A 461,373-nucleotide genomic window follows, 5' to 3' on the forward strand; every position below is an offset into this window, starting at 1 on the left:
GGAAAGCTTGGAACGTTTCATTCAGCTGATCCTTGAGGCCGGGCAATTCTTCATACAATTTGGTGGAGATGAGCACCTTGATGGCTTGCTCACAGTAGCGACCTTTTAAAAGTTTTTCCATTTCGATCTTTTTGCGTTCAACAGATATGTTAGCAAGCAGATGTTTATCTTTTTTCATTGCTTCTTCCGTCTCTTTAGAAAGCTCAAATCCGAGCTGGCTTAAAAACCGCACCGCTCTCATCATCCGAAGCGCATCTTCTTGAAAGCGGCATGCAGGATCTCCAACCGTTTGAATCCGTCTTCGCTTAATATCACGCTTGCCGCCTACATGGTCAATGATGTCACCATGAATATCCATGGCTACTGCATTGATCGTTAAATCTCTTCTTAAAAGATCTTCTTTTAGTGATGAAATAAACGCCACTTCTTTAGGCCGGCGAAAGTCTTCATATTCTGATTCAGTCCGAAACGTAGTGACCTCATAGCTGCCCCCGTCAAGTAACACAATAACAGTGCCATGCTCTTTGCCGACATCTACTGTTTTATCAAATAAAGACTCCACCACATCAGGTGTGGCATCTGTCGCAATATCGATATCTCCAATTTCCCTGCCTAAAAGGACATCTCTCACCGCACCGCCGACAAAATAAGCTTGATACCCATGTTCGTGCAGTGTATGTAAAATAGGGATCGCATGCGTGAATGGTTCATTCATCTTCAACATCACCTTCGATCAATTCTAAGTAAAGCTCTTCATACTCTCTCACAATTTTGTCAGAAGAGAAATTGGCTTCCACACTAGACTTGGCTGCCATCGATATTTGCTGATGGAGCGCATTGTCTTTCAGAATAGAGATGGCATGTTTTGCTGCTCCATCTACATCACCAAGCGGAACAAGGAATCCTGTCTCTCCATGTGCAATCACCTCTGGAATTCCTCCAACGTCTGTTCCTATACAAGGTACTCCGCATGCCATTGCTTCAAGTAGTACAAGACCAAAACTCTCTTTCTCAGAAAGCAGCAGCTTCAAATCACTAATCGAATAGAGCTCCTCCACCTTCTCTTGCTTTCCTAAAAATAACACGCGGTCCGTTAATCCAAGCTTTTTCACAAGCTCGCAAACAACCGATTTTTCAGGTCCGTCCCCAATCAGTAGCAGTTTTGCATTCACCTGTTCAGAAATCTGTTTAAACACATGGATCACGTCATGCACCCGCTTCACTTTACGGAAATTTGATACATGGATGACGACCTTCTCATCCTGCAGAAGACCATAATGCGTCCTCAGCACTTCGTGATCTTCACGCAAATATACGCGCTCATCGACGAAATTATGGATCGTATCAATTTTTTTATTCGGTTTAATCAGATCGTATGTCTGCGCAGCTAATGAATGTGATACAGCCGTTACGCGGTCAGATGATTCGATCGCAAACCGGATGACTTCCTTTAAAGATGGGTCATAGCCTAAAACCGTAATATCCGTCCCGTGAAGGGTGGTGACGACTTTGACAGACTGTCCAGTCATTTGTTTGGCTAAGAACGCACAGACAGCGTGAGGGACCGCATAATGCGCATGAATAATATCAAGCTTCTCTCGTTTTGCCACTTCTGCGAGTTTACTTGCCAGTGCAAGGTCATAAGGCGGATATTGAAACACAGCATATTGATTGACATCCACCTCATGAAAATAAATATTCGGATACACTTTATTGAGTCTAAACGGAATACTCGAGGTAATGAAATGAACATCGTGCCCTTTTTCAGCTAAACGTTTTCCAAGCTCTGTGGCAATAATGCCCGATCCGCCAACACTTGGATAACAAGTGATTCCGATCTTCAATTTTTTCATAATTACCCCCCAAGTAAGTCATCGTCCATCAAAAGTGGCTTCTTTGTCAGAAACCCTTCTGCAAAAAGTTTATTGACTTCCCTTCCATACATCGACTCTCTCATTTTGACAAAATCAATATAACCATTTACAAGCGGTGTCTCCACTGAACTCTCTGTTTTGACAAATTGGCTTTTATACGCATGTAAGCTATCAATTTTTTGGTTCATCTCGTCTGAGATATCGATCACAAAATCTGGACGATGGTGGCCATTAATCATGTAATAATACATCTGGCTTATTTTATGCGCTGGCTGCTTGTATGAATCTTCAAATTTATGTATACCTGCAGAAAAAGCGGCCTCTTCTACAAGTGAACCCGCATGACCATGATCAGGATGTCGATCTTGGTGGTGCGGGGCAAAAATAAGTTTTGGTTTATATGTTCGGATGACACCTGCAATTTCTTTTATCGCTTCGTCATTCAGATAAAGTCCTCTATCTGGCAGCGTGAGCTGGATTCGAGTCGTGACGCCTAAAATGGCAGCGGCTGCTCTGGCCTCTTCTTTTCGGCTGTCAATCGTTCCATTTGAAGATAATTCAGCCTGAGTCAAGTCACAAATCCCAACACGTGCCCCTTTTTTTACGTATTTTGCAATCGTTCCACCCATACCGATCTCTACATCATCACTATGGGCACCGAATGCAAGGATATCAAGTGGTTTCATGCGTTCCTCCGTTTTTTGCTACATCTCGAAAATCAAACGTACCTTTATTTAAATTCCTGACTAAAATTTCGGCAGTCCCCATATTGGTTGCTAATGGGATGGCATACACATCGCAAAGCCGGATGAGTGCAGATACATCCGGTTCATGCGGCTGTGCAGTGAGAGGGTCTCTAAAAAAGAGCACAAGATCCATTGCATTATCAGCAATCATGGCACCAATCTGCTGATCCCCTCCAAGTGGTCCTGATTGGAAACGATGAACGGGAAGCCCAGTCGCTTCTTTCACTCTTAAACCTGTGGTTCCTGTTGCATAAAGTGTATGATCTGCCAAAAGATCTCGATACGCAATGGCGAATTGAATCATGTCACTTTTTTTCTTATCGTGAGCGATTAAAGCAATGTTCATCAGGGATCCACTCCTTATTAGTCGATAATATTTTCTAAGCCATAAACGAGTTGATCAATATGCATCACCTGTTCAACAGAAAGCTTCACACCTGACATAAAGGATGCACGGTTATAAGAATCATGACGGATCGTGAGCGTCTGTCCGTCCATTCCAAACAGCACTTCTTGATGTGCAATCATGCCTGGAAGTCTTACGCTGTGAAGGCGGATGCCATCATAATCTGCTCCTCGTGCACCTTCGATTAGTTCTTTTTCTTCAGGGTGCCCCTGCTTTTTGCTTTCTCTTACTTCTGCGATCATTTCAGCTGTTTTTAGTCCTGTACCGCTCGGAGCGTCCAATTTTTTATCATGATGAAGCTCAATGATTTCAACATCAGGAAAATAATTTGCTGCCATTTTGGCAAACTTCATCATTAAAACAGCACCAACAGCAAAGTTAGGCGCAATAATACAGCCTATCCCTTTTTCTTCTGTTAATTGCTGAAGTTCTTTTAGGTCGTCTTCTGAAAAACCTGTTGTGCCTACGACTGGACGTACGCCATGTTCAAGGGCTTTTTTTGTATGTACTTTCCCGATTTCTGGGGTCGTCAAATCAATTAATACATCTGGTGCTGTTTCTGAAAAACACACGTCAATATCCGTATAAATGGGCGCATCAGATGTTGTATGAATCACATCAGATAGCTTTTTCCCCTCATGTGTGTGATCAAGTGCTGCTACCAGTTCAAAATGGCTTGTTTCTTCTGCCAGCTTGACAGCCTCTATCCCCATTCTTCCTCTTGCTCCAGCGATTACGACTTTGATGGTTTGATTCGTCATCTTCTCTACTTCCCTTCTTTTTTCGTCCAGCGGTCTTTGTCTCTTGTATTGAATTTATGCATCACACGATCATGGGCTTCTTCAAGTGATATATTGAGTGAATTGGCAAGGCATGTTAACACAAACAGCACATCGCCAATTTCTTCTTCCATGCTTTTTTCTGTTTCAGTTGTTTTTTTCGGCTTTTCTCCATAGTAATGGTTAACCTCTCTTGCCAGTTCACCTAATTCTTCTGTCAGACGGGCCATCATGGCAAGCGGGCTGAAATAGCCTTCTTTAAATTGTCCTATGTAATCATCTACTTCTTGCTGCACGTGACGCAGCGTTTTTTCATTCGTCATGAAGCTCATCCTCCTATCCATCTCTTACATGTTAGCGAAATCATAAATATTTGACAAATGTTTAAAACTCAGTTTGCTTGTTTCTCTTCCATACCATATAATATTATCGCTGTCTAAGCAAAAAAAGGAGTGATCTTTTGCTAAAAGAAATTCGTCTTAAAAATATCGTATTTATTTTAATAGGATCTGCGATTTTTTCTTTCGGCCTTGTTCATTTTAATATGCAGAACAACTTGGCGGAAGGCGGATTTACAGGTATCACACTGCTTTTATATTTTCTATTTCACATTGACCCATCTATTTCAAACCTTGTGTTAAACATTCCGATCTTTTTTATCGGCTGGAAAATGCTTGGCAGAACCATGTTTACATATACAATTGTCGGAACCGTCAGTCTTTCTGTCTTTCTAGCCATCTTCCAGCGCTTTCAAATACATATGCCTCTTCAGCACGATTTAGCCTTAGCCGCACTCTTTGCAGGTGTGTTTATCGGAACAGGCCTCGGGATCATCTTTAAATTCGGCGGGACAACAGGCGGCGTGGACATTATTGCAAGACTGATCAACAAACATTATCAAGTCGCAATGGGAAGAACGATGTTTATCTTCGATGCGTGCGTCATTACCATCTCTCTCACCTATTTAAATTACAAAGAAGCCATGTATACACTTGTTGCCGTATTTGTTGCTGCAAAAGTCATCGACTTCATGCAAGAAGGCGCTTACGCTGCCAAAGGAGCGATGATTATTTCTGAAAAGGATGACATCATTCAAAAGAAAATCACAGAGGAAATGGAGCGCGGAGTGACCATTTTAAAGGGTGTCGGCTCCTATACGAAACAGGAACGCAACGTCCTTTACTGCGTCGTTCCAAAAAATGAGCTTGTCCACCTCAAGAGCGTCGTAACTTCCGTCGATCCTCATGCGTTTGTATCAGTGAGTGACGTGCATGACGTACTTGGTGAAGGCTTCACATTAGATGAACATAAAAAGCCGCTCAATCCCCACTAAAAAAGAAGCCCGATAACGGTGCTTCTTTTTTTATGACTTTGGATAATCGGCTTGTCGCTTTTGCTTTTTTTCTTTTTCAGCACGGTATTTCCTAAACCCAACATACGTTAAAGTGAGTAAAATCATACTTCCTGTTGTTAAAATGACCCATAAAAGCGATGGATCCGCTTCATCTTGATCAACGTTCGCAAACAAACTTGATAAATCTTCTTCGAGTTTCGTGAGACGCTCAAGCTTTGTCCCACTCGATGCTTTTAAAAATTCACCTTGTTCAATTACTTCCATGTGCTGCTTAATCGTTTGCAGCTTTTCAGGCGAGATATCAATGGTTAAACTCGGATAAATCATATCATACAATGAAACCAGCTCATTCCAAGTTTCATAGAACGTCGTCGATTCTGGATCTTTTACTTCTTTCTTTAATGTCGGAAAAGACCCCATAATCGGCTTCTCGAGAGATCCCCAAAGAGGTTCTGAATTTGATTGTATCGCATCGAGAAGCATTCTAAACTGAGAGGCATACCGAAGTTTTTCGCGTTCATTTAAGTCTTCCTGCGGGAGTCCTTTAATGATATCTTGATAGCCAAGTGTAATTTGCCGAACCTGCGTATTCGTCAGAGTTCCACGCCAATTCTCAGCTTTAAATGTCTTTTCAGCATACAATGCAACTTGTAATGCCTCATCATATTTAGCTTGTCTCGTTAATTGAAAGATTGAATCTGATAGTTCCGTTAATTCTTGCAGCGCTTTAGCAGCTGTTGTTTCCTCACCTTTTGCAGCAGCTGGATGCAAGACGAGAAATAATAATAGAATCATCGCGATTGACTTTCGTTTCATGCAAGTCCCTCCTAGCCTTTCTCCATACAGCGTATGAAGAAAAGGACAAGGTTAGACCAACATTGTTAAGGGAGTTCAAGCTTGACCGATTTTTTCGAGATGACAAGATAATACGAAATAAGAAGAACGGCAATACTTAACCAAAACGTCACGTAGCCGATCTCATTTGAATAGGCAGAAAGCATAGAATAACGCGGCATCATTCCAAATACATAATCAATCACATCATTATGTAAAATCCATATCCCTGCTACAACCAAATGACGCATGTGAAAACGATAATACGGCGCAAATAACACAGCCTGTACCGCCATCGCAAAGTGCGAACCAATTAGCATATATCCTTCCCAAGGAAAATCATCAACAGAAACGAGCACGAAAAGATTCATCCCTACAGCCCATAATCCATATTTGATCAAGGTGACAAGGGCCAGTGCTTCAAAATAAGGAGCATGGCGTTTCATTAGAAAGGCTAGTAATACAAATAAAAAGAAAAAGCTTGCCGTCGGACTGTCTGGTACAAAAGGTAAAAAGACAGCCGGCGTCTCTACGAGCTGCGGAATATACCAGTAATAGCCGTACGCAGTGCCAAGAAAGTTGACAATGAGCACGAGCACAAGCATGTAGCGTGTGGCTAGCAGATATTGAATCCATCTCATATTTCTCTTCACTCACGATCTGTTAAAATCAGAAAAAAGCTGACAGCGCCAGCTTTTTTCTCCTTTTGAGTATATCCTTGTACTTGCATTTAAACAACTGAATTATTTAGATTTGACCTCAGATAAATATTTCGAGAGCTTTTCAAGTTCTTCATCGCTGCCTTTAAAAATGCCCTTAGGCATGTTGCCTTTACCTTCTACAGCGATTTTCGCAATTTCCTCTGGTGCTAAACCATTGTCAACAAGTGACGGTCCAGCTGCCCCGCCTTGCATATTATCTCCGTGACAGGAGATACATGTCTGCTCTTGATAGATTTTATACTCTTCAGCTGAGGTATCAATCTCTGCTTCTTTCTTGATTTCACCTTGCTTCGCTGCTGCTTCCCAGTCATGAGTAGCAACAGACTCCCATGTTAAATAGGTTGCTGCACCAACTGCAAGAATCATCATTCCAACTGCAATTGGTCTTCGATATGGCCTACGTTCAGGACCAGAATCAAGAAATGGTGCGAGTAAAAGAGCACCAAACGCAATTCCAGGCATAATCATTGCGCCAACCACCGTATAGCTCCCTGCAGCAAACTCATATTTTAACAACTGGTACAAAAATAGAAAATACCAGTCTGGCAGCGGAATATAGCCCGTATCTGTCGGATCAGCCATCCGCTCAAGCGGAGGTGCATGAACAACAGTTAGGACAAGAAATCCAATTAAAAAAACAGCACCTACAAGCCATTCCTTTAAAAGAAAGTTCGGCCAAAAGGCTTCGGTTTTTCCCGGATATTCGGAATAGTCTTTAGGTATGTTAGGTTTTCTTTCTGCCGGTATTCTGGAATCTCCGACAAACTTCATCCCTTTTCCCCTATGCAAAGTCATCCCCTCCTCATTGAACATTCATCAAACGCAAAATTTTACAGCGGTCCAGAAATTCCTTGCTTACGAATCATAATAAAGTGGGCAGCCATCAGCCCAAATAATGCCGCTGGCAAGAAAAAGACATGGATAGCGAAAAATCTCGTCAGCGTTTGTGCACCTACAATGTCAGGATGACCTGCAAGCAGCGTTTTAATCTCTTTCCCAATGAAAGGTGTCGCCTCTGCAATTTGAAGACCAACCTTCGTCGCAAATAGCGCCTTCATATCCCACGGTAAAAGATATCCGGTAAAACCAAGTCCAAGCATCACAAAGAAAATGAGCACACCGACAATCCAGTTTAGCTCTCTAGGCTTTTTATACGCCCCTTGGAAAAAGACCCTCAGCGTATGTAAAAACATCATAACAATGACTAGACTCGCACCCCAGTGGTGCATCCCTCTAACAATCTGTCCGAATGCCACTTCATTTTGCAAATAATAGACAGATTCCCATGCATTTTTAATATCCGGTACATAATACATCGTTAAAAACATGCCCGAAAGGACTTGAATGACCGTCACAAAAAACGTTAAACCGCCAAAACAATACACAAAAGCAGAGAAATGATGTGCTGGATTGACGTGCTCAGGCACTTCATGATCCGCAATGTCTCTCCATATCGGTGTGATGTCCAGCCGCTCATCTACCCAATCGTAAATCTTGTTAAGCATCGTTACCCTTCCCCTTTCGGCACAGCTTTTCCAAGATAGAGGTATCCGTCCTTCACTTGCTGCTTATAATGATCAAGCGGTGCAAGCGGTGGAGTTCCGGGTACGTTTGTACCATCCTTGTCGTACAGCCCATAATGGCATGGGCAGAAAAATTTGTTTGGATTTTTCGGATCACTGTTCCAGTTCACTGTACATCCCAAATGTTTACAGATTGGCGATAAAGCGACAATTTCATCCCCTTCTTTGTACACCCATGCAGACCTAGATTCCTTTGACTCATACCATGCATCTACTTGATCAATTTTAAAGTCAAAGCGCTTCGGTTCTTTTGTCAGTTCATCTACACTGACAACTTGAACCATATCCTGATCCTCTGTTCCTTTTAGCACAGGGTCAAGCGCAAAGCGAACCATAGGCATGAGCATTCCAGCGGCCATAAATCCCCCCACGCCGGTCAACGTGTAATTCAAAAATTGACGCCTGGACACTCCATGTCTCTTCTCGCTCATTTTTTTCTCCCCCCCTCAGGTCGTCAGCTACTTTATAACTGAATTAGAAAAAATTTCATAAAACTAGGACACCCTCATAATATATCAATCTATTCACAAGGTCAACAGCCTAAAAAGCTATGTACAATGCAAATGTAAGGGTTTTTATGAAGGGTTCCATTTTTGTAACAAAAAGTTCAAAATTTGTTCTACACTGTCTTGAATGACTTTTTGCTTTAAATTGACCTTTAAATGCTCAAGCGGAACAGACTGCAATATAAATGCCGATTCGCTCACTTCTAGCTGTTCTTTCCATTTGTTATCAGATGTGATAAACACAACATGCTGAAAATGTTCTTGCAATGATTGTTTTACTGCAAGTATGTCTTCTTGCTTACGATGATTTACTTCTAAATATGTATGTGGAGGAAAAAGAAACACTCTGCCTTTCAGTTGCCTTTCAAGATCCTCTGCCACAAGCATTGTAAACTCACCTAAAGACACGGTTTGTTTGATATGGCTTGCATCTATCCCAACTAATGGAATGATAGCGGTATCAATGTAATCTTTAGATTGTAAAAAGAGATCCGCGTCCTCCGCCTGAAACTTCATCTAGTTCCCCTCTTTCATCACATAAGCCCTGCCTGTATAGGGCAAGGCTTATTGGCTTGGTTTATGATAATAGGCTTAATTCTTTTGCTAACTTATTAAATGTTTCTTGATCATGACGGTCAAGCGCTTCATCGATTTCTTTCATCAGCCGTTCTTTTTGGAAAGTAGCAATAGAATGCTCTAGCACTTTCTCAGCAAGATCTTTATCTTTTTCATTTTCATAAAGATCTTTAGGAATATGAGGATTTGTTTCAAGTACAGCGGCATATTCCGGCGAACGATATGCAGATCGGAAATTCAATTGAATAAACAAATCTTGCTGTTTATTCAAACGAATATCATGAAATGATTTTTCTGCATCTGTCGTCATGATATTTTCTTTATAAAATCTAAAGGGAACTTCATCCACACAGTGTGTTGACATAATAATTCCCCTTGGGCAAAATTCTGCTTGCTCTACAAAATGAACCTTTTCCATCAAAGAGTCGTGACTCATTAAATAATTTAATATCCAAACACACTCTCTTCGCTTTAACTGATAATGGTTTAAGAACCACCGGATAAATTCCTTCTTTTCATTGACAGAAACAGGGGTCTGCATGTTATTCCCTCCTCTATCGTAAATTAAATTGCTATACATGAATTATTCAACAAACCAGTTCTTCATTCCTGCAAACTATAAGGAAATTTCGTCTTCAATTCTTAAAATCGTTTCTTCAATTTCTTCATTCGTGCCATCTTTCTGAAGAACTTTTCGTAATAACGGCAAGGCTTCTTTTTGTCTGCCTTCTTCTAAAAGGAACGAAGCATATTCATATAAAAAGTCACGTTCCTCATCAAAATCAGGCAGAGCAAGTTTGAAATACTCAGCGGCTTCATCATATTCTTCTCGTCCGACAGAAGCAGAAGCAGCATACCAATTCCATTTTGGATCTTCTTCCCCAAAACTTTTAACCTCTTTAATCACATCCAGAATTTCATCAAACAGCTCTTCATTTAAATAGATCGCAAGCAGCGTTTGAACTGCTTCAATATATCCTGGATCAAGAGCAAGTGCTTCTTGAAGCAATTTTTTCGCATCTTCCGAATGGCCATTTTTCAAATCAATCTTTGCCCCATATAAATATAACTCTTTGTTATACTCATCCACTTTAATTCCTTCTTTTACTATCTCTAAAGCTTCATGATATAGTCCTTCTTCCTCATAGCTTTTGGCTAAAGGCATATAAAGTGACGAATACGAAGGATCAATATCTTTTAGTTCAGAAAGCTGCTGAATAGCCGTTTTCGTTCTGCCAGCCCTCATCGCTGTAAATCCATAGCCAAAAAGTGTATTTGGATCCACTTGATCCTTTACAGCCTTTTCATACCATTCAAGGGCATCTTCAAATTCTCCAGCTGTGCTTAATGATTCAGCGAGCCGCTGATATACATTGACACCGCCAATTTCATTTTGTTGATCGGCCACTTTGTAGAAATAGTCGGCTGCTTTCTTTGAAAGACCTTGAGAAAAATACAATTCCCCTAAAGCAAAATCAATGACGGCTTCATGAGGTAGTAACTCTTTCGCTTTTAAAAGCTTTTGTTCACTGACTTCAAATAGTCCTTGCATTTGATACAAATCTGCCATTAACAATAAACTCTCTGGATACGCATCGTCATCTTCAGGAATCGTTTCAAGAACTGCTATTGCCTTCTCTTCTTCGTCAGAGTCTATTAAAAGCTCTGCATAAAAACAGGTTAATCCTGTTTCTTCTGGATATAAATCATGTAAATCACTAATGAGATTCCGTGCTTTATCAATATCTCCCCAGTCATAATATAACTGAGCTGCCTGCGCTTTTTCTTCATCATGAAGATGCTTCTCTGCTTGAGCAAGTGTTTGGAGTCCCTTTTCAGTCTCACCCGCCTCAACTAATTTTATGGCTTCTTGTAATGAACTATTCAAATCAAACCGTTCCTTTCTGTTTCCAAAAACCTAAACTGTTGTTACTTCATATCATAATCGACAGCTGCATATCCAGCAAATATGTTGCTCTTTTAACATGAAGCCATTTTTGTGTTTTGAAGACTCTTTTTCAATCAATACTTTACTAAACTGACGATTTGTAAACCGAATACGCTAAAAAATTGTTTTTGAATCAGCAAAATGCTCTTTTTCAAGGTTTCACCTTGAGACAAGCTATGCTATAGTTCTTTCAAATATGCAAAAGGAAAGAAAAAGCCTGAGGAAATCCTCAGACTGTTTGCGTTAAGTATTCAATGTGTTCAAAGAAATTTGGGTAAGATACACGTACTGCATCTGTATCTTCAATCTCGATTGCTTGCTCTGTTATACATGCCGCAATTCCTAACATCATACCAATTCGATGATCTCCGTAGCTTGAGACGACTGCGCCGCCTTTAAGGCTCGTTTTACCATGAATCTTCATTCCATCATCTGTTGCTTCAATATGAGCACCTAGTTTTTTAAGTTCTGAAACGACTGTATCAATACGATTGGTTTCTTTCACTTTTAATTCAGCGGCATCTTTAATGATCGTTGTTCCTTCTGCTTGAGTAGCTAGGAGCGCAATAATAGGAATTTCGTCGATGAGTCTAGAGATCATATCACCTGAAATGTCGATCCCTTTTAATGAAGAGGTAGAGATCGTTAAATCACCGTACGGTTCTCCGCCTTTAGCATCCACTTCTTGAATGTCGAGGTCTGCACCCATTTGTTTTAGCACATCTATAATACCAGTTCTCGTTTTGTTCAAACCGACATTTCTCAATACAATCCGGCTGTTTGGAACGATAGATCCAGCCACTAAGAAAAATGCAGCTGAAGAAATATCTCCAGGGACAAATACATCTGTTGCTTTTAACGTTTGTCCACCTTCAATTGCAACACTTTGTGCATCTTCATGTAGCGAGACACCAAACATTGATAACATTCTTTCGGTATGGTCTCTTGATTTATGCGGTTCAGTTAACGTCGTTGTTCCTTCTGCCTGCAGCCCAGCTAGAAGGACAGCCGACTTAATCTGGGCACTGGCAACTGGAGACTCATAAGAGATAGCTTTTAAATTACCCCCACGTATAGAAAGTGGTGTATACTCGCCATTTGCTCTGCCATCTATCTTGGCTCCCAATTGTTTTAGCGGACCTGTTACCCGTTTCATCGGTCTTTTGGCAATACTTTCGTCTCCGATCAGCGTACTGTGGAACTCACAGCCAGCCAAGATTCCCATCATTAAACGAATGGTCGTGCCAGAGTTACCAACATCGAGAATATCGCTCGGCTCTTTAAGTCCTTTTAGTCCCTTACCATGAATGACAACATCTGTACCTTTTTGCTCGATGTCTACACCCATCTTTCTAAAACAATCAATCGTGCTTAAACAATCAGCGCCAGGAAGAAAGTTTTTTACTACTGTAGTCCCGTCAGCAATAGCGCCAAACATCACAGATCTATGAGAAATGGACTTATCTCCTGGAATATGAATTTCTCCATTCATAGGAGCACTTTTATGAATTTTCATGTTCCTCACCTCAATCAGCATAAAATGTATCGTAATTTGCTCTATTTTTTATACAGAGTTCTGCCCGCTTTCGATCGTCATCTGTTTGAAAACTGATGCGTAAAATCCCGTTAATGTCTTCTCGCGTTTCAATAATACGGATATTTGTAATACTAATGTTTTCATTTGCTAGATATCCTGTAATTTCCGAAATAACACCAGGATGATCCGGCACATCGACATAAAGATCATAAAAAGCAGGGATCGCTCCTTTTTTCCTCAGAGGCAGGCCGTCGCGATATTCCTTGGCCTCTTGGAAATAAGAGAATAACCCCTCAGCATCTTCTTGTTGCACAAAGGATTCAATGCGGTCAATCTCTTTTTTCCATTCATAGAACCGGTCTAAAATCTTGTTTTTATTGTGCAAGAGGATATCGCGCCACATTGCAGGATTACTTGATGCAATACGGGTAATATCTCGAAAGCCTCCAGCAGCAAACCGTTTTACAAGAGGAAATTCTTCTTCAAAATGATGCGCTTGATGCACAAGACTGGCAGCGACGATATGTGGAAAGTGACTAATCACACTTGTCACAGCATCATGTTCTTCGGGTGTCATTTCAATGAAATGAGCATTGGTTCCCTTCAGCAGATCCTTCAAACGGTCAACAGCCTGACGACTTGTTACCTTTGCTGGCGTTAAAATGTAGAATGCATTTTCAAATAAAAAGTCTTTCGCTGCAATGACACCTGATTTATGAGACCCTGCCATCGGATGCCCGCCAATAAATTGGTAATGATCAGGCAACGTTTTTTCAGCAAAGTGAACGACCTTTTGCTTTGTGCTCCCTACATCCGTAATCGTGAGCTCTCTTTCAATTCCAGATGCTGCAATATCACTTAACATTTTGACGGTTTGTTGTACTGGCGTTGCCAAAATAATCGTTGCTGATGCTTTTAAGCCTTCTATAAAGGACTCGGCAGTCGCGTCAATGATCCCTAGTTTTGTTGCAGCAATCATTTGTTCTTTAGAGACATCATAGCCTACAATTTTTTTATGTGGAAATTCTTTTTTAATCGACAGTGCAATAGAACCACCAATTAAACCAAGTCCAGCGATTAATATGGTTTCGTTTGCTTCATTCATGTTCATCACCTGATTTTTCGCGAAAATTAAACAAGCTGTTTCAATAGCTTATATGTATATTGGATGAGTTACAACGAAAGCCATATCCCATAAACAGGATATGACTTCATTGTTATGCTACGCACGGATGCCTTGTAATAAATCGGCAAGTGTAGTTAAGATTTCTTCATTTTGCTCCTTCGTTCCAACAGTAATACGCAAAGAAGTTGGGAATCCGAGAGCTTGACCAGATCGAACGATATAGCCCTTTTTCAAAAGTGCATTGAACAGCTCATCTGCATCTCTTTTAAAATCAATCAGCACAAAGTTTGTTTGAGATGGATAGATAAATAATCCAAAACGGTCTGCAAATTCTTGATATTGTTTAAGACCTGCTTCATTTTTTTGTCTGCACGATTGAATGAAGTCTTGATCTTTAATGGCTGCACGTGCAGCTGCCTGAGCGATACGACTTGTATTAAATGGCTCTCTCGCAGGTTCAATGGCGGTAATCAATTCCTCTGAAGCAACCCCATAACCTACTCGAAGTGCCGCAAGTCCATATGCTTTAGAGAATGTGCGCAATACAATGACATTTTGATAGGCTTTTAATAGAGATAAACTGTTCGGAAAGTCTTCTGCGCGAACATATTCAAAATATGCTTCATCTAGAACGACAAGCACGTGAGCAGGCACTTGATCTAAGAACGATACGAGCTCAGATTCTGACAAATGATTTCCTGTCGGATTGTTCGGGTTACACACCCAAACGACTTTTGTGTTGTCATCCATCGCATCCAGCATTCCCTTTAGATCATGAGCTCCACCATTTAGAAGTGGTACTTCTCTAATCTCTGCATGCTCAATCACTGCATTGTGACGGTATTGCGGGAATGACGGAGATGGGATCACCGTATTTGTATGTTGATCAAGGAATGCCCTAGCAATAATTTGCACAAGTTCATCTGAGCCATTCCCGAATATTAATTGTTTTTCATTTACTTGAAGAAACTCAGCCAGTTCCGTTCTTAAACTTGCGCTGTATCCGTCTGGATAAATCGCTAAATGTTCAAGTTCAGCTTGTATGGCCTCTCTTGCATGTGTGGAACATCCAAAAGGGTTTTCATTTGAAGCCAATTTCACAATTTTGTCTAATTGATATTCTTTTTTGACCTCTTCAATTGGTTTCCCAGGTTGATACGGTTTTAGCTGTTTTAATTGATCTTTGATTTGCAAAATGTTTCACCTCATTTGAATGAATAGAGGGGACTAAATGTTTTTGCATATGTTTCAAATTCTCTTAAAGCCTCTTGGCGTGTATCACTTGCTACTAATTGTTCTTGAAGCTCTTCAATTTTTTTGACAAGCGCACTGCCGACAACGACACCATCACTCATTTTATTCATTGAGTCTACTTGTTCTCTTGTTGAAATACCAAAACCTACAGCAACTGGTATTTGACTCAGCTCTTTCACTTGTTGAATAAAATCTGTAATCGATGCGTCGAAAGATTGTCTGACACCTGTGACGCCGAGAGATGAAACACAATACACAAAACCTTCTGCCTGCTCTACAATTTTTTCTAATCGTTCCTTGCTTGTTGGTGCAACGAGTGATATATATGAAATGTCGTGTGCTTGACAGTTCTTCTGCAGCTCGCTGCTCTCTTCAAAAGGCAAGTCGGGTGTTAAGAGTCCCGAAATATGATTTTTGCGCAGTAAAGCGAAAAAGTATTCTGTGTCTAATTGTAACACAGGATTATAATACGTAAATAGAATTACAGGAATTTTTACGCCGTTTTTTTTCATCTTTCCTGCTAATTCTATCGCTTTTACGATATTCATACCATGATGAAGTGCTCTTTTAGAAGCTCTTTGAATGACAGGGCCGTCCGCTAACGGATCAGAATACGGCACACCTAGTTCAATCGCATGTGCCCCTGCTGCTTGAAGCGCGAGGGCTAAATCAATGGTGATCTCTTCTGATGGATCACCCGCTGTAATAAAGGGAATAAATAATTTCTGACCTTGCTCTAATTGAAATGTGATCATTTTGTTTCACCCTCACTTTCAAGCACATTCATTAATGTATGCACGTCCTTATCTCCTCTGCCTGACAAGCAGACAAGGACAATGTCGTCTTCACTCATGTTCTGGCTCATTTCAAACGCTTTGGCTAAAGCATGTGCAGATTCGATTGCTGGCAGGATTCCTTCTTTTTCTGTGAGCAGCTTTAACGCATCTAGTGCTTCTTGATCTGTCGCACTCACATATTGAACCCGGCCGCTCGCATGCAAATACGCATGCTCTGGTCCGATCCCCGGATAGTCTAATCCAGCTGAAATTGAATAAGGCTCAATAATTTGACCAAATTTGTCTTGAATCAAGTATGTCAAAGATCCATGTATGACACCTTTTGTCCCTTTCGTGATGGTCGCTGCATGAAGCGGAGTGTCGATTCCTTTTCCAGCAGCTTCTACACCAATGATATCGACCTCTTCATCTAAGAACGCCCGGTACATCCCTATCGCATTGCTCCCTCCGCCAACACAGGCAACGACTTTATGAGGAAGCTGCCCTTCCTTTTCAAGTATCTGCGCTTTTGCCTCATCTCCGATCATCCGCTGAAATTCACTGACGATTTGAGGATACGGATGAGGTCCAACGACTGAGCCGATCATATAAAAGTGGTCACTGCAATGCTGGACCCAATAGCGGATGGCTTCATTGGTTGCATCTTTTAATGTTCCGTTCCCGCTTGTGACAGGTATGACTTCAGCGCCGAGTAGTTTCATTCGGAACACATTGAGTGATTGTCTTTCCACATCTTCTTTTCCCATAAATACAGTGCAGGATAAACCGAATTTTGCGGCCACTGTTGCAGCAGCTACACCGTGCTGACCTGCTCCTGTTTCGGCGATGATATTTGATTTCCCCATTTTTTTCGCTAGCAGTGCCTGCCCAAGCGCATTGTTAATTTTATGAGCGCCTGTATGGTTTAAATCTTCTCTTTTTAAATAGATTTTAGCACCGCCGAGATATGCCGATAATTGATCAGCATATGTGAGTGCAGTTGGTCTGCCTGAATAGTTTTTCAAAAGCGATATATATTCCTTTTGAAAAGCAGGGTCTTCTTTTAATTCACGAAAAGCTTGTTCGATCTCTTCTAGTGGCTGCATGAGCGTTTCAGGAACGAATTTCCCTCCAAATTCTCCATATCTGCCAATCTCATTTGGATATGCGTACATGGTTCAACATCCTTTCTTCGAGCGCTTTCATCTTTGTACTGCTTTTCTTCCCGTTTTCTTCTATACCGCTTGAAAGGTCTATGGCGTCTGGACCAAAAGCAAGCAGATCTATTATGGTATCTGGCGTGATCCCGCCAGCAATGGCGCAAGTTTTCCCCAGTTGTTTTGCAAGCTGAACATATGAAGGCACTGCCTCCCATGCAAAAGCTGTTCCAGAACCGCCTCTCATTCCTTTCACTTTCGCATCAATGAGAAAACCGTCGACACTTGGAGCGAATGCCGTCATATGTTCAAGTGTGTCGTTTACATCGGGTTCGTGATGGAACACTTTCCAAACGAGAGCCTTCGTTTGTTGTTTGATGTCGCTTGCATCTTCTGGCGTCTCATCACCATGAAGCTGCACAATATCTAAGGGGAGGTTGTTTGTAATCTCGCACACTTTTGGTGTTTTTTCATTCACAAATACCCCCACGATCTCTTTTTTACATTTTACTTGTGACAGCCAGTGTTTCACTTGATCTGGATCAACCCGTCTTTTACTCGGCGCAAAAATAAAACCGATGGCATCCGCTTGAGATTGCGAGATGCATGCGACATCCTCTTGTGAGACAGCACCGCAATATTTTAAGTAAGGCTTAATTTCCTTCATTCTCCGAACAATGCCTGAACGGCTTTCTCCTGTGATTGTTCCCTCATTAAAGATTCACCAACAAGAACGGCATTTGCTCCGTGCTGTTTCACAAAGGTCAGATCATCAAATGTCTTTATGCCGCTTTCACTTACTAGTAATACGTCTTTTGGAACAAGTGGCGCGATCTCTTTTGTTTGTTCAACAGTTGTTGTAAACGTATTGAGATTCCGGTTGTTCACACCGATGATCTCAGGAGTGAATAGGTGTAAAATCTTTTCTAGTGTATGTGCTGCATGTACTTCAACGAGGACATCCAGTCCTTTTTCTTGCGCTTCTGTATAGAGCTCATACAGCTTTTGCGGCTCAAGCACCTCTCCAATTAATAAAATGGCATCTGCCCCTATCCGTTTCGATTCTTCTATTTGTATAGAGTCAATAATGAAATCTTTTCTTAAAATAGGACGTGTGATGTGTTCTTTAATAAGAGACAAATATTCGTTTTTCCCTTGGAAAAACGGTTCATCCGTTAAGACAGATAAACAATCTGCATTTGATGTTTCGTATGCTTTCGCTGTCTGTAAAGGATCAAAATGAGGCTGAATGATTCCTCTGGAAGGAGACGCTTTTTTCACCTCAGCAATCAGTCCAATCGAGCGGTGAGGATTCATAAGGGCTTCTTTAAATGATCGTCTTTCATAATGTCCTTCCTCAGGTAATTGCAAGGTTTGCACATGTTCTTTTTTACGGGCGATAATTTGATTAAGCATAGATCTCTTCCTCTTTCGTTTTTTGTTTTAGACGGGCTAATTGTTCTTTAGCTGATCCGTTTTTGATCGTTTCTAATGCTTTCATTGTCCCTGCCATCAGACTCTCTGCTTTTCCTGCCACATATAATGCGGCCCCAGCATTAAGCGCTGTAATATGAAGCGGCGCTCCACCTGCTTGATAATTCAATATATTCTGAATCAATTTGGCGCTTTCTTCTGGTGAGTGGACCTGAATGTCTGATAAATGCCCTTTTTCAAGTCCGAAGTCTTCTGGGTTTAACGTATATTCTGTCATGACACCTTTTTTGAGTTCAATGATGTATGAATTTGCTGTAATGGTTAATTCATCCAGCCCATCATCTCCGCAAACAAACAGGACATGTTCTGGCTCTAAAGGAGCAAGAGCTTTCGCCATGAGCTTTGCCTTTTCCTTTGCATACACACCGATGATTTGCTTTTTGGCCTGCATCGGATGGCAAAGCGGTCCTAATAAGTTAAATACCGTCCGAAATCCGAGCTGCTTGCGTACGGCGGCTACTTGTTTCATAGAAGAATGATAGAGCGGTGCAAATAAAAAGCCCATGTTTTTCTGCTGTATTTGCCGTCTTGTTTCTTCAGGTGTGGATTGAATTTGAATACCAAGACATTCTAGCACGTCAGCACTCCCGCTTTTAGAGGAGACGGAACGATTTCCGTGCTTGGCGATTTTCGCCCCAGCAGCCGAAGCAACGATGGCAGCGGCTGTTGATATATTAAATGTTGATAAACCGTCGCCTCCTGTCCCGCACGTATCAACGACATCAAGTGACCTTTCTACTGGTGCTGCATGCTGCCTCATGGCTTTCACGAAGCCTGTCATTTCTTCAGCGGTTTCTCCTCGATGCGCTAAAATAGATAGACTAGCAGCGACTTCAGCATCTGTTAACGAGCCGCTCATCATATCATGCATCAGGCCATTCGCTTCTTTTTCTGATAGTTTTCCTCCATTAACAAGAGCTGATAGTCGTTGATTCATTTGGCACACTCTCCTTTTCTGAGAAAATATGTTCAGCAAGCTGAATGGCTTTTAGAAGTGCTCCTGCCTTATTGCACGTCTCTTCCCATTCGTTTTCTGGAACGGAATCAGCGACAATGCCGGCACCTGCTTGTATAGAAGCAGTCTGATGTTTGACGCTCATTGTGCGAATGGTAATACAGGAATCGATATTGCCGTCGAAACCAATATAGGCAATACAGCCGCCATACGTCTCTCTTGGCTCAGGCTCCATTTCGTTTAATAATTGCATCGCCCTAATTTTTGGGGCGCCTGTCAATGTGCCTGCTGGAAAAGCGGACATAAGCGCGTCTACTGGATGTGTATCCTGCTTCAGCTTCCCTGTCACAATAGAAATAATGTGCATGACGTGCGAAAAGTTCACGACTTTTGTAAAAGTTGGGACAGACACACTGCCGTATTCTGCTACACGCCCCACATCATTTCGAGCCAGATCCACTAGCATGTAATGTTCTGCTTTTTCTTTTTCATCATCGAGCAACTCTCTTGCTAGTGCATCATCTTCTTCTTTTGTCATTCCTCGTTTTCTTGTACCAGCAATTGGATGGATTTCTAAGTGTCCGTTTTTCGCATGGATTAATCGTTCTGGCGAGCTTCCGACTAAGTCTCGATCTTTTAATTTCATAAAATACATATACGGTGATGGATTGACAATCCGAAGCACACGATACAATTCAAATGAGCTCACTGTCACTGGAATGTCAAAACGCTGAGAAAGTACACCCTGGAAGATATCACCCGCTCGAATATACTCCTTGATTTTTTCGACATCCTTTAAAAATTTTGCTTTTTCATAGGTAGACGTCACCTGTTCAAACGAAGGGGGTTCATTCATATTCCCTGAGATAATCAATTCTTTCATATCAATTTTTGTATGAAGCTGCTGTACCATCAGTTCAAGCTGCTTTTGATTTTCTCGATAAACCAGAATTTTTTCTTCCTCTGTTTCATGACCGTTCAGCTGCGTGTACTGAATAAAATGAACTTGGTTTGTTTCATGATCAAATGCGATCATTGTTTGGCAAACAAATAATGTGCAATTATCTGTTGTTGATGCATTCGGATGCGGCTTGACAGACGGCTCAATGTTGGGAATGAGGTCGTAACTTAAGTACCCTACGGCTCCGCCAGTAAATGGGATATCAATTTCAGGTGTCTTGATTTGATATTGCTCTTTCATCCAGTCAAGCAACTCTTTCAGCTCCGCTTTTTGCATCACTGACTTTCCCGCAGCGTCACGAGCAATATAATGGTCTTGCTCGTCATGTAATGTTAAAAAAGGATGTAATCCGATAAAGGAATATCTCGACCAGCTAGAAGATTCGTCTTTGCTTTCTAGCAAATACACAATATCCTGTTTCAGTTTCTCGACAATTTGAATGGGTGAGAGCGTATCAACTGTAATGGTTTCAACAATCGGGATGGTTTTGTAAAACTGACTGTCTCTTAAAAATTGGGTAAGGTTTGATTGGGATTTCATAAGCACACTCCTTAAATGGAATTAAGGAGAATGAGGGGACATCTTGAGGATTTGTTTGAGTATACGAAATAAGCCTAAAAGAGGCTTCGCTCTTTTAGGCAGTATGATTAAATAGAAGTATCGTATCTCTGCTCAACTCTACTCATCTCAACTACCCTAGTCTCATTCTCATCTTCTCTAAGCTTGCAATGCCGTTCACACCTGTGTGTAAACTTCGGCTGTTCATATCGTATTATAATTCCTTGTTTTTTGTCAACTGTAAATCAGGCCGAAGCGTGACAGCCTCTTCCAAGTATACGTGCTGGATGTCTTCCTGCTTGACATCTGTCTGAACGGTCATTAAAACGCGAATACACTTCTTTAGACCTCCATCAATGTCAAGCTCTTGCATACAAGTGACAGGCACATAGGTCCATCCTTCAAACTGCCTGAGTGCTTTTGCTGGAAAAACAGAGTGAATATCTTGTGTAGCTGAAATCAAGATCTGCACGACACGCTCTGGATCTACTTGATTTTTTGAAATGATTGCTTCTAGCAGCTGCTTCGTTTTGGTTAACACTTCTGTTTCAGTATCTTCTGTCACAGTTGTAGCCCCGCGTATCCCGCGAAACATCATAGACAGCCCTCCTCCCGTTTCCATTCTTCGAACCAGTGATACAGCTCATCTTTTGTGAAAGATTGCAGGGTGACGTCTCCAACTTGTTTTAGCAAAACAAATTGAACACTCCCGCCTCTTGCCTTCTTATCACCAATCATGCGATCGACAAATGTTTTGGTTGAAATCGTTTGTGTGACTTGTACTGGGAACCCTAGTTCTTTCATCCACACTTTAAGTTTCTCACGATCTAGGCTGAGTCCTTGCTCTTTTTCACTGACATATAAAGCAAACTGCATGCCAATTGCAATGGCATCTCCATGCGTAATCGCACCGTATCCATACTCCGCTTCAATGGCATGACCTAGTGTATGACCTAAATTCAAGTATGCCCGCACACCTTGTTCTTTTTCATCTTCTTGAACAATGGATGCTTTCACTTGAATCCCTTGATAAAGCATATGTGCCAGTTCATCCTTTGATAATTCTGTCAACGAACGAATGGACATCAGTTCTGATAAAAAGACTTCACTTGAAATCAGTGCATGTTTTATCACCTCAGCAAAGCCTGATCTCAGCTCTATTGGTGAGAGTGTCTCTAGCATACTTGTATCATAGATGACAGCAGCCGGTTGATGAAACGCACCAATTAAATTTTTGCCGAGCGGATGATTGATTCCGGTTTTTCCGCCGACTGCACTATCATGTGCAAGCAGCGTGGTCGGTACTTGAATAAAATCAATGCCTCTCATATAAGTGGCAGCAGCAAAGCCAGCCAAGTCTCCAATCACCCCGCCTCCTAATGCAATGATGCATGAGGAGCGGTCGAGTTGAAATTGGATGGCTTTCGTATGAATCTGCTCAAACTGCGCAAAAGATTTTGATTGTTCTCCGTTTGGCACCACTATTTTTTGTACAGACCATTTCTGTTTCAGTAATTGAACCATTTCATCTCCATAAAGGGCATCGACGGCTGAATCTGTCACGATAAAGAGCTTCGTGTAGGATCGCCCAGTGGAAGTAATCAAGTCTACGATATTTTGTCTAATCCCATCACCGATATATACAGGATAAGTAGCTGAAGACGTCTTCACTTCCAGTGTTTTCATTAAAACTCCCTCTGAAGCTGGCGCATTTTGTCCACATTTTCTTTAATGCGGTCAATTTGATCAAGACCAAACTGCTCAACCACTGCATTGGCGATTTCCCATGCAACGACTGCTTCTGCCACAACACTTGCGGCTGGTACAGCACAGCTGTCAGAACGCTCAATACTTGCAGAGAAAGGTTCTTTTGTCTCAATATCCACGCTTTGCAATGGTTTGTATAAGGTTGGGATTGGTTTCATAACCCCTCTTACGACAATCGGCATGCCAGTTGACATTCCGCCTTCAAGACCACCTAAGCGGTTTGTTTTTCTCGTATAGCCTTTTTCTTCATCCCAGATGATTTCATCATGAACTTCACTGCCATTTTTAGAAGCTGCCTCAAAGCCAATACCAAATTCAACACCTTTAAAAGCGTTGATACTCAGTACTGCACCTGCAAGCTTGCTATCCAGTTTGCGGTCATAGTGCACATAGCTGCCGACTCCAACTGGCATCCCTTCAACGATGACTTCGACAATACCACCAATTGAATCGCCGTTTTGCTTCGCTTCGTCAATGGCATCCATCATTTTTTGACCAGCTTCACTGTCATAGCAGCGAACAGGTGATTCTTCTGTTACTTTTTGCAAATCTTCAATAGATTCATAAGTGGTATGGGAAGCTTTTACTCCACCAATTTCAAGGACGTGACCAGCCACTTTGATTCCAAGGTGAGCCAAAATTTGTTTCGCTACTGCACCTGCTGCTACACGAACCGTTGTCTCGCGTGCTGATGAGCGCTCTAATACGTTTCTCATATCACGGTGACCATATTTAATCGCACCATTTAAATCCGCATGCCCTGGTCTTGGACGAGAGATTTGACGCTTCATTTCACTCTCTTCTTCTTCAGTAATTGGCTCTGCACCCATGACCTTTGTCCAGTGCTTCCAATCATTATTTTCAACAACAAGTGCAATAGGAGAACCTAATGTTTTCCCGTGGCGGACTCCACTTAACACTTTCGCTTGGTCTTTTTCAATCTGCATTCTTCTTCCGCGGCCATGACCTTTTTGTCTTCTAGCCAGTTCATAATTGATGTCATCCTGCTCTATGTAAAGTCCCGCTGGAACTCCTTCAATAATTGTGGTCAGTTGTGGACCATGTGATTCACCTGCTGTTAAGTACCTCATGACTTATTCTCCCTTCATCGCATTAACGCTTTTAAGTAAAACTATAATAACACACTTCCTACTAAAAAGTCAGCTACTACCCCTTCTTTTGATAAAAGAAAGTATCAGCAGAGGTTAGTCCAAACTTTTCTGGGTGAAAAATTTGTTCTGTAGAACCAACAAATAATACGCCGTTTTGCTTTAAACTGCTGCTCATTTTTAAGTAAATTTCTTCTTTCGCCTCTTCTGTAAAGTAGATGAGGACATTTCGGCACACGATGAGATCCAGCTGTTTTTCATATGGATCCGCTAAAAGGTTGTGTTTCTTAAATTGAATGTGCTTTCGAATCTCATCCTTCACCGTGTAAAATGAAGAATCTTCTTTGGTGAAATATTTTTGCTTGATTTGATCTGGCACCTCTTGCAAAGATCGTTCATGATATCTTCCTTTTTGCGCGGATTGCAGGACTTTATCATCAATATCCGTTGCAATAATTTGGAAGTCTTTCACAAGCGGATGGCTTGATAGCAGCATTGAGAGTGTATACGGCTCTTCTCCAGTTGAGCAAGCTGCACTCCATATTTTTAGGGTGCCGCTGTTTTTTGAAAGCAGCGGCAGGATTTTTTGATCAAGTACTTCCCAGCGCTGATAGTTTCGGTAAAATTCTGACACATTGATCGTCATTCGATCCATCGTTTCATCTAATAGCGCTTTGTCCTTTTCAAGAGCAGACGCAAATGCCTCAAAATCTTTATATCCTTTTTTATCATAAAGAGATGTTAATCTTCGTTTCATTTGTGCTTCTTTATATAAATTCAGATCTACCCCAGTTAGTTTTTTCCATTTTCCAACAAATACTTGATACTGATCCATCAATGTCCTCTCCTGTCTCATCTATCTTTGTCCTAGTATAGCTGTTTTTATCATAAATTTGTATCATCTCATGCGAAAATTCGTATAGAAATCTCAATATAAAAAAGCCAAAGTGATCGTTTGATGAACACTTTGGCTTGAACATTAATAAATCCAGCTTGAGATCGTTTGATCCCAGTTTGTCAGTTCTTCTTGTTTGAAGAACAGGTTGATTTCTCTTTCGGCACTTTCTGGTGAGTCTGAGCCATGGATAATGTTTTTGCCAACAGTTAATCCATAGTCGCCTCTTATTGTTCCCGGAAGCGCTTCCTTCGGATTTGTCTTTCCAATTATCTGCCTTGTTACGTCTACGACTTGTTCACCTTGCCATACCATCGCAAATACAGGTCCTGACGTAATAAAGTCAACCAATTCACCGAAAAATGGTTTTTCTTTATGCTCTCCGTAATGTGTTTCTGCTACTTCTTTTGGAATGCTCATGAGCTTTGCTCCAACAAGCTGAAGCCCCTTTTTTTCGAATCTTGACACAATTTCACCGATTAATTGTCTTTCCACACCATCAGGTTTGACCATAAGAAATGTTTTGTCCATATACGTTTTCCACCCCGTCGTTATGTATGTATAGGCTTACATTGTTACAAAGTGATCGTATCATTTTTTTTTATAATAATCAATTTTTGACAAAAAATTTCACAAAAAAACCAATCAACGAAACGTTGATCAGAATTTTCGTTTACCAATATATTTTGCAATCGACGCTAATGAAGATTTAGCCCGCCCACGCGGAAGTTGATCGAGCTGTTCAAATGCTTTTTTCAAGTACATTTCACTCACTCGAATGGAACGGTCGATCGCATCTGTTTGTTTGAGATGTTCAATCACAGGTTTCAGCTGCTTTTCCGTCGTTTCACTATTGATCAGCTTCAACTGACCTTCTAACGTCGGGTTCTGAAGCGCATATAAAACAGGAAGAGTGACATTTCCTTGTAAAAGGTCCCCACCAACAGGCTTGCCTAATTCTTCTTCAGTTGATGTAAAATCAAGGACATCATCAATGATTTGGTACGACATACCAACATAGTACCCAAACCAGTAAAGGGCTTTATGTGTTTTTTCATCTGTTCCAGCTGCAATCGCACCTAATTGGCAGCTGCCTGCAATAAGCAAGGCTGTTTTTCGCTTAATTCTTCTTAAATATGTACGAAGGTTTTGGTCCATGTTGTATTTATCTTTGACTTGTTCTATTTCCCCAAGACAGAGCTCGACGACCATTTTTGACAAAATTTCATGTGCCATTGGGTGATTGATTTTCGTCATGTACTCGAGTGACCTTGCAAATAAGTAATCCCCCGTGTACATCGCAATTCTGTTGTCCCATTTTGCTTTAATCGTCGGTTTTCCTCTTCTCAGTTCTGCATCATCAATGACATCGTCATGGACAAGTGATGCCATATGAATTAATTCAAGCGCTACGGCTACATATTTAATTTTATTAATATCATAGTCACCAAACATGCCTGAAAGGAGAACAAAAACGGGGCGGATTCGTTTTCCGCCCGCTTGCAGCAAATGAAGACCGGCTTCACTTAATAATGCATAATCAGAGCGAACGGTTTGTTCAAGCTCTTTTTCAATTATATCGATATCATGATTTAGAAAAGAAATCATTGCTTTTAGTTTCATTATTTTCACCCAAATATCGTTTATTCAAAGCTTCTTTCCGATATGTGTTGCTGCTACACCGCCTGTAAATGGATGATACGAGACATCAGATAGACCGGCCTCTTCAAAAAGAGACGCCAGTTCTTTCATGCCAGGGAACGTTTTGGCTGATTCTTGAAGCCATGAATACTCCTGATAGCTTTTGGCAAACAGTTTGCCAAAGAGCGGCATGATGTATTTGAAATAGACATAATACCCTTGTTTAAACCCAATCATCTCAGGCTGTGATGTTTCAAGGCAGACAACCATTCCACCGGGTTTTACCACTCGTGTCATTTCCTTTAGCACTGTTAAATAATCAGGGACATTTCGAAGGCCAAAACCGATTGTGACATAATCAAATGAGTTGTCCTCAAAAGGAAGCTCCATTGCATTGCCGTGGAGCAGCTCAATTTGATTGTAGCCGCCTGTTTTCACCTTCGTTTCGCCAACACTCAGCATATTTTTACTGAAGTCAAGACCTTTGACCTCGCCTGTTTCTCCAACAGCGTCTGCAAGCGCAATCGTCCAATCGGCAGTTCCGCAGCATACATCTAGTGCTTTGGCTCCTTTTTGAACATTCATGAGCTTCATTGTTTTATCGCGCCATTTTTTATGCTGTTTAAAGCTAATGACAGAGTTCATTTGGTCATAGTTTTTATAAATTTTTTCAAATACACCGTGTACTCGCTGTTCTTTTGATTGCTGCATGACTTACCCTTCTTCCACTTTCTGATGGTACGCAGGTTCATTTTTCATATGATCCAAGCGATTTAATAGCTCTTTTTGAACGATCGGAGATGAAACTAGATGCTCCTTGATTGATCGTTTGGCCTTTTCATAGCCTTCATTCTCAAAGTTGTCAAAACATGTATAGGCGTCCGTATAGCTATCGTTCAAAAAAAGTTTTAAATGTTTGTCGTCTTCTGCTTGTTTCATAAAACGTTTATAAACAAGGAAGCGACTTGCAATTTCATTCCAATGCGTCAATTGAAAGTGCTCAGAAATTCTTTGGAATAGCGCAGATTCCACTGTAGCAACACTTTTATAAAAGTGGGCTGCATCTTGAATGGATCGATCATATAGTCTAATTTTATGTTCATTAATCTCTTTGATCGCCGTGGCGAGAGTGCGGATCATGTAAATATCTTTCATGTCAGAGAGAAGAGAGTAATAGAGACCGCTGAAATAGTCTCCTGCTAGGATGGTCAACTGACGATTTTTGAACTCGTCTTGTTTGATGGCTGCAGCAGTTGTGACTTCGTCATGGGTATCAAGGGCAATTTGCACAAGCATCGCCGTTAAAATATAATTTTCTTTTTTCTCAGCATCGATTTGAGCTTCATCAAACATTGCATGAAAAAGAAGGAGCTTATCTTCATCGATGAGCGGCGCACGCAAATGCTTCGCCAAATAAGGATGAGAAAGCTTTTTGTTTAATTTTATATTCAGATTAGATAAAATTCCGTAGATGTCTTGCAAAGATATCACCCTTGTCCCAAAAATTACAGTTTCATATGTAGCTCTCTACATTGTATAGAGATTTATTATACCATATCAGGCCTGACTTTCATGCTATCAAGTGCATAGTCGTGCGTTATTTCTTTGCTTCGCTTTGGATTTCACCGAAGCTTGTTTGAATGACAGCATCGCCCCGCACTTTGATGGCTGATGTGTGCTCAGTAAATTGTGCGATAATGACTTCACCTTTATCGAGCTTTTCGGAATGGTGAAATCTTGTATCGGAACCTCTAGTTAAGCCGATCACATTGACACCATTATCAATGGCTTTAATCACCACAAAATCAGATGCTTTATTTTCACTCAATCTGTTCACCTTCCATCTATGGATTAGTCGTTTTTAATAAATGAAAGCACTTCTGCTCTTGCTGCCGCATCATTTGCAAATGTACCGCGTACGGCTGAAGTGACTGTTTTAGCGCCGGGCTTCTTCACTCCGCGCATCGTCATACACATATGCTCTGCTTCAACGACAATCATCACACCATGTGGATTTAAGGTTTCTACCATACTGTCTGCAATCGTTGATGTAATGCGTTCCTGAAGCTGCGGGCGCTTTGCCACGGCCTCTACTGCTCTTGCCAGCTTGCTGAGTCCCGTTACTTTTCCGCCGCGCGGAATATAAGCGACATGGGCTTTGCCATAGAATGGCACAAGGTGGTGTTCACACATTGAATGAAAAGCAATATCTTTGACAAGAACGAGTTCTTCATGATCTTCACCAAAAATGGTTTTAAAATGTTCTTTTGGATCTTCATTTAATCCCGAGAACACTTCTTCATACATTTTTGCTACTCGTTTTGGGGTATCAAGAAGTCCTTCACGATCTGGATCTTCTCCGATTGCTTTTAATATATCGCGTACCGCGTGTTCGATTAATTCTTTATTTATTTCACTCATGTATTATATCCTCCAAAGGCGATTACATTTCATTCAGATTCTAGCACACTTCAGATCCTAAAAGCAAAGGAGAGCGTTCTAAACAAACCATTTGATTCAAAAGGAAAAGCCCCTTATCAAAGGGGCTTTTCTAGACCAGTGTGAAACTGTATATGTATAACTCCTTCAATAGGATCATTACACATAACGATTATTTACCTGCCACCGCGTCTTTAAGTGCTTTACCTGGTTTGAAAGCAGGTACTTTGCTTGCAGGGATTTCGATCTCTGCACCAGTTTGTGGGTTACGTCCTTTACGAGCTGAACGCTCACGTACTTCAAAGTTACCAAAACCAATAAGTTGGATTTTGTCACCATTTTTAAGTGCATCTAAAATTGTATCAAAAACAGAATCAACTGCTTTTGTCGCGTCTTTTTTAGATAACTCGCTTGCTTCAGCAACCGCGTTAATAAGTTCTGTCTTGTTCATGCCTTTCACCTCCTCCCAAAAATATGCATTCAATAGATTGTTATCATTTCTTCACAATTCATCTTCTTTCTATACACTTTTTTTGAAAAAAAGAGCGTCTAGAAAGCGTCATACATGGCTTTTCATTAGAAAACTTCTCTTTGAAGGAATGTTTGTCCAACAAAGTGAAGATTTTCTGTAAGTAGATTAACACATATGAAATACCATATCAAGCATTTTAAAGGGAAGAATCCTTATTCGTCAAGGATTAAGGGCACTTTTACGAACGAATATTCCTAATTTCAGCCTGAATCTGACTAATCTTTATACAATTGTCTTTTTATGACTTCACCCGCACGCAAAAAAAGACCCCCATCAATGAGAGGTCTCACATCCTATAGAATAATCGCGATCAGACCGCCTGATCCTTCGTTAATAATTCGTTCAAGCGTTTCCTTTAGTTTATACCTTGCATTTTCCGGCATCAGCGAGAGTTTTGCTTGAATGCCTTCTCTGACAAGCGAGCTGAGTGAGCGTCCAAATATATCGGAATTCCAGATCGAAAGCGGATCATCTTCAAAGTCTTGCATTAAGTATCGGACAAGCTCTTCACTTTGTTTTTCTGTTCCGATAATCGGCGCAAACTCGCTTTCTACATCTACCTTAATCATATGAATAGATGGCGCGACTGCTTTTAATCTGACGCCGAATCTTGATCCTTGCCTAATGATTTCCGGCTCATCTAAACTCATATCCGACAAAGCTGGTGCCGCAATTCCATAACCAGTCTGCTTCACCATTTTTAAAGCGTCAGACACTTGATCATACTCCGTTTTCGCATGTGCAAAATCTTGCATGAGCTCAAGAAGGTGATCTTTGCCTCTAATTTCCACACCAACCACTTCTTTTAGGATATGATCATATAGATCATCCGGCGCATACAGATCAATTTCTGCGATCCCCTGACCCATTTCAATGCCTGCTAAGCCTGCTCTTTCGATAAAATCGAATTCACTGAACTGACCTACCACTCGGTCAACATCTCTTAATCTCTTAATATCCTTGACGGTTTCTTTCACTGAATCCTGATAACTCTCTCTTAGCCAATGATCTTCTTTTAGTACCATGACCCAGCTTGGCAGGTTCACATTCACCTCAAGCACTGGGAATTCATATAATGCTTCACGAAGTACACTGAGAACGTCTTGTTCTCTCATACTTTCGACACTCATCGCGAGTACAGGAATATCATATTTTTGACTAAGTTCCTGCCGCAGTGCTTCTGTTTCAGGGTGATAAGGTCTCACAGAATTGATCACCATAATAAACGGCTTTCCAACTTCTTTGAGTTCGTCAATGACACGTTCTTCTGATTCAATATAGTCATGTCTTGGGATTTCCCCAATTGATCCATCTGTTGTAATCACAACACCAATCGTTGAATGCTCTTGAATGACCTTGCGTGTACCAATTTCCGCTGCTTCATGAAACGGGATTGGCTCTTCATACCACGGCGTATTAATCATTCTCGGACCATTTTCATCTTCATAGCCGCGTGCACCAGGCACGGTGTAGCCTACACAATCGACAAGCCTAATGTTGACATCCAGGCCGTCGCTCACGTGAATGGATGCCGCTTGATTTGGCACAAATTTTGGCTCTGTGGTCATAATGGTTTTTCCTGCTGCGCTTTGCGGCAATTCATCCTGTGCTCTTGCACGGTCTGCCTCATTATTGATATTCGGGAGCACCACGAGCTCCATAAACTTTTTAATAAACGTAGATTTCCCTGTACGAACAGCTCCAACGACTCCTAAATATATATCGCCTCCTGTTCGTTCAGCGATATCCTTGAAAATATCGACTTTTTCCAAGTGATCCCCTCCCGGACTTGCTATCCTCGTTTTCAAATAAAATACTCTATACTTCAATCAAACGGTGCTTGAAAGGTGTCAGGACAATATATGTGTATGACGTTGTCCTATTTGAATATGACACCTTTTTTGTTTTGAGAGTATGTTTAGCCATAAAAAAACCTTTCTCCTCATTTATATGCAGAGGAGAAAGGTTCATTCTTGTTTATAACGTCTTTTTTTCTAAAAAAGCCGGCTCACCTTTTTTGTTGATCGTATATGGAACAGAAAACGCTGGTACAAACGGGGTTTCCTGCCAATAGACATCTTGAATATTTTCACCTGGTTTCAGCTTTTGTTTCGTATTTTTCAAAATCTGGGCAAAATCACTGCGATAGTCAACATAGATTTCGCCATTTGAGGAAATCAGTAATGGAAGTGATTCACCCGTAACAGGGCTCGTCACTGTAGGCGGTGCTTTTAACCCTAGTTTTTTTTCATTTAACGTATATAAATCTTTGGATACTACTTTGCCATATGGCGGATATGTATGTTCATCTTGATATATTTTGATCCTTAGACGTAATTCACTGATCGTTTGTGTCATTTTGACATCAAGCAGTTTCACCGTTGGATTTTGTTCGACGTCTGTGAGGACATAGATATATTCGCCCCCGCCTTCAAAAGATGTCGACGGTACATCGTGTAAATATCTTGGTGACAGACGCTTAAAGTCAATGACATACTTCTGATAAATAGGTGTGTCGCCTTCTTTTGTTTCAATCGGTAAAAGGCCATTTGTCGCTTTTTGAAAATCTTCAATTGCGGTCTGCACACTTTGCAGCTGCTCTTTATATGGCACGCGGTTTTCAGCTTTACGATTCTCTGGATAGAGGCACCCCGTAAGTAAAATAAGTGTTAACAGCATGACAATGATTTTTGCTTTGATCATCACATTCTTCCTTTTTCTTTATTCATTGACCGGCCCGCTAAATACAACTAAAAACACAATGACACCTGATATGAGCATTAAGCTGTACGCGACAGTTGAGGCTGTTATTTTCAGAAACCGGCTCTTCAGCTTAAATCTACTCAGATAAATGGTTACAACGGCTAAAAACATGAGCCCCATTGAACCAAGCGCAAACCACATCTTGATTAAAGCAAAACTCATCGTGCCTGTCCCCCTTTAATACAAACGAATTGTAAGCGTTTATATTTCATTCTAAACCAAAATTAAGTCAAATATCAATCATTTTTCCAATCATTCAGAAAAAAGTGCATAAAAAAACTGAAGCAAAGAGGGGGACTCTGCTTCAGTCATTAGGTCGACTATTTTTCCTCATTCTGTAGAGGCAAAGCTCTATTCAAACTTCATTGTTATGTTATGCAAGTCTTCCCCTTCTTGCATCCTCTACACGCCTAAGTTCAGTCTTCCAATTACTTTGTTTGGTTTTCGAACATGTTCACAAGGTCTTCCATCTCATGTGTTTTCACACGTGCCATTAAGGATTCTACAGCATCGTCAACCTTTTTCCCTTCAAATAGGACGCCGTAAAGAGCCTCTGTAATCGGCATGCTGACCTTGTATTCTTTGGAGAGCTGATAAGCGCCTTTTGTTGTGCGGACGCCTTCGACAACCATCCCCATTTTTTCAAGCACTTCTTCGAGCTTATATCCTTTACCGAGTAAATTCCCGCAGCGCCAGTTACGTGAATGAACACTTGTACATGTGACAATCAAATCTCCAACACCTGTTAACCCGGCAAACGTAAGAGGGTTTCCTCCCATTTTTGTGCCGAGGCGAGCGATTTCAGCAAGACCCCTTGTGATAAGCGCTGCTTTCGCATTATCGCCATATCCGAGTCCGTCTGTGATCCCTGCCGCAAGAGCGATGATGTTTTTCAGCGCCCCGCCAATTTCCACCCCAATCACATCAGGGTTTGTGTACACTCTGAAGTTGTTGTTCATAAACAAATCTTGAACAAATTGAGCCGCTTCAATATGTTCTGATGAAACTGTAACAGTTGTCGGATGACGCAAGCCAACTTCTTCAGCGTGACTTGGTCCTGACAGGACAACAACTGCTTCTCTTTTTGCTTCTGGGACTTCTTGTTCAATCATTTGAGAAATTCTAAGAAGCGTATCTGGTTCAATTCCTTTACTGACATGAACAAATGGCACCTTTGACGTAATGAACTCATTTGCCTGTTTCAATACCTCTCGAATAGCCTTTGTTGGCACAGCGACAATAATCGCATCTGTCCCTTCTAGTGCCTGTTTCATATCTGTTGTCGCTTGAATAGACGCTGGCAATGCAACATTAGGCAAGTAATCATGATTTTCATGTTTCTCATTGATTTGATCAATTAATTCTTGTCTATGTCCCCATATGTGTACATCATGATGATTATCAGCTAATACAAGCGCAAGAGCTGTTCCCCAGCTCCCTGCTCCAAGTACTGAAATTTTCTTCATCCTGCTCACCCTTTTTATTTTCTCGCTCTCGCAAATATTTTAATTGGTGTTCCTTCAAAACCAAATGCATCTCGAATTCGGTTTTCTAGGAAACGCTCATAAGAAAAGTGCATAAGTTCTGGATCATTTACAAACACAACAAAGGACGGCGGTTTGATCGCCACTTGTGTTGCATAGTAAATTTTCAGACGCTGTCCGTTATGGGTCGGCGTTGGGTTCATCGCTACAGCATCCATGATAATATCGTTTAGAATGTTCGTTTGAACGCGCATCGCATGATTTTCACTAGCGGTAATAATTGTTGGCATTAACGTGTGAATTCTCTTTTTCGTAAGAGCAGACATGAATAAGACAGGTGCATAATCAAGGAATTGAAAATGCTCACGAATATTTTGCTCAAATTCCTTCATTGTACGCTCGTCTTTTTCAACAGCATCCCACTTGTTCACAATGATCACAACGGCTTTACCCGCTTCGTGTGCGTAGCCGGCAATACGTTTATCCTGTTCAATAATGCCTTCTTCACCATCAAGAACTACAGCGACAACATCCGATCGATCAATGGCTTTTAACGCACGGAGTACACTGTATTTCTCTGTTGTTTCATATACTTTCCCTTTTTTTCTCATACCGGCTGTGTCGACAATGACAAAGTCACGTTGGTTGTACGTAAACATTGTATCTACAGCATCTCTTGTCGTACCAGCGATGTTGCTGACAATGACACGTTCTTCACCGAGCATCGCATTCACCAAAGAGGATTTCCCTACATTCGGGCGGCCGATTAAGCAGAACTGTACCACTTCTTCATCATACTGTGTATCTGGTAAGTTTTTGAAATGCTCTGCGACAGCATCAAGCAGATCACCTAGACCGAGTCCGTGCGTTCCAGAAATCGGATACGGTTCGCCAAATCCAAGTGCATAAAAGTCATACACATCGCTTCTCATTTCAGGGTTGTCCAATTTATTGACAGCAAGTACGACAGGTTTTTTCGTGCGATATAAAATTTTTGCGACTTCTTCATCCGCAGATGTGACGCCATCTCTTCCATTGACCATAAAGATAATAACATCCGCTTCATCCATTGCGATTTCAGCCTGATGGCGAATTTGCGCCAAAAACGGCTCATCTCCAATATCAATTCCACCAGTATCTATTAAATTAAAGTCATAATTTAACCATTCAGCAGAGCTATAGATTCGATCTCTTGTTACACCAGGTGTGTCTTCTACAATCGATATTCTTTCGCCTGCGATTCGATTAAAAATTGTAGATTTTCCAACGTTGGGCCTTCCAACAATGGCTACGACAGGTTTACCCATAGTACCCTTCCTTTCAATCCAGCCGCGATTCAATATGTTCATCATCATGTTTCAACCGGGATTTATAATTTTCATTCAGTTTTATGAAATAAACCCTTCAAACATGAAGGGTTCAACTTATATATTATATCAATTTTTAATCAGACCACAATGAATAACTTAAAAATGTTTGACGATCAAGTAAAGATCTTCTCCAATGCCGTGTGCAATTCCATCTAAAATGGCCTCTAAATTCATGGCATACATGTCGAGCTCTTCTTTATTTTCACAGAAAAAAACAGCTGTTCCGCCAATGACCCGCTCTTTATTTGTTGTCGCCACAGCCAATATAAATTGTTCAATGGTGTTCGCCATGCCCTATTACCTCACTTTCTTTTTAATGAAATCTGTCGGCATTCTAATGGCATTTTCTAAAATAGGCACCTCTTCTAATACACGGACAGCCAAATCTTCACGCTGCCATTGCGGTAAAATGAATACGCCAAGTGTGCCGTTATTCAGATCACGTTTTGCGAGCGGACAAAGCGATGGTTCACCAGAATCTCGGTATACACCAAGCACGTTGGATAAATCAAATAAGATGGCTTGCCGCTGCCCAAGGTTTGCGATGGTTGTGGCCGAGTTAAAATTCTTTGGAGTCAAGATGAACCCCATTCCGTGCTCTAAAATCAATTTTTGCTTTTCAGGCAGCCCGATATTCATAATGTAAATATCATTTACGTAAAGTCCTGCGCCGTCAAAGCGAAGTTCCCCTTTTTGAATATTCACGATATCCTTTAATTGGCTCCCTGACATTAATAGTTTTGCCATGAAAAAACAAAGAATACCGACCACTGTCCCAACGACGAGCGAGAAGAAAATACAGGCGGTCGTTGTAATAAGGGCAGTAAGAATGGCAATATAATTTCGACTTTCAAAGGCAATCGCAATGCCTTCGATATATGTACTGCCTCGTGAGACAAGCTCATACGAATCCATTTGGGTCAATGTATTTCTTTCCATATTACGCACATCTCGAAATTGCGTGGCTGCAAGCGTCAGAAAGGTAATAGCAGTGAATTCTTCCTGGATCAGTGCAGGCATAATAATAGCACCAAGCCCTGATGCGATAAAACCAAGCGCAATGTGAATCACTTGTCCATGAATATATGTGGGATATTGCCGATAATCAGTTCTTAGCATATAAAGCCTAGCCGCCATCCCAAAGATGACACCAATAATCACAGGAAACGTGTAATCCGTCATGTTGATTTTGCAGCCCCTTTTACTGGTTTTCTAGATGAACGGGTGTTCAAGAGTTTTTCAAGCTGACCTACACCTAATAGAAAAACAGCTCCTTGAACAGCCATGGAAAGAAACGAGAGATCTCCTATGACAATGGAAGATGTGAGGCGATGAATCGTAAGCACATAAAGGGCTTCCCCCAGACATATAGCCATCATCCATAAAGTGATCCGTTCCGTTAACTGATGCCCATATGTTAAACACATCAAGATCAGCAAGGCAAATACAACCCAGTCCACCTTTATTATCGTGAACCAAACTGGATCATATAATGCAAAAATCATAAAAAAGGCATACGCACTGACCATGGAACCTAATTGCATGATTCGCATGATTCGATGAGCAGGCCGAAAGATCACGAATGACATGCAAGCATATAAAAAGGTCATCAAAAATCCTGCATTGATCCTAATGTCTAAAATAGAAACCATGACATGACTGCATATAATATGAATGAGAACACATACGCCTAGCACATTGCGCCACGTGCTTTTCTCCATGATAAATGTCACCATAATCCAAACGAACCATATTGACCAATAATAGTACAATGCCTCCAACCCTCATCACCTCAATTACATTATGGGAAAATCTCCAGTTTTTAAACGTATGAGAAGGTGCGGGATTTGTATGAAATAAACAAGAGGTGACACCCTAATAGTTGAGGAGGGATGTATAATGGGTAAGGATAGACAGGAAAAACGCCTAAAGGCGTCAAGAAGAGTTGAATCTGACCGCGATCAATCCATTCATCACAAAGGGGCAACAACTTTAGAAGGCCCGGAAGACGCTCGCAAAAGAAATCAATAAAAAAAGACATGTGATCACCACATGTCTCAGCGTGCAAACAAACCCTCGCATTCAATGTCAGTCCTGCGCATTGGTGCTCATGAATGTCAAATTCGCTCCGCAAAAAGCAGCTGTCTTTCATAGACAAAGGGCTAAAATTTCATTTAGTCCTTTGTCTTCTTATTTCTTAAACTATAGTACGTAGTATCCACGCCTCTTTCTTTCAGCCAATGACTTGTTTCCCCTGTAAGCACAATCGGAGCTTGCCGTAGCTCCTCAATTGTCTTCATGCCAAGTACTGTCATCAACATCTTCACATCATCTTGTAGATCAATGATATCAGAGATGAGGCCCTTTTCTCCTCCACTCGTCAGGGATTTTAAGAAAAAGCCGGCTAATCCAGCGGCAGACGCACCAAGAGCAATTGATTTTGTCACATCAAGTGCATCTTGAATGCCTCCAGAAGCTAGGACGGTTTGATCTGGAAAGGCTGTATGTACTTCAGCCAGACTCGCTGCAGTTGGAATTCCCCACTGGTCAAAATAGCGAAGTGCTTTTTGACGGCGCAGGTTCTCGATTTTAGAAAAATTCGTTCCCCCAAATCCGCCTACATCAACAGCAGCAACTCCAGCATCAAATAATTTCTTTGCTGTTTCCTTATTCATCCCAAATCCAACTTCTTTGACGACAACAGGTACCTCAATTGATTCAGTGATTGCTGCGATCCGCTCAACAGCACCTCTGAAATCACGATCTCCTTCAGGCATGACGATCTCTTGAATCACGTTTAAGTGAATTTGGAGCATGTTTGCCTCCAGCATGTCAACGGCATCCTGCGCTTGCTGAATTGTCGCCTCACTGCCTAAATTGGCAAAAACGAGTCCATCCGGATTCACCTTTCGAACCACTTCATACGTACGACGTTCGTCTGCATCTTTCAGTGCAGCCATTTGTGATCCGACTGCTACTGGAATATTGGTTTCCTTCGCTGCGATAGATAAAGAGCGATTAATCTCATAGGTCGATTCTCCGCCTCCACCAGTCATTGCATTGATAAAAATTGGCGAACCGAAAGTCAGTCCGCCAATTGTCGTATGTGTATCAATTTGTGATGTCGCAAGATCTGGTAAACTGGCGTGAACGAAGGAAACATCTTGTAAACCTGTTGCTGCATGCTGGCCAGTCGACAAAGCATGCTCAATATGCTGTTTCTTTCTTTCTGCTCGCGTCAATTTTGATCACCAAATTATTTTAGTTTATTGAGTTTATCACCAATCAGGTCACCAAGCTGGAATCCGCTTGTATTTTCTTCTTTCGCCTGATATTGACGGTAATCCTCTTCGATTTGTTTTTCAGGATTCTCTTCTAATTCACGAATGCTAAGTGAAATGCGCTCTTCATCTTCATTGACATCAAGCACTTTCACTTTCACAGTCTGCCCTTCTTCAAGGACTTCTTGAGGAGTACCGATATGTTTGTGTGAAATTTGGGAAATATGCACAAGTCCTTCTACACCTGGCAGAATTTCAACAAATGCACCAAAGCTCACAAGACGTTGAACGGTTCCTTCAAGAACATCACCTTGTTTTACCTTTTCACCAATTTGGCTCCAAGGTCCTGGTAATGTTTCTTTAATAGATAGTGAGATACGTTCGTTATCGCGGTCAACAGCAAGAACTTTGACTTTCACTTCCTGTCCTTCTTCAACAACGTCAGATGGCTTTTCGACATGCGCATGGGATAGTTGAGAAATGTGAACTAATCCATCAATGCCGCCAATGTCAACAAATGCACCAAAGTCAGTCAGGCGCTGCACTTTTCCATCAATCACACTGCCTACTGCAAGCTTTTGCAGGAAGTCTTGCTTCTTGTCTAATTGTTCTTGCTCAACGACTGCACGATGCGATAGAATCACGCGGTTTTTTTCGCGGTCAAGCTCTACCACAACAAGCGAGAGTGTTTTTCCTTTATAGTCAGTGAAGTCTTCTACATAGTGTGCCTCAACAAGAGATGCAGGAATAAATCCGCGAACACCAATGTCGACCACTAGACCACCTTTGACAACGTCTTTTACTTCTGCTTCAAATACTTCTTTTGTTTCAAACTTTTTCTCTAGGTCTTCCCAAGCGCGGTCTGCATCAACAGCACGTTTCGATAAAATCAAAGCATCGTCTTCGACCTTTGTTACTTTAAGCTCTAACTCGTCGCCATCTTTCACGACATCTGATGCTTTTTCAACGTGAAGACTTGATAATTCACTGATTGGGATGATCCCAGGTTGTTTCACATTGACGATATCTACATTGACATGCTTGTCCTCAACTTTAGAAACAATCCCTTTCACTACATCTCCAACCTCTGGTACCTGAACATCGATTTGATTCATTTCCTCTGTCATTTCGATAACCTCCTTGGTCCAAACCTACACAGCTTAGTTAAAACGACTGGGTGAATATGTGTCCTTAGCATGATGATTGCCAGCCGAATATGTATTATAGAAACATTCAAATCAACAGAATTGCTTGAATGATCAATAAAAATAGTATTAGTATAAACTTCTAATAAAAGACCTTGTTTGTCAAGAGATAAACCTCTAACTTATAAAAGTTTTCTAAAATTTCTTACTGTTTTTCTACACGCTCTGCTGCATCTAAAATTTTACCTGCAACCTCTTGAATAGAAAGAGAAGTCGTGTCAATTTCAATGGCGTCATCTGCTTTCTTCAGCGGTGATACCTCCCGCTCAGAATCAAGCTTGTCACGTCTTGCAATCTCTTCGATCAGCTGATCGTAATTGACATCGTAGCCTTTTTTCTGATTTTCTTCAAAACGGCGTTTTGCTCTTTCCTCTACTGACGCAAGTAAGAAAATTTTCACTTCTGCATCTGGAAGAACATGCGTGCCGATGTCTCTTCCATCCATGACGACACCGCCTCGGTTCCCCAGCTCTTGCTGCCTGCGGACCATTTCTTCCCGGACAGCTCGATGCTTTGCAACAACAGAGACTTGATTACTTACGCGGTCTGTTCTGATGTCTTCTGTGACATCGATCGTGTCTAAATGTACTTTTTGACCTTCGTCAGTTGACACAAGTTCAATGACTGTGTTTTTCAATAACGCATCAAGTGCCTGTTCGTCTTCAAGGTCTACGCCTTGATTGAGTGCTGCAAGTGTAATTGCGCGGTACATCGCACCTGTATCGATATAAATATATGATTTTTTCGCTGCGACAATTTTTGCCACAGTGCTTTTTCCTGCTGCAGCAGGACCGTCAATTGCGATAGATAATTTCTTTTTCATAATACCTCTCCTTGATTGAATCTCCCTTATGAATTGTAACACGATCACCGCTCAAACGGGGGAATTTTCTATCAATCCTTTTGCTTAAATGTCTCAATCCAATCTTCAATGCTCATGTTATTCACACCCTCGTATTGTACGACTTTTGACAAAAATAGTTCTCCTTTCGTCAAGTGAAGGGTGACCTGAACCGCCAAAAGCAGAATGAGCTGAATGAGCACTGCTTTGAATAGCCATCTTTCCATTGTTTTCATACAAAAAGCCTCCAACGCTAGATTCTTTCTCTCTAGTATGGAAGCTTTTGACAACCTTTATTCTTATACTTTTTTCACACGTGTTAGAAGCTGCTGCTGGAAGCAGTACTTCATGATGTGCTGCTGGTGGTCATTTGTGATTTCAGTAAATTCCATGATCGCTCTTGTTTTCCCGGTCTGTTCATCTTGATAAACACGATTCATTTCTGCAATCGCTTTAATTTTCACTGGTTCTTTAAGTGAAAGTTCAAACTCTGTGACGACCTCGCCATATTCTTTTAGTGAGACACCTTCTGGAACAGCAATTGCTACACCGCCAGCACTCATATTGACAATAAATGTGTCGAAGGTTTCTTCACCATTTTGCGTAATGGAAGCTTTCACCATCGTATCCACTCGAAGATATTCTCTTCGCTGAAGCCGGATCATTTCTTCTTTTGGCGGAATCGAAACGACAATCATCGGAATATCTTCTTTTCTTTTCCCAATGACTTTGCTTGTACATTTGTATGGAATTTGATTTTCATCGAAAAAGAAGACGGTGATTTCTGTTTCTTGATTTAAATAGATCGTACGCCCCGTTTCTTTATCAGCTGGATAATTAATGCAAATATCATCGTTATTATTTTCCAAAACTTTCGATTTTGCAGTTTTCACTTCTTTGTTCTCATTGACATACTCAATTGTGATTGCATCCCCTATTTGTAACATTCCTCATCACTCTTTTCATCTGTGAAATCGTATCCTCTCTTATATTAAACCATGTATAAAACAAAAGGAAAAGGCTTATTCGCCTTTTCCTCGCTTCCTTTTCTATAGGTCTTTATATATAGGTTCTGCATTTTTTAGTTTATCTACTCTTTCTTCTTTTCCAGTATTTGCATTAATGAACATTCGGTACGTGTCGTTTTTAATGGTTCCTAAAAACTCATAGCAGAGAACTTCCTCTGACATATCATTTTGAACAAGAGCTACATGTGTATCCTCGATCTTCACATGTTTATTTAAGGTCTTTTCAGCTTCTTTTTGAGAAATTTTTGGTGCTTTCATGTCACGTTTTCTGTGATTCATTAAATAGTCTTTCGCTGAGAATCCCACAACCTCTCCATCATCTAAAGCGACTTTCATTCGAATACTATCTGGATAAAGCAATACGTTATTCTGTAAAGGGACATAGGTAAATACGCCGATATTATCAAATTGCGCACTCTCATCTAAATGAAATGATTCAGTATCGAATCCATGCTTCTTTAAGAAACTTAGTGCTTTTTCTGAGGCATCATTTAAACTGATTTTTTGTTTTTTCACTTCACGGTTCTGAAGAAGATAGACAGGATGGCCGCCTTTTTCAGTCAAGTCTAAATAAAAGTTTGCTCGGCTATCTGGGTCTGACATTGACAGGCTGTAGACATCACGGTTCGTTTTACTCCCACTTTTTCTCACCTTGAAATCTTTGTTATGGTCAGGCGCAAATTGCTGGGCGATACGGATCGCTTCTTTTTTTGAAATCTTTTGCCCTTTTAAGTGATTGTAGCCTTGCGTTTCTGATTCAGTTGACACATTTGTAGGACCAAGATCAACATCTGCAAACGCATCAGCATTTCTCTCAACGGTTTTTAATCCGTCAATGATGGTGTTGTCGTTTTTTCGATCTCCATCAGCCAGTGCCATTTCAACATCCATCCATTTTAAATTTTTGTTGAGTACGAGATGCTGCACTTGTCTAAGTTCGTTTTGAATATCTGCCGCTTGATCATATAAAGTGGTAATGGTTTTGTGTGTATCTTTGTTTAATGGTTCATCTGATAAAGATTTAAGTGACGATTTATAGCTAAAGTCACCGACATTCGCTAGAAACTCTTCTGTTTTGTTAAAAGGCATCAATGTGAGCGGAAGCTGGCTGACATTGTTATGCGCTTCTGATGACATTCTCCATACATCTGCAAGTGCTGGAGATATAGATGTTTGGCTGTTCATCGCAAGTGTTGCGCCAAGTTTATCGTGCAACTGATCGACTTGATACGTTAGATCATGGAAGGCTCTTTGATAGTTGTTCTCTGCATGAAGCAGCACTGCATCTTTTTCTTGATGCTCCTTATAGCCCCAGTATCCTGTTGAGATGACAGCAATTCCTAAAATAGCAATCAATATTCCTCTGATCATTTATTTACACCTCTTTTTATTCACAGAAAATATGTTTCCCGATTCGTTTAATTTGTGGCCTTCCCCAAATCCATGGGCTTGTCGCTGTATCAGGATTAAAGTAATAAACGGCGCTTTCAGATGGGTCCCAGCCATTAATGGCATCAAATACTGCCTTTTTAGCGGTTTCGTTTGGCGCCATATAAAATTGTCCATCTGCTACAGCAGTAAACGCAAGCGGTTCAAAAATGACACCAGCGATCGTGTTTGGAAAGGTCGGGTTGTTTAAACGGTTTAAGATGACGGCTGCGATCGCTACCTGTCCTTCATAAGGTTCACCTCTCGCTTCACTATAAACAGCTTGTGAAAGGAGCTGAATGTCATTGCTTGAAAAACCACCTGGCATGTTGGCTGCTGTTTGTTTCGGCGTTTGATTTGCTTGACCATTTCCTGACTGGTTTCCAGACGAGCTGTTTCCTCCGCTTTGACTTTTTTGATTCTCTTTTGCACCTTGTGCTGTCTTTTTTTGCGTGTTTCTTTGCGCAGGAGCCTTTGTTTGCTGATCAAGAGGTTTCCCGCCATAGTGCGTAAACTGATTCCCTTTTTGCAACTGCTGTTGCACAAACTCTTTATAGTATTTCGTCTTTTGAACTAATAGGCTTTTTGTTTTTTCCCCTACGAGTCCATCGACTTTCTTTACACCAAACTGGCTTTGAAAATTGCGCACGGCCCAGTAAGTTCCCCAGCCATACACCCCGTCTATTTTTCCATTGTAAAAACCATTGTATTGGAGCCTTGCCTGGAGCTCGACGACATCTTCTCCTGTAGCTCCCCGCTGAATCACTTGATTTGTGAAAGCTTCACTTTTTTCAGCTGTCATCAATGAAGACGCGAGCAGAACAATTGAGAAGATAAGGACGATTTGTTTCATGAAACGAGCTTTGTCCATATTTGATCCTCCTGTACTTTTGATGTTTGAATATATGTTTCTTCCGATCCCTATTTTTATACATTCATCACAGGAGGGAATTGGATGGAAAAGACAAAAAACGCCCTAAAGACGTATAGGACGTTTTCCAATTTAAATTTGTACCATCTTCACCGCACGGGCTTTTTTGGCTTTCCGCAGACCAAACCACCATAAAAAAATCATGAACGGCAACATGATATATCCCCAATTTTTCATGCCAAGAAGAATGAAATCATATAAGCCATGAAAAAGGATAGGAAGTATTAAAGAGAGAATCAGCCATTTTCGCTGCTCTTTTTTATCAGAGAAGCGAGCTTTACCTATATAAAACCCCATCACCACACCAAATAAAGCGTGGCTTGATACAGGCAGCAAGGCACGTGTAAACGCGTACTCTACCCCATGACCCACTAAGTACAGAATATTTTCAAGTGTCGCAAATCCAAGCGAGACACTTGTTCCATAGACAATCCCGTCATAGTGTTCATCAAACTGTACGTGCGCATAGACACTGACCATTAAAATAAACCACTTTAATGATTCTTCTAAAAAACCCGATGTCACAAATGAAATCACGATAGGATTCGTGGCGATATTTTCCTCTTGGAGGACATACTGAATAAACATGGTTGGAAACACAAGTATGACACCTAGCATAAAAGATCTGATGACCATATGAACCGGCTCATTGTCGTATTGATCTTTCAAATAAAAATAACTTAAAAGTGCGATGCCGGGAGCTAAACCTGCTGAAATGATTGCGATCATAATCAGACCTCTTTCCCTACATTATCCTTTATTATCGTACCACGAATCACCCCTTTTTTATATGACTCGAGCCCATTTTCCCAAAAATAATCTTCTATATAATCCCAATTTACATAAAAAAGAACTGAATCCCTTAGAAGGACCCAGTTCTTTTTTTACCCGTTGATTCTTTTGTTGATTTCTTCTGCAATCAACCCGCCATGAAATCTTCCATTTTCAATGAAAATTTCGTTGGCGTTGTTACCAGCTGCAATAACCCCTGCAATGAAAATACCTTCTACATTTGTTTCCATTGTTTGTTCATTAAATGCTGGGCGGCCTGATTCTGGATCGATTGTTACACCCATTTTTTCTAAAAATGAATGATCAGGATGATAACCTGTCATCGCAAACACATAATCACTTTTCACTCGATCCGTTTGGCCCTGCTGGTTTGTAAAGACAACATCCTGTTCTGTGATTTCCTTCACCTCTGCACCGAACTCCATTCGAATGGTGCCATTTCGAACAAGCGCTTCAAACTCTGGTAAAATCCAAGGTTTGATGCTGGATGAATATTCAGTTCCTCTATATAAAACCGTCACCCTGCTTCCGCATTTCACAAGTTCCAGGGCAGCATCAACACTAGAGTTCTTCCCGCCGATCACCGTTACATCTTTATCAAAGTAGGGATGTCCTTCTTTAAAATAATGATACACGTGAGGAAGGTCTTCCCCTTTTACATTCATATAGTTAGGATGATCATAGTAGCCAGTCGCAATCACAACATAGTCACATGTATAGTCGTCTTTTGATGTATTTACCGTAAAATGGCCATCTTTTTTCGTCACAGCGTTTACCTTTTCAAAAGCATTCACACGCAGGCTTTTTCGTCTGACCACCTCTCGGTAATAGGAAAGCGCCTGAATACGAACGGGCTTCCGATTTTCAGTGATAAAAGCGACGTCACCGATCTCAAGCTTTTCACTTGTACTGAAGAAGGTTTGGTGTGTAGGGTAATGATAAATACTGTTGACCACATTGCCCTTTTCAATCACAAGTGCATCAATCCCAATTTGCTTGAATGCAATGGCAGCTGATAGACCGCACGGGCCTCCTCCTATTATGATCGCTTTTTCTTGTTTCATTTGTTCCACTCCTGTCGTTTCACTGCAATAACAATTGCTGGGCTGTTTGATTCTTTGCATGATTCCATAAAAAAATCTCCTATTTAAGGATAGGAGATTTTAAGGCGCGATGCAAATAAGTCGCTTAAATCCAGCCTCTGAATCGAGAAGCTTCAGCCATTTTACGTACACCGACCATATATGCTGCTAGTCGCATATCAATACGGCGGTTTTGCGCCATTTCATAAATATTATTAAATGATTTCACCATCATATCTTCTAAACGAGTTTCTACTTCTTCTTCTGTCCAGTAGAACCCTTGGTTATTCTGAACCCATTCAAAGTAAGAAACAGTCACTCCACCCGCACTTGCAAGTACGTCTGGAACAAGCAGTACACCACGATCTGAAAGAATTTTTGTCCCTTCCAATGTCGTTGGTCCATTTGCTGCTTCTACGACAATTTTGGCTTTAATGTTCGCCGCATTATCTTCTGTAATTTGATTTTCAATGGCTGCAGGTACTAAGATATCACAATCTAGCTCAAGCAGCTCTTGGTTTGTAATTGTATCATTAAATAATTTAGTGACGGTTCCAAAGCTGTCACGTCGGTCAAGCAAGTAGTCAATATCGAGACCATCTTCATCATACAAACCGCCGTAAGCATCTGAAATTCCTACGATTTTCGCTCCGGCATCATACATAAATTTAGCCAAGTAACTTCCTGCATTTCCGAATCCCTGAACGACAACACGAGCCCCATTGATGTCAATTCCTTTTTTCTTCGCCGCTTCTTTGATACAGATCGTTACACCTTTTGCCGTTGCAGTATCACGTCCGTGTGAGCCTCCAAGAACAATTGGTTTTCCTGTAATAAATCCTGGCGAGTTAAATTCATCAATTCTAGAATACTCATCCATCATCCATGCCATGATTTGAGAGTTTGTAAACACATCTGGTGCTGGAACATCTTTTGTTGGTCCAACGATTTGGCTAATTGCGCGAACATAGCCGCGGCTTAGTTTTTCAAGCTCCCTAAATGACATTTCTCTTGGATCACAGATAATACCGCCTTTTCCTCCGCCATAAGGAAGATCCACAATACCACATTTTAAACTCATCCAAATTGAAAGCGCTTTTACTTCTTTTTCAGTAACGTTCGGGTGGAATCGAATTCCGCCTTTTGTTGGACCGACAGCATCATTATGCTGCGCACGATAACCAGTGAAAATTTTCACCGATCCATCATCCATACGTACTGGAATTTTGACCGTTAATAGGCGAATTGGCTCCTTCAGCAATTCATACACTTCTTGCGGATAGCCCAATTTATCAAGCGCTTTATGTATGACGGTTTGAGTTGACTTTAAAACATCTAGCTTATCTTCTGCGTTATGAGCGGCGTTTTGATCGGCTGCCATTAAAATAAACCCCCTAGAAATCTTTCATGATCTACTGCTCCCTTTCAAGCAATAGTATACACCTTCGTACTGGTAAAGCAAAGGTAAAAAGCGTTTTTTATCAAAATAAAATATCAGCGTTTATAAATATAAAAATGGATATAAAAAAATACTGTTGTTTCATCACAACAGTATTAAATATAATAGAAAAAAGTGATTAAAAATACAGTTGAATCGTTTTCACTGCATCTTCCTGCATGATCACTTTTCCGTATTCTTTTAACCGGTGAATGGTTAATGTCGTCGGTGAACCGAACTCCGCTAAAATAGAAATGACCGTATCTGCAGACAGTTCTTCGAAATCATCTAGGCTGAGAAAATATTGACCTTCATAATGGTAAACTGTACCCCCTAAAAGTCCAATACGACTTAAACTATGGGACAGTTGAATCACATCTTCAAACGAGGCAAATTGATAAAGCACATGCTTGCTCTCGTCGAGCTTGACTTGCATCTCAATGTAATCTTCATCAAACTCATCATCAGCATCTTCCTGCTGACTCTTTGTCACAATGACGACCATCCCCTGCGCCTGAAGAGAAAATACTTCAACAGCAATCGGTCCATTCGCTTCAAAACCGAGCTCCTGATTCGCTTCGTTCATCATGTCTTTAAACAGCTGATGAACTTTGAACGAATCTTTCCAAAGGTCTTCTTTCGTAAGACCTCGGTCTGTCAGATCATCTAGTGTGAGAAAAATTTTGATTTTATTATAATTCAGACGCTCTAGCCGCATAACGTTCCCTCCTGCCTCTTCTAACACACATCATACTGTAGTATATGAGATGATGAGTCATAGGTTCTTAATTTTGTATTCAGTTTACACTGTGTCAAGACGGAAGACAAGCATGAAGCTATGCTTACGGTGACTTTTATGGAAAATATTGATGGGGCATCAACTTAGCGCGTTTTTAGCGGCATTAAATAGATCAGATGGGTTTCTGGTTCTGCTCCAAGACGCATCGGAATCTTTGTTGTTCCGTAACCATTACTTATCAGAAAGAAAGCACCTTTGACTTGGCCTGTTCTTCCTTTTTCATACGGACCAAATTTCCCAATACGAATTTGACCCCCATGGGTATGACCACTCAAAACAAGATCAATTCCCTCTTCTTCACTCATCAAGTGATGCACATCTGGGTTGTGTGATAAAAGGATATTCACATCTTCTTTGACAAACTCCGGCCGAATCGCTTCATAATCTGCTTTTTCAAGCCGGATATCATCGATTCCGCCTATTTTAATGGGCTGTCCTTCAAAATCCCACACAGTCGTCTCATTTTGCAATGTCGTCACCTGATAGGTATGGAGGATGTCTTTGAGTTTTTGCTGATGCAGCTCATGGTCGTTATTCCCCCACACAAAATACACCGGGGCAATCCTTGCTAAACGTTTCACATTTTCTTCAACTCTAGCATAAGGGACTCCCTTTTCAGCTAAGTCCCCGCCGATCATAATGACATCAGGCTGCTGCTCTTTTACTTCCGCTAATAAAGTATCACTAATTAGACGGCGATGGGTATCAGAAATAAAGAAAATGACTGCAGGTCGATCTGACTGAAGTCCTTCTATTGTAAAGTAATGCTTTTTGATGTTGTTTTGTTTTGCCGTTTTCACCATTTTCGCTGTTACACACACACCTGTTGTCACAGCCGCTATGGCAGCAGTAAATCCGATGGCATATTTCATTATGAATGACTCCCTTGTATCAGCTTTCTTTTATAGGACGCTTGAATGAAAAAAGACGTTTCAACTGTTTAAACGTCTTTTGCTCATTTATTTACTTTCATAATAGAGGTTGATGTCATATTGCGTCTGCATGAAGTGAAAAACGGCCTCGCGCTCTTTCCACTGATTTGATTGAGGCCATAAATCTGTGCTTTTCTGTATAATTTCACATCTGAGCTTATGATATTCATCCTCAGCCTTTTCTTCTTTTTTCTTATAATAATACGATGCGTAAAAAGCAAACACTTCAGCCATGATCCAAAACAGAAACACCTCATGGCCAAGCAATGTGGCAATCATCGCTTCCGGCTGCAGGGAGCCCTCGCTATTAGCTGTTATCACAAAATAAAACAGAAGAATCGCAAGTGATAAAAGGGCTGTCCATTGCCACCTTTTGCATTGTTTTGCAAACCCCTCGTATTTGCGCTTCCTTTTGATCAATGTTTCAATCATTTTCTGTGTCGGCTGATCCATATAGCGGCTGATTGCGTGCAATGTCATCACATACACCCTTGTCCCTTTTTTCTACATATGTATGTGCTTTTCGATTCATTCATGTCAAATATTAATTTTCTAATGGGATATTCAATACTTGTCCGCTGTACACGCTATTTCCTTTTAAATGATTGTAAGCTCGAATTTTCTCTTCCCCTGATCGGTTTTGATAATACTTCATGGAAATTCGATACAAGTTTTCCTCTGGTCCAACAGTATGCTGCACGACACGAACAGGTTTTTCTTCCTGCTTCTTCTTCTCTTCTGCTTCTTTTCGCTTTTTCTCTTCCTGCTGTTTTTGAAGAGCGAGCTGTTGCTGCTCACGCTTTTTTGCAGCTTCGGCCTTTTCACGCTCAGCCTTCTCTTTAGCGGCTTGTTCTTTTTTCTTTTGCTCTGCTTTTTCTTTTGAACGCTGCTTTTCTTTATCAGCATCTTTCTTTTTCTTCTCATCATCAGACGCATCCGCTTTGTCAGCGCTTGAATCATTTTTTGTTTCAACAAGTGCTGACGGGACTGGATCTGTGTCAGCACTCGATGTTTTATCAATATAAACACCTTGATTGTTGTTATCGTTAATTTCCTTTGATGTGTAATAAATCAACAGGAAGAAAACCGTGACGACAATAATAGGAAAGATAATAGCCAGTGTCGTAAACAATGGATTACGCACCTTTTTGGTTCGCTGCTTTTTATATTCATGAAAATCTTCTCGTGTAGGAAAGTGAGAGTCATCTGAAGGATGCACTTTTTCTTCTTCAAGATTTTCCTCTACATCATCATGGATGTTTGTCAGCTGCTGCTTTTTTCTCTTCATTCTCGACATTTCTTCCATGTTCATCCCTCCCCCAATATTTAAAACGAATTTGACATGCAAAGACTAGGTCAATGACAAAGTGTGTCATGACAGGAACGAATAAATTCCCTGTCCACTCGTATAAAAGTCCTAAAAAAATACTAATAGAAACCACAAGGATAAACAAGAGTATTTTTGACAAATAGCGAAAGTGAAGAAGTGCAAACACAATGCTTGCAATCTCCAGTCCAAATTGCTGCTGAACGATCCCGCGAAATAAAATTTCTTCTGAAAAGGCAATGAGCAGCGTTAACCAAACAATATGCAGAATGCTGCGGTTTTTGAACATTTTTTCATTTAATCCGCCATCATCATACATATGAGCCGGAAACACCTTCATGACAATAGCGTCGACAATAATCACAAGCAAAGCGCCGCCAATTCCGTAAGTCAGGATACGCATATCTCGGATCTGCCATAAGGCTGTAAAATCAGTCCAATGATCAAACATAAACATCCCTAGTAAAAAAGAGACAATCAGCATGAGCAGCTGTGTGAAATACAACTGTTCTACTACTTGTCGATCGGTTAATTTTTCAATAATACGGCGATGTTGTTCAATCAATGCTGCGCCTCTTTTGTCAGGTGAAACAGACGATCCAGCTCGGTCTTCCAGTGTTTCATTTCATTCAGCTCCAATGGTTGATCTTTTTTTTCGTAATCAGACAGGTCAAGTCCGCATGAAGAGCAGCAGTTCCCAAAGGAAGCGTCCTCCGTTAGATCAAGCTGCTCATCAAAGTATGATAACAGAGATTGCCTAAAGCAGCGATGGCCAGTGATATGCTCTTTAAACTGCCACACTTTTTTTAGCTTTTCTGTTTGTCTATCCTGCAGCTTTTCTTTCAGCTTCTTCATGAGCAAACGGGGCTGTTCAGTTTGGTACATCGTGTAATAATGCGAGAGCATTCGCGCGCGCGTCTCCTGAAGCCCTGCTTCCATCAATTGTTCACGTAATTTCTTTTCATCATTTATCGGCATGTGTGATAATCGGGCTAAGAAAAAATCAATTTCTGGATCATCAAAACCTTCTGCTTGAATCAAATGACTTTGAATATCCGCATCCTCTTCTGTATATAAAAGAACGCTCACACTATTTTTCCCGTCCCGTCCAGCTCTTCCAATTTCCTGCATAAATGCTTCAATTGACTGAGGCGGACTCATATGAATCACAAAGCGTATATTTGCTTTATCAATTCCCATTCCAAAAGCACTTGTACAGCAAATGAGATCAATTTGACCACTGATAAATTGCTGCTGGATCAGCATGCGGTCTCCTGACTCCATTCCACCATGATAAAACTCTACACGTTGATTCGTTTTTTGTTTCACCAAACGTGAAATATCTTCTGTCATTTGCCGGGTCGGACAATAAATCAGCCCAGGCCCTTGAAGGGTTTCCACAAGCTCCAGTGCTCGTTTCTCTTTTGCTTCTTTCGTTTCTTGCGCCTCTTTTAATAGTGCAATATTCGGCCGGTTAACTGAATGAATATGAACATCTGGATGCTCTAGCCGCAATGTTTGCACAGTATCTTTTAAGGTTTGTTTCGTTGCAGTTGCCGTTAGTGCTAAGGCGACAGGATTGCCGAGCGCTTCCCTCCATTCCCCAAGCTTGGAGTATTCCGGGCGGAAATCATGTCCCCATTCCGATATACAGTGAGCTTCATCTACAACGAATAGACCCACATGCATCGCTTTGAGCTGCTCTAACAATACCTCTGACATAAGCGCCTCAGGTGCGACAAATAAAAATTTATATGATGGCAAATGCCGAATAATATGTCTTCTTTCTTGAAAAGACAGTGTACTGTTAAGCGCAGCCACTCGCTTTTCACCGCGCATTTTCATGCGTTCCACTTGATCTTCCATGAGTGATAAAAGAGGTGAAATGATCAGCACTAACCCATCTGTCAAATAGCCCGGAATTTGATAACAAAGTGACTTCCCGCCACCAGTAGGAAGCATGGCAACCGTATCTTTTTGTTGAAGTACACTTCGAATAATGTCCTCCTGACCTGTTTTGAAGGCATCATAACCAAAGTATCGCATCAGCGTCTGATGAAGCTTATCCACTTGCTTTCACCATCCTTGTCAATGCCAATCGTATTTGAAAATAAGTAAATGAATGCTCGAGACTTTCTTTGATCAGCTTCATCTTGTTGGTTTGGAGCTGACTGGCTACCTCATGTATCGCCTTTTGAGCTTCACTGCTGACATATGGTTCGATCGAGAAGCTCGGCTCATGTATCGAGAGCTCCACAATATGATCTTCAATTGTCGCTTTTTTTAATGAACGAATATGAGCAATTTGATCAATACTGAACCCTTTTTGTACAAGCTCAAGCGTTTTATGGGTAGAGGTGGTCAGCACACGTTTGAATTGAAGATCATCTATCATTCGCTGGATGATCGGTGCCTCACCTTTTTGCGCACATTGAATAAAATAATGGAGCACATTCCAAAAAAGCAAGTAAACATACCATACATCTTCTTTCATCCATTCCGCCATTTGCTGGTACGTCCGTCCGATTCTTTCATTGGAAGTCAATGAATAAACAAAAAGCAGTGCCTCTTGATCAGTTAAATGAGCCAGAAGTGTTTCAAGCTCATGATGGATATCTTCAGAAAGCTTTTTCTTCTGGTGATATTGCGAGAAGAAGGATTTCGTCCAGTTTTGAACCGATATATCTCTTTGAATCGGCACATAGTGTTGTGATCTCGCTGCATGATGTGAAAGGACCTGCACAAGTAAAGACAGCCTCATCCATAACACCTTTGCTTTATCATGATACTTGGCACCATCAAAATAAACTGGCATCGGTTTTTCAGCAAAACGCTGACTTAGCATACTTATTCCTTCATCTGTGGCAATGAATGTATCCTCTGTCTTTCTGCTGATTAAGTGCTGCTCTAGCAGCCTTTTTACAGAGCGGTTCAGCTGATCCCTCGTAAAAGCTGGATAGCAGCCGAAGTAGCTAGAGAGCTGAAACAAACTTGCATCCTGTATCGTTTGAGATGATTTTTTTCCTTTAAAAAGATGGTAGACAGCACTAATGGAGCGTTCGCCGTTCAATTTATGTACGCTGTCCATCAACATGACATCCAAGTAATGAATCGTCATTGACCAAAGCACCTGTCTTCCTGACAAAATTCGAATATTTTCTCCCTTTATTTTAACAGATTTCATTGAAGAAGAAATGTTTAAACTCAATTAATGGGGGAAAGTTATGAACAAACCCTTATGTGATAAGCATTCTCAATCACTTTACAGTTGAAATGTGAATTTAAAATCATTACAATAAGGTTTGAGGAAATTGGTTTTTTATCGGTGAAACTAAAAAGGTTAAACCATTTGTTCCATCGAACAATCTGGGAGGTATTTTTTTAACATGGCAAAATATACAATTGTAGACAAAGACACATGTATTGCTTGCGGCGCATGCGGTGCAGCTGCTCCAGACATTTATGATTATGATGATGAAGGCATTGCATTTGTCACGCTTGATGACAATCAGGGGACTGTAGAAGTTCCAGAAGTACTTGAAGAAGATATGCTTGATGCATTTGAAGGTTGCCCAACTGACTCAATTAAAGTTGCGGACGAAACTTTCGATGGTGATCCACTTAAGCATGAATAGGATAAAAGCCCCTTTAAAAGGGGCTTTTTTTATATTAACTATTTTGAAGTCGGCGTTTATTTTCAAACCATGGACGCATTTTGACAAAAATGAAACTAAAGACGATGGTGATGATGATTCCTTTAATCAGGTTAAAAGGCAAGATCCCTGCTGTAATGGTTGCCTTTAGCACATGATCTGACAGGACGGGTGCATTCAAAAACCATGTATAAGCAGGAAGGAACAAGAAATAGTTTAAGATGCTCATCATGACTGTCATGAGTAATGTTCCGAGAATCATGGACCACGCTAACCCTCTTGCTGATTTAATCTTTTTAAAAATAAAAGCCACCGGTAAGATGAATAGTACACCTGCTGTAAAATTCGCTACTTGATCCACAGGCACACCGGACATGCTACCATGAATGAGGTAGTGCAGTAGATTCTTTAAAGCTTCAACAGCAATCCCAGCACCTGGCCCATAAATTAAAATCGCAATAATCGCAGGAATGTCACTAAAATCAATTTTTAAATACCCAGGAAGCCCAGGGAAAGGGAAATTCAATAACATTAATACAAATGCGATACTGCTAAGCATGCTGATGACAACTAAACGTTTTACTTTACTTTGATTCAATATTCTCTCTCCTTTTCGATCAAATCTTTCGAAAAGAGGATTGTTCAATTTTAGCCACAAAAAAACCGCTCTGAATACATACACAGGAGCGGGAAATTTAGGCTACACAAATAAACGTATAAACAGACATGTTTTCAACGTTTACGAACCTCCATCTTCTCCCATCCAGACTATACTGTCGGCTTCGGAATCACACCGAATCCTGCCAAAAAAGGCTCGCGGGCTTAGAGACTATGCCTCATCACCGCCGGTAGGGAATTACACCCTGCCCCGAAGATTGATCATTATTCAATTCGACATCATTATATATGATATATGAGCATTTGTACAGATAAAAATCCTGAGCAAATTCATCAGTTTTAAGAAATCGTAAAAAACCTAAAATTTATAATGACAAATGCGTAAAAATTGGGTATCTTTTGTTTAAAGGTGTCCATTCTTGATCAATACACTAAAAAATGTTCGTGTTTTCTTTTTCGCTTTACTGCTTTAATTTGATTGACACAGTGAAAAGGAATATGGTAAATTATCAGATATTTATGACGTTTATTTTAGGAGGAAATCTTACGATGTTTCGAGTATTAGTCTCAGATAAGATGAGCAATGATGGTCTTTTACCACTATTAGAATCAGATTTTGTTGAAATTGTTCAAAAAAATGTAACAGAAGCAGAAGATGAATTACACACGTTTGATGCCTTACTTGTCAGAAGTGCCACAAAAGTGACAAAAGAACTTTATGAAAAAATGACTTCATTAAAAATTGTTGGCCGTGCTGGTGTGGGAGTCGACAACATTGACATTGATGAAGCAACAAAACACGGTGTGATTGTCATCAATGCACCAAATGGGAATACGATTTCAACGGCAGAGCATACGTTTGCGATGATCTCATCTCTCATGCGTCATATTCCTCAAGCGAATATTTCTGTGAAATCAAAAGAATGGAACAGAGGCGCATATGTCGGTGCTGAGCTTTACGGAAAATCTCTTGGGATTGTTGGCTTAGGCAGAATTGGAAGTGAAATCGCCCAGCGTGCAAGAGCATTTGGCATGACCGTCAACGTATTTGACCCTTTCCTTACAAAAGAACGTGCCGAAAAAATTGGTGTCAATGCAAAATCACTTGATGAAGTGCTTGAAGTATCAGATATTATTACGGTACATACACCTTTAACAAAAGAAACTAGAGGACTTCTCAATAAAGAAACAATCGCAAAAACGAAAAAAGGTGTTCGTCTAGTGAACTGTGCACGCGGCGGCATCATTGACGAACGAGACCTTCTTGAAGCACTTGAAAATGGTCATGTCGCAGGGGCTGCTCTCGATGTATTTGAAGTAGAACCACCTACTGAGAATCCACTTGTGGATCATCCAAACGTCATTGCCACTCCGCATCTTGGTGCATCTACAAAAGAAGCACAATTAAATGTAGCGGCACAAGTCTCTGAAGAAGTTCTTCAATTTGCAAAAGGACTCCCGGTCATGTCATCTATTAATCTACCAGCGATGACAAAAGACGAGTTCAAGAAAATCCAGCCTTATCATCAATTTGCAGGAAAACTTGGACGTCTTGTTTCTCAATCGATGAGAGAACCTGTAAAAGAAGTCAGCATTTCATATGAAGGATCTATCGCAAAACTCGAAACATCATTTATTACAAAAAGTCTGCTTTCTGGCTTTTTGAAAGAGCGTGTCGATTCGACTGTAAATGAAGTCAATGCTGGTATGGTGGCAAAAGAACGCGGCATTAGCTTTAGCGAGAAAATTTCTTCAAGCGAATCTGGCTATGAGAACAGCATTTCCATTGAAGTCAAAGGTGACCTTTCCACCTTTACATTAAAAGCAACGTATATCCCGCATCTAGGTGAACGTGTCGTTTCTATTAATGGTTTCAATATTGACTTTTACCCAGATGGACACCTTGTCTATATTCAGCACACTGACGCACCTGGTGTGATCGGTCAAGTTGGAAAGATTTTAGGCGACCACGATGTGAACATTGCGACAATGCAAGTAGGCCGTAAAGAAAAAGGCGGCGAAGCCATCATGATGCTTTCTTTTGATAAGCACCTTGAAGATGAAATTGTCCAAACGTTAACTAAAGTGAGCGATATTCTTTCTGTACGTCTGATTGACCTATAAAAAAATGGTAAACCTCATGCAAAAGCATGAGGTTTATTTTGTTGAAACGATTAAACGTTCACCTGTCCGTATGAGATGCGTTGTCAGTGCATTGATTTTCTTCAATTGATCAACGGTCATTTGATGTGCTTTAGCTATAGACCAGAGAGTATCCCCTCGTTGTATGACATATGTATGTTTCTCATATCCATCTACATGAAGGGCTGGCTCTTGGAAACGATCTCTTGCAATGATTGTGAGCGGATCTACTGCATCTTCTTTACTAACTGACCAATTACCCCTGTGCACCTCAAAATGCAAATGAGTGCCCCTAGAAGCGCCTGTGTTGCCTATGATGCCGATCGGCTGCCCTGTTTGTACATGGTCACCATTCTTCACAAAACGCGCATTTAAATGCGCATAGACGGTTTCATATCCATTTGGATGCCGAATAAATACAACTTCACCATATGTAGCAGATACATAGGAACGAGTAACCACACCTTCGCTAGCAGCCAAAATGGATTCTCCTTCTGGTGCAGCAATGTCTAACCCCTTATGCGAACCACCTCTTGTCCCAAACAAATCAGTGACTTCACCTTTGATTGGTTCCACCCACTCGGTTGTTTTCTCTGCATGGGCAAACGGTGATAAGGCCAAGAACAAGAAACAGCTAGCACATATGTAGCAATACCTTTTCATCAGTGACTTCCCTTCTTTGAAGTTCTTTTCATGACAGCTTAGTATACCTCAAGGAAGCCCTTTTCTATACATGAAAAAAGAACGCAATAAGTTGCGTCCTCAGATTGTTGACAAAGGGCTAAAATGAACTTGATTTTAGCCCTTTGTCTTCGTTTCAGCGTGATAGAAAACCTTTGCAGTCTAGGAAGGACGAGCACCGGAGCAGAGCGAATTTGACATTCGTGAGTACCGGAGCGCAGGACTGACAAAGAATGCGAGGGTTTGTCTACACGCTGAGAACGCAATAAGTTGCGTCCTTTAGCGTTCTTTGATAACAACTGGGTTTGGCAGTGCCGGTACCTCTAGCGGTTCTTTTAATTCATATGGGCCTACTTGATCTGTTCCTGCATTTTGTATCGTGACATCTGTAAAACCAAAATCTTTCGCTGTGAGCAGCAGTCCTTCAATAAGTAAAATATGATCAATTGAGTCCGTTAATTGTGCTGATGCTCCAAACGTGATGGTTGCATGTTTTCCTTTTGATGTCACTTTTTTAATAGGCTCTTCTTTAATGAGTGGATCGAGTCCTGCATCATTCGCCCGCTTCATCGCCTCTACTGCATCTTTATAAGAAGGATAATCATCTTTTGACGGCACCAAAAATGTCCCGCTCTTATTTTCTAAAACGTAGTAAGCGTGTTTTGTTTGTTTATTAATTGAAATGGTACCAAGACGGCCATTCGTCCCTAATTGAAGGTGCGAGCCATTGACAGACTTCACCTGTACTTGTTTATATTGGCTCCATTTTAACGTTTCTTTGACCATGTCTTTAAAACGATTGGCTTCTTTTAATGTATCAAGAGACAAATCATTTTTCAGCTGAAAAATCAGTGTATCCCCTTTTTCACTCACATCCACCATATCCATATAAGCTTGAAGAGGTTTTGTCATTTCAGGCAGCTCAAGTTTTTCATATGTATCAAGAAGCGCCTGCACATTATCATGCTTATTTTCTTTTTGAATACTGATTGGGACAACTTGAGAAGTCGATTCATCTATGTATGAAATCGTCATATACTTTTCTTTGTCAGATGCATAAGCAACATGTGAAGGATCATTTGTGTTTTTTACCGCCTCTAATGTAGCATTCACCTGTCCTTTTTCAGCACTCGAGTCCATTTTCACTTTCTTTATATCTTGAGCAGCCGGCTGAAATAAATGAGGAGAAATCAAAAACGCCATAAATAAGACCACAACGGTTGCGACCGCTGGACCGATCCATCTGGCACTTTTCTTTTTCTTCCCGCTTGCCATCAGCATTTGCTGGTAAATCTGCTTAGATGAACGGTTGTCCTCCACCTTTGGAAGCTGACTGAGTAATACTTTAATTCGTTCTTCGCTCCAATTGGACCTGTTCGTTTTCATTCACTAGCTCCTCCTTCAAAAGCTCCATATGTTTTCGGAGCACTTTCAGGCCTCGGTGCTGCGTTGTTTTGACTTTGCTTTCCGAGAACTTTAGCGCCTTGGCCGTCTCCATGATTGAGTAGCCTTGGATAAACCTTAAAATGATGACGGCTCGTTGATCAATGGTGCAATGATCAAGTGCGGCATAAATTTCTTTGATATTTTCATCCTGTACAGCCAATTCATCTGGGAGCAGGTCTGGATCTTTTACATCCTGTTTATCCCAATCAAACGTGCCGAGCACCCGTTGTCTGATAGTTTGCTGTTTGCGAAACCAGTCAATTGCCACATGCCTTGCAATTGAAAACAGCCATGTTTTCTCGCTGCTTCTTCCTTCAAAAGTTTTATATGAGTGAAGTACCCGAATGTAAACCTCCTGCACGAGATCCTCTGCCTGATTTTTATCTTTTACCATATAAAATAAAAATTGGTACAAATCTTGATGGTACGAATCATATATTTTTTGAAAGGTTTCATGCATAGGAAACCCCTCCGTTCACTTATTTTTGTCGAGTGACTCTCACAAAACGTTACATTACAACTTTATGACAAATATATTACAAGATCGACAATTTGGAAAGGGCTTTTTGTTTAACTTCTCCTTAAAAATATGAAAATAGAAAAAACACTTCATTTTCTTTCGAAAAGAAGTGTTTCTCATGTAACAAGATTCTTCGTCAAGATTAGACGAGTTCCTGCTTTTTTTTCGGAATATAGAAAGTGAAGTGAGTACCTGTTCCAGCCTTACTATGTGCATGAATGGAGCCTTGATGCGCTTCTACGATGTTCTTCACAATCGCAAGGCCCAGCCCCGTACCGGAACGTCCTCTTGTTCTTGCTTTATCTGCTTTATAGAACCGTTCAAAAATAAACGGGAGATCCTCTTCAGGAATGCCGCTTCCCGAATCTTTCACATCCATCTTGAGCCCATTTTCCACCGATTGAACTGAGAAGTGAACTTCTCCGCCTTCTGGTGTATGACGAATGGCATTATCGATGAGATTTGTAAAAACCTGTTCTATTTTATCTGGATCAAATACAAAATACGGTTCTTCTACTTGAATTTCATACGTCAGGTTGATTTGTTTTTCTTTCGCAATTCCAAGGAATTTACGGTAGATTTTTTCAGTCAGCTCTTCTGTATCAGTTGATTCAAGATTCAGTGTAATATGACCAGCTTCCATACGTGCGAGATCGAGAAGATCATTCACAAGACGACCCATTCGAAGTGATTCATCATAGATAATTTGGGCAATCTCTTTCTTTTCCTCTTCTGATCCGGCAATGTCATCGACAATCGCTTCACTATAGCCCTGAAGCATAGCAATAGGTGTACGGAGTTCATGACTGACATTTGCAATGAAGTCTTTTCTTAGCTTATCCAGTCTTCTCTCTTCTGTCATATCGCGAAGTACCGCTACCGCCCCTCTGACATCTTGCTGGTTATAAAGCGGAGACATGAGAAGAACCCAAGTACGCCCTTGCAGCGTGACTTCGATCATTTGCTCTTTTTCCGTACTGACGGCAGTATGAAACAATTCACGCGCTTCCGGCGGCAGTTCATCCCCATCTTTGATCTTCATATTTTGCTCGTAATACCAAGCCTGCAAGAATCTTTCTGCAGGAGGGTTTGTCATGAGGATCGTTCCATCAATATTGATCGTGATGACACCGTCTGCCATACTGCTGAGAATGTTGGACAAATGTTCTTTTTCTTGATTTAAAGCGGTTATATGAAATTTAAGCTGCTTGCCCATTTGATTAAAGGCGATCGCCAGTTCCCCAATTTCGTCTTGCGTTAAAATAGGAATCTTTGTATCAAATTTTCCTTTCGCCAAATCTTGTGCTCCCTCTCTCATCTTTCTGAGAGGATAGGTGACACGAGTGGATAAGAAGAAAGCGAAAATTGTCGTCAGCACAATCGCAATTCCGGCTGCGAGGAAGATATAACGCGTCGTATGTTTTGTTGTCTGCTCTACAGCAAGGAGGGATTGAGAAAGAAAGACCATCCCTTTCTTTCCGTTCGCCTCGTAAGGAACACCTACTACAATGCGTTCATCCTTCTGATTGCCTGTATCAGATTCAGCTCGTTTACTGATTTTTTTTCGTTCTGTCAGTGCCCTGTTCAAATCTTTGTCTGCTTCAATTTGTTCTTTTGTGATCGCAGGAAGCTTCCCGCCTTTTTCAGACGAATACCATTCTAGTCCATCCTCTTGAACAATCGCGATACTTGTCAATTTATCAGCTAGTTCTGATGTAATCGACCTTGCAAGCGATTGATCCTCATGGCTTTCTAAAATGACTGCTACTTTGTTGGCCATTTGTGTTAAATCAGACTTTGCTTCTTCGACATGGTAGTTCTCAATGAATTCTAAAAGAAGCACAGTTAAAATCGATAAAACAATGAGCACGAGGAAAAGAATGGTTAACCATAGCTTTCCTACGACACTTTTCCACAGCTTCATTCAGTGCCGACCTCAAATTTGTACCCGACACCCCATACTGTCACGATTTTTTTCGCTGCTTCTGGTGACACTTTATTTAGTTTTTCGCGTAGCCTTTTGACGTGGGTATCCACTGTTCTCAGATCCCCAAAGAATTCATACTGCCACACTTCTTTGAGAAGCTTTTCCCTGTCATAGACCTTATCCGGCGTTTTTGCCAAGAAGTACAAAAGTTCGTATTCCTTCGGCGTGAGGCTGACTTCTTTTCCATCTGCTGTGACCCGGTGTGCATCATGATCAATGGATAGATGAGAAAACACAAGAACATCTTTTGTGGTTGTTCCAGTATTGAGATATGACGTTTGAGACGATCTTCTTAACAGTGCTTTCACACGAAGAACCACTTCACGCGGACTGAAAGGTTTGACGATATAATCATCCGTTCCTGCCTCAAAACCTTGCACACGGTTGGCTTCCTCACCTTTTGCTGTCAGCATAATAATTGGTGTGGCTTTTTTATCTCGAATTTGATTACACACTTCGATCCCATCTGTCCCAGGCATCATTAAATCAAGCAAAATGAGGTCATAATCGGTTTGAAGTCCTTTTTGAATGGCCTCATCCCCATTTTCCGCTTCATCAATTTCATAATTTTCCCGTTCTAAATACATTTTTAAAAGGCGGCGAATTCTTGCCTCATCATCGACGACTAATATTTTCGTTTGAGTTGTGTGTTCCATTAGACAATCCTCCTGCTTTCTCCGTTGTTACATACATTTTAACAAAAAGCCGAATCGAATCATAAAAGTTGGCCTTTTTCATGCGATTACGCGTAAGAATGAAGCCCCGCAATCACTAGGTTGACAAAGATAAGGTTAAACATAATGATCGCAAATCCGATTACAGCAAGCCAAGCGGACTTTTCACCATGCCAGCCTCGTGATAACCGAAGGTGGAGATAGGCGGCGTAAAATAAAAATGTAATTAAAGCCCATACTTCCTTCGGGTCCCATCCCCAGAATCTCGTCCATGCAATTTGTGCCCAGATCATCGCAAAAATAAGACCGCCTAACGCAAATACAGGGAATCCTATGGAAACAGCCCTGTACCCAATTTCATCGACTAAATCGAGATTCACTTGTCTTACGAGCGGCTGAAGCAGCGCACTTAGACGTTTGCGAATGATCAATCTCAGCAATCCATAAATAATCAGCCCAACGCCAAATGACCACAGCACTGTATTCACCTTTCTACCTGAAAAAACAGGCGGCAGATCAACCACAGGCTCTAAACGATCTTTTGTGATAAGCTCTCCTTTATGAGGTCCTACTAAGGCAGGCAGCTCATAGACCATGACGCTCTCTTCTTTATTTTTATCTACCCAATTAAATTTCGCTTCATACCCTGTCATTCTAAAGATGGACGTGACAGCGATAAATGCAAGGGTGACCACAATCATAAACATGACCAGCTCTAAGCCAAAGGTTTTCTTCCCCGGTTTTGTTTGATCGACATGCTTCAAAAGAAAAATCACACCTGCCACAAAACTGATCGCCAAAATGGCTTGACCAAGCGCTGCTGTCGTGACGTGAATATATAGCCAATTACTTTGAAGCGAAGGAATCAGCGGTGAAATATCCGATGGAAACATGCTTGCATAAGCAATGATTAATAAAGCGATTGGAAGTGTGAATAAACCTAGCACAGACACTTGATAGACAAAATATAAAATAATAAATGCGAGCACCAGCATCATGCCAAAGGCTGTGGTGAATTCAAACAGATTACTGACTGGTGCGTGACCAGACGCGATCCACCTTGAAATAAAATAGCCAAATTGACTCAAAAAACCAATGATGGTGAGCGTTATGCCGATAAGTGCCGCCTTATTTTTGCGCGGACCCTCTTCTTTCTTTTTTCCTTTAATGGCCCCTCCAAAAAAAGGAACTGCCGCTAAATAAAATAGAAAAGCTGCAAATAACAGGTTTTCACTGACTGCCGCCATCTAACCCTTCCCCCTTGCTTTTGCTGATACTTGTTGTATCAGGCAGTTCTTTTTGATCCACTGGCTGTTTGATGCCACTGTCGTGCAGTAACACCTTAAGATCAGACTTTAAGCCGAACCAGTTTTTGTTTGTATGTCCTGCCACAAATACTTTTCCATCCTTTGCCGATAGCCAGATTCTTCTATGCTGCCAGTACATCCCTTGTACGACACCAATCATAAAGATCATTCCGCCAACAATAAGTACCCAGAGTGTTAAGTCTTTTCGAACCGTTAAACCTGTCACGTTTTTTGTTTCAACCCGGTCAAATTTCATTTTATAAAGATTGTTATCAGAACCCTCTACTGTCTCTTGAATTGCGACAAAGCTTTTTTCACCTTTTGGTTTTTCAGGAGAGATCATTTCAAATACGAACGCAGGATTATTCGGATTCCTCGTTTTCGTACTAGGTGTGCCATCTTCGTCAAAATAAAAATCAGGCAAATAACTCATCACCTTGACTTTGTAACCGCTACCAAGATCATATTCTGACTTAGGCTCCAGCAGATTAATCTTCACTGTTCCGAAAGATTTCTCAGTATCTTTTCGAATCAGCTGAAAGACCATTTGATCGAGTTCATTTTGTTTAAAATCCACTTGATATAATGAGAAATTGTCAAACTTAAGCGGTTCATTCACTTTAATATCGTGTTCTGTTACCTGCTTCAGCTTTGGCTTTTCACCAAAAACAACTTCCCCTTCACGTTTGTATAAAACGGCATCGGTTTTATAACTTTTGACGACTTGACCATCGCCAGCCTTTTCAATCGCATTTTCAAAGACTTCTTTTTCTTTTTCAGATTCATAGCGATCAATTGAAAACGCATTATTCTTTAAGAAGTATTGGCCTCCCGTCCCTGGGATTGGTGCCGTTTCGCCTTCTCTTACCCATAATGTTTCATCCACGTACATTCCTGGGACAAACCGGAGCATGGATCCAATGAGAAATATAATTAATCCAATATGATTGACGTAAGGTCCCCAGCGGGAAAAGCGGCCTTTTTCAGCTAAAATATGTCCATCTTCTTCTCTTACGCGGTAACGCTTTTGTTTCATTTTACTAACGATGCCTTCATATGTATGTTGATCTAATGTTTGATTTGTTTCGCTGAAAAGACGCTGCCTTCTCATAAAACCTTCTTTTTTGACAACCCCTTGATTTTTGAGTGCGCGATAAAGTGGAATCACTCGATCAAGGCTGCAAATCACAAGGGAAATTCCGATAGATGCGACAAGGGCTAAAAACCACCAAGAATTATAAAGATCATGGAATCCAAGGATGTAATATAACTTGCCAAACGACCCATACTGCTCCTCATAATAAGTGGAAGCTGATGCACCTGGCGGAATAAACCGCTCCTGCGGAAAAATAGTTCCTAGCGAAGAAGCTAACAGTGTGATGACAATGAGCCACACACCCACTTTTACGGAAGAAAAAAAGTTCCATACTTTATCAACAATCGTTTTGTTGTATGTTTGCGAGCGTCTTGCACTGCCGTCATATCTCATATCAAGCAGCTTTGATGAATTTTTCTCTTTTGCTGCAATGGGATTCCCGCATGATTCACATAGAACAGTACCGATTGGATTAATATGTCCACACTCGCACTTTACCTCTTTCATTCTATGACCCCTTTGGTTTAATCAAATTCATATATTCATAGACATTACGTTCTGTCATCGTTCCCTTTATGACTTTGATTACTTTGCCTTCAGGATTAATTAAAAATGTGGTTGGCAGCGGCGTAATATCATATGCCTCTGTCACTTGACGATCTTTGTCCATGGCAACAGGAAAATTCACGCCATAAGCATCCATAAAGTTCTTCACAGCAATATTGGATTCCCCCACATTCACGGCAACAATTTCGACACCGCGATCCTTGAACACTTCATACTGATTTGCCATATAAGGGAATTCCTGCTTACATGGACCGCACCATGTACCCCAAAAATTGAGAAAGACGCCTTTGCCTTTTAAGTCCTTTAATTCAATCCGTTCCCCATCTACCGATTGAAGGACAAAGTTAGGCGCAATAGATCCTTCTTTGATTTGATCCTGTTTGGCAAATACTGAGTTATACATCGTATAACATAGTGCAGCAAGCATCACGAGGAGAATGCCCGTCCGTATGAAAAATCGTCTTTTCTTCATCTGAAGTACCCCTTCCCCATAGACATTCAGGTAAATTATAGCATTCTCCTTCTTTTGATGCTTCTTCATTTTTTGAAGTTTATGTGAAAATTAAAAAGCGCTTTTCCCATGATCCGCAATCGCTCTTAGGCGTTTTACTTCATGCGGCGTCAATTCTCTGCGATCTCCTGGTCTCATGCCTTCAATATGAAGGAAAGCATATTGCTCTCTTTTGAGTTTTAGAACGTCGTGGCCGATTGCTTCAAACATGCGGCGAACCTGTCTGTTTCTGCCTTCATGAATGGTTAATTGCACAATACATGTTTGCTTTCGTTTATCAATCGAGAGCATTTTGGCACGGGCAGGTGCTGTTTTTTTATGGTCTAACATGATTCCTTTTTCTAACTTTCTAAGCAATTCTTTTGAAGGGATGCCTTTTAGTTTTGCTGCATACGTTTTATCAATTTCATATTTCGGATGCATGAGCTTATGGGCAAATTCGCCATCATTTGTAATCAAAATTAAACCGCTCGTATCATAATCCAACCTGCCGATTGGATACAGGCGCTGCGGGACATCATCAAAGAAGTCTGTCACGACTTTGCGTCCTTTATCATCCTCAGCAGCTGAAATGACGCCGCGCGGTTTATAAAGCATAAAGTAAACCGGTTCTTCTCTTTCAAGCTTTAAGCCATTGACTTCAATTTTATCTGAAGAGCCCACCTTTACTCCGAGCTCTGTCACTGTTTCACCATTAACGGTAACTCGTCCTTCTTTAATTAATTCTTCAGCCTTTCGTCTAGAAGCGACGCCGGCATGGGCAATTACTTTCTGTAAACGTTCCATTTGTCTTTCACCTCATGTACTATCTTACTTGCTTGGCTTGAAACAAACAAGCATTCGTGGAAAAATAAGCGTTTCATCTGTCTAATTTCAACTAAAAAGCTGTTTTCCATCCACGAAATAAAAAAAGCACCCGATTAGGCGCCACTAAATAACAAACTGACGATAATAATCGATGCAATGATCCCAATCAGGTCTGCAAGCAGCCCCACTTTCAGTGCATCTCCCATTTTTTTAATACCAACTGCTCCAAAATAGACGGTTAAAATATAAAGGGTCGTATCTGTTGACCCTTGCATAACGGCGGCAAGCTTGCCGATAAAAGAATCTGGACCATAAGTCGCAATTAAGTCTGATGTCATACCAAGCGCCGCTGTTCCTGATATAGGACGAATAAGCGCAAGCGGCACCACTTCTGTAGGAACACCAATCGCTGTAAACACAGGTTTCAATAATTCCATGACAAAATCAAGGGCACCTGATGCTCGGAAAATCGTAATAGCGACAAGCATACCGACTAAATACGGAATGATTGAAAAGGCAATTTGAATGCCTTCTTTCCCACCTTCTACAAATGTTTCGTACGTCGGTACTTTTTTAATCGTCCCTGCAATCAATATTCCTGCGATGATCAGTGGAATCAAAGCAAGTGACAGCCAGTTAATAAATGCCACAAGATCACCCCCGCCTGCTTCTGCGATAGTGGAAATAGCGATCAATCATAATCGCACCGATACCTGAAATAAGTGTCGCCAAAATGGTTGGGCCTACAATATCTGTTGGCTGATCTGCGCCATAGGTCATACGAATGGCAATGACAGTCGTTGGCACAAGTGTGATAGAAGATGTATTGACTGCTAAAAAAGTAATCATAGACCGGCTCGCCTCATTTTTTCCGCCATTTAATGCTTTCATCTGCTCCATCGCCTTAATCCCAAGTGGAGTGGCAGCATTGCCAAGGCCAAAGAAATTTGCCATGAGATTGGACAGAATATACCCCATCGCTGGATGATTCGCAGGAATCTCAGGAAATAGTTTTGAGATAAAGGGCCGGCATAATTTACTAAAGAAATGTAACAACCCCGCTTCTTCTGCGATCTTCATCAATCCTAGCCAGAATACAAGAACACTAATCAGCCCTATTGAAATGGTGACCGCTTCTTTTGATCCTTTAAAGACCGCTTCATTCACTTCATGCATCGTTCCGTTAAACATTGCATAGACAAGACCGATGACCGTGAGGAATACCCAGATCAGATTGACCATGAAGATCCGCCTATCGATGTCTGAAAGACAGACTTAAACATTTCTTGAAAGCTTTTTTGAGGCATTCGGTTGCGTTTGTTTTCATAAAAAATGGGGACTTGCTCAATCACCTGACCATCCAGTAAGAACGTCATTTTCCCTACTACATCTGGGATCGCTTCTTTGTTTTTTTCCCATTTCTTTTCAGGCGTCAGCATTTCCGTTTCGATTTCCACTAGTTTTTTCTCATCCTCATTTAGAAAATAGTCCACATCCCGCTTAATAAACGCTTTTTTTTCGTAAAAAGTCCCTTTTAACGAAGCGAGCCTGCCTTTTTCAGCAAGCACATACGTTTTATAGTGATCAAATGCATACTCAAACATTGAGATATGATCCTTCCAATCATCCGGTGCATTAATCGTCACAGCAATGAGCGCAGCATCTCCTTTTGCAGCTGTGGAGACAAGCGTGCGTTTTGCAAGTTTTGTATATCCTGTCTTCCCTCCAGTCGAATATTGATACAAACCAGTGAGCAGCTTGTTTTTGTTTTTCCAATAACCTTCGATTGTTTTTGCTTTATAAAAGGTGGTACCGGCAATTTTTTGATATTGCTGATGCTTCATGGCGTATTTCGTTAAGATTGCCATATCATAAGCTGATGAATAATGGTTTTTATGATCATCGAGTCCATGCGGATTTTGAAAATTCGTATTCTCCATGCCTAGTTCAGAGGCCTTTTGGTTCATCATAAAAATAAAGCCTTCTAAGCTGCCACCAACATGTTCTGCAATGGCAACAGCTGCATCATTTCCAGAGCGCAGCATGAGCCCGTATGTCAAGTCTTCTAAGCTCACCTTCTGTCCTTCCTTTAAATAAATCGAAGAACCTTCCGCTTGAATCGCACGTTTTGACACTTTGACCATGTCGTTCATTTTTCCTGATTCAATGGCTAATACAGCCGTCATAATTTTTGTGATACTGGCGATTCTTCTTTTTTCGTGCTCGTCCTTTCCAAATAGGACTCTGCCTGACTGTCCATCTATTAAAATGGCGCTTCTCGCACTCACCGATAATGAAATGTCTGCTTGAGCGTGTGAGGAAAAAGGCAGTAAGAGTGTCAATAGAAGAAGGACTGCTGTTCCAATTTTTAAATAGGGCATGTTCATTCACGTCCTTGTCCGTTTTGTACAAGTGTATGCGCGGCTGAAAAAGTTATGATGCCTCGTCCATAAAAAAAAGCAACTCTCATGTGAGAGTTGCCTTGTCTTCTTTATACCATTTTCATTTGCTGATGAGATGTTGTATATTCCAGCTCTTCTCTCATCGTTAAAAACTCTTTTTCTAATGAAGAAAACAAACGTTTGACTTCAGCCGATACTTCATGATGGAAAACAATGCAGCTTTTTCCTGTATAGGCTGAACGGCTATCTTCATACCATGTATCCTTTTTTGGTGTAAAAAATTCTTCAATACATTGATGATAAATACGATGAAGCGTCTGCTGTGCGGCTTGCTGCGGGAATGTCTGCTGCTGCCCGATTTTCCTGCAAACCGCCGCGGCATCCTCGCTATAAACTGCAAGCTTCCGCAATGTACTTAATATGTCACAATAATAGGCTTCCGCTTCCGGGTTTAATCGTTTCAAGCTTGATAAGGTAGCTTCGTTCAGAAAATCATTCATTTCAACTGCAACCTTTGATAAAAAAACGCCTGCTTGATCAACTTGAGCCTTTACATTCATATGTGCCATTTGTTTCGTGTTTACCTTCCCCTCATGGCTTTGTCACCATTTTATCTTTCAAACAAAGGTTTTAGACCTAAAATCTTTGTTATATTTTATCATACATTTTTCCTTATTTTGAACTATTTTATCTCTTCAAATGTTTGATTGAAGTTTTCAAAAAAGAGATCAGCCTCTTCTTGCACCCCATCTGCTTCCACATTCTCTGGAAGTGGCGGTAATTCATCTAAGGCTTTTAAACCAAATTGCTCTAAAAAGGTAGGTGTTGTCCCATAAAGGATCGCTCGTCCCGGTCCATCGGCACGTCCTACTTCACAGAGCAGTGCTTTGGCAACTAAACTATGCAGCACTCGTTCTGATTTAACGCCTCTGATCTCCTCGACTTCGCTGCGTGTAATCGGTTGTTTATACGAGACAATGGCGAGCACTTCTAGCGCTGCCTGTGACAAACCTTTCGATGGTGTCTCTACTAATTTTTTTAAATATACGCTGTATTCTTTTTTCGTCAGCAGCATATATGAATCTGCATATTCAATGAGCTCAATTCCTCGTTCTTGTTTTTGATATTCTTCTTTTACGGCAGACATAATATCAAGCAACGCTGCCTCATCAACTTCAAGAACAGACATGAGCTGTTTTCTTGTTAAGCCTTCGTCACCTGCTGCATATAGCAGCGCTTCTAAGATGGCTTTCCAATTCACGATATCAAGCGTCATGAATCGTTTCACTCCCTATGATATAAATATCTTCAAAGTTTCCTTCCTGCTCCAGCATGATTTGATGGCTTTTCATCAATTCGAGAACAGCAAGAAACGTCACGACAAGGTGTTCCTTTTGATCATGTTGAAATAAAGTCATGAAATTGGTCCGCTTTTTTGTTTTTCTTAAATGGTTCATAATCTCATTCATTTTGTCTTCAATCGGGATTTCTTGTCTTGTAATCTTTGATGGTGCTGGTTTTGTTATTTTTTTGCGGTTCAATACCTTCTGGAACGCACCTAACATATCATACACCGTGACGTGTAAGTTTGTGTCCTTCGCTTCTGCTTCTTTTGCAAATTCACTTAAATCACTTGGTGGTTTTGTGAAGGCGTTTTGCCGCTCTTCTTCACGTTCCTTCAGTTCTTGCGCTGCATTTTTATACTTGCGGTATTCAATTAATTTGCCAATCAGCTCATCACGAGGGTCCTCTTCTTCTTCCATCAGGTCTTCATCAAACAGCTCTTCCTCTTGTTTTGGGAGAAGCATTCTGCTTTTAATGCTCAGGAGGGTTGCAGCCATCACCAAATACTCACTTGCAACATCCAGTTCAAGCTCCCTCATCGTGTGGACATATAATAAATACTGCTCCGTAATTTTAGCGACGGGAATATCATAAATATCAATTTCCAAACGGTTAATTAAATGTAAAAGCAAGTCCAAAGGACCCTCAAACGAATCTATTTTCACCTGATATTCCAGCATTCTTTTCTCACCATTTCTACTGTCTTCTAAGTACCGTTTTCATCGGCTAACCTTTAGTATAAGACACGATAAAGCTCTCGTCCAATATAATTTCGACCATGAGGCAGCAGGCAAAAAAAGAAAAACAGCGGATTCGCCCATACCAATGAGGGCATTTATACATAGAATACCATTGTAATCAGAACTGATGAAAAAGGAGGCCGTAACATTATGGGAGATGGTTATTACTTCGGCGGAGGATTTGCGCTTATTGTTGTGCTGTTCATCTTGCTGATCATCGTTGGCGCGGCTTGGGTTTATTAAAGAAACAGAGCGTCCTTTCATAAAGGGGCGCTCTTTCTTCTTTTCTTTTCGGTATGTTAGACTGATAGTGGAAAAGGAGTTGACCGCTGTGTATCCTAAAGCGTACGTGGCTTTTTTACATGAATTTCATACGACAAGAGATTATTTTGAGTGTCATGAAATTCTTGAAGAATTTTGGAAAGAAGATCCTCCTCATCAGCGCAAAAAGTACTGGGTGGGTCTCATTCAGCTTGCTGTTGCTTTGTATCATCAAAGACGAGGGAATGGAAAAGGAGCAAAACGGCTGATTTCAAACAGCCTTCATATATTAGATTCGGACCGGAACATACTAACAGAATTAGGTCTTGATGAAGAGGCATTTCTTTTGCTGCTGAGAACACTGAAAAAGAAAATCGATGAAGACATGCCCTACGAAAGTGTGATGCTGCCAATCCGAGATGAAACGCTTCTTTCTTTATGCCAAGAGATGGCCCAAAAAGAAGGCTTAACCTTCGGACAGGAGAGCAACTTATCCCATACATTCTTAATTGAAAAGCATAGACTGCGTGATCGAACGGACGTATTGCTTGAACGTGAAAAGCAGATGGAACGTAAAAAAAGCAGAGGCATATAACCTCTGCTTCAGCGTGTAGACAAACCCTCGCATTCGGTGTCAGTCCTGCGTGCCGGTGCTCACGAATATCGAATTCGCTCCGCTCCAGTACTCGTCCTTCCTAGGGCTGCAAAGGTTTTCTATCACGCTGAAAAGAAGACAAAGGGCTAAAATAAAGTTCATTTTAGCCCTTTGTCAACAATCTAAAGCAGAGACATATAACCTCTGCTTTTACATGTGTGATATTTAGTTTGTTTCACTGTGACACTTATGAAAAAAGCCTTGCGTTAATTCATTTGGAATGAGCGTTTTCGTTTTGAATACTTCTTCCACGGCTAATACCATTTCCTTGCCGATGCCTTGGTCACGATGGGACGGATTGACACTAATATGTTCGATTTGTACTTGGTCGTCTGTTTTCAGCACACCAATCGCACCGACGATATCCTCACCATCTTTCCAAAGGAACAGCTGCCGATCTTCATCCATTTCATACGACTTTATCGTCTGCTGAAGCTGTTTGACGTCTTTCTCACCCGGCATAAAGGACAGGAGTCCCATGGCAATTTTTTCAAAAGACCTCTTGTAACGAATTAACATATATACCCCTCAATATTAAAATTATCCTATTTTCCAGCAAATGTCTTATGAATCACTTGCTCATCACACATTATAAACACTTTTAGGTTGTTTTTAAACTCTTTTTCATCAAATTAACGAAACGTTCGATTTAGGTTGGCCATTTCAATAGCAGCTGCAGCCGATTCACTGCCTTTATTTCCAGCCTTTGTACCGGCTCTTTCAATGGCTTGTTCAATAGATTCTGTTGTCAGTACACCAAAGATAATCGGCACCCCTGTTGAGATGGCACTTTGTGCGATTCCTTTAGCCGCTTCATTACAAACATAATCGTAATGGGATGTTGCCCCGCGAATCACGGTTCCAAGTGTAATGACTGCATCATATTTTTTTGTTTCTGCTAGTTTTTTTGCCATATACGGAATTTCAAAAGCCCCTGGCACCCACACGACATCAATATCGTCACCGTTTGCTCCGTGTCTGAGCAATGTATCTTCTGCTCCATCTAGCAATTTACTTGTAATAAAATCATTAAATCTAGCGACGACGATTCCAAACTTTAATCCTTCTGCTACTACATTCCCTTGTATTGTATTCATATGTTCATCATCCTTTTTTGTGATTTTTATTTTGTTTTCATTGTCGTTGTTTGCTTGTTTATATATGCCTGCAATGCTTCAATCGTCAGCATCTTTAAATCGTGTTCTTTTTGAATTTTTTGCAGTTCGGGTACGCGGGCCATGGTTCCATCTGCATTCATAATTTCACATATGACACCCGCTGGCACTGAACCCGCAAGTTTAGCAAGATCAACGGCCGCTTCTGTATGACCTGGTCTTTCTACTACGCCTCCCTCTTTCGCAATAAGAGGGAAAACATGACCTGGGCGGGCAAAATCTTCTGGTTTTGACTCTTTATTTAACATGGCCAAAATGGTCGTTGAGCGCTCAAAAGCACTTATACCAGTTGTCGTTGACGTATGGTCGATGCTCACTGTAAATGCTGTATGATGTGCATCCGTATTTCGCTCGACCATGGGATGCAGATCCAAGTGTTTCGCAATCGAGGCATGAACTGGTGTGCAAATAAGACCTCTTCCATGTAAAGCCATGAAGTTAATGACTTCCGGCGTTGCATGCTCAGCAAGTGCCACAAAGTCTCCTTCATTTTCTCTGTCTTCATCATCTACTACGATAATGATTTCTCCTCGTTTCAGGGCATTTACTGCCTCATCAACTGAATGATACATACAATCGCCTCCTAGAATCCGTGCTCTTTTAAAAATGATGGGGTTAATCGTGATGGCTGCTTTTCGTTTTGCTCTTTTGTTAAAAAGCGATAAATGTATTTACCGATCATGTCACATTCAATATTTACTACATCTCCCATAGATTTAGTCGGGAAAATAGTTCCTTCAAGCGTATGTGGAATGATAGAAACTGTCACATGAGCATCTCGCAAATCGAAAATAGTCAAGCTGACGCCGTCTATTGCGATCGATCCCTTTTTTGTGAGCATATCTGTGAGGGTCTTGTCCATTTTCAAATCATAGTAAATGGCATTACTCTTCTTTTCTACACGGGTAATCACAGCCGTTCCATCAACATGGCCTGAAACAAAATGACCGCCGAATCGTCCATTTGATGACATCGCTCGCTCTAAATTCACTTGGCTACCTGGCGCAAGCTGATCAAGTGATGTCGCTTTGACCGTCTCAGGCATCACATCTGCCGCAAACTGTTCTTTTGTGAAGCTTGTGACAGTGAGACAAACGCCATTGATGGCGATACTATCGCCTAGGTGAACATCTTCTAGTACACGACTGCACTTGATGATGATTTCCATGGCATCTGCGGATCTTTTGCTCAATGACTGAACTGTACCCACTTCTTCAATAATCCCCGTAAACATGTGATCCTCCCTTTCTCTTTCTTTTGTATTTCTCACTTTATGAAAAAGCGATGTTTGGGACATGTGATCGATTGAACACCTTCGTCGCTTTTTATGGTCCATACAAGATGAGGGATCACCTAATAAACACTGCATGCGATGACTATATTGACATACAGAAAGCCCCGGAAAAATTCCGGGGCTGTGGTTTTTTTGCATTAGAAATAAAACTATGATCAACACATATTTTTTGTTCATACATAGCTTTCGTTATCCTTCTCCCATCCAGACTTTCACTGTCGGCTTCAGCTTCTCACTGAATCAACCGTTAATAAATTAACGGGTCACGGGCTGTAAAGCATTTGCTTTATTACCGTCGGTCGGGATTTTCACCCTGCCCCGAAGGATACAATCGATATTTAGCTGTCCTTAGGGGCTATTATAGCGATCCTTGTGGTCAAATGCAACAATCAAGATTTATTCACTTATTCATAAAAAAAGCCTCCCTATAGGAAAGGAGACTTGTTAATTGACGACTTTTACTACTTTTATAAGACCGTCTATTCTTTTTTCATTACTAAAGTATGCTTTAATACGATCGCCTTTTTTCAGATCGGCCACATCATCTTCAAATTTCTTCCCGTTAAAAATGATTTTCGTGCCATTTTTGGCTTGACCGTAATACTCATCACCATCAATTTTTGTAATGGTATATTCATAGATTGTGTAATCTTTATCATTATTCGTTAAACTTTCGCCAATGGCTGTTGGCACATCTTCAATTTTCATGCCATTCATGTATAAATAACCTGCGCCTAAACAAAGCAGTAAAACAAATAAGATTGCGATTTTCAATTTGATTTTCCCCATATTTAGAACCTCCATCATCTGCACTTCGCCTATTTGTATGTTCTATTCCTTCTTTTGATGAAATAAAACCAAAAAAGCTGATTTTCATTAATGGTTACTTATATAACGATTCAAATGGACTTTTGGTTCCACCTTTTCATCATTACATATGATACGAATATGCGTTCTTTATTAAGGGGGTCTTTTTTCCTCTTTATCTGTTAGCAGGATGAATAAGATAGACGAGCTTTTTGATTATATTCTTTTCTCTAGTGCGAATAGATCTTCCTCTAACAATTGAGATCTTTGAACAGCGATATTTCGGCTGTCACGAACCCCTTGATTATAATAGTAGCTTCCAAGATATTTTGTGATAAATTCTAATATATTAATGGCTGCTAATTCACCAATCTCCTCTTCTCGTTCTTCGGCAAAGTAACGCTGAATGGCAATCATCATCTGGTTTTTTTCTTCTTTTGTTAATGGTTTCAAAGTATCTCCTGCTTTCTTTCAGCATGATCACACGCTTTTTAGATGTGCACTTCCACTTATTTTTAGAGCTACATATGGTGACACTCACGAATACGAATGTTTGTTCTCTTATCATATCACAAAAACGTGTCCATCACACCCTAAAAGAAAAAGCGTGTTTTAATCAATGGATCAAAATACGCTTTCTTTATATAGACTATTTATTTCAATATGGATAGGATCGTCGCTACAGAATGATCTACAAATGAACGCTCTGGGCGAGATTTCATGAGAACTGTAAGTCCAATAAAAGAAACAACCAGCGCCTGTGCTAAGGCTTTGGCATTCAGACTGCTTTCGAGCTCACCCGAGCGAATACCTTGTACAATTTTTTCTTCAAAAATGACCGAAAGATACATCTGATGCTCTCTTGTGAGAATTTCAAACTTCTCTTCGTGTGGGGCAAGCTCGACTATTGTATTGATGCAGAAGCACCCTTTACTCGGCCCATGTCCATATTCCTCTTCTACTAATTCAGCAAATAATGTATGAAATGCTTCCTTTACAGATAGATTGTTTTGAAGTTTTGTTCGAATGTGGGCAGCATGCTGAGTTGTATATTTGCGTAATGCTGCTTCAAACAATTCCTCTTTATCACCGAACGCTGAGTATAAGCTTGGCCGCTGTATTCCCATTTTTGCAGTTAAGTCGCTTAATGTAGTCGCTCTGTACCCCTTCTCCCAAAAAAGCAACAAGGCCTCATCTAACGCTTTTTCCTCATCAAATTCCCGTTGTCGAACCATTATCAACCCTCATTTCTATCATAAAAATCTTTTCACTAAATCAATCATCTATTTCTTATAACGTTTTTTACTCATCGGTATATTATAATTTTATTTTATTGACATATCATTGTCAAATTGACTAGATCTTCACTACATCATCTTGACTTTAAAACGTTTCTCTGGTTATCCTTAACAGGAATCATTTTATACCAATCAGTATATTATACTTTTCAGTACAAAAGGAGCTGCTGACATGCATGAAAAAAGAAAAAATGAATGCCGTTGAACATTCTGATCTGGAAACAACTCATTTACAAATAAACACCCGATCAACGATGACTCGCAATATGGCTCTACTGTTTGCGACAGCCTCCGGGATGGCAGTTGCAAACATATACTTTGCACAGCCATTATTAGACTCTCTCGCATCCGAGTTTGGTATCAGTTATTCATCCATTGGTATGGTCATTACGATTACTCAGCTTTGTTATGCGCTAGGACTGCTACTGATCGTACCACTTGGTGATCTGTTCAACCAACGGCGGCTCATCGTAGCTCAAATGCTAGTTTCCGTGTTATCTCTCATTCTAGTCGGTATCGCCCCTACCGCCACCGTCCTATTCATAGGACTAGCTGCGGTGGGACTGCTTGCTGTAGTCACTCAGGTACTCGTAGCATTCGCAGCGACATGGGCCGCTCCTGAAGAACGTGGCCGCATAGTGGGCTTGGTTCAAAGTGGAATTGTGATTGGTATTCTTCTCGCACGAACGTTTGCTGGTGTACTAACCGATCTCGCCGGCTGGAGATCAGTCTATCTCGTTTCCGGCGTGATGATGCTGATCATTACTGGCGTGTTGTACCGGTATCTTCCGCGTGCTGACAGCAAGAGAGTCTCCATATCCTATGTGAACTTGCTCGCTTCAATGTTTATATTGTTCAGACAAGAACGAATTCTACGTATTCGTGGCGTACTGGGTTTTCTGATCTTTGTTGTGTTTGGCACGCTGTGGACTTCACTTGTGCTGCCTCTCAGCACTACGCCATACAATCTGTCACATACGGCGATTGGTGCATTTGGCCTTGCTGGAGTTGCCGGAGCATTAGGTGCCGCTCGAGCTGGAAGCCTTGCTGATCGAGGCTTAGGACAGTTAACAACGTGCATCGCCCTTGTCCTATTACTCTTTTCATGGTGTTTTATTTTTTTCACTGAATATTCCCTCATTTTATTAATCGTTGGTATCATCATTCTTGACCTATCTGTGCAGGCCGTTCATGTGACCAATCAAAGTATGATTTTCATGGTCCGGCCTGAGGCGAGAAGCCGGCTGACTGCTGCTTATATGATTTTTTATTCCCTCGGCAGTGCGCTCGGTTCTATTGTATCAACTAACATATACGCAAACGCTGGCTGGAATGGGGTATGTCTATTTGGAGCCTCAATCAGCGCCTTAGCCCTTTTATATTGGATGATCACCTACCGCTTCACGGCACAGATCACAGGAACATCAGATGTAAAATAAAAAAACACCGCAATTAAGCGGTGTTTTGGATTAAGCATCGATCACTTCGACTTTTTCCATGCCTTGTCCTTGTTCCATATCAAGAACAGCTTCGATACCAGATGTTACTTTGCCAAAAACAGTGTGAACACCGTTTAAGTGCGGCTGTGGGTCATGTACGATAAAGAATTGGCTGCCGCCAGTATCTTTACCAGCGTGTGCCATTGATAATGAACCTCTCTCGTGCTGATGAGGGTTTCCTTCTGTTTCACATTTAATTGTGTAACCAGGTCCTCCAGTTCCATTACCGTTCGGATCGCCGCCTTGGCTTACGAACCCTGGGATCACGCGGTGGAATTTCAATCCGTCGTAGAAGCCTTCATTCGCTAATTTTTCAAAGTTTGCTACTGTACCTGGAGCAGCCTCTGGGTAAAGTTCAAACTCAATTTTCTTTCCATTCGTTAATTGTATGTATCCTTTTTTCGCCATTTTTCACATTCTCCTTTCAGGTTAAACAACGCTCATTATAGCACATTTTCGGTGATGTTAAACATCCCCTGCTTACCTAATGTGATTTACCTCTTTTGCCATCATTGATAAAATAAAAGCGCTTGATCCTTTTCTCCTAAGGAAATGATCACAGACTGAGCAAATCACTTCATCATCTTGGAGGTTTCAAACATCTTTAAAAGAAAATTGAAACGTCAGACTGATTTGTTACGTCTATATGATGGAGTACGATTCAAATCATGTACTCAAAAGATGAGTTTCTCACCATCGAGAAACGCTTTCGACTTGAAGGAGGTCAACATGTTTAAAAAAACAATGCTTGGTATGATGGCAGCGCTCCTTTTACTGATTGGTGCGCCAAAAGTCAGCTTAGCGGATGCAGCTGTCGGCGATGTCATCGTCACACTCGGGCAAGACTTAACACCGGCTGATCGCCAGAAGGTGCTTGACGAGTTGAATCCACCTGAAAATGCGACAAAAATTGAAGTAACCAATAAAGAAGAGCACGAATATTTAGGAAAGTATATCCCTCGCTCTCAAATCGGGACTCGAGCATTATCATCTTCATCTATTACTATTGAAAAATCAGGTACGGGTCTGACTGTGGATACACATAACATTAAGACCATTACAGATGAGATGTATTTAAATGCTTTAATGACCGCAGGCGTGAAAGATGCAAAGGTTGTCGTGACGGCGCCGTTTGAAGTATCTGGCACAGCAGCACTGACAGGTCTATTAAAAGCCTATGAAGTGTCAAGCGACAAAGCCATTCCTGAAGATGTGAAACAGGTGGCAAACGAAGAGCTTGTAACAACATCTAAACTGGGAGACTCTATTGGAAAAGACAATGCTTCTGCCCTGATTGCAAAAATCAAAGATGACATTGCCAAAAATGGAGTTCCTAAAACAACAAAAGAAGTGGAAGAAAAAGTAGATCAAGCCGCTTCTGATTTGAACTTAAATCTGACGCAGGATCAAAAAGATCAACTTGTCTCTCTCTTCGATAAAATGAAAAATATCAATATCGATTGGAAACAAGTCGGATCTCAAATTGATAAAGCAAAAGACAAGATTACAAAATTCATAGAATCAGATGAAGGGAAAAACCTTCTACAGAAGATTTGGGATTTCTTTGTCTCTATTTGGAACGCGATCGTCTCTGTATTTACTGGTGGAAAATAAATGTCATAGAAAAAGCTGCCTGATGATCAGGCAGCTTTTTTTAAGTCGATGATTTCACTTTTGATTGATAAGGTAAATCCAATTTGACAATGTCCTCATATGTCTCACGCTCAACGACAAGCTGCGCTTCCCCATCTTCTACAAATACTACAGCCGGGCGCGGGATGCGGTTATAGTTGTTTGACATGCTGTAGCCATAAGCTCCTGTACAAAAGACAGCTAACAAGTCTCCCTGTGATAACTCTGGCAAATCAATATCCCAAATGAGCATATCTCCACTCTCGCAGCATTTCCCTGCAATGGACACCGTTTGATCATGCGTTTGGCTCATTTTATTGGCGCTCGCTGCTTCATATTTTGCTTGATATAAAGCAGGTCGAATGTTATCACTCATTCCGCCGTCAATGGCTACATAATCGCGAATGCCAGGTACATGTTTTGATGAGCCGATCGTATAAAGAGTGGTTCCCGCATCTCCAACAAGGGAGCGGCCCGGCTCAATCCAAATTTCAGGCATCTTAAACTCATAGCGGGCTACATTTTCTTTCACCGCTTGAATAATTTTCTCCACGTATTCAGTTGCTGGAAGTGGTTCGTCCTCTTCTGTATAACGGATGCCAAAGCCTCCGCCTAAGTTCAGCACTGTGGAAATAAATCCAAATGATTCTCTCCATTCATCCAGCTTCAAGAAAATTTTATCTGCTGCAAGGACAAAACCAGCTGTATCAAAAATTTGTGAGCCGATATGACAATGAACACCTAAAAGCTCGATCACTTCTGATTTAAGCACTTGTTTGACCGCTTCGTCTGCTTGTCCATTATGAAGATCAAAACCAAATTTTGAATCTTCTTGACCTGTTGTAATATAGTCATGCGTATGTGCTTCAACGCCCGGCGTGATGCGGAGGAGTACTTTCACCTGTTTTGACAGCTCTTGACCAAGCTGTTCAATGAGGTTGATCTCATAGAAATTATCAACAACAATACAGCCGATTCCATGCGCTAATGCCATCTTTAATTCTTCTCTGCTTTTGTTGTTACCATGGAAATGAATTTTTTCTACTGGAAACCCGGCACAAATGGCTGTGTGCAGCTCCCCGCCTGAAACGACATCAAGTGATAAGCCTTCTTCTTTTGCCAGCTGGAACATGGCAATAGAAGAAAACGCCTTACTCGCATATGCCACCTGAGCCTTTAGTTCTTCTTCAATAAATGCTTTCTGAAAGCTTTTTGCACGCTCCCGTATTAAAGCCACATCATATACATAAAGTGGTGTCCCATACGTTTCAGCTAAAGAAACGGCATCAACACCACCAATTTCTAAATGTCCGAGTTCATTTTGTCTGCAAGTGCCGTGTAAATACAATGTCATTCCCTCTTTCTCCGCCTCGGCTGAAAAAAGACAGCTGCACAAGCTGCCTTTTGCCGTTTCTCAAAGTTAAAAATACAATATCACAATCTTCAGCCACTTTCAACGAGCGTTAAGAATTTGGCGGAATTTTTGATCTGTTCTGAGGGTGAACGATGCTTGGCCTTACTTTTGAGCCAGGAACAGACGTCCGAATGAGCACTTGCCATAAAGCCTTTCCATTAAAAGGAATAAACGGCCACATATAAGGCGTCTGTAAGGAACGAATGGATGTTAAATAAATAAGTAACAGCGTAAAACCGATGATCAATCCATTCAGCTTAAAGATCGCTACTAGTGCTAATATGATCAGTCGGATGATTTTATTAGCGACACTCAGTTCATAACTTGGAGTGGTGAATGTGCCGATGGCTGCTAGCGAGACGTATAATATGACCTCTGGTGTAAATAAACCGACATCAATTGCAATTTGTCCAATTAAAACGGCCGCAATCAAGCCCATGGCAGTCGACAAGGCGGTCGGCGTATGGATCGCCGCCATTCGTAAAAATTCCACCCCAAAATCAGCAAGGAATACTTGGAGAATGACAGGGATATGAGAAGGTTTGTTAAATCCAATATAGCTTAGATTGTCTGGCAGAAGATTCGGTTCTAGAATAAAAAGAAACCAGATCGGCAAAAGAAAAGTAGAACATAAGATGCCTAAAAAACGCACCCATCTTAAAAAAGTCCCAACTGCTGGCGCCTGGCGGTATTCTTCAGCATGTTGAACGTGATGAAAAATAGTGGTTGGTGTAATGATGACACTAGGAGATGTATCCGTAATGATGATGACATGCCCTTCTAATATATGGTTAGCGGCTACATCTGGGCGCTCGGTGTATCGCACAAGCGGGAAGGGATTATATCCTTGCTTAATGATAAATTCTTCTATTGTTTTATCAGACATCGTCAGTCCGTCAACTTTAATCCCAGACACTTCCTTTTCGATAATATCAACAAGATCAGGATCAGCAATGTCTTCAATATAACAAACACAGACGTCTGCTTTAGAACGCTCGCCTACTTTAAGCATTTTGTATCGCAATTTTTCATCCCGCACTCTTCTGCGAATGAGTGCTGTGTTCACAATGATGTTTTCAACAAAGCCGTCTCTTGCACCTCTGACAACCTTTTCTGTATCCGGTTCCTCCGGCATTCTGCCAGGGTAGCTCCTGACGTCAATGATAAATGCGTAATTTTCACCTTCGACAACGACTGCTACAAGTCCAGACAACACTTGATCCACTGCTTCATCAAGCGTTTCAACTTTTGAGACTTGCTGATTGACAAGACGGTTTTCTACCACACGTGCAAGATCATCTGATTCAGGTTCGTTGTCATTGATTTCAATCAGTTCTTTTAATAAATAGATCACATATTGTGTATCACATAATCCATTTACATAGTAAAGCTGGATTTCCTGATCATGGACATAAATTTTCCGAACGCCAAGGTCAAAGCTGAGACCCATCCCGACATTGTCTTTGAAAAAATCTTCATTTTTCTTCGGATCTCGGTACACGTGCACCTTGTCTTTCTTCATGGAAACCGCTCCTTTCTAAAATTAATTCGACTGCCTTCATTGTGATGGGGGACCCTTTGCTTAGATCATCTTTCCGTCCCATCTTGCCAATATCTCCAATGCCGACAACAATCGGAAGCTGTAGTGAATCGAGACAATACACTGTATCTCCACTCATTTTGTGTGGTTCCATTTCTGGAAGTCCATGTTTGTCAACGCCGTATTCTGTCAGTTCACCTTCCCGGTCAATGGAGACATGTACCTTTGTCCATTCCGCTTGATGGGTTTTAGATGCCACTGCAATGGCGCCAATCACTTCAATTTCAGGGTGACGTGCTACGTGCTTCATCGCCGTCTCCCCTGTTCCTTCACCTGTTAAGCCAGAATCATCAAACATGACAAACACTGGGTCATACGGCGTTTTTAAAATCATCTGGACCAGTTCTGGTCCTGTTCGTTTGCTCGGATTCCCTTTTGAGCTGGAAATACATCTTCCGCCGACTTTCTTTGCGACAAGCTCAATCGTTTTGGCAGCATATATATCTCCGTCTGTCACTAAAATGACTTTGCGTCTTTGCCCCATATTAGGTTATCCTTTCGGTTTAAAGATAAGTGCAATGATAAATGAAAATAAAATTGCAGCTGATATTCCAGCAGAGGTTAACTCAAAAATCCCAATTCCGATTCCAATAAATCCATGGACATCAGCCTGATGCATCGCCCCATGAAGCAAGCTATGACCAAAGCTTACGATAGGGACGGTAGCACCCGCTCCTGCAAATTCAATAAATTTATCATAAATACCAAACCCGTCTAAAATCGTCCCCGCCACAACAAAGGTCGTCATGACATGTGCCGGTGTGAGTTTCAGTACATCAAGTAAAAGCTGGCCGATCACGCAAATCAGTCCGCCTGCAACAAAAGCAATCAAATAATCCATTAGCTTTCTCCTCCTGCACGCTCAAATACAACTCCATGCGCAATGGTTGGAATGGTCTCTTTTTGCTGAACCATCATTGGGCTGAGAAGCGCCCCGGTTGCTACAACCAATACTCTTTGTAAATTCCCTGCTTTCATTTCTTGAAAGATGTGACTGAATGTCACGACAGCTGAGCAGGCACAGCCGCTGCCTCCAGCGAATACATTTTGATCAGGTGTGTATATGATTAATCCGCAATCATCATGCTTCCGTCCAAGCTGAATGCCATCTTCTTTCAGAAGATCCTTTAAAATAGGCGATCCAATTCCAGATAGATCTCCTGTTAGGATGAGATCATAATCATCTACTGTTCTTCCTAAGTCTTCTAAATGTTGTTTGATTGTGTCTGCCGCTGCAGGCGCCATAGCCGAACCCATATCGAATGGATCTGTAATCCCAAGATCCATCACCCGTCCGACGGTGGCACTTGTAATTTGAATTTGGGAAGGTTCTTGGCTGATGACGACAGCACCGCTCCCTGTCACTGTACTTGTGGCTGTATCTGGTTTTTGCCCGCCATATTCTGTTGGATTACGAAATTGCCGCTCTGCCGTCGCATTGTGACTACTTGTCGCAGCAAGTGCTCTATTGGCAAAGCCACCATCTACTAGCGCTGAGGCAATGGCGACTGATTCCATTGATGTGGAGCAGGCACCAAATAAACAAAGAAACGGGATTTTAAGTTCTCTTGCCACATAGTTGGCTGTCACGTTTTGGTTCAGTAAATCTCCTGCCAGCAGAAGGTCAATATCACTTTTTTGCAAATTCGCTTTTGATAAGGCCATTGATATGGCATCATCCATGAGCTGCCTTTCAGCCATTTCCCAGTTCTTTTGATAACAGTGCATTTCATCATAGGTTTTATCAATGAGATGACCGATTGGGCCTTCTTTTTCTTTCGGTCCTGCAGCTGTTCCTTCCGCATTCACATAAAGCTTGTGTTCAAATACCCAAGATTGCTTACCTGTTAGTTTCACGTTTTATTCCTCCTACGAAAACATCTTTTCCAAGACGTATCGAATAATCCCTACGACATATGCCGAGACGACACCAAACACAATGACGTTCCCAGCCAGTTTAAACATGTTGGTCGCTACACCTAACACAAGCCCTTCACTTTTATGCTCAAGAGCCGCACTTGTCATGCTATTTGCAAATCCTGTCACCGGGACAGCTGATCCCGCTCCAGCAAACTGGCCGATTTTATCGTAAATACCAATACCAGTTAAAATAGAAGAAATTAAAATAAGGGTCGCCACCGTTGGATTCCCTGCTGTCTTCTCATTAAAATCAAAAAAAGTAATATAGAAATTTTGCAATCCCTCGCCTATCGCACAAATCAAACCGCCGACAAGAAAAGCCTTGATGCAGTTCAGTACATAAGGAGGTTTCGGCTGATACGTTTTCACTTTAGATGGATAGTTCTCTTTTAAACTTGACACGTGTTGTTCCCTCCACATTTTTAAATATAAATAAGCCAATGAAATAGCGAGCCAAACACCTTTCCTAAGACGATGGCCATGAGCAACAGCACAATTTTGCCGTCCATTCCAATTCTTTTCGTTAAGATAGGAAGTACATTTAACACTTCAGTGAGTGCGGCAGCAAGCATGCCGACAAAAATGCCAGATAAAAGACCGATCGGTAGCGCCAGCCATTTGGATAAATGCAAATGGACTTGACTTAAAGTAGCCCAGCCGCCAACGACCGCTCCACTTATCACGGCAGCCTCATATCCTTGAATAAAACGCTGCGTTTTCGTTAATTGCATTAATCGAGGGATAATACCAAGCACTGTGAGAAACGCCACGAATCCTGCACCTACCGTTAAACCGCCGCCGAGCCCAACAAGCACCACAAAAAGCCATTTACCGATCATGGATATCTTTCAATGTTTCTTTGTTTTCATTGAGTGCGACATAATGATCAAGATCGAGCTGATATTTAAACATTTCCACTTCAAGCGGGCTTGGCTCTTCGTTTAAACGCTTTTTAAACACATGATTGAAAAATAAAATCATGCCCAAACCGAGTCCAAAGCTATATGGAATTTGTAATAAATACGGATGCTCAACCGTGTTTCCAGTAATCATCTCGTAAAGGCGGATATGAACAAGCCGCATACTAACATCCTCATGGAAATTCATGATGGCAAGGGCCGCTCCGACAAATAAGAGGAGCCATACAAACACGAATAATACGGGGGACAGTTGGCGTTTACCTGTATCAATTTCAACAATGGCCTCTGAGCCTCCGACCGTTTGAATGTCGATGTCAGGCCATGTTTTTTTGATCGTTTTGACCACATGCATGATATCTAACACAACGATGTGACGATCCTTTTTGCTGACATGGTATATCGGCATTTTGCTCAGCTTTTGCACAGCACTGTCATCTCCAGTGATTTGGGCGATATCCTCTAAATAAATAAGCTGATCATTACCAGTCTTAATCCGATGGCGCAGCCGAATAAAGATTTGTCCGTCCATCCAAGTCACTTCCTATACGATGGGTTAAAAATAGTATGTGGTGAAAAATGGTTCTCATACTGAAAGAACTTAATTTACCGGTAATTACCACACAAAAAAAGCCAGCCAAATTGGCTAGCTGTCTTTTTGATCCATTTGCATTTGGATTTGTTTTAAAATCTTCTTTTCAAGCCGTGAGACTTGCACTTGGGAAATCCCGAGTCTTTCTGCTACTTCTGATTGTGTTTGGTCTTTATAATACCTTAAATAGACAATCAGTTTCTCGCGCTCTTCTAATTCTTTAATCGCCTCTTTTAGCGCAATTTTATCAAACCATCTTTCTTCTGAATGATCGGCAATTTGATCGAGCAACGTAATCGGATCGCCGTCATTTTCATACACTGTTTCATGAATAGATGATGGTGAGCGGACCGCTTCTTGAGCGAGGACGACATCCTCAGGTGTGATATCCAGATATTCAGCGATTTCCTGTACAGTCGGCATTCTTCCATGAGATTTAGACAATTCGTCCCTTGCCCGCCTGATTTTATTTCCAAGTTCCTTTAAAGACCTGCTGACTTTGACCGTTCCATCATCGCGAATGAAACGCTGAATTTCTCCAATAATCATTGGAACGGCATAGGTCGAAAACTTCACATCATAAGACAAATCAAATTTATCAACAGATTTTAGCAGGCCAATACAGCCTATTTGGAACAGATCATCTGGTTCATATCCTCTATTTAAAAAGCGCTGAACAACGGACCAAACAAGACGCATGTTTTTTTCTACGAGGAGGTCTCTTGCTTGTTGATCTCCGTCTTGGCTTTTTTTGATGAGCTCTTTCACTTCATCATTTGACAGCTGTGCTTTTTTTGCTTGCTTTTTTACCTCCACATCCATATGAGCAGCTCCTTAATTACAAAGCGCTTTGCTTTTTGATAGATGCTTTGTTAAGCGGATCGTTGTGCCCATTTCTGGAGATGAGTCCACCATGACATCATCCATAAAGTTCTCCATGATCGTAAAGCCCATCCCGGAGCGCTCTAAATCTGGTTTCGTTGTAAAAAGCGGCTGCCTTGCTTCCTCAAGATCTGAAATGCCCATGCCTTCGTCTCGAATCGTCAGATACACAATATGGTCATCCAGCGTGACGCTAATGTGCACCTTGCCGTCTGGATTCCCGTCATACCCGTGAATGATCGAGTTCGTGACCGCCTCTGATACAACGGTTTTGATTTCTGTTAGCTCATCTAATGTTGGATCGAGCTGAGCGATGAATGCTGCCACCGTTACTCTCGCAAAGGATTCGTTTTGACTTAAAGCAGAAAAAGTCAGATTCATTTCATTTGTCATGATGCCACCCCCAATGTTTGCAGCGCAGTTTGCTCTGAAGGCTCCATACGAATAATTTTAAACAAGCCGGACATATCAAATAAACGGTTCACCGCTGGCGAGATCGCACAGACGACCATTTCACCGCCAAGCTGTTTAATTTCTTTGTATCTTCCTAAAATCACTCCGAGCCCAGAGCTGTCCATAAACGATAAATCAGCTAAATTCAGCACGATGTGGCGAATGTCCTCTGTTTCCAAATAATTCGTCACCTTTTGTCTCAATGTCTCTGCGGAGTGATGATCAAGCTCCCCTGTCAACCGAATGCAAAGTACGCTCTCTTTTATTTGAAAATCAATACCAAGGCTCATCTTTTCTTCCTCCTTGCTCTATTTTCGGATAAAGAATGTTTCTCTTTCTTCACATGCAAATCCTTCACCATGACAAAACTAGTGATCATTCGTCACATTTAGATGTTCTTTTCGTTCATAGCAAAAAAGACTGCCAGTTGCAGCAGTCTTTCACCTTTTACTTCCATTTAACAAATTCGGCCATCGCCCGTTTGAAGAACGTCCAAACACCGGCTTTTTCCATATCTTCTTTCGCTTCAACAGGACTTTCATGAAGCACTTTTCCATCTTTTTTCAAGATGATGGTGCCAAGTTTCGTTCCTTTTGAAAATGGGGCTGTGACATCTTGAGTTAATTTAATTTCTTTTTTGATCTGATCGACATTTTCGCCTTTTTTCGTTAGCAGAGAAATCGGTTCAGACGTGACAAGCTGAATTTTTTTCTTTTTCCCTTTGCTCACTTTGATCTCTGCTACATCTTGACCACGTTTGTACAGAGGATGCGTTGTATATTGACTAAAGGCGTAATCCAGCATTTTGACGACTTGAGCATTTCTGTCTTTTGGTGTACTTGCGCCGAATACAACAGCAATCACGCGCATGTTGCCTTTTTTAGCAGATGCAGTTAGACAGTATTTCGCCTCGCCTGTAAACCCTGTTTTCACCCCATCCACACCTGGATAAAATTTAATGAGACGGTTTGTATTCACAAGCCAGAATTTTTTATCCGTGTTCTGTCGAAGATAATCTTCGTATACACCTGTGAACTTGGTGATCTCTTCATATTTCAACAGCTCTTTCGCCATTTTTGCCATATCATGAGCCGTGCTGTAATGATCTTTTTCAGGAAGTCCTGTTGGATTTTGAAAGACCGTTGAGGTGAGTCCAAGCTCTTTTGCCTTTTTGTTCATTTGCTCAACAAACTGTTCTTCAGATCCAGCTATATGTTCTGCCATGGCAACTGAAGCATCGTTTCCTGACGCAATCGCAATGCCTTTTAGCATGTCTTTAACCGTCATTTCTTCTCCCGGTTCAAGGAAAATTTGTGAGCCTCCCATAGATGCTGCATGATCGCTCGTTCTTACTTTATCAGTCATTTTTAATTTCCCTTGATCCATCGCTTCCATGATGAGAAGCATCGTCATGATTTTGGTCATACTTGCAGGGGCAAGTTTTTCATCACTGTTTTTATTGTAAAGTACTTTTCCCGTGTCACGTTCCATTAAAATCGCTGATTTGGCTTCATGCGCCAATTCTGATGTTTGTTTTTCTCCTGGCTTTTCAATCTTTTCTTTTGCCATCGCTGATGGTGAAACCATTGAAATAAGGATCATTAAAGTAAACAATGCACATATATGACGTTTCAAGTGGCAGACCTCCATTATCGTAATCCTTTCTATTTTTTCCTCATAAAGGCTGTTTTATTCAGAGATCGTTTGATTGCCATAAAAAAAAGCCCTCTGTTTCATGAACAGAAGACTCTTTCACACGATCTATGAGAGTTGTTTGACAACTTCTTTCACTAAATCAAGGAAACTTGCTTTCACTTTTTCCGTCACTTCGATCACTTCATCATGAGAAAGCGGCTGATCTAAAATACCTGAAGCCGCATTAGAGATGCATGAAATACCAAGTACTTTTATGCCTGCATGACGTGCCACAATCACTTCTGGCACAGTCGACATACCGACTGCATCAGCGCCAAGCGTTCTGAGGAAACGAACCTCTGCCGGTGTTTCATATGAAGGGCCTGTCATTCCTGCATAAACCCCTTGCTGCACAGATATGCCTAAATGTTTAGCCGTTTTCTCTGCAAGTGCCAACAAATCTTTATCATACGGTGCAGACATATCAGGGAAACGAACCCCTTGACTGTCGTTTGGTCCAATTAACGGATTGGTTCCCATCATATTGATATGATCTGTAATCAACATAAGATCGCCAGGATGGAAGGACGTATTCACACCGCCCGCTGCATTTGTCACAATACATGTCTCAATGCCGATTTCTTTCATCACACGGACAGGAAATGTCACCTGCTTCATATCATACCCTTCATAGTAATGGAAACGTCCTTGCATGGCACAAACGACCGTGCCTTTCAGCGTTCCAATGACGAGCTGGCCTGCATGCCCTTCTACTGTTGAAACAGGGAATCCAGGAATATCTTCATATTTCAATTTGATTGGATTTTCAATCTCATCGGCTAAAATGCCAAGACCTGAACCTAAAATCAATCCAACTGTTGGTACATATGTCGATGCTTGTTTAATATATGCCGCCGCTTCTGAAAACTGTGCTCCCACGTGATTTCCCCCTATTTGAGTTTAGATAAAAAGCTTGTTCCGTATTTTGGCAGCGTTGATTTAAAATTATCTGCTACCGTTGCCCCAAGATCAGCAAATGTTTTCGCTGTTGGCAGCTCATTCGCTTCTTGATGCTTTTTGCTGTAAGCAATAAGCGGAACGTATTCTCTTGTATGATCTGTTCCGTGATGAACCGGGTCATTTCCGTGATCTGCTGTGATCACAAGCAGATCATCCTCTTTTAATAGATCAAACACTTCAGGTAGACGTGCGTCAAATTCCTCTAGTGCCTTACCGTAGCCTTCTGGATCTCTTCTATGTCCATAAAGCGCATCAAAGTCGACAAGATTTAAGAAGCTCAGCCCAGTAAAGTCTGTTTTCAGCGTCTCCACTAGCTTGTCCATTCCATCCATGTTGGATTTCGTTCTGAGTGAAGAGGTGATTCCTTCACCATCATAAATATCAGAGATTTTTCCGATCGCAATGACATCAAGTCCATCATCTTTCAATTCATTCATGACGGTACGGTCGAATGGTTTTAATGCATAGTCATGACGATTTGGTGTTCTAACAAATGCCCCCGGCTCTCCGACAAATGGACGAGCGATGATGCGCCCTACCATATATTTTTCATCTAAAGTCAGTTCACGTGCGATTTCGCAAATGCGGTAAAGTTCGTCTAATGGCACAACTTCTTCGTGTGCAGCAATTTGCAGCACAGAATCTGCTGAAGTATAAACGATTAAATCGCCTGTTTTCATGTGCTCTTCGCCAAGCTCATCCAGAATTTCTGTACCAGACGCTGGTTTATTTCCAATGATGCCGCGCCCTGTTTTTTCTTTTAATTCATTTAACAGTTCATCTGGAAAGCCGTCTGGAAAGACTTTAAATGGTGTGTCGATGTAAAGACCCATGATTTCCCAATGTCCTGTCATTGTGTCTTTCCCATTGGATGCTTCTTGCATTTTTCCATAATACGCAAGCGGTTTTTCGTCCGCTGGAATTCCTTTAATTTCTTTAATATGACTTAGCCCAAGCTTCGCCATATTCGGCATATGAAGCCCGTTCATTTTTTCAGCAATATGTCCAAGTGTATCTGCACCTACATCATTAAAATCAGCAGCATCAGGTGCTTCCCCGATTCCTACTGAATCCATCACAATGAGGAAAATACGTTTATACTGATAATCAGGCATAAAAAAGCGCCTCCTTCAATATTCTTGTCCTTTCACCTTTCACAACTGGAGAGGTCAGACATCTCAAGTATAAACCGTTTTCAAGTCAATTGACAACCATAAACGGTCCAAACATAAAAAAGCATGATACACGTTCACCGTGCCATGCTTTACTTATGCCCTTGGATGGAATTTGTGATACACGTCTTTTAATCTTGTTTTTGTGACATGTGTGTAAATTTGAGTAGTAGAAATATCGGCATGTCCGAGCATTTCCTGTACGGCTCTAAGATCCGCACCGTTTTCAAGCAAATGTGTCGCAAATGAATGTCTGAGCGTATGAGGCGTCAATTCTTTTTGAATACCTGCTTCTATGGCTCGTTTCTTTAAGTTCTTCCAAAAGCCCTGCCGCGACATTTTTTTTCCGTGATGATTCAGAAACAAAGCATCGACCGGCTGTTTTTTGAGCAGCTTGTTTCTGCCTTTTTCTATATACACTTCAATCGCACTTGCAGCAGCTTCACCAATAGGCACGATCCGCTCTTTTCTTCCTTTTCCAAAACAGCGGATAAACCCCATGGTCAGATGCACATCTGCAAGAGTCAGATCAAGCATTTCACTTACGCGAATACCTGTTGCATATAAAAGTTCGAGCATGGCTTTGTCACGGTAGTCAAATGGTGTTTGCTGCTTAGGTGTATCGAGAAGCTTTTCTACCTCATCTAATGATAGAACTTTCGGTAATTTCCGCTCTGTTTTTTGTGATTCAATGTTCCATGACGGGTCATCTGTTGTCACTTTTTCACGGAGCAAGAATTGATGAAAGGAGCGTATCGATGATAGATGACGGACGGACGTTTTACTCGATTTCCCCTCGTCTTTTAACTGTTTTAAATAATGAATAATATGAAGGCGTGTGACGTCTTTTACATCTGTCAATTGTTCATGCGTCATTAAAAAAGACAAATAGTTCTGTAAATCTCTTTTATAAGAGACAATGGTATTTTCAGAGAGTCCTCTCTCTACTGTCATAAAATGAATAAAGTCGGATAATTGATCCTTCAATGGTTTCTACTCCCCGTTTTGATAAAAATAAATCAATCGATCCTGCCAGCTGTCTTGTTTCGGCTGATCCATTTCCATCACTTTTATCGCTGCACCTTCTGGTTTATCATAACGATGATAGCTTTCATATTCTGAATTTATCCATATCATAGCATAATAGAACAGGACGGTAAAACCAGTGAACAAGATAAATACTTTCATCACTTCACCTGTTGTTTTGAGCCATTTTCGCATGTTCTTCATGTCCTTTCTCGTGTTCTCATTACTTCAGCATATGCCAGGTGGGACAAGGAATATACAGCGAACATGCAAAAAACCTTTTCATTTTGAATGAAAAGGTTCCAATTCGGATTATTTGCCGGATTCATCATCATGACACCGGTGACAAATACCATGGAATGTCAATCTATGATCCTTAATTTTAAATTTCCAGTCGCGTTCAATAATCTCTTCAACATCTTCTAATAAATCATCTTCTATCTCATCGACTGTCCCGCATTCCATGCAGACAAGATGGTGATGGAAGTGAGCGGCTCCTTCTTTGCGAAGATCATATCGCGAAACGCCGTCTCCAAAGTTAATTTTATCAACAACTTTCAGTTCAGTAAGCAATTCTAACGTCCGATAAACAGTAGCAAGACCAATTTCAGGAGACTTCTCTTTTACGAGGAGGTATACATCTTCTGCACTTAAATGGTCTTCTTCATTCTCAAGCAGTACTCTTACTGTTGCTTCACGCTGTGGCGTGAGCTTATAGCTGGAAGAATGAAGCTGTTTCTTAATTCGATCAATCCGATTTTCCATTGACTTTCCCTCCTACGCCACATTACTTGATCATTATATCAAATGATGCGCAGAGAGCCAACTATAATCATTTTAAATTGATAAATAAATTGATTATTATTTAATAACGATTATAAAATCATCAAAACAGAACACCTGCCAGCTTTTTCATCAGCATGAATGATAAGTATGATTCAAAAAAGGACGAAAGAGCAGCGAGGGTTAAAATCATCAGTAGAACAGAAGCATACCGGCCAAACCAATGGATTGGCGCTTGACTGATGGTTTTTTTCATAAAAAGCTGACCAATTAAACGAATGGAGAACGCAATCGCACAAGTTCCGATCACTAAATACGCTGGAATGAGCAAGATATTTTGAGGAAGCACCGAGACAAAAGATAGAAAAAAACCGCTAAGCCCCATTTGATTGACCAAAAAACCGACAGTAAACCCAACTACAATCCCTTTTAAAAAAATCATAAGAAAAATAAGCGGCAGGCCAATGATGGAAATTCCGAGTATCCACATGAGGCCCAAATATTTCATATGATGCAAAAAGCTTTGCAAAAACATGTCTTTTGATTCTGCTGCTTTCTCATTCGTCAGTTGACCAAAAAATTGATTTAAATAATAGAATAAATCCTCTTTCTGACTCATTGTCATACTATTGACGATAATGGCTCCAAAAATGACGCCCATTAAAAATAGTACAGAAACAAACAAATAAATTGATAAATGATCTTTCACGTGCTGAAGAAGATGTTCTTTCCAAGACTTTTTCCGCATGCGCCTTCCTCCCAAATAGTAAAGGTTACTAGATTCTATGAGAGAGCAGACGAAACATGACAGTTTTATGAAAAGAAAAACGAGAAAGCAGCTGTACACTGCTTTCTCGTTTCCTTTATCGTGCAGCTTTTTGTACGTTCACAAGCCCAGCGCCATAATAAAAAGGTTCGCCCAGTTTTGTTGCCGTTTTTGTCAGCCTTTCACGCAATTCATCATTTGTCAGATTCGGATGTTTTGATAGAATGACTGCCGCAGCACCAGCTACATGAGGTGATGCCATAGACGTTCCACTCTTATATCCATATTCGTTATGAGGAACGGTACTTAATGTTGAAACACCTGGTGCTGATACTTCCACTTCTTCCCCAACAGAGGAATCAAAGGCTCTTTGCTTTCGTTGATCCACAGATGCGACTGCCATGACAGAGCTGTATTTGGCTGGGTAATCTATCGTATTAAGTGACCCGTAGCTCCCAGCATTTCCTGCAGATGCGACAATGAGAATCCCGTTGTCATATGCTCGATCTACCGCTTCTTTCAGCGCCTCCGATTCACTTGCTCCCCCCATACTTATATTGATGACATCCATCTCATTCTCAATCGCCCATTCAATGCCTTTAATGATCCAGCTATAGTAGCCGTCACCATTTTCATCTGCCACTTTCACCGCATAGATCGAAGCTTTTGGTGCCACACCAACGACGCCTACCTTATTATCTAATGCTGCGATCGTGCCTGCAACGTGGGTTCCGTGTTCATGTGGGTCAATGAGCGGATCGGACTCTGTTGGAACAAAGCTGACACCACCAGTTACATGTAAATCTTCATGCTTGCCGTCTATTCCACTGTCAAGAACAGCTACTTTGACATTCTGTCCGGCATATCCTCGTTTATGTACCTTTTGTGCTTTAATGCTTTTGATACCATAAGGGACGCTTTGACCGCTTGTTTTTGCTTTTTGGTCTTCCTCAATAAAAGTAACTTCTTTTGCTTGATGTAGTTTTTCTTTTGATGCTTCGTTCAACGAAACTTTCATCATATCTATTTTCTCTATTGATTCTTTCACATGACCGCCAGCTTTTTCAACAAGCTGTTTTTGTGTTTTGTCTTGAACGGAAGAAGAAAAACCGATCATATACTCTTTTTTTGCTTGATCCTTTGCAGATACATCTGATGCGCCGAATGTCATCGATGCCAGCAGCATACTTGCCATAATACAAAGCCCTGCTCCAAATGATTTGACCTTCACGATACCCACTCTCCCTTTCATTTCTTTTTGTCATTTAACTACATTTTTAGACAAAAAGAAACGACCGTTTGTCCTATTTTTTAAAATTTTTCCAATTATTTAATCTACTTGTCACAAAAAAGCAAAATAAAAATGCTTATGATCCTGTTCATAGCGATCATAAGCATTCCTGCCTTTATGTTTTTTCATCATATGCTGCAAGGCTTCTTGTTTTGTTTTTGTCTTTCTTTCGTGTGTACTAAAATGCGGCATATTTCCTCTCGATTGTTCTGGATTTCGGCTGTGCTGCCTTTGAAGGTGTTCTCTCTTTTTCTTTGCTTTGCTTTTTCCCATTTCTCAAAACCCCTTTCGTTGTCGTTATGATACATGAAAGCACCTAAAAAAGATAGACGTATACACGTTTATCTCAAATTGTTGACAAAAGGCTAAAATGTACTTGATTTTAGCCTTTTGTCTTCTTTTCAGCGTGATAGAAAACCTTTGCAGTCTAGGAAGGACGAGCACCGGAGCAGAGCGAATTTGACATTCGTGAGCACCGGAGCGCAGGACTGACAAAGAATGCGAGGGTTTGTCTACACGCTGAGATAGACGTATACACGCCTATCTTTCTTTTCTCACCATATCAAGATGCGGAATTCCATCCTCATCATAACAATCTGAGACAGCTTCGAAGCCAAACGATTCGTAGAACGATTTCAAATAAGCCTGTGCTTGGATTTTAATCTTTGTTTCGCCTAATTCACTGAGCTTTTTTATCGCCTGATCGAGCAGGATCTTCCCGTAACCTTTTTTCCGGCCGGTCTTCGTCACAAGGACACGGCCAATGGATGCCTCTTTGTACATGATCCCGCTTTGGAAAATGCGGCAATAAGCCACAATCGTGCCGTTCTCTTTTGCGATGACATGCAGCGCCTCTTGATCACGATGATCAATTTCAGGATAAGGACATGTTTGTTCTACAACAAACACATTTACCCTTTCCATTAAAATCAAGTAAAGGTCCTCTTTAGACAGTTGTTCAAATGTGTGACATGTCCATTTAAGTTGATTCATGATTGATATCCACCTTACCGTAGACTCCGCCTCCGCCAGCGATCAGTCCAACTTCACCTTTTCTTGCTTTGATGATGTAATCGGCTGTTTTCTCAGGCAGGACCGCTTTTAATTCTTGTTCTGTTGCTTGATGAAGAATATTCATCTCTGTATGAAAGACAGCTTTTAACTTTTCTAACGTTTTGGCTCCAACACCTGGAATAAATTGAAGGGGAAGCTGGTGAACATAAGGAGGCCTTATTCCTTTGTCACTTTCTTGGTCAGCAAGCTCCTTTAACCGCTCACTCACCCCTTTTGTCATTCGGGTATGGCCGCATGCTTGGCACTTTTCTTGCTCCTGACTGTCAGGTCTTACCCCGCATTTCTCACAGGTCGTATGATAATACTTTCCGAGCCGCGGAGCGAGCCCATAATTTCCAGTGATATTTCTGCCATCTTTTCCTTGAAGCGCTAGCTCAAATTCAGCAAAGGAGGCATGATCCATTCGGATCTTCGTATATTCCCGCGCAATTTTCCCTAAAGAATGGGCATCTGAATTTGTTAAAAAAGAATAACGGTTTAGCTCACTTAGCTGGGAGGCCATAGACGTATCACAGCTAAGGCCAAGCTCAACAGCATCAATGAGTTCTGGATCGAATACTTCGGTTAAAGACGTATTGACCCCTTTGCCGTATAAACTTTTATGTGGCGTAAAAATATGGGCAGGAATAAATAATCCCCCTAGTTCCTTCACCTTATGCTGAAGCGTTCTCCCATCCACATATAACCGCTGTGAACTCAAATGCACATTTTTCATATGAAGAGAAAGCCATGCGGAAAACTCAGACATTTTACGAAGCGTGGGCATAAAGGCAAGCACATGAATCGGACCTTTTGATTGGTCATCATTGATTTCTAGCTCACTGCCTAAAAGCAAAACGGTCTTTCCAAATGATAACCCGCCATCGCTTAGTTCCGTGTATATGCCTTCCTCTACACCTTCTATCAATTCTTCTAGGACTTCAGGAGATTGTGCATCAATCACACCAATCATTCCCATCCCTTTACTTTGAGACGCTTCAATGAGAATTTGGTCAATGGTCAGTGACCTTGCACCTGTAATTTTGACAGCCCTGCCTGTTCTTGTTCGACCAATATGAATATGGATATCTGCAAAGAATTCCCTCATTTTGTAGACTTAAGTACCTCTTGCAATTGTAAGTATTGAATGGCATAGGCTGTTTTCGCATCATAAATATGTTGTTTTTCGATGAGGTGCAGTGCTTCTTCTAGTGAAACTTCCATCACTTCGACAAATTCATCCTCATCCAGCTCTCGTTTTTCTTCAAGCGGGACGAGCTGATCAGCAAGGTAGATGTGAACAATTTCATCCGCAAACCCTGGTGATGTATAAAAGGCTGTCAGCTTTTGGAGCGCCTGAGTTGTATAACCTGTTTCTTCTTCTAATTCTCTCAGTGCTGTATGTGCCGGCTCTTCTCCTTTTTCTAATTTTCCAGCCGGAATCTCAACGATGGATCTCTCCAGTGCTTTACGGTATTGCTTGACCAAAATGATTTTATTTTCGTCTGTACGTGCAATGACTGCTACTGCACCTGGATGTTTAATGATTTCGCGTTTGCCTGGTTTTCCGTTCGGCAATTCTACATCTTCAAGAACCAAGTCAATGATTTTTCCGTTATATAATGTTTTTGACGATAATGTTTTTTCTTCAAAGTCCTTCAATTTTGTCAGCTCCTCGTTCTACTTTCACTTTTTACTTCATTCATTTTAACATAGATGTTTTAGGAGAAGCCAAAATGCGGATGCCTGCTTCAATGCGCCTTTTGAAATCACCTAGCTTGAATTCCAGAATTGTTTCACTTAATGTGAAAGGATAGGAGTGTGATTGAATTGAAAAAAAGACGAATTGGCACCTCTGATCTCTTGGTTAGTGAGGCGGCACTAGGATGTATGTCCCTTGGGACTGAAAAAGAAAAAGCGCTCTCTTTATTAGATGAAGCCATTGATCTTGGGATTAACTATTTGGATACAGCTGATTTATATGATTTTGGAACAAATGAGGAAATCGTCGGGGAAGCCATTAAGAACAGACGCCAAGATCTGATTTTGGCCACAAAAGGCGGCAACCGCTTTGAAAAAGGCAAACCTGGCTGGGATTGGAATCCTTCAAAAGCATATATAAAAGAGGCAGTGAAACAAAGCCTGAAACGACTTCAAACAGATTATATTGATTTATATCAATTGCATGGCGGCACAATTGACGATCCAATTGACGAAACCATCGAGGCATTTGAAGAATTGGTTGAAGAAGGTGTCATTCGCTATTACGGCATATCGTCGATCCGTCCAAATGTCATTAAAGAATACGCCAAAAAATCAAACATCGTGAGTGTGATGATGCAATATAGTTTACTCGACCGCCGCCCAGAAGAATGGTTTTCTCTTCTTGAAGAACAAAGCATTAGTGTCGTGGCAAGAGGTCCTTTAGCAAAAGGATTATTAACTGAAAAACCCCTTTCGCAAGCAAGTGCGGCGATTCAAAAGAACGGGTATCTTGACTATTCATTTGAAGAGCTTCAGCAAATCATTCCTTCGTTAAAGAAAGTCGCTTATGACCTATCACTGACAGAGCTGTCCATTCAATACTTGCTTAAGCATTCTGCAGTCAGCTCTGTTGTTTTTGGCGCAAGCTCGGTGAAACAGTTAAAAGAAAATGTGGCAGCGGCAAATGCACGTTCATTAAGCGACCAAGAAGTTAAAGCTTTGTCATATTTCACAAAACAGTCTGTGTATGAGACGCATCGTTTGAATCAATAGAAAGCAAAAAGAGATCACATGCATGTGATCTCTTTTTAGCGTATGTATATATGTATGTACGTATGTACGTTTTCATGTTCTACGTGCAAATAGGAGAACAACTTGCCACTTACGTTTTGTTTCCCGTTTATCCAGTAGCAACGAGCTAATCAAGATTTCCTCTAAGACTGAGGGGCTAAAAGCCCCCGTTGACTAATTAACTTTTGCTGCTACTTTCATAATATCCATAATTTCCAGCTTTGCCTTTAAAATAAAATGTAGTACCGAAATTATTGAAACTATTTGCAAAAACACCATTATCTGAATACATACATAATCTATTCGTTTCTTTTTTAAAAGGAGTTTCGGAACAATCTACAATTTTAGTAGCCTTCGTACGCAGATCTGCATCCGTTGAATGATTTGTAGCAAGAGCTTGTCCAGAAATAGGTAAAAGCAAGCCTAAAGATAAAGCAACTCCAGTCATTGTTCTTCTCAATTTCATGTGAATCATCTCCATTCCCAAATTTTGTAATACACTTTAATTATAAGAGGAATGACTCTTTCCTAAAAGGGTCTTAACTACTATTTTTGGGATAAAAAGGAATTTAAATAAATCAATACTCCTCTTTTTAATTTATCGTTTATAAAATACGTTTTTTTTAGTTTGAACGTAAAACCCTATTGGTGCAATTCTGAAATGAAGTGATACGAGGGAGTTAGACGTGTTTTCTCTCAGGCTCATGTAGTATGTATTCACCTCAATGATATAACATAAAAAAGGGAGCATCGTAGCTCCCTTTTTTAACTTTTATACTTTCTCCAGTCTAAATGACTTTCATCTAGCAGCTCTGAGAAACTTTTATTTTTTTCTTTTTCTTTCTGTTGCCGAAGGAGGTCTTGTCGTTTTTGTTCTTCTCTTTTTTCTGTCTCGGCGGCCAGATTCTGCTTCATTTGAATGAGCTGCTGTTTCACATCATCCTTTATGCCATCCTTTAGCTTTGCTTGATCTTGATTGGTCTTTTTCACTTTGCCTCTCTCCTTTTGCTTTAGTGTATCATCCGTTTTATTTGCTCAGCAAGAGTCACGCCAAACTCCCAACATGTGGTATGATCTTCATAGAAACCCTTCGGAAAGGAAGAATCAGCTTGAAGAAGAAATGGCTCGCTATACTCGCCTTGGTATTATTTCCACTCGCTGCAATCGGCATTTTTTTTACCAATAAAATGATGTATATACGAAAATTAACGGATGAAGAGCTCATGAAACGAGAATCAGATGAAGGGCACTATCATCACGAGGAGTTTCAGCAGCTGCAAAAAGAGAAAGTTTGTATTCCTTCAACATTTGGTTATGATCTTCATGGCTATTTTGTACCGCTCCCTCATACAACACGCACCATCGTTCTTTGTCACGGGGTTACCGTCAGTTTGATCAATTCCGTGAAGTATATGAAATTATTCCAAAAGCTTGGATGGAATGTGCTGCTTTATGATCATAGAAGACATGGGATGAGCGGCGGAAAAACAACGAGCTATGGATATTATGAAAAAGAAGATTTGGCTCAAGTCGTCAAGTGGCTGAGAAAAAAACTTGGGGAAAAAGCAATCATTGGGATACACGGAGAATCGATGGGCGCAGTCACAACTTTATTATATGCTGCAAAACCGGATGCAAGCGCCAATTTTTACATCGCTGATTGTCCTTTTGCTTCTTTTGAGGATCAGCTTCTGTATCGATTAAAAACGGATTTTCGTCTTTCAGGACAGTGGATTCTTCCACTAAGTGATCAAGTGTTGAAATGGCGGGACGGATACAGCATTCGACAAGTTTCTCCACTTGATGTAATCGACCAGGTGAAAGAACCTATCCTTTTTATTCATAGCCTCCATGATGACTATATCCCTTGTGAGCAAAGCGAGCAGTTATACGCACGCAAAAAAGGTGATAAACGGCTATTTATTGCGCCACATGGTGCGCATGCGATGTCTTATAGTGACAATAAGGAAGTCTATGAACAAGAGGTCGAAGCATTTCTGGAAGCATTTCAATTCAATCAAAATGAAAGAGGAGAATGAACAGCCGTTCGTCTCCTCTTTTTGCTAACTTATACGATAGTCACCACTGTTGTATGGTGTCTGCCCGCCAGCTCCATATGGCTCTCTTCCGATTGCTGCTGACTCATGACCGATAACCCTGCAGTTGCTGCCAATAAAAGAACTATCAAACTCATTTTCATATAAATGACCTCCATTTTGAATTTTTGATATGGCTTGAATTTTCCTTTCGTAATACCGGGTAGAAACTTCAAATAATCCAAGCTCATTATAATAATGAGCCGCATCAAGTGCCAGTTCCTCAATATCTGGGTATAAGCGCTTGTCCTCCAACAAATCTAATGTATCGTCTATGATTTTTATTTCTGCATCAACGTATAATGCTTTTAAAAACTGAAACTTGCAGATGTAAATTTCATCTTCTAATTCACAGGCTTTCATAATACCTTGTTGATAGAGGGTTAACGACTCTTCTATTTGTTTTTGTTTAAACAGGATTTGGGTCAGCATAAATAGTGGGTCTAGAGAGCGATTCAGATGGGTTAAATTCTCCTTTTCAAACACTTCAAGAGAGTCTTTGAGATAGCGACTTGCTGTAGCAAGATCGTTCATTTGGTAATAGCAGTTACCTAAGTTGAAAAGGGCCGAACCTATGACTCGAGGGTTTCCAATTGAGCGTGCTCGCTTTAGAGCATTTTTAAAGTAGGGCAATGCATGTTCATAGCATTTCAAATCATCATAGTTTGCACCGATGACAAATTCACAGTGGATGATTCTCAGCGTGTACGTTCTGTAGGCAGAGTACGTATCTAACGCTTGCAAAGCATAGTGCATCGAAAAGTGGGTTTGTTTCATGTGGTAGTATATTTCTGCTAATTTAAAATAAAATTCTGCTCTTTCTATATCATCTGATATGAGATTGAGCTTTTTTTCTGCGGAACGGTAATAAGCAATGGCGCTCAAATAGTTTCTCTGTTCAAATTCAAACATTCCTGTAAAAAAATGAACATAGTATTCAAGCATATCCGTTAATTTGGTCTGCGAATGTTCAATCGTTTCTAGAAGCTTCTTAATCTCCTCATCATTCGAGGCTTTTTTTGCCGGTTCAAAATATTCAAGCATGACCTTATGTCGAAAATCCATCAGCTGGTAAAAAAGCAGCAAGTTCTGATCTTGCTCCATCTCAAGGATTTCCTGCTCGATCTCGGCCTTTAGCTTCTCTGCTTTCATGACATGAAATCCGCAAATCTGCCTATACCATTCGTTTATTTTGATTCCAACCTGAGGCGATGACAGCTTGAGCTTCAATTCACCTTAGCACCTCCCTCCTCATATACGATACATGTTGTATTCTATCATATTTCCTCGAATGGAAGAAATATGAAATGTCGTTTTTCGTAAAGTTTTCGGTATCCCGCAATAACCGCTTCCATTGCCGGTTTTTCGGCATTTACAGCCTCTCCTTTTCTCTTTCTACTTTTCTCATTTTGTCGAAATGTTTGTTAAAAATGACTTTTTATCGTTGAAAAATCTCATTTTTCAAATTAGACAGTTCTCCTGTTTGATGAGATGATGATGGCACAAAAAAAGCCCTCTTCAGCAAAGGGCTTATAACACATCTGTTACGTGTTCCATATTCTCTTTTATCCAACTGACTGCTAATTCAAGCGTTGGAAATTCTTCCGTTTCAAATGTGACTTCATCTTGGAGAAGCCAGACGTCCTTTTTTACTGAATCCATTCCACCGATTGACCAGTGCAAAAGGCTATATGGATGATTATTATTTAAAAACGACACCCACGTTTTATTTTGTGCCGTATTTTGTATCACTTTCAGCTTTTGATCCACTACGTTTCCACCTTACTTTACAAGTATACCCATTCTCGGGCTGAGTATTTGTTGAGGACTTTTCAACATAAGTGTATTGGCTTTTTCATTAAAATCAATCGTCATTTCCTCGTCAAAAAACACCTTTTGTGCTGTGTGTATATATAGTTTTAAATGTTGGCTATTTTTAAGTGGTTCGCATTCACCTGTTCTTTCACTTGTTAACCAAAGCATCGGTACGCCACTCACTGCACAGCCACAACCTTCTGAATCGTAGCGAAGCAGTAACTCCTTCGTTTCGTTTCCTGTTTGCTGTTTTTCTATATATGTTTTAGCCAGTTCTGTGATGTGAATATACATGGCGAACATCCTTTTTAAATTGATGCTTACATTGTAACACATAAAACACCATAAAACATGACACACGACTAAATCCGAAAGTCACACTCTTTGAAATACACCCTCTTCTCACTAGGATTATATCTATCTATTGGCTCTTTCTGCATCCTGTTTTTTAGAATTATACTGATGACGCTATCCATTTTAAAAGAAGAAACAGGAGGTTTTAGATCGTGAAAAAAAGATTATCTCTCTGCTTCATCGGGGCGCTGATATTGATGTTGAGTTTCACTATGCCAAACATGAAAGCGGCATCTATCCTTGATGAAGTACGAGAAAGTTATGCGACTTATACGGGATCTGGTTACTCAGGGGGCGCCGCTTTATTAGATCCTATTCCCTCTGACATGAAAATTACAGCTTTAAATCCCCATGACTATAACTATAAAGGGGTAAATGCGGCACTTGCAGGGGCTTACCTTGAAGTAACGGGGCCAAAAGGAAAAACCGTTGTGTATGTAACCGATAAATATCCAGAAGGAGCAAAAGGAGCTCTTGATCTTTCTCCTAATGCCTTTACCAAAATTGGCAATATGGAAGATGGGAAAATCCCGATTAGTTGGAAAATTATAAAAGCACCGATTAGCGGAAATGTAGCTTACAGAATAAAAGAAGGTAGCAGTGAGTGGTGGGCTGCGATTCAAGTGCGCAATCATAAATATCCGGTTATGAAAATGGAATATTACAAAGATGGACAATGGGTGAACATGGAAAAGACAGACTACAACCATTTCCTTGGCTTTCATATGGGGTCTACATCTCTTCCTGTTCGAATCACAGATATCCGCGGGGTCATAGTAAAGGATCAATTACCCGCTCTTCCATCTACTGCTGCTTCACAGGCCTATATTGTAAAAGGCAATGTTCAGTTTCCTAATTAACGAGGAGAAGGGGCAGCTTATTTAAGAGCTCCCTCTCTTCCTTCTTTATCCCAGCGATATGCCTCATTTTCTATTTCTTTTATGATTTCATTCTTTCCCGCCATATAGCTTTGTATATCTTCCGGATACTGTTTTGCTAATTGTTCCTTGACAGACGCATACGCTTCAGATCGTTCTGGGTGGAGTCTTAAGTAATCTCGAAACAATAAATGTCTTTTCACATCAGGATGATTCCTTTCATACACATGGACATGATGCGTACGATTCAAGCCACCCTTTTGAAAAAAACGTCTCCCTTTTATACCATTTTCACCGAGCGCTTCGTATCCAAGGTGTTCAAATCTCTCTTTTTTTCTATCGATCTCTTCTATATCGCTTACTTCTATTAATATATCTATAATTGGTTTGGCAACAAGTCCTGTAACTGACGTGCTGCCAATATGGTATCCTTCTATCCAGCTCTTTTGAATGATTTGCTTGAGTCGCTGCTTTTCTTGACGGAATTCTTCATGCCATTCTTTTTTGAATTCGACAACCTCAACCTTGCGTCGCGGTGTCCATTTCATTTTTGATAGGGTGAGCTCTTTTTCCACATGAATCACATTTGTTTCAAAAAACCCCAATTTTTCATATAGCCTTTTTGCAGGGGTGTTTTCTTGCCCTGTGGTCAGTTCTATCGGGACATTCTTCTCCATAATTGTCGACATAAGTCTTGTTCCAATACCCTGCTTTAGCGCTTTTGGATGCACAGCCAATCGACTAATGATCAAACAATCTTTCAGCTCTTCATAGGAGACTACACCTAATAAGAGATCATCTTGCTCAAAACCAATAAATTGCTCTTTTGCTTTCATGACATCTTGAATGGTCTCTTTTAATGGCGGAAGATCAGCATAGCCAATTTGTTCAGCTTCTTGTTGGTATGCAGCTAGTTGAATATGTAAGATCTGCTTTGCTACATCACTTATTGTGTGATCTAAATGAACAATCATTTCATTGCCTCCAGCTTCTTCACAAATAACACACGGTCTTCATGAATGCCATCGTAATCTGAAAAGACTGAGATGCCATCTACTGTTTTATCTCCCTTTTCTATCTGAAACCCGAGTTTTGTATGGTAAGCAATGGAGACTTTATTGATAGGAGCTGTGACAGCTTTAATGGTTGTTCTTCCTTCCTTTTCAGCCGCTTCATAAAAAGCTTGATAGAGGATTTTGCCTATCTTTAATTTACGGTGATCTGGGTGGACGCCAACAAAGTGAATATAGGCTTCATCCGAATGAGATTGCGATAAAAAGCCAACCAAAAAGCCGATCAGCTCTCCCTTTTCAACGACAACAAAACTTGTTTGCTGGAAATGTTCAAAAAAGAGCTTTGGCAATTTTGCACGCAAATCTCTGCCTCCCCACCAGCTTTGAATGACGGATGTGACTGCGTAAAAATCTGACGGTTTCACTTGACGTATCATGATGGCCTCGCCCCTTTTTCCATTTTGGCTTTCCTTTGATTCGTTTTTTCTCAAAAATGCGATTGTTTCAATAGTCTACTGTCTGATCAAATGGTTGTAAAGACAGTATGCCCGTCTTTTTCATGTTCACTTGTTGGTTCTTCGTCTTTCAGCCGTCATCTCCTTTTAAATCTTCACACTTATTTCAAAAAGTTCACTTTTTGTGCGAAAGTTTCATTCATTTGTTATGTTAAGATGGTTCATATAGGAAATGGTACAAATGTTTATTGGAGATGATGAGATTGGTTTGGGTTGTTATTTCGCTTGTTGTGTTTAGTCTTTTAAAGCTGCTTGTCACCTCTTTGCCTTCTGGTGTTGTTGAGCGCCTTTTTAGCCGCTACGCCGTACATGCTAAAGTAACAAGTGAGCAAACAAATATTACTTTTCAAGGTCGTTCGCTTGATGAGCAGCGAGCATCTGAAATCATTCAACATTTTAATGATGCGATCTTTATTGAACGCTATTATATTTACCCGGGTGATGAAGAGCGCTTTCTTCATCCGAATGAAGGGCCAGCGCCGCTTACTATGCAAACAAAGCTTGGGAAACATGATGTCACCCTTTATCTGTTCCATTATGATGACCATGTAGATGTGGTTCGGCAGTTTACACATAAGCCAAAGAAAAAGCTGATGGCTTATCGTCTGCGTTCTGAACCGCTCCAAACATTCCACAACATGGCACATGCCTAACAATCGTTGCAGCAGACGAGACGAAGTGTTCACCACTTCGTCTTTTTTGTATGGACAGCTTTTGAATGATTTACCAGTATGAATTTCACCTCATGTTGTTTACAATAGATTCAGAACATACGTTCTAAGAGGTGAAGTACAATGAATGAACGAGCCATTCTGCTTGTGGATATGCAGTCATTTTATGCATCAGTCGAGAAGGTGGAGGCGCCTCATTTGGAGAATGTACCGCTCATTGTCTCTGGAGATCCAGAACGAAGAAGCGGAGTCGTCCTGGCAGCCTGCCCTCTCGCGAAGAAACGTGGCGTACAAAATGCATCAAGGTTATGGGAAGCACAGGAGAAATGTCCTGAAGCAGTGGTTGTACGTCCACGTATGCAGCGCTATCTCGATGTCTCTGTCATGATTACAGAACTGCTTGAACAATACACAGACCTTGTCGAGCCATATTCCATTGATGAACAGTTTCTTGATATTACAGGCAGTCTTACACTATTCGGCTCTCCACATGAGATCGCTCAACATATACAAACAACGATTATGAACCAGACTGGCATTTACGCACGTGTGGGCATCGGCCCTAATAAAGTGCTCGCTAAAATGGCCTGTGACCATTTTGCCAAAAAAAACACATCCGGCATCTACGAACTGAGTGCCGACCGGGTTGCTGCTGATTTATGGCCGCTTCCAATTGGAAAATTATTTGGCGTCGGCAAACGAATGGAGCATCATTTGAAACGAATGGGTATCAGTACCATTGGCACACTTGCTACTTATCCGTTAGACCGATTAAAAAAACGCTGGGGAATCAATGGGGAGCTTCTGCAGCGAACAGCTTTAGGACACGATCCCTCCCCAGTCACTATTCACACACATGATCAGCAAAAAGCCGTTGGGCATCATATGACCCTTCCCCGTGATTACGCATCTTTTGAGGAGATCAAAGTCGCTCTTCTTGAATTGAGTGAGGAAGTCGCTAGGCGGGCACGTTTTAAGCATTATCTCGGTCAAACGGTGTCTGTTGGTGTAAGAGGGGCTGATTTTTCACATCCAACAGGCTTTCATCGACAAATGAAGCTTCATTCACCGACACAGTATGGCTCAGATATTGCAGAGGCAGCGATTCAGCTATGCCAGCAGCACTGGGATGGCCAGCCCATTCGCAGTGTAGGCATTACCCTCTCACAGCTGCAGCCTGACAGCCACTATCAGCTGACTTTATTTGATCATCATTTGAAGAAAGATCAACTCAGCAAAGTATTTGATGAAATCCATCTGAAATATGGACCTGCGGCATTGCTGCATGCTTCGTCACTGACAAGCGCTGGGCAGGCATATCACCGCGCCGAAAAAATTGGCGGGCATTACAAATAACGGAGGCGAACAAGCATGAATCCCAATAAATTAACACCTGGATACAACATCATGTGGGAATCAAGCCGAATGATGCTACCAGAGCACCGAGAGCAACTACTTGCTCAAAAACGAAAGAAAAAAGAATATACACCTCTACCGCTCAGCTCCGATCAGCTAGAGGAAATGAATGTTTTGATCACACAGTCGATTACCGAGGATCAAGCGATTTGCGTGACATATGTCTCATCAGGCATGAAAGCACAGTTTTGGGGCTGGGTGAAAGCCATTCATTATGAAACACGCCAAATGAAAATCGTGAATGACGAAGATGTTCTAAACCTTTCCTTACATCAAATTATTGCCATCGATCTCAATTGATTTTCGCAAAACGAAAACATGATCATTGAAAAACCCGCTTCGTTTTTCCGAAAAAATTATGACCCATCAAGGCTTAAAACCTTGAAAACGAGGCATATGCTCTTCGAATGAACGGAACGGTTCAAGCTTCTCTGTCATTTGACGGATGACTCCTCCATCAAATTGTGTATTTAATTTGCACAATTTTTCATGTATGATTGGAACATCTTACAAACTCAGGGGAGACACAGCATGAAAAATAACTTACGCACTTTACATCCACTTAGTTGGACGATCATCATCGGCACGATATTTGGCCGAATGGCGACATCCATGAGCATTCCCTTTTTAGCCGTTTATTTGACACAAGTCAAAGGCGCCTCAGCCTCTTCAGCTGGATTGATCATTGCCGTCAGCTCTCTTATTGGGATTGTTGCGAGTTTTTACGGCGGCTATGTTTCCGACCGAATCGGCAGAAAAAAGGTCATGCTTTTATCCATCTTTGGCTGGACACTTGTCTTTGTTGGCTTCGCATTTGCAGATGCCATTTGGGTCTTCTTTTTTATGAATGCTTTAAATGGACTGTGCCGGGCGCTGTTTGAACCAACGTCTAAAGCACTCTTATCCGATGTCACCCCATCGAGCATTCGGTTGTTTGTCTTTAACTTACGGTATACGGCCATTAACATTGGTGTCATTTTCGGCCCGCTGCTTGGCTTATATCTCGGGTCATCAAAAACGACTTTTCCATTTCTCGTCGCTGCCCTCATTTACTTGTTGTATGGGTTAACGCTGGCATGGCAATTTCAAAAGCATCCAGTGGCTGCTCCAGAAAGCACCAAACAAATCGGCGTCAAAAAAGCTCTTTCCATTATTCAGAAAGATACGGTCTTTAGCATCATCCTCATTGGCGTTACTTTATGTTCATTTGGCTATTCACACCTAAGCTCAACACTGCCTCAATATTTATCGGCATCCCCTATGATTGAGGATGGCCCTAAACTGTTTGGGTATCTTTTATCCTTAAACGCAGTGGTTGTCATTGTCGTTCAGTACCCGCTGATTATGATCGCTAAGCGCTATTCAACGATTTTGTCGTTAACGACTGGGAACGTGCTTCTAGCAGGCAGTTTGTTTGCCATTGCTTTTTCACAAAGTCTCGGTACGCTTGCTTTCATCATTGTCGTGTTTACGATTGGTGAAGTGCTGCTCTTTGCGATGATGGATCTGTTTGTAGACAATATTGCAAAACCTGAAGTGAAAGGATCATACTTCGGCGCAATGGGGTTTTCTCAGCTCGGCAGCGTCGTCGGACCGTTTGTCGGAGGATTGTGTATTGACTTATTTGGCGCAGCCCATCCCCTTTCTATTTTTTCAGTCTTGGCGATTGTCACCGCTGCAGGCGTTCCGTTTTTACTCATCGGATACTACCGCCTAAAAAAACGAACGGCGGCTGCCGTGGCTGTGAAAGTAAGTGGAGGTCATTAAAAAAACCGCTCTCAATTTGAGCGGTTTTCTTTATACCCTGCGGATGGCGATCTCTTCCACCTTATGCTGATCGCCTTTTTTTAAAATCAAATCGGCTCTATATTTTGTCGGCAAAATATTTTCATATAAATTTGGACGGTTCACTGTATTCCAAATCGTGCTTGCCATCTGATCTGCTTCTTCATCCGTCAAATCTTTGTATTGATGAAAGAAAGATTCAGGGTCTTGGAAGGCTGTTTCCCGCAGCAAACGGAACCGTTCTTTATACCAGCATTGAATTTGCGTCTCAGCGGCATCTACATAAATCGAAAAATCGAAGTAATCTGATACAAACACGCGCGGCTCATCCTTCAAATCATCCAGTGCCGGTGATTGCAACACATTGATCCCTTCAATGATGACAATATCCGCATCTTCTACTGTTTCATACACCCCTTCAAGACGGTCATAGGTCAGATGTGAATATACAGGTGCATGCACAGTTTGTTTCCCTGATTTTAATTCATTTAAAAACGAAAGTAGCGCTTTAACATCATAGCTTTCCGGGAAACCTTTCTTTTCCATCAGCCCCCGATCTTTTAACTCTTTTTGAGGATACAAAAAGCCGTCCGTTGTTACGAGACTCACCTTCAGTCCATCTCCAAGCCTTGATAAAAGTGTTTCAATGATACGTGCTGTCGTGCTTTTTCCGACGGCCACACTTCCTGCAATCCCGATTAAAAAGGGGATTTTCGCATGATGCGGGTAGTTTAAAAAAGCATTGACATGCTGATTTTTTTGTTTTTCTGCAAAGACATGTAATGTCAGAAAACGAATAAGCGGGATGTAAATATCTCGAACTTCTTCTAGCGATAAGTAGTCGTTTAATCCTTGAAGTGCTCTCACTTCTTCTTCTGAAACAGATACCGGCATATATTCTCCAAGAGCGGCCCATGCCTCTCTCGTATGGCGTGTATATAATGTATTAAAATCTAGTCGTTCGTCACCCAAAGTCTTTCCCACCAATCTAAACTAAACTCATAACCAAAAAGACGATAATCCGATTGTAGCTTAAAATGAAGGCGCTGTCTTTATTTTTCAACGAAAGTTTGCTTCTTTTGCGAAAAAAAAGCATTAAATAAAGGAAAATGAGGGTAAATAAGAGTATTCAGTTTGATAGATAGAAGGGAGCACACCAAATGAAATATGTGATGATTGGCGGAGATGCAGCAGGAATGAGCTGCGCTATGCAAATATATAGAGAGGATCCAGACGCGCAAATTGTAGCTTTTGAAAAAGGAGAAATTTTCTCATATGGACAGTGCGGACTCCCCTACTTGATCGGCGGTCTCATTGATCATCACAGAAAACTCATCGCACGCAGCGCTGACACCTTTCGTGACAAATACGGGATTGATGCCAGATGCTTACACGAAGTGACCTCAATTGACCCAGAGCAAAAAACAGTATCGGGTATTCATTCTAAAACAAAAGAGCCCTTTACAGAAACGTATGACCGTCTGTTAATTGCGACAGGAGCAAGCCCCGTCACACTTGATCTAGACAGTCATTCATTAGAAGGTGTCCACGTATTAAAAACAATCCCGCATGCGCTGTCTATTTTAGACAATCTAAAAAAAGACGTCACACATATCACGATTATCGGCGGAGGATATATCGGTTTAGAAATGGCAGAAAATTTAAAAGGGCTAGGCAAAGACGTTCATATCATTCAGCGGGGGGCAACACTTGGCCCAGGCTTTGATCCCGATATGGCAAAATATCTGAAAGAAGAAGCGGACAATCAAGGCATTCAAGTAGTACTTGGTGAAACAGTGCAAAAATTAAAGGGCAAGACACATGTAACAGCTGTTCAAACAGACAAGCAGACCATTGAAACAGATATGGTCATCATCGCCGTTGGTGTCACTCCGCAAACATCCTTTTTAGACAGCACAGGAATTCAGCGACTGCAAAATGGCGCAATTGTTGTGAATGAATACATGCAGACGAATGTACAAGATATCTATGCGGCGGGTGACTGCGCAGCAACCTATCACCGTATCAAAAAGGAACTGGACTATATTCCGCTCGGTACGACAGCAAATAAACAAGGAAGAATCGCAGGGTTTCATATGACAGGAACAAACCGCGCGTTTCAAGGCGTCACCGGCACAGCGGTGATGAAATTTATGGACGTGACAGCAGGGCGAACGGGTTTATCAGAGAAAGAAGCAAAAGACGCGGGCCTTTCTTTCTCTACCATCACCATCGACAGCACTGACCACGCTGGATATTACCCAGATGCAGAGAAAATGAAAGTGAAACTGATTTACAGAAGCGATGATCACACCTTGCTTGGTGCACAAATCATCGGTAAAGAAGGTGTTGATAAACGAATCGATGTCATGGCAACTGCTCTTTATCAAGGGCTGACTGTGACAGACCTTGAAGATTTAGATATTAGCTATGCCCCCCCTTTTAACAGTGTATGGGACCCACTTCAGCAAGCGGCAAGGCGGATATAGAAAAAGGAGTGAAGCCATTGACCATTCAACAAATTGCTACTATTGAAATTCCTGTGACTGATATCCCCCGGGCTGTCTCTTGGTATGACCAGATTTTAGAGATGATCGTTCTACATCAATCAGAAGAAGCCGCTATGCTCACTTTTACTCATGGCGAGGGACCTTCTTTTTATCTCGTCAAAACAAAACACGAGAAACGAATCTACTTTATGAACTCTTTTACAGGAGTTCGGCATAGTATGATTGATTTATTTGTGAAGGATTTAAAAAAATTTCACCAGTATTTAAGCGAGCATAACGTCACCGTATCGGATATTCAAATATTAGCTGACCCAGACTTAGGCGGTTTTAGCTTCGAAGATGTTGATGGCAATGTCTTTGGCGTCACCAATATTAAGCCCCATCAAACAAAAAAAGAAACCAGCCTGTGACCGGTTTCTTTTTTTGTTATTTTTTCATCATCGCTTTACGTGCTGCTTTTTCAAATAAAAACGGGAATAATTGATACAACTTACTGCCAGCATTCATCCATCCTGGTAAATTAATCTCTCTTTTTTTCGTCATCATGGCGGATACGACCTTCCCTGCTACCTTGTCAGCACTGAGCATCATAAAATCAACATTTTTAACATATTCACCACTGCGGTCTGCAATGGTAAAGAAGTCTGTGGCAATCGGTCCTGGATTGACGGTTGTGACATGAATTCCGCTGTCTGCCAGCTCCATTCTGAGGCTGTTTGAAAATCCGAGAACCGCATGTTTTGATGCGGAATAGATGGCGGATTTAGGGGTGGCAATTTTGCCTGCCTGTGACGCAATATTGATAATATGCCCCTTCCCTCTTTGTTTCATCTCAGGAAGGACCTTTTTTGTGCAGGCAATTAAACCAAAGACATTGACCTCAAACATCGACACCATTTCTTCAATGGATGCGTCTTCGACGAGATCGAACACACCAAAGCCGGCATTGTTCACCAAAATATCAACAGCACCCACTTGTTGATAGGCTTGATCAATGTCCTCAAGCTGACTGACATCAAGCTGAACGATGTGACATACGCCGCCAGCACTTATAATCTTTTCTTTTACACCTGCGAGCTTTTCAATTCGTCTTGCCGACACAATGATTTCTGCTCCTTCGGCTGCTGCCAAGTACGCCATCTTTTCACCAATACCGCCTGAAGCACCTGTAATCCATATTCTCTTTCCTGTTAGTCGCCCCATTTATTTCACTCCTTCAATTGCTCGATAGTAGAGGGTTCCGTCTTTTTGCACTTCTTCAATATGTCCAGCCGCTAAAAGCACATCAAGCTGCCCGACTGTCTCAGACATTGTCAGAAATAATGCTTCTTCATACAGGCCTGGAAATAAGGTGCGACAAAGATGAAAGGCGGTCATTTCCTTTCGTTGAAGCAGCTGATACATCGTATTTGCCCGTTTTTCCTGTTTTTTAAATCTTTCTTCGATCAATTCGTGATGAGAGGTAATGAGCTGGCCATGCCCTGGATAAATCGTCTGAATGGGCAAATGCAATAAACGCTTGAGTGATGCTTTATATTGAAGCAGCGATTTTTGACGTTCTGTTCCTTTCACCGGTGCTTCCATTAACGGATTGGAAGAAATGGTCGTAAGCAGCAGATCACCGCCGATGAAATTCCCTGTTGTTTCATCTAAAAAAGAAAGATGAGATTGTGCATGTCCTGGGGTCTCCAGCACTTGGAAATGCTCATGTCCCTTCAAACGATCACCTTCTTTTATGACGTCATCGACATGTGCCGTACATGAATATGTATAGGACTGCCTCACCATTCTTTCACACTCACCTTGACGAAGCGGGACACCTAACTGCTGAAAAAAATCATTCATAAAATGGATTTGACGCTGTTTAAACGCTGCATCCTGACTAATATAGGGCTCATTCAACTCGTGTCCGATGACACGGACATGAGGTTTCATCAGATCTAAAAGACCGACATGATCTGCATGATGATGTGTCAAAACCACTTGATCAATATCATCTATTGATAAATGATGTTCCTTTAATTGCGTGACAAAGGCATGCTGTGCCTCTTGTGTCATCGGTCCGCAATCGACTAAGGTCACGGCATCGCCTTTTAATACATATGCATGGACATCCCCCACCGCAAACGGTGTAGGGATGGATAATTGAATCATTTCTTCTTTCACTTTTATACGTCATCTCCTGATTTTTGACTCATAGATCATCTGAACTCACTCTTCTTTATTCATTGTATCTTGCAAAGGGCAGACTGTCATGCGGTTTAGATGGTCATTTTTTTATCTTTCCCTATTGACACAAACTTGTCCATCGTTGCATAATGAACAACAAATATAAGATGCGCGATGACAAGGATTAGTAAGCAAAATAATGATGCAAGAGAGTGAGGTCCGCCGGCTGTAAGACTTCACCATCCTCTTATTTGCTGAACCTGCCCTTTGAGCTGTTAGGCAAACCTAAACGTTTCCCGCGTTAAGGGACTAGAGCTGAGTATGCAACATTGCATGCTAATTGAGGGTGGTACCGCGAAAAACCTTTCGTCCTTTGCAGACGAGAGGTTTTTTTATTTTCTACAAGGAGGAGCAGCTTATGAGTAAAATTGGATTTATTGGTGCAGGCTCAATGGCCGAGTCTATGATTAAAGGTCTTTTAAAGAGCGGCATTATGTCAAATGAAGATATCATTGTCACAAATAAAACAAATGAAAAACGATTAGAAGAATTACATGCACGTTATGGAGTCAAAACAGATTTCGCGCGTTCCTTTATTTATGAAGAAGCCGATATGCTGGTGTTTGCTTTAAAACCAAAAGATGCGGAAAGTGGCATTTCTGAAGTAAGGCCCCATTTAAATGGACAGCTGATTATTTCTATTTTAGCGGGCATTTCTATTGAAACCATTCAGCATTATGCTGGCGCAAAAACGGCGGTGGTTCGTGCCATGCCAAATACATCAGCGGCCATACAACAATCAGCTACTGGCATTGCTGTCAGTGATGAAGTCACAGAGGCGCAAAAGGAAAAAGCAGTTCAGCTGTTTGAAACGATCGGTCATGTGACGGTTTTAGATGAATCACAGCTGAATGCGGTCACAGCCATTGCCGGCAGCGGTCCTGCCTTTATTTATCATTTGATTGAAGGAATGGAGCGAGGTGCATCGGAACTTGGGATGGACCAAGAGACAGCGAAATTGCTCATTTGTCAAATGATTGCAGGCGCTGCAAATATGCTTCAGGATAGCGGTAAGGAACCTGCTGAACTGCGCAAAGAAATTACGAGCGAAGGCGGAACGACAGAAGCAGGACTGAATACCCTTGCTTCCTATCAATTTGAAGAAGCGATTGTCGATTGTGTGAAAACAGCGACAAAACGTGCAGCAGAATTAAACGATATGTTTTCAGCGAGTACGTATAAGTAAGAGAGCAAAGCACCTGCCTTGATGACAGGTGCTTTTCATCTATCACTCGATGCTCTCATGGACATAATGGCTTTGATTTGATCGAGGTGATGAATTTCATGTAAAGCAATGGTTTCAGCTAATATTTGGACTGTCATCATCCCTTCTTCAGGATGGAGACCTGAAAAATCCCATGTATCCTTTTCTAATCGTTGTAGTGTTTTGTTTCTGCTCTCTTTTAAGCGCTCGATCAATGCACTGACCTCTTGTGCAGTATACGTTTCATAAGCTCTTTCCTTCACATATATCTCTGGATCATATGATGCGAAAAGCGTGTGCTCATTTGATATTGCCTGCTCTATCCGCTCTGACCAGACTTCTTCTGTATCATACAAATGTCCAACAATTTGTTTAATCGACCACTTGCCTTCCCCAATAGATTCATCTAATGTAGCCTCATCACATGTCCATACTAACTCCTCAAGCTTACGCAAACTCTCATGAAGTGATGTCATGATCTCTGTTTTTGTTAGTACTCCTGTTTTCACTCTCACAATTCCCCTTCAAATATATGTAAGTATCATTCTATATCATACTCTATTTCTTTAGACAGAAGGTGATTGATATCAAAAAGAAAAGCCCTATCATGACGATAGAGCTTTCACTTAATTCTTTTCTAATAAAGCATGAATTGTTGATTGTAAGAGCGACGGCAAAACGCCAAAAGAAAATGGGACATGCAGCCGTTCTGTCCATTTGTGCGCATCCTTTCCTAATGGACCAACGTTGATGACAGGAACGTTAAGAGCTTCTTTTTCTCCTTGTGGTAACGAGTAGCCTTTTTGGTATAGCGGCATGTTGGCTGTATAATCGTCTATATCTTGATTTTCAAGCTGTAAGTAGCTTAAATCAGATAAACCAGGAAAATATTTGACTTCTTCTACTTCAATTCCATAGATCTCTTTTGCTTCTCTTTGAATCTTCTTTAAGGTCGTTTGAATATGCAGATCGTTTGTTGAAGAAACAGATGGGTAAAATGGCGGACTATAAAACAACACAATCAGTGCTCCATCTTCCTTACAAAGGGTCGTCAGTTCTGATACAATTTTGGTTGAAAAATCACGATCCCCTAGCTCACCCCGGTTGGCAAAGGCGTAGTTGACAATTCGCTCGACCTCCTGCTTGCCGGATCGTTCAGCAGCTTTTTCGTACAACTCATGATACGTTAACACCGTGATGTTTGTATCAATGGGTGTAAAATGTTTAAAGCGTTGAAATGCAGCGGTTTTCTGTTTGAGATTGGCTTCGATTTGAGCTGCTGCTTGTTTCGCAGTTTCATAGAGGAGCCCGTGAAGCTCTTCACTAGAGCGGTTCATCATCAGCACATTAAATAAAGAAACAGCCGTGTGAGGCGTTTGAACAGAGTAAGCTTCTTTCAAATCCTTTTGCATCAAATTGGTCGGAGGCGGTGTCACTTCACCATCTACTTCCTCACAATAATCACTATTCAGTTCTAACAGCCTGTTTAATTCAGATACCATAAAATTTGCATTTAATCCTGAGAAGGGCTCACCTACATGTGTTTCAATTCCTTTGCAGAAAAATCCCGCAAGTACCTTCCCTATACTACCTGTATAGATGTATTGGTGCGCATCCCCGGGATACTTTTCAAACATCGGCTCACTGTTTAAACAAGCGGTATACTCAAGGTCATACTTCTGCTTGAGCTCCTTTAGTTTCGGAACAGCCTCCAGCATCCCCTGTGAATTCACTTCTTCATCTGGCACTGTGACGAGTAGAATATTTCCTTCAAACCTCCCCGCCATCGCTCTTTCCAGCATGGAAAGCTGGACAGTCAGGCCTGCTTTCATATCCATGGACCCTCGTCCAAACAGCCAGTCACCTGAAGCTAAATCCTCTCTTGCCCTTTTTGGAAGAAGTGCACTTTTTTGAGAAAAGGACGCCATTAACTCTTCGGGCTTACACGCCATATTTTGAAATTCTCCGTAATCCTCTGTATCGACGACATCAAAATGGCTGAGGAGTAAAACAGTACGTGGCAGCGTACTTCGTTTGACAAGTGCCGTTAAAAAATACCGGCCATCTTTCATTGGATGCAAAGCCAAGTGATCAGGGTGCTGCTCAAAATATGGACGCTCCCTCAGCAAGTAATATAAATATTCCGCTAATGCGACTTCTCCCGTTGTACCAGATATGCTTTCATACTGCATCAGAGCTGTGAGTAGCTCCTTTAGTTCACTTTCCGTTTGCCATTTCATCCGTTTATCCCCCTTTGATGTCCATATCTTTCATTATACAAAATCATGTTCAAAAGCTATATGGTTTGAGCACCTTTTATGACGAATGTTTGAATGACTGTTATAATCGGCTATACCATTCTATGAGGAGGCGAAGGTAATTGGAAACAAAGCTTTTTTCACCTTGGACATTAAAAGGTGTCACACTCAAAAACCGCATCGTCATGTCCCCGATGTGTATGTATTCATCCTATGACCGTGATGGAAAATTACAGCCTTTCCACTTTGCACATTATGTTTCCCGTGCGCAAGGTCAGGCCGGATTAATTATGGTCGAGGCAAGTGCTGTTTCACCTGAGGGAAGAATTAGTGATCAGGACCTCGGAATTTGGAGTGATGAGCACATTGAAGGGTTTGCCTCATTAAACGAACAAATCAAAGCGTACGGAACAAAAACCGCCATCCAGCTAGCCCATGCAGGACGCAAGGCTGAGCTAGATGGTGACATTCTTGCTCCATCCAGCATTCCATTTGACGAGCAATCTAAAACACCTCTTGAGATGTCTATCGATCAAATAAAAGACACCGTTCAGGCGTTTCAAGATGCCGCTGTCCGCGCCAAGAAAGCTGGATTTGACATCATTGAGATTCATGGTGCGCATGGCTATTTGATTAACGAATTTCTCTCACCGCTTGCCAATCACCGGACAGATGAATATGGCGGTTCACCAGAAAATCGTTATCGCTTCTTGAGAGAAGTGGTTGATGCAGTCAATGAAGTGTGGGATGGACCATTATTTGTCCGTGTATCCGCTTCTGATTACACAACAAAAGGACTAGATATTGCAGATTATATTGGCATTGCCGCATGGCTGAAAGAGCAAGGAGTCGATCTAATTGATGTGAGCTCAGGCGCTGTGGTGCAAGCCAGTATTAAAACATTCCCCGGCTACCAAGTCACCTTTGCTGAGAAAATAAGAGAAGGTGCCGGCATCCAAACAGCCGCTGTCGGTATGATCACATCTGGTGTACAGGCCGAAGAAATTTTACAAAATCAGCGTGCTGACTTGATCTTTATCGGCAGAGAATTTTTACGGGATCCGTATTTCCCAAAAACAGCCGCTAAAGAGCTTCGTACATCCATCGAAAGCCCGCGCCAATACGATCGTGCTTGGTAACATCTTTAAGCAAAAAGGTGTCTATTTTTTGAAATAGGCATCTTTTTTGTTTTTAAGAGAAACATCTTTGCCTTTTGTGCCGTCTTTTAGCTAAAGAACCACTTAGAGGAGATGGAAGAATGAACTCGGCATTGATTGAAAGAACGTATCATATAGATGGACATCACTTTTATACAAGGCATCGTCAAGGAAAAAAGCAAGCCACCATTATTTTTGAAGCAGGATATGGAATTTCAGGCGATACGTGGGCGAATATCGCTCGTGATATTGACCCAGAGCTTGGTGTTTTCTTATATGACCGTTTAGGTAATGGAAAAAGCAGCGAAAGCAAAGAAGGAAGAACTTTGCATGATCTTGCGGATGATTTAGATACACTCTTACATCAAGCCAATATTCAGCCGCCATTTCTCATTGTGGCGCACTCATTTGGCTCTCTTGTCAGTCGCTTATGGGCAAGCCGCAGAAAAGAAGATGTTATCGGTATGGTCCTTCTAGACCCAGCAAGTGAGGAGCAAGAGCAGGTCATTCTGCCGCTCTTATCAAAGGAAGAACGCACTTCATATATGGCGCAGTTCACAGCAGAATGTACACATGAGGACTTTGAGCAAATGCTGCGTACGATCAAAGAGGAGCAAACGCATTATGGGATGATGCCCCTTCTTGTCATTTCATCAGGCAAAAGCCGCTTGTTTCATCCAGCACATGAAGCTTGGCTCAGGCTTCATAAACGAATGCTCACATTGTCATCCCAAAGCGGATGGATTCAGGCGCAGAACAGCTCGCACTATATTCATCACGATGAACCACATATTGTGCAGCTTGCGATTTATGATGTATGGTGTGCAGCAAAACAGCCTGCCACTTATTATCAAACAGCCAACTAAAAACAAAAACTCCTTGACCGGACATCAGTCAAGGAGTTTTTTCATTATACCGTTGGTGCTGATTGACTTTTCTCAGACAGCAGCTTTTCAATGCTGACAAGCTGAACGCATAACGTAAAGATGTCAATCGCCTGCTCTAGTTCTTCAAGCGTTGGGAACGTTGGCGCAATACGGATGTTACGATCAAGCGGGTCGTTTCCATAAGGATATGTCGCCCCTGCACCTGTTAGTGTCACACCGGCTTCTTTCGCTTTTTGCACAACAGCTTTTGCACAATGATCGAGTGTATTTAAGCTAATAAAATATCCGCCATTTGGTTTGTGCCACTCAGCGATGCCTGTTCCACCAAGCTTTTCATCAAGGATCGAAAGAACGAGGTCAAATTTCGGCTTAATAATCGCTGCATGCTTTTTCATATGTTCCTTCAATCCTTCTGGATTCTTGAAGAAACGAAGGTGTCTTAATTGATTGATTTTATCTGGCCCAATGGTTTGAACTGATAACTGTTTTTGAATAAAGCTGACGTTGTCCTGACTAGATGCCATCAGTGCAACACCCGAGCCTGGGAACGTAATTTTAGAAGTAGAGGCGAACATAAACACACGGTTTGCATGTCCTGCTTTGTCTACTGCTTGAAAAATATCTTTTAACGTATCAGGCGTATCTGTTAGATGGTGGACTGCATAGGCATCATCCCAAAAAATACGGAAGTCGTCTGCTTTTGTCTGCATGGAAGCAAGACGGTCGACAACCTCATCTGAATACGTAATGCCGTCAGGGTTGCTATATTTCGGTACACACCAAATCCCTTTGATGGCTTCATCTTCTGCAACCAATTTTTCTACCTGATCCATGTCAGGTCCATCCGACTTCATATCTACCGTAATCATCTCTATGTTAAAATGCTCACAAATGGCAAAATGACGATCATACCCTGGGCTTGGTGCTAGGAATTTTACCTTTGGAAGCTTGCCCCAAGGTGTTTTGCTGCCATATACGCCGTGAGTCATGGCACGGGCAATTGTGTCATGCATCATATTTAGGCTAGAATTACCGCCAATGATGATTTGTTCTGGCTTCAGATTGAGCACACTTGCAAAAAAATTCTTTGTTTCAGGAAGGCCTGTCAAGCCGCCATAGTTTCGCACATCTGTACCATCCTCAGCTGTCATTGCATCCTTTGATGTCACGACATCGAGCATGCCCATAGATAAATCGAGCTGTTTTGGTGAAGGTTTCCCTCTAGACATGTCTAAGTGTAAGTTTTTACTTTTGTACGTTTCATACTCTTTTTGTCGTGCTGCATATAGGTCATTTAATTCTGCTTCACTTAACGCTGTAAAACCGCTCATCTTTGATTGTGCCTCCCGTATTCTTCATAGTGTAATTCGTCATTTGTTTTTTCTTCACCATTTTACCACTACCTGAAAAAGAGCGTCATCATAAATATCAAAAAAATCACACAACTATTTTTGACGATTCATCCAATTTTTACAGGGTACGGTCAATAGGAAAAGAAAAGAAATCATGTGCAGCTTCAGTCAGCGGGAATATATCGCGGGCTTCTTTGAGTAATTGTTTCATTGACTCTTCCCCTTGGTACCGTGCACTAATATGAGTCAAAATCAGTCTTTTTGCGCCTGCTTCCTGCGCTGTTTTTGCTGCCTGTTCTGTCGTACTGTGATAATAATTATAGGCTAGTTCTGCATCTTCTTTCCCAAATGTTGCTTCATGGACTAACACATCCGCATTCTTGGCAAGCCTTGTTATATTCTCGCACAAACGGGTATCTCCTGAAAATGCAACGATTCTCCCTTTTTTAGGGGGTTCCAAATAATCGGTTCCATCAATCATTCTTCCATCTTCGAGTGTAACGGTTTCCCCATTTTTCAACTTCTGATACAAAGGTCCAGGTTTTACACCGATTTTTTTTAGGTCTTCGGCTTTTAGTGCACCGGGTACATCTTTTTCCACGACCCGATAACCGTAAGCTGGGATCCCATGAGACACTCGTTTTGCTTCTACTTGAAAGGTATCATCTTCAAAAACGATCCCTTCCTCTATTTCTATGATATGCAGCGGATAAGTCAAATGCGTTTGCGTCGCTGAAAGTGCCGCGTTTACAAAAGCTTTAATGCCGCTTGGACCATATATCGTCAATTTATCCTCTCCGCCTTGAAAGGACCTGCTGCCAAGCAGACCTGGGAGACCATATACATGATCACCGTGCATATGCGTGATAAAGATCTTCTCAATTTTTCTTGGTTTAATCGTTGTATGTAATATTTGATGCTGCGTCGCTTCTCCGCAATCAAAAAGCCACACGGCTTTTCTCTCTTCTAAAAGCTTCAGCGCAGTGCAAGTGACGTTTCTTGTTTTTGCAGGAATGCCTGCACCTGTTCCTAAAAAGAGCAGTTCCATTACGATTTCCTCCTACAGCCGGTATACAATCTCTTCATTCATATAGAATACATGAAGACAGGATAAATGTGAATTCAGCGGAATTTTTGAAAAAAGTCAAACTTGGGCAGAAAAAGTCGAATCAAATGTTTGCTTTACGAACAATGAACCTTTAAAATAAAGAAAATGTACATACATTCTCGGTTTTTACAACAATGCTACGAATAAAGTGAGGTACTTTTCGTGAATACAGAAACTAACTATCCAAAAGCAGTCATTGTCATCTTTGGCGCAACAGGAGACCTTGCAAAACGCAAGCTCTACCCTTCTATACATAGACTTTATCATAGCGGAAAGCTTGGAGATCAATTCGCTGTTGTAGGTGTTGGACGTCGTCCTTGGTCTCATGAAGACCTAAGAGCTGTGGTAAAAGAATCGGTCTCTTCTGATGATGCAGAAGCAAAAGCAGAGGAATTTATTTCTCATTTCTATTACCATGACTTTGATGTCTCAAGCCCTGCTTCCTATCAAGCACTGAACACACTTCTTTCTGGTCTTGAAGATACATACAGTATCCCAAATAACCGGATGTTCTATTTAGCGATGGCACCGGAATTCTTCGGAACCATTGCGAAGTTTTTAAAAAGTGAAGGCGTATCAGAAACGACTGGATGGTCTCGACTTGTCATTGAAAAACCGTTTGGTCATGACCTCCCTAGTGCCAAAACATTAAATGAAGAGATCCGAGATGCATTTACAGAGGATCAAATTTATCGTATTGACCACTACCTCGGTAAACAGATGGTGCAAAACATTGAGGTGATTCGTTTTGCGAATGCGATCTTTGAACCGCTTTGGACAAACCGTTACATTTCAAACATTCAAATCACATCGAGTGAATCATTAGGCGTCGAAGACCGTGCGAGATATTACGAGAGTTCTGGTGCACTGAGAGATATGGTCCAAAACCATATGCTTCAAATGGTTGCACTACTAGCCATGGAGCCGCCGATTAAGCTCAATACAGAGGAAATCCGTAGCGAAAAACGGAAAGCATTGCGTGCGCTTCGTCCTTTCTCGAAAGATGAAGTGGATCAATTCTTTGTCCGCGGACAGTATGATGCAGGAACGATTGATGGCAATATGGTTCCTTCCTATCTTGAAGAGCAAAATGTGGACCCAAACTCCAACACAGAAACATTCGTTGCAGGGAAACTTCTCATCGATAACTTTAGATGGGCCGGGGTACCATTTTACATTCGTACAGGAAAACGTCTAGAAAAGAAATCCACTCAAATCGTGGTGCAATTTAAAGACATTCCGATGAACCTGTACTATGGAAACGGGAATTCCATGCATCCAAACTTACTTGTGATTCACATTCAGCCAGACGAAGGCATTACCCTTCACCTGAATGCTCGCAAGCTTGATGGCGGAACGTATGCTAAACCAATTAAGCTGGACTATCAAACAAATTACAACGACATCATGAATACACCAGAAGCGTATGAAAAGCTGATTCATGACTGTTTGCTAGGTGACGCAACAAACTTTGCCCACTGGGATGAAGTGGCACTGTCTTGGAACTTTGTTGATCCAATTTCAAAAAAATGGGCTGAAACCAAAACGTTAAAACCAAATTACCCTGCTGGTTCTATGGGACCAAAAGAAGCAGATCAGCTTCTTGAAAAAGATGGATATCACTGGTGGAATATATAAAATCAACGAAAAAAGAGCAGTCTCCCGATTGAGGGGGTTCTGCTCTTTTTTTAAAGTCGTGTTTTCGTAATTTCAACCGTTGAAAAATCAAATTTATCATAGCGATGATGGCTAAAGGAATATTCAAACGGCCGACCTGTGTTTAAATAAGCCACCTGCTCCACTTCTAGCACTGGATCCGTAGGGTCACAGCCTAAATATTGCTGATCAAGCTGATCTGATTTAGCCGCTCTAATTTTTTTGTGCGCTCCTGCCACTTTTAAATGAAGTGTGTTTGTAATGTAGCTATAGATAGACCCCAATAAAACCTCTTCATCTATTCCTTTAATGACATTGACAGGCATAAAGGTTTTTTCTAATACATATGGCTCTTCTTCCACCAAACGGAGCCGAATAATGTCATAGACGGGTGTGCTTGAGTCAATGGATAAATGAGCTGCCACCTCTTCACTTGGAAAATGCACATCAAAGCGAATGATTTGGCTCGTCACGTTTTTATCTGCCATCACTTTCGTGAACCCTTTATTTTCATGACCTGATACGTTGATCGCACCTTGATTTAGCGCTGCCTTCACAATAAATGTGCCATGACCTCTTTTTCTAAAGAGCAGACCTTCCGCCACTAAAAGATCGAGCGCACGCTTCATCGTCATTCTGCTGCATTTAAATTCAGCGGCAAGCGAGTTTTCATCTGGAATGGGTTGATCTTCTGGATAATATGCTGTTCCTATTCTTTTTCTAATTTCTTCTGAAATGAGTTCGTACTTTGTCATCTCACACCACCAACTGACTTGTTTTTTCATATCCTATTATAGCGCTTTCTAGCCTTCCTCTCATTCTACACTAAGCCTAGTGCGCTTAAAAGGTTCGAGCCACTTTCATTTCAACCCTTTCATCTTTACATAAGAAAAATACTTGCCCTTTTCAAGGAAAGAGCAAGTATCTTGATTAGAAACCATTATTCTCTGAAACCGATTGAAACCAGTAGCCACTTTTTTTGATGGTACGTTTCCCGTCTTTCTCAAGGTCCACTGAGACAAATCCATAGCGATTTTTATAGGCATTCGACCATGACCAATTATCCATAAACGTCCACAGATGATAGCCTTTTACATGACTTCCTTCTTGAATGGCTTGATGCACCCATTTAAGATGCTCAGAAATAAAATCAATGCGGTAATCGTCATGAATCATTCCTTCTTCATCCTGAAACCGCTCTTCTCCTTCGACACCCATTCCATTTTCAGAAATAAAGCATTCAATATTCCCATAGTCTGTCTGGACTTTTTTCAATATATCGTAAATACCCTTTTCATAGATTTCCCAGCCGCGGTACACATTCATTTTTCTGCCCGGCATTTCAAAAGAATCGAAATAATGGTCTGGCATAAATGGTGCATCAGGGTGAGGCATATGTTCCTTTGCTTTCACTCTTCTTGGCTGATAATAGTTGATGCCGAGAAGGTCGATCGTGTTCTCTTGAATGAGTTCAAGGTCTCCTTCCTCCATAGCCGGCATCAATCCTTCTTTCTTTAACACGTCCACTAGCTTTTCAGGGAAATGTCCTTTCACAGCTGGATCTAGGAAGGACCGGTTAAAGAAGGCGTCAGCCATCTCAGCTGCTTCGACATCCCGCGGATTCTGGCTTCGCGGATACGAAGGAGTAAGGTTGAGGATAATGCCTATTTTCCCATCCTGCTTCATCTCTTTATAAGCCGCAATGGCCTTAGCATTTGATAAAATCTCATGAAATCCAACTTGCACTGCCTTTTGGAAATCAACTTCGTTTGGATAATGGAAGCTATACATATATCCACCCTCTACAGGAACAATCGGCTCGTTATGGGTAAACCATTTTTTCACCCGGTCGCCAAAAAGCTGAAAACACAATGTCGCATAGCTGACATAATCGTCTACGACCTGCCTGTTTACCCATCCTCCCGTCTCCTGAAGCGCCATTGGCATATCAAAATGATACAAGTTCACAAATGGTTCAATGTCACTCGCTATCAGTTCATTGATCACATCATTGTAAAAAGCCACAGCTTCTTCATTAACAGCCCCTTTTCCCTCAGGTAAAAGGCGTGACCATGAAATAGATAGACGAAACGAGTTGTGCCCAATCTCCTTCATGAGGCGGATATCCTCTTTGTATTTACGATAAAATTGCGAGGTCACGCCTGGACCGACGCCCTGAAAAAAACGATTCGGCTCTTTTTCAAACCAGTGATCCCAAATGTTTGGTCCCTTTCCATCTCCTGGATAACTGCCTTCTGTTTGCGTAGCAGAGGCAGAAGATCCCCACCAGAAACCTTCTGGAAATGTATATGATTGACTGTTAGTTTCCATCGACATGTATTGAGTCTCCTTCACCTTTGATGTTTGTTTGTTTCGTTTTTTCTGTCGTGACTATTTTTTCATTTTTCACATTCATACGATCAATAAATTTTAGGAACGGGAACCAAATGACAAACACAATCATTAAATTAAACAGCTGAAGCAGACCGCCCGCTAATGAATTCGTTGCCATGACTCCGCTAATAAAGATCGGTACTGTCCATGGAATATTCACGCCTGTCGGAGGCGGCACAATACCTGCGGCCATCGCAAAATAAGAAATACAAGTAATCACCATTGGCGCCAAAATCCATGGAATGAGAATAAGCGGGTTCATCACAATCGGTAAACCGAAGATAATGGGTTCATTGACGTTAAATAAACCTGGTCCTAAGCCGAGCTTTGCTACTTGTTTCAATTGCTTACTTTTAAGAAAAATTAAAATCGTAAACACAACAGCTAGCGTCATACCGGTTCCACCCATACCCACTGTATAGATTTCGATAAACTGCTTGCTGATGATGTTCGGAACCTCACCTGTTTTTGTGTAGCTTTCTAGATTTTGAATGGACAATGTATTCCAAATCGGGTCCATGACAGAGTTGATAATAATTTGGCCGTGGAGCCCAAAGAACCAAAGAATTTGTATAAAGAAAATAGCGATCAAGGTCGGAATGATACCGCTTCCAAGTCCGACAAGCGGCGCCTGAATCGCATTGTAAATCAAGTCATGCATGTTGGTTTTGAACCCTTGTGTAATGATGATATTGATCAGTAGAAAGGTTGTGAGTGTCAAAGTAGCCGGGATGAGTGCAGCAAAAGACTTAGAAACAGCTGGCGGAACCCCTTGCGGCATATTGATGACAAATTTCTTTTGGACAAAATAGCGATAAATTTCAGCCGACAAAAAGCCTGTGATCATTCCAAGGAACATTCCCTTTGCGCCTAAACGATCGACTGGGATGACACCTGCAATGGATGCACCGCCCTCTTGCTCTAGTAAAAATGGCGTAAGGAGCAGAAAAGAGGCTAAAGCGATCACACCGCCAAAGACAGCTTCCACATCATAGCTTTTCGATAAATAGTAGCCAATACCAAATACAACAAACACACTCATAATGCTGATGGTCGCACTCGGTGCAATATTCAGTGCAGACTGAACACCTTCCAGTGCTGTTTGACTCATGATCTTATCTAAAAATGGCAAATTCATTAATACGACCATGATGGAACCAAAAATTGTTAATGGGAACGCAAGCATAAAGGCATCCCTTAAAACCCCTAGATAGCGATTGTTGTTCAATCTCCCAGCAATCGGAACCAAAATCGCACTTATTTTATCAAACATTGGTTTCCCCCCTTGTTTACACCCTTTATTGTTTCAGTGATTGCAATATCGGTAAGAGCTCTCCCACAAGCTCTTTTATTGTCATCGTTGACATGAAATGATCTTCGGCATGCATGAGCAGCAAGGAGAATGAAATTGTTTCTCCGCTTGCCTCTTGCTGTACCATTTGAAAATGAATATCATGTGCATTCCGCAAGTCATCTTCCGCTTCTTTGAGAAGGTCAGATGCTACTGTTTCATGACCTTCTCTAAATTGTTTAAGAGATTGAAGCAATTTGCTTCGTGCATTTCCGCTGTGTAAGATCAATTGAAAACTGATTTGTTCTTCCGTGAGTCCTTCGAGCGTTTTCTTTTCCATCCTTTAAGATTCCCCCATCAATGAAACCGCTTGTTCATACGCTTTTTGTCCATCTGCTAGCCCATACGCCTGCATATCGATGACCTCTACTTCAATCCCATATTTTTGAGCTTCTTTTTGAAGATCCCCTTTTAAAAAGCTCATTTGCGGTCCAATTAATACAACATCGGCATGTGCCATTTCTTTTTTCGCTTGGTCTTGTCCGACTGCCCAAATCTCTGCTTCTTCCCCTATAGACTCAGCATGTGCCTTCATCTTTGTGACTAGTAAACTCGTAGACATACCTGAACTGCATGCTAATAAAATACGTTTCATTTCTCTCACCCCATTGTTGTAATAAAAGCGCTTCCAGTTAATATTATATATTTTTATTTTTAAATGTCTAGACATTTAATTATATATGTCTGTATTTTATTTTAAAAATGACCGTATCAATACTCACAACAAGCTTTCAGAACAAAAAAGATCTCATCCAGATATGAACGAGACACCCTTTTCTTTTAAAAAATACTCTCCGAATGAACCATAAAGTAGCTTCTTCTTCTGAAGACAGTCTTTGAGAACTTTGTTAAAATAAGTGCGAATGACTTAGCTCATTCAAAAACCCAATTTTTCATCCCATAAATCATGAGAAGTAACTGCCCAGAGATGGAAACAGTTTCTATTCCCACTCAATTTGATGGATAGGTAAACGTCTTTTGCTGCTACTTTTCGAATCTATTCTTATCTTTGCAATCAAAGGGAGTCGATATCATGGCAGTCACTCATTTGTGTGAAGCCTGTAAAAGAAACGAGATTGATGTTGTAAAAATTTCTGATGAACCAGCTCAGCCTTATCGTTTATGCAATGATTGTCACAGGCGGCTCTTAACCTATTCTTTACGGCCAATTGAATGGTATCACTTAGCGATCATCCACTCTCCAAAGAAATTTTTATTGCACGATGATTTTTATGAAGAAGACGGAGAGGCTTGTCAGCCAGAAGAAGATGTATTGGTCACAGCAGAAGAGAAAATACCCACATTACAAGCGGTTCAACATGATTTGGAGTCTTTATTAGATTTCTCAATCACAAGATGGTTTCTTCAATACGATGTCATCAATGCCCTGAAAAAACACGATACACAAAAAATGTTGATGTCTGTAAAAGCTAGATTTTATGGAACGGAAAATCATGAAGTCAAATCAAGAATGCTGGAGATCGCAGCTAATGTTTTAGGTACTGCAGCTTCGGATTGGGTAAGAGAGCTTTGGGAGAATGATGCCCATAAATTTTTTCATCCGCTTTCTTGGGCAGCAGCCAGTAGTTTACCAGCCGAGGAAGGAATGAGACGTATTTTTGATCAATTGAAATGTGTAAGTGAAAAGGAATTGCCAATGACGGCTCTCTCCAGCCTATATCGTTTCCGTTCACATCACATACTTGATTGGATGGAGTCTCATTGCTCCTCTTTTCACGACAGTTGGGGCAGGTTGGCATCAGCATGCTTTCCAACATGGCTCAGAATGAAATCTTGGCTAAACAAAGGAAGACCTTTCAGTTTAATTGCACTCGATACAATGGCGAACTGTCTAGCAGTTAAAAACGATCCATTTATCGAGGAGTTATCACCTAAAATACTTCGTACAGATATCAATGAAATAGAACCCATTTTATATGATTATCTTCAAAAAGATGGCGTTCCTCGTGTCAAAACGAAAGTAAGCATCATCGTGAAGAACAAAGAAGCCATATTTGAAAAAGGCGAATAAATGGATAAAAGCGTGTGCAATGTTTATGCTCACGCTTTTCACTAGCATGACAACATACTAGATCATAATTTGATGTTGTGTTATCCTCTGAGCCCAGCCCGTGATCAACATATGCACGATTATCCTTTTCCTGCTTGGAATCCCGGGTACTTGGTCATACCGCCGTCTACATATAACGTCAACCCTGTCACATAGCTCGCCTCTTTTGATGCAAGCCAGACAGCACATGCTGCCACTTCTTCAGGCTTTCCGATATAGCCAATTGGTATCAGCTCAATGACGCCCTTTTTCAATGCTGGATCATCAAATTTTTCGGCATTGATGGGGGTATCAATTGCACCTGGTGCAATACTGTTTACACGGATTTTTTTAGGGGCATATTCTAGTGCCAGCGTTTCTGTCAAAAGCTTGGCGCCTCCTTTACTTGCTGCATAATGGACAAAATGAGGCCACGGAATTTGCTGATGGACCGACGACATATTAATAATCGACCCCTCGATCCCGTGTTCTGTCATATACTTTAATGCATCACGGCACCCTAAAAACATACCTGTTAAATTGGTGGACATCACTTTGTTCCAGTTATCTAGCGTCATTTCAGTTGAAGGAACTTCATTTTCAATTCCTGCATTATTGATCATGACATCAAGACTGCCATATGTATCAACAGCTTGATTAATCATCGCCTTCATATCCTCTTCTTTTGATACATCCCCTTGAATTTTCACAGCCTGTCCGCCACTTTTTTGAATCTCAGCAATCGTGTCGTCCGGGTTTTCTTTATCTGAGAAATAATTGATCACTACATTGGCTTTTTCTTGTCCAAACCGGCGCGCCATCGCCTGACCTATCCCTGTACCTGCTCCTGTGATGAGAACTGTTTTTCCTTCCAAATCTGGATACATTCGCTTAAAACCTCCTATTTTGTAAAACCTAGTAGCACACCACCTGCGATAATCATCAAGCAGCCTGCAATGACAAAGCTTGTTTTAGATGCTTTCTCTTTTAATAAATAAATACCGCCTAAAGTCGAGATGACAATTCCTGTTTGAGACATGGAAAAACTTACTGCTACGCCAATGAGTGGAATCGCCAAAAGAAGCCCTAGATTTCCTGTCGACCACACAAGACCAGCAATGATATTTCTGAACGTATATTTGCTAAACGGGTCTTGCTTTAGACTAATCGCTAACGATGAAAGCAGCATGCCGACAGATTGCGGAACGAGCGCAGACCAACCATCTATATGAAACCATCTTAAAATGACGACGTATCCGACGTAGCCTACGGTTGAGATGAGCAAAATGATGATTCCCTTTTTAAAATTGCCGCCCTCGTTTCCGCCACTCTTTTTTTGACCGAGGGATGTCATGACAACGCCAGCAATAATAAATAAAATGGCACAAGAACCAATAAGTATGACCGTCATGGTCTGCCATTCTTTGAAGACAATGACACCAAATAATGTCGTGCTCACAAGCTGCATACCCGTTGATAAAGGAACAGCCTTTGACACCCCTAGAAAGGCGACACTTGAAAGCTGATTCATTTGCCCAATACTCCAAAAGATCCCAGAGATAACGGAAACCGCAAAAATAAGCGGTGTCAGTTCCGGCATTTTGATCAAATAGGCGCCGATTGAAAACAAAAAAGCGCCGAGGGTAATGCCGAGTGTTTGCTGATAGGCATTCCCGCCAAGTTTGACACTGATGAGAACAATACTTCCCCAAAATATCGCTGGGAGAAGTGCATATAAAATGCCCACTTCTATCCCTACTTTCTGTTCTTTTTTACTTAGCATCCCTCTTTTTCGGATTTTTAGCCGAATAGATGTAAACACAAAAAAGACCTTACCAAAGGTAAGGTCACAGCGTGTAGACAAACCCTCGCATTCGGTGTCAGTCCTGCAAAGGTTTTCTATCACGCTAAAAAGAAGACAAAGGGCTAAAATCAAGTTCATTTTAGCCCTTTGTCAACAATCTAAGACCTTACCAAAGGTAAGGTCTTTTGAGGTTTTATATTTATTTCATCCATTCAGTATGGAAGACGCCTTCTTTATCTGTGCGCTCATATGTATGTGCGCCGAAGTAGTCACGCTGTGCTTGAATTAAGTTAGCTGGAAGGACAGCTGTACGATAGCTATCAAAGTAAGCTAGGGCACTTGAGAATGAAGGAACAGGAACACCTTGTTCTACTGCAAGTGAAATCACTTTACGAAGTGATGATTGATAGCTTTCTACGATATCCTTGAAGTAAGGATCAAGCAATAGGTTTTTCAATTCAGGGTTACGGTCATATGCTTCTTTGATTTGCTGCAGGAAGGCTGCACGAATGATACATCCACCACGGAAGATCATGGCAATTTCACCGTATTTCAAATCCCAGTTATACTCATCAGACGCTGCTTTCATTTGCGCAAAACCTTGTGCATATGAGCAGATTTTACTCATGAATAGGGCTTTTCTAACCGCTTCGATCAGCTCTTGTTTATTCTCTGCTGATTGCGCTGGCTTAGGACCTTCAATTAATTGACTTGCTTCAACACGCTCATCTTTCATTGCTGAAATGTAACGCGCGAAAACAGATTCAGTAATGATTGGAAGCGGAACACCTAGATCAAGAGAGCTTTGGCTCGTCCATTTCCCAGTTCCTTTTTGTCCAGCTTTATCTAAGATCACATCCACAAGCGGCTGATTTGTTTCTTCATCCACTTTTGTGAAAATGTCAGCTGTAATTTCGATTAAGTAGCTGTCAAGCTCGCCTTTATTCCACTCTGAGAATACTTCATGAAGCTCCTCTGCTGACAATCCTGCCACATGCTTCAAGATAAAGTATGATTCAGAGATCAATTGCATGTCTCCGTACTCGATACCGTTATGAACCATTTTGACATAATGTCCTGCTCCATCTGGACCGATATACGTTGTACAAGGCTCACCATCTACTTTCGCAGAGATGGCTTCTAAAATTGGTTTCACTAGCTCGTGCGCTTCTTTTTGACCGCCAGGCATGATAGAAGGACCTTTAAGTGCGCCTTCTTCACCGCCAGAAACACCTGTACCAATGAAGTGAATACCACTTTCCGCAAGCTCTTGGTTACGTCTTTGTGTATCCTTGTAATATGTATTTCCACCATCAATTAAAATGTCACCTTTCTCTAGGTGAGGAAGTAATGATTGAATGGTTGCATCTGTTGCTGCGCCTGCTTTTACCATTAAAAGAATTTTACGCGGCGTTTCAAGCGATTGAACAAATTCTTCAATGCTGTATGTGCCTACAACGTTTTTCCCTTGTGATTCTTGAAGAAACTCTTCTGTTTTGCTGCTAGATCTGTTATAAACGGACACGGAGAAACCGCGGCTTTCAATATTTAGGGCAAGGTTTTTCCCCATAACGGCTAGTCCAACGACACCGATTTGTTGTTTTGACATAATTCTGACGTCCCTTCTAACACACTATATTGATTACTGCTGAAATGATGTACCCTTTGAAATTACCACAACATCACCTCTTTTATCAAGTTTTCAGGCTAGTCATTTCCTCTTTCGTCCTGAAAAAAGTCTTTATTAAAACTTGTACCACTTGTTTTGCTCTCTTTTTCCTTAATGGTCACTCCTCTTTGAATGAGTGGTTTACCGTATTTTTCTTTCAGTCCGTCTAAAAGAGATTGGAGCGGTTCGTCTTTTGCATCTTCTGTATAAGAGAATAAATCAAGTTGCTTGACGGCTGATTTTCGTTCCACAAGATCGGTCCCCGTCACGCCTAAAAGTCTTACTGGCTGGTCATTCCAATGCTTTAGGAATAGCTGCTTTGCCGCCTCAAATAGATCTTCCTTTCGATCAGTAGGATTCGTGAGTGTGACGCTCCGTGTGATATTTTTCCAGCTTGCATACCGAATCATAATGAGCAGCCGGTTTGCCATTACTTCTTTTCTTCGTAATCTGGCACTCACCGATTGCGACAGTTTCTCTATTAATGAGACGAGTTCATCTGTATCATCAGAATCGTGAGGAAGAGTGGAAGAATTTCCGACAGATTTAAATTCGTATATTCTTTCTGGGTCGACAATGCCGTCATGCTCTCCGTTTGCCTTTTGCTTTAACCTCGGTCCATTGATGCCTAATAACTCTTTTAGCGCATATTCATTCGCTTTCGCTAAATCTTCAATTGTATGAATTCCGATGGTTTTCAGCTTATCTGCCGTTTTCTGTCCAACCCCATGCATGTCACCTGCAGGGAGCGGCCAGAGCATTGTCGGAACATCTCGTTTACGCAAAATGGTAATGCCCATTGGCTTTTTCCAATTAGACGCCATCTTCGCTAGAAATTTATTCGGTGCAATGCCAATACTCGATGGAAGCATGAGCTCTTCTACGAGCCTCGTTTGAATATCATGAGCGGTTTTCACGGCATGCTCAGCATAAGGTGTATCGGTTAAATCAATATAGCCTTCATCAATTGAAACGGGTTCAACTAAGTCACTATATTCTCTTAGTATAGTAAACATTTCTTGTGAGGAGCTGCGGTACCGGTCGAAGTTGGGTGTACGGACAATCAGTCCCGGACATAGCCGCTTCGCTTCCCAGAGTGGCATCGGCGGCTTCACCCCGAGTGCTCTTGCCTCGTAGCTGCAGGTCACAACTATCCCTTTGCGCTCTTTTGCATTTCCGCTAATGGCTAAAGGTTTCCCTCTCAAAGAAGGATCATACGCCATTTCTACCGATGCATAAAAACTATTCATATCAATATGAAAAATGATTCGCCCCTTCTTTTGAGAATCAGCCATTTGCTTGCCTCCTTAGGTGATCTACTTTCCTTCACTTCACCGTGATTTCACCTGTTTGTTCCATTAGACATTTCATATGGTGTATAGTACACTGTGAGTAATGAAATGGATGTGATAATCATGATTATTGATACATTCAATGAAGTCTTTTTCCTTGTTGAATTCTTTACGATTATTCTTCCAGCGCTGACCGCCATCGGTATTGCTTTCTTATTAAAAGACTGCCGAATGAACGAGCACCTCGGAGGACATCGTTTAGAAGAGTTGGATGCATCTTGTTTGAATCGAACAGACTTTCTGTTTATCATATATGATCGCATTACAACTTGGATTAGTAAAGTCATTCGAATGAAAAGATCATCAAATGATGATGAAGACCATTCGCTTCCTCTCTCTTATTAGACTTTATTATTGAGGAGGAAACGAATTGAAACGTTTATTGACTATTTGTACGACTTTATTTTTGATGATGGTAGCGTCACCGGCATTTGCTGCCAGTGCGCAAACAAATACAAGCTCTGATGGGTTTTTCCATCATTATTTTGTTCAGCCTTTTTCTGAGTTGATTATCTGGCTTGCGAACTTTTTCCATGATGACTACGGTTTATCTATTATGTTCGTGACATTGATTGTCCGGCTGCTTATTTTCCCGCTTTTTGCAAACCAATTTAAAAAGCAAAGAGTGATGCAAGAGAAAATGGCACTCGTTAAACCTCAGATTGACCAAATACAAAGCAAATTGAAAAAAACGAAAGAACCTGAAAAACAAAAAGAACTGCAAATGGAAATGATGAAAGTATATAAAGACAACAATGTGAACCCGCTGGCAATGGGCTGTCTGCCGATGCTGATTCAAATCCCAATTGTTCTTGGCTTTTACTCAGCAATCCGCTCAACACCTGAGATTGCGACGCATTCGTTCTTATGGTTTAACTTAGGACAAACTGATCTTTTAGTGGCGATCTTTGCAGGGGCCATGTATTTCTTGCAATTTTACGTCACACAAAAATTCGCAAAGCAATCAGGCACCCAAACAGAAGCCGCACTGAAACAAGCAAAAATCATGGGCATGATTTTCCCAGTCATGATGCTGTTTCTATCAATTAATGCTCCCGCTGCTCTTCCTTTATATTGGATGACAAGTGGACTTTTACTCACCATTCAAACGATTATTTTAAATGTGATGTACCAAAAATCAAAAACAAAAGCTGCGGCAAACGATTCAATTAACCCAGCAGCTGAATAAATGATAGCCCCCTTACCCGAACATGGTAAGGAGGCTTTATTTATCTTCTGTAGAGCGCATCAAATAAAAGATGCGTGAGCTCCGGCACGCAAAATGACCCCTTATCCATGGATAAGGGGCCTTTGTTTATGCCAATTCCTCTTTCAATCGCTCAGGCAATTGATCAAGATCCTCAATTTTCCCTAGAAACTTATTAGGGTCCACTTGTAAAATCATCTTGTTCTCTCTCTCAACGACGCCGAAGAAATATTCAGATGCTTTTGTGTTCATATGAAATGGCTTGATCTCACTTAGCTCGATATCAATGATATCTTTTGCATCAGAAACAAGGCAGCCAATCATTTGATCGTTTAATTCAAATAGTAGAACCTTAGACTGTTCGGTTACATCCAGAGGTTTTCCGTGCAGCATGACACCTGTGTCACTGACTGGAATGACCTCTCCTCTTAACGACATGAGTCCTTTAATCTCTTTTGGAAGGTTCGATACTTCTTGTAAATAAGGGACCTTCTCAATCGAGCGTATATGCTCTACGCTGATACCAAAATCCTCTTGTCCCACTTGGAAAATAATGATCTTTTGCGTGCTCACAGAGTCTCCTGCCTTTACGATGGATTTGTCGTTTCTTCGATAATGGCGAGAACCATTTCAGCTGTCTTGACTAATTCTTCAATCGGCATTTTCTCATTTTTCGTATGAATATCTTCATATCCAACAGCTAGGTTGACGGTCGGGATGCCGTTTCCAGCAATGACGTTTGCATCACTGCCTCCCCCGCTTGTCTGTAGTTCTGAAGGACGGCCAATTTTCGCAGCCGCTTTTTTCGCCACTTCAACGACTTGATCGCCGTGTGAGAATTTGAAGCCTGGATACATGATGTCAATTTGTACATCGGCACTTCCGCCCATTTCTTTAGCAGTTTTTTCAAAGGCTTTTTTCATTTTTGCTACTTGTGCTTCCATTTTTGCCGGTTCTAAAGAACGTGCCTCTGCCAGAATATCCACTTGATCACAGACAATATTCGTTTGTGTTCCGCCTTCAAAGCGGCCAATATTCGCCGTTGTTTCTTCATCAATACGGCCAAGCGGCATGCTGGCGATCGCTTTTGATGCAATCGTAATCGCAGAGACGCCTTTTTCTGGTGCCACACCTGCGTGAGCTGTCTTTCCGTAAATGGTTGCGCGTACTTTCGCCTGTGTTGGCGCAGCCACGATAATGGTACCGACCTTGCCATCTGAATCAAGGGCATAACCATATTTTGCTGTCATCAGTTTCGGATCTAACGCTTTTGCTCCTACAAGTCCTGATTCTTCACCAGCTGTAATGACAAATTCAATCTTGCCATGCGGTACATTTTTCTCTTTTAGGACACGGATCGCTTCAAACATTGCAGCAAGCCCTGTTTTATCGTCAGCACCAAGAATGGTTGTGCCATCTGTCTTGACATAGCCGTCTTCAATGACTGGCTTAACACCATTACCTGGTACAACTGTATCCATATGAGAAGTAAAATAAATCGTATCTGCCTCTTGATTCCCTTCAAGTGTGCAAATAAGATTGCCTGCTCCGTGGCCGGTTGTCTCTTTTGAATCATCTTCAACTACATTAAGCCCTAAACCAGTAAATTTCTCTTTTAGGACTTCAACAATTTTTTCTTCATGTTTCGTTTCTGAATCGATTTGAACAAGTTCTAAAAATTCGTCTAATAAGCGTTTCTCATTGATCATGATGATGTTCCTCCTCTTATAGCGGCATGTTTCCATGCTTTTTTAACGGTCTATCTTCTTCCTTACTGCGAAGCAGGTCAAATGAGCGAATGAGCCGTTCTCTCGTTTCATCTGGCATTAAAATATCGTCGATTAATCCTAATTGTGCTGCCTTCATGACACTAGGTTCATTGTCCACCTCACGCAAAGCAGGATGAACAATTTCGTCTGCAAACGATTTTCCCATGACATCAATTTCTGCCTCTGGCCATGCATATACAAAGTCAGCACCTAATCCCTTACTATTCATCGCAACGTATGCACCGCCAAATGCCTTTCGCAAAATCACAGTGATCTTTGGAACGGTCGCCTCAGCGTACGCATACAGAAGCTTTGCGCCGTGGCGGATAATGCCTGCATGCTCAGCTTTCTCCCCTGGCAAAAAACCAGGAACGTCCACAAGGGTTAAAATGGGAATATGAAATGCATCGCAAAATCGAATAAACCGAGCCGCTTTATCAGCAGCATCGAGGTCAAGGCTTCCTGCCAGCACCTTAGGCTGATTGGCTACAAGACCAATGGAAGACCCTTGTAATCTGGCAAAACCTGTGACGATATTTTTGGAGAAACAACGCTGCGTTTCAAAAAATGAGCCGTGGTCGGTGATCGCTGTCACCACTTGTTTGACATCATAAGTGCGTGATGGCTCCTTTGGCAAGATGTTCCCAAGATCGCTCGCATCATGCTTTTGCACCTTACGATGAATGACAGGCCGTCGTTTCGTTGGTATGTACGTTAAAAGCGTTCGAACTGCTTTTAACACGTCTCTCTCATCTTTCCCTGTATAGTGCACATTCCCGCTTGTTTGATGCTGAACTGCTGCACCTCCAAGCTTGTCAGGACAGACCGTCTCTCCTGTTGCTTTTTCTATCACTTTCGGACCAGTTAAAAACATATGAGCTGTTTGCTCCGTCATGAATACAAAATCCGTCAATGCAGGTGAATAAACTGCACCTCCCGCACAGGAGCCTAAAATAACGGATATTTGCGGAATTTGACCAGAGTACAGCACATTCCGTTTAAAAATCTGACCATATCCCTCTAATGATACCACACCCTCTTGAATTCTCGCACCACCTGAGTCTTTTAGACCGATAACAGGCATTTGATTTTTAGCCGCCAAATCCATTAAAGCCGCTATTTTTTTCGCATGCATGTCCCCTAGTGAACCCCCGTACACGGTCGCATCTTGTGCATAAACGCCTACTTGTTTCCCATGAATCAGTCCCGTCCCAGTGACAACGCCATCCCCTAAATGCTCTGAGCGGGAGCCTTTAGCAAATGACTGGATTTCCATAAAGCTGCCTTCATCAAGAAGTTCATGAAGCCGCTGACGAACAGTCAGCTTTCCTTTGTTTCGGTGAGCCGCTGCTCGTTTTTCACCGCCACCCCTTAAAGCTTTCTCGCGCCATTCAGACAAGTCATTGAACGATTCATGCATCTTCCTGTTTCTCTCCTTTCAATGGCGCACACAATTCAAATAGCACACCTGACGTTTCTTTTGGTGAAATAAACGCGATGCGCTTTCCGTTCGCACCATTTTGTGCGTCCTTTTGAATGAGCTGCATGCCGAGCTCGTCAAGTTGACTGAGATCAGCCTGAATGTCACCTGACTTTAATGCAATATGATGAAGCCCCTCTCCTCTTTTTGTTAAGAAGGTATGTAATGTGCTGTGATTTGATATCGGTTCAATCAACTCAATGTGCAGATCACCTAGGGAAGCAAAAGATACTTTGACCCCTTGATTTGGAAGTACTTCTATGTCTGAAAATTCCCAGTTAAACAGCCTGGAGAACGTACGTGCTGTTTTTTGAATTGAAAAAACGGCAATGGCTATATGATCGATTTGATTCATCCGTTCACTTCCTTTGTACATCACTTGTCGCCTGCGTAAAAACGAGCTAGAATAAAGAAAGGTGCGCTCGTCGCAAAAACATTTGATTATAGGGGTGCGATATGTCTCAGAAATTCATGAAATTTATGGTATTGCTCATGATTAGCTTACTGTTAATTTCTTCACTTTTAGCAGGAGCGGCAGCCTTTTTATAAAGTGTTGATAAAAAAGCAGACAAGCAGGTGATTCGTTTTTTAACGAATGGCCTGTTTGTCTTTGGCCAGTTTTTCAAATGCATCGCTTGATGTCGTGATCCATACCTTTGTACCAACTGGAAGCTGATCAAATAGCCGTTCTACATCTTGATTATGAAGACGTACACAGCCCGCCGTAATAAATTTCCCTATCGATGTCTCATCACTTGTTCCATGAATGCCATAGGTTCTCCCGTCGGTTCCTCGCGCATCAAATCCAATCCACCTTCGGCCGAGTGGGTTATTCTTCGCGCCGCCTTCAATATTTTTTCTTCTGTAATAAGGATCTTTCGCTTTGATCATAATCGTAAATTCACCTTCTGGCGTTAAATCAGCTGTTTTGCCAGTAGAAGCCGGGTAGACTTTTTGAATTTTCCCATGATCAATATACGCAAGCTCGTTTGTTTGTTTATTAATAATGACATACGGGTCTCCTGGAAGCGGGTTTTGCCCAAGCGGCCAGATGGGTGAAAGGGACATGGTCAGCACAGTATAAAATAAAAGACGCATAGGCTCCTCCTTTTTCATTAGATTGACCAATGAAGGAGGAACTCATGCGTCTTTATTCTTTCATCCCTTTAAAATAACTTTTCAGCACCAAATATTGTTCCATTTCCCCGAGAAAATGAAAGAGTGCGGCTCTAGCTTCAAATTCTTCACGTGTTTGCGGAAGCGGCAGTGCATCAAACTCTTCTTTCATATCAATCAGGCGTCTTAAGAACTTATGCGCCGTGTTCCCTGGGTGAATATGTTCTCGTAAATCTCTAATATATTCTGCAATGATTTGCCCATGCTCCGTTGTAACAGAAATGGACGTAATTTTCGGAAGCACACGCTCAATGATTTCAAATTGCTTTTGTCTCATGTTGAAATAATGATAATACAGATTTTCATGTCTTAAGACATGGTTTTCAACATCACGGTATGCAAGAGCCTTCGCTTCTTTAATCAATTGATGCGTCTCTGGAATTTCTTTTCCTGTCCAGTCTTGTTTTCCGGTCATTAAATATTGCTCGATTTCTTCAAAGATTTTCGCAAAATTCGCTTCAATTTGTTCACTGTATTGTTTCAGCTTTTTATCAACGCTAGGCATATACAGGTTCATAATGAGTGCGACCCCTACACCAATGGTGATGAGTAAAAGCTCATTCCAGATGAGATGAAGCGTAATGCCTCCAGACATATACAAATGAAGGATAATCACTGAACTTGTGACAATCCCTTCTTTAATCCGAAGCAAGACCGTTGTTGGAATAAAGACGAGCAGCATCAGTCCAATGACAAAAGGATGATACCCAATCAGATCAAAAAATAAATAAGAAAATAAGATGGCAAGACTGCATGCGGCAAAGCGGGCCCCAGATGCGAGGAGTGACCTTTTTTTCGTCACCTGAATACAAAGAATCGTAATAATGCCGGCAGCTGAATAGTTTTGCAGACCGAGCATTTGTGCAATGTAAATGGCTAGAGCTGTTCCTAATGCTGTTTTCAGCGTTCGGTAGCCGATTTTAAACATGATGTGATTCACTCTTTTCTGTCTACTTTTGTGAAATGATGAACTTTTTTTACTTTCCCCATTATAATCAAAAAAAGAAGGAGATGTTAAGTCTCCTCCTCGTTTTTTTCATTATAATATTTTTTGTAAGAAATCTTGAGCACGCTGTGAAGACGGAGATTCAAAGAATTCTACAGGATTGGCATCCTCTACAATTTTCCCATCATCCATAAAGATCACACGGTCTGCCACTTCTTTTGCAAAGCCCATTTCATGTGTGACGATCATCAGCGTCATCCCAGATTGAGCGAGCTCTTTCATGACCTCTAATACTTCCTTTACCATTTCTGGATCAAGAGCAGACGTCGGCTCGTCAAAAAGCATGATGTCTGGTGTCATCGCAAGGGCACGTGCAATGGCGACACGCTGCTTTTGACCACCTGACAGCCGGTTCGGATAATCATCTTTTTTCTCTAAAAGTCCAACCTTTTTTAAAAGCTCCTCTGCCTGCTTGATGCTGTCTTCCTTCGATTGGTTCTTTACATTCATTGGCGCATACGTAATATTTTCTAGCACTGTTTTGTGCGGGAATAAGTGAAAATGCTGAAATACCATACCAATATTCTCGCGCACTTTTAATGCATTTGTTTTTGGATTGGTAATTTCCGTCCCCTGAATCGTAATCACTCCAGAAGTCGGTTTTTCAAGTAAGTTAATACAGCGAAGAAATGTTGATTTTCCTGAACCAGAAGGCCCGATGACAGCTACCACTTCGCCTTCTTTAATCGTGGTATCAATCCCTTTCAACACTTCATTTTTACCGAAAGATTTTGTGAGTTTCTCTATTTTAATCATTTGATTTTAACTTCCTTTCCACCGATTTGCCGACGAAGGTAAGAATAAGCACGATGACATAATAGATGAGACCCGCAAAAATAAGCGGTTCAAGATAGTTATAGGTGACGGCACCTGCTTGATAAGCTCGTCTCATGACATCGCCCAGTCCAATGACTGTGACAATCGCTGATTCTTTTGTCAGTGTAATCGTTTCGTTCACAAGTGCTGGTGAAATATTTTTGAATGCTTGCGGAAGCAATAAGTCCTTCATCATTTTAGCATACGGGATACCTAAAGCAACGGCCGCTTCTTTTTGCCCTTTATCAATGGCATTGATTCCTGCACGAATGATCTCAGAAACGTACGCCGCCGAGTTTAGTGAAAATGCTGCTACAGCTGCCCAGTATTGATCAATTTGAAAGCCGAGCAGCTGGGGAAGACCAAAATAAATAATCAAAAGCTGAAGCACAAGCGGTGTGCCTCGGAAGATTGACGTATAAAAATCTGCTAGCCAGATAAGCGGCTTAAATACACTAATTTTACAGAGCGTTAATAAGATTCCTAAAATAAAACCAAGGAACAGTGATACCACAACAATAGAAAGCGTTACTTTAAGACCTTCTAAAATAAAGGGCATCTGAGGTATGACATCTTTAAAATCCATCATGATATTCTCCTTTTTTTCCTTCAGATAAAATCAAAGAATAAAACAGGAAAAAAGTTCAACACATGTTGAACTTTTCAGCGCTTTCTACTTGATTTTCATGAATGACGCTGATCCTTTTCCTGACTTACTTTTCATCAGCAAACCATTTTTTAATGAGTTTATCAAGTTCGCCATTATCCTTCATTTCTTTTAATGATCTATTGAATTTCGCTGTTAAGTCGCTATTTTTTTTGAACGCAATGGCTGAACCTTCGTTTGAGCTATTCAATCCAAATGCTTGGAAATCTTTTTCCTTTTTCAAGTAGCCAGCCGCTACTTTATCTTCAATAATAGCTGCATCAAAACGGCCTGCTTTAATTTCTTGAATGATATCAGAGATTTTATTACGATCTTCAACCGTTAAGTTATATTTCTTTTGCAATCCGTTTGCTTCATCTTGCTGGATAGAACCTAATTGAACGCCAACCGTTTTGTCTTTTAAATCTTTCTCTGTTTTCATACCGCTAGATTTTTTTGATACAACCAAGTTTTCAGCATTGTAGTAAACATCTGAGAAATCAACTTGTTTTTTACGCTTTTCAGTAGGTGTCATGCCTGCAAGCACAATATCAGCTTTATTTGTTTTAAGAGCTGACACGAGGCTTGCAAAGTCCATATCTTGAATTTCTAGCTTATAGCCGTTCTTTTTCGCTAGAGCTGTAGCAAGGTCGACATCAAAACCGATAATTTTATCACCGTCTTTTGATTCAAATGGCGGATAATCTGCTGAAGTCGCCATAATGAGTGTTTTGTCGTCTCCTGATGCGTTTGAATTATTAGAAGAAGTTCCGCATGCTGCTAATGCAGTTGCAAGACCAGCTGTCATAAGTAATAATAACCACTTTTTCATATGATAATGCCTCCTAGTATTTAAAATCATGAGTAGATTTGAATATTTATTCACTATAATGTATTTTAAACACTTTCTTTTTGATATGCAATAGTATTTTGCTAAAATTATTTTGATTCGTATGTCATGTAAAACAAAAAAACAGACCGATCAAAAGACCGGACTGCCTCTAAATGATTCATTCAAAAGTAACATGTTACACTTCTTCGCAATACTCATCGAAAGCGGCTTGAAGTTTTGACACCACTTCCATCGGTTCATGTCCTTCGATTTCGTGACGTTCGACCATTTTAATGATCTTCCCGTCTTTTAATAGAGCAAATGATGGTGAAGATGGCGGGAAGCCTTCAAAGTATTCACGTGCTCTTGCGGTTGCTTCTTTGTCCTGTCCAGCAAACACTGTGAGCAATTGATCTGGACGCTTATCGTAATGAACAGAATAACCAGCCGCTGGTCTAGCAATACCGCCTGCACAGCCGCACACTGAATTCACCATGACAAGTGTCGTTCCTTTTTTCGTTAGCGCTTCATCAACTTCTTCAGCTGTTGTCAGTTCCGTATAGCCTGCCTGTTTAATTTCTTCTCGTGCTTGTTTCACAATATCATTCATAAATAAATTAAAATCAATATTCATAACCGTCCACTCCTTCTACGTACCAAACCATTTTAACTACATCATATCAAGGAAAACGCCGGCGGGCAAATGTCTTGTTTCGCCCCCTTCACTTTTTTCAAACGTCGTTTATGACCTGTGGAATTGGGGAAAAGTGATAATAAAGTGATGAAAGGGAGAACTGCGTGATGGCACAATTCAAAAAAGCGATACTCATTTATAACGGAAATGCTGGACAAAAAAACATGGAAAAAACACTAGGTCAAACAGTGCCTCTTCTTTCTTTACATATTGATGAACTCATCCTTAAGCCTACAAAACAGCCGAATGATGCCTATCATTTCTGCCGTGAGATGGATGAGTCGGTTGAATTGCTGATTATACTAGGTGGAGACGGAACCGTCCATGAATGTATGAATGGAATTGGCGGTTTAGAAAAAAGGCCGACTGTAGCGATCTTACCTGGCGGGACGTGCAATGACTTTTCTAGAACGCTGGGCATCCCTCAGCAGATGCCAAAGGCCGCTCAAATGGTGATAGATGGCACTGAAAAAAAGGTCGATTTAATCAAAGCAGAGGATCGATACCTTTTAAATTTTTGGGGGATTGGTCTCATCGCAGATACCTCAAACAATATTAATGATAAAGAAAAAGCTGTCCTCGGAAAAATCAGCTACTTCACGAGCGCTCTTCGAACCCTTCAGCAGACAGAACCTTTCTACGTACGCATTGAAACCGAAGAGGAAAACTGGGAAGAAGAAGCTGTGATTGTCCTTGTCATGAATGGGCACTTTATCGGTACAAATAAAATAGATCTGCCAAATGCTTCAATTGATGATGGAAAAGTCGAAATTTTAATTTGCAGAAATACGAGTTTCTCTGCTTTAAAAGAGATTTTTTCAATGAACCGTGAAGAGCTAGAGGATTTTAAAGGTGACCTGTCTCTTATACAAGCATCCAGCATTCATATTCATACTAAAGAGAAAATGGATGCAGATACAGATGGAGAAGTATACATGACCGCTCCTTCTTCCCTTGAAGTATTAAAACAGCATTTGACCTTTATCGTTCCAGCAGAATAAAGAAAACGCCTGCATCATTTCGATGCGGGCGTTTTTTTGATATAACGTCTGTATAAATATTCAAGTGCATACCCTAGCAGTGTACCTATCAGAAGGGAAATGCCTAATAAACTATTGGCGACTCCTTTAAATCCACCTATCATCAACAAGCAATAGGCGATTTGAATGATTGAAACGATCGATATGATGAGCAGTAAGCGTTCAGGATGATTGCGTGATTTGGAAATATACCGAAGAAAAGCGAACGCAATGGCTGTGATAAACATCAGACCAATCGTAAGAAAAGCAAAGAAATCTAATCCAGACATCTCATCGCTCCTTTCTGATTGATGTGGAAATCCCCCTCTCATTGTGAGAAGGGGACATATAAATGAGCTTAATAGACGGACGTCTGCTCGTCAATGCCTTCAAGAATTTGTTTAATTCTTTGCAGGAACCTACCGCATACAAGACCATCGAGTACTCTATGATCTAATGAAAGACAAAGATTCACCATATCTCTTGCGGCAATCATACCATTTACAATCATCGGGCGCTTTACAATAGATTCTACTTGTAAAATGGCTGCTTGTGGATAGTTAATGATCCCCATTGATTGAACCGAACCAAATGATCCTGTGTTGTTCACAGTGAAAGTGCCGCCTTCCATGTCACTTTGCTTCAGTTTGCCTTGTCTGACCTTGGAAGCAAGTTCATGAATTTCTTTGGCGATTCCCTTAATCGTTTTCTCATCCGCATCTTTAATCACTGGGACAAAAAGAGCGTCATCTGTTGCAACAGCAATGGAGACGTTGATCGCTTTCTTTTGAACAATTTTATCTCCAGCCCACATGCTGTTCATTTCAGGGAATTCCTTTAAGGCCTGAGCCACTGCTTTGACAAAGAATGCAAAGAACGTCAAATTAAAGCCTTCTTTTGCTTTGAATTGATCTTTTAGCTGATTTCTTCTTGTCACAAGGTTTGTCACATCCACTTCCATCATCGTCCAGGCATGTGGAATTTCATGCTTGCTTCTTAGCATATTTGCGGCAATCGCCTGTCTAATCGGTGTGACCGGCAGTTCAACATCTCCAGGCATTGAAGGGATGGAAGGAGCCGCTTTTGCTTGTGACGGCTTCGCAGGCTCTGGTTGACCCGTACCTTCACTCACAGGTGCTGCCGTTTCTTGTGCGCCTCCACTTTCGATAAGCTTCAGCAAATCTTTTCTTGTGATTCTGCCGCCAGCTCCCGTTCCTTGAACAGTCGCTAAATCAATTCCGTGCTCATCTGCTAAACGCAGGACTGCCGGAGAGTATCGTTTCTTTTGACTCTGATCCACACTTGTTTGGTCAGGTTCTGGTGCTTCATCTTGCGCAGGCGCCTCTTCTATTTTCGCACTCTGCTGCGCACTGCCTTCTACTTCAATTTCACAAAACACTTCTCCTACTTGAAGTGTATCACCCTCTGCAGCCGCTAGTTTAGTGATTTTTCCTGTAAAGGATGACGGAACCTCTGCATTTACTTTATCTGTCATGACTTCCGCAATCGGATCATATTTATTCACATGATCGCCAGGTGAAACGAGCCATTTGCTAATGGTTCCTTCTGTTACACTTTCACCAAGCTGAGGCATTTTCATTTGTTCAGTTGCCACTTTGAAACCCTCCTCTTTCTTAAAACGCCGCTAGTTCTCTCATTTCAGCTTCTACCTTATCCGGATTAACCATGAAGAATTTCTCCATTGTCGGTGCATAAGGCATTGCAGGGATATCAGGTCCTGCTAGACGTTTAATTGGCGCATCTAAATCAAACAAGCAGTGCTCTGAAATGATGGCAGCTACTTCACTCATGATGCTTCCTTCTTTTGTATCTTCTGTTAACAAGAGTACTTTCCCTGTTTTTGATGCCGCTTCAATAATCGCTTCTTGATCAAGCGGGTACACTGTACGTAAATCGAGAATATGAGCAGAAATTCCGTCCTTCGCAAGGCGCTCTGCTGCTTGGAGGGCAAAATGAACACAAAGGCCATATGTAATGACCGTAATGTCATCGCCTTCTCGTTTCACATCCGCTTTTCCAATAGGGAGCGTATAATCCTCTTCAGGCACTTCTCCTTTAATGAGACGGTATGCACGTTTGTGTTCAAAGAACAATACAGGATCTGGATCACGCACTGCGGCTTTTAACAACCCTTTGACATCATAAGGTGTAGAAGGCATCACAATCTTTAAGCCTGGCTGATTGGCAAAAATGGCTTCGACCGATTGTGAATGATAAAGCGCCCCGTGTACGCCGCCCCCGTAAGGAGCACGAATGACCATTGGGCAGCTCCAATCATTATTGGAACGATATCTAATTTTTGCAGCCTCTGAAATGATTTGGTTGATGGCTGGCATAATAAAATCCGCAAATTGCATCTCCGCGATCGGACGCATTCCATACATAGCAGCCCCAATACCTACACCTGCAATCGCTGATTCGGCAAGAGGTGTATCCATGACGCGCGCTTCTCCAAATTGCTCGTAAAGACCCGCTGTTGCTTTAAATACGCCGCCTTTTTTCCCGACATCCTCTCCGAGCACAAACACTTTCGGATCTCGCTCCATTTCTTCTTTCATCGCTAGTGTAATAGCGTCTATATATGACATAACAGGCATTTTTCTTCCCCCTTACTCCGCATACACGTAACGAAGTGCGCTTTCTGCATCGGCATAAGCTGCGTTTTCCGCTTCATCAGTGGCTTCGTTTACGATTTGCATGATTTCTTTTGTCATCTCTTCTTTCATTTCAGAAGTCATGACATTTCCTTCGATTAAGTACGTTTCATATTGAATGAGCGGATCTTTCTTTCTTGCTTCGAGCACTTCTTCTTTTTCTCGATAGCTAGAATCATCGTCATCACTTGAATGCGCAGTTAACCGGTAAGAAATGGTTTCGATCAATGTTGGGCCTTCGCCTCTTGCCGCACGGTCTCTCGCTTCTTTGACCGCTGCATACACTTCAAGCGGATCATTTCCATCAACCGTCACACCCGGCATTCCGTACCCTATTGCACGATCTGAAATACGCTCACATGCCACTTGTTTGTCATACGGGACAGAAATCGCATACTTATTGTTTTCACACATGAAAATAACAGGCAGCTTATGCACCGCAGCAAAGTTGGCGCCTTCGTGAAAGTCTCCTTGGTTTGAAGAGCCTTCACCGAACGTGACAAAGCTAACAAAATTCTTTTGCTCTAGACGCCCGGCAAGTGCGATGCCAACCGCATGAGGAACCTGTGTTGTCACAGGCGATGATCCAGTCACAATTCGGTTTGATCTTTGCCCAAAATGACCTGGCATCTGTCTCCCGCCTGAGTTTGGATCGTCTTTTTTCGCAAAACCAGACATCATTAAATCTTTCGCCGTCATCCCGAATGCAAGGACAACCCCCATATCACGGTAATAAGGTAAAACGTAATCCTCTTCCCTATTGAGGGCAAAAGCGGCACCGACTTGCTGCGCTTCCTGTCCTTGACAAGAGATGACAAATGGAATTTTTCCAGAACGGTTTAACAGCCACATCCGTTCATCAATTTTTCTTGCTAAAAGCATGGTTCTATATATGTCAATCGCTTGTTCATCTGATAATCCTAATTCCTGATGACGCATGTTACTCATCATGTTTCCCTCCTTGATTAAAAATGGATCGCCTTTCCGTCAACAGCCAGTGCTGCCTCGCCAATTGCTTCTGACAAGGTTGGGTGCGGGTGGATCGTCTGCCCCACTTCCCACGGAGTTGCATCTAATACTTTGGCTAATCCAGCTTCAGATATCATATCTGTTACATGAGGACCAATCATATGAATCCCTAAGATATCATCTGTCTTTTGGTCAGCAATGATTTTGACAAATCCATCAGACTCTCCAAATACAAGCGCTTTTCCGATGGCCATAAAGGGAAACTTCCCAATCTTGACTTCGTAGCCTTGCTCTTTTGCCGCCTGTTCAGTCAGTCCAACGCTAGCGGTTTCTGGGTGAGAGTACACACATTTAGACACGAGCGTTTCATCAAGCGGCTTTGGATCTTGACCAGCCATATGTTCTACTGCAATCATGCCTTCATGTGATGCGACATGCGCCAGCTGAAGACCGCCAATGACATCACCTATTGCGTAAATATGCGACTCTTTCGTTTGGTAATGCTCATTCACGACAATGCCATGATTTTCTGTCTGGATGTCCGTGTTTTCAAGACCTATGCCTTCCACGTTTGGCACTCGGCCAACTGAAAGAAGCAGTTTCTCTGCTTCAAACGACTGAGTGTCTCCACCTTGTTCCACTTGGATCTTGACCAGATTCTCATGCTTTTCGGCAGTATCTGGCAGAACCTTCGCATTTGTCACTAAGGTGATGCCCTTTTTCGTTAAAAGCTTTTCCATTTCTTTAGAAATATCTTGATCCTCTGTTGGCAAAATGCGATCTGCAAATTCGATCACTGTGACTTTTACGCCAAAATCGTTAAGCATGGAAGCCCATTCGATCCCAATCACGCCTCCGCCGACAACCAGCATGGACTGAGGGAGTTCTTGCAGTTCAAGTGCTTCGTCTGATGTAAGGATGTGTGTTCCATCCGCTTCAAGTCCGGGCAGGACGCGCGGTCTTGATCCAGTCGCAATGATGACCTGCTTAGGAATCAGCATTTCATTTTCATCGCCATTCGCCATTTCTACCGAGATGGTGCCTGGCATTGGCGAAAAAATCGAAGGGCCTAAGATACGGCCTATTCCTTCGTATACATCAATTTTTCCTTGTTTCATTAAGTGTTTGACGCCGCCTGCTAATTTGTCGACAATCTCTGTTTTTCTTTTTTGTACGCTTGCAAATTGTAAGGCAATTCCGCTTGCTTCAACGCCAAAATCAGCGGCACGTTTGACCGTTTGATAGACTTCTGCACTTCTAAGCAGCGCTTTAGATGGAATACAGCCTTTATGAAGACATGTTCCACCGAGCTTTGATTTTTCTACGACTGCTGTTTTCAATCCAAGTTGAGAGGCACGAATGGCCGCTACATAGCCGCCTGTGCCTCCACCAAGAATGACGAGGTCATATTCAGTTGCCATGACTTGTCACTCCTTTCTCCGCCTTTTGATCATTTGGGTATTCTTTTGGTGATTCTTCTTCTTTTAAAATGCGAAGCGCCCCTTCTGCTAAGGATTGCAATTCATTTTCACCTGGGTACACAACAACATCTGAAATCCAGTCAATGTATCCTCTAATGCTTGACGTAATTTGTTTGCTGTAGGCAAGGCCGCCCGTTAACACAATGACGTCTACAGCTCCTTTTAAGACCGCACTAGCCGCACCAATTTCTTTGGCAATTTGATAGCACATCGCTTCATAAATAAGCGCCGCACGCTCATCGCCTGCTTCAATCATTCGCTCTACTTTTACTGCATCTGTCGTGCCAAGATAGCCCGCAAGACCGCCTTCGCCAATAATGCGTTTGAGCATTTCCTCTTGCGAATATTCACCAGAAAAGCATAAATTGACAAGGTCACCTGTTGGGAGAGTACCTGCCCGCTCTGGGCTGAAAGGACCCTCACCATGAAGACCGTTATTCACATCAATGACTTTTCCTTTTTGATGTACACCAATCGTAATTCCGCCGCCCATATGGGTAATGATCATGTTCAAATCTTCATAACGTTTTCCAAACGAAGCAGCCGTTTTTCTTGCGACTGCTTTTTGATTTAACGCATGAAAAATGCTTTTCCGCTCAATTGTTGGCAGTCCTGAAATACGAGCAATTGGCTGTAGTTCATCTACGACTACGGGATCAACAATAAAAGCTGGGATGTTAAGACCAAGTGCAATTTCTCGGGCAATGATTCCGCCTAGATTAGAGGCGTGCTGGCCAGCATACCCTTCTTTTAGATCTTCAACCATTTGCTCATTTACTTCATATGTGCCACCTTCAATCGGGCGAAGCAGACCACCGCGTGCGCAAACTGCATCAAACTTTGAGATGTTCATCCCCTGTTCATGCAGTGTTTTTAAAATGGTTTCTTTACGGAATGAAAATTGATCAATGATATGAGGAAACTGCTTGATTTCCTCATCTGTATGTCTTAATGTCGTTTCAAAAATAGATCGTTCATTATGAAACACACCGATTTTTGTTGAGGTAGAGCCAGGATTAATCGTGAGAATACGCCATTCTTTTGTCAGCAAAAACAAAACCTCCGTTTCAACTCATTCATCCATTTAGCGACGACTTAAAATATGTTGACCATTTTGCAGGAATTGGCTTCTTGATTTGCGCATTCTTTCAATTCGCTCTTCAGCCAATCGGTCTGCCGCTTTATAAGTTGGAATGGCATCACGGTTAGAGATTTCAATCACTCGCTCAATGTTTTGGTAAATGCCTTCTACTTTTTTCATTGCACGATCGGCATTATAGCCATAAAGCTCATCTGCAACGTTAATCACACCGCCTGCATTGATCACATAATCCGGTGCGTACACAATGCCCATTTCATGAATAAGATCTCCATGATGTGTTTCTCTCAGCTGGTTATTCGCTGCACCTGCAATGACTTTTGCCTTTAGTTTAGGAATCGTCACATCGTTAATGGTTGCACCGAGTGCACATGGCGCGTAAATATCACATTCTTGATCATAAATATCATCAGGGTCTACCGCTTTTGCACCGAAGTCTTCTACAGCTCGCTGAACTGAGTCTTTGTTGATATCAGTGACGATAAGCTGTGCGCCTTCTTCATGCAGGTGTTTACATAGGTTGTAAGCCACGTTTCCAACACCTTGAACGGCAATTGTTTTTCCTTCTAATGAATCTGTACCGAATGCTGCTTTTGCAGCTGCTTTCATCCCTTTATATACACCGTAAGCAGTCACTGGAGATGGGTTTCCTGAAGAACCAAATGCAGGAGAGATGCCTGTGACAAAGTCTGTTTCTTCATGGATAAGATCCATATCTTCTACCGTTGTACCGACATCTTCAGCGGTGATATAACGGCCATTTAATCCTTGAATGTAACGGCCAAAAGCACGGAACATTTCTTCATTCTTGTCTTTTCTCGGATCACCAATGATGACCGTTTTACCGCCGCCAAGGTTAAGCCCTGCCGCCGCATTTTTATAAGTCATACCTCTTGCAAGACGCAAGGCATCTTCGATAGCTGCTTCTTCATTTTCATATGTCCACATTCTTGTTCCGCCGAGTGCTGGCCCAAGTGTTGTATCATGAATGGCAATGATGGCTTTTAAACCAGACTGTTCATCCTGACAAAATACAAGCTGTTCATAATCGTATCGTTCCATATATTTAAAAAGTTCCATTTTCTATTCCTCCTAATACTTTCACTTAATTTGATGTACAGATGGCAAGTGCAATTGAATAGAGCTTGCTTTCAGCTGAATCAGACCGGCTTGTTAAAGCAATCGGTGCTTTCGCTCCTGCCACCACAGCTCCCACTTTTGCATGAGCAAAGTAGATGAGAGATTTATAAAGAATGTTGCCTGCTTCAATGGTCGGCACAAGCAAAATATCTGCATGACCAGCCACATCACTCGTAATATTTTTATGAGAAGCTGCCGTTTGAGAAATGGCATTATCTAAAGCCAGCGGTCCATCAATCAGGCAGCCAGAAATTTGACCTCTTCGATTCATTTGCGCAAGACTTGCAGCTGTGAGCGTCGAATCCATCGCTGGGTTTACGACTTCTACCGCTGATAATACCGCCACTTTGGGCATATCATTTCCGACAGCTTGTGCGACTTGAACGGAATTCACCGTAATTTCTTTCAGCATATTTAAATCAGGCGCAATGTTCATCGCAGAGTCCGTCACATAGATAAAACGGTCAAAGCCCGGTACTTCGAAGGCTGCAACATGTGAAAGGACACTCGCTGTCCGAAGCCCATATTCTTTATTTAGGACAGCTTTTAACAGTACGGCTGTCGGGACATGCCCCTTCATGAGAATATCTGCATGATTTTCACTTACTGCCTGAACGGCAATTTTGGCAGATTCTTCGGGTGAATCTGAATGAATAATATCTATCCAGTCTTCATTGATCTCATGCTGTTTGACTAGCTCCTTTAGGTTGCGTTTGTTTCCAACCAGCAGGAAGCGAGCGACTTTTCGTTCGATTGCCATTTTGATGGCATGAAGCACTTCTTCGTCTTCTGCATGAGCCACAGCCGCTGTTTTATTCTGCAGCTGCGAGGCTTTGATAATCAGATCGTCAAGCTTCATACTTGCCCACCTTTCCTTGTGCTCGGTTCCTCTTTTTATATGCAAGTTCCGTGCCAGCTTGAAATGTGTGAAAAATAAGCCTTTTTGCAAAGAAATCATGCAATTTCTTGCAGGTTACGTGCATGTTACTGCATGCTATCTTTTGCAAGCTGATACTTATCCATTTTATAGTAAAGATTTCGAATGCTGATCCCTAATGTTTTCGCTGTTTTTGTGCGATTGAATTGATGTTTTTCAAGGGTTTGTTTGATCAGCTGCGCTTCAAATGCTTCTACAGCATCCGAGAGCGTCTCCCCCTCAAATTGACTAACAGCCAGTTCCTGCTGCTCTTTTTCCTCATGCTCGTCTGACTCCATGAAGGCGATATGCGCTTCATCGATCCATTCTTCTTGCGGATTCAAAAAGATCATCGCTCGTCCAAGCACATTTTCAAGCTCTCTCACGTTGCCTGGCCAGCTATATGATCGAAGTCTATGAAGCGCACGATCTGTTAAGCCGCTGACGTTTCGCCCATAGTCTAAATTGATCTTCTGGATGAGGCGTTTACTTAATGATTCAATATCTTCGAGACGCTGTCTGAGCGGTGGGATCGATATCGGGTATCTATTCATTCGATAATATAAATCCTCTCTGAACTTCCCTTCTGCCATCGCCTTTTCAATATTGACATTTGTCGCTGTGATCACACGCACATCGACCGGTATCGCTTTCGTTCCGCCTACCCGAACAATTTCTTTTTCTTGCATGACACGCAGCAATTTCGCTTGTGTACTTGGCGTCATTTCACCGATTTCATCTAAAAAGATGCTGCCTTGATTGGCTTCTTCAAACAGCCCTTTTTTCCCGCCTCGCCTTGCACCAGAAAACGCTCCTTCCTCGTAGCCAAACAGTTCTGACTCTAAAAGAGTTTCTGATAAGGCAGCACAGTTGACACGGACAAAGCGGTTGTACTTGCGATCACTTTCATTGTGAATGGCATGTGCAAACAGCTCTTTCCCAGTACCTGATTCTCCGCGGAGTAAAATGGTTGCCGGCGTTTTTGCACCCAGCTTTGCCTGCTCAAGTGCGACAAGCATTTGTTCACTTTCTCCAATAATGTCTTCAAATGTGTACTTTGCTTCAAGTGTTCGGATGAGCTGTCTTGCTTTATTTAATTCATTCGTCAATGATTGAATTTCGGATACATCGTGAATGACGCCGACACTGCCTTTTAGAATGCCGTCCACAATAACAGGTGCTACATTGACGATGACATCTTTTTTATTTGGACCAACCTTCATTCTGACGCCACGAACAGGTCTTCTTGTTTCAAGCACCTTTAAGTGCATGCTTTCCCCTTCGGAAATATCAGCACCAGCTGGTTTACCTACGACCTCTTTATCCGTTAAACCGGTCATTTTCGTATAAGCACGGTTGATCAAAATACCTTTCCCCTGCTCATCGACAACCGATATGGCTTCATCTGATGATTGAATAATCGCCTCAAGCATCGTTCTTACTTCTTTGAGGTTTGTCACTTCTTCCGCAAGCTCCACCGCATCTGTAATGTCTTTAAAGATGGATAAAGCACCTAACATTCTCCCCGCGTCATCAATAATCGGCAGACGGGTGGTCACAATTTGAATTTGCTGATTCAAAAATTGCTTTTGGTTAAATTCCGGCTCCCTTGACCTTAATATATCGGGAAGTTTCGTGTTCGGAATCACTTCTCGAATGTGACGGCCAATCGCATCCTTTTGCGAACACCCCACCATTTTGGCAGCCGATCGATTAAACAGGACCACTTCTTCATCCATATTAATAAAAATCATGCCATCATTCGTTGCATTAAAAATGCGGTCATGTTTATAGGTTTGTTCCTTCAATATTTGAATAAGCTGTTGTTTCTCTGCCATTAATTCTGACATGACATATGCCATCGAGCTTGGCACAATCACAGCATGCTCTGGTTTTTGTTCAATTAGTTCCTTCAGTACAGCAGAACTGCCTGTGGTTTCAATGATGATATCAATGTCATCTTTTATGTATTCTTTCCAATCCGTCGTCGTCTCAATTCCATTCTTTTTCGCTTCATCCATCCCCGGTGCCTCGAGATCAAGGTCGGCGATCGCAATGATTTGAACCGTATTTGTTTTCAGCAATGTTTCAAGCAGTGCTGATCCACCTTGTCCTGCACCGACAATCAAGACTCTCTGCATCCCGTTACCCCTTTATATGAAAAATTTTGCACACCATATTTTTCCGTTGCAAAAAATTGCACAACACCTATATTACCACGTTTTCCTTTCTTGACAAAATATTTTTTGAATTAGACAATGGAAGTAAATGACGTTTAAGGGGACATTTGATGGGGAGAATACTGGCATTAGTGATTATTTTAATACCTGGAGCCTTTGCAGCACTTGGCATTAAGCTGCTGCGTGACACTGTTTTCGGCATCATCATTGCACCATTTCCATATTTATGGCTGCAAGGAATTGCAGGGTTGTTATTTTTAGGGGGAGGTCTTTATGTTGTTGCAGGATTTATTTTATATAGAGACCGTAAACGAAATAAAGTAACAACTCGTTTTAAGCAAAGGTAATCATGAAAAAGACCCGCTGTTGATAGCAGGTCTTTATTTCATTTCTTCTCTTATTTTGACGGCTCGATCAGGAAAATCAGTAAAGATTCCATCAACACCCAAGGTCAACATATTTTTTATTTGCTTCTCACTGTTTACAGTAAACGGTCTGATCACTTGTTGGTCCGCATGGAGAGCGGATACAACTTCTTTTGTCACCCCAGCACCCTTTATATTCGGATGGTACCCCTTTGCCGGGATTGTTTTTAAATACATCTCCGGCTGATGAATCACATCCATCGTGAGGACCGCCAGTTCAATGTGCGGCATCAGCTTGTGAAAAAGAGCTAAGCTGCCGTGATGAAATGATGAGACAAGCACTCGATCCTCTATTTGAAAGTGCTCAATTTGCTCTTTTACTTTTTCTTCAATCCCTGGATATCGATAAATAGAGTTTTTTAATTCAATGTTGATCATAAAGGATGATCTCTGCGTCACTAACTCTAATACTTCTTCTAAAAGAGGAATGGTGACCGCACCCGTTTCTTCATAGAAAGAATGACTGGCATCTCCTCTTTTTAACTCTTCATATGTATAGTCTTTCACTAACCCTTTCATATTGGTCGTTCGGTTCAGTTTTTCATCGTGAATAACAGCCAGTCTGCCGTCTTTGGTGAGCTGAACATCAAGCTCAATCCCATCCGCTCCAGAATGGAGTGCGTGCTCAAAGGCAATCATGGTGTTCTCTGGATAGTTTCCTTTAAACCCTCTATGTGCAAAAATTTTCGTCATATGCCACCTCTAAATATGATGATTACCTATATTATGACGTGTCTTTTTTTGTTTTGCCAGTTTGAGCACATAAAAAAACCTCTTCTGATAAGAGAGAAGAGGTTGAAAGGTAAATTCGATCACGTAATCGCTCTGATGGCTTGCTCTGTCGTCTCTGCGTCAAGAGCAAAAAGGGAAGAAACAACTGCGACTGCTGTAACGATTGTTACACCTAACAACAACTTTTTCATAAGATAACCTCCACTTTCTTTTGAAGTATTTGTGCATCGAATTTCTTTTCAAGAAAACGAATGGCATTTTGATAATCATTTCGTTCCTTGAAGTATTTCGATATTTGTTCAGACAAATCCTCAAGCTCCACATATAATCTATTTTTTTCTATGTAGTCTAATTTTTCAGAGAATACGTCTGCTGCTCCACTATTTTCGCACATCAAATCCAAAATTTCAAATTTTACTATATATTCATTATTTTGGATATCGCAGCTATATTGAATCCCCTCTTTAATATATTCTTTTGCCTCATGATCCCCTAAATGAACTAAGGCATTTGCGAGAACATATAAAGATTGGATGAAATAATGGCTATTGTCGCGATGAATTTGAATGCTCATCCCTTTTTTAGCGTATTGTGCGCTTTTTTCATAATCATGTTTTGCGTAATAAAGAACCGCTAAATTGTGATAGCACTTCCCAATCAGCACTTCATTGTTAATGCGCTTACTTTTCTCAAGTGCCTCTTGGTACTTTTCCTCAGCTTCATCAAACTGTAGTAAATCAATACAGTTGCTTGCATGTAAAATCAAGCTGTCAATCGCCTGTGCGGTATATTCCTCATGCGCTTTAAACGTATCAATGGCTTTTTTAATATGATTAATGGAAATGAAATTTTGCTTCAGTTCGTAATAAATGGAAGCGACTTTATGATGAAAAGTTCCGACTTCAAGATCTTCATTCACACGTTTTAGACGCTGCTCAGCAATCTTATAAAAACTAATCGCCTCATCATATTTTTTGACATAGGCAGCATATTGGCCTTTATAAAAGTAAAAATAAAAATTAATAATGTCATCTGCTTTTTCATCCAGCGTTCCGACACTTTTCATAATCTGATTGGCTTTTTCAATATTTCCAAGTAACATTTCATGTCTGCCGTCGACTAGCTGATAATAAAGAAGAACTTCTCGATCCTCATCTGTATTTTTTAGCAAATTCTGAATTTTCTCTTTATAGACAGCAGATTTTTCTAGGTCATTCTGAGAAATGACCCTCGTCCACTTGCTAATTTCGTTCGCAACCTCAGCAGAGTGGATTTTCAGCTTTCCCATAACCTCACCCTCTTCTTTTCATTATTATAGCATAGTAAAAGAATGTGAAAATTATTAAATTCGACAATGGGAATATTCAGTTCAAATGGCACAATCTCTAAGAAGCCAGTGACTTTAAAACGCCAACCAATCAGGTCAATAGAAATAGAACTTTCGATCTCATTTACTTTATTTACTAATTACATAAGACCTTTTCCTCTCATCCTTTTTCTTACGAATGAGCGTTTTCTTCTTCTATAAGCCAATTGATTAGCATAGCTGATTACCACTATTTTATGTCCTATTCATTTCTTTCATGCTTTATTTTTCATTTTATTCTGAAAATAAAGCAGCCCGTTTGTCCAATTTAAACATTAAAGATGATTTTATCAATATAACCATTTTTTGGCAATAAAAAAACGCCTCATTGAAGAAACGTTTTTTTATGGAAGGTGACTTAGCTTGCTCTATGCTCTAAACGCAGACGATCAGCCACCATGGCAATAAATTCGGAATTGGTCGGTTTGGCTTTTGACATGCTGACTGTGTAGCCAAAGAGTGACGAAATGGAGTCAATATTCCCTCTACTCCAAGCCACTTCAATGGCATGGCGAATCGCTCGTTCTACCCTGCTGGCTGTCGTGTTAAATTTCTTTGCAATGTCTGGGTACAATACTTTTGTAATACTGCCGAGTAGTTCAATATCATTGTACACCATCGAAATGGCTTCTCTTAAGTATAAATAACCTTTAATATGAGCTGGCACGCCAATCTCATGAATAATCGTCGTAATGCTCGCATCTAAGTTCTTACGTTTCGGTTCAGGTTTGCTGCGAAGGACACTGTTTTGGATAGATGAAGATCGATGGCTGACTTGTGTGCCGTTTCCACTGACTTGACGAATATGACCTACGAGGTTTTCCATATCGAATGGTTTCAAAATGAAATAGGATGCGCCCAAATCGACTGCTTTTTTCGTTACGTCTTCTTGTCCGAAAGCCGTCAGCATAATGACACTTGGCTGTTTGGTCATTTCATTGTTTTCACGGAGGCGTTCCAGTACAGCTAGACCGTCTAAATGAGGCATGATAATATCTAAGAGGAGAACGTCGGGCTCTTTATCTTTAAATAATGTCAGACATTCCTGACCATTATACGCCACGCCAAGTACTTCCATATCTTCCTGTCCCTCAATATACTCTGTCAAAAGGCCAACAAGTTCTCGATTGTCATCAGCTACACACACTTTAATTTTCTCCACGTTCTTTCCTCCCCAATGTCGATTCCTTAGTCTTTTGCATTTCTCTTCTGAGTGTTCAATTCGACAAAACCATGCTATCCCCTTTAAAAAAGTTTAATTTTCCGAATAATAGAGCATTATCTAGCTTTTTCTACGTTTTTCTTAATGAATCGACGATTATTGCAATTTGACAACACACTGTTTTCCATTTTGTCGAAAAATCTCTTTTTCCTTATTTTATAACATGATGGAAGAGAAAGAAAGGGTAGAAAAAAACTGCCGGAAGATTCGCGGCAGTTTTTCATCAGCTTGCTTTTTTGTTTTTTTGATAAAGGTCAATTCCTGCTTCTGACAGCATCCATTCAATGTGTACGCCGTATCCGCTTGTCGGGTCATTGACGAACACGTGAGTGACCGCTCCAATGACTTTGCCATTTTGGATGATCGGACTACCGCTCATTCCTTGAACGATCCCGCCCGTTTTGCTTAATAAGCGCTCATCCGTTACTTTAAGCACCATTCCTTTTGTTGCCGGGAATTTTTGCGGTGTTGTGCTGACGATTTTAATATCAAATTTCTCTACTTTATCATGGTCCACAACTGTTAATATTTCGGCTGGACCTTCTTTTACTTCATTTGATAATGCGACTGGAAGTGGTTTGTCTGCTACATGATTTTCAAGTTTTTCGGTTAACGTACCAAATATACCGAATGGACTGTTACGTGAAATATCACCTATCGTTTTTCTTTCGGAAGAAAACCTGGCCAATTTTTCTCCAGGGTTGCCTCCTGTCCCTTTTTCAATGGATGTGACAGTTGATCTGACAATTTCACCATTGTCGACCACGATTGGTTTTTTTGTATCCATGTCAGAAATCACATGCCCAAGGGCGCCATATTTTTTAGAAGATGGTTCAAAGAAGGTCATCGTCCCGATTCCTGCTGCGGAATCACGAATATAAAGACCGATTCGATAAGTACCTTCACTTGCATCTTTCGCGGGTGTTAGTGTCGTTTGAAAGGTTTTATGGTCTCTTTTTATGAGTAAATGAAGGGTTTCCCCCGTTTTTCCGGCTTTCTGAATAAATGGGGTGAGGTCATTCATCTTCTCCATTTTCTGACCATTGATCTCAATGATCATATCCCCTGATTGAATGCCTGCAGCTTCACCTGGTGATTTTTTGCCGTCTGCTGTTGTGATTTGATGAAAACCAACAACGAGAACTCCGACAGAGTGGAGTTTGACGCCAATGGATTGTCCTCCAGGAATGACTTTTAATTCGGGAAGAACATCGACTTTTGTTTTCTTAATAGGAAATCCTTTAAAATCATAAACAATTTCGGCTTTTCCCGCCTTTTGTCCCGTTACTTCAAGTTGATTCTTTTTCTCTGAAAGACTAAAGGCTGGTGAAGAAGCATTGGCTGACGCTTCAATGGATGTATCAATCGAATGCTTCTCGTGTTCAAATACTGCGACAGTTGTTGGAATGCTGATATATTCCTTCACTATGCTCATAAACCCTGTACTTATTAAAGAAACAAGGAGAATCACACCAATGGCTTTTCTCATCTTTTCGGGCATTCATTTTTCACTCTCCTCGCTCCTTACCCACACCAGAACATTAATGTTTTGGCTACATCTTTACTTTTGCCTTCTTAGCGAGGATTTATAACCGGCACCTTTAGAAAATGATTGGATAAATTGATAAAAGAAAAAGACGATTTCATGCGTATATACGGCGAATATGAGACAATATAAAAAGGCAGCTGTTGTTTCAGCTACCCTGTCGTTTTGACATCATTTGCTTGGTGCAGTAATTCTTTTGCATGCTGTTTTGTGAGCTCAGTGACTTCTACACCAGCAATCATTCGGCCAATTTCACTCACTTTTTCATCATCACTGAGTGGTTTGACGTTCGTCATTGTTCTGCCAGCTTTAGCGCGTTTAGAAATAAAAAGATGTGTATCAGCCATTGCTGCGACTTGCGGCAGATGGGTAATACAGAGTACTTGTGAGCCTGCTGCTACTTTATAAATTTTTTCAGCAATGGCTTGTGCGACTCTGCCGCTAACGCCCGTATCCACTTCATCAAATATAATGGACGTCACTTCTTGTTTCGCTGAGAAAATACTTTTCACTGCCAGCATGACACGTGAAATTTCTCCTCCAGATGCTACTTTTGACAAAGATTTCATCGGTTCACCCGGATTTGTTGAAATGACAAATTGCGCTTGATCTATGCCGTTTTTCCCGAGCTGTACGGGTTTTCCATCTAAAAGCGGGCAGTCCGTACTGCCAAAAGGTGCATATCGAATCGAAAAAGCGGTATCAAAAGAAGACTTCTCCATATATAAATCCTTCAATTCAGCTTGAATGTGCTTCGCCAGTTTTTTCGCCCATTTTTTACGGAGCTCTGACACGTTGAGCGCTTCAAGCAATGCATCCCGGCTTATCGCATCAAGTTTGTTTTTAAGTGTCTGCAAATGGCTGTCTCGATTTTGGATTTGGTCTATCTCCTCTTCAATCTTAGCCGCATATTCTAAAATTTCCTCAACGGTTGTGCCGTACTTTCGCTTCAGCTGCTTCATCTCATTTAGCCTAGACTCAATAAAATCAAGACGGGCTGGGTCAAATTCTAATTGATCAAGCATGCTGCGCATTTGAAAAGTAGAATCTTCTAATAAATAATAGGAGTTTGACACTTGCTCAGAGAGCTTTTTCAGATCGTCGTTGATTTCAGAAACTTGCTCAAGCTCGCTTGAAGCCATCCCAACCCAATCAAGTCCTCCCTGCTCATTACGCAGAGCATTATATGCATTTTGAAGCGAGGAAAAGATTTTTTCAAAATTGCTGATTTGATGACGTTCCTCTTGAAGCTTCTCATCTTCCCCAGGCTCTAATTGTGCCGCTTCAATCTCTTCCAGCTGAAATTGCAATAAGTCTAACCGGTGAACCATTTCTTGTTCATTTTCAGACAGCTGTTTGAGTTTTTGCGCCGTCTTCATATATTGATCATACGCTTCTTGATACTGCGAGAGAGCAGGTGCAATTTCATCTGCTCCAAATTGATCAAGCAAATGCAAATGATTTTCATCCTCCATTAACAGCTGATTATCGTGCTGTCCATGTATATCAAGCAAAAGACGGCCAACTTCTCTTAAAATCGAGATGGTGACAAGCTTACCATTAATGCGGCAAATGCTTTTCCCGCTTTGATTGATATCACGGCGAAGAATCATCATTTCATCAGATGCATCAATGCCTTGCTCCTCGCAAAGGGCAAATACAGGATGATCTGCTGGTACAAGAAAAAGACCTTCCAGCTCTGCTTTTTTTTCGCCATAACGGACAAATTCGGATGATCCTCTTCCCCCTACAAGAAGTGAGACAGCGTCAATCATGATTGATTTTCCGGCACCTGTTTCCCCTGTTAGAACTGTGAGTCCTTTTTCAAACGAAACCGTTAACTCCTCAATGATTGCAAAGTTTTTAATGGTTAGTTCTGCTAACACTCATTTGACACCTCTTTTTGTAAACCTGATCTCTTTATAGAAGTTCTAAAATTTTAGACGAAACGGTATCCGTATCATCTGGCGTGCGGCAAATGATTAAGATGGTATCATCCCCACAAATGGTTCCCATAATTTCTTCCCAATCTAAATTATCCATTAAAGCACCGATGGCTTGAGCGTTCCCAGGCATTGTTTTTAGAACGATTAAATGACTGGCAGCATCCATTTTAATAAATGCGTCCATTAAGGAACGCTTTAATTTTGATAGCGGGTTAAACCGCTGATCTGCAGGAAGGCTGTATTTATATGTTCCATTATTTGTTGGCACTTTGACTAAATGCAGTTCTTTGATATCTCTTGATACGGTCGCCTGTGTGATGTTATATCCATCCGCTTTCAAAATATCGACTAATTCGTCTTGTGTTTCGATTTCTTGGCTTGCGATAATTTCTCTAATCTTAATATGTCTTTGACCTTTGTTCATTTTGACCCCCCTAGGCGTTAGAATCTCAGTTTGTCTTTACGTTCTATGTTATATGATGCACACTTCAAAAAACAAGCATTACGTGAGAAACGGTCAATTCTGATCTTTTGACCATGTAAAAAGGAATAATAGCGAGCTATTATTCCTTTCAGCATGTAGACAAACCCTCGCATTCTTTGTCAGTCCTGCGCTCTGGTGCTCACGAATGCCAAATTCGCTCCGCGCCAGTACTCGTCCTTCCTAGGGCTGCAAAGGTTTTCTATCACGCTGAAAAGAAGACAAAGGGCTAAAATCAAGTTCATTTTAGCCCTTTGTCAACAATCTAAAAGGAATAATAGCGAGCTATTATTCCTTTTGTTTCAATAATTCATGTGTCAGCCGGCTCAGGACTGTTTTTCTTTTCTTTCAATACGGCATGGGCTTCTTTGACGACTTTTTCAAGTTCAGATACTGGAAGTGCCGTATTCTCTTCTTGATCGGGATGCAGGACCAAGTGGAGGAGAAATTCGATATTTCCATCTCCGCCTGTAATGGGTGAAAACGAAACATCCTTTACATCATAGCCTTCTTTTGCAGCAAATTGATTCATTTCTTCTAGCACACCAAGATGTACAGAAGGTTCTCGCACAATGCCTTTTTTTCCAACAAGCTCTCTGCCCGCTTCAAACTGCGGCTTTACTAGTGCAATACAGTCGCCGCCTGGGATAAGAATATGCTTTAATGCGGGAAGAATGAGTTTGAGCGAGATAAATGATACATCAATAGATGCAACCTCTGGTAATCCTTCGGTGAAATCTGCCGGAACAGAATGGCGGAAGTTGGTGCGTTCCATGACGATCACCCGATCATCCTGTCGTAATTTCCACGCAAGCTGATTGTAGCCAACATCCACAGCATAGGATTTGACTGCTCCATTTTGGAGTGCGCAATCTGTAAATCCCCCTGTTGATGAGCCGATATCAATTAAAAGCTTTCCTTCAACGGTTAAATCAAATTCTTGAAGTGCCTTTTCGAGCTTTAGCCCACCTCGGCTGACATATTTCAGCGGATTCCCCTTCACAGTTAGCGGGGTATCACGAGCGATTTTTTCTCCTGGCTTATCCAAACGGTTTTCATTTGAGTAAACGATCCCTGCCATAATGGCGCGTTTTGCTTTCTCTCTCGTTTCCATTAGTCCTTGTTCGACTAATAAAACGTCAAGTCGTTCTTTCTTTGATGTCATGATCCAATTCCTTTTCTTGGTGCTGCGGGAAGCAGGTCACGTAACGTTTCAGCAACCTGCGTTTTCGTCAGTCCAATTTCCTCAAGTAGCGCATCGACACTTCCATGCTCAATAAATTCATCTGGAATGCCCATACGTTCTACTTTTATATGAGACGCTTTTTTGTCGTGAATATATTCTAATACGCTGCTGCCAAATCCACCTTGAAGCACCGCTTCTTCTATTGTTAAAATTGGCAAACCTTCAGACAGTATCTCATTTAACATGCCTTCATCAAGAGGCTTAATGAAACGTGCATTGACAACACGAATTGATTTACCTTCTTTTTGCAGTTCTTCTGCTGCCTGCAGCGCCATTTTAATGGTTGTACCGAATGTTAAAATGACAGCATCTTTCCCGGGACGAAGAACTTCCCAAGAACCAATTGGGATGGTTTTCAGCTGTTCATCCATTTTGACGCCTAGTCCATTTCCACGCGGGAAGCGCATGGCGATTGGACCATCATCATATTGAATGGCTGTGTTGACCATATGTTGTCCTTCATTTTCATCCTTTGGCATCATGAGAACCATATTCGGCATATGACGCATGAAAGCAATGTCAAACACACCTTGATGTGTTTCTCCATCTGCACCGACAAGACCTGCACGGTCAATTCCAATGAACACATTGAGATTTTGACGACAAATATCATGCAGCACTTGATCATAGGCTCTTTGGAGGAATGTTGAATAAATCGCTAAAAATGGCTTCATGTCCTGTGTAGCAAGTCCAGCAGCCATTGTTGCAGCGTGCTGCTCTGCAATTCCAACATCAAACATTCGCTCAGGGAATTCTTTTGCAAACCCTTCAAGCTTTGAGCCAACAGGCATTGCAGGTGTAATTGCGACAATCCGCTCATCTTCCCTTGCCAGCTTTCTGACGGTTTCACTGACGAGACCACTCCATGACGGTGCAGCTGCTGTCGGTTTTACAAAGTCACCTGTGTCGATTTTGTATGGGCCTGTTCCGTGCCATGTGCCGATCTTATCAGATTCGGCCGGCTTATAGCCTTTTCCTTTTTTCGTGATGACATGAAGGAGAACCGGGCCTTTTGTTTTCTTTGCGTACTCAAGATTCTCAAACAAATCTTCATAGGAATGTCCATCTACTGGTCCTAAGTAAGTAAAGCCCATTTCCTCAAAGAACATACCAGAGACAAGCAAATATTTCAGACTGTCCTTGATACGTTCTGCTGTTGCAGCAAGCTTCCCGCCTACTGCTGGGATACGCTTGAATAAGTATTCAAGCTCGTCCTTTACCCATTGGTATTTACCAGCTGTACGTAGTCTGCCAAGCATTGTATGGATCGCCCCAACGTTTGGCGCAATACTCATTTCATTGTCGTTTAAGATCACAATCATGTCTTTTTTTTCATCCCCGATATGGTTCAGTGCTTCTAACGCCATACCGCCGGTTAGTGCACCATCGCCGATAATCGGGAGAATGTATTCATCTGTTCCTTTAATGTCACGCGCTGCCGCCATTCCCATTGCACCAGATAATGAGGTTGAACTGTGTCCAGTTTCCCAAACATCATGTTCACTTTCATTTCGTTTAGGGAACCCGCAGAGCCCTTTATACTGACGAAGTGTATCAAACTCGGCGCCTCTTCCAGTTAACAGCTTGTGAACGTAAGACTGATGTCCAACATCCCAAAGAAATTTGTCTTTCGGGCTGTCAAATACTTTGTGAAGTGCAACAGTAAGTTCAACGACACCAAGGTTTGGACCAATGTGCCCACCAGAGTTCGCTAACGACTCAATTAAAAACGTGCGAATGTCCGCACTCAGCTCCTCTAATTCTGCATTTGACATTCCTTTTAGAAACGTTGGATTTTTTATTGATAAAAGATCCAATCAGGATCAACTCGCTTTCAACAAAATTTCTATCTACATATATAATGCCTTATTCCTATGAAAACCAATTCAGGAATAAGAGTTGTCTCATCATGATAAACTGTTTACAGTTTACCACAATTGCTCGAGGACCCTCAAATCTAGGCTGTTTTTAGTGATCTCGTGAGGCAATCAGATCGCATAAATCATGCAGCAAGTTTTGCTCCAACTCAAGATTTGAGACAATTTCTTTCGCACGAGTGATATGTTCATCCAGCTTTTCTTTTGCTCCTGAAAGCGTTAATAAAGAAGGATATGTCGACTTTTCATTTGCTGTATCGGAGCCGATCCGCTTTCCTATTTTCTCTTCGCTGCCTTCAAGATCTAAAATATCATCACGGATTTGAAAAGCAATGCCAATATGATAGCTGAATTCTCTCAGCTTTTCGATCTCATCATCAGGTGCACCTGCCAGTATCGCACCAGCAACCACACTAAAGGTGAGTAGCTTTCCTGTTTTGCGGGCATGAATCGATTCTAATTCAGAAAGAGGGATTTGTTTCTGTTCTGCTTCCATATCATCAAATTGCCCGCCAACCATTCCGAGTGCACCTGCTGATGTAACAAGTTCATCGATGATTCGAAGCTTTTGATCAGCAGGTACATCGTCAGATAATTGCGATGTGATCAGACGGAAGCTTTCAGTGAGCAGCGCATCACCTGCAAGAACAGCTGTTGCCTCGCCGTATACTTTATGGTTGGTCGGCTTTCCTCTGCGCAGATCATCATCGTCCATACAAGGAAGATCATCATGTATCAACGAATACGTATGAATCATTTCCACTGCACAGCCTACTGGTATACCGTCTTCTTCCCTTTTTCCATACGCATTTAAAAGAGCAAGAACAAGCACAGGACGCAGTCTTTTTCCGCCAGCTTTCAGAGAATAAAGCATAGAAGATTTCAGCTCTTCTGGAATAGACAATTCCTGCACATATGTAAATAAATAATCTTCAATTGCTTGTTTTCGTGTTGTTAAAAATTCGTTTAAGTTACTTGTCACCAGCATCTGCCTCCTTCACTGAAAAAGGAGCCAGTTCACCGTCCTCTTTTAAAATGAAATCCATTTGCTTTTCAACATGCTGTAATTTTTCATGGCAAAGTTTTGAGAGTGTCATACCCTCTTGGAAATAGTGGATGGCTTGTTCAAGCGGTACATCGCCTTCTTCGAGCTTTCCCACAATCTCTTCAAGTCCTTTCATGGCCTCTTCAAATGTCATTTGTTCTTCTTTTTGTTTATTTGATTCTGTCATGATGATTGCCCTCCTTCTCAATAACCTCACAAATCAGACGTCCATCCTTCATTGTAATCGTCAGTTGATCCTTCGTTTCTACTTGATTCACACTTTTAATGAGCTCATCTTCTTTATAGGCTAAACTATAGCCTCTTTCCATGACTTGAAGCGGATTTAATGCATTTAGTTTACCAAGAACCGATTGGAACTGCGAATGAATTGTTTTCATTTGCACATTCATGCTCCGAACGAGCTGTTCTGTTTCATTGGCGTGACGTTTTTTCGCCTGAAGCAGCTGCTCTTTTGGATGAAGCGGCTTCAGTCTATATGTTTGGCGGTCAAGTTGACTGCGTTTTTGTTCCATTTGTCTTGTCAGCTGTTTTTGAAAACGATCAAATACCATATCGAATTGCTGCTCTTTTTGCTCTTGTAATCGTTTTGGAAAACGGAAAGCATAGGAGGATTGAAGTGCCACAAGACGGTCTTTTGCTTGTGACGTTCGATTTTTTACCGCTCTTGTTAACCGAATATCGATTGATTTGATTCGTTCGATTAAGTCGGCAGTGCTTGGAACAGCTAGTTCTGCTGCTCCTGTTGGTGTGGGTGCTCTCATGTCTGCAGTGAAATCACTAATGGTAAAGTCTGTTTCGTGCCCAACCGCAGAAATGATTGGAATGTCTGATGCGAAGATCGCTCTTGCGACTGCTTCTTCATTAAAGGCCCAAAGTTCTTCGATCGATCCTCCGCCTCTCCCGACAATCAAGACATCACAAAGCTGTTTTTCATTGGCTTCTTTAATCCGTTCCACAATCGAACGCGGAGCATTTTCTCCTTGGACTAATGCCGGAAGCACAATGATCTTGGCCTGCTGATAGCGCCGATTGATCGTGGTAATGACATCTCGAACAGCTGCTCCTGTTGGGGATGTAATAACACCAACAACCTCTGGAAATTCAGGAATTGTTTTTTTATAGCGCTCATCAAATAAGCCTTCACTTGCTAGTTTCTTCTTCAGCTCTTCATAGGCAAGATGAAGAGCACCAACACCATCAGGCTGCATTTCTTTTGCATATAATTGATAGCTTCCGCTCGGTTCGTAGACTTGAATTCCGCCTCGTACGAACACTTTCATCCCGCTCTTTGGTGAAAAAGGCAGCTTGGACGCGGAGCGCTGGAACATGACGGCTTGCATACGTGCATTTTCGTCCTTTAAGGTGAAATAAACATGACCTCTTGAATGAATCTTCACATTTGATAACTCACCTTTGATCCAAATATCTTCTAAATGAGGGTCAACATCAAATTTTCTTTTTATGTATTTTGTAAGGGCTGTGACCGTCACAAAGGCTTTTTCACTCATGACGTATTCCTCCTCTTCAAAAACGCACATTCATCCACCGGCAGCACGCAGGTGGATGAATGGATCAAGCTTATGATAATGTACGTTTTGCTGATTTAACCGTATTGTGTGCAAGCATCGTAATTGTCATTGGACCCACTCCGCCAGGGACTGGTGTGATGTAAGAAGCTTTTTCTTTTGCTGCTTCAAAGTCAACGTCCCCTACAAGTTTCCCCGTTTCTAGACGATTGACTCCTACATCAATGACAATAGCGCCTTCTTTAATTTGGTCAGCTTTAATAAAGTTTGCTCGACCGACGGCAACAACTAAAATGTCCGCTTTTAACGTATGTTCTGAAATGTTCGCCGTTCTTGAATGACAGTAGGTGACGGTTGCATTTTCGTTTAATAGCAATTGTCCAACTGGTTTGCCGACGATATTGCTTCGTCCTACAACGACCACTTCTTTACCAGAGAGATCCACACCTGTTTTGTTCAATAATTCAACAATACCTGCTGGTGTGCAAGGGAGGAATGTGTCTTCCCCAAGTAGCATTTTCCCGATATTCAGCGGATGAAAACCATCTACGTCTTTCTCTGGTGAAATTCGTTCAATGACGGCTTTTTCAGAAATATGTTTTGGCAGTGGAAGCTGAACAAGAATTCCGTGGAATTGATCATTTGCATTGTACTGATCAATCATCTTTAGCAATTCCTCTTCTGTTAAAGAAGCATCTAAATGATCAAGCTGGAAATGCATGCCCATAGCTTCTGCTGCTTTTTTCTTCCCGCGTACGTAAGAAAGTGAAGCCGGATCATCACCGATTAGAATAACGGCAAGACCAGGTGTGACTCCTTTTTGTTTTAGCTCTTCTACTTCTTTTGCTAATTGTTCACGCTTTTCTTTTGCTGTTTCTTTCCCATCGATGATTGTTGCTGTCATGTCGAATCCTCCTATTACTGCTTTAGGTCATTTTTAATGTTTGAAAGTACACCATTTACAAATTTCGGCGCCTTATCGTCACCGAACAATTTAGCCAGTTCAATGGCTTCATTCATTGAAACACTCACCGGGATATCTTCTTGATATACCATTTCGTACACAGACAGCCTTAAAATGGCTCTGTCTACGTTCGCAATACGATCAAGTTTCCAATTCACAAGATGCTGTGAAATCATGTCATCGAGCTTGTCCTTTTGTTCGAGCACACCGAAAACCAGTTCCTCGAAAAAAGGATCTGATTCTTGTTCATCCAGCGCATGTGTAATGGCCTCTTTCGGATCAATATTGCTGACATCAATTTGAAATAATGTTTGTAGCGCCTTTTCTCTTGCAGTTCTTCTTTTCATTATTTACTCCTTTAACCACTTTATCCGCTTGTCGTTAAGCCATACAGAGATCATAACATATTTTGACCGCAGTCGCACCAAGATCCATGCGAGCTGTGACGAAAAACGAATCACTCCATGCGTGACGTAATCATCATGTTGAATTTTCCCAAAAATAGGCTTTAAAAAACCAAAGAGGCAATGCCTCCTTGGTTTCACTTCAAACCTTTTTACATTTCTTGATCAACTTCGGCTTCAGCTGTTTTTGTATCAAATTGAATGCCGACGACATGAATGTTGATTTCATTAATTGTTAAGGCCGTCATGTTTAAAAGGGTTTGACGGATATTTTCTTGAACAGCAGTGGATACCTTTGGAATGGATAGGCCAAATTCAACCACACAATACACATCAATTGTGATGCCTTCATCAGAGACATCTACTTTCACACCTTTACGGTGATTTTTCTTCCCAAAGCGTTCTGCCACATCAGCAGCGAAGTTGCCGCGCATTTCCGCAATTCCTTCGACCTCTGATGCAGCGATCCCAGCAATGACTTCAATCACTTCTGGCGCAATTTGCACTTTTCCCAATTGATCTTCATCAAGGTTCATTTCAAGCAAATTGTTTTCTGACACGATCATTCACCTCCGAAAGCTGTTATTATTTCATAATTTGATATGTTTCTAAAAACTTCGTATTAAAATTACCGCTCACAAATGTTTCGTGCTCTAGTAATCTGAGGTGGAATGGAATCGTTGTGTAGACTCCTTCAATGACGAATTCTTGAAGCGCACGTTTCATTCTTGCAATTGCTTCTTCTCTCGTTTTACCATATGTGATCACTTTCGCAATCATACTATCGTAATATGGCGGAATCACATAACCAGGATAAGCGGCAGAATCAACACGTACTCCTAAACCGCCTGGCGGAAGGTACATTTTAATTTCACCAGCAGAAGGCATGAAATTTTTCTCAGGGTTCTCTGCATTAATACGACATTCAATCGCCCAGCCTTCGTATACGACATCCTCTTGCGTAAGGGAAAGCTTTTCACCTGAAGCTACTTTGATCTGTTCTTTGATCAAATCAACACCAGTGACCATTTCCGTTACAGGATGCTCTACTTGGATACGTGTATTCATTTCCATGAAGTAAAACTTCTCTTCATTATAATCGTAAATGAATTCAACCGTTCCGGCACCTGTGTATTCAACAGCTTCGGCTGCTTTTACGGCAGCTTCACCCATTTGCTCACGAATATCTGCATTTAGTGCAGGTGATGGCGTTTCTTCCAGAAGCTTTTGCATTCTTCTTTGGATAGAACAATCACGTTCACCTAAGTGAATAGTATTTCCATGTTGATCAGCAAGGACTTGAATTTCAACGTGTCTAAAGTCTTCAATGAATTTCTCCAAATAGACACCTGGGTTCCCGAAGTTTTGAGCTGCTTCCTGCTGCGTGATGGTGACACCGTTAATGAGCTCTTCTTCTGTGCGAGCCACACGGATACCTTTACCACCGCCGCCTGCAGTTGCTTTAATAATGACAGGATACCCAATACCAGCTGCTGTTGAAACAGCATCATCAAGATCTTTTACAATTCCTTGAGAACCAGGGACAATTGGAACACCAGCTTGCTTCATTGTTTCTCTTGCCACATCTTTCGTTCCCATTTTGGAAATTGCTGACGCAGTTGGTCCAACAAAGATGACATTACATTCCTCGCAAAGCTCTGCAAAGTCTGCATTTTCAGCAAGGAAACCATATCCTGGATGAATGGCATCTGTACCTGTTAGTTTTGCCACACTGACAATATTTGTCACATTTAAATAACTATCTTTTGAAGCAGTCGGTCCGATGCAATATGCTTCATCAGCCATTTGAACATGCAGCGCATCACGATCCGCTTCAGAAAATACCGCAACTGTTTCAATTCCAAGCTCTTTACAAGCACGGATGATTCTAACTGCGATTTCTCCTCTGTTTGCAATTAATAGCTTTTTAATCATGATCGTACTCCTTACTCTGCTTTCACTAGAAAGAGGGGTTGTCCGAATTCTACAAGCTGACCGTTTTCAGCTAATACTTCGACGATTTCGCCTTTTACTTCTGCTTCGATTTCATTAAACAGTTTCATCGCTTCAACGATACATACAACTGAGTTTTCCTTCACTTTAGAACCTGTTGTCACATATGGATCTGCTTCTGGTGAAGAAGAAGCGTAAAATGTGCCAACCATTGGGGATGTGATTTTATGCAGGTTTTCAGACGCGGCTTTCTCTTGTGCAGGGGCTTCGGTCTGAGCTGGAGCTTGTGCTTTAGGAGCTTGTTGAGCTGGAGCTGCTTGGACAGGAGCCACTGGTGCTTGTGCCGCAACTTGCTGAACGACTTCTTTATTTTTCTTTAACTTGATTTTTGCACCTTCGTTTTCGTACGTAAATTCATCAATTGTTGATTCGTCAATTAATTTAATTAGTTCATGAATCTCTTCAATTTTTAACATGGATTTGCACCCCTATGTATGGATTTATCTTTTTTTATAGGCTAGTACTAAAAGTACATACTATAACCATCTTACAGGAGGATTTCGTTGAATTCAACTATTAATGTGATGAGACACCTCGCGCAAGCATCTGAAAAAGGGCGTCAACCCGCATGAAAAAACGCCCTTTTCAGAAAAGGGCGCTTGTGCATTTTTTATTGATTCGATGGCTCAAAAGTGACGGCTACGTTATCAAGCCCTCTCATTTCTTTTGTGACCAAATCAATAATATCTGCTGCTTGGGACTTTGATTTTTTATCAGAACGAACCGTGATGTTCACTTTATCTCCTTCTGCACTGACGAGCGCATCTTTATATCCTTTTGTTTTGATTAATGTCTCCAACTGACGCTCTGTTCCTTCTGCCTCACTAAGCGCTGTCATTTGATCATAAGCTTCACTTTTCTCTTGCGCTGTTGCATCATCGCTAGACACGATTTCGTTATACTCTTCACGCTGCTTGCTGCGCTTATCTTCCAGTTCAAGTCTGTAGGTTGTGAAAAGTTCATCGTCAGTCTGCTCTGAAACAGCCTTTCCTTCTTCTCCACTTGTTTCAACATCTTCTTGTTTCGCATTGGTTTCTTTGTCAGTTGATTTCTCTTCTGCGTTCTTTTCGGTTCCTTTGTCAGTCCCTTTTTCTGGCTCAGCCTTTTTCTCTTCCATTCCTTTTGATTTTGTATCCTCTACTGTCACAGCATTCTCACCTTGTGGGGACATGATATAGTACACACTTAATACGACAACTAAACTTAGCATCGTTAATAGCCAAACCGTTTGTTTTTTTAACATCATTCCGAATCCTCCTTGATTTTTTTAGGGGCAACAGCCACTCTATGGCTCGGTACATCAAGCACTCGTGTAACCGCTTCAATGATGGTTTTCTTTATTTGAACGTTGTCTACTCCTTGAGCAACAACGAGGACACCTCGAATGTCTGGCTTTTTCGTTTGGACAACAACAGGTGTTTCTTCATTGCCATTTTTAATAATGACAACCTCTTCTTCTTTTGTTTGATCCGTGACACTTCGCACGCCGCCTTCTTTGTCTGTTTCCTCGGTTGTAGTGCTTTTATTGGATTTGTTTTTTTCAAACACTTTTAAAGAAGTTGCGTCTACATTTACCACGATGGAAACATCCTCAACACCAATGATCGTTTCTAAAATCTCTTTCAGCTGATTTTCGTATTCTTGTTCAACATCCTCTATCGAGTTGTTTGACTTACCTGAAGAGGATGGTTTGAACACCGCCTGCTCTTCTGAGGATGTTTTTTTAGACGCAGGAACAGCAGCCTCTTGTTTGCTTGATGGCGGTGACAGAATCTGACTGACTAACATGAATGACACGCCGATAATGAAGACAAGCAGTAAGTAATGGTGCTTCGTTAATTTTGGTTTCCCTTCACCTTTTTCAGGTGCTTGGAACATTGATTTCAGTTTTTGTCTCCAGTCCTTGTTATTCATGATCTGCTGCGTCACCTCCCTCAATGTTCAGCGCAATGTGTTCAGGCCGTGTATTCCATACATCTGCAAGCGTCTCTTTCACCCTCGCCATCTCTTTTGCTGACGCCCCGGCGCTTTCCTCCTTTTGCCTGGAGAGATCAATGTCGACCTTTGCCACCGTTTCTACAGCATCACCTGTGAGCGGGACAAGGACTGCTTTGATGCGAAATTGATCTGCCTCCATATTCTGATCAAGGTGCTCCTCATCTGCCAACACTTCTACGTGTTTCATTTCATAGCTCTCCTTCTCCAGTGGCTCCTTTGCGCTTTTTTCTAGTTGGACAGCCATTTGCTTTAAAATATATGCACGCTGTGAAGCTTGTATTTCTTTTTTTTCTAAATTCATCTGATTTTTTATTTCTTCTGATTGCGCTTGGTCCTTCCCTTTCATGATTTCTGAGAAAATTTGGTCAGGATCTGCCCGGAATAACGCAAAGATCGGATTGAGCATCACCACAATTAACAGTAAGCTGACGACCATTTTTGCATACTTCTGCATGCTTGAATTGGGAAGCAAAAGATCAATCACAATCGCAAATAAAATAAATAGGATAATACTTGTGATCCATTCTGTGAGAAAACTCAAATGGTGTCACCTCCTTACTTCATCATCATGGTGAGGTTGCCAGCTGTGATGATAACGGTAATGCTTAAAAAGAACATAAGCGATACAACAGCTAATGCAGCAAATATATAAAGAACACTTTTTGAAATGACATCAAGGCAGCTTATAATCGGCCCGCCTCCTAAAGGCTGAAGAATCGCAGCGGCCAGTTTATAAATGAGAGCGAGCGACAGCACTTTAATTGCTGGGAAAGCCGCAATTGAAATCAAAATGGCGACGCCTACAAGACCAACCGTATTTTTCAGCAGCACAGAGGCGCTGATAACGGTATCTGTCGCATCAGTAAACATTCTGCCAAGGACAGGGATGAAATTTCCGGTAATAAACTTGGCTGTGCGAAGAGCGATTCCATCAGTGATAGCAGCAGATGCCCCCTGTACAGAAATGACGCCGAGGAATACAGTTAAAAAAACAGCGAGCCCGCCAATGGCGACATTTCTTAACAGCTGGGCAAGCTGGGTCACTTTGTATTGTTCGGTCAATGTACTGACGATGCTCAAGATCGCTGATAAAAAAATAAGCGGAAGAACGACATATTGAATAAAAACACCGCTCGTGTTCATTAAAAACAAAATCACAGGATGAAAGAATCCGGCTGAGACAAGCCCGCCTGATGAGGCAATAAGTGCTAATAAAAGAGGAATAAGAGCAAGAATAAAACTAGTCATCGTTTGAATGGCTTCTGTTGCATAAGAGATCGCAACATGAAAACTGTTTAATGCAATAATGATAAGCACCATATAAACAAGAGCGTATGCAACTTTACTAACAGTGCTTTGTTCAAACGCATTTTGCAAAAGCTGCAAAAGCGAACAAAAGATGGTGAGTAATATAAGTGTGCCTAAGAGCTTTCCATTGGCAATCAGCTCATGAAACAGATAATGAACAAAAGCCTTCAGCCACGTTTGGGGAGACAGCTCTTTATCGCCATCGATCATTTCCTTCACTGTACCTTTTTGGCTTTCAGGCAGAAAGCCGCCATACTCATCCAATATCGTTTCCCAAAAGTCACTGATAGAATGAAGCTCTAAGGCATCAGCCTGTCCACCCGCAACTTCTTCTGCGACCGGTTCTTCACTTGATAAAGGCACACTTTCTTCTGCACCTGCATACGGAACGATCATCCAAAAGAACATCATAAACCCTAGCACAGCTGTCACCCGTTTCATCATCATCACCTCTTTTCCATCAAGTCATAGACGGGATCATACCTAGGATCGTCTCAATGATGACCGTTAAAATCGGTACCGCCATGACCAAAATAAGAATTTTGCCGCCAAGCTCTATTTTTGAAGCGATGGCGCCTTGTCCAGCATCCTTTGTGAGCTGGGCACCAAATTCTGCAATATAGGCAATGCCAATGATTTTCAAAATGGTTTCAACGTATTTCATATTGACGCCTGCACTTGCTGCAATTTTTTCAATCATGGAGATAATGGCATAGATTTGATCGATTAAATAAAGGAAAATGACACACCCAGTAAACACAACAAGCATAAAGGCGAAGGTTGGCTTTTGTTCTTTGACGATTAATGCTAGAAAAGTAGCGATTAAACCAAGTCCAACAATTTGAATGATTTCGATTTGTAAGCCCTCCCCTATCCTTGAAATAGAAATACGGCTTTAATCTTCTTAAACAAATCATCCACAATGGTAGCAACCATAAATAAAATGTAGATAAATCCAAGCAGTGTCACCCACTGTGCGTACTCTTTTTTCCCCATTTGATCTAAAATCGTATGGAGAAAAGCCACGACGATACCCACTCCCGCAATTTGGAAAATGACGTTTACATCAACGCCCATGCTCTCGACTCCCTTCTTCTCACATCAATAACAGAATCAGTAGTAACCCACTTAGAAAACCAAGACTTCTCACCATTTTTTCATTTTTCGCTTGGGCAACTTCAGCTTCTTTTTCCTCTGATTCCAAATGGCCTAAAGCTAGCTTGATATATTTTTGCTGAGCCGTCACATCATGCTGACCAAGGGTTTCTCCAAAGTGCTTCAGCGCCTCATATTCGCCTTTTTTTAATACGGTTTTTTTCCATACATCCTCTAGACTTTCATTCCATGCATGCCTCGCAGAAAAGGTTCCAACGTTGAGTTTTTCTGCAAATTGTTCAAATAGCCGATTCACAGGCGGTCCTACTTGGGACGCAATTTGGTCAGCGGCTCTAGCTAAAGGTGTTTGACCATACATAATTTCAGCTTCAAGAGATTGGAGTGCAAACCGGAGCTGGCGGATTTGCTTTGGCCGATCACTGTACCGCTTCGCAAACTCGAATCCTCCCCATGTCGTAGCCGCAACAATGAAAATAGCACCAATAAGCTTTAACATACGTCCACTCCCCGCCTCCTCTTCAGCTCTTGTCCCTCTTGGTCAAATATCCGTCCGATTGTGCCAGGCCCTTTTTCTCTATTTAATTCCACATATCGATCAAACACACGAAGCTGCCATAACGGTTCAAATGATGGCCGTTTAGATAAGTCTTCAAGAGAATACCCATGAGCTGAGACGATAATGGTGACTCCAGCATGGATTGCTTCTAGCAGTGCCTGTACATCTTCACTTTTTCCGATTTCATCGACAATGATGACTTCTGGGCTCATGGACCTGATCATCATCATTAACCCTTCAGCCTTTGGGCACGCATCAAGTACATCAATCCGGTGTCCAAAAGAATGCTGCGGCACTCCTCTTATACAACCTGCGATTTCAGATCGTTCATCTACAATCCCTGTTTTTCTAGGAGAAATGGTTGTTGTTCCTGTACTGACAAGACGTGCTAGATCACGCAGCAATGTCGTTTTCCCGGTTTGCGGCGGACCTATAATCAGTGTGTTACACCAATGTTTTTCATATAAATAAGGGAGAAACGGCAGAGCAATTCCGATCTTCTCTTTTGCGATGCGAATATTAAATGAAGAAATATCTCTTAAGCCTTTGACGAATCCATTTTCGACGATGACCTTTCCAGCAAGCCCAACCCGATGTCCGCCAGATATGGTGATATAGCCCTGTTTTAACTCTTCCTCAAGTGTGTACATGCTGTAATTACTGAGCCTGCCTAATAGCTGAGCCGCCTCTTCACCTGTTGTATGATAGGAAAGAAAGCGTGGTTTTCCACCTTGCATCAGCTCAATCGGGCGATCGGTGCGAATGCGGATTTCTTCTATTTGCGCCCACTCTGCTTCTTTTAACATGCTGAGTTCTTGTCCAATTGAGTGCGGGAGAATATCCAACAAACTCCGCAACGAATTCCCCTCCTTTTTTTCTTCTCTAAAATGTATGATGTATGCCGTTAATTATGCCAAGCCATTTCACTTATAAATTCCAACAAGAATAAATACGACACCAATGAAAATAAACACAAGCTTCGCATAGGATAACTGCCCTGCAATTTGATAGATTCCAATCGTCATCGTGATAATAAAAATGAGCGGCCCGATGATCGCTAATATACTATTGATGACAACCGCTTTACGCACATCATTAGTCACTAAAATGAGGATGGCGGCCGTCAGTTCAATCGAGGCAGATAAAAACCTCATCCCTGCCATGGCAGCAACTGATGGGTGTATACCCGGGAGAAATTGTTTCATATAGAACCTCCAGCTTTTTTTACACTATATGCTTCACTAGCTAGAAGTAGTCTTGTTTTTCAAAAGGAAGAGAGATGGATGAGAGAATAGAGTAAGGGGTGTCATAACGAGGCGTCCTATTTTTCAAATAAAAAAAGACTGTAAACACGAGGTTTACAGTCTCAGATAGTTGACAAAGGGCTAAAATGAACTTGATTTTAGCCCTTTGTCTTCTTTTCAGCGTGATAGAAAACCTTTGCAGTCTAGGAAGGACGAGTACTGGCGCGGAGCGAATTTGACATTCGTGAGCACCAGCGCGCAGGACTGACAAAGAATGCGAGGGTTTGCCTACACGCTGAGACTGTAAACACGAGGTTTACAGTCTCTCTGTTCATTACGCTCTTGAAACGTATGAACCGTCAGATGTATTGATCACTAGTTTATCACCTTGGTTCACAAAGAAAGGAACGTTCACGATTAAACCAGTTTCTGTTTTTGCAGGTTTTGATCCACCTGATGTCGTATCACCTTTAATACCAGGCTCTGTTTCTACTACTTCTAGTTCTACAGTGTTTGGAAGTTCTACTCCAAGTGTTTCATCACCGTACATGACGATTTGAACCGACATATTTTCAAGCAAATATTTCAGCTCATCTTTGATTTGCGCTTCGCTTAGTTCAAGTTGTTCGTATGAACTTGTATCCATGAATACATGCTGATCGCCATTTGCATATAAATATTGCATTGTTTTTGTTTCAATTTGCGCTTTCGCTACTTTTTCACCTGCACGGAATGTTTTCTCTTGAATCGCACCTGTACGCAGGTTACGCAGTTTCGAACGGACAAACGCTGCGCCTTTTCCTGGTTTTACGTGTTGGAAATCCACTACACGCCAAATACCGCCGTCCACTTCAATTGTCAGGCCTGTACGAAAATCGTTTACTGAAATCATTTTGTCATCCTCCTACATTTCACCATCATAATATGATAAGTTCTTTCGGTGAGTGGGTCAATCGTTTATTGCCGTCAGCTGTCAGGACAATATCATCCTCAATTCTCACGCCGCCGACATCCGGCAAGTAAATGCCTGGTTCAACTGTCACAACCATTCCCTCTTCTAACACGACATCTGAGCGCGAGGAAAGGCCAGGTGCTTCATGTACTTCCATACCAAGACCATGTCCAGTCGAATGCCCGAAGTATTGACCGTAGCCATACTTTTCAATGATGTCTCGTGTGATGCGATCAGCTTCTTTTCCTGTTAAGCCTGGCTTGATTTTATCCACACCAGCGTTTTCTGCTTCTAATACGATATGATAAATTTCCTTTAATTTGTCGCTTGGTGTTCCTACAGCAATGGTTCTTGTCATGTCTGAACAATAGCCTTTATAATAGGCACCGAAATCCAGTGTCACCAAGTCGCCAGATTCAATCACCTTTTCGCTCGCTCTCCCGTGTGGCAGGCTTGAACGAACGCCAGAGGCAACAATCATATCGAATGAAGATCCTTCTGCCCCTTCTTTTCTCATGAAAAATTCAAGCTCGTTCATGACCGCAATTTCTGTCAGGCCCGGCTTGATGTACGTGAGAATATGATCAAAGGCATGATCTGCAATCTTCGCAGCTTCCTCTAATATCTTAATCTCTTCATTAGACTTAATCAAGCGCAACTTTTCAACTGATTCTGAGACTGGAACAAGCTCGATACCGCTTGCTTTCCCCGAGTACTGCTGGTAGGTGGCAAATGTCATATGGTTTTGTTCAAAACCAAGACGTTTCACCCCAAATTCGTTTGCCGTTTGGACAGCAGTTTCCACAATGTTTCCTTTATGTTCAATGATGTCATAGCCCTTTACTTGATCCTTTGCTTGCTCCGTGTAACGAAAATCCGTAATAAAGGCGGCTCGATCCTTTGAAACGATGGCAAGACCGGCTGATCCAGTAAAACTCGTCATATAATGTAAATTAAAGCTGCTCGTAATCACTAAACCATCTATGTCTAATTCGGCTAAAAGTTTTCTTAGTTTTTCAAGTTTCATGATACTGCTCCCCCTTCACTGACTAAATAACGAATCGCCAATTTATATCCTTCTAAACCAAGTCCAACGATTTGACCTTGACATACTGGAGCAAGAACCGAATGATGGCGGAATTCCTCTCTCTTATGAACATTTGTGATATGTACTTCGATGACAGGTAACGTAATACTTGCAATGGCATCTCTCAGTGCATAGCTATAGTGGGTAAAAGCACCCGGGTTAAACACGACGCCATCGTACTGATCTTCTGCTTCATGGAGCGCATCGACCAAATCTCCCTCGTGATTCGATTGAAAGAACGTCAATTGAATATTTGCTCTTTCTGCAAACTGAAACAAATCCGTTTCTAAATCTGTTAATGTTTTACTTCCATAAACTCCTGGCTCTCTCTTGCCGAGCCTATTTAAGTTGGGCCCATTCAGCACTAGAAAATGAGGCATATGACCACTCCTTCACCCTAATTCACTCTATATCGATGTCTGTTTCTTTTTCCTTAGAAACCTTTCGTTTCCAAAAATAATTTTATCATATGAAAGGTGGATTTACACTTTATTCTGTCTTTTTCCCGAGTGCTCTTGCAAGCTTCTGACTCGTTAATTCATTGTATTCAAATGAAATACTGTATCCGACAAACATGCCATATAAAATATATAGGCAAAATGTCGTCACAATGGTGCTTTGCTGCAAATCTTGCACTTGCTTCACATCGGGGAATATAGGATTAAATACATAAAAAACAAGCAGCCACAAAACCCCTCCATAAATCAGTCCCATCCAAAAACCTTTTATCCGTTTGAGCAGTCCATAATAAATAAAGGCTGCCCCAATAGATAAAATCCCTAAAAGAACAATACTCATAAATGTACCAAGTCCGCCTTTTTTCCATTCACCAAGCACAAATGGCTGCAACAGCATATTTGGACTCACCTCTGAAAAATGAAACATATGGGTCAGAAATCCGATAAAGCCCCAAAAAACTCCGCCGACAAAACCTGTGGCTGCTGCCCTTGCCACCATTGAAGACATTTGTACTGATTGATTTTTTTCTTCTTGGTTTTTCTTTTCATCACGTTTCATATGAACACCTCCAGCAAGTAGTATGTCCAAAATGTCATGAAAAAAAAGGATTTCCGTGCGAGAGTGTAAAATTTTTATAACAGGGTATACTGGCTAAAAAGAGGTAGATAGAATTCTAGTAGATAATCGACCTGTGAGCTAGTGATTTCCCCTCTTTTCCTGTACAATAAAGGTATAAGGAAATGCATGTAAATTACAGGAAACAGGCAGGTTGATGAAATATGTCCAATCAAACAAAACCTCCAGCATATGGAGGGCAGGCAGTTGTGGAAGGTGTCATGTTCGGAGGTAAAATGAACTATGTGACAGCGATTCGGCGTAAGGATGAGTCGATTGAGTTTTTAAAGCTTCCCCGGACCTCCAATAAACGAACCGCCTTTCTTAAGAAAATCCCTTTTGTCAGGGGTGTTGCTGCACTTGTTGAAGCAAGCGCAAACGGCAGTAAGCACTTAAACTTCTCCAGCGAGCGCTATGACTTAGATCCTTCTGAAGATCATTCTCTTGAAAAAGAACAAAAAAGCTCGAAATTATCAATGATCTTCGGCATTGCTGTGATCGGAGTTCTCTCTCTTCTTTTTAGTAAATTTGTCTTTACTTTAGTGCCTGTCTTTTTAGCTGAACTTGTGCGTCCGGTGTTTTCTGGAAACTTCGCACAAATTGCAGTGGAAACATTCTTTAAATTGATCCTGTTATTAGGCTATATTTACTTTATTTCCATGACCCCTTTAATTAAAAGGGTATTTCAATATCATGGGGCAGAACATAAAGTCATAAACTGCTATGAACAGAATCTTGACATCACAGTGGAAAATGTCCAAAGCCAATCTCGCCTGCATTATCGATGCGGCAGCAGCTTTATTTTATTCACTGTCATTGTCGGCATGTTCGTCTATTTACTCGTACCGACAGATCCTTTATGGGTGAGAGTTCTGAATCGCTTGGCGCTTATTCCGGTTGTTCTGGGCATTTCATTTGAAGTGCTTCAGCTCACAAACAAACTCCGTGACGTGCCAGTGCTTAAAGTGCTTGGCTATCCTGGCCTTTGGCTGCAATTGCTCACAACAAAAGAACCCTCTGATGATCAAGTCGAGGTAGCCATTGCAAGTTTTAATGAACTTCTTCGTTTAGAGGAAGCATCTGCGAAACAAGCATCAGATTCTGCTCATCAAGTGATCTAGTTTATAAATCCGGTAAATTCTTTCGGAGGTGGACAGTTATGAATCGCCGAGTACATCCTGCTTTTACCATTATTTTCGCTTTAGGTGTTTTGGGATTTGTGTATTTACTCACAACGAATCCAAGCAGACTCTTTACAATGCTGCTATCAGTTGTGATCGTTGGAGCGGTTCTATTTTTCTTATTTAGATGGCTGATGAATCGAAGAACTGGAACAGAAGGAAATCTTTATCGTAAAGCAGTCAAACAATCAAAACGTCGCTACCAGCAGCCTAAACCAAAAACGAAAAGCCAGATGAAAAACCGGGTCACTCATTTGCGAAGCGTGCCGACTGACCACAAGTCTAAGCCCGTCCTTCTCAAAAAGAAAAGCCAAACACATTTGACAGTCATTGAAGGCAAGAAAAACAAAAAGAAAAATCGCGCCTTATTTTAAAATGTCCAGCTCTTTAAAAATTGCTCGGCCTTCTGTCTGCCTAGATCGACGAGCGCCTTTTTCTTTTCTGTCATCAGCTGAAAATCAGTGGCAATGACGTGTTCTACAGGAATAAAAATAATATGACGTTCGTGTTTTGTGGCAATATGTCTTTCGTCATGAGCACCACGCATCGTTTCAAATAGAGCGCCAAACAGTTCAAACGCATTGCGGATGGAATGTTGAGGGCGTTCTTTTTCGTTTGGGGTTAATGTGACACCGACAAACGGTCTTTTTTTCTCTTCAGCAAAAAGCCAAATCGGAAAGTTGCTGAGCACGCCGCCATCCACTATGGTACAAATTCCTTTTGAAGACCTCAGTTTGACAGGTTCGAAAAAATACGGCAGACTGCAGCTCATCCGAATGGCTCTGGCGACAGAAAACCGTTCTGGATTTAACCCATAGGAAGGAAGGTCATCTGGAAGGACAAGGATTTTGCCATTTGTTAAATCAGAAGCGACGATTTTGAGCGTATCTTTTTTCAGATCCCCGAATACGGTGACGCCTTTTCGTTTTAACACGTCTGTCAGCCATTTTTCTAGACGGTCACCTTTGTAAAGGCCAAGACGCCAATAAATAGACACCCACCTGAGCATTTTAAACGGAATGAATTGACACCTTCGATCAAGCAATTGATGCTCATCCATTTCGTCTAACAGCTCCCGAATCTCCTGACTCGTAAAACCCGCTGCGATGAGTGAAGCAATGATCGCTCCCGCACTTGTTCCAGCGAGACGGACAAATTGAAACCCTCTTGCTTCAAGCGCTTCATAGGCGCCTGCAAGTGCTGCACCCTTAATGCCTCCACCTGAGAACACACCATCTATCTTCATCAAGGAGCCCCCTTTTCTGTCACACTATTAATAGTGTAGGAGCATTTGCCTTTCATTAGAACTATATTCAAAAAGGACACCCATGCTAAGGGTGTCCTTTCAGCGTGTAGACAAACCCTCGCATTCGGTGTCAGTCCTGCGCTCCGGTGCTTACGAATGTCAAATTCGCTCCGCTCCGATGCTCGTCCTTCTTAGACTGCAAAGGTTTTCTTTCACGCTGAAAAGAAGACAAAGAGCTAAAATAAAGTACATTTTACCCCTTTGTCAACAATTTAAAAGGACACCCTTCGACAGGTGTCCTTTTTCTTAAGATTCTTGATTTGTTTGTTCGTTTTTCTTTTGAATCGCTTTCAGCTGAACGGATCGCTCATCGTTTTCTTCAAAGAATTGGACAAGGTCGCCGATGCGGTCAATGCTGTTCCAGCTGAGATGATGCTCAATACCTTCTACATCATCATAAATTTTCTCTTCATCTACACCAATGATTCTTAAAAATTGCTCTAGCAGTTCATGTCTGTATACGAGACGTTTTCCAATTTTTTTGCCTTTCGGGGTTAAAATTAGACCACGATATTTCTCATAAATGAGGTATTCATCTTTATCTAGCTTCTGAACCATTTTTGTTACAGAGGAGGGATGGACAGCGAGGGCTTCTGCAATATCAGATACTCTTGCATATCCTTTTTCTTCTATCAGCATATAAATTTGTTCAATATAATCTTCCATACTAGGTGTAGTCATAAAACCCCTCCAAAATGCACCTTTACTTAATAATCATAACAATTCTACACCATCGCCCATTAAAAAACAAGAAGAGTCCTTCGTCTTAACGCTTGTAATTCCAATCATCTGTGGCGTATTTCGTTTTGGCGAGGTGATGAACAAATGCCAACTCTTCATCTGTCAGCTCATAAGGCACAAGCTCGATATTTAATCCTTTTTCAAACCCTCGTTTAAATGCAACACGCGCATCGTCTATCGTACATGTTCGATCTGAAATTTCATTGATCGCCACCGCTTTGTTTTTAAAGCTGCGCTGCATCCGCTCTCTCACCCGGTCATTTGGATACAGAAATAAATCAAACAATTTATCCTCATCAAGATCAATTAAAATCGAGCCATGCTGGAGGATCACACCTTTTTGCCTTGTTTGCGCACTGCCTGCTACTTTTCTGCCTTCTACAACAAGCTCGTACCATGAAGGCGCATCAAAACATACAGACGATCTTGGATTTTTTAAGCTTTCTTTTTCTTTTTCTGTACGAGGAATGGCAAAATACGCATCGAGTCCCAGTTCTTTAAAGCCCTCTAAAATCCCTTCTGAAATGACGCGGTATGCCTCTGTCACCGTCGCCGGCATCTCTGGGTGCTCTTCTGACACGATGACACTGTAGGTCAATTCCTGATCATGAAGAACGCCGCGGCCTCCTGTAGGCCTGCGAACAAATCCAAGACCATAGCGCTCAACCGCTTCCATGTTGATTTCTTTTTCAACATGTTGAAAATATCCAACAGATAATGTCGCTGGATTCCAACCATAAAAACGGATCACAGGCGGGATCAGCTTCTCGCTATGCCAATAAAGCAAGGCTTCGTCCATTGCCATGTTAAAGGCAGGGTCTTGGTTTCCTGTATCAATGAAACACCATTTCTCTTTTTGCATATAAAATCCCTTCTCTTTTACGTAGTCAATGTTAGATAATGGTGGTGACCACCGATTTTCTCTCTTCATCAGTCTATCAAATAGGGAAGGAATTGAAAATAATTCTTACCATTTATGATGACAAGTTTCTTTTGCTTTACTATAATAGTATTTGTCTAAAACGTACCATCAGACAGGTGACTGTGCTGATGCTCAAGAAGGAGTCGAGTCGTATTGCCAATATTCAACTATATCGTCCTCTCACTTTGTGGACTTTTCGTTCTTTATTCCATCGGCAGTTACATTTATCAGCAGCGCATAATGAAAACGCTGACGGAAGCAGAATTTATCAAAGGTTACCGCAAAGCCCAACTCATTGATGTGAGAGAACCAAATGAGTTTGAAGGCGGACATATTTTAGGCGCAAGAAACATTCCCCTTTCACAATTAAAGCAGCGCAAAAATGAAATACGCCCTGACAAGCCTGTTTATCTCTATTGCCAAAATAATTTGAGAAGCGGAAAAGCTGCTCAAACGTTACGTAAAAATGGCTGTCGTGAGATTTATAATTTAAAGGGCGGCTTTAAAAAATGGGGCGGCCGCATTAAAACAAAGAACTAACAAAAAAGACTCTGGGAGCTATTGCCCCCATGAGTCTTTTTATTTTCTTTCAAAAACCAGCACTGGATTCCGTGCAGCCTTTGTTTCATCCATTCGTTTCACAACGGTTGTATGTGGTGCTTCCTGTACGATTTCTGGGTTCTCTTCCGCTTCTTTTGCAATTTGAATCATCGCTTCAATAAATGCATCAAGGGTTTCTTTTGATTCTGTTTCAGTTGGTTCAATCATGATACATTCCTCTACATTTAGCGGGAAGTAAATTGTTGGCGGATGATAGCCAAAATCAAGTAATCGTTTGGCAATATCAAGTGTCCGCACACCTAGTTTCTTTTGGCGTTTACCTGAAAGGACAAATTCATGCTTACAGTGACGGTCAAATGGCAAATCATAATGAGCACATAAGCGGCGCATCATATAGTTTGCATTCAACACCGCATGATCAGTTACAGCCTTTAAGCCGTCTGGTCCCATAGAGCGGATATACGCATACGCTCTGACATTGATACCAAAGTTCCCATAGAACGGTTTCACACGGCCAATGGATTCTGGACGATCGTAATCAAAGAAATAACGACCTTCTTTCTTCACAAGCACTGGCTTTGGCAAATATGGAATCAAATCCTTTTTCACGCCAACTGGACCTGAACCAGGACCTCCTCCTCCGTGTGGACCTGTAAAGGTTTTATGAAGATTTAAGTGAACCACATCAAATCCCATATCCCCCGGTCTTGCTCTGCTTAATACGGCATTTAAGTTCGCTCCATCATAATAGAGCTTCCCGCCTGCTCCGTGGACGATTTCAGCCATTTCTAAAATATTTTCTTCAAAAAGACCGAGTGTATTTGGATTTGTGAGCATGAGCGCCGCCGTTTCTTCATTGACAACACGGCGCAGGTCATCTAAATCGACAAGCCCATGTTCATTAGATGCCACCGTAATCGTTTCAAATCCAGCTACTGTTGCAGATGCGGGATTTGTTCCATGAGCAGAATCAGGCACGATGACTTTTGTTCGTTTATGATCTCCTCTTGCTTCATGGTATGCACGAATCATCATGAGCCCCGTCCATTCGCCATGTGCTCCTGCCGCAGGCTGTAATGTCACGGCGTCCATTCCTGTAATTTCTTCTAAATGGTCACCTAAATCATAAAGTAACTCTAATGCACCTTGCACAGTGTCTGCCTCTTGAAGTGGATGCACATGCGAGAAGCCTGCAAGACGTGCCACCTTTTCGTTAATCTTTGGATTATATTTCATCGTACAAGAGCCTAGAGGATAAAAGCCAGAATCGACCCCGTGATTACGCCTAGATAATGCTGTGTAGTGACGCATAATATCCAGTTCAGAAACCTCTGGCAGCTCCGCATCTTCATGGCGGATATACGCTTCATCAAATAAATCTGGGAGCTTCTCCTCAGGTACGTCTAAATCAGGCAGGCTGTAACCAATTCTTCCTTCTTTGGATAATTCAAAAATAAGCGGCTGATCTTGTTTATTCATGACGATCCCCCAATTCCTTGATGAACGTATCAATTTCTTCTTTTGTTCTTAGTTCTGTCACAGCGACGAGCATATGCTGCTGAAGCTCTGGATAATCCCGTCCCAAGTCATATCCACCGATGATTCCTTTTTCAAGCAATCGCTCATTCGCTTCTTTCACAGGTTCATTCAGTTTCAACACAAATTCATTAAAATGAGCGCCCTCTATTTCAGCCTGTAACCCGTGTTTTTCTGCCTGCGTCTTGGCATAATGGGCTTTTTGTACGTTTTGATAGGCAATGTCTTTGATACCTGTTTTCCCAAGCGCCGTCATTGCAACAGAAGCGGCTAACGCATTTAATGCTTGGTTTGAACAAATATTTGAAGTCGCTTTGTCTCTTCGGATATGCTGCTCGCGCGCTTGAAGGGTCAGCACAAATCCTCGCACACCGTTCTCGTCTTCTGTTTGCCCGACTAAACGCCCCGGCACTTTCCGCATTAATTTTTTCGTCACAGCGAAATATCCACAATGAGGTCCGCCAAATGCAGCTGGAATGCCAAATGGCTGCGCATCACCAACGACAATATCTGCCCCAAGCTTTCCTGGTGGTGTCAGTAAACCAAGTGCAAGCGGGTTGCTTGAGACGATGAATAAACTTTTCCCTTTATGTGCAATCGGTTCAATGTCTTTTAACGGTTCAACAACACCGAAGAAGTTTGGGTATTGTACAAGGACCGCTGCTGTTTCGTCGCAGACGGCTTCTTCTAATGCAGCTAGATCGGTCTGACCTTTTCGCGCAGGTACCTCGACGACTTCAATATGCTGACCTTTCGCATATGTTTTCAGCACCGCTCTTGATTCAGGATGAACCGTCTCAGAAACCACAATCTTTTTCTTCTTTGTATGACCTGCAGCCAGCATCGCTGCTTCAGCTAATGACGTTCCGCCATCATACATCGAGGAATTGGCAAGATCCATACCGGTCAGCTCAGCAATCATTGTTTGAAATTCAAAAATTGCCTGCAATTCACCTTGAGAAATTTCTGGCTGATAAGGTGTGTACGCTGTATAAAATTCAGAACGTGAAATCACATGGTCGACAATCACAGGCTGGTAATGATCATACACACCAGCACCTAAAAACGAGGCATAGGCCACTGTATCTTTATTTTTTGCAGCAAGACGAGACAATTCCCGCACTAGCTCTGTTTCAGATGCGGCTTCTTTGATGTTGTACGCACCTTTGAATCTGACTTTCTCTGGGATATCTGAGAAAAGCTCATCAATTGACTGAACGCCAATGACATCCAGCATTTCTTTTTGATCTTGCTCTGTTTGCGGCAAATACCTGTGCTTCATCCTCTATTCCTCCTCGTTATTTGGCTCTTTTATAAAATGGTGTGGCGACGATTTTGGCTTTTAGACGTTTTTTACGAACTTGCACTTCCACTTCTGTCCCAAGCTGCGCCTCTGATGTTTCAATCAAGGCAAGCCCAATATTTTTCTTTAATGTTGGAGATTGTGTACCGGTTGTGACTACACCAATCTGCTTATCTCCTGAGAAGACTGGATAGTCTGTCCGCGGAATCCCCTTATCTATCATTTCAATCCCGACAAGCTTTCGCTTCGGTCCTTCTTCTTTTTGTTTTTTAAGTGCATCTTTTCCGATAAAATCTGCTTCTTTATCCGTTTTAACAGCAAAACCAATGCCGCCTTCTAAAGGAGAAATATCCTTTGTGAGCTCTTGGCCATAAAGCGGAAGTCTTGCTTCAAATCTTAAGGTGTCACGTGCACCGAGTCCACATGGAATCAGTCCTTTCGGCTGTCCGGCATCTAATAAAGCGGTCCAAAGGTGAACAGCATCTTCTGACTGGCAGTAGATTTCAAAGCCATCTTCTCCTGTGTAGCCGGTTCTTGAGACAAGCACCTCTTTTTGCGCAATGATTGCTTTTGATAAAAACGTAAATGGCTTCAGTGATGTTACCTCTTCATCCGCAACATCTTTGATGATGTCAGCAGCATGAGGTCCTTGAAGGGCTAACAAGGCGGTTTGATCAGAGACATTTTTAATCGAAACACCTTCCTCACCTTGATGTTTAAGCAGCCAATCCACATCTTTTTCAATATTTGAAGCATTGATCACAAGTAAATAGTTGTTCTTTTCTTTTTGGTAGACGAGCAGATCATCCACCGTTCCGCCATCTTCATAACACATGGCTGTATATAGTGCCTTCCCGTCTGTCAGCTTTGACAGATCATTGGTTAATAACCTTTGTAAAAAAGGAAGGGCTCCCTGACCTGTGACTTCCACCTCACCCATGTGAGACACATCAAACAGCCCTGCTTTTGTTCGAACAGCTTCATGTTCTTCTTTAATGGAAGAAAATTGGACAGGTAATTCCCAGCCCCCGAAGTCAATGGTTTTTGCGCCAAACGTTTCATACGCATGAAAAAGCGGTGTTCGTTTCAACATCAATCGTTTCCCCCTTTTTTCTTACAGTGCACATCACAAGCTGAATTTTCAGAAAAAAATCACAGCAAAAAAGGACAGAGCGCTCCCTTTTATCAAAAAGAAGTCTCTGTCCTTGCACCTGAAAGTTTACAGCACAACATCATTGTGCGTTTTCCCCTTTGGTGGTTTGCTAAAAATCGCTGCGCAAACACTCTCCAGAGTTGCGTCCGGTAAGAGTACTTTTGCCTGAGAGATTCACTGAACCAATTCAGCTTGCTCCTTCGGCGCCTGTCAGTGCAAAATAACCGCTAGGTCTCTCCCCATACCATCATCCGCTCATATTCTTCACCTTTATTGGACATACTATCAAAATGGGTGACTTATTCTCTAGATCACTTACCAACATCCTACCATTAGAAATGGATGAAGAGCAACAGAAAAATCATTAACATTTTTAAAATAATTATTCATTATCGTTCGCTTTTATTGATATATAACATCTTTTAAATCGCTATCAAAAAATGAAGCGTTTAAAAACAGAACGATTTTATCATCACTCTACCAGAAAGGCAGGCGGTCACATTGAATATTCAAACGATCTTTGATCAAAAATGGGCAAGTGAATTTCAAAAGCGGCTTACAGCAGACGGTCCCTGGGCGAATTGGGATATGTACCGTTTAGCAGCACAGGTACAAAAAGTGACAGCCATTGATTCATTTGAAGGACTGCAAGCACCTGCGCACCTGCCTGCATTTACTCCTTTAAAACACCAGCTCGAAGTCGCTAGAAGAGTCGTAGAAGAGATGAATGGGAAAGCCATTTTAGCAGATGAAGTGGGTCTTGGAAAAACCGTTGAAGCAGGACTGATTATCAAAGAATACATGATTCGCGGACTTGCCAAGAAGATTCTCATTCTCGTACCCGCCTCTCTTGTGTCCCAATGGGTACAAGAACTGCGGACGAAATTTTACATAGATGCTGTCGAGCAAAAGAAGAGCTATGTGTGGGAGCAGTGCGATGTTGTGGTTTCCTCAATTGATACAGCCAAAAGACAGCCGCATCGAGACACGATCTTATCCATCTCCTACGATATGGTCATTATTGATGAAGCACACAAACTGAAAAACAATAAAACGAAAAACTATGAGTTTGTGAGAAATTTGAATAAAAAGTTCTGCCTGCTGCTCACAGCCACACCTATCCAAAATCGGATAGGAGAAATTTTTAATCTCGTCTCTCTGTTGAAGCCAGGCCATTTAGGTAATGAAACACAGTTTAAAGACCTCTTTGCCAAAAAAGACCTTCAACTCGAGGACCATGACCGACTAAAACAGTTAGTCAATAAAGTCATGATTCGGAACCGGAGACAAGACACTGGCATCGAATGGTCAAAGCGGCATGTAAAGACGATTTCTATTGATTTCTCCCCGACAGAACAAGCACTATATGATGAAATTTGCAAGTTAAAAGAAAACCCTTCCTATACGAAGCACATGTTTTCAATTATGACCTTAGAACGAGAATGCTGTTCGAGTCGTGAGGCCGTCTATATGACCATTAAAAAAATGCAAGAAGAGGAAAAACACATTCTAGGTGCTTCTGCGATGATGCACATCATGGAGAAAATTAACCAGGTAGAACAAAATTCTAAAGCACTTGAAGTCGTTAAACTCATTCAGCAATTAAATGAAAAAGTCATTATCTTCACTGAATACCGCGCGACACAAATTTATTTGCAATGGTTTCTCCAGCAAAACGGCATCAGTTCGGTTCCTTTTCGAGGCGGGTTTAAACGGAGTAAAAAAGACTGGATGAAAGATTTATTTAGAGAGCGGGCGCAAGTGCTCATCGCGACAGAAGCAGGCGGCGAGGGGATCAACCTTCAGTTTTGCAACCAAATCATCAACTACGACCTTCCGTGGAACCCAATGCGCTTGGAACAAAGAATTGGACGTATTCACCGGCTCGGTCAAGAGCGGGATGTTCACATTTACAATATGGCAACCAGCGGGACAGTCGAAGAACATATTTTAAAACTTTTATATGAAAAAATTCAGCTGTTTGAAAACGTCATTGGCGATCTAGATGATATTTTAACCCGAATTGATATCCAAGATGCTGAAACAGAATTGCATCAAATTCTCTTCCAGCACGAGTCTGACGTAGATATGAAAAAGAAATTAACCCAATTTGCTTCCTATTTAACAGAAGCACAAACACCGCTTTTAGAAGAAAGACAGCAAGGTTCATAAAGGAGAGTTGACCAATGGAGCAGCGCGAGATTCACACATTTCTTCTCCGTTTCTTTCAGGCAAATCAATGCGACATACTTGAAGAAAGTGCAGGGCACATGACCGTACAGCTGACAATTGAAATGGATAAATTGATCATGAACCGTCCTTTTTATTGGCATTGGCTCGAAAAAACGGGAGGCGTACCTGAGCCACGGCAATTGACTTTGATCACCGATCAAAAAAAAGCTGATGACTCGGTCGAAGGAGAATTTGTCCACTTCGGCTCCCCTCGTTTATTCCAAATATTCGAGGTTGTGAAACAGCAAGGCCGTTTTATTCGGCTGTACGAAAAAGTCAGACCGCTCACAAACAGCCAGATCGCACTGGAGCCGTGGCTTGGTCTCAATGTCAAAATATCCTATCTGGCAGACCGTAAAAAAGACAAACTGCTGTCTCTTGGACTTCATCTAATACGCGGAGAAGTCATCGAACAATTTCAAGAGAAGCTAGAAGCACGTGAGCTATCGTCTCAAATTCCTGATTATTGCTTCACAATGAGTACGATGATTAAGCCAGAGAGCGGCGTCAAACGGCTTTACAGCCTGATGGAACGTTATGCCAATGAAGAGCCGGATGATTGGGCGGTAAGAGCTGTTCAAAAGTGGAAAGAAGACTCGGAACTTTTAAACCAATTTTATGAAGGGACTTCAGACACATCTGTAGAATATGAAATAGAAAGACAAGCACTTAAAACTTTATACGAACCAAAAATCAGTCTTACGATTGAAAATGGCGGACTTTTTTACTTACAGCAAAAAAGAGGGGGCTGACTTAGCATGTCTCCCTCCCTTTCATGTGATATCAAATTTTCGATCAATCAAAAGCAACGTTTGTCTGTTTGTATTGGGCGGAAACATGACGCAAGCAATCTATGAGGTCTTATCACCTGTGTTTTTCCATTTCATGCGTTAAGTGCCTGAAATACACGATTCAGTATTTTAGGAGGGTATTTGTATGGAAAAGAAAACGAAGTTATTAGACAGTGAATGGGTTCAATTATTACGCGAAGCGCGCAAAGCAGGACTAACAGTAGAAGAAGTCCGTCATTTTCTCAAATCACGCGAAAAGTCCTCTGAGTCTCCCCCTATGGCAAGAAGTCATTCTATCAAACCTTTCTGAATGTGCTATAATATCGAAAGGAAGGTGATGACATTGATTGGCCAGCGTATTAAACAATACCGCAATGAAAAAGGCTACTCACTATCAGAACTGGCCGAAAAGGCTGGGGTAGCGAAGTCTTATTTAAGTTCAATAGAAAGAAACTTGCAAACAAACCCCTCCATTCAATTTCTTGAAAAAGTCTCCGCTGTTCTGGACGTCTCGGTTCATACACTGTTAAACGAAAATGATGAAACCGAATACGATGGTCAATTAGATAGTGAATGGGAAAAACTAGTTCGAGATGCAATGACATCAGGGGTTTCGAAAAAGCAATTTCGTGAATTTTTAGATTATCAAATCTGGAAAAAAAAGCAAGAAGAGGAGTAATGCGCATATTTTAGCGCATACTCCTCCAATTGCTATGCAGATCTTGTTATCAGTCTAAAGACTGACTTTATTTTTTATCTTCGCTGTGTGCTTTTTCGTTTTCTTTCACGTAGCCTTTTTCATCCGTATGCTTTTTCGGATTGATCGTTAAACCATTCCACTGAGTCGCTTCGAAGGAAAGATCAACTTGAATCGCATCGCCTTGGTATTTATTTTGGATATAGTTACCCGCTTTATCCTTCGTCTGGTCATTGACAAATTCAATGATCATTTCCATTTTATCGTAATCAAACGGATTCTTTGGAATGCCGTCATACTCTGGAGCTGTTGATCCATCAACGGTGGCAACATTAATTTTACCACTTTCATGTAAAAACTTCTCATCGACGGCATGACGAAGCTTTTCAAATGCGGTCTGATCCTGCTTTGACGTTAATAGATGCAGGTCAAGCAGGTTTGCATGGTCTAAAATAATATTTTTCGGGTATCCATTCCCACCTTCGGCTCCAACCGTTAGAACACTCACCTGAAATTGGCTGAGGAATTCTTCAGCTGTATTCTTCCCGCCATTTTTCGCTGATGTTCCATCTTGAAACTGGCTATAATCAAGACTCATCAGCACTTGATTAATTGCAAGAGACCCTTTATTTTCAAAATTAAATTCCTTCTTTATACGGTCACCGGGTTTTATGTTCGCAAGGTTGATGGCGCCGGAATTCTCTTTTGCAGATAGATTCAGCTCTCCTGTAGAGTAGACCGCGTTTGCCGTCTCAACATCATTAAATGCAGCCCATGTTCCCCCTCCAATTAAAGCAAGACCTAATGCTCCTGATAAAACACCTAAACGAATTGATTTTTTCATTGCCATGATTGAACCCCCTAATAAATTGTTTTATTGAAACCTGATTTAGGTTACAAACGAAAATTTATGCTTGTTCCTCTGACATATGTAACTCAGCCGTATGTCTTCTATGTTTGGCAGCACCAACAAAATGAATGGTTGAATAAACAAGCAGCATCACCCCTGGAATAATGAGCAAAAGAGCGGTCCCAGCAGAAGTTCCTGCATACGAAAGAAGCTTTCCTGCATAAGGAATGTTCACGCCCGTATACTGCGCAGTCACTTGATTCGCTTTGACGAGCGTGCCGTCTTGATACATATTGTGGTCTCCTTTTGTCTCAAAGGCTTTATTTACTCCTTTTCCTTTCACCCCAACAATGCGGTGAGTCACAAAGGATTGGTCTTGCTTCGTTTGAAACGTAATAATATCCCCTTTTTTGAGTGTTTCAGGTGAGGTGACATGTTTCACGACAATCAATGAACCAGTCGAAAATTCAGGTTCCATTGATCCAGATAATACTTGCTTGAACTCATAACCAAAAATCTGAGGATCTCCTCCTGTTGTTCTTGATGACAACACGACAATAATACACACAATCATCATCGTGAAGACCAGCGCGTAAAGAATACTCCCAGACATTTTCATCCACTTTTTCATACCTTTCTCCCCTTTACATATCATGTTTCATTCAAAAGACTAGTCCCCTTTAGGACACCTTTTCTTGACAATTCGAAAGCTGCATATGTCGAGACGTAAAGAATGGCTTTTCAGAACCACCAAACCCTTTAGGATAATAGATTTTAAACAAATAGATTCCATTTGTTTTTGCTTTAACTGCCGTGACAGTCGTCGTTTCTTCTGATGAGAGGGACTGTATAGCACCTTTTTCAATAACATGGCCATCTTGTAATGGCATCTGAGCACTCTCTACTTTATACAGTTCCCACTTCCATTCAGAGTGCGCGATGGGTTGTCCAATATTTTTTAGTGACATGCTCAACTTTTGAGGCGCACAGACTGTCCCCTCAATGATCGTTTGATCGATCAGTTTCAAATGGCTTCTATCCCATTTCTTCGGCTGACAATGCTGATCTGTCTCTTCGAAATTTTCACATGTTTTCATGACAAAATTCGAATGCTCGACATCGTTAAAAGAAGCATTAGTAGACGTAATAAAAAAAGAAGTGAAAATCAAACAAATAGCACAAAATAGTACAAAGAGCGGCTGTTTCATTGATTCTTTCAACTCCTTGAACAATTGTTCTTTAAAAAGAACGATTACACTCAGTATAAGGAATTACCTATAAAATCCAAAACGTCAAATTAGTCCATTTTGTTCTTAAACAAGAACATTACCGAGAAAATTCTTCCATTTTCTCATTCTTTCGCCATATTCAATATTTTTTTCTGTGACATTTGTACTTCTTAAAAATTTACATAAAAGTGCAGGATTTGGTCAGGATAATAATTGGTGAGGTGATGTTAGTTGAAATATGGAAGAATCATGATCATGCTCAGTTTACTGTTAAGCCCTTTGATCCAAAGCGCCCATCTTGCGGAGGCAAAAGGAATCACTGCTCCCGCAGATCAATGGGAAACAAGGGCAGTCAAAGAAGCAAAAAAACGGTATCCGTTAGCACATGTTTTATTCAAACAAAAAGTGTGGGATCGGCACCGGGAGAAAGAATCCGTGAAGCAATATCATATTACGTTGAAAGATCAGGCCAAAGAATTTGGGGTATATGTCACCATTTCCTATAACCCATACTCGAACAAGGTCAATAAAGTCATTGTTGTCGAAGAATACAGCTAAAATGGCATTAAAAAACCGCCTGCTGGCGGCTTTTTACTTTTGTCGATGACGATGACGTTTTTTTAGCATCATTGAGAAGCCAAAAGGCAGAACACCAAATAAACGCTGAGAAAATGGTGGTTTTGTCTCCATTTTTTCCTGTTTATGTTCTTTCCGCTCGTCACGTGGTGTATTCATATATTTAATAATTTCCTGCGTCATATATTTTACATAATCATTTGTCTTCATCGAACACTCACCTCTTCTTCCTTAAAGTGTTACCAAGAAGAGTATCGTTTTATACACTCGCTAATAAGTGCTGATCCATTGATTGATTTCTCCTGTCTCCTTATTCATCTCTAGTTCCCGCTCGTCAGTTACACCACCCTTTGTTTCGATGTTAACCAAGAGGCGGACTATCTTTTTTCTGTCATCGCACCCAATTCGCTTCAACGTCACTCGACCTTCTTCTGTGAAAATTGGGCTCAATGGCTGATCACAAATACGATTTAATTTGTTTGCAGCTTCATTTAGTCCCATTCGAAATAACTGCTGTTTTTGATAAAAAGAAATCGTGAGCTCTGCACTTTTCAACTCTTTTTGAAACCCAATGGTCATTGAGCCTAGAATCAATAAAAATAAAAGAATGACAGCAAATACGTGAGGATAAATAAACCCGTCTTCTCTTTTCACGTTTTAGGAATCACTCCTTTGTAAGTGAAAAAAACAGCTTCATGTACTTGACCAAATACATCTGTGACTTGGAGAGTGGTGGTTTGCTCTTTTGTTCTTACATGGAATTGTTTCACCTTTTGTAATAAAGGGAGATGGCCTGCCTGATCCGTTCGTTTACGAAGCATCTCTTGATACGGCTCAATCGTCACCACTCGCCCTTGACTTGAAATATACTCCAGAGCTGTTCCATTTTTCACCGCTCTTACAGCGACAGCACAATTTAGATCCTCCTCTAATTGCAGGACCGTTTGTTTCCACTCCATTTGCGAAAATTTGTTGATTTCTGCAAACGGATGAGCTTTTTCAGTAATTGATAAAAGCAGCATGCAGCCAACAGAAAGCAGCAAAAATAGCTGCAATTGCCATATTGCTTGTGCGAGTGTAAAGCCTTGTTCATCGCTCCAAATGCCAAAAGCAAATCGTCTGCTTTTTTTGTACTTTGTATGAAACACATCCCTTCTCCTGACCCCAAATGAATTCATATGTGATCTCGCCTCGTTTCTTTGTACTTGTTTTCTTTTGACCTTCTATAAAAGCTTTATTCATATACTCATGTAAAATTTGATAAGCTTCCAGTTTGGCTCTTAATTCTTCTTTCCCTATTGTCAGTTTTTCAAAGGATGGCACGAGCACAAGAGCAGTAAATAGAAAGAGATGGCAAGAAAAGAGCATCTCAAACGTACTAAATCCTTTATTGTTTCTGAACATGAATCCGCCCGCTCCCTAAGTAAATCGTGAGTTTATATATTTGACTGCCAAATTGAACAATGAGAGAACCGCCGCTATTTGGATGTCCGTTTTTATTAAAGTGAAGGCCTTTTTGAAATGTGGATTGCTTAATGGTACCTTTTTTGTGTGCATGAGAAGCAATGATCTGCTTACTATTCTGCTCGATGACTTGATAAGATACATTGGTCGGGTGAAACTCAACAGTTACTCGTGTTTTTTTAATAAATGCAGTATAAGATGCCAATTGAAGATCTTGTTTTAGCAAGTTCACTTGCTTTTTTGCTTCAGCACTTTCTAATATATTGGGAACTTTTCCACCTATTATCGATAATAAGATAGAGAAAATCATGACGATCAAGAGCTGCTCAATGAGTGTAAATCCTTTCTCCTGGAAAAGCGATTTATTCATTTTTCACATCCCCATTTTGAATGAAAATTGCCTTTCCATTCGGACAAGTTAATCCCTTTTTGACATAGCCTTCTTTTTCTAATTCAGCTAAAGATGGCGTCTTGCCATCATGCTCTAATTCATATGCCATTACCTGTGTACTCACCATTGATTTCAGCCCTTCACAGCCCTTTGCTTGAATGCTTTGATGATGCCGAGTGATATTTGGAATGGTAATCAATAAAAGAATGGAGATCACAAGCATGACAATTAACATTTCTAACAGTGTAAATCCTTTATCATTCATGCCTTAGCCCTCCTTTTCACACTTGTTCCATTAATTGATACATTGGTAAAAGAATAGATAAATACACAATGAGTATAAGAAATGCTGTTAAGCCATAGATGACAGGCTGCAGCCATGAAACCCATTTTTCAATTTTCAATTCTGCATTCTCTAAAAGAAATTGACTATATGTGTACATTTCTCTTGCTAGCATCCCACTTGCTTCCCCATGCTTAATGACAGCCGCAAAATGCCTTTCGAAAAAAGGAGACCGGCTTATTTGATGTTCCATACTCTCACCTTTTCTTAACTCTCCTATCATTTGTTCAGACATTTCTTGAAGGAAGGGTAAATAGGTCTGCTGTTTAAAAGCTTGCAAACTTTCGTAAATCGATAACCCAGCTTGGAGAAGTCCACTTAGCTGAAGAGAAAAAAGATACGTATGCATCAGCTGTACCCCTTTAAATACCACTGGCAGCCTGCTGATGACTTTCAATTTCTCAAGGGTCGATTTTTTCTTAAAAAAGAGCTCATAATATCCAAAAAGACAGATACATATACAACCGATCATGAGCAGCGAAGCGTGTAGGAATTGGAAGAGGCCAAACATCCCTTGAATGAGCCATGACATGCTTGTATTCATAGATGAATATAATAAAGAAAATTGAGGGACGATCATTTGCTGAACAATGATGAGCACAACAAAAACCGTAAACATAAGAAAAATCGGATATCGTAACATACGCTTGAATGTGTCTACCTGCATGGTTTTTTTCTCTAGAAAACGGGCGCTTTGTTCAAGAGCTCGCGCTAGGCTGCCATGTTTCTCTGAAAAACAAAGAATAGCGACGGCTTCCCGCTGAAAATGAAGTCGCTCAAGTACAACGTAAAAAGGCTCCCCTTCAAGCAGCCACTGAATGCCTGGCGTTAATCGCTGCTGCTGTTTTTTTGATAACTGAATATTCACCATCGTTAGTGCATCAACCAATGTATATCCGGCTTGAATCAATTGAGCCAGTTTCGATAAGAATTCAGCTTGTTCTTTTTTAGACCAGGCTTTAGAGGCTCGCTTCTTCATAAACCCATCGATGATATGTGCTTTTTGATAAATAGCCGAGTGCCACTCCTTTCCGAATTAATCTTTGCAGTGTTTCGTATGACGAATGAGCGTATTCTCCTTTTGCCTCTTTGATACACTCACCAAGCTCCTTTCCGTAAAGCAATTCAAATACATTTGTTCGTCTGACTGGCCGATTTAGTTTGCAATAAAGCTCACACGTTTCGCCGCAAAATGGACATGCGAGTTCGATTAACCGCTGAGCAGCAATGGCAACCATTGTTTGTTCGAGTTCATTCATCGTCACTCCAAATTCCAGCATTCGATAAAGAGCTCCTTTTGCATTTTTTGCATGTAGTGTGCTCATGACTAAATGACCTGTCAAAGCTGCTCTAATAGCTGTTCTGGCTGTTTCCGCATCTCTTATTTCTCCAAGCACAATCATATCTGGATCATGTCTTAAAATAGCGCGTAAACCTGCCGCATACGTGATACCAGCTTTTTCATTTACTTGAACCTGCAGCACTTCTTCATTTCTTGTTTCCACAGGATCTTCAAGGGTAATAATATTTCGATTAAAATGTTTTTTGGCAAACTGAATCAATGAATAAAGTGTTGTCGTTTTCCCTGAATTTGTTGGTCCAGTAAATAAAATGAGCCCATGCGAATGATTCAGAAACGATAATAATCTCGCTGAAGCCTTCGGGAACAGTGACAAATACTTTGTTTTCGGCACATGATCCTGCGGTAAAATCCGAATCACTAGACTTTCATCATTTACAGTCGGTAGTGTAGAGAGCCGAACAAACACTTGACCGCGTCTTAGCATCACAGCCAATGACCCATTTTGTGGTCTCCTTCTTTCACCAATATCCATAGAAGATAAAAATTTGAAATGAGCAATGAGCCGCTCTCCGCTCTTTTTGTCAATGATCCGCTGCTGAATGAGGTCAGCGTCTACACGAAAAGAGACTGAAGCTTCCTTTTCTCTCGGAACAATATGCACATCAGATGCTCTCATGCGGCATGCCTCTTCTAGCAGCTCTTGTCCCAAATATTCAATACCATACAAGTGGTTCACTCCTTTCAGTGACCCCATTGTATGATGGCAGAACGTACCTGACAAAAGCGTATTTTATGATTTTCATGACTGAAAAGATGTGAAAATGTTCAATTTGAGGTGTATTTCATCTATAAATAACAGAAGCGCACATCAAAAAACTTGACTTTCACAACAACGGGTTCCGTTCAGAGGAGAAAATAAAAAAGAAGTGCTATTGGCACCTCTTTTTTGATGATCATCATTATTTCATTTTGTTCTTTCATTATGGATGATCTGTTACAAGGAAGTGTCTCCAAATTTAATCCTCCTTAATAGGTTACTGATTTGAAGATAAAGAATATCCTTTCGTGTCTGATTTATGGATAAAAAAAAGAGACCAAATCTGTATGCGAATTGGTCATCTCATTCATATGCTCATTATATTGCTTCTCCTCGTCAACGGACCCGTTACTTTTATTAGTAACATTTTTTGGTTCACGTTGCTTCTTGCTGCTGCTCTTCAAAGATACGAAATCCTCTTTTTTCTAAAGCTTTTGCAAGGCTGTGTTCAGTATTTACTTTTGAGAAATCAATGCCCAGTTTCACTACAGTTTGAGCGATTTCTGGGCGAATGCCTGATATAATCGTCTCAATTCCTAGCAACTTCGCACTATCGACCACTTTAAACAACTGATAAGCAACCATCGTATCAACAACGGGAACGCCAGATATATCAATAAATAAATGCGTTAGACGCAGTCTAGATGCCTGTTCTAGTACTGATTCCAAAATGATTTTTGCCCGGTACGTATCAATTTCACCAATCAGCGGCAAAATACCGATCTCTTTTGAAACTGGAATAACAGGCGCACTAAGCTCTTGAATCATTTCTCTTTGTGCATTAAGCTGATTGATTGTCACGCGATCATACTCTTCTGATAAACGTGCAATCATGTCATCAAATGTTGCGTGAAAATGCTGATTCCAATCGCACACATCTTTGAGTGTCACTTCAAGCTCCGTTTGTTGTGTAAAGGTCTCAATTCTGGAACAAAAAATGTGACGGAACACCTTAAATTGTCCGATGATTTCATATAAAGGTACTTCATGAACAGCTCGATCGCGGGCAATATCAACCGACCACTTTTTTAGGTGGTCTTCTACTTTATCTGATAGCGTGACTAACGTTGCTGCAATGGTTTGGATAAATGCTGTGTTTTGTTCTTTCAGCTTCTTTTCTGTCTCCTCTGAAGCATGTTTGGAGTATAATGAGCCTTCTTCTGTTCTTGTTTTCAGCCATTCTTCGGTCATGACAGGGGCTTCTTTAAGAATAAATTCATATAATTGCTCTGATTTTTCACTTTTCATTTCTGTCGTTCGCTCCTTTTTCACTTACAACTAGTGACAACCAACTTTTTATGTATAAATGACCGCAGATGGTGAACAATAGCATTACACGTTTCATATTGGGCTATAGCCAAGTGGTAAGGCAATGGACTTTGACTCCGTGATCGTTGGTTCGAACCCAGCTAGCCCAGTTCAGCACAAAAACGAAGACGGCTGAAACATCATTCAGCTGATCTTCGTTTTTGATTAGGAAACCGATTGATGAATCGCTTTCTTTTTTGAAATTTTCATGAGTTCTCCTGGATTATAGCCGACCACTAATTTATTTCCATCAATGATAATAGGTCTCCGGAGCAGCTTTGGTTTTTCAATGAGAAGCTGAAGTACCTCATTTACTTTTAGATCATTAATATTTAAATTTAAGCTTTTAAAAGCTTGGCTTCGAGTAGCTAAAATTTCATCCATTCCTTCTGTTGTTAAGGAAAGGATTTTTTTCAATTCGTCTAGTGTTGGCGTTTCTCTGAAAAGGTGACGCTCTTTAAAATCAATTTGATTGGCCTTTAACCAATGTTTTGTTTTGCGGCAAGACGTGCAGCTTGGGTATGAATAAAAAGTAATGTCACTCATTAGTCTTCCTCCTTAGGTCGTTAACCTTTTCTCTTATGGACTAAGTACCCTCATAAATTTAGGCATAAACACTTTTTCATCACTTTTTCAAAAAATTTTTTTCTAACGAAAGAATGAATGTTCACACGTTGTCAAAAATGTAAATGTTTACATAACAAGTGATCATCAGCTATAATATGAATCAAAGGGGTTTTTTAAGGGGAGGGAAAGAAATGAATCGCATGTTCCGCGTTCTTGGGTTTTGGACGGGTATTTTTGCTGTCATGTTCTATTTAGGACATATGAAAGATGCATCCTTGCTGTTCTTCGGTCAAACCGTTCTTTTTGTATTTTTATCCTACTTGAATTTATCCGAAAGAATGTATATTTACATTTTCGGAGCGTACTTGACGATTTTCTTTGCCGGATTTACATATTATTCGATTTTCATCATGGTTCCCGGTACCGGACATTAATAGAAAAAAGCATCTCTTTTGAAAGAGATGCTTTTTTCGTGCGTGCGATTATAAAGAAAACCCATTGATAAACGGATTTTGCTCCTGTTCTGTAAGCACAGTTGTTTCCTCGCCATGTCCACTTAACACAAGAGTTGATTCTGGCAATGACAACAATTTGTCATGTATCGATTGAAGCAGCACGTCTTGATTACCGCCCGTTAAATCAGTTCTCCCGATACCGCCTTGGAATAAAGTATCACCAGAAATGACAAACCCCTCTTCCGCTGAATAGTAAGACACACTGCCAGGTGAATGACCTGGTGTGTGGAACATTTCTAATGTAAACGATCCAATTTGAAGAGGTCCTTCTGACGTAATCAATTGTTCAGCTTCTTTGACCGTTATTCCGTTACCAATAAGTCGAGCTGAACCGTTTAACTGAGCATTTGTCAGCCATTCTTTTTCCTTTTCATGGACATAAAGCGGAATTCCCCATTCTTGACGCACCTCATCTGCTGCACCAATATGATCAAAATGGGCATGTGTCAATAAGACAGCAAGTGGTTTCAGCTGTTTTTCTTTCACATAAGAAATTAGCTTTTGCGCTTCGCCGCCTGGATCAAAAATTAAACATTCTCCTTGTTCATTTTTCCAAATATATGCGTTCGCTTGCACATAGCCTAGTGGCATTCTTCTCCAATTCATTTTCATCACCTACTACTTTTTTCATTCTTTTTTATTATGAAGGCTATTCAATAAAAATTCAAACAATCGTCAACTTGAATGTACTCGACAAGCTTTATGAAAACGGTTAAAATGAAAAGAAAGGAAATCAAGGGGATTGATGACAAAGGGGGACTTTCATATGATGCTCGTCATTATTTTTGGTCTAGTCACGATTTTAGCCGCTCTCGGCATCTATCGCTCACTCAAAAAAGTGAACGTACTAGCCATTGCTTTCGCTGGCGCCACATTTTTGGTTTTTGGATGGTTTACCGTCATGACCATCATCTATAGCGGTTATCCAACTGCACATTAAAAGCCTGCAATTAGCAGGCTTTTTCTATTGATTCAAATGTTTATTCACGCTTTCTAATTTGCTTGAAAGGGTGGTCGTTTGATCTCTTCTGTCATCTATGCGGATATTGGTTGCTACTCGGTGTAAACCCTTTTCAAATGGAGCTTCATGAATACGCTGAATGACCTCAAATAAAACGGATAGCTCCCCTTCAATTAAAGTATTCATTGGTGTGAGCTGATATTTGATTTTCCCTTCTTGTTGAAAGCCCTCTAACAGTCTTTGTACGTCTGCTACATAAGCACTCACGCTTGGTGTATCAGTGCCTATTGGAATGATGGTGACATCTGCTATCGCCATGGTTCTTGCTCCTTTCAATGATATCCTATTTCTTTCTCGTTCTCATTGTAACCCATCGTGATTCAAAAATGCCATGATCATGTGGCGTTTAAGCTTGGTTTGTCCCGTTCTATCGTCAAATCTGCTCTCTCTACCTTCCCAATATTCGTGAAAAGGAGCAAGCATATACCTGAAATAGCCTCTATCAGTCCTCCTGCTGCAATGACATAACCTGAACCGAATAACGTCGCCATATAACCACCAATGAGAGCGCCTAACGGTATCATTAAATACGAGATCATGTTAATAATCGCATACACTTGCGGCTGATCCTCCGCTTTTACTGACAATTGAATCATCGTATGTTCAGGTACATTGACTGCACTGATGGCTGCACCTAAGGCAAATGCAGATATAAACACAAGTGGTAATAAGGCATTCATCCCTGTAATGAAAAATGCAATTCCATCAACGATCCCTGCCCCGATAAACAACAGACCGTATCGATTCACTTTCACCTTTGTTAAAACGAATCCCATCAAAAATGCACCTAATGCCGTGGTCACTTTGATGAATGAATATACTACTGGTCCACTATGTAAATCTTCTGTTAAATAAATAACCGACAATGCCTCCCACGGTGCCGCAGCAAAATTGGAGCAGACACAAAAAATGGCTAATGGAAACAAAATATGATGACTTTTTACAAGTGAAAATCCCCTTATTAATCGTTTTCCGTATGATAATCCTTTTTTTCCTTTATCCATGATCGCTTCCGTTTTATATGTAATCAGCAAAACCAGTAAAGCGGACATGAGGTAAAGAGGAATAATCACAACCATTGTATATCCTACCCCTACAAATGCAATCATGACACCACAAATCGTCACAGTCACAAGCCTGACCACATGACTGGCTGATTGAATGGTTGCATTCGCCTTTTGTATCACATCTTCATGCACAAGCTTTGGAATAATGGACACCGAAGCTGGTTCATAGGAACCACCAGTCGCTGAATGCAGCAACATACCGCCAATGATGAGTGCCAAAGGAGAAAAATCATAAAAGTAACTCACCACAATCACAAGTATAATCGCCGCCCGAGTTAAATCAGCAAAGCACATCCAAAATTTCAATTGATGCGGCTTCATCATTGGGGTAATAAACGGCCCAATAATGGCTTGAGGGACAAAACTAACGGCAATAAAAAATGCTGTTCCAATTGCTCCTTTTCCCCCTAGCACTAAAAGCCACAAAATGGTGTTAAAAGATAAACTATCAGCAGTAATTTTACACATTTTAGAAACAAATAGATAAGTAAAATTCCGTTTCCACAGGCTTTGAGCATTCAATCATCGACATCTCCCTAATTCATATCCTTTTTTTTACATCCACTCTTTCACAATAGCTTACAGGGATGCTCTCGTCAATCACATCAGCACGGTTTTTATTGACCATAAGAAATTGATTGGTTTGAACGGATTAAATGATTGTTGACAAAGGGCGAAAATGAACTTGATTTTAGCCCTTTGTCTTCTTTTCAGCGTGATAAAAAACCTTTGCAGCCCTAGGAAGGACGAGTACTGGTGCGGAGCGAATTTCACCTTCGTGAGCACTGGCACGCAGGACTGACAAAGAATGCGAGGGTTTGTCTACACGCTGAAAGCACCAATTAGGTGCTTTTAATACTTACATGCTTCCCACAATAACCGCTTTGTTTTTTCATAGATCGAATCAAATTGACTCATAGAAAGCGGGTTCTTACCTCGCCCAAGTTCCACCGTATAGCCCTCACTTTTACATTGATAAATAAACCAATCTCGATAACCTGCATAGCTATCAAGATATTGAATCGCTTTGTAACCACTCACCCGTTCTAACCGTTCGACCGTCTCTTTTGAAATGGCCGGTTCGTGGCCAAGAAAACCCCAGTATATCTCTTCTCCTTGTGTATGAAGGGCAATTAGCCGGTCAAAGCGTTTTCGTAAGGCGAGATGTGCCATTGCTTTCGCTTCTGGTTCTGTTAACGGCTGATGCCCTGGGAAATCCCTATAAGACGGAGCTTTCGGCTTATTACGATAATATTCGATTTCCCAATAAGCAGGAAATTGATTGTTTAGATCAATTCCTCGAATATTCGCCTTCCATTCTCGATAATCGGAAAATCCACCATTTAGCGGCGCGAACTCCTCACCGCACAGCCCTAAAGATTCTGGACCATTGCGAACCAAATCAACACCGTCTGGATTTACCATCGGGACAATAGACAAAGCAGTAGTCTGCAATATACGAACCGCTTCATGATGTCTTGCTTGCACTGGATCAGAGGCCGCTAAACAAAGTGATTTAAGCCATTTTAATAAAACAGAGGTCGTGATCCATTCATTTGCATGAAAAGAGGCATTAACATGTATGGAATGTAAATGTTGTACAGGCTCCGTACGGATTTCATAAATGGGCGTATCAAGCACTGATTGACCAATCACACTCATTTGAAGAAAAGGAAAAACAGCTTTCAAATATTGAAGCTCTCCTTCTAAGTGAGCGCTATCATATTCAAATATTCCGCTGATCCAATCATCTGATTGCTGGAGCCGGTAAGGCGCTATGAAGCTTTGCACATCACCTACCGATTGAAATGAATGGGTCCCTTCTGGAAGTCTATACCCCGGTAAAAGGAGGTGATCCGTATTTGATTGATTGGATAAACGGAAAGCTTCTTTCCCTATACCAAGCTGCTTTGCCACATCCTCCTTCCTTGCTTCACCCAGATGCCATTCAATTGTGCCAAACGACTTTTTCATTTACATCCCTCCCCTCTCACACTATATGAACCAGTAAGTAAAAAAAGAAAACCTCTGCATGTAAATAGCAGAGGTTTTCTTTTAAATTAAGACGCCTTTTTTAGCTCAGTGTCATCTTCTTTTTTAGATGGTGAATGGTCCGAGTTGTTTCGGTCATAAAATCTAAGGAGATCTCCATAGATAATTTGATCAGAGAATTGAAGCTCCTGTTTTGCCTTTTCTTCATAAGACTGACAACCAGACTCATCTTCTCTCGGCTCACCCGTTTCTTTGTTGTAGCACACACCAGCTGTGAAAACACTGTCCTTCGTAATAAAACTTCCATCTCGAAGCACTGTGAAGTCATTTGTATCTTTTGATAATAGGTCATGACCAAATTGAATTTGCTTGCTTGTATCGATTCCTAGAAGGTTCATGACTGTTGGACGGATATCCACTTGGCCGCCAACTGTATCAATCTCTTTTGGATGTTTATCCGTGATACCAGGAATGTGTACAACAAATGGTACTTTTTGAAGCTGAACTTCTTCAAAAGGTGTAATGTCTTTGTTTAAGAATTGTCCCATTGCTTCGTTATGGTTTTCAGAAATCCCGTAGTGATCCCCATATAACACAAAAATGGAGTTATCGTATAACCCTGCTTCCTTCATTTTTTTAAAGAAAAGCTTTAGTGCCTCATCTTGATAACGCACTGTAGGGAAGTATTTGTTCAACGTTTTGCTCTTTGAGTCATATTCATCAATGAGCTTATCTTCTTCATCTAAGTCAAATGGAAAATGGTTCGTTAATGTAATCAATCTCGTATAAAACGGTTGCGGGATCGTTTTCATTAAATCCACTGACTGCTCAAAAAACGGACCATCTTTTAGTCCCCAGCCAACTGAATTTTCTTCATTTACATCGAATGATTTAATATCAAAAAATTTGTCGTAGCCAAAGCTGTCATAGATCAGATCACGGTTCCAGAAACTTTTGTTATTCGCATGAATAACAGAAGAATGATAGCCTTCCTCTTTTAACAACTCAGGTGCGGCTTTGAACTCGTTGCTTGGATTTGTGAAAAATACAGCTCCTCTTCCAAGCGGATAGAGTGAATTATCAACAATAAACTCGGAGTCGGATGTTTTCCCTTGACCCGTTTGATGATAGAAATTACTGAAATTGTAGCTTTTCTTGATCAATTTGTTTAAGAACGGCGTGATCTCTTTCCCATTCAATTTTTCATTGATCACAAAGCTCTGGGTAGACTCAAGCGATACTAAAATGACATTTCGTCCTTTTGCTTGACCAAACGTCTTTTCATTACGGTCTGTTTGATTTGCGCTTACATAGTTTTCAATTTCAGTTAAGCTATTGCTGTCAGCAAGTGCTCGCTGAGCGGATTGCTTCGATTGCAGAACCCCATCATAAATATGGAAGTTATATAAGCTGATGTTTTTCACTAGCATCTCTCGGTCAAATGAACGAGTTAACAGCTCTGGTCTTTCTGTTTCAGCCAGACCAAGGTTAAAGAAGAAAGTGGCTGCCACAAATAAATAATAAGCTGCACGTCCCTTACGTGAAATCGTTACATCTGTTCTAAAGGAAGGCTGTTTTTTATAGAGCCAAATTAAAATGATGATATCAACAAACATCAGAAAATCAACTGGTTCAATTAAAGAGGTAATACTTGACCCGAGGTCACCCATATTGTTTGTTTGAAATAGGACGGGGATGGTTAGAAAATCACTGTAGAATCGATAAAATACAATGTTAGCTAACAAAATAAATGTCAGAACAAAACTCGTCACGATGATATATCGATTGCGATTTTTTTCTTTAAAGAATAAACCGATACCGAAGATAAACAAGAGAAAGCTAAGCGGATTAATAAACAGGATAAATTCCTGCATGAAATTTTCAATTTTGATATTAAAACTAGATTTATAGATAACATAGGTTTTCACCCACATTAACAAAGTCGCAATCAGTAAAAATGAAATCGCCTTTAATCTTTTCTTTCGCATTGTAACCTCCTTATGCTAAAAACGCACTCAGGTTAGGGACATCCCCAATTATTGGTGCTTCTTCAAAAATAACTAAAGTATATCTTATCCTGTCTATGCTGGAAAATCAATGTCTTTTTCCCCATGACAAACTTATGAATATGCTAAACATTCAATTTCATGCCTATCTATCGCTGATTTTAATAAAAATGACATCATTATGACATTTTTGTTCAAGACAGCCACTTGTTTTTTGCCATCCATGCACCGCCGATCACGCCTGCATCGTTTCCTAGTGAGGCAATTACCACTTCAACATCCTCAGCACATGGCGGGAAGGCATGATGTTTGACGACACGCTCTACTTTACTGCGAAGAAGCTCGCCCGCTTTAGATACACCCCCGCCAATGACGATTTTTGTTGGGTTTAAGGCACTAGCCAGATTCGCAAGGACAAGACCAAGATGGGTTGTCACTTCATCTACGACACGCATCCCCAGTTCGTCTCCGTTTTCTGCTGCCTCAAATACATCCTTTGCAGACAGCGAAGTAAGTGAGCCAAGTGATGATGTATGGCTCTTTGTTTGTAATGAATCCTTTGCGATTCGGACGATACCTGTGGCAGACGCAATGGTTTCAATACAGCCTGTTCTCCCGCAGTTACATGGTGCTCCTTGAAATGGAACGGCACAAATATGACCAATTTCTCCACCAGCACCTGTTTCGCCTTGAACCACTTCTCCATTGACAATAATACCGCCGCCAACCCCTGTGCCCAGTGTAACCATCAGGATGTTTTTGGCGCCATCACCTGCACCCTTCCACATTTCACCGAGTGCAGCAATGTTTGCATCATTTTCGATGACAGATGGAAGTCCTGTCTCTGCCTCTAAATGGTCTTTCAAGGGATAGTTTGTCCAGCCCAGATTCGTTGTTTTATAGACAATTCCGGATACTTTATCCACTGGTCCAGGTGCCCCCATACCGATCCCAATTAGGGCTGATTTCGGCATGCTGATCTCAACTAGTTTATGGTCAATTGACTTGGCAATGTCGACTGTAATTGTCTGCCCAGATTTATCCGTAGGAATCTCCCACTTATGCTGAATTTCACCATAAAGATTAATAAACGCAAGCTTAATTGTCGTACCGCCAAGATCAACTCCTACAAACCAATCCCCTGTCATATGTCCTCCACCTTCACATTGTTTTTCGATTTAATTTGGCTAGTTCCATTTGAAGGATGGTCATTGCGTTTGACCATTCAGTTCGATCGATGATGCCCGATGTGTACATTTCCTTCAATTCATCTGCCATAAATTCTAATTCCACTTCACGATCTCCGAAATACACGTAATTTCCAAATCTCATGAGCAGCTGCTGTACATCATATAACGTTTTCATTATTTTCACCATTTCTCTAAATCAACAGATAGGATAAGCGTATTCATAAATACGCTTTCAGTCAAGTCATTCAACGTGTTTGAGTGTTTTCAATATATTGTTTCAACTTTAAAAATTGGTCATTTTGCGGATCTTGTTTTAATGCTTTTTTGATGAATTCGGCTGCTTCCGCTGTCTCGCCTTTTTCTACATACAACAACGATAAGTGATACAATTTATTCGGCTCATTTGGATCTTTTTCAAGCGACTTTTGCAAATACTCAATGGCCTTGTCAAGATGTCCAAGCTGCGCTTCGGAAAGCGCATATATATGAAGTGCTTCAGCTGAGGCATCCTTTTGCTTTACATATTCCTCTAGACGCTGACTTGCTTCGCTATAGTGCTTTTCATCAAATAAACTCGCTGCCTCGCTAGTTGCCGCCGCTTCTTTTTGATCGTCTGAATGAAACCCTGTATACAATCCAAAGCCGCCAATAAGGAGGAGAAGAAGACTAGCAAGAAGCATTTTGACAGGCTGAAACTGTTTAGGAAGACGGACCGCTAAAGCGGCTAAAAATCCCCCAGCGAGCCCCCCAAGATGCCCTGCATTATCAATCCCTGATACAGTGAAACCTATCCCTAAATTGATGAGGATAATCACGATAATATTTGTCCCCATCGTACGAAAGAAGAGCTTCCGGTTAGAAATCGCTAAATATAACAATGCGCCTAAACAGCCAAAGATCGCACCTGATGCTCCTGCTGCGATGGCTGTATTAAACACAAAGCTCGCTATGGAGCCAAAGATGCCGGAAATTAAATAAATGAGCAAAAATCTTCCTGAACCATAAATTCTCTCAACAGCCGCTCCAACGGACCAAAGAGCAAATGTATTAAAGAGTAAATGCGTCAAACCAATGTGTAAAAACATAGGTGTCACAAAACGCCACCATTCACCCTCTAAAATCAGCATATTATTTTTCGCACCAAATGCTGTTAAAGTGGCTGTATTGGTACTTCCACCAGATAATTCAAGTAAAAGAAACATCACCACTTGAACTGCGATTAACAAGTAGGTAAAAATCGGCCTGCCATTTTGGAAAACAGCCCGTTCTCGTTCACGCTGCTTTTCCTGATCTTGAAATGCCTGAAGCACGTTCATTTTAAGCTGCATCACATCTTCGGCTGTATCTGCCTTCGCCTCTTCTACATCAATCGAAAGTGATGTATTCAGCCATTTTTGCAGCTCGTGTCCATCGTTTTGAAGGGTTTCTTCATTCAGTAAAACAGGTGTCACCGTCACCTTTTGCTGTTTTTGCGGTTGACCGTTTATGTCTTCCCAATCATCTACTGGATGATCAGCTGTAAATTGTAGCTGCAGGAGATGAAGAGAACGTTTACGCATGGCTTCTCTTAACTGATTCATCCGAAAGGCCTGCTCTTCCATATCTCGAACGATCTCCTGTCTAAAATTCACATCTCTTCTATATAGACGGATGAGATCATATCCTGAGTTTCGTGGTGCTTCAAAAAAGATTTCATCTTCTGGGTAAGGACTTTGAATCATCTCGTATCCTTTTTGTCTGAGTTCATCAATCACTCGCCAAAATAGACTATCTATGACATTCATTCATTCGCGCTCCATTTTTTACATTATTATAGCAAGAATTACTCTTATACGCATTTCTCAACAAAAAAATCCCGGCTTTTGCGGGATTAGAATGCTTGGCGAATAAATTTCGTCCGAAAATATGGGATTTTCATCAGCCATTTAATAAAAAAGTGACGCACTTGGTTTTGACCTAAGATCAAATTCATGACCCGATAACGATTTTGCACAAGAACGAATGCAAACAGTGTGAACACAATGCTCCAAATCATTTTATTCATCATATTCCCTCCTATGTTCGTATCGTGGCTTAAATAGGATTTGTTTATGCATGAACCGTCATTTTTATCGCTGACCATGGCCTCTTTTATTAGTCAGTTTTCACAGCCTAATCCCTTGTTCTTTTGATTGAATATAAAACTCTTCTCCATACTCTGTGTGAAGATAAGCTACATCAAATTGTTGAAGATCAATCAAATCCTTGAACGTATGAAGCAGCTTACCATTCCACTCTAACTCTTCGATCTTGTGCGGGAAGTTGGGATCGTTTGGATTTGGTGTATGGATGTATACTGCGTCTAGTGCAGGATCTTGTTCGTAAATACAAATCCATGTTTGATATGGCTTTTCAAAACCTTCAAGCAGCTTGAGTGTTCTATTGTACAAGGCGACATGAGCTTTAATATGCTCTCTTCTTATTTTCAAGCTATTTTTCCCAACACCCAAAAAATCAAGATGGGTATGAAAAAAATCGAACCAATAATCATGATCAAGTTGTAAGTCAAAAGTATTCACTTCGACCAACGCATCAAACCAAACAGTCTCAACACAAAAAAGCCCGGTCTTACGCATAGGCAGCGGACTTTTACTTTTGATAAAACGCGCCTTTCTCACTGACCATGATAGATACTGGTATGTCATGCGGTTCAGCTGGAAGATGGTCTACTTGCTGAACAGAGAGGCTAAGAGCAAGCGTGATTCCATGATAATCAGCTAAATACCGGTCATAATAGCCGCCTCCGTAACCAATCCGGTAACCACGTTGATCGAAGCACACCCCAGGAACAATGATCAAATCAATGGCTTCTTTATGTACAGCTGTAGACTCAAGAGGGTCTGGCTCCAATAGCCCAAAGTAGCTGGATGTCATCTTTGTTTCAGGTGTATATTCATAAAACACCATCTCTTTTGTTTTCGGAAAACAGGTGGGAATACAAACTGTTTTTCCTTCTTCCCACGCTTTTTCAATCAGAGGCATTGTCGGTATTTCTTTTCCCCTAGACATAGTCAAAGCAATCGTTTTCGCCTGTTTCCATGCTGGCAGCTGCAACAAGTGTTCATGAAGTAGAGCGGCGTGGCGATTGAACTCTTCAGCGCTTATCTGATCAAGCATGGCCAATGTTTGAAGGCGGAGCTCCTTTTTCATACAGGTTCATCTCCCATCATAAAAAAACAGCAGGAAAATTCCCTGCTGCTTACTTTGTTTCACGATGTAAAGTTTGTTTTTTATCACGTGAGCAATACTTTTTGAATTCAACGCGATCTGGATTGTTTCGCTTATTCTTTTTAGTAATATAGTTACGCTCACCGCATTCAGTGCAAGCTAGAGTAATATTTACGCGCATGTTTTTCCCTCCAAACTAAAATCAATTCACATTCAGACCTAACTATAATACCACTTCTAGCTAAGGAATGCTAGAATGTTTTTTCACCAATTTCATTTTTCAATGCATTCCACCCGCATCCTGATCCATATTGTCTGATCATGTGATGAAAAATCGCCTTCTCCCCTATAAAAACACGTTCTTTGTCGTACTGTATACATGAGAACCCCCTCTTTGTTCCACAGCTTTTTTTCATCTGATCCGTCTTCTTTTATTTTAACAGCGGGCAAGGTTTTCATACTTGGTTTCCCTATAAAAAGAAAAATGATGAAAAAAAGGTGATTTTTTCAGCAATTCCTTTTGAAACTAGCTTTTTTATGGTATAAAAAAGAAGGGTCGAAAACTGTCTGAAACAATCATGAGAGCCTTTTTTGGCTTTCAGCATTAAAATATGAATAAAAGGTGATGAAACATGGAAATTGCAATTATCGGATTGCTTGTTGTCAGTATTGTACTGATCGCATTCTCATATTTTCAAAGAGAGCCGATTAAAGAAGTCGAACAAGAACTTGAAACACTTCAACTATCTGCAATGCAAGAAATCTATAAACTGAAAAAGAAAATGAAGGTTCTTGAAGAAGAATTGCTTGAAACAAACATCGTTGTCCGCAAGCATTCAGAAATTGATCCATCTATTGCAAGACAAATCATTTCAAAGCATCAAAATGGCATGTCTCCTGAGGCGATTGCGCGCGCTGAGCATGTATCTGTAGAAGATGTAACCATGATCATTAAAGACAACGAGAGGGTGCTTGTATGACGAAAAAAAGCATCCAAACGTTTGCAGCAGGTATGATTCTTGCAACTGGTGTTCTGGCGATCGTCTTTTTCCTTACTGGAAAAGATGAAGCGGCAGCTGATTCTACAACAAAAGAAACCCTCGCAGCGAAAGTGACAGACACTGACGTGAAAAATTACTTAGACTCTAAAAAAGAAGTCTCCGTCAGCCGTGAAACATATCAACAACTTCTTGATTATAAAGAAAAAGCGCTGAAAGCAAGTGAAGACGGCGATTCTCAGAACGATAAACAAACAACGGACAAGCCAAAAGGCAAAACGGTTAAATTCGTGATTAAAAACGGTATGAGCACAAGTGATGTTTCAGACATGCTTGAAAAGGACGGAATCATCAACTCGTCTAAAGATTTTAATGATTACGTGATAGACGCAGGCTACCATAAAGAAATTCGTGCCGGCAAATTCAATTTAAAAACAGGTATGACATTCAAACAAATTGTCAAAGCCTTAACAAAATAACATCAAAAACCCCCTGGCGGCATTGACCTCCAGGGGGTTTTTGATTATCCAAATCGTCCTGATATATAATCATTTGTTCTTTGATCATTTGGCTCTGAAAACATCACATTCGTATCATTGACCTCAACAAGCTCGCCCATCAAGAAGAACGCTGTTCGGTCGGATACCCTTGCCGCTTGCTGCATATTATGCGTCACAATGGCAATCGTATATTTTTCTTTCAGTTTCATGATTAATTCTTCAATCTTTAATGTTGAAACGGGATCAAGCGCAGATGTTGGTTCATCCATTAATAGAATATCTGGGCTTGTGGCAATGGCTCTTGCGATACAAAGACGCTGCTGCTGACCGCCGGAAAGACCTAATGCAGGCGCACTTAATCGATCTTTCACTTCATCCCAAAGGGCAACATCACGAAGCGCTTTTTCAGCGATTTCTTTCAATTGCTGCTTGCTCTTCACTCCGTGAATTCTTGGTCCATAGACGACATTATCAAAAATAGATTGAGGGAATGGGTTTCCTTTTTGAAAGACCATCCCGACGTTTTTACGCAGTTCCACTAGATCGACACGGCCTTTTAAAATATTGTCACCGTTATACATCATATCCCCGGTGATTTTAACACCTGGCACTGTTTTGACCATGAGATTTAAGGTCTTTATAAATGTTGACTTTCCGCAGCCGGACGGGCCGATAATCGCTGTGACCTCATGCTCTTTAATGTCTAAATCAATATGCTTCAGTGCGTGATGCTGTCCGTACCAAAGGTTCATATCATTCACACGAAACACTTCTTTTTTGGCTGTTTTAGTTGCTACTGCATTCATCAAAATCCACCCGCCTTATCCGAATCGACCATTAATATAGTCTTCTGTTTTTTGCTGCGCAGGACGTGTAAAGATACGTTCAGTCGCATCGTATTCCACTAGATCACCGTTCAGGAAAAAGGCTGTATGATCAGATACACGTAACGCTTGCTGCATATTGTGTGTGACAATGACAATCGAATAATCATGTTTCAATTCCGATAATAGCTCTTCAATTTTTGCATTTGAGATCGGGTCTAAGGCAGAAGCCGGTTCATCTAATAAAAGCACGCTAGGTTTCATCGCAAGGGTACGTGCAATACAGAGGCGCTGCTGCTGGCCACCTGATAATGATAAGGCAGAGCGGTGCAAACGATCTTTGACCTCATCCCATAGCGCTGCCTTTGTTAAGCTTTCTTCTACCGCATCATCAAGCACTGATTTCCTTTTTTCACCCGCATATTTTAGCGCATGCGTAATATTGTTGTAGATGGATTTAGGAAATGGATTTGGCTTTTGGAAGACCATCCCAATTTCTCTTCTTAAATTCACCACATTAATACGGTCATCCAAAATATTTAACCCTTCGTACATGATCGCCCCTTCACTTCGTGCACCTGGAATTAGGTCGTTCATGCGGTTAATGCTGCGTAAAAAAGTCGATTTTCCGCACCCTGATGGGCCGATTAATGCAGTAATTGCATTTTTTTCAATTTCAAATGAAATTTGATTGACCGCTCTTTTTTCACCATAATAAATACTTAAATCCTGCACCTGTAGAATCTGTTCCGCTTGAAGTGGAGCCTTTTTTGCTGCAATCTCTTTTTTTTCTGCTAGCATTTGAACCATATCCCCTTCACACCTCTCACTATTTATTTTGACGTAAGCTTCTTATGAATAAATGAACCAAGCCATCTAGCTGCTAAGTTGAATACTAATACAGAGAGCACAAGTACGGCTGATGCACCATTTGCAATGGCCTCTGCATCTGGAATAATCCCCTGTGTATTGACGTTCCATATATGAACGGCTAATGTTTCTGCCGGTCTAAAAATATTCAGTGGTGATGTATCGGAGAAAGGACTCCAGTTTGTAAAATCAAGACGCGGTGTTGAAAGACCTGCTGTGAAAAGAAGAGCAGCCGCCTCACCGAAAACTCTTCCCGATGCTAAAATCGCTCCGGTAATAATGGATGGAATCGCACCTGGGATCAGAACCGTCTTCACTGTATGCCACTTTGTCACACCGAGCGCAAGCGATGCTTCCTTTTGATCCTTCGGTACAGATCGAAGTGCATCTTCTGTCACCCTGACCATCACTGGCAGGTTAAAGACAGTCAGCGCAAGGGCTCCTCCGATGATCGTATAGCCCCATCCTGTTAAATTAACAAACATCAGCAAACCAAACATACCGATGACGATCGATGGCAGAGACGATAACACTTCAATACATGTACGAATAAAATCAGTCACTTTGTTTTGAGGTGCATATTCTGCCATGTACACCCCGCCGCCCACGCCAAGAGGCACGGTAAACAGCATCGTAATAAATAGAATGTAAAACGAGTTAAACAGCTGATCCCTAATACCGCCGCCAGAACCAATCGCACTTGAGCGTGTAGTCAAAAAGTCAAAATTTAATTCTTTGGCACCGTTGAAGATGATATAAGAAAACAAGCCAACAAGTATCGCCGTAATAATGGCGGCACATAATCCAAAAACAATTGTGGCAAAACGATCGGTCATTTTGCTATTCATTAAATCTTCCTCCTAGATGACAAGTATCTGATAATGAGTATGAACATAAATGATACAACTAGAAGGACAAGTCCCATTGACCAAAGTGTATTATTTTCAACACTTCCATACGTTGTATGTCCCATGTTTAACGTAATAATGGTTGTTAATGTACCAGCTGTGTCCATAATACTTTCTGGTAGATTACGCGTGTTTCCAATGACCATCTGAACGGCAAGGGCTTCTCCAAATGCTCTTGCCATTCCAAGCACGACTGCTGTCATTAATGTCGGAAGCGCTGCCGGTACAAGAACACGTCTGATCGTTTGCCATCTTGTTGCGCCTAATGCATACGATCCCTCACGTAAACTTTTTGGAAGTGAAGCCATTGCGTCAGTTGCAATGGATGTAACAGTTGGCAGAATCATAATAGACAGGACAATCGTTCCTGCTAAAACACTGTGCCCTGAACCGCTTGACTTGAAGTGTCCAATAAACGGCACCAATACTGTAAGACCTATGAATCCGTAAACAACGGATGGAATCCCTACAAGCAGTTCAATCACTGGCTGGAGAATTTTCCGTCCCCATGCAGGTGCAATTTCTGTCATAAAGATCGCTCCTGCGATGCCTAGCGGTGCTGCTATGAGTGCTGATAGAAGCGTGACAGCGATTGATCCAAAGATAAACGGAAATGCGCCGTATTGCGGATTTTCTGCTGTAGGGTTCCAATTGATACTGGTTAAGAACTCAATTGGGCTTACACCATTTACGATGAAAGATTGTAAACCCTTAATGCCAAGGAAGATTGTGATGGCAATTGATACAGCAATCATTAAGAATGCGCAAAATTTCACCAAAATACTTCCTCTTACTTCATCCATTTGCCTATTTTTTTTCGAGCTGATCAGTCGATCGCTCGCTTCTGTATGTTCTATCTGTTTCATCTTTTTCTACACTCCTATGAATGTCATAAAAGGAAAAGTGAAAAGCTCCACTTTTCCTTCATCATCAATTCAAGACCTTTTACTTATCTGTTTGTTTGCCTGTTGCGTCTCTTTCTACTTTCATATTAGAGACTGAGATGTAGCCTTGGTCTTTAACGATTTCTTTTTGTACTTCGTCACTCATCAAGTAATCTAAAAATTGTTTTGCTAAACCGTCTGGCTCACCTTTTGTATAAGAGTGCTCGTATGCCCAAATTGTATATTTACCGCTTTCTACATTGCTTTCTTCTGGTTTCACACCATCAATGCTAAGCGGTGTAATTTTGTCATCTGTTAAATAAGAGAATGCTAGGTACCCAATCGCACCTGGTGTTTCTGCAATCAACTTTTTCACTGTGTTTGAAGAATCCTCTGTGATTCCTTCTGCAGGTGTCGCGCCGTCAAGTGCATATTTCACAAATGTTGCACGAGTTCCTGATGAGTCTGGTCTGTTCACAAGTGTGATTTTTTGGTCTTTCCCGCCAAGCTCTTTCCAGTTTTTGATTTTACCAGTGAAGATTTTTTTCAATTCGTCCTTTGTGATGTCTTTGACACCAACTTCAGGGTTAACAGCTGCCGCCATTCCAACAACTGCTACTTTGTGGTCTTTTAAAGCTTTTGCGTCGATTCCGTCTTTCTCTTCTGCGAATACATCTGAGTTCCCAATTTGTACAGATCCTTCTGATACTTGAGAAAGTCCTGTTCCTGAACCGCCGGCTTGTACTTGAATATCGGCTTTTGGATGTTTATCCATGAATTTTTCTGCTGCCGCAAGAACTAAAGGCTGCATCGCAGATGATCCTGAGATGGTAATGGAACCTGATGCCTCATCTTTGTTTGAAGCATTTCCTTTACTGTCTTTTGAATCTCCGCTTGAGCTGCTGTTTCCGCATGCTGTGACGAATGCTAACAATGCGATAGTAAGGAAAGTAAGCAGCCATAATTTGTTCTTTTTCATTTCAAGAATACCCCCTGAATAATTTGTCCTACGAGTAATACATTAAAGGTTCTTTATTAATTTCGTTTAAATGGAATGTTAAGGTTTTGTAAATGTCGAAGATTTGTAGAGAAATTGCGGGGTTTTTTATGATTTTTGTCAATTTATATCGAAAAGTTTGAAGAAAATATAAAAAAACGCCCACAAAAAGTGAGCGTTTTTACCTAGAATAGGTCTAGTTATTTGTTTCTGCTTCATTTTCAATTTTGTTTTTGTTCTTCGCTTGTGTATCATTGCTTTCCTGTTTTGATTTCAGTTCAAAGTACTTGTCTAATACTTGTTCACCAATATCATTTGTAATCGGATAGCGCTGGTTGTAATCTTGATACACCCAAGGCACGACAACTGAAATCGCTACTTCTGGATTATCAGCAGGCGCATACGCAACAAGTGTTGTGTTATACGTCGGTGTGCCGCGTTTGCTTTTAATCGGGCCGTCATAGAATGATTGAGCGGTCCCTGTTTTGCCAGCTGGATTGTATTTTTTGTTGCCAAAGTTCGAATAAGCTGTCCCTCTTGGGTTCTGCATCACAAGCTTGAATCCTTGCTGTACGCGTTTGATCTCATCACTTGTCATATCGAGCTTATTCAGTACATCCGGCTTGACGGACTCCGTTACAGCCCCAATGCCTCTTTGCGGATCTGGCTCTCTCACTTCTTTTACGAGCTGAGGACGTAAACGATAGCCGCCATTGGCAATCGTTGAAACGTATTGCGCCATTTGCAGCGGTGTAAACGTGTCATATTGTCCAATCGCATAGTCAAGTAACAGACCGGATTGTGTAGACGTTCCACGATAGCCAGTTGCTTCGTTTGGCAGGTCAATACCTGTCTCCACTCCAAGACCAAATTTACTAAAATTGTAACGGAACGTATCAAACGCCTTTGTATCAATTGGGAGCGGCTGATTCTTACGATATTCCCCTTTCCCAATTGCAATCGCTGTTTTAAACATATACACGTTTGATGAACGTTCTAGTGCGGTTAAATCATTAATGAGTCCCATATTTTGATAGGATTTTTTCGGCGGTGACTGAGCGATATAGAGCGGTTCATCGTATTGGGTGCTTCCAATATGAAGGACGCCTGTTTTATAACCTGTCAGCACAGTTGCCCCTTTTACTGCTGATCCCATCGCATATGATGATGTCATCGTTCCTAGTGCATAGTCATCAAATTTGTATGTCCCATTCTTATTGGTAATCTGTTTACCCGCAATCGAGAGCACTTCCCCATTTCTCGGGTCCATCATGACAACAAACGCACGATCAAGAAGTTCTGTGCCGCCTCTTTGCTTCGCACTTTTCAAGTTCTTTTCGATGATTTTTTCCACCGCTTTTTGCAGCTGAATATCAATCGTCAGCACAAGGTCTTTCCCGCTCTTTCCTTCTGTTAACACTTTAGAGCTTGTGACATTGCCTTCTTTATCTGTTGTACTTTGTTCTTTTTCTTTTTGACCTTGCAGGACATCTTCATATTGATATTCAAGATAGCTTTTTCCTACACGATCATTTCGGCTGTAGCCGAGTGATAGATAATGTTCAAGCAGTGACGACGGAAGACCTTCATCACTTGAAGACACACTGCCGAGCATACTGCGGAGAAGTCCTTTATAAGGATAGCTGCGTGACCAGTCTGTTGTGACATCTACACCTGGCAGCTCGTCCAAATGCTCAGAGACGTAAGCAATTTCACTTGGTTTTACATCTTCATTTTTAATGAATTGAGGCGTAAGTGCATAGCCTGCATCCATTTGTCTTTTAATCGCAAGCACTTGCAAATCTTTTTTCGTCAGTTGATTTAATTCCTTGTCTGTGATGCGTTTCAGCTGGAGCTCGTATAGTTTATCATCAGAGACCTTATCGTCACCCTTTAAATCGGCTTCTTTTTGAACAAGCTTTTTCGCTTCATTCGGATGGGTTAAGATCCAGAAATCTTTTTTATCACGATCTGTGATTTTCTTCGTACTTACGTGAATCATATCCGCTAATTTTGTTGCCACTTTGAGCCGCTCTTCTTGTGAAGTCGTCGAGGTTCTCGTATATGTAATGGCATTTAGCGCTTTATTGCTGACAATCGTGTTATAGTTTCGATCATAAATTTTTCCTCGCGGAGCAGACGAGCTGACATTCACGTCTTCTTGTTTTTCTGCCTGCTTTTTATAATCTTCTCCATTCACAATCTGCACAAAACCGAGTCTGACCACAACACCGGTAAAAATAATGAACGCAGCTAAAAATAATAAATTCAGCCGGATCGGAAGTGTTTTGCGCCCTTCCTTCGCGTCTTTTTTGTTTTTCTTGTTTCTCATCACATCACCTTTTCTATCAAGAAAGAAATGGCACCCCTTTTTATGTATAAAAGGTGCCATCATCATTTTAGCGGTTTTTCTATCATTTATCTAGAAATTTGATGTTCCATTGGTAATAAATTTTACCTTTCTCCCTTCATAAGGTTCGTTTGAGAAACAGGCTTTTGACCGTCAGCCTCTTCTATATCAGCTGTTTTCTCTTTTAAATGAATGTCCTTTACAAAATAATAAATAAGGGTGTGCCCCGCTCCCAGTACGACAAGTGAAGCAGGAATCCCAAGCCGATCGCCCAGTAAGGTGACAGATAAAAGAAAAAAGACAATCGAACAAATACGCCCTGCATTTAAAAATAGTTCTCTGACGACAATATATTCAATTCGGGCTTTTCTTGCATATCTGGCATGACCGATGACATCGTAAGTTAAAGAGACATACGGAACAAGCAGAAGCGGGTAGCCGATCGCAATGGCTACTGCGTACATAAGCAGTGATACATAGGACAAGTGAAAGACGATTAAAAATAAAGCGCCGTATAAAATAAGCCCGCCAAACATAATCGCTTTTTTGCGCCATTTTTTCTTAATCAAACGAGTAGCAAAAAAATAGGCAAAAAAGGCAACACCTGAATTGACTAGACCAAATGTGCCTAAAGCAAGCTCACTGTTTGTTGCAATAAACACAAAGACACTGATTAAAAAGACAAACACGCCTTCACGGAGCCCCTGAAAAAAGTGAGCAGTTGTGATCTTACGCCAATTCTCGTCCGCATGGCGCTCTTTCCAAATTTGCTTAATGATAAATTTTCCTTTTGATTGTCTCCTCTTGAGGAAAAAACTCATCACAACCGCTAGTGAAAACAAAAAAAGCGATAAAGTGAAAATCACTGTATAGCCTGTATCATCCGTTAATTGAGAAATGACAATTCCTGCAATGAGCGGCCCAATCATACCAGCTGTAGAGGTAAGCACTCCTAAAAATCCATTAAAGAAATCCCTTGTCTCAGGTTCAGTAATCTCAAAAGTGAGCACGTTAAAGGCAAGCCAGTAAAAACCATAGCCGATTCCAAGCACACTGCCCAATAACACGAGCCGAGCTGCCGCTTGCTCTCCTGCCATGAGAACAATTAAGTAAAAAGCGGCTAAGAAGATGACACCGAAACGAAGGACAAATGCACGATCTATTTTTTTAGCGAGCCGTCCAGCAAATAAAAAGGTAATGGGCTGAAGGACAACAATTGCCAAGTTATAAATCGCAAGGTCTGTAAATCGCCCAGACTGTTTCCATAAATACACGTTCACAAACGTATTCGAAAGCGCAATCGCAAGTGCGTATAATCCGCCAATCGTGAGGAGGAGCAATAAATCTCTTGTGACATCCATGTCCCCGAACATTTTCTTTAATCTGCTCATATCATTCATTCTCCTTTTCTACACAATAGTCTGTCTCATCAAAAGGCAGATATGTAAAAAAAGGAGGGAAAATATAAAAAGACCCGCTCTCAGAGAGAAGCAGGTCTTTTCGAATCAAATCATTTATTTAGCTTCGCTGTAAAGGCGAGCCACTTCATCCCAGTTCACAACATTCCAGAATGCTGAAATGTAATCAGGACGACGGTTTTGGTAGTTTAGGTAGTAAGCATGCTCCCAAACGTCTAGTCCTAGGATTGGTGTTTTTCCTTCAGTTAAAGGAGAATCTTGGTTTGGTGTGCTTGTGATTTCAAGTTTGCCATTGTTCACAACAAGCCATGCCCAACCAGAACCAAAGCGTCCTGCAGCTGCTGCAGCGAAATCAGATTTGAATTTTTCAAATCCGCCTAATTCTTTTTCGATCGCATCTGCAAGTTCACCAGTTGGTGCGCCGCCACCGTTTGGTGAAAGAAGCGTCCAGAATAATGAGTGGTTCGCATGTCCTCCGCCATTGTTACGTACAGCTGTACGAATGTTTTCAGGCACAGAGTTCAAGTTAGCCACTAGCTCTTCAATTGATTGATCTTCAAGAGCTGATACACCTTCGATTGCTTTGTTTAAGTTTGTTACATAAGTGTTATGGTGTTTTGTGTGGTGAATCGTCATTGTTTCCTTGTCGATATGTGGTTCTAATGCATCGTAAGCATATGGTAATTCTGGAAGTTTAAAAGCCATGGTTAAATTCCTCCTTAGAAATGTATGTACTGAAATGCTTCCTTAGTAAGCAAGCAATTCACCCTAATCAAAGAGTATCAAAAGAAACGGCTTGTTTCAACGTTATTGCTCATGATCTGAAACATTTCAGTGTTTATTTTGTATTTAACCCTTCAGAAAGAGTGTTAAACACCGATTTTCCATTTAGCGAAGCACATAAAACAAAAAGATTCCCAGCATCAGTGCTTGAATCAACCCTTTTGCAAATACGCCTGACACAAAACCAATTAATGAGCCAAGCCCAACTTTCACACTTGTCTTCAGATCTTTTTGATGAACGAGCAGCTCTGCGATGACACTGCCGATAAATGGACCAATGATAATTCCAGCAATCGGAATCACAAAAGGACCGGCTAAAAGCCCAATGGTACTTCCCCAAATGGCCGCCCGGCTGCCGCCAAAGCGTTTCACCCCAATCAGATTGGAGACATAATCCGCGGCAAATAACACAGCTGTAAACATGGCTTGAATGAGCCAAAAGGTGAGCGTCAATTTCTCAAAGCTAAAAAAGAGCCCATATAAAATAAACCCAAGAACCATGAAAACCACACTAGGAATGATTGGATAGACAAGTCCCACAAACGCAATGATAAATGCACAGCCGATCAAAATCCAATACAGCACGTCCAATCCGCAGCCGCCTCCTTTTTATATGCTGTATACATTATGCCTCATTCCTTCTATCTTAACCAGTAATGAAGGCCGTACTTGTACTAGATGGATAGACATTGATACAATGTGAGAAATAGAAAAGAATGTAGGAAGTGAATCGGTTGAACGTATTTAGTTTATTGTTAAAAGGAATTTATTCACCAAAAGATATTGCCAGAGCACGTTTTACTGGGATTGGAAAGGCCATTTTATTCATCTTTATCCTTTCGATCATCGCAGCTGTCCCCCAGGGCTATCATATGAGCAAAGAGATTTCAAATGCGATGTCAGGATTTCAGCATGTGATAAAAAAAGATTTACCCGACTTTTCCATTGAAAAAGGAACGCTTCAAGCGGATCAAAGCACGCCGATCGAAAAAGAAGAAAACGGCATCACGATTATTTTTGATCCCGCTGAAAAAATAAAATCAAGTGAGCTTGAATCAAAACAAACAGCCATTGCGTTATTAAAAGAAAAAGCAGTGATTGCCATTGACGGACAAATGACAGATATTCCATACCAGCTGCTTGGCGGAACACTCACAAAAGATGAACTTGCCAGCGTCACAAACCAGAATCAAGCGATCATTATCCCTGTCATTTGTGTCCTGCTGTACCTATCTACTGCTGCTCTCATGTTCATCAGCGCAACATTCCTAGCCATGCTTGGTACATTTATTAAACGAATGCAGCAAAAAGAGCTGTCCTTTCAAATGCTTTGGAAGCTCTCTGCCTATTCACTCACATTAACAACCGTCTTTTTCGCCATCATGAGTGCATTAAACACGCCGGTTGCGAACTCATTTTTATTAAATTGGGTGATTAACTTTATTTTCTTATATCTTGTCGTTAAAGAAATACCTGCAAAAAAATAAGCTCCCTCATTTTGGGGAGCTTTTTTATTTGTTTTGACCCTATGACTCATCTGGATGGATGATCGCAAACATATAGTGATCCTCCCACTTATCATTGATCTTTACTTTTTTACGATGAAGTCCCTCATTTTCAAACCCTGTCTTCTCAAGCACACGAATGGAACCAATGTTAGATGGTTTTACGCCAGCTTCAATACGGTGAAGGTACAGTTCATAAAAGGCATAATCAATAATCAAACGAATCGCCTCTGTCATATACCCCTTCCCGCCTTGCTTTTCATCAAGTACATATCCAAGCAAAGCCCCTTGAATCGGTCCTCTTTCAACAGAATTGAGTGAGATCGTTCCAATTAATGCATCTGTTTCATTTAAGAAAATACCGTGCATATAGGCTTCATCTTTTGCACGCCTTTGCATACTACGGTTAATCCGTTCCTTTTGACGAGGTACAGTAAAAAAATCATCCTGAACCAAAGGTGTAAATTGCTGAAAATAAGTGCGGTTTTCTCGTTCAAGTGTTAATAGAGCTTCTGCATCACTTTCTGTTAGTGTTCTTACATATATATTCTGACTGATTTTCTTCATATACTCTCCCCCCTTTTTTTATTTTATCATAATAAAGAAAGCGCTTTGGCTTATCAAAAATTTTTCCGATTACAAGTCATAATAGAACTCACTAGAACCACCCTTCCTAGCTTTTTCACTCTTTTTGTTCTATCAACTCAGGGACAAACATACACTGAAGTAAACTCTTAAAAGCGGTGAGTAAAATGCGGCGAATTATTTTTTTACTAGTCAGTTTGTTTGTCCTCTTTATTATCTTTTTTGATTTAAAAAATGGAACGATCCCCGTTCAGGAAGGCCCTGCTGTTCCCGCCAGCGCCTTTCAAACAGCTGAAAAACAGGCATATAAAACTGTCACTGTTAAACAAGGACAAACCGTCGTCTCTATCGTACATACAAGTAAGCCATTAGATGAAGTGATCGAAGACTTTGAAGCACTGAATCAAGGCGTCAAAGCGAACGAAATTAGGGCAGGCAGCACATACAAGTTTCCGGTCTATAAGAGATAAAACGTTAATTCCTTGTCATTCATACGAAGAGACTGTTACAATATGAGATGTAAAACACGTCGTACACTGCAAACGAATTGCATGTACACTAAGGAGCGATTGACAAGTGAGTGAAGTCACACATCGTACAAAAACGCGTCCCGTCAAAGTGGGACCTTTAACTATAGGTGGAAACAATGAAGTCGTCATTCAAAGTATGGCGACAACCAAAACACATGATGTCGAAGCGACAGTAGCTGAAATTAAACGTTTAGAAGAAGCTGGCTGTCAAATCGTGCGTGTCGCATGCCCAGATGAGCGTGCAGCAAATGCGATTGCGGACATTAAAAAACAAATCAACATTCCCCTTGTTGTCGACATTCATTTTGACTACAAGCTTGCACTGAAAGCCATTGAAGCAGGTGCAGACAAAATTCGTATCAACCCAGGAAACATCGGAAGAAGAGAAAAAGTCGAAGCTGTTGTGAAAGCGGCAAAAGAAAAAGGTATTCCAATTCGTATTGGGGTAAACGCCGGTTCACTCGAGAAAAAGATTCTTGATAAATACGGCTATCCAACAGCAGATGGTATGGTTGAAAGTGCACTGCATCACATTAAAATTTTAGAAGACCTAGACTTTCATGACATCATTGTCAGTATGAAAGCATCTGATGTAAACCTTGCGATTGAGGCATACGAAAAAGCAGCAAAAGCCTTTGATTATCCTCTTCATCTTGGGATTACAGAATCAGGTACGTTATTTGCAGGTACGGTCAAAAGTGCAGCTGGTCTTGGCGCAATCTTGAATATGGGGATTGGTAACACACTCCGTATTTCATTAAGTGCTGACCCGGTCGAAGAGGTCAAAGTGGCACGTGAATTATTAAAATCATTTGGTCTTGCATCAAATGCAGCAACACTCATCTCTTGTCCAACTTGTGGACGAATTGAAATTGACCTCATTAGCATTGCAAATGAAGTCGAAGAATATATTTCTAAAATTAAAGCACCAATTAAAGTAGCTGTTCTCGGATGTGCTGTAAACGGTCCGGGTGAAGCGCGTGAAGCTGATATCGGCATCGCTGGTGCTAGAGGTGAAGGCCTCTTATTCCGCAAAGGTGAAATTGTTCGGAAAGTGCCAGAAGAAACAATGGTCGAAGAACTGAAAAAAGAAATCGATAAAATCGCTGAAGAACATTATGCAAAAATGGAAGCTGAAAAAGCAAAACAAGCGAACGCATAACAAAGAACGCCTGACATCACTGTCAGGCGTTTTTCTGTTCCTGTCCTGTTAAAAGAACGGGGTGATAAAGATGCCGAGGATGACGGAAACGATTCCGATCCCGATTGACCACGCGCCAAGCGCATGTGCTCCTTTTCTTCTTGCAATATAACCAACGACGATTGCCGCTACGCCTAATAGCACCGGCAAGACAAATAATGAGATAATCGCAATCGCGAGTGCTGTATAGCCTATCCCCTTACTGCCTGAATCGTCACCTACATGGTCACGTTCTCTTCTGTCTTCACGATCTCTTGATGCTTGATATGGCTCTGCTATTTCAGCAGCTGTTTCCTCTAAATAGCCATCATCATTACTAAAGTGTGTGTCGATTTCACGATCATTTCTTCTGAAATCTTCGTCTCTTTCCATGATCAATTCCCCCTTTTGGTTAATAGAAAGGAGCTTTTTTAGTATGAGCAAAAATGTCTGTTTCATGTTTGCTAAAACTTGCTGGAATTGTGAATTGATTATGTTACACTTTAAGAGGATAAATATGAGGAGTGTGGGCATGTTACGTTTAGGAATTGATATCGATGGCACAGTCACGGCGCAGGACACCTTTGTCCCCTACTTAAATGAGTCGTTTCAATGTGACATCACACTAGATGATATGACGGAATATGATTTGACGAAGCTTTTAAAGATTTCAAATGAAGAATTTTGGGGCTGGATGAATGAGTATGAGCCTCTTATTTATAAACAGGCAAAGCCTGCCGAGGGTGCAAAAGAAATCCTCAATCAAATGAAACATCATCATCAATTGATTTATATCACAGCCAGAAGGCAGCATCACTCAGACATCACCTACAAATGGTTTGAGGAGAATCATGTCCATTACGACGATATCGAGCTTGTTGGCGGACATCATAAGGTGGAAGCTGTTCAAAAACATAAGATCGATGTGTTTTTTGAAGATCACCATGGCAATGCCACAATGATTGCAAAAGAAGCTGACATTCCAGTGATTCTGTTTAACTCACCGTATAATCAAATGCCAATTGATGAACGGATCATTCGCGTGAATAACTGGCAAGAAGCATCCCAATGGATCAAACAGTATGAAAAGCGTCTGCAAACTGCTTACTAAAACAGATCAAAAGCCGATACGTTTAATGTATCGGCTTTTTGGTTGTACGATGATGTCCTTCTTTTATTAAAAAATGATAAAGTGCACCCATCATACCTGCCTGATTGAAATAATAGCACGTTTCCAGTGTCACCTGTATGTTTTTCCATGCATGCAAAGTATGTAAATGTTTCTCAATGTTTGGAATCAAATCGGGCCTTGCACTCACGCCCCCACCAATGAGGATTTTCTCTGGATTGAGAACTGTTGCCACATTGTAAATACCAATTGCGATTCGTTTGTACCACTGATCGATCATCTTCTCAATGGCCGGATCATGCTTGGCTTTTTCAAAGATTTCTTGACCGTCGATTTGCTGACTTTGTGGAATGCCCTGCTGCTCTTTGTAGCTTCGGATCAATCCAGCTGTCGAAGCACTGCTGTTGAGTGTCGTAAACTGACCGTTTTCTGTTTCTGTCAGCATCATGCCAAATTCACCGCCGCGAAAAGAGGCACCGCGAACAAGCTCGCCACCAGCAAAAATACCACCGCCGACACCAGTCCCAAGCGTCATACATATAAAGCTGTCACACTCTTTCGCATGACCACTAAATTTTTCAGCCAGAGCTGCACAGTTCGCATCATTTTCTACTTCTACACGAAGTGATGTTTTTTCTTCCAAAAGCGTTTTGACATTTTGGCCATTTAAAGCAATAATCGCTCCTGCAAATTCCGTATAACCCGTTTGACTGTCAACAAAACCCGGAAGACTCATCGCAATCCCTTTGATATCCCAAGTCCTTTGATACTCTTTCACCACGTTCTCCATGCCTTCTAAAAACGGCTCAAGCTGCCTGCAGTTTGTTTCGTAGTCGCCGCTCGTGATCAGCTCACCATTTCGATCCATGACCCCATGCTTTGTTTTTGTTCCGCCTACATCGAAAACAACATAATATGCCACCTTTGACCACTCCCCTATTTCAAAAGACTCAATGATGTTTCAATAGATGATCTATTGTTCTCATTTTAATGAAACAGCTATCCTTTGTAAAACGTTTTCAAGATCACAAAACAAAAAGCCAGCCCATCGGCTGGCTTCTTTCATGAATGAACTTCTTTCGGTTCGCAAGAAGGACACCTTCCGTAAATTTCAAATTTATGTCCGCTAATGTGATAATCCTCTAGATCAGCATCAAGCTTGTCCATAGGGCAAGCGTCAATTTCCTTTGTTTTACCACACGTCAAACAAATAAAGTGATGATGATGGTGGGAAAACGAACATTTAAAACGGAACAGTTTCTCCCCTGATAATTCCGTTGTCTCTAATATCCCAAGATCTTCATATAAAGACAGGTTTCGATAAATCGTATCAAAACTAAGCCCTGGGTAATCTTCACTTAATGCTGTTAATACATTTTTAGCGGTCAAGTATTTATCAGAATCAGAAAACAATTGAAGCATATCTTCACGTTTGCTTGTATATTTATAGCCTTTTTCCTTTAATAAATCAAGCGCTTCTTGTACGTTCATGATGATTCCCCCTTCTGAATTTCCCAATACTAATACACCCGATTAAAATCAAAATAGACAGCATCACAATGGTTCCACCCGGCGCTAAATCAAGATAATAACTTAAAATCAAGCCGACCATGACAGACAATTCCCCAAATAAGATGGAAAGGAAAATCGCCTGTTTAAACCCTTTGGCAATCCGAATACTTGCCGCAACAGGCAGTGTCATGAGTGCCGACACTAGGAGTGTACCGACAATACGCATCGATGCTGCGATGACAAGTGCAACAACTAAAATAAAAATAAAATGAATCCACTTCGCTGAAATACCAGAAGCCTTCGCATGTTCTTCATCAAAAGAAAGCAAAAACAATTCTTTATACAAGAGCACAACCACTAATACAACAACAAGTGAGATCCCAACAATAATCCAAAGATCGAGCCTTGAAACCGCACTGACACTTCCAAACAAATAGCTGAACAAATCTGTATTAAAACCATTTGCAAGTGAAATGAAAATAACAGAGATCCCAATACCACCTGATAAAATAATGGGAATCGCCAGCTCCTGATAATGTTTATACACAGAGCGCAGACGTTCAATAAACAATGAGCCAGCCACAGAAAAAGCCATTCCTAAGTAAAGCGGGCTAACCCCTGTCAAAAGTCCAAATTTTTTATCAAGGAATAAACTTGCCGCTATCCCAGCAAGTGACACGTGACTAAGCGCATCTGCGATGAGAGAGAGCCTTCTCACGACAATAAATACACCAAGTAAGGGCGCAATAAAGCCGATCAGCATCCCTGCGATAAACGCATTTTGTAAAAATTCATAATGAAAAAATGGAAATAGCATTATTCATGTCCCCCATGATGGTGATGATCGTGATAAATCACTTGAATGTCATGCCCGTAAAACTGAGAAAGCGCCTGATCATCCATCGAATCAAACGTTTCCGCATCTCCATGAAAATGAAGTGTCTGATTTAAACAAGCCACATGCGTGACTTTGTCAGAAACGGTTCCTACGTCATGTGTAACGAGAATTAAAGACATTCCTTTTTCTTTGTTCAATGTTTCTAACAGCTGATAAAAGCCCTCTACTGTTCTTTGGTCTACACCCACAGTCGGCTCATCTAAAATGAGCAGCTTCGGCTGACTGACGAGCGCACGGGCAATAAATGTACGCTGCTGCTGACCGCCTGAAAGCTCACCAATGTTTTGGTGTTTTAAGTCTTGTATGCCAACTGAGCGTATGGCCTCATCTACTTGAAGCTTATCTTGCTTAGTCATGCGTTTGAATAAACCAATCTTCGCCGTTAAACCACTTGCCACGACCTCGTATACAGAAGCAGGAAACCCTGTATTAAAGCTATTCGCCTTTTGAGAAACAAATCCAATTTGATCCCAGTCTTTAAATTTTTGAGCAGGTGTGCCAAAGAGCTTCAATTCTCCCTGCTGTGGTTTAATCAAGCCAAGCAGGCATTTTAATAAGGTTGTTTTACCAGATCCATTCGGTCCAACAAGTGCTAGAAAGTTTCCTTCCTCTACTGTTAAATGAATGTGATCGATGACATTTCGCTGTCCATATGAATACGAAATATCCTTCATTTCAATAATTGGCTTTGCCATAAATCTTTCCACCTTTAATCCAATATAAAAAGAATGATTACGATTTATACAACAAAAAGAAAATGGCAAAAGCCATTTTCTTTGTCCATACATACATTTCATTATATAAAAGAAAGATAAAAAAGTAAAATAAAAGCTAATGAATGGCTGTTTTGAATTTACCGCCTTTTGTTTCATGCGTATCCATAATCGTAATAAAGGCTTGACCATCAATTTCAAACACGATAGATTTCAGCTTCGTAATTTCAAGTCTTGTCACGACGGCGTAAATGACATCTTTTTCTTCATCGGTATAGCCGCCTTTTCCTCTAAGTTTGGTGGTTCCCCTGCCGAGACGATGAAGGATCGCATCTGAAATTTCATCATAATAATCCGAAACGATAATGACAGCTTTTGTTTCATCTAGTCCTTGAATGACAGCATCAATTGTTTTCATTGCCAAATAATATGTCATGACAGAATACATAGCTTGCTCCGGTCCGAAGACAAAGCCCGCCCAAATAAAAATGAACACATTGACGATCATGACAAACTCACCGACGGAGAAAGGAATTTTTTTCGTCAGAAGAATTCCTAAGATTTCCGTTCCGTCCATTGAGCCTCCATTCCGTATCACAAGCCCAACGCCAAACCCGAGTAACAGCCCCCCAAATACAGTAGCTAAAATCGGCTGCGTCGTAAATGCTTCTACATGATGGAGTGAAGATTCAATCACGGCCAAGCTGACAATCCCAATCACAGTGGAAATCAAGAAGGTTTTCCCAATATGTTTGTATCCTGATATCATAAATGGAATATTTAAAATGACAACAATCGTCGCAAAATTAATGAATGGGTTATCCGTAAAAAGATAATCCAAAATAAGCGAAATACCGATGATGCCTCCATCAATAATATTGTTTGGCACTAAAAATAATTCAATGCTGACTGCCGCACATGCAGCTCCTACTAGAATCAGAAAAATTCTCAAAATAAAATGAGGCACTGATTCCTTTTTATGCTGTTTACTATTTGCCATACGTTCTCCCTTCTACACATGTTTAGTTTTCAATGAACATTTTATTCACTTTACTATTTTATCATTTCACAGAGTAAAATAAAATTTTTTGCACATTTTCCGTTTTCGCCCATACATTGATACAGAGGGGAGGAATGGAATTGATTTTAATTCAAAAAATTGTGTTGCAGCGTCTGAATCAGATCACAGCAAATGACTTGTTAAGGTATGCAAAACAGTATGGGGTCAGCTTAACATCCAATCAGGCTGCAGAGGTCGCCAAACTCATGAATGGGAAAAACGTCAATATTTTTAATGATGCAGAGCGCAACCGGCTGCTTAAGCAAGTGGAAGCGATTACGTCTAAACAGACAGCACAGACCGTCAATGATCTGTTTAATCAATTCACAAATTAGGCAAAAAAGGGCCGCATTTAGCGGCACCTCATCACATTGCATGCACTTTTTATTGACCCGTAATCTTATCTAGTAAACCTTCATCAAATTGCTTTTCTTTCAGCATCGCAATTTCGAATTTATAAGGTGGTTTCTTGTTCTTTTTATCTTCACCTACATAAGGCGTTTCTAGAATCTTCGGCACATCTTGAAGCTGTGGATGATGAACGATATAGCTCAGGGCATCAAAACCAATTTCTCCAAAACCGATATTTTCATGTCGGTCTTTTCTTGCGCCTTGTACATTTTTACTATCATTAATATGAAGAACTTTGATTCGGTCGATCCCGACAATTCGATCAAATTCTTCTAAAACTCCATCAAAATCACTCACAATGGGATAACCTGCATCGTGCGTGTGACACGTATCAAAGCAAACAGAAAGTGCTTCGTTATGTGTCACACCGTCAATAATTTGGGCAAGCTCTTCAAAGCTTCTTCCGCACTCTGATCCTTTTCCCGCCATTGTTTCCAGCGCAATTTGAACCTCCTGCCCCTTCACAATGACTTCATTGAGACCTTCAATGATTTTTTGAATTCCAGCATCTGCACCTGCTCCGACATGCGCACCTGGATGAAGAACAATTTGTCTTGCACCTAGCGCTTCTGTACGCTCTATCTCAGAGCGAAGGAAGTCCACTCCAAGCTCAAATGTCGCTGGATTCACTGTGTTCCCAATATTGATAATATACGGTGCATGAACGACGATATCTGTCATACCATGCTCTTTCATATGCGCTTGTCCAGCTTCAATATTGAGATCTTCAATTTTTTTACGGCGCGTATTTTGCGGTGCACCTGTATAAATCATAAAAGTATTTGAACCATAAGAGGCAGCTTCCTCACTCGCTGCAAGTAGCATATGTTTTCCGCTCATGGATACATGTGATCCAATCTTCAACAATGTGTCCCCCTACTTTCCGTTACGCTTTGACTTTCTACGTTCTTGTCTTTTGATCTTATCCATCTCACGTGTCATTTTCTTTTTATATCCAGGTTTGACGGCTTTCGGTTTTCTGACAAGGCGTTTTGCTTTTTCTTCAATTTCATTTGGTGCTTTTTTACGTCTTTGACGCTTCAAACGATCATCTGCATCTCGCCATTCGCCATGAACAATCGTTTTGTTTTCAAATACAACACCCATTTTTTCAATTTGAACGAGTGCATCCTCATCAGCAAGATCATAAATGGTCATCGCAATGCCAGATGAACCAGCGCGAGCCGTTCTTCCCACACGATGAACATAGAAATCAAGATCGGATGGGAGCTCATAGTTAATCACGTGGCTGACGCCCTTAATATCAATCCCACGGGCAGCAAGATCAGATGCCACAATATAGGTGAACTCCAAATCTTCAATTTGTTTCATCACTTTTTTACGTTCACGAGGCGTTAAACCACCATGAAGTACCCCAATTTTCATTCCTTTTTCCTGTAGGAATGAGGCAATTTCATCAACAGTTGATTTCGTGTTGGCAAAGATGATCCCTAAATAAGGCTGTACATTCGTCACCATTTCATGAAGTAATTTTAATTTATCACGCTGTTTAGATGGAACTAAAATATGCTGAATGTTTTCAGCCGTAATGCGTTTCGGTTCAACATGTGCATATTTCGGATTATCCATATATTTTTTGAGGAAAGGTTTTAATTTTTCTGGAATAGTTGCTGAGAACACGAGCATTTGCAACTGTTCTGGCATTTGTGAGCCAATACGATCCACATCTTCTAAAAAGCCCATATCCAGCATAAGGTCTGCTTCATCAATGACAAGAGATGTCGCTTTGTACACATTCAGCGCTTGCTCATGAATAAGATCAGCAATACGTCCAGGAGTGCCGACCACTAAGTGCGGCTGATTCTTTAGCTTTTGAATGGATTTCTGCTTGTCCGTTCCGCCAATGTAAAGCTTTGCCTTGATTTCTTCTTCTGGAGGCGTATTTTTTAAGATCGTTTGTGCTTCTTTAAAAATTTGATTCGCTAATTCTCGTGTTGGTGCAGTAATGACCACTTGTACTTGCTCTTTGCTTGGATCAATTGAATGAATAAGCGGCAATAAATACGCATGGGTTTTCCCTGTCCCTGTTTGAGACTGTCCAATCACGCTTTCACCTTTTAAAACAGCAGGGATGATTCTTTTTTGAATATCAGTCGGCTCATAAAAGCCCAGTTCATGAATAGCATCTATAATAAAAGACTTTAATTCATATGTCGTAAATTTCGTTTCTTTCATATTTTCACTCCTTAAGGCAATGCCTTTTTGCTCATCTCCTCATTATAGCTGATTTTCACCAAAAAAACCATGTCCGCTTTTCTCACAGGAAACCAAATGATACTTCCCTGCATAACCTATGAAGAGAAAGAGAATGCAGTAAGGGAGGTACAAGTATGTTAGGGCAAAGGCCTATGGGCGATTTTCAGCCGCATCGTCCCTCACGCCGGCACCTTGGAAATGGCGGACAGCCCGGGATTTTTCAACGGAGACAGCAGGCTCCGATCGAACAGCCTTTTCAAGGGCAAGGCAACCAATTTCAACAAATGATGCCTCGCTCTCCGTCTGTACAAGGCGGCGGTCTACGCGGGATGGGTGGCATTCCTGGAGGCGAAAGCCGTGCACTAGGCGGCGGAGCCGGAATTAAGGGCATGCTGGCAAAATTTCTTCCTGGAGCTGGAGGTGCAGGAATCTCTGGAGCTGGAGGTGGTGCGGGATTACAAGGAATCCAGAGCTTCGCAAACCCTGCGAACCTTTCAAGCATGTTAGGAAATGTTCAAAAAGTACTCGGAATGGCGCAGCAATTCACGCCTATGATTCAGCAATACGGTCCTTTAGTCAGAAATTTGCCTGCCATGATTAAACTCTATAGCCAGCTTGGCAGTGCGGATGATGATGAAACAAATACGAATGATGCAGACGAAGAACCAAAAGAAATCACTGCAGAAACAGACGTTCCGCACGAACAAACAGCACCGATTGATGATGAAATAGAAGAAGGAAAAGAAGAAGAACCAGAGGACATCCTTGTCAAAAAAGGGACTGTACACACATCAGCTGCTCCTGAAGCAAAACCGAAAAAAAGATCGGGTAGTTCCATTCCGAAACTATATGTCTAGTGATCTTTTAAAGGCGAAGTGTTTCCCATGTATAACAATCTTTGATATATGCGCTTACTTTGGCTATAATGAAGGAAGAGAATGATCAAAAGCCGTTTTTCACGGCTTTTTATATTGTTCTTCTCTAGCAGCACTTCCCTACAGGAGGACGAATAAATGAATGTAATTAAAATTTCGCCGCGTGGCTATTGCTATGGCGTTGTAGATGCAATGGTCATTGCTAAAAATGCCGCACTTGATAAAAACTTGCCACGCCCAATTTATATATTAGGTATGATTGTGCACAACAAACATGTCACAGATGCCTTCGAAGAAGATGGAATTTACACACTGGACGGACCAAACCGTCTGGATATTTTAAAACAGGTTGAAAGTGGCACAGTGATTTTCACCGCTCACGGCGTATCTCCTGAAGTCCGTCAAATTGCAGAAGAAAAAGGTCTTGTCGCCATTGATGCGACGTGTCCAGATGTCACGAAAACACATGAACTCATTTCAGAAAAAACAGCTGATGGATATGACATTATTTATATCGGGAAAAAGGGGCACCCTGAGCCAGAAGGAGCCGTCGGTGTTGCACCTGACAAAGTGCACCTTGTTGAAACAGAAGCTGATATTAAAGCGCTCGATTTAACGTCAGATAAACTGCTCATCACCAATCAGACAACAATGTCTCAGTGGGATGTTCATGATCTGATGGAGCTCATTAAAGAAAAATATCCTCACGTCGAGTACCATCAAGAAATCTGCCTTGCGACACAGGTACGTCAGGAAGCTGTGTCACAGCAAGCAGGCCAAGCCGATCTGACCATTGTGGTCGGCGATCCAAAAAGCAATAACTCAAATCGTCTGGCGCAAGTGTCAATGGAGATTGCAGGAACGCAGGCTTACCGAATTGGTGATCTCAGTGAACTAAAGCTTGAATGGCTCCAAGGGGTTAAAACAGTTGCCGTTACTGCAGGTGCTTCCACACCAACACCTATTACAAAAGAAGTCATTCGTTTCTTAGAAAACTACGAACCTGATGATGAATCAACATGGAAAATTGAACGGACGGTTCCTCTTTCTAAGATATTACCTCGCGTGAAAACAAAGAAATAAAAAAAACGTCAGAGCTGCTATGCTCTGACGTTTTTGTTTACACAAATTGAAACGGGTTTGTGTTTGATTCTGATACAAAGAATTGCACATCATATTTTTTATCTGTACATAGCGATTCTAGCTTTGTCTTTACGCCCTCTTTCATGATCTTTTCTGCGTAATGACCTGGGTCCACTACATTCAGTCCGAGCATCATGGCATCGTGAGCGACATGGAAATAAAGGTCGCCAGTCACGTACACATCTGCACCCATTCTTTTCGCTTGATGGATATATTTATTTCCGTCTCCTCCAAGCACAGCTACTTTTTTCACGATCGCTTCCTGATCTCCTACAAAACGCGCTCCATTCACATCTAACTTCGTTTTCACAAATTGAGTGAAGTCTTTAAGTGTCATAGGTTCTTTTAATTCTCCAATACGGCCAAGGCCTTTTTGAACAGGAGGAAGATCTGTCGTATGAACACTGTAAGCCACTTCTTCATAAGGATGTGCTTTGATCATTTCACGAATCACTTGTTTTTCAATACTTGCTGGGAAAATGGTTTCGATTCGTACTTCTTTCACAAATTCCAATTTACCCGTCTCACCAATAAATGGCACAGCTTCTTCTGATGGCAGAAAACTGCCTGTCCCTTCATTTGAAAAAGCGCAATGACTGTAGTTGCCAATATGGCCAGCTCCCGCATTTCCTAAAGCCGTCCTGATGGCCTCTTCAAATTCCACTGGGACATACAAGGCTAGCTGCTTAATTGGATCTTCATATGTTGGAACTAGCACTTTTGTTTCCCCGAGCTCTAAAGCCTCTGCAAGCAAGTCATTGACTCCCCCATCAGCCACATCCAGGTTTGTATGTGCTACATACACCGCAATATCATGTTTGATGCATTTCTCAATGATCCGTCCTGCCGGCTGATCTGTCGCCACATGTTTTAATGGACGGAAAATTGGCGGATGGTGGGCAATAATGAGATCCACCTTCCGCTCAATTGCCTCATCTACCACATTTTCTAATACATCTAAGGTGATCATGACATTGTTCACTTTTTTATTCAGCGTTCCAATCTGGAGCCCGATTTTATCACCTTCCACCGCATATGCCTTTGGTGAAAATTGCTCAAATAATTGGATGATTTCATGCCCGTTCACTGTTTTAGCCAACAGTCAAAACCCCCTTTAGCATTTTTATTTTCGCATTCAGCTCTTTCAGACGTTCTTTGTTCTCTTCCGTCGGCGCTGCTTTTTGAATCTGGCCTTCTATATGCTCCATGTGCTGAAGCTCATTCATCCATTTGCGCCGGAAGACATCATTATGTTCTTTGGCAAGAAACGGACCAACGAGCATGCCTGTTTCAATCGACATGCCTTCATAAGCTTTATCTTTGTCGCCAGTTTCGGCAATGATGATTTCGTATATCTTGCCATCCTCTTCTAAAATCACTTCATCCATCAGTTCATACCCCTCTTGATAGAGCCATAAACGAATATGGTGAGCATGAATATTAGGCTGAAGAATAAGCCGCTCCTGCCCTGTGAACTTGTGTTTACCTTCATTTAGAATGCTTGCAATGAGTGCTCCGCCCATTCCTGCAATCGTGACAGCATTCACCTCGCCTTTTTCAATCACTTCAAGGCCATTTCCTTTTCTGACTGAAATCTGCTCATCTAATTCAAGCCTATGTACTTGCTGCTTCGCAGATTGAAGCGGTCCATCAGTAATTTCACCAGCAATGGCTTTCAATGCTTTATGATGTAATATCGCATAACATGGCAAATAGGCATGATCTGAGCCAATATCAGCAAAGACCGCCTCTTTTGGTAAAAAGTCTGCGACTCTTTTTAATCGTTTTGACAAATTCATTTCATTCATCCATATCACTACTTTTCTTTAATGTTCATACTTGTCTATCTTATATAAATTATGGACTTTTTAAAAGTCGTTTTCAAATGAAAAAAGCTCTTCTGATGAAAAAGAGCTTTTTGCGCTTTATTATTTAATTTTGGATACCCATTCTGACATTTCATCGAGCTTTTCATTCGGAATTAGCCCGCCCGGCATCCCATTTCCGCCTTCTTGAATTTTTTTCTTGATGTCTGCTACTTCAAGCTTGTCGCCAACACCTTTTAATGCAGGACCAGCGCCACCTTCGTAGTTTTCCCCATGACAGCTAATACAGTTCTGCTTATACAATTCTTCCGGCGTCGCATTTGCGGTCTCTTCTTGCTTTTGCTCTTTGCCCCCAGAGGCAATTTTGTCTTCATCTTTCAGCCCCTTCATTGATAAGAAAAAAGTGAGTCCAATACCTAAAATGGCAATCAATAAGAATGGTATAAGTGGATTCCGTTTCATTTCTTTCATCCTCCCCTTTGTGAAAAACCCCTTTGAGACTATGCAAACAATTCTAATTCTACTTTAATTTTACAAAAAGTAAACGAATTATGATACAAAACTTTGGTCAAGTTCACAGATTAGACAAAAATGATTCAAAATGAGAAATGAAGCCTTCAGCACATTTAGATGTATTTTTTATACATCTTTTCTCTAAGAACGTTGCAAATTCATTTGTTATTCAGTAAAATATAATCAGGTCAAAAAAGCGTTTTCATTTTGATGAAGAAAGAACGGATCTCTCTCAAGATCCGTCCGGTTTCTATTCTAAGAAGTCTTTTAATCGTTTACTTCTGCTTGGGTGTCTTAATTTACGAAGAGCTTTCGCTTCAATTTGGCGAATACGCTCTCTTGTTACGCCAAACACCTTTCCTACCTCTTCTAATGTGCGTGTTCTTCCGTCATCTAGTCCGAAACGCAGTCTCAGCACATTTTCTTCACGGTCCGTTAGCGTATCTAATACATCTTCAAGCTGCTCTTTTAAGAGCTCATAGGCAGCATGGTCTGATGGAGAAGTCGCCTCTTGGTCTTCGATAAAATCACCAAGATGCGAGTCATCTTCCTCACCAATAGGTGTTTCTAAAGATACTGGCTCTTGCGCAATTTTAAGAATTTCTCTTACTTTCTCTGGTGTTAAATCCATGTCTTCCGCAATTTCTTCTGGCGTTGGTTCTCTACCTAGATCTTGTAGAAGCTGTCTTTGGACACGGATTAATTTATTAATGGTTTCCACCATATGAACCGGGATCCGGATTGTTCTCGCCTGATCGGCAATCGCACGTGTGATCGCCTGTCTAATCCACCAAGTCGCATATGTTGAGAATTTGTATCCTTTGCGGTAATCAAACTTCTCAACCGCCTTCATGAGCCCCATGTTTCCTTCTTGAATCAAGTCAAGGAACAGCATACCACGACCAACATAACGTTTCGCAATGCTGACAACGAGACGAAGGTTCGCTTCCGCTAATCTTCTTTTTGATTCCTCATCGCCTTCTTCAATCTTTTGAGCATACGTAATCTCTTCTTTAGCAGATAGCAAATTGACGCGCCCGATCTCTTTTAAGTACATACGAACAGGATCATTAATTTTGACACCTGGTGGTACGCTTAAATCATTCAGGTCAAATTCCTCTTCTGCCTTAGCCAGCTGCTGAACATTTGGGTCTTCAGTCTCTTCATTTTCACTAATGAGTTCTACACCCTGTTCGCCTAAGTATTCATAGTATTCATCCATCTGGTCTGATTCAATTTCAAAGCTAGACATACGCTCTGCAATTTCTTCGTATGTTAAAACGCCCCGTTTTTTACCCGTTTCAGTGAGCTTATCTCTCACCTGTTCAAAGGTTAATTCAGTTTCAGTTTCGTGGGCTTGTTTATCAGCCATTATGGATCCCTCCTTCCAAAGCTTGCAACGAATTCTAAAGTAACTTGCGATTTGCTTCTGCTCTGCCTTTCTCTCTCTATCAAACAGAATGAGCAAATAGGAATAAAATAAATAATGATGAAGGCAAGATGCTTGCGGTCTTATGCTCCTCCCATTAAAGGATTCATTGCCAGCCGTAAGTCTTGTCATAAATAGTAGACGTATTACTTCAGCGAACGGTTCAACTGAATAATTTCTTTTGCAAGTGTTGCCGCTTTGAAGAAATCTTTTTGCCTCTCCGCCTCTGCACGTTCTAGTTCTTTTTCCTTTATCATTGACAAATTCCGATGATTCAACACTTTTTTTACATAATCACTTAATTCAGCTTCACTTAGTTCGTCTCCAACTTGAATCATGAATATATCCGTCAGGAGCTGATTGATCACATCATCTTCTATACGGTTCATCAGATGCTGCGGGGTCGGCTCCTTGCCTTCTTCATACAATGCATAAATGTATGTTGCCAGCGCTCTGTGCGAATCTATATTAAATTCAAACCCTATCCTATCAAGCACTTTTCGGATCACGTCATCATTTTTCAACATATGTGCAAGGAGCATTCGCTCTGCGTTTTCATATGCCGGCCTTAGACGTTTTCGTCTTACCTGTGTTGACAGATGTGCACGCCGCTTTTCAAGCCCATTTTCTTCTTGCGAGCTCTTGGCCTCTTGTCGCTGCTGCTTTTCAAAAAGCTCCAATTGCTCCTTTAATGAGTCAAGTGAAATGGAGAACTCCCCGGCCAGCTGCTTCATGTAAATCTCTTGTTCCAAGGAACCGTTTAATCGGCTGATTTCTCGGAGAACCTGCTTCATGTAAGTCAGGCGGTCTCCTTCGTCAGACAAATTCTTTCCTCTTCGGAAAAAATTCATCTTAAATGTCATTAATGTCACACTTGCATCTATGATGTCATTCCTAAATTTCTCGCCGCCATATTTACGAATGTAATCATCTGGATCAAGTCCATCTGGTATCATGGCAACGCGAACTTTACATCCTCTTTTTCCAAGCAAATCTGATGCTTTCATGGTCGCTTCATACCCGGCCGTGTCAGAGTCATAACATAAAATGATTTCTTCTACGTTCCGCCTAAGAAGCTTTACGTGCTCTTCTGTTAAAGACGTACCCATTGTTGCAACACTTTCGCCAACACCACTTGTGACAGCCGAGATGACGTCAGCAAATCCTTCGAAAAGGACTGCACGTTCGCGTTTTCTAATATGCATACGCGCGTCATGAAAGTGATAAAGCAGCTTACTTTTATGAAAAAGTGGCGTTTCAGGACTATTCATATACTTTGGCTGCTGATCACCAAGTGATCTTCCAGAAAAAGCGACGACCGTCCCGTGATGATCATGAATTGGAAACATGACACGATCTCTAAAGCGGTCAAAAAAACCTGTGCCGTTTTCTCGTTGAATCAAAAGACCAGCCTTCTCCATCATCGCAGGATCAAACCCTCGTTTTTCTAAAAACTTGGTCACGAAATCCCACGAGTCGAGAGCATACCCGATCTCAAACTTGGCAATTGTTTCATCCGTAAAGCCCCTGGACCTTAAATAATCGAGTGCGTTTTGACCTTCCTTTGTATTTACCAGCAAATGGTGGTAAAATTTCTTAAGAAGCTCATGCGCCTCAATCATTTTATGGTCTGCTGTATCCTCTTGCTGTGAGGAACTGATCTGCGCATTCGCTACATGATCCGGCAAATCAATATGGTACTTATCAGCAACATGTGAAACGGCTTCAATAAATGAGTAGCCTTCCATTTGTCTGAGGAACGAAAATACATTGCCTCCTGCACCACAGCCAAAACAATGGAAGATTTGCTTATCTGCTGAAACAGAGAATGAAGGAGTATTTTCACCATGGAATGGACAAAGACCGAAGTAATTCCGACCTTGTTTTCTAAGCTGTACGTATTCTCCAATCACTTCGACAATGTCTGCGTTTTTTTGGATTTGCTCCAAAAGTTCATCTGGTATACGTTTGCTCATCCTAATAACACTCCGTCGTACATTATTCGCCTTTTAATTCAAAAATCCTTCATGATTCGACAGGATTTTTTGTAGTTGGGCAATAAATCGCTTTTTATCCTCTTCTAAAAGCTTTTTGGGACCTTTTCCGTATACACCTTTTCTTCGCTGTTTACTGGAAACATGCCTGCGTTCCAAATCAAAATCAATTGTTTCGTTTGTGTACATTCGTCCTCTTTCAGACAGAACAATGACTTGTCTTGGAAGCAGTAAGGAGGCCAGACCAATATCCTGGGTGACAACAATATCGTGCTTGACAGCTAAGTTCGCAATGACTAAATCTGCTGCTTCCTTATGTGTATCAACAAACCGCCAATCTTCAAGTGGTGATCGTTTGGTTTGAAAATGCTCATATGAAGCAATGAAAGTCACAGGTACTTGAAATTGAGATGCGACAGAAAGGATTTCGTCTTTTACAGGACAAGCATCTGCATCGACATAAATCGTCCTTTCTTTTTTACGTTCATTCAGGTGACTAATTCTCCATCCCTCCACCTTATTCCTGCTTTAGAGAAGCAAAAAGACCATACTTTTCCCCCATAAAGCAATCAACAGTAAAACTCATTTTGTCGAAAAGTTATGTTCAGAATCACTTGACTTCTGCCAATATTAGTTTATTCGTTCTTGACTTAACTTAAACCTAAAATCAATCATTTTATCACAATTTTTTATTATAATACAAATGCAGCAAATATGCTATTGTTTTTGTTTACCCGTTTCCCACCATAGGAAAAACCCAGGAGGAGCATCCTGAGTTTATTCGGAACCTCTTTTGGTCAGCATTTGATGAATGACATTTGCTGTCTCCTCAACTGCTTTATTCGATACATCAACAACTTGACAGTTAATGCGGTCAACCACTTTTTCAAAATATTCTAGTTCCTCTTTAATCCGTTCGATATTCGCATAAATGGCACGGTCATTTAAACCGAGTGATTTTAAACGTTCTTTACGGATATGATTTAGTTTGTCTGGACTAATTTTTAGGCCGATGCATTTTTTTGGATCAACTGAGAATAACTCCTCTGGCGGATCAACTTCAGGAACAATCGGAACGTTTGCTACCTTCAAGCGTTTATGTGCTAAGTATTGAGAAAGTGGTGTCTTAGACGTACGCGATACACCAATCAGCACAATATCAGCCTTTAGAATACCTCTTGGGTCCCGGCCATCATCATATTTCACAGCGAACTCAATGGCTTCTACCTTTTTAAAATAGTCCTCATCTAATTGACGTACACGACCTGGCTCATGTTTCGCTTCATTTCCATATGCCGTCTCCATTTTATCAATAAGTGGACCGATAATGTCATAGTACACGACGCCATTCGCTTCTGCTTCTTCAATTAAGAATTGGCGCATTTCTGGCACAACAAGAGTAAAGCAAACGATTCCATTATCTGCTTTCGCCAATGAAATCACTTCTTTAATCGTACCGACATCCTCTACATATGGGATTCTTCTAATATTTGAATGGTCGGATGAGCCGCCATCAAATTGGCTAAGTGCCGCTTTGACCACGAGCTCTGCCGTTTCTCCGACTGAATCTGATACAACAAAAATTACACGATTACTCATAACATCCCCTCGCAGTCTTCTGTAATTAGATAATTTCGTTCTCTGATAAGCTAACAAGTATTTTCGTCATGTTTGTTTTCGTAATTCTGCCGACCACTTCAAAGCCTTTATCCGTATCTTTTATAACAGGAAGTGCATCTATTTGTTTTTCAATCAAGTGCTTGGCCACATCCATAATAAAATCTTCTTTGCGGCAAACGGTAATGTTCGGCATTCTTGTCATAATAATATGGACAGGTATAGACGGAAGCTCTTGTTTCCCAATACTTGCTCGAAGGAGGTCTTTTCTTGATAACACGCCTGTTAAAATAGAGTGATCGTCCACAACGAATAATGTGCCCACATCCTCTAAAAACATCGTACAAATCGCATCATAAACCGAAACATTCTCGTGTATCACGACCGGAATGGACTGAAAATCTTTCACTTGAAGTTTTTTCAGCTTATCTGCCAGAAGCTGCGTGCCTGTTTTGCCTGTAAAAAAGTAGCCGACCCTTGGTCTTGCTTCTAAAAAGCCAGACATCGTTAAAATGGCTAAATCCGGTCTGAGGGTAGCCCTTGTTAAGTTCAGCCGATCGGCGATATGCTCTCCAGTGATCGGACCATTCTCTTTGACAATCTGTAAAATCTGCTCTTGCCGTTTATTTAACTCGATTGTACTCACCACCTTTAAATAGAGAGAGCGAATCCTTACTTTATGTATATCAATTTCATAACTCATCATATTATAGCGCATCTTCGTCCGAATGAAACAAAAATCCACTCAAAAACCGTGAATTAAATGAGTAAAAAACGATTGCCCTTCGAAAAAGGCAACCGTTCTTAGGTATTTATTTTACAATTAAATTGTTCATATTCGCAAATGATTGAATGACTTTTGCAAGTTTGACCATTTGTGCCAAACGATTTTGTTTCAGTTTTTCATCATCGGCATGAACCATGGTATGGTCAAAATAATGAACAATTGGTGCTTTTAACGTATCTAACGCTTCAAGTGCTGAATGGTACTGTCCTCTTGCCATATACTCGTTGACGGCTTTTTCCGCTTGCTGATACGCTTCAAATAGCTTTTGTTCGTGTTCATTTTCAAACAGTTCAGGCTGAATCTGTGCGTCTTCCCCTTTTTTACTGATTGAAATGACGCGGCCTAGTGCCTCAGCCGTTTCTTTGAAACTCTCCTGTTTCACGCTCTCTTCAAGAACAGCCGCTTTTTTCACAACCGCATATGGTTCAATATTTTCAACATCAAGGACTGCTTCCACCACGTCATGACGGATATGTTCTGCTTGGAGGACATATTTCAAACGGTGTGTTAAAAATTCAATGAGAGCCGCTTCATGTTTTGCATCTACTTGAGCTAGTGCTAAAAGCTCTTTAAATGAAAGATTCCATTGGCGGTCGAGCAGGATTTGAACGATACCGCTCGCTTGTCTTCTTAATCCATAAGGATCTTGAGAGCCAGTTGGAATGACATCAATTGAGAAGAATGAACAAATAGAATCTAGCTTATCCGCCACTGCAACAATCGCCCCAATAAGTGTTGACGGCGCATCGTCACCGGCAAAACGCGGCATATAGTGCTCGTTGATACTCTTTGCCACTTCTTCATGCTCGCCAAGTGCTCTAGCATATTTTTCACCCATGATTCCTTGCAATTCTGGGAATTCATAGACCATCTGAGTCACAAGGTCAAATTTAGAAATACTGGCTGCTCTTGCAGCGCGTTTAGACGTTTCTTCATCTGCACCCACATGATCTGCTAGGCGGACGGCAATGTCTGTTACTCTTTTCAGCTTGTCACCAATCGTGCCAAGTTTCTCATGGAATACGACTTTATCAAGCTTTTGAATGTTGTCTTCAATGACGAGTTTTTCGTCTTCTTTATAGAAAAATGCCGCATCTGATAAACGTGCACGAAGGACCTTCTCGTTCCCTCTTGCCACATTTTCAAGTGCCTCACTGTTTCCATTTCTGACCGTAATAAAGTGCGGCAGTAATTCCCCTTGTTCATTTTTCACTGGGAAATAACGCTGATGCTCTTTCATTGTCGTGACAAGCACTTCTTCCGGCAGCGCAAGAAATTCTTCTTCAAAAGAACCAAATAGAACGGTTGGATATTCAACGAGATCGTTCACTTCTTCTAGAAGCTCAGGATCAACTGGAATGACCCAGCCTTTTTCGGAAGAAAGCGCATGTAATTGCTCAGTAATTAATTGTTTTCTTTTATCTGAATCTACAATGACAAATTGATCTCTTAATGTTTGCTCATAAGAAGCTGGTGTGTCAATGCTGGCTGTCGTCCCTAGGAAACGATGTCCTCTAGTCTCCCGTCCGCTTTTCACTCCTGCAATTTCGACAGGAATGATCTCTTGACCAAATAAACAAACAATCCATTTAATTGGACGGATATAGCGTAAATCCTCGCTTCCCCATCTCATGTTCTTTGGAAAACTCAATGAAGCTGCAATGTCACCCAATGCTGGAAGAAGGTCTTTGACTTGTTTTCCTTCTTGAAACTTTTGGACATGGACATAATCCACACCTTTGATGTCTTTGAAATAAAGATCATCTGTTGAAGCACCTTGTCCGCGGGCAAAACCTTCGGCAGCTTTTGTCCAATTGCCTTCAGCATCTTGAGCAATCTTTTTAGCCGGTCCTTTTGCTTCTTCTTTGATGTCCTCTTGTTTTTCTGCAACACCTTTGACGAGTACAGCTAGACGTCTTGGTGAATTAAATAAAGCAACGTCTTCGAATGAAATATTTTGCGCTACGAACCAAGCTTTTACTTTGTCACCTAGTTGCTTTGTGCTTTCTGGCATGAAACGAGCCGGCATCTCTTCTAAGCCGATTTCAAGTAATACATCTTGTTTATTCATGAGAAGCCGCCTCCTCTTTTAGCATAGGGAATCCTAGTTTTTCTCGTTCTTCGTAATATGTTTTGGCTACTTTTCTCGCTAACTGACGTACTCTTCCGATATAACCTGTTCGCTCAGTCACAGAAATCGCGCCTTTGGCATCAAGCAGGTTAAATGTGTGAGAACATTTGAGTACATAATCATATGCCGGGTGAACAAGCCCTTTGTCCATTTGGCTATGTGCTTCTTTTTCATATGTTGTAAATAAATCGAACAGCATATCCGTATTAGATGTTTCAAACGTATACACAGAATGCTCGTATTCAGCCATTAAGAATAAATCTCTTACAGTAAAGCCATCTGTCCATTCAAGATCAAATACATTTTCTTTGTCCTGAATGTAAGAAGCAAGACGCTCAATTCCGTATGTGATTTCAACAGAAACTGGCTTACATTCTAAACCGCCGACTTGCTGGAAATACGTAAATTGCGTAATTTCCATTCCATCAAGCCAAACTTCCCAGCCAAGTCCTGCGCAGCCAAGAGATGGGTTTTCCCAGTTGTCTTCAACAAAACGAATATCATGTTTCAGCGGGTCAATGCCAAGCGCCTTCAATGATTTTAGATACAGTTCTTGAATATTGTCAGGTGATGGCTTAATGATCACTTGAAATTGATGATGTTGATACAATCTGTTTGGGTTTTCTCCATATCTGCCGTCAGCCGGGCGTCTTGACGGTTCTACATAGGCTACCTTCCATGGCTCTGGTCCAATGCTTCTGAGGAACGTGTATGGACTCATCGTTCCAGCACCTTTTTCTGTGTCATATGCCTGCATTAATACGCAGCCTTCATTTGACCAATGCTTTTGCAGTGTCAAAATCATGTCTTGAATATTCAATGATCGCACCTCCATCTTTTTTACACCATCCGCTATGTATGGCGGTGGGGCCTAGAACCTTTTTGCAAAACACAAAAACTCCCGTCTCTATGCTCACAAGGTTCCTTGCAAACATAGGGACGAGAGTTTTTCCCGCGGTTCCACCCTATTTGCTGGTGTCGTAGCACCCAGCCGCTTTGTTTTACGTTGCTCAAGAATGCCTTTCGTTACGTGTCCATCCTTAGCTCACACCGTCCTAAGGTCGCTTTTATGGCTGATACGTAAGTACTTCTTTCTGTCAATGCAACATATTTGATCTTAGATGATCTTACAAAAAGTCACGAGAGATGTCAACTTTTGTTTTCACCGTCCATTAGCTTTTTCATGGATTCCATTTGATTCATGAATTTTTTTGATTTTAAATAAAGACCTGAATACTCTTCATAATAATGATCGAGCACTTGACGAATTTCTTGTTTCGTTTGTGGTTTCACGTCAACCTGACCAAGCCTTGATAAATCAAAATAATGAAACAAACGGAGCAGTCTTGCTGCTGCTGGGGATAAGGGCAGTTTATATGGATCTTTAGAAAAGCATTGCCTACAGATGAATCCGTTATCTCTAATTGAGAAATGGAACTGCCCTTCTTTTTGACCGCAGTGTACACATTGGTCCAGTTCAGGCTTCAACCCCATCACTGACAGCATTTTGACCTCTACGATAAATAAAATAATATCAGCATCTGTGCCTTCATTGAGATGGCGTAAAGATTGAAGAAGAAGTTCAAACAAGTAAGGGTTTGGCTTCTTTTCTTCTGTTCCTTTATCAAGTAATTCTGTCATATATGCGGCATATGCGGTCAGAAATAAATCTTCCCGAATGGTTCGCATGCTTTCCATCATTTCACCTTGCTGGAGCGTTCCAAGTCCTGTTGATGATTGGATCAGGAAGGTTCCGTATAAAAACGGCTGGCTTATGGCTGACAGGCGGCTGTTCGATTTCTTAGCGCCTCTTGCCATCACACCAATTTTCCCATGTTCTCTAGTGAGCAGCGTGACAATTTTGTTTGTTTCGCCATAATCTGTTGTTCTAAGGACGATTCCTTCACTTTTAATGAGCATTTGTCTACACTCCGAGCATTGGAGGGGGTCAAGAATTATAAGATTGGAAAATCAAGTCGTGCTATTTCTTCTTCAAGTACATCGGGTCTTTCCAGGTTCTCCTTTTCTAACTCTTTGAAAAGCAGATACGTGTCAACGCTTCCTGTTTGTGAAAATACGTTCCATGTAAAATTCAACATAAAAACCCCACCTTTCTTTATTAGAAGCAGCAACGCTACATCCAACATATTAATTTTATCTTGACCAGGCTACCTCCATTTCATGATAAACAATTTTTACTAATCGAACCGCACCATTGTCAGATCTACTAACAACTGTATCGGTTTTTAATATTCGTCTTCTCTAAATCCGAAATCACGAAGATGTGTGGATTTATTACGCCAGTCCTTCTGCACTTTTACCCAAAGCTCTAAATACACCTTTGAGCCTAAAAGTGCTTCAATGTCTCTGCGCGCTTTTTGTCCCACTTCTTTTAATAAGCTGCCGCGCTTACCAATCACAATCCCTTTTTGTGAATCACGTTCTACGACGATGGTCGCTGCAACATGAATCTTGCCGTTTTCATCTGGCTTGATCGATTCAATCGCAACCGCAATACTGTGAGGGATCTCTTCTCTCGTTAAATGCAGCACTTTTTCACGAATTAATTCAGAAATAATAAATCGCTCTGGGTGATCTGTTACTTGATCTGCCGGATAAAATTGAGGGCCTTCTGGAAGATAACCTTCAATTTGCTGAAGAAGCGTATCAATGTTGTTGCCTTCAAGTGCTGAAATTGGCACAATTTCCTTAAATGGGTAACGTGTACGGTATTCATCAATTAAAAGGAACAGTTCATCCGGATGAATTTGGTCAATTTTATTGACGACAAGGAACACCGGTGTCGATGTTTGCTTTAGTCGTTCAATGATGAATTCATCACCTTTTCCATAGCCTTCCTGTGCGTTGATCATAAACAAGATCAGGTCGACTTCCTTGAGTGTATTTTGAGCCACCCTCATCATAAAATCGCCAAGTTTGTGCTTCGGTTTATGAATTCCTGGTGTATCGATAAAAATCGTTTGTGACGTGTTCGTTGTCAGAACACCTTGCACTTTGTTTCGAGTCGTTTGGGGCTTATCACTCATAATCGCAATCTTTTGTCCAATTACACGATTAAGAAAGGTCGATTTCCCTACATTTGGTCTTCCAATAATTGATACAAATCCTGATTTGAAGCTTTCGTTAGTCATTTAAATCCTCCGGTGAAAATGCGCCTGGCAATAGTTCGTTTACTGTCGTTTCGTATATATGACCTTTTAAGTTCGTTAGAATCACTGGCATATCAGGTGCACATAGCTCTGAAATGACCTGTCTGCATGCGCCGCATGGTGAAACAGGCCGATCTGTATCAGCCACTACTGCAAGCATTTGAAAAGATGTGATGCCTTCTGAGTACGCTTTAAAAAGTGCTGTTCTTTCCGCACAATTACACATACCATATGCTGCATTTTCAATATTGCAGCCGCCATACACTTTTCCGTCATGCGATAATAATGCTGCACCGACTTTGAATTTAGAATAGGGTACATATGCAAAATCTCTTGCTTTGACTGCTTCTGAAATCAACTCTTGTTTGTTCATTCTAGTTCCCACTTTCAGAAGAAATGGTACCACTGTCACATTTATATTTTACATAATTCACGTGACATTTTCACGCCCATTTCTAAAAATGTTAATAAATAGTAATATTGTTCTATTGCATGATCTTCGGTAAGAAGATGATCAACCCAATCATAACCGAAATGGCGGCGTAAACGCAAACAGCGCCTGCTGCCGCGTCCTTCGCTCTCTCAGCAAGAGGATGCTTCTCTTCTGTGAAAAGATCTACTGTATGTTCAATCGCTGTATTCACAAGTTCTAACGCAAACATCCCGCCACATAAAAGCAGAATGATCATCCATTCAACCGGATGAATGTGAAACCAAAAGCCGCAAATCACCACGATGATGGCTGCGACTGTGTGAAACCGAAAATTCCGTTCATTCAAGAAAGTTCGCCATATTCCTCTAAATGCATAATAAAAACTCCGAAAAAAACGGACAAGCGGCGTTCGCTTCTTACGATGATCTCGAAAGGCCATAATCATCCAAAATTTTTGTCTGTTTGGCGAACATTTCTTTTTCATCTTCTTCTGTCATATGATCATAGCCAAGCAAATGAAGAAAACCATGAATCGTTAAAAATCCTAGCTCTCTCATGAAGGAATGTCCATATTCCTCTGCTTGCTCTTTCGTACGATCAACACTAATGATAATGTCACCAAGTACAGGCGGAATGTCATCAGCTCCAATGATTTCAATTTCCCCTTCGCCTTCTTCCTCAAGGGCAAATGAAATTACATCTGTTGGTGCATCTTTTCCTCGGTATTCTTTATTAATTTGATGAATTTCTTCATTTGAAACGATCGATACTGATACTTCCGCTTGATCTTTTACCTCAAGGGCATCCGCAGCAAATTGAAGAAGCTTTTCAACTTCTTCAAGCTGCTCTTTCGATACTTGTCCTGTTTCATCTATTAAATCGATTAACAATGTCATTTACTTCACCTTCTGCTTCGGGGCATCTGGATATTCAATCCGAGAATGGAAAATCCCCTTTAATGTTGTACAAATCGTTTGGCTAATAATATTTAATTCTTTAAATGTCAGATCACATTCACTAAATTGTCCATCCTGCATCTTATCTGAAATAATGCCTTTGACAAGCTTTTCAATCCGCTCAGGGTTTGGATTATGCATCGAACGAACCGCCGCTTCCACGCTGTCAGCTACAGAAATAATGGCCGCTTCTTTCGATTGCGGTTTTGGACCAGGATAACGAAATTCTTCTTCTGTCACCTGATCATCCCGTTCTTTTGCCTTATAGTAAAAGAACTTCAGCAGGGACTTTCCGTGATGCTGTTCTGCAATGTCCACAAGTTCCTCTGGAAACTTCTTTTCTCTCAGCATTTCAGCACCATCTGTCGTATGGGCAATAATAATATTCTTGCTCAGCTGAGGAGAAAGCTTGTCGTGCGGATTATCAATGTTCATTTGGTTTTCAATAAAGTATTGGGGTCTTTTCGTTTTTCCAATGTCATGATAATAAGCTCCAACCCTTGCTAACAATCCATTTGCACCGACTGCTTCACATGCAGCATCCGCTAAATTCGCCACCATGACACTATGATGATATGTACCTGGCGTCTCTGTTAAGATCTTTTTCAGCAGCGGATGATTCGGGTTCGATAATTCAATAAGCTTCATGGTCGAAAGAATACCAAACATGCTCTCAAAGACTGGCATTAACCCAATAACCAAAATAGCCGATGCAAACCCTGACACAATCGCCATGATGAGGTTCACACCTATTTCAAGCCCTGATGGAGAAGAATTTTGAATCAGCGTAATGGACAGCACAACAAGTACATTCACCAAAGCTACCCAAAGCCCCGCCTGCAAAATTTTTGATCTCGCATTATGTTTTCTCAAAAATAAAATCCCCGCCATCCCGCTTATTAGATAATAAGCACAGATGACATAGTTAAAGACGCCTGTTACTCCTTGATTAAACATCATACTGCCGCAAAGGGCAAATACAAGGCCGGAGAAGATCGCCAGCCGCTCATTGATCAGCAGCTTAATCAGCATCGTGCCAAGTGCCACAGGCACGACGTAGCCGATGGTTGTATATTTGGTTTCCTGGAAGAGACTGAATACTTCCATGATGATTAAAATAATGGTGAAAATAAGCGAGTACAGCAGTAACGATTTATTCTTATGGACGAGCGACTTTTTCCTCGATTCCAGTGAGTGGACAATCGCCGCTAAGAAAAGACCGATTAAGATGATAAGACCGCTTACAGGCTTAAACAAATTGGAGCTGTTTAAAAGACCGGTCAGTTCTAATTTACGATACACTTCACGGTCAATGAGCTCGCCTTCTTCCACTAAAATTTGCCCTTGCTTGATTTGAACCGGCTGGATATTATCAGCTGCTTCTTGTCTTTTCTTCTCTGTTGCCACCGGGTCAAATACATAGTTTGGAATAATCGCAAATTCACCAATTTCTTTCGCTGCATTTAAATATTTTGACGGAATCGAATTGTTTTCAAGCTCTGCTTTCACTTGTTTCTTTTCATCTTGCAGCTTAGAAGCTGTGATTTCTTTACCCATGAGCGAATTGACCACTGTGATGATGGAGTCCTTTGTAAAAGAAAGGTTTTCGTCGCTTGCTTGGAGCAGTGCTTTAATCGATTGATCCGAAACAGCTTCCTGCATATCCGTCGTGAGTTTCTCTTTTACATGCTTCACCATCTCTTGATCTGTTGGCGGGTTCTCTTTGTCATCAGCTGCTGCTTTCTTCTCTTCTTTAATGGCTTCAAAGAGGGATGAAATGAGGTCAACACGATTATCAGAATACGCTTTTTTGAGTGTATATTGGTCTTCCACTTGATCCGTTGCTTCTTGTTTCTTTTCTTCTGTTGCTTCTTGGTCATCAACGGTAGACGGAGAATAGATGGTCTGTTCGCTCACTGAAAACAAATCTAGGTCGAGCGATTCAGGCTTTACATGGAAGAAGAGCACCACAAACAGGATGGCCGCTAAACCAGCGTATAGCAGTACGTTTAAATAGCGTGAGCGCTCCATTTTCTGAGGTTCTTTTTTAGACAGCAGCCTTTTGCGCTTACTGCCTTTCTGATTCTTTCTCAAGGAAAGTACCTCCTTTTTTACTTTAAACCACGATCGAAACAAAATGACCCGATTAAGGCGATCGGGTCACTCAGTTCATTTTTGCTTTTCGTATGCTCCAATGATCTTCGCCACAAGCGGGTGTCTGACCACATCTGTCTGATCTAATTCAATGAATGAGATACCCTTGATCTCAGCAAGCATGTCCTTTGCAGCTGCAAGGCCTGACTGCATACCTTTAGGCAAATCAATTTGTGTAATATCTCCTGTAATGACCATTTTAGAACCAAAGCCTAGTCTCGTCAAAAACATTTTCATTTGAGCTGGCGTTGTATTCTGCGCTTCATCTAAAATCACAAATGCATCATCAAGCGTCCGCCCTCTCATATAGGCAAGAGGGGCAATTTCAATCACTCCGCGCTCAATTAAACGTTCCGTATGATCACTACCAAGCACATCGTGCAGAGCATCATATAGCGGTCTTAAATAAGGATCGACTTTTTCTTTTAAATCTCCTGGCAAAAAGCCAAGACTTTCTCCTGCTTCAACAGCTGGCCTTGTCAGGATAATCCGTTTGACATGTCCATTTTTCAGGGCATGTACGGCGTTGACCACTGCTAAATACGTTTTACCTGTACCAGCAGGTCCAATCCCAAAGACCAGATCATCTTTTTTCATTGCCGCAGCATATTCACGCTGGCCGATCGTTTTGACTCTGATCGACTTGCCTTTGGCATTTTTCGTAATTTCATCTTCATACATATTTTCAAAATAATTGAGCTTGTCTTTTTGCGCCATTTTAATGGCATAGACGACATCCCGCTCAGAAATCTCAATTCCTTTACGAATGAGATGTAAGAGAGATGTAATCAAACGGCTCACAGTATCTCTTGATGCTTCCTGACCAGAAACATACACTTTCTCTCCACGTGTGATAATGGAGACATTCAGCTCGTTTTCCATCAGTTTCAGATAAGCATCTTGATTGCCAAATAAAGCAATGGCTTCATTTGGGCTATCCAATTTTTGTTGAATCTCAAGTAAATGTTCTGTCATTCTCTAGTCTCCCTGAACAATAGGTGTTGGTTGAACAATATCTTCTATTACTTGGTAAAGGATGATTAACTTAACTTTACCATTCCCTGTTGTCTCGTGCAAAACTTTTTCACTTTTCACTTCACCTGTTTGACCTAGCTTTTCTTCTAATTCTTTTTTACCCATTTTAATCCCTGCTTGAACCGCTTCTTTATTTGTGTATTCTCGATTTATTTTTTCACTTTCTCGTGTGATTTCCTTTTCATAGGAGAACGGCAATTGCATATTCAAAAAATGAAGCGGATGAACTTCTGTTTCTATTTTCGGCTGCTGAAAATCATCTTTTTTAAAGGAAAATCCCCAAAATGGGATGGAGCCTCCAAACAAGGAGAGCTTGTGCTTTGTCTTCATTTTACCCGTAAAGACATCAAAAGATGTTCGAAGAGGGACAGAAACTTCAGATCGGTACCATGTTTCACCATAGATTTTCGCTTTAGCTCCGACCGTTTTTTTCTGATCTTCACTCCCAATTAAACCTGAGACGAGCATCTGCCCTTTTTTCACATGCTCATCGACCTGGGCAAGCGGTTCCCCCTTTTCTACATACATTCTCGTGATGACCGCCTTTTTCTTGGCAACGATGTGCTGAGGACTTGTATATTTCTCCTTTTCAGGTTCATTTTTTTCGACCACTTTCATTTGAAACGTCGTTCCGTTCAGTTCAACTCCGACCCATGTAATGCTCTGAATATTGGTCGTCAATGACTTTTGTATTTTTTCAGGGGTCCCCATGAGAAACTGAAAACGCCCTTTTTGCACCCCTATTTCGTCCAGATGCTTTCTCATTTGGTGTTCTGTTTCTGGATTCGCACCTTTAATCTCAATTTTCCACACCATATTTGAAAGAGCCAATATCGTCACTAGGAAAAAAGCCATCCCGAGGGTGAATCCAATATTTCTTCTCGACCAAAGAAGAAGAAACGGGAACCCTTTCTTTTGATGAAACGAACATTTCACCTCATGATGTCTGCGCACTTTTCTAAAGGCATGTACATCTGAGAGGCGAATAAATAAGCGCACGCTGTCTTGACGGCGGCTCACTTGAAAAATTGTGATCCCCTGTCTCGTGCACTCATTGATTAGCCGCTCAATACCGCTTCCTCTTATCTCCACTTCCACTCTGCCAATAAAATAGGAAAACCATTTGTTTTTCACGTTTCTCCCCTCCGTCAGTTAAGAATCAATATAACGGACCTCATCGATTTTCCCCTCTAATAAGATCTCTTCTGGCAAAATCGTTTTAATCACAAAGTCTTTTCCTGAAATAATGCACTGTCCTTGCTTGAGCATCAGCCTTACCTCTTGATCACTGAAAAGTAAAAGCCCTTTATGGTTCTCTATGTAAATATGGAGTCTGCCAACCATCGTAATACGGGGAAGATCCATCATCACGTCCGGAGGGATTTCAAGTGTTCTTGTCAGCCATGCTTTAAGTTGATTTTTTCTTTTTCCCATTCAATAAGAACCCCTTCCCACCTCATGTGTATGAGATCAAACTGAAAGATGGTGAGACTGATGAGAAAGCCTCTATATCATCCTATTCCTTAGCGGTTCATATCATGCTAATGAATCCCGTAAAACAGCCGTTTCATCATTTTGACTAAAAAAAGTCTCCATTACACAACAAAAAAGCCCCCTTAAGGATGAGGGGGCTTACTTCTTTATCTTTTATATGGCCGTTTCATCGTTCGATGTGGCTTTTTCGCACGAGGCTCTCCAAATACTTCACCAAGGATCATCCCTTGAACGACCGTATCTTGGTTGAGTTTCTCAATCATTTTCGGCTTCATTCCAGCAGATGCTGCCTTTGGCCTTGTAAGTTCTCTTTCAAGCGATTGAAACTCTTTATTCAGCTCGCTTTTTCTTTCTTCCATTTCGGCAAGTGTAGCTGTATAACGATCCTGTAAGGCCTGTGAACCTTGTTTCTTCATCCCGCCATGATCATGTACATCGCCAAAATCGTCCAACTGGTCTGTTTTGACCGGGGCTGGTCGTGTTTGTTCTGCCTTCTTTTGAGGAGCCGGCTTTTGCTGCCGGTTATTTTGTTCCTTCTCCTCTTGTTTGCCGATTTTCCCAAAGACCGCAGAGATAATACCGATGATAATCGCTATTAGTAACGGATTTTCAAATAGAATGTCCAATGGGCTCCCTCCTTAAAGCGTGAGAGGATGCTTATTTGTTTTCATTATCAGATGGACCTTTTGTCATTTTGCCAAATGAATCTCTCATATCCGTATCAGCATCGATATTCTTAATGTTCATGTAGTCCATAACTCCAATATTACCTTCACGTAGTGCTTCGGCCATTGCAAGTGGTACTTCAGCCTCTGCTTCTACTACTTTCGCGCGCATTTCTTCAACTCTCGCACGCATTTCTTGTTCTTGTGCAACAGCCATCGCGCGGCGTTCTTCTGCTTTCGCCTGTGCAATGTTTTTGTCGGCTTCTGCTTGGTCTGTCTGCAGGATCGCCCCGATATTCTTACCGATATCAACATCTGCGATATCAATCGAGAGAATTTCAAATGCTGTACCTGAATCTAATCCTTTACCAAGAACCGTTTGAGAAATCATATCAGGATTTTCAAGAACCTTTTTATGATTATCTGATGAACCGATTGTTGAAACAATCCCTTCACCTACACGAGCAATGATCGTTTCTTCCCCTGCACCACCGACAAGTCTGTCAATGTTTGCACGAACTGTAATACGTGCTTTTGCTTTTACTTCAATCCCGTCCATCGCAACACCTGAGATAAATGGTGTTTCAATGACTTTAGGGTTTACACTCATTTGGACAGCTTCAAGTACGTCACGGCCTGCTAGGTCGATTGCCGCACAGCGAGCAAAGTTCAATTCGATATTCGCACGCTGAGCTGCGATCAGTGCGTTGACAACTCGGTCTACGTTACCACCTGCAAGATAATGGCTTTCTAATTGGTTAATCGTCGCATCAAGACCTGCTTTATGCGCTTTGATGAGCGGGTTGACCACTCGGTTTGGAATCACTCGGCGAAGCCTCATTCCTACAAGTGTAAAAATGCTCACTCTTACGCCAGCCGCTAGGGCAGAAATCCACAGCATCACCGGTACAAAGGTGAAGAAGATCGATAGAACGATCAAACCTGCTGCGATAATCACAAATAATAGTAAAGTAGATGGATCCATTTTATTCCTCCTATAAAATCAGTATATCTATACTTTCCTCACGACAATGCGTGAGCCTTCCGCTTTCACAATTTTTACTTGTTCATCCTTATCGATAAAAGCACCTTCTGACACAACATCAATGCGCTCGTCTCCGAATACAATCGTACCAGATGGACGAAGTGCTGTTGCTGTCACTGCGATTTGTCCTACAAGATCATCTCTTGTTTCATTTGAGACATAACCACTTTCTTTATTGGTTGAATCGGTTAAAATGAACTTTTTAAAAAATTTCATACGTTTCCCCAACACCTTTGTCAATAAAATAACTGCTATGATTGAAACAGCAGTGGCAATCAAGATGGAAATCGCCATTTCTGTAAAGCTTCCAGCTGCTAAAAATAAGCTGACAACGACACAGATTAGTCCAATGACACCCACGATTCCCCCTGGCAAAAATAATTCCAGAATGATCAACACAATCCCTGCCAAAAACAGGAACAATGTCTCATATCCTGCAAAACCTGCCACGAGATGACCATAAAAGAATAGAAGAAGCGCTGTGACTCCCATGGTGCCTGGGACCCCAAAGCCGGGAGAATATAATTCAACAATTAACCCTAAGCTCGCGATGGATAAAAGGATAGGAATGACGATCGGATGCGTGAGAAAACGCGCAACCTTTTCAGCAAAGCTCACTTCATCGTATTGAACAGAAGCATCTGCTAAGTTCAGCTTCTGAAGCAAGTCATCCATATTTTTCGCTTCTCCTTCTGCATAACCGAACTGAAGTGCCCGATCTGTGTTAAAGGTCAGCAATTCTCCTTTTGGTGCACCAGCTTCTTTTGCGTCTATATCTACATCTGCCATCGCAAGAGCATATTTTGGATCACGCCCCTGCTTTTCAGCAGCGTCACTCATTTCAGCAAGCCATAGAGATTCAGATTTTTGATCGGCAGCGTTGCCTTCACCATCAATAATCGCAGCAGCCCCCATCTTTCCGTTTGGGGTCATATAAATTTGATCGGCATTTAAGGCAATGAATGCCCCGGCTGAAAGCGCTCTATGATTCACAAACGCTGTCACTGGGATATCGGATGCACGAATGGTATCGGCTATTTCAAGCGCCGCATCGACTGCACCACCTGGTGTATTGATGTCGAGAATGATGTGCTTCGCCCGTTCCGACTTTGCCTGCTCAAATGATCGTTCAATGAATTTAGAAAGTCCTTTTTCTACTGTATCTTCAATTGGGATAACATGAACTTTCTGATCTGCTGATTTCGCGGTCAATTGAACCCCTAATAACAAGCATATTATAAAACAACTGAAGAGAGCAATAGAAATTTTCATTTTTTTCATCTATTTGGTGATCCCCCCTCTCTTTCTTTCATTTTACCGTTCCTTTACATACGTTACAAATGTATCATAGGTTTCATTTTTATATGACAGGTTTATGGAGGCATAAAAAAAGTACCCTTCTAACATGAGAAGGATACTTTTTTATTGAGACAGTTGCTCGCTGACAAGTCTGTTAATCACAGCACCATCAGCTTTACCTTTTACCTTTGGCATTATAGCGCTCATGACTTTACCCATATCAGCTTTCGATGAAGCACCGGTTTCGGCGATTGTTTCTTTCACAACCGCCTGCAGTTCTTCTTCAGAAAGCTGTTCAGGTAAATAAACGTCTAAAATGTCAATCTCTTTTTGAACTTTATCTACTAAATCTAAGCGATTAGCTTTCGAAAATTCATGGAGGGAGTCTTTACGTTGCTTAATCTCGCGGGAAAGGACGGTTAGTTCCTCATCTCCGGTCAAACTGTCTTTCTTAAGCTTTATTGCTTCATTTTGCAGTGAAGCCTTTACCATACGAATGACAATAAGCTTGTCTTTCTCTCGGTTTTTCATAAAAAGCTTCATATCAGAATTTAATTGCTCAAGAAGACTCATAAAATCCACCCTCTTTAGAATTTACGTTTTCTAGCAGCTTCAGACTTTTTCTTACGCTTTACGCTAGGCTTTTCATAAAATTCACGCTTTCTTGCTTCTTGCAATGTTCCAGTTTTGGATACACTGCGTTTAAAGCGACGAAGAGCATCTTCAAGCGATTCGTTTTTTCTAACGACCGTTTTTGACATTCTCTTTCCCTCCCTCCGAATACACCAATCGACTGCATTAAAAAAAGATATACATGCAAAACATGTACCTAGACATTATAATATAAGCCTAGGTTGAGGTCAACTAAGTGATTTGGAAATATATTTTCGTCATGAGCAGGTAGACAAGTCCATATATTCATTGGTAAGAGGAGGACTTTTCTATGATGGCGATCATTTATTTTTGTGCACTTATTTTCATTTTTTTATGGGCAATGGGTTTGCTTAGGAAAGGATTAATGGCGCTCACGTCGTCTCGTATTGAGAAATCACTTCTTCTCTTTACAGATCATCCAGTCAAAGCATTCTTGGTCAGTATTGTGTTTACAGGGGTTCTTCAAAGCAGTTCGGCGTTTATGGTCATCGTTATCGGCTTTGTGAGTACAGGCATTCTCACGTTTAAAAAATCCATACCCATGATTCTTGGAACGAATATCGGCTCAACATTTACGACAGAATTTATTGCCATTAAGATGGACGTGTTTATGTGGGTTCTGATTGCAGCTGGTCTTTTATGTATCATTTTGGGCAGGAAGTCTTTTCGATATGCAGGAAAAAGTTTATTTGGGCTTGGCATGATCTTTTTTTGCATTCAAGGTTTTTCAAAAATTGCAGGTATGATGACCAGTCAGCCAGAGACACTGCATTTCCTTGAAATGATGCAACACTCCGATTGGACAGCTCTTCTCTCTGGTACAGTGCTCACGGCGATTGTTCATTCAAGCTCCGTATGTATCGGTATTTTGATGGGATTTATGAATGAAGGGACTGTCGCTCTAAAAGAAGGCATCAGCTTTGTTTTAGGGTCCAATATCGGGACATGTATTACTGCCGTGATGGCTGCTATCTCTGGCGGTTATGCAGCACGCCAAACCGCGTATGCACACGTTGTGTTTAATGTTCTAGGTGTTCTTTTATGTCTTCCTTTTCTCGCCTTTATCACAGAGTTTGTTGCGCTTCTCGCAAGCTCTCCTGCCCAGCAGATTGCGCACTTTAGTCTGCTGTTTAATGTGGCAAGTTCTCTCCTCTTTTTCCCGTTCATCCGCCCTTTTCACGCCTTGATTTTGTTCCTTCTTCCGAATCGGTCAACATAAAAGAAACCGGCTTGCCTAATGGCTGCCGGTTTTTCATCTCTATTATGAGGTCATTCTCACTTGATCCGTCTGCACGTCATCACTTATACGGACAAATTGTCCTTCGTTATAAGGATAGCCTGCTTTTGTAATCTTCACTTTCACCAAACGGCCGATCATGTCCTCTGTTCCTTCAAATACGACCTTCATGTAGTTATCAGTATATCCTACATACAGATTGTGCGTTCCGTCTTGTTCTTTGAAGGATTCTTCTGGAATAATCTCTAAGACATCGCCTTCATATGCCGATGCATATTCTTTCGCAAGCTGATCAGAAAGAGCAATGAGGCGATGAACGCATTCGTTTTTCACATTCTCATCTACTTGATCTTCCATCCTTGCAGCAGGCGTACCTGTCCGTTTGCTGTAAGGGAACACATGGAGCTCAGAGAATTGATGGTCTTTGACAAAATTGTATGTTTCCATAAATTCTTCTTCTGTTTCTCCTGGGAATCCAACGATCACATCTGAAGTGACAGCAAGACCTGGCAATGCTTTTTTGAGCTTCGTTAAACGCTCTGCAAAGAATTCCATTGTGTATTTACGGCGCATTCTTTTCAGTACAGTATTAGAGCCAGATTGAAGCGGAATGTGCAAGTGTCTCACAATTTTATCTGACTGATCGAGCACTTCAATCACTTCGTCTGTAATTTGACTTGCTTCAATGGATGAAATGCGGATTCGTTTTAATCCCGCCACACGTTCATCTAATTCTTTCAGAAGCTTAGCAAAGTTATAATCCTTTAAATCTTCACCGTATCCACCTGTATGAATACCTGTTAATACAATTTCTTTGTAGCCAGCATCGACAAGCTGCTGCGCTTGATTGATGACTTCTTCTGGATCGCGAGAACGCAGTAATCCGCGAGCCCAAGGGATAATGCAGAATGTACAGAAATTGTTACAGCCTTCTTGGATTTTTAATGAAGCACGTGTTCTGTCTGTAAACGCAGGAACATCTAGTTCTTCAAAGACCCGTGCTTTCATGATATTGCCAACTCCATTGATCGGCTGTCTTTCTCTTCTGTATTCTTCAATATAACCAAGCAGTTTATGTCTGTCTTGTGTGCCAACCACAATATCAACACCAGGAATCGCCATGATTTCTGCCGGAGACGTTTGTGCGTAACAGCCTGTTACACAAATGACACCATCCGGATTATGACGAATGGCTCTTCTAATGACTTGGCGGCTTTTTTTATCGCCTGTATTGGTGACGGTACATGTATTAATGACATATACGTCTGCTTTTGATTCATAATCTTTTCTTTCATAGCCAGCTTCTTTAAACAGCTGCCAGATGGCTTCTGTTTCGTAGTGATTGACCTTACAGCCAAGTGTATGGAACGCTACTGTTCCCATCATGATTCACCTCTTAATAACTCTGTTTGATAAGATATAGCAGAAAGCGCATAAAGAGGAGCTGTTTCTGTTCTTAAAATGCGTGGTCCAAGCCCGCAAATGACTGCACCATGCGCTTCAAGTTCTTCAATCTCCTTTTCTGCTAAACCGCCTTCTGGACCAAAAACCACTAATAAGGTTTGTCCGCCCTTCATCTGTTGGAGCACCGTTTGAAACCGGCTTTGCTCGCCTTCTTTCGATGATTCTTCGTATGCAACGACACATTTATCGAATTCACCGGCCAGTTGAATCAGCTCTTTAAATGTTGATACTGGATGAACGCGCGGAATGATATTCCGGTAAGACTGCTCGGCAGCTTCTTTCGCAATTTTTTCCCAGCGATCTCGTTTTTTTAATGACTTTTTTTGGTCAAGTTTTGTAATCGAACGAGCCGCTTGAAACGGAATAAAAGCACTTGCGCCAAGCTCGGTGCCTTTTTGGATAATCCATTCAAGCTTATCCCCTTTTGGCAGACCGCTTGCAATCGTCACCTTGATCGGAAGTTCTCGATTCTGATTCGTCCAGCCTTCCAAGTGACAAATCACTTCTTCCTTTGTTATTGTATCAATTTTACTGAGCGCTTCAAAGCCGTCTGTCGTTAAGCAAAGGATGTCTTCTCCTGCTTTCATCCGCATGACGTTTGCAAGGTGATGAACATCTTCACCCTTTATGACGATGTGTCCCTTTTCCGTCACTTCTTCTTTTGTGAGGTCGATAAAATATCGTTGCATACGTGTCCTGACACCTACTCGCTTTATTTTTTCGCTATAATGCTGACCCAATCTTCCATTGACAGCACTTCAACAATCTCAAAACCGGCTTCTTCTAAAGCCGTTTTGACTTGTAATTTCTTTTGTCCGATAATGCCTGATGTAATAAAGTAACCGTCTTTCTTCAATAGATCATACGCTTGATCTGTAAAGCGCATGATGACCTCTGCAAGGATATTGGCCACAATCACATCGCGTTCACCTGAAATCCCATCAAGTAAATTATTTTGTTTTACCGTTACTTGCTCGCTCACACCATTTAATTCGATGTTCTGCTTTGCACTTTCCACTGCAACGGTGTCGAGATCAAATGCATGAATGTCTTTTGCACCGAGCATTGCAGCAGCAACACTTAAAATGCCAGATCCTGTTCCAACGTCAATCACCGTGTCGTTTTCCTTCACATAGCGCTCAAGCGCCTGAATGCAAAGAACCGTTGTTGGATGTGTACCGGTTCCAAATGCCATTCCAGGGTCCATTTCGATGATCAATTCATCAGAATGAACAGGTGTGTACTCTTCCCATGTTGGGACGATGGTAAATTTCTCAGAGATTTTCACAGGATGATAGTATTTCTTCCATGCAGTCGCCCATTCTTCTTCGTTTACTTCACAAATTGACAGTGTATTTCGTCCAAGGTCAATATCATATAGAAGAAGATTGTTGATGGCTTCTTTGATCTCATCTACCGTTTCCATCAAAAAGCTATTCATCGGAAGGTAGGCTTTGACGATAACCCCTTCCTCAGGATAATCATTCGGATCGAGCTGGTAGATCTCACCGTATACATTTTCACGTTCCTTGACTAAATCAAGCGGGTCCTCAATCACGACACCACTTGCACCTGCTTCATGCAAAATATTGGTGATCGGTTCCACCGCTTCATTTGTTGTATGGACGCTAATTTCTGACCACTTCAATACTACCAACTCCTTATCCGTCTTACTCGCCTTTAAATGCGCGTTTCACCTTATCGAAAAAGCTCATTTCTTGTTCGTCCGGTTTATTTCCGCTCACTTCAGCAAATTTTCTAATGATATCTTTTTGATTTTCAGTTAAATTCGTCGGTGTTACGACGCGTACAACGATATGCTGATCGCCTTGACCATAACCGCGTACATTTTTTACACCTTTTCCTTTGAGTCTAAACTTCGTACCCGTTTGTGTGCCCGCAGGAACTTTTAATTTGACTTTCCCATGTAATGTCGGCACTTCAATTTCATCACCTAGTGCAGCCTGCGCAAAGGTAAGCGGCATTTCGCAGTAGATGTCATCTCCATCTCGTTCGAAGAATTCATGCGCCCTCACATGGAAAACAACAAATAGATCGCCTGGAGGTCCTCCATTTACACCTGGTTCACCTTGACCAGATACTCTAAGCTGCTGACCATCGTCCACACCTGCTGGGATCGTCACATTGATTTTCTTACGCTTACGCACTTTACCAGATCCACCACATGTTGAACACTTATGCTCAATTTGTTTACCAGTTCCGCTACAGTAGTTACATACTCTGCGGTTGACTACTTTACCAAATGGCGTGGATTGCTCGACATTTAGTTGACCTGATCCGCCGCAATGTGAGCATGTCTTCGCCTGTGTTCCAGGTTTTGCACCTGATCCATGACACGTTTCACATGATTCCTCGCGGGGAATCTCGATCGTTGCTTCTTTCCCAAATGCCGCTTCTTCAAATGAAAGGGTCATTGTATATTGAAGGTCCGCTCCTTGACGCGGTGCATTTGGATCTCTTCTTCTGGCTCCGCCGCCAAAAATACTAGAGAAGATGTCATCAAAGCCGCCGAAGCCGCCAAAGTCTCCTCCACCGCCAAATCCGCCGCCACCAAATCCTTGGTTTGGATCGGTGTGACCGAACTGGTCATAATGTGAACGTTTTTGATCGTCAGAAAGGGTTTCATAGGCTTCTTTTACTTCTTTGAATTTATCATCTGAGCCAGCTTCTTTATTAATATCAGGGTGATACTTTTTTGAAAGCTTGCGGTATGCCTTTTTGATTTCGTCCTTTGAGGCGCTCTTACTCACGCCAAGCACTTCATAGTAATCACGCTTACTCATCTCTTCACACTCCCGATTTTCTCACATAAATACGATTGTATCATTTTAAATTGATCTTTTTCAATTCCTTTTCATCGTTGAAAAGAAAAAAGTCAAAGCCAAGAGATCCTGACTTTGACTTTCTGACGAGTACGTTTCAGCAGTCTTTTTCAAAAGTAAAGGTGATTATTTTTTCTCTTGATCGTCGTTTACTTCTTCGTATTCTGCATCCACTACATTGTCATCTGCTTTTTGAGCACCTTCAGCGCCTTCTTGCTGAGCTTGTGCTTGTTTTGCAGCTTCTTCATAGAGCTTTGTCGTTAATTCTTGAACGATTGTTTGTAGCTCATCTTTTTTCGCTTTGATGTCTTCAAGCTCGCCTTTTTCGATCGCAGCTTTTAGCGCATCTTTCGCGTCGTTTGCTTTTTTCACTTGCTCTTCATCGATTTTGCCTTCAAGATCTTTTAATGTTTTTTCTGTCGTAAACACTAATTGATCTGCTTCATTGCGCACTTCGATTTCTTCTTTTTTCTTTGCATCTGCTTCAGCATTTTCTTCTGCTTCTTTGACCATTTTTTCGATCTCATCATCAGAAAGACCTGAAGAAGATTTGATTGTGATGTTTTGTTCTTTTCCAGTACCCATATCTTTCGCACGTACGTTGACAATACCGTTTTTATCGATATCAAAAGATACTTCGATTTGTGGTACGCCGCGTGGTGCTGGCGGGATATCAGTCAATTGGAAACGACCTAATGTTTTGTTGTCTGCTGCCATTGGACGCTCACCTTGTAAGACGTGAATGTCTACAGCAGTTTGGTTGTCAGCAGCCGTTGAGAATACTTGAGATTTACTTGTTGGAATGGTTGTATTACGTTCAATCAGCTTTGTGAATACGCCGCCCATTGTTTCAATTCCTAAAGAAAGTGGTGTGACGTCAAGAAGAACAACGTCTTTGACATCTCCTGTGATAACTCCACCTTGAATTGCTGCACCAAGTGCAACCACTTCATCAGGATTTACGCCTTTATGAGGCTCTTTACCTGTTTCTTTTTTGATTGCTTCTTGTACTGCAGGAATACGAGTTGATCCACCAACAAGGATGACTTTATCAATCTCGCTAGCAGATAGACCAGCATCTTTCAGTGATTGACGTACAGGTGTCATTGTACGCTCTACAAGGTCTGCAGAAAGCTCTTCGAATTTAGCACGCGTTAGCGTTAATTCTAGGTGAAGAGGACCTGCATCTCCAGCTGTGATAAATGGCAGTGAGATTTGTGTAGAAGATACACCAGAAAGATCTTTTTTCGCTTTTTCAGCAGCATCTTTTAAACGCTGAAGCGCCATTTTATCTTTAGAAAGATCAATGCCGTTTTCTTTTTTGAACTCAGCCACTAGATGATCGATGATGACTTGGTCAAAATCGTCTCCACCTAGACGGTTGTCCCCAGCAGTTGAGCGTACTTCAAAGACGCCGTCTCCAAGCTCAAGGACTGATACGTCAAATGTACCGCCACCAAGGTCATATACAAGAATCGTTTGATCTTCATCTGTTTTATCTAAACCATAAGCAAGTGCAGCTGCTGTTGGTTCGTTGATGATACGTTCTACTTCAAGACCAGCAATTTTACCAGCATCTTTTGTTGCTTGGCGCTCTGCATCGTTGAAGTAAGCAGGAACTGTAATAACCGCTTTTGTTACTTCTTCGCCAAGATAAGCTTCAGCGTAAGATTTAAGGTGTTGAAGGATGATTGCTGAGATTTCCTGCGGCGTGTAGTTCTTGCCCTCAACTTCTACTTTATAATCTGTACCCATATGTCTTTTAACAGACATGATGGTGTTTGGGTTTGTAATTGATTGACGTTTCGCTACTTCACCTACTTGGCGCTCTCCATTTTTAAAAGCGACAACAGATGGTGTTGTACGTGCTCCTTCAGCGTTTGCAATAACTTTTGGCTCGCCGCCTTCGAGTACTGCAACGCATGAGTTTGTTGTTCCTAAGTCAATACCAATGATTTTACTCATATTCGATGACCTCCCATTATGTAGTTATTGATTTACTTTTACCATTGATGGACGAATAACTCGGTCTTTGAGTTTATAGCCCTTTTGCAATTCTTCTACAACGATGTTTGAATCGTAGTTTTCATCTTCAACTTGCATGACGGCTTGATGAAGGTTTGGATCGAACTCTTTGCCGACAGCTTCAATTGGTTCAACGCCTTCATTTTTCAACGCTTCTACCAGCTGGCGGTAAACCATTTGCATACCTTCTAACAAACTTTTCGTCTGCTCATTGTCTGGATCGATTCCAAGCGCTCTTTCAAAGTTGTCGAGAGCTGGGAGAAGGTCGCTGACAACATGTTGAGAACGATATTTTTGCACGGTCTCCACTTCAGTTCGAGCACGGCGTTTATAGTTTTCAAAATCTGCTTGAACACGCAGAATTTTGTTTTCTTTTTCATCTAGAAGCTGCTGCAATTCATCAATCTTCTCTTGGAAGGCAGACTGTTCATCGTGCTTTACTTCCTCAGTTTCTGCTTGAACTGCTTCTTCTTGTGCTTCAACCTCTGCTGCTTGCTCAGGTGTCTGTTTTTCTTCTGACATTGTGTTCACCTCCCTCAAAAGATTCAATTATACGAAGGGGCTGTGCCCCCACCTTTTATCACCCTACTCATCATACAAATTGGAAAGTGCGTTTGACAAGTCTTTTGATACATGATGCAAAAGACTAACGACTCGCCCGTAATCCATACGGGTTGGACCAATGACAGCGATGGAGCCGAGTGATTTTTGATCAATCGCATAAGTTGCTGTGATTAAACTGCAGTTCTCCATTGCTTCCAAATTGTTTTCTGAACCGATTTTAATGGTGATTCCTTGCTGATTTGGATGAAACAGCTGCATGACATCATTCTTTTGTTCAATCAGCATCATGAGTGAACGAATGCGGTCAATGTCATGAAACTCTGGCTGGTTCAACATATTAATCTTCCCGCCAAAGAAAAGTTTTGATTCATTTTGTGTTGAAGTGAATGTGTTACCAAGTGCATCTAAAATATGATCATAGTCTTTTAAATGCGTGCGAAGGAGCATCACTACTTCTTTATACATCCTGTCCTTCAGCTGATCCATCGGGACTCCGGCTAAGCGGCTGTTTAAAATATTCATTAGCTTCTCAATATCGGAGACATCAAGATGCTCAGAGAAGGTAATGGTTTTGTTTTCAACATGCCCGCTGTCTGTAATCATAATCGCTACTGCTTTATTAGGCTGGACAGGGACAAGCTGAATTTGCTTCAATCGATTTTCACTTAGCTTTGGACCAAGGACAATCGATGTGTAGTTTGTGAGATCTGATAAAATTTCCGCCGATTTTTGAACTGTTTTTTCCAGCTCAAAAATTTTCTCCTGAAATACTGACTGGATGAGCACAAGCTCTTTAGATGACAGTTTTCGCGGAGAGAGCAAATGATCTACATAATAACGATATCCTTTTTCGGAAGGAATTCTTCCTGATGAAGAATGGGTCTTTTCAATAAAACCGAGTTCCTCCAAATCAGCCATTTCGTTTCTAATCGTCGCAGAGCTGAATGTAATGTCTTCTTTTTTGGAAAGAGTCCTTGATCCAACTGGCTGCGCCGAACGAATAAAGTCATTAATAATGACTTGTAGAATCAAAAGCTGACGATTTGTTAACATCATCATCACCCCTGTTAGCACTCTCTTTCAACGAGTGCTAATTGTATAAACAAAATTACCAAACTCAAATTAAAATGTCAATTATAACTCACCGAGAAACGCTTGAAATACTTCATTCCCTAACAATTTTCCTTTTCTTGTTAAACGAATGCCAATCTCATCCTGTTGAATGAGACCTTTTTCTGCTAATTCTTCAAGAATGGCGGGAAAGAGTGCTTCTGGTGATGCTCCAAATTTCGCTTGAAAGTGAGCACTTTTCACGCCTTCAATTTTCCGCAAACCTAAGAACATTTCTTCTTCGATCTGTTCTGCTTTTGTCACCTGATGCGTTTCCTTATATGGAAACCCTGTTTGATCAATTAGCTCTAAGTAATGCTTCACTGGTCCAGCGTTCACATTACGGACGCCATCTACATACCCGTGCGCTCCTGCGCCAAAACCAAAGTAATCTTCGTTGCTCCAATAGGTGAGGTTATGCTGGCTTTCAAAACCTGGTTTGGCGTAATTGCTAATCTCATATTGTTTGAGTCCGTGCCGCTCCATTTCATCCATGACGAGCTCATACATTTCAGCCTCACGTTCTTGCGGTGGTAAATGCAGTTTCCCTTTTTGCATCAAATTGTAAAAGACCGTCTTTGGCTCGACAATCAGCGAGTAAACCGAATAATGTTCTGCACCTAATGAAAAAGCGGTCTCTAGTGAATGCATGACATGATGCTTCTCTTGATGAGGCAAACCAAACATCAGATCAAGACTAATGTTGTCAAACCCAACTGCTCTTGCTCGCTCGAAAGATGTGAGAACATCTTTCTTTTGATGAACCCGTCCGATTTTTTTGAGCAGGTCATCTTCAAATGTTTGAACACCAAAGCTCAGCCGATTAACGCCAGCTGATTTTAAGACATTCAATTTCTCAAGCGATAGTTCGTCTGGGTTTGCTTCTACTGCAAACTCGATTAAGTTTTTGGTTGGTTTTAATACGCGGTGAATGCTGTCCATAAGCTGATCTAACTGGCTGGTTGTGAGTGATGTCGGGGTTCCTCCGCCAATAAAGATCGTCTTTAGTTCTTGCTCCCCTTTTTGATCGATCGTGTGCTGCATTTCTTTTTCAAGAGCGGCTAAGTATTCATCGACCGGCTGGGTTTTAATGAAAAATTTATTAAAATCACAATAGTGACAAATGTGCTCACAAAATGGAATGTGAATGTATGCTGCTTTCAATTATTGACACCTTCTTTACAGGTAAAGAGCCGCAGTTTATCGCTGCGGCCTCTTCGTTTGTTTTCGACTATAAACGTCAAGGCGAGCATTGTAAAGCAGGTTGCCTTGAGGATGTTATTTTTTCGGTGTGCTGTCGTCCATTTTCAGCACGGCCATAAATGCTTCTTGTGGGACTTCTACAGAACCCACTTGCTTCATGCGCTTTTTCCCTTCTTTTTGCTTCTCAAGAAGCTTTCTTTTCCGGGAAATATCTCCACCATAACACTTCGCTAGTACGTTCTTGCGCATTGCTTTAATGGTAGACCGTGCAACAATCTTTTGACCGATCGCTGCCTGAACTGGTACTTCAAAGTGCTGGCGCGGAATCAGTTCTTTCAGCTTTTCTACAATGATCTTTCCGCGTTCATACGCATAATCGCGGTGAACAATAAAGGAAAGTGCATCGATTTTTTCGCCATTGAGCATGATATCCATTTTCACTAGAGTGGATGGGCGATAGCCGATCAGCTCGTAATCAAAGGATGCATACCCTTTTGTATTGGACTTTAATTGATCAAAGAATTCGTATACGATCTCTGCCAGAGGAATTTCGTACACAATGCTCACGCGGTTTGCATCAAGATATTGCATATCAATGAAATTGCCGCGCTTTCCTTGGCAAAGCTCCATCACAGAACCAACATAATCATTTGGCACCATCATTGTTGCCTTCACGTATGGCTCTTCAATTCGCTCAATCTTTTGCGGATCAGGCAAATTGGATGGGTTATCTACAACGATTTTTTCTCCGTCTGTCATATACACATCGTAAATAACACTTGGCGCTGTCGTAATGAGGTCGATTTTAAATTCACGTTCAATCCGTTCTTGGATGATTTCCATATGAAGCATGCCAAGGAAGCCACAGCGGAAGCCGAAGCCAAGTGCTTGGGATGTCTCTGCCTCATATTGAAGTGAAGAATCATTTAATTCAAGCTTTTCTAACGCTTCACGCAAGTCGTTATATTTCGCTGTGTCAATTGGATAAAGGCCGCAGTACACCATTGGGTTCAGCTTTCTATATCCAGGCAGAGCTTCTTTCGCAGGGTTTACCGCACTTGTGATCGTATCCCCTACTCGTGTATCACCAACGTTTTTAATGGCAGCTGTTAAATAGCCAACATCTCCAACAGTGAGTTCGTCTGTTGGCATTGCTTTCGGTGTAAATACGCCAACTTCAAGCACTTCAAATTCTTTGCCTGTCGCCATCATCTTAATTTTTTGACCCGGTTTTACGGTTCCTTCGACAATTCGTATGTAAGCAATGACGCCACGATACGCATCGTAGAGAGAATCAAAAATGAGGGCTTGAAGTGGTGCTTCTGGATCTCCAGCTGGTGCCGGCACCTTTTCGACGATTTGTTCTAAAATATCCTCGATCCCGATGCCCGCCTTAGCAGAGGTGAGAACAGCTTCAGATGCATCCAACCCGATGACATCTTCAATTTCTTGTCTTACACGTTCAGGTTCTGCACTCGGCAGATCAATTTTGTTAATGATCGGCAGGATTTCTAAGTTGTTATCAAGAGCTAAATAAACGTTCGCTAGTGTCTGTGCTTCAATGCCTTGTGCTGCATCCACCACAAGAATTGCACCTTCACAGGCAGCTAGGCTTCGAGATACCTCATAGGTGAAGTCGACATGCCCTGGTGTATCAATCAGGTGCATAATATATTCTTCTCCATCCTTCGCCTGATATTTCAGCTGAACAGAGTTTAATTTGATCGTAATGCCGCGTTCACGCTCTAAGTCCATGGAATCAAGTAATTGTTCTTTCATTTCTCGTTGCGTAATCGCCGCTGTTTTTTCCAAAATACGGTCAGCCAATGTGGATTTCCCATGGTCAATATGGGCGATAATGGAGAAATTTCGAATTCTTGATTGCCGTTCTAATCGTTTTTCTTTATCTGTCACAATCTATCACTCCTACTATAAAACGCGGGTTGCGCTAGGTTAGATTATATCAATAGGGCTGTAAAGATTCAATCGAAATCAAGAAAAGCCGCTCATCGGTTAGCGGCTTTCACGAAAAGGTGTGATATCTTATGAAATAACATCCAACATGATGCTTACAACAGTTTATTTACCATTCACCCAATCATAAAGTGTACGGGCTGCATGCGTCATACCTTCTGATAATGCTTTTCCGGCCTTAGAGAAGGCATTAAAGCTCTCCATTTCTTCTAGCTGCTTTTGTTTTTCTGCTAAGTCTTTTTGTGTGACAGCTGTTCCGAGGATAGAAGCTTCTTTTTCTTGATCATCATTCGTTTGGACAGTGAAGGCCCCTTTTAATTGCGGATCATGATACCCTTTCATTTGAAGCATGCCATTATTAGCTTGCTGCATTCCTAAAAAGACACCGAATAGCAATACGAGCGATAAAATAATGGTTTTTCCGATAAATGAGCCCATGTCCTCCACCACCTTAAGACCGTTTTTTCTCATCCTTTGCTTTGCCGTCTACCTTTTCTGCGTCCCAGAAAATTTCACTGAACACATCAGCTGCTGCATTGGATGCGTTTTTCAGTTCTTCCATATTATTATCCACACCGCCAAATTCTAATAGGAGGGCTTTGTCAGATAAATCTTGATTATAGATTCCATTATCACCAATTTCTCCTTTGGCAAACACACCGACACTAAGTCCTTTATATTTTTTCTCCATCAAATGGTGGAACTCTGTCGCCAGCTTTAAGTTTTTCTCATAGCTTTGATTCTTCTTCCCTACAACAAACGCGATTCTCGCATATTTCTTGCCTTTGATTTCTACTGTCGTATCTTTCTTTCTTCTTGAATCCCGGTGAATATCGATTAAGTAATCTAGGTCATCATTTTTAGCGAGAGCCTCTTTTACAACCAATCTGGATTCATTATATGATTGAGGATACTTCAACCCTTTTTTCAGCAGTCTTTTTTCAATTTCTGTTTTATCCACTGTGTTGCCGATTCCTTGCTGATCGAGCGCTTTACCAAACATCTCCCCGACAAGGGTGACGTTCACTTTTGAGTGGCGCGCATTGTTTGGGTTTGTTTCTCCTTTTAAAAATGGTAAATATGATTCCGTATTATGTGTGTGATAAATGTATACAGCTTTTCGTTTTCCTGTCGACTGGTCCGGCTCTTTTGCAGGCGTTTTCGGTTCATCTTCATCAAGCTTGTCCAGCTCAGCTAGATTTGCTTCTTTTTCATCTTTGATGACTTCACTTGGAGGCGGCGATTCCATTGGCATATTCGTATAGTCTGTACCTTCACCTGCTAGGATGATTTTTGTATCAAAATGTTCAAAGCCTGGCAGCTCTCTTCCTAGAAAACTGCGGGGGTCTTCTAAATTGATACTTGTGGCAAGTTTGAGTGACAGCCCGGAGAAATGAAATCCTTTTTGATCTTCAGGGACTGCTGAGGAAAAATATTGATTTTCCATCCCCATTAGAGTTGCAAAGAATGCCCCTGACAGCTCATCTGCCACACCATATAATGATGCTTGAGGCCTAAGCTCAGGTTTTAAAGACGTCAAAGCCCCTGACATGACAAACACAACCACCAGAGAGACAATAAACAAAAAAATACTCTTCACTACTTTTGTTCCATTAATCGCAACGACCAACTGTCGAGGACGGCGAGGTCTTTTTTTCATGATTTACTCCCTCCAGCACGCTTTCTAGTAATTACACTATGAGCGAGCTAGAGAAAGTAGAACTGTTTAATGATTATAGGAACCCATGTTGTCTTGAGAGATTTTTTGATGAAGTGCTGTATTTAACCCATTGGCGAGTACGTTCGCCATGTCATCAATGAATGTATCCACTTCCTTCGGTGTGACCATTAGATTTTGTCCAAGCGGTGCAAGCACCTCATGGATCAACTGTCTTTTTTCTTCTTCAGGAAGCGTTCCGACGATTCCTAAAAAGGATTGACGCGTTTCATCATCTGGTAAATCCTCTTCATTCAGCACTTTTTTCTTGCCAAATGTCAGACCCGCTGGTACTAAAGATCGGGAAGGTCTATCATCTTTCAGTTCTCTACCAAAATGCTTTAACACGTAATCAATCGTGTCACTTGCGATCGTGACTGCATCGACCACTGTCGGTACACCAATGGCAATGACTGGAATCCCCAAGGTCTCTTTGCTTAATTCTTTTCGTTTATTTCCGACACCCGATCCTGGATGTATACCTGTATCAGAAATTTGAATTGTCGTATTCACCCGTTCTACTGCACGTGCAGCTAGTGCATCGATGGCGATCACAAAATCTGGTTTAGATCGTTCAATGACACCTTGTATAATGTCACTTGTTTCTATACCAGTCAGTCCCATGACTCCAGGCGATAATGAAGACACTGGGCGATAGCCTTCCTGCACATTCTCAGGCTGTAATTCAAATAAGTGGCGTGTCACCAGCAAATTTTCAACTGTGAGCGGCCCTAAAGCATCCGGCGTGACATTCCAGTTTCCGAGTCCTACGACAAGACAGCTCGCATCCGCCTGAATGCCGTGATCTTTTAAAAACTGAGCAAAATGATGGGCAAAAACTTCGACCACTTTTTCTTGCATCTCAGAGTCTTTCTCACGAATTCCTTGCGCCTCAAGCGTCAAGTATGTCCCTGCCTTTTTTCCGGTCAACTCTTCTCCTTCTGTCGTAATCTCCACAGTGCGGATGCGGATGCCGTGCTCTTCCTTCTCTTTCTCAATAATTCCTTGAATACCGTCCTTTTTGACCACATTCGGATCGTTCTCTTGTTCTAGTATCTCTTTTGTTTCAACGGCCAAATCGGTCCGGATTTGATAAGCGCTTAAATCGAGTTTCTGTTTCTTCATGAAAAGGCTCCTTCCATCAAGTAATTAACAGTAGTCTTTCCATCTCTTTCAAGAAACATTCGAGCGCTTCATCAATGAAAAATACTTTACATTTATATTGCATTCTAAAGGTGTGTTTGATAGAATACAATTTGTTCTATTGTGAAGATTTAACCTTAAGACAATTGTGTTTAGGTTGTATCTTAGGAGGTGAAACACATGCCAAATATTAAATCAGCGATCAAACGTACAAAAACGAATAACGAACGCCGTGCACACAACGCAACAATCAAGTCTGCGATGCGTACTGCGATTAAACAAGTTGAAGTTTCTGTAGCTAACAACGATGCTGAGCAAGCAAAAGCTGCTCTTTCTTCTGCTGCAAAACGCATTGACAAAGCCGTTAAAACTGGTCTTGTACACAAAAACGCAGCTGCGCGTTACAAATCAAGACTTGCGAAACAAGTAAACGGACTTTCTGCATAATGATTGCAACGCCTCAGTGATGAGGCACCTGTTTAACTGTACGTCCGTCCTGAACGGCCGAGCCTAAGGACAGACTGGCAATTATACATCTAAACAAAAACGACCCTCTTTTGAGAAGGTCGTTTTTTTATGTTCAAGCCCCTAATAACCGAAGCAGGAACAATTCTAATAATAGCTGCTTGTCCTTTTTACCCGTTTTCATTTCATAATCAATCGTGGAGAGCTCTTTGACGATGTACTTTAGCTCTTCTTCTGAAAACAGTCTTGCTTGATCCATCGCGAGTTTGACCCGGAATGGGTGAACTTTCAGGTTTGACGCAATTTGTTTTTGCCCGTATCCCTGTTGAGCAAAGTACTTTGTCTGCAATATCAACCGAAATTGATTTGAAATGAGTGCCAATATTTTAATGGGTTCCTCATTTTGCTTTAGGAGATCATAAAACATTTGCATCGCTTCAGACCGGCGCCTGTTCACGATTTGGTTAATCAGTTCGAAAATATTCTGCTCCAAACTTCGTGCAACGAGCTGATTGACATCCGCCAGCTCAATTTCCTCTCGCTGCCCAATATATGTACTTAGCTTTCGAACCTCTTGAAAAAGTGAGGACAGGCTCCCGCCACATAACATGACAAGCTGTTCTGCCGCTTCAGCCGAGATTGTTTTTCCTTCTGTTTTTACTAATGTGATGGTGAAATCCGTTGTTTCTTTCGGATTTAACTCTTTCGCCTCAACCACAGCCGCTTTCTTTTTTAACAATTTGGTGATTTTCTTACGTTCGTCCAGTTTTTCATATGGGGCTAATAACACGAGAATCGTGTAGGGTGCTGGCTTTTCTAAATAAGCTTCTAATACAGAAAGCTGATGCTCGATCTTTTCTTTTTTCTTTTCTGCAGTGAGGAAATAAGGGTTTTTGATCACAACGAGACGCCGCTCTCCCATAAACGGAAATGTTTCTGCGTCCGTCACAGCCTGCTCAAGCGGCACCTCTTCCATATCGAAGACAGAGTAATTAAAATCCTTTGTTTCTTCGTCGACGACAGCTTGTCTCAATTTTGCAGCTGTCTCTTGAAGTAAATACGTTTCTTTTCCATATAAGCAATAAACGGGATGGATATCCCCTTTTTTTAAATTGTTCCATACTTCAAAGACCATTCGCTTAAATCCCTCTCTTTCACTTCCTCCTCTATCCTAAAGCGTGTAGAGACATTAGTAAAGAGGAAGCTGAAAGTGCCGCCTCCTCATTTATAGTAAACGTCTCACGTAAGCTCCCGGGTCAGCTTACAGTCAGACGATATTCACAAAATGATCATGAAAATGGAAAACGGTTACTTTACCTTCTAGCAATTCCAAATGAGTTCAAGTATACTAAAAATAGCCAGGAGGGATGAAAATGAATGAATTTGAAAAGAATGTTCAAAGCAAGCGGAATGATGTGACCGACTCAGCTGTTGGTTTTATCGTCACATTCGGATTTTTCGCCTCAATGTTTATTTTGGCAACAGTGATACACCTCGTTGGATCTTAACTACATGAATGCAAGATGACTGCCGTTTTGGCAGTTTTTTTATTGATTTTGTAAGATATCATATGGAGGATGAGCGTAAAATGTTCCATCCTCTTCAAGAAATTCATAGGTCACACTTCCATCGATATCTGTACGATACACCTTTGTTTGATGCTCATTTATTTTTTTCAAAACTTCTTGATGAGGATGGTGATACCGATTTCGTTCACCTGCTGAAATCAGTGCATATGACGGGTTCAAATGCTGAAGCCATTCTTCACTTGTTGATCCTTTACTCCCGTGATGCCCAACCTTCAAGACATCCGCTCGTAGCTTGGGGTAAGCTTGAATGATGTCTCGTTCCCCTTCTTGTTCAAGATCCCCAGTCAGCATAAAACGCTTGCCGCCAAGCGTAAAGGTGAGGACCAGTGAATCATTATTTTTACTCGTCACCTGGTCACGTGCGGGATGCAGAACGTCGAATTTTTGTCCTCCAATTCTCAGCTGATCTCCTCTTTCCAACTCATCTACAGGAATCCGTTGATCAGCCGCTTCCTTTAAAAGCTGCGCATCCTCTGGATTTCGAGCAAAGCCTTTTGGGATTGCAACGCGTTTGACTTTATTTCGCTTTATTAACCGCATCGCTTCTCCCATATGATCTTGATCTGCATGGGTAAGGATGAGGACATCAAGTTTTGCTATGCCTTTAGAATGCAGAAATGGAATAAGCGTTTGATCCCCAATTGTAGATACTTTACGTCTTTTTTTCCATGGCTCTTCTTCAAAAGAAAGTCTGCCTCCTGTATCGACTAATATATGCCCGGTTCGATAAGGTAACTGAATAAACAAACTATCCCCTTGTCCTACATCTAACATCGTGACCTCTCCTTTTTGAAGAAAATTCGGCGTGAAATAGTGTACAGACAGCACACAAACGAGAATCAAAATCGGCACAAGATAAGATTTGATAGAAGTTTTACATTCCATCACAATGAATAGAAAAACAATGGAGGACACCTCTAGGAGCACATGCCACCATGTCGATTTCATAAAAATGAGAGTAAGACTATCGTAAGCAGCCATGTGTGCAGACAATTGATGACTAAACTGGATCACCCAATCAAGCAGCTGAAACAGTGTTTGTCCAAGCGGAAGATAAATGATAGATAAAAGAAAAAAGAATAAGGACAGAGGCATGACAACCATTGTATAAAAAGGAACGAACATCATATTTAAAGGAACACTCAGCAAGGAAAATTGTTGAAAATAATATAAAAGAACAGGAAGCGAAGCAAGCTGTGCAATCAAGGAAATGAGGAATAACTGCATCACCGAACTTTTTGCTTTTGATAAAATACTAGTGGATAGCAAAATAAATAAGGTCACCACAAATGACAGTTGAAAACCGACATCAAATATATAAAGTGGTTGAATGGCTAATAAAAGCAAGAACGCTGCACTTAACACGACCGCAGAAGGCTGTTTCATTTCTTTTGGCAGGCTTGTGATGACTAAATAAATTCCAGCCATGAGACAGGCTCTTAACACAGACGGTGCAGCACCTGTTAAACTAGCATAAACCGGCAAAAAGGATAATAAAAGAATACGCGCTGTCTCTCTTGTCACGCCAGCGCGGAGTAGACACCAAAATAGACAAGCGAGCAATGTTTGAACATGAAGTCCTGAAATGGCTAATAAATGAATGATGCCAAGCATTTGATAATCTCTTAATGTATCAGGGTCTATTAAATCACGATCGCCAAAAATAAGTGCCTGCACAATCCCAACAGAATTCTTCGGAACGTGATCTTCTAGAAATTTCAACCCCTTCTGCCTAATAGATGAAAGGTCATGTGAAGGGCTGTCATGTTTCGTGCAGCTTTTCATAGACTGCGTTAAGAAAATAGCATCAATACCTTTTGTTTTTAGAAATTGATCATATTGAAAGCCATTCGGTATGGTTGCATGTTTAGGCAACCGCATCTCACCTGTCATATGACAGCTCATACCTGGCCCAACATCTTTTAGCTCTTCTTTTTCACGCTCCGTTTGAATCGTATAAAATGCCGCTAGTCGACGATTCTCTGATGAAACAGTCGCTGAAAAGCGATTGCCATCTATTTTCGGAATCGTTTCAATCACAACCGAGTGAGAAAATGCTTTTTCTTGCATGGGATGATCCGTTTCAAAAGACTGATGCACCATAAAAATGAGCATATAGATCGTTCCACACAAACTGACCATTAAAAAGAACTGGGGTATTTTTTTCAGCAGACTGAAAAGAAGACATACAAGAAGAAAAAGGAGAAAATATAAATGAAGATGATATGCGGCCAGAGCAATTCCAGCAGCTGCTGAAATCGCCCCGAACGGCAAATACTTAAACATAGGAAGTAAATAATTGATTCGCCTTTTCATGCATTTGACGAATTTCTGTTTCGCTACGTCCTGATTCACTTAGTTTGCCTATTAAATCCGCAACAAAGGCTAATTTTTCTTGGTTTTTTAAGTCAATAATCATCTCATCTAGTTCGACCTGTTCTGTTTGAACTCCGGCCTGTTCAAATAAATCAACAGCATATGGATGATTTTTATAATCCTTCGCATAATACACTGTTCGAATACCTGCTTGAATAATCGCTTTACAGCACTGCAAGCAAGGAAAATGCGTCACATATATTTCAGCATCAGCCGTTGGTGCACCAAATTTGGCACATTGTAAAATAGCGTTCATCTCCGCATGGATTGTACGAACGCAGTGATGATCTATCACATAGCATCCTACATCTGCACAATGCACGTCGCCGGCAATGGATCCATTATATCCACCTGCGATGATGCGCTTGTCTCTTACGATCGTTGCCCCAACAGCTAGCCGCTCACAGGTGCTTCGCAAAGCAAGCAAATGGCTTTGAGCCATAAAATATTGATTCCATGAAATTCTCTCCACGAGCTGATCCCTCCAGAATGATGGTTGGTATTAAGTGTACATGCCTTTCTTCTATACCGTCAATTCTACTTAACCGTCAGTTGATTTTTCAGCCGTTCAATGGTCTTCTCTCCAAAACCCGAAATATTCCGCAAATCTTCAATTTGCTGAAATTCTCCATGCTCTTCTCTATACGCAATGATGGCTTCCGCTTTGGCCGGGCCTATTCCGTTAATGGTCTGCAATTCCGCTGCATCAGCTTGATTGACATTCACCGCTTGACTCTGTTCATTTCCCGGCGGCGTATCAGCCGCTGCTGTTTGTCCCTGCTTGTCAGCCTCCCCCTTCTTTCGTACATAAATCATCATACTGTCCTCTAATTTTGCTGCTTGATTGATGTCAACTGTATCTGCCTTGCTCGTAAAACCACCTGCTCTTTTAATGGCTTCTTCAACTCTGTCCTCAGCCATCAATGCATAAACGCCCGGCTTCCGTACAGCTCCTTTGACCTCTACTACGATGGATGTTGGCTCTTTTTCTGCACTCTCTTGTTTTTCTTCTAATGTGACTTGCGTTTCATGTTGTTCTTTCAATACACCTGGCTCGGCGCTGCCTTTCTCTTTTCCTACTAAAAAGCAGAAACAGATGATGAGGATGACGAGGATAATGATTCCCGCTATCAGATAAAGACTGTATTTTTTCAACGAAATGAGCTGCTTCACTTGTTCACGCTTCTTTCAATCATATTTTCACGCTGCTTCACATACTGTTTAGAAGATAACAGATCCTATGCGTCTAAGGAGGGAGAACGTTTGAATATAGGGTTAATCGGTACAGGAAACATGGGTACCATACTTACTGAGGCATTTATTGAATCAAAAGCAGTCAATCCCTCATCCATCACCATTACAAATCGGACCATCGAAAAAGCGTTCAATATAAAAAAGAATCACCCAGAGGTCGAAGTGACGAAACAGCTTTCAGGAGCTGTAACGGATAAAGATTTCATCTTTGTTTGTGTCAAACCACTTGATATTTATCCGCTTTTAAAAGAGCTGAGCCCACTTTTAAAAGAACAGCAAACCATTGTCATCATTACAAGTCCGGTTCATCCTGAACAGCTTCAAGATATTGTTCCTTGTCAAACAGCCAGACTGATCCCAAGCATCACCAACCGCGCATTATCAGGCGCATCACTTTTAACATTTGGTTCATCATGCAATGTCACGACAAAAGCAGCGCTCAGACAACTCGCTTCCCGCATTTCAACACCAATCGAAATTCATCATTCAATCACACGGGCAGCCTCAGATATTGTCAGCTGCGGTCCTGCCTTTATTAGCTTTCTTGTTCAGAAAATGATTGAAGCCGCTGTTGAAGAAACAGATATTTCAAAAGAAGAAGCCACTACCTTATCAGAAGATATGCTTGTAGGACTTGGCCGTTTGATTGAAAAAAGGGTGTATACCCTGCCTACACTGCAAGAGAAGGTGTGTGTAAAAGGCGGCGTCACCGGCGAGGGCATTAAAGCACTTGAAGCAGGTGTTCAAGATATGTTCCATCAGCTTTTCCAGAACACTCATGACAAGTTCGATGAGGATGTAGAAGCGGTTGCGCATCAATACCCACCGAGTGTGTTTACTGATGATCTCAGAAATTAAACATCTTCGCAACAAGCGAAAAAAGGGTTTTAAAAAACCATCGTTCCATTAAACGATGGTTTTTGGTTTCTTCGCTGAAATAAAATATCTTTCTGCACATTCTTGAGGTGCTTCATTTGTAAAATCAGCGGTCACTTCAATCTGTTCAAAGCCAGCGGACTCAAGGAACGCTGCATATGTCTCAAAAGGAAATGTACGCTGTTCGTGCGTTTCATCATAACGCTCATACACGTCTCCGTCTTTTACAAAAAAGCTTAAATCATGAATGACTGAAAATGGATGATCTCCTTTATCACTCTGCCAAATGTAGCTGATTTCTTCATCTTGATCGGCATAAGTAGAGCCAGGAAATACCTCTTCCATTTTAAAAGGGGTATGAACATCAAACAATAAAACCCCACCTGTCTCTAAAAGCTGAAACATGTTTTTAAAGGTTTTTTTGACGTCATTTTCGTTTTTTAGATAATTCAAAGAATCACAGCAAATAACCGCTGCTTGAAAAGTTTGTTCAAACCCCTCAAGCTCTCTCATATCTTGATGTAAAAATTGAATAGACTGCTTATGAGCCTGTGCTTTTTGCTGCGCAAATGCCAGCATCTCTTCACTTAGGTCAATTCCTGTGACCATGTGGCCTTTTGCAGCTAACCGAAGAGAGATCTCTCCAGTTCCACAACCTACATCGATAATCGCACTATTTGGCTTGATATGCCGCTGTATCCACTGAACCCATTCATCATAAGGGGCATGTGTCATGAGCTCATCATACACACCTGCAAACCCTTGATAAATCATGAGTTAATGCCAAGCGAAAGCGTTTCTCTCGGCGCATCTCCCCAAAGCTTCTCTAAGTTATAGTATCCTCTTTCCTCTTTGTGGAACACATGAGCAATGACATCTCCTAAATCAATCAAGACCCATCTTGCTTCGTCAAAGCCCTCCATCTTTTTAACTTCGATGCCGCCTTCTTCTGCAAGGTGTTTCACTTCTCTTGCAATGGCCTGTACTTGTTTGTCAGAATTCCCGTGACAAATGAGAAAATAATCTGCAACAAGTGAGATCCCTTGCATATTCAGGGCAATAATGTCCTCTGCCCGTTTATCATCGCACGCTCCAGCTGCGATGTTTAAAATTGATGATGCATCCATCAAAATTCCTCCTTAGTTGTTCTTTTGCACAAGTGAGTTATAAGTAGCAAGTGTATCTGGGAAAACCGGCTGATTCTTTTTCATTAAAAAGCTGACGGTGTTTTTTAAAGATTGAATCAAGGCAAGGTCCAAATCCTGCTCTGCTAACTCTCTTACTTCCTCTACACCAGGAAAATGGCGTCCTGGCTCTATATAGTCGGCCACATAAATAACTTTTTCAAGCAATGTCATGTTCGGTCTGCCGGACGTATGGAATTCAATGGCTGTTAAAATATCTTGGTCGTCAATTCCAACTTCTTTTTTGACCAAATAGGCACCAACTGGGGCATGCCAAAGCTCAGGTGAATATTTAAGCAATAGAGGGTTCATCTGTTCTTGCTGGATGATGCCCTTCATTTCTTCTTTCGGTCTAAATTTAGCATAATCGTGGAAAATAGCCGCGACCTCTGCTTTTTTCACATCTGCACCAAAACGTTCAGCTAATGAAATGGCCGTCTCCATGACCCCAATTGTATGTGTATATCTATGCTCTGTTAACTGCTGTTTGACACAGTTTAAAGCTTCTTCACGATTCATATAAATGATGCTCCTTTATATAACACTCAACAGCTTTCGGAATCAAATAATCAACAGGTTTCCCCTGCTTCATTCGCTGCCTAATCAATGTCGATGATACATCAAAAGCCGGAACATCTGCAAACAAAAGAGGATACGCCGTACTTCCTTCATAACCTGGTCTTTTCATCCCAATAAAGGTGATCATCTGAAGCAAATCATCGATTCTATGCCATTTCGGCAAATACTCGACCATGTCCGCTCCAATCATAAAAAAGAACTCATCTTCAGGATGGCGCTTCTTTAACAGCTCAACCGTATCTACTGTATAAGATGGGCCCTCCCGCTCCATTTCAATAAGCTCAACTCGAAAATGAGGATTTGTCTGAATCGCTTTTTCCACCATTTTTACGCGGTGATGACTCTCTGCTCGTTTTCGGCCCGTTTTATGAGGGGGCTTGTGATTTGGGATAAACCAAATTTCATCAAGCCCTACTTGGAAACGCACCTCACTTGCCATCAGCAAATGCCCATTATGCGGGGGATCAAACGTACCGCCGAATAACCCTATTTTTTTCATATCATATCCACCTTTACGGCAGCTTAATTTGTTTATTTTCCTTTGATTCCTTATAAAGGACAATCACATTTCCGATCGTTTGAACGAGTTCAGCTTTTGCACCTTTTACAAGTGCTTTTGCAACCTCTGTTTTGTCCTCGTCGCAGTTTTGCAATACGCTGACTTTCAAAAGTTCTCTTGCTTCAAGCGCCTCGGAAATTTGCTTGACCATATTGTCATTTACCCCGCCTTTTCCAACTTGAAAAATAGGTGATAAATGATGTGCTTGCGCACGTAAAAAACGTTTTTGCTTACCTTTTAACATGGTGTTCCTCCTAATTTCTCTATGACAATTGACTTCATTTTTCGGGCGTCAGGTGTAATGCCCGTCCACAGTTCAAAGGCTCTTACCGCCTGACCAACAAACATGCCGACGCCATCGACTGTTTTCAAACCTAACCCGGCTGCTTCGCTTAGCAGCTTTGTTTCTATTGGATTATACACAATATCACAAACGACCGCTGTTTTTTTTGCGTTCGCTAAAGAAATTGGGGTTTCTTCAACATTCGGATACATACCAATCGAGGTCGTATGGATGATGACATCATATTCCCCAAGCCGCTCTTCTGCTGTATTTAATGCAATGGCACGAGATGTGATTTTCCCATCGGCACTTTCAATTAAAGCCTCAGCTTTTTCAATGGTGCGGTTGGCGATATCAAATTGTTTCGGTGCATACTCAGCAATTGTCGTGTAAATCGCTCTTGCTGCTCCACCAGCACCAAGCAGGAGAAATGACAGCTCTGATAGCGGCTGATCCAACGCTTCAAGCAATGAATGAAGAAAGCCTTCTCCATCTGTATTGTACCCAACGAGCTGATCTCCTTCGAGCCGCACCGTATTGACGGCACCAAGGCGTTCAGCTGTCACATCAATTTTGTCGAGGTACTTCATGATTTCTACCTTGTGCGGAACAGTGACGTTAATGCCGCTGATTCCTAACGCTTTCATGCCGCTAATCGCATCTTTCAGGTCATCATTTTCTACTTGAAAGCCATGATAATGTCCATCAATTCCAGCATCCTTTAATGCTGCATTATGAATATCCGGAGACATTGAGTGGCCAACAGGGTTACCGATTACTCCGTATAAAGGTTTCAAGGTCTCTCCCCCTCTGAACATTTAAATTAACGAACGTCTCATAAACACGTGCACGCCTTTTGGCGCATACACTTTGATTTGTTTTCCAGCATCATTCGCAGTCACCCAGCCCAATCCTGAAAAGACAATGTCCATTTTTGGCTGATCTATGGTGAAAGTGTGCGGAACGAGCGGCGGGAAATCTTCCATCCCCTCTTTTGATGGCGGTGAAAGCAGCTCACCTGCATGCTTTTCATATAAGTCATCTGCATTCTCCATCTTCGTTCTGTGAATGTTGAGTTCATTTGGCATGTAGCAGACAAAGGATGTTCTGCCGCCTTTTACATAATCAAATCGTGCCAGTCCGCCAAAGTAAAGCGTTTGAGCTTCATTTAACTGGAACGTTCTCGGTTTCAATTCTTTTTTCGGCGTTAAAATCTTTAAGTCATTTTTGCCGACATAGTGCGCCATTTGATGGCGGTTGATGATACCCGGTGTATCGAATAAAGCAGACCCGTCATCAAGCGGGATTTCAATCGCATCAAGTGTTGTCCCTGGGTATTGGGATGTGGTGATCACATTCTCTTCTCCAGACACCTCTTTGATAATGCGATTAATAAATGTTGATTTCCCAACATTTGTACAGCCGACAACATAGACATTTCTGCCCTCACGGTAATGATCAATTGCCTCCATGACCTCAGGCACACCTTGTCCTCTGCTCGCACTGATTAAAAACACATCGATCGGATTGAGCCCATTTTCTTTTGCTTCCCGCTTCATCCATTGAACAAGACGGTCTTTTTTCACGGATTTCGGTAAAATATCTACCTTGTTGCCGACAAGTAAAATGGGATTACCACCAACAATACGGCTCAGTCCATTAATCCAGCTTCCGTTAAAGTCAAAAATATCAACGACCTTGACGATCAGAGAATCAGTCTCGCCAATGCTGTGTAAAATATTTAAAAAGTCGTCTTCTGTTAAAGACACATCCTGAATTTCATTGTAGTTCTTTAACCTAAAACAGCGCTGACAGATCACATCTTCTTTCAATAGAGATGCTGCCGGCGCATATCCTAATTGATCTTTATCTTCCGTCTGAATGGCTACACCGCAGCCAATACAAACAACCTTTTCCATTATTACTCTTCCTCCCACTGAATGTGGCCCTTACGCTTTAAGGCTCCTAAAATTCTGCGTTCAATCTGCCTGTTAAACTTCGTGAAAAATCCGTCCGATGCCGCAACAGGTACAACCAAAATGGTATGGAAGCCATGCCTGTTTCCGCCAAGCACATCTGTCATAAGCTGATCGCCAATGACAACCACATCTTCTTTCTTCAATTGCATATCAGCGACGGCCTTATTAAAGGCTCTTCCCATCGGTTTTCTCGCTTTATAAATAAACGGGATATGAACCGGCTCAGAAAAAAGCTTGACCCTTTTTTCATTATTGTTCGATACAATCGTCACCTGTATCCCGTGATCTTTCATCTCTTGAAACCATTCAATTAAACGCGGGGTCGCACTTGGACGATCCCATTCTACTAGTGTGTTATCTAAATCCGTAATAATTCCTTTTACATTTCGTTCTTTTAGTTTTTGCGGCGAAATGTGGAAAATACTTTTCACAAATTCATCCGGTAAGAAATACTTCTTTAGCACAATTTGCACCCTTTCTTCCATTGGTTTTTCAGCGATTGTGTCGAATCAAATCACAATTTGTCTGTCTATCGAATACAATGAAAAAGTTTTCGACATATGATGAGGACCTTCAACAGGTGTGGATAATTTTACACACATTATCCACCTATATTTCATCATGCTTTCATTCAATTATAAACACTCTACCCACAAGTTATCCACTTAACCATGTGGATAACAGAACGATTGTTCTTGTTTCCCATTCATGGTAGATTAAAGGTACTTCAAAGACATTCGATCAACCTATGATGATATGTCTTTTCCTCAAGTTTTATGCCAACTTTTTCAGGGGAGGTGTTTTTCCCATCATATGGGTTTCTAGTATGAAAAAGCTGTCAGATGATTTACTTATAGAATCGTATTATAAAGCAAATGAAATGAACTTAAATCGCGACTTCATTGAATTAATTGAGACAGAAATGAAAAGACGTTCGCTCGGGCATATGCTCTCTGTTTCCTCTTAATTCCATATATCCAGGAACCATGCCTCCCGAGCACTCTCCTTTTTAAACTCAGGTGACTGATATTATATCACTTGCGCTATAGGCTTACTACTATTTTCCGTAAAAAACACCCCTTCTGATCAAAGAAGAGGTGTCTTATTTGCAAGGCTGTTCATTCCAAAACCATAACCCTCCACCTACGACCAAAATGACGACAAGGAACACAACAAGAAAAGCGTAACCGATTCCTGCTCCTTGAGCTGGATAAGGCGAACACGCAGGGTAAGGATAAGGACATCCCCACATATCAGTTACCTCCTTCTAGGAAGATATACTGTTAGACTATGCGAGATGGATCGTCTTGTTTAGGCAGATGGCCTGCTTTTAAAAATGTTTAATGACATCACGCTCTTTGATTTCGTTATAAATGATTCTTGCCCCTTTTGGTGTCATATGATTGCCAGAAGGGTCAATGAGGCCAGACTGAATCAAGGCGTTGTCACTATCTTCACCCGCTTCTCGGATGAACGCTTTCCAATTGTCGACAAGCGGCACCTGCTGTTTTTCAGCTACTTGTCTTGTGATGTCATTGTATGAGTTTTGCCAAGCTCTCGCCCCGCCTCTCTCAGCAAAATAAGATGACTTATATCTAGAATAATAATACAAGCCCTTTTTGCCTCCTTCGACTACAGGCACGCACGTCATGAGGATCGGGGTAATTCCCTCTTTCCTACTTTCAGAAATGAAGTAGGATAAGTTTTCCTTAAATCGTTTTTTGGTCACACGGGGATGTTTCCCGTCAAGAATCGCCGCATCATTTGTACCGAACATGATGAGGACGTAAGTTGGTTTTTGTTTTAAAATATCCTGCTCAAAGCGCAGCTTCGCATCTTCTGTTGTCTGCCCGCCAATTCCGGCATTGTGTACCTTGATTTGGCCGCGCTCGACGTTTTTCATGAGATTTACCCATTTTTCAGATGTTGGATAATCTCGAAAATCCCAGTTCGATCCTCTTGTGTTACTGTCACCAAATGCAATGACACTTTCCTGCGCCTGCTTCGAGCACCCAGCAGCAACACATAACAGGATGAAAAGGAAAACAAATTTCTTCACAACATTCACCTCCAAAAGCCCTCTTCATATAGTAAACGACAAGACTTTTGGTTTCAATGAATGACTGTTTCTTATTGTAATTGAACCGGCAGATAATCTCTGTCATGGTGCAGTAGTTCGCTTACTTTCACAAACTCATAGCCCCTTTTCTTTAGTTCAGGTACGACTTGTTTCAGCGCTTCTACCGTCTGCTTACGATTTCCACCGCCATCATGTAAAAGGATGATATCACCGCCCTGAATATTCTCAATAATACGGCTGGCAATTTTGTGAGCACCTGGCCTTGACCAGTCCTTCGGATCTTGCGTAAAGGACCACATCACGACATCGTATCCTTGCTTAGAAAGAATGCGGAATGACTTCATCGTCAAGCGCCCGCCCGGGGGACGAAATAATAAGGGTCCGCCCGGCTGGAGAGAAGCGATATGAGCCGCTGATTCTTTTAATTCTTGCTTGATTTCTTTCGATGACAAAAGGTCAAAATACGTATGGTTCATCGTGTGATTGCCAAGCTCATTTCCTTCGCTCACAATCCGCTCTGCGAGGAGGGGATATGCATGAATACGGCTTCCGATGACAAAAAAGCTGGCATTCACTTCATGCTCTCTTAGTACATCTAGTATTTGACTTGTGTATACCGGATGAGGCCCATCATCAAAGGTTAACGCAATCTTTTTCCGTTCCTCTCTCATGTCCCAAAAGGCTCGTCCCGTTTTTTCTAGGTCGATTCTTTTTAATGTACGCGCCTCTATGTTATCAGGAACAAAAGCGCATAATACCAATATACATAACAAGATATGCAATCCTTTCATCAGACCGCCTCCACAGAACATCATTACACATTAAATTGCCCGCTTTCTGATGAATTCATTCAAGTTTCGTGATCGTCTACGCTTCTTTTTCACATAAAAAAAGCCGGCCCATTAGGCCCGCTTTTTGTCTCACGTTTGGTTTCTCTCTTCAACTGTCGAACGTTGCTTAGAATTCATACAGACACTCTCCTTCTTGGATTTGATTTTGAGCCCATAGCAATTTTTGATAATACTGGTTGGACTTCTGGTATTGTTGAGAGGCTTCTAAGGCTGTCGCAATTTCTAGTGAGATATCCTCTATATAAGAGTATAGGCTAAGTTTTTCCAAATAATCAATGGTTTTTTGCAGTTGTTCTTCATTGATTTCCTGAACATATAAAGCATCCAGATACTCAAACATATGACAGAACAGCTGGTCTTCATGCTTCTTTGCGGCCAATTTCCCATCCTCTAATATGCGCCTTGCTTCAGTCTGCTCATTTTGTCTAAAAAGCAGCTTGGCCAGTGTATAAAGTGTATGAGGCAGCGTGGGAAGCAGCTCTTTTTTGGCGAGGTCAGCCGATTCGGTTAAATATCGTTCTGCTTCTTCTCGATAACCTAACTCCCCGTAACATTTCCCTAAATTATAGAGCGCTGAGCTATAAATGCGCGGGTGATCAATTTCGGATGCGAGTTGTTTCGCCTTTTTCAAGTGAGGCAGTGCTCGATCTTTACGTTTTAAATCTTGATAATTTCCTGAGATGACAAAGAGACACTGAATAATGCGAATGGAATATGCATCATGCTGATCGTATATTTCAAGCGCTTTTAAAATATGGTGCATGGAGACATGCGTTTGTTTCATTATATAGTAGGCTTCTGCTACTTTAAAATGAAACTCGGCCTGCTCAATATCATCAAATACCATAGACAGCTGTTTTTCTGCCATGCGATAATATTTGACGGCCTCCAAATATTCTTTTTGACTAAACTCATGCATGCCACGAAAAAATGCATGGTAATAATGCAGCATATCAGATAACTCATGATTGGAATTTTCGATTTTATCGACAAGGTTAGATACTGAGAAAGGTTGATATTTTGAAGGGTGTATATAGTCGAGCATAATTTGGTGCCGAAAACACATGAGCTGATAATAAATCAGTAAATGCTGGTCCTCTTCCATACGTTCAATTTCCGCTTCTACTTCTGCTTTCAAGATTTCCGCATCTGGAACACTGAACTGCCGTATCATTCGATACCATTCATTAATTTTCATACCGACATGTGAAGAAAGAACCTTCCCCATGTTCCGAAAAAACCCCTTCCTTTTCGGTCTAATATTACATATTTTAGCACGCTTCTAGACCGCCAAGCACCGCAAAGAAACCGCAAACATATGAGAGGGGCAGCAAAAACATACGCACAGAAGCACGTTTCTTTCAAATAAGATGATTTTTTCATCGTACAGACACAGACAATCCTTCCTTCACATACATTTGAGGATATAGGCAGCGGCCTAAACATGGTGGAGGTGAAAATCGTGGCAGGAGTATTTACAGCGATGGGATTGATGGTCAAAGAATTGGTGTTTTTAGTGTCCTATGTCAAAAACAATGCCTTTCCACAGCCCCTTTCGGGAGATGATGAAAAAAAATACTTAGCCCTTATGGCAGAGGGCGATGAACACGCAAGAAACATGCTGATTGAACATAACCTTCGGCTCGTCGCCCATATTGTCAAGAAATTTGAAAATACCGGGGAAGACGCTGAAGACCTCATCTCCATCGGGACGATCGGACTCATTAAAGCCATCGAAAGCTATTCCTCTGGAAAAGGAACAAAGCTGGCAACGTATGCTGCGCGGTGTATTGAGAACGAAATCCTGATGCATTTACGCGCACTCAAAAAAACAAAAAAGGACGTCTCTCTGCATGACCCCATCGGTCAGGATAAAGAAGGTAATGAAATTTCATTAATTGACGTCTTAAAATCAGAAAATGAAGACGTGATCGATACCATTCAGCTCAACATGGAGCTTGAAAAAGTAAAAGAATATATCGACATTCTCGACGGCCGGGAAAAAGAAGTCATCGTCGGCCGGTTCGGTTTGGACTTAAAGAAAGAGAAAACGCAGCGGGAAATAGCCAAGGAGCTCGGGATATCACGGAGTTATGTGTCTCGGATAGAGAAACGCGCACTGATGAAAATGTTTCATGAGTTTTACCGGGCGGAGAAGGAGAAACGGAAGCGGGAGAAGGGGAAGTGATTTGAAAGGTGTAAAGAACCCCTTCATTTTTGGGTGATAAAAAAACAGACCATATGAGGTCTGTTTTTTATTTTTTTCTAATCTAATATCTCTCTGTATTACTTATTAAAAATAGCTGTATTCTATTTAATCACCTAATGGGAGATCCTCTTTGTTGATTAAATATAACTTGTTATTATCTTGATATTTGCTAGGATAATGATCAATTAGATACTTCGTTAGGGTTTTCAGTTCAGCTATATCAATCATTTTTGATTCTATAGCATTTTCCCAAAGTGTATTCAATGTTTCATCATCTATTATCTCTAGCACTTGCGGAACAAATTTTTTATTTTCTCGTTTATACGCTTGATAAGCTGTATAAGAAACCGCATCTAATACTGAATACCAGCCATATTGTTTTTGTTCATCTTTTTCTTTATTTGCGAACTCGGCTACATCTATATAATCTTCACTATCTATGTAGTTACATAAATCATCTGCACTTAACTCTTTACCAGAAAGCCATTTCCAGCAATCTTCTAAAGCTTTTTCTCCTATGTGGTAACCATCATCTTCTTTATCTATGAATGCATACATTTTTTCGGCTATTGCTAAGCCTAGTGCTACTTTAGCTTCTTCACTAATGTCATTTATAAAATCCATTCTATAGCCTCTTTTCTATTTTTTTATTTTAACGACATTTTCTGTAACACCATTTTTAACATCAAAAGATAAAGTATCTCTTGGGTACGGGACACTTGGATCTCGTTCTGATGTTACTTTTATTTTCAATTCAGGATAGTGATCTGTCAGTTGCTTGAATATTCCTCTTTCCTCACTTGGAACTTGATCAAACAAACCTTTTGTACATTTATTACAAACTCCATTTGGATTAGATTGATGGATATTTAGTATACCTTTTATCTCTTCTGGTTTCAGTCCTGCCTTTTTGACTGCATCCTCAAATTCTGCTATCACACCTTCTTCTGCATGATCCATAAATTGAGCATGCCCTCTAACTGATCTTTTATATGGTGCCTTAATTTTCCGATCAGGATAAACTTCATCTAATGAAGGAAGACCTCCTTCTTTCCTAACTTTTGGTGACCCACCTTCGAAAACGCTACGTTCCAAACCTCTAACGTCTGTTTTACCTACAGCAACAGTTTGAGTTTCTGGAACATTCCACTTTTTCCTTAAACGATCTAAATCAGTCTTTCCTATACTTGCTTGATTAAGGTGGGTGCTTTTTTGATTGATTCCCATTTTGCCATTAAACCCTTTCGCCCCAAACGGCAAAAGCATCCCCAGAGCCGCATTCATACTCGCTTCCTGCTGTTCTTTCGAGACTTTATTTCCAAACATATCTCGACCCGTAATCGCTTCGCTGAAGCCGTTTGTTGCGGTGAGGCCATATAAGCCTTTTTGTGATGTTTTCAACGCATTGAAAGACTTCTGTGACGTCTTATAGATGTCGACTGCTCTGACTGCGGCGGACGTGGCTTGAGTCGTTTTATAGACGGCTTTTCCGCCTTTGAAAATACGTCCTGCCCAGCCGACAATCGGGATGTATCCTGCTGCTGCCATGCCGCCTGCGGCGACTCTCTGGCCTGCGGTAAGTTCTTCACCTGTGATCGGATCGACACCTGTTGCGGCACGTTTTGCATCGTTCACGCCTGTCAGCTCATTAACGATATTCCCACCGTAATCAAGGGCTTTTTCATACCAAGGACGGTTGGCTAGCGCTTCTTGTTCCTTTGCGATCTTGCGGGCTTCTTCTTGATCTTTTTTGATTTTTAGATATTCAGAAGTTTGCTTCTCAATATCGCTTTTTGCCTTGTAGATTTCGCTATTTTGATACGCTTTCTTGTCAAAATTCATAGGCGAAATGGATTTTCCGCCATTTGTGGCATTGATCATTTCTGCGTACAATGCCATTGTAGCCTTCTCCTCAGTCTCTGACAAAGCATATTCATCTTTTAGATTTTGATCAAGTTCTATTAAATCTTTAACCGTTTTCTTCCGTTCATCTTCCGCATCTGCAATCTTTTCGTCAAAGGTTTTACTATCAAATACCTCCAGAGAAATGAGGTCATCAATATCTTGAAAAATCGTTTTGAGTGCCTTTTTTTGATCCTTCACGATGCTTTTGGCATTCTTGATTCCCATATGTACAGCGTTGTCTAAAAAGTGTTCTTCTACAAAGGTGTCGCCGCCAAAATTTGTATCATCAAGCGTTCCAGAAACACCTTCATGAAAGGCTTTCTGCTTATCGATGAAGCTGATAAACATGTCCACATTTCCAGCTAGCTCTTTATAAAAACTTTTAATGTTATCGGCACCTTTACCAGTGAAATCATCACCCAGGTTTGCCACGCCTTGAAGCGCCTTTTTTAAATCAACCATTTGTTCGCGGAGTTCCTGATAGTGTTTCGCCCTTGTATCCATGGCATTGGTTAGTGCTTTTGCATCAAGTATTTTCCCCAGCAGAATTCACTCCTTCCTATTCATTGACAAGGTCAATTTTACCAACGTGATGCTTGTCATTAAATAGGAATAAAGATACAAAAAAAGCGCCCCTTGTTGAGGCACTCTTAAACTTTGGTTACACGGACACTGAATTTTGTATCTTAGTCAATGATTTTGAATAATTTTCATACCTCAACTTATATTCATCTGTTTTTTTATAATTACTATCAGTTTTAACTTTAGCTATTGGCTCGAAAAATTCCCCATATGATTCAATATACGGAGTATAATCACTTTCACCCGCACAAATAATGGTATTGTGATTTTTATTCTTGTTTTCACCAAAATATAATTTAACTTCTTTTATTGCCAGCTTATTAAACCCTTTTTCAAAAAAAAGAAAGTTTGTTCTTCCATCTTTAGCTTCTGATTTATAAGCTAAACAATCCGGTTTCCTATCCTCAATTAGATCTATTAACTTTATCTCCTCTGATGTTAATTCTTCATTTCTTTCTATTTTTGAAAGTATCTTTTCAAATCCAAGTTGAATTCCATCTATAATGACTAAGTCTTCATTTGTGTTTAGTGTTGGGAAAGTACTACTTCTATCATCATAAGCAATAAATCTTAAATAATTTTTATTACCACCATGTTTTTTAATTTCAGCTAAAGCAGTTAAAGTATCATCAGCCCAATAAGATATTTTTTGATTTGGGAACAGTCTTGAATGCCTTCCCTCACCGTTATTATCTCTCAAATTGCCCTTATGTAATTCACTTACATTTTTTCCAAATACCCATTCTTCTACATTAACACATCTAAAAAAATCAAATTCATATGATTCGAAGATAGGTAACTCTTTATCTCTTAAAATTCTTGCAATTTTAGAATGGTTTCTAAACAATATGCTCACACTCCTTATTTTTCTATTAAATACAATCAAAATATTCAAGTTCACAATAAGTTTAAGTGAAAATTCCGAAATATCAACCTTTCTTTAATTGTTTGTATTTATCAGCCTAAATCTTTCTGCAAATTACTGAATAAAAACAGCACTCATATAATTCCGAGTGCTGTCGAAAGTTTAAACGTAGCTTGCTTTTTCAATTTGTAATATCGATCTTTCTTTAATCCTAGTTCTTCGCATACCTCAAGATCTTTAACCATTCGTGAAGTAAGGTACTTCATACGAATAATGTCTTGTTCAATTTCATCCAAGCTGTACTCTAGTGCTCTTTCTATTTGCCGCACCTTCAGCTCCGAACAAACATTTTGATCTTTTAATTTTGGAAACAAAGTTAAGATGCCATTTGCTTTTTGCTCATCTAAATTCTCTTGTTTAACTTTTAATGCTTTATAAAGCTTCAATTCATTTATTAATGTCTGACGGACCTGCTTTTCATTTACCTCTGGTAAAAGGTGAAGTACTTCAACAGTCAAGGTTATTCACCACGCATATCACATCTATTTTAAAGCGGCTAACTCTTCTTTATCATTTACCCATAGAAAATTAGACTCTATTAAATGATCATCAAAAAAATTAGTACCCTTTAAGATATCTTTAAATTTCTCTCCTTTTTCTGAGTAGACAACATTATAAAACAACATTAATAATTCCATTGAAGATAGCTGTGCTCTTAATATACCTCTATATTTCTTTTTTTCTTTTTCGTTTTCTATAAAATTATTGCTAAAGTGCTCATCCTGTATAAATTTTATAATTCGATAAAGATGCCTATAATAATGTCCAATTTGTTCTTCATGTTCTTTATAGATATTTTCATATGCCATTTTTTTGAGAGAATATAATGGATTAATCAAGGTCGCTTCTCTAGTCTTTTTTAAAAAATAAATTGACCATTCACTTTTTATATCATTATAAATTTCTTCAATATTTATAGTAAAGTCTGAATATGATGTTACCCTAATTTCGTGATGTTTGTAATTTAAATACTCATAAATATAGTTGAATAAAGAAATGCGTTCTATGAATTGATCCACATCTATTAATTTAAAATCCTCTTTTAAATGTTCGTTCATATGTACAGCATCATTAATATCTTTCTGAATCGCTTCTATAAAACTTTCATTCCAATCAATCTCATTATGTATGTCACTCCTTATCATATTTTCAAGTCTATCTTTAAACTGAGCATTACTTTTCTCGAACAAATACATTGAGAGTAAAAAATCATAAAATTTATTTAGATCATTATTTTTAAGAGAATAAAGTTTGTTTTTCCAAAATTCATTTACATTAGTACTATACCTAGAAGAAAGTTCAAGGTTAATATCCTCTAAAAATTGACGACCACCCTTTAAGTCTTTCAACAAATTATGATGTAAATTAATCATGTTAAAGAAAGTACTCTCAAACTGTTGTTTAGTTAATGTCTTGTTTGTAAGTTCAAACTCTTCTCTCGTTTTAGCTAGCTCTTCTCTCTGCATTTTTAATTCATCTTGTTGCATATCAAGTTGCTTTCTTTGCATTGAAATACTGGCAATAACAAATAACATGCTTGCCAACGTTAAGAGGCCAACAGTTGTTCCACCAAAGAAATCTCCTACTGGCCCTAATGCTTCAAACGTTTTTTGATCTAAATGATTTCTCCCAATGAATAATATAAGAGGAGTTAATATCGCTACAACAATTACAATTCCCCCAACAAAAATCCACTTGTTTTCTTTTAACCATTCTTTCATTAATTTATCTCCCATCATCCAAAAATCCTATAAATCGTAACATGTAATCCATAATATAACAATGATCACATTATTTTATATCCATAATCATACTGTACCCTTATAGGTAAGCCGTCTTTTGAGAGCCATTTGCGCTTTTTTGCCACATTTTTTCTTTGTAGCTTTTTGCTACGATATAATGTACTCAACCTTTAATTTGAAAGTAGGAATAACTATGTTGGGTGATAGACTTAGATCCCTGAGGGAAAAACATAATCTGACTCAAGAACAAATTGCAAAAAAAATTGGCATTTCACGAGGAACATATGCTCATTATGAAATAAATAAACGCCGTCCTGACTATGAAACGCTTATTAAAATAACTGATATTTTTAATGTATCTCTTGATTTTTTATTAACCGGAAAAGAATTCGATAACTCAAATGAAGATATGTGGAAAGAGCTTTTAGATCCAAAAACAGAACTTTTCTTTAAAGATTTGAAAGATGCACCCGATGATAAGATTGAGGAATTAATACAGTTTTGGGAATTTATTAAGAGCAAAAAATAATCACATACTTGTATATAAACCTTTTTATGCAGAATGAATTATTTGATGAATTTGAAGAGATATACAAGTTATCAGAAAGAAAAATAGGGGGAAGCTATGGGGAAAAGATTCTTATTCTCAATTTGTTTATCGTTATTTGTACTTTTAGTCGGATGTAATTCAACTAAAACAACTGATGAATCTTCGGCAAAACCACAAGAAAATGTTTCAGACAAAAAGGAAAAAGAAACAAAAGAAGAACAGACAAGTGACAGTTACAAAGATGACGAAACAGGAGAATTATTTAATTACTTAAAAAGCCAAGAAAAAATTAAATCACAGAAAATGGGCCCGCTCAAGTTAAATTTTGAACATGTCAACATAATGAAGTTGTCAAATATTCCTGATGACCGCCTAAGCGACTATCAAAGTTTAACGGATATTCAATTAACAAACCCTTTTCATTTTATTGATATAAAATTTTCTGTAGAAAATACAGATAAAGAGACCATAAATTTCTCTGGTATTAGTCATGTTATTTTAAATACAAAAGAACAGATTAAGATGAGCAGTAATAATCTTTATACAGACATTGAGCAATATGATATGAAACTTTTTGGAAATGCGAAAAGAGAATATCAAGTTGCTGTTCCTTTTGAATCTGATGTTTCCAAAATTAAGAGTATCAGACTTGTATTAGATTCACCATTCGACGAACATTTAAATAATGTTGCCGAAAAAAAAGAATTAACAGTTGATTTAAAATAAATGCTCATTAAGAGTATTTATTTTTTACTCAAAAACAGAACAAATGTTCTTATTTTAAAGGAGTTACTTTAGTTGGAACGTATTTTGTCAAAAAACACAACACACTTAGATGACTGGATCGAAGCATTCTATCATCAAATCAACATTAAAAATCCTTCAGAACTTGATCTATTAGACATCGCCTACCGCTCCAATTTGAAAGTCGAATTCTTAAACATTAGCAGCCGGTACTATGCTGGAACTATTATCATTGATAATCGCCTCAGTCCTCAAGAACAGTGGCAAGATTTTGGTCACGAACTTTGTCATGCGCTAAGACATGAAGGAAATCAACTGATTATGCCCCCGCTGTTTAGAGAGCTGCAGGAAATGCAGGCGAAGCGTTTTGCATATAAGTTTTGTATTCCAACTTTTATGCTTAGAAAAATTAAACTCACTACAGAAAATGATTTAATCAAAGACATTTCCTTAGCTTTTAAAGTGACTTATAATTTTGCTCGTAATAGATTTCTCTATAGGGTTTAAAGTGAAAAATGGCAAGGAAACTAACGTATCCTTGCCATTGTTACAAACTAAAGACTCTTAATCATATTATATCTGCTATTTCATTTAATTTTTCCTTACAGTCTTTAATTTGATCTATTAAGGATTCAGATACCTCTTTAACAATGCTAATCACATTATCAAGTTGAACAATAATTTGTTCAGTAAACCCATCGCCAGGGATACCTTCGTCATCAATATCCATATATCCATAATGTATATCTATATATCCTTTTATATCTATATCTGTGATTGAATTATTAACACTAATCACTAAACAATCTTCACCATCATTAATCGGATAAATATCTCCCTTAACTTCTATCGTAAAACTATTTCCCTTAAAATCTTTTAATTTAAACAATGTACTATTCAAATCAAAGTAGTCCTTGCATGATGAAAGTTCTTGATTGTAAAGACCTTCGAGATCAATTCCTATTTTTTCAATAACAGACTCCATAATAGACTTTTGGATATCGTATTCATCTCTATTTGAATGAGTTAAGACAATATTAAGATACTTTAGAACTTCTTCCAACCTTTCAATTGATAAAGATTCAATGTAATCTTTGAATGAATCATAATCGTCTACTAAAGAATTGTATTGTTCAGAAATCTCCTCATGGTATTCTAATAATTTATTAGTAAAATCATAAACGTCAGGATCATTTGCTACCTTTTCTTCCCAGTCTGCATTTAGAGGTGTAAGACCCACTTGTTGTCGATTAAAATTCACTCTATCTATTTCTTCTTCATATTTCGATTCAATCATTAGCTGTTCTTTCATTCCAGCATTATCTGTCTCGTCCCCAAATTTAGAAAATAATGTTTGTGTAAAATATAGGCTGTAATGAAATTGTTTTTTAATATTCGCTTGATCAATATCTGCTTGTATATCTTTATGTAAAATATTTTGATCGCTATCTGATGAAAAATCTGCTTTATTATTTGAGATAAAAAACAAAGCATCTTTATTGTCCTTTTTACTTATGAAATTTATAAACGATTCTATAATAACTGCATCAGCCAGAGAATCTTTACCATTAGAATTAAATGGTTTTTTCTTATACAATTGCCTTCTGTATGCCTTCTTGATCACTTCATCTGTTTCTGGGATAATAATTGTATTTGAATGATAAAAAATTTCATTTAAAAGTTCTTTTGCATCCTGAAGGTACCTATCTTTATTAAGTTCAAATTGTTGTCTTAGTTGATTTATATTAGAGGTTACACTCTTCTTTAATTCTTCAAAGCTTTCCATTTCTTTAACTTTATTTATCCAATATAAGTCTTTAATTTTTTTTTTGACTTCGTTTAATTTTTTATATGTTTTTTCTACCTCCCTTTCTAAATTTCTTTCAACCTCAGTTATAATTATTTCGGGTAACACCAAACGTATCTCACCATAATTTAATAATTTCATCATATGATCGTATGATTCTGGCTTATGACCACCATCTCGAGATACAATCATATTTATAAACACATTCGTGTCTAGACCTAAATATTTCATCACTCTCTCCCCCGCTTAACCAATACATACTCTTTTTATCGGCATACTTCAAACAATTATGCACCCCCTTCTTGACATTAATAACGAAATCCTCATGCATTTACGCGCACTCAAAAAAACAAAAAAGGACGTCTCTCTGCATGACCCCATCGGTCAGGATAAAGAAGGCAACGAAATTTCATTAATTGACGTCTTAAAATCAGAAAATGAAGACGTGATTGATACCATTCAGCTCAACATGGAGCTTGAAAAAGTAAAAGAATATATCGACATTCTCGACGGCCGGGAAAAAGAAGTGATCGTCGGCCGGTTCGGTTTGGACTTAAAGAAAGAGAAAACGCAGCGGGAAATAGCCAAGGAGCTCGGAATATCGCGGAGCTATGTATCCCGTATTGAGAAGCGAGCGCTGATGAAGATGTTTCATGAATTTTACCGGGCGGAGAAGGAGAAACGGAAGCGGGAGAAGGGGAAGTGATTTGAAAGATGTAAAAGAACCACTTCATTTTGTGTGATAAAAAACAGACCGTATGAGGTCTGTTTTTTTATTTTAGCTCTATACTACTGTCTCTCTGCATTGCTTTTTATGCCTCTATTCATGCTTCTCGTTGATACGCTGTATAAGAAACTGCATCTAGAACTGACTATCAGCCATATTTGTGTTGTACATTTATGACAATCTCCATTTGGATTGGTGCATATTCCTGTATACCTTTTATTTCTTCTGGTGTAAGTCCTGCCTTTTTAACTGCATCCTCAAATTGCTAATGAACATATCCACATTTCTCGCCAGTTCCTGATAGAAGCTTTTGATGTCATCGGCACCTTTTCCAATGAAGCCCTCACCGAGACTAGTTCCTAATCGTGTTTGGTCCTTGTATTCATGGCACTTATTAGTGCTTTAGCAGTATCTTACTTAAAAGAATTCACTCCCTCCTACTCCTTGATGAAGAAAGATACAAAAACAACATCTCTTATGCGCAATGATCAGCGACCTTGTTTCTCCATTTCCTCATTCTTATGATGATATTCTATTTCAAACTTCTCAAATAAGATGAACTGCATAGTAAAAACTTTATTTTATTCTTTTCCACTTTAGCCCTTACATATATTTACATGTTCAATATGATATGTATAACTACTTTTTAAAGGAAGCGTTATGATGAAAAATAAATATTATTGTTGTCGCTGTGGGAAATGTTTTGAATATTGTTGCTGTATAAAAACCATCATCGTCCCTGGAAGACGTGGGCGTCCGGGGCGAACTGGTCGTATCGGAGATCCTGGTGCAACCGGACCGACTGGACCGACTGGACCGACCGGTGGTCCCGATCCAGGGCCGACCGGAGATACTGGACCTACCGGCGCCACCGGGGATACCGGATTGGCTGGCGCCACCGGAGACACTGGACCGACTGGCGCCACCAGAGATACTGGACCTACCGGCGCCACTGGGGACACTGGACCTACCGGCGCCACTGGAGATACTGGACCTACCGGCGCCACCGGGGATACCGGATTGGCTGGCGCCACCGGAGATACTGGACCGACTGGTGCCACTGGAGATACTGGGCCGACCGGCGCCACTGGAGATACTGGACCGACTGGTGCCACTGGAGATACTGGACCGACTGGCGCTACCGGGGACACTGGACCGACCGGCGCTACTGGTGATACCGGACCGACCGGACCTACTGGAGATACCGGACCGACTGGCGCTACCGGGGACACTGGACCGACTGGTGCAACTGGCGATACCGGACCGACCGGCGCTACTGGTGATACTGGACCTACCGGCGCTACTGGGGATACTGGACCGACCGGTGCTACTGGCGATACTGGACCAGCTTCAACATTATCAACAAAACCTATTTTCTTTGGAGGAACCAATACCGGGTTTGCTAGATTAGCAGGTTCCCCAGGTCAAACATCGGAAGTTCTACCTTATGTGGTCGCTGGTATTACAGGGAATTTAGTTGCTTTATCAGGAAGTATAAACGCGAATAACTTAACAGCCGGCACCTATACCTATGAAATGGTTACTAACGTTCCAAACAATACCGGTACTCCGTCGCCTGCTAATGTCCTTGCTACAGTGTCACTTGTTGTGACCGCAACCATCACTGGTACTATTAAATTTTCAAGTAAACCAACAGATGTAGGTGCCCAAAGTGTCTTTGTCTCAAATAACGGAGTTTATACTGTAGCACCTGCAACTGTCACTTGGACATCTAATGTGCCGACGGCACCCGTAGTTAGAGATGGACTCACTATCGTTATTTATATCTCCTACACCGGCTACAAGCGCTGTTTATACTGTTTATGTAAGAACTGACGTTTAAAATTAAATACAATGGTAAAGTGGAAAATGAAGGTATGGTTTTAGTTGCTTTACTTGTATGATGTTTCGAATTTGAGTTCAATCACATTTCACTTAAATGATGTATATCGAGAGGTCAAACCAGAATTATTGCATAATGAGTTAAAAGTTAAATTCGATTTTTAAATTTTGCCCCCCTTTTGACTTTAATAACGAAATCCTCATGCATTTACATGCGCTTTCAAAAAATGACGTCTCCTTGCATGACATCAGTCAGGCTAAAGAAGGCAACGAAATTTCATTAATTGCCTTCTTAACATCTGAAAATGAAGATGTGACTGATACCATTCAGCTCTAAATGACCGGTCCGGTTTGAAGTTAAAGAAAGAGAAGGCGAAATGAGCAGGGAATTTTAATAGAAAACATTTTGCAACAGAACAGGCCTTATAAGGTCTGTTTTTATTTGTTTAGGCTCTTACCATTTATGAATTATCTTTTAATTTTAAAAATGGTTTCGGTATATTTTTTTGCCCTTCAAATCTGAAAAGTATATAATTAATATACTTGTATGACAAATAAAGAGGGGTGATTTCTATTACATTCAATCCTGTTTCCAATAAAAAATTATACATACAAATTTATAATCAGATCCTTTCTGAAATACAGTTAGGCTCTTTTCAAATAGGAGATAAACTTCCTTCAGAAAGGGAATTATGCGAACAATTTGGTGTCAGCCGCGCACCTGTTAGACAAGCCCTCAGTGCACTAGAAATGAATGGTATTATTTATTCACGTCAAGGAGAAGGTGTTTTCGTTAAGAGTACGACCATACACAATGAAGGGTCCATCTCTATGAAATCGGCATCACCTGAGGATATCGTGGAAGCTAGAATGCATATCGAGCCTTTAATTATTCATTTTGCGGCTTTGAGAGCGACTGACGAAGATATTTTAGAACTGAAACAAACCATCAAAAAAATGGAAGAAGAAACACATTCAGGTGTATACGTCCCGGCAACTGACGAGCAGCTACATATGGGAATTGCAAAAGCGTCACATAATGATTTATTCATTACCTTTATGTCTTCCATTACGAATGCTATGAAGCAGCAGGAAATGTGGAGGTTTATACGTGATCGAACCGTTACCCGTTCTGACTATCGTGAGGTCAACTTTCAGGAGCATAAACTGATTATAGAAGCACTCGAAGAACGGAACGCAGCAGAAGCTGTGAAACGTATGACTGCCCACATGCAAAACCTATATGATCGATATTGGAAAAGCTAGGATCTCCCACTTCCAAATACGATATGAGAAGCTTCTTTTTATTTAATCGAAAAATAAGACGCATACAACAAGTAGAAGCCTTGCTGTTATGCGTCTTTGTCTTTTTAAGTTCATTTATTTTCCGATGCTCGGCACCCTTCGCATATTCCGTATAAGACTTTAACCCCTTCAGAGCCATAAGCGATGTCAATGATTTCTCCACATTCCCGGCAAACGATCGTATTTTGTGGTACATTTGTCTCTTTTCCCATGAAAATTTCAGCTCCAATCGTTTTATTCTCATGTATTGTCTCGTTTTCTTTCAGAACTTCTCCTGACAGCTAAATCACCACAATATTTCCCCTTACTACTTCCATCATAGTTTTTTTATGACCCTCGTTTAAATAGACTTTTCTATACTGGATTTTTCTGTACTTGCTTTTACAACTAGTGCTTTTCCTGACTGTTTAACTAAAAACACAATAATAAAAGAAGCCAGTATCATACTAATACCTAAAAAAATCATACTGATGTGAAAAGAACCTGTGACATCCTTAATGTACCCGACAATATATGGCCCAAAGAAACCGCCAAGATTGCCAATACTGTTGATTAGTGCGATCGCTCCACCGGCGGCTGCTCCTGTTAGAAAAGAAGGGGGAATGGCCCAAAATGGAGAATAAGCACCAAAGGCTCCGCACAAGGCAATGGTTAAAAACACAAAGGATAAGATCACACTGGAATTTGCTATATAACTGCTAATGATCATGGCCATCGCACTGACAGTTAAGCAGGCAGATACATGCCATCGCCTCTCGTTTTTCTTGTCAGAATGATTCCCGACCAGCACCATTACAATGATAGCGACGGTATACATGAAACCTAACAGCCAGCCCATTCCCTGCGTACTTAAGGAAATGGTGTCAGATAATCCTTTAGAGATTGTCGGCAAAAACATATTGATGCCGTAAAATCCAACCATCCAGCAGAAATAGCCTGCCGATAAAATGAGTACATCTCGATCTTTTAAAGCTTGAGTGAATGTATATCGCTTGACCTGTTCTTTTTCAAGCTTTTCTTTTGTTGTGACATGAATCAGCCACTCTTTTTCATCTTGATTCAGCCATTTTACATCTTCAAGTTTGTCATCCAAATAAAAGAATGCAATTACTCCAAGAATGAGTGCTGGAATGGCTTCTAAAATAAACAGCCACTGCCATCCAGACATATCCAGCCAATCAACACCTAATAGAAATGTAGAAAGTGGAGCACCTAGGGCATTCGCTCCCGGAATCGCCAGCATAAATCCAGCAATGGCTTTGGCATGATGTTTGGTTTGATAAAAACCGCTCAAATAAAACACCATACATGGATAAAAGCTAGCTTCTGCCGCACCCAATAAGAAACGTGCTGTATAAAACTGCCATGGTTCTTGGACAAAAGCCATTAAAATCGCAATAATTGCCCATGTCACCATAATTCGGCTGATCCATTTACTCGCACCGATCTTTGCCATAATGGCACTTCCCGGAACTTCTAATAAAAAATACCCTAAAAAGAATATTCCAGCCCCAAGTCCAAATACAGCATTTGAAAATCCCAAATCTTCATTCATTTGAAGAGCAGCAAATCCAATATTCACACGATCTAAAATAGCGATAACAAAACATAAGGATAAAAATGGGATAAGGCGAAGTGTAACTTTACGAGTCGTCGACTTTTCTAATGCTTGTTGATTCAACATGATTCCCCCTTCAAGTTGCTTTGTCCAACTGCGTGAAGATATCTAAATGGCATGACACATTTTTATTAAGCGCTTACAAAATATCATTTCATCAATCATTTTGACTGTGACTCTACTTCCTTTTTATTCAAAATAGAGTCAGGCATGTTCATGTGCCTGCTCCATTTCTTTCTACTAGTCCATATGTGAACCACCATTGATATCGATTTCTTCTCCTGTAATGTAGGATGCTTCTTTAGTAGCCAAAAATGTAATGGCGGCTGCGATTTCTTTCGTTTCACCTGGTCGGCCAAGTGGTATATTATCAATTACTTTTTCGGCTTCATCGATAGGAAGTGACTTCCAAATATCCGTATTCACAAGGCCTGGTGCCACACAATTCACTGTGATACCATCTTTCCCTACTTCACGGGCAAGGTTTTTAGAAAAACCTAATACTGCTGCTTTGGAAGCTGAGTAATGTGCTCCTCCAAATACGCCTCCTCCCCTTTTAGCCGATACAGAAGACAGGTTGATAATACGCCCATATTGCTGCTTGATCATTGGTTCTAGCACGGCTTGTGTACACAAGAACAAACCAAACATATTTACATTAAATACTCTTGTCATATCTTCAAGTGTCATGTTCTGAACGGTTACTTTTTGAGAAATACCTGCATTATTCACCAATATGTCAATGCGGCCAAACGCCTCAAGCGTTACAGCCACCATTTGATCAATTGATTCCTTATTTGTTACATTTACTACTACACCTAACGCTTTTCCTCCGGCTTTTTGAATGGCTTCTACTGTGAAGCGAATCCCTTCTTCATTGATATCTGCTACCACGACAGCAGCACCCTGTTTAGCAAGTGTTAGAGCGATTGTTCGGCCAATTCCTTTTTCAGAACCGCTCCCTGTTACAATAGCTACTTGATTGTTTAATGTAAACATTGTAAATAACCTACTTTCAAATGTGATTGTTCAGCATGTCTTTTGCTGTATTTATGATGTTTTCGATTGTTATTCCATTTATTTCTAAAAGTTTTTCGTAAGGTGCAGATTCTCCAAAACGGTCTTGCACTCCGATCCGTTTGACTTTTCCTCGACCTTCTTCTGCTGCTACTTCACATACAGCACTGCCTAATCCGTTCAAAATGTTATGATCCTCTACAGTGATCATACGTCCAATATCAAGACACTCCACAACCGCCTCTCGATCTAGAGGTTTGATCGTATGCATATCTAAAAGTGATGCTTCAATCCCTTGTTCTTCTAGTTTTTTAACCGCTTCCAAAGCAAGATATACTGTATCACCATTTGCAATGATCGCAATATCTTTGCCAGACCTTAATTTTTTGGCTTTTCCAATCACAAACTCCTCATGTTCATCATAAATCATCGGCACAGCATCTCGGGTAAAGCGCAAATACATGGGGCCATACGTATTCGCTGCCTCTTTGATCAATTTTCTCGTCGAATAGTAATCAGAGCCCATGATGACCGTCATGTTGGGAAATGTTCTTAAAACGCCCATATCTTCTATCGCTTGATGACTTCCACCGTCATTTCCCGGTGTCAATCCTCCGTGCGAGCAGGCAATCTTTACATTCAAATTCGGATAGCATATTTCTTGACGGATTTGCTCTGCCATGCGCAGCGAGCCAAAAACTGCGTAAGTGCTTACAAATGGAATTTTTCCAGTTGTCGCAAGACCAGCTGCCAGCCCGGCACCATTTTGTTCGGCAATTCCAACGTTCACATGCTGATTGGGAAGCTGTTTTATGAATTCTCCTGTTTTGCATGATTTTCCGATATCAATATCAATCACGTAAATATGTTGATTCTCTTTTCCTAACTTAACAATTTCATCACCGAAGGCTTCACGTGTCGCTTTTTTCTTAATGACCGCTTTTTCAGTTTGGCTCATGATCTCAAACCTCCTGCTAATTCTTCTAATGCCTGTTCATACTCTTTCTCATTTGGCGCAACACCATGCCATGAGCAGATATTTTCCATGTAGGAAACGCCTTTGCCTTTAATCGTGTCTGCTACAATACATTTCGGCTTTCCATTTTTCATGTTTTTCACTTGATTCAATGTTTCGACTATCTCTTCCATCGAATGTCCGTCAATTCGCTTTGTTTCAAACCCGAATACTTCAAACTTCATTTCTATGTCTTGCAGCGGCATGATTTCCTCGCAGAAACCATCAATTTGCAGACGGTTATTGTCAACAAAAACAATTAAATTATCAAGACGGTATTTGACTGCGGTTTGAACCGCTTCCCAAATTTGTCCTTCTTGACATTCGCCATCGCCTACCATCGCAAATACCCGATAATCTTTTTCATCCCGTTTACCCGCAAGCGCCATACCAACCCCACAAGAAAGTCCTTGGCCTAATGAACCTGTTGAAATATCAATTCCAGGGCATTTCTTCATATCAGGATGACCTTGGAACGGTGAACCGTACTGTCTCAATTTGTATACGTTTTCAAAAGGGACATAACCTTTTAGCGCTAAGGCAGCATATTGAATAGGTGCAACATGGCCTTTCGATAAAACAAAACGATCTCGATCGTCCCAGTTAGGATTTTGGGGATCGATATTCATCTCTTTGAAATAAAGGGCCGTGATGATATCAGCAGCTGATAAAGAGCCGCCAGGATGCCCCGATTGCGCTTCATAAATCATCGTAATCGCCGTTTGTCTAAGTTCAATCGCTTTTGCTTTTAAATTCGCCAAACTTACATCTTTCACTGGATCACCTCATTTTATTATTTGAAATCCAATCTTATATTCTTAGTTACTTGTTCACTTGTATGACAAGTAATTTATGAGAACACTATACAATTCTTGCAAGCATTTGTCTATCTATTTTTTGAATTTTTAAACAATCAATGCAGATTTGTATTAGATGCTCTTTAGATTACATAGAGCAAAATTTTATAAAATCAGTATCCAACATAAAAAACATCACTCGTCATTTTCATTGAGTGATGTTTCACATTCTGTATTTATCTCACTACCCCGTTTTCTTTTAAAAAACGCTCAAACAGCTGATTTCCTTCACCTTCAATTTTGTCATCTTCAATAGAATACTCGCCAATCAACAGCCCTAAATCTTCATATTTTTCATAATGCTTTAAAAGCGTTATCCCATACCATGTATGATCAAAGAATAATTGCCACTTTCCTGTTTCTAAACTCTTAAAAAACACTCCTTCAACATCAAGACCCTGTTCGTAATAGCCAACATGTACATGCATGGTATCATCTAAACGACACATTTTATTCTCCTTCTCGTTCCCCGTAAGAATTTATAGATCTTGCTGAAATTCAATCGTCCTCAACTCCACCCATTCAACACTATCAGGTATCGATTTTGTTTTTAGAAAATGTTGAACGATTTCATAGGCTTGATGTCGATCGACGTAGCTGCATGAAGGTACATACAATGGTGCGCCTGCAACGACATGCTTGATTGTTTCTATCTTCTCTTCTTTTTTAAAAGGAACCAAAAAACCTGGATATCTCATAAGAAAAAAGCCATAAGGTTCATGATAAAAGAAAACAAGACTTTCCGTTTCCCAATCTTCATCCACTTCAATAGAAGATTCTCCATTCCCTTGTTTCCAATAGTCTTCATCCTTATGGAAGAAGATTTCTTTCATCCATTCTTCTCCCGGATTTTCCACTGGAGCACCGGTTGGTCCATAATACAAAAACATTCCATTCTCTCCTTCGACAACTATTGATTTCTCGTTCTCTTTCCTTCAAATGTGTAAAATGGATAAGTAAATGATGATTTATTCTGAAAGAATGCTTCTTAAATTAAATATTTTTTAATAGACCATTCATATTCAATTACTAAACTCCATTAATCTAAATTCTCCTTATTATGTTTCAACTCTTTATAAATAAATTAAATAAGTTTAAAGTTTTCATTTAACCAACTATAAAAATCTTAAACTCCTATGAAAAAACTTTAATTCTTTACTTTCAGACCGATTATAAAATTAAAGATACATTATCAATATTAAACAATATTTTTATTCTGAACAAAGGGGAATGACATGTACGATTTTTTCTTATTTATATTTTTTGTTAGCCTTATTTCCATAATAATTATTATTATATTGACCCTCATTGAAAGGACCAAAGAAAAAAATGAATTTGAAAAATTAAGCAAATCAGGAATCGATCAAATAGATGCTATGACAGGAAGAGAATTTGAAATCTATTTAAGCGTTCTATTTAGGAACCTAGGTTATAAAGTAAAATTAACTAAAGCTTCTGGTGACTACGGTGCTGATCTAATCTTGAAAAAATCTGGTTTGAGTATTGTAGTTCAAGCTAAAAGGTATAAAAAAAAGTGGGGGTGAAATCTGTACAAGAAATCACTTCAGCAAGGTTTTATTATTCATCTGAATCATCATGGGTAGTTACTAATAATTATTTTACATCTCCAGCAATCGAATTAGCTGAAAAAACAGATGTTAAATTATTTGATAGAGATGATCTTGTTAACTTAATTTTAAAGTCAAAAGAATCAAACGAAAAAATAATTATTACCTATTGAATATTAACTAGATTAACTCTAAGAGGCATATATAATGGATCTAATTACTTCTTAAACAGAAAACAATTTCTATGTTCCGAAATTGTTTTCTCAATTAATTATCAATAAATTATTTTTTCTGTTCTTCCTTCCACTGCTCAAGCTCAGACACCGTCAATAATTGATATCCTTGTTTGGTGAGTTCTTTGATAATCGTGACGGCTGCGTTGGCTGAGGTGTCATAGATGTCGTGCAATAAGACCGTTTCACCGCTAGATGCATGGGCTAGAATGTAGTCCGCGACGTATTGGCTGTTTCGATATTTCCAGTCTTCAGGATCCACATCCCAAAGGGTCACTTTCATGTGAAGAGCTTCGTTGATTTGCCCGTTTGTCCCTCCATATGGCGGTCTAAAATGAGTCGGTGTGAACCCGCTCGCTTTTTCAATGATTTGTTGCGTGTCTTCTACTTGTTTGACCGCTTGTTTTAAAGGAAGTCTTGTGAGCAAAGGGTGGTTATAGGAGTGGTTTCCAATTTCATTTCCACCCTTTCTGATTTCACTTAACATATCGGGATAATACTGAACCCTGCTGCCTAATACAAAAAATGTAGCATGTCCTTTGTTCTCTTTTAATGCTGTTAAAATTTTTGAGGTCGTTGATGGATTGGGCCCATCATCAAATGTGAGTGCAATGGCTTTTTGATTTGGATGAAATGTGGATGGTTTTGGCAATTTCACAATCTTTCTTGTTGGAATCGATTCTTTTTTCTCGTTTTTGTTCAATTCTTTCTTAATATATTCAGGTTTTAATATTCCTTTCAGCAGTGTTTTCTTAATCGCTAACACTTGAGGGCCTTGATGATTTGGAGCGATTTGTCCTCTTGGAAAGTAGAATTCGATATAGCGATCCTTGATGGCAAAATACTGATAATTCTTCGCCACAGGAGACGTTCCCTGTTTGAGCAGCGGCTGATTTTCAGCTAGCGTTCGATCTTTTTTTAATTCCTCAAAAGTCATATTGGATAATTTTTGAATATTGTCCTTCTTTGATAGAAAGATATCGTTGATTGATAAAAATGTCTGTTTCTTGAAATCAAAGTTCATCACCTTCGTTTGATTGACGCCTTGCTTTCCGCCCTTCACCTCATATGTATTGAATTTGATTGCGACGGTTTGCTTGGCATAATGAATGATCTCATAATCGATATTTAATTCGTATCGTGTTTCTTCATTGACATCACTCGCTTGACTAAATGATGTTTTAAACCTTTCTAACGCTGTCTCTGCAAATCTTTTGATCTCCTGATCTAGTTTTTCTTGATGAAACAGCGGATAGTTGACAGCATATCTCATGAATTTCCCGTCATTCACAAGTGTGACTATTTCAACTTGTTTGTAGCTCGCATCTTGTTCTACTTTTTTCCTCTCTGTCCCGCTTGCCTGCTGGTTATGATAAAACGCAGCGATACCGATAACGACCGCAAGTACACATAGGACGAGACTGATCTTCCCTTTCGTTGACACAATGATTCTCCTCTCGTGATGCCGTCCTGTCTGGATGACGTGTGTTTGTAGGATAGACTTTTCGCAGCCCCTTTTAGTTTGCAAAAAACACATTTGTCACATTTTCGACATATTTTACGAGAGGCATATAAAAAGGGCTTGATTGCTCAGCCCTTATTTTTGCATATACAGTTGGAATAACTTTGTTTCTTCATCAATAGAGCGTGCCTGGTCAAAAGCTGCTCTGACTGTTTTTGAGTTGTTCACCAGCTCATACAGCATGGTGAGAACAAAAATAAATGACGCATTTCCATCAATGTAGTCATCGGGCGCTGTATAGGATATCGCCCCTGTTTCTAAAAAAGCTTCTGCCAACTTTTTTTCGCCTAGTGTACAGCCTGTACATATAATGTGGACTCCATTTAACGAAGCATACCGCTTTATGTCATCCGCACCAAAAGCAGCACCTCTCGGCTCACCCTCTTCGTATACATCTTCTCCTAACTCCGGCATGAGAAACGCTCCTTCTTCTCCGTGAAAGGATAAAAGAATGAAATCCGTCTCGCCTCTATTCCTCCCGGATAATACATCAATCAGGTCATTCGGTCTGCCTATCCAATGCATATCGACTTTTGCGCCAAAGTTTTCAAGTGCTGCACGAAGCGCAAAGGATTCTAGCTCACTATTTGGTCCGGCTGCCAATGTGATGCGCATAACTGGCTGGCTCATTTATATCCCCTCCAAATGATGATAAACATAGCACCATTTTTTCCTCATCTACATAAGCACCATTTATTTTTAGTGCTTTTTCCTCTACCGCATACGACTTAAATCCAACAGACTTGTAAAGATGTTTGGCTGGGTCGTTTGTTGTGACCACTGTTAAATATATTTGTTCGATGTCTTTTTTTTCGCGTGCAAAAGAAAGTACTTTTGTCAGAAGTGCCTTCCCCATTCCTTTTCCGCGTCCATTAGCCGTTACATACATCGCTACCACATTGGCACGGTGCTTTAATTTCTGCAAGGTTTCTTGTATGAGTGTAACCGAGCCGACCAGCTGACCTTGATGAAAGGCACCGAATGTCCACATAGATTGTGTAGAGGCAAAACGAGCCTTATATTTATTCTTCGTATCTAGCTTCTCTTCCTCGTAACTCATAGCAAAACTCTCTGGATTTAATCGGAGTGCTTCTAATCTCAAGTTCGCATATTCTTGAGCATCTTCTGGTGTTAACAATCGAATATTCAGAAAATCGCCTCCATCAGAATGAATTGATACTTCCAATTTTATCTTGAAAGGCGCTTTTGATCAAAGAATATTGGTTCATTTACATATAGCACATTTCTTATAGACTTTTAGGCTCTCTTTCGTTTTTGTGAAAACAAGGTCATTTTGATCATGTTCACTCGATATTTCCTATCCAAAACGATTCTTTTCTCACTTATCTTTTCACTTATTTTATATTAACCTATAACTAATTCATGAAAAAAAAGAAAAAAAAGGATTGATATGAACAAAAACATATCATAAGATAGAATAGTAATAAAAATACAAAAAAGGGAGGAATTTGATATGACAGAAACAAGAAATGAAATCAAACTACATGTTCTTTTTGGTGCTTTAGCAGTAGGATTCCTTATGCTAGCTCTTTTTTCCTTCTCGCTACAAGTACTGCCAGTTGCTGATCTAGCAAAAGAATTTGGTATTCCAGGCAGTGTTGCCGCTGTAGTTCTTAATGTGGTTGAAGCGGGTGGAGCTGTCACTACAATTGTCTCCATTTTAACTGCTGTAGGTTCAGGCGGTCTTTCTCTTATTGCTGCGGCTGGTAAAGAGACAATTCGTCAATACCTTAAAAACGAAATTAAGAAAAAAGGCCGTAAAGCCGTTATCGCTTGGTAATTTATTTAACGACTCAATAGAAGGAGACTCTGTTCTCCTTCTATTTAAATTTTTGTGCAGGTGAGAAGATGTTATATCCATTATTATCACTACTTCTATCCATTAGACTGGAGCAACAGTATTCTAATATCGCTCAGTTCGTTATACGAAAAATTCCATTTCTCAAGTCGTTTTCTTCAAAACAGTACATATTTTTTTCTTGTATTCTTGATATCATATTCGGATGCATGATTGTATTCGTGATTTCTTCATTTCTTTACTCCCCCGTCTATCAAATAGAATGGGAAAGTGCTTTTGTGATGTTTTTATTTTTATTTTCTATCGTCAAAGGAATTGAATCTTATAGAAGAACTCATCTTCTTCCTTTTAAAGAATTGATACAGCTAGCACCTGTTTCCTCTAGACAACTTTTTCAAACGCTTCTGTTTTCTGAATTGATTTGGCTTGTGTTTACGAGTTTGAGCACTTATTTGATCTATTTTTTGTTCCAATATGATATTGTTCAAACACACGATCTGGCATTCTGGTTAAAACATGTCAATGTGATGCTGACAAGTATCTTCCTATTTATCATCAGCAATAAGATATTCGGTGCTTATATCTATAACATCGTCGTGAAAAAAATCGGGGCTATTCGTGTCCTCTTTTTTGCAAGCATCGCTTTGCTTTTTTTCTTTTTCGGAAGGGTTCTCATATTAAACATCATGTTCCCTTTTTATCACACCTTCCAGCAACTATTTCAATCGATCTCATCGCTTGCAGAGGATTCGTTTTGGATCACTCTTTCAAACAAGCTGATCTCTTTATATCAACATGATCTTCAGCAAATGCATCATGCTTTATTTTCAGATGGCTCTGTTTTTCTACAATTTCAAGCCCTTTTTAATTCACCTATTACATTGATTGTTGTGATACTAGGTAGTGCGCTTGTCATGAGAAGTCCTGTTCGATGGATTCCAACGGAAAAAGATCAAGACCAAAGCTCAAAGCATTTTCGGGATTTATTTTATTGGTACTTTCAAGTACTGCATAAAATTCAGGGTTCGCTGTTTAGACAAAATGTGTTGATCCAAAAAGACATCAAGCTGCTGAAAGAAAAAAGGTGGCTCTTATCTAAAGAATTTTTTAATTATATGTTCATGTCATATGAAGCCTTCTTTTATATTGGTGTTTTTACCGGATTGATCTCGATCATCGATCATCAAGCCTTGCAAATTCAGCTGCTATTCACACTCAATATTATGATACTAGCGAATCAATCTTATGAGATGAGAATGCTGACACCTTCTATTTTTACTTTAAGTGCTGAAAAAAAGAACATTTGGCTTTACGAGCTTTCTCAAATATCTCTATTGCAGTTTTTCTTATCAAAAATCCAGTTATTTTATTGTTTATTTTCCATACCAGCACTCTGTTTACTATTCATTAATCTATCTATTATGACTGTGTATCAACTGTTTCATGTTCAGATGCTCATTCAACTGGTGGTATTAGGGGTTGGCTTTTTCATTTTTCCTTTGATTCAGCTTTACTTGTTTCCATTCACAACGAAATTCAATTTTATTCATGAGCATGAAATAGGGACAACAAATGAGGAATTAGAGATCATCGATAAAGGTCAGGCATTTGCCAGAAACTTTCTTGTACTGCCTTTTATGTACTATTTGATTTTGACCTCTTTTCTCCCTATATTGCAGCAATCCTCAGGGCTCGTAAACGTGCTGTTCGCTATATATTTTGCGATCGTTTCAGTGATTTGCTGGATATTATGCCGCAAGACCATTTATAAAGGAATTGAGTATGTTGAAAAAAATAAGATATTTTCTATCGGAGAATAGATTGATTCTACGTCTCGGCTATCTTTACGCCGGTGTATTTATTGTAGCTTTGCTCATTGGAAGTCTCCTTCCTTATGATCAGATTCCTTATTTAAAAAAGGATGAAGACATGTTTTTTCTCTCTATTTTTTCAAACAATTTACAGGTTGGGCTTGCCATACTAGGTATCGGCGCTTTTACTGGCGGCATTATGTCTGCTGGCATTCTTTTTTATAATGGCTATATCATTGGAAAACTCATTCAGTTTTTGATAGCTCAGCATGAAGTGCAGCAGTTATTCACTGGCCTCATGCCGCATGCTTTTGTTGAGGTTCTTGGTTTGATCCTCTTTTCAATCGTCAGTGCTTTTCCATTCATTTATCTTTACCGGTTTATGAAAGGTAAGGCCATTGATGTAAGAAAGCTGACTCGGACTGTGGTTCAGTTAATCTTTTCCGCTGTAGTGCTCTTGTTGATTGCCTCTCTTTTAGAGGAATATGTCAGCCATGTACATCTATCTTAGAAGAAAGGAGAATGTGGTTCTATGGAGCTACTTCTACGCCCTAAACAATTTTTCAATCAACATCAATCGATCAAAACCATTGTAGGTCTTGTCTTACTATCTTTATTTGTTTCGACTGTTTTTTTAACATTTTTTATCATTGATTTGTTAGTAGAGGAGCCTTTATCTGCTGGAAAACAATTAGCCAGCATTGTGTTTATCTTTTTACTGACAATCCCGCTTTATTTCATATTGAATTTTCTTGGTACTGTCGTTACTTCGATTTATATGTACTTTTTTCATAAAACGTTTATTTTGCGCAAAATGTATTTTGTCATCTTGCTTTATAATGCGTTGCTTCTATTAGTGAATAGCGCAGCGATCTATTGTGTGATGGTACTCGATTTAGATCATTATTTTATCATCATCCAAGCGATTTCTTTTTTGATCAACTTGTACCTTTTACGCATCCTATATGATGGGATCATTTATTATGCTGAAGGATCAAAAAAAGCCGCCCTCGCGACCGTCATCTTGTATATGCTGGTGACCACTGTTTTTGTTATTGGAGGATTTATCAATGGCTAGTTTGCAAGTGTCTCAGCTATCTTTTCGTTATGAAACAACTGAAGAAAGCTCTCCCCTCCTTGATCAAGTATCCTTTCATCTGAAAGAAGGTGATCGTGCTTGTATTATCGGGAAAAACGGCAGCGGTAAATCGACACTTTTAAAGATCATCGCAGGTCTGCTTCCTTCAGTATCCGAAACGATTTTACTCAACGAACAGCATCATCCTAGGTCAGCTCTTTTTAAAGGGTTGGTCGCGTACATTCCAGATAAGCCTTTGGTTTATGATGCGCTGACTGGTATTGAGCATATGACTCTTATACAGTCACTATGGAAAATGAATCAGTCAGAAAAAGAGGTATACAAAAAGACCTTTCTCTCGCTTTGTGATGCATTTGATTTAACTCATGCACTTAAGATGCCTGTCAAACAATATTCACTAGGTATGAGATATAAGCTTTTCTTTAATTGTATGGCAGCCAGATCACCAGAACTAATCATTCTTGATGAACCTTTTACATCTCTTGATGAGGCATCTCAAATGCAGTCTATTTCTTTATTAAAAGAAGAATTCTCTGATCAATGTGTTTTATTTACAAGCCATCAGCGCTACCTTTATTCAGAATTAGGAAATCGTTTTTTAGAGCTTGATCACGGACAACTAAATGAAATAGAGCGTTAAACATACAAAAGGCATCCCATCACAGGATGCCTCACTTCTTTTTACCATTAAACTACCACTTACAGCGTTTGACCGGGCGGCAGCAAGGATTCTTGATATCACTGCCACAGTCATATTCTTCCACAATATACTCATTTCGAGTAGATTGCGTTACAGGGTAGTAGTTTTCAATTCTTTTGATGTTTTTATTGACGTTTGTGATATGAGTTGGATGAATCTTTCTGATCGTTTGTTCATTTGTTGTCGTGTTGACAATTTGACGTGTAGGGGATACAACCGTTTCAACTTCTCCATGATTCCCTCTGCGAGGCCCAAAGAAAAAATTGTCTAATCGATTCCGGCTCATCTCAACACCCCTTCAAGTTGTCTTTCACTTACACTCTATCGTATGTCAGAGGCACGATTAGTGATTAGATGCTTGTCTATTTTTGATAAAATCCGCTGGTGATCTAGTCGTCTCTTTCTTTACAATAGGACAAATTTAACATATTATACAAATGATCTCTTGTGAAGGAAAGGACATTCATTGATGAAGACAAGACATAAACTTTTTTCATTTTTCATCCTGCTCGTCGCAATCATCACCCTTCCCTTGCTGTCGCCTATGGTTTTTACAAATGCGACTGAAAGAGGAGCGATACGGCATGCCATTTATCAAGAAGGCTACCCTTACCAAAGCTATTTTGCTATTTTGCAAAAAAAGGACGATGTAGACCCTCAATATGGTCAGCTTTATGATGTGTATTGGCAGGCTTGGAAAAGTGAGACGGGAATGACGCCTTCCGTCTGTTATTCAAAAAAGGTAGAAGACCATGAATATAAGGTCAGCTGCGGAACTGCACCGTAACATTTTTCAATAACTTTAAAATAAGAGGTGAACGATTTGATCAACACAACACAAACCATCGAACGAAACAAACTGGACATTGCACTTGAACTGACGCAATTGCATTTGAATCGATATGAAGCAAATCATCCTGATCAGCTGAGTGAAATTTATGCGAAATATTATGCGCTGCTTGAAGTGCTGGACGTATCCTCACCTGATCAATTAATGGATTTACTGCCAGATGAACTGAAACAAATACTTGATTAAAAAAGCCATCTATCCACACAGGATAGATGGTTCAGATTGTTGAAAAAGGGCTAAAATGAACTTGATTTTAGCCCTTTGTCTTCTTTTCAGCGTGATAGAAAACCTTTGAATTCTAGGAAGGACGAGTACCGGCGCGGAGCGAATTTGACATTCGTGAGCACTGGCACGCAGGACTGACAAAGAATGCGAGGGTTTGTCTACACGCTGAAACCATCTATCCACACAGGATAGATGGTTTCTTTTAGACTCGTGCAGCCATATCGGTTTCGATTTGTTCTAAGCTTCTTCCTTTTGTTTCGACTAATACAAAGCGGGTGAACAACAGGCCAATTAAGCAGATGACCCCAAATGAGGAGAAAATGACGCCAAAGCTGAATTGGTCAGCCAAGATTGGGAACACAAGGCCAACTGCTAATGATCCCGTCCAGTTAAAGGCAGAGGAAATGCCCGCTCCAATACCCCTTACAGAAAGTGGGAAAATTTCACCAATGATAATCCATGTGATCGGTGCCCATGAGAAGGCATAGCACAAAATAAAGCAGCAAAGTGAAATCAATGTGACCCAGTTTAATATACCTTCACTCACTCCGAGCGCACCTAATGCCGCTGGTGCAAAGAAAGACAGGGCCATCCCCGTTCCCCCAACTGTGAGAATCGTTCGGCGGTCGAACCGGTCGACGAATTGTAAAAAGATTACGGTTGTCACAACAAATATGACACCAACAATGACGGTAAAACCTGCGGCAACTTGCGGAGCAAGACCTACATTTCTTGCGATACTCGTTGCATAATACACAATGGAGTTCGCCCCCTGTATTTGCTGGAGTGTCGCCATTCCGACCCCAATAAAGAGAGCCATTCGGAATTTCTTTTGAAATAATTCACGAATGCCTGAGCGTTCTTCTTTTGCTACTTCTAAAATTTCTTGCATTTCTGCTTCAATCTCTTCACGTGATGAACGAAGTGTTCCTAATACTTCACGTGCCTTATGAGCCATTCCGTGTTTAATTAAATATCTTGGAGATTCAGGAAGTTTCAGCATGCCAATATAAAGCACGATCGCAAATAAAGCAGCACTTCCCAGCATCCAGCGCCAGCTGTCTGGAATTGGTTCAAACACAAATGCGACGATGTAGCTAAGTAATAATCCACTCACAATCATCAGCTGATTCAGGCCAGACAATTTCCCGCGAATTTTGGCCGGAGCGATTTCAGACATGTAAGCAGGCACGAGCGATGAGGCTGTCCCTACAGCTGTTCCTAAGAAAATCCGGGCAATGGTTAATGAGATTTCTTCTGGTGCAATGGCTGAGCCAAGCGCACCGACAAAAAAGATAATCGATGATACCAAAATGAGCTTTCTGCGGCCAAACTTATCCCCCATCAGACCGCTTAAAATGGAACCAATGATCGCCCCGCCCATTAATGAAGAAACGACGATGCCAAGCCATAACGGGCTGAGCTGAAATTCTTCCTGAATGTGCCCTTCCGCCCCTGCGATAATGCCAATATCATATCCAAATAAGATACCTGCAAAGGACCCGAAAAAGAAGATAAATTTACTTGATACTTTTTTCTCCAAGTGGATGACCCTCCTCACTTAATAAACCGCTTTCATTTCTCCCTGCCATTCTACCGTTCACAGTAGAATGCATTTCACCCTTCTTTATAAAACCACATATTGTGCATTCACAAGCTTTGCAAAATGAACAATTTGATCAACCGTTAAATTGAGAGATACGACTGTATGATGACCTCCGCCGTGCTTAATCCATGCTTTGACGCCATCTTGAAAGTTCGGTTTGATTTTCCAGAGGACTCGTGCCACCGGTAAATGTGGTGCTGCTTCCTGCGGCTCAAAGGCTTCCACTTCTTGAATCAGCCATTTGAAATGTGTTCCAAAATCAGCAATGGAGACAACAACGCCCTCGCCTGCTTTTCCATCAAACACAAGACGTGCTGGGTCTTCCCGGTTTCCAATGCCTAGCGGAGACACGACAATGACAGGTTTTGTATGTGCAAGCGCTGGATCTACTTCTAACATATGAGATTGCAGCACTGCTTCCTGACCAGAGGTCATTTCATATGTGTAATCTTCCATAAAACCAGTCGATTGATGATGGCTCATCACCTTTAATAAACGATCCAGTGCGGCGGTTTTCCAATCCCCTTCACCTGCAAAGCCATACCCCTTTGCCATGAGGCGCTGAACAGCTAGACCCGGAAGCTGCTTCATGCCATGTAGATCTTCAAAGTTTGTCGTAAAGGCATTGTAGCCGCCTTCATCTAAGAAACGTTTGATGGCAATTTCATATCGTGCTTGCACTTTTACACTTTGTTCCCATTCTTCCGCCGAATAACTCCCATAATCCACGTCATATAACGTTAAGTACTCAGCAAACAGAGCATCAACTTCTGCTTCTTCCACAGCATTTACATAGTTCACAAGATCGCCAATTCCAAAGTAATCAACGGTCCAGCCCAGCTGGATCTGCGCTTCAATTTTATCTCCTTCTGTCACCGCAACGTGACGCATATTGTCACCAAACCGTGCCACTTTGATGTGGAAGCTCTCATGATAGGCAGCCGCAACGTCCATCCAATCAGCGATTTGTTGCTTCACCTCCTGCTTCGACCAATGACCTGCAACGATTTGGTTTTGCTTATTTAAACGTGCATTGATATAGCCGTACTCTCTGTCTCCATGTGCCGATTGATGGAGATTCATATAGTCCATATCAATCGTGTCCCACGGAATGTTTTCATAGTATTGCGTGACGAGATGCAAAAGAGGCTTTTGCAAAAGAGACGTACCACGTATCCACATTTTTGCTGGAGAAAACGTATGCATCCAAGTCATCACACCGATGACCTCATCACGATAGTTGACCTCTTTCATCAGCTGTGTGATTTGATCCGCACTAACCGCCAGTTCCTGCAGAATAATTGGATAAGGCAGCAAACCGCTCTCATTTAAGGCATCTGTTATCTTTTGCGCATCTGCCTTCACTTGCTTCAGTGCCTCGTCCCCATATAAGTGCTGTGAACCGACGACAAACCAACATTCTTTCTTCTGACTTGTTAACATAGAAATCCCTCTTTTCTTTATCTTGAAGGTTTTTGTCCGTAATACGCATGTGTTCCATGTTTTCTCAAATAATGTTTATCTAAAATCACCTGCGGAAGAGGCTCCGCATATTCGTTCAATTGCTTTGCAAACAGGTTCATTTTCGCTACTTCATCTAAAATGACACTGTTCGTTACCGCACTTTTTGCATCTTTTCCCCACGTAAAGGGCCCATGACCTTGCAGCAAAATACCAGGAACCGCCATGACATCTATCTGTCTTTTCTCAAACGTTTCAATGATCAGGTGTCCTGTTTCCACCTCATACCCGCGATTCACCTCTTCTTCTGTGAGAAATCGAGCGCACGGAACAGGTCCGTAAAATGTATCTGCATGTGTTGTGCCCATTGCTGGTAAATCAAGTCCAGCTTGCGCCCATACCGTTGCCCACATTGAATGGCTATGTGAAATGCCGCCAATTTCCTCAAAGTGTTTGTAAAGAACAGCATGTGTGGCAGTATCGGAAGAAGGATTGAATTCCCCCTCGACCACTTGACCGTCAAAATCGACCACGACCATGTCTTTTGCTGATAATTTGTCATACGCTATGCCGCTCGGCTTAATGACAAATAGTCCACTGTCACGATCGCACGCACTGACATTGCCCCATGTAAATTTCACAAGTCCGTACTTTGGCAGATCTAGATTCGCTTGAAACACTTCTTCTTTTAACCGCTCTAACATACAGGTGCCGCTCCTTTCTGTGGCGTCAAATGTTCTACTGCTACTTTTTCTATCGGGAGTCCTTCTTGATAGCGCTTTATAAATGCCTCAAAACCTTTAACATCCAGTGGATCAGGATCAATAAGCTCTTCTAATGTATGGGCAAACACTTGATGCTTGAGAAAATGGCTCAGTGTTTGCTGCTGGTGATTGAGCATATACGAAGCAAGGACCGCCATCCCAAACGCACCGCCTTCTCCCGCCGTTGATACGACGGATACAGGTGTCCCAAGTGCAGCAGCGACCATTTTTTGCCCAACTATTGGTGTTTTAAATAAACCGCCATGTCCTAGTAAGCGATCAATCTTGACTTGTTCATGTGCTTTTAAACGATCCATCCCAATTTTCATTGCGCCAAATGCAGAGAAGAGATGCGTCCGAATGAAATTAGCAAGGGTAAACCGGCTTTGAGGAGATCTAACAAAAAGGGGTCTTCCTTCTTTTAGTCTCGTAATATTTTCACCAGAATAATAGCCATAGCTTAAAAGCCCGCCCCCATCATGATCTGCTTCTAAAGCTTGATTTAATAGGGTTTCGTACAATCTTTCTGTTTCAACTGGCTGACCCATTGCTTCAAACGCTTCTCTGAATAGATTCATCCAAGCGTTGAGGTCACTTGTACAATTGTTGGCATGAACCATCGCGACTGGCAGGCCATCTGGTGTCGTGACAAGGTCCACTTCTGGGTACACACCTTTTAGATGATGCTCTAACACAATCATGGCAAATACAGATGTCCCAACTGAAATATTCCCAGTTCTCTTTTCCACACTGTTTGTTGCGACCATCCCTGTTCCAGCATCACCCTCTGGCGGGCAAAAAGGGATACCTGGCTGCAACTGTTTGCCTTGGTCTAAAATCGCTGCTCCAGCTGCTGTTAACACACCAGCTTCTTCGCCTGCTAAATAGATGCGCGGCAAAAGATGACGAAGCTTCCACGGGTAGCCTTTTTCTGCAATCAATGCTTCAAATTGATGAAGCATCACTTCGTTGTAATCCTTCGTTTTTTCATCAATGGGGAACATTCCCGACGCATCGCCAATTCCGATGGCCTGCTTCCCTGTTAACAACCAGTGAATGTAGCCGGACAAAGTGGTCACATACTCTAACCGGGACAGATGTTTTTCCTCTCCTAATATCGCTTGATATAAGTGAGCGATGCTCCATCTTTCTGGAATATGAAATTGGAATACATCTGTTAGCTTTTGACTCGCCTCGGTCGTTGTTCCATTCCGCCACGTTCGAAACGGGACGAGGACTTCTCCTGTATGATGACAGGCGACATAGCCATGCATCATCGCAGATATCCCGATGGAGCCAATGGTTTGAATCGTCACCCCATACAATTGTGCAGCCTGTTCCTTCATCTGACGGTACGCCACTTGAAGACCTGTAATGATTTCAATTAAATTGTACGTCCATATTCCTTCTTGAAGAGAACTTTCCCATTCAAATGCACCTTGCGCAATTGGCTGAAACTCTTCATCTATTAAAATCGCTTTAATTCGTGTGGAACCAAATTCAATGCCCAAAGATGTCCTGCCTTCTCTAATGGCTTTAGCCGTCTTTTCACGATTCATTTTGTTCACCTCCAAGATGATAGCGGTTTCAAATATCTTTTTCATTTGATTCATCTTTACCTGTGCACAAAAACAATATAATATTTGTACGTACATATGTCAATAATAAATATAGTTGTGCATACACAATTAGACAAAAACTTTCATATTCTCCAAGGAACAGACGATAGACACTGTAAGCGCCTGTTCTTGATTAAGCAACCATGTTAGAATATGTCCATACAAGTTCTTCTCAACCCGAGTAGAGGATCAACTGTGAAAGAAGTGAAACGATGAAAAAGAAGTACCAGATCATTATAGATGATATAAAAAGCAAAATACTGACAGGGGATTACCGGATCGGGGAGCGTATTCCAACCGAATCAAGCTTACAAGAGATGTATCAAGTAAGCAGACATACGGTGCGAAAAGCCATCTTGGAATTATCGAGTGAAGGTTTTTTAAGAAGTGAAAAAGGCTCAGGCACATTTGTCACCAATCAATATCAAACAAAACCTGCTGGACATGCTCATATGAAAACGATTGGCGTCATCACCACATACATATCCGATTACATTTTCCCGTCGATCATTCGGGGCATCGAAAGCCGATTAAATGAAGAGAACTATTCTTTGTTACTGGCGAGTACAAATAACGATGTGGAGCAAGAGAAAAAAGCACTTGAAATGATGCTGTCCTTTGGTGTGGACGGATTAATTGTCGAACCGACAAAAAGCAACTTATATAATCCAAACATTTCGTACTACCTATCCTTTAAAGAGCAGGATGTCCCGCTTATAATGATCAATGCCTACTATGAGCAGTTAGAAGTTCCCTTCCTTTGTTTGGATGATGTAAAGTCCAGCTATTTAGCGACAAAGGAGCTGATCACCTCTGGGCATCAGCATATTGGACTGATTTCAAAAACAGATGATTTACAAGGAAAATATCGAATGAAAGGCTATATTCAGGCACTTGGTGAAGCGAAGCTCAATTTCCTACCAGAGCATGTTCTTTTTTTCGATACAGAATCGAAGCAGTATTTGGGGGATCATATCAAAACCTTTTTACAAGCACACCAGCATGAGCTGACCGCCCTTGTTTGCTATAACGATGAAGTCGGGTTAGAAGTAGCAAATGTATGTAGTGAAATAGGTTTATCTATTCCAGATGATCTTTCCATTATTGGACAGGATAACTCGTATATTGCCCAAAAAAATGCCCATGTGAAACTGACAACGCTGACACACCCTCAAGAGCAAATGGGACGAGATGCGGCAGACTGGATGATTAAACACGTACAAGGGAAAAAGAATCTCCCTGATCAAACATTTTATGAGCCTGAACTCGTTCCTGGTGAAACGATTAAAGCGCTGAACGCAAGAAAAAATGAGCCCTCTTCATAGAAGGCTCATTTGGCTTTAGGCTCTTGTTCAAGCATATTCATCAAATCATAGGCAATTCGGTCGGGAGAGTCTTGCGTGATACGATTGCGATAGTTAGACAAAACGACCACTCCTGTTTTTGAATGCGGGCGGAAGCCCATGAAGCTGGAGAAACCAGAAGTTGCCCCATTATGGCAAATCAATCCCGTATCATCTATGACCCACCCGAGTCCCATTGACATGTTTTTCCCTATCTTTACCTTTGGCTCGTGGGTCATTTTCCATGGAGAAGCGACGTCTGCACTCATATGTGCAGAGAGAAATGAAAGCAAATCCGTGATCGTCGAACGAATCGCACCAGCCCCTTGATAGTCATGCATCTGAAGCGGAGGAACCTCTTTTCCATTCTCTTGATGACCAAGGATCATCTTCTCTTTGACGTCCTCCTTGATCGTAATAAAGGTGTTCGATAGTTTCAGCTCATCCACGATATATTCAGTCAGCAACTCTTCATATGTTTTGTGAAGAGACCATCCCATGATCAACCCGAGGAGTCCCATCCCTACATTGGAGTAACGAGATGGGTATTCCTTTCGCTCATTCCATTTTTTCGAGTGTAACAGTTTCATTAATTCATCAAGGGAGTATTGACAGTACATATCTCTTCTCACTTTTGGAAGGAACCTTAGTTGTAAATCTCTGAGAAAACGATGTGAAGGAAGTCCAGACGTATGGGTTGCCAGCTGTTCCAATTGGATGGGGTGATTCTTTCTTATTTCGGGACAATACAATGAAATGGAATCGTCTAGCTTCATCTGCCCTTTTTGAATCATGCTTGCCAATATACTTGTCGTAAAGACTTTTGAAATAGAGCCGATTTCAAAAATGACCTCCTCAGGCTGCACGCGCTGCTGTATGGGATGATCTCCGAAATGAAAAACGTGTCTTTCTCCTTGATGAATCAGTCCGATCACAAGCAGTGCCTGTTTCTTTTTCTCCGTATAAGAAGAGGCAATTCGCTGTACTTCTTGTTTGAGCATCATCAATGAATCATCATCCTTCCCCTTCATTTTGATCTACAATCAATTGATCAAGCTTTGTATAAATAGATGTCAATGTGCTGATCTCTTCGAGGCTTAATTTTGAATAGTATTTTTCAATGATCGCAAGTTCTATCTTTCTCATATTCTCCAAGTACGTCTTTGCCTTTCCAGAAAGTTCAACGTGCAATTCCCGGCGGTTTTGCGGGTTGATGCTGCGGCGAACCCATTCTTTTTTTTCAAGTGTGTTTAATAACTGGCTCACAGCACTTTGGGTGATGCCTAGTTGCTGAGCAATTTGAATAGGCGAGCTCCCCCCATTTCGCTCTACGAAATCAAGGACAATATGCTGCTTATCAGTTAACTCATCTACAAATAATTCTTCAAACTCTAATCGGAGCTTTTGATGAATGCGCGCTTCGATTTGGTTTAATTCTTGGATCATCGTTGTTTTGGATGTCACTGTCATCACCTTCATAATTAAGATACCTTAAGTATAAAGGTATGTTAATTATTAATCAACAAAAATCCCTATCTTTTATCAAAGATAGGGAAAATGCCGATTATACTTCTTCTTTAGGTGAAGGTACTGCACATACGCCATCTGCACATGCTTCTTCAAATGAAGCATCAGCCGCTTTCTCTGTTTGTGCTGCCTCTTCTGTCCAAGCCGTTTCAAGTGCACGAAGGAACGTATCTGCTGGCTGTGCACCAGCAACCGAATATTGATCATTGATCAAGAAAAAAGGCACAGCAGAAATCCCGAGCTGTCTTGCTTCTTTTTCGTCTTCTCGCACATCGTCTGCAAATTCTTGCCCGTCTAGAACCTTCTGTACTTCGTTCTGATCAAGACCTGCTTTTTCTGCAATATCTAAAAGGGTTTGACGATCACCAACATGCTTTCCATCTGTAAAATACGCTTGAAACAGCTCTCCCATGACAAGATCGCCTTTTCCCATTTTTCCAGCATATTGTGCGAGCTGGTGGGCATCAAAGGTGTTTGTCAAAACGAGTGGATCGAATTGAAAATCGATTCCTTTCTCCTTGCCCGCCTGTTTCACCTGTTCATTCATTGCGATGGCCCGGCTACGGCTCATGCCATATTTTTTGACAAGCATATCATGCACATCATAATCCACTGCAACAGGTGCATTCGGATCAAGCTCAAAGCTTTTAAACTCTACTTCTACCTGTTCTTTATGAGGGAATTGCTCAAGCGCTGTTTCCAACTGTTTTTTTCCTATATAACAAAAAGGACAGGCGATATCTGACCAAATTTGCACTTTCATCTTCATCTTCCTTCCATTGCTTACGTTTTTTCTTTCAAGATGTAACTATTATAGTTACATCTTATCCTTTATGTCAAGTGATCCTTCTTTTTAAGTACCATGTATTAAAAAAACCTTTCCTTCAAAAAAGGAAAGGTTTTCATCACGGCTATTCTAAGTTCGCATGGTGACCGTACATTTTATGGGTGTCGAGCTTCTTCATTTCCATCAATCTCAAGATGACCGCATCGTACATAAGAAGCAAAGTTTGCTCAAATAATGAGCCCATCGGCTGAATCGTATGATGGTTTCCTTCATGTTGATCCTTTGGCGCACCTGACAGTAAGATGACTTCATCCGATAGATCAGCTATAGGTGACTCAGCTGAAAGCGTGAACGACGCCACGCTTCCGCCAATCGCCCTTGCCTTTTTCGCGAGCACAAGCAGCGTCTCTGTTTGGCCAGAACCGCTCCCTACAATCAATAAATCCTCAGATGTAAAAGCAGGCGTATTCGTTTCACCGATCACATAAGCTTCGACACCAATATGCGTGAGTCTCATCGCAAACGATTTCCCCATCAAACCAGACCTGCCAGCCCCTGCGACGAAGACCTTTCGAGCCGCTAAAATGCTTTTGACAAGCTGCTCTGCTTGTTCGTCTTGAATAGCGGGCGAGTGCTCAGAAAGCTCGCTTAGAATCGCTCTCACATAGTCACTTGTTTTCATGATTGTGCAATCAACTGCTTCATTTGCGCAGCCACTTCTGCTTTATTGTCTTGGCTCGCAATGCCGCCACCGACAATAATCAAATCTGGATTTAATTTGACGACTTCAGGTAACGTATCAAGCTTAATACCGCCTGCAATCGCTGTTTTTGCCTGTTTGACCACTTGTTTAATGGTCATGAGGTCAGCAAATGAGTTTTGACCAACCGCTTGCAGGTCATAGCCTGTGTGCACACAAATATAATCTACCCCAAGCTCATCCAGCTCTTTCGCACGGCCGGCGATATCTTTGATCCCAATCATATCGACTAAAATTTGTTTCCCTCTTGCTTTTGCTTCTTTCACCGCTCCTTGGATAGACATATCTTCCGCTGCCGCAAGAATGGTGACGATATCCGCTCCAGCTTCAGATGCCTGCTGCACTTCATAACCGGCAGCATCCATAATTTTCAGATCGGCGAGTACACGTAAGTTTGGAAATGCCTGTTTGACTTCTTTGACGGCACGCAAGCCTTCGTTGATCACAACAGGTGTTCCAATTTCGACTACATCGATCGATCCTTCTACTTCTTTGATCAGCTCGATCGCTTCTGGTATATTCACTAAATCTAACGCTAATTGTAATTTCATGAACGTTCACTCCCGTTTTTTCATCTCATCTTCAAGAGCTCCGTGAATAGGGCTTCTTGAACGATGAAATGAGTATAACAACAGGATGGAAGCAATCCAAGTACGCACTTTTTTTTTACATACTATACTTTTTCGCATATGGTTACAAAAAAGACACTGTCTTTTCGACCAGTATCTAAACGTACTGACAAATCCTCGCATTCGGTGTCAAGTCTGTGTTGTGATGCCGCTTCAGTACTCATCCTTCCTAGACTGCAAAGGTTTTCAAGTCACGCTGAAAAGAAAACAAAGAGCTAAAATAAAATGATTTTAGCTCTTTGTCTACATCTATCGTCTTTCTATTTATCATCCTTTAAAAAATTGCTATCGAGATATTGTTTTCCCCAATCATACATCGCCTCTAAAATCGGCATTAAGCTTTCTCCGAGTTCCGTGAGAGAATACTCAACCTTTGGCGGAACGACGGGATAAACCTCCCGGTGCACAATGTGATCTTCCTCTAATTCTCTTAGCTGATTGACAAGCATTCTTTGCGTAATCCCAGGCATTAACGACTTTAACTCACCAAACCGTTTTGTCCCTTCTCTGCCAAGGTGCCATAAGATCAGCATTTTCCACTTCCCGCCGATAATATTCAGCGTCAGCTCTTTTTCGCAATTGAACACTTTATTTTCCATTCTTGATGACAACAATATACACTCCTTTTAATACAAACCGTTTATCCTATATCATATACTGCGGCAAAATCGATTGCCTAGCATACGGTCTTCGTTATTGATTTTGTTTTTTGACAAAAGCCATCACAGCCTTTGTCATGTCTTGCGCTTCTTTTGGCGCTCTGTCAGATCCAAACCATTTATTTAAATCACTGTGGCTCAGCGAATGAACCCGAAACACAAACCGTGAGCCTTTCTCATGATTCAGTTTTTCTGCAAATCGGTACACTTCAGGATTTTCCCAGCCTGTGACCAAATAAACAGGCGGTACATTCGTTTGATTCATATAAGTGACCGGTGATGCCTTTGTCCAGTTTTCCTCTTGTTTGCCAAAGACTTTTTTGTACGATGGAATGGCTTGTATAAATTGATTGATGTTTAACGGTCCATCTAAAATCACGATAGAATTGATCGTTTTTGGCGACAGCCCCACACGTTTTAAGTAAGTCGAATCTGTAGCAACCAGCGCCGTCAAATGACCACCCGCTGAGTGACCCATGACATTGATTTTTGATGAATCGATTTGATATTCATCTGCATGATCCTTCACCCATTTAATGGCGTTTGCCGTATCATCTGCCATCTGTTCGTAGTTGGCATCAGGGTGAAGCCTGTAATTCATTGAAACAAACACATATCCTTGACCCGTAAAATAATCAGCCTTTGAAGCGACTCTATTCTTATCGCCGCCTGTCCAGCCGCCGCCATGGAGATAGATCATGACTGGATGCTTCTTCTTTTTGTCTTCATCTTTTCCCTTTGGCATATATATATCCAGTGTTTGCTGTTTATTTTGTGTGTCTGCATAATGGATGTTTGTCGTCGGCTTAGGCTGGTTGAAACGGAACACAAAGAATGCGCATACCAATAAGCCAGCGATGACTGCCGCAAATAAAAGCCACTTCATGATTCGATTCAATTTCATTGCACCTTTCTATATTGGGATGGGGAAGCATCATTCGCACATATGTAGAGAGACTAGCCCGATTCATTTGAAACGACTTGTATGACTTGAATCGTTTCACAATAAAAAGAAAAATACTGTTCTTCATAATCTTCGACAAAGTAATTCAAATATTCCCAGCCTCTATCCAAAAGTTGAATGTTCAAAAAAAGAGAGGAATCGTTTGTTAACTCCAAATCTTTGATTTGAACAGAAGAGACGTTGGTAAATTTCAGATGAATGTCTGCTTTATGGGTTGCAGATTCGTATGGGATGTGTAGATGAATACAGTTGATCAAGTCGTAATGTTCATTATACTCTTTAAAGTAGTGAAATTCATTGATTTGCTTTAGATGGTTGATATCGAAATCAGGGATTTGTTTCTGGATTTTTTCATCTAAAAACCATGTCATCGTTTGTCCTCCAAGAGGTTATTGTAGAAGTGCAATGATTTGTTTTCTTGTTTCTTCATGGTATTGAACATAGGAGTGCAGTAAAGGATATGATTCAAGGATCTCTTGATACGATTTGATTTGGGGATATTGCTCTTCAAATGACTGACGCAGCACGTTTAACTGTTTTTTCGGTATTCGTTTATGATCGACCACATAACTTAAGCTGCCTGCAACAAGTGAAAAAAACATATAAAAATCATCTGAACATATACCAGTTTCCTCTTCAAAAGAGACGATTTCATCTGGATAAGATGAATCTAATAAGTATTGATAACGTTGTTTTACATCATCGAATAAACCTTGTTTATCTCGGCTGATTTTCATGGATTTTCCCCAATCTCTCATTGTTTTTAATTCTTATTTAGACGCTAATGAGATCTTCCTATACACTGCAAATAAATTCTTGTGAATCGAAACATACGTTTTTCGATTCTATTGCGAGTAACATCCCATTGATGTTAAATAGAAAATTTGCATTTGAATCAAATTCTTCAAGAAGTACATTTTTAAGGTCCCCTATCCCATTAGGATGGTAACTACATTCAAAAATTTGCCAATTCATCTCTTCTTGTATCAATTCTTCAAATCTATCATTACCTTCACCCCCATTATAATAAAGACTCGCCATATTCATAAATCGTATTTCATGTTGAGTAACTTTATTTAATTCTGATACTTTTACGCTCAGTATTAATTCTTTATGAAACAAATCAAATGTGACTCCGAGTACATTACAACCCCCATCTAGATAATCGATCCATTTTTGTACACTATTAAACATCTCATTCACTCTCCTATTTTTTCAGGATGAACTCTATTCTTATCGTGTCACGGAGTTTGTAAATATTCTTCAAATGAAATAAAGTCCGCTTTTTTTCGAAATTCGCTTAAGATTTTCTGATCTCCTGTAAAAATAACATCTGTCGAATCAAAAAATCCGATTTCAAACACGGCTTGAGGGATAACGGGTGTATAATTTACGTTCCAATATCGTTCATTATCTTCAATTTGAGGTATTGAAATAATATTCAAATGATCTATATGACGAGGCAATGCGGTCAAAACAGCGAAAATAAAAGAATAAGAATAGTCATGTAAGAATTTTTTGAAATGTTCACCCTTCAGAAATAAAAAATCCGTATAATCCGGCATGACTTCTGAATGAGATTGATTATTCCGATCATGAAGCATTGGGAGTGTCACATCACTTATGACCCAATGATACTCTTCTACGTTTAAATTGATTTTCTTTATTAATTCATTTACTTCGAATAGATTTTCCTCTTTTGCTAATACGATTCTCATTACTTGCTCCACCTCACCGATTTAAAACATCAGACGAAACTAAAAATATTCCACAGTATCAAAATCTGACCATAATCTCCAGTCAGTGTTCGTGTTTATATTTACAATGCATGTTGGATCTTGATAGATCAAACTCTTCGCAACCGATTGAAAAAAAGGAGATTGACTAGGGAGTTGGCTATGCGTTTCTGGATGAAACCATGATTCAGTTGTATAGAGCGGTTTATCATATACATGCTGAACGATGTCAAATTGTTCTTGATCTGTCATCCATAAACTATCCAGCAAATCTCGATGTTTGGCCATTTCTCTTAACAGAGTAATCCATTCATTTTCCTCTGTTACATCAGATTGGCATGACTCTGGTATTTGAACATTAAAATAGCCACCATTCAATTTAATTCGTAATGGTTGTTTGGTGAATCCAGGTTCTATCTCATCATCATCTATTATTTCATCATGCTGATCCACGAAAACAAAGAGCTCATCCAATAGAAAATTGATGGATCCATTATTCAACTCATGACCAAACGCAAAAAAATCAATAGCCGGTCCTAACTTCGATAAACCGAATAATTGAATCGTGATCAGCCAATTTCCATCTCTAGTAAATAGAGAAAGCTTCCCTTTGGCAAAATCAAAGTTCTCGTTATCTAATAGCGGAAACTCTTTATTTAGAAAAGACTTATCTAATGTGTTTAATACATGGTCTATTTGTTTCATTTCTTCCTCCTTATGAAGTCATTTCTTCAAAGTTAGTATAATTTCGAATCAGTTCTTTTTTAAAATCATCAGGAAGTTTTTGATTCGGAAATACAACTGAAATCCAGCCTAATACAATCTCATCTAAAGTTCTCCACGTTTTTAACAATTGTTTATTCATTTGTTCTAATTGAAGAATCGCTAGTACTCCTATCTCATAACCTCTGTCGCCATAAATGATCCATTTCGCAGAAGGGGAAACCCATATCACACGTGAAGCAATATCCATTATGCTATCATTTACACTCTCTATCGGATAATCCGTTAAGAGATCGAGGTAATCACTTGGAGTAAGGTTTAACGGTACTTTCACCCAAGGATAATAACCAAAATCATGATAATAATCATCCATGCTCTTCTGCTCATCTAATACAGCCATGAGTATATAGTCATCATGATGATTCAAAGCTAAACCTTTTAACATTTCCCAACCATCATCTGATAACAACCAATGGAATTCTTCGAATAAATAATGAGGGGTTTTCGTTTTCAACACTTGATCAGGGAATGTCTTCGTACTGTGAATGAGCGAATGAACAAACGATAGAACATGTTCAAATTCTTTTGGATCGGATATAAACAAATGTTTCACTTTATGCTCCTTTCATATCTTCGGGTAAGTCTATCATCAGTCATTAATAATCCATTTCACCGCTTGTAACATGACGCATAACGAGAGAGCATTTGAGTGTAATAATCATTGAATGTTTTTTGATCCTTCAATAATCCTTCAAACCAATTTGCTAAAACAGGGTGATCCATTGGTTTCCACCCTTCTTTTAATAACCTATTTTTCACAGAATCTTTTGTTGATACCATTCCTATGATACAAATTTCCATATCTCTATCTGCCCAAATCGCCCACTGCAAAGAATGAGCTAACCAGACAACTATATTCGAATGCGTGATTATATTATCCGCTATGGAACCTTTTGGGTGCATCCATAGTGCATTTACATAATCCTCACCTGAAATGTTCACACTCGCTTTCAGCCAATGATAATAACCAAATTCCTTCAAATAATATGCGGTTGGATCTGGTTGAAGGACTGCAGTCAAAAATTCTCTATCTTGTGTAACAGTTGATAACTCTTTTATGGTTGGTAAAATATCATCACTCAATGCCCAATCAAACTCTTGAAACAAAAAACAATCAAATGTCTTACGAAAAACTTGTTGTGGCAGCTCTTTACTTGTTTCAAACACATGGTCTACTAAATTCTGATAGAATTTGAACTCTTTTTCTGAACGAATAAATAAGTCTTCAAGCCGTTTCAAACAACTACCTCCACTCTTGTCGAACTAGTAGTTTTTTAATTCTTCCTCTATATCTTCTTTTAATGTTTGAATTTCAATTGACACCGAATTATTTCGATTATAGAAAATGGACGGATTGATTCCATCTGCTAACATTCCCGGCAGCCACTCTTCTATAAAATCGTCTAAATCAATCATTTCTGGCACTGTTTTTTCCCATTGATCGATCGCACAATAAGCGGCATAATCCTCTGTCGGCCAAAAATGAAGCTGCGGTACACGATAATCATCCTCTGACATCACCCATCCCTTCTCGTTTCTTAATGACCAAACCTCTTCAAAATCAACAATCTTTTTGATGAAATAGTCATAACGCTTTTTCGCAGGTAATTGCATGGTGGTTTCTAATTCTTTCGGATGCATGGACATTGCGTCACTCCTTTTATATATAAATGGGCTTAACCATAAGAATTTAGCAAGCTCATATATAGGAACTATTTGTATTCTTCTAACCAGTCATTCAAATCATCTACAGGATGTAAGTAAGAATTAGGTGAATCTTTCAAATCAATTCCACTTAAAAGAATCAGCATATCCCAAACTTGATCATCGTCTATTTCTGGATCGTCTGCAGAAACGTAAATTCCAGCCCAATCAGACACTTGTTCTCTTGTGATCGTCCCCTTTAAGACATTTCGTATTTTATTTAAACAGTCTAGCATTTTTGGTTCAGCCATTTATTACACCATTCCTTTCTCAAAACTCATTTTACGCTGTAAACTGCCTATATTTCATATTTAATAATATCCTCCATTGACATACCTTTAAAATATAATGAAAGAATGCTTATAATAGTGTATTCGCCAAGCATACCAATCGGGTTAAATATCATTTTAGCCGTTTTTGGGTCAGCAACCTCTAAGTCCATAACAGGTGCATTGTGACCTTCTTTCCCCTTGCTTACGTAATAATTTCCATCTCGGTATTCCACGAATTTCAGATTTTGAAGATCCTCTTCTTTTATAAAATCTTGATTTATTTTTGTGATGACTTTCCATGAACCATTTAAAAAGCCTGTCAGACCTGTATTTGCAACAAATAGTCCATTCTCTTTTTTCATCAATTGTTTTAACTCATTTTTTTCTATTCTTTCATCAACAAACAAATCATAGTATTGGATTAAAATATCATCATATTGATTTTTCCCCTCACCCGAAATGATCAAAGCATAGCTCAATTTCCCAACTTCTTTTAATGGGAGTTCAAATATAGCTCCTGGTTCCACTTTACTTAAAGTTTTTACTTTTTTAGTTGTTATTTTAATATCCGTTACTTCTTTGTCGTTTAAATCATCAAAATAGTGACTACCTCCATTGTTTAAAGCCATCATAATTGTCAAAAGCATCTCATCAATCGTTGGCTTCTTCTTCAAATGTTCCTCAGTCATTTCATAGAATTGTTCAATCGCTTCTTCAAAAATATCTAATCCATCATCACCAATTATGATGTTCTTTTTCTTATGTTCTTCTTCCCAAAAGCCCATTTAGAATACCCTCTTTATATATTGTGTTCTTTATATTATTCTCATTTTGCTTTATCACGATAAACGTATACTTGTATAAACTGTTTTATGTGCACGTTTGAAAAGTGCCACTTCATGATCCGTTAACCACTTAAGCTCTCTCATATGATAGGAAATTTCTTCTAAATAAGTATCGGTTTTTGCAATTAATTTTTTATCTAAGATATTTCTTTTATTGTCTTCAACTACAAGATAAAGAGTAAACTGTTTTAAATCTAATTCGATAAGTGGGTGAGCTTTTCTTTTTTTATCGGGACTTAGTTTTGTTCTCCCTTTAATCTCCGCTTTATATTCCTTCTCTTTCATTTTCTTAAATGTCGCTTTGACTAGCTGACTGTCCCAATTTTTCAGTTCACACAGATAGAGTATCGCTTTTTCCAAAGTATCTGCTAAGATCTTTTTCTTATTTGTTGCATTTTCAAATTCACTGTAACGGAAGGGTACTTCCAGCTCGTACGTATTTTTTAAAAATAAGATATCTGGTTCATCTTTTAAAGTACTAATTAATTTGTAGTCTTTAAAAGACTCACATATCAAAACAATAGCCTCACAATCTTTCGTTTGAAATTTCTTTTCTAATTCGTATAAAAACATTTCAGTCATACAAAGGGATTGGCTGGCTAAGTTCCCACGATCGTCATCTGACATTAATTGTATATTTTTCAAATGCACTTCTTATAAGCCTCCTAATGAGATTTTAATCACCTTATTTGTCGTATCTTTTCCGATATCTTTGTTAAATTCTTTGGTCAAAACATTCAATTTTATTTTGTTCATAATTCCAACTCTTGTACTTCCTATGTAATTGCTTAAGAAGAGATTTTTTGTTTCTAATCAATTTCAATATTTTTCTATAAATATACCATACTTTTAAACTAACCCATATATCATCAACTTATCAATATATCCCCTTTTTCGCATACAAAAAAGCACCCTAAACGGATGCTTCTACCAAATGATATTTTTTCAAAATACGATAGGTGATTTCTTTTGCTTCTAGTCCGGTGCCTTCTATATTTGTGGTGAAGATGTAGGTTTTGTTTTCATGTTTGATGAAGCCTGCGTACCAGCCGATGCCTGATCCGGAGCCTGTTTTTCCGTATAGCGTGGCGTGTTTCTCTTCTTCTTGTATCATCATTCGCTTGACGGTTCTCATAACAGATAGGTCAAATGGGAGACTTTCTTCATATAGCTGTTTAAGGAAATGGACTTGTTCTACTGGTGAAATGCGCAGCGTACTGCTTAGCCAAAATTGATCGATTCCACCAGATATGTCTTGATTCCCATAATGAATGGCTTTTATCCAATGGCCCATGCGTTCTTTCCCGATGTCACGTGCCATAGCTTGATAATACCAGACGACTGAATCTCTCATGCCAGAGCCCAGTGTATGGTCCTTATTCCAGTTATCAATCTCTCTTTTTACTCCGTCCCAATATTTAATGTCATATTCATCTTTAACTGCACTTGTTTGAAGTCCGATTAAGGCATTTGCTATTTTAAACGTTGATTGTGGTGCAAAGCGCTTGTTCGCTCTTTTTTTGTTATACACCCATGGTGATTTTTCTTTTACTTCTTGAATCACAAATGTGCCTTCCCGCTCTTTCATGAATTCATCGACGGACCATTTTGGAGATGTTCCTTCACTTGATGCAGGCTTGCTCATACAAAGTGCTGCAAGCATCACGCCAGCAATCAGCCATTTCATCTTCTTTTTTTGCAAACAATCACCCTCTTTGCTCATGATTGCAATTGATTGTAGCATGCTGACTGATCAGAAATAAGAGCCGCTCGTCCTCTTTTTTAATAAAAAAAGCCGGTTTTATCCGGCTTTCTGTTTATTGTATGCTCAATTTTTTCTCTTCAATCGCTTGCTTTGCAATTTTTGAAATTGTCATATCGTCCATTGGTGGGTTATGAAGGCCAGCACGAATGTCTCGATAGTAACGTTGAAGCGGGCAGCTAAGGCTTAAGCTTTTTGCACCGACTAAACGCATGGCTTTATCGACCACTTGCAGACTATGATTGACGACTGTATGCTTCACAGCACCGAATTCATTGATTAACAGCTCTCTTTTCTCTGGCTGCTCATACAATGTTGTCGTTGAATAGATGACATGGCGTGCTTGCTTTAGTAGTAAATCAATTTCGCCAATCAGTGTTTGGACATTTGGCAGTTCGCTAATCGTTCCGCTAATACTGTTCGGTGAATGGGTGATGGCATACTGAACAGCATAGTCTCTTGCCGCTTGCGCAATCCCTAAATAACAGGAAGGGATATGTGCGATCCAAGGATTCAGCATACCGCCCCGAGGTCCTTTTTGCACTTCAACCAACATGTCATCTGGGACTTCCACTTGATCTAGAATTAAATCATGGCTCTCTGTTCCTCTCATGCCAACAACATCCCACGTTTCTTCTATAGAAACACCTTTTGTATCACGGTGAATTAAGAAGAAGCCCATCGCTTCTTTTTCTTCGATCCATACACCGACGAGAAAGTATGTGAGTGCTGGTGACATCGTTGTGAATGTTTTCCGGCCATTGATCACCCAATGATCTCCTGATTTCGTTGCAGTTGTTCCAGGTTTGCCTCCTCTTGTTGGACTCCCTGTCTGCGCCTCACTGACGGCCCGGTTCACAAGAGCCCCATTTTTGATTTCTTCAGCAAAAAATTGCAGCTGCTTCTCATTCCATAGTTTCTTTTCATAAATTTCACCAACAACTCCTTGGTGCCAGCCGATCGATAAGGCAGTTGCTCCATCCATACTTCCTAGCGTTTCTTGAAAAAGGACCATATCCTTTACAGATTGACCCCCGCCCCCGTACTCAACAGGCAGAGACAACGTTGTATAGCCCAGTTCTACTAATGATTCGATATTCTGTTTAGGAAAATAGGCACCCTCATCATGTTCTTTTGCAGAATGTTCGATCGTTTCACGAAGGGATTCTAGTTGATTTAGCCAATTTTTTTGAAAATCTGTATCGACAAATAATGCTTTAGACAAAACGTATCCAACTCCTCTGTTTCTCGCAATCTATCATATCCGATTTATCCAATAGGTATTATTAAAACACACTTTACTTATAGGATTTAATGTGTTAAATTTTATCAATATTAAGTACATATGTCAAAGGAACGTGATGCTTTTATGATTTCTGCTACTAATCTACATAAATCCTATGGGTCAACTCATGTGTTAAAAGGAATTGATTTCACCGTACAAGAAGGTGAAGTGGTCGCCATTATTGGACCGAGCGGATCAGGAAAAACAACACTTCTCCGCAGTTTAAACAGCCTTGATATCCCAGACAAAGGAACGCTGACAGTTGGAGAAGCCACGATTCAATTTGAACAATATCGAAAAAAAGATCTTCTAGAACTCAGACAGCAATCGTCTATGGTGTTTCAGCATTATCACTTGTTTCAAAATAAACGAGCACTTGAAAACATCACAGAAGGATTGATTGTGTCTCAAAACATGTCTAAAAAAGAGGCAGAAAAAATCGGAGAGCAATTGTTAACGCGAATTGGGCTGCTTCATAAAAAAGATGCGTTTCCAAGTGAATTATCCGGCGGTCAACAGCAGCGAATCGGAATTGCCCGTGCGCTTGCCATGAATCCTGCGGTGCTTTTATTTGATGAGCCGACGTCCGCACTGGACCCAGAGATGGTCGGAGAAATCCTTGAAATGATGAAAGATATTGCGAGCCAAGGAATGACGATGGTCATTGTGACGCATGAAATTTCGTTTGCAAAGGATGTAGCGGATACAGTGATCTTTATGGCAGATGGGGAAATCGTTGAAAAAGGCTCACCAGAAGACGTCCTGATGAAGCCTCAGCATGAACGGACGAAACAATTTTTATCAAGAATTCATCGCGGGATGTGGCAAGGATTGGAGGAAGACAGATGAAGCGCAAGACTTTATTCACTGCCGCTAGTATCCTTCTGTTTCTCCTCTCTCTCATTGGCTGCAGCAGTGTGAAAACAACAACAGATGATGGCAGACAAATTGTCAAAGTTGCACTAAGCGCAGAAGTCAATCCGCCTTTTTTAGCCACAAATGACCGCAACGAGCCGATTGGCTATAACATCGATTATTTAAATGAAGTCGAGAAACGTTTGCCACATATTCATTTTGATTATATCTTTGGCGAGGAAGAATCCAATTTAATTGGGATCGGCGCTGGGAAATTTGAAATGGCGGCTAATTGGTTTTTCAGTAATCCTGAACGTGAAAAACGCTTTCTTTATCCTAAAGTGCCATACGGCTATTCGATGACAGGTTTAATTGTGAATGAATCAGAGCAAGATATTCAATCTCTAGACGATATGACATCAAAAAAGCTCGCTCCCGTCAGTCCTAGCGGTGGCCTTCGTTCCATATTAAATCAATATAATGAAGAACATGATCGAAAAATTCCGCTCACAACCATTGAAAGTCCTTCAAACGAACTCAATTTAAAACGAGTCGAAAGTGGACGATCCGATGCGGCTTTTATGAATATTTCGACCTTTGATACGATTCAAAAACATCTTCACCTGAAAGTCAAAGTGGGCGGCATTGTCTCAAAGGAACCTATTTATCTTGTCTTACAGCCTAGTCAAAAGAAACTAGCATCACAATTGGACCGAGTGACACAAGAGATGATAAAAGACGGAACATTACCTGACCTTGCGAAGAAATGGTTTGGCGTTGATTTCTTTCAAGATATTGACTATATATCAGAGCAAGGCTATCAATATGAAGAAAGGAAGGAAGCGCCATGACGTTTACAGCTGGAGATTGGCTGAGAATCTTTTTACAAGTGGTTGATCGTCTGCCACTCACATTTCTTATGATTGTGGTGTCATTGTTTTTTGCCATCATCATCGGATTGCTGTTTGCTTGCATTCGAATCAAACAAATTCCAGTGCTGAAACAATTGGCGGTCATTTATTTGTCATTTACACGAAGTACACCGCTCATTGTTCAGTTATTTCTGATTTATTTTGGCCTGCCTCAGCTTTTACTCATGGCCGGAATTCAAATCAATCATTGGGATCGTGTGTTATTTGTGATGATCACATTCTCGTTACATACGGGCGCTTATTTATCTGAAGTCTTTCGCAGTGCATATTCCTCTGTTGGGAAAGATCAGCTTGAAGCAGCTTACATTGTTGGGATGACAGATTCGCAGGCATTAATGAGGATCATTATTCCGCAAGCCTTTCTCATTGCACTTCCGAACCTCGGAAATTACACCATTGATCTCGTGAAAGATACCGCCATTGCATTTACAATCGGACTCATTGATATGATGGGACAGGTCAAAATCATCCTAGGTAATAACTACGGGATAGGGATGTTTGAAGTGTACGTCATCATTGCAATTGTGTATTGGCTGATTTGCATCAGTATTGAACTGATCACGATGCTACTGGAAAGAAAATTTGTGAAAGGCCGCACCAGCCTGTCACGCTAAGGAGGCGATTTGATGCAAACCATTGATATATCATTTGCGATTGACCAAATACCACATATTCTAAAAGGCGTTCCCTTTACCTTATTGATTGCACTTGTTTCTATGGCTGTGAGCCTTTTGATTGGATCTGTTTTTGCTTTCATTCGCCTCTTTCGTATCCCTGTGCTCCGCCAGCTGGTCACACTCTATGTCTCATTTTTTAGAGGAACACCTCTCATTGTTCAGTTGTTTGCTTTCTTTTATGGCATTCCATTTGTTCTGACCAAAATGAATAGCACTTTTGGGTTGACCTTTCACCCGGATATGGTCTCCCCGCTTACCGTTGCCCTTATCACCTTCAGCCTGCATTCAGCCGCACATTTAACAGAAGTGGTCCGAAGCGCACTTCTTGCAGTAGACAGAGGGCAGCTTGAAGCGGCGAAAATCGTTGGCATGACCACTAGACAGGCGATGATTCGCATTATTTTACCGCAAGCGTTTGTGGTTGCCCTGCCAAACCTAGGGAATCAGCTCATTCAGCTGTTAAAAGCCACATCCCTTTCGTTTACAATTGGTGTACTAGAAATCATGGGAATCTCGCGCATCATTGCAAATGATGGCTACAAGTTTTTAGAAACGTATCTTGTCTCTGCTTTGATCTATTGGATGCTTAGTATTTTCTTTGAACTCGCTTTTGCTTTGTTAGAGAAACGAGTCAGCGTGTACGGAAAATCTCTTGGACGTTAAAAAAGTCGATCAGGCACAAACCCTGATCGACTTTTTTATTCTCCTTTTTTCGGTGTGTTATATAGTTCTTTCGGTGCTGGTTTGAGTTTAGGCGCAGAGCCGAACACGACAGGAGCAGAAATATATCTGAATTCTCCCTTTCCATCCATACTTCGGCCATGTGCCCATCTGCCTTCTTTGCTTTCTTCTCCTCTTGAGAAGTTAAACAAATCATAGGATACTTGCTGTTTTTCCAGTGAGCGCGGGAAGGTGGTTGGAACAACGACATCCCCTTCTCGTTCTTCCAATTCCTTAATTGCAGCCAGCCACATATTTTGATGATATGTATCACGAGCAATGAGAAAGGAGAGCATATCCTTCACTCCGCGGTCATCGGTCATTTCATAAAGCCGTGTAACCTGAAGTCTGCCTTGTGACTCCGCGTTCAAATTTGCCCGGAAGTCAGCCATTAAATTTCCACTTGCAATGATATATTTTGCATTCCACGGATACCCTTGACTATCTGCTGCCATTGCCCCTAAGCCTGCAACAATTGCATGTTGAGGATTCATTCCGCCCATGACGGCTGCAAGTGCTGGATCACTTTGATACGCTTCTTCTTGTTCTTTAACTGGGGCATTATCAAGTAATCGAGCAATCATCGTTGCCAGCATTTCGACATGACCGATTTCCTCCGTTCCAATGTCATGGAGCAAGTCTTTATATTTTTGATCCGCTCGGCAGTTAAACCCTTGAAATAAATATTGCATCATCACGCTGATTTCTCCATATTGACCGCCTAACACCTCTTGTAATTTTTTCGCATAAAGAGGGTCCGGCTTAGAGGGCTTTGCTTCATATTGCAGTTCTTTAATGTGATAAAACATGATGTCATCTCCTTTATTTATAAACATCTTTGCACTTATCACTATTCAGCCGATTCCCTCTTTATGAAAAATCGCATGCTCTTATAAAAAAAAGAGAACGGCATCTGCCATTCTCTTTATCGTCCTACTTATTCAGCACTGACTAAAATTTTCACTTGATCTTTTTCATTGATTAATGCATGGAAGCCATCTTCGATCACATCGTCCAGCTTAATTTTCTTCGTGACGAGTGTATCTGCAGAGAAATAGCCTTTTCTCATTAAGTTTAATACAGATGGAAATACGTCTCTATAGCCGATGATTCCTTTGACTGTACGTTCTTTAATGACAATGTCATTCGGCATAATTTCTGCGCCTTTTTCCCAAATGCTTACAATGACTGTTTCACCTGAAATTCTAGTTGATTGGATTGCTTGCTTCAATACAACAGGTACACCTGTCACTTCAAAAGAAACATCGACTCCACCATTTGTGCGGCGTGCGATTTCTTGAACAACATCTTCATACTGAGAAGGATCTACAATGATCGCTCCAAGTTCTTTTGCTTTTTCTTGGCGCTCTTTTGATAATTCCACTGCATAAATGTCAGTAGCACCAGCTGCTTTTAATGCTTCAATGACAAGTAAACCAATTGGTCCACAGCCAAATACAGCTGCTGTATCCCCAGCTTGTACTTTACTAGAACGAACGGCATATAAAGCAACTGCAGAAGGTTCAACAAGTGCACCTTGCTCATATGAAATTTCGTCTGGTAACAAATGAAGTAATTCTTCATCGACAGATACATATTCAGAGAATCCTCCACCGCCACCAGCAAGTCCTAAGAAGCCCATGTTTTCATCTAAGTTGTAAGCACCTTGGTGCCCGTGAGTTGCAAAAATAGGTTCAACAACCACTCGATCGCCTACTTTGTAATTACTCACGCCTTCTCCAACTTCTACAACTTCACCAGAGAACTCGTGTCCCAGTGTAATGGGTGCTTTTTCTTTTGTAAGTGGATGAGGTTCATTCACAGGAATGAAGATCGGTCCGCCTAAATATTCATGTAAATCACTACCACAAATGCCGCACCATTTTACTTTCAGTTTCACTTTTCCTGGAGCAACTGTTGGTTCGTCAATTTCCTCTAGTCGAATGTCCTTTTGATCGTGCCAGCGTAGTGCTTTCATTTGTAAGACTCCTTTTCTCATCAATTTAATTAACTTACTTAAATAATGATAACATAATTTTTTTAATTTTCTAAGTAAGATGCACTATTTTTTTGACAGTCAATGGACGAAAAATGACAAAACATAGCAACAGACAAATAAGAAGCATACATAGGCAGCCAATTATGACAGAAGTACGTATCGATAACATATGCGCCAATACGCCGCATATTCCTGTCATGATCATCGTCAGAACTGCTTCACATAACGCATAAAAACTTGCCACTCTCCCCATGACCTCTACCGGGATATTCGTTTGATAAAAAGTCATAAAACCGGTGTTTGCAAATGCTAAAAAGAAAGCGAGAACAAAAAAGCCAGCTGCTGCGACAGTCAATGTGTTCGAAAAAGCATAGATCAAGTATCCAAAAGCCACAAGCAAACTCCCCGCACCAAGCATCACTGAAATAGGCAGCCTTTCGACAATGACCGTATTGAGACATGCCCCTGCGATAATCCCTGCTCCAGCTACACTGACAAGAAACCCATATTCGGTATTGGACAACATCAGCACTTCCTTTGCAAAAGCTGCTTCAAGTGAGTCAATTGCAGTCGGCAGCACCGTGATGGCAGCACTAAATAATAAATACACGGCCATCACTTGACGGGATGTGAGACTGAAATGAAAGACAAGTTTTGCATCTTCCTTTAATACCGAGAGAGAAAAGCCCTTTTGTGCCCCGTCTGCTTTTGACAAAATCGGTAAACACATCGTCAAAACAGCAGATATCAAAAGGCAGATTGCATTTACATAAATTGAAAGGACTGGTGTACCAATGAGAAAAAGCAGCCCTGCTACGGCGGGTCCGAGTAAAAATCCACCAGACTGCAGCAAAGATCGAATGGCATTAAACCGTTTTCGTTTATCCGCCGGTATTAGTGCTGTCATATACACCATCGAAGCTGGATGAAACATGGCTTGTGCCATATGAATGAGAAATAGCATCACATATACGATCAATAAGTGGCCTGAAAATAAGGCAAAGGGTAAACAAGCAATCAGAACGGCCCGGCATAGATCTAGACTGATCATGACATTCCGCTGATTCAGTCTATCTACTAAACTACCAGACCAGCTATTTGTTAAAAGAGCCGAGACAGGTCTTAACATATAGACGGCAGTTACAGCAAGAACGGAGCCCGTTTCCTGAAAAATCAGCAGGTGGAGAGCAATCATATAAATCCATTCTCCTATGTTCGCAATACCAATCGCTCCAAGTAACATGCTCATATCCCGCCAATGTTTTTTCATCGTAGTGCCCTCCTTTTTTTCATCAAAAAAAATCCCGCCCCCAAGACATTTCTGTCTTGAGGACGGGATTGACTCCGCGTTGCCACCTCAGTTCATTCACCTGTTACCAGATGAACCTCAGCAGGTTATCGCTAACCCTTCTCTATAACGGGAGAATGCCGCTGCACCACCATCACAATGAATCCGGTGCAAAGCTAAGAGGCTTGGTTCTGTAACGCTTCCCAGCTCCTTCTCAGCTTTACGGAGTTCTCTGTGTGAGGCAGCCATTACATACTCTTCTCTATTTGCGCTTTATCTTTTTTTCATCACGATCTTCAGCTGAATTGTTACATATTGTACTGCGCCTCCGTCAAGGCGTCAATGTTTTTTTCATGTTAATCCGCATAAATCATTTTCCTAGTCATGCCGCCATCAACAACCAAATCTGTTCCTGTCACAAATTGATTGTCTTCATCTGTTAAATAAAAACAAGCTTTGACAATATCCTTTGGCGTTCCTACTCGATTGGAAAGATGCTGCTGATGGTCAATTTCTCGCAAATTTTTCTCATCCTTCGTTTCAATCCACCCAGGGGAAATGCTGTTTACTGTTATATGATCCTGACTAAAGGAAACAGCCAGCGCATGAGTAAGTGCTGATATCCCGCCTTTTGATGCAGCATACGCTTCTGTATCTGGTTCTGACATGGTCGCGCGAGTGGATGAGATATTAACGATAGAACCGCCTGATTGATTCTCTTTTATATAACGTGCCGCTTCCCTTGCACATAAAAAAGCACCTCGTAGGTTTGTATGCAGCACATGATCAAACTCATCAACCGTTAGCTCATAAGGCGATTTTGTACACATAACCCCTGCATTATTGATGAGAATATCGATCGTTTGATAACGTGCCACGGCAGCCGACATGATGTCTTGAATATCTTTCTCTTGTTTCACATCCGTTTTTTTAAAAAAAGCCTCAAAGGACTCCTTTTTCAGCTGATCTTCCAAGCGCTTGCCCTTCTCTTCGTCAATATCCGCAAGCACGACACGCGCCCCTTCTTTCGCATAGCCATACGCGATCGATTCACCAATTCCATTGGCTGCGCCAGTGATAACGACTGTTTTATTGTGAAAATTCATCGTTTATCCTATCCTTTCTCTCATGAGATGTTGTCGTCTATCATACCACTCATGTATACATGATACCTAGTCAAATGGGACATAGAAAAACCACCACCTAAATCATACATTAGGAGGGTGGTATATTTGTAATTCTCCATATTGACGACATAGTCGTTTGCTTCTTGTGTAAAGTCTAGGAAAGTTTGTGTTTATCATTCAGTCATTCTATTCGGCTCTTTTTCTGTATGATTATATTAAAAAGCAGCCTTTAGTATATCTAAGTAGTCCGCTTTCGTAACGGCACGAACATTGCTTTTTGTAGAGTTGTTTTGTTCTGCTAGTTCAGCCATTTTTTCAAAATCTTCTACTTTTACATAAGATAATTCTTTTAGTGATGGAATACCTAAATTCTTTGTGAATGTATATATACCATCCATTAATTTTTGAATCGCCACATCATCTGCATCCGTTTTATCTGCAAAGCCCATAATGTTTGCAAGCTCTATGTGCAATGATTTGTTTTCAGCTGCATTAAATTGTATGACATAAGGTAAAAACACAGCATTTGCGATACCATGAGGCGTATCATAAAGACTGCCGAGCGCTTCGGCTAAACAATGTACGGCTGCTACATCAGCAGAACCGAAGCATAAGCCAGCGAGTAAACTGCCTTCCTGCATTTTGTATCTTGCTTCTAAATCAGACCCGTCTTCATACGCCTTCGGTAAATAGGTCACAATGGTTTTCATTGCGCTTGCTCCCATCGCCTTAGATATAGGGTTTGTTTCTTTACATGTATAGCCTTCAATCGCATGGACCAGTGCATCAACACCTGTTGCCGCTGTTATACTTTTTGGCACCGTAGAAGTAAGAGCAGGATCCAAAATCGCAATAGTTGGTCGAAGCAAGGCATGTTTTAAGGTGATTTTTTTATGTGAAGCAGCTAACGTAATCACAGATGAACGGGTCACCTCAGAGCCAGTTCCAGCCGTGGTTGGAATACAAATTAAGGGTGATACATTTGTATACGCCTTCTTCCCTGCTATATACTCTTCAGGATTACCGCCATTTGGACCTAATAAAGCAATGGCTTTTGCCGTATCCATTGGGCTGCCTCCGCCAATCGCAATTACCGCTGATGCTTGTACTTTTCTAAAGAGCTCTGCACCCGTTAGACATTCATGATCTCTAGGGTTTGGTGATACTTGATCAAAGACGACAACGGAATAACCAGCTTCTTGTAAATATGCTTCAATAGGCGTCACCAATCCTGCGCTTTTTACACCAGGGTCAGTCACAATCATAATTGTAGCACTAGGCAATACAATGTCCTCTACAATAGAGGCAATATCTTTAGATTTTCCAGTCCCCATGATCATTTTCGTATGACAATCATATTCAAAATTTATCATTGATTTTCTACCCCTTCATTTGTTGATTTAATCACTTGTTTTTCTGCTCCCCACCATTCTATTCCTTTTAAACCTGGAATGGTAGAAGCGTAAAAAACAGGGTTCTTTCCTACCTTTCTTTGTCCCATGTAATCATTTAGAGCCGCAAAAGCAAATTTGCCTAAAATCGCAATGGCAACCAAGTTAACAATAGCCATAATCGCCATCGACAAGTCCGCTAACGTCCAAACGATTTGTAAGTTGGCGAGAGCACCAAACATGATCATCATTAAAACAGTGATTCGATACACGAATAGCGCGGTTACACTGTGATGAATAAAACCGATATTGGCTTCACCGTAATAGTAGCCACCTACAATGGAGCTAAATGCAAAAGTAAAGATCGCAAATGCTAAGAAAATACTAGCCCAAGAACCGAAATGCTGCGCCATTGCAGCTTGAGTAATTTCAATACCTGACAAATCACCTGCTGTTTCTACTGTTGATAGCATAATAATAAATGCTGTACAACTACAAACAACTAATGTATCAAAAAATACGCCTAATAATTGAACAAACCCTTGTTTTACTGGGTGTGAAACATGGGCAGCAGCTGCTGCATTTGGCGCACTTCCCATTCCTGCTTCATTGGAAAATAAACCGCGTTTGACACCGTTCATTATTGCAGCGCCGATTCCGCCTCCAACCATTTGCTCTAATCCAAACGCACTTTTCATAATACTTGCTAATGCTGCGGGTACATCAGCGATATTTGTGACAATCACATAAAGTGCTAAGATAATATAAAACGAGGACATGATTGGCACAATGATTTGGGTAAAGCGGGCAATTCTCTTTACACCACCAAAAATGATGAGAGCCGTAAGAATGGTTACGAATACCCCCATGCCAATTGGACTGATACCAAATGAATATCGAAAGGCATTTGTGATGGTGTTCGTTTGTACTGCATTAAAAATTAAGCCAAAACTAAGAATAACAGAAAAGGCAAAGATCCTACTTGGCCATTTCAGTCCAAATTGCTTTTGTATATAATAGCCTGGCCCACCTTTAAAACCATCACTTGTTCTCACTTTATATATTTGAGCGAGTGTGCTTTCGACAAATGCAGAAGCTCCCCCTAAAACTGCTGCAAACCACATCCAGAAAATAGCTCCAGGACCACCAACTGTGATGGCAATAGCAACACCTGCCATATTTCCAGTTCCAATCCTCGTCGCTGCTCCGATAAAGAAAGCTTGCATTGAAGAAATGTCTTGACTCCCTTTTATTTTTGGAGCTTTTTCAAAAATAGAACGGAAGATCTCTTTTAGTAAGACAATTTGCATAAACTTCATTCTCACCGTAAAGTAGATTCCAATCCCTATTAACATAACGACTAAAATATATGTCCATAAAAAGTCATTTATTGAATTGACAATCGTTTCAAACAAAGCCATCCCCCCTATAAAATCTGAACATTCTAAATAATGAAAGCGCCTACTTTTATCATAGTAAAAATGTTATGATCTATCTATAGAAGTTTTCTGATTGCATCAATCGGCTCATCCGATTTAGGAGGGATTGACGTTGGAAATAAAGCAACTGATGATGTTCCAAACAGCATCAAAAGTATTAAACTTTACAAAAACAGCACAAATACTTGGCTATGCTCAATCTAGTATCACGGCAAATATCGCTGCATTAGAAGAAGAGTTAGGAACCCCTCTTTTTGAAAGGCTTGGAAAAAGGGTCATTTTAACTGAAGCTGGCATGAAGTTTCAAGATTATACGGATAAGATTTTAGGTTTAACAGGAGAAGCATTAGAGGCTGTTGGCGGGATGAGTGAGCCAAGCGGCATTTTGAGAATATGTGCATCTGAAACACAATGTACCTATCGACTTCCTCATATTTTAACGGACTTTCAAACAACGTATCCTAAAGTAGAACTGATTTTCCGTCCCGGAATAGCTGAAAAGGATGTTTTAAATCTATTACTGGAAGGACAAATTGATGTCGCCCTATTATCGATGAATCCTGTCGTATCCTCACATTTAATTGTAAAAGAATTAAAAGATGAACCGATGGCCATTGTTTGCTGTCCAACAAATCCATTGAGCAAAAAACAAAAAGTATATCCTATCGATTTAGACGAGCAAAGATTGTTGTTAACTGAAGACTGCGATTATCGTTACGCCTTCGAACACTCTTTGACACAGGCAGGAGCAAAACCGAGAAGTAAACTAGAGCTAGCAGATGTAGAAGCCATAAAAAAATGTGTAATGGCTGGTCTAGGAATTGCTGTACTTCCCGAAATTTCTATAAAAAGAGAAATAACAGAAGGCCATATGATTAAAATCAATTGGATGGGACCCTGTCTCACAACGAAAATCCAACTATTCTGGCATAAAAATAAATGGATGTCTCCTGCTTTGAAGGCGTTTGTTGATTTAACAGAGGAATATATCCTTCTCAATGGGTAATGTGAAATATTTATTTGGGCAGCCTTCAATTTCTTTCACCATTAAATATTAACGAGTTATCCAATCATTTAAAGTAAATTACGTGTATACAAAAAGCCCTCTACATAGCTATAGAGGGCTTTTTAGAAGAACAAAGGATTAATAGGATCTGATACTCTTCAAACCAATGATCATAAAGACCACCGTAAAAGCAATTAAAACCGTCGCATCTAATAATAAGATAGAAAGATTAACATTGCCGCTCATGATCTCACCAAAACCAGACATCATCCATGTTTGCGGTATAGTCAAAGAAATCTTCTTCATAATGTCTGGAACGATATCTAGAGGCCAATAAATACCACCCAGCATGCACGATCCTACAATGACAATTGCACTAAAGATTTCAGCTTGTTTTTTTGTTTGAGATAAAGTAGCTATCATAAATCCTAAACTTACGACAAGGCCTATAACAAATGATCCGAACAATAAGATAAGAAACAGGTTGCCTAAGTAGACATTAAAGAAAATAGATAAGATGGTCAAAAGAACACCCAATTGTATCCATCCAAGAAGGAAATATGCCATTAAATAGCCCAGAAGTACATATATTTTATGGATTGGACTCGAAAGCAATCTTTGCCATGTATAATTTTTATACTCCGAATGTATAGATGACAAAGAGCTTGAAATCGCAAACATCATAAACATAATGGTAAAGCCAAGCGGTATCAAATTTGGTTGTTGGCTTGCTTGACCATTTTGATTTTTTTCGGCCAATGAAATCGTACCAGATTCATTTAACTTGTTCAATGCATTGGTGAGAGAAACACTTTTCTGCTCTTTCACACCCTGATTGATTTGATAAATGATGGCAGCTGTCTCTTTTAAATAGGGAGATAAGACTGCATATTCTTCAGTTTTTTTATAAACTGTCACATCAAAAATCTCTTTATTTTCTTTTAGATGGGACTTTAATTGGTTTACGACTTTCACAGACGCAACTACCTTTTCTTCAGATACTAAATCTTTTGCGTCGCTTTCAGTTGCCTTTACCCAGAGAAATTTGGTGTTTTTTTCGAGAATTTGAAAAATTTCTTGATCTAGTTTACCTTGACTGGGCTCTAGAATAAAAGCAACTGTCGGTTTCTTTGTATCAGATGCGGTACTACCAAAGATAAAACTAAAAACAATTGGCATCACAAATAAAAAAATGAGGGTCAATGGGGACTTTAATGTTTCTTTTAACTTTAACGTGATAATGGCTAATATTTTATGCATAACGATGCTTCCTTTCAAAAGACATTCTTAATAAAGCAATGATGAAGAAAGCCATTCCCATCCCACAGCTAAGTAATAATCCGTTTTGTATTTCACTAAAATCAGCACCTGCCATACTTTTCAAAAACATTTGAAGTGCAAGAGAATTAGGTAAAAAATAGCTGGTATCAATCACCCATTGTGGGAATAAGTATAAGGGCACCATACTCCCGCCTAAAGCAGCTAACACTTGAGTGCCTAAAATCCCCACACTATTAAACGTTTTTTCTCTTTTGATAAAAGAACCAATCAGCACCCCGAAACCCGCAGCATTTAATATAAAACTACATCCGATCATAACAACAGTAAAAGGCTCTCCCCAGTTCACCTTAAAGACAAAGCTAGTAAATAAAATAATGACCGCAAGTTGAATCATACTCATTAAAATAATGCCCAATAACTTTCCAATGATATAACTAGTATTGCTTAATTTTGATACTAGTAGTCTTTTATAAACTTCTTCTTCTTTTTCCTCTATCATACTGCCAACCAAGAAAACAACAGTCATTAATAAAAAAAGCACACCCATCCCGCCTGCGTAGTATTGGAAGGATGTAATCGGCTGGCTGTTGATATGAATATTCCTTTCGTTCACTAGTTCTTTTTTCAGTTGATCAGACACGATCTCCACTTCTTTACCTTGATTCAACGGCACCAGAATACGATTCATATGATAATTTTGAAAGAATTGCACAACCACATTCTCTAGAACCATTTCCTGTAAGTTTGAATTAGGTCCTTTCAAAATATTCAATTGCACATGATCGTGATTTAATAGGCTTTTTTCAAAATTCGGCTTGATGATTATACCCATTGTAATGTCTCTACTATTTAAATCTTTCTCTAATTGATTTTTCGAGGTGACCTTCACCTCAAATATGTCACTGAGTTCACTCTTAGACAAAGTTGAAAGAAACATTTTACTTGTAGCGGACTTATCCTGATCTGTTATTCCTACTCGAAATGAATTGATCCTAATTTCGCTATCTTTCTTCATGTTATCTCCAAATGCTGCACCTAATATAGCAATTAATATGATAGGCATAAAAAAAAGTGTAAAAAAGCTTTTCTTATCCCTAAAAAACAATAATAGATCTTTCAGTACAACCCAAATGCTCATATGCTCACCTCTATTCGGTCTAATCTCGTAATTTCTTACCTGTTAAATACAAGAATACATTTTCTAAATTTGGTTCTACCACTTCTGCTGAAATTAATTGAACATTTAATGTGGTTACACCTTGAATAAGTTGACTTAGTAAATGCTGAGGGTCGTCATCAAATAATGTGATTTGATTTTCCTGTACCACAAAGTCATTCAGTGGGTGGTATTCATTTATGTATTGGCACACTCGCTCCATATCCTTTTGTCCTTGTTCACATTTAATCGTAAAAATGATTTCTCTTTTTTCTCCAACAAGCTCAGCCAATTCACTTAAATCACCTACCTTAATGAAAGAACCTTGATCCATAATAGCTATTTTTTCACATAGATATTCGACTTCCTCCATGTAATGACTCGTATAAATAATCGTCATTCCTTCACTATTTAACGTTTTAACTGTTTCTAATATATGATTTCTGGATTGCGGGTCTATACCCACTGTAGGCTCATCCATTATTAATAGTTTTGGCCGATGCAAAATCGCACATCCGATATTCACTCTTCTTTTCATCCCTCCTGAGAATACTTTCACTTTATCATTCGCTCTATTGCCCAGACCAATTAATTCAAGGATTTCTTGTACTCTGCTTTTTAATTCTTCTCCTTTAAGTCCATACATTTTCCCCCAAAACGTTAAATTTTCTTTTGCTGACAAATCTAAATATAAAGCGATCTCTTGCGGAACAATGCCAATCAATTGCTGTGCATGCTTTGTTTCTTTATGTAGATCAATGCCTCCAATCGTAACAGTCCCGCTCGTTGCAGGTAGAAGTCCTGTCATGATGCCGATTAAGGTTGATTTCCCTGCACCATTAGGACCCAAAAGCCCAAATGATTCACCAGGTTTCAAGTGGAAGCTAACCCCTTTTAATACTTGTTTACCCTCATAATTTTTGATGATGTTCTGTACTTTTAGCAATTGTAATCTCTCCTCTATTCTTCCTATCTATCATAATCCTATCCAATCATTGCCAACTGTTTTATGGTATGTCTTTCAACTAAAGATCATTTTTTCCAATTTACTCATTTTACCACGTTATGAAATGTAGAAGAACAGTATAGGTCTTTTTATATTTATAAACAAAAAAACTTACAGGAAAAATCCTGTAAGTTTTTTCGATGGATCATTATTTAGAAAGCATCCCATGCGGGTCAATCACAAATTTCTTCGCCACACCCGAATCAAAATCGCTATATCCTTTAGGAGCTTGATCAAGGGATATGACGGTTGCATTAACGGCTTTGGCGATTTGTGCCCTTCCGCTTAAAATAGATTTCATCAAGCTGCGGTGATATTGCATGACAGGGGTTTGGCCTGTCACAAAGGTATGGGCTTTGGCCCAGCCAAGTCCAATTCGCACTTTCAGAGATCCAACTTTTGCATCTTCATCCACAGCACCTGGATCTTCTGTGACGTAAAGTCCTGGAATTCCAAGTTTACCGCCAACTTTGGTAATATCCATAATTGTATTTAAAACGGTGGCTGGTGCTTCTCCTTGATCTCCATGACCTGAAGCTTCAAAGCCGACACAATCGACCGCACAGTCGACTTCTGGCTCTCCAAGGATATTTGTCATTTGTTCACCGATTCGATCATGTTTTCGTAAGTTAATCGTTTCGCAGCCAAAGCTTCTCGCCTGCTCGAGCCTTTGTTCATTGAGATCGCCGACGATGACAGCAGAAGCGCCAAGGAGCTGAGCGGAATGCGCTGCTGCTAGACCTACTGGCCCTGCACCAGCAATATAGACGGTAGAGCCCGGCTTTACGCCAGCCGTATAAGCACCATGAAAACCTGTCGGGAATATATCAGAAAGCATCGTCAAATCAAGTATTTTTTCCATCGCCTGATCTTTGTCCGGAAATTTGAGTAGCTGGAAATCAGCATATGGCACCATGACGTACTCCGATTGGCCGCCAACCCATCCGCCCATATCTACATATCCATAAGCTGAGCCAGGTCGATCGGGGTTCACATTTAAACACACATGGGTTTTTTGTTCTTTACACATGACGCAGCGACCACAGGCAATATTAAATGGAACTGATACGAGATCACCCTTTTGGATAAACTCTACATCTCGTCCAACTTCCACGACTTCACCAGTAATCTCATGACCAAGGACAAGTCCTTCAGGCGCAGTTGTGCGCCCTCTTACCATGTGCTGGTCGCTCCCGCAAATGTTTGTTGTCACCACTTTTAAAATGACGCCATGCTCACACTTACGTCCAACATTGGCTTTAGGTACACCAGGGCCATCTCTTAAAACCAAATCAGGGTATCCAATATCCTCAACTGCTACATTTCCTGCTCCTTTGTAAACGACACCTTTGTTTCCCGACATGTTTTCATTCCTCCCTTTTTGTTTAAAAATGAAGTCTCTCCAAAATTCTCTCTTTCTCGGGCTTTTTCCTTCTTTTAACCGCACATTGACTCAAAAAGTAAGTGACAAATGTCTATCTAGGAGAGAAAAATGTACTTTCCAGTCAAATAAAAAAGAAAATATTGAAAAAAAAGCTAAACATTTGCAGAACATTGTCGATATAAGGAATAAGCCAGACAGGTATCCTTAATCGACAAACAAATTCCTTATATATACTATCATTCCTTACACACCTGGCTGGCCCCTACATATGAAATGAATGCAAAAGACTCTTCTTGTGAAGAGTCTTTTTTATTGACGAATGGTCCATTTCATCGCATGCAAAAAGGCTCCTCTGACGAAGAGCCTTTTTTAATTGCTTGTTCATTACCTGGGAAATATTTTCATCATCATTTTAAGGCTTTGATACAGATGTATGTATCATAATGGTAAACAGAGACGTCTCTAAAGTGATACGCTGAAAAAAGACAGCTGATGTCTTCTTCACTGTACGTTGAAAGAGACTGAGAGCGTTTTTGTTCCTTCATCAGTTCCTGCTTTTGAAAAGATAAGAATACTTCTCCATCCACTTGAAGAACGCGATATACCTCTTTCATAACTTGTTCGATATCTGGCAAGTAATAGATGGTCTGCACTGTGAACAATTTATTGAATGATCTGTCTTCAAAAGGTAATTGCTCAGCTTTTCCAAGTGTGATAACGGCTTTTTCCTGCTCGACAAGCCTCTTATGTTTTCTTTTCGCGTATTTTACCATATGACGCGAAGCATCGATTCCATATACTTTCCCTCGATCAAGTTTTTCCGCTACTTTAGATAATGTCATACCTCTTCCAGTACCAATTTCTAAAATCCGGTCGTTTTCTTGTATATTTAAGAGTTGAATCGTCCATTGATTGATATTATGATGATTTTTTTCCATATAGCGGGCAACCCATTTTGAGAACAAGCCCTTTGGTTCCCTCATTTGTTTTCCAATCCAGCTTTGAATCAATGTCAACACCTGCTTTGCACCAGTAAATAAAACTATTTACGAATTTTCTTACTTTTCATATCGGCTCTCGCCTAACAAAAGTTAAGACCTAGTCCTAATTTCTTTGTCTTTTATTAGACGGCACCTTTTCTGAAAATGTTTCGCACGTAATGAAAAATATTTAAACAAATAGGCATTTTCATTAATTGTGCTCAGATTGATTTCGTTTTCTGCATGAGCTGCATATTTTATGAATGTATCTTGATTAGATAAAGGTGGTGCTAGATTATGGGCTTTGGCGGTTATTCTGGAGGCTACTGCGGTGGCTACGGTGGCGGTTTTGCAGGCGGATTCGCATTGCTTGTTGTACTGTTCATTTTGTTAATCATCATCGGTGCAAGCTGGATTTGCTAATGTAAAAGGAGCAGGAAACGATAACGTTTCCTGCTCCTTTTCTTTAATACCAATAAGTTGGATAATTGTACATATAGCGTCTGAGCATTTCTTCTTGCTCTCTTTGCATTCTGTATGGATTGCCGTATCCGTGCTTTAAAGAATGCGGAATAGACGCATACCCGTGCCCCACTGACGGAAACCTCATATATGGTGACATCGACATTCATTGATCACCTCACAATCTCCTTTTACGGTTATCATATGTGCAGGTGATCAATGTGGAGCGTGTCTAAACCTGGTCCTTCTCCCTTGTATAACAATCAAGCATTGCAAGCATCATAAACATGTCAATCTCCTCCTTTTCATGTTTTTATTGTCCTTTTTAGTTCATGTACTTTAGTTGTTTCTGCTTCATTTCTTCATAAAATGTTTCGACTTGTTGTTCATAAAGAACGGTTTCAATGTCCTTGTATTTACGTTGGATCGTCAAAGTAATAAAAAATAAATGGATTGTCATATACGCTCACCTCCCTTCAGTTCGCAGCACGCGAAATAGCCCGCAGATCTTCTTTATCAGTTGACCTGCGGGCACACAAAAATGCAGATCAAAAGACAGTGTCTTCTAACCTGCGATGGATGATACGTGAAATCCTCGTTTACTTAAACAGTTTTGTAGCGTGAACCGTAAAAGATAAAGGAAGGACACGAGCTCTTCCACAGGCTGATGACATGATGAAATTGGTTGTTGAATTGATCACAAGTAGATACGAATAACATATTCTTCAGCCTCCTTTACGTTTTTAATTACTTTGTAAGTATATCCAGCAAGCACCATTTTGTAAACCTGTTTTTAGTAAATTAGATGATTTTTGTGTGTTTGACTAAATTTCTACAGTAATTCTTGTCCGATTATCCAGTGTAATCAAAAAAGTCTCCTCATCATATGAGGAGACTTTTTGCTTAATCTTCATCTAGTTCTTGTAGCTTTTTTTGAAAAAAGATCGCACGTTTCACGCAAAGGAAAGCAGCCAATAGGAAAACACAATCAACTGCCAGCATCAGCATTTTTGGTGATGCTTCTATGTGCTGATTTGGTAAAATCGTACCAATATATAAAAAGGTGCTGACAGCAAGCAAAATAAAAGCGTATTGCTTGTAATCTGTCACTAAACCATCCCACTTTTTCTTCACTTGTTTCACCTTCCCGCTATCAATGTCTATTGATAGCTTACCATAGTGAGAGAAAGCGAGGGACATGTAAATCTATCCATTCGTTACTGCGTCGAGCCCTTGTTCAATATCATGTAATAAGTCATCAATATCCTCAATACCGACAGAAATACGGATTAAACCATCTGTGATGCCAAGCTCTTCTCTACGCTCTTTTGGAATAGATGCATGGGTCATGCGAGCAGGAACAGAGATTAAACTTTCAACCGCCCCTAGGCTTTCTGCGATTGTAAACAATTTTAATTGGCTTAAAAACACGTCGACATTTTCTTCTTTTCCAATATCAAAAGAAATCATACCGCCAAAGCCTGTTGCTTGAGTTTTTGCAAGCTCATGCCCTGGGTGAGCGCTTAAACCTGGGTAATAGACACGTGTAATCGCAGGATGCTGTTCTAAAAACTCAGCGATTTTCTGCGCGTTTTGTTGATGTGCTTCCATTCTTAGTCCGAGCGTTTTCATCCCTCGCATTAGAAGCCACGCATCTTGCGGTCCAAGAATACCGCCTGTAGAGTTTTGAACAAAGTGCAGTTCTTCACCAAGCTCTTCAGTAGCTGTCACGACAAGTCCGCCCACCACATCACTATGGCCGCCTAAATATTTTGTGGCACTGTGCAAGACAATGTCAGCCCCATATGAAATCGGCTTTTGAAAATATGGGGTAAAAAACGTATTATCGACAATCATCAAGATGCCAGCTTCTTTTGTGATCCGGCTTATGGCTTGTAGATCGGTCATTTTTAGCAATGGATTGGTTGGTGATTCAATATAGACGGCTTTTGTTTCTGGTAAAATTGCTTTTTTCACCGCTTCAGGATCACTTGTGTCTACAAATGTAGCTTTAATGCCAATCCGGTTGAGCACCTTTGTCATCACACGATAGGTTCCGCCGTACACGTCATCAGTCAGTACGATATGATCTCCGCTGTTAAACAGCATCATCACAGCTGTAATTGCAGCCATTCCTGAACCGAATGCATAGCCGTTTGCCCCGCCTTCAAGATCACGAATGACTGTTTCCAGTGCTGTTCTTGTTGGATTCGCAGTTCTGGAATATTCATATCCAGTGTGCTCGCCTGCTTTAGGCTGCTTATAGGTGCTGACTTGGTAAATAGGAACAGACACGGCTCCTGTTTTTTCATCACCAGTGATTCCACTATGAATCATCATTGTTTTTGGCTTCATTTTATTTTCCTCCCTCATAAATACCTTTACTTAGATAACGCTCACTGCTATCAGGAAAAATAGTGACGATCACCGTCCCAGGTGATGCCTTTTTCGCTTCCTCTAAAGCGGCAAATAGAGCGGCTCCAGACGAGCTTCCGATCAGAACACCTTCCTTTTCAGCTGCTTCTTTCACCATTCGGAAAGCATCATCGTCACTGACGGTATAAATCTCGTCAAATAAAGTCGATTCCATATAATCTGGAATAAATTCAAGGCCAATTCCTTCCGTTCTATGCGGCCCCGGCTTTCCGCCATTTAAAATAGATCCTTCTGGTTCCACGATCACTGTTTTTAGCGCTTCTTTTTGCTCTTTTAAATAGGCAGCACAGCCTTGAAACGTTCCGCCAGAGCCCGCTCCTGCTACAAACACGTCTATGTTACCCTGGAGGTCAGACCATATTTCTGGCCCGAGCGTTTTATAGTAAGTCAATGGATTTACTTGGTTTTTAAATTGTAAGACACAATACGCATTGACAAGGCTTGCCTCTAGTTCAAGGGCCCGATCAATCGCACCCTTCATCCCATCTTTTCTTGGTGTATGAATAATCTCTGCACCAAGCGCCTTCATGAGCTGTTGTTTCTCTTGACTAAAATGTTCTGGTACACAGAAGATCGGATGCAATTGATGTTTTCTTGCACTTAGCGCAAGCCCGATGCCTGTGTTTCCTGCAGTTGCTTCAATAATGGTTCCGCCTGGGCGCAGTTTGCCCGATGCCAGCGCTTCTTTAATCAGCATATCACCTAAGCGATCCTTAATACTTCCGCCTGGGTTCATCATTTCAAGTTTTGCATAAACATCAACACCTGCCGGCACACCCATCCCTGACAGTTTTAAAAGCGGTGTGTGGCCAATTAATTCCGTAATATCATGTATGACAGCCATATAAATCCCTTCCTTTGTATGGAAAAGAAGGGGGAAACCCCTTCTTTTATTGTGTTTGCTTTATCATACGCAGGACAAGGTCTGTTGAGTGAATCGCTGCTTGCTCTAGAAATTGATCAAAAGAGATATTGGATTCTTTCCCAGCAATATCTGACAACGCTCGAACGACCACAAATGGCGTTTCAAATAGATGGCAAACTTGCGCAACTGCAGCTGCCTCCATTTCCACTGCATACAGCTCTGGGAATTTCTCTCTCACAAACGCGACACGACCAGGATCATCCATAAATGAATCTCCTGTTGCAATCGTTCCTTTTGCCACTTGAATATGATCGATTTCTGAAGCAGATTCCTCTGCCAGCTTCACAAGCTGATCATCTGCGATGAAAGCAGCTGGTAATCCTGGCACTTGTCCATATTCGTAATTAAAGATCGTCACGTCCACATCATGATGTCTAACATCAGTAGAGATGACAATATCACCTACATTTAATGAGTGATGGAAACCGCCAGCTGATCCTGTATTGATTACATAATCTGGCTGAAAGCGGTCAAGCAGAAGTGTTGTGCTGACCGCTGCATTCACTTTTCCAATCCCTGATTTTAATAAAATCACTTCTTTATCTTCATAAACACCTGTTGTAAATTCACACCCAGCGATGTTTTCTTGTGTGGCATTCTTTAGTTGGTCTCTTAAAATCGTCACTTCTTCTTCCATTGCACCTATCACTGCGATTTTCAAATCAAAAACATCCTTTCATTCCCTTTTCTTCGCTTCTACGATCCACACAAAATCATTCATTTGATGAAAAGATGTGCTAAAACCTTCTTCTTCAAAGATTTGCTTTAACACACCTATGGATGGATAGTATTCCGTTTCTAAATCCTCTGCAAGCTGATCGAATCCAGCGGCTTTCGCTTTGTTTATTTCAGCTTGATGTGCTGCTTGATTTTGAAACATTGTATCAGCAAAGACTATTTTACCACCTGAGGGAAGGATGTTGCCATAGGTGTGGATGGCTTGTTTTTTTTCGTCGTCCGTTAAATGATGGAAAGCATATGAACTGACGATCGTATCTGGCTCAAAAGGTGGAGATGGAAACGATAAAAAATCTCCGTCATGAAATACATTTGGTATTCCTTTTTGAAGAGCCGCTTTCTTCATGGCCTCTGAAGGTTCAACGCCAAACACTTTCTTATCTGCTTGAAGCAGTGCCGCCGTTAGGTTTCCTGTGCCGCTTCCAAACTCAATGACATGTTGACCTGCACGGCGAGTAATCTCTTTTAGAATGGCCGGATACCGGCGAAATACTTCTTTATACTGCTCGTCATGACCACTTACAGTGTCATCATAAGATTCAGCCCAATGATCAAATAAAGAAAGAAACTCACGTCCCATTTTTCTTTCCCTCCACTTTATCTATTTATTCCTATCCGTATAGTATGTTTTATTCCGTCGAACAGTTCCTATCCTACCACATCTTCTGATTCTTTCCTACTAAAAAATACTGGGCGGGGTAGAAAAATATTTGCCCTTTTGAATGGGAGAGATTATGATGAATCTAGAGCATGGAGGGATGAATGAAATGGATTTTCAACTGGATTTTTTAAAGGACAAAATTGAATTTTTTGAAGCAACGTCTTTAAAAAAACTTGAACAAAAGATCCAAAAACAAATTGAACATAATCAGGCGATCTTGCTGACTGTTCATTCTGTGAGTCATCAAACGACTGTCATTGATGATAAGATTTTGTATACAGCAGTTGTTCATTTTAAAGCGAATGTCTCATAAAAAAGATCAGCGTGTAGGCAGTCAGGTCTGTGCGCCCGGTGCTAGTCCTTCCTAGACTGAAAAGAAGAAAAAGGCTAAAATGAAGTTCATTTTAGCCTTTTTGCATGCATCTTTTTTATTTTATTTTAATTTTTCAACCTTCACAGGTTTCCAGCCTTTTTCATCCACCCACGTAATTTCTACGCGGTAGCGTTCACCTGTTGATTTATCACGGATGGTTCCTTTTGCATCTTGAGGTCCTCCGTTATTTCCTAACCAAATAACAGTCATTTGGTCTTCTGAGATTCCTGTCGCATAGGACATAGCTTTGATCATTTCTTTCCAGTCTTTTGAGTTAGCATCATAGGTTGCTGTATGTGATCCCGATTGCTCTGTTCCTACAGGCTCCCAGTTATCGTTTTCATATGTTTTGTCTACGTCACTTGTTTTACCGCCATCTGTTTCTGTGGCATCTTTTAACGCATCTTTGTTTGGCTCTTCTTCATCATCTGTTTTCTTTGTATCGTCTTTTTTGTCAGATGAATCGTCTTTTTTTGCATCTGCATCATCGGATGTATCTTTCTTTTGATCTTTCACATCTTCTTCTGAGTTTTGTTTATTTTCACTCGATGCAGGTGCTGTTTTGGATGGTTCGTCTGCTACATTTGTATCTTTCGGTTTATTAAAAATTAACAAACTCGATGCGACAACCAAAATAAGCACCACAACGATACCAATTAATATGTTAAGCACCATATTCGCCTTTCTGCGCTTATCACGATGTTCAAATCGAGAATTTCTACTCAAAATCTCTGCACTCCTTTGCCTCTGTTCCCTAAGTCGTTACTATTCTAACATGACATGAAGGGATGTTCTATGTCTGTTTCTTTTCAATTTCATTGACCTTTTTTACAATATCATAAAACGCTTCATTTGTCTTAGCCCGGCCACTTGCCTCATCAAGGTGAACAACAACCAGAGCGTATTTTGGTTTTTCTGCCGGAAAGTATCCGGCAAACCACTTGTGATAAAGTGGATTCCCCTGTTTATCTTTGCTGCCGGTTTGGGCAGTGCCTGATTTCCCTGCTATATGGAACGGCAGGTCTTGAAATCTTCTTCCTGTTCCTTTGTCAGAGGTCACCACCTGCCTTAAGTACTTTTGCAAGGTTTGAGCTGTATAGCGGTCAATACTGTCACCATCAGGTCGTTTGTTTTGAAAGGATAGCATGGTTGTTCCGTTTTGATACATCACTTTATCTGCAATCCTCACTTCTTTTCGTTCTCCGCCCCTTGCAATCGTTGCCATCATATTGGCAATTTGTAAGGGGGTTGTTTTGACATTTTTTTGACCAATCGCCGTTTGTGCAATGGCTTTTTTGACATGCTTGTCTCTTTTATCTCCCCATACACTGCCTGTTTCTTCACGATCAAACTGTTTGAATTGTTGCTTATGGTATACATCCCCTTCCCAGCCTGCTCGATCCACAAGCCCAAGCTTTGAAGCTGTCTTTTCAAGGATTTGATCATCTGTTTGGATGAGCTGCTCAGCGAGTGTCGCAAATGTATAATTACAGCTTTGCGCAAAGCTTTCAGACAGATTCAGTACTTCCTGCTTTCCTTCTGGCTCTCCATATAAATTCTTTCGACAATCATACATCGTTTGTGGCTGGTTCAAGTTTTTTTCAATCGCTGCGGCAAGTACGACCGTTTTAAATACAGAACCGGGAGCCATTGCGGTCAGCATGTAATTTCTTGCCTCATGCCGGTTTTTGCTGGTCACATTTGGAACACTCGCCATCGCCAGCACACTGCTATTTTGAATGTCGAGCAGAACCGCTCCGCCTTTTTCAACACCTTGTGCTTTGAGAACATTCTCCATTTCCCTCTGCATGTCTTCGTCCATGGTTGTCTGCACTTGCAGCGGATAAAACGAATGAGCTTCTGCTGTATATTTGACGTCCATCCCAAACAAAGGGTTTCCCCTTCCGTCCACATGATATAACAATTTTGTGTCTTGCTCTGGTAATAGAAATTCGTCAAATGTACTTTCCAAACCGAATGTACCGATCTCAGTGCGGATTGAAAGCTCTTTTTTGTCCGGATAACGTTTTCTCAAGAGTTCTGGATTCTCGCTTGTGAAACCTAATGTGTGGAGGGCAAGTCTTTTTTTGTCCTTCTCTTTCATATATACGCCGTAAACACCTGAATATTTCATATCATTGATGTCTTTCAGCTTTTTTTTCGTCATATCATCTTTTAAAATGAGTGGTTTCTTCGTTTCTGTCAGCTGGCTCTTCAATTCATCTTCTTCCATCTCAAGTATAGAAGCGGTTTGCTTTAAGTGAGGGAGGTCATATTGCAGGAAAGGAAATATGATGACCGCAGGCTCTTCTTTTGTGAGAAGTGCCTCGCCGTTTCGATCTAAAAATTCGCCGCGTCCGTCTGAAATGACTACTTCTTCTGTCCGCTGCCTGACACTTTCTTGGATCAAATTAATATCAAGCTTTGAAAAAGATTCTGTGAAAAACAACTGAATTTCCGCTAGTCTAAATAGGAGACCGAGCAATAAGATAAAAATAATGACACCTGTCCATTGGATTCTTCTTGTTTTCAGCATAAAAACACCTCGTCCCTATTGTGGACGAGGTGTTTATCGTATAAACGTAATTATGAAATTTTTACAATTTGGACGAACATTTCTCCGCCAGGTGTTTGAACTGTGACTTTGTCGTCTACTTGTTTGCCTAAAAGGCTTTTTGCAATTGGTGAATCGTTTGAAATTTTGCCTTCAAACGGATCAGCTTCTGCACTTCCTACAATCGTATAAGACTCTTCTTCACCGTCCGGTAATTCAACGAATGTCACCGTTTTACCGAGTGAAACAATATTTGAGTTACCTTCATCTTCAATAATTTTGGCATTACGAATCATATTATCAAGCGTTGTAATACGACCTTCTACAAACGCTTGCTCTTCTTTAGCAGAATCATATTCCGAGTTTTCAGAGAGGTCTCCAAAACTTCTAGCGATTTTAATACGCTCTACAACCTCTTTACGTTTAACCGTTTTCAAATATTCAAGCTCTTCTTCTAATTTGCGCTTTCCTTCTTCTGTCATTGGAAATACTTTCTCTTGTGCCATGAATCATTCACTCCTTCTATTAATCCTCATCATACAAGCTTTCTGCATGTGAGTGACGACTGAAATATACAAGAATGAGGACATATTCCGGCCCTCATTCCTTCTGTCCCATATTCGTAAAAGTCCATCTTACATGGCGTCCCTTTTAGATGCAACTATTATGCCTTTTTATTAGGCAGGAACAGCAGCGGTCTCATGATGATGTATTATCTTCATCGCACAAACTGTGGAAAGGCACAGGAAGCTCCTGTACCTCGTTCGGCCATTTCGATCATATGTAGAAGAATAGCTTATCCATTCTCCATCTTCCAATACATAATATGGTCAGTGTACGATATGTCTATGCTATATTATTACAAAATTGCATTTTGATCAAGAATTGTTTGAAAATTTGTGATGATTTGTTTGTCGTTTTTTTAATATACTTTTACAAAGCAGGAATAACTGAAACTTTCAGCATCCCATCGTGATTTTCCTGTCTTCATTACGCAGCATTGTTTTCCTATCATATCAAATCTTTTATTCAGAGGGCTGCTTCTTACAATGCTCACCGATGATTTCGGACTAGCCATTACTAAAGTATTGACTACAAGAGCATGATGTTGAAAAGACCTTTACGTCGTAAAGGTCTTTGTTCTTCTCCACCATTTACTCTCCGCGGTTTTGAAGAATCGTTTGAATTTTTGTCACCATGAGGTCAATGGCCACATGATTTTGACCGCCTTCTGGGATGATGATATCGGCGTATCGTTTTGACGGTTCAATGAATTGATTGTGCATCGGTCTGACGACAGATACATATTGTTCAATCACGGAATCAATCGATCTGCCTCTTTCTTTCGTATCACGTAAAATACGGCGAATGATCCGAAGATCTGCATCTGTATCCACATACAGTTTAATATCCATTAAGTTTCTTAGGCGTTCGTTTTCAAGAGCAAAGATTCCTTCAACGATGATGACATCTTTGGGTTCAACATGTACCGTCTCTTCTGAACGTGTGTTTAGTTTAAAATCATAAATCGGTTTTTCAATGGACTCGTACTTTAGCAGCGCTTCTACATGCTCAATCATCAGGTCATTGTCAAAAGCAAGCGGATGATCATAATTGGTCAGCAGGCGCTCTTCAAATGGCATATGACTTTGATTTTTATAATATAAATCTTGCTGAAGCATGAGGATTGAATGTCCTTTAAATTTTTCGTAAATGGAATTGGTGACGCTCGTTTTACCTGAACCCGAGCCGCCAGCGATTCCAATCACCACTGGTTTTTTCCCCATGTGCCGGTTATTTCCCCTTTCTCATCATGTTGCTAGGGTATACTTTTTGATCAAGCTTAAATTTCACAATTTGCAGTGGATGACGAGCGGCATCGAGTTCGTTCCCTTTTTCGTCCCAAATCGTCTCAATCTTACATGTGAAATTTTCGATTTCTGGACCGAAAAATTCAACTGCGTCGCCAGCTTTAAAGAAATTACGCTGCTGTAATGTGACAATTTGTTCTTGTTCATCATAATGAAGTACAAGACCGACGAAATCAAAGGTCGTTTTCTTTCCGTGAATGCCAAACATTTGTTCATCCGTTCCTGGTACACCTTCAAAAAAGGCAGGAGCCGTGTCACGGTTGGCACATTTGTCTAATTCATCGAGCCATTCTTGTTGAATGACGAAATTGTCTGGATCAGCACAGTAAGCATCAATGACTTTTCGATAGACACTGACAACTGTTGCTACATAATGAATGGACTTCATTCGTCCTTCAATCTTTAAGCTGTCAATTCCCATTTCGATCATTTGCGGTATGGATTCGATTAATTTTAAATCTTTTGGACTCATTGCAAATGGTGCATCTTCTTCACCGAATAAAGGCGTTTCCTCAGAGCCTTCTAGTTTATAAAGATCATAATCCCAGCGGCAAGATTGGCAGCAGCCTCCGCGGTTTGAATCTCTCGCTGTCATATGGTTACTGAGCACGCAGCGGCCAGAATAAGCAATACACATCGCCCCGTGAATGAACGTTTCGATTTCAATATCCACTTTTTCTTTCATTTCTTTAATCTCTAGAGCGCTTGTTTCACGTGCAAGGACCACACGCTCAAGCCCTTCTTCCTTCCAAAACTGCACAGCTTTCCAATTTGAAAGAGATTGCTGTGTGCTCAAGTGAACTTCAAGTTTTGGAGCTACTCGTTTGCATGTTTCGATGATGAGTGGATCAGCGACAATAATTCCCGCTACACCCGCTCCTTCAATCCCTTGAAGATATTCTTCCAGCCCGTCCATGTTTTCGTTGTGGGCGAAAATATTCGTTGTCACATAAATGCGAGCACCGTATTTGTTCGCAAATGCGACACCTTCTGCCATTTCTTCGATTGAAAAGTTATCTGCATTTGAACGAAGTCCAAATTCTTTCCCACCAATAAAAACAGCGTCTGCTCCATAATGCACAGCAATTTTTAGTTTTTCTAAGTTTCCTGCTGGCGCTAGCAGTTCTGGTTTTTTTGTAATGACACGTTTTCCATCGATCACTTCAGAAATTCCATCTTTTAAAAGTGCCATTTCCTCTGCCTCCTTTTATCTTAATAAACCGTTTCTTTAAAGAAAAATCCTGTATCGATTGAGCGGTTGACAGGCTGGATCTCTTCAATACGCTCCACCCATTCATCTTTCTGATCTTCATAGGCTTCCTTATCAGTCACTAGTAAATCAATGGCTTTTCGATAGAGGGATGTCACCTCTGTCATATAAGAAAGTGACTTTAAAATTCCGTCAATTTTAAATGAGTCAATGCCTGCGTCGACAAATTCTTCTAATTCATCAATCATACATACATCATTTGGACTCATAATGTGTGTGCCATTTTCATCCTCAAAAATAGGATATTTGTTTTGGCGCTCCTGGTCGTGAAGGAATAGACCTTCTTCCATATTTCTGCCTTCCACGTCCATTTGTTTGCCTTGATATTCAAAATAGTTGCCAACAAGTGTCCGTTTCGATTGGAACATACAGGTCATGCCGTGGACTTGAATTTCAATCTCCACTTCAGCGTTTTCTTTGATATCAATCACGCTATCCATATTGAGTTCTTTGGCAAGAACAGCACGTGTTGCGCCTTTTCTGCCCCAGTAGTTACAAGTGTAATAGTTTGTCCCAGTTGTTTCTGTACTCCAGTGCAGATTCAAGTTGACACCTGTTTCTTTTGCGGCCATGATCACTGCCGGATCTCCAAAAACGACACCATCCACGTTTAACCCATCGAGAAAGGTTAAATAATCTCCAAGCAGTGCCACACGGTCATTATGAAAAATCGCATTCATGGCGACATATACTTTTTTGTGATGTGCATGTGCGAGTTGAACCGTTTGTTTCACATCTTCTCTTGAAAACTCACCTGCAAGACGGATTCCATATGTTTGTTCACCTATTAAAAATGCGTCAGCACCCGCTTCAATGAGCGGCAGTACATCCGACACCTTGCTTGGCGTCACAAGCAATTCTGGTTTTTTCATGATTGGTCACCTCTTTTTGTACTAATAGCGATCCCATCTCCAACCGGAATGATACACGTTTGGTAGTCAGGATTTGACATCAGCCATTGATTGTATCGATCAATTTTGCCTATTAATTGTTTTTTTCGTTTATCTTCAATTTCTTCTTCATAATTTGTCGCAACTAAACCTTTAAATAATACGTTGTCTGTAATAATCATTCCGTCATCGGACAGCATCGGTTCAAACAGCTCAAAAAAGCGTTGATACTGGCCTTTTGCCGCATCAATGAAGATCACATCATAGGGCGCCATCGTCTGAACCGTTTTAGCTGATTCGATCGCATCGCCAAAAAACACGTGAATTCTATCTTTGAAATGTAATTCTTCAATATTCCGTGTCGCTTCCTCATAACGTTTCGCATTTCGCTCAATCGTATAGATTTCAGCATCTGGCAGAGCTTCTGCCATTCGAATCGCTGAATAGCCAATCGCTGTCCCAACCTCAAGAATCTTCTTCGGTTTTTTCAAAGAAAGCAACTGCAATAACAGTTCAATGCTCACCTTTTCCATAATTGGCACATGATGCTCTTTCGCATACTCCTCTAATTGAGCGATGGCATCAGGACTCGGCTCAATTAAATCTTCAATATAATCATTTATTTGATCATCTTCGATTGTCATTATATGTCTAGCTCCTTCATGACCTGAAAAAGAAGAGTCCTGCCTGCTGCAGCTCTCTTTCTCGTCAATCTTTCGTTCATCTAAGTAAAAACAACCCGATATATTTTACCACAAAGATGTGGTAATTGCGAACCTATAAAATGGATATAACAACGAAAAAAACTGCAGGCAATTTCACGATTGTCTACAGTCTTTTTCCTCTCACATGGGCGTTAGTTGCTGCCTGTGATGTATTTCGCTTTTGCTTTGTTGTGTTCATTTAACGTTTTCGTAAAGACGACTTCGCCATTTTTCTTTGCTAGGAAGTAAACAAAATCGGTTTTCTCTGGATGGAGTGCTGCCTTCCAAGAGGATTCTCCAGCATTGGCAATAGGTCCAGGCGGCAGCCCTTTGTTTGTGTACGTATTATAAGGTGATTTCACTTTTAAATCTTTGTAATAAACACGGGACTTATGCTCGCCAAGCGCATAAAGAACGGTTGGATCTGTTTGAAGCGGCATGTCCTTTTTCAACCGGTTATAAAACACACTTGAGATTTTTGACCGGTCTGTTTTTTCAGTTGCTTCCATTTCTATCAGGGATGCCATCGTTAGGACATCATGGATGGACATCTTTCTCTTTTTCATGTCCTTTTCGTACGTTTTCACATATTGATCTGTTTGTTTAATCATCGTGTCAATGATTGCTTCAAGTGATTCATCCTCACGATAAAACGGATACGTCGCCGGGAATAAATATCCCTCTAACGGATGCTTGACCTGTTTCCCGTTCACTTGTGATGTCACCGTTTTCGGGTATTTTTTCATCAATTTTTTAATAAAGGCTGGATCATCCAGCTTCGCTTCAACTTCTTTCGCTGAAAAATTCGTCTGGTTTGCAATAATAGCTGCAATATCAGACAACTGTTTCCCTTCAGGTATCACAAGCTGAAATGCGTAATCTGTCCCGCCAGATGTCAGCTTTTGAATCAGCTGATCCGCATCCATTGTTTGTTTGAGATGAAAATAGCCCGCTTTAAAGCCTGATGCTTTTTTGTACTTTGCATAGTAAGTGAAAATCGTGTCATTTGAAATCAGCTCATTTTCTTTTAAAATGCTCGCAATTCCACTGACAGATGTCCCATTTGGAATATGAATATTAATGGTTTGTTTGCTTTTTTGATCGACCGGCCCGAGTGCTGATTTTACATATAAAAAACCTGATAATGCTGCAATGATGATCACAGCAAGTACAGATAACAGGACGATCCCCATTTTTCGTTTAAAAAATGGTCGTTTCTTTTGTTCTGAAAACATGCATGGCCCTCCTCACATCTAGCTTTTATAGTACATGATTCGACGGAGTTCGGCAATTACTTGCTCATGCATGTCATGACAGAACTTGCCATAGTGTGGCTAAACCGACACCGCCTCCACTTCCAATTGCAGCCATGACATAGCTTCCATTCGGTAGGGCGCGGGCTTCGTAAAACAGTCTCACCATCATAGCAGCTCCCGAGGCGCTATATGGATGCCCAAGACAAAGCGCACCGCCTCTTTTATTGATACGGTCATAAGGAATACCTAGTGTCCGGGCAATGAGCACTACTTTGAGCGCAAACGCTTCATTGATTTCAAAAAGTGCAACATCTTCTATCTTCACCTGTTCTTTATGTAAAAGTTTCTTGATTGCATCAATTGGTGAAGCAGCAGGATAATGCGGGTCTATAGCGGTCACGGCACTCCCGATATACCGCAGCATAGGGCTGAAGCCTTTTGCCTCCGCTTCCGCTCTTTCCATCACAACGACGGCAGCTGCACCATCTGCTTCTTTACAGCTATTGGTCACAGTCACAGTACCTTTGCCTGGTAAAAAGACAGGTTTTGCCCGCTTTATCAAGCTTGCAATCGGTCTTATTTTAGCTGCCGCTTCATCTGTACTCATCCCGCCAATCGGAACAATTTCTTCTGAATACGTTCCTTGCTTGAATGCGGTTATACTTCGTTCCCAGCTTAAAAGTGCATAGTCATCTTGCTCTTGTCTCGCAACTGAAAATCTCGACGCCGTCAGCTCTGCCGCTTCCCCCATATGAGGGTCCCCTATCCACTCTGGAGAAAAGCGGGCCCTTTCTTTCATTGGTGACCGAGAAATGCTTTCCGTTCCACCAGCGATATACATTGATCCCTCCCCCGACTGAATCATGATGCACGACGTTCTAATGGCTTCAAGACCGGAAGCACACTGCCTATCAATGGTCATACCCGGAATATGTAATGAAAGCCCTGCTTCTAACGAGGACAGACGGGCAATGTTGCCACCACCCCCGACGACATTGCCTAAAATGATGTCATCTGGCTTGGTCACGTTTGAAAAATGCTGGATCAAGGGCGCGGCTAGATGCTCTGGCTGGTAATCCTTCAACATTCCATTTTTCTCACCGAAGGGCGTCCGCTTCGCTTGTACGATCACGGCTTGCATGATAATTGTTCCTCCGCCCACTTTTTCATACTGGCACGAGCGATTTTCCCTCCTGATGTTTCGATCATTTTGTCCGTGACGAGCCATTTTTTTGGTACTTTGTATGCCGCTAATGTTTCTTTTACAGCTTGCCGAATGGTTTTTGTTTGCTGTACATTCTCAATAATGGCAACAGGGATTTCGCCCCAATATGGATCAGGAAGTCCAATCACGATTGACCGATTCACCTCTGGCTGTTCATTCAGCACACGCTCAATTTCCTCTGGAAAAATATTCAGTCCCCCATAGACAATCATGCCATTCTCTCGGCCGCTCATATACAAGTAACCATCTTCGTCGAGCCACCCCATGTCATATACGGTCAGCCACTCTTCGGGCGGCTTTTCATCTTGTAAATAGCCTGAAAAAGACATTGGGCTTTTCACATAAATTCTCCCTATTTCATTTGACTTGCAAACGGTTTGATCTGCCCTCCTGACTTCAACCTGAATAGAAGGAAAAGGTTTTCCGACAGAAGTAGGTTTTTGCAGAAAGTCATCAGAAGATAAATAGGAAACAAAACTCAATTCTGATGTTCCATAAAAATCAAAAAATGTGATGTGAGGATAGCGGTTGACGAGCTGTTTTTTTGAAGAGTTTCCCCAATCTGCACCAGAAGACAGGACAAGAAGCGGATTCTTTCCGAAAGCATCCATTTGCAGTAACGATTCTGTCATGGTCGGAACCGTATAAATAGCCGTGATGTCTCCTCTTTCTAAGATGTTTTTTGCTTTCTCTGGCACAAATTTTTCTAACAATGTCACGGTGCCCCCGAAATAAAGTGTGCTGATCGCGCCGTATAAAAAATGAGAGGATAAAAGTGTGCCCAAAATCAGTACATGATCTTGATGTGTGATCCCAAAGACGGATGTTGTCATTTGAAAGCTCTCGATCCATGACTGCTGGCGTCTTATAAAGGCTTTTGGCGATCCCGTTGATCCTGAAGTAAATCCCATATAAAAAGCAGGATCTTCCTCCGGTTCACCTTTGTTCGATTGAACGTTTATGCTGAGGCTGATTCTTTCTTTCCATTCAGATAAAGAGAGCACTGGCATGTCCAGCTTGTACTTTTCAATCCTTTTGATATATCGATCTTCCACAATGACAAGGTCCGCGTCGCTTAATAAGAGCTTTTCTGCGCATTCCTTGTCACTCCACCGCGGATCAAGAGGCACCGCTGTCCATCCTGCAGAAGCTGCGCCAGCAAATAGTTGGAGAAACGGAACACCATTTGATACTAAAAAAGCGACTCTTTTTTGCTGATGAGGCGTTTCTTTTAACCATTGTGCAGATGACTGCACACGCTCATGCCAATCTTCATAAGTGATCTTCTCTTTTTCATCTATGATCGCCATCTGACCTGGCTTCACTTTTGCATGAGCTGCATAGCTTTCCGTCATTCTCATCAAACTGCTCGCCTCCCTCTATGTAAGTCCCTTTTTCGATATGACATCGCTTGAATGATTTTCACCGTGAAGACGGCACATATCCCTGCTTTGATCAGATCACCCGGTAAATAAATGACGCTGAACAGAGCTGCTTGCGTGATCTTTATATGCATCATCACAGCTTGAAAGGGAATTCCGCTTATATATAATATCCCGATACTGCATACCGCATAGATCAAAAATAGTCGTAAGGCCGTCACTTTCTTCAGCCGGTTCAGCCACAGGCTGATCATAAAGGCAGCCACTGGATAAGCAAGTAAAAAACCACCGCTTGGCCCAAAAAAGACCCCTATTCCGCCTCTCCCTCCAGATAAAAGAGGTGCGCCTGCTGCCACTATTAGAAGAAACAGAAGTAAACTAATCAGCGCTTGCTTTGGTTTTAACAGCCCTCCAGCAAGCAAAAGACCTGCGGTTTGTAAGGTGATTGGTACAGGTGTAAACGCAAGAAAAATAGGCGGAATCAATCCTAACATCCCAATAACTGCTGTCATTAATGCCATTTGCATCATATCGTGAATTTTCAATTTTCATACCCCTCACTCGATTCATTGTTAAAAATAGAGTAAAAGGTACAGTTCATTATGTCAACTTAAAATAATTTAAAGTTGACATAATGAACGTAAAAAAGAATTAACTTAATATAAAACTTTAATTCCTCTAGGCTTGAAATTGAATGTCGGCATTAACATCATGTCTTTAAATTAAACTTAAATTAACTGTAGATCTATTTATTTCCTGATTAACTAAATGCTATTATTTTCTTGATAAGGATATATTTCATTAATACCTATATCTTAGTGAAAGTACATACTGGAGGAAACACATTTTGCGTAAAATCTTTTATATTTTAATGATACTAATTGGTTCAGTAACTCTTTTATATCTAGGCGGATGTAGTCAAAAAAAGACCGTTTCAGAAGATCATAAAATAGAGTTTAAAATTGAGGACAAAGAATTTGGTCATACAACTATGCTCAACTATCTTGTGACAAACTCTGTTTCAGCCATTGGAGATCGTTTATTTTTAAGTGTAGATGACCATAGTCCTTCAAAGATGGCAAATAAAGTAGTTGAATTTAATAGAAAGACACAGAAAAGCAACATACTATTTACAACCACTTTCGAGCGTTCTTCCATTCAAGGTTTAAAAGCTAATAAAGACTGGGTCGTTTGGATTGACAGTGATGAATTAGGCGGACAGATGAATTATTACGTCATGAATTTGAGCACACAAGAGATAGAGTCGATCAAAAAGAATAACACTTCGGAGACATTAAGTGACACTCTTGAATTAACAGGTCATCGTGCAGTGTGGATATCTCATGATGAAGAAAAGGATGCTACTCATATTTATATGAAAGATCTCAAAAAAAAGCAGACAAAAAAGCTCTTTAAACTAGACTCAATGAATAACGCCCATCTCTCTGTTCACAATGATAAGCTTCTCTTTTTTAATAAAGACAATGGAAAGCAGCAAGCATACATTTACAATCTGACTACTGAGTCGCTTAAAAAAATCCCATTAAATCAAAGTTTAATCAATAATAGTCAACTCATTAACGATCATCAATTTGTTTACGAGAAGGCTTTTACTGACTCGGAAGGAACAATCAATAAAAACCAATTAATCTTTTATGACATAAACACAAAACAATCTAAACTAATTAAGAACACTGACTCGGATATCGGATCGATCGTGATTGATGATCATAATCGATTTTTCGTCGAAACAGATGAACCTAAAAAGAGTGGTTACACGATACTTAAAAAGAAGAACGATTCCATCAAAAAAATTGGTTCACTAAAGAAAGAAAATCATTTTCATTTAACATTTGATCATGGTCTTTATTTACTTAACTTTCAAAATGCACAACGAAATAATCAAAAGTTAACCATCACTTCAAAGCTTCCATAAATAATAAAAGGCCTGTGATCATGCAGATAACTCTCATCTGCTTCACAGGCCTTTTATTCGTTCTATTCTTCTTCGTCTTCTTGATCTAAGAACGTATTTAACGTTTCTTCAATCATGTCCCACTCTTCATCCGTTTCAATTGGCTCTAATTCGCCATCTTCACCGTCTTCGTTTGGTGTGAAGCTTGATGCATGAATTTCAATTTCTTCGTTATCTTGTTCAGAAATTGGGTAGTAAAGAACATATGATTTGTTAAAATGGTCGCTTTCAAAAGTAAATAGTACTTCGCAAAGCTGCTCATTTCCATTATCATCAACGATTGTAATTTGCTTTTCTCCGTGTTCCATTTGATTCACCTCATTTTAATTTAAGCTGTCTAAATACCCTTGAAGGATCATAACAGCCGCCATTTTATCAATGACTTTTTTACGCTTTTGTCTGCTCACATCTGCAGAGATGAGCATTTTTTCTGCTGCCATCGTTGACAGACGCTCGTCCCAAAGCACAACAGGAACATTGTACGTGTTTTCTAACACTTTCGCAAATGATTGGCTGGCCTCGCCTCTTGGACCGACCGTACCGTTCATATTTTTTGGAAAACCAAGGACAATTTTATCCGTTCCATATTGCGAGACGATCTCAGACAGGCGGCTGAGACCAAAGTCTCCGCCTGCTTCATCAATTTTAATGGTTTCAATCCCTTGAGCTGTCCATCCCATTTCATCACTGATTGCCACACCAAGGGTTTTCGTGCCTAAATCTAAGCCTAAAATTCTCATGTTTTACGCCTCTTTATGTGTCTCTAAGTACGATTTAACCAATTCCTCAATTAATTCGTCTCGTTCTAGTTTACGAATTAGGTTGCGTGCATCCTGATGTCTTGGAATATAAGCAGGGTCGCCTGACAGCAAGTATCCGACAATTTGATTGATCGGGTTGTATCCTTTTTCTTGGAGTGCGTCATAAACTGTTATGAGCACTTCATTCACATTGGTTTCAGCTGAATCATCAGAGAAGTTAAACTTCATTGTCTTATCAAATGAACTCACTGCTTCTTGCACCTCTCTTCCAACATTCTACTAGCAAGCTTTTTTCTAACCGCTCATCTAATACCATTATTCTACACTACATTGACTGATTATAAAACGGATTTGACAGATTCTTCGACAGTTGCCAGTGCTTCTTCAAGCTTTTCTGGCTGTTTCCCGCCTGCTTGTGCCATATCTGGGCGTCCGCCTCCGCCTCCGCCGCAAATTTCAGCTGCCTGCTTCACAAGTTTTCCTGCATGAAGACCTTTTTCAATGACATCTTTTGTCACACCGGCTGAAATGTTGACTTTTCCATTTTGAACGGCACCAAGTACGATGACAGCTGAACCTAATTTCGCTTTTAATTCATCAACCATCGTTCTTAAATGGTTCATGTCTTTGGCGTTTACTTTTTCAGTTAACACGTTCACTCCGCCAACTTCGATAACTTTTTCCAAAATAGAGCCAGCTTCTGCTTGACTTAATTTCGCAAGAAGTGATTCGTTTTCTCTTTGAACTTCTTTTAAATCAGCCTGCAAGGAAGCGATGCGTTTTGGTACATCTTTTGTATTTGATTTCAGTTCATTAGCTGCCTTTTCTAAAATCGCAAGCTGATCATTTAATTCTTCATAAGCACCTTTACCTGTTACAGCCTCAATACGGCGTGTTCCAGCACCAATACCCGATTCAGATGCAATTTTAAACAATCCGATCTCCGCAGTGTTTTGAACGTGACAGCCTCCGCATAACTCGATGCTGTAATCACCCACTTGCACAACACGGACAATATCGCCATACTTCTCGCCAAACAGCGCCATTGCGCCCATTTCTTTTGCTTCAGCAATTGGTTTCAGGTCAATGGCAACCGAAATGCCTTCCCAAATCTTTTCGTTGACGATTTTTTCAATTTGTGACAATTCTTCTTTTGTTACTTGTCCAAAGTGAGAAAAGTCAAAGCGAAGTCTGTTTTCATTCACAAGTGAACCCGCTTGGTTAACGTGGCTGCCCAATACATCTTTTAGCGCTTGGTGCAAAAGATGTGTCGCTGTGTGATTTTTCACAATGCCTTTTCGAAGCGCTGATTCGACTTCTGCAGTGACTTCAATGCCTTTTTGAACCGTACCACTTACGACGACTCCTTCGTGGACATGCTGGCCGTTTGGCGCCTTTTTCACATCTTTGATATCAATGATCGCTTCGGCACTTTTTAACGTTCCTTTATCCGCCACTTGTCCGCCGCTTTCCGCATAGAAAGGTGTTTCATCTAATAAAATTTGCACCGTTTCCCCTTCGTGTGCTTCTGTGACAATTTCACCGTTTTGAAGCAATTCGATAATACGAGCATCTGCAGTTAAATTTTCGTAGCCAACAAACGTACTTTCTGCTTTTATATCGCCTAAAGCCCCGCCTTGAACCTGCATACTGCCCACATCTTGTCTGGCATTTCTTGCACGTTCACGCTGCTTCTCCATTTCTAGCTGGAAGCCTTCACGATCGACTGTCATGTTCTCATCTTCAGCATATTCTTCTGTGAGTTCGACCGGGAATCCATATGTGTCATAAAGCTTAAACACATCTTTACCGGAAATTTGTGAGCTGCCATTGTCTCGTTCTTTTTTGATCACTTCTGATAAAATGGCTAACCCTTCATTCAGTGTCTCATGGAAACGCTCTTCTTCATTTTTGATCACTTTTGCAATAAATTCTTCTTTTGCTTGAACATCTGGATAGAAATCCTTCATGATCTCCGCAACAACTGGAACTAGATCATACATGAATGGACGGTGGATATGGATCGTTTTTGCATAACGCACAGCACGGCGCAGCAAACGTCTTAACACATAACCTCGGCCTTCATTAGAAGGAAGCGCTCCGTCACTGACGGCAAAGGCAACAGTACGAATATGGTCAGCAATGACTTTAAATGCTGTGTCTTTTTCTTTTGACTCCCCATAGCTTTCTCCAGAAATCGTTTCTACTGCACGAATAATCGGCATGAACAGGTCTGTATCAAAGTTCGTCGGTACGTTTTGAATCACAGAGACCATACGCTCAAGACCCATTCCTGTATCAATGTTTTTCTTCGGAAGCGGTGTATATGTACCATCTGGATTATGGTTAAATTCAGAAAAAACAAGATTCCATACTTCTAGATAACGTTCATTTTCTCCGCCTGGATATAATTCAGGGTCGTTCATGTCGTTGCCATATGCTTCGCCGCGATCATAGAAAATTTCTGTATTCGGACCACTTGGCCCCTCGCCAATATCCCAGAAGTTGCCCTCTAGACGAATAATTCGTTCCTCAGGGACACCCATTTTATCTCTCCAAAGAACATATGCTTCTTCATCCTCTGGATGTACCGTTACAGATAACAGATTCGGATCAAAGCCAATCCACTCGTCACTTGTGAGGAATTCCCAAGCCCATTCGATTGCCTCTTCTTTGAAATAGTCTCCAATAGAGAAGTTGCCCAGCATTTCAAAAAACGTATGATGGCGTGCTGTTTTCCCTACATTTTCAATGTCATTTGTACGAATTGATTTTTGTGCGTTGCAAATACGTGGATTCTCAGGCACGACGCGGCCATCGAAGTATTTCTTTAATGTTGCCACCCCGCTGTTAATCCATAAAAGTGTTGGATCGTCATGCGGTACGAGGGACGCACTCGGTTCGACAGCATGTCCTTTTTCTTTAAAAAAATCTAAAAACATTTGACGTACTTGAGCTGAAGTTAAAGTTTTCATCATAAATCCTCCTTTATTATTCCTCAATCTTCACACAAACGAAAAAACATCCCGCCCTATGCAAGCAAAAAACTACTTACACAGGGACGAGATGCTCTCGCGGTACCACCCTGATTATAGACATATGCGTCTATCACCTTCACATCCGATAACGCCGGAAGAGAGCGGCAGTGTTTATCTGCACTCGGGACTAGCTTCCGTTAAAGGTCTGATAAGGCTTTTCTCAGCAAACAAAGCCTCTCTCTGCAACAGCTTTTTAACGTACTCGGGTCCGTCATTGAATTCAATATGTATGAATCGAAATTATTATAGACAACTCAGCTCGTCTTGTCAATGAACGCTTCGTCTCATGTGAATATATTGCACAATGATGACCCTGATAATGGCTGCGGACGGCACGGCTAAAATCATCCCAATCAAGCCAAACAGCTCCCCTCCAGCGAGTAACACCAGCATGATCACGACAGGATGCATATGCAGGCTTCTCCCGACAATGATCGGACTTAGTACATTGCTTTCTAAAAATTGAAGCACGGCTACTGTAATTAGCACAATGATCACTGACTTCACTGAGATGGTAAAAGCGATAAAGACAGCTGGAATCGCTCCAATAACCGGGCCAAAATACGGAATGACATTCGTTGCGCCGATTAACATACCTAGTACAAGCGGATATGGAATATGAAACAGCCAAAGAACAATGGCGGCAGCACCTCCAATTAAAGAACAGACAAGCAATTGCCCTCTAATATAATCCCCAAGTGAGTCATCCACTGCTTTCACAAAGGCATGTCCCCTTTTTCGGAAGCTTGGCGGGGTTAAATACCATGCTGCCCGCTTCATCGTGTTCATATCTTTTACCATATAAAAGACAAGAAAAGGAATAAGTGCAGCAACTAAGGCGTAATCAAGCAGTACTTTACAGCTTAGAATCATCCGCTCTGCCCCATTTGCGGCATACGTCTCAGATTGGGCAATAAAACGATCCAGCCGTTCATGCAGTCCATCAGGCCAGTGACTTGTATGACGATGAACATGTGATAAAGCACCATTATACGTTTCGGCAAGCATGGGAATTTGCTCCGACAATTCATTTAACTGAGCGATTAAAACCGGTGCCCCTTTATACACAGCCAAACCAATGCCGCCAAAAAACAGCACATATATCAATAAGAGACTGACCGTCCTTGGCAAACCTCGCTTATGTAGTCTTTCAACAATGGGATAAAGAAGATAAGAAATAAAAATAGCGATAAGAAGCGGGATCAAAACCGCTTTGAGCAATAAAAAAATAGGCATCCATAACTCGTCGAGCTGAACCAAAATGAGTAAAGACGCAAGGACAAGCAGTACACCTGCAGCATATATTAGAAACTCGATCGGACGTTTCTTCACCTTTTTCACCTCTCTTCTTATTGTTTAACCAACTTCTGCAATTATCCATGTAAATAAAATTTGTCCTAACTTTGTTAAAAATGAATACACATGAAACATACAGCTCCATCCAAAGTCACTGTTTGCTGTAAAATCTCGTTAGAAAATATTCCATTATTTTCTTATTTTTGCCTCATTTATGCTAGAATCCGCTTTATCTCAATCATTAGAAGAGGAGGTTCTTCATGATCACATTCGAAGAAGTCAACAAGCATTACGGCCAGTTCCATGTACTTAAGGACATTAACCTACATATTCAAAAAGGTGAGGTTGTTGTGATCATCGGTCCTTCAGGGTCTGGAAAAAGCACGATGCTCAGATGTATCAATCGTCTTGAAAGCATTGATGAAGGAAAAGTCCTTGTCAATCAAGTGTCTGTTCAGCATCCGAAAACCAACATCAATCTCATCAGGCAAAATATCGGGATGGTGTTTCAGCACTTCCATCTTTATCCGCATAAGACGGTGCTTGAAAACATTATGCTTGCGCCGATGAAGGTTAAAAAAGTGAGCAAAGAAGAAGCAAAGGAAACAGCTGAATTTTATTTAAATAAAGTTGGCATTCCTGAAAAAGCAGACACCTACCCTTCTAGACTCTCAGGAGGACAGCAGCAGCGTGTGGCAATCGCAAGGGGACTTGCAATGAAACCTGAGGTCATGCTTTTCGATGAACCAACATCAGCTCTTGATCCAGAGATGATCGGAGAGGTACTAGATGTGATGAAACAGCTGGCAAGGGAAGGAATGACAATGGTTGTTGTCACGCACGAGATGGGGTTTGCCCGTGAAGTCGCGGACCGCATTGTGTTTATTGATGAAGGAAGAATTCTTGAAGAATCTACACCAGCTGCCTTTTATGAAAAACCGCGCGAGAAACGCGCTCAGCTCTTTTTAAGCCGTATTTTAAATCACTAGGGGGAATGAATTTGATGAAAAAAATGAAACGCTTTGGCCTATTACTGTTGATGACTTGCTGTATGATCGCTCTCGCTGCTTGTGGATCTGCCGAGAAAGGCTCAACCGATGCAAAACAAGGCAGCTCATTAGAAGCCATTAAGAAAGACAAAAAAATCGTTTTCGGTGTGAAAAACGATACTCGTTTATTCGGTCTAAAAAATCCTAGTAGCGGGGATATTGAAGGGTTTGATATTGATATCGCAAAAGCGATCACTCAAGAAATGCTCGGTGATGAAGGAAAAGCAGAATTCAAAGAAGTGACATCTAAAACAAGAATTCCTTTACTGCAAAAAGGAGATATTCATGCCATTGTTGCCACAATGACGATCACAGAAGAGCGTAAAAAAGAGGTCAATTTCTCAGATGTTTACTTTGAAGCAGGACAATCACTGCTTGTGAAAAAAGGCAGCGACATTCAATCGATTGATGATCTTAAAAAAGGTACGAAGGTGCTTGCAGTGAAAGGGTCCACTTCTTCTCAAAACATTCGCGAAAAAGCACCAGAAGCATCCGTTTTAGAATTTGAAAATTACCAAGAAGCCTTTACAGCCTTAAAATCAAATCAAGGGCAAGTTCTGACAACTGATAATGCAATTTTATTTGGCATGGCAGACGAAGATTCAAATTATGAAGTCGTTGGCGGAACATTTACCGATGAGCCTTATGGCATCGCTGTGAAAAAAGGCGATGAAGAATTGACAGAAGCCATTAATAAAGCGTTAAAGGCATTAAAAGATAATGGAGAGTATGACAAGATTCATAAAAAATGGATCAAAGAATAATCAATTGACTCGATCAATCTCAACACCCTCAGGAGAGCCGCTTGCCGGCTCCTCTGTTGATTAGGAAGGAAGTGAACTGATTGCTGCGGTTTTCCATTTTAACTGAGAACTTCCATCTTTATTTAGAAGGGTTTAAATATACGATTGGTGCAAGTGTCATTGCGTTGATTGGAAGCTTTTTCATCGGTACACTCATTGCCATTATGAGAATTGCGCCACTAAGGCCGCTCAACTGGTTAGGGACGGCTTATGTGGAATTTATTCGGAATATTCCGTTATTATTGATCACCTTTGTGTTCTTTTTTGGTTTACCGGTACTTGGCATTGTGGCAGATGGCTTTACAGCAGGAACCATTGCCCTCTCCATTTATACGTCTGCTTTTATCGCTGAAGCCATTCGTGCAGGTATACAAGCTGTACCGCTTGGACAAATGGAAGCTGCTAGAGCTTCTGGTCTGTCATATGGCGGAACGATGCGATATATTATTCTGCCGCAGGCCATCAAAATTGTCATTCCACCACTTGGGAATCAATTTATCAACCTTGTGAAAAACTCGTCTATTTTAGGTGTCATTGCAGGGTTTGATCTGATGTACCAAGGAGACCTTATCGCTTCGAGAACGTTTGTGACATTTGATGTATACATTTTTGTTGCTATGTTCTATCTTCTATTGACCATTCCGCTTAGTCTAGGCGTTGGGTATTTAGAAAAAAGATTAGCCCGAAGCCACTAGAAAGGAGGAAACACAATGGATTTTATAGGTGCCTACCAGCCCGATCATCTCGCCTTTTTACTTGAAGGATTTGCTGTCACCTTAAAAGTGGCTTTTATCTCCATCATTTTAAGCTTTATCATCGGATTAGTCGTTGGCACATTGAGGTTCGCACAAATCCCTATTTTATCAAAGGTGCTTGCGGTCATTGTTGAAACTGTTCGGAACCTACCGCTTTTGCTGATCATCTTTTTTACGTATTTCGCCCTGCCTGAAATTGGTATTAAGCTGAGCATCACGGCCTCTGCCATTGCGGCTTTAACCGTGTTTGAATCCGCCATGCTGTCAGAAATCATTCGCAGTGGGTTAAAATCAATTGATAAGGGACAAATCGAAGCGGCCAGATCCTCTGGCTTAACGTATATTCAAACGTTAAAAATGATTATCATGCCACAGGCGTTACGCCGAATGGTCCCGCCGATTGTCAGCCAATTTATTTCTCTTTTAAAAGATACATCGCTTGCCGTTGTGATTGCCCTTCCAGAACTATTGCATCACGCGCAGATTTTAAATGGTCAAAGCCAATCTTATTTACTTCCTATTTTCCTCTTGGCCGCCATGATGTATTTTGTTGTGAACTTCAGCTTGTCTATACTTGCACGGAGATTAGAGTACAGGCAGGCATAAAAAAAGGACATCCGCTCATGGTGGATGTCCCTTTTTGTTTAAAGCATTCGCATAACTCGTTTTCTCATCTTTTTCATATCCCGCTTAGATGGCATATCATATCGACTTGCAAAGTGATATGCGAGTGCACCTGCACCAAGCGTTAATAGTGAAGAAGTCATTTTGCCCATTCGAAATTCCCCCTTAACACTTATAGTTGAATTGAACGTTCATCGTCACTAAACAGGTCGTCTAAACTGCTTAGTGTACCGTCTTCCTCCACTTGGTGAGTAGATATTTTGCCTTTTGACAGTGTCAATTCAATAAAACAGCCCCAGCAATAATATTGATTGACCCCAATTTTTCCGATGTCTTTACATTTGCAATTTGGGCAAATGAGCATATTCAGCACCTCTTTACGTTCGGTTTAGAACAAGTGCTTCCTTTTGAACATCCATCAAGGTTCCGGCAGCATGCAGCTGCTTTCGAATACCTGATAGCTCTGTAAAGAAGCCGTCCGAGAGTTCATATGCTACGATTGTGCCCGAATTCATGCAAAAGTATACATCTTCCAAAACACCTAATGTTTCACCATCTGGCGTATGGATCATTTTCTTTTTTAATTTCGAAAAGAAGAAGGATGGGGCGGAGGTATCTATCTCGATGCCCTTCTGGCAGCTCACATATAGACCTTTGTCTGTCAGTTTGTCGCCAGCAGAGAATGGAATGAAAGCACAGTCTTTCTTTTTCCCATCTAAAACATATCCCCCGCAGCTGCCGCCGGCTAAAAAGCAAATATCTTTGATCGCCCCAAGTGAATGAGACAGCTCGTCTGTATAGATCGTCAGTCCTTCAAGCTCTCGACATGTTCTCAAAATGTGATCAACCACCTTTTCGGAACAGTCTTATCGTGTGCGTTTCCTCTATGACTCATACGAAGAAATGGCTTCCATGAAGGAAGCCATCAGCGTGTAGACAAACCCTCGCATTCTTTGTCAGTCCTGCGTGCTGGTGCTCACGAATGTCAAATTCGCTCCGCGCCAGTACTCGTCCTTCCTAGACTGCAAAGGTTTTCTTTCACGCTGAAAAAAAACAAAGGGCTAAAATCAAGTTCATTTTAGCCCTTTGTTTAACAATATGATGGCTTCCATGGAAGCCATTTACTCTTGCATAAAATCAAACGGGGTGATTCCCTCCATACCAATATTGGCATCGTGTACGCTGAAAGGAAGTTCTTTTTGGAGAGCTGCTAGTTCAGCATCCATGACTTCTTCCGTTTCAGTAAGACGCATGGTTAAAGACGTTTGTCTGAGGGAGTCTTCATTATTTTTTACGCCCCACTCTAATGCTGATTCCTCACCGCACAAAATTAAAAACTTTTTACTTCGTGTAATGGCCGTGTAAAGCAAATTTCTTCGAAGCATTCGATAATAACTTCTCACGACTGGCAGCACCACGATTGGGAATTCACTGCCCTGGGATTTATGAATCGAGCAACAATAAGCGTGTGTAAATTGATGAAAATCTTTTTTCGTAAACGTGATTTCATTTCCATCAAAGGAGATGACCGCCATATCTTCTTTTTCCGTGTTTTCTTTCGCATAAAAGATCGAGACAATTTCGCCAATATCTCCATTAAAAATGTTATTCTCGGGCTGATTGACAAGCTGAAGTACCTTATCACCTGTCCGGTAGACGACATCACCAAAAGGAATTTCTCTTCCTTTTGGCTTTTTAGGATTCAAAATTTGCTGAAGCATTTTATTCAGTTCATTAATGCCTGCTTTTCCTTTATACATCGGGGCAAGCACTTGAATGTCCTTTGCTGAATACCCCTTTTGAGCAGCATTGCTGACCACTTTCTCGATGACTTCTTTCATTTGGTCACTAGAGCACTGAATAAAGGATCGATCCTTCGAGCGTGCAGTAATATCCTTTGGCAAAACACCATTTTTCATATCATGCGCAAGCTCAACAATTGTTGAACCGTCTGCCTGCCGGTAAATATCAGTTAGTGTAACTGCCGGTATAGCTTGTGACGCAAGCAGGTCTCTTAACACTTGACCAGGTCCAACAGATGGAAGTTGATGTTCGTCTCCAACCATAATGACTTGAATATGATCTGGGATCGCCTTAAACAAATGGTTCGCCAGCCAAATATCCAGCATACTCGATTCATCAATGATGACAAGCTTTCCTTCAATCGGCTGGTCTTCATCATGTGAGAAGCCTTCTGATCCATTCCAGCCTAGCAGCCGGTGAATGGTCACAGCAGGAAGTCCAGTGGATTCTGTCATTCGTTTCGCAGCACGTCCAGTTGGTGCAGCAAGCACGAACGGAAATGCTTCATCTTTTTTATAATCACCCGGGTCAAGAGAAACGCCGTGAAGATCGCTGTAAAGCTCGACAATCCCTTTAATGACCGTCGTTTTCCCTGTACCCGGTCCGCCTGTTAAAAGCAGCATTGGAGACATGAGTGCCTTTTGAATGGCTTCTTTTTGGGTTGGTGCATACTGGACACCAAGCCGTTCCTCCAGTTCACCGAGTGCAAGCAGAAATTCTGATTCAGGAAATTGATCTGCATATTCTGTTTGAGAGACAATTTTTTGAATACGTTTTGCCACACTTTGCTCCGCATAAAAGAGCGACGGATGATAACAGCGATCATCTTCAATGATCATGTCTTTCCCTTCACCAAGTGCAATGATCTGATTGGCAACGTCCATTTCAGTCACTTTGTAGTCATTGCCTGTTTGATTCAGCAATTTACGGGTTTCGATGATCAGATCTTTCGTTTGTATGTACGTATGACCGTCTTGCAGGCTTGCTGTCTCAACGGTATACAAAAGGGCTGCACGAATGCGTTCTGGATCATTTCCAGATATCCCTGTTCTAGCGCCGAGTTCATCTGCTTTAATAAATCCAATCCCCTCGACGTCTTTGACGAGCTGATAAGGGTTTTCTTCAATTTTCTGCAACGTTTCACTCTCGTACGCTTGGTAAATCTTCATACTAAGCTGAGGACCAAAGCCATATTGATTCAGGCTGATCATAATTTGCTCAAGCCCTTGATGCTCCTGAAGTGCGGCAGCCAGCTTATCAGCCTTCTTTTTTGACAGGCGAGGGACGTCATACAAAACAGACGGATCACGCATAATTTGATGAAGCGTCTGATTGCCTAGCTTGCCGACGATTTCTTCCGCTGTCTTTTTTCCAATCCCTTCAAACAAGTCACTAGAGAGATAATGAATGATGCCTTGCTTTGTTGTAGGGACTTCCTTTTGAAAATGAGTGGCTTGAAACTGCTCGCCAAACTTCGGATGACTTGTGACCTTGCCATAGAAGGTGTAGGTTTCCTCCTCATGAAGCGCTGGGAAGTACCCTGTGACAGATGCTGTTTTTTCCTCTAAATTCTCTGATGTTTCAATGACTTTTACTTTTAACACCGAGTATAAATTACTTTCGTTATGGAAAATAACGGCTTGAACCGTTCCTTTTAAAAACGGTTCATCTTCAAGCTTCATTTGATCTGGATGTTCCTGCACAGGTCTTCCCTCCTTCCGGTTATTCTGCCTCTTGAATCAGCTTTTGCGCATGCAATGCAAGCATATGATCAGGCTGCACGTCAATGGCTTTTCCTAGCATTTCAAGCGCTTCGTCCTTTTTCTCTAAATACGCATACGCAACACCTGCATTATAAAAGGCGTCTGCATGCTGCGGATCTCGCGTAATCACTTCAGTAAAGACTGCGACCGCTTCCTCCAGCAGATGTTCATTCGCTAAGCACATGCCAAATTGAAATCTTGCTTCGTTATCTTCTTCGTTTAGCTCAACTGCACGCTGAAGATAAGGCATCGCAAGCTTCGGCTGCTCTAATTTCATCAGTGTCTGCCCTAACATATAAAACAAATCACTGTTTTCCATTCCAGCTTGTAGTGCTTGCTCAAAATAGTCTTTCGCTTTCATAAAGTCTTCTTTCATCGTATAGACATTTCCTGCTCCGTAATAGGCTGCAGCTGCTGTATGATCAAGTTCAATGGCTTTTTGAAAGAAGTTCAATGCACGTTCAAATTCATGAACACTTGAAAGTAAATTCGCAAAGTTAATATATGGAACCGGGTCCTTTGGGCTTTCTTCAATGGCTTTCGTAAAAGCTTCAGCTGCCTGTTCGATGTTCCCCTGATTTAAAGCTTCAATACCGATTTCGTTATGATTCATTCGCTCTCTTCATCCTTTCATTAAAAAACCTCAACAGCGACGTTGAGGTTTTTAACACATGTTACACATACGACAGCTTTTGGCCATCTTTAAAGACATCGTCAATGGTCCCGCCGCCAAGACATTCTTCGCCATCATAAAAAACAACAGCTTGTCCTGGAGTGACAGCACGAACGGGTTCATCAAAGATCACCATTGCTTCCTGCTCACCTGTCATTTTGACTTTTACATGATGGTCTTCTTGACGGTATCGGAATTTCGCTGTGCATGTGAGTTCACCGTTTTCGCCGACAATATGAGGACGAGTCCAGCTGATGTTAACAGCTGAAATACTTTCAGAGTATAAAAGCGGATTGTGGAAGCCTTGTTCAACAAATAAGATATTTTTCTCTAAGTCCTTCCCAACAACGAACCACGGATCACCGCTTCCGCCAATGCCAAGTCCTTGGCGTTGACCGATCGTGTAATACATGAGTCCATCATGTTCACCTTTTACTTCTCCGTCCATTGTCTGCATCACACCGGGCTGCGCAGGCAAATATTGGCTAAGGAACGTTTTAAAGTTTCTTTCCCCAATAAAGCAGATGCCCGTAGAATCTTTTTTCGTTGCTGTTGCGAGCTCTGCTTCTTTCGCTAATTCACGCACTCTTTTTTTCTCTAAATCGCCGATTGGGAACAACACTTTATCAAGTTGTTCTTGAGTCAGCTGATTCAAGAAATAAGTTTGGTCTTTGTTTGTATCAAGACCTCTTAGCATTTTCACTTCATCGCCGGTTCTATCGACACGGGCATAGTGGCCTGTTGCCAAATAATCCGCTCCAAGCGACAATGCATGCTCAAGAAATGCTTTGAACTTAATTTCTTTGTTACACATGACATCTGGATTCGGCGTTCTGCCTGCTTTATATTCATCAAGAAAATATTGAAACACTTTGTCCCAATACTGTTTCTCGAAATTCACTGCATAATATGGGATTCCAATCTGGTTACAAACACGAATGACATCCTCATAGTCCTCCGTTGCTGTACATACACCATTTTCATCTGTGTCATCCCAGTTTTTCATAAATATGCCGATCACATCATAGCCTTGCTCCTTTAACATGAGCGCAGCAACTGATGAATCGACGCCTCCGGACATACCGACCACAACTCTTGTGTCTTCAGGTCTTTTTGTCATCTTCATCAACTCCAATTTCAATGAAACAACGTGCGCGTTTCGTTCTTCAGGTGCCTAGCTGTTTCATTTTTCACACACGAACAAAAGGGAGCATTTATTTGGCTAGGCGTTTCACGACAGCCGCTATCTTATGCGCCGCCTGCTTCACATGTTCCTCTTCATTTCCAAGACCGAAGCTAATTCTGACTGAGGATGTCAGCTCTTTTGCTTCTTCACCATACATGGCGCTTAATACGTGCGAAGGAAGGACAGATCCAGCCGTACATGCTGACCCGCTTGAAACAGCAATCCCTTCCATATCTAAGTTCACAAGTAACGATTCAATAGAAACGCCCGGGAAGTGGACATTTAAAATATGCGGCAATGTCTCTTTCGGGTGTCCATTGATAGAGAAATTGAGTGATTCCTCTTTGAATACTTGCAGCATCGCTTCTTTGAGCTTACCATAATGCACTGCTTTTTCTCTTCTATTTTGCTTTGTTAATTGAACTGCTTCTGCAAGCCCAATGATTCCCGCCACATTTTCAGTGCCAGCACGGCGTTTTCTTTCTTGTTCTCCTCCGAATAGCTGCGGAGAAAGTTTTACACGCTCATTGACGTATAAAAAGCCTGTTCCCATCGGGCCATTTAGTTTATGACCGGACGCAGATAAGAGGTCGATATGAAGTTCTGTGACATCAATTGATATTGTCCCAAATGCCTGTACTGCGTCTGTATGAAAATAAGCAGTGTGTTCGTGTAAAAGTTGACCAATTTCTTTGATTGGCTGAATCACACCCGTTTCATTATTGCCATACATGATGGTCACAAGAATTGTATCGTCTCTTAGTGCTTGTTTTAATTGATCAAGATGAATCAATCCAGTGTGATCCACATCTAAATACGTCACATCAAAACCAAGCTTCTCTAAGCGTTCGCATGTATGCAGCACTGCATGATGCTCAGTTTTTGTTGTGATAATATGTTTTCCTTCATGCTGCCTTGCCATTGCCACACCTGTAATGGCCAAGTTGTCTGCCTCTGTTCCCCCGCTTGTGAGGATGATCTCCTGCTGCTTACAGTGTAATTCTCCTGCAATGACTTCCCTTGCTTCATCGAGCCACTTTCTTGCCTCGCGCCCATATGAATGAATACTAGAGGGATTGCCAAATATCTCTGTAAAGTAGGGCATCATCTTGTCCACAATTCGCTGATCCATCGGCGTTGTGGCTGCATGATCTAAATAGATACGTTCCATTTCCGGTACACCTCTGATCTAAATATAGAACATATACGCCTCTTGATCCTCGTCATCTTTATAACTTGCCAAGTCTTCAAGAGTTGTATTGTCTAGTACGTCTTTTACTGCATCACGAATACGAATCCAAAGTGCACGCTTTGCTGGCTCTTCGTTTTCGATCACTTCAACAGGACTAATAGGTCCTTCTAATACACGAATAATATCACCGGCTGTAATCTCGTTTGGCTCATGGGCAAGCACATAGCCGCCATACGCTCCTCGGATACTTTTCACAAGACGTGCATTGCGAAGTGGTGATACAAGCTGCTCTAAATAATGCTCAGACAAATCATTGTTTTGAGCAATTGATTTTAATGATGTAGGGCCTTCGCCATGTTTTTTGGCTAATTCGATCATGATCGTCAGACCATATCTGCCTTTAGTAGAAATTTTCAAGTTAAACACCTCTGCGTTTTCTATTTCTATGTCATCAATTATTTTTCTGATTTCATATACGCTTATATAGACCAAAAGCAATTATATCATACTTTTAGCCAACTTTCATTTGCGGGTTCTGAGCTCAAAACGAGGACGCATCCCTTTTCTATTTGAAGAAATTTCGGTACTCTATACAAACAAGACATTGCTTTAGGAGAGATAATCATGAAACCTTTAGCGTATCGGATGCGCCCAAGTCATATTGGAGACATTATTGGGCAGGAGCATCTCGTTGGAGAAGGTCAAATTATTAGACGAATGGTCGAGGCGAAACATTTGTCCTCGATGATTTTATACGGGCCGCCGGGAATCGGCAAAACATCCATTGCAACTGCAATCGCTGGCAGTACAAGCATTGCCTTCCGTACATTGAATGCGGTGATTCATAACAAAAAAGATATGGAAGCTGTCGCCGCTGAAGCGAAAATGAGTGGTCAGGTCATCTTGATTTTAGACGAAGTCCACAGACTCGATAAAGGGAAGCAGGATTTCCTTCTTCCGTATTTAGAAAATGGCATGATTATTTTAATTGGCGCGACAACAGCTAATCCGTATCATGCGATTAACCCAGCCATCCGTAGCCGGACACAAATATTTGAGCTGAAGCCGCTGGAAACAGAACAAATCAAAGCTGCATTATCTCGAGCTTTACAGGATGAACATCGCGGGCTTGGCGGTTATTCGGTCAAAGTTGATGAGGAGGCAATGAATCATTTTGCAAATGGATGCGGAGGAGATGTGCGTTCCGCTTTAAATGCGCTTGAACTAGCCGTTTTATCGACAAAATCGGATGAATCTGGACAGATCACGATCACTCTAGCTGCAGCAGAAGAATGTTTACAAAAAAAGAGCTTCTCGCATGATAAAAACGGTGATGCCCATTATGATGTCCTCTCGGCTTTTCAAAAATCCATTAGAGGGTCTGACGCAGATGCGGCACTTCATTACCTTGCAAGACTCATTGAAGCGGGAGACCTTGAAAGCATTTCGAGACGATTACTTGTGATGGCTTATGAAGATATTGGCCTAGCCAGCCCGCAGGCAGGGCCACGTGTGTTAAGCGCTGTTCAAACAGCTGAGAGAGTTGGTTTCCCAGAAGCACGAATTCCACTCGCTAATGCTGTGATTGAACTGTGTCTTTCTCCAAAGTCAAACTCCGCTTACCAAGCGATTGATGCGGCACTGCATGATATTCGCACGGGGAAAATGGGTGAAGTTCCCGTTCATTTAAAAGATGCCCATTATAAAGGGGCAGCTGCACTTGGAAGGGGCGCCGATTACTTATATCCGCACGATTACGAAAACGGCTGGGTGAAGCAGCAATATTTACCTGACCCGCTGAAAAACAAGCAATACTATGTACCGAAGCAAACCGGGAAATTTGAAGGTGCACTAAAGCAAGTGTACGAAAATTTAAGACGGCAAAAATAAAAAAAGCCCCCTGCTCTAAGCAGGCGGGCTGTTTATTTATCTTTCACACGTGTAATCGGAATGTCTTTTAACAGTTTCATAATGACATGACCACCCATGATCAGTCCAGCCACAGATGGAACAAAAGCATTGGATGATGGCGGCATTTGTGCCTTACGAATTTTCGCTTCATCATTTCCCACTTCTTTTCTCACATCTTCACGAATGACAATCGGACTTTCATCAGAGAAAATAACTTCAATTCCCTTACGAATGCCTTCCTTCCGCAGGCGTGTTCTAACGACTTTCGCAATTGGGTCTGTATGTGTTTTCGAGATGTCATCAATTTTAAAACGTGTCGGATCTGTTTTATTTGCAGCACCCATACTCGAAATAATGTTCACATCGCGTTTCAGGCACTCTTTCATTAAATGAATTTTATAATGAATTGTATCTGATGCATCAATGACATAATCAAGTGGATACTCAAAGAATTGTTCATATGTTTCTTCTGTATAGAACATTTTGAGCGCAACAACTTCACATTCTGGGTTAATGTCAGCAATTCTTGCCTGCATTAAGTCAACTTTAGGCTGACCAACCGTTGATAGCAAAGCTGGCAGCTGCCTATTTACATTTGTAATATCAATATCATCTTTATCAACAAGAACAATACGGCCAACACCTGAACGAGCAAGGGCTTCTACTGCAAAAGAACCTACGCCGCCTACTCCAAGCACTGCAACTGTACTGTTTTTTAATATATTTAAGCCTTCCTTGCCAATGGCAAGCTCGTTTCTTGAAAACTGATGTAACAAGTGCCTCACTCCACCTTTATTTAAAATGAATCGAAAGAATCATATCATATTCAGCGTTCTCCGTCATCCTTCTCAAATAGAAAAAAACACAAAAAAGTCCCGATCACGCCGCCAGCTTCTCCTTCGTTTTGAACCCCGCACCATGCAGGTGGGTGCTTTCTTCCTCACTTTATAAGTCCTCAGAAGAGGCATTTATGCAGAAAGGAAAGGCAAGCTCCCGTAGAAAAAAATGTTCGGTCAAAACTAGGTAACCACCGTACGTATCAGGACTTTATTTATTGGTTGATGAAAGCATATCATAGGCATGTCCCTTTTTCAAGCGTTTACATGCCTATAAACATGCGCCTATTTTACTGTTTTACTTTTGTTTTAATAGCCAAACTCAGTTCATCTAGCTGCGCTGCGCTTACAGTGCCAGGAGCATCTGTGAGAACACAGCTTGCACTTGCCGTTTTCGGAAACGCAATGGTATCTCTTAGGTTAGATCGGCCGGCAAGCAGCATCACTAAGCGGTCAAGTCCAAGCGCAATTCCGCCGTGCGGAGGCACACCATGCTCAAATGCATCAAGAAGGAAGCCGAACTGATCGTACGCTTCTTCTTTAGAAAAGCCAAGTAAACCAAACATTTTCTCTTGAATGTCCTTTTCAAAAATACGAATAGAACCTCCGCCAAGCTCATAGCCGTTCAGCACAAGATCATACGCTTGAGCTTTCATATCTTCTGGACTTGTTTCAATTAATTCAAGATCATCCCGAACTGGCATTGTGAAAGGATGATGGGCAGCATAGAAGCGGCCTTCTTCTTCATCCTTTTCAAGCAGCGGCCAGTCGACTACCCATAAGAAATTGAAGACAGACTCATCGATGAGTTTAAGCTCTTTGCCAAGTTTTAAACGAAGTGCGCCAAGCGCATCATGGACAACAGACGTTTTGTCAGCGACAAAAAGTAAAAGGTCGCCTTCTTCAACTTGAAGCTGTTCTTTTAATTCTGCTTGTTTTGACTCATCAAAGAATTTAGCGATTGGTCCTTTTAACTCTGTCCCTTCAGCTTTTAGCCAAGCAAGACCTTTTGCACCATAGTTCGCTGCAAATGCACCGAGTGCATCGATGTCTTTTCTTGAGTAGTTTGCTGCAGCCCCTTTGACATTAATCGCTTTGACAGCTCCGCCATTGTTTACAGCACCACTGAAGACTTTGAAATCTGAGTCTTTTACGGTGTCTGAAATGTTGACAAGCTTCATGTCAAATCGTGTATCTGGCTTGTCAGAACCATAGGAATTCATCGCTTCATCGTACGTCATACGAGGTAATGGCAATGTCAAGTCAACACCTTTGACATCTTTCATCACCTTTGACATCATCTCTTCAGCAAGCGTCATGATGTCTTCTTGGCTCATAAAGGACATTTCAATATCGACTTGTGTAAATTCCGGCTGACGGTCAGCACGCAAGTCTTCATCTCTAAAGCAGCGAGCGATTTGATAGTAGCGGTCCATCCCAGACACCATGAGCAATTGCTTAAATAATTGCGGAGACTGCGGCAGCGCATAGAATTCTCCTTCGTGTACACGGCTTGGCACAAGATAGTCACGTGCACCTTCTGGCGTACTTTTTGTTAAAATTGGCGTTTCAATGTCTAGAAAGCCGTGATCATCTAAGAAATGGCGGAATGCTTTTGTGACTTCATGTCGCATTTTCATCGTTTCAAACATCGCAGGACGGCGAAGATCTAGGTAGCGGTATTTTAAGCGCACATCTTCTGATACCTCATCTGCTTGATCAGAAATCACAAATGGAGGCGTCTTGGCTTCATTTAAAACAGTGACTGTGTCGACTTGAATTTCAATTTTGCCTGTTTTTAAATTTGGGTTGATCGTGGCTTCTTCTCTTGCGACCACTGTCCCTTTAATATCAAGGACATATTCATTCCGAATCGATTCTGCTGTCTCAAGAGCCTCTTTTGATTGGTCTGGATGAAAGACAACTTGCACAATGCCTGTACGATCACGCAGGTCAATAAAGATTAATCCGCCAAGGTCACGACGTTTTTGTACCCATCCTTTTAATACAACTGTTTGACCGATTTGGTCTTCTGTTACTTCTCCACAATAAAAAGTTCTACCAAACACAAACATTCCACTCCTTCTTTACGCTTTCTGGTGGGCTTTCATCATTTGAATCAGCTCATCAAGCTTCACTTCAATTTGTTCACCTGTTGTCGTATCTTTTACGTTTACAATTTGCTGCGCCAGCTCATCTTCACCAAGAACTGCAATAAACTTGGCTTTCGAGCGGTCTGCGGCTTTAAATTGTGCTTTTAGCTTTTTCCCTGTATAGTCCATTTCACTTGAAATGCCTTCTTTTCTTAAGCGATTCAATAAGCCAACAGCATAATCTTTTGCTTGATCTCCTAATGCCGCAATGTATAAATCAATCCCGTCTTGAACAGGAAGCTCAATCTTCTCTGCATCAATCGCTGATAGGAAACGTTCAATACTCATCGCAAAGCCGATACCTGGTGATTCAGGACCGCCAATTCCTTCAACAAGTCCATCATAACGGCCGCCGCCGGCTAATGTTGTGATCGCACCAAAGCCTTCTGCATTACTCATAATCTCAAAAGCAGTGTGATTGTAATAATCAAGACCGCGCACTAAGTTCGGATCGACGACATATTCAATGCCTAGATCGGTTAAGTATTGTTTTACTTTTTCAAAATAAGTCCGTGATTCTTCATTTAAGTAATCTTGAATGGATGGTGCCGTTGCCATCAGTTCGTGGTCGCGGTCCTTTTTACAATCAAGAATACGCAATGGATTTTGATGCAAACGAATTTGGCAGTCATGACAGAATTCATCAATTCTTGGTTCAAAGTGCTCGACAAGTGCTTGACGGTAATCTGCACGGCTTTCTTTGTCACCAAGGCTGTTAATGACGAGTTTTAAGTTGGAAAGACCCGCTTTCTCATACACACTCATCGCTAATGAAATGACCTCTGCATCAATGGCAGGATCTTTTGAACCGATCGCTTCAATTCCGAATTGATAAAATTGACGATATCTTCCCGTTTGGGGACGCTCATAGCGGAACATTGGTCCAATGTAGTACAGCTTTGTAGGCTGTGCAGGCTGTGCAAACAGTTTATTTTCAACATAAGAACGGACAGTTGAAGCTGTTCCTTCTGGGCGAAGTGTGATGCTACGTCCTTTTTTGTCTTCAAATGTGTACATCTCTTTTTGAACGATATCTGTTGACTCGCCTACTCCTCGTGCAAACAGTTCCGTATGCTCAAAAATCGGTGTGCGGATTTCTTTGTATTGAAAGGCTGCACATGTATCTCTCGCAATTTGTTCAACATACTGCCAGCGTTCTGATTCTCCCGGTAAAATATCCTGTGTGCCTCTTGGAATATTAAAACTCATTTTTCGTCCTCCTACGACCATCATTCATTTTTTATGTGGACATATAAAAAACCCCCGCCTCTACTATGTGTATAGTAGGGACGAGAGTTATACCCGTGGTGCCACCCTAGTTGGAACATGATCTAGCCATGTTCCCGCTCAAATCCTTAACGCAGATTCACGTTCTCCGCCTAATGACTCATTTTTTGAGTGTTCAGCAGGAAACCTACAGAGTGTTCTTTCGTGATAAATGCCATGCGGATTCGCTTTCAGCCTAAGGCGATTCCTCTCTGCTCACGCAATTTACCCTACTATTCTCTATCATCAGTTCCACATTTTAAATTTTCAAGTGTGTTGATTTATATTATAATAAGGTCGGTGCTGCCACTCTGTCAACCCTTGCCGTGTCTCTTTTTCTTTTCCAGCTCTTCTTTTGACGTGCATCCGTATTCAGATGCCGTTTCTTCAAGGAAGCCTGGTTGATCCATTTCGTCGTGCTGCCAGCGATCGATATCACGATGTCCATTATATTGCACTCGTCCTAATTTTCTGCTTAATCTCATGTTTGTACATCCTTTTATCACATTTTTATCTAGTATAAACAGATTGATTCATTTTTATTAGGGAAACCGCAAGGAATTCATCCATTACATAACGAATTAACATTCATCGGTTTTACAAGGGAGGGGAAAACACCGTTTTGAATCTGAAAACACACCATCACATGATGTTGCTGCTCACCTGTTTTGTCCTCATTGCCAGCACTTGGCCAATGACACATGCGACGGCTCAAACAGATCAAGCTGTCGTTGCAACAGATGAAATCAATGTGCGAACCGGACCTGGTTTAAGCTACGGGATCGCAGCAGTTGTGAAACGAGGAGAAAGCTACCCGATTCTCACTGAACAAGGAGAATGGGTACAGATCGGGCTATCGAACGGACAAAAAGGCTGGGTCGTCTCATGGCTGATTACCAAGTCATCTGATGCACAAAAGCCTGCTAAGCAAAAGACGCAAGGTCAAAGTACGCAAGGAAGCAGTTCGATTACGTCAACAGCCTCCGACCTTCGCATTCGGACAGGCCCAGGGACTTCCTATCAAGTCATTGGCACTTTCCCGCAGGGCGCTTCCGCTAAAAAGCTGGACACAAGCGGCGAATGGACAAAAATATCGTACAAACAAGCGGAAGGCTGGGTCCACTCTGATTATATTTCTGGCGGACAAAACGCTTCTTCATCCAGTTCAGCTGAGCCCGCTCGTTCTAAACAGTCCGGCACAGTTGGCGTATCAAGCTTGAATGTTCGAAAATCGGCGGCACCAAATGCACAAGTGGCCGCTTCACTTTCCCGTAACACTCAAGTCACCATTTTACGGGAGCAAAATGGCTGGTATGAAATCGAAGCAAAAGGCGTTAAAGGCTGGGTTGCAAGTTATTATATTGTCTCAAACCAAGGAACAAGTGCAGCACCTGAAAAGAATTCATCCTCTTCGTCATCTCATCAGAAAGCGTACATCGTTTATGATGGAACGAATATTAGAAAAAGCGCTTCTACCTCTGCTGGAATTGCAGAAAGAGCAACAAAAGGAGCTGCTTATCAAATTGTTCGTACACAAGGTGACTGGTACGAGGTGACATTATCAAACGGCGGAACAGGCTACGTGGCGAGCTGGGTCGTTCAAACAAAGAAAAATAGCAGCGAAGCACCAAGACCTCAGCAGGATTCATCGTCTGGCACTGGATCTTTAAAAGGCAAAACAATTGTTCTTGATCCTGGGCATGGCGGAAAAGACAGCGGCACGATCGGCGCAGACGGTGCATTTGAAAAGAATATCACGATCAAAACCGCTCATTTGCTGGCAGGTAAGTTAAGAGCTTCTGGGGCAAATGTCTATTTAACAAGAAGTGATGATACTTTCATCAGCCTTCAATCGAGGGTTGCCACTTCACATTACCGAAATGCAGATGCATTTATTAGTCTTCATTATGATAGCTTTATGGACCCAAGTATCAGAGGAAGCACCGCATATTATTATCAGGCATCCAAAGATCAACGTCTGGCGACAAGCGTTCATACGGAAGTCGCAAAACGATCACAGATCCCTGATAAAGGAGTCCAATTTGGAGATTATTTTGTTTTAAGAGAAAACAAACGCCCTTCCCTTTTATATGAACTCGGCTATTTAAGCAATCCTCAAGAAGAAGCGATCATTTATAGCGCCTCTTACCAAGAACGAGTGACAGAAGGAATGACAGAAGGATTAAAACAATATTTCCGATAGAAAAAAGAGGCCGCTGCGCCTCTTTTTTGTTTGATCGCAAAAGAAAAAGACTCTAAACAAACTCTCAGCAAGAGTTTATCTACAGTCTAATGTCTTTCTATTCTTTGCTGTCCATCAACATGGTGACTGGCCCCGAATTGGTCAATGAGACGTCCATCATCGCCCCAAAACGTCCAGTTTCAACATGGATGCCCTTTTCTCTAAGCGTTTCATTGAAGCATTCGTAAAGTGAATTCGCCACATCCGGTTTGGCAGCTTTCATAAAGTTCGGCCGTCTGCCTTTCCTCGTATCACCATAAAGAGTAAATTGAGATACAGACAGCACGCTTCCTTTTACATCCAATAACGAAAGATTCATTTTCCCGTTTTCATCTTCAAAAATACGCAAGTGTGCGAGCTTTTCAGCTAAGTAATGCACATCTTCTTCTGTGTCTTCATGTGTAACACCAACGAGCACCATATAGCCTTCATTGATGGCACCTGTGATCTCTTCTCCTACTTTCACAGATGCACTCGTCACACGCTGAACAACAAGCCTCATAGACGATATACTTCCTTTCTAATTCATGAATCGGCGAACAGAGTAAATGTCTTTGATTTGTTTGATGCGTTCTACCACTTTGTGCAAATGGTTAATATTTTGGATAAAGATCGCCATATGGATCGTCGCCACTTTGTTACGATCAGACTTACCAGAAACCGACGAGATGTTCGTTTTGGTTTCGTTGACTGCTTGAAGCACTTCATTAAGTAAGCCGCGCCTGTCATATCCTAATATCTCAATTTCCACATTGTATTCTTTACGGTTTCGAGCAGGCTGTTCATGCTCCCACTCAACCGGGATTAACCGTTCCTGCGCTTCTCCTGTCTTCACGTTCGGACAGTCATCACGGTGAACAGATACGCCACGGCCTTTTGTAATAAAACCAACAATGCTATCACCAGGAACAGGATTACAACACTTAGATAAACGGACAAGCAAGTTATCAATGCCTTTCACTCGCACGCCAGCTTCCCGTTTTTTCCCGTGATATGGTTTTGACTCTACAGACACTTCTTGAACGGTTTTCTCTTGTTCTTCCTGATCTCTTTGTTTTCTTTCTTTTTCCGTTAAACGATTCGCCACTTGGAGTGCCGTAATTCCGTTATAACCAACGGCTGCATACATGTCCTCTTCATTTGAGAAATTAAATTTATCAGCCACTTTTTGCAGATTTTCAGCGGTCAAGATGTCTTTAACATCGAACTCAAGGTTTTTGATTTCTTTCTCCACAAGTTCTCGGCCTTTTTCGACATTTTCTTCACGGCGCTGTTTCTTGAAAAACTGTCTGATCTTGTGCTTCGCTTGGGAGGTTTGGGCAAGTTTGACCCAATCCTGGCTTGGTCCATAGCTATGCTTAGATGTCAGAATTTCAATAATGTCACCTGTTTTTAACTTATGATCAAGTGTGACCATTTTACCGTTGACTTTGGCTCCGATTGTTTTATTTCCAATTTCCGAATGAATCCGGTATGAGAAATCAATTGGAACTGAACCAGACGGTAGCTCAATGACGTCTCCTTTTGGTGTAAATACAAACACCATATCAGAGAAGAGATCGATTTTTAACGATTCCATAAATTCTTCCGCATCTGTGGATTCATTTTGGAATTCAAGAATTTCTCTAAACCAAGACAGCTTCTTCTGGAAAACGGCTTCTTCCGTCGATTCTGCTGACTCTTTGCCTTCTTTATACGCCCAGTGTGCCGCAATTCCGTATTCCGCAATTTCGTGCATTTCCACTGTACGAATCTGAACTTCAAGCGGGTCCCCTTTTGGACCAATCACCGTTGTATGAAGAGACTGATACATGTTCGGCTTTGGCATCGCAATATAATCCTTAAATCTGCCTGGCATCGGCTTCCAGCACGTATGAATAATACCAAGTACCGCATAGCAGTCTTTAATGCTGTCAACCAAAATACGAACAGCCAGCAAATCATATATTTCATTAAATTGCTTATTTTGCATGACCATTTTTCGATAAATACTATAAATATGTTTCGGTCTGCCGGAGAATTCAGCCTTAATGTTCACCTCAGACACGCGGTCTTTTACTTCATTGACAACCTCGTCCAAGTATTCCTCACGTTCCGCTCGTTTACGCTTCATGAGATTCACAATCCGGTAGTATTGCTGCGGATTTAAATAGCGGAGGGCTGTATCTTCAAGCTCCCACTTAATCTTTGAAATCCCTAATCTGTGCGCTAGCGGTGCAAAGATCTCAAGGGTTTCATTTGAGATTCTTCGCTGCTTTTCCTGCGGAAGGTGTTTGAGTGTTCTCATATTGTGGAGACGGTCTGCCAGCTTAATTAAGATGACGCGAATATCCTGCGCCATTGCAACAAACATTTTACGATGGTTTTCAGCCTGTTGTTCTTCTTGTGATTTATATTTAATCTTTCCGAGCTTTGTCACACCATCAACAAGCATGGCTACTTCTTCGTTAAAATGCTCTTTTAAATCTTCTAATGTCACATCCGTGTCTTCGACAACATCATGCAAGAAGCCGCCAGCAATGGTCGAAGGGTCCATTTCAAGATCAACAAGAATTCCCGCCACTTGAATAGGATGGATAATATAGGGCTCACCGGATTTCCGGTATTGCTCCTTGTGAGCATTTTCAGCATATTCGTATGCACGCTCTATAAATTGAATATGTTCAGCGGACAGGTATTCTCTTGCCTTATCAATGACCTGCTGCGCCGTTAAAACTTGTTCGTTCGCCATGGAATCACCTTTTTAAATGAAAACTGTATTGTAGTTTATTATCAAGAAAAATTCGATAGATGTAAAGAGAAGAAGTCCGCTAAAAGATTTTTGATAGGAAAAAAGCACCCTTCTTACTGAGTGCTTTTTGCGTAAAACTCCATTAGTATTGCATTAACGTCAAGATGTCGTAACCGTCAAGCTTCTTTCTGCCATCAAGATACGTCAGCTCAATTAAAAATGCAATCCCTGCCACAACGCCGCCTAATTCCTCAACCAGCTTGATGGATGCTTCAATCGTTCCACCTGTCGCAAGCAAATCATCTGTGATCAGTACACGCTGACCCGGACGAATTGCATCTTTATGAATCGTTAATACATCTTTACCGTATTCCAAACCGTAATCGACTTTGATGACTTCACGAGGAAGCTTTCCTTCTTTACGAACTGGGGCAAAACCTACACCAAGTGCGTATGCTACAGGGCAGCCAATAATGAATCCACGCGCTTCAGGTCCAACAATGAGATCAATGTCTCTTTCCTTCGCGTATTCAACGATTTGATCCGTTGCATAACGGTACACTTCGCCTTTATCCATTAACGTTGTAATATCTTTAAATTGTACACCTTCCTTTGGGTAGTCAGGTACAACTGTCACATATTGTTTTAAATCCATCTTTTCCTTTTCCTCCTCGTACGTCAAAGCACAGGTGAGACTTCGCTCATCATGCTATTCAGCCATTCCTTCAGCTCTTTGGCTGAGGAATATGTTAGTGTTTGATCGAGTTCCATCAATCGTTGTTTTGCTGTATAAGACGATGATGCGGTTAAATCTTTTTTAGGGGCATCACGCACTATTGACAGCACACCATTCTCTATTTTAACAAAACCGAGTTCAAAAAACACCTTTGTCATAAAAATGATTGTATCTTTTGTCCAACCTCTATGTTTGGCAAGCTCCATGCCTTGTTCTTTAATAGGAAAACTTCCCCGTTTGAACAAGAACCCATAAAACCATTTGAATTGATCACGGCTCGGGAATGAGGACATAAAGTGATCTTCTTTCCGCTGAAACACCGTATAAATTCTTGCTGGTTGTTGATTTTCTAAAAGCAGCTTGAGCAAGTGTTCATCGGCAGGAACATCGGCAAAGATCACATACTTTTCCTGCACATCAAACGTGGATACATTTTCTGCATCAATAAGGTGAATCGGAATATCCACCAGCTCCGATTGCTTTTTTGTTTCTTCGTCAAAACAGAAGACCATCGTTTTTGCTGGATCAAGTGTTGATACTTTCTTTTCCCAATCTTTTTTCCCGCGCAAATCAAACAGCTGCCATTCATCGACTCTAGCGTCTTTTAGCATGAGCTGAGGTTTCTTTCGGTTATTCCATTCATTAATCGAGACCTCACCAACGACAGAAATTTGACTCCCTGGGACAAGTTCTTCTTTTAGCTTGCCTTGGTGAAAACCGACACAGTCGAGCAGCTTGTCTTCGTCTTTTAGTGACATTTTAATGTGATTTTGATTGGCCCCGATCGTTCGGATGTCTTCAAGCTGGGCGTCTTCAATCATAATGAACGGCTTAGGATTCTGCATGCCAAACGGGGACAGTAGCCCCACTTCTTCAATGGCTTGCACCGTCATTTCGTCCACTTTACATACTGCATCGACCCGTTGAATTGGAATGAAATCTTCTTCTGTCAACGTTTCATTTGCATATTGATTCAATCTTTCCCTAAGTAAAGGAACATCATCCGCTTGAAGTGTCATTCCTGCTGCCATCGGGTGTCCACCGAAATGCGGCAGGATGTCACGGCACTTGCTCAAATGGAAAAATAAATCAAAGCCAGGAATACTTCGTGCTGACCCTTTCGCCATCTGCGTTTCTTCGTCTATTCCAAGCACAATCGCCGGACGAGAAAATGTATCCGTCAATTTTGAAGCAACAATGCCGACAACGCCTGGATTCCAGCCAGCTTTTGCTACGACGATAGCAGACTGGTCAGCGCCTGTCTCTTCGACCATTTGAATGGCTTCTTCCGTGATCGTACTCACAATTTTCTGCCGTTCTTTGTTCAATTCTTGTACAAAACGAGCGAGTTCTTCTGCTTCATCCATATCCTCAGTCATGAGAAGATGAACAGCCGGATCTGCCTGCTCAATTCTTCCAACAGCATTCAGCCTTGGCGCAATTTGAAAGCCGACCGTTTCCTCATTTGCTTCTTCAAGAGTGGCGCCTGCTTCTTTTAATAACGCTTTTAACCCAGGCCTTCTAGATTGACGAAGCTGCATTAGGCCTTTTTTTGCAAGCCATCTATTTTCATCATGCAGCGGGACAAGATCCGCAATTGTACCGATTGCAGCAAGATCTAATAATTCTACTGGGAGTTTACCGAGGAGTGCATGTGCCACTTTAAACGCAACACCGACACCCGCCAGCTCTTTAAACGGATACTCACACCCAGGCTGCTTAGGATGTACAATTGCAAGTGCCTCAGGCAGTTCCTCGCTTGGTTCATGGTGATCTGTGATGATCAGGTCTAATCCTATTTCTTTTGCAATACGTGCTTCATTTACAGCAGCGATCCCTGTATCCACGGTGATAACAAGCGATGCTCCTTGCTCTTTGATATATCGGAAAGCCTGTTCGTTTGGCCCATATCCTTCTTTAAATCGATCTGGAATATAAAAGTCTACCTTCGCAGATCGTTCTTTAAGTGTATGTAAAAGTACAGACGTACTTGTCACACCATCTGCATCATAATCTCCGAAGATCACAATCGATTCCTGCTCTTCGATCGCTTTGTTGATGCGCTCTACTGCTTCTTTCATTCCTTTTAATAAGAATGGATCATGAAATTCGGCTTTTTGATCAAATAAAAAAGACCTCGCTTCTTCTACTTCTTCGAGCCCTCTTTGTACAAGAAGTGATGCAGTCAGCGCTGAAATATTCAGATTTTCAGAGAGTGATTTCACTTTTTCTTCGCTAGGATGTTCATATTCCCAACGCATTTTGGATAATAACATAAATTCACCCCTCAACCACACTATTATACTAGAGTGGACTGAGGGGTTTCAATTTTTATTTTATGAAATTGTACTGGAAGATTATTTTTCCTTCCGGTCAAAAGACGCTGGCTGTTCTTTTAAAGGTGTGACATTCGTTTTCTTTTGAACGTCTTTGTCCGCCTTTTTATGAGAAGAAGCAGGGCTTGCTTTAGCGGCTGCATGTTCAGCTTTTAATGTTTTTAATTCACGTTTTAGTTTCACAATTTGGAAAATCCCCGCAAAAGCCACAATGAGTCCGCCCATCAGAACAGAACCGATAATGACAAGGATCAGCGGCCATTCAGCCGTTCCAAATAAGTAGTCTACCTGTACAGGCCGCACGTTAATAACAGCAAATACTGAGACAATTAATACGAAAATAAATGCGAGTATGATGGTCCATTGTTGTTTATTCATCTACAAATCCCCCAAGCTTTTTCTTTTATTCTTCCCTCTTTCTTGTCCTTTTTAAACACCGAAAGAACATGGCGGAAGGTTTTCTATCAGCATGGGCGCTTAGCTGCTGAGTTTTTCTTTAATGAGGCTCTTTAATTCTTTTCTTTCTCCAGAGATGACAAGGGTGTCTCCTTCTTCAATCACCGTATCTGGTCCTGGATTTAAAATTTTCTCATGTGATTTTCTCACAATGGCGATGACTGTTACTTGATAGTTTTGGCGAACACTCAGGTCTCCGATCGTCTGGTTAACAGCCGGTGCGTTCTTTTCAATCTTAAACCATTCAATGATGAGTTCATCAATGGCCACCTCCACTGTCTCAAGCGCTTTTGGTTTATAGACCATGCCGCCTAAAATAGCCGAGATTTGTCTTGCTTCTTCATCGCTAAGCAAGATACCAGAAATACATTCTTCGTGATCATCTTCTTGAAAATGATACATCTCTCTTCTGCCGTCATCATGTGTGATAATGGCAAGCTTCTCATTATTTCTTGTGATCATTTCGGCTTTGTGACCGATACCTGGCAGTTCAGTTTCCCGAACCTTCATAACAGCCCCTCCAATGAATAAAAGCCAAATGCCCAAACGGACACTTGCTTTCTATACTGATCTAAACGTATGTCATTATAGCAAAAGACCATTTCAAGATCAATGAAACCCGAAATGTTTTTACATATCATCTTATTGTTGTGACGATGACAAGTATGATGCATGAAAAAAAGACTGCCAAGCTGGCAGTCTTTCTTGTTTAAATATCTTGTTCTGTGTCGATTTTAGCCGGCTTTTTCAGCTCACGACCTTTCCATATCAGCCAAATTTGTGCCGCAATGTAAAGGGATGAATACACCCCTGTTAATAGTCCGACAAGTAAGGCGATGGAGAAGTTTGTAATAGATGCTGAACCGAAAATGAGAAGTGCAATCACCACAACAAGTACGGTGAGCACGGTGTTCACAGAACGCGTAAAGGTTTGCTGTAAACTTAAATTCACAATGTACGATAAATCTTCGATCGTTTTCGGTTTGCGTTTCTTCATTTGCTCACGCACCCTGTCGAAGGTGACAATCGTGTCATTGATTGAGTACCCAATGACCGTGAGTATCGCTGCAATGAAGGTGACATCCACCTCTAAACGCGTAATGCTAAAGAAGGCAACGATAAAGAATGCGTCGTATAGAAGAGAGACAATCGCTGCAATCGCCATTTTATACTCAAATCGGATAGATACATATAAGATAATCCCGATCGAAGCAATGATGACAGCGTATAATGCGTTACGTGCCAGCTCTTTTCCAACCGTCGGAGACACTGTACTTACGTTAGGCTCCGTTCCATATTTATCTTTGAAGTAATCTTTCACTTCAGCGATTTTTTCTTTATTCGGAACACCGACAAATCGAGCTGCTGCTTGATTTTCTTTTTGACCCGATAACACAACACTGTCTGTCTCAAGGTCTAGCTTTTTAAAATCTTGCTCCACCTGTTCTGTTGACAGTTTATGGTCACTTTGAATATCAACTCTAGTACCACTTGCAAAGTCAATACCTGCATTGAGCTTGAAGATCGACAGCACAATGATTCCAGCAATGGTAATGGCTGCTGAGAAAATCATAAAGCCTTTACGTTTGCTGACGAAATCCCATTTATCAAATGGTGTTTTCGGTTCAGTATTTTCAGTTGTTTCATGAATATCAATAATGTCTTTCTGACGAACCCCAAACCAGCCTTTTCTGCGGTCGAGATAACGGCTTTCTACAAGTAATCCAAGAAGGAATCTTGATAGGAAGACAGCCGTGATAAAGCTTGTCAAAATCGATAGGATAAGCATGGTTGCAAATCCTTTGACAGAGCTTGTTCCAAAGAAGAACAGAACCCCTCCGGCAATAATACTTGTTAAGTTTGCATCAAAGATCGTGGCAAATGATCTGCGGTTACCCGATCTGAAAGCAGAACGGACAGATTTACCGAGCTTGAGCTCTTCTTTAATCCGCTCATACGTAATAATGTTGGCATCGACAGCCATCCCTACCCCAAGAATCAATGCAGCGATTCCAGGCAGTGTCATGACCGCACCCATCCAGTCAAAGACTTGCAGTGTGATATAGATATAAGCTGACAGTGTAATGACAGCAACAAGACCTGGTAATCGGTAATAAAACAGCATGAATAAGAAGATAAATGCGATTCCTACAATTCCTGCGAAGACTGTTTCGTTTAGTGCTTGCTCACCAAACTGTGCACTCACAGATGTTGAATATTTTTCGGTTAATTTTACTGGCAATGCGCCGGCATTTAAAATGCTCGCAAGGTCTTTTGCCTCTTGAACCGTAAAGTTTCCTTCGATTTGTACGTCACTGCTGTTAATTTCTTGGTTTACATTCGGCGCAGATACATACTTATGATTTGATTTAGAGACTTCTTTTTTGAAGGAATCTCCCTTATGATAATCAAGCCAAATGACAAGCTGATTGTTTGGTGCCATCGCCGCTACTTTTTTTGTCACGTCACCAAACTTTTTCGCATCCTTTAGTTTGACCGTCACGATCGGCTCATTCGTTTGATTGAATGTTTGTTTTGCACCATTTTCAACAAGATCAGATCCGTTTAGAAGCTCTTTGTCATTCGTATCTCTGAAGGAAAGCTGTGCTTCAGTCGATAGAATCTCCCGTGCTCTGTTTTGATCTTTTACACCCGCAAGCTGTACGCGGATACGGTTGTTTCCTTCAATCGAAATGTTCGGCTCACTGACCCCAAGCACGTTGGCTCTTCGGTTTAAAGCCTCTACTGTACTGACGAGAACACCATTTGTGATCTTGTCTTCTTTTTTCACTGGGTGTACATCATACAGAACTTCAAATCCACCCTGTAAGTCCAGCCCTAGCGTCATATCTTTCGCAACGGGCTTCGTTAATAAGCCCACACCAGTTCCGATTAACAGAACCACTAAGAAAAACGCAAGTATGCGCCCTTTTTTCATTATGTATTTCCTCCTTAAACACCTGAATCCATTTAGATGGCTTATTTCAACAGTTCGTCCAGCATATTCTTGCCATCTTCACTGTCCAAAAAAGCAGACGTTTTAAACGACTGAACGGTTGCATAGTTCATAAATTCGCCAATTTTCACAGATAAAATATCTGCAACCATTTCATGAATCGGATACTCTTGTTTTTTCTTCCACTTCTTATTCTCTAAGTATGACCATAATTCCTCTAAATCTACATCTTTATAGCCCAAAACGATGAATTCTTCAAGCTTACTGAACAGAAAAGGCTTTAAATGGTCTTTGTATATAGCAGCCGGATGTTGTGTCAATGTGAGGCTCCCCCTTTTCAGTTTTTTATCGAGAGACTTGTCATGCTTGGACGATATACACGCATATCTTATTGTATATGATTCTATGTCGTTTGAGAAGGCAGGTGATCTGTGATTTGACGAAGCAAACGTTTTTAAAAGGGACGATTATTTTAATTTTAGCAGGTTTTATTACAAGAATATTGGGTTTTGTCAATCGAATTGTGATTGCAAGGTTCATTGGTGAAGAAGGCGTAGGGCTTTATATGATGGCAGCGCCTACCTTTTTTCTCGCCGTGACGCTAACTCAATTCGGACTTCCTGTTGCGATTAGTAAGCTAGTCGCAGAAGCAGAAGCCCGTGGTGACAAACAGAAAACAAAACGCATTCTAGTGATGTCCCTTGCGATAACAGGAACACTCAGCCTGATTTTCACGCCGCTCTTTTTATGGTTTGCCCCTATTATGGCGGAAAATATGCTGACAGATCCTAGAACGGTCTATCCTCTGCTTGCCATTACACCAGTCGTACCCGTTATTGCGATCTCTAGTGTGTTAAGGGGCTATTTCCAAGGAAGACAGCAAATGAGCCCGCTTGCGATGTCACAAGTACTAGAACAGGTCGCAAGAATTTCACTCGTGGCAGTATGTACAACAGCGTTCCTGCCTTATGGAATTGAATATGCAGCAGCAGGCGCCATGATTTCATCTGTCATTGGGGAAATGATTTCACTTGCTTACTTACTGATTGCCTTTCGTTATAAAAAGACCATCCGTATCCGAAAACGTTTTTTCAAGGCAATTCATGATGGGAAGGATACGTTTAAACAGCTCATGAGTATTGCCCTGCCAACGACAGGCAGCCGTTTCATCGGCAATATCTCGTGGTTTTTAGAACCGATTGTCGTCGCGCAAAGCCTTGCGATTGCCGGTTATGCAGCTGTGGAAGCAACAAGGCAGTACGGAGAATTGACAGGACTTGCGCTCACCCTTTTGACACTTCCTAGTTTTATCACGTATTCTCTCTCCACCGCACTAGTTCCAGCGATTAGTGAGGGGATGGAACAGAACAAACGCAAAACGGTCGAATACCGGCTCAAGCAGGCGATGCGCCTTTGTTTATTAAGCGGGGGCATTTCATGTATTATCCTTTTCGTGTATGCAGAAAATTTAACCCTCTTCATGTATGGTTCATCTCATGCCGCTGTCTATGTAAAATTCATGGCCCCCTTCTTTTTGCTCTATTACTTTCAAGGGCCGCTGCAGGCTGTCCTTCAAGCATTAAATTTAGCGGGGGCAGCGATGACCAACAGTTTGATAGGAGCTGTTGTGAAAACAGGTATGATCTTTGTTCTTGCTTCACAGCCAAGCTTTGGCATTATGGGCGCAGCGCTTGCGATACTCATCGGCATCGTTCTTGTCACGTTGCTCCATGCGGCAACTGTCGGTAAAGTACTGCCTATTCATTTACCATTAAAAGAATATGGACTTTGCGTCCTTGTGATCATCGGTACTGGGGCGGTCAGCTTATGGATGAAACATCAAGCGAGCGGACTCTTTTCCGCACCTTTAGAGCTTGTCATGATGATCTTTTTGACGTGCATGCTGTATGTCATTCTATTAATCTGTCTTGGGCTAGTGAAACGAGAAGAGCTACGCCGCATCCCGTTTATTGGAAAGCTGCTTTAGCTCATTCTTTCTTGATCACTTCATCTTTCAAATCAATATAAAAATCCTTCTGATTAAAGCTGCAGTAAGAGATTTGCTCGATGTCATGATAGCCTCTTTTGACAAGCTCCTTTATCAGCCACTGTTCATCATGGTTGATCTGCTTGAGATGATCATGCTGAACCACACCGTCTGCAATAAGCGGGAGCTCAAGCGCTGCATGTTTGCGCTTGTTTTCTTTTTCAACAACGGCGAGCTTTCCTGAAGGCTCTAAGATGGCATATGAGACATCCTGGATACTATCGATGTTATTTTCTCTTAATTGAATCAGCAAATCATCAAAATTGTATCGCTGTTTTCTCATCGCACCCTCGTCTATTTTTCCGTTGATGATGAGCAGGGCCGGCTTACCGTCGAGAAAACGACGGACACCTTGAAATTTTAATGACAAATAGGCAAGGGTGATTTGAATGAAGGTTAACAGCAGGATCGGCCATACTGTATGTAACATGTGATCCTCAACTTCTTCTATGGCGAGCACCGCAATTTCAGCGATCATCATAAAAATAACAAGATCTAAAATACTCAGTTCCCCAATCTCCCTTTTGCCCATTAAACGAAAAATAAACCAAATGAGAAAATATAAAATGATCGTTCTCATGGAGATAATTAAGATGTCCTGCATATGATGTAAACCCTCCTTCTCCACCATAGCTTGTGTCAAAACACTTTATTTATGTAGAAAAGAAAGCCTCGGTTTTTATCACGAGAAACATGTCTATTTTTTCTTCTCCGTGAATACATTTTAGTAAAAGACAAGCTTCGGTCAATTGGAGAGGAGACGAATCACATGCAGGAAACGAAACAAATAGGAAAAGGCATTTTATCTGGCTTAATTGCTATTTTTGTCGTGATGATTGTGACAAGCTTACTTGTATCACTGATGCTTACCTTCACAAGTATGCAGGAATCATCGTTTAAATGGATGATCATGATCTTGTCCTTTGCGGCACTTTTTCTAGGAGGAATGATTTCTGGAGGGAAAGCAAAGGAACGAGGCTGGCTCATTGGCGCCATGACCTCTTTTATCTTTTCACTCACTGTCTTTTTATTTCAATATTTAGGGTTTGGAGAAACCTTTTCACCAGAACAATTCATCTATCATGCAGCCTTTTTGGGAATTTGTATGCTAGGGGGAATGATTGGCGTTAATCTTCGGGGCAAATAAAAAAAGAGCGAATGATATCGCTCTTTTTTTATCGCTATGTATTGGAGGATTAACCTTTGTCAGCTAATTCTCTAATAGCACGTCGGTCGAAAGTTAAACGGTTGTTTTCGCTTGTTTTAATGACCACTTTTGATTCATCAATGTAGTCGATTTCACCGTGTAAACCACCGATTGTGACGATTTTATCGCCTTTTGATAAAGATTGCTGCATCTGACGCACAGCTTTTTGTTGCTTTTGCTGTGGACGGATTAACAAGAAGTAAAGCACAGCAAACATGACAACAATCATAATGATTGAACCCATACCACCATCCATTCTATCTCACCCCTTTCTAAAGCATTGTAAAGCTTTTCGTTTATGCGTTAAAAGTTTTTCGCATTCGGTTTGTTAAAGCCATAACGCTCAAAAAACTCTTCTCTAAAGTCACCTAAACGATCCTCACGGATAGCTTCTCTCACTTGCTCCATTAATTTTAACAGAAAATGAAGATTATGATAAGTTGTTAATCGAATTCCGAACGTCTCATTTGTACGGATCAAATGTCTAATATAAGCGCGTGTGTAATTTTTACATGTGTAGCAGTCACAGTTTTCATCGATTGGTCTGAAATCACGCTCATATTTAGCATTTTTCACAACAAGGCGTCCTTCACTTGTCATGAGCGTACCGTTTCTGGCAATTCGCGTCGGCAATACACAGTCAAACATATCGACACCGCGAATCGCGCCGTCAATTAATGAATCTGGTGAGCCAACACCCATTAAGTATCTTGGCTTGTCATCCGGTAAAAATGGCGTTGTGAACTCCAGCACACGGTTCATCACATCTTTTGGTTCACCAACAGATAAACCTCCAATGGCGTAGCCTGGGAAATCAAGTGAAACAAGATCTTTTGCACTTTGTTTACGAAGCTCTTCGTATTCTCCGCCCTGCACAATGCCAAACAGCCCTTGATCCTCTGGACGCTGGTGCGCTGTTAAGCAGCGCTCTGCCCATCTGCTTGTCCGCTCTACAGAACGTTTCATATAATCGTACTCTGCTGGATACGGAGGGCATTCGTCAAATGCCATCATAATATCTGAGCCGAGCGCATTTTGAATCTCCATCGCTTTTTCAGGAGAAAGGAACAACTTATCTCCATTTAAGTGATTACGGAAGTGAACGCCTTCTTCTTCAATTTTTCTAAATTCACTCAAAGAAAACACTTGGAAACCGCCTGAATCTGTTAGAATCGCTCGATCCCAGTTCATAAATTTGTGCAGGCCGCCTGCTTCTTTGACAATATCATGCCCCGGGCGCAGCCATAAATGATACGTATTGCTTAAAATGATGCCTGCTTCCATTGCTTTTAACTCTTCAGGCGCCATTGTTTTGACTGTAGCCAGTGTACCAACTGGCATAAATACAGGTGTTTCAAAGGAGCCGTGCGGTGTATGAACGCGTCCAAGACGTGCACCTGTTTGTTTGCATGATTTAATGAACTCATAACGTATCGGTAATTGCGACAAAAATGAGCCCTCCTGTCTTTGTTGTATAATGTTATTGAATCAGCATGGCATCGCCAAAACTGAAGAATCGGTATTCCTCTTTTACAGCCTCATTGTACGCTTTTAGGACGTGTTCTCGTCCAGCTAATGCACTGACAAGCATAATTAAAGACGATTTTGGCAGGTGGAAATTCGTGATCATGCCATCAATTGCCTTAAATGTATAGCCTGGATAAATAAAAATCGACGTCCATCCGCTTGACGCTTTGAATTCACCATCATAAGCACTTGCAATGGTTTCAAGCGTTCTTGTCGAAGTTGTTCCGACTGAAATAATTCGCCCGCCTTCTTTGCGCACGCGATTAAGCTCTTCTGCCGTTTCTTCATTCATTTCGTAAAACTCTGCGTGCATTTCATGTTCCTCAATGCGTTCAGCACTGACCGGTCGAAATGTGCCAAGCCCAACATGGAGCGTAATAAACGCAATATGCACTCCTTTTGCTTTAAGAGCATCTAGCAGTTCATTTGTAAAGTGAAGACCGGCAGTAGGCGCAGCAGCGGAACCAACTTCTTTGGAATAGACGGTTTGATAACGCTCACGATCGTCAAGCTGCTCTTTAATGTACGGAGGCAGCGGCATTTCACCTAAGGATTCAAGTACTTCATAAAAAATGCCTGTATACTGAAACTCAACTTTTCTTCCGCCATGTTCCAGTTCTTCTGTACATACCGCTTTTAATCGTCCATCACCAAATGTAATGACTGTTCCGTTTTTCACACGTTTTGCTGGTTTCACGAGCGTTTCCCATTTGTCTCCTTCTTCTTGTTTCAAAAGAAGCAGCTCCACTTTAGCACCCGTATCCTCTTTCGTTCCAAACAGACGTGCAGGTAATACACGTGTATTGTTTAAAACGAGACAATCACCCTTTTGAAAGTAATCTGTGATTTGCGAGAATGTATCATGTGTGATGTCACCTGTTTGTTTATTTAAGACCATCAGTCTTGATGCATCTCGTTTTTCAAGCGGCACTTGTGCAATCAATCTTTCTGGTAAATCAAAATCAAATAGTTCTAACTTCATTTCCTTCACCTATTCTGTAGTTAACTAGTTAACGTTATTTCATCCGTCCGAAGACATTGAGTAAAATGGTTAGGACGATGCTAATGACAATGCATGTAATCACAGGAAAAAAGAACGTTACGTTCCCTTTTTTCACGAAAATATCGCCTGGAAGTTTCCCAACCAATTGAAACACTAAACCTGCGGCAAAAAGGACACCACCTAAAATCATCAACATTTTAGGGAATTCAGTCACGAATCGGAACCTCCATATGAAAATGTTCATACGCTTCTCTTGTGACGACCCGCCCTCTTGGTGTTCTTTGCAGAAAACCAATTTGCAGTAAATACGGTTCGTACACATCTTCAATCGTATGTGATTCTTCTCCAATTGTCGCTGAGATCGTATCAAGTCCAACAGGACCGCCTCTAAATTTTTCAATCATACTTAAAAGCAGTTTATGATCGATATGATCAAGTCCGAGTCTGTCAACTTGCAGACGCTCAAGAGCATCTTCTGCAATGTCTTGCGTGATCGCATGATTTCCAAGCACCTGCGCAAAATCTCTTACTCTTCTGAGCAGACGATTGGCGACCCTCGGTGTACCTCTAGATCTTCTTGCAATCTCTTCAGCTGAACGAATGTCGATCCCAATCTCAAACAGCTCGGCTGTTCTTGCTACAATGTGAGCCAAATCTCTTTGCTCATAGTATTCCAATCTTGCATGAACCCCAAACCTATCACGAAGCGGCGCTGTTAAAAGCCCAACACGGGTTGTAGCACCTACAAGCGTAAATGGCGGTAAATCAAGCCGCACAGAGCGTGCTGTATCTCCTTTTCCAATCACGATATCTAGACAAAAATCCTCCATCGCTGGATATAGCACTTCCTCTATTGAACGTTGCAAGCGATGAATTTCATCAATAAACAGAACATCGCCAGGTTCAAGAGATGTTAAGATCGCCGCCAAGTCGCCAGGGCGTTCAATCGCTGGTCCAGACGTTGTACGCAGCTGAACATTCATTTCATTGGCAATGATCGACGCAAGCGTTGTTTTCCCAAGTCCCGGCGGTCCATATAAAAGAACGTGATCCAGCGTTTCCTGCCTCATTCGTGCAGCTTCAATAAATACGCTGAGATTATCCTTTACTTTCTGCTGGCCAATATATTGACTAAGCGTCTGTGGACGCAGACTTTGCTCAATGGCTGATTCATGGTTGTCTGCTTCAGTTGAGACGAGCCGTTCATCCATGAGACATCACCCTATTTCAACATTTTTTGTAAAGCTTTTTTCACATATTGATCGGTTGTAAGATTCTTCTCTTCTTTTAATAAAGGAAGAACCTTTTTGATTTCACGATCACCATACCCAAGGACACTTAAGGCTTCAACCGCTTCATCTAAAGCGCTTTGCTGCGTTTCAATCTGGATATGATCCTCGTGGTTAAATAAGTTTCCTATCATTTCAGGCACCACATCTGCGAGCTTCCCTTTCAGATCTAGAATGATCTGACGTGCTGTTTTTTTGCCAACACCCGGGAATTTAATGAGAAAAGCTTCATCCTCTCGTTCGATCGCTGAAATGACAGCGCCAGGGTCACCGGAAGCAAGAATCGCAAGCGCACCCTTCGGTCCAATCCCTGTGACATTTAACAGTTTTGTGAACAACGCTTTTTCTTCTCGTGTTTGAAATCCATATAACGAAAAAGCGTCTTCCTTTATGTAATGATACGTATAAATCGTTTCTTGTTTTGTTACTCGATAGATAAACGGATTTGGGGTATAGACTTGATATCCCACTCCGCCGTTTTCAATGACAACATATTGCGGGCACACATAATCAATGGTCCCTTTTACAAACTCTATCACCGTTTTCACCTCTTTGACTGTTCTCCATTGTAACATAAATCGAAGAGAAAACCGTAATAAAAGTTAACATACGTTCGCTCAGCCTTTTTTCATCGTCAACCCATGAAAAAGAGCTTGCGGTCTTCACACCAGCAAGCTGTCATACGATTAAAACGATTGTTCATTTCGGTAAGGTTTCATGACTTCAAGCACATGCTCAAATTCATCTTTTGTTCGAAACGGAATGCCTTGTGCAAGCTGCTGCTCTACATGACTTTCCAAGCGGGACGTATCAATTTGAAAAAAGAGATGAATAGGCTCCGTCCACCCGTCAGGCCTTCCATGAAACGTAGAAATCACGCCGTCTTCTGATAATCCGATATATCCATTTGCTTTACTCAAAGGCGATATATCGTCAATTTGCTTTCTAAAAAGGGCAAAATCCTCTCGCTGTTCTACCAATGTCCAGCCCTTATACTTGGCCCAAAATGTGTCTTTGTCTTCTAATGATGCCCGCTGTCTTTCAATACTTACATCGCCGTCTAGATAGACCTTTTCAAGCTGAACGTTGATGGTTTTTGACTCTTTTTGCAAGTGTTCTGCTGCTTCCATATCAAGAGCGAAAAAGAGTACACTTGTCATGATAAGCCCTGTAACGAAATACTTTATTTTCACTTTCACTATTTACACCTCTTTAGAACATAAGATCGATGCATGACATATGTAGTTTGACCCATTTTGCTAAACATTAACCAAATCGATGTCTTGACACATATTGAGCGTCTTTCGTTGTATCCTTCGTGCGTAAATGTTATGTTTTATACAATCCATTGCTCTACCGAATCACATGGTTTTTTCATCATTCGTTTTTCAGCCGCATAAACTGAAACCAAAGAAGGTGAAGTCAATGTCAGATGTCAAAAGATTAGCCGAATCGATTCAGTATCAAGAAGAAAAGCGTTTTAATAAGCTCGTCTTTAAACCGGCTGAGCTTGAGCTGTGCGGCAAAGGAAGAAGTGCCTATGTATTTTCATACAAAAAAGACGGCAAGAAAATGGCGTTAAAAGTCTTTTTTCCTTCTTATCGAAACATCGCCCGCAAAGAGGCTGCAATTTATGAAAAACTTTCCGGCTCCTCCTATTATCCTGAGATTTACGAGTCTGGGGATCAATATATTTTAATGGAATATATTAAAGGTTATACTTTCTATGAATGCCTGACAAAAGGAATTCCGATCAAAAAACAAATGATTGAACAAGTAGATGATGCATTGGAAGAAGCACGCGCGAAAGGTTTAAATCCTTCTGATATTCATCTGCGAAATTTAATTTTAACAAAGGATGGCCGCGTCAGGGTCATTGACGTCGCCCGCTTCACGCAAACGAAAACATGTCATCAATGGGATGATTTAAAAGCTGCATACGCCTATTATCAAAAACCTTTTTTCCCTAAAAAAGCGCCGCGTCTGTGGCTTGAAGTGATTGCCTATTTGTATAAGAAAAACTGGCTGTCTCGAGGTCAGCTGAACAATCGAAATGATTTTACTGCATAATGAAAGCCGCTCTCTTTGAGCGGCTTTTCGTTTTATTCTGTTTCTACATGGATACTATTCACATTTAATAGGTTAATGATTTCATTATTCAGCTTAAACCAATGATTGGCTTCCTCAATTTTTTTATACACATCATAGGTAGCTGGACGTTTCAGCTCGAAATCGAGCACTTCCCCATTGTTCATATGAAATGTTACCTTAAATACTTTCATCATAAGATCACCTTCCACTCTGTCTTGTTCACTAACCGGATCGGTCAGCTCTTTTCATTCATTCTCTATTCAATCCGTTTCCCCTGCTTCTTTCCTTCTAAACACAAGAAGTTTAAATTTTGTTTAAATTCGCACAACATATCTATCTATATACTCTTCAAAAGAAGTATATTGAATGAAAAGGAGACTGCCTTTATGAAACAAAAGAAAAAACGAACATCTCCAGAGAGACAAACAGTCCTGTTTCATTTAACAGATGCCCTCATCCCAAGTATTGAAACGATGGCGATTGCAGTTAGAGCATTTTTGCACCTCGTGAGAAAAGCCATTTCAGCCGTTTTATAAAAACCCCGCACTAGAGGAGTGCGAGGTTTTTTTTAGGATTGGTAGATTTGACTTCCTTGACTGATAAACTCTTTTGCCTTCTTCTCCATCTCTCTTTTCACTTCTTCTGATTGGTTGCGGATGTCATGGGATATTTTCATACTGCAAAACTTTGGTCCACACATGGAACAGAAATGAGCGGTTTTAGCACCTTCAGCAGGCAATGTTTCATCATGGAATGCCAGCGCTCGTTCTGGGTCAAGTGACAGGTGAAATTGATCCCGCCATCTGAATTCAAATCTCGCTTTTGATAAGGCATCATCACGCTTTTGAGCAGCAGGATGTCCTTTTGCTACATCAGCTGCATGTGCAGCAATTTTATAAGCGATGACGCCTTCTCTTACATCTTCTTTGTTCGGCAGACCTAAATGCTCTTTTGGTGTCACATAGCACAGCATGGCTGTTCCGTACCAGCCGATCATCGCCGCACCGATTGCGGATGTAATATGATCATATCCCGGTGCAATATCTGTTGTTAGAGGGCCTAACGTATAAAAAGGTGCCTCTTTGCATATCTCCATCTGCTTATCGACATTCTCTTTGATTTTATCCATTGGAACATGACCAGGTCCTTCAATCATGACCTGTACATCATGTTTCCAAGCGATCTCTGTCAATTCCCCTAACGTTTCCAGCTCTGCAAACTGCGCTTCGTCATTTGCGTCCGCAATGGATCCAGGTCTGAGCCCGTCCCCAAGCGAAAAGGCAATGTCATATGTTTTCATGATTTCACAAATTTCTTCAAAATGGGTATACAGAAAGTTCTCTTGATGATGAGCGAGACACCATCTTGCCATAATGGCTCCGCCTCTGGAAACAATTCCTGTGACCCGGTCGACTGTGAGCGGAATATACCTTAACAGGACGCCCGCATGAATGGTGAAGTAGTCAACCCCTTGCTCTGCCTGTTCAATTAATGTGTCTCGGTATACTTCCCACGTCAAATTTTCTGCGATTCCATTCACTTTTTCAAGTGCTTGATAAATCGGGACAGTTCCTACTGGGACTGGGCAATTGCGGATAATCCATTCTCTCGTTGTATGAATGTCCTTTCCTGTAGACAGGTCCATCATCGTATCTGCCCCCCATCTAATTGCCCATGTCATCTTCTCCACCTCTTCTTCAATGGACGATGTCACAGCTGAATTGCCAATATTCGCATTAATTTTCACGTGAAAATTCTTTCCGATGATCATCGGCTCACTTTCAGGATGGTTGATATTCGCTGGAATGACCGCTCTCCCACTAGCCACTTCCTCTCTAACAAACTCAGGACTTAGCTGTTCTCTCAAAGCGATAAACTCCATTTCAGGCGTAATGATGCCCTTTTTTGCATAATGCATTTGCGTCACACAAGCACCTTGTTTCCCGCGGAGCGGCACATGATGAAATTCTGTCTGGGCAGCTTGAAAGGATTCTTTCCCGTTCAAGCGATATCCATTATCTTCTGGCTTTACTTGACGCCCTTCATAGCTTTCAGTATCTTCTCTTTCTTTAATCCATGCTGATCTCAGGCGCTTTAATCCCTTTGTGACATCAATATGAGCCTCCTCATCTGTATACGGTCCACTTGTATCGTACACACGAATCGGTTCATTTTGGATATCACCTGCTTGTGTCACTGTATTTGTGAGCACGATTTCTCTTTTTGGCACCAAAATGTCAGGTCTCGAGCCTTGTTCATATACCTTTCGACTGCCTTCAAAGTTTGATAATAAAGATTGCGTTGATGGAACATTTGTCTTTTCATTCATTTGCTGTTCTCTCCTTCTTTTCGTGTGACCGGTCAGGATGGAATCAGCACCAGCAAAAAACCAGATTCTATGTAAAGAACCTGGTTTCGTCGTCAGAAAAAAACATGTATGCCATTCATATGGCACATGTATCATCTTCAACTTCCCCACGCTGGTACGAGCCAGATCAGGTCCAAAGGGTTAAGAAGCTTGTCTTCTCTCTCAGCCCGCATTTCCGGGCACCCCTAGTCACTTATATTGATTTCCACAACAGTGTAGCATAGCTGAGAAATGAAAAAAAGAAGTTTCAGGAAAATAGTTCCTTTCCCCTACAATGAATACACGCTCTTCACGATATACATCTTTCTATACACGATTTATCTCTCTCATTTCGATTAAATCAGAAATAATCATTGATCCTTTTCTCCTAGTATGTATAATTAATCTAAACGGAGAATTTTTATACAAACATGATTCAAAGGAAGTTCTAGTCGATTGCAAACATTTCTTACATTTATCGTCGTTGGATTCTCAATTGCTCTACCTGTTGGAGCGATCACGGTTGAAATGACAAAGCAGGGATTAAAAAACGGATTCTTTCATGGATTAACTGTAGGCGCTGGTGGTATGACCATCGATATATTGCTCATCTTGGCTTTATATGCTGGATTTGCTCAATTTTTATCTTTGCCCTTTATCCAAATTCCGCTCTGGCTGATCGGTGCCATCTTTTTAATGATTCTTGCCTACGATTCGATTAAAAATGCGGATCAAGACATCCATTTAGCAGGAGAAAAAGTGAATAAATCATTCGCTAAAACATACCGAAATGGGCTGCTCGTCGCGGTATCCCCTGGAAACCTTGTCTTCTGGGTATCTGTGTTTGGCGCTGTACTAGCAGATGCTTATACGAATACAAATTCATCTGAATTTATATTGGCTGCTGCGGGTATTTTGGCAGGGATTCTTCTTCATGACATCGGTCTTCTCACAATTGTTTCCCTAACAAGAAAAGTGATGAATCGAACAATGATTAAGTGGACATCCATTGTTGCCGGTATTTTATTACTTGGATTTGGCTGTTATTTCTTTTATGAATTTTATATCGGGATCAAAGTTTATTTTTAAAGAAAGGCTAAAGTTCTTCATGAACTTTAGCCTTTTTTATTCCAGCCTATCGGGTCATGCCTGTCTGACCTGTTTCAAATTGCGTTTTTCTCATATCTCTGAAGCGTGTAAATGCGCCTTCGTCTTTAATGACTTGGACTGCTCTTCCATCTGCATAACGAGTCGCTGCTTCTTCTACTTGTGATACACCCTCTGATTTCAAGCGCCCATCTGTTTTGAGAGCAATATACACATTTTCATCCGTCACCATGACTTGTGAGTCTGTCACATGGTTCATTTTGTTTACTCGGTTGGCGATTTTTCTTGAACGCTGGATGTTCTCTTGTTTATCGTAGCCAGAGAACGACATTTGGTTATGATAGTTCATATCTCCATGACTGTAGCGTCCATCTCCACCAGTAAGTGGCATCCTCACTTGATCCTGTGTAGGGCGTGAACGATCATCAACATTCGTTGTATTTCTTCCGTTCATTCCCTCCATAAGCTCAGAAACCGGTCCTTGATGATCTTGATTGTTGTCTGTTGCCTGTTGATTGGAGTGGTATCCAACTGGCTGGCCAGATTGATTATGACGTGTATCTACACCCGCATTGTTATTTGTACCACATGCCGTTAATCCAATAGGTAGAAGCACTAAGGCGATTGTTTTTTGCCATTTTTGTCTCAAACGAAAAACCCCCTGTACAAATTGAATCTCATGAGCGCAAAACAGGCTCTGTTTTAGCATGTACAGTTGAGGACAAAAACAAGCTGTCAGTTATAAACAAAAAAAGGAACGATTGAGATCGTCCCTTGTGTCATTAATCTTCTTCGTCTTCTTCTGGTCTTGCAAAGACAGATGGGTTTTGATAAGGCTGCTGCATATAAGGCTGAGCTGGATAAGCACCCATTTGACCATATGGAACAGGGTTTGGATAATGTCCAGGCCATGGTTGATGATGCTTCATACCATCATCGCATCCGCAGTCTTCCTTGCCATATGCTTCATTTGGAGCGTTTGGATAAAAGCCTTGATTGGCATTGGCATTCGCATTCGCTCCTGCATTTGGATGCATATGGTGGTGCCAGTGATGCCCGTCGTTTGCATGATGCTCGTGATTTTCACCGTAATAAGCTGGTGCTTGATACGCAGGGTAATACGGCTGAGCCGCCGGATAAGGGTACGGCATCATGTGATGGTGATAATACGGCTGTACCGGATAACAAAGGCCTGATCCCGGTAATATAGGAGAAGCGGGTACCATTTGCTGCGGATATGGATACATTGCTGGCATGTAATGACCATAACCATAATAAGGATCATATGACTCTTGATGATGGTGGTGATGCTCTTTATTTTCAGCCATGCCCCCTACTGCTGCCCCTCCAACATTCGGCATTTGCGGGAAATTAGGAAGGTTTGGGTAATTACTATGTTCCATATCTTTTCCCTCCTCTTTTTGATGTGGGATATGAATGAATGGATCATATCCCTTTGCCACTTCATCTTTGAAATGATCCTTATTTTCATGATGAAAATGGTCCTTGTGATCTTTATGATCCTTTTTCTCATGAACATGATCTTTCTTTTCATGAACGTGATCTTTTTTCTCATGATGTTCTTTTTTCGGAGGAGGCGTGAATGGCTGGTAGAGATTCGTCTGATAATAGTTTACATCAACTTGTGGAAAAACTGGCTGTTCAATCTTTGGTACTGGTGGCACATAAGGTACCGGTTCATTCGGCTTTTCCTTCGGCTTCGTATCTTGAACTTGCACGACATCCTTTGGCTTTTCTTTTACATACGGGTGTTCTTTTGCTTTTGGCATTTCTTTTGCTTTGTGATGATCGGTTTTTACAGGAACACCACTAGATGGAATTTTGATTTTCATTCCTGGCATGATCAAATCTGGATTACTGAGCTGCGAATTTAATTTTTTCAATTCTTGAAAGTCGACTCCGTACTTCTTTGAAATTTTCCAAAGGGAGTCTCCTTTTTGCACAATATGAATTTTCAACGTTTTCCCCTCCTATGCAAAACGTGAACGTAGCGGTTATGTCAGAAGTACAATATGTTTCAACATAAATTTATGCCTATTTACAAGCCGATATGATAAAAACTTGTTTTCTGATAGGAGGGGACACTTCATTATTTAATGGTCAGCATCTTATTTAAAGCGAGCAATGCCTCTTTTGTCGTCTCTTCATTCACTTGAATCAAACCGACCGGCTCCCCTTTTTCAATGCTTTCAAGTGACCATAGTAGATGAGGCAGATCAATACGGTTCATTGTCAAACATGGACACATATCTGGATTGAGGGATTCGATTTGTTTGTCAGGGTGCTGGTCAATGATGCGTTTCACTAAATTCATTTCTGTTCCAATGGCCCACTTACTTCCTGCTGGTGCCTGCTTGATCGTATCAATAATAAATTTCGTTGAACCAGCTAGATCAGATGCCTTTACGACTTCATGCGTACACTCTGGATGAACAAGAATCTGTATGTCACGGTCTCGTTTTCTCGTTTGTTCAATATTCTCAATGGTAAATTTCTCATGAACAGAGCAATGACCTTTCCATAAAATCATTTTGATTCGATGAAGCGGTTGGTCGGTGATGAGCTTTTCTTCTATTTGATCCCAGACAGCCATTTCCTCTAGCGGAATCCCTAAATCATAGGCCGTATTACGCCCTAAATGCTGATCAGGTAGAAAAAGAATCCGCTCTTTTTGGGTCAGCGCCCACTCCAATACTTTTTTAGCGTTTGAAGATGTGACAGTCGATCCGCCATGCTTGCCGACAAATGCTTTAATATCAGCCGTTGAGTTTACATAAGTCAGCGGAAGGATCGTATCTCCAAACAGCTCAGTGAGCTGATCCCACGCCCTGTCTGTTTGTTTCATATTCGCCATATCTGCCATTGAACAACCTGCTCTCATATCTGGCAAAAAGACGTGCTGATTCTTTTTTGATAGCATATCGGCCGTTTCTGCCATAAAATGAACCCCGCAAAATACAATGTATTCTGCTTCGTGATTGTCAGCAGCAATTTGTGCAAGCTGCAATGAATCACCTGTCACATCAGCAAATTGGATGACTTCATCTTTTTGATAATGATGACCCGGTATAAAAAGCTTTGATCCAAAGGCGCGTTTAATCTCTAATACTCTCTCTTTCATTTCATCATAAGAGCGCAGTTTATATTCATCTGGCATCATGGCTGTATGTTGCGCTGCTAACACATCAAGCATGGACATGAGTCGTTCCCCCTTTATGGCTGAATTCCATATTCATACTAAAATCGAATGATGGAGCAGAATGTGTGAGGAATCCAAGTGAAATAAGGTCTACACCTGTCCCCCGGTAGTTAGCCACATTCTCTAACGTGATGCCGCCTGATGCCTCAGTCAATATGGTTTCAGGGGTCATTTGTTTAAAGCGCTTCACTTCGTCTGGAGAGCAGTTGTCAAACATGATGACATCTGCTTTGGCTTCAATGGCTTCCATCAGCTGTGCTTCTGATTCAATTTCCACTTCAATTTTCACCATATGACCGGCGTATGCTCTTGCTTTCTCCACAGCTTCCCTGATAGAACCACAAGCCGCAATATGATTATCTTTAATCATCACCCCATCGGATAAGCCGAAACGATGATTCTTTCCGCCTCCGACTTTTACTGCGTACTTCTCCAGCATGCGCAAACCGGGTGTCGTCTTTCTCGTATCACAAATCGTAATAGATGGATCAGCTAATCGCTCTACTGCTTCATGCGTTAGTGTAGCAATCCCTGTCATTCTTTGTAGGATATTCAACACCACCCGCTCCCCTTTCAGCAAGTCGTTGACGGGGCCTGTTATTTGTGCCAGTACAGCCCCTTCATGAATCCAATCACCTTCCTGGAAAAACAGCTCAGTTTGAACTTGTTCATTCAGCAGTTTGTATCCCATATCAATGACTTGTGTCCCGGCCAATACGCCTGATTGTTTCGCCATGATGTAAGCTGTTCCTTTCTTGTCTCCAAAGATGGCATCAGCGGATACATCTCCAAACCCAATATCTTCTTTTAAAAAATGAGTGAGCATTTGCTTTAACTGTAAACGTTCCATTTGGCACCAATCCTTTCATTTTTTATGATGTAAATATGGCCCTTATCATGTACAATCTGTTTTGCTCGCCACGAAGCATCGTGCCGATTTGGATAATCGGTGCGATAATGACCGCCCCTACTTTCTGTTCTGAGTAATGCGGATTTGACAAGGCATATGGCTAAAGCCCATTGATTAGTTATTTCGATCTGTTCATTTGTGATATTCTTCACATTAATTTGCTGAAAAGAGACTTGTTTTAAATGATCGAGCAAAGTCTGTAAGCCTTTCTCATCTCTCACAATTGCGGCATATGCTGTCATCCATTTTCTGAGCTGAGCCTGTGAAACCGTTGGGACAGACCATACTTCTTGAATGGAAAGAGCAGGGTTTTTATCTTGCCAGGTTTGCAACCGCTCAACATACCGTGCCGCCTTGTTTCCTAAAACGAGACCTTCTAAGAGCGAATTACTTGCCAGTCGATTGGCGCCGTGTAAACCTGTACAAGCTGCTTCACCAATGGCGAAAAGTGATGGAACTGTTGTTTCTCCATGTTCATTCACCTTAATTCCACCCATTAAAAAGTGCATACCGGGTGAAACTGGCAGCCTTCCGCTTGCCATATCAACTCCCGCACGCTGACACATCGAAGCAATCGCAGGAAAACGTGCAGAAAAACGCGGAATATCACGGATGTTCAGATAAATGGAATGACCGAGTTGCTGCTCATGGAAAATAGTCCTTGCCACCACATCTCTAGGCGCTAAATCGCTCTGCGAGTGCATTCCTTTCATGATCCGCCTGCCTGATTCATCTTCTAAATAGGCGCCCTCTCCCCTGACTGCCTCTGATACGAGACCGATCGCTTTACCTGAAGTGGTCAAAAGGGTCGGATGGAATTGCACAAATTCGAGATCTACTAGCTGTGCCCCTGCGCGATAGGCCATCATCAGACCGTCTCCTGTCACAGACGGATCATTTGTGTTTGTTTCATATAAGGAACCACAGCCGCCAGTGGATAATACAACTGCATCTGCGGTCATTGTATGTACATGACCTTTTTCGTCTTTCCACACAACACCGGTACATACCCCTTCATGAACTAATAGATCCATGACATGATGATTTTCGTATACATGAATGTGTGAGCCGAGCTTCCCTTTCAAAAACTGCACGAGGGTTTTTCCCGTTTGATCTCCTCCTGCATGCAGAATACGATGGGTCGTATGGGCTCCCTCTTTACCTAACTGCGGAATTCCCGTTTCATCTCGATCAAATGGGCAGCCCTCTTCTACGAGCTTCTTTACAAGATCTTTTCCATGACGGACGATCTCCTGTACAGTTTTGTCATCATTGTGACCACACCCCGCAGCTAAAGTGTCTTGCACATGCTGATCGACAGAATCATGTGCGGAAAAGGCTGCAGCGATTCCCCCTTGTGCGAGCATGGAATTACTAGAGGAAAATTGTTTTTTTGTCATCATGATGACTTGGCAGTTCTCTGAGATCGTATTCACAAAGGAAAGAGCCGCAATGCCCGACCCCACCACAATGACTTTTTTGATAGATGACACAATCGCCCCTCCTGTCATTTACACCTGTCTTGACACATATCATTACACAACACTACAATAAATACAAGAAAAAATTTTCACACAGGAGATGGATGGATTTGATTTATTTAGATTATGCAGCTTCTACACCTGTTTCTGAGGAATCACTGCATGTATTTCAGCAGTTGAGCAAAGAATGTTACGGAAATGCGAGCAGCCTGCATGATGCAGGAGGAAGAGCAAATGAAATCTTGGCTTACAGCAGACAATCACTTGCAGCGATTCTAGGGGGCGAACCTGATGGCATTTACTTTACAAGTGGCGGAACTGAATCCAATATCCTTGCGATTCAATCGATCATAAATGGGCTGCCTCCACATAAACAGCATGTCATTACCACATCAGTAGAGCACCCTTCCGTTCATCATGCGGTCAATGCCTTGCAGCGTCTCGGTGTGAAGGTGACGGTCATAGAACCGAATCAAGAAGGAATCATCACAAAGGAGATTCTCAAACAGGCTCTATTGCCTGAAACCGGACTAGTATCCATCCAGCATGCCAACTCAGAAACTGGGATTATTCAGCCATTAGCTGAATTAGCAACGCTCTTAAAAGAAAGAAATATTCTTTTTCATACAGATGCAGTGCAGACATTCGGAAAAATGCATGTGTCGATTAAAGAACTTGGGGTCGATGCCCTCTCCATTTCGAGTCATAAAGTGTATGCACCTAAGGGCGCCGGTGCTGTCTATATGGGGACACATGTCCCTTGGAAGCCTATATATCAAGATACTGTACAGGAAAATGGTCTACGCCCAGGGACAGTGAACGTTCCATGTATCGGTGCTTTTGTTGCCGCGAGCGAGCAAATCATGCTGAAAATAGAGCATCAGCAGCAGCTGGATATTCAGCTTCGTAATTATTTTCTTCAGCAGCTAAAAAAACGGAAGCTGTCTGTCCGCATGCTGCAAGAAAGTGACCAGCGCCGCACGCTGCCTCATATTATTGGTTGTTTTTTTGAAGGGTTTGAAGGACAATATGTAATGTTAGCTTGTAACCGGCATGGGATTTGTATATCCACAGGAAGTGCGTGCGCTTCTGGTTATCACCACCCTTCCCCTGCTGTGAAGGCATTACATGTATCAGATCGTGATGCCCTTCAATTCATTCGACTATCATTTGGACGAGGATCATCAAAGGATGACATCGATCAGCTTTTGCATACATTTGAGAGCTTGCAAAAGGAGAAGAAAGGAGCATAAAACGTGGAACAAGAGAGAAAACTCATTGGCGAAGAAAGAAGAAACGCCATTTTAAAGTGGCTACAAGAGACTGATACACCACTCACCGGAAGTTTTTTAGCTAAAAAAGCCGCTGTCTCACGACAAGTCATTGTACAAGATATTTCATTACTCAAAGCAAAAAACGAACCCATTATTGCCACAAGCCAAGGCTATGTGTATATGGCGCAGCATACACCGGAAACTGAAATTGAACAGATTATCGCTTGCAAGCACGATCCTCATCGTACAGAAGAGGAGCTGACACTGATTGTAGACTACGGTGTAACGGTGAAAGACGTGATCATTGAGCACCCTGTCTACGGGGAGCTGACGGCCTCTATTCGAGTGAGTACGCGCAAACAAGTGGCTGACTTCGTTCATCATATTTCTAATACGGGCGCCTCCTACTTATCAGAGCTGACAGACGGCGTACACTTACATACCCTTACTTCATACAGCCAAAAGCAGCTTGACCAAGCCATTCAAGCGCTTGATGACGCTGGATTTCTCATTAAAGACTAAAAAAATAGTGTCCCCAAGAGGACACTATTTTTCATTCGTTAATTCATATGTTTGATAGCTGCCGAGTAGTTTCACTTCACAGCCAATCGCTTCTAATTCTTGAATGGCGCCAGGGACAAGTACATCATCCATCTCTTTTTCGATATCAATGATAAATAAATAGTGTCCAAGGCCTGTTTTTGTCGGACGCGATTCAATTTTGGACAAATTGAGATTCCGCCATGAAAAAGCTGATAACACACGGTGCAATGCACCTGACTGATCATCCTTTGGCAGGCTGACAACAATGGTCGTTTTTGGCTTTGAAGAAAAACCAGAATTCATTGGGAACGATGCCTTCGCCTCTTTATGTAAAATGACAAAACGTGTATGATTGTGCGGATAATCATGAATGTCTTTTTTCGCAATCGTCAATCCGTACGTTTTTGCGGCGATTTCATTCGCAATCGCACCAACAGCTTCATCTGGATGCTCACTGATGTATTTCGCTGCATAGCCTGTTGATTCCACTGGCCGATGCGGGATATTAGGAAACTGTCTCTTCAAAAATTGATGACACTGCGCAATGGCGTGCGGATGTGACTGAATCACATCTAATGTCTCCCAGCTCTCCGCTCTCGATGGATGGACAAGCAGGTGCTGGCGAATCGGTGCTGTCATTTCGCCCACAATGGACAAAGCGTCCTCATGAATTAAATAATCAATTGTTAAGTTCACAGATCCTTCGAGTGCATTTTCAAGTGGAACGACCGCCAAATCTACTTCTCCCTTTGACACAGCATCCATACATTGCGGAATGGTTGCATAAGCCCGCTGCTCTGCATCTTTTGGAAAACAAGAACAGACAGCCAAATGAGTAAATGTGGCCTCTGGTCCAAAGTAACCTACCGTTAATTGCTTCATCTGCTATGATCTCTCCTTTTACGCCCCAGAACCTAGAATTTCAACTTTTTCGACAAATTCAAGTTTTCTTAATTGATTCATGACTGTATTGATATCATCTGCCATGCCGGCCGTACTGATCGACAGGGTAACATTCGCTCTTCCTTGCAACGGAATCGTTTGGTGAATGGATAACACATTACAGCCAGAGTCAGCCACAATTTGCAGCAGCCTAGACAGAGCCCCAGACCGATCCTCCAGGTGGAAAAACAATGTGATGATCTGCTCTTTGACCATCGTATAAAATGGAAAAACAGCATCTCGATATTTATAAAAAGCACTGCGGCTTAAATCCGCTTTTTGAACAGCATCGGCAACTGAATCCGCTTTTTTGCGATCGAGAAGCTTTTTGACTTCAAGCGTTTTTCGCATCGCATCCGGAAGTACATCCTCTCTTACTAAATAGAACGTTTCTTCTTTCACCTGTTTTCTCCCCTTTTAAAAACGGGAGAGCCCATGAACTGGACCCTCCTTTTGATCAATCGATAAATTCAAATTCAAATTCAAGCAGACGAATGATGTCTCCATCTTTTGCACCACGTTCACGCAGGGCATCATCAACGCCCATTCCGCGCAGCTGTCTAGAGAATCGTTTCACTGACTCGTCCCTTGAGAAATCTGTCATCTTAAACAGTCGCTCAAGTGCTTTACCAGTTAAGACAAACGTACCATCAGGATCTCTTGAGATCTCAAATGCTGCTTCTCCTTCATCAAACTTGTACATCACACGGTTATCAGAGAGCTCTTCTTCATTGTAGAGCGGGAATTCCGGTGTTGTTTCAAGCTGATTGGCGATTTCAAATAAGAGCTCACGAAGCCCTTCTCTTGTGATCGCACTAATTGGGAACACTTTATAGTCATCTGTTAATTTTTCTTTAAATGCCGCTAGATTGTCAGCTGCATCCGGCATGTCCATTTTGTTCGCTACAATGATTTGCGGACGCTCTGTCAATCTCATATTGTATTGCTCAAGCTCTTCGTTAATCGTCACGTAATCTTCGTATGGGTCACGCCCTTCAAGTCCAGACATATCAATGACATGGACAATGACACGTGTACGTTCAATGTGGCGTAAAAATTGATGACCTAAGCCAACACCTTCGTGCGCTCCTTCGATCAGTCCTGGCAGATCCGCCATGACAAAACTTCGGTTATCGTCTGTTTCAACAACTCCAAGGTTTGGCACAAGCGTTGTAAAATGATAATCCGCAATTTTTGGTTTCGCAGAAGAGACAATCGAAAGCAGTGTTGACTTCCCGACACTTGGGAAACCAACAAGTCCAACATCTGCAAGTACTTTTAATTCTAAGATGACGTCACGTTCTTTACCTGGCTCGCCGTTTTCAGACAGCTGTGGTGCAGGGTTTGCTGGTGTTGCGAAGCGTGAATTTCCACGTCCACCACGTCCACCTTTGGCAATCACAGCCCGCTGTCCATGCTCTGTCAAGTCAGCTAGTACTTGTTCCGTCTCAGCATCTGTCACCACTGTACCCGGCGGAACTTTAACAATCATTTCTTCCGCATTTCGGCCATGCTGATTTTTACTCATTCCATGCTCACCGCGGTCCGCCTTGAAATGACGCTTATAACGAAAGTCCATCAACGTTCTGAGTCCTTCGTCTACTTCAAATACTACATCTGCACCATTTCCGCCGTCGCCGCCTGCTGGCCCGCCTTTTGGCACATATTTTTCACGACGGAACGCCACCATACCGTTTCCGCCGTCACCGCCTTTAACATACACTTTAACCTGATCTACAAACATAACTTCCTCCGTTTCTCTGCATCACATATCTCGTTCTTGCCTCAAACAAAGCTCAATCATGGACTCGTGATTCGTCACATGAAATTGCGTTATACTCATACATGGATAGTTTGCGTCATGAAACGCATTTAACGCATCCAAACTTGTTAATTTTCCTTTGAAATCAAAATATAAGATCACATCATTCTCTTCATGATCCGTTTGGAAAGTGACCGTTAAATGATTTTCAGTTTTTTGGCAAACTGATTGATCGAATATCGAAAACAACTCCCGTGATACCGTTAGCAGCTGCGATTCATATGCTGATAAGTCTCGGGTTTCACCAAGCACTTCATATTCTAGGGTGATAAAATGCGACTCCCAATTAAAGGTTAGAAAGTAATAGGCCAATTGGGGAATTTTTAAATTTGAGAGTTTGGATTCATGCTGTGCTTCAATGACCATTTCTTCTATTATTTCGAACACTCGGTCATATTTTTCTAATGTCAAGTTGCCTTTGATTAACTGCAATTTATTCATCCAGTCGTGTCTTGAACGACTAAGTAGATGGATCAATTCATTCGTTAATGCAACGTGAGTTAATTTTTCGTTTTGTTTACTTGGTATCTCTTCCATTATCGCACTCCCAATCGTTTGGTCTCTCTTTTAGGAGTCTTATCATCAATATGTCTCCCTGAATTATAACAGAGAAGACAGCATAGAAAAACACTAGTTATGTGAGGAAAGGTTGTTTTTTCTGATCGTATAGGAGAAAATGAGGCAAAGTCAGCAAACATTCTTTGATATTTATGGAGTGCATCTTCTTTTATCATCTTCGGTACTACTTGTAAAAAGCGCAAAAGCTCCCTGAATAGTGAAAAAAACTCCAGTCAATGACCGGAGTTTTTAGCAATTATTGTGCCGCAGGATATACGCTCACTTTTTTACGGTCACGACCGAAACGTTCGAATTTAACAGTTCCGTCGATTTTAGCGAAAAGAGTGTCGTCGCCTCCGCGTCCAACGTTTTCACCTGGATAGATTTTCGTTCCACGTTGACGATAAAGGATAGAACCACCAGTTACGAATTGACCATCAGCACGTTTAGCGCCTAAACGTTTAGACTCAGAGTCACGTCCGTTCTTTGTAGAACCTACCCCTTTTTTAGATGCGAAAAATTGAAGATCTAATCTAAGCATGAAGTTCACCTCCTATTTTTTTGTAGATATTCTCACATAATCGTGATAATCTCGTTCAATTGTTTCTAAGGAAACGACCATGCCTTCTAAAAGCAACTGGGCTTTTTCAAAGGTGACTGGATCTGTATCAGCTGGCAGTTCAAAAGAGAAATACCCGCCTTCATCTCCAATATCAAGCAGTGGATCCATTCCTGTCAGTGCAATAATTGAATTGACTGATCCGAAAACAACAGCAGATACACCTGCACAAACGAGATCCTGACCTTTTTCAGCAAACTCGGCATGTCCAGTCATCTGAAAAGACGTAATGCTTTCATCTGCTGGCGACCGAGTAATGGTTGCTTTGATCATATCACTCACACGCCTTAAGCGTTGATTTTTTCGATAACAACTTTAGTGTAAGGTTGACGATGACCTTGTTTCTTGTGGTTGTTTTTCTTCGGTTTGTACTTGAACACAGTAATTTTCTTACCGCGACCTTGTTTTTCAACTTTAGCCGTTACTGTTGCTCCAGCAACTGAAGGGTTACCCACTTTGACAGTGTCTCCGCCGACAAACAATACGTTTTCGAAAGTAACTGTTTCACCTGCTTCAGCAGCTAGTTTTTCAACATAAACAGTTTGACCTTCTTCAACTTTTACTTGTTTACCACCAGTTTCGATAATTGCGTACATCTCTGCACCTCCTAATAAACTCAGACTCGCCGAATACAGGGGGCCAATAGGCACTTTACACCTGCTCCGCGCGGTTGTAGCACGGGTGCTACATATCCATAACATTAAAAAATATATCAAATTAGACGCTGAATGTCAATGTATTTTTACCATTAGTACGGTAAAAGAAGATCTTCCATGGAAGAGGTGGTTCTTCGATCTGAAAAATAAGCATGGAGCAATTCATTTTCATCGAGCTGGCTCATTTTCACACCATTCCGTTCGATAATAATGGGATGCTTACAGCCCCTTTGGAATCGCGCCATCACTTCATATATTTTCTCCTCAGCACTGGCTCTCAGCGGAATGAGTTTCTCTACCTTTTGCTCTTTTTTACCGTAATAACGTTCTAGTAAAAAACGTACCCTGATATAATGCCGCTGCCGGTGCTCCATCACAAGCGAGTAGGCTAAAAAAGTGAGCAGGATCCAGCCGTTGAATTGCAGCGGAGCAAAACAGAGTAACCCTGCTGTCAAAAGACCGAAAAAAATGAGAGATCCTTTTATTGCAAGGGCATGTGCCTGTTGGAAAGGGTAAAAAACAGATAAGAGCAAAAAGAATAATTTCCCGCCATCAAGTGGCCAAATGGGCAAAAGGTTCACTAAAAAAATCGCTACATTATAAAAAGTAAACATCGTAAAGACATCATATGAGATAAGTGAGGCTTCCATGAGAAGCCAGGCGACGAGCTGGAGCGGGACATGCTGAAGCGGTCCGCATAAAATGACCGCCAGCTCTTCTTTTAGCGGACGGTTCCCGTGCTCTTCTACTTCTACCGCCCCGCCAAATGGCAGTAAAAAAATCCGCCGAATCCGCCAGTGATAATAACAAGCAGCCGCTGCATGTCCAAGCTCATGGACACAGACGATGATGAGCAGACAAAGCAGCGGCTTAATTTGACCTGATAGCATGGCAAATGCCATGACTATCCAAAGGAGCGGGTGAACATGGACCTTTGTCAGCATGAGCAGCCATCTATTCAAAGGTCATCACCTGAATGGGATCAATAAACTGTTCATTTTGCTTAATGGCAAAGTAATATGTCCCCTTGCCTTGTTCATCAAGCGCAATTTGACCAATTTTTTCACCTTTATCGACAAAATCGTATAAAGCCACATCAGCTTCTTTTAGTTGACCGTACCAGCTGTAGCTGTTATCTGCATGCTGCACCACGACTGTGAGCCCCGTATCACTTTTCTTTTTCACTTCTACGACATAGCCTTCTTTCATACTATCGATGGCTTCAGCAGATGTTTCAACTTTCACTCCGGCACCATTTTGCGTAAAGGATTCCTGCACTTTTCCAGAGGCAGGGACAGCCAGCTCTTGATTGGCTTGTACGTCCTTTTGTCCTTCTTTTTTATCGGTCAAAAAGGCAAGTGGGTTTCCGACAGTTTTCTCAAACCACCGGTTGGCGGCCGCAAATTGAAAATCTTGTTCAAAGGTTTGACTGATCATCGGCTTCAGCTGCTGAAAAGGCCCCGCCTGTCCTTTAAATGAAATAGCGGCAATCAGTACGAGAGAGGCAGAAAGTAAACATTTAAGCACAAACGTATTTGAATGAAATAACGGATGGCGAAATTTTTTCGTTTGGTGAGACGTTGACTCGTAGGAAGCCGAGCCAGAATGCTTTTCTTCTTCTGTTAACATGACCCATGGCGGAATATCATCTTTCTTCTTGAAAGCTGCCTTCTTAGGGGCAGCAGCTGGCTGCTTCATTTTGCGGCGCTGCGCTATTTTCTTTCGATACTCGTCCACTCTTTTCATAAGATCACCCTTTACATACAAACAGTTTGTACATTTTATGTGGCGACCTCATATGATATGCAACAAAAAGACCGATTCTCATCGAATCGGTCTCATCTCACGTGAATCATTATGCTCTTACACCGAAAAATGCTTTCAGCTTCGCAAACATCCCTTTGTTTTCTTCTTCAAAGGATTGAAGAGGAACAGATTCACCTAGTACGCGGCGAGCAATATTGCGATACGCAATGGAAACTTTATTTTTAGCATCCATGACAATCGGTTCACCATTGTTTGAAGCCTTAATGACATCATCATCATCGGCTACAATGCCGAGAAGATCAATTGATAAATGATGGACAACTTCATCCACATCCATCGAATCGCCATTTTTCGCCATGTGTGTACGAATGCGGTTCACAATCAAACGAGGCGGTTCAATATCCTCTTGTTCCAGCAAGCCGATAATTCGGTCTGCATCTCTCACAGCTGAGATTTCAGGTGTCGTGACCACAATCGCTTTGTCAGCACCTGATACAGCATTTTTAAAGCCTTGCTCAATTCCAGCAGGGCAATCAATGACAACATAATCAAAGTCTTGTTTCAATGATTGAATTAATTCTTTGATCTGCTCCGGCTCTACCGCCGTTTTATCGCTTGTTTGAGCAGCAGGTAAAAGATACAACAGATCCTCGAACCGCTTATCCTTCACAAGCGCTTGGTGAATCTTGCATCTTCCTTCTACTACATCGACTAGATCATAAATAATGCGGTTTTCAAGCCCCATCACGACATCTAAATTCCGAAGGCCGATGTCGGTATCAACTAGACACACTTTTTTTCCTTGAATTGCTAGTGCTGTGCCTAAGTTTGCAGATGTTGTTGTTTTGCCAACGCCGCCTTTTCCTGAGGTAATCACAATAGCCTCGCCCAATTTCACATTCCTCCCTCAAGCCTTGTCAGATTAGGTCTTATATGAGCCAATTGCTGCAGGCGTTCAATGATCATATTGCCATCTATATCTAAATAAGCACATTCCATTTCATTTCCATCTTCTTTTTGATCCGGTGCACGGTTAAACACCTGTGCGATGCGAAGCTGGGTTGGAATCATATGAGATGCCGCAATGACAGCTTGTTTGTTCCCATTACATCCAGCATGCGCTACACCTTTTAATGCACCGAGCACAAAAATATTCCCCCCTGCACGAATGGTGCCGCCAGGGTTGACATCTCCTATTAATAAAAGATCCCCTTCGACATAAAGCACCTGTCCAGAGCGTACAATTTTTGCTACAGAAGTAATCTCAGCCTCTGCTTTTAAACGTCTCGCCTCTTCAGTTGACATGACGTCACTTTCAATAGAGTGAATGACGAGATGTTCATTTTCAGACACCGCTTCAGTTAAACGCGCCTCTTGATCCTCTGTTAAATATCGAAAACCAAGTTTAATATGCACATTGACTTTATGTCCTTCTCTTCCGTCTGTATATTGCTCAAGTAAAAGAACCTCTCGCAAGCCAGAAAGAAGGTCTTCAAACGAACAGTCATCATTTAACTGTAATGTTAATCCATTTTTTGTACCTTTTATTGTCACATACTGCTGTTTTTGAGTTTTCAAGATGCTCACCTCAACAACATACTCATTTCGCCGTAATTGGACAAACTCCTGCTTTTATTCGTCGATCAGTCCTTGTTTCACATTGATGAAAAAGAGCCTAAGCGGCACAACAAGTATGAGAGACGCAGCAGTATTTAAAAGAATCGTTGGAATAAAGCGTTCGATGACATACGTATTAAAAGGCATAATACCTGGTTGAATCGTCGCTTGAACGCCGTACACATAAAACTCCATCACTGCAACAGCAATCATCGATAGAAAGACAACGACTAACATATTCGTTTGGAGGACTTTGAAGGCTTTTGCTAACAAATAGCAGAGCGCACCAAAGCCAAACATATGAACACCAAGTATACCTGTATACGAAATATCATATAAAAGTCCAAAGATAAATCCATAAATCACACCATATTTTTGATTCACAAAAGCTGTCATAAATACAAGTGCGAGTAAGATGAAATGAGGCGCTAAAATTTGATTGTCTGAAACAAATGGGAGCTTCACTAAATCGACAAAAATACTGTCAAATACGAAAATAAACAACATGACGAAAGCAAGAAGGACACGTTTCACGAGCCTTCCTCCTTCGTTAATTGAGATGCATCTGCCGTACTTGTGCTGCGATTCACAACAATCACACGGTCTAAATTATTGAGTTCAGCAGCTGGTTCTACATAAATAATTTTTGTCAGTCCGTAATGGTCCGGCTCAATTTCACTTACCTTCCCAATCGTCAAGCCCTGCGGGAATACGCCCCCCGCTCCAGATGTTTCAACAAGATCTCCTTTTTTGACATCCCCATCAGCATCGGATTTTAAAATGTTCATTGTCAGCATTTTTTTCTTGCTGTCATAACCGTTAATAATTCCATTGAGTTCTTCTTTGCCCTTTTTCGCAAAAATTTTCGTTGAAATTCTATTATTTTGATCTGTAGAGCTTAGCAACCTTACAGTCGACGTAAAATTGTTGAGCTTATCACTTTCAATTTTCCCAATTAACGCACCACTCTCATTGGTGACCGCCATATCTTTTTCAACGCCTTGTTTTTTCCCTTTATCAATCATGACAAAACTATCCCAAAGGGACGGGTTTCTCGCAATGACTGTTGAAAGTATGGGCGTGTAGTCACGAATAGAGTTCACATATCCGAGCTGCTTGCGAAGCTTTTTGTTCTCATCTTCTAGTTCTTGAAGTTTCGCCTCATATTGGGTTTGTCCATCAAGTTTTTTTCGAAGACGCTCGTTTTCATCATATGTGTTCTTTAAATCTTGTACGTTCCCATAAATACCGGCAATAAATTGTGATGGTTTATGAAAGACACCTTGAAAAAAGCCTGTCGTATCCCCCACTAATTTTTCCGGCCATGAAGCACCTCTGCCGCTTTTCACTGAAAAACCAATCATGGCCACCAGTACGATGACACAGACAAGGAGCAACATTAATCTTTTATTCATAAAAAACTGCGGCATGTCTTACACCTCTTTATTTACGCCCAATTATCGATTATCTTTAGATTTTCCTTTGAACAAGTGAATATGTTCTAGTGCTTTCCCTGTTCCGATCGCCACACAGTCAAGCGGATCTTCAGCAATAATGACCGGCATTTTTGTTTCATCACTAATGACTTTGTCAAGATTACGTAGCAATGCACCGCCGCCTGTTAACACAATTCCACGGTCCATAATATCTGCTGCTAGCTCAGGTGGCGTTTTTTCAAGTGTCATTTTGACCGCATCGACAATTGTTTCCACCGTATCGCGAAGCGCTTTTGCAATTTCTTCTGCCGTAATAGAGATCGTTTTTGGCAGACCTGTTAAAAGGTCACGGCCGCGAATGTCCATCTCATCATGTACGTCAGGCTGCGCAGAACCGATTTCCATTTTAATCGCTTCTGACGTGCGATCACCAATCATAAGATTATACGTTTTACGAATGTAGCTGCTGATCGCATCATCCATCTCGTCTCCTGCAACACGGATCGATTGAGATGTCACAATACCGCCAAGTGAAATAATGGCTACTTCTGTTGTACCGCCACCAATATCTACAACCATGCTTCCAGTTGGCTCCCATACAGGAAGGTTAGCACCGATTGCCGCAGCAAATGGCTCTTCAATAGGGTATGCGTCACGAGCACCAGCTTGTCTTGTTGCATCAATGACTGCACGCTCTTCTACTGCTGTAATACCAGATGGTACACACACCATCACGTACGGTTTACGAGCAAAAAGCCCTTTACCTTTTAATGCTTGATTAATGTAATATTTCATCATTGTTGCTGTCGTCTCGTAGTCTGCAATGACTCCGTCTTTCATTGGGCGCAGTGCCACAACATTACCAGGTGTACGACCGATCATGTTTCTAGCGTCATTTCCAACCGCCACTATAGACTTCGTATCAGTTTCCAAAGCTACGACCGAAGGTTCTCTCACAACAATGCCTTTTCCTTTAATAAAAACAAGCGTATTCGCTGTTCCAAGATCTATTCCAAGGTCTTTTGTACCAATTCCAAACATATGTATGTATCTTCCTTTCTTAAACCAAAATTCCCTTTAGGGAAAAACTCATAAACTCTATTATATCGTAAAACATTGAAAAAAAAAGTGTTACAAATACCCTTTTTCCTTCAAACTCACAAATTTTTGATCACCGATCACTAGATGATCAAGCAGCTGTATTCCAATCAGCTTCCCACATTCAAAAAGTCGCTGTGTGACTTCAATATCTTCCCTGCTGGGCGTCGGATCTCCAGATGGATGGTTGTGCACACATATAAATGAAGCGGCCGAACGTTTAAAGGCCTCTTTAAAAATTTCGCGCGGGTGAACAATCGACGAATTTAGACTTCCGATAAACACAGTATGTTTATGAAGAACTTGATTTTTGGTATTGAGATAAAGACAAACGAAATTCTCCTGCGTCAAAAATCTCATATCTTCCATCACAAAATTCGCACCATCTTCCGGCGTGCGGATCACATAACGATTGTCCGTCGTTTGATGGTGTAATCTAGTGCCGAGTTCTAAAGCAGCTAAAAGAGAGATCGCCTTCGCTTTTCCAACTCCTCGAATCTTTGACAGTTCTTCAATCGAAGCTTCCTTCACAGAACGAAGACCACCAAATGTTTGTAAAAGTCTTGCGGACACTTGAAGAACTGATTCCTTTTTTGTGCCTGTTCTCAAAAGAATCGCGACAAGTTCATGGTTTGATAAGCTGCTTGGACCATATTTGACAAATCGTTCGCGCGGCTTTTCATCATGAGGAAAATGCTTCAGCAGCATAGGGAAATGATTCAAGATCTACACTCCTTTTTTGATTCCTTCCCGTCATCAAAAAGGGGTGATACCAAATGTTTCAAGCACTCTGACTGTTTTAGCAATAGGGAGTCCTACAACGGAAAAATAATCACCGTCTATTTTTTGTACAAACAGGGCACCTTTTCCTTGAATGCCGTAGCTTCCAGCTTTATCAAGAGGCTCACCTGTTTCAATATAGCGGTCTATTTCATCTTGTGTAAGTGGCCAAAATGTCACGTCTGTCTGTTCATAAAATGTTTCTTTTCTATTCTCTGATTGAATCGTGACACCAGTCAAGACTTGATGTGTCTTACCTGACAATAATTGAAGCATTGAGGCTGCATCTTCCTTGTCTTTTGGCTTTCCAAGACAGTTGCCATCAATTGCAACAATTGTATCTGCACCAATGATCACAGCTTTGGGATGTATTTTTTGAATATCATTTGCTTTTTGTTCTGCCAACCATTGGACGTTCTCAGCAGGAGAAAGGTTTCGATTTATTTCTTCTTTTAAATCACTTGCTTGAATGTCATAAGAAAACCCTGCTAAATCAAGCAATTCTTTTCTTCTAGGTGATTGAGATGCGAGTATTAACTGGTTCATGTTTGTTCATCCTTTCAGGGTTTAGCCTAAGAAGTAAGATACCCATTCATCCTATCAAATGAACATCTTACCGACAATTGACGAAAATGCCATTTTCATGTTCCTACATCATTATGTTGGAAGCAAAAGAAAAAAACTAGTCATTTTTTGACTAGTTTGGCTGTTAAAAACATGATTTTACGTATTTAGTTGATCTAATAGCGCTTGCTGAGATTTCCAGCCATTTTCAGCAGATGGGTCATTTAAAAGCTGTACAGCTTTCAGCAAACTGCTTTTAGCTGGTGCGTCGGTTGTTTTGGCATTTTCAAGCTCAGAAATCAACTGAGTGACTTCTTTTTGATCCACATCTTCTCCTGCAATCACCTTAGAGGATAAGACAGATGCCTTCTCTATTAAACCTGTCAGTTCATCTGGCACTTGAAACGAGAGCTCTTTTCCTCCCCATGCTTCAAAGTGCTGATCGATCAATTTTTTCCCAACGGCACTTGTCATCCCTTGTTCTGTGGCAAGTCCGGCAATCACATAATATCCATCATCCATTGATACCTTTTTACCTGCATATCCTGCCTCTTTTAAACTGTCCACTAAGTCATCTGCTCCTTTTTCAGAAGAAAACTTTCCAGCCTGCACCACAAAGGTTGAAAAATGACCTGATGCACTTTTTTCACCTTCATTGTCCTTTGACGTATCTGCAAGATCAGCCGGTGGCGCATCTCCCCCAGCTTTCGCCGAAGGTCCGCTTCCAGATGCTGAGACGCTGATATGATCGCCTCCTGATGGATTGGCAGACCCATCTTTACTTAAACTTAATGCAAATACACCGAGGCCTGTCCCTAGAACGACTGCAAACACAATCGTAGTCATCACTCGTTTGAAGGGACCGCGATTTTTACTGAACTTCTGGTCAAAAGAACCTTTTTTCTTTTGATAAGGTGTGACGACCTTTGGATCCGAATGGTAAATGTGATCAGCTGCATCGTCCCATTGAAAATCTTCTTCTTTCGGTTTGGACGGTTCCTCCTCGGAAGCGGCTGTCTCCTGTTCCGACTGCCTCTTTTCCTCCCAGTTCGAAAACGTCACTTGATCCTCTTGCTGTTTTTGAGGTTGATGCTCTTCTCCATGCAGCATTTCTTCCTTGCCATTAATATTGACCTTTAACCCTTGTTTTTTTGCCTGCCTTTTTTTCACTGTCATTCCCCGCTTTCTGACATTGTTTGTAAGAAAGACCTTTCTGTCCAATGAAATAGCGCGAATGTAACCCGTCCTTCTTTCTGTTTCACACTTTAACATAGCCAATAAAAAAAAGAACAAGACTTTTGTCGGCAGGTTCAAAAAGTGTTCGCCAATTTTCTCATCCAAAAAAATCGCGAATTGGGTTTAACAGATCACCACAAAAAAGATAAAGCCAGAAAGAACAAGCGATGGCAGGAACAAAAGGAAAGGGTTCATTTGCCTTGTAAGAAAACACCTTTGCGTAAACCATTCCCGTGACAGACGAAAGAAAAAGAATGATCAGAAACGGCTTAAATCCGAAGCAAAATGCAAGCACACCAAATAGTTTGACATCCGCCCCCCCCATACTATTTGGCTTGAAATGTTCTAAACTATAAAACAAAAGAAGACAAATAAGAAGGGATGCCGCTCCTTCCCACCAAATAAAAAGCGGTTCTTGCGTGCGGTATATGACGAAAAGAGGAAAAAAGAAGAGAAAGAGCTCGTTTGGTACTCTCATATAAAAAAGATCGCTCACGACAGCAATCACGAATAAACTACATAGACTCACAAGAAAAAGGCCCTCAAAAGAGAAACCAGCATGTCTATAAACGAGTAAAAAAAGGACGCCTGTCAACAGCTCAACCAGTGGATAAAGCAAAGAGAGCCGGGTTCCACAATGCTTACATGACCCTTTCAATACAATATAAGAAACAAGCGGGAGCATGTCGTGAAAAGAAAGCGGCTCTTTACAAGCTCCGCAGTGTGAACGAGGAAAAAGAATAGACCGCTTCATTGGAAGCCTCTCACCAACTAGATGAAAAAATGACCCCATGACCATGCCTGTGAAAAACATAAAAAAATCAATCAAATTAGGTGACTCCTTCCGTAAATAGAATAGACCGGATTGTACCATAGCGATTCACCTTTGATCACCTTGCGAAAAAGTGATTTTCCCCCTCTCCTACATATCAAAAGAAAAAAGACGCACACTGCATAGAAGCAATGTGCGTCTTTTCCTTACTGTAAAATACGACTTCGTACATCTGAGATAAAATAAAGGGAACCTGTCACCAGAATCATTGCTGAAGGGTCATCTCTTTTCTTCTGAATGAAGTCAAGCACTGCACGAGGGTCTTCATCAAACGATTTTGCTTCTAAATGACTGCAATCATAAAGCTTTTCCGCTGACTCAGCTCTTGGAAAGTCAAAGGAAACAAAATGAATCGATGAACTAATCCTTTCAAGCTTTTCGATCATTTGTTTGTAAGGTTTATCTTTTAACGCACTAAAACAAACATGAACCTGTTTACTGGAAAAATGAGCTTGTACAGTTTCGATTAAACGGTCCATTCCTTCTTCGTTATGAGCACCATCTAAATAAACAAGAGGCTGATCTTGGATCTTTTCAAATCTTCCAGCCCACACCGCTTGCCGAATTCCTTCATACACTTGCTCATCTAGCACATGGATATATCCTTCTTGCTCCAGCCATTCGATCAGTAGAACGGCAAGGGAGGCGTTCTGCCTTTGATGCGTTCCGATTAACCCTGTCTCTAGCTGCGAGTACTCCCTTTTTGGGGTAGTGAATGTGAAGCGTTCACCTGTTTCAGTCGGCTGCTGGTCCTTAAAGGTACAAGTATCATGTAACGAGATAAACGGCGCATTCTTTTCTTCTGCTTTGTGTTGAATCACAGTAAGAGCTTCCGCTTGATGAACGGCCGTGATCATTGGAATCCCAGTTTTAATAATGCCAGCTTTTTCTGCTGCAATCTGATCAAGTGTGTCGCCTAAAATGGCCATATGATCGTGACCAATCGACGTAATTGCTGTTAAGATGGGCGCTGCCACATTTGTAGAATCAAGTCTTCCGCCAAGCCCTGTTTCCAAGAGGACAAAGTCTACTTGGTGCACATTGGCAAAATAAGCAAACGCACATGCTGTAATGATCTCAAACTCTGTTGCTGCACCAAGCTCTGTATCATCTAATTCATCAACTAAAGGCTTGATTTCGTTCACCAAACTCAGCCACTCTTCGTCCAAAATCGGCTCCCCATTAACACTAATTCTTTCATTGAACGTTAAAATAAATGGTGAGGTGAAGGTTCCAACTGAATAGCCCGCTGACTGTAAAATGGATCGAGTAAATGCAATCGTTGATCCTTTTCCATTTGTTCCAGCTACATGCACCGCTTTTATTTTTTGTTCAGGATGGTCTAGTCTGTCCATCAGCCATTTCATTCGTTCAAGTCCCGGTTTGACACCGAAAGCGAGTCTGCTATGAATCCATTCAATGGCTTCATGATAGGTTGTAAACAATGTCATCTCTCATTTCATACGAAATTTTCAAAAAAGACGACTCCAATTCATTAGGAGCCGTCTTTTCACTCTTATGCTTTCAGCTCTTCAATACGCTTTTGAACAGCTTCGCGTTTTGCGACATAATCACGTTCTTTCGCACGCTCTTCTTCTACGACACTTTCAGGCGCTTTTTTCATAAAGCCTTCATTGCCAAGCTTTTTCTGAACTCGTTCCACTTCTTTTGTCAGTTTATCAAGCTCTTTTTGCAGACGAGCAATTTCTTCATCTAAGTTGATTAAGCCTTCAAGCGGTAGAATGAGTTCTGCTCCAGAAATAACAGCCGTCATCGCTTTATCACTAGCTGGGACATCTGTGCCAATTTCAAGAACACTTGGATTCGTGAAGCGCTCAATATATGAACGATTTTTCTCTAAACGTTCCTGAACATCAGATGTAGATGCTTTAATGTAAAGCTCAACTTGTTTGCTCATTGGCGTGTTCACTTCACTGCGAATGTTACGAACAGAGCGAATCAGTTCAACAAGCAGTTTCATGTCAGCAGAAGCCTGTTCATTTGAAAGCTCCGGCTTCACTTCAGGCCATGCCGCTACAGTAATGGACTCACCTTCATGAGGTAGATGCTGCCAGATTTCTTCTGTTAAGAACGGCATAAACGGATGAAGAAGTCTCATCGTTTGATCTAATACATACGCAAGGATCGAACGAGTCGTTTTCTTCGCTGCTTCATCTTCTCCATAAAGCGGAAGTTTCGCCATTTCAATATACCAATCACAGAAATCATCCCAAATGAAGTTGTATAAGTGTCTGCCCACTTCTCCGAATTCATACTTGTCAGCAAGCTGTGTGACACTTTCAATTGTTTCATTTAAGCGTGTCAAAATCCATTGATCAGCAACTGATTTTTCTCCTGTCAAATCAAGCTCATCGTACGTTAAACCCTCCATATTCATGAGAGCAAAACGGGATGCGTTCCAAATTTTGTTCGCAAAGTTCCAAGTGGATTCAACCTTTTCAAAGCTAAAACGTAAATCTTGACCTGGAGAGCTTCCAGTCGCTAAGAAATATCTCAGTGAATCCGCACCGTATTTGTCGATGACCTCCATTGGATCAATTCCGTTGCCAAGTGACTTACTCATTTTACGCCCTTGTTCATCGCGAATAAGACCATGAATGAGGACGTCTTTAAATGGTTTTTCTCCTGTGAATTCAAGACCTTGGAAGATCATACGAGATACCCAGAAGAAGATGATGTCATAGCCTGTTACAAGCAGATTGGTTGGGTAGTAGCGCTTGAAGTCTTCACTTTCTGCATCTGGCCAGCCCATTGTAGAGAAAGGCCAAAGCGCTGAACTAAACCATGTATCAAGTACATCGTTATCTTGCTCCCAGTTTTCAATATCTTCTGGCGCATCAAGTCCCACGTATACTTCCTTCGTTTCTTTATGATACCAAGCCGGGATGCGGTGGCCCCACCATAGCTGACGAGAAATACACCAGTCACGGATATTTTCCATCCAGTGTAAATACGTCTTTTCAAATCGGTCTGGAACAAATTGAACTTGCTCATCACCTTTTTGCAGATTGATGGCTTCATCTGCAAGCGGCTGCATTTTCACAAACCATTGTGTTGATAAATATGGCTCCACTACAGCGCCACTGCGCTCACTGTGACCAACTGAATGCATGTGGTCCTCAATTTTGAACAAAATGCCTTCTTCTTGAAGATCTTTCACAAGCTGTTTACGACATTCGAAGCGGTCCATTCCTTTGTATTGAAGTGCGTTTCCATTCATTGTGCCATCTTCATTCATCACAAGAATGCGCTCTAGGTTATGACGGTTTCCAAGCTCGAAGTCATTCGGGTCATGAGCCGGCGTAATTTTTACAGCTCCTGATCCAAATTCCATATCGACATAGTCATCCCCGACGATTGGAATCTCTCGGCCTGTAATTGGTAAAACAACTGTTTTCCCAATCAAATGCTGATAGCGTTCATCTTCAGGATGTACAGCGACTGCCGTATCTCCCAGCATCGTTTCAGGTCTTGTTGTCGCAATTTCAATCGAACCTGATCCATCTGCAAGCGGATATCTCAAGTGATAAAACGCACCTTGTACATCCTTGTAGATGACTTCAATATCAGAAAGGGCCGTTTTTGTTGCTGGGTCCCAGTTAATGATGTATTCTCCGCGATAGATCAATCCTTTTTCATACAATTGAACAAACACTTGGCGGACTGCTTTATTCAAGCCTTCATCTAATGTGAAACGCTCACGCGAATAGTCTAGACCTAGACCCATTTTCGCCCACTGGCTGCGAATAAAATCGGCATACTCTTCTTTCCACTTCCACGTTTCTTCTACAAATTTTTCACGTCCGAGATCATAGCGGCTCACACCTTCTTCGCGAAGCTTCGCCTCTACCTTGGCTTGTGTTGCAATACCCGCATGGTCCATTCCTGGCAGCCATAAAACATCATAGCCCTGCATCCGTTTCATACGAGTCACGATGTCTTGAAGGGTTGAATCCCAAGCATGCCCTAAGTGTAATTTTCCTGTCACGTTTGGTGGAGGAATGACGACTGTATATGGATCTTTCGTTTTGTCATTTTGTGCTTCGAAGAATTTCCCTTCAAGCCAGTACGTATAGCGGTCTTTTTCAATCGCATTTGGATCGTACTTTGTTGGCATTTCTTGATTATTTGTTTCCATTTGTGTTACCTCCACATTTTTTCGGCTGATGAAACATAAAAAAAGCCTTCTCATCCTTATAAAAGGACGAAAAAGCTTTTTCGCGGTACCACCTTTTTTCACGAGACACTTAGACGTGTTCCGTACTCTCTAAAGGATAACGGGGATCTCCCGAATTTCTCTACTACATGTTTCAAGAAATTAAGCTCACAGGCGACCTTCCAAACAAGTGCATCCTAGAAAACCTTTCAGCTATTGGTTTCCCTCTCTTTAGGGTCTTGCTCGTACTCTTCCTGATCCACGCTTACGATATATCACGTTCATCAGCTTATACTCATCTTTTATTAATATTACTAAATGCCTTTTGTTTTCGTCAATCATCTTTTCCGCTTTTCTTCTTCTTTATACAAATTGGGCAGGCACCCTTTGCCTCTTTGCCCATATGATAATAACAAAATAAAGAAGGAGGGCGTTTTATTTTGAAAAAGATCAATCCTTACACACTCCCCCCATGGCTTAGACAAATTCGGGCAGTTGCCTCCCAAGTCGTTCTCCCGATTGCCATATTTCAAGGCTTTCGCACGATCATTTTTCCCACAACATTTGACGTCCTCATCTTAGGAATTCTTATATTTCTCGCCTGTGCCTTTCACCTTGATTGGTTTTAAGAGAGCTGAAAGCTGCAGGCTCACTCTTATGTATCGATTACCCCATGTTAGACATTTGACAGCAAACAACCTCGTCACTCTTCTGATGACGAGGCATTTTGTTCTTCTTCAAGGCGTCTAGCCTGCTCAATTTCGTGTATTTTCATGACGGTCGGCTCAGAATTTTTCATTTGCCAATACGCCCTTAACAGCTCCTGACAACTTTCCATCTCATCCTGTCCGCCTGCTTCATAGGCTTTCACCGTATCAAACAAACCCTGCGGATAAGCGAGGTAGCTCAAGAACAAATGAATCTCTTCCTCACGAAGTTTATTTCCCTTTTGATACGTATAAAACAAAGATGTGCATTCAGGACAAGGAGTAGGGTAGGTTTTGAATGTGCGATAGTAAAAGGTCAAAAGGTCATAAATGGGGGCAGCCTTTTTAGACCGCTCAAAATTGGTGAAATGTCCTGTACCTACATCATTGTACAAAAAGTGATGGATTGACAGTTGCCCATGGTTTAACACAATACGTGTCGTCTCTTGGTCTTTCATTTCCTCATGCCAATCCTCTAAACGTTCAAGTGCAAATTCACTTGCAGACATCGCTTCTGAAAAATACATAGCAGCAGCCAGCTCAAATGGCGACATATACCATGTTTGTTCTGCCCGCTCGATAAATCGTTCATACATGTCTTTCTCTGTTTCCCATTTGCTTTTCATTTGAGTGTAGTGAGCCTCTATTTCCTGCTCAGTAATGTCCATCATAACTTCTGTTCGTTTATGAAGTCTTGCAATCTCTTGAAATAAATATTCATGTTTATCGTCCTGCTCTTCTCTCTTTTCATTCGTCAGCCATGGCATGAGATAATACGTGTACTGGCTTTCTCGATGATTAGAGAAAAAGGAACCGCTCTTCGTGCGATAAATCGGCACAAAGGAGCGATAGCCTTTTGATTCTAGTTCAAGCATTTGCTCTGTAAACTGCATGTGTCGATGGGGTTTTACTCGCTTTAGTGCAAATACGCCCTGCTTTGTATACACTCTAACGACTGCTGGACTGACAGGTTCGATATATTCAGCCTCAAGCCCATATTCGTATAGGACAGATTGGATTTCATCCACGTTCTCTCACCACATTTTCTCGGTCCATCATCTCATACTATGCATTGCTTTTTTGATATTCAGGAATATAAAGAATCTGCCCTTCTTCAAGCTCTGCATCCACCGACAATGAATTCGTTCGAAGGAGCTGCTGCACATTCAACTGATATCGCTCACAAATACGATCGACCGTATCTTCTTGCTGAACTATACATATTTTCATGCGAGAAAAATCTTCCTCCTCCTGCTTAGCGAACAGCTTCGTTAAATAAAGAGAATTCTCACTGCCAGACGCTTCTCTCTGGTCATGTTCAAACTCCTCAGCTTCTTGAGCTGATTCATACACCTTTGGTGCTTCACGTTCATATAATCGTTCGAACTGATAGCTGTCATCCCGCTCTTCCTGCGTCTGTTCCATCTGATAAGCAGGTGATTCAAAGGCTGGATAAGCTGGCGGCTCTTCTTCTTCCTTGCTCTCTACTTCAGGGTCTTTCCTCACTTCCACCTCAAAGAACGTATCATCCCGCTCCTCTTCTTCTAACAGCTTAGGCGGGTCAAAGAATGGCGGCTCTTGTACTTGAGCTTCTGGGAAGGAACGATACCCAAGCGCCACGGCTTCTTCTTCCTCATATTCCTCCTCTTCTTCTGCTTCTTCCACCATCACCGTCTCGATGTCTATTTCATCCTCTTCTTGTTCAGTTCGCGCTTCATGTTGCATAACGGCCTGCTGTTCTGCATTTTCTTCATGCTCTTCACGTGGCAGCATTTCTTGCTCTTCATACTCAGACTGCGCCTGATATTCATAAGTGACATCGCCATATTCCTCTTCAGCACGATGGACAAATTCATATGGCTCTTCTACAAGCGGTTCAGGCGTTCCTTCATCTAACAGACCTTCAATGGCCAAATCAGCCTGAATCGTGAGCAAACGGCTTTCTGTCAGCTGGTAATCAAATGCATCAATAAACACAAATACATCATTTAAATGACTAATTTTGTTCTTGGGGATCGTGATATCCACCGGAAATTGATGCAGCAGCTCAGCCGTTCCGTCCTCTCTTACCTTCACCTCATCAGCCTGCCTGTATGATGCATAGGAACTGGATTCACCCATTAGCTCCTCTTGATTTATGTTGTATTCTCCTGTTAGCTCGAGTGAACCTCTAATGGAAACATAATCATTCACTTCTTGAACGAGAATGTCAGGATCGAGAGAAATTGACAGCAGCTCACTGACTTCCTGTCCGTTTTTGAAATAAATGGACTCTTCTACCGAAAACTGTAATCGATTGTTTTGAGACAAGTCGGTGTCCTCCTTTCATCTAATCCTTCAAAATAAAATTAGATGTCAATACAGGTGTATGAAGGAGGCAGTGAAAATATGATTGGTTTTATGCAAAGCAAAAAGCCGATATGTCTCCATATCGGCTCAGCGTGTAGACAAACCCTCGCATTCGGTGTCAGTCCTGCGCGCTGGTGCTCACGAATGTCAAATTCGCTCCGCTCCGGTGCTCGTCCTTCCTAGACTGCAAAGGTTTTCTTTCACGCTGAAAAGAAGACAAAGGGCTAAAATAAAGTTCATTTTAACCCTTTGTCAACGATCTAAGCCGATATGTCTCCATATCGGCTTTTGGTTACTGAGCTAATTTTTGAAATACCTTTTCAACTGTCTCAATTGTATACTCGATGTCTTCATCCGTATGAGCAGTTGAGAGGAACAGCCCTTCGAATTGTGAAGGTGGAAGGAAGATGCCGTGATCAGCCATTTCCTTGTAGAATTCAGCGAATAAAGCGAGGTCAGCTGTTTTCGCTGTATCGTAATTGACGACTTGTTCGTTTGTAAAGAAGAATCCAATCATGGAACCTGCACGGTTAAATGTTAATGGAATCCCATGTGCTTTCGCCGCTTTTGAAATGCCTTCTTCCAAACGATCTCCTTTGCGTCTAAACTCTTCATAAGACTCAGGTGTCAGCTGTTTTAATGTTTCAAGACCTGCTGTCATCGCAAGCGGGTTACCGGATAACGTTCCTGCTTGATAAATCGGGCCGCTTGGCGCAATTTGTCTCATAATGTCCGCTCTACCGCCATAAGCACCAACTGGCAGGCCGCCTCCGATGACTTTACCAAGACATGTCAGATCAGGCGTAATGCCAAAATAGCCTTGGGCACAATGATAATCCACACGGAAGCCTGTCATGACCTCATCAAAAATGAGTAAAGAGCCATATTGCTCGGTGATGTCTCTCAATCCTTGCAAGAAACCTTCTTGCGGAGGGACAACCCCCATATTTCCTGCAACTGGTTCTACAATGACACCTGCAATGTCGTCTCCAAATTCTTCAAAAGCGACTTTGATGCTTTCTAAATCATTGTATGGAACGGTGATCGTATTGCTTGCTGTACCTTCAGGGACACCAGGGCTATCCGGAAGTCCAAGCGTTGCCACACCCGAACCAGCTTTAATGAGCAAAGAATCACCGTGGCCATGATAACAGCCTTCAAATTTCACAATTTTGTTTCTGCCTGTAAAACCACGTGCTAGACGAAGCGCACTCATCGTCGCCTCTGTTCCAGAGCTGACCATACGAATGACCTCAATAGAAGGAACTCGTTCTGATACAAGCTTAGCTAATTCATTTTCAACTAAAGTAGAAGCGCCGAAGCTTGTACCATGTTCAGCTACTCGCTGAATGCTTTCAACCACACGGTCATTCGTATGCCCTAAAATAAGCGGTCCCCACGATAAGACATAATCAATATATTCATTTCCGTCAATATCGTATATTTTTGCGCCTTTTCCTCGTTCCATAAAAATTGGGTCTGTATTGACTGATTTAAATGCGCGCACAGGGCTGTTCACACCACCCGGCATTAACTGCTGCGCTTCTTTAAATGCTTGCTTTGACTTTTCATAGCTACGTCCCATTTCAACGTCCTCCTGTCTATCCGTTCTTTATTCTGAGAGCCATTTTGCTGCATCTTTTGCATGATACGTAATGATTAATTCTGCGCCTGCACGTTTCATGCTAGTCAGCATTTCAAGAACAAGCTCTTTTTCAGAAATCCAGCCATTTTGAGCTGCTGCTTTCACCATTGCATACTCTCCGCTCACATTGTACGCAACAACAGGAAGTGTAAATTCATTTTTCACATCACGCATGATATCTAAGTATGAAAGTGACGGCTTTACGATCAGGAAGTCAGCGCCTTCTTCTACATCAGACTGCGCTTCTCTCAGTGCTTCTAAGCGGTTTGCAGGGTCCATTTGATACGTTTTACGATCTCCAAACTGCGGTGTGCTATGCGCCGCATCACGAAACGGACCGTAAAAAGCACTTGCATATTTCACAGCATATGACATGACAGGCACATGAACAAAGCCGGCCTCATCAAGCGCCTCACGAATTGCGATAACAAAGCCATCCATCATGTTTGATGGAGCAATGATATCTGCACCTGCACGAGCCTGACTGACAGCGGTTTTCGCTAAGAGCTGAAGAGATTCATCATTTAAAATTTCTCCATCTTCAACGATTCCGCAATGTCCGTGATCTGTATATTGGCATAAGCAAGTATCAGCAATGACCACAAGCTCAGGGAAATGCTTTTTGATTTCAAGCGTTGCTCTTTGAACAATCCCATGATCGTGATAAGCTTCACTGCCTACATGGTCTTTATGGTCTGGTACCCCAAAAACAATGATAGATTTAATCCCAAGGTCAACAAGCTCTTGGACTTCTTCTTTCACAAGATCAACTGAAATGTGATAGACACCCGGCATTGAAGGGACTTCTTTCCGGACATTCTCTCCCTCTACAAAAAAGATCGGATAAATGAAATCAGAGGGTCTTAAAAATGTTTCTCTCACCAATTCTCTCATTCCTGCGCTTGTACGCAATCTGCGGTGTCTGTTAAATTTCATCATTGGTTCAACTTCCTTTCAGATAAACGGCACATCAAATCAAGCATCCCGTCTATCGTATAAGTATCTGGGGTTTCAGAAGAAATCCCGTATTGAAGCAGCGCCTCTTGTGTAAGAGGACCGATGCTCACAAAACATGTGTCTGATGCAGCTAATCTATCGATATCAGCCTCCATGGCGTGCATAAAAGAATGAACAGTGGAGGAGCTAGTAAATGTAATAAAATCAAATGATTGCTCCATCATTGCCGACTTGAGTGCGATAATTCCGTCCTCATCCTTCACTGTTTCATATATAATCCACTCTTTTACGTCAATGCCAAGCGGAACGAGGGTATTCTTCACAACATCTCGTGACAGGTGGCCTTTTGCTACAAAGACACATTCTTCTGGATGTACATGTTCAATTAAAGCATCTGCCAGTTCTTCTGCTATAAAACGTTCTGGAACCACATCCACTTTTAAGCCGTGCTGCATCAGATAGGCAGATGTTTTTTCACCTACAGCCGCCACTTTCAAGTGGGATAAGCTTTGATGTAATTGATGCTTCTCTATATAACTAAGAAAAAAAGACGCACCATTTACACTCGTAAACACAAGCCAATGGCTTGCTTCTAAGTCTTCTAAAAATGCCTTCGCTTTTTCTTTTGTCAGCGTTGGCTCAAACCTGATAAGAGAGGTTAAAACAGCATGGCCGTTCAGCGCTTCAATTTTCTGCTGAAACGCACCCGCTTGACGTTCATTTCGAGTGACAAGCACCGTCTGTCCGTAAAGCGATTTGGCTATCGTCATTGGGAAGACAGATCCTTTTTCACCTTGTCGATCAAATCCTTCGCTCCCTTATCAGCCATCTGCTTCGCACATGCTGTTCCAATTGTCTCAGGGTCAGTTCCTGTTACGGTTTCTCGAATAATCGTATGCCCATCCGCAGATGCCACAAGACCTGTCAATTCAATTTCATCACGCTCATTCATCGTTGCGTAACCAGCGATCGGCACTTGACAGCTTCCATCCATTTGCTTAAGGAAGGATCTTTCAGCAAGGACCGTTTTCTTTGTATACTCATTTGTGAATTGAGCTAACAGCTGCAAGAGCTCTTCGTCATCTCCGCGGCATTCTATCGACAATGCGCCCTGCCCCACAGCAGGAAGGCAAGTATCAGGAGATAAAAATTCCGACACGACTTCTTGACTCCAGCCCATTCTAGACAATCCGGCAGCCGCTAGAATAATCGCATCATATTCTTCATTTTTCAGTTTTTCGAGTCTCGTATCAATGTTTCCACGGATCCATTTAATCTCAAGATCTGGTCTCTCCTGAAGAAGCTGAGCACTGCGCCGTAAGCTGCTCGTTCCCACAACCGCTCCCTTTGGTAGTTCATGAAGACGGAGATGATCCTTTGAAATCAATGCATCACGCACATCTTCACGCTCAGGAATACAGCCGATGACTAAACCTTCTGGAAGAGAAGCCGGCATATCTTTCATGCTGTGTACCGCCATATCGATGTCATGGTTCAGCATTGCCTGTTCAATCTCTTTAACAAACAGACCTTTTCCGCCAACCTTTGATAAGGTCACATCTAAAATTTGATCACCCTTTGTCACAATCTCTTTAATTTCAAAAGAATAAGAAGGGTTTAGTTCAGACAACTTTTGAATGACCCATTTTGTTTGTGTAATCGCAAGTTTGCTTCGTCTAGAACCTACTTTAATTGTTCGCATTACGTCTTCCTCCCGACAATGCCCTTAAGACTCATCATTATTGAAACCAATGAAAGGTTGATAAGCTACCAAGCAGAAAATAATTGATCATCAGCACAAGAAATGAAGCGACATTCCATCGCGCCACGATTTTGCCCTGCATATTTCTCACAAGTCTAATGTATAAGTAAAAGCCGTATAAAAACAGCATAATAAACGAACCGAGCACCTTTGCATCTGTCCAGTACAACGTATCATACGAAATATATGCCCATATAATGCCAAGAATTAAACTAAGCAAGAGCATCGGTACGCCAATAATATTTAAGACATACGCCATATGATCAAGCTTTGATAAATCTTCAATTCTCAAAAGCCATTTTCCCCATTTTTTCTTTTTCAGCAAACGATATTGAAATAGATAGAGGAGTGAAAAAGCAAATGAAAGTGAAAAAGCGCCGTATGATAAAATGGCCATCGTAATATGAATGACGAGCAGCTCACTCGTCAGCTTTCCTGTCAGTTCGGCAGAATGAAGATCGGATGGTGTAAAGGTGTGAATCGCCATCATGGAAAAACCAATCACATTTGTAAAAAAGACAATAAATTCAACACGTAATACTTTTGTCAAAACAAGTGACAATGTCACAAGCACCCACGTATAAAAATATAACCCCTCTGCTACATTCAACACAGGGAATCGGTCTGTTTCCATCATAATATAAAACATGTAGACTGTTTGCAGCAGCCAGACAATAGAAAGCAACCAGAAAGCCATTTTTCCAGCCTTCCGGTTGTGTTGAAGAAAATCTATGAAATAGAACAAGACACTGAGTGCATAGATCAAGATCGTCGCTTCACCTAGTCTCGCTACAATGGATTCCATCATCGCCTAATCACTCACTGGCAACTGTAGCAAGGCCTTGTGCCATATTTGTTTTAAACAGCTGAAATGCCCCTTGCTCCACCTGCATCGGCTCTGCCTTTTGCTCTTCATCTTCAACCTGTAAATCAAAGATTTCTTTAAAGAGTAAAAGTTTTTCCTCTGCATTCGGCTCCCCGGCAATTTCTTTGGCCTTTAAGATAGGATCTTTCAGCATTTGATTGATGATGCTTTTCGTATGTTTATTTAACAGCTTCATTTCACGATTTGTGAGGTTTGGAAGCTTTCGTTCGATGCTTTGCATCGTATCCGCTTGAATTGAGAGTGCTTTTTCTCTTAAAGCAGAAATCACAGGAACCACTCCGAGCGTATTCAGCCATTGCTTAAATTCCACAATTTCAGCTTCGATGAGAAGCTCCACCTCTTCAGCTACTGCACGGCGCTCTTTCAGGTTAGCTGCCACAATGCCCTCAAGATCATCAATGTCATACAAAAAAGCACCTTCTACTTCAGAAATAGCTGGATCTAAATCACGTGGTACTGCAATATCCACCATGAATAGAGGTCTGCCTTTTCTCTGTTTGTTCGCTTTTTCGACCATTTCTTTTGTAATCACAAATTGTTTAGCCCCAGTAGAGCTAATTAAAATATCCGCTTCAGATAAAGTTTTTTCTAATTGATTCAAGCTCTTAGGCTCTCCTGAAAAACGGCCGGCCAGTTCTTTGGCCTTTTCAAACGTTCGATTGATGACTGTTACCTGGCCAATCCCTTGACCTTGAAGGTTTTGAGCCGCCAGCTCGCCCATTTTACCCGCACCAAGAATAAGGACATGTTTATCAGAAAGACGTCCAAAGATTTTTTTGGCAAGTTCCACTGCCGCATAGCTGACAGATACAGCATTAGACGCAATATCTGTTTCCGCATGAGAGCGCTTCGCAACTGTTACCGCCTGCTTAAACAAATAATTGAAAACGGTACCAATGGTCTTCTCCTCTTGAGCGACTTTAAAGCTTGAGCGCACTTGACCGAGTATTTGTGTTTCACCAATGACCATAGAATCAAGTCCACAGGCAACTCGGAATAAATGCTCAACCGCTCCATCATTTTCATAAAACTTCAAATATGGAGAGACATCTTCTTTTTCTAAACCGAACCAATCTGCTAAAAATCTTTTTATATAAAACCGACCAGTATGAAGCTGATCTACAACTGCGTAGATCTCTGTTCGATTACATGTTGAGATGACGATATTCTCTAGAATGCTTTTTTCTTCTTTAAGCTTGGACATCGCTGTTCCGAGCTCGCTCGGTTCAAAGCTCAGCTGTTCCCGTATCTCAACAGGGGCTGTTTTATAATCTAAACCCACAACAAGAATATGCATAACTTCAGCTTGCACCCCCAACGCCCTGTCTAATTTATAATAATTATAATATAGAATTTATTATTTATAATGATTATAACATATATTCATTTTTAACTGGATAAAAATTGTGAACAGATTTCAAAAATGTTGTGATATAGTAGAAAAATGTTCGACATCGAATGCCATATCATCACTTCAAGCAATTTACCAGATTTGGCGCGTGCGGACAAATGATCTGCTTATAAGAAGGTGACATCTTTGAAGAAGAAATCTATTTTGCTGCCGCTCACTTTGCTGGCTGTAGCGCTATATGCCATTCTCTCAGGAGATCAATTTGACATTTGGAAAGATCAGGAGAAATGGTATACACTTGTACTACTTTTTGGCCTTGCTTTCTTATATCAAGGAAAGAAGGAACAGGAAACCTCTCATGTGTTTATCGGTATGCTCATGACAGGCCTTGCGCTACACTTTATCCTTCAGCCGAAATTAGAACACTGGCCAGATACATTTACGATGATTGTGTTCATCGTCGGCCTCGCACTTTTGATGAAATCATCACAGAAAAAGGAATATCGAATAGAAAGTGTTGTTCTCATTGCACTCGGTCTATTCCTTTATTTCTTTCAACAAATTACGAAGCAACTTAGCACACTTTCGATCCCTACTTCCGGTTTTGAATTGTACTGGCCATATGTATTGATTGCCGTCAGTCTCCTCTTATTATTTTTAAAAAGGAAATAACTTATACAATAAAAAGGCATCTGCATATAGCAGATGCCTTTTTTTAGCTGTTAATCTTCGCAAGGATCGCATTCCAGGCTTCGTCTTTTCCCTTTTTTGTTTCAGAAGAGAAAAGGATTAATTCATCTGAAGGGTCAATGTCGAGTGTCTGTTTGACGACTTTCGCATGCTTTTCCCATTTGCCTTTTGGAATTTTATCGGCCTTTGTCGCAATAATGATCACAGGAACTCCATAATATTTAAGGAATTCATACATGTTCACATCATCTGCGGATGGCTTATGACGCAGATCCACAATTTGGACGACTGCTTTTAACTCTTCACGCATTGTAATATACGTTTCGATCATTCTCCCCCATGCTTCGCGCTCTGTTTTTGATACTTTTGCAAAGCCATAACCTGGGACGTCCACAAAATGGAGCATATCATTAATAATGTAAAAATTAAGCGTCTGGGTCTTTCCTGGTTTAGAAGACGTACGCGCTAAATTTTTCCGATTAATCAATGAGTTAATGAACGAGGACTTTCCAACATTTGATCGTCCAGCAAGTGCGATCTCAGGCAGTCCCCCGCTCGGGTACTGCTCTGGTTTCACCGCACTAATGACGATATCTGATTTTGTTACTTTCATCTTCCCTCTCCTACTAACGCTTTCTCAAGCACCTCATCTAAATGTGAAACCGGAATAAAAGTTAATCCTTCTCTCACACTTTCAGGAATATCATCAATATCCTTCTCATTGTCCTTTGGAAGAATAATCGTTTTCAGTCCTGCACGATGTGCGCCTAATGCTTTTTCTTTTAATCCGCCAATCGGAAGCACTCTTCCTCTTAACGTAATTTCTCCTGTCATGCCAACCTCTTTTGAAACAGGACGTCCTGTGAGTGCTGATACAAGAGCCGTCGCAATGGTAATACCAGCTGATGGCCCGTCCTTTGGAACCGCACCCTCTGGAACATGGATATGAATATCGTGCTTTTCATTAAATTGAGGATCAATGTTCAGTTCATCTGCTTTTGAACGGATATAACTGAATGCCGCCTGCGCAGATTCTCTCATGACATCACCGAGCTTACCTGTTAGCAAAAGCTTGCCTTTACCCGGCGAGAGTGAGACCTCAATGGACAAGGTGTCTCCGCCAACTGTGGTATATGCAAGGCCTGTGACAACGCCGACCTGATCTGTCGTTTCCGCCTGACCATAACGGTAAAGTCTTTTTCCGAGGAATTCAGATAAGTTCTTTTCCGTCACTGTGATGCGTTTGCGGTCTTCAGCCACAATTGCTCTTGCTGCTTTTCGGCAGATCGCCGCAAGCTGACGCTCTAACCCGCGGACTCCTGCTTCTCTCGTGTAATAGCGAATCATATCGTAAATCGCTGCTTCACGAAGCTGCAAGTTCCCTTTCTTTAATCCGTGCTCCTTTAGCTGCTTCGGCAGAAGGTGATCTTTCACAATTTCTGCTTTTTCAACTTCCGTATACCCTGCAATCGTGATAATCTCCATTCTATCACGAAGTGGACCTGGAATGGTTGCTAAATTGTTGGCAGTTGCGATAAATAACACTTGAGACAAATCAAATGTCTCTTCAATATAATGATCGCTAAAATTATGATTTTGCTCTGGATCTAACACTTCAAGCATCGCAGAAGACGGATCTCCCCTAAAGTCAGAAGACATTTTATCAATTTCATCTAAAAGAAAGACCGGATTCATTGTGCCCGCCTTGCTCATCCCGCGAATGATACGGCCAGGCATCGCACCTACATAGGTTCTTCGATGACCACGGATCTCAGATTCATCACGTACACCGCCAAGAGAGATACGGATAAACTTTCGATCAAGTGATTTGGCAATGGATTTAGCAAGTGACGTCTTCCCTACCCCAGGAGGTCCTGCCAAGCAAAGAATCGGTCCCTTTAATGAATTTGTTAGTTTCTGAACAGCAAGATATTCGAGTACCCGCTCTTTTACTTTTTCAAGCCCGTGGTGCTCGTCATCTAAAATTTCGCTTGCAAGCTTTAAATCTAGACGATCTTCTGTATAAGTGCCCCACGGCAGATTGATCAGCCAATCAATATAATTGCGAATGACAGAACTCTCAGCAGAGCTTGAAGGGATTTTTTCATAACGGTTCAGTTCTTTTAAAGCCGTTTCACGAACGGAATCTGGCATGCCGGACTCTTCAATTTTAGCCATAAGCGTACTGACTTCGCCTGTTTTCCCCTCTTTGTCTCCAAGCTCTTTTTGAATAGCTTTCATTTGTTCGCGCAAATAATATTCTTTTTGCGTTCGCTCCATTGAACGTTTGACACGCTGGCCAATTTTCTTTTCAATCTCTAGCACTTCTTTTTCATTGTGAATGAGACTGATGACCCGATTCAACCGTTTTTTGACATCGACTGTTTCCAGCACTTCTTGCTTGTCTTTTAATTTCAAAGGAAGGTGGGAAGCGACGATATCCGCCATTCTTCCAGGTTCTTCAATATCCGTCACCGTTGCATATGTTTCAGCTGAGATTTTTTTTGAAATTTTTATGTACTGATCAAAGTGATCTAACAAAGTGCGCATGAGTGCTTCTGCTTCTGCGTCCTTTAATTCTTCTTCTGTCAACTCTTTAATATCGACTGACGTATAGTCTTCTAGCTCCATGTAGGATTCGATCTGCGCTCGATTTAAGCCTTCGACGAGCACACGGATCGTTCCATTTGGCAGCTTCAGCATTTGTTTAATTTTTGTGTAGGTGCCGACTTTGAAAATTTCCTCTTCACCTGGTTCATCTATTGAAATTTCCCGCTGTGTTGCTAGAAAAATCATATGATCGTTCATCATGGCCTGTTCTAATGCTTGAACAGACTTTTCGCGCCCAACGTCCAAATGCAAGACCATTGTTGGATAAACAAGCAAGCCTCGCAGTGGAAGGAGCGGAACATTCTTTTTGATTTCATCTGCCATGTTGATAGACACCTCCGTCACTAGTATGAATCATTATAATATACCTGTTTCAGTCTTGTACAATGTAAAAGACTTGAGAAATGATGATCTTACCGTAGTATACCCTTTCTTTTTATCTTGAAAAAGAAAAAAAGATCTATTTCACTAAAAAATCCCCATATGAGATGGGGATTAAACAGATTTCCTTTTCATTTCTTCTTCTAGTCCATCTTTCTTCTCATCTGGCGGATTGACCAAACACTGATCCAGCACTTCTTGGAAATGCTTCACAGGCACAATCGTCACCCCTTCAATCTCTTTTAAGATCGACTGCTGGTTGTCATAAGGGATGATCACTGTTTTGACACCCGCTTGTTTGGCTGCCTTGATTTTTGGTATGACACCGCCAATCGGCTTCACCTGACCTTGTAATCCAATCTCACCGGTCATCGCCGTTAAATGATCAATCGGGATTTGATGAATGGCTGAGAAAATGGCTGTGGCCATCGCAATTCCAGCAGACGGCCCATCAATCGGGGCACCAGCCGGAAAATTAATGTGGATATCATATTCATTTGTTCGTATGCCTAAGTTTCGAAGCACGGTTAAGACATTTTCAACTGAGCCCTTCGCCATACTTTTCCGTCTGATCGATTTAGACTGATTGCCGATGCTTTCTTCTTCCGCAATACCTGTAATATTGATACTGCCTTTTTCAAGCGCTTTACAAATGTTCACTTCAATTTCAAGCAGAGCCCCGCTGTTCGGTCCATACACGGCAAGACCATTTACTACTCCTACCTTTGGCTTTTCCGGTACTTTTTGTTCATATCTTGGTGTCAGCTGGCTTGAATGAATGACCCATTCTACATCGGCGATCGTAATATCTTTTCGGTTTTCAGTGACAGCCATACCTGCGGCGATCTGTACCATGTTGACCGCTTCACGTCCATTTTTCACATAAGATGTTAACAGGTTCAGTCCTTCGTCACTTAATTCCTTCTGTATTTTCTCGACTGCTTTAGCTGCAACAATTTTCAGCTCATGCTGATCCAAATCCTTGAAGAAAATCTCCAAACATCTTGATCGAATAGCCGGCGGAATTTCGTCTGGTGTTCTTGTCGTGGCGCCAATCAGTCGAAAATCAGCGGGTAACCCATTTTGAAAAATATCATGGATGTGATTCGGGATTTGCGTATTTTCTTCACTGTAATAAGCACTGTCTAAAAACACTTTTCGATCTTCTAGCACTTTGAGCATTTTGTTCATTTGAATCGGATGCAGTTCTCCAATTTCATCGATAAAGAGAACGCCGCCATGAGCATGTGTGACGGCTCCTTGTTTCGGCTGCGGAATGCCTGCCTGTCCCATGGCCCCTGCTCCTTGATAAATGGGATCATGTACGGAACCAATCAAGGGGTCTGCGATGCCTCGTTCATCAAATCTTGCCGTTGTGGCATCAAGCTCAACAAATACTGCATCTTTTTTAAATGGTGAATCAGCGTGACGCTTCGCCTCTTCCATCACTAGACGAGCAGCAGCTGTTTTTCCAACACCAGGCGGCCCGTAGACGATGACATGTTGCGGATTCGGTCCACACAGGGCAGCTTTAAGTGCACGTATACCATCTTCCTGCCCTACAATATCTTGAAACCCCTTTGGCCGGACTCTCTCTGATAAAGGTTCACTCAGTTTAATGGATCGCATCTTTCTGAGT

At 41.0% G+C, this 461,373-nt stretch carries 507 protein-coding genes, 1 tRNA gene, 1 other RNA gene, 3 pseudogenes, 5 riboswitches and 5 other annotated features (2 of these 522 only partly in view); of the genes and pseudogenes, 91 read left to right on the plus strand and 421 right to left on the minus strand.

What is annotated here, in order from left to right:
* The 6 genes in view from KVT11_RS10930 to KVT11_RS10955 are tightly spaced (at most 17 nt apart) and all read right to left on the minus strand, a layout consistent with a single transcriptional unit that may run on beyond the window.
* Positions 1–715, minus strand: partial view of a CCA tRNA nucleotidyltransferase gene (locus tag KVT11_RS10930; protein WP_025207538.1) — the 5' portion only. Its footprint begins 485 nt before the window's first position; 715 of the gene's 1,200 nt are visible here — the first part of the coding sequence; the start codon lies at positions 713–715; its stop codon lies beyond the left edge, outside the window.
* A complete protein-coding gene (gene bshA / locus KVT11_RS10935; protein WP_116307063.1) occupies positions 708–1,853 on the minus strand; it encodes an N-acetyl-alpha-D-glucosaminyl L-malate synthase BshA in 1,146 nt (381 codons plus the stop codon). Before bshA ends, KVT11_RS10930 begins: the two co-directional genes overlap by 8 nt.
* 2 nt (positions 1,854–1,855) lie before the next feature.
* The gene (gene bshB1 / locus KVT11_RS10940) at positions 1,856–2,560 is read right to left on the minus strand and encodes a bacillithiol biosynthesis deacetylase BshB1 (RefSeq protein ID WP_116307065.1); all 705 of its coding nucleotides are present in this window, start codon (positions 2,558–2,560) and stop codon (positions 1,856–1,858) included.
* Complete coding sequence (mgsA, locus tag KVT11_RS10945) at positions 2,547–2,966, minus strand: methylglyoxal synthase (RefSeq protein WP_008344580.1); 420 nt, start codon at positions 2,964–2,966, stop codon at positions 2,547–2,549. Before mgsA ends, bshB1 begins: the two co-directional genes overlap by 14 nt.
* 17 nt (positions 2,967–2,983) lie before the next feature.
* A complete protein-coding gene (dapB, locus tag KVT11_RS10950; RefSeq protein WP_116307068.1) occupies positions 2,984–3,787 on the minus strand; it encodes a 4-hydroxy-tetrahydrodipicolinate reductase in 804 nt (267 codons plus the stop codon).
* 5 nt (positions 3,788–3,792) lie between these two features.
* Positions 3,793–4,128, minus strand: coding sequence for a nucleotide pyrophosphohydrolase (locus KVT11_RS10955; protein WP_008344575.1), 336 nt, complete (start codon positions 4,126–4,128; stop codon positions 3,793–3,795).
* A 137-nt stretch (positions 4,129–4,265) separates the two neighbouring features.
* On the opposite strand from KVT11_RS10955, the gene KVT11_RS10960 reads away from it, so the two are divergent.
* Complete coding sequence (locus KVT11_RS10960) at positions 4,266–5,138, plus strand: YitT family protein (RefSeq protein ID WP_003215598.1); 873 nt, start codon at positions 4,266–4,268, stop codon at positions 5,136–5,138.
* A 30-nt stretch (positions 5,139–5,168) separates the two neighbouring features.
* Here KVT11_RS10960 and ypjB read toward each other — a convergent pair whose 3' ends face one another.
* The 36 genes from ypjB to KVT11_RS11140 form a co-directional block, all read right to left on the minus strand.
* On the minus strand, positions 5,169–5,975 hold the full coding sequence (gene ypjB / locus KVT11_RS10965) for a sporulation protein YpjB (RefSeq protein WP_217609009.1): 807 nt from the start codon (positions 5,973–5,975) through the stop codon (positions 5,169–5,171).
* A 65-nt stretch (positions 5,976–6,040) separates the two neighbouring features.
* Entirely contained in the window at positions 6,041–6,634 is a 594-nt protein-coding gene (lhaT, locus tag KVT11_RS10970; protein ID WP_116307070.1) for a lipoprotein heptaprenylglyceryl N-acetyltransferase LhaT, read from the minus strand.
* 102 nt (positions 6,635–6,736) lie between these two features.
* Positions 6,737–7,504: a menaquinol-cytochrome c reductase cytochrome b/c subunit gene (locus tag KVT11_RS10975; RefSeq protein WP_008344567.1), complete on the minus strand. Its 768-nt coding sequence runs from the start codon at positions 7,502–7,504 to the stop codon at positions 6,737–6,739.
* A 41-nt stretch (positions 7,505–7,545) separates the two neighbouring features.
* Positions 7,546–8,220 carry a menaquinol-cytochrome c reductase cytochrome b subunit gene (qcrB, locus tag KVT11_RS10980; RefSeq protein ID WP_003215804.1) on the minus strand — a complete coding sequence of 225 codons (675 nt, stop codon included), beginning with the start codon at positions 8,218–8,220 and terminating at the stop codon, positions 7,546–7,548.
* A gap of 2 nt (positions 8,221–8,222) precedes the next feature.
* Positions 8,223–8,729, minus strand: a complete 507-nt coding sequence (locus KVT11_RS10985) for a ubiquinol-cytochrome c reductase iron-sulfur subunit (RefSeq protein WP_007500911.1) — start codon at positions 8,727–8,729, stop codon at positions 8,223–8,225.
* A gap of 144 nt (positions 8,730–8,873) precedes the next feature.
* On the minus strand, positions 8,874–9,320 hold the full coding sequence (locus tag KVT11_RS10990) for a YpiF family protein (protein WP_007500913.1): 447 nt from the start codon (positions 9,318–9,320) through the stop codon (positions 8,874–8,876).
* 61 nt (positions 9,321–9,381) lie between these two features.
* Positions 9,382–9,921 carry a ReoY family proteolytic degradation factor gene (locus tag KVT11_RS10995; protein WP_008344562.1) on the minus strand — a complete coding sequence of 180 codons (540 nt, stop codon included), beginning with the start codon at positions 9,919–9,921 and terminating at the stop codon, positions 9,382–9,384.
* A gap of 75 nt (positions 9,922–9,996) precedes the next feature.
* On the minus strand, positions 9,997–11,268 hold the full coding sequence (locus KVT11_RS11000; RefSeq protein WP_035702924.1) for a tetratricopeptide repeat protein: 1,272 nt from the start codon (positions 11,266–11,268) through the stop codon (positions 9,997–9,999).
* A gap of 289 nt (positions 11,269–11,557) precedes the next feature.
* Complete coding sequence (gene aroA, locus KVT11_RS11005) at positions 11,558–12,844, minus strand: 3-phosphoshikimate 1-carboxyvinyltransferase (RefSeq protein ID WP_046527075.1); 1,287 nt, start codon at positions 12,842–12,844, stop codon at positions 11,558–11,560.
* A 10-nt stretch (positions 12,845–12,854) separates the two neighbouring features.
* Complete coding sequence (locus KVT11_RS11010; protein ID WP_035702923.1) at positions 12,855–13,970, minus strand: prephenate dehydrogenase; 1,116 nt, start codon at positions 13,968–13,970, stop codon at positions 12,855–12,857.
* A 117-nt stretch (positions 13,971–14,087) separates the two neighbouring features.
* Positions 14,088–15,185 (minus strand): histidinol-phosphate transaminase, encoded by a 1,098-nt coding sequence (gene hisC, locus KVT11_RS11015; RefSeq protein ID WP_017359751.1) that lies wholly within the window; start codon positions 15,183–15,185, stop codon positions 14,088–14,090.
* 11 nt (positions 15,186–15,196) lie between these two features.
* Positions 15,197–16,000: a tryptophan synthase subunit alpha gene (gene trpA / locus KVT11_RS11020; RefSeq protein ID WP_052320776.1), complete on the minus strand. Its 804-nt coding sequence runs from the start codon at positions 15,998–16,000 to the stop codon at positions 15,197–15,199.
* The gene (gene trpB, locus KVT11_RS11025) at positions 15,997–17,196 is read right to left on the minus strand and encodes a tryptophan synthase subunit beta (protein ID WP_052320777.1); all 1,200 of its coding nucleotides are present in this window, start codon (positions 17,194–17,196) and stop codon (positions 15,997–15,999) included. The genes trpA and trpB overlap by 4 nt, the downstream gene beginning before the upstream one ends.
* Positions 17,177–17,845 (minus strand): phosphoribosylanthranilate isomerase, encoded by a 669-nt coding sequence (locus KVT11_RS11030; protein WP_052320778.1) that lies wholly within the window; start codon positions 17,843–17,845, stop codon positions 17,177–17,179. Before KVT11_RS11030 ends, trpB begins: the two co-directional genes overlap by 20 nt.
* A complete protein-coding gene (trpC, locus tag KVT11_RS11035) occupies positions 17,842–18,594 on the minus strand; it encodes an indole-3-glycerol phosphate synthase TrpC (RefSeq protein ID WP_052320779.1) in 753 nt (250 codons plus the stop codon). Before trpC ends, KVT11_RS11030 begins: the two co-directional genes overlap by 4 nt.
* Positions 18,587–19,609 carry an anthranilate phosphoribosyltransferase gene (gene trpD, locus KVT11_RS11040; RefSeq protein WP_116307074.1) on the minus strand — a complete coding sequence of 341 codons (1,023 nt, stop codon included), beginning with the start codon at positions 19,607–19,609 and terminating at the stop codon, positions 18,587–18,589. The genes trpC and trpD overlap by 8 nt, the downstream gene beginning before the upstream one ends.
* Complete coding sequence (trpE, locus tag KVT11_RS11045) at positions 19,581–21,128, minus strand: anthranilate synthase component I (protein WP_081114615.1); 1,548 nt, start codon at positions 21,126–21,128, stop codon at positions 19,581–19,583. Before trpE ends, trpD begins: the two co-directional genes overlap by 29 nt.
* A 232-nt stretch (positions 21,129–21,360) precedes the next feature.
* Positions 21,361–21,744 (minus strand): chorismate mutase, encoded by a 384-nt coding sequence (gene aroH / locus KVT11_RS11050; protein WP_008344549.1) that lies wholly within the window; start codon positions 21,742–21,744, stop codon positions 21,361–21,363.
* Positions 21,741–22,832, minus strand: coding sequence for a 3-dehydroquinate synthase (aroB, locus tag KVT11_RS11055; protein WP_116307076.1), 1,092 nt, complete (start codon positions 22,830–22,832; stop codon positions 21,741–21,743). The genes aroH and aroB overlap by 4 nt, the downstream gene beginning before the upstream one ends.
* On the minus strand, positions 22,832–24,004 hold the full coding sequence (gene aroC / locus KVT11_RS11060; RefSeq protein WP_046343851.1) for a chorismate synthase: 1,173 nt from the start codon (positions 24,002–24,004) through the stop codon (positions 22,832–22,834). Before aroC ends, aroB begins: the two co-directional genes overlap by 1 nt.
* 76 nt (positions 24,005–24,080) lie before the next feature.
* The gene (locus tag KVT11_RS11065; RefSeq protein ID WP_008344547.1) at positions 24,081–24,857 is read right to left on the minus strand and encodes a CheR family methyltransferase; all 777 of its coding nucleotides are present in this window, start codon (positions 24,855–24,857) and stop codon (positions 24,081–24,083) included.
* Positions 24,858–25,001: 144 nt separating this feature from the next.
* Positions 25,002–25,448, minus strand: a complete 447-nt coding sequence (gene ndk, locus KVT11_RS11070; RefSeq protein ID WP_003216015.1) for a nucleoside-diphosphate kinase — start codon at positions 25,446–25,448, stop codon at positions 25,002–25,004.
* 129 nt (positions 25,449–25,577) lie between these two features.
* On the minus strand, positions 25,578–26,540 hold the full coding sequence (gene hepT, locus KVT11_RS11075; protein ID WP_007500951.1) for a heptaprenyl diphosphate synthase component II: 963 nt from the start codon (positions 26,538–26,540) through the stop codon (positions 25,578–25,580).
* Positions 26,541–26,564: 24 nt separating this feature from the next.
* Positions 26,565–27,269: a demethylmenaquinone methyltransferase gene (locus KVT11_RS11080; RefSeq protein WP_007500957.1), complete on the minus strand. Its 705-nt coding sequence runs from the start codon at positions 27,267–27,269 to the stop codon at positions 26,565–26,567.
* 3 nt (positions 27,270–27,272) lie between these two features.
* Positions 27,273–28,040, minus strand: coding sequence for a heptaprenyl diphosphate synthase component 1 (locus KVT11_RS11085; RefSeq protein WP_007500958.1), 768 nt, complete (start codon positions 28,038–28,040; stop codon positions 27,273–27,275).
* A 115-nt stretch (positions 28,041–28,155) separates the two neighbouring features.
* Positions 28,156–28,386 (minus strand): trp RNA-binding attenuation protein MtrB, encoded by a 231-nt coding sequence (mtrB, locus tag KVT11_RS11090; RefSeq protein WP_008344541.1) that lies wholly within the window; start codon positions 28,384–28,386, stop codon positions 28,156–28,158.
* Between the two features lie 23 nt (positions 28,387–28,409).
* Positions 28,410–28,979: a GTP cyclohydrolase I FolE gene (gene folE / locus KVT11_RS11095; RefSeq protein ID WP_003215789.1), complete on the minus strand. Its 570-nt coding sequence runs from the start codon at positions 28,977–28,979 to the stop codon at positions 28,410–28,412.
* Between the two features lie 190 nt (positions 28,980–29,169).
* Positions 29,170–29,448 (minus strand): non-specific DNA-binding protein Hbs, encoded by a 279-nt coding sequence (gene hbs, locus KVT11_RS11100; protein ID WP_003215863.1) that lies wholly within the window; start codon positions 29,446–29,448, stop codon positions 29,170–29,172.
* Between the two features lie 374 nt (positions 29,449–29,822).
* Positions 29,823–31,301, minus strand: coding sequence for a stage IV sporulation protein A (gene spoIVA / locus KVT11_RS11105; protein ID WP_008344534.1), 1,479 nt, complete (start codon positions 31,299–31,301; stop codon positions 29,823–29,825).
* A 205-nt stretch (positions 31,302–31,506) separates the two neighbouring features.
* Positions 31,507–32,232, minus strand: a complete 726-nt coding sequence (locus KVT11_RS11110; protein ID WP_116307080.1) for a hypothetical protein — start codon at positions 32,230–32,232, stop codon at positions 31,507–31,509.
* 18 nt (positions 32,233–32,250) lie between these two features.
* Complete coding sequence (locus tag KVT11_RS11115; protein ID WP_017367508.1) at positions 32,251–32,454, minus strand: DUF2768 domain-containing protein; 204 nt, start codon at positions 32,452–32,454, stop codon at positions 32,251–32,253.
* Between the two features lie 266 nt (positions 32,455–32,720).
* Positions 32,721–33,758 (minus strand): NAD(P)H-dependent glycerol-3-phosphate dehydrogenase, encoded by a 1,038-nt coding sequence (locus KVT11_RS11120; RefSeq protein WP_079920144.1) that lies wholly within the window; start codon positions 33,756–33,758, stop codon positions 32,721–32,723.
* Positions 33,759–33,772: 14 nt separating this feature from the next.
* Positions 33,773–35,083: a ribosome biogenesis GTPase Der gene (gene der, locus KVT11_RS11125; protein ID WP_008344528.1), complete on the minus strand. Its 1,311-nt coding sequence runs from the start codon at positions 35,081–35,083 to the stop codon at positions 33,773–33,775.
* Between the two features lie 159 nt (positions 35,084–35,242).
* Positions 35,243–35,437, minus strand: coding sequence for a capping complex subunit for YIEGIA (locus KVT11_RS11130; protein ID WP_008344527.1), 195 nt, complete (start codon positions 35,435–35,437; stop codon positions 35,243–35,245).
* Positions 35,438–35,443: 6 nt separating this feature from the next.
* Entirely contained in the window at positions 35,444–36,328 is an 885-nt protein-coding gene (locus tag KVT11_RS11135; protein WP_007500964.1) for a YIEGIA family protein, read from the minus strand.
* Positions 36,325–36,927 (minus strand): YphA family membrane protein, encoded by a 603-nt coding sequence (locus tag KVT11_RS11140; RefSeq protein WP_342498527.1) that lies wholly within the window; start codon positions 36,925–36,927, stop codon positions 36,325–36,327. Before KVT11_RS11140 ends, KVT11_RS11135 begins: the two co-directional genes overlap by 4 nt.
* 118 nt (positions 36,928–37,045) lie before the next feature.
* On the opposite strand from KVT11_RS11140, the gene KVT11_RS11145 reads away from it, so the two are divergent.
* Positions 37,046–37,177: a YpzI family protein gene (locus KVT11_RS11145; RefSeq protein ID WP_008344525.1), complete on the plus strand. Its 132-nt coding sequence runs from the start codon at positions 37,046–37,048 to the stop codon at positions 37,175–37,177.
* Positions 37,178–37,320: 143 nt separating this feature from the next.
* On the opposite strand, the gene fni is transcribed toward KVT11_RS11145, so the two are convergent.
* From fni to KVT11_RS11230, 17 genes are all read right to left on the minus strand, one after another.
* The gene (fni, locus tag KVT11_RS11150) at positions 37,321–38,388 is read right to left on the minus strand and encodes a type 2 isopentenyl-diphosphate Delta-isomerase (protein ID WP_057079344.1); all 1,068 of its coding nucleotides are present in this window, start codon (positions 38,386–38,388) and stop codon (positions 37,321–37,323) included.
* A 14-nt stretch (positions 38,389–38,402) separates the two neighbouring features.
* Positions 38,403–39,554, minus strand: coding sequence for a 30S ribosomal protein S1 (gene rpsA / locus KVT11_RS11155; RefSeq protein WP_008344519.1), 1,152 nt, complete (start codon positions 39,552–39,554; stop codon positions 38,403–38,405).
* 223 nt (positions 39,555–39,777) lie between these two features.
* Positions 39,778–40,455, minus strand: a complete 678-nt coding sequence (cmk, locus tag KVT11_RS11160) for a (d)CMP kinase (RefSeq protein ID WP_017359766.1) — start codon at positions 40,453–40,455, stop codon at positions 39,778–39,780.
* Positions 40,456–40,526: 71 nt separating this feature from the next.
* The gene (locus KVT11_RS11165) at positions 40,527–40,709 is read right to left on the minus strand and encodes a YpfB family protein (RefSeq protein WP_008344514.1); all 183 of its coding nucleotides are present in this window, start codon (positions 40,707–40,709) and stop codon (positions 40,527–40,529) included.
* A gap of 63 nt (positions 40,710–40,772) precedes the next feature.
* On the minus strand, positions 40,773–41,420 hold the full coding sequence (locus tag KVT11_RS11170; protein ID WP_007500975.1) for a flagellar brake protein: 648 nt from the start codon (positions 41,418–41,420) through the stop codon (positions 40,773–40,775).
* A gap of 102 nt (positions 41,421–41,522) precedes the next feature.
* Positions 41,523–42,872, minus strand: coding sequence for a germination protein YpeB (gene ypeB / locus KVT11_RS11175; protein ID WP_210552091.1), 1,350 nt, complete (start codon positions 42,870–42,872; stop codon positions 41,523–41,525).
* 16 nt (positions 42,873–42,888) lie between these two features.
* The gene (sleB, locus tag KVT11_RS11180) at positions 42,889–43,800 is read right to left on the minus strand and encodes a spore cortex-lytic enzyme (RefSeq protein ID WP_035391637.1); all 912 of its coding nucleotides are present in this window, start codon (positions 43,798–43,800) and stop codon (positions 42,889–42,891) included.
* A 132-nt stretch (positions 43,801–43,932) separates the two neighbouring features.
* The gene (gene prsW, locus KVT11_RS11185; protein WP_008344507.1) at positions 43,933–44,589 is read right to left on the minus strand and encodes a glutamic-type intramembrane protease PrsW; all 657 of its coding nucleotides are present in this window, start codon (positions 44,587–44,589) and stop codon (positions 43,933–43,935) included.
* Between the two features lie 155 nt (positions 44,590–44,744).
* Positions 44,745–45,716 (minus strand): YpdA family putative bacillithiol disulfide reductase, encoded by a 972-nt coding sequence (locus tag KVT11_RS11190; protein WP_046343866.1) that lies wholly within the window; start codon positions 45,714–45,716, stop codon positions 44,745–44,747.
* Positions 45,717–45,840: 124 nt separating this feature from the next.
* On the minus strand, positions 45,841–47,115 hold the full coding sequence (locus KVT11_RS11195; protein ID WP_007500982.1) for a Glu/Leu/Phe/Val family dehydrogenase: 1,275 nt from the start codon (positions 47,113–47,115) through the stop codon (positions 45,841–45,843).
* Positions 47,116–47,311: 196 nt separating this feature from the next.
* Positions 47,312–47,890, minus strand: coding sequence for a genetic competence negative regulator (locus tag KVT11_RS11200; RefSeq protein ID WP_007500984.1), 579 nt, complete (start codon positions 47,888–47,890; stop codon positions 47,312–47,314).
* Between the two features lie 164 nt (positions 47,891–48,054).
* Positions 48,055–48,843, minus strand: a complete 789-nt coding sequence (locus KVT11_RS11205; protein WP_210552092.1) for a metallophosphoesterase — start codon at positions 48,841–48,843, stop codon at positions 48,055–48,057.
* 87 nt (positions 48,844–48,930) lie between these two features.
* A complete protein-coding gene (locus KVT11_RS11210) occupies positions 48,931–49,383 on the minus strand; it encodes a DUF2663 family protein (RefSeq protein ID WP_017367514.1) in 453 nt (150 codons plus the stop codon).
* A gap of 64 nt (positions 49,384–49,447) precedes the next feature.
* The gene (locus tag KVT11_RS11215) at positions 49,448–50,209 is read right to left on the minus strand and encodes a LysM peptidoglycan-binding domain-containing protein (protein ID WP_017367515.1); all 762 of its coding nucleotides are present in this window, start codon (positions 50,207–50,209) and stop codon (positions 49,448–49,450) included.
* On the minus strand, positions 50,154–50,795 hold the full coding sequence (locus KVT11_RS11220) for a CPBP family intramembrane glutamic endopeptidase (protein WP_017359770.1): 642 nt from the start codon (positions 50,793–50,795) through the stop codon (positions 50,154–50,156). The genes KVT11_RS11215 and KVT11_RS11220 overlap by 56 nt, the downstream gene beginning before the upstream one ends.
* A complete protein-coding gene (locus KVT11_RS11225) occupies positions 50,792–52,300 on the minus strand; it encodes a RecQ family ATP-dependent DNA helicase (protein ID WP_210552093.1) in 1,509 nt (502 codons plus the stop codon). Before KVT11_RS11225 ends, KVT11_RS11220 begins: the two co-directional genes overlap by 4 nt.
* Positions 52,293–53,348: a YpbB family protein gene (locus tag KVT11_RS11230; protein WP_116307092.1), complete on the minus strand. Its 1,056-nt coding sequence runs from the start codon at positions 53,346–53,348 to the stop codon at positions 52,293–52,295. The genes KVT11_RS11225 and KVT11_RS11230 overlap by 8 nt, the downstream gene beginning before the upstream one ends.
* Positions 53,349–53,616: 268 nt before the next feature.
* Here KVT11_RS11230 and KVT11_RS11235 point away from each other — a divergent pair, with 268 nt between their 5' ends.
* Entirely contained in the window at positions 53,617–53,865 is a 249-nt protein-coding gene (locus tag KVT11_RS11235) for a ferredoxin (protein WP_008344492.1), read from the plus strand.
* A gap of 34 nt (positions 53,866–53,899) precedes the next feature.
* Here the strand turns inward: KVT11_RS11235 and KVT11_RS11240 are convergent, their stop codons facing one another.
* Complete coding sequence (locus KVT11_RS11240; protein WP_008344490.1) at positions 53,900–54,481, minus strand: riboflavin transporter FmnP; 582 nt, start codon at positions 54,479–54,481, stop codon at positions 53,900–53,902.
* 149 nt (positions 54,482–54,630) lie between these two features.
* A riboswitch (FMN riboswitch) is annotated at positions 54,631–54,763 on the minus strand.
* Between the two features lie 287 nt (positions 54,764–55,050).
* Between KVT11_RS11240 and serA the strand changes: the two genes are divergently transcribed.
* Positions 55,051–56,625 (plus strand): phosphoglycerate dehydrogenase, encoded by a 1,575-nt coding sequence (gene serA / locus KVT11_RS11245; RefSeq protein ID WP_008344488.1) that lies wholly within the window; start codon positions 55,051–55,053, stop codon positions 56,623–56,625.
* A 33-nt stretch (positions 56,626–56,658) separates the two neighbouring features.
* Here serA and KVT11_RS11250 read toward each other — a convergent pair whose 3' ends face one another.
* From KVT11_RS11250 to KVT11_RS11320, 15 genes are all read right to left on the minus strand, one after another.
* Positions 56,659–57,306, minus strand: coding sequence for a M23 family metallopeptidase (locus KVT11_RS11250; RefSeq protein ID WP_058214422.1), 648 nt, complete (start codon positions 57,304–57,306; stop codon positions 56,659–56,661).
* 297 nt (positions 57,307–57,603) lie between these two features.
* On the minus strand, positions 57,604–58,710 hold the full coding sequence (locus tag KVT11_RS11255; protein WP_058214423.1) for a hypothetical protein: 1,107 nt from the start codon (positions 58,708–58,710) through the stop codon (positions 57,604–57,606).
* A complete protein-coding gene (gene sigX, locus KVT11_RS11260; RefSeq protein WP_007501006.1) occupies positions 58,670–59,230 on the minus strand; it encodes an RNA polymerase sigma factor SigX in 561 nt (186 codons plus the stop codon). Before sigX ends, KVT11_RS11255 begins: the two co-directional genes overlap by 41 nt.
* Positions 59,231–59,432: 202 nt before the next feature.
* Complete coding sequence (locus tag KVT11_RS11265; RefSeq protein WP_024718919.1) at positions 59,433–61,214, minus strand: ATP-binding protein; 1,782 nt, start codon at positions 61,212–61,214, stop codon at positions 59,433–59,435.
* Entirely contained in the window at positions 61,211–61,933 is a 723-nt protein-coding gene (locus tag KVT11_RS11270) for a response regulator transcription factor (RefSeq protein WP_017359777.1), read from the minus strand. Before KVT11_RS11270 ends, KVT11_RS11265 begins: the two co-directional genes overlap by 4 nt.
* An 86-nt stretch (positions 61,934–62,019) precedes the next feature.
* The gene (gene ccsB, locus KVT11_RS11275; protein ID WP_019743082.1) at positions 62,020–63,198 is read right to left on the minus strand and encodes a c-type cytochrome biogenesis protein CcsB; all 1,179 of its coding nucleotides are present in this window, start codon (positions 63,196–63,198) and stop codon (positions 62,020–62,022) included.
* Positions 63,182–64,861, minus strand: a complete 1,680-nt coding sequence (gene resB / locus KVT11_RS11280; protein ID WP_056704685.1) for a cytochrome c biogenesis protein ResB — start codon at positions 64,859–64,861, stop codon at positions 63,182–63,184. Before resB ends, ccsB begins: the two co-directional genes overlap by 17 nt.
* A gap of 1 nt (position 64,862) precedes the next feature.
* Positions 64,863–65,393 carry a thiol-disulfide oxidoreductase ResA gene (gene resA / locus KVT11_RS11285; protein ID WP_017359780.1) on the minus strand — a complete coding sequence of 177 codons (531 nt, stop codon included), beginning with the start codon at positions 65,391–65,393 and terminating at the stop codon, positions 64,863–64,865.
* Between the two features lie 90 nt (positions 65,394–65,483).
* Positions 65,484–66,218, minus strand: coding sequence for a 23S rRNA pseudouridine(2605) synthase RluB (gene rluB / locus KVT11_RS11290; protein WP_007501012.1), 735 nt, complete (start codon positions 66,216–66,218; stop codon positions 65,484–65,486).
* A gap of 134 nt (positions 66,219–66,352) precedes the next feature.
* Entirely contained in the window at positions 66,353–66,889 is a 537-nt protein-coding gene (locus KVT11_RS11295; protein WP_017359781.1) for a spore maturation protein, read from the minus strand.
* A 4-nt stretch (positions 66,890–66,893) separates the two neighbouring features.
* Complete coding sequence (locus KVT11_RS11300; protein WP_007501015.1) at positions 66,894–67,481, minus strand: nucleoside recognition domain-containing protein; 588 nt, start codon at positions 67,479–67,481, stop codon at positions 66,894–66,896.
* Positions 67,469–68,620 (minus strand): D-alanyl-D-alanine carboxypeptidase family protein, encoded by a 1,152-nt coding sequence (locus KVT11_RS11305; protein WP_019743085.1) that lies wholly within the window; start codon positions 68,618–68,620, stop codon positions 67,469–67,471. Before KVT11_RS11305 ends, KVT11_RS11300 begins: the two co-directional genes overlap by 13 nt.
* 110 nt (positions 68,621–68,730) lie before the next feature.
* Positions 68,731–69,210, minus strand: a complete 480-nt coding sequence (locus tag KVT11_RS11310) for a YpuI family protein (RefSeq protein ID WP_007501019.1) — start codon at positions 69,208–69,210, stop codon at positions 68,731–68,733.
* A gap of 113 nt (positions 69,211–69,323) precedes the next feature.
* Positions 69,324–69,917, minus strand: a complete 594-nt coding sequence (scpB, locus tag KVT11_RS11315; protein ID WP_008344462.1) for an SMC-Scp complex subunit ScpB — start codon at positions 69,915–69,917, stop codon at positions 69,324–69,326.
* Positions 69,907–70,665, minus strand: coding sequence for a segregation/condensation protein A (locus KVT11_RS11320; RefSeq protein WP_007501021.1), 759 nt, complete (start codon positions 70,663–70,665; stop codon positions 69,907–69,909). Before KVT11_RS11320 ends, scpB begins: the two co-directional genes overlap by 11 nt.
* 210 nt (positions 70,666–70,875) lie before the next feature.
* On the opposite strand from KVT11_RS11320, the gene KVT11_RS11325 reads away from it, so the two are divergent.
* Positions 70,876–70,968 (plus strand): YjcZ family sporulation protein, encoded by a 93-nt coding sequence (locus KVT11_RS11325; protein WP_008359694.1) that lies wholly within the window; start codon positions 70,876–70,878, stop codon positions 70,966–70,968.
* Between the two features lie 88 nt (positions 70,969–71,056).
* Positions 71,057–71,581, plus strand: a complete 525-nt coding sequence (locus KVT11_RS11330; protein WP_017359784.1) for a DUF309 domain-containing protein — start codon at positions 71,057–71,059, stop codon at positions 71,579–71,581.
* 225 nt (positions 71,582–71,806) lie between these two features.
* Here the strand turns inward: KVT11_RS11330 and KVT11_RS11335 are convergent, their stop codons facing one another.
* The 7 genes from KVT11_RS11335 to KVT11_RS11365 all read right to left on the minus strand — a co-directional run bounded on the left by KVT11_RS11335 (position 71,807) and on the right by KVT11_RS11365 (position 76,152).
* Positions 71,807–72,160 (minus strand): GNAT family N-acetyltransferase, encoded by a 354-nt coding sequence (locus KVT11_RS11335; protein ID WP_008344455.1) that lies wholly within the window; start codon positions 72,158–72,160, stop codon positions 71,807–71,809.
* A gap of 113 nt (positions 72,161–72,273) precedes the next feature.
* Positions 72,274–72,738, minus strand: a complete 465-nt coding sequence (ribH, locus tag KVT11_RS11340; protein WP_007501031.1) for a 6,7-dimethyl-8-ribityllumazine synthase — start codon at positions 72,736–72,738, stop codon at positions 72,274–72,276.
* A gap of 26 nt (positions 72,739–72,764) precedes the next feature.
* A complete protein-coding gene (ribB, locus tag KVT11_RS11345; protein ID WP_017359786.1) occupies positions 72,765–73,388 on the minus strand; it encodes a 3,4-dihydroxy-2-butanone-4-phosphate synthase in 624 nt (207 codons plus the stop codon).
* Positions 73,389–73,399: 11 nt separating this feature from the next.
* A complete protein-coding gene (ribE, locus tag KVT11_RS11350) occupies positions 73,400–74,050 on the minus strand; it encodes a riboflavin synthase (protein WP_026050106.1) in 651 nt (216 codons plus the stop codon).
* A gap of 248 nt (positions 74,051–74,298) precedes the next feature.
* Positions 74,299–74,440: riboswitch (FMN riboswitch) on the minus strand.
* Between the two features lie 114 nt (positions 74,441–74,554).
* Positions 74,555–74,899 (minus strand): hypothetical protein, encoded by a 345-nt coding sequence (locus KVT11_RS11355; protein ID WP_008344451.1) that lies wholly within the window; start codon positions 74,897–74,899, stop codon positions 74,555–74,557.
* A 234-nt stretch (positions 74,900–75,133) separates the two neighbouring features.
* Positions 75,134–75,370: a DUF2164 family protein gene (locus KVT11_RS11360; protein ID WP_035702871.1), complete on the minus strand. Its 237-nt coding sequence runs from the start codon at positions 75,368–75,370 to the stop codon at positions 75,134–75,136.
* Between the two features lie 200 nt (positions 75,371–75,570).
* A complete protein-coding gene (locus tag KVT11_RS11365; protein ID WP_017359789.1) occupies positions 75,571–76,152 on the minus strand; it encodes a TetR/AcrR family transcriptional regulator in 582 nt (193 codons plus the stop codon).
* Positions 76,153–76,391: 239 nt separating this feature from the next.
* Between KVT11_RS11365 and KVT11_RS11370 the strand changes: the two genes are divergently transcribed.
* The gene (locus tag KVT11_RS11370; protein WP_060781161.1) at positions 76,392–77,654 is read left to right on the plus strand and encodes an MFS transporter; all 1,263 of its coding nucleotides are present in this window, start codon (positions 76,392–76,394) and stop codon (positions 77,652–77,654) included.
* 30 nt (positions 77,655–77,684) lie between these two features.
* Here KVT11_RS11370 and KVT11_RS11375 read toward each other — a convergent pair whose 3' ends face one another.
* Entirely contained in the window at positions 77,685–78,122 is a 438-nt protein-coding gene (locus tag KVT11_RS11375) for a peptidylprolyl isomerase (RefSeq protein WP_007501040.1), read from the minus strand.
* 321 nt (positions 78,123–78,443) lie between these two features.
* On the opposite strand from KVT11_RS11375, the gene KVT11_RS11380 reads away from it, so the two are divergent.
* A complete protein-coding gene (locus KVT11_RS11380; protein WP_017359791.1) occupies positions 78,444–79,328 on the plus strand; it encodes a DUF1002 domain-containing protein in 885 nt (294 codons plus the stop codon).
* 40 nt (positions 79,329–79,368) lie between these two features.
* Here the strand turns inward: KVT11_RS11380 and lysA are convergent, their stop codons facing one another.
* From lysA to KVT11_RS11495, 23 genes are all read right to left on the minus strand, one after another.
* Positions 79,369–80,694: a diaminopimelate decarboxylase gene (lysA, locus tag KVT11_RS11385; RefSeq protein WP_039165814.1), complete on the minus strand. Its 1,326-nt coding sequence runs from the start codon at positions 80,692–80,694 to the stop codon at positions 79,369–79,371.
* A 115-nt stretch (positions 80,695–80,809) separates the two neighbouring features.
* Positions 80,810–82,282 (minus strand): spore germination protein, encoded by a 1,473-nt coding sequence (locus KVT11_RS11390; RefSeq protein ID WP_007501043.1) that lies wholly within the window; start codon positions 82,280–82,282, stop codon positions 80,810–80,812.
* On the minus strand, positions 82,236–82,844 hold the full coding sequence (gene spoVAEA / locus KVT11_RS11395) for a stage V sporulation protein SpoVABEA (protein WP_007501044.1): 609 nt from the start codon (positions 82,842–82,844) through the stop codon (positions 82,236–82,238). The genes KVT11_RS11390 and spoVAEA overlap by 47 nt, the downstream gene beginning before the upstream one ends.
* A 6-nt stretch (positions 82,845–82,850) precedes the next feature.
* Positions 82,851–83,201 carry a stage V sporulation protein AE gene (spoVAE, locus tag KVT11_RS11400; RefSeq protein WP_007501045.1) on the minus strand — a complete coding sequence of 117 codons (351 nt, stop codon included), beginning with the start codon at positions 83,199–83,201 and terminating at the stop codon, positions 82,851–82,853.
* Positions 83,201–84,217, minus strand: a complete 1,017-nt coding sequence (gene spoVAD, locus KVT11_RS11405; RefSeq protein WP_008344437.1) for a stage V sporulation protein AD — start codon at positions 84,215–84,217, stop codon at positions 83,201–83,203. Before spoVAD ends, spoVAE begins: the two co-directional genes overlap by 1 nt.
* A gap of 12 nt (positions 84,218–84,229) precedes the next feature.
* Entirely contained in the window at positions 84,230–84,682 is a 453-nt protein-coding gene (gene spoVAC / locus KVT11_RS11410; protein ID WP_024718929.1) for a stage V sporulation protein AC, read from the minus strand.
* A gap of 20 nt (positions 84,683–84,702) precedes the next feature.
* On the minus strand, positions 84,703–85,119 hold the full coding sequence (locus KVT11_RS11415; RefSeq protein WP_007501049.1) for a stage V sporulation protein AB: 417 nt from the start codon (positions 85,117–85,119) through the stop codon (positions 84,703–84,705).
* Positions 85,109–85,729: a stage V sporulation protein AA gene (locus tag KVT11_RS11420; protein ID WP_041091990.1), complete on the minus strand. Its 621-nt coding sequence runs from the start codon at positions 85,727–85,729 to the stop codon at positions 85,109–85,111. The genes KVT11_RS11415 and KVT11_RS11420 overlap by 11 nt, the downstream gene beginning before the upstream one ends.
* A 114-nt stretch (positions 85,730–85,843) precedes the next feature.
* On the minus strand, positions 85,844–86,611 hold the full coding sequence (gene sigF / locus KVT11_RS11425; RefSeq protein WP_024422864.1) for an RNA polymerase sporulation sigma factor SigF: 768 nt from the start codon (positions 86,609–86,611) through the stop codon (positions 85,844–85,846).
* A gap of 12 nt (positions 86,612–86,623) precedes the next feature.
* The gene (gene spoIIAB, locus KVT11_RS11430) at positions 86,624–87,064 is read right to left on the minus strand and encodes an anti-sigma F factor (RefSeq protein WP_007501052.1); all 441 of its coding nucleotides are present in this window, start codon (positions 87,062–87,064) and stop codon (positions 86,624–86,626) included.
* Positions 87,061–87,414 (minus strand): anti-sigma F factor antagonist, encoded by a 354-nt coding sequence (gene spoIIAA, locus KVT11_RS11435; protein WP_008344431.1) that lies wholly within the window; start codon positions 87,412–87,414, stop codon positions 87,061–87,063. The genes spoIIAB and spoIIAA overlap by 4 nt, the downstream gene beginning before the upstream one ends.
* A gap of 157 nt (positions 87,415–87,571) precedes the next feature.
* The gene (locus KVT11_RS11440; RefSeq protein WP_201297801.1) at positions 87,572–88,726 is read right to left on the minus strand and encodes a D-alanyl-D-alanine carboxypeptidase family protein; all 1,155 of its coding nucleotides are present in this window, start codon (positions 88,724–88,726) and stop codon (positions 87,572–87,574) included.
* A gap of 159 nt (positions 88,727–88,885) precedes the next feature.
* Entirely contained in the window at positions 88,886–89,698 is an 813-nt protein-coding gene (locus tag KVT11_RS11445; protein ID WP_019743098.1) for a purine-nucleoside phosphorylase, read from the minus strand.
* A gap of 11 nt (positions 89,699–89,709) precedes the next feature.
* Positions 89,710–90,894 (minus strand): phosphopentomutase, encoded by a 1,185-nt coding sequence (gene deoB, locus KVT11_RS11450; protein WP_025207568.1) that lies wholly within the window; start codon positions 90,892–90,894, stop codon positions 89,710–89,712.
* 153 nt (positions 90,895–91,047) lie between these two features.
* Complete coding sequence (xerD, locus tag KVT11_RS11455) at positions 91,048–91,938, minus strand: site-specific tyrosine recombinase XerD (protein WP_116307102.1); 891 nt, start codon at positions 91,936–91,938, stop codon at positions 91,048–91,050.
* A gap of 6 nt (positions 91,939–91,944) precedes the next feature.
* Complete coding sequence (locus KVT11_RS11460) at positions 91,945–92,172, minus strand: YqzK family protein (protein ID WP_008344420.1); 228 nt, start codon at positions 92,170–92,172, stop codon at positions 91,945–91,947.
* A 117-nt stretch (positions 92,173–92,289) separates the two neighbouring features.
* Positions 92,290–92,742 carry a ferric iron uptake transcriptional regulator gene (gene fur, locus KVT11_RS11465; RefSeq protein WP_003215577.1) on the minus strand — a complete coding sequence of 151 codons (453 nt, stop codon included), beginning with the start codon at positions 92,740–92,742 and terminating at the stop codon, positions 92,290–92,292.
* A gap of 121 nt (positions 92,743–92,863) precedes the next feature.
* Entirely contained in the window at positions 92,864–93,508 is a 645-nt protein-coding gene (spoIIM, locus tag KVT11_RS11470) for a stage II sporulation protein M (RefSeq protein WP_019743100.1), read from the minus strand.
* A gap of 115 nt (positions 93,509–93,623) precedes the next feature.
* The gene (locus KVT11_RS11475; RefSeq protein WP_302693351.1) at positions 93,624–94,778 is read right to left on the minus strand and encodes a S8 family peptidase; all 1,155 of its coding nucleotides are present in this window, start codon (positions 94,776–94,778) and stop codon (positions 93,624–93,626) included.
* Positions 94,779–94,868: 90 nt separating this feature from the next.
* Entirely contained in the window at positions 94,869–95,090 is a 222-nt protein-coding gene (locus KVT11_RS11480) for a hypothetical protein (RefSeq protein ID WP_008344413.1), read from the minus strand.
* Between the two features lie 267 nt (positions 95,091–95,357).
* Positions 95,358–95,810, minus strand: coding sequence for a GNAT family N-acetyltransferase (locus tag KVT11_RS11485; RefSeq protein WP_008343848.1), 453 nt, complete (start codon positions 95,808–95,810; stop codon positions 95,358–95,360).
* A complete protein-coding gene (locus KVT11_RS11490; protein ID WP_058214175.1) occupies positions 95,797–96,978 on the minus strand; it encodes a TIGR00375 family protein in 1,182 nt (393 codons plus the stop codon). The genes KVT11_RS11485 and KVT11_RS11490 overlap by 14 nt, the downstream gene beginning before the upstream one ends.
* Positions 96,975–97,532: an NUDIX hydrolase gene (locus KVT11_RS11495; protein WP_116307106.1), complete on the minus strand. Its 558-nt coding sequence runs from the start codon at positions 97,530–97,532 to the stop codon at positions 96,975–96,977. The genes KVT11_RS11490 and KVT11_RS11495 overlap by 4 nt, the downstream gene beginning before the upstream one ends.
* A gap of 168 nt (positions 97,533–97,700) precedes the next feature.
* On the opposite strand from KVT11_RS11495, the gene KVT11_RS11500 reads away from it, so the two are divergent.
* Complete coding sequence (locus tag KVT11_RS11500; RefSeq protein ID WP_116307108.1) at positions 97,701–98,627, plus strand: aldo/keto reductase; 927 nt, start codon at positions 97,701–97,703, stop codon at positions 98,625–98,627.
* Positions 98,628–98,823: 196 nt separating this feature from the next.
* Here the strand turns inward: KVT11_RS11500 and KVT11_RS11505 are convergent, their stop codons facing one another.
* A complete protein-coding gene (locus KVT11_RS11505) occupies positions 98,824–99,111 on the minus strand; it encodes an LCI fold-containing protein (RefSeq protein ID WP_057079335.1) in 288 nt (95 codons plus the stop codon).
* A 299-nt stretch (positions 99,112–99,410) separates the two neighbouring features.
* Positions 99,411–99,635, minus strand: a complete 225-nt coding sequence (locus KVT11_RS11510; RefSeq protein WP_116307110.1) for a YqkE family protein — start codon at positions 99,633–99,635, stop codon at positions 99,411–99,413.
* Between the two features lie 119 nt (positions 99,636–99,754).
* Between KVT11_RS11510 and KVT11_RS11515 the strand changes: the two genes are divergently transcribed.
* Positions 99,755–100,684, plus strand: a complete 930-nt coding sequence (locus tag KVT11_RS11515; protein WP_116307112.1) for an alpha/beta hydrolase — start codon at positions 99,755–99,757, stop codon at positions 100,682–100,684.
* Positions 100,685–100,708: 24 nt separating this feature from the next.
* Here the strand turns inward: KVT11_RS11515 and KVT11_RS11520 are convergent, their stop codons facing one another.
* The 3 genes from KVT11_RS11520 to KVT11_RS11530 form a co-directional block, all read right to left on the minus strand.
* Positions 100,709–101,971 (minus strand): response regulator aspartate phosphatase, encoded by a 1,263-nt coding sequence (locus KVT11_RS11520; protein WP_024718943.1) that lies wholly within the window; start codon positions 101,969–101,971, stop codon positions 100,709–100,711.
* 300 nt (positions 101,972–102,271) lie between these two features.
* On the minus strand, positions 102,272–102,511 hold the full coding sequence (locus KVT11_RS11525; RefSeq protein WP_008343836.1) for a YqkC family protein: 240 nt from the start codon (positions 102,509–102,511) through the stop codon (positions 102,272–102,274).
* Between the two features lie 12 nt (positions 102,512–102,523).
* Positions 102,524–102,850 (minus strand): iron-sulfur cluster biosynthesis family protein, encoded by a 327-nt coding sequence (locus tag KVT11_RS11530; protein WP_116307116.1) that lies wholly within the window; start codon positions 102,848–102,850, stop codon positions 102,524–102,526.
* A gap of 212 nt (positions 102,851–103,062) precedes the next feature.
* On the opposite strand from KVT11_RS11530, the gene KVT11_RS11535 reads away from it, so the two are divergent.
* Positions 103,063–103,770, plus strand: coding sequence for an expansin EXLX1 family cellulose-binding protein (locus KVT11_RS11535; RefSeq protein WP_025207575.1), 708 nt, complete (start codon positions 103,063–103,065; stop codon positions 103,768–103,770).
* A gap of 17 nt (positions 103,771–103,787) precedes the next feature.
* Here the strand turns inward: KVT11_RS11535 and KVT11_RS11540 are convergent, their stop codons facing one another.
* Both KVT11_RS11540 and KVT11_RS11545 read right to left on the minus strand, forming a co-directional pair.
* The gene (locus tag KVT11_RS11540) at positions 103,788–104,762 is read right to left on the minus strand and encodes a GNAT family N-acetyltransferase (protein ID WP_217609010.1); all 975 of its coding nucleotides are present in this window, start codon (positions 104,760–104,762) and stop codon (positions 103,788–103,790) included.
* On the minus strand, positions 104,759–105,238 hold the full coding sequence (locus KVT11_RS11545) for a GNAT family N-acetyltransferase (RefSeq protein WP_007501073.1): 480 nt from the start codon (positions 105,236–105,238) through the stop codon (positions 104,759–104,761). Before KVT11_RS11545 ends, KVT11_RS11540 begins: the two co-directional genes overlap by 4 nt.
* A 281-nt stretch (positions 105,239–105,519) precedes the next feature.
* On the opposite strand from KVT11_RS11545, the gene KVT11_RS11550 reads away from it, so the two are divergent.
* The 4 genes from KVT11_RS11550 (at position 105,520) to KVT11_RS11565 (ending at position 109,170) form a co-directional block, all read left to right on the plus strand.
* Complete coding sequence (locus KVT11_RS11550; RefSeq protein WP_025207577.1) at positions 105,520–105,969, plus strand: YfmQ family protein; 450 nt, start codon at positions 105,520–105,522, stop codon at positions 105,967–105,969.
* 141 nt (positions 105,970–106,110) lie between these two features.
* The gene (locus KVT11_RS11555; protein WP_024718949.1) at positions 106,111–107,343 is read left to right on the plus strand and encodes a DNA polymerase IV; all 1,233 of its coding nucleotides are present in this window, start codon (positions 106,111–106,113) and stop codon (positions 107,341–107,343) included.
* Positions 107,344–107,358: 15 nt separating this feature from the next.
* Entirely contained in the window at positions 107,359–107,703 is a 345-nt protein-coding gene (locus tag KVT11_RS11560) for a YolD-like family protein (protein WP_017367544.1), read from the plus strand.
* A 231-nt stretch (positions 107,704–107,934) separates the two neighbouring features.
* On the plus strand, positions 107,935–109,170 hold the full coding sequence (locus KVT11_RS11565) for an MDR family MFS transporter (protein ID WP_008343828.1): 1,236 nt from the start codon (positions 107,935–107,937) through the stop codon (positions 109,168–109,170).
* Between the two features lie 30 nt (positions 109,171–109,200).
* Here KVT11_RS11565 and coaA read toward each other — a convergent pair whose 3' ends face one another.
* Positions 109,201–110,160 (minus strand): type I pantothenate kinase, encoded by a 960-nt coding sequence (gene coaA, locus KVT11_RS11570; protein ID WP_008342294.1) that lies wholly within the window; start codon positions 110,158–110,160, stop codon positions 109,201–109,203.
* Between the two features lie 188 nt (positions 110,161–110,348).
* Between coaA and KVT11_RS11575 the strand changes: the two genes are divergently transcribed.
* Entirely contained in the window at positions 110,349–111,677 is a 1,329-nt protein-coding gene (locus KVT11_RS11575) for a CoA-disulfide reductase (protein WP_017367545.1), read from the plus strand.
* 8 nt (positions 111,678–111,685) lie between these two features.
* The gene (locus tag KVT11_RS11580; RefSeq protein WP_223255639.1) at positions 111,686–112,108 is read left to right on the plus strand and encodes a VOC family protein; all 423 of its coding nucleotides are present in this window, start codon (positions 111,686–111,688) and stop codon (positions 112,106–112,108) included.
* A gap of 16 nt (positions 112,109–112,124) precedes the next feature.
* On the opposite strand, the gene KVT11_RS11585 is transcribed toward KVT11_RS11580, so the two are convergent.
* Complete coding sequence (locus tag KVT11_RS11585) at positions 112,125–112,901, minus strand: SDR family NAD(P)-dependent oxidoreductase (protein WP_025207582.1); 777 nt, start codon at positions 112,899–112,901, stop codon at positions 112,125–112,127.
* Positions 112,902–113,864: an MBL fold metallo-hydrolase gene (locus KVT11_RS11590; protein WP_041091953.1), complete on the minus strand. Its 963-nt coding sequence runs from the start codon at positions 113,862–113,864 to the stop codon at positions 112,902–112,904.
* A gap of 168 nt (positions 113,865–114,032) precedes the next feature.
* Positions 114,033–114,244, plus strand: a binding site (T-box leader).
* A 41-nt stretch (positions 114,245–114,285) separates the two neighbouring features.
* On the opposite strand from KVT11_RS11590, the gene proC reads away from it, so the two are divergent.
* A complete protein-coding gene (gene proC / locus KVT11_RS11595) occupies positions 114,286–115,113 on the plus strand; it encodes a pyrroline-5-carboxylate reductase (protein WP_008342285.1) in 828 nt (275 codons plus the stop codon).
* A gap of 35 nt (positions 115,114–115,148) precedes the next feature.
* On the opposite strand, the gene KVT11_RS11600 is transcribed toward proC, so the two are convergent.
* Together KVT11_RS11600 and KVT11_RS11605 are read right to left on the minus strand one after the other, a co-directional pair.
* A complete protein-coding gene (locus KVT11_RS11600) occupies positions 115,149–115,640 on the minus strand; it encodes a DinB family protein (RefSeq protein WP_116307118.1) in 492 nt (163 codons plus the stop codon).
* A gap of 117 nt (positions 115,641–115,757) precedes the next feature.
* Positions 115,758–117,371, minus strand: coding sequence for a M20/M25/M40 family metallo-hydrolase (locus tag KVT11_RS11605; protein ID WP_046527206.1), 1,614 nt, complete (start codon positions 117,369–117,371; stop codon positions 115,758–115,760).
* A 140-nt stretch (positions 117,372–117,511) separates the two neighbouring features.
* On the opposite strand from KVT11_RS11605, the gene namA reads away from it, so the two are divergent.
* On the plus strand, positions 117,512–118,528 hold the full coding sequence (gene namA, locus KVT11_RS11610; protein WP_076822180.1) for an NADPH dehydrogenase NamA: 1,017 nt from the start codon (positions 117,512–117,514) through the stop codon (positions 118,526–118,528).
* Positions 118,529–118,647: 119 nt separating this feature from the next.
* Complete coding sequence (locus KVT11_RS11615; protein ID WP_008342277.1) at positions 118,648–119,412, plus strand: alpha/beta fold hydrolase; 765 nt, start codon at positions 118,648–118,650, stop codon at positions 119,410–119,412.
* A gap of 44 nt (positions 119,413–119,456) precedes the next feature.
* Here KVT11_RS11615 and KVT11_RS11620 read toward each other — a convergent pair whose 3' ends face one another.
* Positions 119,457–120,764 (minus strand): aspartate aminotransferase type Ic, encoded by a 1,308-nt coding sequence (locus KVT11_RS11620; RefSeq protein WP_035702826.1) that lies wholly within the window; start codon positions 120,762–120,764, stop codon positions 119,457–119,459.
* A 139-nt stretch (positions 120,765–120,903) separates the two neighbouring features.
* Positions 120,904–121,833, minus strand: a complete 930-nt coding sequence (gene rnz / locus KVT11_RS11625) for a ribonuclease Z (protein ID WP_035702824.1) — start codon at positions 121,831–121,833, stop codon at positions 120,904–120,906.
* A gap of 222 nt (positions 121,834–122,055) precedes the next feature.
* On the opposite strand from rnz, the gene zwf reads away from it, so the two are divergent.
* Positions 122,056–123,531, plus strand: a complete 1,476-nt coding sequence (zwf, locus tag KVT11_RS11630) for a glucose-6-phosphate dehydrogenase (protein ID WP_035390764.1) — start codon at positions 122,056–122,058, stop codon at positions 123,529–123,531.
* Positions 123,532–123,581: 50 nt separating this feature from the next.
* On the opposite strand, the gene KVT11_RS11635 is transcribed toward zwf, so the two are convergent.
* The 5 genes from KVT11_RS11635 to KVT11_RS11655 all read right to left on the minus strand — a co-directional run bounded on the left by KVT11_RS11635 (position 123,582) and on the right by KVT11_RS11655 (position 127,889).
* A complete protein-coding gene (locus KVT11_RS11635; protein WP_017357941.1) occupies positions 123,582–124,304 on the minus strand; it encodes a GntR family transcriptional regulator in 723 nt (240 codons plus the stop codon).
* A gap of 175 nt (positions 124,305–124,479) precedes the next feature.
* Positions 124,480–125,886: a glycoside hydrolase family 1 protein gene (locus KVT11_RS11640; protein ID WP_035390766.1), complete on the minus strand. Its 1,407-nt coding sequence runs from the start codon at positions 125,884–125,886 to the stop codon at positions 124,480–124,482.
* Entirely contained in the window at positions 125,870–127,216 is a 1,347-nt protein-coding gene (gene celB, locus KVT11_RS11645) for a PTS cellobiose transporter subunit IIC (protein WP_007501108.1), read from the minus strand. Before celB ends, KVT11_RS11640 begins: the two co-directional genes overlap by 17 nt.
* 25 nt (positions 127,217–127,241) lie before the next feature.
* Positions 127,242–127,574 carry a PTS sugar transporter subunit IIA gene (locus KVT11_RS11650; RefSeq protein ID WP_017357943.1) on the minus strand — a complete coding sequence of 111 codons (333 nt, stop codon included), beginning with the start codon at positions 127,572–127,574 and terminating at the stop codon, positions 127,242–127,244.
* A gap of 3 nt (positions 127,575–127,577) precedes the next feature.
* Positions 127,578–127,889 (minus strand): PTS sugar transporter subunit IIB, encoded by a 312-nt coding sequence (locus KVT11_RS11655; RefSeq protein ID WP_017367558.1) that lies wholly within the window; start codon positions 127,887–127,889, stop codon positions 127,578–127,580.
* A gap of 438 nt (positions 127,890–128,327) precedes the next feature.
* Here KVT11_RS11655 and KVT11_RS11660 point away from each other — a divergent pair, with 438 nt between their 5' ends.
* Positions 128,328–129,326, plus strand: a complete 999-nt coding sequence (locus tag KVT11_RS11660; RefSeq protein ID WP_210552094.1) for a hypothetical protein — start codon at positions 128,328–128,330, stop codon at positions 129,324–129,326.
* A gap of 119 nt (positions 129,327–129,445) precedes the next feature.
* On the opposite strand, the gene KVT11_RS11665 is transcribed toward KVT11_RS11660, so the two are convergent.
* From KVT11_RS11665 to KVT11_RS11680, 4 genes are all read right to left on the minus strand, one after another.
* Complete coding sequence (locus KVT11_RS11665; RefSeq protein ID WP_017367560.1) at positions 129,446–130,231, minus strand: glucose 1-dehydrogenase; 786 nt, start codon at positions 130,229–130,231, stop codon at positions 129,446–129,448.
* 14 nt (positions 130,232–130,245) lie between these two features.
* On the minus strand, positions 130,246–131,091 hold the full coding sequence (locus tag KVT11_RS11670; RefSeq protein WP_024718904.1) for a GRP family sugar transporter: 846 nt from the start codon (positions 131,089–131,091) through the stop codon (positions 130,246–130,248).
* A 256-nt stretch (positions 131,092–131,347) separates the two neighbouring features.
* Positions 131,348–132,757 (minus strand): NADP-dependent phosphogluconate dehydrogenase, encoded by a 1,410-nt coding sequence (gene gndA / locus KVT11_RS11675; RefSeq protein ID WP_017357947.1) that lies wholly within the window; start codon positions 132,755–132,757, stop codon positions 131,348–131,350.
* Positions 132,758–132,855: 98 nt separating this feature from the next.
* Entirely contained in the window at positions 132,856–134,112 is a 1,257-nt protein-coding gene (locus KVT11_RS11680) for a DNA polymerase IV (protein WP_007501120.1), read from the minus strand.
* 120 nt (positions 134,113–134,232) lie between these two features.
* Between KVT11_RS11680 and KVT11_RS11685 the strand changes: the two genes are divergently transcribed.
* Both KVT11_RS11685 and KVT11_RS11690 read left to right on the plus strand, forming a co-directional pair.
* Entirely contained in the window at positions 134,233–134,514 is a 282-nt protein-coding gene (locus KVT11_RS11685) for a hypothetical protein (RefSeq protein WP_008342247.1), read from the plus strand.
* 25 nt (positions 134,515–134,539) lie between these two features.
* Entirely contained in the window at positions 134,540–135,358 is an 819-nt protein-coding gene (locus tag KVT11_RS11690) for a membrane protein insertase YidC (protein ID WP_007501121.1), read from the plus strand.
* Between the two features lie 126 nt (positions 135,359–135,484).
* On the opposite strand, the gene KVT11_RS11695 is transcribed toward KVT11_RS11690, so the two are convergent.
* Genes KVT11_RS11695 through mce form a run of 4 tightly spaced genes read right to left on the minus strand, consistent with a single transcriptional unit; the run spans position 135,485 to position 138,980 of the window.
* On the minus strand, positions 135,485–135,949 hold the full coding sequence (locus tag KVT11_RS11695) for a chemotaxis protein CheW (RefSeq protein ID WP_008342245.1): 465 nt from the start codon (positions 135,947–135,949) through the stop codon (positions 135,485–135,487).
* Positions 135,950–135,963: 14 nt separating this feature from the next.
* On the minus strand, positions 135,964–137,085 hold the full coding sequence (locus KVT11_RS11700; RefSeq protein WP_116307120.1) for a tripeptidase T: 1,122 nt from the start codon (positions 137,083–137,085) through the stop codon (positions 135,964–135,966).
* A gap of 16 nt (positions 137,086–137,101) precedes the next feature.
* A complete protein-coding gene (locus KVT11_RS11705) occupies positions 137,102–138,565 on the minus strand; it encodes an acyl-CoA carboxylase subunit beta (protein ID WP_210552095.1) in 1,464 nt (487 codons plus the stop codon).
* On the minus strand, positions 138,558–138,980 hold the full coding sequence (mce, locus tag KVT11_RS11710) for a methylmalonyl-CoA epimerase (RefSeq protein ID WP_017367566.1): 423 nt from the start codon (positions 138,978–138,980) through the stop codon (positions 138,558–138,560). Before mce ends, KVT11_RS11705 begins: the two co-directional genes overlap by 8 nt.
* A 101-nt stretch (positions 138,981–139,081) precedes the next feature.
* On the opposite strand from mce, the gene prli42 reads away from it, so the two are divergent.
* Positions 139,082–139,174 carry a stressosome-associated protein Prli42 gene (gene prli42, locus KVT11_RS11715; RefSeq protein WP_017357951.1) on the plus strand — a complete coding sequence of 31 codons (93 nt, stop codon included), beginning with the start codon at positions 139,082–139,084 and terminating at the stop codon, positions 139,172–139,174.
* A 39-nt stretch (positions 139,175–139,213) separates the two neighbouring features.
* Here the strand turns inward: prli42 and KVT11_RS11720 are convergent, their stop codons facing one another.
* The 6 genes from KVT11_RS11720 to KVT11_RS11745 form a co-directional block, all read right to left on the minus strand.
* Positions 139,214–139,723, minus strand: coding sequence for a L,D-transpeptidase (locus KVT11_RS11720; protein WP_008342241.1), 510 nt, complete (start codon positions 139,721–139,723; stop codon positions 139,214–139,216).
* Positions 139,724–139,775: 52 nt separating this feature from the next.
* Positions 139,776–140,729 carry an aromatic acid exporter family protein gene (locus KVT11_RS11725; protein WP_007501130.1) on the minus strand — a complete coding sequence of 318 codons (954 nt, stop codon included), beginning with the start codon at positions 140,727–140,729 and terminating at the stop codon, positions 139,776–139,778.
* Between the two features lie 111 nt (positions 140,730–140,840).
* Positions 140,841–141,563 (minus strand): arginine ABC transporter ATP-binding protein ArtM, encoded by a 723-nt coding sequence (gene artM, locus KVT11_RS11730; protein ID WP_017357952.1) that lies wholly within the window; start codon positions 141,561–141,563, stop codon positions 140,841–140,843.
* Complete coding sequence (gene artQ / locus KVT11_RS11735; protein WP_008342239.1) at positions 141,556–142,209, minus strand: arginine ABC transporter permease ArtQ; 654 nt, start codon at positions 142,207–142,209, stop codon at positions 141,556–141,558. Before artQ ends, artM begins: the two co-directional genes overlap by 8 nt.
* A gap of 127 nt (positions 142,210–142,336) precedes the next feature.
* A complete protein-coding gene (locus tag KVT11_RS11740; protein ID WP_116307121.1) occupies positions 142,337–143,101 on the minus strand; it encodes a transporter substrate-binding domain-containing protein in 765 nt (254 codons plus the stop codon).
* A 196-nt stretch (positions 143,102–143,297) separates the two neighbouring features.
* On the minus strand, positions 143,298–143,735 hold the full coding sequence (locus KVT11_RS11745; RefSeq protein WP_007501138.1) for a BrxA/BrxB family bacilliredoxin: 438 nt from the start codon (positions 143,733–143,735) through the stop codon (positions 143,298–143,300).
* A gap of 167 nt (positions 143,736–143,902) precedes the next feature.
* Here KVT11_RS11745 and KVT11_RS11750 point away from each other — a divergent pair, with 167 nt between their 5' ends.
* The gene (locus tag KVT11_RS11750; RefSeq protein ID WP_116307122.1) at positions 143,903–144,796 is read left to right on the plus strand and encodes a YegS/Rv2252/BmrU family lipid kinase; all 894 of its coding nucleotides are present in this window, start codon (positions 143,903–143,905) and stop codon (positions 144,794–144,796) included.
* A 14-nt stretch (positions 144,797–144,810) separates the two neighbouring features.
* Here the strand turns inward: KVT11_RS11750 and KVT11_RS11755 are convergent, their stop codons facing one another.
* The 9 genes from KVT11_RS11755 to KVT11_RS11795 all read right to left on the minus strand — a co-directional run bounded on the left by KVT11_RS11755 (position 144,811) and on the right by KVT11_RS11795 (position 155,235).
* Positions 144,811–145,104, minus strand: a complete 294-nt coding sequence (locus tag KVT11_RS11755) for a YesK family protein (RefSeq protein WP_008342236.1) — start codon at positions 145,102–145,104, stop codon at positions 144,811–144,813.
* Positions 145,105–145,172: 68 nt separating this feature from the next.
* Positions 145,173–146,429, minus strand: a complete 1,257-nt coding sequence (locus KVT11_RS11760; RefSeq protein ID WP_116307124.1) for a dihydrolipoamide acetyltransferase family protein — start codon at positions 146,427–146,429, stop codon at positions 145,173–145,175.
* 19 nt (positions 146,430–146,448) lie between these two features.
* Entirely contained in the window at positions 146,449–147,432 is a 984-nt protein-coding gene (locus tag KVT11_RS11765; protein WP_007501148.1) for an alpha-ketoacid dehydrogenase subunit beta, read from the minus strand.
* A gap of 12 nt (positions 147,433–147,444) precedes the next feature.
* Positions 147,445–148,437: a thiamine pyrophosphate-dependent dehydrogenase E1 component subunit alpha gene (locus KVT11_RS11770; protein WP_017367570.1), complete on the minus strand. Its 993-nt coding sequence runs from the start codon at positions 148,435–148,437 to the stop codon at positions 147,445–147,447.
* A gap of 17 nt (positions 148,438–148,454) precedes the next feature.
* On the minus strand, positions 148,455–149,879 hold the full coding sequence (gene lpdA / locus KVT11_RS11775) for a dihydrolipoyl dehydrogenase (RefSeq protein WP_116307126.1): 1,425 nt from the start codon (positions 149,877–149,879) through the stop codon (positions 148,455–148,457).
* Complete coding sequence (gene buk / locus KVT11_RS11780) at positions 149,869–150,990, minus strand: butyrate kinase (RefSeq protein ID WP_017357958.1); 1,122 nt, start codon at positions 150,988–150,990, stop codon at positions 149,869–149,871. Before buk ends, lpdA begins: the two co-directional genes overlap by 11 nt.
* A gap of 33 nt (positions 150,991–151,023) precedes the next feature.
* Complete coding sequence (gene bcd / locus KVT11_RS11785) at positions 151,024–152,118, minus strand: branched-chain amino acid dehydrogenase (RefSeq protein ID WP_007501155.1); 1,095 nt, start codon at positions 152,116–152,118, stop codon at positions 151,024–151,026.
* 25 nt (positions 152,119–152,143) lie between these two features.
* On the minus strand, positions 152,144–153,037 hold the full coding sequence (yqiS, locus tag KVT11_RS11790; RefSeq protein WP_008342231.1) for a phosphate butyryltransferase: 894 nt from the start codon (positions 153,035–153,037) through the stop codon (positions 152,144–152,146).
* Between the two features lie 125 nt (positions 153,038–153,162).
* Positions 153,163–155,235 carry a sigma-54 interaction domain-containing protein gene (locus KVT11_RS11795; protein WP_017367572.1) on the minus strand — a complete coding sequence of 691 codons (2,073 nt, stop codon included), beginning with the start codon at positions 155,233–155,235 and terminating at the stop codon, positions 153,163–153,165.
* A gap of 149 nt (positions 155,236–155,384) precedes the next feature.
* Here KVT11_RS11795 and KVT11_RS11800 point away from each other — a divergent pair, with 149 nt between their 5' ends.
* Positions 155,385–155,621: a DUF2627 domain-containing protein gene (locus KVT11_RS11800; protein WP_017357960.1), complete on the plus strand. Its 237-nt coding sequence runs from the start codon at positions 155,385–155,387 to the stop codon at positions 155,619–155,621.
* Positions 155,622–155,654: 33 nt separating this feature from the next.
* On the opposite strand, the gene KVT11_RS11805 is transcribed toward KVT11_RS11800, so the two are convergent.
* The 29 genes from KVT11_RS11805 to KVT11_RS11945 form a co-directional block, all read right to left on the minus strand.
* Positions 155,655–156,392, minus strand: coding sequence for a glycerophosphodiester phosphodiesterase (locus KVT11_RS11805; protein ID WP_035390781.1), 738 nt, complete (start codon positions 156,390–156,392; stop codon positions 155,655–155,657).
* 226 nt (positions 156,393–156,618) lie between these two features.
* The gene (locus KVT11_RS11810) at positions 156,619–157,719 is read right to left on the minus strand and encodes a Rap family tetratricopeptide repeat protein (protein ID WP_007501159.1); all 1,101 of its coding nucleotides are present in this window, start codon (positions 157,717–157,719) and stop codon (positions 156,619–156,621) included.
* A 436-nt stretch (positions 157,720–158,155) separates the two neighbouring features.
* A complete protein-coding gene (gene spo0A, locus KVT11_RS11815) occupies positions 158,156–158,959 on the minus strand; it encodes a sporulation transcription factor Spo0A (protein WP_008342226.1) in 804 nt (267 codons plus the stop codon).
* 283 nt (positions 158,960–159,242) lie between these two features.
* Positions 159,243–160,520, minus strand: a complete 1,278-nt coding sequence (gene spoIVB, locus KVT11_RS11820; protein ID WP_007501161.1) for a SpoIVB peptidase — start codon at positions 160,518–160,520, stop codon at positions 159,243–159,245.
* A 197-nt stretch (positions 160,521–160,717) separates the two neighbouring features.
* Complete coding sequence (gene recN / locus KVT11_RS11825; protein ID WP_025207605.1) at positions 160,718–162,451, minus strand: DNA repair protein RecN; 1,734 nt, start codon at positions 162,449–162,451, stop codon at positions 160,718–160,720.
* A 34-nt stretch (positions 162,452–162,485) separates the two neighbouring features.
* Complete coding sequence (gene ahrC / locus KVT11_RS11830; protein ID WP_007501163.1) at positions 162,486–162,935, minus strand: transcriptional regulator AhrC/ArgR; 450 nt, start codon at positions 162,933–162,935, stop codon at positions 162,486–162,488.
* 367 nt (positions 162,936–163,302) lie between these two features.
* Positions 163,303–164,157 carry a TlyA family RNA methyltransferase gene (locus tag KVT11_RS11835; RefSeq protein ID WP_007501164.1) on the minus strand — a complete coding sequence of 285 codons (855 nt, stop codon included), beginning with the start codon at positions 164,155–164,157 and terminating at the stop codon, positions 163,303–163,305.
* The gene (gene dxs / locus KVT11_RS11840; RefSeq protein WP_007501165.1) at positions 164,154–166,055 is read right to left on the minus strand and encodes a 1-deoxy-D-xylulose-5-phosphate synthase; all 1,902 of its coding nucleotides are present in this window, start codon (positions 166,053–166,055) and stop codon (positions 164,154–164,156) included. The genes KVT11_RS11835 and dxs overlap by 4 nt, the downstream gene beginning before the upstream one ends.
* Before the next feature lie 151 nt (positions 166,056–166,206).
* Positions 166,207–167,103, minus strand: coding sequence for a polyprenyl synthetase family protein (locus tag KVT11_RS11845; RefSeq protein WP_206761467.1), 897 nt, complete (start codon positions 167,101–167,103; stop codon positions 166,207–166,209).
* Positions 167,087–167,347 carry an exodeoxyribonuclease VII small subunit gene (locus tag KVT11_RS11850; protein WP_003215880.1) on the minus strand — a complete coding sequence of 87 codons (261 nt, stop codon included), beginning with the start codon at positions 167,345–167,347 and terminating at the stop codon, positions 167,087–167,089. Before KVT11_RS11850 ends, KVT11_RS11845 begins: the two co-directional genes overlap by 17 nt.
* A complete protein-coding gene (gene xseA, locus KVT11_RS11855; RefSeq protein WP_017357964.1) occupies positions 167,331–168,689 on the minus strand; it encodes an exodeoxyribonuclease VII large subunit in 1,359 nt (452 codons plus the stop codon). Before xseA ends, KVT11_RS11850 begins: the two co-directional genes overlap by 17 nt.
* A 70-nt stretch (positions 168,690–168,759) precedes the next feature.
* Positions 168,760–169,611, minus strand: coding sequence for a bifunctional methylenetetrahydrofolate dehydrogenase/methenyltetrahydrofolate cyclohydrolase FolD (gene folD / locus KVT11_RS11860; protein WP_007501171.1), 852 nt, complete (start codon positions 169,609–169,611; stop codon positions 168,760–168,762).
* Between the two features lie 14 nt (positions 169,612–169,625).
* The gene (gene nusB, locus KVT11_RS11865; protein WP_008342218.1) at positions 169,626–170,018 is read right to left on the minus strand and encodes a transcription antitermination factor NusB; all 393 of its coding nucleotides are present in this window, start codon (positions 170,016–170,018) and stop codon (positions 169,626–169,628) included.
* Positions 170,019–170,227: 209 nt separating this feature from the next.
* The gene (locus tag KVT11_RS11870) at positions 170,228–170,635 is read right to left on the minus strand and encodes an Asp23/Gls24 family envelope stress response protein (RefSeq protein WP_017357965.1); all 408 of its coding nucleotides are present in this window, start codon (positions 170,633–170,635) and stop codon (positions 170,228–170,230) included.
* Positions 170,636–170,660: 25 nt separating this feature from the next.
* Positions 170,661–172,010, minus strand: a complete 1,350-nt coding sequence (accC, locus tag KVT11_RS11875; RefSeq protein ID WP_007501177.1) for an acetyl-CoA carboxylase biotin carboxylase subunit — start codon at positions 172,008–172,010, stop codon at positions 170,661–170,663.
* An 11-nt stretch (positions 172,011–172,021) separates the two neighbouring features.
* The gene (accB, locus tag KVT11_RS11880; protein WP_008342216.1) at positions 172,022–172,504 is read right to left on the minus strand and encodes an acetyl-CoA carboxylase biotin carboxyl carrier protein; all 483 of its coding nucleotides are present in this window, start codon (positions 172,502–172,504) and stop codon (positions 172,022–172,024) included.
* A 194-nt stretch (positions 172,505–172,698) separates the two neighbouring features.
* A complete protein-coding gene (locus KVT11_RS11885; RefSeq protein WP_024718861.1) occupies positions 172,699–173,331 on the minus strand; it encodes a SpoIIIAH-like family protein in 633 nt (210 codons plus the stop codon).
* The gene (spoIIIAG, locus tag KVT11_RS11890) at positions 173,331–173,966 is read right to left on the minus strand and encodes a stage III sporulation protein AG (RefSeq protein ID WP_370529232.1); all 636 of its coding nucleotides are present in this window, start codon (positions 173,964–173,966) and stop codon (positions 173,331–173,333) included. Before spoIIIAG ends, KVT11_RS11885 begins: the two co-directional genes overlap by 1 nt.
* 28 nt (positions 173,967–173,994) lie before the next feature.
* On the minus strand, positions 173,995–174,627 hold the full coding sequence (gene spoIIIAF / locus KVT11_RS11895; protein ID WP_007501185.1) for a stage III sporulation protein AF: 633 nt from the start codon (positions 174,625–174,627) through the stop codon (positions 173,995–173,997).
* 14 nt (positions 174,628–174,641) lie between these two features.
* Complete coding sequence (gene spoIIIAE, locus KVT11_RS11900) at positions 174,642–175,835, minus strand: stage III sporulation protein AE (protein ID WP_017357967.1); 1,194 nt, start codon at positions 175,833–175,835, stop codon at positions 174,642–174,644.
* 19 nt (positions 175,836–175,854) lie between these two features.
* The gene (spoIIIAD, locus tag KVT11_RS11905) at positions 175,855–176,268 is read right to left on the minus strand and encodes a stage III sporulation protein AD (protein ID WP_087978339.1); all 414 of its coding nucleotides are present in this window, start codon (positions 176,266–176,268) and stop codon (positions 175,855–175,857) included.
* Positions 176,265–176,471, minus strand: coding sequence for a stage III sporulation protein AC (spoIIIAC, locus tag KVT11_RS11910; RefSeq protein ID WP_003153142.1), 207 nt, complete (start codon positions 176,469–176,471; stop codon positions 176,265–176,267). The genes spoIIIAD and spoIIIAC overlap by 4 nt, the downstream gene beginning before the upstream one ends.
* A gap of 19 nt (positions 176,472–176,490) precedes the next feature.
* Positions 176,491–177,006, minus strand: coding sequence for a stage III sporulation protein SpoIIIAB (gene spoIIIAB, locus KVT11_RS11915; protein ID WP_007501189.1), 516 nt, complete (start codon positions 177,004–177,006; stop codon positions 176,491–176,493).
* Positions 177,000–177,923 (minus strand): stage III sporulation protein AA, encoded by a 924-nt coding sequence (spoIIIAA, locus tag KVT11_RS11920; protein WP_035390790.1) that lies wholly within the window; start codon positions 177,921–177,923, stop codon positions 177,000–177,002. Before spoIIIAA ends, spoIIIAB begins: the two co-directional genes overlap by 7 nt.
* A gap of 66 nt (positions 177,924–177,989) precedes the next feature.
* Complete coding sequence (locus tag KVT11_RS11925; RefSeq protein WP_008342211.1) at positions 177,990–178,271, minus strand: YqhV family protein; 282 nt, start codon at positions 178,269–178,271, stop codon at positions 177,990–177,992.
* 373 nt (positions 178,272–178,644) lie between these two features.
* Entirely contained in the window at positions 178,645–179,202 is a 558-nt protein-coding gene (gene efp, locus KVT11_RS11930) for an elongation factor P (RefSeq protein ID WP_007501192.1), read from the minus strand.
* A 25-nt stretch (positions 179,203–179,227) separates the two neighbouring features.
* Complete coding sequence (locus tag KVT11_RS11935; protein ID WP_007501193.1) at positions 179,228–180,289, minus strand: M24 family metallopeptidase; 1,062 nt, start codon at positions 180,287–180,289, stop codon at positions 179,228–179,230.
* Positions 180,286–180,729 carry a type II 3-dehydroquinate dehydratase gene (gene aroQ, locus KVT11_RS11940; protein WP_007501195.1) on the minus strand — a complete coding sequence of 148 codons (444 nt, stop codon included), beginning with the start codon at positions 180,727–180,729 and terminating at the stop codon, positions 180,286–180,288. Before aroQ ends, KVT11_RS11935 begins: the two co-directional genes overlap by 4 nt.
* Before the next feature lie 109 nt (positions 180,730–180,838).
* On the minus strand, positions 180,839–181,366 hold the full coding sequence (locus KVT11_RS11945) for a YqhR family membrane protein (protein WP_035702799.1): 528 nt from the start codon (positions 181,364–181,366) through the stop codon (positions 180,839–180,841).
* A gap of 221 nt (positions 181,367–181,587) precedes the next feature.
* Here KVT11_RS11945 and KVT11_RS11950 point away from each other — a divergent pair, with 221 nt between their 5' ends.
* Both KVT11_RS11950 and KVT11_RS11955 read left to right on the plus strand, forming a co-directional pair.
* Positions 181,588–182,544: a DUF1385 domain-containing protein gene (locus KVT11_RS11950; RefSeq protein ID WP_017357970.1), complete on the plus strand. Its 957-nt coding sequence runs from the start codon at positions 181,588–181,590 to the stop codon at positions 182,542–182,544.
* Between the two features lie 38 nt (positions 182,545–182,582).
* Positions 182,583–182,978 (plus strand): SA1362 family protein, encoded by a 396-nt coding sequence (locus tag KVT11_RS11955; protein ID WP_007501201.1) that lies wholly within the window; start codon positions 182,583–182,585, stop codon positions 182,976–182,978.
* Here the strand turns inward: KVT11_RS11955 and KVT11_RS11960 are convergent.
* The 3 genes from KVT11_RS11960 to KVT11_RS11970 form a co-directional block, all read right to left on the minus strand.
* Positions 182,975–183,850 (minus strand): patatin-like phospholipase family protein, encoded by an 876-nt coding sequence (locus tag KVT11_RS11960; protein ID WP_008342205.1) that lies wholly within the window; start codon positions 183,848–183,850, stop codon positions 182,975–182,977. The two genes, KVT11_RS11955 and KVT11_RS11960, sit on opposite strands and share 4 nt — an antisense overlap.
* Before the next feature lie 306 nt (positions 183,851–184,156).
* Positions 184,157–184,591, minus strand: a complete 435-nt coding sequence (gene mntR / locus KVT11_RS11965) for a transcriptional regulator MntR (RefSeq protein WP_003215946.1) — start codon at positions 184,589–184,591, stop codon at positions 184,157–184,159.
* An 85-nt stretch (positions 184,592–184,676) separates the two neighbouring features.
* Positions 184,677–185,513: a lipoate--protein ligase family protein gene (locus KVT11_RS11970; protein WP_017357972.1), complete on the minus strand. Its 837-nt coding sequence runs from the start codon at positions 185,511–185,513 to the stop codon at positions 184,677–184,679.
* Between the two features lie 219 nt (positions 185,514–185,732).
* Here KVT11_RS11970 and KVT11_RS11975 point away from each other — a divergent pair, with 219 nt between their 5' ends.
* Complete coding sequence (locus KVT11_RS11975; RefSeq protein WP_024718853.1) at positions 185,733–186,113, plus strand: rhodanese-like domain-containing protein; 381 nt, start codon at positions 185,733–185,735, stop codon at positions 186,111–186,113.
* A gap of 39 nt (positions 186,114–186,152) precedes the next feature.
* Here the strand turns inward: KVT11_RS11975 and gcvPB are convergent, their stop codons facing one another.
* From gcvPB to gcvT, 3 genes are read right to left on the minus strand one after another with little or no spacing between them, the layout of a single operon-like run.
* Positions 186,153–187,613, minus strand: coding sequence for an aminomethyl-transferring glycine dehydrogenase subunit GcvPB (gene gcvPB / locus KVT11_RS11980; protein ID WP_039964018.1), 1,461 nt, complete (start codon positions 187,611–187,613; stop codon positions 186,153–186,155).
* Positions 187,606–188,952 carry an aminomethyl-transferring glycine dehydrogenase subunit GcvPA gene (gcvPA, locus tag KVT11_RS11985; RefSeq protein ID WP_008342202.1) on the minus strand — a complete coding sequence of 449 codons (1,347 nt, stop codon included), beginning with the start codon at positions 188,950–188,952 and terminating at the stop codon, positions 187,606–187,608. Before gcvPA ends, gcvPB begins: the two co-directional genes overlap by 8 nt.
* Before the next feature lie 16 nt (positions 188,953–188,968).
* Positions 188,969–190,066, minus strand: a complete 1,098-nt coding sequence (gcvT, locus tag KVT11_RS11990) for a glycine cleavage system aminomethyltransferase GcvT (protein WP_116307130.1) — start codon at positions 190,064–190,066, stop codon at positions 188,969–188,971.
* A 104-nt stretch (positions 190,067–190,170) separates the two neighbouring features.
* Positions 190,171–190,266, minus strand: a riboswitch (glycine riboswitch).
* Between the two features lie 3 nt (positions 190,267–190,269).
* A riboswitch (glycine riboswitch) is annotated at positions 190,270–190,377 on the minus strand.
* A gap of 250 nt (positions 190,378–190,627) precedes the next feature.
* On the opposite strand from gcvT, the gene KVT11_RS11995 reads away from it, so the two are divergent.
* The 4 genes from KVT11_RS11995 to sinR all read left to right on the plus strand — a co-directional run bounded on the left by KVT11_RS11995 (position 190,628) and on the right by sinR (position 193,828).
* Positions 190,628–192,298, plus strand: coding sequence for a DEAD/DEAH box helicase (locus tag KVT11_RS11995; protein ID WP_008342199.1), 1,671 nt, complete (start codon positions 190,628–190,630; stop codon positions 192,296–192,298).
* Between the two features lie 14 nt (positions 192,299–192,312).
* Complete coding sequence (locus tag KVT11_RS12000; RefSeq protein ID WP_017367588.1) at positions 192,313–193,110, plus strand: YqhG family protein; 798 nt, start codon at positions 192,313–192,315, stop codon at positions 193,108–193,110.
* Between the two features lie 184 nt (positions 193,111–193,294).
* Complete coding sequence (locus KVT11_RS12005) at positions 193,295–193,459, plus strand: anti-repressor SinI family protein (RefSeq protein ID WP_008342197.1); 165 nt, start codon at positions 193,295–193,297, stop codon at positions 193,457–193,459.
* A gap of 33 nt (positions 193,460–193,492) precedes the next feature.
* The gene (gene sinR, locus KVT11_RS12010; RefSeq protein ID WP_017357978.1) at positions 193,493–193,828 is read left to right on the plus strand and encodes a transcriptional regulator SinR; all 336 of its coding nucleotides are present in this window, start codon (positions 193,493–193,495) and stop codon (positions 193,826–193,828) included.
* Positions 193,829–193,895: 67 nt separating this feature from the next.
* On the opposite strand, the gene tasA is transcribed toward sinR, so the two are convergent.
* Genes tasA through tapA form a run of 3 tightly spaced genes read right to left on the minus strand, consistent with a single transcriptional unit; the run spans position 193,896 to position 195,904 of the window.
* Positions 193,896–194,696: a biofilm matrix protein TasA gene (gene tasA / locus KVT11_RS12015; RefSeq protein ID WP_008342195.1), complete on the minus strand. Its 801-nt coding sequence runs from the start codon at positions 194,694–194,696 to the stop codon at positions 193,896–193,898.
* 58 nt (positions 194,697–194,754) lie between these two features.
* On the minus strand, positions 194,755–195,327 hold the full coding sequence (gene sipW, locus KVT11_RS12020; RefSeq protein ID WP_017357979.1) for a signal peptidase I SipW: 573 nt from the start codon (positions 195,325–195,327) through the stop codon (positions 194,755–194,757).
* Between the two features lie 49 nt (positions 195,328–195,376).
* Positions 195,377–195,904, minus strand: coding sequence for an amyloid fiber anchoring/assembly protein TapA (gene tapA, locus KVT11_RS12025; protein WP_116307132.1), 528 nt, complete (start codon positions 195,902–195,904; stop codon positions 195,377–195,379).
* Positions 195,905–196,156: 252 nt separating this feature from the next.
* On the opposite strand from tapA, the gene KVT11_RS12030 reads away from it, so the two are divergent.
* Positions 196,157–196,483 carry a DUF3889 domain-containing protein gene (locus tag KVT11_RS12030; protein ID WP_083561443.1) on the plus strand — a complete coding sequence of 109 codons (327 nt, stop codon included), beginning with the start codon at positions 196,157–196,159 and terminating at the stop codon, positions 196,481–196,483.
* 33 nt (positions 196,484–196,516) lie between these two features.
* On the opposite strand, the gene KVT11_RS12035 is transcribed toward KVT11_RS12030, so the two are convergent.
* From KVT11_RS12035 to KVT11_RS12075, 9 genes are all read right to left on the minus strand, one after another.
* Entirely contained in the window at positions 196,517–196,711 is a 195-nt protein-coding gene (locus tag KVT11_RS12035) for a YqzE family protein (protein ID WP_034319624.1), read from the minus strand.
* 60 nt (positions 196,712–196,771) lie between these two features.
* On the minus strand, positions 196,772–197,155 hold the full coding sequence (locus KVT11_RS12040) for a competence type IV pilus minor pilin ComGG (protein WP_116307134.1): 384 nt from the start codon (positions 197,153–197,155) through the stop codon (positions 196,772–196,774).
* Entirely contained in the window at positions 197,152–197,649 is a 498-nt protein-coding gene (comGF, locus tag KVT11_RS12045; protein ID WP_116307136.1) for a competence type IV pilus minor pilin ComGF, read from the minus strand. The genes KVT11_RS12040 and comGF overlap by 4 nt, the downstream gene beginning before the upstream one ends.
* Positions 197,591–197,905, minus strand: a complete 315-nt coding sequence (comGE, locus tag KVT11_RS12050; protein WP_081114339.1) for a competence type IV pilus minor pilin ComGE — start codon at positions 197,903–197,905, stop codon at positions 197,591–197,593. Before comGE ends, comGF begins: the two co-directional genes overlap by 59 nt.
* Positions 197,889–198,335 (minus strand): competence type IV pilus minor pilin ComGD, encoded by a 447-nt coding sequence (gene comGD, locus KVT11_RS12055; RefSeq protein ID WP_116307138.1) that lies wholly within the window; start codon positions 198,333–198,335, stop codon positions 197,889–197,891. The genes comGE and comGD overlap by 17 nt, the downstream gene beginning before the upstream one ends.
* Positions 198,328–198,621: a competence type IV pilus major pilin ComGC gene (gene comGC / locus KVT11_RS12060; RefSeq protein WP_008342186.1), complete on the minus strand. Its 294-nt coding sequence runs from the start codon at positions 198,619–198,621 to the stop codon at positions 198,328–198,330. The genes comGD and comGC overlap by 8 nt, the downstream gene beginning before the upstream one ends.
* A gap of 16 nt (positions 198,622–198,637) precedes the next feature.
* Positions 198,638–199,678, minus strand: a complete 1,041-nt coding sequence (gene comGB, locus KVT11_RS12065; RefSeq protein ID WP_116307140.1) for a competence type IV pilus assembly protein ComGB — start codon at positions 199,676–199,678, stop codon at positions 198,638–198,640.
* Positions 199,659–200,729, minus strand: coding sequence for a competence type IV pilus ATPase ComGA (gene comGA / locus KVT11_RS12070; protein ID WP_017357987.1), 1,071 nt, complete (start codon positions 200,727–200,729; stop codon positions 199,659–199,661). Before comGA ends, comGB begins: the two co-directional genes overlap by 20 nt.
* 465 nt (positions 200,730–201,194) lie before the next feature.
* Positions 201,195–202,067, minus strand: coding sequence for an STAS domain-containing protein (locus tag KVT11_RS12075; RefSeq protein ID WP_116307142.1), 873 nt, complete (start codon positions 202,065–202,067; stop codon positions 201,195–201,197).
* Between the two features lie 99 nt (positions 202,068–202,166).
* Here KVT11_RS12075 and KVT11_RS12080 point away from each other — a divergent pair.
* Positions 202,167–202,237, plus strand: a tRNA-Gln gene (locus tag KVT11_RS12080).
* Positions 202,238–202,292: 55 nt separating this feature from the next.
* Here KVT11_RS12080 and KVT11_RS12085 read toward each other — a convergent pair.
* Complete coding sequence (locus tag KVT11_RS12085) at positions 202,293–202,673, minus strand: Spx/MgsR family RNA polymerase-binding regulatory protein (RefSeq protein WP_007501232.1); 381 nt, start codon at positions 202,671–202,673, stop codon at positions 202,293–202,295.
* A gap of 212 nt (positions 202,674–202,885) precedes the next feature.
* Here KVT11_RS12085 and KVT11_RS12090 point away from each other — a divergent pair, with 212 nt between their 5' ends.
* Positions 202,886–203,128, plus strand: a complete 243-nt coding sequence (locus KVT11_RS12090) for a DUF2626 domain-containing protein (RefSeq protein ID WP_003217440.1) — start codon at positions 202,886–202,888, stop codon at positions 203,126–203,128.
* A 48-nt stretch (positions 203,129–203,176) separates the two neighbouring features.
* Here the strand turns inward: KVT11_RS12090 and KVT11_RS12095 are convergent, their stop codons facing one another.
* Entirely contained in the window at positions 203,177–203,815 is a 639-nt protein-coding gene (locus KVT11_RS12095) for an MBL fold metallo-hydrolase (RefSeq protein ID WP_017357989.1), read from the minus strand.
* 160 nt (positions 203,816–203,975) lie between these two features.
* On the opposite strand from KVT11_RS12095, the gene KVT11_RS12100 reads away from it, so the two are divergent.
* Positions 203,976–204,149: a DUF2759 domain-containing protein gene (locus KVT11_RS12100; protein ID WP_003217333.1), complete on the plus strand. Its 174-nt coding sequence runs from the start codon at positions 203,976–203,978 to the stop codon at positions 204,147–204,149.
* 24 nt (positions 204,150–204,173) lie between these two features.
* Here KVT11_RS12100 and KVT11_RS12105 read toward each other — a convergent pair whose 3' ends face one another.
* The 11 genes from KVT11_RS12105 to rpmG all read right to left on the minus strand — a co-directional run bounded on the left by KVT11_RS12105 (position 204,174) and on the right by rpmG (position 213,873).
* Positions 204,174–204,488 carry an MTH1187 family thiamine-binding protein gene (locus KVT11_RS12105; protein WP_008342314.1) on the minus strand — a complete coding sequence of 105 codons (315 nt, stop codon included), beginning with the start codon at positions 204,486–204,488 and terminating at the stop codon, positions 204,174–204,176.
* A 77-nt stretch (positions 204,489–204,565) separates the two neighbouring features.
* On the minus strand, positions 204,566–205,819 hold the full coding sequence (locus KVT11_RS12110; RefSeq protein ID WP_007501238.1) for an MFS transporter: 1,254 nt from the start codon (positions 205,817–205,819) through the stop codon (positions 204,566–204,568).
* Between the two features lie 330 nt (positions 205,820–206,149).
* Positions 206,150–207,271: a M14 family metallopeptidase gene (locus KVT11_RS12115; RefSeq protein ID WP_116307144.1), complete on the minus strand. Its 1,122-nt coding sequence runs from the start codon at positions 207,269–207,271 to the stop codon at positions 206,150–206,152.
* A gap of 86 nt (positions 207,272–207,357) precedes the next feature.
* On the minus strand, positions 207,358–209,277 hold the full coding sequence (locus KVT11_RS12120; protein WP_025207626.1) for an LTA synthase family protein: 1,920 nt from the start codon (positions 209,275–209,277) through the stop codon (positions 207,358–207,360).
* A gap of 212 nt (positions 209,278–209,489) precedes the next feature.
* On the minus strand, positions 209,490–210,443 hold the full coding sequence (locus tag KVT11_RS12125) for an ROK family glucokinase (RefSeq protein ID WP_035390822.1): 954 nt from the start codon (positions 210,441–210,443) through the stop codon (positions 209,490–209,492).
* A 13-nt stretch (positions 210,444–210,456) separates the two neighbouring features.
* Entirely contained in the window at positions 210,457–210,660 is a 204-nt protein-coding gene (locus KVT11_RS12130) for a YqgQ family protein (protein ID WP_008342322.1), read from the minus strand.
* A 70-nt stretch (positions 210,661–210,730) separates the two neighbouring features.
* Positions 210,731–212,269: a rhomboid family protein gene (locus KVT11_RS12135; RefSeq protein ID WP_025207628.1), complete on the minus strand. Its 1,539-nt coding sequence runs from the start codon at positions 212,267–212,269 to the stop codon at positions 210,731–210,733.
* 86 nt (positions 212,270–212,355) lie between these two features.
* Positions 212,356–212,529, minus strand: a complete 174-nt coding sequence (locus tag KVT11_RS12140) for a hypothetical protein (RefSeq protein ID WP_017357994.1) — start codon at positions 212,527–212,529, stop codon at positions 212,356–212,358.
* Between the two features lie 100 nt (positions 212,530–212,629).
* Complete coding sequence (locus tag KVT11_RS12145; RefSeq protein ID WP_223255640.1) at positions 212,630–212,953, minus strand: hypothetical protein; 324 nt, start codon at positions 212,951–212,953, stop codon at positions 212,630–212,632.
* A 160-nt stretch (positions 212,954–213,113) separates the two neighbouring features.
* Positions 213,114–213,674, minus strand: a complete 561-nt coding sequence (locus KVT11_RS12150; protein WP_116307146.1) for a 5-formyltetrahydrofolate cyclo-ligase — start codon at positions 213,672–213,674, stop codon at positions 213,114–213,116.
* A 49-nt stretch (positions 213,675–213,723) separates the two neighbouring features.
* Positions 213,724–213,873 (minus strand): 50S ribosomal protein L33, encoded by a 150-nt coding sequence (gene rpmG / locus KVT11_RS12155; protein WP_008360061.1) that lies wholly within the window; start codon positions 213,871–213,873, stop codon positions 213,724–213,726.
* Between the two features lie 451 nt (positions 213,874–214,324).
* Between rpmG and KVT11_RS12160 the strand changes: the two genes are divergently transcribed.
* Both KVT11_RS12160 and KVT11_RS12165 read left to right on the plus strand, forming a co-directional pair.
* Positions 214,325–214,672, plus strand: coding sequence for a hypothetical protein (locus KVT11_RS12160; protein WP_116307148.1), 348 nt, complete (start codon positions 214,325–214,327; stop codon positions 214,670–214,672).
* Complete coding sequence (locus tag KVT11_RS12165) at positions 214,669–215,169, plus strand: endolytic transglycosylase MltG (RefSeq protein ID WP_007501254.1); 501 nt, start codon at positions 214,669–214,671, stop codon at positions 215,167–215,169. Before KVT11_RS12160 ends, KVT11_RS12165 begins: the two co-directional genes overlap by 4 nt.
* A gap of 44 nt (positions 215,170–215,213) precedes the next feature.
* Here KVT11_RS12165 and pstB (KVT11_RS12170) read toward each other — a convergent pair whose 3' ends face one another.
* The 9 genes from pstB (KVT11_RS12170) to KVT11_RS12210 form a co-directional block, all read right to left on the minus strand.
* Positions 215,214–215,996 (minus strand): phosphate ABC transporter ATP-binding protein PstB, encoded by a 783-nt coding sequence (gene pstB / locus KVT11_RS12170; protein ID WP_025207631.1) that lies wholly within the window; start codon positions 215,994–215,996, stop codon positions 215,214–215,216.
* Between the two features lie 15 nt (positions 215,997–216,011).
* The gene (gene pstB, locus KVT11_RS12175; protein ID WP_007501258.1) at positions 216,012–216,824 is read right to left on the minus strand and encodes a phosphate ABC transporter ATP-binding protein PstB; all 813 of its coding nucleotides are present in this window, start codon (positions 216,822–216,824) and stop codon (positions 216,012–216,014) included.
* A gap of 23 nt (positions 216,825–216,847) precedes the next feature.
* Positions 216,848–217,732, minus strand: coding sequence for a phosphate ABC transporter permease PstA (gene pstA, locus KVT11_RS12180; RefSeq protein WP_007501259.1), 885 nt, complete (start codon positions 217,730–217,732; stop codon positions 216,848–216,850).
* Complete coding sequence (gene pstC / locus KVT11_RS12185) at positions 217,732–218,658, minus strand: phosphate ABC transporter permease subunit PstC (protein ID WP_017357999.1); 927 nt, start codon at positions 218,656–218,658, stop codon at positions 217,732–217,734. The genes pstA and pstC overlap by 1 nt, the downstream gene beginning before the upstream one ends.
* Positions 218,659–218,737: 79 nt before the next feature.
* Positions 218,738–219,655 (minus strand): phosphate ABC transporter substrate-binding protein, encoded by a 918-nt coding sequence (locus tag KVT11_RS12190; RefSeq protein WP_007501261.1) that lies wholly within the window; start codon positions 219,653–219,655, stop codon positions 218,738–218,740.
* A 214-nt stretch (positions 219,656–219,869) separates the two neighbouring features.
* Positions 219,870–222,005, minus strand: coding sequence for a peptidoglycan D,D-transpeptidase FtsI family protein (locus tag KVT11_RS12195; RefSeq protein WP_017358000.1), 2,136 nt, complete (start codon positions 222,003–222,005; stop codon positions 219,870–219,872).
* 122 nt (positions 222,006–222,127) lie between these two features.
* On the minus strand, positions 222,128–223,414 hold the full coding sequence (locus KVT11_RS12200; protein ID WP_008342348.1) for an MFS transporter: 1,287 nt from the start codon (positions 223,412–223,414) through the stop codon (positions 222,128–222,130).
* Positions 223,415–223,537: 123 nt separating this feature from the next.
* Positions 223,538–224,146, minus strand: coding sequence for a superoxide dismutase SodA (sodA, locus tag KVT11_RS12205; protein WP_007501264.1), 609 nt, complete (start codon positions 224,144–224,146; stop codon positions 223,538–223,540).
* Between the two features lie 183 nt (positions 224,147–224,329).
* Complete coding sequence (locus KVT11_RS12210) at positions 224,330–224,815, minus strand: DUF456 domain-containing protein (RefSeq protein ID WP_007501265.1); 486 nt, start codon at positions 224,813–224,815, stop codon at positions 224,330–224,332.
* Between the two features lie 143 nt (positions 224,816–224,958).
* On the opposite strand from KVT11_RS12210, the gene KVT11_RS12215 reads away from it, so the two are divergent.
* A complete protein-coding gene (locus KVT11_RS12215; protein WP_035390831.1) occupies positions 224,959–225,711 on the plus strand; it encodes a DUF1189 domain-containing protein in 753 nt (250 codons plus the stop codon).
* Between the two features lie 39 nt (positions 225,712–225,750).
* Here KVT11_RS12215 and KVT11_RS12220 read toward each other — a convergent pair whose 3' ends face one another.
* Positions 225,751–226,296 (minus strand): GNAT family N-acetyltransferase, encoded by a 546-nt coding sequence (locus KVT11_RS12220; protein WP_046527055.1) that lies wholly within the window; start codon positions 226,294–226,296, stop codon positions 225,751–225,753.
* Between the two features lie 185 nt (positions 226,297–226,481).
* On the opposite strand from KVT11_RS12220, the gene KVT11_RS12225 reads away from it, so the two are divergent.
* Both KVT11_RS12225 and ispG read left to right on the plus strand, forming a co-directional pair.
* A complete protein-coding gene (locus KVT11_RS12225) occupies positions 226,482–226,784 on the plus strand; it encodes a hypothetical protein (RefSeq protein WP_007501268.1) in 303 nt (100 codons plus the stop codon).
* Between the two features lie 106 nt (positions 226,785–226,890).
* Positions 226,891–228,006, plus strand: a complete 1,116-nt coding sequence (gene ispG, locus KVT11_RS12230; protein ID WP_008342357.1) for a flavodoxin-dependent (E)-4-hydroxy-3-methylbut-2-enyl-diphosphate synthase — start codon at positions 226,891–226,893, stop codon at positions 228,004–228,006.
* A 48-nt stretch (positions 228,007–228,054) separates the two neighbouring features.
* On the opposite strand, the gene KVT11_RS12235 is transcribed toward ispG, so the two are convergent.
* Entirely contained in the window at positions 228,055–228,417 is a 363-nt protein-coding gene (locus tag KVT11_RS12235; RefSeq protein WP_008342359.1) for a DUF308 domain-containing protein, read from the minus strand.
* A 139-nt stretch (positions 228,418–228,556) separates the two neighbouring features.
* Between KVT11_RS12235 and KVT11_RS12240 the strand changes: the two genes are divergently transcribed.
* On the plus strand, positions 228,557–229,135 hold the full coding sequence (locus KVT11_RS12240) for a 5' nucleotidase, NT5C type (RefSeq protein ID WP_008342361.1): 579 nt from the start codon (positions 228,557–228,559) through the stop codon (positions 229,133–229,135).
* A 22-nt stretch (positions 229,136–229,157) separates the two neighbouring features.
* Here the strand turns inward: KVT11_RS12240 and KVT11_RS12245 are convergent, their stop codons facing one another.
* The 5 genes from KVT11_RS12245 to KVT11_RS12265 all read right to left on the minus strand — a co-directional run bounded on the left by KVT11_RS12245 (position 229,158) and on the right by KVT11_RS12265 (position 233,276).
* Positions 229,158–230,075 (minus strand): ROK family protein, encoded by a 918-nt coding sequence (locus KVT11_RS12245; protein WP_116307150.1) that lies wholly within the window; start codon positions 230,073–230,075, stop codon positions 229,158–229,160.
* A 140-nt stretch (positions 230,076–230,215) separates the two neighbouring features.
* Positions 230,216–230,644: a zinc uptake transcriptional repressor Zur gene (gene zur, locus KVT11_RS12250; protein WP_116307152.1), complete on the minus strand. Its 429-nt coding sequence runs from the start codon at positions 230,642–230,644 to the stop codon at positions 230,216–230,218.
* The gene (locus KVT11_RS12255; RefSeq protein WP_007501274.1) at positions 230,622–231,482 is read right to left on the minus strand and encodes a metal ABC transporter permease; all 861 of its coding nucleotides are present in this window, start codon (positions 231,480–231,482) and stop codon (positions 230,622–230,624) included. Before KVT11_RS12255 ends, zur begins: the two co-directional genes overlap by 23 nt.
* Positions 231,482–232,258: a metal ABC transporter ATP-binding protein gene (locus tag KVT11_RS12260; RefSeq protein WP_116307154.1), complete on the minus strand. Its 777-nt coding sequence runs from the start codon at positions 232,256–232,258 to the stop codon at positions 231,482–231,484. Before KVT11_RS12260 ends, KVT11_RS12255 begins: the two co-directional genes overlap by 1 nt.
* A 136-nt stretch (positions 232,259–232,394) precedes the next feature.
* On the minus strand, positions 232,395–233,276 hold the full coding sequence (locus KVT11_RS12265) for a YitT family protein (RefSeq protein WP_007501276.1): 882 nt from the start codon (positions 233,274–233,276) through the stop codon (positions 232,395–232,397).
* A gap of 140 nt (positions 233,277–233,416) precedes the next feature.
* Between KVT11_RS12265 and KVT11_RS12270 the strand changes: the two genes are divergently transcribed.
* Positions 233,417–233,671, plus strand: a complete 255-nt coding sequence (locus KVT11_RS12270) for a DUF2624 domain-containing protein (protein ID WP_008342377.1) — start codon at positions 233,417–233,419, stop codon at positions 233,669–233,671.
* A 49-nt stretch (positions 233,672–233,720) separates the two neighbouring features.
* Here the strand turns inward: KVT11_RS12270 and KVT11_RS12275 are convergent, their stop codons facing one another.
* Together KVT11_RS12275 and KVT11_RS12280 are read right to left on the minus strand one after the other, a co-directional pair.
* Entirely contained in the window at positions 233,721–234,614 is an 894-nt protein-coding gene (locus KVT11_RS12275) for a deoxyribonuclease IV (protein ID WP_017358005.1), read from the minus strand.
* Between the two features lie 9 nt (positions 234,615–234,623).
* Positions 234,624–235,943, minus strand: coding sequence for a DEAD/DEAH box helicase (locus tag KVT11_RS12280; protein WP_024718822.1), 1,320 nt, complete (start codon positions 235,941–235,943; stop codon positions 234,624–234,626).
* A 155-nt stretch (positions 235,944–236,098) separates the two neighbouring features.
* On the opposite strand from KVT11_RS12280, the gene vrrA reads away from it, so the two are divergent.
* Positions 236,099–236,821: a VrrA/YqfQ family protein gene (gene vrrA, locus KVT11_RS12285; protein ID WP_210552097.1), complete on the plus strand. Its 723-nt coding sequence runs from the start codon at positions 236,099–236,101 to the stop codon at positions 236,819–236,821.
* 156 nt (positions 236,822–236,977) lie between these two features.
* Entirely contained in the window at positions 236,978–237,922 is a 945-nt protein-coding gene (locus KVT11_RS12290) for a 4-hydroxy-3-methylbut-2-enyl diphosphate reductase (protein WP_007501283.1), read from the plus strand.
* Positions 237,923–237,959: 37 nt separating this feature from the next.
* Here the strand turns inward: KVT11_RS12290 and KVT11_RS12295 are convergent, their stop codons facing one another.
* From KVT11_RS12295 to rpsU, 25 genes are all read right to left on the minus strand, one after another.
* Positions 237,960–239,081, minus strand: a complete 1,122-nt coding sequence (locus KVT11_RS12295) for a Nif3-like dinuclear metal center hexameric protein (protein ID WP_116307157.1) — start codon at positions 239,079–239,081, stop codon at positions 237,960–237,962.
* Positions 239,074–239,790 (minus strand): tRNA (adenine(22)-N(1))-methyltransferase, encoded by a 717-nt coding sequence (locus KVT11_RS12300; RefSeq protein ID WP_116307159.1) that lies wholly within the window; start codon positions 239,788–239,790, stop codon positions 239,074–239,076. The genes KVT11_RS12295 and KVT11_RS12300 overlap by 8 nt, the downstream gene beginning before the upstream one ends.
* A 120-nt stretch (positions 239,791–239,910) precedes the next feature.
* Positions 239,911–240,270, minus strand: coding sequence for a cytochrome c550 (gene cccA / locus KVT11_RS12305; protein ID WP_008342390.1), 360 nt, complete (start codon positions 240,268–240,270; stop codon positions 239,911–239,913).
* Between the two features lie 301 nt (positions 240,271–240,571).
* Complete coding sequence (rpoD, locus tag KVT11_RS12310) at positions 240,572–241,693, minus strand: RNA polymerase sigma factor RpoD (RefSeq protein WP_008342392.1); 1,122 nt, start codon at positions 241,691–241,693, stop codon at positions 240,572–240,574.
* A 203-nt stretch (positions 241,694–241,896) separates the two neighbouring features.
* Complete coding sequence (gene dnaG, locus KVT11_RS12315) at positions 241,897–243,726, minus strand: DNA primase (RefSeq protein ID WP_008342393.1); 1,830 nt, start codon at positions 243,724–243,726, stop codon at positions 241,897–241,899.
* A 33-nt stretch (positions 243,727–243,759) separates the two neighbouring features.
* Positions 243,760–244,260, minus strand: a complete 501-nt coding sequence (locus tag KVT11_RS12320; RefSeq protein ID WP_008342395.1) for a YaiI/YqxD family protein — start codon at positions 244,258–244,260, stop codon at positions 243,760–243,762.
* 261 nt (positions 244,261–244,521) lie between these two features.
* On the minus strand, positions 244,522–245,343 hold the full coding sequence (locus tag KVT11_RS12325) for a pyruvate, water dikinase regulatory protein (protein WP_008342399.1): 822 nt from the start codon (positions 245,341–245,343) through the stop codon (positions 244,522–244,524).
* A gap of 25 nt (positions 245,344–245,368) precedes the next feature.
* Positions 245,369–246,007, minus strand: a complete 639-nt coding sequence (ccpN, locus tag KVT11_RS12330; protein ID WP_024423017.1) for a transcriptional regulator CcpN — start codon at positions 246,005–246,007, stop codon at positions 245,369–245,371.
* A gap of 166 nt (positions 246,008–246,173) precedes the next feature.
* Positions 246,174–248,219 carry a glycine--tRNA ligase subunit beta gene (gene glyS / locus KVT11_RS12335; RefSeq protein ID WP_050827418.1) on the minus strand — a complete coding sequence of 682 codons (2,046 nt, stop codon included), beginning with the start codon at positions 248,217–248,219 and terminating at the stop codon, positions 246,174–246,176.
* Positions 248,212–249,099, minus strand: coding sequence for a glycine--tRNA ligase subunit alpha (glyQ, locus tag KVT11_RS12340; RefSeq protein ID WP_050827420.1), 888 nt, complete (start codon positions 249,097–249,099; stop codon positions 248,212–248,214). The genes glyS and glyQ overlap by 8 nt, the downstream gene beginning before the upstream one ends.
* 329 nt (positions 249,100–249,428) lie before the next feature.
* Positions 249,429–250,199, minus strand: a complete 771-nt coding sequence (gene recO, locus KVT11_RS12345) for a DNA repair protein RecO (RefSeq protein WP_007501304.1) — start codon at positions 250,197–250,199, stop codon at positions 249,429–249,431.
* A 35-nt stretch (positions 250,200–250,234) separates the two neighbouring features.
* Positions 250,235–250,378 carry a YqzL family protein gene (locus KVT11_RS12350; RefSeq protein ID WP_008342408.1) on the minus strand — a complete coding sequence of 48 codons (144 nt, stop codon included), beginning with the start codon at positions 250,376–250,378 and terminating at the stop codon, positions 250,235–250,237.
* Between the two features lie 147 nt (positions 250,379–250,525).
* Positions 250,526–251,431 (minus strand): GTPase Era, encoded by a 906-nt coding sequence (gene era, locus KVT11_RS12355; protein WP_007501305.1) that lies wholly within the window; start codon positions 251,429–251,431, stop codon positions 250,526–250,528.
* Positions 251,424–251,822 carry a cytidine deaminase gene (locus KVT11_RS12360; RefSeq protein ID WP_008342410.1) on the minus strand — a complete coding sequence of 133 codons (399 nt, stop codon included), beginning with the start codon at positions 251,820–251,822 and terminating at the stop codon, positions 251,424–251,426. Before KVT11_RS12360 ends, era begins: the two co-directional genes overlap by 8 nt.
* A gap of 112 nt (positions 251,823–251,934) precedes the next feature.
* Positions 251,935–252,321: a diacylglycerol kinase family protein gene (locus tag KVT11_RS12365; protein ID WP_008342413.1), complete on the minus strand. Its 387-nt coding sequence runs from the start codon at positions 252,319–252,321 to the stop codon at positions 251,935–251,937.
* The gene (ybeY, locus tag KVT11_RS12370; RefSeq protein WP_007501310.1) at positions 252,299–252,778 is read right to left on the minus strand and encodes an rRNA maturation RNase YbeY; all 480 of its coding nucleotides are present in this window, start codon (positions 252,776–252,778) and stop codon (positions 252,299–252,301) included. Before ybeY ends, KVT11_RS12365 begins: the two co-directional genes overlap by 23 nt.
* Positions 252,779–254,893, minus strand: coding sequence for an HD family phosphohydrolase (locus KVT11_RS12375; protein ID WP_393920037.1), 2,115 nt, complete (start codon positions 254,891–254,893; stop codon positions 252,779–252,781). It abuts the gene before it with no gap.
* Between the two features lie 114 nt (positions 254,894–255,007).
* Positions 255,008–255,967: a PhoH family protein gene (locus KVT11_RS12380; RefSeq protein ID WP_008342419.1), complete on the minus strand. Its 960-nt coding sequence runs from the start codon at positions 255,965–255,967 to the stop codon at positions 255,008–255,010.
* 3 nt (positions 255,968–255,970) lie between these two features.
* A complete protein-coding gene (gene yqfD, locus KVT11_RS12385) occupies positions 255,971–257,161 on the minus strand; it encodes a sporulation protein YqfD (protein WP_217609011.1) in 1,191 nt (396 codons plus the stop codon).
* Between the two features lie 18 nt (positions 257,162–257,179).
* Positions 257,180–257,461, minus strand: a complete 282-nt coding sequence (gene yqfC / locus KVT11_RS12390; protein ID WP_003217398.1) for a sporulation protein YqfC — start codon at positions 257,459–257,461, stop codon at positions 257,180–257,182.
* A gap of 206 nt (positions 257,462–257,667) precedes the next feature.
* The gene (locus KVT11_RS12395; RefSeq protein WP_217609012.1) at positions 257,668–258,147 is read right to left on the minus strand and encodes a hypothetical protein; all 480 of its coding nucleotides are present in this window, start codon (positions 258,145–258,147) and stop codon (positions 257,668–257,670) included.
* Positions 258,148–258,178: 31 nt separating this feature from the next.
* Entirely contained in the window at positions 258,179–259,171 is a 993-nt protein-coding gene (gene floA, locus KVT11_RS12400) for a flotillin-like protein FloA (protein ID WP_007501317.1), read from the minus strand.
* 27 nt (positions 259,172–259,198) lie between these two features.
* Positions 259,199–260,512 carry an NfeD family protein gene (locus KVT11_RS12405; RefSeq protein ID WP_007501318.1) on the minus strand — a complete coding sequence of 438 codons (1,314 nt, stop codon included), beginning with the start codon at positions 260,510–260,512 and terminating at the stop codon, positions 259,199–259,201.
* A gap of 141 nt (positions 260,513–260,653) precedes the next feature.
* Entirely contained in the window at positions 260,654–261,103 is a 450-nt protein-coding gene (locus KVT11_RS12410) for a GatB/YqeY domain-containing protein (protein ID WP_007501319.1), read from the minus strand.
* Positions 261,104–261,117: 14 nt separating this feature from the next.
* Positions 261,118–261,291 carry a 30S ribosomal protein S21 gene (gene rpsU / locus KVT11_RS12415; RefSeq protein ID WP_003152957.1) on the minus strand — a complete coding sequence of 58 codons (174 nt, stop codon included), beginning with the start codon at positions 261,289–261,291 and terminating at the stop codon, positions 261,118–261,120.
* A 182-nt stretch (positions 261,292–261,473) separates the two neighbouring features.
* Between rpsU and KVT11_RS12420 the strand changes: the two genes are divergently transcribed.
* Positions 261,474–262,403 carry a Na/Pi symporter gene (locus KVT11_RS12420; protein ID WP_116307164.1) on the plus strand — a complete coding sequence of 310 codons (930 nt, stop codon included), beginning with the start codon at positions 261,474–261,476 and terminating at the stop codon, positions 262,401–262,403.
* Between the two features lie 42 nt (positions 262,404–262,445).
* Here KVT11_RS12420 and mtaB read toward each other — a convergent pair whose 3' ends face one another.
* The 12 genes from mtaB to gpr form a co-directional block, all read right to left on the minus strand.
* Positions 262,446–263,804, minus strand: a complete 1,359-nt coding sequence (mtaB, locus tag KVT11_RS12425) for a tRNA (N(6)-L-threonylcarbamoyladenosine(37)-C(2))-methylthiotransferase MtaB (protein ID WP_116307166.1) — start codon at positions 263,802–263,804, stop codon at positions 262,446–262,448.
* Positions 263,804–264,574, minus strand: coding sequence for a 16S rRNA (uracil(1498)-N(3))-methyltransferase (locus tag KVT11_RS12430; RefSeq protein WP_060832439.1), 771 nt, complete (start codon positions 264,572–264,574; stop codon positions 263,804–263,806). The genes mtaB and KVT11_RS12430 overlap by 1 nt, the downstream gene beginning before the upstream one ends.
* A 23-nt stretch (positions 264,575–264,597) precedes the next feature.
* Positions 264,598–265,533, minus strand: a complete 936-nt coding sequence (gene prmA / locus KVT11_RS12435) for a 50S ribosomal protein L11 methyltransferase (RefSeq protein ID WP_017358022.1) — start codon at positions 265,531–265,533, stop codon at positions 264,598–264,600.
* 22 nt (positions 265,534–265,555) lie between these two features.
* Positions 265,556–266,689 carry a molecular chaperone DnaJ gene (gene dnaJ, locus KVT11_RS12440; protein WP_008342467.1) on the minus strand — a complete coding sequence of 378 codons (1,134 nt, stop codon included), beginning with the start codon at positions 266,687–266,689 and terminating at the stop codon, positions 265,556–265,558.
* A 165-nt stretch (positions 266,690–266,854) separates the two neighbouring features.
* Positions 266,855–268,693: a molecular chaperone DnaK gene (gene dnaK / locus KVT11_RS12445; protein ID WP_008342469.1), complete on the minus strand. Its 1,839-nt coding sequence runs from the start codon at positions 268,691–268,693 to the stop codon at positions 266,855–266,857.
* Positions 268,694–268,717: 24 nt separating this feature from the next.
* Positions 268,718–269,275: a nucleotide exchange factor GrpE gene (gene grpE / locus KVT11_RS12450; protein WP_008342471.1), complete on the minus strand. Its 558-nt coding sequence runs from the start codon at positions 269,273–269,275 to the stop codon at positions 268,718–268,720.
* Between the two features lie 63 nt (positions 269,276–269,338).
* Positions 269,339–270,370 (minus strand): heat-inducible transcriptional repressor HrcA, encoded by a 1,032-nt coding sequence (hrcA, locus tag KVT11_RS12455; protein WP_008342473.1) that lies wholly within the window; start codon positions 270,368–270,370, stop codon positions 269,339–269,341.
* An 81-nt stretch (positions 270,371–270,451) separates the two neighbouring features.
* Positions 270,452–271,591: a radical SAM family heme chaperone HemW gene (hemW, locus tag KVT11_RS12460; protein WP_116307168.1), complete on the minus strand. Its 1,140-nt coding sequence runs from the start codon at positions 271,589–271,591 to the stop codon at positions 270,452–270,454.
* Positions 271,592–271,705: 114 nt separating this feature from the next.
* Positions 271,706–273,544, minus strand: a complete 1,839-nt coding sequence (gene lepA, locus KVT11_RS12465) for a translation elongation factor 4 (protein ID WP_008342476.1) — start codon at positions 273,542–273,544, stop codon at positions 271,706–271,708.
* 165 nt (positions 273,545–273,709) lie between these two features.
* A complete protein-coding gene (locus tag KVT11_RS12470) occupies positions 273,710–274,042 on the minus strand; it encodes a YqxA family protein (RefSeq protein ID WP_017367631.1) in 333 nt (110 codons plus the stop codon).
* 13 nt (positions 274,043–274,055) lie between these two features.
* The gene (locus KVT11_RS12475; RefSeq protein WP_050827433.1) at positions 274,056–275,264 is read right to left on the minus strand and encodes a stage II sporulation protein P; all 1,209 of its coding nucleotides are present in this window, start codon (positions 275,262–275,264) and stop codon (positions 274,056–274,058) included.
* Positions 275,265–275,330: 66 nt separating this feature from the next.
* Positions 275,331–276,446, minus strand: coding sequence for a GPR endopeptidase (gene gpr / locus KVT11_RS12480; protein WP_007501339.1), 1,116 nt, complete (start codon positions 276,444–276,446; stop codon positions 275,331–275,333).
* Positions 276,447–276,644: 198 nt separating this feature from the next.
* On the opposite strand from gpr, the gene rpsT reads away from it, so the two are divergent.
* Positions 276,645–276,911 carry a 30S ribosomal protein S20 gene (gene rpsT / locus KVT11_RS12485; RefSeq protein WP_008342485.1) on the plus strand — a complete coding sequence of 89 codons (267 nt, stop codon included), beginning with the start codon at positions 276,645–276,647 and terminating at the stop codon, positions 276,909–276,911.
* Between the two features lie 133 nt (positions 276,912–277,044).
* Here rpsT and holA read toward each other — a convergent pair whose 3' ends face one another.
* Positions 277,045–278,064 (minus strand): DNA polymerase III subunit delta, encoded by a 1,020-nt coding sequence (gene holA / locus KVT11_RS12490; protein WP_017358025.1) that lies wholly within the window; start codon positions 278,062–278,064, stop codon positions 277,045–277,047.
* A 238-nt stretch (positions 278,065–278,302) separates the two neighbouring features.
* Here holA and KVT11_RS12495 point away from each other — a divergent pair, with 238 nt between their 5' ends.
* On the plus strand, positions 278,303–278,437 hold the full coding sequence (locus KVT11_RS12495; RefSeq protein ID WP_008342491.1) for a YqzM family protein: 135 nt from the start codon (positions 278,303–278,305) through the stop codon (positions 278,435–278,437).
* A gap of 39 nt (positions 278,438–278,476) precedes the next feature.
* On the opposite strand, the gene KVT11_RS12500 is transcribed toward KVT11_RS12495, so the two are convergent.
* From KVT11_RS12500 to KVT11_RS12510, 3 genes are all read right to left on the minus strand, one after another.
* Entirely contained in the window at positions 278,477–280,804 is a 2,328-nt protein-coding gene (locus KVT11_RS12500; protein WP_217609018.1) for a DNA internalization-related competence protein ComEC/Rec2, read from the minus strand.
* Positions 280,797–281,366 carry a ComE operon protein 2 gene (locus KVT11_RS12505; protein WP_008342495.1) on the minus strand — a complete coding sequence of 190 codons (570 nt, stop codon included), beginning with the start codon at positions 281,364–281,366 and terminating at the stop codon, positions 280,797–280,799. The genes KVT11_RS12500 and KVT11_RS12505 overlap by 8 nt, the downstream gene beginning before the upstream one ends.
* A gap of 65 nt (positions 281,367–281,431) precedes the next feature.
* Complete coding sequence (locus tag KVT11_RS12510; protein ID WP_116307172.1) at positions 281,432–282,067, minus strand: ComEA family DNA-binding protein; 636 nt, start codon at positions 282,065–282,067, stop codon at positions 281,432–281,434.
* Between the two features lie 90 nt (positions 282,068–282,157).
* Here KVT11_RS12510 and comER point away from each other — a divergent pair, with 90 nt between their 5' ends.
* Positions 282,158–283,006, plus strand: a complete 849-nt coding sequence (comER, locus tag KVT11_RS12515; RefSeq protein ID WP_008342498.1) for a late competence protein ComER — start codon at positions 282,158–282,160, stop codon at positions 283,004–283,006.
* A gap of 48 nt (positions 283,007–283,054) precedes the next feature.
* Here the strand turns inward: comER and KVT11_RS12520 are convergent, their stop codons facing one another.
* Genes KVT11_RS12520 through KVT11_RS12555 form a run of 8 tightly spaced genes read right to left on the minus strand, consistent with a single transcriptional unit; the run spans position 283,055 to position 288,072 of the window.
* On the minus strand, positions 283,055–283,798 hold the full coding sequence (locus KVT11_RS12520) for a class I SAM-dependent DNA methyltransferase (RefSeq protein WP_007501350.1): 744 nt from the start codon (positions 283,796–283,798) through the stop codon (positions 283,055–283,057).
* Entirely contained in the window at positions 283,795–284,151 is a 357-nt protein-coding gene (gene rsfS / locus KVT11_RS12525; RefSeq protein WP_008342502.1) for a ribosome silencing factor, read from the minus strand. The genes KVT11_RS12520 and rsfS overlap by 4 nt, the downstream gene beginning before the upstream one ends.
* A gap of 12 nt (positions 284,152–284,163) precedes the next feature.
* Positions 284,164–284,727, minus strand: coding sequence for a bis(5'-nucleosyl)-tetraphosphatase (symmetrical) YqeK (gene yqeK, locus KVT11_RS12530; protein WP_017358029.1), 564 nt, complete (start codon positions 284,725–284,727; stop codon positions 284,164–284,166).
* Complete coding sequence (locus KVT11_RS12535) at positions 284,717–285,286, minus strand: nicotinate-nucleotide adenylyltransferase (RefSeq protein ID WP_008342505.1); 570 nt, start codon at positions 285,284–285,286, stop codon at positions 284,717–284,719. Before KVT11_RS12535 ends, yqeK begins: the two co-directional genes overlap by 11 nt.
* Before the next feature lie 13 nt (positions 285,287–285,299).
* Positions 285,300–285,590: a ribosome assembly RNA-binding protein YhbY gene (gene yhbY / locus KVT11_RS12540; protein WP_008342507.1), complete on the minus strand. Its 291-nt coding sequence runs from the start codon at positions 285,588–285,590 to the stop codon at positions 285,300–285,302.
* Positions 285,584–286,426 carry a shikimate dehydrogenase gene (gene aroE, locus KVT11_RS12545; RefSeq protein ID WP_008342509.1) on the minus strand — a complete coding sequence of 281 codons (843 nt, stop codon included), beginning with the start codon at positions 286,424–286,426 and terminating at the stop codon, positions 285,584–285,586. The genes yhbY and aroE overlap by 7 nt, the downstream gene beginning before the upstream one ends.
* 21 nt (positions 286,427–286,447) lie before the next feature.
* Positions 286,448–287,548, minus strand: coding sequence for a ribosome biogenesis GTPase YqeH (yqeH, locus tag KVT11_RS12550; RefSeq protein WP_007501357.1), 1,101 nt, complete (start codon positions 287,546–287,548; stop codon positions 286,448–286,450).
* Positions 287,549–287,550: 2 nt separating this feature from the next.
* On the minus strand, positions 287,551–288,072 hold the full coding sequence (locus tag KVT11_RS12555; protein ID WP_008356191.1) for a YqeG family HAD IIIA-type phosphatase: 522 nt from the start codon (positions 288,070–288,072) through the stop codon (positions 287,551–287,553).
* A 362-nt stretch (positions 288,073–288,434) separates the two neighbouring features.
* Here KVT11_RS12555 and KVT11_RS12560 point away from each other — a divergent pair, with 362 nt between their 5' ends.
* Positions 288,435–288,575: a sporulation histidine kinase inhibitor Sda gene (locus KVT11_RS12560; protein ID WP_003217327.1), complete on the plus strand. Its 141-nt coding sequence runs from the start codon at positions 288,435–288,437 to the stop codon at positions 288,573–288,575.
* 135 nt (positions 288,576–288,710) lie between these two features.
* On the opposite strand, the gene KVT11_RS12565 is transcribed toward KVT11_RS12560, so the two are convergent.
* The 4 genes from KVT11_RS12565 to KVT11_RS12580 all read right to left on the minus strand — a co-directional run bounded on the left by KVT11_RS12565 (position 288,711) and on the right by KVT11_RS12580 (position 291,767).
* Entirely contained in the window at positions 288,711–288,860 is a 150-nt protein-coding gene (locus tag KVT11_RS12565) for a hypothetical protein (RefSeq protein ID WP_003217499.1), read from the minus strand.
* 78 nt (positions 288,861–288,938) lie between these two features.
* On the minus strand, positions 288,939–289,667 hold the full coding sequence (locus KVT11_RS12570; RefSeq protein WP_223255643.1) for an SGNH/GDSL hydrolase family protein: 729 nt from the start codon (positions 289,665–289,667) through the stop codon (positions 288,939–288,941).
* Between the two features lie 71 nt (positions 289,668–289,738).
* Positions 289,739–290,479, minus strand: a complete 741-nt coding sequence (locus KVT11_RS12575; RefSeq protein ID WP_116307177.1) for a polysaccharide deacetylase family protein — start codon at positions 290,477–290,479, stop codon at positions 289,739–289,741.
* A 166-nt stretch (positions 290,480–290,645) separates the two neighbouring features.
* Positions 290,646–291,767 carry a response regulator aspartate phosphatase gene (locus tag KVT11_RS12580; protein WP_060781208.1) on the minus strand — a complete coding sequence of 374 codons (1,122 nt, stop codon included), beginning with the start codon at positions 291,765–291,767 and terminating at the stop codon, positions 290,646–290,648.
* Between the two features lie 231 nt (positions 291,768–291,998).
* Between KVT11_RS12580 and sigK the strand changes: the two genes are divergently transcribed.
* Positions 291,999–292,727 carry an RNA polymerase sporulation sigma factor SigK gene (gene sigK, locus KVT11_RS12585; RefSeq protein WP_058014952.1) on the plus strand — a complete coding sequence of 243 codons (729 nt, stop codon included), beginning with the start codon at positions 291,999–292,001 and terminating at the stop codon, positions 292,725–292,727.
* Between the two features lie 126 nt (positions 292,728–292,853).
* Here the strand turns inward: sigK and KVT11_RS12590 are convergent, their stop codons facing one another.
* The 5 genes from KVT11_RS12590 to KVT11_RS12615 all read right to left on the minus strand — a co-directional run bounded on the left by KVT11_RS12590 (position 292,854) and on the right by KVT11_RS12615 (position 297,881).
* The gene (locus KVT11_RS12590; protein ID WP_047947377.1) at positions 292,854–293,372 is read right to left on the minus strand and encodes an Imm6 family immunity protein; all 519 of its coding nucleotides are present in this window, start codon (positions 293,370–293,372) and stop codon (positions 292,854–292,856) included.
* Between the two features lie 15 nt (positions 293,373–293,387).
* A complete protein-coding gene (locus tag KVT11_RS21045) occupies positions 293,388–295,157 on the minus strand; it encodes a ribonuclease YeeF family protein (RefSeq protein WP_246877056.1) in 1,770 nt (589 codons plus the stop codon).
* Positions 295,158–295,314: 157 nt separating this feature from the next.
* Positions 295,315–296,082 (minus strand): hypothetical protein, encoded by a 768-nt coding sequence (locus KVT11_RS12605; protein WP_202864290.1) that lies wholly within the window; start codon positions 296,080–296,082, stop codon positions 295,315–295,317.
* Between the two features lie 152 nt (positions 296,083–296,234).
* Positions 296,235–296,618, minus strand: a complete 384-nt coding sequence (locus tag KVT11_RS12610; protein ID WP_113767023.1) for an ArpU family phage packaging/lysis transcriptional regulator — start codon at positions 296,616–296,618, stop codon at positions 296,235–296,237.
* A 24-nt stretch (positions 296,619–296,642) separates the two neighbouring features.
* Entirely contained in the window at positions 296,643–297,881 is a 1,239-nt protein-coding gene (locus tag KVT11_RS12615; RefSeq protein ID WP_056408517.1) for a putative phage abortive infection protein, read from the minus strand.
* A 214-nt stretch (positions 297,882–298,095) separates the two neighbouring features.
* Here KVT11_RS12615 and KVT11_RS12620 point away from each other — a divergent pair, with 214 nt between their 5' ends.
* The 3 genes from KVT11_RS12620 to KVT11_RS12630 all read left to right on the plus strand — a co-directional run bounded on the left by KVT11_RS12620 (position 298,096) and on the right by KVT11_RS12630 (position 299,703).
* Complete coding sequence (locus tag KVT11_RS12620; RefSeq protein ID WP_045035308.1) at positions 298,096–298,431, plus strand: helix-turn-helix domain-containing protein; 336 nt, start codon at positions 298,096–298,098, stop codon at positions 298,429–298,431.
* A 96-nt stretch (positions 298,432–298,527) separates the two neighbouring features.
* Positions 298,528–299,178: a hypothetical protein gene (locus KVT11_RS12625; RefSeq protein ID WP_045035309.1), complete on the plus strand. Its 651-nt coding sequence runs from the start codon at positions 298,528–298,530 to the stop codon at positions 299,176–299,178.
* Between the two features lie 72 nt (positions 299,179–299,250).
* The gene (locus KVT11_RS12630) at positions 299,251–299,703 is read left to right on the plus strand and encodes an ImmA/IrrE family metallo-endopeptidase (RefSeq protein ID WP_052659643.1); all 453 of its coding nucleotides are present in this window, start codon (positions 299,251–299,253) and stop codon (positions 299,701–299,703) included.
* Between the two features lie 61 nt (positions 299,704–299,764).
* On the opposite strand, the gene KVT11_RS12635 is transcribed toward KVT11_RS12630, so the two are convergent.
* The gene (locus KVT11_RS12635) at positions 299,765–301,234 is read right to left on the minus strand and encodes a PIN domain-containing protein (RefSeq protein ID WP_116307181.1); all 1,470 of its coding nucleotides are present in this window, start codon (positions 301,232–301,234) and stop codon (positions 299,765–299,767) included.
* A 76-nt stretch (positions 301,235–301,310) separates the two neighbouring features.
* Here KVT11_RS12635 and KVT11_RS12640 point away from each other — a divergent pair.
* From KVT11_RS12640 to KVT11_RS12650, 3 genes and pseudogenes are all read left to right on the plus strand, one after another.
* Positions 301,311–301,709 (plus strand): annotated as a pseudogene (locus KVT11_RS12640) (sigma-70 family RNA polymerase sigma factor); the annotation flags it as partial.
* Positions 301,710–302,393: 684 nt separating this feature from the next.
* A complete protein-coding gene (locus KVT11_RS21570; RefSeq protein WP_246877057.1) occupies positions 302,394–303,566 on the plus strand; it encodes a collagen-like domain-containing protein in 1,173 nt (390 codons plus the stop codon).
* A 570-nt stretch (positions 303,567–304,136) separates the two neighbouring features.
* Positions 304,137–304,838 carry a FadR/GntR family transcriptional regulator gene (locus KVT11_RS12650; RefSeq protein ID WP_008342522.1) on the plus strand — a complete coding sequence of 234 codons (702 nt, stop codon included), beginning with the start codon at positions 304,137–304,139 and terminating at the stop codon, positions 304,836–304,838.
* Positions 304,839–304,948: 110 nt separating this feature from the next.
* Here KVT11_RS12650 and KVT11_RS12655 read toward each other — a convergent pair whose 3' ends face one another.
* The 7 genes from KVT11_RS12655 to KVT11_RS12685 form a co-directional block, all read right to left on the minus strand.
* Entirely contained in the window at positions 304,949–305,089 is a 141-nt protein-coding gene (locus KVT11_RS12655) for a GapA-binding peptide SR1P (protein WP_113767025.1), read from the minus strand.
* Between the two features lie 128 nt (positions 305,090–305,217).
* Positions 305,218–306,558: an MFS transporter gene (locus KVT11_RS12660; protein WP_024718794.1), complete on the minus strand. Its 1,341-nt coding sequence runs from the start codon at positions 306,556–306,558 to the stop codon at positions 305,218–305,220.
* 177 nt (positions 306,559–306,735) lie between these two features.
* A complete protein-coding gene (locus tag KVT11_RS12665; RefSeq protein WP_008342528.1) occupies positions 306,736–307,494 on the minus strand; it encodes an SDR family NAD(P)-dependent oxidoreductase in 759 nt (252 codons plus the stop codon).
* Positions 307,495–307,510: 16 nt separating this feature from the next.
* A complete protein-coding gene (locus tag KVT11_RS12670) occupies positions 307,511–308,470 on the minus strand; it encodes a transketolase family protein (protein WP_017358040.1) in 960 nt (319 codons plus the stop codon).
* Positions 308,467–309,303: a transketolase gene (locus KVT11_RS12675; RefSeq protein WP_116307184.1), complete on the minus strand. Its 837-nt coding sequence runs from the start codon at positions 309,301–309,303 to the stop codon at positions 308,467–308,469. The genes KVT11_RS12670 and KVT11_RS12675 overlap by 4 nt, the downstream gene beginning before the upstream one ends.
* 257 nt (positions 309,304–309,560) lie before the next feature.
* Positions 309,561–309,833, minus strand: coding sequence for a DUF3986 family protein (locus KVT11_RS12680; RefSeq protein ID WP_017358042.1), 273 nt, complete (start codon positions 309,831–309,833; stop codon positions 309,561–309,563).
* Positions 309,834–309,863: 30 nt separating this feature from the next.
* Positions 309,864–310,274: an Imm1 family immunity protein gene (locus tag KVT11_RS12685; protein WP_116307193.1), complete on the minus strand. Its 411-nt coding sequence runs from the start codon at positions 310,272–310,274 to the stop codon at positions 309,864–309,866.
* A 486-nt stretch (positions 310,275–310,760) separates the two neighbouring features.
* Here KVT11_RS12685 and KVT11_RS12690 point away from each other — a divergent pair.
* Positions 310,761–311,125, plus strand: a pseudogene (locus KVT11_RS12690) (restriction endonuclease).
* Positions 311,126–311,234: 109 nt separating this feature from the next.
* Here the strand turns inward: KVT11_RS12690 and KVT11_RS12695 are convergent.
* The 3 genes from KVT11_RS12695 to KVT11_RS12705 form a co-directional block, all read right to left on the minus strand.
* On the minus strand, positions 311,235–312,629 hold the full coding sequence (locus tag KVT11_RS12695) for a polysaccharide deacetylase family protein (protein ID WP_116307195.1): 1,395 nt from the start codon (positions 312,627–312,629) through the stop codon (positions 311,235–311,237).
* A gap of 153 nt (positions 312,630–312,782) precedes the next feature.
* Positions 312,783–313,337: a hypothetical protein gene (locus tag KVT11_RS12700; RefSeq protein ID WP_035702707.1), complete on the minus strand. Its 555-nt coding sequence runs from the start codon at positions 313,335–313,337 to the stop codon at positions 312,783–312,785.
* Positions 313,291–313,893 (minus strand): GNAT family N-acetyltransferase, encoded by a 603-nt coding sequence (locus tag KVT11_RS12705; protein ID WP_353829937.1) that lies wholly within the window; start codon positions 313,891–313,893, stop codon positions 313,291–313,293. Before KVT11_RS12705 ends, KVT11_RS12700 begins: the two co-directional genes overlap by 47 nt.
* 288 nt (positions 313,894–314,181) lie before the next feature.
* Here KVT11_RS12705 and KVT11_RS12710 point away from each other — a divergent pair, with 288 nt between their 5' ends.
* The 5 genes from KVT11_RS12710 (at position 314,182) to KVT11_RS12730 (ending at position 318,076) form a co-directional block, all read left to right on the plus strand.
* Entirely contained in the window at positions 314,182–314,508 is a 327-nt protein-coding gene (locus KVT11_RS12710; protein ID WP_017358050.1) for an uberolysin/carnocyclin family circular bacteriocin, read from the plus strand.
* Between the two features lie 299 nt (positions 314,509–314,807).
* Positions 314,808–316,346 (plus strand): hypothetical protein, encoded by a 1,539-nt coding sequence (locus KVT11_RS12715; RefSeq protein WP_223255644.1) that lies wholly within the window; start codon positions 314,808–314,810, stop codon positions 316,344–316,346.
* 1 nt (position 316,347) lies between these two features.
* Complete coding sequence (locus KVT11_RS12720) at positions 316,348–316,848, plus strand: stage II sporulation protein M (RefSeq protein ID WP_025207663.1); 501 nt, start codon at positions 316,348–316,350, stop codon at positions 316,846–316,848.
* Between the two features lie 21 nt (positions 316,849–316,869).
* Positions 316,870–317,415, plus strand: coding sequence for a hypothetical protein (locus tag KVT11_RS12725; protein WP_017358053.1), 546 nt, complete (start codon positions 316,870–316,872; stop codon positions 317,413–317,415).
* A complete protein-coding gene (locus tag KVT11_RS12730) occupies positions 317,408–318,076 on the plus strand; it encodes an ABC transporter ATP-binding protein (RefSeq protein WP_048003086.1) in 669 nt (222 codons plus the stop codon). Before KVT11_RS12725 ends, KVT11_RS12730 begins: the two co-directional genes overlap by 8 nt.
* A 52-nt stretch (positions 318,077–318,128) precedes the next feature.
* On the opposite strand, the gene KVT11_RS12735 is transcribed toward KVT11_RS12730, so the two are convergent.
* The gene (locus KVT11_RS12735; RefSeq protein WP_008342559.1) at positions 318,129–318,422 is read right to left on the minus strand and encodes a CotD family spore coat protein; all 294 of its coding nucleotides are present in this window, start codon (positions 318,420–318,422) and stop codon (positions 318,129–318,131) included.
* Between the two features lie 183 nt (positions 318,423–318,605).
* On the opposite strand from KVT11_RS12735, the gene KVT11_RS12740 reads away from it, so the two are divergent.
* The gene (locus KVT11_RS12740) at positions 318,606–318,923 is read left to right on the plus strand and encodes a hypothetical protein (protein WP_046344988.1); all 318 of its coding nucleotides are present in this window, start codon (positions 318,606–318,608) and stop codon (positions 318,921–318,923) included.
* A 27-nt stretch (positions 318,924–318,950) separates the two neighbouring features.
* Positions 318,951–319,172, plus strand: coding sequence for a hypothetical protein (locus KVT11_RS12745; protein ID WP_223255645.1), 222 nt, complete (start codon positions 318,951–318,953; stop codon positions 319,170–319,172).
* A 241-nt stretch (positions 319,173–319,413) separates the two neighbouring features.
* On the opposite strand, the gene KVT11_RS12750 is transcribed toward KVT11_RS12745, so the two are convergent.
* The 4 genes from KVT11_RS12750 to KVT11_RS12765 all read right to left on the minus strand — a co-directional run bounded on the left by KVT11_RS12750 (position 319,414) and on the right by KVT11_RS12765 (position 324,601).
* Complete coding sequence (locus KVT11_RS12750; RefSeq protein ID WP_076822271.1) at positions 319,414–320,754, minus strand: sugar porter family MFS transporter; 1,341 nt, start codon at positions 320,752–320,754, stop codon at positions 319,414–319,416.
* Between the two features lie 84 nt (positions 320,755–320,838).
* Positions 320,839–322,260, minus strand: coding sequence for an L-arabinose isomerase (gene araA / locus KVT11_RS12755; protein WP_060832453.1), 1,422 nt, complete (start codon positions 322,258–322,260; stop codon positions 320,839–320,841).
* A gap of 17 nt (positions 322,261–322,277) precedes the next feature.
* Complete coding sequence (locus tag KVT11_RS12760; RefSeq protein WP_007501382.1) at positions 322,278–322,982, minus strand: L-ribulose-5-phosphate 4-epimerase; 705 nt, start codon at positions 322,980–322,982, stop codon at positions 322,278–322,280.
* Positions 322,976–324,601, minus strand: coding sequence for a xylulokinase (locus tag KVT11_RS12765; protein ID WP_116307201.1), 1,626 nt, complete (start codon positions 324,599–324,601; stop codon positions 322,976–322,978). The genes KVT11_RS12760 and KVT11_RS12765 overlap by 7 nt, the downstream gene beginning before the upstream one ends.
* Before the next feature lie 272 nt (positions 324,602–324,873).
* On the opposite strand from KVT11_RS12765, the gene KVT11_RS12770 reads away from it, so the two are divergent.
* The gene (locus tag KVT11_RS12770) at positions 324,874–325,986 is read left to right on the plus strand and encodes a GntR family transcriptional regulator (RefSeq protein ID WP_025207670.1); all 1,113 of its coding nucleotides are present in this window, start codon (positions 324,874–324,876) and stop codon (positions 325,984–325,986) included.
* A 5-nt stretch (positions 325,987–325,991) separates the two neighbouring features.
* Here KVT11_RS12770 and KVT11_RS12775 read toward each other — a convergent pair whose 3' ends face one another.
* The 20 genes from KVT11_RS12775 to KVT11_RS12870 form a co-directional block, all read right to left on the minus strand.
* Positions 325,992–327,008 carry a serine hydrolase domain-containing protein gene (locus KVT11_RS12775; protein ID WP_025207671.1) on the minus strand — a complete coding sequence of 339 codons (1,017 nt, stop codon included), beginning with the start codon at positions 327,006–327,008 and terminating at the stop codon, positions 325,992–325,994.
* Between the two features lie 10 nt (positions 327,009–327,018).
* Complete coding sequence (locus tag KVT11_RS12780; protein WP_223255646.1) at positions 327,019–327,483, minus strand: MarR family winged helix-turn-helix transcriptional regulator; 465 nt, start codon at positions 327,481–327,483, stop codon at positions 327,019–327,021.
* Positions 327,484–327,568: 85 nt separating this feature from the next.
* Positions 327,569–328,294 carry a DsbA family oxidoreductase gene (locus KVT11_RS12785; protein WP_019743620.1) on the minus strand — a complete coding sequence of 242 codons (726 nt, stop codon included), beginning with the start codon at positions 328,292–328,294 and terminating at the stop codon, positions 327,569–327,571.
* Between the two features lie 148 nt (positions 328,295–328,442).
* Positions 328,443–329,000 (minus strand): 6-phospho-3-hexuloisomerase, encoded by a 558-nt coding sequence (hxlB, locus tag KVT11_RS12790; RefSeq protein ID WP_048001501.1) that lies wholly within the window; start codon positions 328,998–329,000, stop codon positions 328,443–328,445.
* The gene (hxlA, locus tag KVT11_RS12795) at positions 328,997–329,629 is read right to left on the minus strand and encodes a 3-hexulose-6-phosphate synthase (protein ID WP_003216301.1); all 633 of its coding nucleotides are present in this window, start codon (positions 329,627–329,629) and stop codon (positions 328,997–328,999) included. Before hxlA ends, hxlB begins: the two co-directional genes overlap by 4 nt.
* Before the next feature lie 338 nt (positions 329,630–329,967).
* On the minus strand, positions 329,968–330,306 hold the full coding sequence (hxlR, locus tag KVT11_RS12800) for a transcriptional activator HxlR (RefSeq protein ID WP_034646559.1): 339 nt from the start codon (positions 330,304–330,306) through the stop codon (positions 329,968–329,970).
* A gap of 94 nt (positions 330,307–330,400) precedes the next feature.
* The gene (locus KVT11_RS12805; protein ID WP_210552100.1) at positions 330,401–331,270 is read right to left on the minus strand and encodes an alpha/beta hydrolase; all 870 of its coding nucleotides are present in this window, start codon (positions 331,268–331,270) and stop codon (positions 330,401–330,403) included.
* A gap of 53 nt (positions 331,271–331,323) precedes the next feature.
* Complete coding sequence (locus tag KVT11_RS12810; protein ID WP_076822290.1) at positions 331,324–331,701, minus strand: hypothetical protein; 378 nt, start codon at positions 331,699–331,701, stop codon at positions 331,324–331,326.
* 18 nt (positions 331,702–331,719) lie between these two features.
* A complete protein-coding gene (locus KVT11_RS12815; RefSeq protein ID WP_076822292.1) occupies positions 331,720–332,067 on the minus strand; it encodes a YxiJ family protein in 348 nt (115 codons plus the stop codon).
* A gap of 58 nt (positions 332,068–332,125) precedes the next feature.
* Positions 332,126–332,524, minus strand: coding sequence for a YxiG family protein (locus KVT11_RS12820; RefSeq protein ID WP_017358068.1), 399 nt, complete (start codon positions 332,522–332,524; stop codon positions 332,126–332,128).
* Positions 332,525–332,571: 47 nt separating this feature from the next.
* Positions 332,572–333,048: a hypothetical protein gene (locus tag KVT11_RS12825; protein WP_017358069.1), complete on the minus strand. Its 477-nt coding sequence runs from the start codon at positions 333,046–333,048 to the stop codon at positions 332,572–332,574.
* 39 nt (positions 333,049–333,087) lie between these two features.
* On the minus strand, positions 333,088–333,771 hold the full coding sequence (locus KVT11_RS12830) for a DUF7003 family protein (protein WP_035390914.1): 684 nt from the start codon (positions 333,769–333,771) through the stop codon (positions 333,088–333,090).
* Positions 333,772–333,781: 10 nt separating this feature from the next.
* Complete coding sequence (locus tag KVT11_RS12835; protein WP_116307204.1) at positions 333,782–334,402, minus strand: hypothetical protein; 621 nt, start codon at positions 334,400–334,402, stop codon at positions 333,782–333,784.
* A gap of 56 nt (positions 334,403–334,458) precedes the next feature.
* Positions 334,459–335,088: a hypothetical protein gene (locus tag KVT11_RS12840; protein WP_116307206.1), complete on the minus strand. Its 630-nt coding sequence runs from the start codon at positions 335,086–335,088 to the stop codon at positions 334,459–334,461.
* Positions 335,089–335,112: 24 nt separating this feature from the next.
* Positions 335,113–335,496, minus strand: coding sequence for a DUF2750 domain-containing protein (locus KVT11_RS12845; RefSeq protein ID WP_017358073.1), 384 nt, complete (start codon positions 335,494–335,496; stop codon positions 335,113–335,115).
* A 65-nt stretch (positions 335,497–335,561) separates the two neighbouring features.
* Positions 335,562–335,804 (minus strand): DNA-binding protein, encoded by a 243-nt coding sequence (locus tag KVT11_RS12850; protein WP_017358074.1) that lies wholly within the window; start codon positions 335,802–335,804, stop codon positions 335,562–335,564.
* 47 nt (positions 335,805–335,851) lie between these two features.
* Positions 335,852–336,610, minus strand: coding sequence for an Imm26 family immunity protein (locus KVT11_RS12855; protein WP_116307208.1), 759 nt, complete (start codon positions 336,608–336,610; stop codon positions 335,852–335,854).
* Between the two features lie 54 nt (positions 336,611–336,664).
* Complete coding sequence (locus KVT11_RS12860) at positions 336,665–337,321, minus strand: hypothetical protein (protein ID WP_116307210.1); 657 nt, start codon at positions 337,319–337,321, stop codon at positions 336,665–336,667.
* Positions 337,322–337,583: 262 nt separating this feature from the next.
* Positions 337,584–338,372: a BPU family class D beta-lactamase gene (blaBPU, locus tag KVT11_RS12865; protein WP_116307212.1), complete on the minus strand. Its 789-nt coding sequence runs from the start codon at positions 338,370–338,372 to the stop codon at positions 337,584–337,586.
* A gap of 115 nt (positions 338,373–338,487) precedes the next feature.
* A complete protein-coding gene (locus KVT11_RS12870; protein ID WP_074041950.1) occupies positions 338,488–339,657 on the minus strand; it encodes an acyl-CoA dehydrogenase family protein in 1,170 nt (389 codons plus the stop codon).
* A 120-nt stretch (positions 339,658–339,777) separates the two neighbouring features.
* Here KVT11_RS12870 and KVT11_RS12875 point away from each other — a divergent pair, with 120 nt between their 5' ends.
* Genes KVT11_RS12875 through KVT11_RS12890 form a run of 4 tightly spaced genes read left to right on the plus strand, consistent with a single transcriptional unit; the run spans position 339,778 to position 342,844 of the window.
* Positions 339,778–340,566 (plus strand): amino acid ABC transporter ATP-binding protein, encoded by a 789-nt coding sequence (locus KVT11_RS12875; RefSeq protein WP_081091401.1) that lies wholly within the window; start codon positions 339,778–339,780, stop codon positions 340,564–340,566.
* Positions 340,563–341,423 carry an amino acid ABC transporter substrate-binding protein gene (locus tag KVT11_RS12880; protein ID WP_116307214.1) on the plus strand — a complete coding sequence of 287 codons (861 nt, stop codon included), beginning with the start codon at positions 340,563–340,565 and terminating at the stop codon, positions 341,421–341,423. Before KVT11_RS12875 ends, KVT11_RS12880 begins: the two co-directional genes overlap by 4 nt.
* Positions 341,420–342,118, plus strand: coding sequence for an amino acid ABC transporter permease (locus KVT11_RS12885; RefSeq protein ID WP_041506838.1), 699 nt, complete (start codon positions 341,420–341,422; stop codon positions 342,116–342,118). Before KVT11_RS12880 ends, KVT11_RS12885 begins: the two co-directional genes overlap by 4 nt.
* 12 nt (positions 342,119–342,130) lie before the next feature.
* On the plus strand, positions 342,131–342,844 hold the full coding sequence (locus KVT11_RS12890; RefSeq protein ID WP_008342619.1) for an amino acid ABC transporter permease: 714 nt from the start codon (positions 342,131–342,133) through the stop codon (positions 342,842–342,844).
* A gap of 35 nt (positions 342,845–342,879) precedes the next feature.
* Here the strand turns inward: KVT11_RS12890 and KVT11_RS12895 are convergent, their stop codons facing one another.
* The 6 genes from KVT11_RS12895 to KVT11_RS12920 form a co-directional block, all read right to left on the minus strand.
* Positions 342,880–343,710, minus strand: a complete 831-nt coding sequence (locus KVT11_RS12895; RefSeq protein WP_007501404.1) for a manganese catalase — start codon at positions 343,708–343,710, stop codon at positions 342,880–342,882.
* A gap of 128 nt (positions 343,711–343,838) precedes the next feature.
* Positions 343,839–344,879, minus strand: a complete 1,041-nt coding sequence (locus KVT11_RS12900) for a 2,3-butanediol dehydrogenase (RefSeq protein ID WP_017358082.1) — start codon at positions 344,877–344,879, stop codon at positions 343,839–343,841.
* A gap of 70 nt (positions 344,880–344,949) precedes the next feature.
* Positions 344,950–346,170, minus strand: coding sequence for an MFS transporter (locus KVT11_RS12905; protein WP_116307216.1), 1,221 nt, complete (start codon positions 346,168–346,170; stop codon positions 344,950–344,952).
* 374 nt (positions 346,171–346,544) lie between these two features.
* A complete protein-coding gene (locus tag KVT11_RS12910) occupies positions 346,545–347,294 on the minus strand; it encodes a glucose 1-dehydrogenase (protein WP_017367675.1) in 750 nt (249 codons plus the stop codon).
* 236 nt (positions 347,295–347,530) lie between these two features.
* Positions 347,531–348,688, minus strand: coding sequence for an iron-containing alcohol dehydrogenase (locus KVT11_RS12915; RefSeq protein WP_008342626.1), 1,158 nt, complete (start codon positions 348,686–348,688; stop codon positions 347,531–347,533).
* Entirely contained in the window at positions 348,685–350,127 is a 1,443-nt protein-coding gene (locus KVT11_RS12920) for an alanine/glycine:cation symporter family protein (RefSeq protein ID WP_046344079.1), read from the minus strand. The genes KVT11_RS12915 and KVT11_RS12920 overlap by 4 nt, the downstream gene beginning before the upstream one ends.
* Positions 350,128–350,257: 130 nt before the next feature.
* Between KVT11_RS12920 and KVT11_RS12925 the strand changes: the two genes are divergently transcribed.
* Positions 350,258–351,151 carry a LysR family transcriptional regulator gene (locus tag KVT11_RS12925; protein WP_008342630.1) on the plus strand — a complete coding sequence of 298 codons (894 nt, stop codon included), beginning with the start codon at positions 350,258–350,260 and terminating at the stop codon, positions 351,149–351,151.
* Positions 351,152–351,289: 138 nt separating this feature from the next.
* On the opposite strand, the gene KVT11_RS12930 is transcribed toward KVT11_RS12925, so the two are convergent.
* The 5 genes from KVT11_RS12930 to KVT11_RS12950 all read right to left on the minus strand — a co-directional run bounded on the left by KVT11_RS12930 (position 351,290) and on the right by KVT11_RS12950 (position 356,988).
* Positions 351,290–352,411, minus strand: a complete 1,122-nt coding sequence (locus KVT11_RS12930; protein WP_046344081.1) for an ABC transporter permease — start codon at positions 352,409–352,411, stop codon at positions 351,290–351,292.
* Positions 352,404–353,570, minus strand: coding sequence for an ABC transporter permease (locus KVT11_RS12935; RefSeq protein ID WP_046344083.1), 1,167 nt, complete (start codon positions 353,568–353,570; stop codon positions 352,404–352,406). The genes KVT11_RS12930 and KVT11_RS12935 overlap by 8 nt, the downstream gene beginning before the upstream one ends.
* A 19-nt stretch (positions 353,571–353,589) precedes the next feature.
* Positions 353,590–354,534 carry an ABC transporter ATP-binding protein gene (locus KVT11_RS12940; protein WP_046344085.1) on the minus strand — a complete coding sequence of 315 codons (945 nt, stop codon included), beginning with the start codon at positions 354,532–354,534 and terminating at the stop codon, positions 353,590–353,592.
* A 208-nt stretch (positions 354,535–354,742) separates the two neighbouring features.
* Positions 354,743–355,957: a formaldehyde dehydrogenase, glutathione-independent gene (gene fdhA, locus KVT11_RS12945; protein WP_046344086.1), complete on the minus strand. Its 1,215-nt coding sequence runs from the start codon at positions 355,955–355,957 to the stop codon at positions 354,743–354,745.
* A 428-nt stretch (positions 355,958–356,385) separates the two neighbouring features.
* Positions 356,386–356,988, minus strand: coding sequence for a class I SAM-dependent methyltransferase (locus KVT11_RS12950; RefSeq protein WP_017367683.1), 603 nt, complete (start codon positions 356,986–356,988; stop codon positions 356,386–356,388).
* Positions 356,989–357,255: 267 nt separating this feature from the next.
* Between KVT11_RS12950 and KVT11_RS21575 the strand changes: the two genes are divergently transcribed.
* On the plus strand, positions 357,256–357,381 hold the full coding sequence (locus KVT11_RS21575) for a YjcZ family sporulation protein (RefSeq protein ID WP_008342643.1): 126 nt from the start codon (positions 357,256–357,258) through the stop codon (positions 357,379–357,381).
* Positions 357,382–357,424: 43 nt separating this feature from the next.
* Here the strand turns inward: KVT11_RS21575 and KVT11_RS12960 are convergent, their stop codons facing one another.
* The 7 genes from KVT11_RS12960 to KVT11_RS12990 form a co-directional block, all read right to left on the minus strand.
* The gene (locus KVT11_RS12960; protein WP_154666048.1) at positions 357,425–357,586 is read right to left on the minus strand and encodes a hypothetical protein; all 162 of its coding nucleotides are present in this window, start codon (positions 357,584–357,586) and stop codon (positions 357,425–357,427) included.
* A 159-nt stretch (positions 357,587–357,745) separates the two neighbouring features.
* Positions 357,746–357,880: a YrzI family small protein gene (locus KVT11_RS12965; protein WP_008342648.1), complete on the minus strand. Its 135-nt coding sequence runs from the start codon at positions 357,878–357,880 to the stop codon at positions 357,746–357,748.
* A 443-nt stretch (positions 357,881–358,323) separates the two neighbouring features.
* Positions 358,324–358,554 carry a YrhC family protein gene (locus tag KVT11_RS12970; RefSeq protein WP_017358091.1) on the minus strand — a complete coding sequence of 77 codons (231 nt, stop codon included), beginning with the start codon at positions 358,552–358,554 and terminating at the stop codon, positions 358,324–358,326.
* A gap of 72 nt (positions 358,555–358,626) precedes the next feature.
* Positions 358,627–359,775 (minus strand): bifunctional cystathionine gamma-lyase/homocysteine desulfhydrase, encoded by a 1,149-nt coding sequence (locus tag KVT11_RS12975; protein WP_008342652.1) that lies wholly within the window; start codon positions 359,773–359,775, stop codon positions 358,627–358,629.
* A gap of 1 nt (position 359,776) precedes the next feature.
* Positions 359,777–360,700, minus strand: coding sequence for a PLP-dependent cysteine synthase family protein (locus KVT11_RS12980; RefSeq protein WP_052320849.1), 924 nt, complete (start codon positions 360,698–360,700; stop codon positions 359,777–359,779).
* Positions 360,701–360,746: 46 nt separating this feature from the next.
* The gene (mtnN, locus tag KVT11_RS12985) at positions 360,747–361,442 is read right to left on the minus strand and encodes a 5'-methylthioadenosine/S-adenosylhomocysteine nucleosidase (RefSeq protein WP_019743016.1); all 696 of its coding nucleotides are present in this window, start codon (positions 361,440–361,442) and stop codon (positions 360,747–360,749) included.
* Positions 361,443–361,457: 15 nt separating this feature from the next.
* Complete coding sequence (locus KVT11_RS12990) at positions 361,458–362,099, minus strand: class I SAM-dependent DNA methyltransferase (RefSeq protein ID WP_116307217.1); 642 nt, start codon at positions 362,097–362,099, stop codon at positions 361,458–361,460.
* Between the two features lie 187 nt (positions 362,100–362,286).
* On the opposite strand from KVT11_RS12990, the gene KVT11_RS12995 reads away from it, so the two are divergent.
* Complete coding sequence (locus KVT11_RS12995; protein WP_046344992.1) at positions 362,287–362,493, plus strand: DUF2536 family protein; 207 nt, start codon at positions 362,287–362,289, stop codon at positions 362,491–362,493.
* A 120-nt stretch (positions 362,494–362,613) separates the two neighbouring features.
* Here the strand turns inward: KVT11_RS12995 and KVT11_RS13000 are convergent, their stop codons facing one another.
* The 11 genes from KVT11_RS13000 to KVT11_RS13050 all read right to left on the minus strand — a co-directional run bounded on the left by KVT11_RS13000 (position 362,614) and on the right by KVT11_RS13050 (position 374,250).
* A complete protein-coding gene (locus KVT11_RS13000; protein WP_017367687.1) occupies positions 362,614–363,279 on the minus strand; it encodes a YrrS family protein in 666 nt (221 codons plus the stop codon).
* Between the two features lie 67 nt (positions 363,280–363,346).
* Positions 363,347–365,089, minus strand: a complete 1,743-nt coding sequence (locus KVT11_RS13005; protein ID WP_052320980.1) for a peptidoglycan D,D-transpeptidase FtsI family protein — start codon at positions 365,087–365,089, stop codon at positions 363,347–363,349.
* A 50-nt stretch (positions 365,090–365,139) separates the two neighbouring features.
* Positions 365,140–365,613, minus strand: coding sequence for a transcription elongation factor GreA (gene greA, locus KVT11_RS13010; RefSeq protein ID WP_007501433.1), 474 nt, complete (start codon positions 365,611–365,613; stop codon positions 365,140–365,142).
* 648 nt (positions 365,614–366,261) lie between these two features.
* Positions 366,262–366,894 carry a uridine kinase gene (gene udk / locus KVT11_RS13015; protein WP_007501435.1) on the minus strand — a complete coding sequence of 211 codons (633 nt, stop codon included), beginning with the start codon at positions 366,892–366,894 and terminating at the stop codon, positions 366,262–366,264.
* A 7-nt stretch (positions 366,895–366,901) separates the two neighbouring features.
* Positions 366,902–368,170, minus strand: a complete 1,269-nt coding sequence (locus KVT11_RS13020; RefSeq protein ID WP_060832469.1) for a peptidase U32 family protein — start codon at positions 368,168–368,170, stop codon at positions 366,902–366,904.
* 20 nt (positions 368,171–368,190) lie between these two features.
* Entirely contained in the window at positions 368,191–369,120 is a 930-nt protein-coding gene (locus KVT11_RS13025; RefSeq protein WP_008342670.1) for a peptidase U32 family protein, read from the minus strand.
* Complete coding sequence (locus KVT11_RS13030; protein WP_008342672.1) at positions 369,117–369,782, minus strand: O-methyltransferase; 666 nt, start codon at positions 369,780–369,782, stop codon at positions 369,117–369,119. The genes KVT11_RS13025 and KVT11_RS13030 overlap by 4 nt, the downstream gene beginning before the upstream one ends.
* Before the next feature lie 212 nt (positions 369,783–369,994).
* Entirely contained in the window at positions 369,995–371,077 is a 1,083-nt protein-coding gene (gene mltG / locus KVT11_RS13035; protein ID WP_017358098.1) for an endolytic transglycosylase MltG, read from the minus strand.
* 73 nt (positions 371,078–371,150) lie between these two features.
* Positions 371,151–372,239 carry an acetyl-CoA C-acyltransferase gene (locus KVT11_RS13040; RefSeq protein ID WP_217609014.1) on the minus strand — a complete coding sequence of 363 codons (1,089 nt, stop codon included), beginning with the start codon at positions 372,237–372,239 and terminating at the stop codon, positions 371,151–371,153.
* The gene (locus KVT11_RS13045) at positions 372,227–373,684 is read right to left on the minus strand and encodes an acyl-CoA synthetase (protein WP_167764453.1); all 1,458 of its coding nucleotides are present in this window, start codon (positions 373,682–373,684) and stop codon (positions 372,227–372,229) included. The genes KVT11_RS13040 and KVT11_RS13045 overlap by 13 nt, the downstream gene beginning before the upstream one ends.
* Positions 373,684–374,250, minus strand: a complete 567-nt coding sequence (locus tag KVT11_RS13050) for a biotin transporter BioY (protein WP_079920069.1) — start codon at positions 374,248–374,250, stop codon at positions 373,684–373,686. The genes KVT11_RS13045 and KVT11_RS13050 overlap by 1 nt, the downstream gene beginning before the upstream one ends.
* A 302-nt stretch (positions 374,251–374,552) precedes the next feature.
* Between KVT11_RS13050 and KVT11_RS13055 the strand changes: the two genes are divergently transcribed.
* Entirely contained in the window at positions 374,553–375,641 is a 1,089-nt protein-coding gene (locus tag KVT11_RS13055; RefSeq protein WP_116307223.1) for a hypothetical protein, read from the plus strand.
* 62 nt (positions 375,642–375,703) lie between these two features.
* Here KVT11_RS13055 and KVT11_RS13060 read toward each other — a convergent pair whose 3' ends face one another.
* The 5 genes from KVT11_RS13060 to KVT11_RS13080 form a co-directional block, all read right to left on the minus strand.
* Entirely contained in the window at positions 375,704–375,988 is a 285-nt protein-coding gene (locus KVT11_RS13060) for a DUF1292 domain-containing protein (RefSeq protein WP_017358102.1), read from the minus strand.
* 15 nt (positions 375,989–376,003) lie between these two features.
* Positions 376,004–376,420 carry a Holliday junction resolvase RuvX gene (ruvX, locus tag KVT11_RS13065; RefSeq protein WP_003216519.1) on the minus strand — a complete coding sequence of 139 codons (417 nt, stop codon included), beginning with the start codon at positions 376,418–376,420 and terminating at the stop codon, positions 376,004–376,006.
* A gap of 3 nt (positions 376,421–376,423) precedes the next feature.
* A complete protein-coding gene (locus KVT11_RS13070) occupies positions 376,424–376,690 on the minus strand; it encodes an IreB family regulatory phosphoprotein (protein WP_024718370.1) in 267 nt (88 codons plus the stop codon).
* Positions 376,691–376,779: 89 nt separating this feature from the next.
* Complete coding sequence (gene alaS, locus KVT11_RS13075; RefSeq protein WP_017367696.1) at positions 376,780–379,416, minus strand: alanine--tRNA ligase; 2,637 nt, start codon at positions 379,414–379,416, stop codon at positions 376,780–376,782.
* A 79-nt stretch (positions 379,417–379,495) separates the two neighbouring features.
* Positions 379,496–379,703: a binding site (T-box leader), on the minus strand.
* Between the two features lie 43 nt (positions 379,704–379,746).
* Complete coding sequence (locus KVT11_RS13080; protein ID WP_210552102.1) at positions 379,747–380,811, minus strand: AI-2E family transporter; 1,065 nt, start codon at positions 380,809–380,811, stop codon at positions 379,747–379,749.
* Between the two features lie 224 nt (positions 380,812–381,035).
* Here KVT11_RS13080 and KVT11_RS13085 point away from each other — a divergent pair, with 224 nt between their 5' ends.
* The 4 genes from KVT11_RS13085 to KVT11_RS13100 all read left to right on the plus strand — a co-directional run bounded on the left by KVT11_RS13085 (position 381,036) and on the right by KVT11_RS13100 (position 383,988).
* Positions 381,036–381,764: an amino acid ABC transporter ATP-binding protein gene (locus tag KVT11_RS13085; RefSeq protein ID WP_007501456.1), complete on the plus strand. Its 729-nt coding sequence runs from the start codon at positions 381,036–381,038 to the stop codon at positions 381,762–381,764.
* Between the two features lie 14 nt (positions 381,765–381,778).
* Positions 381,779–382,588, plus strand: coding sequence for a transporter substrate-binding domain-containing protein (locus tag KVT11_RS13090; protein ID WP_210552103.1), 810 nt, complete (start codon positions 381,779–381,781; stop codon positions 382,586–382,588).
* A gap of 80 nt (positions 382,589–382,668) precedes the next feature.
* Positions 382,669–383,322 (plus strand): amino acid ABC transporter permease, encoded by a 654-nt coding sequence (locus KVT11_RS13095; protein ID WP_007501460.1) that lies wholly within the window; start codon positions 382,669–382,671, stop codon positions 383,320–383,322.
* A gap of 15 nt (positions 383,323–383,337) precedes the next feature.
* Entirely contained in the window at positions 383,338–383,988 is a 651-nt protein-coding gene (locus KVT11_RS13100) for an amino acid ABC transporter permease (protein WP_008342693.1), read from the plus strand.
* A gap of 38 nt (positions 383,989–384,026) precedes the next feature.
* Here the strand turns inward: KVT11_RS13100 and KVT11_RS13105 are convergent, their stop codons facing one another.
* The 8 genes from KVT11_RS13105 to cymR form a co-directional block, all read right to left on the minus strand.
* Entirely contained in the window at positions 384,027–384,158 is a 132-nt protein-coding gene (locus tag KVT11_RS13105; RefSeq protein WP_008342695.1) for a YrzQ family protein, read from the minus strand.
* A 20-nt stretch (positions 384,159–384,178) separates the two neighbouring features.
* Positions 384,179–384,370 (minus strand): hypothetical protein, encoded by a 192-nt coding sequence (locus KVT11_RS13110; protein ID WP_003216308.1) that lies wholly within the window; start codon positions 384,368–384,370, stop codon positions 384,179–384,181.
* 13 nt (positions 384,371–384,383) lie between these two features.
* On the minus strand, positions 384,384–384,842 hold the full coding sequence (locus tag KVT11_RS13115; protein ID WP_058214180.1) for a PRC-barrel domain-containing protein: 459 nt from the start codon (positions 384,840–384,842) through the stop codon (positions 384,384–384,386).
* Between the two features lie 285 nt (positions 384,843–385,127).
* Entirely contained in the window at positions 385,128–387,512 is a 2,385-nt protein-coding gene (gene recD2, locus KVT11_RS13120) for an SF1B family DNA helicase RecD2 (RefSeq protein WP_035390959.1), read from the minus strand.
* A 19-nt stretch (positions 387,513–387,531) separates the two neighbouring features.
* Positions 387,532–388,185, minus strand: coding sequence for a tetratricopeptide repeat protein (locus tag KVT11_RS13125; protein ID WP_008342707.1), 654 nt, complete (start codon positions 388,183–388,185; stop codon positions 387,532–387,534).
* 61 nt (positions 388,186–388,246) lie between these two features.
* Entirely contained in the window at positions 388,247–389,365 is a 1,119-nt protein-coding gene (gene mnmA, locus KVT11_RS13130; RefSeq protein WP_008342709.1) for a tRNA 2-thiouridine(34) synthase MnmA, read from the minus strand.
* A 94-nt stretch (positions 389,366–389,459) separates the two neighbouring features.
* Entirely contained in the window at positions 389,460–390,602 is a 1,143-nt protein-coding gene (locus KVT11_RS13135; protein ID WP_099496641.1) for a cysteine desulfurase family protein, read from the minus strand.
* An 18-nt stretch (positions 390,603–390,620) separates the two neighbouring features.
* Positions 390,621–391,040 (minus strand): cysteine metabolism transcriptional regulator CymR, encoded by a 420-nt coding sequence (cymR, locus tag KVT11_RS13140; protein ID WP_008342713.1) that lies wholly within the window; start codon positions 391,038–391,040, stop codon positions 390,621–390,623.
* 207 nt (positions 391,041–391,247) lie between these two features.
* Here cymR and KVT11_RS13145 point away from each other — a divergent pair, with 207 nt between their 5' ends.
* Positions 391,248–392,513, plus strand: coding sequence for a replication-associated recombination protein A (locus KVT11_RS13145; RefSeq protein WP_116307225.1), 1,266 nt, complete (start codon positions 391,248–391,250; stop codon positions 392,511–392,513).
* Between the two features lie 32 nt (positions 392,514–392,545).
* Here KVT11_RS13145 and KVT11_RS13150 read toward each other — a convergent pair whose 3' ends face one another.
* From KVT11_RS13150 to KVT11_RS13170, 5 genes are all read right to left on the minus strand, one after another.
* Positions 392,546–393,310 carry a tRNA threonylcarbamoyladenosine dehydratase gene (locus KVT11_RS13150; protein ID WP_008342718.1) on the minus strand — a complete coding sequence of 255 codons (765 nt, stop codon included), beginning with the start codon at positions 393,308–393,310 and terminating at the stop codon, positions 392,546–392,548.
* 92 nt (positions 393,311–393,402) lie between these two features.
* Positions 393,403–393,583: non-coding RNA, 6S RNA (ssrS, locus tag KVT11_RS13155), on the minus strand.
* Positions 393,584–393,660: 77 nt separating this feature from the next.
* Entirely contained in the window at positions 393,661–395,439 is a 1,779-nt protein-coding gene (gene aspS, locus KVT11_RS13160; protein ID WP_096882167.1) for an aspartate--tRNA ligase, read from the minus strand.
* An 18-nt stretch (positions 395,440–395,457) separates the two neighbouring features.
* Positions 395,458–396,732, minus strand: a complete 1,275-nt coding sequence (hisS, locus tag KVT11_RS13165; RefSeq protein ID WP_017358112.1) for a histidine--tRNA ligase — start codon at positions 396,730–396,732, stop codon at positions 395,458–395,460.
* A 73-nt stretch (positions 396,733–396,805) separates the two neighbouring features.
* Positions 396,806–397,045 (minus strand) — a binding site (T-box leader).
* A gap of 58 nt (positions 397,046–397,103) precedes the next feature.
* A complete protein-coding gene (locus tag KVT11_RS13170) occupies positions 397,104–397,274 on the minus strand; it encodes a YrzK family protein (RefSeq protein ID WP_003216250.1) in 171 nt (56 codons plus the stop codon).
* A gap of 137 nt (positions 397,275–397,411) precedes the next feature.
* Between KVT11_RS13170 and KVT11_RS13175 the strand changes: the two genes are divergently transcribed.
* Entirely contained in the window at positions 397,412–398,992 is a 1,581-nt protein-coding gene (locus KVT11_RS13175) for an N-acetylmuramoyl-L-alanine amidase family protein (RefSeq protein WP_050827504.1), read from the plus strand.
* A 97-nt stretch (positions 398,993–399,089) separates the two neighbouring features.
* On the opposite strand, the gene dtd is transcribed toward KVT11_RS13175, so the two are convergent.
* From dtd to KVT11_RS13215, 8 genes are all read right to left on the minus strand, one after another.
* Positions 399,090–399,533 carry a D-aminoacyl-tRNA deacylase gene (gene dtd, locus KVT11_RS13180; protein WP_048003401.1) on the minus strand — a complete coding sequence of 148 codons (444 nt, stop codon included), beginning with the start codon at positions 399,531–399,533 and terminating at the stop codon, positions 399,090–399,092.
* Positions 399,534–399,551: 18 nt separating this feature from the next.
* The gene (locus tag KVT11_RS13185) at positions 399,552–401,762 is read right to left on the minus strand and encodes a RelA/SpoT family protein (protein ID WP_008342726.1); all 2,211 of its coding nucleotides are present in this window, start codon (positions 401,760–401,762) and stop codon (positions 399,552–399,554) included.
* A 142-nt stretch (positions 401,763–401,904) separates the two neighbouring features.
* Entirely contained in the window at positions 401,905–402,417 is a 513-nt protein-coding gene (locus KVT11_RS13190; protein WP_008342729.1) for an adenine phosphoribosyltransferase, read from the minus strand.
* 23 nt (positions 402,418–402,440) lie between these two features.
* Positions 402,441–404,774, minus strand: coding sequence for a single-stranded-DNA-specific exonuclease RecJ (recJ, locus tag KVT11_RS13195; RefSeq protein WP_039167070.1), 2,334 nt, complete (start codon positions 404,772–404,774; stop codon positions 402,441–402,443).
* An 81-nt stretch (positions 404,775–404,855) separates the two neighbouring features.
* The gene (locus KVT11_RS13200; RefSeq protein ID WP_017367707.1) at positions 404,856–405,212 is read right to left on the minus strand and encodes a LapA family protein; all 357 of its coding nucleotides are present in this window, start codon (positions 405,210–405,212) and stop codon (positions 404,856–404,858) included.
* A gap of 99 nt (positions 405,213–405,311) precedes the next feature.
* Complete coding sequence (locus tag KVT11_RS13205) at positions 405,312–405,800, minus strand: cation:proton antiporter regulatory subunit (RefSeq protein WP_008342734.1); 489 nt, start codon at positions 405,798–405,800, stop codon at positions 405,312–405,314.
* 199 nt (positions 405,801–405,999) lie between these two features.
* Entirely contained in the window at positions 406,000–408,228 is a 2,229-nt protein-coding gene (gene secDF, locus KVT11_RS13210; protein WP_081114279.1) for a protein translocase subunit SecDF, read from the minus strand.
* 41 nt (positions 408,229–408,269) lie between these two features.
* A complete protein-coding gene (locus KVT11_RS13215) occupies positions 408,270–408,566 on the minus strand; it encodes a post-transcriptional regulator (RefSeq protein WP_003216788.1) in 297 nt (98 codons plus the stop codon).
* Positions 408,567–408,682: 116 nt separating this feature from the next.
* Between KVT11_RS13215 and spoVB the strand changes: the two genes are divergently transcribed.
* Complete coding sequence (spoVB, locus tag KVT11_RS13220; RefSeq protein ID WP_056705836.1) at positions 408,683–410,233, plus strand: stage V sporulation protein B; 1,551 nt, start codon at positions 408,683–408,685, stop codon at positions 410,231–410,233.
* A 1-nt stretch (position 410,234) separates the two neighbouring features.
* Here spoVB and KVT11_RS13225 read toward each other — a convergent pair whose 3' ends face one another.
* Positions 410,235–410,897, minus strand: a complete 663-nt coding sequence (locus KVT11_RS13225) for a DUF421 domain-containing protein (RefSeq protein WP_056705838.1) — start codon at positions 410,895–410,897, stop codon at positions 410,235–410,237.
* Between the two features lie 165 nt (positions 410,898–411,062).
* Between KVT11_RS13225 and KVT11_RS13230 the strand changes: the two genes are divergently transcribed.
* A complete protein-coding gene (locus tag KVT11_RS13230) occupies positions 411,063–411,440 on the plus strand; it encodes a TIGR04086 family membrane protein (protein WP_007501492.1) in 378 nt (125 codons plus the stop codon).
* A gap of 49 nt (positions 411,441–411,489) precedes the next feature.
* Here KVT11_RS13230 and yajC read toward each other — a convergent pair whose 3' ends face one another.
* From yajC to KVT11_RS13265, 7 genes are all read right to left on the minus strand, one after another.
* A complete protein-coding gene (gene yajC, locus KVT11_RS13235) occupies positions 411,490–411,756 on the minus strand; it encodes a preprotein translocase subunit YajC (protein WP_003216659.1) in 267 nt (88 codons plus the stop codon).
* 47 nt (positions 411,757–411,803) lie between these two features.
* On the minus strand, positions 411,804–412,949 hold the full coding sequence (tgt, locus tag KVT11_RS13240; RefSeq protein ID WP_008342748.1) for a tRNA guanosine(34) transglycosylase Tgt: 1,146 nt from the start codon (positions 412,947–412,949) through the stop codon (positions 411,804–411,806).
* Positions 412,950–412,980: 31 nt separating this feature from the next.
* Entirely contained in the window at positions 412,981–414,009 is a 1,029-nt protein-coding gene (queA, locus tag KVT11_RS13245; protein ID WP_007501498.1) for a tRNA preQ1(34) S-adenosylmethionine ribosyltransferase-isomerase QueA, read from the minus strand.
* A 34-nt stretch (positions 414,010–414,043) separates the two neighbouring features.
* Positions 414,044–414,244 (minus strand): DUF2905 domain-containing protein, encoded by a 201-nt coding sequence (locus tag KVT11_RS13250; protein WP_008342752.1) that lies wholly within the window; start codon positions 414,242–414,244, stop codon positions 414,044–414,046.
* Positions 414,237–415,241: a Holliday junction branch migration DNA helicase RuvB gene (gene ruvB, locus KVT11_RS13255; protein WP_007501501.1), complete on the minus strand. Its 1,005-nt coding sequence runs from the start codon at positions 415,239–415,241 to the stop codon at positions 414,237–414,239. Before ruvB ends, KVT11_RS13250 begins: the two co-directional genes overlap by 8 nt.
* A gap of 11 nt (positions 415,242–415,252) precedes the next feature.
* A complete protein-coding gene (gene ruvA / locus KVT11_RS13260; RefSeq protein WP_017358123.1) occupies positions 415,253–415,858 on the minus strand; it encodes a Holliday junction branch migration protein RuvA in 606 nt (201 codons plus the stop codon).
* Positions 415,859–416,005: 147 nt separating this feature from the next.
* Positions 416,006–416,518, minus strand: a complete 513-nt coding sequence (locus tag KVT11_RS13265) for an intercompartmental signaling factor BofC (protein ID WP_171465624.1) — start codon at positions 416,516–416,518, stop codon at positions 416,006–416,008.
* 226 nt (positions 416,519–416,744) lie between these two features.
* On the opposite strand from KVT11_RS13265, the gene KVT11_RS13270 reads away from it, so the two are divergent.
* A complete protein-coding gene (locus KVT11_RS13270; RefSeq protein WP_017367714.1) occupies positions 416,745–417,389 on the plus strand; it encodes a serine/threonine protein kinase in 645 nt (214 codons plus the stop codon).
* A 32-nt stretch (positions 417,390–417,421) separates the two neighbouring features.
* On the opposite strand, the gene KVT11_RS13275 is transcribed toward KVT11_RS13270, so the two are convergent.
* A complete protein-coding gene (locus tag KVT11_RS13275; RefSeq protein ID WP_008342761.1) occupies positions 417,422–417,604 on the minus strand; it encodes a hypothetical protein in 183 nt (60 codons plus the stop codon).
* Positions 417,605–417,796: 192 nt separating this feature from the next.
* On the opposite strand from KVT11_RS13275, the gene KVT11_RS13280 reads away from it, so the two are divergent.
* A complete protein-coding gene (locus KVT11_RS13280) occupies positions 417,797–417,946 on the plus strand; it encodes a hypothetical protein (protein WP_008342763.1) in 150 nt (49 codons plus the stop codon).
* 32 nt (positions 417,947–417,978) lie between these two features.
* Here KVT11_RS13280 and thiC read toward each other — a convergent pair whose 3' ends face one another.
* Entirely contained in the window at positions 417,979–419,739 is a 1,761-nt protein-coding gene (gene thiC / locus KVT11_RS13285; RefSeq protein WP_041090967.1) for a phosphomethylpyrimidine synthase ThiC, read from the minus strand.
* 126 nt (positions 419,740–419,865) lie between these two features.
* A riboswitch (TPP riboswitch) is annotated at positions 419,866–419,975 on the minus strand.
* Positions 419,976–420,213: 238 nt separating this feature from the next.
* Between thiC and KVT11_RS13290 the strand changes: the two genes are divergently transcribed.
* Positions 420,214–420,846, plus strand: a complete 633-nt coding sequence (locus KVT11_RS13290) for a LysE family transporter (protein ID WP_025207714.1) — start codon at positions 420,214–420,216, stop codon at positions 420,844–420,846.
* 46 nt (positions 420,847–420,892) lie between these two features.
* Here KVT11_RS13290 and KVT11_RS13295 read toward each other — a convergent pair whose 3' ends face one another.
* The 5 genes from KVT11_RS13295 to nadB all read right to left on the minus strand — a co-directional run bounded on the left by KVT11_RS13295 (position 420,893) and on the right by nadB (position 426,487).
* A complete protein-coding gene (locus tag KVT11_RS13295) occupies positions 420,893–421,513 on the minus strand; it encodes a YhcN/YlaJ family sporulation lipoprotein (RefSeq protein WP_171465625.1) in 621 nt (206 codons plus the stop codon).
* 133 nt (positions 421,514–421,646) lie between these two features.
* Positions 421,647–422,843: a SafA/ExsA family spore coat assembly protein gene (gene safA, locus KVT11_RS13300; protein WP_008342774.1), complete on the minus strand. Its 1,197-nt coding sequence runs from the start codon at positions 422,841–422,843 to the stop codon at positions 421,647–421,649.
* A 131-nt stretch (positions 422,844–422,974) separates the two neighbouring features.
* On the minus strand, positions 422,975–424,084 hold the full coding sequence (gene nadA, locus KVT11_RS13305; RefSeq protein WP_035701737.1) for a quinolinate synthase NadA: 1,110 nt from the start codon (positions 424,082–424,084) through the stop codon (positions 422,975–422,977).
* Positions 424,071–424,934, minus strand: a complete 864-nt coding sequence (nadC, locus tag KVT11_RS13310; RefSeq protein ID WP_017358129.1) for a carboxylating nicotinate-nucleotide diphosphorylase — start codon at positions 424,932–424,934, stop codon at positions 424,071–424,073. The genes nadA and nadC overlap by 14 nt, the downstream gene beginning before the upstream one ends.
* A complete protein-coding gene (gene nadB, locus KVT11_RS13315; protein WP_217609015.1) occupies positions 424,916–426,487 on the minus strand; it encodes an L-aspartate oxidase in 1,572 nt (523 codons plus the stop codon). The genes nadC and nadB overlap by 19 nt, the downstream gene beginning before the upstream one ends.
* Positions 426,488–426,579: 92 nt before the next feature.
* Here nadB and KVT11_RS13320 point away from each other — a divergent pair, with 92 nt between their 5' ends.
* Positions 426,580–427,728, plus strand: coding sequence for an IscS subfamily cysteine desulfurase (locus KVT11_RS13320; protein ID WP_116307229.1), 1,149 nt, complete (start codon positions 426,580–426,582; stop codon positions 427,726–427,728).
* 3 nt (positions 427,729–427,731) lie between these two features.
* Positions 427,732–428,271: a transcription repressor NadR gene (locus KVT11_RS13325; RefSeq protein WP_017358132.1), complete on the plus strand. Its 540-nt coding sequence runs from the start codon at positions 427,732–427,734 to the stop codon at positions 428,269–428,271.
* A 24-nt stretch (positions 428,272–428,295) separates the two neighbouring features.
* Here KVT11_RS13325 and pheA read toward each other — a convergent pair whose 3' ends face one another.
* The 20 genes from pheA to KVT11_RS13425 form a co-directional block, all read right to left on the minus strand.
* Complete coding sequence (gene pheA / locus KVT11_RS13330) at positions 428,296–429,174, minus strand: prephenate dehydratase (RefSeq protein ID WP_017358133.1); 879 nt, start codon at positions 429,172–429,174, stop codon at positions 428,296–428,298.
* 18 nt (positions 429,175–429,192) lie between these two features.
* Positions 429,193–429,636 (minus strand): ACT domain-containing protein, encoded by a 444-nt coding sequence (locus KVT11_RS13335; protein ID WP_008342790.1) that lies wholly within the window; start codon positions 429,634–429,636, stop codon positions 429,193–429,195.
* A gap of 55 nt (positions 429,637–429,691) precedes the next feature.
* Positions 429,692–430,978 carry a GTPase ObgE gene (gene obgE, locus KVT11_RS13340; protein WP_007501521.1) on the minus strand — a complete coding sequence of 429 codons (1,287 nt, stop codon included), beginning with the start codon at positions 430,976–430,978 and terminating at the stop codon, positions 429,692–429,694.
* Between the two features lie 21 nt (positions 430,979–430,999).
* The gene (locus KVT11_RS13345) at positions 431,000–431,593 is read right to left on the minus strand and encodes a sporulation initiation phosphotransferase B (RefSeq protein ID WP_007501522.1); all 594 of its coding nucleotides are present in this window, start codon (positions 431,591–431,593) and stop codon (positions 431,000–431,002) included.
* A gap of 277 nt (positions 431,594–431,870) precedes the next feature.
* Positions 431,871–432,155, minus strand: coding sequence for a 50S ribosomal protein L27 (gene rpmA, locus KVT11_RS13350; protein WP_003216586.1), 285 nt, complete (start codon positions 432,153–432,155; stop codon positions 431,871–431,873).
* A gap of 12 nt (positions 432,156–432,167) precedes the next feature.
* A complete protein-coding gene (locus KVT11_RS13355; RefSeq protein ID WP_007501524.1) occupies positions 432,168–432,506 on the minus strand; it encodes a ribosomal-processing cysteine protease Prp in 339 nt (112 codons plus the stop codon).
* Between the two features lie 14 nt (positions 432,507–432,520).
* The gene (gene rplU / locus KVT11_RS13360) at positions 432,521–432,829 is read right to left on the minus strand and encodes a 50S ribosomal protein L21 (RefSeq protein ID WP_003216781.1); all 309 of its coding nucleotides are present in this window, start codon (positions 432,827–432,829) and stop codon (positions 432,521–432,523) included.
* Between the two features lie 12 nt (positions 432,830–432,841).
* Positions 432,842–432,915 (minus strand) — a sequence feature (ribosomal protein L21 leader region).
* A 66-nt stretch (positions 432,916–432,981) separates the two neighbouring features.
* Positions 432,982–433,851 carry a M50 family metallopeptidase gene (locus tag KVT11_RS13365; protein ID WP_024718398.1) on the minus strand — a complete coding sequence of 290 codons (870 nt, stop codon included), beginning with the start codon at positions 433,849–433,851 and terminating at the stop codon, positions 432,982–432,984.
* Positions 433,844–434,635, minus strand: a complete 792-nt coding sequence (locus KVT11_RS13370) for a M23 family metallopeptidase (RefSeq protein ID WP_008342800.1) — start codon at positions 434,633–434,635, stop codon at positions 433,844–433,846. Before KVT11_RS13370 ends, KVT11_RS13365 begins: the two co-directional genes overlap by 8 nt.
* A 109-nt stretch (positions 434,636–434,744) precedes the next feature.
* Positions 434,745–435,548, minus strand: a complete 804-nt coding sequence (gene minD / locus KVT11_RS13375; protein ID WP_017358134.1) for a septum site-determining protein MinD — start codon at positions 435,546–435,548, stop codon at positions 434,745–434,747.
* Between the two features lie 2 nt (positions 435,549–435,550).
* Entirely contained in the window at positions 435,551–436,234 is a 684-nt protein-coding gene (minC, locus tag KVT11_RS13380) for a septum site-determining protein MinC (protein WP_007501533.1), read from the minus strand.
* Between the two features lie 54 nt (positions 436,235–436,288).
* Positions 436,289–436,807, minus strand: coding sequence for a rod shape-determining protein MreD (gene mreD / locus KVT11_RS13385; RefSeq protein ID WP_008342803.1), 519 nt, complete (start codon positions 436,805–436,807; stop codon positions 436,289–436,291).
* Complete coding sequence (gene mreC / locus KVT11_RS13390) at positions 436,804–437,703, minus strand: rod shape-determining protein MreC (RefSeq protein WP_007501536.1); 900 nt, start codon at positions 437,701–437,703, stop codon at positions 436,804–436,806. The genes mreD and mreC overlap by 4 nt, the downstream gene beginning before the upstream one ends.
* A 27-nt stretch (positions 437,704–437,730) precedes the next feature.
* On the minus strand, positions 437,731–438,750 hold the full coding sequence (locus KVT11_RS13395) for a rod shape-determining protein (protein ID WP_007501538.1): 1,020 nt from the start codon (positions 438,748–438,750) through the stop codon (positions 437,731–437,733).
* A gap of 90 nt (positions 438,751–438,840) precedes the next feature.
* Positions 438,841–439,515: a RadC family protein gene (gene radC, locus KVT11_RS13400; RefSeq protein ID WP_026050121.1), complete on the minus strand. Its 675-nt coding sequence runs from the start codon at positions 439,513–439,515 to the stop codon at positions 438,841–438,843.
* A 48-nt stretch (positions 439,516–439,563) separates the two neighbouring features.
* Complete coding sequence (locus KVT11_RS13405; RefSeq protein ID WP_046527127.1) at positions 439,564–440,133, minus strand: Maf family protein; 570 nt, start codon at positions 440,131–440,133, stop codon at positions 439,564–439,566.
* Between the two features lie 177 nt (positions 440,134–440,310).
* Positions 440,311–441,327, minus strand: a complete 1,017-nt coding sequence (locus tag KVT11_RS13410; protein ID WP_046527137.1) for an SPOR domain-containing protein — start codon at positions 441,325–441,327, stop codon at positions 440,311–440,313.
* Between the two features lie 157 nt (positions 441,328–441,484).
* Positions 441,485–442,216 carry a prepilin peptidase gene (locus KVT11_RS13415; protein ID WP_210552106.1) on the minus strand — a complete coding sequence of 244 codons (732 nt, stop codon included), beginning with the start codon at positions 442,214–442,216 and terminating at the stop codon, positions 441,485–441,487.
* 149 nt (positions 442,217–442,365) lie between these two features.
* Complete coding sequence (locus KVT11_RS13420) at positions 442,366–443,670, minus strand: bifunctional folylpolyglutamate synthase/dihydrofolate synthase (RefSeq protein ID WP_282598419.1); 1,305 nt, start codon at positions 443,668–443,670, stop codon at positions 442,366–442,368.
* A 65-nt stretch (positions 443,671–443,735) separates the two neighbouring features.
* Positions 443,736–446,378 carry a valine--tRNA ligase gene (locus KVT11_RS13425; protein WP_108611472.1) on the minus strand — a complete coding sequence of 881 codons (2,643 nt, stop codon included), beginning with the start codon at positions 446,376–446,378 and terminating at the stop codon, positions 443,736–443,738.
* A gap of 59 nt (positions 446,379–446,437) precedes the next feature.
* Positions 446,438–446,667: a binding site (T-box leader), on the minus strand.
* A 169-nt stretch (positions 446,668–446,836) separates the two neighbouring features.
* On the opposite strand from KVT11_RS13425, the gene KVT11_RS13430 reads away from it, so the two are divergent.
* Positions 446,837–447,025, plus strand: coding sequence for a hypothetical protein (locus tag KVT11_RS13430; RefSeq protein ID WP_003216497.1), 189 nt, complete (start codon positions 446,837–446,839; stop codon positions 447,023–447,025).
* Positions 447,026–447,099: 74 nt separating this feature from the next.
* On the opposite strand, the gene ysxE is transcribed toward KVT11_RS13430, so the two are convergent.
* The 8 genes and pseudogenes from ysxE to hemA all read right to left on the minus strand — a co-directional run bounded on the left by ysxE (position 447,100) and on the right by hemA (position 455,999).
* A complete protein-coding gene (gene ysxE / locus KVT11_RS13435) occupies positions 447,100–448,131 on the minus strand; it encodes a spore coat protein YsxE (RefSeq protein WP_008342818.1) in 1,032 nt (343 codons plus the stop codon).
* An 802-nt stretch (positions 448,132–448,933) separates the two neighbouring features.
* A pseudogene (locus tag KVT11_RS21580) lies at positions 448,934–449,413 on the minus strand (LysM peptidoglycan-binding domain-containing protein); the annotation flags it as partial.
* 331 nt (positions 449,414–449,744) lie between these two features.
* Positions 449,745–451,037: a glutamate-1-semialdehyde 2,1-aminomutase gene (hemL, locus tag KVT11_RS13445; protein ID WP_008342821.1), complete on the minus strand. Its 1,293-nt coding sequence runs from the start codon at positions 451,035–451,037 to the stop codon at positions 449,745–449,747.
* Positions 451,038–451,064: 27 nt separating this feature from the next.
* Positions 451,065–452,036: a porphobilinogen synthase gene (hemB, locus tag KVT11_RS13450; RefSeq protein ID WP_007501555.1), complete on the minus strand. Its 972-nt coding sequence runs from the start codon at positions 452,034–452,036 to the stop codon at positions 451,065–451,067.
* Positions 452,033–452,824 (minus strand): uroporphyrinogen-III synthase, encoded by a 792-nt coding sequence (locus tag KVT11_RS13455; RefSeq protein WP_008342826.1) that lies wholly within the window; start codon positions 452,822–452,824, stop codon positions 452,033–452,035. The genes hemB and KVT11_RS13455 overlap by 4 nt, the downstream gene beginning before the upstream one ends.
* The gene (gene hemC, locus KVT11_RS13460; RefSeq protein ID WP_116307233.1) at positions 452,821–453,756 is read right to left on the minus strand and encodes a hydroxymethylbilane synthase; all 936 of its coding nucleotides are present in this window, start codon (positions 453,754–453,756) and stop codon (positions 452,821–452,823) included. Before hemC ends, KVT11_RS13455 begins: the two co-directional genes overlap by 4 nt.
* 37 nt (positions 453,757–453,793) lie before the next feature.
* Positions 453,794–454,624, minus strand: coding sequence for a cytochrome c biogenesis protein (locus tag KVT11_RS13465; RefSeq protein ID WP_008342830.1), 831 nt, complete (start codon positions 454,622–454,624; stop codon positions 453,794–453,796).
* A 7-nt stretch (positions 454,625–454,631) separates the two neighbouring features.
* A complete protein-coding gene (gene hemA, locus KVT11_RS13470; protein WP_024718410.1) occupies positions 454,632–455,999 on the minus strand; it encodes a glutamyl-tRNA reductase in 1,368 nt (455 codons plus the stop codon).
* 240 nt (positions 456,000–456,239) lie between these two features.
* Here hemA and KVT11_RS13475 point away from each other — a divergent pair, with 240 nt between their 5' ends.
* Positions 456,240–456,725, plus strand: coding sequence for a hypothetical protein (locus tag KVT11_RS13475; protein ID WP_024718411.1), 486 nt, complete (start codon positions 456,240–456,242; stop codon positions 456,723–456,725).
* A 43-nt stretch (positions 456,726–456,768) separates the two neighbouring features.
* On the opposite strand, the gene yihA is transcribed toward KVT11_RS13475, so the two are convergent.
* The 3 genes from yihA to lonB form a co-directional block, all read right to left on the minus strand.
* Complete coding sequence (gene yihA, locus KVT11_RS13480; RefSeq protein ID WP_007501562.1) at positions 456,769–457,356, minus strand: ribosome biogenesis GTP-binding protein YihA/YsxC; 588 nt, start codon at positions 457,354–457,356, stop codon at positions 456,769–456,771.
* On the minus strand, positions 457,353–459,677 hold the full coding sequence (lon, locus tag KVT11_RS13485; protein WP_007501564.1) for an endopeptidase La: 2,325 nt from the start codon (positions 459,675–459,677) through the stop codon (positions 457,353–457,355). Before lon ends, yihA begins: the two co-directional genes overlap by 4 nt.
* A gap of 171 nt (positions 459,678–459,848) precedes the next feature.
* Positions 459,849–461,373: the 3' portion of an ATP-dependent protease LonB gene (gene lonB / locus KVT11_RS13490; RefSeq protein ID WP_007501566.1), read on the minus strand. 137 nt of this gene lie beyond the right edge of the window; 1,525 of the gene's 1,662 nt are visible here — the last part of the coding sequence; the start codon falls outside the window, past its right edge; it ends in the stop codon at positions 459,849–459,851.

The sequence above is a fragment of the Bacillus sp. GbtcB10 genome (assembly GCF_019091365.1).
Taxonomy (GTDB): Bacteria; Bacillota; Bacilli; order Bacillales; family Bacillaceae; genus Bacillus; species Bacillus altitudinis.

Excerpts from the sequence above, each read along its gene's own strand:
- glyS (WP_050827418.1), bottom strand. The coding sequence starts at position 248,219 with ATGAATAAACAAGATGTATTACTTGAAATCGGCTTAGAAGAGATGCCG.
- prli42 (WP_017357951.1), top strand. The coding sequence starts at position 139,082 with ATGTCTCAGAAATTCATGAAATTTATGGTATTGCTCATGATTAGCTTA.
- KVT11_RS11950 (WP_017357970.1), top strand. The coding sequence starts at position 181,588 with ATGTCCAATCAAACAAAACCTCCAGCATATGGAGGGCAGGCAGTTGTG.
- dnaJ (WP_008342467.1), bottom strand. The coding sequence starts at position 266,689 with ATGAGTAAGCGTGATTACTATGAAGTGCTTGGCGTGAGTAAGAGCGCC.
- hrcA (WP_008342473.1), bottom strand. The coding sequence starts at position 270,370 with ATGTTAACAAATCGTCAGCTTTTGATTCTACAAGTCATTATTAATGAC.
- KVT11_RS11765 (WP_007501148.1), bottom strand. The coding sequence starts at position 147,432 with ATGCCTGTTATGTCATATATAGACGCTATTACACTAGCGATGAAAGAA.
- KVT11_RS12560 (WP_003217327.1), top strand. The coding sequence starts at position 288,435 with ATGAAAAAGCTGTCAGATGATTTACTTATAGAATCGTATTATAAAGCA.
- KVT11_RS12910 (WP_017367675.1), bottom strand. The coding sequence starts at position 347,294 with ATGAATTTTCACAATAAAACAGTCGTTATCACTGGCGCAGCCAATGGA.
- KVT11_RS13275 (WP_008342761.1), bottom strand. The coding sequence starts at position 417,604 with ATGATGAAAGTATTTAAGGTAACATTTCATATGAACAATGGGGAAGTG.
- KVT11_RS12965 (WP_008342648.1), bottom strand. The coding sequence starts at position 357,880 with ATGACAATCCATTTATTTTTTATTACTTTGACGATCCAACGTAAATAC.
- gpr (WP_007501339.1), bottom strand. The coding sequence starts at position 276,446 with ATGAAGAAACAGAAACTCGATTTAAGCGCTTATCAAATCCGGACCGAT.
- recO (WP_007501304.1), bottom strand. The coding sequence starts at position 250,199 with ATGCTCATTAAAAGTGAAGGAATCGTCCTTAGAACAACAGATTATGGC.
- KVT11_RS12130 (WP_008342322.1), bottom strand. The coding sequence starts at position 210,660 with ATGAAAACGTTATATGATGTACAGCAGCTGCTCATGAGATTTGGAAAT.
- KVT11_RS12805 (WP_210552100.1), bottom strand. The coding sequence starts at position 331,270 with ATGAAATTGAATCGAATCATGAAGTGGCTTTTATTTGCGGCAGTCATC.
- KVT11_RS12765 (WP_116307201.1), bottom strand. The coding sequence starts at position 324,601 with ATGAATCGTGAAAAGACGGCTAAAGCCATTAGAGAAGGCAGGACATCT.
- rnz (WP_035702824.1), bottom strand. The coding sequence starts at position 121,833 with ATGGAACTGCTCTTTTTAGGAACAGGTGCAGGCATTCCTGCAAAAACA.
- pstC (WP_017357999.1), bottom strand. The coding sequence starts at position 218,658 with ATGAAACAGATAGAACATACAGAAGCGAGCGATCGACTGATCAGCTCG.
- KVT11_RS12380 (WP_008342419.1), bottom strand. The coding sequence starts at position 255,967 with ATGACAGAACATTTACTTGAGATTCAACAAAAATTGGATAGCCCAAAT.
- KVT11_RS11770 (WP_017367570.1), bottom strand. The coding sequence starts at position 148,437 with ATGAGTAACATGCGTCATCAGGAATTAGGATTATCAGATGAACAAGCG.
- ahrC (WP_007501163.1), bottom strand. The coding sequence starts at position 162,935 with ATGAACAAAGGTCAAAGACATATTAAGATTAGAGAAATTATCGCAAGC.
- KVT11_RS11230 (WP_116307092.1), bottom strand. The coding sequence starts at position 53,348 with ATGACGATTCATTACTTGGATGTCATGTTGATGGACAGCGTACATAAA.
- KVT11_RS13045 (WP_167764453.1), bottom strand. The coding sequence starts at position 373,684 with ATGAGAATGACGGAAAGCTATGCAGCTCATGCAAAAGTGAAGCCAGGT.
- artM (WP_017357952.1), bottom strand. The coding sequence starts at position 141,563 with ATGATTAAAATAGAGAAACTCACAAAATCTTTCGGTAAAAATGAAGTG.
- KVT11_RS10985 (WP_007500911.1), bottom strand. The coding sequence starts at position 8,729 with ATGAGCGAGAAGAGACATGGAGTGTCCAGGCGTCAATTTTTGAATTAC.
- secDF (WP_081114279.1), bottom strand. The coding sequence starts at position 408,228 with ATGAAAAAAGGGCGCATACTTGCGTTTTTCTTAGTGGTTCTGTTAATC.
- KVT11_RS12845 (WP_017358073.1), bottom strand. The coding sequence starts at position 335,496 with ATGTCCATGCATCCGAAAGAATTAGAAACCACCATGCAATTACCTGCG.
- KVT11_RS13205 (WP_008342734.1), bottom strand. The coding sequence starts at position 405,800 with ATGAAGGTTCGGGAAACTGAACTGCCAGGTATCGGTCACAAAGCCGAA.
- aroQ (WP_007501195.1), bottom strand. The coding sequence starts at position 180,729 with ATGCCTCATTTTCTAGTGCTGAATGGGCCCAACTTAAATAGGCTCGGC.
- KVT11_RS11030 (WP_052320778.1), bottom strand. The coding sequence starts at position 17,845 with ATGAAGGAAATTAAGCCTTACTTAAAATATTGCGGTGCTGTCTCACAA.
- KVT11_RS11115 (WP_017367508.1), bottom strand. The coding sequence starts at position 32,454 with ATGAGTTTTGCTTTAATCAAGATGTGGTTTGCGCTTGGTTCAATGGGG.
- KVT11_RS11575 (WP_017367545.1), top strand. The coding sequence starts at position 110,349 with ATGAAATATGTGATGATTGGCGGAGATGCAGCAGGAATGAGCTGCGCT.
- KVT11_RS12850 (WP_017358074.1), bottom strand. The coding sequence starts at position 335,804 with ATGGCTGAACCAAAAATGCTAGACTGTTTAAATAAAATACGAAATGTC.
- KVT11_RS11265 (WP_024718919.1), bottom strand. The coding sequence starts at position 61,214 with ATGAAGCTGTGGAAAAGTGTCGTAGGAAAGCTATGGTTAACCATTCTT.
- KVT11_RS12085 (WP_007501232.1), bottom strand. The coding sequence starts at position 202,673 with ATGAGTGACATTACTTTTTATTCATACCCAAGCTGCACGTCTTGCCGC.
- hemC (WP_116307233.1), bottom strand. The coding sequence starts at position 453,756 with ATGCGAACAATTAAAGTAGGTTCTAGACGAAGCAAACTTGCGATTACA.
- ypjB (WP_217609009.1), bottom strand. The coding sequence starts at position 5,975 with ATGAAACGAAAGTCAATCGCGATGATTCTATTATTATTTCTCGTCTTG.
- KVT11_RS11170 (WP_007500975.1), bottom strand. The coding sequence starts at position 41,420 with ATGTTACAAATAGGGGATGCAATCACAATTGAGTATGTCAATGAGAAC.
- KVT11_RS13395 (WP_007501538.1), bottom strand. The coding sequence starts at position 438,750 with ATGTTTGGAATTGGTACAAAAGACCTTGGAATAGATCTTGGAACAGCG.
- pheA (WP_017358133.1), bottom strand. The coding sequence starts at position 429,174 with ATGAAGCAATTAACGGTAGGTTACTTTGGACCAGAGGCCACATTTACT.
- KVT11_RS12300 (WP_116307159.1), bottom strand. The coding sequence starts at position 239,790 with ATGAATGAAATGAATTTGTCAAAACGATTAAAAAGAGTCGCAGACTTT.
- zur (WP_116307152.1), bottom strand. The coding sequence starts at position 230,644 with ATGAACGTACAAGAAGCGCTTGATTTATTAAAGGAAAAAGGCTATAAA.
- ruvB (WP_007501501.1), bottom strand. The coding sequence starts at position 415,241 with ATGGATGAACGGCTCGTCTCAACTGAAGCAGACAACCATGAATCAGCC.
- hemA (WP_024718410.1), bottom strand. The coding sequence starts at position 455,999 with ATGCATATTCTTGTTGTGGGTTTAGATTATAAAACAGCCCCTGTTGAG.
- KVT11_RS11305 (WP_019743085.1), bottom strand. The coding sequence starts at position 68,620 with ATGCCCTATTTAAAAATTGGAACAGCAGTCCTTCTTCTATTGACACTC.
- KVT11_RS13110 (WP_003216308.1), bottom strand. The coding sequence starts at position 384,370 with ATGCTCATTTGCCCAAATTGCAAATGTAAAGACATCGGAAAAATTGGG.
- KVT11_RS12655 (WP_113767025.1), bottom strand. The coding sequence starts at position 305,089 with ATGGGAAAAGAGACAAATGTACCACAAAATACGATCGTTTGCCGGGAA.
- KVT11_RS12930 (WP_046344081.1), bottom strand. The coding sequence starts at position 352,411 with ATGCATAAAATATTAGCCATTATCACGTTAAAGTTAAAAGAAACATTA.
- trpE (WP_081114615.1), bottom strand. The coding sequence starts at position 21,128 with ATGAAATCCCAATCAAACCTTACCCAATTTTTAAGAGACAGTCAGTTT.
- KVT11_RS12160 (WP_116307148.1), top strand. The coding sequence starts at position 214,325 with ATGGAAATTGCAATTATCGGATTGCTTGTTGTCAGTATTGTACTGATC.
- comGB (WP_116307140.1), bottom strand. The coding sequence starts at position 199,678 with ATGAAGAAGCGAGCCTCTAAAGCCTGGTCTAAAAAAGAACAAGCTGAA.
- comGE (WP_081114339.1), bottom strand. The coding sequence starts at position 197,905 with ATGTTCAGAAACAATAAAGGATTTAGTACGTTTGAGATGCTCTTTTCT.
- spoVAEA (WP_007501044.1), bottom strand. The coding sequence starts at position 82,844 with ATGGGGCAAAGACGCAAAGTCATTTTAGTGACAGACGGAGATATATAT.
- KVT11_RS12995 (WP_046344992.1), top strand. The coding sequence starts at position 362,287 with ATGGATTTTCAACTGGATTTTTTAAAGGACAAAATTGAATTTTTTGAA.
- KVT11_RS12735 (WP_008342559.1), bottom strand. The coding sequence starts at position 318,422 with ATGAGCCGGAATCGATTAGACAATTTTTTCTTTGGGCCTCGCAGAGGG.
- KVT11_RS11615 (WP_008342277.1), top strand. The coding sequence starts at position 118,648 with ATGAACTCGGCATTGATTGAAAGAACGTATCATATAGATGGACATCAC.
- yqeH (WP_007501357.1), bottom strand. The coding sequence starts at position 287,548 with ATGGAAAAGGTTGTTTGTATTGGCTGCGGTGTAGCCATTCAGACGGAA.
- xseA (WP_017357964.1), bottom strand. The coding sequence starts at position 168,689 with ATGAGTGAAAAAGCCTTTGTGACGGTCACAGCCCTTACAAAATACATA.
- folD (WP_007501171.1), bottom strand. The coding sequence starts at position 169,611 with ATGACAGCAACAATCATCGATGGGAAAGAAACAGCAAAAGAAAAGCGT.
- KVT11_RS12260 (WP_116307154.1), bottom strand. The coding sequence starts at position 232,258 with ATGGCAAAGCCAATTATTGAAATGAAGGATATTTCGTATTCATATGGA.
- KVT11_RS13100 (WP_008342693.1), top strand. The coding sequence starts at position 383,338 with ATGGATTTTATAGGTGCCTACCAGCCCGATCATCTCGCCTTTTTACTT.
- KVT11_RS12825 (WP_017358069.1), bottom strand. The coding sequence starts at position 333,048 with ATGAGAATCGTATTAGCAAAAGAGGAAAATCTATTCGAAGTAAATGAA.
- sipW (WP_017357979.1), bottom strand. The coding sequence starts at position 195,327 with ATGAAAAAGTGGATGAAAATGTCTGGGAGTATTCTTTACGCGCTGGTC.
- KVT11_RS11945 (WP_035702799.1), bottom strand. The coding sequence starts at position 181,366 with ATGAAACGTGATGAAAAGAAAAACCAAGAAGAAAAAAATCAATCAGTA.
- KVT11_RS12255 (WP_007501274.1), bottom strand. The coding sequence starts at position 231,482 with ATGCTATTTCCATTTTTTCATTATGAATTTTTACAAAATGCGTTTATC.
- KVT11_RS12290 (WP_007501283.1), top strand. The coding sequence starts at position 236,978 with ATGAATGTAATTAAAATTTCGCCGCGTGGCTATTGCTATGGCGTTGTA.
- ndk (WP_003216015.1), bottom strand. The coding sequence starts at position 25,448 with ATGGACAAAACATTTCTTATGGTCAAACCTGATGGTGTGGAAAGACAA.
- pstB (WP_025207631.1), bottom strand. The coding sequence starts at position 215,996 with ATGAATGCAGTAGCAACTAAAACAGCCAAAAAAGAAGTGTTTCGTGTG.
- KVT11_RS11680 (WP_007501120.1), bottom strand. The coding sequence starts at position 134,112 with ATGGCTGATTCTCAAAAGAAGGGGCGAATCATTTTTCATATTGATATG.
- ribH (WP_007501031.1), bottom strand. The coding sequence starts at position 72,738 with ATGAATACAATACAAGGGAATGTAGTAGCAGAAGGATTAAAGTTTGGA.
- KVT11_RS12000 (WP_017367588.1), top strand. The coding sequence starts at position 192,313 with ATGGAGCAGCGCGAGATTCACACATTTCTTCTCCGTTTCTTTCAGGCA.
- spoVAE (WP_007501045.1), bottom strand. The coding sequence starts at position 83,201 with ATGGATTATTTGATTGCTTTTGTTGCAGGCGGACTGATTTGCGTGATC.
- hxlR (WP_034646559.1), bottom strand. The coding sequence starts at position 330,306 with ATGGAAAATAAAGTGTTCAATTGCGAAAAAGAGCTGACGCTGAATATT.
- nadC (WP_017358129.1), bottom strand. The coding sequence starts at position 424,934 with ATGGAACGTTTACAGTTAAAGCAAATGCTCACTCATTTTTTAAAAGAA.
- KVT11_RS12095 (WP_017357989.1), bottom strand. The coding sequence starts at position 203,815 with ATGAATTGGAGAAGAATGCCACTAGGCTATGTGCAAGCGAACGCATAT.
- KVT11_RS11485 (WP_008343848.1), bottom strand. The coding sequence starts at position 95,810 with ATGAATCAACTTAAATGGACATGTCACACATTTGAACAACTGTCTAAA.
- KVT11_RS11720 (WP_008342241.1), bottom strand. The coding sequence starts at position 139,723 with ATGCGTCTTTTATTTTATACTGTGCTGACCATGTCCCTTTCACCCATC.
- pstB (WP_007501258.1), bottom strand. The coding sequence starts at position 216,824 with ATGGTTCAAATGCTAGCAGAAAAAAAAGAGATTGCAGCAAAAAAGGCT.
- resB (WP_056704685.1), bottom strand. The coding sequence starts at position 64,861 with ATGAAAGAGGTAAAGTGCGAGTGTGGACATATTAATCCAATCGGTACT.
- hemB (WP_007501555.1), bottom strand. The coding sequence starts at position 452,036 with ATGATGAAATTTAACAGACACCGCAGATTGCGTACAAGCGCAGGAATG.
- mntR (WP_003215946.1), bottom strand. The coding sequence starts at position 184,591 with ATGACTACACCTAGTATGGAAGATTATATTGAACAAATTTATATGCTG.
- trpB (WP_052320777.1), bottom strand. The coding sequence starts at position 17,196 with ATGTACGCATATCCAAATGAGATTGGCAGATATGGAGAATTTGGAGGG.
- recJ (WP_039167070.1), bottom strand. The coding sequence starts at position 404,774 with ATGTTATTATCCAAAATGCGTTGGGAATATGAACATCCTAGCGAAGAA.
- KVT11_RS11955 (WP_007501201.1), top strand. The coding sequence starts at position 182,583 with ATGAATCGCCGAGTACATCCTGCTTTTACCATTATTTTCGCTTTAGGT.
- KVT11_RS12625 (WP_045035309.1), top strand. The coding sequence starts at position 298,528 with ATGGGGAAAAGATTCTTATTCTCAATTTGTTTATCGTTATTTGTACTT.
- KVT11_RS12265 (WP_007501276.1), bottom strand. The coding sequence starts at position 233,276 with ATGGCAAATAGTAAACAGCATAAAAAGGAATCAGTGCCTCATTTTATT.
- spoIIIAG (WP_370529232.1), bottom strand. The coding sequence starts at position 173,966 with ATGTTCCAAGCACCTGAAAAAGGTGAAGGGAAACCAAAATTAACGAAG.
- KVT11_RS13105 (WP_008342695.1), bottom strand. The coding sequence starts at position 384,158 with ATGGGCAAAATGACTTCTTCACTATTAACGCTTGGTGCAGGTGCACTC.
- KVT11_RS13320 (WP_116307229.1), top strand. The coding sequence starts at position 426,580 with ATGGATTTGATTTATTTAGATTATGCAGCTTCTACACCTGTTTCTGAG.
- obgE (WP_007501521.1), bottom strand. The coding sequence starts at position 430,978 with ATGTTTGTAGATCAGGTTAAAGTGTATGTTAAAGGCGGTGACGGCGGA.
- KVT11_RS21570 (WP_246877057.1), top strand. The coding sequence starts at position 302,394 with ATGAAAAATAAATATTATTGTTGTCGCTGTGGGAAATGTTTTGAATAT.
- KVT11_RS11750 (WP_116307122.1), top strand. The coding sequence starts at position 143,903 with ATGGCACAATTCAAAAAAGCGATACTCATTTATAACGGAAATGCTGGA.
- gcvT (WP_116307130.1), bottom strand. The coding sequence starts at position 190,066 with ATGTTGAAACGAACACCGCTTTTTCATGCGTATGAAACGTTTGGCGCA.
- mreC (WP_007501536.1), bottom strand. The coding sequence starts at position 437,703 with ATGCCGCAGTTTTTTATGAATAAAAGATTAATGTTGCTCCTTGTCTGT.
- KVT11_RS13225 (WP_056705838.1), bottom strand. The coding sequence starts at position 410,897 with ATGCAGGACATCTTAATTATCTCCATGAGAACGATCATTTTATATTTT.
- KVT11_RS11145 (WP_008344525.1), top strand. The coding sequence starts at position 37,046 with ATGGGTAAGGATAGACAGGAAAAACGCCTAAAGGCGTCAAGAAGAGTT.
- KVT11_RS12820 (WP_017358068.1), bottom strand. The coding sequence starts at position 332,524 with ATGTTTAATAGTGTACAAAAATGGATCGATTATCTAGATGGGGGTTGT.
- KVT11_RS13085 (WP_007501456.1), top strand. The coding sequence starts at position 381,036 with ATGATCACATTCGAAGAAGTCAACAAGCATTACGGCCAGTTCCATGTA.
- era (WP_007501305.1), bottom strand. The coding sequence starts at position 251,431 with ATGACTAACGAAAGCTTCAAATCAGGATTTGTATCAATTATTGGAAGA.
- deoB (WP_025207568.1), bottom strand. The coding sequence starts at position 90,894 with ATGCCTGATTATCAGTATAAACGTATTTTCCTCATTGTGATGGATTCA.
- KVT11_RS11800 (WP_017357960.1), top strand. The coding sequence starts at position 155,385 with ATGGGGAGAATACTGGCATTAGTGATTATTTTAATACCTGGAGCCTTT.
- KVT11_RS12785 (WP_019743620.1), bottom strand. The coding sequence starts at position 328,294 with ATGAAAGTGCAAATTTGGTCAGATATCGCCTGTCCTTTTTGTTATATA.
- aroB (WP_116307076.1), bottom strand. The coding sequence starts at position 22,832 with ATGAAAACACTGGAAGTGAAGACGTCTTCAGCTACTTATCCTGTATAT.
- KVT11_RS12565 (WP_003217499.1), bottom strand. The coding sequence starts at position 288,860 with ATGTGGGGATGTCCTTATCCTTACCCTGCGTGTTCGCCTTATCCAGCT.
- rpmA (WP_003216586.1), bottom strand. The coding sequence starts at position 432,155 with ATGCTTAGATTAGATCTTCAATTTTTCGCATCTAAAAAAGGGGTAGGT.
- KVT11_RS13270 (WP_017367714.1), top strand. The coding sequence starts at position 416,745 with ATGTCAGATGTCAAAAGATTAGCCGAATCGATTCAGTATCAAGAAGAA.
- KVT11_RS12005 (WP_008342197.1), top strand. The coding sequence starts at position 193,295 with ATGGAAAAGAAAACGAAGTTATTAGACAGTGAATGGGTTCAATTATTA.
- tasA (WP_008342195.1), bottom strand. The coding sequence starts at position 194,696 with ATGGCAATGAAAAAATCAATTCGTTTAGGTGTTTTATCAGGAGCATTA.
- greA (WP_007501433.1), bottom strand. The coding sequence starts at position 365,613 with ATGGCACAAGAGAAAGTATTTCCAATGACAGAAGAAGGAAAGCGCAAA.
- hxlA (WP_003216301.1), bottom strand. The coding sequence starts at position 329,629 with ATGAAATTACAATTAGCGTTAGATTTAGTGAATATACCAGAAGCGATC.
- KVT11_RS12580 (WP_060781208.1), bottom strand. The coding sequence starts at position 291,767 with ATGGGGAAGGTTCTTTCTTCACATGTCGGTATGAAAATTAATGAATGG.
- KVT11_RS12740 (WP_046344988.1), top strand. The coding sequence starts at position 318,606 with ATGAAGACAAGACATAAACTTTTTTCATTTTTCATCCTGCTCGTCGCA.
- KVT11_RS13420 (WP_282598419.1), bottom strand. The coding sequence starts at position 443,670 with ATGACATTGTTTACAACCTATCATGAAGCCATTGAATGGATTCATAGC.
- KVT11_RS21575 (WP_008342643.1), top strand. The coding sequence starts at position 357,256 with ATGGGCTTTGGCGGTTATTCTGGAGGCTACTGCGGTGGCTACGGTGGC.
- KVT11_RS11370 (WP_060781161.1), top strand. The coding sequence starts at position 76,392 with ATGAAAAAAGAAAAAATGAATGCCGTTGAACATTCTGATCTGGAAACA.
- holA (WP_017358025.1), bottom strand. The coding sequence starts at position 278,064 with ATGGTCTTTGAAGTATGGAACAATTTAAAAAAAGGGGATATCCATCCC.
- gndA (WP_017357947.1), bottom strand. The coding sequence starts at position 132,757 with ATGTCAAAACAACAAATCGGTGTCGTTGGACTAGCCGTTATGGGGAAA.
- KVT11_RS11545 (WP_007501073.1), bottom strand. The coding sequence starts at position 105,238 with ATGATACGTCAAGTGAAACCGTCAGATTTTTACGCAGTCACATCCGTC.
- KVT11_RS11585 (WP_025207582.1), bottom strand. The coding sequence starts at position 112,901 with ATGGGGCGACTAACAGGAAAGAGAATATGGATTACAGGTGCTTCAGGC.
- KVT11_RS11440 (WP_201297801.1), bottom strand. The coding sequence starts at position 88,726 with ATGATCCTTATTTCAATGGTTTCACCATCAGCGATGGCAAAAGAAAAG.
- KVT11_RS13025 (WP_008342670.1), bottom strand. The coding sequence starts at position 369,120 with ATGAAAAAACCAGAATTGCTTGTGACGCCAAGCAAGGTGTCGGATGTA.
- KVT11_RS12590 (WP_047947377.1), bottom strand. The coding sequence starts at position 293,372 with ATGGATTTTATAAATGACATTAGTGAAGAAGCTAAAGTAGCACTAGGC.
- KVT11_RS13230 (WP_007501492.1), top strand. The coding sequence starts at position 411,063 with ATGCAGGAAACGAAACAAATAGGAAAAGGCATTTTATCTGGCTTAATT.
- KVT11_RS12475 (WP_050827433.1), bottom strand. The coding sequence starts at position 275,264 with ATGAAAAAAAGACCTCGCCGTCCTCGACAGTTGGTCGTTGCGATTAAT.
- KVT11_RS12780 (WP_223255646.1), bottom strand. The coding sequence starts at position 327,483 with ATGAAGGTGATGACAGTGACATCCAAAACAACGATGATCCAAGAATTA.
- KVT11_RS11365 (WP_017359789.1), bottom strand. The coding sequence starts at position 76,152 with ATGGTTCGACAACGGGAATTTGATGAGGAAAAAGCGTTAGATGAGGCC.
- KVT11_RS12575 (WP_116307177.1), bottom strand. The coding sequence starts at position 290,479 with ATGAAAGGATTGCATATCTTGTTATGTATATTGGTATTATGCGCTTTT.
- KVT11_RS12405 (WP_007501318.1), bottom strand. The coding sequence starts at position 260,512 with ATGAAAAAAATGAAAATTTCTATTGCTCTCTTCAGTTGTTTTATAATA.
- KVT11_RS12710 (WP_017358050.1), top strand. The coding sequence starts at position 314,182 with ATGACAGAAACAAGAAATGAAATCAAACTACATGTTCTTTTTGGTGCT.
- rpmG (WP_008360061.1), bottom strand. The coding sequence starts at position 213,873 with ATGCGCGTAAATATTACTCTAGCTTGCACTGAATGCGGTGAGCGTAAC.
- KVT11_RS13005 (WP_052320980.1), bottom strand. The coding sequence starts at position 365,089 with ATGCTGAAAACAAGAAGAATCCAATGGACAGGTGTCATTATTTTTATC.
- KVT11_RS11725 (WP_007501130.1), bottom strand. The coding sequence starts at position 140,729 with ATGTTTAAAATCGGCTACCGAACGCTGAAAACAGCATTAGGAACAGCT.
- nusB (WP_008342218.1), bottom strand. The coding sequence starts at position 170,018 with ATGAAAAGAAGAACTGCAAGAGAAAAGGCGCTACAAACATTATTTCAA.
- ccsB (WP_019743082.1), bottom strand. The coding sequence starts at position 63,198 with ATGGCGGCAGTCAGTGAAAACCTGTTATTTGCAGCTTTTCTATTTTAT.
- hbs (WP_003215863.1), bottom strand. The coding sequence starts at position 29,448 with ATGAACAAGACAGAACTTATTAACGCGGTTGCTGAAGCAAGCGAGTTA.
- KVT11_RS11250 (WP_058214422.1), bottom strand. The coding sequence starts at position 57,306 with ATGAAAAGGTATTGCTACATATGTGCTAGCTGTTTCTTGTTCTTGGCC.
- serA (WP_008344488.1), top strand. The coding sequence starts at position 55,051 with ATGTTTCGAGTATTAGTCTCAGATAAGATGAGCAATGATGGTCTTTTA.
- KVT11_RS11235 (WP_008344492.1), top strand. The coding sequence starts at position 53,617 with ATGGCAAAATATACAATTGTAGACAAAGACACATGTATTGCTTGCGGC.
- KVT11_RS12495 (WP_008342491.1), top strand. The coding sequence starts at position 278,303 with ATGAATGAATTTGAAAAGAATGTTCAAAGCAAGCGGAATGATGTGACC.
- KVT11_RS13465 (WP_008342830.1), bottom strand. The coding sequence starts at position 454,624 with ATGATGGAATCCATTGTAGCGAGACTAGGTGAAGCGACGATCTTGATC.
- floA (WP_007501317.1), bottom strand. The coding sequence starts at position 259,171 with ATGGATCCATCTACTTTACTATTATTTGTGATTATCGCAGCAGGTTTG.
- KVT11_RS11110 (WP_116307080.1), bottom strand. The coding sequence starts at position 32,232 with ATGATCAAAGCAAAAATCATTGTCATGCTGTTAACACTTATTTTACTT.
- celB (WP_007501108.1), bottom strand. The coding sequence starts at position 127,216 with ATGTTTGATAAAATAAGTGCGATTTTGGTTCCGATTGCTGGGAGATTG.
- ribB (WP_017359786.1), bottom strand. The coding sequence starts at position 73,388 with ATGTATCATTCAGTTGATGAGGCAGTAAATGCCCTGAAACGAGGAGAA.
- ybeY (WP_007501310.1), bottom strand. The coding sequence starts at position 252,778 with ATGACATTGTTAATCGATTTAATAGATGAAACAGGACAAGTATCGAAA.
- KVT11_RS13370 (WP_008342800.1), bottom strand. The coding sequence starts at position 434,635 with ATGAAAAGAGTGGACGAGTATCGAAAGAAAATAGCGCAGCGCCGCAAA.
- KVT11_RS12165 (WP_007501254.1), top strand. The coding sequence starts at position 214,669 with ATGACGAAAAAAAGCATCCAAACGTTTGCAGCAGGTATGATTCTTGCA.
- KVT11_RS12730 (WP_048003086.1), top strand. The coding sequence starts at position 317,408 with ATGGCTAGTTTGCAAGTGTCTCAGCTATCTTTTCGTTATGAAACAACT.
- KVT11_RS13135 (WP_099496641.1), bottom strand. The coding sequence starts at position 390,602 with ATGGAACGTATCTATTTAGATCATGCAGCCACAACGCCGATGGATCAG.
- KVT11_RS11845 (WP_206761467.1), bottom strand. The coding sequence starts at position 167,103 with ATGCTGGTGACAAGTAACTTAAACGAATTTTTAACAACACGAAAACAA.
- KVT11_RS11555 (WP_024718949.1), top strand. The coding sequence starts at position 106,111 with ATGAATGAACGAGCCATTCTGCTTGTGGATATGCAGTCATTTTATGCA.
- KVT11_RS12775 (WP_025207671.1), bottom strand. The coding sequence starts at position 327,008 with ATGATGCTCAAACAAGAAGTACAGCGAATTGCCTCTTCTTATACGGAG.
- spoIIIAB (WP_007501189.1), bottom strand. The coding sequence starts at position 177,006 with ATGTTAAAGCTTATTGGTGCTATTTTCATTGTTGCGGCTACGACATGG.
- cccA (WP_008342390.1), bottom strand. The coding sequence starts at position 240,270 with ATGAAACGGAATCCACTTATACCATTCTTATTGATTGCCATTTTAGGT.
- hisS (WP_017358112.1), bottom strand. The coding sequence starts at position 396,732 with ATGAGTTTTAATATTCCAAGAGGCACACAGGATATTTTACCGGGAGAA.
- accB (WP_008342216.1), bottom strand. The coding sequence starts at position 172,504 with ATGTTAAAAATTGAAGAGATTCATGAACTAATTAAATTAATTGACGAA.
- KVT11_RS12090 (WP_003217440.1), top strand. The coding sequence starts at position 202,886 with ATGAATCGCATGTTCCGCGTTCTTGGGTTTTGGACGGGTATTTTTGCT.
- mnmA (WP_008342709.1), bottom strand. The coding sequence starts at position 389,365 with ATGACAAAAAGACCTGAAGACACAAGAGTTGTGGTCGGTATGTCCGGA.
- rpoD (WP_008342392.1), bottom strand. The coding sequence starts at position 241,693 with ATGGCTGATAAACAAGCCCACGAAACTGAAACTGAATTAACCTTTGAA.
- KVT11_RS10990 (WP_007500913.1), bottom strand. The coding sequence starts at position 9,320 with ATGAAGTTTCAGGCGGAGGACGCGGATCTCTTTTTACAATCTAAAGAT.
- KVT11_RS11195 (WP_007500982.1), bottom strand. The coding sequence starts at position 47,115 with ATGGCAGCCGATCAAAACGCCGCTCATAACGCAGAAGATAAGCTAGAT.
- KVT11_RS11540 (WP_217609010.1), bottom strand. The coding sequence starts at position 104,762 with ATGATTGTTCATTTAGATCACACAATAAGTGATGTAGCAAAGCAGATC.
- KVT11_RS11480 (WP_008344413.1), bottom strand. The coding sequence starts at position 95,090 with ATGGGAAAAAGCAAAGCAAAGAAAAAGAGAGAACACCTTCAAAGGCAG.
- KVT11_RS12815 (WP_076822292.1), bottom strand. The coding sequence starts at position 332,067 with ATGAAAATCAGCCGAGATAAACAAGGTTTATTCGATGATGTAAAACAA.
- KVT11_RS12200 (WP_008342348.1), bottom strand. The coding sequence starts at position 223,414 with ATGAGCAGATTAAAGAAAATGTTCGGGGACATGGATGTCACAAGAGAT.
- KVT11_RS11885 (WP_024718861.1), bottom strand. The coding sequence starts at position 173,331 with ATGTTAAAAAAACAAACGGTTTGGCTATTAACGATGCTAAGTTTAGTT.
- yqeK (WP_017358029.1), bottom strand. The coding sequence starts at position 284,727 with ATGAATCGTGAAGAAGCTTTAAACTGTGTCAAACAGCAGTTAACAGAG.
- KVT11_RS11835 (WP_007501164.1), bottom strand. The coding sequence starts at position 164,157 with ATGACATCAAAGAAAGAACGACTTGACGTTTTATTAGTCGAACAAGGA.
- KVT11_RS11255 (WP_058214423.1), bottom strand. The coding sequence starts at position 58,710 with ATGAAAACGAACAGGTCCAATTGGAGCGAAGAACGAATTAAAGTATTA.
- KVT11_RS11065 (WP_008344547.1), bottom strand. The coding sequence starts at position 24,857 with ATGGATCAGTATCAAGTATTTGTTGGAAAATGGAAAAAACTAACTGGG.
- KVT11_RS11010 (WP_035702923.1), bottom strand. The coding sequence starts at position 13,970 with ATGAATGAAGCAAACGAAACCATATTAATCGCTGGACTTGGTTTAATT.
- KVT11_RS12915 (WP_008342626.1), bottom strand. The coding sequence starts at position 348,688 with ATGATAAATTTTGAATATGATTGTCATACGAAAATGATCATGGGGACT.
- KVT11_RS12715 (WP_223255644.1), top strand. The coding sequence starts at position 314,808 with ATGTTTTTATTTTTATTTTCTATCGTCAAAGGAATTGAATCTTATAGA.
- KVT11_RS12360 (WP_008342410.1), bottom strand. The coding sequence starts at position 251,822 with ATGAACAAACAAGAGTTGATTTCAGAAGCAGTCAAAGCAAGAGATTTT.
- KVT11_RS11635 (WP_017357941.1), bottom strand. The coding sequence starts at position 124,304 with ATGACAAAGTACGAACTCATTTCAGAAGAAATTAGAAAAAGAATAGGA.
- ruvX (WP_003216519.1), bottom strand. The coding sequence starts at position 376,420 with ATGAGAATTTTAGGCTTAGATTTAGGCACGAAAACCCTTGGTGTGGCA.
- KVT11_RS13355 (WP_007501524.1), bottom strand. The coding sequence starts at position 432,506 with ATGATCAAAGCAACCATTACTCGGTCGCCAGCAGATGAAAGCATTACG.
- spoIVB (WP_007501161.1), bottom strand. The coding sequence starts at position 160,520 with ATGCCCGAAAAGATGAGAAAAGCCATTGGTGTGATTCTCCTTGTTTCT.
- KVT11_RS12195 (WP_017358000.1), bottom strand. The coding sequence starts at position 222,005 with ATGAGAAACAAGAAAAACAAAAAAGACGCGAAGGAAGGGCGCAAAACA.
- KVT11_RS13145 (WP_116307225.1), top strand. The coding sequence starts at position 391,248 with ATGAAACCTTTAGCGTATCGGATGCGCCCAAGTCATATTGGAGACATT.
- hemL (WP_008342821.1), bottom strand. The coding sequence starts at position 451,037 with ATGGGACGTAGCTATGAAAAGTCAAAGCAAGCATTTAAAGAAGCGCAG.
- KVT11_RS12365 (WP_008342413.1), bottom strand. The coding sequence starts at position 252,321 with ATGGCCTTTCGAGATCATCGTAAGAAGCGAACGCCGCTTGTCCGTTTT.
- KVT11_RS12520 (WP_007501350.1), bottom strand. The coding sequence starts at position 283,798 with ATGATTTATCAAGGGTTTGCAGGTGTGTATGATGAGCTCATGACACAT.
- folE (WP_003215789.1), bottom strand. The coding sequence starts at position 28,979 with ATGAGTGAAATAAATAAAGAATTAATCGAACACGCGGTACGCGATATA.
- KVT11_RS11215 (WP_017367515.1), bottom strand. The coding sequence starts at position 50,209 with ATGGAAGAAATGTCGAGAATGAAGAGAAAAAAGCAGCAGCTGACAAAC.
- KVT11_RS13125 (WP_008342707.1), bottom strand. The coding sequence starts at position 388,185 with ATGAATCATAACGAAATCGGTATTGAAGCTTTAAATCAGGGGAACATC.
- KVT11_RS11740 (WP_116307121.1), bottom strand. The coding sequence starts at position 143,101 with ATGAAAAAGTGGTTATTATTACTTATGACAGCTGGTCTTGCAACTGCA.
- KVT11_RS10955 (WP_008344575.1), bottom strand. The coding sequence starts at position 4,128 with ATGACGAATGAAAAAACGCTGCGTCACGTGCAGCAAGAAGTAGATGAT.
- KVT11_RS13190 (WP_008342729.1), bottom strand. The coding sequence starts at position 402,417 with ATGGATTTAAAACAATATGTGACAGTTGTACCTGACTACCCAAAGGAA.
- KVT11_RS12810 (WP_076822290.1), bottom strand. The coding sequence starts at position 331,701 with ATGACATGGTTTTTAGATGAAAAAATCCAGAAACAAATCCCTGATTTC.
- KVT11_RS11135 (WP_007500964.1), bottom strand. The coding sequence starts at position 36,328 with ATGACGGATTACACGTTTCCTGTGATTATTGGTGTCATCTTTGGGATG.
- KVT11_RS12470 (WP_017367631.1), bottom strand. The coding sequence starts at position 274,042 with ATGGGCTCATTTATCGGAAAAACCATTATTTTATCGCTCGTATTGCTA.
- dnaG (WP_008342393.1), bottom strand. The coding sequence starts at position 243,726 with ATGAGCAAACGTATACCAGATGAACTTTTGGAGCAAATCCAAAAAAAC.
- KVT11_RS11390 (WP_007501043.1), bottom strand. The coding sequence starts at position 82,282 with ATGAAGAAAGACAAGGTGCACGTGTACCGAGATCCGAAGAAAAATGAA.
- sigF (WP_024422864.1), bottom strand. The coding sequence starts at position 86,611 with ATGGATGTGGAGGTAAAAAAGCAAGCAAAAAAAGCACAGCTGTCAAAT.
- KVT11_RS11415 (WP_007501049.1), bottom strand. The coding sequence starts at position 85,119 with ATGATCGGTAAATGGCTTTTTGTGGTGCTTGTTGGGCTCGGCGGCGGT.
- KVT11_RS12115 (WP_116307144.1), bottom strand. The coding sequence starts at position 207,271 with ATGAAAAAGTCGTTTGGCACAATTGAATGGCATCTGGGTGAAGCAAGG.
- KVT11_RS11685 (WP_008342247.1), top strand. The coding sequence starts at position 134,233 with ATGATTATTGATACATTCAATGAAGTCTTTTTCCTTGTTGAATTCTTT.
- trpC (WP_052320779.1), bottom strand. The coding sequence starts at position 18,594 with ATGCTTAATCAAATTATCGCCCGTAAAAAAGAACATGTGCAAACCTTG.
- yhbY (WP_008342507.1), bottom strand. The coding sequence starts at position 285,590 with ATGTTAAAAGGTAAGCAAAAACGTTTTTTACGTGCGCAAGCACATCAT.
- KVT11_RS11205 (WP_210552092.1), bottom strand. The coding sequence starts at position 48,843 with ATGAAATATGCCATCGGATTTACTGCTGCCATAGCGGCTGTGACAACA.
- KVT11_RS12120 (WP_025207626.1), bottom strand. The coding sequence starts at position 209,277 with ATGCGAAAGAAAAGATTAAAGGCGATTTCATTTTTACTGATTGCGACT.
- KVT11_RS12325 (WP_008342399.1), bottom strand. The coding sequence starts at position 245,343 with ATGAGTAATCGTGTAATTTTTGTTGTATCAGATTCAGTCGGAGAAACG.
- KVT11_RS10995 (WP_008344562.1), bottom strand. The coding sequence starts at position 9,921 with ATGCAGACCCCTGTTTCTGTCAATGAAAAGAAGGAATTTATCCGGTGG.
- KVT11_RS12150 (WP_116307146.1), bottom strand. The coding sequence starts at position 213,674 with ATGAAAAAGGAGCTCCGCCTTCAAACATTGGCCATGCTTGATCAGATA.
- trpD (WP_116307074.1), bottom strand. The coding sequence starts at position 19,609 with ATGAATCAACGACTATCAGCTCTTGTTAATGGAGGAAAACTATCAGAA.
- araA (WP_060832453.1), bottom strand. The coding sequence starts at position 322,260 with ATGTTAACAAGTCAGAAGAAAGAATGTTGGTTTGTCGTCGGTTCACAG.
- alaS (WP_017367696.1), bottom strand. The coding sequence starts at position 379,416 with ATGAAAACTTTAACTTCAGCTCAAGTACGTCAAATGTTTTTAGATTTT.
- KVT11_RS11475 (WP_302693351.1), bottom strand. The coding sequence starts at position 94,778 with ATGAAAGGGAGAGTGGGTATCGTGAAGGTCAAATCATTTGGAGCAGGG.
- aroC (WP_046343851.1), bottom strand. The coding sequence starts at position 24,004 with ATGAGGTACTTAACAGCAGGTGAATCACATGGTCCACAACTGACCACA.
- thiC (WP_041090967.1), bottom strand. The coding sequence starts at position 419,739 with ATGAATGAAAAGACAAATGTTCCATCAACGCAATCTTTATTATCAAAC.
- bshB1 (WP_116307065.1), bottom strand. The coding sequence starts at position 2,560 with ATGAAACCACTTGATATCCTTGCATTCGGTGCCCATAGTGATGATGTA.
- KVT11_RS12635 (WP_116307181.1), bottom strand. The coding sequence starts at position 301,234 with ATGAAATATTTAGGTCTAGACACGAATGTGTTTATAAATATGATTGTA.
- KVT11_RS12615 (WP_056408517.1), bottom strand. The coding sequence starts at position 297,881 with ATGAAAGAATGGTTAAAAGAAAACAAGTGGATTTTTGTTGGGGGAATT.
- KVT11_RS12975 (WP_008342652.1), bottom strand. The coding sequence starts at position 359,775 with ATGAAGCCAAAAACAATGATGATTCATAGTGGAATCACTGGTGATGAA.
- aroA (WP_046527075.1), bottom strand. The coding sequence starts at position 12,844 with ATGAAAATTCATAAAAGTGCTCCTATGAATGGAGAAATTCATATTCCA.
- KVT11_RS11640 (WP_035390766.1), bottom strand. The coding sequence starts at position 125,886 with ATGTCGATGGAAACTAACAGTCAATCATATACATTTCCAGAAGGTTTC.
- KVT11_RS11665 (WP_017367560.1), bottom strand. The coding sequence starts at position 130,231 with ATGTATCCAGATTTGGAAGGAAAAACAGTTCTCATCACAGGAGCAGGT.
- nadA (WP_035701737.1), bottom strand. The coding sequence starts at position 424,084 with ATGTCCATGCTTGATGTGTTAGCAGCGCAACATACAGCCATGATGCCA.
- KVT11_RS12190 (WP_007501261.1), bottom strand. The coding sequence starts at position 219,655 with ATGAAAAAGAACAAATTATGGCTGCTTACTTTCCTTACTATCGCATTG.
- KVT11_RS12280 (WP_024718822.1), bottom strand. The coding sequence starts at position 235,943 with ATGAAAGAAACGAAATTTACGACATATGAATTAAAGTCTTTTATTATA.
- KVT11_RS11805 (WP_035390781.1), bottom strand. The coding sequence starts at position 156,392 with ATGACGAAAATTTTTGCACATAGAGGGTTTAAAGGAAACTATCCAGAG.
- KVT11_RS12700 (WP_035702707.1), bottom strand. The coding sequence starts at position 313,337 with ATGAGCCAGCCAGTTATGCGCATCACATTGGCAGCCGGACCAAATAGT.
- KVT11_RS12665 (WP_008342528.1), bottom strand. The coding sequence starts at position 307,494 with ATGTTTACATTAAACAATCAAGTAGCTATTGTAACAGGGAGCGGTTCT.
- qcrB (WP_003215804.1), bottom strand. The coding sequence starts at position 8,220 with ATGCTTAACAAGATTTACGATTGGGTAGATGAGCGGCTGGACATCACA.
- KVT11_RS21045 (WP_246877056.1), bottom strand. The coding sequence starts at position 295,157 with ATGGATACAAGGGCGAAACACTATCAGGAACTCCGCGAACAAATGGTT.
- dtd (WP_048003401.1), bottom strand. The coding sequence starts at position 399,533 with ATGAGGCTTGTTGTTCAGCGTGTGACGAGTGCATCTGTGAAAGTAGGA.
- KVT11_RS12855 (WP_116307208.1), bottom strand. The coding sequence starts at position 336,610 with ATGGGCTTTTGGGAAGAAGAACATAAGAAAAAGAACATCATAATTGGT.
- KVT11_RS11130 (WP_008344527.1), bottom strand. The coding sequence starts at position 35,437 with ATGGCGAACACCATTGAACAATTTATATTGGCTGTGGCGACAACAAAT.
- gcvPA (WP_008342202.1), bottom strand. The coding sequence starts at position 188,952 with ATGAAGCACAGGTATTTGCCGCAAACAGAGCAAGATCAAAAAGAAATG.
- KVT11_RS12075 (WP_116307142.1), bottom strand. The coding sequence starts at position 202,067 with ATGAAAAGTGAAAAATCAGAGCAATTATATGAATTTATTCTTAAAGAA.
- KVT11_RS12410 (WP_007501319.1), bottom strand. The coding sequence starts at position 261,103 with ATGAGTCTTCTTGAGCAATTAAATTCTGATATGAAGCTTTTTATGAAA.
- KVT11_RS11200 (WP_007500984.1), bottom strand. The coding sequence starts at position 47,890 with ATGCGGCTAGAGCGTCTGAATTATAATAAAATCAAAATTTTTCTCACA.
- KVT11_RS13405 (WP_046527127.1), bottom strand. The coding sequence starts at position 440,133 with ATGAACCAGTTAATACTCGCATCTCAATCACCTAGAAGAAAAGAATTG.
- KVT11_RS11270 (WP_017359777.1), bottom strand. The coding sequence starts at position 61,933 with ATGGAACACACAACTCAAACGAAAATATTAGTCGTCGATGATGAGGCA.
- yqfC (WP_003217398.1), bottom strand. The coding sequence starts at position 257,461 with ATGGGAAAAAGAAAAAATCAACTTAAAGCATGGCTGACAAGAACACTT.
- KVT11_RS12235 (WP_008342359.1), bottom strand. The coding sequence starts at position 228,417 with ATGGAAAGAGACGAAGATTTCAGAAGAAATGATCGTGAAATCGACACA.
- KVT11_RS12680 (WP_017358042.1), bottom strand. The coding sequence starts at position 309,833 with ATGTGTCGTTTAGATGATACCATGCATGTACATGTTGGCTATTACGAA.
- pstA (WP_007501259.1), bottom strand. The coding sequence starts at position 217,732 with ATGAATAGCAAAATGACCGATCGTTTTGCCACAATTGTTTTTGGATTA.
- rluB (WP_007501012.1), bottom strand. The coding sequence starts at position 66,218 with ATGGAACGTTTACAGAAAGTAATTGCCCATGCCGGCGTCGCTTCTAGA.
- KVT11_RS13185 (WP_008342726.1), bottom strand. The coding sequence starts at position 401,762 with ATGGCGAACGAACAAGTTTTAACGGCGCAGCAGGTCATTGATAAGGCA.
- radC (WP_026050121.1), bottom strand. The coding sequence starts at position 439,515 with ATGCTGCTGAAGCATTTTCCTCATGATGAAAAGCCGCGCGAACGATTT.
- KVT11_RS13425 (WP_108611472.1), bottom strand. The coding sequence starts at position 446,378 with ATGGAAACAAATAATCAAGAAATGCCAACAAAGTACGATCCAAATGCG.
- KVT11_RS12760 (WP_007501382.1), bottom strand. The coding sequence starts at position 322,982 with ATGTTAGAGCGGTTAAAAGAAGAAGTGTTTCAAGCGAATCTAGATCTG.
- proC (WP_008342285.1), top strand. The coding sequence starts at position 114,286 with ATGAGTAAAATTGGATTTATTGGTGCAGGCTCAATGGCCGAGTCTATG.
- KVT11_RS12885 (WP_041506838.1), top strand. The coding sequence starts at position 341,420 with ATGACGTTTACAGCTGGAGATTGGCTGAGAATCTTTTTACAAGTGGTT.
- KVT11_RS12875 (WP_081091401.1), top strand. The coding sequence starts at position 339,778 with ATGTCAAAGGAACGTGATGCTTTTATGATTTCTGCTACTAATCTACAT.
- KVT11_RS12725 (WP_017358053.1), top strand. The coding sequence starts at position 316,870 with ATGGAGCTACTTCTACGCCCTAAACAATTTTTCAATCAACATCAATCG.
- KVT11_RS13410 (WP_046527137.1), bottom strand. The coding sequence starts at position 441,327 with ATGACAGTGAAAAAAAGGCAGGCAAAAAAACAAGGGTTAAAGGTCAAT.
- KVT11_RS12035 (WP_034319624.1), bottom strand. The coding sequence starts at position 196,711 with ATGAAGACAAATGATTATGTAAAATATATGACGCAGGAAATTATTAAA.
- spoIIIAC (WP_003153142.1), bottom strand. The coding sequence starts at position 176,471 with ATGGGCGTTGATGTAAACGTCATTTTCCAAATTGCGGGAGTGGGTATC.
- KVT11_RS11300 (WP_007501015.1), bottom strand. The coding sequence starts at position 67,481 with ATGGTCAATCTGATCTGGGTATTCCTCACGGTCATCGGTCTTGTCTAT.
- der (WP_008344528.1), bottom strand. The coding sequence starts at position 35,083 with ATGGGTAAACCTGTCGTAGCCATTGTTGGAAGGCCCAACGTTGGAAAA.
- KVT11_RS12990 (WP_116307217.1), bottom strand. The coding sequence starts at position 362,099 with ATGGGACGTGAGTTTCTTTCTTTATTTGATCATTGGGCTGAATCTTAT.
- KVT11_RS12620 (WP_045035308.1), top strand. The coding sequence starts at position 298,096 with ATGTTGGGTGATAGACTTAGATCCCTGAGGGAAAAACATAATCTGACT.
- mgsA (WP_008344580.1), bottom strand. The coding sequence starts at position 2,966 with ATGAACATTGCTTTAATCGCTCACGATAAGAAAAAAAGTGACATGATT.
- KVT11_RS11375 (WP_007501040.1), bottom strand. The coding sequence starts at position 78,122 with ATGGCGAAAAAAGGATACATACAATTAACGAATGGAAAGAAAATTGAG.
- spoIIIAE (WP_017357967.1), bottom strand. The coding sequence starts at position 175,835 with ATGAAACGGGTGACAGCTGTGCTAGGGTTTATGATGTTCTTTTGGATG.
- KVT11_RS11165 (WP_008344514.1), bottom strand. The coding sequence starts at position 40,709 with ATGAAAACAATGGAAAGATGGCTATTCAAAGCAGTGCTCATTCAGCTC.
- KVT11_RS11605 (WP_046527206.1), bottom strand. The coding sequence starts at position 117,371 with ATGAAATGGCAAACGGAAAGTGAACTAAAGGAGCTACTCACAGCTCTG.
- KVT11_RS11660 (WP_210552094.1), top strand. The coding sequence starts at position 128,328 with ATGGCAGTCACTCATTTGTGTGAAGCCTGTAAAAGAAACGAGATTGAT.
- KVT11_RS13020 (WP_060832469.1), bottom strand. The coding sequence starts at position 368,170 with ATGGCACTTTTAAAAGATGGAATTTCTGAAGTGATCGATGGAAAACGT.
- yihA (WP_007501562.1), bottom strand. The coding sequence starts at position 457,356 with ATGAAAGTAACAAAATCAGATATCGTCATTAGTGCGGTGAAACCAGAG.
- resA (WP_017359780.1), bottom strand. The coding sequence starts at position 65,393 with ATGAAGAAAAGACGATTTTTCATACGGACGGGCATTCTCCTCGTGATG.
- mltG (WP_017358098.1), bottom strand. The coding sequence starts at position 371,077 with ATGTTTTCAGAACAAAAGAAACGACCATTTTTTAAACGAAAAATGGGG.
- gcvPB (WP_039964018.1), bottom strand. The coding sequence starts at position 187,613 with ATGAATAAACAAGATCAGCCGCTTATTTTTGAATTATCCAAAGAAGGA.
- bcd (WP_007501155.1), bottom strand. The coding sequence starts at position 152,118 with ATGGAACTTTTTAAATATATGGAACGATACGATTATGAACAGCTTGTA.
- KVT11_RS12100 (WP_003217333.1), top strand. The coding sequence starts at position 203,976 with ATGATGCTCGTCATTATTTTTGGTCTAGTCACGATTTTAGCCGCTCTC.
- KVT11_RS12890 (WP_008342619.1), top strand. The coding sequence starts at position 342,131 with ATGCAAACCATTGATATATCATTTGCGATTGACCAAATACCACATATT.
- KVT11_RS11810 (WP_007501159.1), bottom strand. The coding sequence starts at position 157,719 with ATGGGAAAGCTGAAAATCCACTCTGCTGAGGTTGCGAACGAAATTAGC.
- KVT11_RS12830 (WP_035390914.1), bottom strand. The coding sequence starts at position 333,771 with ATGAAACAAATAGACCATGTATTAAACACATTAGATAAGTCTTTTCTA.
- cmk (WP_017359766.1), bottom strand. The coding sequence starts at position 40,455 with ATGAAAAAGAAATTATCTATCGCAATTGACGGTCCTGCTGCAGCAGGA.
- KVT11_RS13040 (WP_217609014.1), bottom strand. The coding sequence starts at position 372,239 with ATGCAAGCCGTGATCGTACAAGCGAAGCGGACGCCCTTCGGTGAGAAA.
- KVT11_RS12535 (WP_008342505.1), bottom strand. The coding sequence starts at position 285,286 with ATGAAAAAAATAGGGTTATTCGGCGGTACGTTTGATCCCCCGCATAAT.
- comGD (WP_116307138.1), bottom strand. The coding sequence starts at position 198,335 with ATGAATAAATCGCTTTTCCAGGAGAAAGGATTTACACTCATTGAGCAG.
- aroH (WP_008344549.1), bottom strand. The coding sequence starts at position 21,744 with ATGATGTTTCGCGGGATACGCGGGGCTACAACTGTGACAGAAGATACT.
- KVT11_RS13455 (WP_008342826.1), bottom strand. The coding sequence starts at position 452,824 with ATGACGATAGCCAAATCGCTTTACGGACAGACGGTGCTTGTCACTCGA.
- spoIIM (WP_019743100.1), bottom strand. The coding sequence starts at position 93,508 with ATGCGGAAAAAGTCTTGGAAAGAACATCTTCTTCAGCACGTGAAAGAT.
- KVT11_RS12240 (WP_008342361.1), top strand. The coding sequence starts at position 228,557 with ATGTTACGTTTAGGAATTGATATCGATGGCACAGTCACGGCGCAGGAC.
- accC (WP_007501177.1), bottom strand. The coding sequence starts at position 172,010 with ATGATTAAAAAGCTATTAATTGCAAACAGAGGAGAAATCGCAGTTAGA.
- rsfS (WP_008342502.1), bottom strand. The coding sequence starts at position 284,151 with ATGGATGCATCATCAATTTTAAACATCGCAGCTGGAGCGTGCGATGAT.
- KVT11_RS12225 (WP_007501268.1), top strand. The coding sequence starts at position 226,482 with ATGCGGCGAATTATTTTTTTACTAGTCAGTTTGTTTGTCCTCTTTATT.
- KVT11_RS12500 (WP_217609018.1), bottom strand. The coding sequence starts at position 280,804 with ATGTTTAAGTATTTGCCGTTCGGGGCGATTTCAGCAGCTGCTGGAATT.
- KVT11_RS13345 (WP_007501522.1), bottom strand. The coding sequence starts at position 431,593 with ATGGAAGAGATACCAAGTAAACAAAACGAAAAATTAACTCACGTTGCA.
- udk (WP_007501435.1), bottom strand. The coding sequence starts at position 366,894 with ATGGGGAAAAAACCAGTGGTGATTGGAATCGCTGGCGGCTCGGGTTCA.
- KVT11_RS11380 (WP_017359791.1), top strand. The coding sequence starts at position 78,444 with ATGTTTAAAAAAACAATGCTTGGTATGATGGCAGCGCTCCTTTTACTG.
- sodA (WP_007501264.1), bottom strand. The coding sequence starts at position 224,146 with ATGGCTTTTAAACTTCCAGAATTACCATATGCTTACGATGCATTAGAA.
- KVT11_RS12125 (WP_035390822.1), bottom strand. The coding sequence starts at position 210,443 with ATGACAGGGGATTGGTTTGTAGGAGTTGATCTTGGCGGTACGACAATT.
- dapB (WP_116307068.1), bottom strand. The coding sequence starts at position 3,787 with ATGACGAATCAAACCATCAAAGTCGTAATCGCTGGAGCAAGAGGAAGA.
- KVT11_RS11850 (WP_003215880.1), bottom strand. The coding sequence starts at position 167,347 with ATGACAGAATCAAATAAACAAAAAGAAGAACAAATGACATTTGAAGAG.
- KVT11_RS11120 (WP_079920144.1), bottom strand. The coding sequence starts at position 33,758 with ATGAAGAAAATTTCAGTACTTGGAGCAGGGAGCTGGGGAACAGCTCTT.
- KVT11_RS11935 (WP_007501193.1), bottom strand. The coding sequence starts at position 180,289 with ATGAAACTTGAAAAACTAAGAAAACTTTTAGCCGAATTAGACATAGAT.
- rpsA (WP_008344519.1), bottom strand. The coding sequence starts at position 39,554 with ATGACAGAGGAAATGAATCAAATCGATGTTCAGGTACCAGAGGTTGGA.
- KVT11_RS11560 (WP_017367544.1), top strand. The coding sequence starts at position 107,359 with ATGAATCCCAATAAATTAACACCTGGATACAACATCATGTGGGAATCA.
- KVT11_RS11320 (WP_007501021.1), bottom strand. The coding sequence starts at position 70,665 with ATGCTGGAATATCAGGTGAAAATAGATTCGTTTGAGGGTCCTTTGGAC.
- KVT11_RS11080 (WP_007500957.1), bottom strand. The coding sequence starts at position 27,269 with ATGCAGCAATCAAAAGAACAGCGAGTACACGGTGTATTTGAAAAAATT.
- lhaT (WP_116307070.1), bottom strand. The coding sequence starts at position 6,634 with ATGAGATGGATTCAATATCTGCTAGCCACACGCTACATGCTTGTGCTC.
- fdhA (WP_046344086.1), bottom strand. The coding sequence starts at position 355,957 with ATGTCGGGAAACAAAGGTGTCGTTTACAAAGGAGCAGGAAATGTAGCA.
- lpdA (WP_116307126.1), bottom strand. The coding sequence starts at position 149,879 with ATGGCAACTGAATATGACCTCGTCATTCTTGGTGGAGGCACAGGCGGC.
- KVT11_RS12350 (WP_008342408.1), bottom strand. The coding sequence starts at position 250,378 with ATGTTGAATTTTACATGGAACGTATTTTCACAAACAGGAAGCGTTGAC.
- comGC (WP_008342186.1), bottom strand. The coding sequence starts at position 198,621 with ATGAATGATAAAGGATTTACACTGTTAGAAATGTTAATTGTCATGCTT.
- rpsU (WP_003152957.1), bottom strand. The coding sequence starts at position 261,291 with ATGTCAAAAACGGTCGTTAGAAAAAACGAATCGCTTGAAGATGCTCTT.
- dnaK (WP_008342469.1), bottom strand. The coding sequence starts at position 268,693 with ATGAGTAAAATCATTGGTATTGACTTAGGAACAACAAACTCATGCGTT.
- KVT11_RS11505 (WP_057079335.1), bottom strand. The coding sequence starts at position 99,111 with ATGAAATTGAGAAGAACAATGACTGGAGTTGCTTTATCTTTAGGCTTG.
- bshA (WP_116307063.1), bottom strand. The coding sequence starts at position 1,853 with ATGAAAAAATTGAAGATCGGAATCACTTGTTATCCAAGTGTTGGCGGA.
- KVT11_RS11970 (WP_017357972.1), bottom strand. The coding sequence starts at position 185,513 with ATGCAAAAAGAGAAATGGTGTTTCATTGATACAGGAAACCAAGACCCT.
- KVT11_RS12685 (WP_116307193.1), bottom strand. The coding sequence starts at position 310,274 with ATGTTTTTGTATTATGGACCAACCGGTGCTCCAGTGGAAAATCCGGGA.
- hxlB (WP_048001501.1), bottom strand. The coding sequence starts at position 329,000 with ATGAAAACAAGTGACTATGTGAGAGCGATTCTAAGCGAGCTTTCTGAG.
- mce (WP_017367566.1), bottom strand. The coding sequence starts at position 138,980 with ATGAATCAAATCGATCATATAGCCATTGCCGTTTTTTCAATTCAAAAA.
- KVT11_RS11745 (WP_007501138.1), bottom strand. The coding sequence starts at position 143,735 with ATGAATATTGATTTTAATTTATTTATGAATGATATTGTGAAACAAGCA.
- KVT11_RS11460 (WP_008344420.1), bottom strand. The coding sequence starts at position 92,172 with ATGCGAAAATGGCTCAAAACAACAGGTGAAGTGATGAAAGTATTTATC.
- KVT11_RS12905 (WP_116307216.1), bottom strand. The coding sequence starts at position 346,170 with ATGAAAAAACATTGGCGGGATATGAGCATGTTACTTGGAGCGATTGGT.
- KVT11_RS12880 (WP_116307214.1), top strand. The coding sequence starts at position 340,563 with ATGAAGCGCAAGACTTTATTCACTGCCGCTAGTATCCTTCTGTTTCTC.
- KVT11_RS11705 (WP_210552095.1), bottom strand. The coding sequence starts at position 138,565 with ATGCATGAATCGTTCAATGACTTGTCTGAATGGCGCGAGAAAGCTTTA.
- KVT11_RS12770 (WP_025207670.1), top strand. The coding sequence starts at position 324,874 with ATGAAAAAGAAGTACCAGATCATTATAGATGATATAAAAAGCAAAATA.
- KVT11_RS12900 (WP_017358082.1), bottom strand. The coding sequence starts at position 344,879 with ATGAAAGCACTACGCTGGCACGATCAAAAGGACATTCGACTAGAGGAA.
- KVT11_RS13170 (WP_003216250.1), bottom strand. The coding sequence starts at position 397,274 with ATGAGATTAAGCAGAAAATTAGGACGAGTGCAATATAATGGACATCGT.
- tapA (WP_116307132.1), bottom strand. The coding sequence starts at position 195,904 with ATGAAACAGCCGCTCTTTGTACTATTTTGTGCTATTTGTTTGATTTTC.
- KVT11_RS13030 (WP_008342672.1), bottom strand. The coding sequence starts at position 369,782 with ATGACAATCGAAGATGATCAAATAAATGATTATATTGAAGATTTAATT.
- KVT11_RS11310 (WP_007501019.1), bottom strand. The coding sequence starts at position 69,210 with ATGGCACATATGAATGTAAAGGCTCAAGTTGATCAAGCAGGCGTTTTT.
- grpE (WP_008342471.1), bottom strand. The coding sequence starts at position 269,275 with ATGTCAGAAGAAAAACAGACACCTGAGCAAGCAGCAGAGGTTGAAGCA.
- rpsT (WP_008342485.1), top strand. The coding sequence starts at position 276,645 with ATGCCAAATATTAAATCAGCGATCAAACGTACAAAAACGAATAACGAA.
- KVT11_RS11650 (WP_017357943.1), bottom strand. The coding sequence starts at position 127,574 with ATGGAAAAGAAAACGCTCGAAGGACTCACGGAAGAACAAATCAGTTTT.
- KVT11_RS11325 (WP_008359694.1), top strand. The coding sequence starts at position 70,876 with ATGGGAGATGGTTATTACTTCGGCGGAGGATTTGCGCTTATTGTTGTG.
- KVT11_RS12670 (WP_017358040.1), bottom strand. The coding sequence starts at position 308,470 with ATGAGCCAAACTGAAAAAGCGGTCATTAAGAAAAAAGCGACACGTGAA.
- KVT11_RS11795 (WP_017367572.1), bottom strand. The coding sequence starts at position 155,235 with ATGCAGAGAGTCTTGATTGTCGGTGCAGGACAAGGTGGATCAGCACTG.
- queA (WP_007501498.1), bottom strand. The coding sequence starts at position 414,009 with ATGAAGTTAGAACTATTTGATTTTGATTTACCAGAAAGATTGATTGCA.
- scpB (WP_008344462.1), bottom strand. The coding sequence starts at position 69,917 with ATGACGCTTGATATCGTGAATTGGAAAGCCATCTTAGAAGCGCTGCTA.
- ribE (WP_026050106.1), bottom strand. The coding sequence starts at position 74,050 with ATGTTTACGGGGATTATTGAAGAAGTGGGTACAGTTCAGTCATTGAGC.
- KVT11_RS13060 (WP_017358102.1), bottom strand. The coding sequence starts at position 375,988 with ATGGAACACGGAGAAAAGCAAATTACAATCGTTGATGATAATGGAAAT.
- efp (WP_007501192.1), bottom strand. The coding sequence starts at position 179,202 with ATGATTTCAGTAAACGATTTTCGTACAGGCCTGACAATTGAAGTGGAC.
- KVT11_RS11925 (WP_008342211.1), bottom strand. The coding sequence starts at position 178,271 with ATGAAACAATTTCTCCCGGGTATACACCCATCAGTTGCTGCCATGGCA.
- KVT11_RS12430 (WP_060832439.1), bottom strand. The coding sequence starts at position 264,574 with ATGCAACGATATTTTATCGACCTCACAAAAGAAGAAGTGACGGAAAAG.
- KVT11_RS13090 (WP_210552103.1), top strand. The coding sequence starts at position 381,779 with ATGAAAAAAATGAAACGCTTTGGCCTATTACTGTTGATGACTTGCTGT.
- yqiS (WP_008342231.1), bottom strand. The coding sequence starts at position 153,037 with ATGAAGCTTGACGATCTGATTATCAAAGCCTCGCAGCTGCAGAATAAA.
- KVT11_RS12220 (WP_046527055.1), bottom strand. The coding sequence starts at position 226,296 with ATGAAGAAAATCAGTCAGAATATATATGTAAGAACACTAACAGAAAGT.
- mtaB (WP_116307166.1), bottom strand. The coding sequence starts at position 263,804 with ATGGGAACAGTAGCGTTCCATACACTTGGCTGTAAGGTCAATCACTAC.
- trpA (WP_052320776.1), bottom strand. The coding sequence starts at position 16,000 with ATGATCACATTTCAATTAGAGCAAGGTCAGAAATTATTTATTCCCTTT.
- KVT11_RS11210 (WP_017367514.1), bottom strand. The coding sequence starts at position 49,383 with ATGACATTGCACGCAATCAGCCGCTATATGGATCAGCCGACACAGAAA.
- vrrA (WP_210552097.1), top strand. The coding sequence starts at position 236,099 with ATGTTAGGGCAAAGGCCTATGGGCGATTTTCAGCCGCATCGTCCCTCA.
- KVT11_RS11755 (WP_008342236.1), bottom strand. The coding sequence starts at position 145,104 with ATGTCTGGATTAGATTTCTTTGCTTTTCTTACGATTGGTCTGATGTTT.
- KVT11_RS11420 (WP_041091990.1), bottom strand. The coding sequence starts at position 85,729 with ATGGACGGACAAATCTTTATTCGGCTGCGCCATCGGATTAAGACTGGT.
- KVT11_RS11960 (WP_008342205.1), bottom strand. The coding sequence starts at position 183,850 with ATGAAGATAGATGGTGTGTTCTCAGGTGGAGGCATTAAGGGTGCAGCA.
- KVT11_RS12105 (WP_008342314.1), bottom strand. The coding sequence starts at position 204,488 with ATGGCGATAGCAGATGTCACCATCATTCCAATAGGCACTGATACACCA.
- KVT11_RS11620 (WP_035702826.1), bottom strand. The coding sequence starts at position 120,764 with ATGAGCGGTTTTACAGCGTTAAGTGAAGCAGAATTAAATGACCTATAT.
- KVT11_RS11490 (WP_058214175.1), bottom strand. The coding sequence starts at position 96,978 with ATGAGGGAATTCTTTGCAGATATCCATATTCATATTGGTCGAACAAGA.
- KVT11_RS12920 (WP_046344079.1), bottom strand. The coding sequence starts at position 350,127 with ATGGCTTTGTTTGAAACGATTGTCAATTCAATAAATGACTTTTTATGG.
- KVT11_RS11655 (WP_017367558.1), bottom strand. The coding sequence starts at position 127,889 with ATGAAACGTATTTTATTAGCATGCAGTTCAGGTATGTCTACGAGTTTA.
- artQ (WP_008342239.1), bottom strand. The coding sequence starts at position 142,209 with ATGGATTTTAAAGATGTCATACCTCAGATGCCCTTTATTTTAGAAGGT.
- KVT11_RS13280 (WP_008342763.1), top strand. The coding sequence starts at position 417,797 with ATGAAACAAAAGAAAAAACGAACATCTCCAGAGAGACAAACAGTCCTG.
- spoIIAA (WP_008344431.1), bottom strand. The coding sequence starts at position 87,414 with ATGAGCCTTGGTATTGATTTTCAAATAAAAGAGAGCGTACTTTGCATT.
- fur (WP_003215577.1), bottom strand. The coding sequence starts at position 92,742 with ATGGAAAATCGGATTGATCGAATTAAGAAACAGCTTCATTCTTCCAGC.
- KVT11_RS12420 (WP_116307164.1), top strand. The coding sequence starts at position 261,474 with ATGATGGCGATCATTTATTTTTGTGCACTTATTTTCATTTTTTTATGG.
- yajC (WP_003216659.1), bottom strand. The coding sequence starts at position 411,756 with ATGGATGGTGGTATGGGTTCAATCATTATGATTGTTGTCATGTTTGCT.
- KVT11_RS12140 (WP_017357994.1), bottom strand. The coding sequence starts at position 212,529 with ATGAATAAAATGATTTGGAGCATTGTGTTCACACTGTTTGCATTCGTT.
- rplU (WP_003216781.1), bottom strand. The coding sequence starts at position 432,829 with ATGTACGCAATTATCGAAACTGGTGGTAAACAAGTAAAAGTTGAAGAA.
- KVT11_RS12980 (WP_052320849.1), bottom strand. The coding sequence starts at position 360,700 with ATGGCTGTCATACATGATATTACGGAATTAATTGGCCACACACCGCTT.
- prsW (WP_008344507.1), bottom strand. The coding sequence starts at position 44,589 with ATGATCGCAATCATTTCAGCAGGTTTAGCTCCCGGCATCGCACTTTTA.
- KVT11_RS12135 (WP_025207628.1), bottom strand. The coding sequence starts at position 212,269 with ATGAATGTCATAGATAGTCTATTTTGGCGAGTGATTGATGAACTCAGA.
- KVT11_RS11335 (WP_008344455.1), bottom strand. The coding sequence starts at position 72,160 with ATGTTAATTCGTTACAAGAGGTCTTTTGAAAAAATTGCCATGGGACTC.
- KVT11_RS12960 (WP_154666048.1), bottom strand. The coding sequence starts at position 357,586 with ATGTCGATGTCACCATATATGAGGTTTCCGTCAGTGGGGCACGGGTAT.
- KVT11_RS11565 (WP_008343828.1), top strand. The coding sequence starts at position 107,935 with ATGAAAAATAACTTACGCACTTTACATCCACTTAGTTGGACGATCATC.
- spoIIAB (WP_007501052.1), bottom strand. The coding sequence starts at position 87,064 with ATGACAAATGAAATGAATCTGACTTTTTCTGCTTTAAGTCAAAACGAA.
- sleB (WP_035391637.1), bottom strand. The coding sequence starts at position 43,800 with ATGGACAAAGCTCGTTTCATGAAACAAATCGTCCTTATCTTCTCAATT.
- sigX (WP_007501006.1), bottom strand. The coding sequence starts at position 59,230 with ATGCATGAAACCTTTCAAAAAATATATGATTCGTACCATCAAGATTTG.
- KVT11_RS13200 (WP_017367707.1), bottom strand. The coding sequence starts at position 405,212 with ATGAATAAACAACAATGGACCATCATACTCGCATTTATTTTCGTATTA.
- KVT11_RS11530 (WP_116307116.1), bottom strand. The coding sequence starts at position 102,850 with ATGTATATTCACATCACAGAACTGGCTAAAACATATATAGAAAAACAG.
- KVT11_RS12895 (WP_007501404.1), bottom strand. The coding sequence starts at position 343,710 with ATGTTTTATCACATTAAAGAACTGCAATATGAAGCAAAGCCCTCTAAG.
- lon (WP_007501564.1), bottom strand. The coding sequence starts at position 459,677 with ATGGCAGATGAAATCAAAAAGAATGTTCCGCTCCTTCCACTGCGAGGC.
- KVT11_RS11190 (WP_046343866.1), bottom strand. The coding sequence starts at position 45,716 with ATGAAACAAGAAAAAGCGATCATAATAGGAGGAGGCCCGTGCGGTCTA.
- hepT (WP_007500951.1), bottom strand. The coding sequence starts at position 26,540 with ATGAAACTAAAAGCAATGATTTCTTTTCTAAATCATGATATCGATATA.
- KVT11_RS11355 (WP_008344451.1), bottom strand. The coding sequence starts at position 74,899 with ATGGGGAAAATCAAATTGAAAATCGCAATCTTATTTGTTTTACTGCTT.
- ypeB (WP_210552091.1), bottom strand. The coding sequence starts at position 42,872 with ATGATCAGAGGAATATTGATTGCTATTTTAGGAATTGCTGTCATCTCA.
- KVT11_RS11700 (WP_116307120.1), bottom strand. The coding sequence starts at position 137,085 with ATGATCAATGAGAAACGCTTATTAGACGAATTTTTAGAACTTGTTCAA.
- KVT11_RS12935 (WP_046344083.1), bottom strand. The coding sequence starts at position 353,570 with ATGAGCATTTGGGTTGTACTGAAAGATCTATTATTGTTTTTTAGGGAT.